Source organism: Variovorax sp. GW822-FHT04A09, assembly GCF_058801005.1.
Genome location: NZ_JBXAMV010000001.1, coordinates 1,905,929 through 2,352,721, shown reverse-complemented (window position 1 = coordinate 2,352,721; position 446,793 = coordinate 1,905,929). Strand labels below are relative to the sequence as shown.

General features: G+C 68.3%; 416 protein-coding genes, 2 tRNA genes and 4 pseudogenes (1 of these 422 running past the window's edge). 195 read left to right on the top strand and 227 right to left on the bottom strand.

The features are described 5' to 3' along the window. Positions 1-53 precede the first annotated feature (53 nt). The 3 genes from AC1RLW_RS10840 to AC1RLW_RS10830 all read right to left on the bottom strand — a co-directional run bounded on the left by AC1RLW_RS10840 (position 54) and on the right by AC1RLW_RS10830 (position 3,601). Entirely contained in the window at positions 54-917 is an 864-nt protein-coding gene (locus tag AC1RLW_RS10840; protein ID WP_062468630.1) for a creatininase family protein, read from the bottom strand. A 19-nt stretch (positions 918-936) separates the two neighbouring features. After that, a complete protein-coding gene (locus AC1RLW_RS10835) occupies positions 937-2,205 on the bottom strand; it encodes an amidohydrolase family protein (protein ID WP_493193011.1) in 1,269 nt (422 codons plus the stop codon). A 178-nt stretch (positions 2,206-2,383) separates the two neighbouring features. Further along, the gene (locus AC1RLW_RS10830; protein WP_493193010.1) at positions 2,384-3,601 is read right to left on the bottom strand and encodes an MFS transporter; all 1,218 of its coding nucleotides are present in this window, start codon (positions 3,599-3,601) and stop codon (positions 2,384-2,386) included. Positions 3,602-3,712: 111 nt separating this feature from the next. Here AC1RLW_RS10830 and AC1RLW_RS10825 point away from each other — a divergent pair, with 111 nt between their 5' ends. Beyond that, positions 3,713-4,651, top strand: coding sequence for a LysR family transcriptional regulator (locus AC1RLW_RS10825; protein WP_159275093.1), 939 nt, complete (start codon positions 3,713-3,715; stop codon positions 4,649-4,651). 18 nt (positions 4,652-4,669) lie between these two features. Here AC1RLW_RS10825 and AC1RLW_RS10820 read toward each other — a convergent pair whose 3' ends face one another. From AC1RLW_RS10820 to AC1RLW_RS10810, 3 genes are all read right to left on the bottom strand, one after another. After that, on the bottom strand, positions 4,670-5,302 hold the full coding sequence (locus tag AC1RLW_RS10820) for a TetR family transcriptional regulator C-terminal domain-containing protein (protein ID WP_062470962.1): 633 nt from the start codon (positions 5,300-5,302) through the stop codon (positions 4,670-4,672). Positions 5,303-5,593: 291 nt separating this feature from the next. Beyond that, complete coding sequence (locus tag AC1RLW_RS10815; RefSeq protein WP_493193009.1) at positions 5,594-6,442, bottom strand: PhzF family phenazine biosynthesis protein; 849 nt, start codon at positions 6,440-6,442, stop codon at positions 5,594-5,596. 31 nt (positions 6,443-6,473) lie between these two features. Further along, the gene (locus tag AC1RLW_RS10810) at positions 6,474-7,103 is read right to left on the bottom strand and encodes a LysE family translocator (RefSeq protein WP_493193008.1); all 630 of its coding nucleotides are present in this window, start codon (positions 7,101-7,103) and stop codon (positions 6,474-6,476) included. Between the two features lie 127 nt (positions 7,104-7,230). On the opposite strand from AC1RLW_RS10810, the gene AC1RLW_RS10805 reads away from it, so the two are divergent. Continuing rightward, positions 7,231-8,577, top strand: a complete 1,347-nt coding sequence (locus AC1RLW_RS10805) for an aminotransferase-like domain-containing protein (protein WP_493193007.1) — start codon at positions 7,231-7,233, stop codon at positions 8,575-8,577. 13 nt (positions 8,578-8,590) lie between these two features. Here the strand turns inward: AC1RLW_RS10805 and AC1RLW_RS10800 are convergent, their stop codons facing one another. Both AC1RLW_RS10800 and AC1RLW_RS10795 read right to left on the bottom strand, forming a co-directional pair. Continuing rightward, positions 8,591-10,138 carry an amidase gene (locus AC1RLW_RS10800; protein WP_493193006.1) on the bottom strand — a complete coding sequence of 516 codons (1,548 nt, stop codon included), beginning with the start codon at positions 10,136-10,138 and terminating at the stop codon, positions 8,591-8,593. A gap of 21 nt (positions 10,139-10,159) precedes the next feature. After that, positions 10,160-11,164: a Bug family tripartite tricarboxylate transporter substrate binding protein gene (locus tag AC1RLW_RS10795; RefSeq protein WP_493193005.1), complete on the bottom strand. Its 1,005-nt coding sequence runs from the start codon at positions 11,162-11,164 to the stop codon at positions 10,160-10,162. A 187-nt stretch (positions 11,165-11,351) separates the two neighbouring features. Between AC1RLW_RS10795 and AC1RLW_RS10790 the strand changes: the two genes are divergently transcribed. After that, positions 11,352-12,257, top strand: a complete 906-nt coding sequence (locus AC1RLW_RS10790; protein ID WP_062470965.1) for a LysR family transcriptional regulator — start codon at positions 11,352-11,354, stop codon at positions 12,255-12,257. A gap of 21 nt (positions 12,258-12,278) precedes the next feature. On the opposite strand, the gene AC1RLW_RS10785 is transcribed toward AC1RLW_RS10790, so the two are convergent. The 4 genes from AC1RLW_RS10785 to AC1RLW_RS10770 form a co-directional block, all read right to left on the bottom strand. Then, on the bottom strand, positions 12,279-13,301 hold the full coding sequence (locus tag AC1RLW_RS10785; RefSeq protein ID WP_062470813.1) for a Bug family tripartite tricarboxylate transporter substrate binding protein: 1,023 nt from the start codon (positions 13,299-13,301) through the stop codon (positions 12,279-12,281). Positions 13,302-13,386: 85 nt separating this feature from the next. Continuing rightward, the gene (locus AC1RLW_RS10780) at positions 13,387-14,070 is read right to left on the bottom strand and encodes a hypothetical protein (protein ID WP_492694871.1); all 684 of its coding nucleotides are present in this window, start codon (positions 14,068-14,070) and stop codon (positions 13,387-13,389) included. Positions 14,071-14,193: 123 nt separating this feature from the next. Beyond that, on the bottom strand, positions 14,194-15,042 hold the full coding sequence (locus tag AC1RLW_RS10775) for an acid phosphatase (RefSeq protein ID WP_095744437.1): 849 nt from the start codon (positions 15,040-15,042) through the stop codon (positions 14,194-14,196). A gap of 22 nt (positions 15,043-15,064) precedes the next feature. Continuing rightward, positions 15,065-16,393 (bottom strand): porin, encoded by a 1,329-nt coding sequence (locus AC1RLW_RS10770; RefSeq protein WP_493193004.1) that lies wholly within the window; start codon positions 16,391-16,393, stop codon positions 15,065-15,067. Between the two features lie 423 nt (positions 16,394-16,816). Between AC1RLW_RS10770 and AC1RLW_RS10765 the strand changes: the two genes are divergently transcribed. Next, complete coding sequence (locus tag AC1RLW_RS10765; protein WP_082817968.1) at positions 16,817-17,545, top strand: Crp/Fnr family transcriptional regulator; 729 nt, start codon at positions 16,817-16,819, stop codon at positions 17,543-17,545. A 4-nt stretch (positions 17,546-17,549) separates the two neighbouring features. Here the strand turns inward: AC1RLW_RS10765 and AC1RLW_RS10760 are convergent, their stop codons facing one another. The 13 genes and pseudogenes from AC1RLW_RS10760 to AC1RLW_RS10700 all read right to left on the bottom strand — a co-directional run bounded on the left by AC1RLW_RS10760 (position 17,550) and on the right by AC1RLW_RS10700 (position 31,179). Beyond that, on the bottom strand, positions 17,550-18,596 hold the full coding sequence (locus AC1RLW_RS10760) for an AraC family transcriptional regulator (protein ID WP_493193003.1): 1,047 nt from the start codon (positions 18,594-18,596) through the stop codon (positions 17,550-17,552). A gap of 21 nt (positions 18,597-18,617) precedes the next feature. Next, positions 18,618-19,613 (bottom strand): Bug family tripartite tricarboxylate transporter substrate binding protein, encoded by a 996-nt coding sequence (locus AC1RLW_RS10755; RefSeq protein WP_493193002.1) that lies wholly within the window; start codon positions 19,611-19,613, stop codon positions 18,618-18,620. A gap of 53 nt (positions 19,614-19,666) precedes the next feature. Then, entirely contained in the window at positions 19,667-20,038 is a 372-nt protein-coding gene (locus AC1RLW_RS10750; RefSeq protein ID WP_493193077.1) for a DUF1214 domain-containing protein, read from the bottom strand. 486 nt (positions 20,039-20,524) lie between these two features. Next, positions 20,525-20,853: pseudogene (locus tag AC1RLW_RS10745) on the bottom strand (DUF1254 domain-containing protein); the annotation flags it as partial. A 140-nt stretch (positions 20,854-20,993) separates the two neighbouring features. Next, positions 20,994-23,354, bottom strand: coding sequence for an arylsulfatase (locus AC1RLW_RS10740; RefSeq protein WP_493193001.1), 2,361 nt, complete (start codon positions 23,352-23,354; stop codon positions 20,994-20,996). Between the two features lie 57 nt (positions 23,355-23,411). Then, complete coding sequence (locus AC1RLW_RS10735; RefSeq protein ID WP_139705196.1) at positions 23,412-24,395, bottom strand: Bug family tripartite tricarboxylate transporter substrate binding protein; 984 nt, start codon at positions 24,393-24,395, stop codon at positions 23,412-23,414. A 245-nt stretch (positions 24,396-24,640) separates the two neighbouring features. Then, the gene (locus AC1RLW_RS10730) at positions 24,641-25,792 is read right to left on the bottom strand and encodes an acyl-CoA dehydrogenase family protein (protein WP_492694884.1); all 1,152 of its coding nucleotides are present in this window, start codon (positions 25,790-25,792) and stop codon (positions 24,641-24,643) included. Positions 25,793-25,814: 22 nt separating this feature from the next. Then, on the bottom strand, positions 25,815-26,618 hold the full coding sequence (locus tag AC1RLW_RS10725) for an enoyl-CoA hydratase/isomerase family protein (protein WP_492694885.1): 804 nt from the start codon (positions 26,616-26,618) through the stop codon (positions 25,815-25,817). A 3-nt stretch (positions 26,619-26,621) separates the two neighbouring features. Beyond that, a complete protein-coding gene (locus tag AC1RLW_RS10720) occupies positions 26,622-27,452 on the bottom strand; it encodes an SDR family NAD(P)-dependent oxidoreductase (protein ID WP_492694887.1) in 831 nt (276 codons plus the stop codon). A 26-nt stretch (positions 27,453-27,478) separates the two neighbouring features. Further along, positions 27,479-27,898, bottom strand: a complete 420-nt coding sequence (locus tag AC1RLW_RS10715) for a MaoC family dehydratase (RefSeq protein ID WP_492729551.1) — start codon at positions 27,896-27,898, stop codon at positions 27,479-27,481. Positions 27,899-27,909: 11 nt separating this feature from the next. Next, positions 27,910-28,350, bottom strand: coding sequence for a MaoC family dehydratase N-terminal domain-containing protein (locus AC1RLW_RS10710; protein WP_493193000.1), 441 nt, complete (start codon positions 28,348-28,350; stop codon positions 27,910-27,912). 29 nt (positions 28,351-28,379) lie between these two features. Then, a complete protein-coding gene (locus tag AC1RLW_RS10705) occupies positions 28,380-29,564 on the bottom strand; it encodes a lipid-transfer protein (protein ID WP_493192999.1) in 1,185 nt (394 codons plus the stop codon). 43 nt (positions 29,565-29,607) lie between these two features. Continuing rightward, on the bottom strand, positions 29,608-31,179 hold the full coding sequence (locus tag AC1RLW_RS10700) for a long-chain-fatty-acid--CoA ligase (protein WP_492694893.1): 1,572 nt from the start codon (positions 31,177-31,179) through the stop codon (positions 29,608-29,610). Between the two features lie 224 nt (positions 31,180-31,403). Here AC1RLW_RS10700 and AC1RLW_RS10695 point away from each other — a divergent pair, with 224 nt between their 5' ends. Further along, entirely contained in the window at positions 31,404-32,414 is a 1,011-nt protein-coding gene (locus AC1RLW_RS10695) for an AraC family transcriptional regulator (RefSeq protein WP_492694894.1), read from the top strand. A gap of 103 nt (positions 32,415-32,517) precedes the next feature. Here AC1RLW_RS10695 and AC1RLW_RS10690 read toward each other — a convergent pair whose 3' ends face one another. From AC1RLW_RS10690 to AC1RLW_RS10615, 16 genes are all read right to left on the bottom strand, one after another. After that, positions 32,518-35,229 (bottom strand): FAD-dependent oxidoreductase, encoded by a 2,712-nt coding sequence (locus AC1RLW_RS10690; RefSeq protein ID WP_493192998.1) that lies wholly within the window; start codon positions 35,227-35,229, stop codon positions 32,518-32,520. A 216-nt stretch (positions 35,230-35,445) separates the two neighbouring features. After that, the gene (locus tag AC1RLW_RS10685; RefSeq protein ID WP_493192997.1) at positions 35,446-36,102 is read right to left on the bottom strand and encodes a winged helix-turn-helix domain-containing protein; all 657 of its coding nucleotides are present in this window, start codon (positions 36,100-36,102) and stop codon (positions 35,446-35,448) included. A 78-nt stretch (positions 36,103-36,180) separates the two neighbouring features. Then, positions 36,181-37,542 (bottom strand): TolC family outer membrane protein, encoded by a 1,362-nt coding sequence (locus AC1RLW_RS10680; protein ID WP_493192996.1) that lies wholly within the window; start codon positions 37,540-37,542, stop codon positions 36,181-36,183. Positions 37,543-37,628: 86 nt separating this feature from the next. Beyond that, the gene (locus AC1RLW_RS10675; RefSeq protein ID WP_492738436.1) at positions 37,629-38,282 is read right to left on the bottom strand and encodes an SCO family protein; all 654 of its coding nucleotides are present in this window, start codon (positions 38,280-38,282) and stop codon (positions 37,629-37,631) included. 29 nt (positions 38,283-38,311) lie between these two features. After that, positions 38,312-40,096, bottom strand: coding sequence for a multicopper oxidase domain-containing protein (locus AC1RLW_RS10670; RefSeq protein WP_493192995.1), 1,785 nt, complete (start codon positions 40,094-40,096; stop codon positions 38,312-38,314). 34 nt (positions 40,097-40,130) lie between these two features. Beyond that, the gene (locus AC1RLW_RS10665; protein ID WP_095744454.1) at positions 40,131-41,468 is read right to left on the bottom strand and encodes an HlyD family type I secretion periplasmic adaptor subunit; all 1,338 of its coding nucleotides are present in this window, start codon (positions 41,466-41,468) and stop codon (positions 40,131-40,133) included. A gap of 36 nt (positions 41,469-41,504) precedes the next feature. Then, complete coding sequence (locus AC1RLW_RS10660) at positions 41,505-43,187, bottom strand: type I secretion system permease/ATPase (protein ID WP_095950015.1); 1,683 nt, start codon at positions 43,185-43,187, stop codon at positions 41,505-41,507. 31 nt (positions 43,188-43,218) lie between these two features. After that, a complete protein-coding gene (locus tag AC1RLW_RS10655; RefSeq protein WP_143599160.1) occupies positions 43,219-43,488 on the bottom strand; it encodes a hypothetical protein in 270 nt (89 codons plus the stop codon). Between the two features lie 41 nt (positions 43,489-43,529). Beyond that, positions 43,530-54,524: a peroxidase family protein gene (locus tag AC1RLW_RS10650; RefSeq protein ID WP_493192994.1), complete on the bottom strand. Its 10,995-nt coding sequence runs from the start codon at positions 54,522-54,524 to the stop codon at positions 43,530-43,532. A gap of 496 nt (positions 54,525-55,020) precedes the next feature. Beyond that, positions 55,021-55,473, bottom strand: a complete 453-nt coding sequence (locus tag AC1RLW_RS10645; protein WP_062470857.1) for a hypothetical protein — start codon at positions 55,471-55,473, stop codon at positions 55,021-55,023. A gap of 14 nt (positions 55,474-55,487) precedes the next feature. After that, positions 55,488-56,261, bottom strand: coding sequence for a LuxR C-terminal-related transcriptional regulator (locus AC1RLW_RS10640; RefSeq protein ID WP_493192993.1), 774 nt, complete (start codon positions 56,259-56,261; stop codon positions 55,488-55,490). An 858-nt stretch (positions 56,262-57,119) separates the two neighbouring features. Next, a complete protein-coding gene (locus AC1RLW_RS10635) occupies positions 57,120-57,806 on the bottom strand; it encodes a response regulator (RefSeq protein WP_095950012.1) in 687 nt (228 codons plus the stop codon). Positions 57,807-57,843: 37 nt separating this feature from the next. Beyond that, complete coding sequence (locus AC1RLW_RS10630) at positions 57,844-59,526, bottom strand: sensor histidine kinase (protein WP_493192992.1); 1,683 nt, start codon at positions 59,524-59,526, stop codon at positions 57,844-57,846. Positions 59,527-59,904: 378 nt separating this feature from the next. Next, positions 59,905-60,375, bottom strand: a complete 471-nt coding sequence (locus tag AC1RLW_RS10625) for a hypothetical protein (RefSeq protein ID WP_062470870.1) — start codon at positions 60,373-60,375, stop codon at positions 59,905-59,907. A 390-nt stretch (positions 60,376-60,765) separates the two neighbouring features. Continuing rightward, complete coding sequence (locus AC1RLW_RS10620) at positions 60,766-62,106, bottom strand: DUF5666 domain-containing protein (protein WP_493192991.1); 1,341 nt, start codon at positions 62,104-62,106, stop codon at positions 60,766-60,768. Further along, a complete protein-coding gene (locus AC1RLW_RS10615; RefSeq protein ID WP_095950009.1) occupies positions 62,103-62,936 on the bottom strand; it encodes a DUF6502 family protein in 834 nt (277 codons plus the stop codon). The genes AC1RLW_RS10620 and AC1RLW_RS10615 overlap by 4 nt, the downstream gene beginning before the upstream one ends. 354 nt (positions 62,937-63,290) lie before the next feature. Between AC1RLW_RS10615 and AC1RLW_RS10610 the strand changes: the two genes are divergently transcribed. Then, positions 63,291-64,244, top strand: a complete 954-nt coding sequence (locus tag AC1RLW_RS10610) for an alpha/beta fold hydrolase (RefSeq protein ID WP_493192990.1) — start codon at positions 63,291-63,293, stop codon at positions 64,242-64,244. Beyond that, entirely contained in the window at positions 64,241-64,558 is a 318-nt protein-coding gene (locus AC1RLW_RS10605; RefSeq protein ID WP_159275116.1) for a hypothetical protein, read from the top strand. The genes AC1RLW_RS10610 and AC1RLW_RS10605 overlap by 4 nt, the downstream gene beginning before the upstream one ends. Before the next feature lie 4 nt (positions 64,559-64,562). Here the strand turns inward: AC1RLW_RS10605 and AC1RLW_RS10600 are convergent, their stop codons facing one another. Continuing rightward, on the bottom strand, positions 64,563-65,267 hold the full coding sequence (locus AC1RLW_RS10600; RefSeq protein WP_493192989.1) for a FadR/GntR family transcriptional regulator: 705 nt from the start codon (positions 65,265-65,267) through the stop codon (positions 64,563-64,565). A gap of 74 nt (positions 65,268-65,341) precedes the next feature. Continuing rightward, positions 65,342-66,667, bottom strand: a complete 1,326-nt coding sequence (locus tag AC1RLW_RS10595) for an MFS transporter (RefSeq protein ID WP_493192988.1) — start codon at positions 66,665-66,667, stop codon at positions 65,342-65,344. 185 nt (positions 66,668-66,852) lie between these two features. Between AC1RLW_RS10595 and AC1RLW_RS10590 the strand changes: the two genes are divergently transcribed. Together AC1RLW_RS10590 and AC1RLW_RS10585 are read left to right on the top strand one after the other, a co-directional pair. Further along, positions 66,853-67,410 (top strand): ureidoglycolate lyase, encoded by a 558-nt coding sequence (locus AC1RLW_RS10590; RefSeq protein ID WP_493193076.1) that lies wholly within the window; start codon positions 66,853-66,855, stop codon positions 67,408-67,410. Between the two features lie 140 nt (positions 67,411-67,550). Then, positions 67,551-67,913 carry a hypothetical protein gene (locus tag AC1RLW_RS10585; RefSeq protein ID WP_493192987.1) on the top strand — a complete coding sequence of 121 codons (363 nt, stop codon included), beginning with the start codon at positions 67,551-67,553 and terminating at the stop codon, positions 67,911-67,913. Positions 67,914-68,063: 150 nt separating this feature from the next. On the opposite strand, the gene AC1RLW_RS10580 is transcribed toward AC1RLW_RS10585, so the two are convergent. After that, the gene (locus AC1RLW_RS10580) at positions 68,064-68,270 is read right to left on the bottom strand and encodes a hypothetical protein (RefSeq protein ID WP_062470893.1); all 207 of its coding nucleotides are present in this window, start codon (positions 68,268-68,270) and stop codon (positions 68,064-68,066) included. Positions 68,271-68,415: 145 nt separating this feature from the next. On the opposite strand from AC1RLW_RS10580, the gene AC1RLW_RS10575 reads away from it, so the two are divergent. The 12 genes from AC1RLW_RS10575 (at position 68,416) to ntrC (ending at position 82,164) form a co-directional block, all read left to right on the top strand. Continuing rightward, positions 68,416-70,011, top strand: coding sequence for a class I SAM-dependent methyltransferase (locus AC1RLW_RS10575; protein ID WP_493192986.1), 1,596 nt, complete (start codon positions 68,416-68,418; stop codon positions 70,009-70,011). A 59-nt stretch (positions 70,012-70,070) separates the two neighbouring features. Continuing rightward, complete coding sequence (gene ggt / locus AC1RLW_RS10570; RefSeq protein ID WP_070059809.1) at positions 70,071-71,807, top strand: gamma-glutamyltransferase; 1,737 nt, start codon at positions 70,071-70,073, stop codon at positions 71,805-71,807. 61 nt (positions 71,808-71,868) lie between these two features. After that, positions 71,869-72,609, top strand: coding sequence for a pseudouridine synthase (locus AC1RLW_RS10565; RefSeq protein ID WP_307694364.1), 741 nt, complete (start codon positions 71,869-71,871; stop codon positions 72,607-72,609). Positions 72,610-72,714: 105 nt separating this feature from the next. Next, entirely contained in the window at positions 72,715-73,728 is a 1,014-nt protein-coding gene (locus AC1RLW_RS10560) for a YncE family protein (protein ID WP_159277730.1), read from the top strand. After that, positions 73,712-74,542 (top strand): polysaccharide deacetylase family protein, encoded by an 831-nt coding sequence (locus tag AC1RLW_RS10555; RefSeq protein ID WP_493192985.1) that lies wholly within the window; start codon positions 73,712-73,714, stop codon positions 74,540-74,542. The genes AC1RLW_RS10560 and AC1RLW_RS10555 overlap by 17 nt, the downstream gene beginning before the upstream one ends. Positions 74,543-74,558: 16 nt before the next feature. Then, positions 74,559-75,533, top strand: a complete 975-nt coding sequence (locus AC1RLW_RS10550) for a sterol desaturase family protein (RefSeq protein WP_493192984.1) — start codon at positions 74,559-74,561, stop codon at positions 75,531-75,533. Between the two features lie 56 nt (positions 75,534-75,589). Beyond that, complete coding sequence (locus AC1RLW_RS10545) at positions 75,590-76,492, top strand: EI24 domain-containing protein (RefSeq protein WP_139703609.1); 903 nt, start codon at positions 75,590-75,592, stop codon at positions 76,490-76,492. Further along, positions 76,489-77,289, top strand: coding sequence for a competence/damage-inducible protein A (locus AC1RLW_RS10540; RefSeq protein ID WP_167394999.1), 801 nt, complete (start codon positions 76,489-76,491; stop codon positions 77,287-77,289). The genes AC1RLW_RS10545 and AC1RLW_RS10540 overlap by 4 nt, the downstream gene beginning before the upstream one ends. Positions 77,290-77,436: 147 nt before the next feature. Next, entirely contained in the window at positions 77,437-78,852 is a 1,416-nt protein-coding gene (gene glnA, locus AC1RLW_RS10535) for a type I glutamate--ammonia ligase (RefSeq protein WP_062470904.1), read from the top strand. A 146-nt stretch (positions 78,853-78,998) separates the two neighbouring features. After that, a complete protein-coding gene (locus tag AC1RLW_RS10530) occupies positions 78,999-79,523 on the top strand; it encodes a hypothetical protein (RefSeq protein ID WP_095744472.1) in 525 nt (174 codons plus the stop codon). Positions 79,524-79,537: 14 nt separating this feature from the next. Then, positions 79,538-80,617 (top strand): nitrogen regulation protein NR(II), encoded by a 1,080-nt coding sequence (gene glnL / locus AC1RLW_RS10525; protein ID WP_062470910.1) that lies wholly within the window; start codon positions 79,538-79,540, stop codon positions 80,615-80,617. 26 nt (positions 80,618-80,643) lie between these two features. Further along, positions 80,644-82,164 carry a nitrogen regulation protein NR(I) gene (gene ntrC / locus AC1RLW_RS10520; protein WP_493192983.1) on the top strand — a complete coding sequence of 507 codons (1,521 nt, stop codon included), beginning with the start codon at positions 80,644-80,646 and terminating at the stop codon, positions 82,162-82,164. Between the two features lie 26 nt (positions 82,165-82,190). Here ntrC and AC1RLW_RS10515 read toward each other — a convergent pair whose 3' ends face one another. The 16 genes from AC1RLW_RS10515 to AC1RLW_RS10440 form a co-directional block, all read right to left on the bottom strand. After that, positions 82,191-82,721, bottom strand: a complete 531-nt coding sequence (locus AC1RLW_RS10515) for a hypothetical protein (RefSeq protein ID WP_493192982.1) — start codon at positions 82,719-82,721, stop codon at positions 82,191-82,193. Positions 82,722-82,726: 5 nt separating this feature from the next. Further along, on the bottom strand, positions 82,727-83,512 hold the full coding sequence (gene xth / locus AC1RLW_RS10510) for an exodeoxyribonuclease III (RefSeq protein ID WP_062470919.1): 786 nt from the start codon (positions 83,510-83,512) through the stop codon (positions 82,727-82,729). A gap of 223 nt (positions 83,513-83,735) precedes the next feature. After that, positions 83,736-85,229, bottom strand: a complete 1,494-nt coding sequence (locus AC1RLW_RS10505) for an ABC transporter permease (protein ID WP_493192981.1) — start codon at positions 85,227-85,229, stop codon at positions 83,736-83,738. Positions 85,230-85,305: 76 nt separating this feature from the next. Next, complete coding sequence (locus AC1RLW_RS10500; protein ID WP_492696440.1) at positions 85,306-86,136, bottom strand: ABC transporter substrate-binding protein; 831 nt, start codon at positions 86,134-86,136, stop codon at positions 85,306-85,308. A 48-nt stretch (positions 86,137-86,184) separates the two neighbouring features. Beyond that, complete coding sequence (locus tag AC1RLW_RS10495) at positions 86,185-88,104, bottom strand: molybdopterin biosynthesis protein (RefSeq protein ID WP_493192980.1); 1,920 nt, start codon at positions 88,102-88,104, stop codon at positions 86,185-86,187. After that, the gene (locus AC1RLW_RS10490) at positions 88,101-89,354 is read right to left on the bottom strand and encodes a molybdopterin molybdotransferase MoeA (RefSeq protein WP_493192979.1); all 1,254 of its coding nucleotides are present in this window, start codon (positions 89,352-89,354) and stop codon (positions 88,101-88,103) included. Before AC1RLW_RS10490 ends, AC1RLW_RS10495 begins: the two co-directional genes overlap by 4 nt. 152 nt (positions 89,355-89,506) lie before the next feature. After that, positions 89,507-89,896: a hypothetical protein gene (locus AC1RLW_RS10485; protein ID WP_095744480.1), complete on the bottom strand. Its 390-nt coding sequence runs from the start codon at positions 89,894-89,896 to the stop codon at positions 89,507-89,509. Then, positions 89,893-91,149 (bottom strand): formate dehydrogenase subunit gamma, encoded by a 1,257-nt coding sequence (locus AC1RLW_RS10480; RefSeq protein WP_493192978.1) that lies wholly within the window; start codon positions 91,147-91,149, stop codon positions 89,893-89,895. The genes AC1RLW_RS10485 and AC1RLW_RS10480 overlap by 4 nt, the downstream gene beginning before the upstream one ends. A gap of 12 nt (positions 91,150-91,161) precedes the next feature. Beyond that, the gene (locus AC1RLW_RS10475; RefSeq protein ID WP_082817975.1) at positions 91,162-91,413 is read right to left on the bottom strand and encodes a hypothetical protein; all 252 of its coding nucleotides are present in this window, start codon (positions 91,411-91,413) and stop codon (positions 91,162-91,164) included. Next, on the bottom strand, positions 91,410-92,030 hold the full coding sequence (gene fdh3B / locus AC1RLW_RS10470) for a formate dehydrogenase FDH3 subunit beta (protein WP_062470938.1): 621 nt from the start codon (positions 92,028-92,030) through the stop codon (positions 91,410-91,412). Before fdh3B ends, AC1RLW_RS10475 begins: the two co-directional genes overlap by 4 nt. A gap of 9 nt (positions 92,031-92,039) precedes the next feature. Next, positions 92,040-95,015, bottom strand: a complete 2,976-nt coding sequence (locus AC1RLW_RS10465; protein WP_159275129.1) for a formate dehydrogenase subunit alpha — start codon at positions 95,013-95,015, stop codon at positions 92,040-92,042. Positions 95,016-95,024: 9 nt separating this feature from the next. Further along, complete coding sequence (locus tag AC1RLW_RS10460) at positions 95,025-95,252, bottom strand: formate dehydrogenase (protein ID WP_493192977.1); 228 nt, start codon at positions 95,250-95,252, stop codon at positions 95,025-95,027. A 114-nt stretch (positions 95,253-95,366) separates the two neighbouring features. Beyond that, positions 95,367-95,984 carry a TorD/DmsD family molecular chaperone gene (locus tag AC1RLW_RS10455; protein WP_493192976.1) on the bottom strand — a complete coding sequence of 206 codons (618 nt, stop codon included), beginning with the start codon at positions 95,982-95,984 and terminating at the stop codon, positions 95,367-95,369. Next, positions 95,981-98,059 (bottom strand): 4Fe-4S dicluster domain-containing protein, encoded by a 2,079-nt coding sequence (locus AC1RLW_RS10450; RefSeq protein ID WP_493193075.1) that lies wholly within the window; start codon positions 98,057-98,059, stop codon positions 95,981-95,983. Before AC1RLW_RS10450 ends, AC1RLW_RS10455 begins: the two co-directional genes overlap by 4 nt. After that, positions 98,019-98,642 (bottom strand): DUF3306 domain-containing protein, encoded by a 624-nt coding sequence (locus AC1RLW_RS10445; protein WP_493192975.1) that lies wholly within the window; start codon positions 98,640-98,642, stop codon positions 98,019-98,021. The genes AC1RLW_RS10450 and AC1RLW_RS10445 overlap by 41 nt, the downstream gene beginning before the upstream one ends. Then, the gene (locus AC1RLW_RS10440) at positions 98,635-99,225 is read right to left on the bottom strand and encodes a DUF3305 domain-containing protein (protein WP_159275132.1); all 591 of its coding nucleotides are present in this window, start codon (positions 99,223-99,225) and stop codon (positions 98,635-98,637) included. Before AC1RLW_RS10440 ends, AC1RLW_RS10445 begins: the two co-directional genes overlap by 8 nt. 82 nt (positions 99,226-99,307) lie before the next feature. Between AC1RLW_RS10440 and AC1RLW_RS10435 the strand changes: the two genes are divergently transcribed. Continuing rightward, positions 99,308-100,219 (top strand): formate dehydrogenase accessory sulfurtransferase FdhD, encoded by a 912-nt coding sequence (locus AC1RLW_RS10435; RefSeq protein WP_493192974.1) that lies wholly within the window; start codon positions 99,308-99,310, stop codon positions 100,217-100,219. A gap of 14 nt (positions 100,220-100,233) precedes the next feature. Here the strand turns inward: AC1RLW_RS10435 and AC1RLW_RS10430 are convergent, their stop codons facing one another. Continuing rightward, complete coding sequence (locus AC1RLW_RS10430; RefSeq protein WP_493192973.1) at positions 100,234-101,256, bottom strand: alpha/beta fold hydrolase; 1,023 nt, start codon at positions 101,254-101,256, stop codon at positions 100,234-100,236. A gap of 370 nt (positions 101,257-101,626) precedes the next feature. Continuing rightward, on the bottom strand, positions 101,627-102,367 hold the full coding sequence (locus tag AC1RLW_RS10425) for a response regulator (RefSeq protein ID WP_062470956.1): 741 nt from the start codon (positions 102,365-102,367) through the stop codon (positions 101,627-101,629). A gap of 193 nt (positions 102,368-102,560) precedes the next feature. Here AC1RLW_RS10425 and AC1RLW_RS10420 point away from each other — a divergent pair, with 193 nt between their 5' ends. From AC1RLW_RS10420 to AC1RLW_RS10410, 3 genes are read left to right on the top strand one after another with little or no spacing between them, the layout of a single operon-like run. Then, on the top strand, positions 102,561-102,980 hold the full coding sequence (locus AC1RLW_RS10420; RefSeq protein WP_062470958.1) for an organic hydroperoxide resistance protein: 420 nt from the start codon (positions 102,561-102,563) through the stop codon (positions 102,978-102,980). Positions 102,981-103,031: 51 nt separating this feature from the next. Beyond that, positions 103,032-104,396 carry an ATP-binding protein gene (locus AC1RLW_RS10415; RefSeq protein ID WP_493192972.1) on the top strand — a complete coding sequence of 455 codons (1,365 nt, stop codon included), beginning with the start codon at positions 103,032-103,034 and terminating at the stop codon, positions 104,394-104,396. 27 nt (positions 104,397-104,423) lie between these two features. Beyond that, positions 104,424-106,187, top strand: a complete 1,764-nt coding sequence (locus tag AC1RLW_RS10410; RefSeq protein ID WP_493192971.1) for a cytochrome c biogenesis protein DipZ — start codon at positions 104,424-104,426, stop codon at positions 106,185-106,187. A gap of 12 nt (positions 106,188-106,199) precedes the next feature. Here AC1RLW_RS10410 and AC1RLW_RS10405 read toward each other — a convergent pair whose 3' ends face one another. The 3 genes from AC1RLW_RS10405 to AC1RLW_RS10395 are packed head-to-tail and all read right to left on the bottom strand — an operon-like array spanning position 106,200 to position 106,880. Then, a complete protein-coding gene (locus tag AC1RLW_RS10405) occupies positions 106,200-106,451 on the bottom strand; it encodes a hypothetical protein (protein ID WP_493192970.1) in 252 nt (83 codons plus the stop codon). A 12-nt stretch (positions 106,452-106,463) separates the two neighbouring features. Next, positions 106,464-106,709 (bottom strand): hypothetical protein, encoded by a 246-nt coding sequence (locus tag AC1RLW_RS10400; RefSeq protein ID WP_062479607.1) that lies wholly within the window; start codon positions 106,707-106,709, stop codon positions 106,464-106,466. A 9-nt stretch (positions 106,710-106,718) separates the two neighbouring features. Continuing rightward, positions 106,719-106,880, bottom strand: coding sequence for a hypothetical protein (locus tag AC1RLW_RS10395; protein ID WP_169805078.1), 162 nt, complete (start codon positions 106,878-106,880; stop codon positions 106,719-106,721). Between the two features lie 204 nt (positions 106,881-107,084). Here AC1RLW_RS10395 and AC1RLW_RS10390 point away from each other — a divergent pair, with 204 nt between their 5' ends. From AC1RLW_RS10390 to AC1RLW_RS10295, 20 genes are all read left to right on the top strand, one after another. Continuing rightward, complete coding sequence (locus AC1RLW_RS10390) at positions 107,085-108,035, top strand: LysR family transcriptional regulator (protein ID WP_062479604.1); 951 nt, start codon at positions 107,085-107,087, stop codon at positions 108,033-108,035. Between the two features lie 157 nt (positions 108,036-108,192). Next, a complete protein-coding gene (locus AC1RLW_RS10385) occupies positions 108,193-108,702 on the top strand; it encodes a cupin domain-containing protein (RefSeq protein WP_493192969.1) in 510 nt (169 codons plus the stop codon). A gap of 23 nt (positions 108,703-108,725) precedes the next feature. Beyond that, positions 108,726-109,733, top strand: a complete 1,008-nt coding sequence (locus tag AC1RLW_RS10380; RefSeq protein WP_070059783.1) for a hydroxyquinol 1,2-dioxygenase — start codon at positions 108,726-108,728, stop codon at positions 109,731-109,733. A gap of 95 nt (positions 109,734-109,828) precedes the next feature. Then, positions 109,829-111,292 (top strand): aldehyde dehydrogenase family protein, encoded by a 1,464-nt coding sequence (locus AC1RLW_RS10375; protein ID WP_493193074.1) that lies wholly within the window; start codon positions 109,829-109,831, stop codon positions 111,290-111,292. A gap of 38 nt (positions 111,293-111,330) precedes the next feature. Beyond that, positions 111,331-112,305 carry a tripartite tricarboxylate transporter substrate binding protein gene (locus AC1RLW_RS10370; RefSeq protein ID WP_307694339.1) on the top strand — a complete coding sequence of 325 codons (975 nt, stop codon included), beginning with the start codon at positions 111,331-111,333 and terminating at the stop codon, positions 112,303-112,305. 21 nt (positions 112,306-112,326) lie between these two features. Continuing rightward, on the top strand, positions 112,327-113,394 hold the full coding sequence (locus tag AC1RLW_RS10365; protein ID WP_493192968.1) for a maleylacetate reductase: 1,068 nt from the start codon (positions 112,327-112,329) through the stop codon (positions 113,392-113,394). A gap of 49 nt (positions 113,395-113,443) precedes the next feature. Further along, positions 113,444-114,697, top strand: a complete 1,254-nt coding sequence (locus AC1RLW_RS10360; protein WP_493192967.1) for an ABC transporter substrate-binding protein — start codon at positions 113,444-113,446, stop codon at positions 114,695-114,697. Between the two features lie 12 nt (positions 114,698-114,709). Beyond that, positions 114,710-115,429: an ABC transporter ATP-binding protein gene (locus tag AC1RLW_RS10355; protein WP_062479592.1), complete on the top strand. Its 720-nt coding sequence runs from the start codon at positions 114,710-114,712 to the stop codon at positions 115,427-115,429. Continuing rightward, entirely contained in the window at positions 115,426-116,142 is a 717-nt protein-coding gene (locus AC1RLW_RS10350; protein WP_493192966.1) for an ABC transporter ATP-binding protein, read from the top strand. Before AC1RLW_RS10355 ends, AC1RLW_RS10350 begins: the two co-directional genes overlap by 4 nt. Continuing rightward, a complete protein-coding gene (locus AC1RLW_RS10345) occupies positions 116,135-116,995 on the top strand; it encodes a branched-chain amino acid ABC transporter permease (protein ID WP_095949975.1) in 861 nt (286 codons plus the stop codon). The genes AC1RLW_RS10350 and AC1RLW_RS10345 overlap by 8 nt, the downstream gene beginning before the upstream one ends. 9 nt (positions 116,996-117,004) lie before the next feature. Next, positions 117,005-118,600: a sulfatase-like hydrolase/transferase gene (locus AC1RLW_RS10340; RefSeq protein WP_493192965.1), complete on the top strand. Its 1,596-nt coding sequence runs from the start codon at positions 117,005-117,007 to the stop codon at positions 118,598-118,600. A gap of 38 nt (positions 118,601-118,638) precedes the next feature. Beyond that, complete coding sequence (locus AC1RLW_RS10335) at positions 118,639-119,613, top strand: Bug family tripartite tricarboxylate transporter substrate binding protein (protein ID WP_493192964.1); 975 nt, start codon at positions 118,639-118,641, stop codon at positions 119,611-119,613. Positions 119,614-119,618: 5 nt separating this feature from the next. Continuing rightward, the gene (locus tag AC1RLW_RS10330; RefSeq protein ID WP_493192963.1) at positions 119,619-120,653 is read left to right on the top strand and encodes a branched-chain amino acid ABC transporter permease; all 1,035 of its coding nucleotides are present in this window, start codon (positions 119,619-119,621) and stop codon (positions 120,651-120,653) included. After that, positions 120,637-121,500 carry an intradiol ring-cleavage dioxygenase gene (locus tag AC1RLW_RS10325; protein ID WP_493192962.1) on the top strand — a complete coding sequence of 288 codons (864 nt, stop codon included), beginning with the start codon at positions 120,637-120,639 and terminating at the stop codon, positions 121,498-121,500. Before AC1RLW_RS10330 ends, AC1RLW_RS10325 begins: the two co-directional genes overlap by 17 nt. Before the next feature lie 73 nt (positions 121,501-121,573). Continuing rightward, a complete protein-coding gene (locus tag AC1RLW_RS10320) occupies positions 121,574-121,804 on the top strand; it encodes a hypothetical protein (protein WP_493192961.1) in 231 nt (76 codons plus the stop codon). Between the two features lie 97 nt (positions 121,805-121,901). Further along, positions 121,902-122,756, top strand: coding sequence for a response regulator transcription factor (locus AC1RLW_RS10315; RefSeq protein ID WP_493192960.1), 855 nt, complete (start codon positions 121,902-121,904; stop codon positions 122,754-122,756). Between the two features lie 907 nt (positions 122,757-123,663). Further along, entirely contained in the window at positions 123,664-124,254 is a 591-nt protein-coding gene (locus AC1RLW_RS10310) for a DUF11 domain-containing protein (RefSeq protein WP_082818235.1), read from the top strand. Between the two features lie 192 nt (positions 124,255-124,446). Further along, positions 124,447-127,401, top strand: coding sequence for a beta strand repeat-containing protein (locus AC1RLW_RS10305; RefSeq protein WP_493192959.1), 2,955 nt, complete (start codon positions 124,447-124,449; stop codon positions 127,399-127,401). Positions 127,402-127,587: 186 nt separating this feature from the next. Beyond that, complete coding sequence (locus AC1RLW_RS10300) at positions 127,588-135,186, top strand: OmpA family protein (protein WP_493192958.1); 7,599 nt, start codon at positions 127,588-127,590, stop codon at positions 135,184-135,186. A gap of 8 nt (positions 135,187-135,194) precedes the next feature. After that, positions 135,195-142,367, top strand: coding sequence for a prealbumin-like fold domain-containing protein (locus AC1RLW_RS10295; RefSeq protein WP_493192957.1), 7,173 nt, complete (start codon positions 135,195-135,197; stop codon positions 142,365-142,367). Positions 142,368-142,383: 16 nt separating this feature from the next. On the opposite strand, the gene AC1RLW_RS10290 is transcribed toward AC1RLW_RS10295, so the two are convergent. Continuing rightward, the gene (locus AC1RLW_RS10290; protein WP_062481672.1) at positions 142,384-143,166 is read right to left on the bottom strand and encodes an IclR family transcriptional regulator; all 783 of its coding nucleotides are present in this window, start codon (positions 143,164-143,166) and stop codon (positions 142,384-142,386) included. Positions 143,167-143,306: 140 nt separating this feature from the next. Here AC1RLW_RS10290 and AC1RLW_RS10285 point away from each other — a divergent pair, with 140 nt between their 5' ends. The 9 genes from AC1RLW_RS10285 to AC1RLW_RS10245 all read left to right on the top strand — a co-directional run bounded on the left by AC1RLW_RS10285 (position 143,307) and on the right by AC1RLW_RS10245 (position 152,055). Beyond that, complete coding sequence (locus AC1RLW_RS10285) at positions 143,307-144,314, top strand: TRAP transporter substrate-binding protein (protein ID WP_095744508.1); 1,008 nt, start codon at positions 143,307-143,309, stop codon at positions 144,312-144,314. Between the two features lie 155 nt (positions 144,315-144,469). Next, complete coding sequence (locus tag AC1RLW_RS10280) at positions 144,470-145,531, top strand: ThuA domain-containing protein (protein ID WP_493192956.1); 1,062 nt, start codon at positions 144,470-144,472, stop codon at positions 145,529-145,531. A 91-nt stretch (positions 145,532-145,622) separates the two neighbouring features. Next, a complete protein-coding gene (locus AC1RLW_RS10275; protein WP_493192955.1) occupies positions 145,623-147,848 on the top strand; it encodes an outer membrane protein assembly factor BamB family protein in 2,226 nt (741 codons plus the stop codon). Between the two features lie 36 nt (positions 147,849-147,884). Next, positions 147,885-147,959, top strand: a complete 75-nt coding sequence (gene pqqA, locus AC1RLW_RS10270; protein ID WP_080898329.1) for a pyrroloquinoline quinone precursor peptide PqqA — start codon at positions 147,885-147,887, stop codon at positions 147,957-147,959. A 57-nt stretch (positions 147,960-148,016) separates the two neighbouring features. Then, positions 148,017-148,937: a pyrroloquinoline quinone biosynthesis protein PqqB gene (gene pqqB, locus AC1RLW_RS10265; RefSeq protein WP_369632076.1), complete on the top strand. Its 921-nt coding sequence runs from the start codon at positions 148,017-148,019 to the stop codon at positions 148,935-148,937. A 4-nt stretch (positions 148,938-148,941) separates the two neighbouring features. Then, the gene (gene pqqC, locus AC1RLW_RS10260) at positions 148,942-149,688 is read left to right on the top strand and encodes a pyrroloquinoline-quinone synthase PqqC (protein ID WP_493192954.1); all 747 of its coding nucleotides are present in this window, start codon (positions 148,942-148,944) and stop codon (positions 149,686-149,688) included. Next, complete coding sequence (gene pqqD, locus AC1RLW_RS10255; RefSeq protein ID WP_070059765.1) at positions 149,685-149,954, top strand: pyrroloquinoline quinone biosynthesis peptide chaperone PqqD; 270 nt, start codon at positions 149,685-149,687, stop codon at positions 149,952-149,954. Before pqqC ends, pqqD begins: the two co-directional genes overlap by 4 nt. Continuing rightward, entirely contained in the window at positions 149,932-151,110 is a 1,179-nt protein-coding gene (gene pqqE, locus AC1RLW_RS10250) for a pyrroloquinoline quinone biosynthesis protein PqqE (protein WP_493192953.1), read from the top strand. Before pqqD ends, pqqE begins: the two co-directional genes overlap by 23 nt. Positions 151,111-151,122: 12 nt before the next feature. Then, complete coding sequence (locus AC1RLW_RS10245) at positions 151,123-152,055, top strand: alpha/beta fold hydrolase (protein ID WP_493192952.1); 933 nt, start codon at positions 151,123-151,125, stop codon at positions 152,053-152,055. Here the strand turns inward: AC1RLW_RS10245 and AC1RLW_RS10240 are convergent. From AC1RLW_RS10240 to AC1RLW_RS10220, 5 genes are read right to left on the bottom strand one after another with little or no spacing between them, the layout of a single operon-like run. Beyond that, positions 152,036-153,442, bottom strand: a complete 1,407-nt coding sequence (locus AC1RLW_RS10240; protein WP_493192951.1) for an ELWxxDGT repeat protein — start codon at positions 153,440-153,442, stop codon at positions 152,036-152,038. The genes AC1RLW_RS10245 and AC1RLW_RS10240 overlap by 20 nt on opposite strands. 4 nt (positions 153,443-153,446) lie before the next feature. Further along, on the bottom strand, positions 153,447-154,727 hold the full coding sequence (locus tag AC1RLW_RS10235) for a TRAP transporter large permease (protein WP_390345359.1): 1,281 nt from the start codon (positions 154,725-154,727) through the stop codon (positions 153,447-153,449). Then, positions 154,724-155,290 carry a TRAP transporter small permease gene (locus AC1RLW_RS10230; protein WP_062476567.1) on the bottom strand — a complete coding sequence of 189 codons (567 nt, stop codon included), beginning with the start codon at positions 155,288-155,290 and terminating at the stop codon, positions 154,724-154,726. The genes AC1RLW_RS10235 and AC1RLW_RS10230 overlap by 4 nt, the downstream gene beginning before the upstream one ends. After that, a complete protein-coding gene (locus AC1RLW_RS10225) occupies positions 155,287-155,748 on the bottom strand; it encodes a type II 3-dehydroquinate dehydratase (RefSeq protein ID WP_062476570.1) in 462 nt (153 codons plus the stop codon). Before AC1RLW_RS10225 ends, AC1RLW_RS10230 begins: the two co-directional genes overlap by 4 nt. A 36-nt stretch (positions 155,749-155,784) precedes the next feature. Next, complete coding sequence (locus AC1RLW_RS10220; protein ID WP_493193073.1) at positions 155,785-156,768, bottom strand: TRAP transporter substrate-binding protein; 984 nt, start codon at positions 156,766-156,768, stop codon at positions 155,785-155,787. 195 nt (positions 156,769-156,963) lie between these two features. On the opposite strand from AC1RLW_RS10220, the gene AC1RLW_RS10215 reads away from it, so the two are divergent. Together AC1RLW_RS10215 and AC1RLW_RS10210 are read left to right on the top strand one after the other, a co-directional pair. Next, positions 156,964-157,746, top strand: coding sequence for an IclR family transcriptional regulator (locus AC1RLW_RS10215; protein ID WP_062476577.1), 783 nt, complete (start codon positions 156,964-156,966; stop codon positions 157,744-157,746). Positions 157,747-157,792: 46 nt separating this feature from the next. Next, positions 157,793-158,812 carry a TRAP transporter substrate-binding protein gene (locus AC1RLW_RS10210; protein WP_390345354.1) on the top strand — a complete coding sequence of 340 codons (1,020 nt, stop codon included), beginning with the start codon at positions 157,793-157,795 and terminating at the stop codon, positions 158,810-158,812. A 56-nt stretch (positions 158,813-158,868) separates the two neighbouring features. Here AC1RLW_RS10210 and AC1RLW_RS10205 read toward each other — a convergent pair whose 3' ends face one another. Next, entirely contained in the window at positions 158,869-159,360 is a 492-nt protein-coding gene (locus AC1RLW_RS10205; protein ID WP_493192950.1) for a hypothetical protein, read from the bottom strand. 235 nt (positions 159,361-159,595) lie between these two features. Between AC1RLW_RS10205 and gdhA the strand changes: the two genes are divergently transcribed. Then, a complete protein-coding gene (gene gdhA / locus AC1RLW_RS10200; protein WP_493192949.1) occupies positions 159,596-160,939 on the top strand; it encodes an NADP-specific glutamate dehydrogenase in 1,344 nt (447 codons plus the stop codon). Positions 160,940-160,964: 25 nt separating this feature from the next. Here gdhA and AC1RLW_RS10195 read toward each other — a convergent pair whose 3' ends face one another. Further along, positions 160,965-161,204, bottom strand: a complete 240-nt coding sequence (locus AC1RLW_RS10195; protein ID WP_095951069.1) for a hypothetical protein — start codon at positions 161,202-161,204, stop codon at positions 160,965-160,967. Between the two features lie 55 nt (positions 161,205-161,259). Beyond that, positions 161,260-161,754 (bottom strand): MerR family transcriptional regulator, encoded by a 495-nt coding sequence (locus tag AC1RLW_RS10190; protein WP_493192948.1) that lies wholly within the window; start codon positions 161,752-161,754, stop codon positions 161,260-161,262. 69 nt (positions 161,755-161,823) lie between these two features. On the opposite strand from AC1RLW_RS10190, the gene AC1RLW_RS10185 reads away from it, so the two are divergent. Then, a complete protein-coding gene (locus AC1RLW_RS10185; protein ID WP_493192947.1) occupies positions 161,824-163,065 on the top strand; it encodes an NADH:flavin oxidoreductase/NADH oxidase family protein in 1,242 nt (413 codons plus the stop codon). A gap of 7 nt (positions 163,066-163,072) precedes the next feature. On the opposite strand, the gene AC1RLW_RS10180 is transcribed toward AC1RLW_RS10185, so the two are convergent. The 3 genes from AC1RLW_RS10180 to AC1RLW_RS10170 are packed head-to-tail and all read right to left on the bottom strand — an operon-like array spanning position 163,073 to position 165,560. Next, positions 163,073-164,200 (bottom strand): phosphatidate phosphatase App1 family protein, encoded by a 1,128-nt coding sequence (locus AC1RLW_RS10180; protein ID WP_493192946.1) that lies wholly within the window; start codon positions 164,198-164,200, stop codon positions 163,073-163,075. Beyond that, positions 164,197-164,715, bottom strand: a complete 519-nt coding sequence (locus AC1RLW_RS10175; RefSeq protein WP_493193072.1) for a dihydrofolate reductase — start codon at positions 164,713-164,715, stop codon at positions 164,197-164,199. Before AC1RLW_RS10175 ends, AC1RLW_RS10180 begins: the two co-directional genes overlap by 4 nt. 5 nt (positions 164,716-164,720) lie before the next feature. Beyond that, positions 164,721-165,560, bottom strand: coding sequence for a thymidylate synthase (locus tag AC1RLW_RS10170; protein ID WP_390345343.1), 840 nt, complete (start codon positions 165,558-165,560; stop codon positions 164,721-164,723). Between the two features lie 36 nt (positions 165,561-165,596). Between AC1RLW_RS10170 and nthA the strand changes: the two genes are divergently transcribed. The 3 genes from nthA to AC1RLW_RS10155 are packed head-to-tail and all read left to right on the top strand — an operon-like array spanning position 165,597 to position 167,271. Further along, positions 165,597-166,235 (top strand): nitrile hydratase subunit alpha, encoded by a 639-nt coding sequence (nthA, locus tag AC1RLW_RS10165; protein ID WP_493192945.1) that lies wholly within the window; start codon positions 165,597-165,599, stop codon positions 166,233-166,235. Then, entirely contained in the window at positions 166,232-166,897 is a 666-nt protein-coding gene (gene nthB, locus AC1RLW_RS10160; protein WP_493192944.1) for a nitrile hydratase subunit beta, read from the top strand. Before nthA ends, nthB begins: the two co-directional genes overlap by 4 nt. Further along, a complete protein-coding gene (locus AC1RLW_RS10155) occupies positions 166,894-167,271 on the top strand; it encodes a nitrile hydratase accessory protein (RefSeq protein ID WP_139705767.1) in 378 nt (125 codons plus the stop codon). The genes nthB and AC1RLW_RS10155 overlap by 4 nt, the downstream gene beginning before the upstream one ends. Here the strand turns inward: AC1RLW_RS10155 and AC1RLW_RS10150 are convergent. After that, positions 167,268-168,695 (bottom strand): FAD-binding oxidoreductase, encoded by a 1,428-nt coding sequence (locus tag AC1RLW_RS10150; protein WP_493192943.1) that lies wholly within the window; start codon positions 168,693-168,695, stop codon positions 167,268-167,270. The two genes, AC1RLW_RS10155 and AC1RLW_RS10150, sit on opposite strands and share 4 nt — an antisense overlap. Continuing rightward, positions 168,692-169,117 (bottom strand): DUF2069 domain-containing protein, encoded by a 426-nt coding sequence (locus AC1RLW_RS10145; RefSeq protein WP_493192942.1) that lies wholly within the window; start codon positions 169,115-169,117, stop codon positions 168,692-168,694. The genes AC1RLW_RS10150 and AC1RLW_RS10145 overlap by 4 nt, the downstream gene beginning before the upstream one ends. Positions 169,118-169,226: 109 nt before the next feature. On the opposite strand from AC1RLW_RS10145, the gene AC1RLW_RS10140 reads away from it, so the two are divergent. After that, entirely contained in the window at positions 169,227-170,438 is a 1,212-nt protein-coding gene (locus AC1RLW_RS10140; protein WP_307637925.1) for a YihY family inner membrane protein, read from the top strand. Between the two features lie 22 nt (positions 170,439-170,460). Here the strand turns inward: AC1RLW_RS10140 and AC1RLW_RS10135 are convergent, their stop codons facing one another. Continuing rightward, positions 170,461-170,805: an Mpo1-like protein gene (locus tag AC1RLW_RS10135; protein ID WP_493192941.1), complete on the bottom strand. Its 345-nt coding sequence runs from the start codon at positions 170,803-170,805 to the stop codon at positions 170,461-170,463. Between the two features lie 95 nt (positions 170,806-170,900). Between AC1RLW_RS10135 and AC1RLW_RS10130 the strand changes: the two genes are divergently transcribed. Then, the gene (locus tag AC1RLW_RS10130) at positions 170,901-171,284 is read left to right on the top strand and encodes a thioredoxin family protein (RefSeq protein ID WP_139705773.1); all 384 of its coding nucleotides are present in this window, start codon (positions 170,901-170,903) and stop codon (positions 171,282-171,284) included. Positions 171,285-171,305: 21 nt separating this feature from the next. After that, positions 171,306-171,971 carry an NAD-dependent epimerase/dehydratase family protein gene (locus AC1RLW_RS10125; protein ID WP_493192940.1) on the top strand — a complete coding sequence of 222 codons (666 nt, stop codon included), beginning with the start codon at positions 171,306-171,308 and terminating at the stop codon, positions 171,969-171,971. A 25-nt stretch (positions 171,972-171,996) separates the two neighbouring features. Here AC1RLW_RS10125 and AC1RLW_RS10120 read toward each other — a convergent pair whose 3' ends face one another. Together AC1RLW_RS10120 and AC1RLW_RS10115 are read right to left on the bottom strand one after the other, a co-directional pair. Further along, complete coding sequence (locus tag AC1RLW_RS10120) at positions 171,997-172,803, bottom strand: alpha/beta fold hydrolase (protein ID WP_070059720.1); 807 nt, start codon at positions 172,801-172,803, stop codon at positions 171,997-171,999. A gap of 1 nt (position 172,804) precedes the next feature. Then, the gene (locus AC1RLW_RS10115; RefSeq protein WP_062476631.1) at positions 172,805-174,115 is read right to left on the bottom strand and encodes an O-acetylhomoserine aminocarboxypropyltransferase; all 1,311 of its coding nucleotides are present in this window, start codon (positions 174,113-174,115) and stop codon (positions 172,805-172,807) included. A 148-nt stretch (positions 174,116-174,263) separates the two neighbouring features. Between AC1RLW_RS10115 and AC1RLW_RS10110 the strand changes: the two genes are divergently transcribed. Further along, positions 174,264-174,722 (top strand): CBS domain-containing protein, encoded by a 459-nt coding sequence (locus tag AC1RLW_RS10110; RefSeq protein WP_062476634.1) that lies wholly within the window; start codon positions 174,264-174,266, stop codon positions 174,720-174,722. A 31-nt stretch (positions 174,723-174,753) separates the two neighbouring features. Here the strand turns inward: AC1RLW_RS10110 and AC1RLW_RS10105 are convergent, their stop codons facing one another. Together AC1RLW_RS10105 and AC1RLW_RS10100 are read right to left on the bottom strand one after the other, a co-directional pair. Beyond that, a complete protein-coding gene (locus AC1RLW_RS10105; RefSeq protein ID WP_307694303.1) occupies positions 174,754-175,737 on the bottom strand; it encodes a Bug family tripartite tricarboxylate transporter substrate binding protein in 984 nt (327 codons plus the stop codon). Between the two features lie 7 nt (positions 175,738-175,744). After that, complete coding sequence (locus AC1RLW_RS10100) at positions 175,745-176,857, bottom strand: adenosine deaminase family protein (protein WP_493192939.1); 1,113 nt, start codon at positions 176,855-176,857, stop codon at positions 175,745-175,747. Positions 176,858-176,942: 85 nt separating this feature from the next. On the opposite strand from AC1RLW_RS10100, the gene AC1RLW_RS10095 reads away from it, so the two are divergent. Continuing rightward, positions 176,943-177,845 carry a LysR family transcriptional regulator gene (locus tag AC1RLW_RS10095; RefSeq protein WP_493192938.1) on the top strand — a complete coding sequence of 301 codons (903 nt, stop codon included), beginning with the start codon at positions 176,943-176,945 and terminating at the stop codon, positions 177,843-177,845. Here the strand turns inward: AC1RLW_RS10095 and AC1RLW_RS10090 are convergent. Continuing rightward, the gene (locus AC1RLW_RS10090; protein WP_493192937.1) at positions 177,842-178,540 is read right to left on the bottom strand and encodes an N-acetyltransferase; all 699 of its coding nucleotides are present in this window, start codon (positions 178,538-178,540) and stop codon (positions 177,842-177,844) included. The genes AC1RLW_RS10095 and AC1RLW_RS10090 overlap by 4 nt on opposite strands. 406 nt (positions 178,541-178,946) lie before the next feature. After that, positions 178,947-180,167: a polyhydroxyalkanoate depolymerase gene (locus AC1RLW_RS10085; protein ID WP_493192936.1), complete on the bottom strand. Its 1,221-nt coding sequence runs from the start codon at positions 180,165-180,167 to the stop codon at positions 178,947-178,949. Between the two features lie 80 nt (positions 180,168-180,247). Between AC1RLW_RS10085 and AC1RLW_RS10080 the strand changes: the two genes are divergently transcribed. Next, a complete protein-coding gene (locus AC1RLW_RS10080; RefSeq protein ID WP_062476661.1) occupies positions 180,248-180,904 on the top strand; it encodes a glutathione S-transferase in 657 nt (218 codons plus the stop codon). Positions 180,905-180,914: 10 nt separating this feature from the next. On the opposite strand, the gene AC1RLW_RS10075 is transcribed toward AC1RLW_RS10080, so the two are convergent. Continuing rightward, positions 180,915-181,742 carry a helix-turn-helix domain-containing protein gene (locus tag AC1RLW_RS10075; protein WP_493192935.1) on the bottom strand — a complete coding sequence of 276 codons (828 nt, stop codon included), beginning with the start codon at positions 181,740-181,742 and terminating at the stop codon, positions 180,915-180,917. Between the two features lie 115 nt (positions 181,743-181,857). On the opposite strand from AC1RLW_RS10075, the gene AC1RLW_RS10070 reads away from it, so the two are divergent. From AC1RLW_RS10070 to AC1RLW_RS10060, 3 genes are all read left to right on the top strand, one after another. Next, entirely contained in the window at positions 181,858-182,841 is a 984-nt protein-coding gene (locus tag AC1RLW_RS10070; RefSeq protein WP_095744541.1) for a tripartite tricarboxylate transporter substrate binding protein, read from the top strand. Positions 182,842-182,874: 33 nt separating this feature from the next. Further along, positions 182,875-184,209, top strand: coding sequence for a Rieske 2Fe-2S domain-containing protein (locus tag AC1RLW_RS10065; protein ID WP_493192934.1), 1,335 nt, complete (start codon positions 182,875-182,877; stop codon positions 184,207-184,209). Positions 184,210-184,292: 83 nt separating this feature from the next. Continuing rightward, on the top strand, positions 184,293-184,925 hold the full coding sequence (locus AC1RLW_RS10060) for a phosphoribosyltransferase (protein ID WP_493192933.1): 633 nt from the start codon (positions 184,293-184,295) through the stop codon (positions 184,923-184,925). Here the strand turns inward: AC1RLW_RS10060 and AC1RLW_RS10055 are convergent. The 6 genes from AC1RLW_RS10055 to AC1RLW_RS10030 all read right to left on the bottom strand — a co-directional run bounded on the left by AC1RLW_RS10055 (position 184,922) and on the right by AC1RLW_RS10030 (position 189,060). Next, the gene (locus AC1RLW_RS10055) at positions 184,922-185,269 is read right to left on the bottom strand and encodes a DOPA 4,5-dioxygenase family protein (protein ID WP_493192932.1); all 348 of its coding nucleotides are present in this window, start codon (positions 185,267-185,269) and stop codon (positions 184,922-184,924) included. The two genes, AC1RLW_RS10060 and AC1RLW_RS10055, sit on opposite strands and share 4 nt — an antisense overlap. A gap of 7 nt (positions 185,270-185,276) precedes the next feature. Then, entirely contained in the window at positions 185,277-185,894 is a 618-nt protein-coding gene (locus tag AC1RLW_RS10050) for a DUF4166 domain-containing protein (protein WP_493192931.1), read from the bottom strand. Then, entirely contained in the window at positions 185,891-186,931 is a 1,041-nt protein-coding gene (locus tag AC1RLW_RS10045; RefSeq protein ID WP_493192930.1) for an SRPBCC family protein, read from the bottom strand. The genes AC1RLW_RS10050 and AC1RLW_RS10045 overlap by 4 nt, the downstream gene beginning before the upstream one ends. A 31-nt stretch (positions 186,932-186,962) precedes the next feature. Then, positions 186,963-187,907: an SAM-dependent methyltransferase gene (locus AC1RLW_RS10040; protein WP_493192929.1), complete on the bottom strand. Its 945-nt coding sequence runs from the start codon at positions 187,905-187,907 to the stop codon at positions 186,963-186,965. A gap of 49 nt (positions 187,908-187,956) precedes the next feature. Next, positions 187,957-188,388 carry a thiol-disulfide oxidoreductase DCC family protein gene (locus AC1RLW_RS10035; protein WP_493192928.1) on the bottom strand — a complete coding sequence of 144 codons (432 nt, stop codon included), beginning with the start codon at positions 188,386-188,388 and terminating at the stop codon, positions 187,957-187,959. 69 nt (positions 188,389-188,457) lie between these two features. Further along, positions 188,458-189,060, bottom strand: a complete 603-nt coding sequence (locus tag AC1RLW_RS10030) for a GbsR/MarR family transcriptional regulator (RefSeq protein ID WP_354347325.1) — start codon at positions 189,058-189,060, stop codon at positions 188,458-188,460. Between the two features lie 134 nt (positions 189,061-189,194). Between AC1RLW_RS10030 and AC1RLW_RS10025 the strand changes: the two genes are divergently transcribed. Beyond that, on the top strand, positions 189,195-190,289 hold the full coding sequence (locus AC1RLW_RS10025) for a PA0069 family radical SAM protein (protein WP_159277635.1): 1,095 nt from the start codon (positions 189,195-189,197) through the stop codon (positions 190,287-190,289). 92 nt (positions 190,290-190,381) lie between these two features. Here the strand turns inward: AC1RLW_RS10025 and AC1RLW_RS10020 are convergent, their stop codons facing one another. After that, on the bottom strand, positions 190,382-195,487 hold the full coding sequence (locus AC1RLW_RS10020) for a DUF5801 repeats-in-toxin domain-containing protein (protein ID WP_493192927.1): 5,106 nt from the start codon (positions 195,485-195,487) through the stop codon (positions 190,382-190,384). Positions 195,488-195,773: 286 nt separating this feature from the next. Here AC1RLW_RS10020 and AC1RLW_RS10015 point away from each other — a divergent pair, with 286 nt between their 5' ends. Both AC1RLW_RS10015 and AC1RLW_RS10010 read left to right on the top strand, forming a co-directional pair. Then, positions 195,774-196,604, top strand: coding sequence for a helix-turn-helix transcriptional regulator (locus AC1RLW_RS10015; protein WP_493192926.1), 831 nt, complete (start codon positions 195,774-195,776; stop codon positions 196,602-196,604). 113 nt (positions 196,605-196,717) lie between these two features. Beyond that, complete coding sequence (locus AC1RLW_RS10010) at positions 196,718-197,227, top strand: gluconokinase (protein ID WP_493192925.1); 510 nt, start codon at positions 196,718-196,720, stop codon at positions 197,225-197,227. 143 nt (positions 197,228-197,370) lie between these two features. Here the strand turns inward: AC1RLW_RS10010 and gnd are convergent, their stop codons facing one another. Next, a complete protein-coding gene (gnd, locus tag AC1RLW_RS10005; protein ID WP_159272644.1) occupies positions 197,371-198,792 on the bottom strand; it encodes a decarboxylating NADP(+)-dependent phosphogluconate dehydrogenase in 1,422 nt (473 codons plus the stop codon). A 128-nt stretch (positions 198,793-198,920) separates the two neighbouring features. Between gnd and AC1RLW_RS10000 the strand changes: the two genes are divergently transcribed. Continuing rightward, positions 198,921-199,913 carry an AraC-like ligand-binding domain-containing protein gene (locus AC1RLW_RS10000; RefSeq protein ID WP_493192924.1) on the top strand — a complete coding sequence of 331 codons (993 nt, stop codon included), beginning with the start codon at positions 198,921-198,923 and terminating at the stop codon, positions 199,911-199,913. Between the two features lie 7 nt (positions 199,914-199,920). On the opposite strand, the gene AC1RLW_RS09995 is transcribed toward AC1RLW_RS10000, so the two are convergent. The 6 genes from AC1RLW_RS09995 to AC1RLW_RS09970 are packed head-to-tail and all read right to left on the bottom strand — an operon-like array spanning position 199,921 to position 205,393. Beyond that, complete coding sequence (locus tag AC1RLW_RS09995) at positions 199,921-200,706, bottom strand: SDR family oxidoreductase (RefSeq protein ID WP_159272642.1); 786 nt, start codon at positions 200,704-200,706, stop codon at positions 199,921-199,923. Further along, positions 200,703-201,296: a cysteine hydrolase family protein gene (locus tag AC1RLW_RS09990; RefSeq protein WP_493192923.1), complete on the bottom strand. Its 594-nt coding sequence runs from the start codon at positions 201,294-201,296 to the stop codon at positions 200,703-200,705. The genes AC1RLW_RS09995 and AC1RLW_RS09990 overlap by 4 nt, the downstream gene beginning before the upstream one ends. Next, positions 201,293-201,781, bottom strand: a complete 489-nt coding sequence (locus AC1RLW_RS09985) for an aromatic-ring-hydroxylating dioxygenase subunit beta (RefSeq protein WP_095744556.1) — start codon at positions 201,779-201,781, stop codon at positions 201,293-201,295. The genes AC1RLW_RS09990 and AC1RLW_RS09985 overlap by 4 nt, the downstream gene beginning before the upstream one ends. Beyond that, on the bottom strand, positions 201,778-203,145 hold the full coding sequence (locus tag AC1RLW_RS09980; RefSeq protein ID WP_493192922.1) for an aromatic ring-hydroxylating dioxygenase subunit alpha: 1,368 nt from the start codon (positions 203,143-203,145) through the stop codon (positions 201,778-201,780). Before AC1RLW_RS09980 ends, AC1RLW_RS09985 begins: the two co-directional genes overlap by 4 nt. Before the next feature lie 23 nt (positions 203,146-203,168). Next, a complete protein-coding gene (locus AC1RLW_RS09975; protein WP_493192921.1) occupies positions 203,169-204,134 on the bottom strand; it encodes a PDR/VanB family oxidoreductase in 966 nt (321 codons plus the stop codon). After that, on the bottom strand, positions 204,131-205,393 hold the full coding sequence (locus AC1RLW_RS09970; protein WP_493192920.1) for a dienelactone hydrolase family protein: 1,263 nt from the start codon (positions 205,391-205,393) through the stop codon (positions 204,131-204,133). The genes AC1RLW_RS09975 and AC1RLW_RS09970 overlap by 4 nt, the downstream gene beginning before the upstream one ends. 186 nt (positions 205,394-205,579) lie before the next feature. Here AC1RLW_RS09970 and AC1RLW_RS09965 point away from each other — a divergent pair, with 186 nt between their 5' ends. Then, entirely contained in the window at positions 205,580-206,767 is a 1,188-nt protein-coding gene (locus AC1RLW_RS09965; RefSeq protein WP_095950622.1) for an ABC transporter substrate-binding protein, read from the top strand. A 10-nt stretch (positions 206,768-206,777) separates the two neighbouring features. On the opposite strand, the gene AC1RLW_RS09960 is transcribed toward AC1RLW_RS09965, so the two are convergent. The 5 genes from AC1RLW_RS09960 to AC1RLW_RS09940 form a co-directional block, all read right to left on the bottom strand. Next, positions 206,778-207,803 (bottom strand): AraC family transcriptional regulator, encoded by a 1,026-nt coding sequence (locus tag AC1RLW_RS09960; RefSeq protein ID WP_493192919.1) that lies wholly within the window; start codon positions 207,801-207,803, stop codon positions 206,778-206,780. Positions 207,804-207,951: 148 nt separating this feature from the next. Then, positions 207,952-208,671: an arsenical resistance protein ArsH gene (arsH, locus tag AC1RLW_RS09955; RefSeq protein ID WP_493192918.1), complete on the bottom strand. Its 720-nt coding sequence runs from the start codon at positions 208,669-208,671 to the stop codon at positions 207,952-207,954. Beyond that, on the bottom strand, positions 208,655-209,086 hold the full coding sequence (gene arsC / locus AC1RLW_RS09950; RefSeq protein ID WP_493192917.1) for an arsenate reductase (glutaredoxin): 432 nt from the start codon (positions 209,084-209,086) through the stop codon (positions 208,655-208,657). The genes arsH and arsC overlap by 17 nt, the downstream gene beginning before the upstream one ends. 29 nt (positions 209,087-209,115) lie before the next feature. After that, the gene (locus AC1RLW_RS09945) at positions 209,116-210,402 is read right to left on the bottom strand and encodes an arsenic transporter (RefSeq protein WP_493192916.1); all 1,287 of its coding nucleotides are present in this window, start codon (positions 210,400-210,402) and stop codon (positions 209,116-209,118) included. Between the two features lie 304 nt (positions 210,403-210,706). Beyond that, positions 210,707-211,024: an ArsR/SmtB family transcription factor gene (locus AC1RLW_RS09940; RefSeq protein ID WP_493193071.1), complete on the bottom strand. Its 318-nt coding sequence runs from the start codon at positions 211,022-211,024 to the stop codon at positions 210,707-210,709. A gap of 168 nt (positions 211,025-211,192) precedes the next feature. Between AC1RLW_RS09940 and AC1RLW_RS09935 the strand changes: the two genes are divergently transcribed. Continuing rightward, positions 211,193-211,921 carry an alpha/beta fold hydrolase gene (locus tag AC1RLW_RS09935; protein WP_493192915.1) on the top strand — a complete coding sequence of 243 codons (729 nt, stop codon included), beginning with the start codon at positions 211,193-211,195 and terminating at the stop codon, positions 211,919-211,921. A gap of 9 nt (positions 211,922-211,930) precedes the next feature. Here AC1RLW_RS09935 and AC1RLW_RS09930 read toward each other — a convergent pair whose 3' ends face one another. From AC1RLW_RS09930 to AC1RLW_RS09885, 10 genes and pseudogenes are all read right to left on the bottom strand, one after another. Further along, positions 211,931-212,551, bottom strand: coding sequence for a 3'-5' exonuclease (locus tag AC1RLW_RS09930; protein ID WP_492729763.1), 621 nt, complete (start codon positions 212,549-212,551; stop codon positions 211,931-211,933). Next, positions 212,548-212,940: a TfoX/Sxy family protein gene (locus AC1RLW_RS09925; RefSeq protein WP_493192914.1), complete on the bottom strand. Its 393-nt coding sequence runs from the start codon at positions 212,938-212,940 to the stop codon at positions 212,548-212,550. The genes AC1RLW_RS09930 and AC1RLW_RS09925 overlap by 4 nt, the downstream gene beginning before the upstream one ends. After that, positions 212,937-213,332 (bottom strand): VOC family protein, encoded by a 396-nt coding sequence (locus AC1RLW_RS09920; protein ID WP_235926677.1) that lies wholly within the window; start codon positions 213,330-213,332, stop codon positions 212,937-212,939. The genes AC1RLW_RS09925 and AC1RLW_RS09920 overlap by 4 nt, the downstream gene beginning before the upstream one ends. A 26-nt stretch (positions 213,333-213,358) precedes the next feature. Continuing rightward, positions 213,359-213,853: a GNAT family N-acetyltransferase gene (locus AC1RLW_RS09915; protein ID WP_255221040.1), complete on the bottom strand. Its 495-nt coding sequence runs from the start codon at positions 213,851-213,853 to the stop codon at positions 213,359-213,361. 46 nt (positions 213,854-213,899) lie between these two features. Next, positions 213,900-214,778 carry an S-formylglutathione hydrolase gene (gene fghA, locus AC1RLW_RS09910; protein ID WP_493192913.1) on the bottom strand — a complete coding sequence of 293 codons (879 nt, stop codon included), beginning with the start codon at positions 214,776-214,778 and terminating at the stop codon, positions 213,900-213,902. Beyond that, positions 214,775-215,702: pseudogene (locus tag AC1RLW_RS09905) on the bottom strand (alpha/beta fold hydrolase). The gene fghA and the pseudogene AC1RLW_RS09905 overlap by 4 nt, the downstream one beginning before the upstream one ends. A gap of 19 nt (positions 215,703-215,721) precedes the next feature. Continuing rightward, a complete protein-coding gene (locus tag AC1RLW_RS09900; RefSeq protein ID WP_070059685.1) occupies positions 215,722-216,828 on the bottom strand; it encodes an S-(hydroxymethyl)glutathione dehydrogenase/class III alcohol dehydrogenase in 1,107 nt (368 codons plus the stop codon). A 52-nt stretch (positions 216,829-216,880) separates the two neighbouring features. After that, complete coding sequence (locus AC1RLW_RS09895; protein ID WP_493192912.1) at positions 216,881-217,531, bottom strand: glutathione S-transferase family protein; 651 nt, start codon at positions 217,529-217,531, stop codon at positions 216,881-216,883. Beyond that, positions 217,528-218,373: an aromatic ring-hydroxylating dioxygenase subunit alpha gene (locus tag AC1RLW_RS09890; RefSeq protein ID WP_493192911.1), complete on the bottom strand. Its 846-nt coding sequence runs from the start codon at positions 218,371-218,373 to the stop codon at positions 217,528-217,530. Before AC1RLW_RS09890 ends, AC1RLW_RS09895 begins: the two co-directional genes overlap by 4 nt. Before the next feature lie 15 nt (positions 218,374-218,388). After that, positions 218,389-219,063 carry a Rieske 2Fe-2S domain-containing protein gene (locus AC1RLW_RS09885; RefSeq protein ID WP_493192910.1) on the bottom strand — a complete coding sequence of 225 codons (675 nt, stop codon included), beginning with the start codon at positions 219,061-219,063 and terminating at the stop codon, positions 218,389-218,391. Positions 219,064-219,233: 170 nt separating this feature from the next. On the opposite strand from AC1RLW_RS09885, the gene AC1RLW_RS09880 reads away from it, so the two are divergent. Together AC1RLW_RS09880 and aroQ are read left to right on the top strand one after the other, a co-directional pair. Next, positions 219,234-220,232: a LysR family transcriptional regulator gene (locus AC1RLW_RS09880; protein WP_493193070.1), complete on the top strand. Its 999-nt coding sequence runs from the start codon at positions 219,234-219,236 to the stop codon at positions 220,230-220,232. 47 nt (positions 220,233-220,279) lie between these two features. Continuing rightward, complete coding sequence (aroQ, locus tag AC1RLW_RS09875) at positions 220,280-220,720, top strand: type II 3-dehydroquinate dehydratase (protein WP_062470706.1); 441 nt, start codon at positions 220,280-220,282, stop codon at positions 220,718-220,720. A gap of 168 nt (positions 220,721-220,888) precedes the next feature. Here aroQ and AC1RLW_RS09870 read toward each other — a convergent pair whose 3' ends face one another. The 18 genes and pseudogenes from AC1RLW_RS09870 to AC1RLW_RS09785 all read right to left on the bottom strand — a co-directional run bounded on the left by AC1RLW_RS09870 (position 220,889) and on the right by AC1RLW_RS09785 (position 241,837). Continuing rightward, positions 220,889-222,463: a SpoVR family protein gene (locus AC1RLW_RS09870; protein ID WP_493192909.1), complete on the bottom strand. Its 1,575-nt coding sequence runs from the start codon at positions 222,461-222,463 to the stop codon at positions 220,889-220,891. Further along, complete coding sequence (locus tag AC1RLW_RS09865; RefSeq protein ID WP_095744575.1) at positions 222,460-223,752, bottom strand: YeaH/YhbH family protein; 1,293 nt, start codon at positions 223,750-223,752, stop codon at positions 222,460-222,462. The genes AC1RLW_RS09870 and AC1RLW_RS09865 overlap by 4 nt, the downstream gene beginning before the upstream one ends. 81 nt (positions 223,753-223,833) lie before the next feature. After that, a complete protein-coding gene (locus tag AC1RLW_RS09860) occupies positions 223,834-225,756 on the bottom strand; it encodes a PrkA family serine protein kinase (RefSeq protein ID WP_062470701.1) in 1,923 nt (640 codons plus the stop codon). Between the two features lie 656 nt (positions 225,757-226,412). Then, on the bottom strand, positions 226,413-227,549 hold the full coding sequence (gene dnaJ / locus AC1RLW_RS09855) for a molecular chaperone DnaJ (protein WP_493192908.1): 1,137 nt from the start codon (positions 227,547-227,549) through the stop codon (positions 226,413-226,415). Positions 227,550-227,652: 103 nt separating this feature from the next. After that, positions 227,653-229,593: a molecular chaperone DnaK gene (dnaK, locus tag AC1RLW_RS09850; RefSeq protein WP_493192907.1), complete on the bottom strand. Its 1,941-nt coding sequence runs from the start codon at positions 229,591-229,593 to the stop codon at positions 227,653-227,655. A 114-nt stretch (positions 229,594-229,707) separates the two neighbouring features. Continuing rightward, entirely contained in the window at positions 229,708-230,280 is a 573-nt protein-coding gene (gene grpE, locus AC1RLW_RS09845) for a nucleotide exchange factor GrpE (RefSeq protein WP_159272622.1), read from the bottom strand. Between the two features lie 224 nt (positions 230,281-230,504). Beyond that, positions 230,505-230,855 carry an FKBP-type peptidyl-prolyl cis-trans isomerase gene (locus AC1RLW_RS09840; protein ID WP_019655816.1) on the bottom strand — a complete coding sequence of 117 codons (351 nt, stop codon included), beginning with the start codon at positions 230,853-230,855 and terminating at the stop codon, positions 230,505-230,507. A gap of 213 nt (positions 230,856-231,068) precedes the next feature. After that, a pseudogene (locus AC1RLW_RS09835) lies at positions 231,069-231,371 on the bottom strand (winged helix-turn-helix transcriptional regulator); the annotation flags it as partial. A gap of 189 nt (positions 231,372-231,560) precedes the next feature. Beyond that, positions 231,561-232,406, bottom strand: coding sequence for an archaetidylserine decarboxylase (asd, locus tag AC1RLW_RS09830; protein WP_070059678.1), 846 nt, complete (start codon positions 232,404-232,406; stop codon positions 231,561-231,563). Positions 232,407-232,750: 344 nt separating this feature from the next. Further along, positions 232,751-233,743, bottom strand: coding sequence for a Bug family tripartite tricarboxylate transporter substrate binding protein (locus AC1RLW_RS09825; RefSeq protein ID WP_493192906.1), 993 nt, complete (start codon positions 233,741-233,743; stop codon positions 232,751-232,753). A 26-nt stretch (positions 233,744-233,769) separates the two neighbouring features. Continuing rightward, positions 233,770-234,750 carry a tripartite tricarboxylate transporter substrate binding protein gene (locus tag AC1RLW_RS09820; RefSeq protein WP_070059676.1) on the bottom strand — a complete coding sequence of 327 codons (981 nt, stop codon included), beginning with the start codon at positions 234,748-234,750 and terminating at the stop codon, positions 233,770-233,772. 54 nt (positions 234,751-234,804) lie between these two features. Continuing rightward, positions 234,805-235,566 carry an SDR family NAD(P)-dependent oxidoreductase gene (locus tag AC1RLW_RS09815; RefSeq protein WP_447742878.1) on the bottom strand — a complete coding sequence of 254 codons (762 nt, stop codon included), beginning with the start codon at positions 235,564-235,566 and terminating at the stop codon, positions 234,805-234,807. 26 nt (positions 235,567-235,592) lie between these two features. Then, entirely contained in the window at positions 235,593-237,164 is a 1,572-nt protein-coding gene (gene garD / locus AC1RLW_RS09810; protein WP_493192905.1) for a galactarate dehydratase, read from the bottom strand. Positions 237,165-237,186: 22 nt separating this feature from the next. Continuing rightward, positions 237,187-238,482 (bottom strand): TRAP transporter large permease, encoded by a 1,296-nt coding sequence (locus AC1RLW_RS09805; RefSeq protein WP_493192904.1) that lies wholly within the window; start codon positions 238,480-238,482, stop codon positions 237,187-237,189. 8 nt (positions 238,483-238,490) lie between these two features. Next, a complete protein-coding gene (locus AC1RLW_RS09800; protein ID WP_062470671.1) occupies positions 238,491-238,979 on the bottom strand; it encodes a TRAP transporter small permease in 489 nt (162 codons plus the stop codon). 97 nt (positions 238,980-239,076) lie between these two features. Next, positions 239,077-240,054: a TRAP transporter substrate-binding protein gene (locus tag AC1RLW_RS09795; protein ID WP_070059672.1), complete on the bottom strand. Its 978-nt coding sequence runs from the start codon at positions 240,052-240,054 to the stop codon at positions 239,077-239,079. A 50-nt stretch (positions 240,055-240,104) separates the two neighbouring features. Then, positions 240,105-240,995: an SMP-30/gluconolactonase/LRE family protein gene (locus tag AC1RLW_RS09790; protein WP_493192903.1), complete on the bottom strand. Its 891-nt coding sequence runs from the start codon at positions 240,993-240,995 to the stop codon at positions 240,105-240,107. A 17-nt stretch (positions 240,996-241,012) separates the two neighbouring features. Then, positions 241,013-241,837, bottom strand: a complete 825-nt coding sequence (locus tag AC1RLW_RS09785) for an NAD-dependent epimerase/dehydratase family protein (RefSeq protein ID WP_493192902.1) — start codon at positions 241,835-241,837, stop codon at positions 241,013-241,015. Between the two features lie 110 nt (positions 241,838-241,947). Between AC1RLW_RS09785 and AC1RLW_RS09780 the strand changes: the two genes are divergently transcribed. From AC1RLW_RS09780 to AC1RLW_RS09745, 8 genes are all read left to right on the top strand, one after another. Next, positions 241,948-242,808 (top strand): FadR/GntR family transcriptional regulator, encoded by an 861-nt coding sequence (locus AC1RLW_RS09780; protein ID WP_095950680.1) that lies wholly within the window; start codon positions 241,948-241,950, stop codon positions 242,806-242,808. A gap of 123 nt (positions 242,809-242,931) precedes the next feature. Next, positions 242,932-243,921 (top strand): Bug family tripartite tricarboxylate transporter substrate binding protein, encoded by a 990-nt coding sequence (locus tag AC1RLW_RS09775; RefSeq protein WP_493192901.1) that lies wholly within the window; start codon positions 242,932-242,934, stop codon positions 243,919-243,921. A gap of 52 nt (positions 243,922-243,973) precedes the next feature. Further along, positions 243,974-244,885, top strand: a complete 912-nt coding sequence (gene kdgD / locus AC1RLW_RS09770) for a 5-dehydro-4-deoxyglucarate dehydratase (protein ID WP_062470656.1) — start codon at positions 243,974-243,976, stop codon at positions 244,883-244,885. 52 nt (positions 244,886-244,937) lie between these two features. Then, a complete protein-coding gene (locus AC1RLW_RS09765; protein ID WP_493192900.1) occupies positions 244,938-245,396 on the top strand; it encodes a nuclear transport factor 2 family protein in 459 nt (152 codons plus the stop codon). A 14-nt stretch (positions 245,397-245,410) separates the two neighbouring features. After that, positions 245,411-246,400, top strand: coding sequence for a Bug family tripartite tricarboxylate transporter substrate binding protein (locus tag AC1RLW_RS09760; protein ID WP_493192899.1), 990 nt, complete (start codon positions 245,411-245,413; stop codon positions 246,398-246,400). Between the two features lie 16 nt (positions 246,401-246,416). After that, positions 246,417-247,778 (top strand): glucarate dehydratase, encoded by a 1,362-nt coding sequence (gene gudD / locus AC1RLW_RS09755; protein WP_493192898.1) that lies wholly within the window; start codon positions 246,417-246,419, stop codon positions 247,776-247,778. A gap of 49 nt (positions 247,779-247,827) precedes the next feature. Next, on the top strand, positions 247,828-248,925 hold the full coding sequence (locus AC1RLW_RS09750) for an SMP-30/gluconolactonase/LRE family protein (RefSeq protein ID WP_493192897.1): 1,098 nt from the start codon (positions 247,828-247,830) through the stop codon (positions 248,923-248,925). A gap of 53 nt (positions 248,926-248,978) precedes the next feature. Further along, positions 248,979-250,415 carry an aldehyde dehydrogenase family protein gene (locus AC1RLW_RS09745; protein ID WP_493192896.1) on the top strand — a complete coding sequence of 479 codons (1,437 nt, stop codon included), beginning with the start codon at positions 248,979-248,981 and terminating at the stop codon, positions 250,413-250,415. A gap of 319 nt (positions 250,416-250,734) precedes the next feature. Here AC1RLW_RS09745 and AC1RLW_RS09740 read toward each other — a convergent pair whose 3' ends face one another. Continuing rightward, on the bottom strand, positions 250,735-252,276 hold the full coding sequence (locus AC1RLW_RS09740) for a glycine betaine ABC transporter substrate-binding protein (RefSeq protein ID WP_493192895.1): 1,542 nt from the start codon (positions 252,274-252,276) through the stop codon (positions 250,735-250,737). 110 nt (positions 252,277-252,386) lie between these two features. Here AC1RLW_RS09740 and AC1RLW_RS09735 point away from each other — a divergent pair, with 110 nt between their 5' ends. Continuing rightward, a complete protein-coding gene (locus AC1RLW_RS09735; RefSeq protein ID WP_095744592.1) occupies positions 252,387-253,445 on the top strand; it encodes an ROK family protein in 1,059 nt (352 codons plus the stop codon). A gap of 13 nt (positions 253,446-253,458) precedes the next feature. On the opposite strand, the gene AC1RLW_RS09730 is transcribed toward AC1RLW_RS09735, so the two are convergent. The 4 genes from AC1RLW_RS09730 to AC1RLW_RS09715 all read right to left on the bottom strand — a co-directional run bounded on the left by AC1RLW_RS09730 (position 253,459) and on the right by AC1RLW_RS09715 (position 258,983). Continuing rightward, positions 253,459-255,222, bottom strand: a complete 1,764-nt coding sequence (locus AC1RLW_RS09730) for an Ig-like domain-containing protein (RefSeq protein WP_493192894.1) — start codon at positions 255,220-255,222, stop codon at positions 253,459-253,461. Positions 255,223-255,760: 538 nt separating this feature from the next. After that, on the bottom strand, positions 255,761-257,140 hold the full coding sequence (locus tag AC1RLW_RS09725; RefSeq protein WP_083259032.1) for a phospholipase D-like domain-containing protein: 1,380 nt from the start codon (positions 257,138-257,140) through the stop codon (positions 255,761-255,763). A gap of 25 nt (positions 257,141-257,165) precedes the next feature. Then, a complete protein-coding gene (locus AC1RLW_RS09720) occupies positions 257,166-257,834 on the bottom strand; it encodes a glutathione S-transferase family protein (RefSeq protein WP_493192893.1) in 669 nt (222 codons plus the stop codon). Between the two features lie 27 nt (positions 257,835-257,861). Further along, positions 257,862-258,983 (bottom strand): 5-methyltetrahydropteroyltriglutamate--homocysteine S-methyltransferase, encoded by a 1,122-nt coding sequence (locus AC1RLW_RS09715; RefSeq protein WP_493192892.1) that lies wholly within the window; start codon positions 258,981-258,983, stop codon positions 257,862-257,864. A gap of 145 nt (positions 258,984-259,128) precedes the next feature. Here AC1RLW_RS09715 and AC1RLW_RS09710 point away from each other — a divergent pair, with 145 nt between their 5' ends. The 10 genes from AC1RLW_RS09710 to AC1RLW_RS09665 all read left to right on the top strand — a co-directional run bounded on the left by AC1RLW_RS09710 (position 259,129) and on the right by AC1RLW_RS09665 (position 269,199). Then, on the top strand, positions 259,129-260,238 hold the full coding sequence (locus AC1RLW_RS09710; protein WP_062470627.1) for an aromatic ring-hydroxylating dioxygenase subunit alpha: 1,110 nt from the start codon (positions 259,129-259,131) through the stop codon (positions 260,236-260,238). Continuing rightward, on the top strand, positions 260,238-261,011 hold the full coding sequence (locus tag AC1RLW_RS09705) for a GntR family transcriptional regulator (protein ID WP_095950656.1): 774 nt from the start codon (positions 260,238-260,240) through the stop codon (positions 261,009-261,011). Before AC1RLW_RS09710 ends, AC1RLW_RS09705 begins: the two co-directional genes overlap by 1 nt. Before the next feature lie 43 nt (positions 261,012-261,054). Then, entirely contained in the window at positions 261,055-262,044 is a 990-nt protein-coding gene (locus AC1RLW_RS09700) for a PDR/VanB family oxidoreductase (RefSeq protein ID WP_493192891.1), read from the top strand. 155 nt (positions 262,045-262,199) lie between these two features. Further along, on the top strand, positions 262,200-263,384 hold the full coding sequence (locus AC1RLW_RS09695) for an ABC transporter substrate-binding protein (protein WP_070059658.1): 1,185 nt from the start codon (positions 262,200-262,202) through the stop codon (positions 263,382-263,384). A 334-nt stretch (positions 263,385-263,718) separates the two neighbouring features. Next, the gene (locus tag AC1RLW_RS09690; protein WP_493192890.1) at positions 263,719-264,591 is read left to right on the top strand and encodes a branched-chain amino acid ABC transporter permease; all 873 of its coding nucleotides are present in this window, start codon (positions 263,719-263,721) and stop codon (positions 264,589-264,591) included. A gap of 1 nt (position 264,592) precedes the next feature. Next, entirely contained in the window at positions 264,593-265,579 is a 987-nt protein-coding gene (locus AC1RLW_RS09685; protein WP_062470615.1) for a branched-chain amino acid ABC transporter permease, read from the top strand. Further along, on the top strand, positions 265,576-266,340 hold the full coding sequence (locus AC1RLW_RS09680) for an ABC transporter ATP-binding protein (RefSeq protein ID WP_062470612.1): 765 nt from the start codon (positions 265,576-265,578) through the stop codon (positions 266,338-266,340). Before AC1RLW_RS09685 ends, AC1RLW_RS09680 begins: the two co-directional genes overlap by 4 nt. Further along, positions 266,333-267,040 carry an ABC transporter ATP-binding protein gene (locus AC1RLW_RS09675; protein ID WP_095744599.1) on the top strand — a complete coding sequence of 236 codons (708 nt, stop codon included), beginning with the start codon at positions 266,333-266,335 and terminating at the stop codon, positions 267,038-267,040. The genes AC1RLW_RS09680 and AC1RLW_RS09675 overlap by 8 nt, the downstream gene beginning before the upstream one ends. Positions 267,041-267,113: 73 nt before the next feature. Then, complete coding sequence (locus AC1RLW_RS09670; protein WP_493192889.1) at positions 267,114-268,781, top strand: tannase/feruloyl esterase family alpha/beta hydrolase; 1,668 nt, start codon at positions 267,114-267,116, stop codon at positions 268,779-268,781. 118 nt (positions 268,782-268,899) lie between these two features. Further along, entirely contained in the window at positions 268,900-269,199 is a 300-nt protein-coding gene (locus tag AC1RLW_RS09665; RefSeq protein WP_493192888.1) for a putative quinol monooxygenase, read from the top strand. Here the strand turns inward: AC1RLW_RS09665 and AC1RLW_RS09660 are convergent. The 3 genes and pseudogenes from AC1RLW_RS09660 to AC1RLW_RS09650 all read right to left on the bottom strand — a co-directional run bounded on the left by AC1RLW_RS09660 (position 269,196) and on the right by AC1RLW_RS09650 (position 271,846). Further along, on the bottom strand, positions 269,196-269,921 hold the full coding sequence (locus AC1RLW_RS09660; RefSeq protein WP_493192887.1) for a DsbA family protein: 726 nt from the start codon (positions 269,919-269,921) through the stop codon (positions 269,196-269,198). The two genes, AC1RLW_RS09665 and AC1RLW_RS09660, sit on opposite strands and share 4 nt — an antisense overlap. Continuing rightward, positions 269,915-270,808 (bottom strand): annotated as a pseudogene (locus AC1RLW_RS09655) (MBL fold metallo-hydrolase); the annotation flags it as partial. The pseudogene AC1RLW_RS09655 and the gene AC1RLW_RS09660, both read right to left, overlap by 7 nt. Before the next feature lie 120 nt (positions 270,809-270,928). Continuing rightward, positions 270,929-271,846 carry a LysR family transcriptional regulator gene (locus tag AC1RLW_RS09650; protein WP_369632155.1) on the bottom strand — a complete coding sequence of 306 codons (918 nt, stop codon included), beginning with the start codon at positions 271,844-271,846 and terminating at the stop codon, positions 270,929-270,931. Positions 271,847-271,946: 100 nt separating this feature from the next. On the opposite strand from AC1RLW_RS09650, the gene AC1RLW_RS09645 reads away from it, so the two are divergent. Genes AC1RLW_RS09645 through AC1RLW_RS09635 form a run of 3 tightly spaced genes read left to right on the top strand, consistent with a single transcriptional unit; the run spans position 271,947 to position 275,128 of the window. Next, complete coding sequence (locus AC1RLW_RS09645) at positions 271,947-272,894, top strand: hydroxymethylglutaryl-CoA lyase (protein ID WP_493192886.1); 948 nt, start codon at positions 271,947-271,949, stop codon at positions 272,892-272,894. Further along, on the top strand, positions 272,891-274,090 hold the full coding sequence (locus AC1RLW_RS09640) for a CaiB/BaiF CoA transferase family protein (RefSeq protein ID WP_159272594.1): 1,200 nt from the start codon (positions 272,891-272,893) through the stop codon (positions 274,088-274,090). Before AC1RLW_RS09645 ends, AC1RLW_RS09640 begins: the two co-directional genes overlap by 4 nt. Before the next feature lie 39 nt (positions 274,091-274,129). Further along, positions 274,130-275,128, top strand: a complete 999-nt coding sequence (locus tag AC1RLW_RS09635; protein WP_095950667.1) for a Bug family tripartite tricarboxylate transporter substrate binding protein — start codon at positions 274,130-274,132, stop codon at positions 275,126-275,128. A gap of 48 nt (positions 275,129-275,176) precedes the next feature. On the opposite strand, the gene AC1RLW_RS09630 is transcribed toward AC1RLW_RS09635, so the two are convergent. From AC1RLW_RS09630 to dnaG, 4 genes are all read right to left on the bottom strand, one after another. Next, on the bottom strand, positions 275,177-276,304 hold the full coding sequence (locus AC1RLW_RS09630) for an HPP family protein (RefSeq protein ID WP_493192885.1): 1,128 nt from the start codon (positions 276,302-276,304) through the stop codon (positions 275,177-275,179). Between the two features lie 12 nt (positions 276,305-276,316). Then, positions 276,317-277,555, bottom strand: a complete 1,239-nt coding sequence (locus AC1RLW_RS09625; protein ID WP_062470580.1) for a multidrug effflux MFS transporter — start codon at positions 277,553-277,555, stop codon at positions 276,317-276,319. 104 nt (positions 277,556-277,659) lie between these two features. Next, on the bottom strand, positions 277,660-280,023 hold the full coding sequence (gene rpoD, locus AC1RLW_RS09620; protein ID WP_493192884.1) for an RNA polymerase sigma factor RpoD: 2,364 nt from the start codon (positions 280,021-280,023) through the stop codon (positions 277,660-277,662). A 296-nt stretch (positions 280,024-280,319) separates the two neighbouring features. Beyond that, positions 280,320-282,347, bottom strand: a complete 2,028-nt coding sequence (gene dnaG / locus AC1RLW_RS09615; RefSeq protein ID WP_493192883.1) for a DNA primase — start codon at positions 282,345-282,347, stop codon at positions 280,320-280,322. A gap of 74 nt (positions 282,348-282,421) precedes the next feature. Between dnaG and AC1RLW_RS09610 the strand changes: the two genes are divergently transcribed. Further along, positions 282,422-283,369, top strand: a complete 948-nt coding sequence (locus AC1RLW_RS09610) for a YihY/virulence factor BrkB family protein (RefSeq protein WP_139705423.1) — start codon at positions 282,422-282,424, stop codon at positions 283,367-283,369. On the opposite strand, the gene AC1RLW_RS09605 is transcribed toward AC1RLW_RS09610, so the two are convergent. Next, entirely contained in the window at positions 283,317-284,075 is a 759-nt protein-coding gene (locus AC1RLW_RS09605) for a 3-hydroxyacyl-CoA dehydrogenase (RefSeq protein WP_354347228.1), read from the bottom strand. The two genes, AC1RLW_RS09610 and AC1RLW_RS09605, sit on opposite strands and share 53 nt — an antisense overlap. Before the next feature lie 129 nt (positions 284,076-284,204). Further along, the gene (locus AC1RLW_RS09600) at positions 284,205-284,756 is read right to left on the bottom strand and encodes a phasin family protein (RefSeq protein WP_062470565.1); all 552 of its coding nucleotides are present in this window, start codon (positions 284,754-284,756) and stop codon (positions 284,205-284,207) included. A 184-nt stretch (positions 284,757-284,940) separates the two neighbouring features. Between AC1RLW_RS09600 and AC1RLW_RS09595 the strand changes: the two genes are divergently transcribed. Then, positions 284,941-285,867, top strand: coding sequence for a histone deacetylase family protein (locus AC1RLW_RS09595; RefSeq protein ID WP_493192882.1), 927 nt, complete (start codon positions 284,941-284,943; stop codon positions 285,865-285,867). Next, entirely contained in the window at positions 285,864-286,325 is a 462-nt protein-coding gene (locus tag AC1RLW_RS09590) for an acyl-CoA thioesterase (RefSeq protein ID WP_492695178.1), read from the top strand. The genes AC1RLW_RS09595 and AC1RLW_RS09590 overlap by 4 nt, the downstream gene beginning before the upstream one ends. Before the next feature lie 64 nt (positions 286,326-286,389). Here AC1RLW_RS09590 and AC1RLW_RS09585 read toward each other — a convergent pair whose 3' ends face one another. Together AC1RLW_RS09585 and AC1RLW_RS09580 are read right to left on the bottom strand one after the other, a co-directional pair. Further along, positions 286,390-286,800: a hypothetical protein gene (locus tag AC1RLW_RS09585; protein ID WP_159277576.1), complete on the bottom strand. Its 411-nt coding sequence runs from the start codon at positions 286,798-286,800 to the stop codon at positions 286,390-286,392. A gap of 72 nt (positions 286,801-286,872) precedes the next feature. After that, complete coding sequence (locus tag AC1RLW_RS09580) at positions 286,873-287,106, bottom strand: CsbD family protein (RefSeq protein WP_062470554.1); 234 nt, start codon at positions 287,104-287,106, stop codon at positions 286,873-286,875. Positions 287,107-287,291: 185 nt separating this feature from the next. Here AC1RLW_RS09580 and pncB point away from each other — a divergent pair, with 185 nt between their 5' ends. From pncB to AC1RLW_RS09540, 8 genes are all read left to right on the top strand, one after another. Further along, complete coding sequence (gene pncB / locus AC1RLW_RS09575; RefSeq protein WP_070059637.1) at positions 287,292-288,512, top strand: nicotinate phosphoribosyltransferase; 1,221 nt, start codon at positions 287,292-287,294, stop codon at positions 288,510-288,512. Between the two features lie 36 nt (positions 288,513-288,548). After that, the gene (locus AC1RLW_RS09570; protein ID WP_493192881.1) at positions 288,549-289,961 is read left to right on the top strand and encodes a sodium:proton antiporter; all 1,413 of its coding nucleotides are present in this window, start codon (positions 288,549-288,551) and stop codon (positions 289,959-289,961) included. A gap of 34 nt (positions 289,962-289,995) precedes the next feature. Beyond that, positions 289,996-290,985 carry a 2-hydroxyacid dehydrogenase gene (locus AC1RLW_RS09565; RefSeq protein ID WP_492738197.1) on the top strand — a complete coding sequence of 330 codons (990 nt, stop codon included), beginning with the start codon at positions 289,996-289,998 and terminating at the stop codon, positions 290,983-290,985. A 42-nt stretch (positions 290,986-291,027) separates the two neighbouring features. After that, on the top strand, positions 291,028-292,398 hold the full coding sequence (locus tag AC1RLW_RS09560) for a DNA recombination protein RmuC (RefSeq protein WP_493193069.1): 1,371 nt from the start codon (positions 291,028-291,030) through the stop codon (positions 292,396-292,398). Then, positions 292,395-293,558, top strand: coding sequence for an MFS transporter (locus AC1RLW_RS09555; protein ID WP_070059634.1), 1,164 nt, complete (start codon positions 292,395-292,397; stop codon positions 293,556-293,558). The genes AC1RLW_RS09560 and AC1RLW_RS09555 overlap by 4 nt, the downstream gene beginning before the upstream one ends. A gap of 109 nt (positions 293,559-293,667) precedes the next feature. Beyond that, on the top strand, positions 293,668-295,206 hold the full coding sequence (locus AC1RLW_RS09550) for an MFS transporter (protein ID WP_493192880.1): 1,539 nt from the start codon (positions 293,668-293,670) through the stop codon (positions 295,204-295,206). A gap of 82 nt (positions 295,207-295,288) precedes the next feature. Beyond that, positions 295,289-295,747 carry a hypothetical protein gene (locus AC1RLW_RS09545; RefSeq protein WP_095950973.1) on the top strand — a complete coding sequence of 153 codons (459 nt, stop codon included), beginning with the start codon at positions 295,289-295,291 and terminating at the stop codon, positions 295,745-295,747. Between the two features lie 2 nt (positions 295,748-295,749). Beyond that, positions 295,750-296,412 carry a TetR/AcrR family transcriptional regulator gene (locus tag AC1RLW_RS09540; RefSeq protein ID WP_493192879.1) on the top strand — a complete coding sequence of 221 codons (663 nt, stop codon included), beginning with the start codon at positions 295,750-295,752 and terminating at the stop codon, positions 296,410-296,412. Positions 296,413-296,421: 9 nt separating this feature from the next. Here AC1RLW_RS09540 and AC1RLW_RS09535 read toward each other — a convergent pair whose 3' ends face one another. The 3 genes from AC1RLW_RS09535 to earP all read right to left on the bottom strand — a co-directional run bounded on the left by AC1RLW_RS09535 (position 296,422) and on the right by earP (position 299,216). Further along, complete coding sequence (locus AC1RLW_RS09535; RefSeq protein ID WP_070059745.1) at positions 296,422-297,285, bottom strand: LOG family protein; 864 nt, start codon at positions 297,283-297,285, stop codon at positions 296,422-296,424. A gap of 122 nt (positions 297,286-297,407) precedes the next feature. Next, on the bottom strand, positions 297,408-297,962 hold the full coding sequence (gene efp, locus AC1RLW_RS09530) for an elongation factor P (RefSeq protein WP_062479082.1): 555 nt from the start codon (positions 297,960-297,962) through the stop codon (positions 297,408-297,410). 153 nt (positions 297,963-298,115) lie between these two features. Beyond that, positions 298,116-299,216 carry an elongation factor P maturation arginine rhamnosyltransferase EarP gene (gene earP, locus AC1RLW_RS09525; RefSeq protein ID WP_493192878.1) on the bottom strand — a complete coding sequence of 367 codons (1,101 nt, stop codon included), beginning with the start codon at positions 299,214-299,216 and terminating at the stop codon, positions 298,116-298,118. A 103-nt stretch (positions 299,217-299,319) separates the two neighbouring features. On the opposite strand from earP, the gene AC1RLW_RS09520 reads away from it, so the two are divergent. Further along, positions 299,320-300,768, top strand: coding sequence for a M20/M25/M40 family metallo-hydrolase (locus AC1RLW_RS09520; RefSeq protein ID WP_493192877.1), 1,449 nt, complete (start codon positions 299,320-299,322; stop codon positions 300,766-300,768). Between the two features lie 64 nt (positions 300,769-300,832). Here AC1RLW_RS09520 and AC1RLW_RS09515 read toward each other — a convergent pair whose 3' ends face one another. Continuing rightward, positions 300,833-302,917: a gamma-glutamyltransferase family protein gene (locus tag AC1RLW_RS09515; protein WP_493192876.1), complete on the bottom strand. Its 2,085-nt coding sequence runs from the start codon at positions 302,915-302,917 to the stop codon at positions 300,833-300,835. Positions 302,918-303,068: 151 nt separating this feature from the next. Between AC1RLW_RS09515 and uvrC the strand changes: the two genes are divergently transcribed. Genes uvrC through AC1RLW_RS09500 form a run of 3 tightly spaced genes read left to right on the top strand, consistent with a single transcriptional unit; the run spans position 303,069 to position 306,550 of the window. Next, entirely contained in the window at positions 303,069-305,042 is a 1,974-nt protein-coding gene (uvrC, locus tag AC1RLW_RS09510; protein ID WP_493192875.1) for an excinuclease ABC subunit UvrC, read from the top strand. Positions 305,043-305,099: 57 nt separating this feature from the next. Beyond that, positions 305,100-305,666, top strand: a complete 567-nt coding sequence (gene pgsA, locus AC1RLW_RS09505; RefSeq protein WP_062479069.1) for a CDP-diacylglycerol--glycerol-3-phosphate 3-phosphatidyltransferase — start codon at positions 305,100-305,102, stop codon at positions 305,664-305,666. After that, positions 305,663-306,550 carry a DMT family transporter gene (locus tag AC1RLW_RS09500; RefSeq protein WP_062479066.1) on the top strand — a complete coding sequence of 296 codons (888 nt, stop codon included), beginning with the start codon at positions 305,663-305,665 and terminating at the stop codon, positions 306,548-306,550. Before pgsA ends, AC1RLW_RS09500 begins: the two co-directional genes overlap by 4 nt. A 16-nt stretch (positions 306,551-306,566) precedes the next feature. Here the strand turns inward: AC1RLW_RS09500 and AC1RLW_RS09495 are convergent, their stop codons facing one another. Continuing rightward, a complete protein-coding gene (locus AC1RLW_RS09495) occupies positions 306,567-307,529 on the bottom strand; it encodes a LysR family transcriptional regulator (protein ID WP_493192874.1) in 963 nt (320 codons plus the stop codon). A 70-nt stretch (positions 307,530-307,599) separates the two neighbouring features. Between AC1RLW_RS09495 and AC1RLW_RS09490 the strand changes: the two genes are divergently transcribed. From AC1RLW_RS09490 to AC1RLW_RS09465, 6 genes are all read left to right on the top strand, one after another. Next, on the top strand, positions 307,600-308,511 hold the full coding sequence (locus AC1RLW_RS09490) for an alpha/beta fold hydrolase (RefSeq protein WP_493192873.1): 912 nt from the start codon (positions 307,600-307,602) through the stop codon (positions 308,509-308,511). After that, entirely contained in the window at positions 308,508-309,593 is a 1,086-nt protein-coding gene (locus AC1RLW_RS09485) for a tartrate dehydrogenase (RefSeq protein ID WP_062479058.1), read from the top strand. Before AC1RLW_RS09490 ends, AC1RLW_RS09485 begins: the two co-directional genes overlap by 4 nt. A 209-nt stretch (positions 309,594-309,802) precedes the next feature. Beyond that, on the top strand, positions 309,803-310,075 hold the full coding sequence (locus AC1RLW_RS09480; RefSeq protein WP_007830705.1) for an HU family DNA-binding protein: 273 nt from the start codon (positions 309,803-309,805) through the stop codon (positions 310,073-310,075). A gap of 29 nt (positions 310,076-310,104) precedes the next feature. Then, a tRNA-Val gene (locus AC1RLW_RS09475) sits at positions 310,105-310,180 on the top strand. A 76-nt stretch (positions 310,181-310,256) separates the two neighbouring features. Continuing rightward, positions 310,257-312,176, top strand: a complete 1,920-nt coding sequence (locus AC1RLW_RS09470) for a SurA N-terminal domain-containing protein (RefSeq protein WP_493192872.1) — start codon at positions 310,257-310,259, stop codon at positions 312,174-312,176. A 112-nt stretch (positions 312,177-312,288) separates the two neighbouring features. Beyond that, positions 312,289-312,963: a histidine phosphatase family protein gene (locus AC1RLW_RS09465; protein ID WP_139706101.1), complete on the top strand. Its 675-nt coding sequence runs from the start codon at positions 312,289-312,291 to the stop codon at positions 312,961-312,963. A 6-nt stretch (positions 312,964-312,969) separates the two neighbouring features. Here AC1RLW_RS09465 and AC1RLW_RS09460 read toward each other — a convergent pair whose 3' ends face one another. Both AC1RLW_RS09460 and AC1RLW_RS09455 read right to left on the bottom strand, forming a co-directional pair. Further along, positions 312,970-313,302 carry a hypothetical protein gene (locus tag AC1RLW_RS09460; RefSeq protein ID WP_493192871.1) on the bottom strand — a complete coding sequence of 111 codons (333 nt, stop codon included), beginning with the start codon at positions 313,300-313,302 and terminating at the stop codon, positions 312,970-312,972. Between the two features lie 94 nt (positions 313,303-313,396). Next, positions 313,397-313,645, bottom strand: a complete 249-nt coding sequence (locus AC1RLW_RS09455; RefSeq protein WP_062479046.1) for a GlsB/YeaQ/YmgE family stress response membrane protein — start codon at positions 313,643-313,645, stop codon at positions 313,397-313,399. Between the two features lie 277 nt (positions 313,646-313,922). Between AC1RLW_RS09455 and AC1RLW_RS09450 the strand changes: the two genes are divergently transcribed. Both AC1RLW_RS09450 and AC1RLW_RS09445 read left to right on the top strand, forming a co-directional pair. Then, positions 313,923-313,998 (top strand) — tRNA-His (locus AC1RLW_RS09450). Positions 313,999-314,283: 285 nt separating this feature from the next. Continuing rightward, positions 314,284-314,631 (top strand): H-NS histone family protein, encoded by a 348-nt coding sequence (locus AC1RLW_RS09445; RefSeq protein ID WP_056583066.1) that lies wholly within the window; start codon positions 314,284-314,286, stop codon positions 314,629-314,631. A gap of 97 nt (positions 314,632-314,728) precedes the next feature. Here AC1RLW_RS09445 and AC1RLW_RS09440 read toward each other — a convergent pair whose 3' ends face one another. Next, positions 314,729-315,715, bottom strand: coding sequence for an NADPH:quinone oxidoreductase family protein (locus tag AC1RLW_RS09440; protein WP_493192870.1), 987 nt, complete (start codon positions 315,713-315,715; stop codon positions 314,729-314,731). A gap of 128 nt (positions 315,716-315,843) precedes the next feature. On the opposite strand from AC1RLW_RS09440, the gene surE reads away from it, so the two are divergent. The 5 genes from surE to rlmD all read left to right on the top strand — a co-directional run bounded on the left by surE (position 315,844) and on the right by rlmD (position 320,888). Next, a complete protein-coding gene (surE, locus tag AC1RLW_RS09435; RefSeq protein WP_062479041.1) occupies positions 315,844-316,602 on the top strand; it encodes a 5'/3'-nucleotidase SurE in 759 nt (252 codons plus the stop codon). A 4-nt stretch (positions 316,603-316,606) separates the two neighbouring features. Continuing rightward, positions 316,607-317,383, top strand: a complete 777-nt coding sequence (locus AC1RLW_RS09430; RefSeq protein ID WP_307638550.1) for a protein-L-isoaspartate(D-aspartate) O-methyltransferase — start codon at positions 316,607-316,609, stop codon at positions 317,381-317,383. Between the two features lie 11 nt (positions 317,384-317,394). Continuing rightward, entirely contained in the window at positions 317,395-318,306 is a 912-nt protein-coding gene (locus AC1RLW_RS09425; RefSeq protein WP_493192869.1) for a peptidoglycan DD-metalloendopeptidase family protein, read from the top strand. A gap of 4 nt (positions 318,307-318,310) precedes the next feature. Then, complete coding sequence (locus AC1RLW_RS09420; RefSeq protein ID WP_493192868.1) at positions 318,311-319,384, top strand: sigma-70 family RNA polymerase sigma factor; 1,074 nt, start codon at positions 318,311-318,313, stop codon at positions 319,382-319,384. Between the two features lie 67 nt (positions 319,385-319,451). Then, positions 319,452-320,888 carry a 23S rRNA (uracil(1939)-C(5))-methyltransferase RlmD gene (rlmD, locus tag AC1RLW_RS09415; protein WP_159277556.1) on the top strand — a complete coding sequence of 479 codons (1,437 nt, stop codon included), beginning with the start codon at positions 319,452-319,454 and terminating at the stop codon, positions 320,886-320,888. Positions 320,889-320,934: 46 nt separating this feature from the next. On the opposite strand, the gene AC1RLW_RS09410 is transcribed toward rlmD, so the two are convergent. Then, positions 320,935-321,636, bottom strand: a complete 702-nt coding sequence (locus AC1RLW_RS09410; RefSeq protein ID WP_062479032.1) for a Bax inhibitor-1/YccA family protein — start codon at positions 321,634-321,636, stop codon at positions 320,935-320,937. A 171-nt stretch (positions 321,637-321,807) separates the two neighbouring features. Here AC1RLW_RS09410 and AC1RLW_RS09405 point away from each other — a divergent pair, with 171 nt between their 5' ends. Beyond that, positions 321,808-322,215 carry a GlcG/HbpS family heme-binding protein gene (locus tag AC1RLW_RS09405; RefSeq protein ID WP_056583078.1) on the top strand — a complete coding sequence of 136 codons (408 nt, stop codon included), beginning with the start codon at positions 321,808-321,810 and terminating at the stop codon, positions 322,213-322,215. Positions 322,216-322,399: 184 nt separating this feature from the next. Here the strand turns inward: AC1RLW_RS09405 and hemP are convergent, their stop codons facing one another. From hemP to AC1RLW_RS09370, 7 genes are all read right to left on the bottom strand, one after another. After that, positions 322,400-322,612, bottom strand: a complete 213-nt coding sequence (gene hemP / locus AC1RLW_RS09400) for a hemin uptake protein HemP (RefSeq protein ID WP_099796208.1) — start codon at positions 322,610-322,612, stop codon at positions 322,400-322,402. Positions 322,613-322,716: 104 nt separating this feature from the next. Further along, entirely contained in the window at positions 322,717-323,130 is a 414-nt protein-coding gene (locus AC1RLW_RS09395) for an ExbD/TolR family protein (RefSeq protein ID WP_062479026.1), read from the bottom strand. Between the two features lie 8 nt (positions 323,131-323,138). Continuing rightward, complete coding sequence (locus tag AC1RLW_RS09390; protein ID WP_062479023.1) at positions 323,139-323,855, bottom strand: MotA/TolQ/ExbB proton channel family protein; 717 nt, start codon at positions 323,853-323,855, stop codon at positions 323,139-323,141. A gap of 22 nt (positions 323,856-323,877) precedes the next feature. After that, the gene (locus AC1RLW_RS09385; protein WP_070059744.1) at positions 323,878-324,567 is read right to left on the bottom strand and encodes an energy transducer TonB; all 690 of its coding nucleotides are present in this window, start codon (positions 324,565-324,567) and stop codon (positions 323,878-323,880) included. Between the two features lie 104 nt (positions 324,568-324,671). Further along, complete coding sequence (locus AC1RLW_RS09380; protein ID WP_062473051.1) at positions 324,672-324,944, bottom strand: (2Fe-2S)-binding protein; 273 nt, start codon at positions 324,942-324,944, stop codon at positions 324,672-324,674. Positions 324,945-325,055: 111 nt separating this feature from the next. Further along, positions 325,056-325,736, bottom strand: coding sequence for a Fe2+-dependent dioxygenase (locus AC1RLW_RS09375; RefSeq protein WP_070059743.1), 681 nt, complete (start codon positions 325,734-325,736; stop codon positions 325,056-325,058). Positions 325,737-325,840: 104 nt separating this feature from the next. Then, positions 325,841-328,222 (bottom strand): catecholate siderophore receptor Fiu, encoded by a 2,382-nt coding sequence (locus AC1RLW_RS09370; RefSeq protein ID WP_493192867.1) that lies wholly within the window; start codon positions 328,220-328,222, stop codon positions 325,841-325,843. Between AC1RLW_RS09370 and AC1RLW_RS09365 the strand changes: the two genes are divergently transcribed. Then, positions 328,221-328,442: a hypothetical protein gene (locus AC1RLW_RS09365; RefSeq protein WP_139140281.1), complete on the top strand. Its 222-nt coding sequence runs from the start codon at positions 328,221-328,223 to the stop codon at positions 328,440-328,442. The genes AC1RLW_RS09370 and AC1RLW_RS09365 overlap by 2 nt on opposite strands. Positions 328,443-328,460: 18 nt before the next feature. Here the strand turns inward: AC1RLW_RS09365 and AC1RLW_RS09360 are convergent, their stop codons facing one another. The 6 genes from AC1RLW_RS09360 to bfr form a co-directional block, all read right to left on the bottom strand. Beyond that, on the bottom strand, positions 328,461-329,825 hold the full coding sequence (locus AC1RLW_RS09360) for a sulfite reductase subunit alpha (protein ID WP_493192866.1): 1,365 nt from the start codon (positions 329,823-329,825) through the stop codon (positions 328,461-328,463). Further along, positions 329,822-330,832: an FAD:protein FMN transferase gene (locus AC1RLW_RS09355; protein WP_493192865.1), complete on the bottom strand. Its 1,011-nt coding sequence runs from the start codon at positions 330,830-330,832 to the stop codon at positions 329,822-329,824. The genes AC1RLW_RS09360 and AC1RLW_RS09355 overlap by 4 nt, the downstream gene beginning before the upstream one ends. A 14-nt stretch (positions 330,833-330,846) precedes the next feature. After that, positions 330,847-331,656, bottom strand: coding sequence for a DUF4198 domain-containing protein (locus AC1RLW_RS09350; protein ID WP_493192864.1), 810 nt, complete (start codon positions 331,654-331,656; stop codon positions 330,847-330,849). A gap of 47 nt (positions 331,657-331,703) precedes the next feature. Beyond that, positions 331,704-332,204, bottom strand: a complete 501-nt coding sequence (locus AC1RLW_RS09345) for a DUF2271 domain-containing protein (RefSeq protein WP_185993643.1) — start codon at positions 332,202-332,204, stop codon at positions 331,704-331,706. A 98-nt stretch (positions 332,205-332,302) separates the two neighbouring features. Further along, entirely contained in the window at positions 332,303-332,950 is a 648-nt protein-coding gene (locus tag AC1RLW_RS09340) for a PepSY-associated TM helix domain-containing protein (protein ID WP_493192863.1), read from the bottom strand. A 131-nt stretch (positions 332,951-333,081) separates the two neighbouring features. Then, positions 333,082-333,558 carry a bacterioferritin gene (bfr, locus tag AC1RLW_RS09335; protein ID WP_062473038.1) on the bottom strand — a complete coding sequence of 159 codons (477 nt, stop codon included), beginning with the start codon at positions 333,556-333,558 and terminating at the stop codon, positions 333,082-333,084. Between the two features lie 259 nt (positions 333,559-333,817). Here bfr and ahpC point away from each other — a divergent pair, with 259 nt between their 5' ends. The 8 genes from ahpC (at position 333,818) to AC1RLW_RS09295 (ending at position 342,680) form a co-directional block, all read left to right on the top strand. Next, the gene (gene ahpC / locus AC1RLW_RS09330; RefSeq protein WP_070059611.1) at positions 333,818-334,381 is read left to right on the top strand and encodes an alkyl hydroperoxide reductase subunit C; all 564 of its coding nucleotides are present in this window, start codon (positions 333,818-333,820) and stop codon (positions 334,379-334,381) included. Between the two features lie 88 nt (positions 334,382-334,469). After that, positions 334,470-336,026 (top strand): alkyl hydroperoxide reductase subunit F, encoded by a 1,557-nt coding sequence (gene ahpF, locus AC1RLW_RS09325; protein WP_062473035.1) that lies wholly within the window; start codon positions 334,470-334,472, stop codon positions 336,024-336,026. 160 nt (positions 336,027-336,186) lie between these two features. Next, entirely contained in the window at positions 336,187-338,403 is a 2,217-nt protein-coding gene (locus AC1RLW_RS09320; protein WP_493192862.1) for a TonB-dependent hemoglobin/transferrin/lactoferrin family receptor, read from the top strand. A 37-nt stretch (positions 338,404-338,440) separates the two neighbouring features. Beyond that, a complete protein-coding gene (locus tag AC1RLW_RS09315; protein ID WP_493192861.1) occupies positions 338,441-339,526 on the top strand; it encodes a hemin-degrading factor in 1,086 nt (361 codons plus the stop codon). Continuing rightward, positions 339,523-339,909 (top strand): VOC family protein, encoded by a 387-nt coding sequence (locus AC1RLW_RS09310; RefSeq protein ID WP_493192860.1) that lies wholly within the window; start codon positions 339,523-339,525, stop codon positions 339,907-339,909. The genes AC1RLW_RS09315 and AC1RLW_RS09310 overlap by 4 nt, the downstream gene beginning before the upstream one ends. 31 nt (positions 339,910-339,940) lie before the next feature. After that, on the top strand, positions 339,941-340,849 hold the full coding sequence (locus AC1RLW_RS09305) for a heme/hemin ABC transporter substrate-binding protein (protein WP_493192859.1): 909 nt from the start codon (positions 339,941-339,943) through the stop codon (positions 340,847-340,849). After that, a complete protein-coding gene (locus AC1RLW_RS09300; RefSeq protein WP_493192858.1) occupies positions 340,846-341,883 on the top strand; it encodes a FecCD family ABC transporter permease in 1,038 nt (345 codons plus the stop codon). The genes AC1RLW_RS09305 and AC1RLW_RS09300 overlap by 4 nt, the downstream gene beginning before the upstream one ends. Next, the gene (locus tag AC1RLW_RS09295) at positions 341,880-342,680 is read left to right on the top strand and encodes a heme ABC transporter ATP-binding protein (RefSeq protein ID WP_493192857.1); all 801 of its coding nucleotides are present in this window, start codon (positions 341,880-341,882) and stop codon (positions 342,678-342,680) included. Before AC1RLW_RS09300 ends, AC1RLW_RS09295 begins: the two co-directional genes overlap by 4 nt. Before the next feature lie 41 nt (positions 342,681-342,721). Here AC1RLW_RS09295 and ppsR read toward each other — a convergent pair whose 3' ends face one another. Beyond that, positions 342,722-343,543, bottom strand: a complete 822-nt coding sequence (gene ppsR, locus AC1RLW_RS09290; RefSeq protein ID WP_062473023.1) for a posphoenolpyruvate synthetase regulatory kinase/phosphorylase PpsR — start codon at positions 343,541-343,543, stop codon at positions 342,722-342,724. A 193-nt stretch (positions 343,544-343,736) separates the two neighbouring features. Here ppsR and ppsA point away from each other — a divergent pair, with 193 nt between their 5' ends. The 7 genes from ppsA to dnaB all read left to right on the top strand — a co-directional run bounded on the left by ppsA (position 343,737) and on the right by dnaB (position 349,965). Beyond that, a complete protein-coding gene (gene ppsA / locus AC1RLW_RS09285) occupies positions 343,737-346,133 on the top strand; it encodes a phosphoenolpyruvate synthase (protein ID WP_062473021.1) in 2,397 nt (798 codons plus the stop codon). A gap of 213 nt (positions 346,134-346,346) precedes the next feature. Next, entirely contained in the window at positions 346,347-346,805 is a 459-nt protein-coding gene (locus tag AC1RLW_RS09280) for a hypothetical protein (protein WP_493192856.1), read from the top strand. A 116-nt stretch (positions 346,806-346,921) separates the two neighbouring features. Next, a complete protein-coding gene (gene rpsF, locus AC1RLW_RS09275) occupies positions 346,922-347,296 on the top strand; it encodes a 30S ribosomal protein S6 (protein ID WP_062473016.1) in 375 nt (124 codons plus the stop codon). A gap of 4 nt (positions 347,297-347,300) precedes the next feature. Further along, positions 347,301-347,615, top strand: coding sequence for a primosomal replication protein N (gene priB, locus AC1RLW_RS09270; protein WP_062473014.1), 315 nt, complete (start codon positions 347,301-347,303; stop codon positions 347,613-347,615). Between the two features lie 21 nt (positions 347,616-347,636). After that, positions 347,637-347,918: a 30S ribosomal protein S18 gene (gene rpsR / locus AC1RLW_RS09265; protein WP_007830781.1), complete on the top strand. Its 282-nt coding sequence runs from the start codon at positions 347,637-347,639 to the stop codon at positions 347,916-347,918. A gap of 15 nt (positions 347,919-347,933) precedes the next feature. Continuing rightward, a complete protein-coding gene (rplI, locus tag AC1RLW_RS09260) occupies positions 347,934-348,386 on the top strand; it encodes a 50S ribosomal protein L9 (protein WP_056583114.1) in 453 nt (150 codons plus the stop codon). A gap of 172 nt (positions 348,387-348,558) precedes the next feature. Continuing rightward, on the top strand, positions 348,559-349,965 hold the full coding sequence (gene dnaB / locus AC1RLW_RS09255; protein ID WP_062473012.1) for a replicative DNA helicase: 1,407 nt from the start codon (positions 348,559-348,561) through the stop codon (positions 349,963-349,965). 15 nt (positions 349,966-349,980) lie between these two features. Here the strand turns inward: dnaB and AC1RLW_RS09250 are convergent, their stop codons facing one another. The 8 genes from AC1RLW_RS09250 to AC1RLW_RS09215 all read right to left on the bottom strand — a co-directional run bounded on the left by AC1RLW_RS09250 (position 349,981) and on the right by AC1RLW_RS09215 (position 355,715). Further along, positions 349,981-350,724 (bottom strand): helix-turn-helix transcriptional regulator, encoded by a 744-nt coding sequence (locus AC1RLW_RS09250; protein ID WP_493192855.1) that lies wholly within the window; start codon positions 350,722-350,724, stop codon positions 349,981-349,983. Beyond that, a complete protein-coding gene (locus AC1RLW_RS09245) occupies positions 350,724-351,203 on the bottom strand; it encodes an MGMT family protein (protein WP_493192854.1) in 480 nt (159 codons plus the stop codon). The genes AC1RLW_RS09250 and AC1RLW_RS09245 overlap by 1 nt, the downstream gene beginning before the upstream one ends. Beyond that, positions 351,200-351,649, bottom strand: a complete 450-nt coding sequence (locus AC1RLW_RS09240) for a GyrI-like domain-containing protein (RefSeq protein WP_159272547.1) — start codon at positions 351,647-351,649, stop codon at positions 351,200-351,202. The genes AC1RLW_RS09245 and AC1RLW_RS09240 overlap by 4 nt, the downstream gene beginning before the upstream one ends. Positions 351,650-351,692: 43 nt before the next feature. Next, entirely contained in the window at positions 351,693-352,142 is a 450-nt protein-coding gene (locus AC1RLW_RS09235) for an EVE domain-containing protein (RefSeq protein ID WP_070059600.1), read from the bottom strand. A 6-nt stretch (positions 352,143-352,148) separates the two neighbouring features. Then, the gene (locus AC1RLW_RS09230; protein WP_062473002.1) at positions 352,149-352,523 is read right to left on the bottom strand and encodes a VOC family protein; all 375 of its coding nucleotides are present in this window, start codon (positions 352,521-352,523) and stop codon (positions 352,149-352,151) included. Positions 352,524-352,678: 155 nt separating this feature from the next. Further along, a complete protein-coding gene (locus tag AC1RLW_RS09225) occupies positions 352,679-354,493 on the bottom strand; it encodes a PhoH family protein (protein WP_492695245.1) in 1,815 nt (604 codons plus the stop codon). Between the two features lie 217 nt (positions 354,494-354,710). Further along, positions 354,711-355,187 (bottom strand): peroxiredoxin, encoded by a 477-nt coding sequence (locus AC1RLW_RS09220; RefSeq protein ID WP_062472998.1) that lies wholly within the window; start codon positions 355,185-355,187, stop codon positions 354,711-354,713. A 144-nt stretch (positions 355,188-355,331) separates the two neighbouring features. Beyond that, positions 355,332-355,715: an Mth938-like domain-containing protein gene (locus tag AC1RLW_RS09215; RefSeq protein WP_062472996.1), complete on the bottom strand. Its 384-nt coding sequence runs from the start codon at positions 355,713-355,715 to the stop codon at positions 355,332-355,334. A 100-nt stretch (positions 355,716-355,815) separates the two neighbouring features. On the opposite strand from AC1RLW_RS09215, the gene AC1RLW_RS09210 reads away from it, so the two are divergent. From AC1RLW_RS09210 to AC1RLW_RS09180, 7 genes are read left to right on the top strand one after another with little or no spacing between them, the layout of a single operon-like run. Next, entirely contained in the window at positions 355,816-357,048 is a 1,233-nt protein-coding gene (locus AC1RLW_RS09210; RefSeq protein ID WP_070059597.1) for a pyridoxal phosphate-dependent aminotransferase, read from the top strand. Beyond that, positions 357,045-358,082 carry a DUF1176 domain-containing protein gene (locus AC1RLW_RS09205; protein WP_493192853.1) on the top strand — a complete coding sequence of 346 codons (1,038 nt, stop codon included), beginning with the start codon at positions 357,045-357,047 and terminating at the stop codon, positions 358,080-358,082. The genes AC1RLW_RS09210 and AC1RLW_RS09205 overlap by 4 nt, the downstream gene beginning before the upstream one ends. Before the next feature lie 14 nt (positions 358,083-358,096). Continuing rightward, entirely contained in the window at positions 358,097-359,419 is a 1,323-nt protein-coding gene (locus AC1RLW_RS09200; protein WP_493192852.1) for a homoserine dehydrogenase, read from the top strand. Then, positions 359,416-360,831, top strand: coding sequence for a threonine synthase (gene thrC, locus AC1RLW_RS09195; protein ID WP_492732439.1), 1,416 nt, complete (start codon positions 359,416-359,418; stop codon positions 360,829-360,831). Before AC1RLW_RS09200 ends, thrC begins: the two co-directional genes overlap by 4 nt. 16 nt (positions 360,832-360,847) lie before the next feature. Then, a complete protein-coding gene (gene mobB / locus AC1RLW_RS09190) occupies positions 360,848-361,393 on the top strand; it encodes a molybdopterin-guanine dinucleotide biosynthesis protein B (protein WP_493192851.1) in 546 nt (181 codons plus the stop codon). Continuing rightward, entirely contained in the window at positions 361,386-362,675 is a 1,290-nt protein-coding gene (locus AC1RLW_RS09185; RefSeq protein WP_493192850.1) for a molybdopterin molybdotransferase MoeA, read from the top strand. Before mobB ends, AC1RLW_RS09185 begins: the two co-directional genes overlap by 8 nt. Positions 362,676-362,683: 8 nt before the next feature. Continuing rightward, a complete protein-coding gene (locus AC1RLW_RS09180) occupies positions 362,684-362,935 on the top strand; it encodes a MoaD/ThiS family protein (protein WP_159277539.1) in 252 nt (83 codons plus the stop codon). Here the strand turns inward: AC1RLW_RS09180 and dapA (AC1RLW_RS09175) are convergent. After that, positions 362,922-363,821: a 4-hydroxy-tetrahydrodipicolinate synthase gene (dapA, locus tag AC1RLW_RS09175; RefSeq protein ID WP_493192849.1), complete on the bottom strand. Its 900-nt coding sequence runs from the start codon at positions 363,819-363,821 to the stop codon at positions 362,922-362,924. The two genes, AC1RLW_RS09180 and dapA (AC1RLW_RS09175), sit on opposite strands and share 14 nt — an antisense overlap. 238 nt (positions 363,822-364,059) lie before the next feature. Further along, positions 364,060-365,085: a hypothetical protein gene (locus tag AC1RLW_RS09170; RefSeq protein WP_493192848.1), complete on the bottom strand. Its 1,026-nt coding sequence runs from the start codon at positions 365,083-365,085 to the stop codon at positions 364,060-364,062. Between the two features lie 36 nt (positions 365,086-365,121). Here AC1RLW_RS09170 and AC1RLW_RS09165 point away from each other — a divergent pair, with 36 nt between their 5' ends. Next, positions 365,122-365,607 carry a molybdenum cofactor biosynthesis protein MoaE gene (locus AC1RLW_RS09165; protein WP_493192847.1) on the top strand — a complete coding sequence of 162 codons (486 nt, stop codon included), beginning with the start codon at positions 365,122-365,124 and terminating at the stop codon, positions 365,605-365,607. A 16-nt stretch (positions 365,608-365,623) separates the two neighbouring features. On the opposite strand, the gene AC1RLW_RS09160 is transcribed toward AC1RLW_RS09165, so the two are convergent. Both AC1RLW_RS09160 and AC1RLW_RS09155 read right to left on the bottom strand, forming a co-directional pair. Then, a complete protein-coding gene (locus tag AC1RLW_RS09160) occupies positions 365,624-366,460 on the bottom strand; it encodes an acid phosphatase (RefSeq protein ID WP_493192846.1) in 837 nt (278 codons plus the stop codon). A 106-nt stretch (positions 366,461-366,566) separates the two neighbouring features. Continuing rightward, on the bottom strand, positions 366,567-367,547 hold the full coding sequence (locus AC1RLW_RS09155; RefSeq protein WP_159272524.1) for a Bug family tripartite tricarboxylate transporter substrate binding protein: 981 nt from the start codon (positions 367,545-367,547) through the stop codon (positions 366,567-366,569). Positions 367,548-367,703: 156 nt separating this feature from the next. Here AC1RLW_RS09155 and clpB point away from each other — a divergent pair, with 156 nt between their 5' ends. Further along, positions 367,704-370,325, top strand: coding sequence for an ATP-dependent chaperone ClpB (clpB, locus tag AC1RLW_RS09150; protein ID WP_159272522.1), 2,622 nt, complete (start codon positions 367,704-367,706; stop codon positions 370,323-370,325). 9 nt (positions 370,326-370,334) lie between these two features. Then, the gene (locus AC1RLW_RS09145) at positions 370,335-370,664 is read left to right on the top strand and encodes a hypothetical protein (RefSeq protein ID WP_223301262.1); all 330 of its coding nucleotides are present in this window, start codon (positions 370,335-370,337) and stop codon (positions 370,662-370,664) included. 16 nt (positions 370,665-370,680) lie between these two features. Here AC1RLW_RS09145 and AC1RLW_RS09140 read toward each other — a convergent pair whose 3' ends face one another. Genes AC1RLW_RS09140 through AC1RLW_RS09115 form a run of 6 tightly spaced genes read right to left on the bottom strand, consistent with a single transcriptional unit; the run spans position 370,681 to position 377,303 of the window. Continuing rightward, entirely contained in the window at positions 370,681-372,504 is a 1,824-nt protein-coding gene (locus AC1RLW_RS09140) for an AMP-dependent synthetase/ligase (protein WP_493192845.1), read from the bottom strand. Beyond that, a complete protein-coding gene (locus AC1RLW_RS09135) occupies positions 372,501-373,334 on the bottom strand; it encodes an ABC transporter ATP-binding protein (protein ID WP_493192844.1) in 834 nt (277 codons plus the stop codon). The genes AC1RLW_RS09140 and AC1RLW_RS09135 overlap by 4 nt, the downstream gene beginning before the upstream one ends. Before the next feature lie 8 nt (positions 373,335-373,342). Further along, on the bottom strand, positions 373,343-374,530 hold the full coding sequence (locus tag AC1RLW_RS09130) for an ABC transporter substrate-binding protein (RefSeq protein ID WP_487849224.1): 1,188 nt from the start codon (positions 374,528-374,530) through the stop codon (positions 373,343-373,345). A gap of 15 nt (positions 374,531-374,545) precedes the next feature. Continuing rightward, positions 374,546-375,583, bottom strand: coding sequence for a branched-chain amino acid ABC transporter permease (locus tag AC1RLW_RS09125; RefSeq protein WP_493192843.1), 1,038 nt, complete (start codon positions 375,581-375,583; stop codon positions 374,546-374,548). 2 nt (positions 375,584-375,585) lie between these two features. Beyond that, complete coding sequence (locus tag AC1RLW_RS09120; protein WP_062472963.1) at positions 375,586-376,464, bottom strand: branched-chain amino acid ABC transporter permease; 879 nt, start codon at positions 376,462-376,464, stop codon at positions 375,586-375,588. Next, positions 376,464-377,303 (bottom strand): ABC transporter ATP-binding protein, encoded by an 840-nt coding sequence (locus AC1RLW_RS09115; protein ID WP_493192842.1) that lies wholly within the window; start codon positions 377,301-377,303, stop codon positions 376,464-376,466. Before AC1RLW_RS09115 ends, AC1RLW_RS09120 begins: the two co-directional genes overlap by 1 nt. A 168-nt stretch (positions 377,304-377,471) precedes the next feature. Here AC1RLW_RS09115 and AC1RLW_RS09110 point away from each other — a divergent pair, with 168 nt between their 5' ends. From AC1RLW_RS09110 to arfB, 4 genes are read left to right on the top strand one after another with little or no spacing between them, the layout of a single operon-like run. Then, positions 377,472-378,134, top strand: a complete 663-nt coding sequence (locus AC1RLW_RS09110) for a TetR/AcrR family transcriptional regulator (RefSeq protein ID WP_492743429.1) — start codon at positions 377,472-377,474, stop codon at positions 378,132-378,134. After that, positions 378,131-378,922: an enoyl-CoA hydratase/isomerase family protein gene (locus tag AC1RLW_RS09105; protein WP_493192841.1), complete on the top strand. Its 792-nt coding sequence runs from the start codon at positions 378,131-378,133 to the stop codon at positions 378,920-378,922. The genes AC1RLW_RS09110 and AC1RLW_RS09105 overlap by 4 nt, the downstream gene beginning before the upstream one ends. Before the next feature lie 43 nt (positions 378,923-378,965). Further along, positions 378,966-380,150, top strand: coding sequence for an acetyl-CoA C-acyltransferase family protein (locus tag AC1RLW_RS09100; protein WP_307694191.1), 1,185 nt, complete (start codon positions 378,966-378,968; stop codon positions 380,148-380,150). A 16-nt stretch (positions 380,151-380,166) separates the two neighbouring features. Next, on the top strand, positions 380,167-380,574 hold the full coding sequence (gene arfB / locus AC1RLW_RS09095; RefSeq protein ID WP_062472954.1) for an alternative ribosome rescue aminoacyl-tRNA hydrolase ArfB: 408 nt from the start codon (positions 380,167-380,169) through the stop codon (positions 380,572-380,574). On the opposite strand, the gene AC1RLW_RS09090 is transcribed toward arfB, so the two are convergent. Continuing rightward, positions 380,543-381,070 carry a DUF2306 domain-containing protein gene (locus AC1RLW_RS09090; RefSeq protein ID WP_493192840.1) on the bottom strand — a complete coding sequence of 176 codons (528 nt, stop codon included), beginning with the start codon at positions 381,068-381,070 and terminating at the stop codon, positions 380,543-380,545. The genes arfB and AC1RLW_RS09090 overlap by 32 nt on opposite strands. Before the next feature lie 136 nt (positions 381,071-381,206). On the opposite strand from AC1RLW_RS09090, the gene AC1RLW_RS09085 reads away from it, so the two are divergent. Further along, the gene (locus tag AC1RLW_RS09085; protein ID WP_493192839.1) at positions 381,207-381,788 is read left to right on the top strand and encodes a DUF3299 domain-containing protein; all 582 of its coding nucleotides are present in this window, start codon (positions 381,207-381,209) and stop codon (positions 381,786-381,788) included. Here AC1RLW_RS09085 and AC1RLW_RS09080 read toward each other — a convergent pair. Then, on the bottom strand, positions 381,772-382,278 hold the full coding sequence (locus tag AC1RLW_RS09080) for a GNAT family N-acetyltransferase (protein ID WP_493192838.1): 507 nt from the start codon (positions 382,276-382,278) through the stop codon (positions 381,772-381,774). The genes AC1RLW_RS09085 and AC1RLW_RS09080 overlap by 17 nt on opposite strands. A gap of 134 nt (positions 382,279-382,412) precedes the next feature. On the opposite strand from AC1RLW_RS09080, the gene AC1RLW_RS09075 reads away from it, so the two are divergent. Continuing rightward, the gene (locus AC1RLW_RS09075) at positions 382,413-382,826 is read left to right on the top strand and encodes a GFA family protein (protein ID WP_492695268.1); all 414 of its coding nucleotides are present in this window, start codon (positions 382,413-382,415) and stop codon (positions 382,824-382,826) included. Between the two features lie 2 nt (positions 382,827-382,828). Here AC1RLW_RS09075 and AC1RLW_RS09070 read toward each other — a convergent pair whose 3' ends face one another. The 7 genes from AC1RLW_RS09070 to AC1RLW_RS09040 all read right to left on the bottom strand — a co-directional run bounded on the left by AC1RLW_RS09070 (position 382,829) and on the right by AC1RLW_RS09040 (position 389,388). Beyond that, on the bottom strand, positions 382,829-383,713 hold the full coding sequence (locus AC1RLW_RS09070; protein ID WP_095744724.1) for a LysR family transcriptional regulator: 885 nt from the start codon (positions 383,711-383,713) through the stop codon (positions 382,829-382,831). Positions 383,714-383,744: 31 nt separating this feature from the next. Next, the gene (locus tag AC1RLW_RS09065; protein WP_062473056.1) at positions 383,745-385,475 is read right to left on the bottom strand and encodes a SulP family inorganic anion transporter; all 1,731 of its coding nucleotides are present in this window, start codon (positions 385,473-385,475) and stop codon (positions 383,745-383,747) included. A 61-nt stretch (positions 385,476-385,536) separates the two neighbouring features. After that, the gene (locus AC1RLW_RS09060; RefSeq protein WP_493192837.1) at positions 385,537-385,995 is read right to left on the bottom strand and encodes a DUF2501 domain-containing protein; all 459 of its coding nucleotides are present in this window, start codon (positions 385,993-385,995) and stop codon (positions 385,537-385,539) included. A gap of 122 nt (positions 385,996-386,117) precedes the next feature. After that, on the bottom strand, positions 386,118-387,335 hold the full coding sequence (locus tag AC1RLW_RS09055) for a beta-ketoacyl-[acyl-carrier-protein] synthase family protein (protein ID WP_493192836.1): 1,218 nt from the start codon (positions 387,333-387,335) through the stop codon (positions 386,118-386,120). After that, entirely contained in the window at positions 387,332-387,574 is a 243-nt protein-coding gene (locus AC1RLW_RS09050) for an acyl carrier protein (RefSeq protein ID WP_062472943.1), read from the bottom strand. The genes AC1RLW_RS09055 and AC1RLW_RS09050 overlap by 4 nt, the downstream gene beginning before the upstream one ends. Positions 387,575-387,742: 168 nt before the next feature. Continuing rightward, positions 387,743-388,429 (bottom strand): phosphatase PAP2 family protein, encoded by a 687-nt coding sequence (locus AC1RLW_RS09045; RefSeq protein WP_095950754.1) that lies wholly within the window; start codon positions 388,427-388,429, stop codon positions 387,743-387,745. Positions 388,430-388,494: 65 nt separating this feature from the next. Continuing rightward, complete coding sequence (locus tag AC1RLW_RS09040) at positions 388,495-389,388, bottom strand: AraC family transcriptional regulator (protein ID WP_070059575.1); 894 nt, start codon at positions 389,386-389,388, stop codon at positions 388,495-388,497. 89 nt (positions 389,389-389,477) lie between these two features. Between AC1RLW_RS09040 and AC1RLW_RS09035 the strand changes: the two genes are divergently transcribed. Both AC1RLW_RS09035 and AC1RLW_RS09030 read left to right on the top strand, forming a co-directional pair. Continuing rightward, positions 389,478-390,728, top strand: coding sequence for an MFS transporter (locus tag AC1RLW_RS09035; protein ID WP_493192835.1), 1,251 nt, complete (start codon positions 389,478-389,480; stop codon positions 390,726-390,728). Positions 390,729-390,768: 40 nt separating this feature from the next. Further along, complete coding sequence (locus AC1RLW_RS09030) at positions 390,769-391,518, top strand: sulfite exporter TauE/SafE family protein (protein ID WP_493192834.1); 750 nt, start codon at positions 390,769-390,771, stop codon at positions 391,516-391,518. Between the two features lie 678 nt (positions 391,519-392,196). On the opposite strand, the gene AC1RLW_RS09025 is transcribed toward AC1RLW_RS09030, so the two are convergent. After that, positions 392,197-393,114, bottom strand: a complete 918-nt coding sequence (locus tag AC1RLW_RS09025) for an AEC family transporter (RefSeq protein WP_369632212.1) — start codon at positions 393,112-393,114, stop codon at positions 392,197-392,199. A 116-nt stretch (positions 393,115-393,230) separates the two neighbouring features. Between AC1RLW_RS09025 and AC1RLW_RS09020 the strand changes: the two genes are divergently transcribed. Further along, a complete protein-coding gene (locus AC1RLW_RS09020; protein WP_070059541.1) occupies positions 393,231-394,205 on the top strand; it encodes a tripartite tricarboxylate transporter substrate binding protein BugE in 975 nt (324 codons plus the stop codon). Positions 394,206-394,272: 67 nt separating this feature from the next. After that, a complete protein-coding gene (gene xerD, locus AC1RLW_RS09015; protein WP_493192833.1) occupies positions 394,273-395,187 on the top strand; it encodes a site-specific tyrosine recombinase XerD in 915 nt (304 codons plus the stop codon). A gap of 14 nt (positions 395,188-395,201) precedes the next feature. Here xerD and AC1RLW_RS09010 read toward each other — a convergent pair whose 3' ends face one another. Beyond that, positions 395,202-396,086: a LysR substrate-binding domain-containing protein gene (locus tag AC1RLW_RS09010; protein ID WP_062482221.1), complete on the bottom strand. Its 885-nt coding sequence runs from the start codon at positions 396,084-396,086 to the stop codon at positions 395,202-395,204. A 250-nt stretch (positions 396,087-396,336) separates the two neighbouring features. On the opposite strand from AC1RLW_RS09010, the gene phnD reads away from it, so the two are divergent. From phnD to AC1RLW_RS08965, 9 genes are all read left to right on the top strand, one after another. Then, entirely contained in the window at positions 396,337-397,200 is an 864-nt protein-coding gene (gene phnD, locus AC1RLW_RS09005; protein ID WP_062482233.1) for a phosphonate ABC transporter substrate-binding protein, read from the top strand. Further along, positions 397,197-398,054: a phosphonate ABC transporter ATP-binding protein gene (gene phnC / locus AC1RLW_RS09000; RefSeq protein WP_159272477.1), complete on the top strand. Its 858-nt coding sequence runs from the start codon at positions 397,197-397,199 to the stop codon at positions 398,052-398,054. The genes phnD and phnC overlap by 4 nt, the downstream gene beginning before the upstream one ends. Beyond that, positions 398,051-398,869, top strand: a complete 819-nt coding sequence (phnE, locus tag AC1RLW_RS08995) for a phosphonate ABC transporter, permease protein PhnE (protein WP_139705634.1) — start codon at positions 398,051-398,053, stop codon at positions 398,867-398,869. Before phnC ends, phnE begins: the two co-directional genes overlap by 4 nt. Positions 398,870-398,919: 50 nt before the next feature. Continuing rightward, positions 398,920-400,023, top strand: coding sequence for an iron-containing alcohol dehydrogenase PsrA (gene psrA / locus AC1RLW_RS08990; protein WP_489057375.1), 1,104 nt, complete (start codon positions 398,920-398,922; stop codon positions 400,021-400,023). A gap of 73 nt (positions 400,024-400,096) precedes the next feature. After that, complete coding sequence (locus AC1RLW_RS08985) at positions 400,097-401,065, top strand: Bug family tripartite tricarboxylate transporter substrate binding protein (RefSeq protein WP_369632215.1); 969 nt, start codon at positions 400,097-400,099, stop codon at positions 401,063-401,065. A 44-nt stretch (positions 401,066-401,109) separates the two neighbouring features. Then, positions 401,110-402,102 (top strand): Bug family tripartite tricarboxylate transporter substrate binding protein, encoded by a 993-nt coding sequence (locus AC1RLW_RS08980; RefSeq protein WP_493192832.1) that lies wholly within the window; start codon positions 401,110-401,112, stop codon positions 402,100-402,102. Between the two features lie 45 nt (positions 402,103-402,147). Continuing rightward, positions 402,148-402,726, top strand: coding sequence for a TetR/AcrR family transcriptional regulator (locus tag AC1RLW_RS08975; protein ID WP_493192831.1), 579 nt, complete (start codon positions 402,148-402,150; stop codon positions 402,724-402,726). Between the two features lie 94 nt (positions 402,727-402,820). Then, on the top strand, positions 402,821-403,954 hold the full coding sequence (locus AC1RLW_RS08970; protein ID WP_493192830.1) for a thiolase family protein: 1,134 nt from the start codon (positions 402,821-402,823) through the stop codon (positions 403,952-403,954). A gap of 39 nt (positions 403,955-403,993) precedes the next feature. Continuing rightward, positions 403,994-404,446 carry a MaoC family dehydratase gene (locus AC1RLW_RS08965; RefSeq protein ID WP_062474638.1) on the top strand — a complete coding sequence of 151 codons (453 nt, stop codon included), beginning with the start codon at positions 403,994-403,996 and terminating at the stop codon, positions 404,444-404,446. 3 nt (positions 404,447-404,449) lie between these two features. On the opposite strand, the gene AC1RLW_RS08960 is transcribed toward AC1RLW_RS08965, so the two are convergent. Together AC1RLW_RS08960 and AC1RLW_RS08955 are read right to left on the bottom strand one after the other, a co-directional pair. Continuing rightward, positions 404,450-405,130: a pentapeptide repeat-containing protein gene (locus AC1RLW_RS08960; protein WP_493192829.1), complete on the bottom strand. Its 681-nt coding sequence runs from the start codon at positions 405,128-405,130 to the stop codon at positions 404,450-404,452. Next, positions 405,127-405,939, bottom strand: coding sequence for a ferritin-like domain-containing protein (locus AC1RLW_RS08955; RefSeq protein WP_493192828.1), 813 nt, complete (start codon positions 405,937-405,939; stop codon positions 405,127-405,129). The genes AC1RLW_RS08960 and AC1RLW_RS08955 overlap by 4 nt, the downstream gene beginning before the upstream one ends. A 39-nt stretch (positions 405,940-405,978) precedes the next feature. Here AC1RLW_RS08955 and AC1RLW_RS08950 point away from each other — a divergent pair, with 39 nt between their 5' ends. Both AC1RLW_RS08950 and hslO read left to right on the top strand, forming a co-directional pair. Next, complete coding sequence (locus tag AC1RLW_RS08950; protein ID WP_159272463.1) at positions 405,979-406,503, top strand: gamma carbonic anhydrase family protein; 525 nt, start codon at positions 405,979-405,981, stop codon at positions 406,501-406,503. Positions 406,504-406,627: 124 nt separating this feature from the next. Further along, positions 406,628-407,626 (top strand): Hsp33 family molecular chaperone HslO, encoded by a 999-nt coding sequence (gene hslO / locus AC1RLW_RS08945; protein WP_062474645.1) that lies wholly within the window; start codon positions 406,628-406,630, stop codon positions 407,624-407,626. A 12-nt stretch (positions 407,627-407,638) separates the two neighbouring features. On the opposite strand, the gene AC1RLW_RS08940 is transcribed toward hslO, so the two are convergent. Next, positions 407,639-408,514 carry an NAD(P)-dependent oxidoreductase gene (locus AC1RLW_RS08940; protein ID WP_493192827.1) on the bottom strand — a complete coding sequence of 292 codons (876 nt, stop codon included), beginning with the start codon at positions 408,512-408,514 and terminating at the stop codon, positions 407,639-407,641. Between the two features lie 25 nt (positions 408,515-408,539). Further along, a complete protein-coding gene (locus tag AC1RLW_RS08935; protein ID WP_493192826.1) occupies positions 408,540-409,328 on the bottom strand; it encodes an SDR family oxidoreductase in 789 nt (262 codons plus the stop codon). Positions 409,329-409,434: 106 nt separating this feature from the next. Here AC1RLW_RS08935 and AC1RLW_RS08930 point away from each other — a divergent pair, with 106 nt between their 5' ends. After that, entirely contained in the window at positions 409,435-410,310 is an 876-nt protein-coding gene (locus AC1RLW_RS08930; protein WP_493192825.1) for an AraC family transcriptional regulator, read from the top strand. 2 nt (positions 410,311-410,312) lie between these two features. On the opposite strand, the gene AC1RLW_RS08925 is transcribed toward AC1RLW_RS08930, so the two are convergent. From AC1RLW_RS08925 to pyrG, 8 genes are all read right to left on the bottom strand, one after another. After that, complete coding sequence (locus AC1RLW_RS08925) at positions 410,313-411,296, bottom strand: hypothetical protein (protein WP_493192824.1); 984 nt, start codon at positions 411,294-411,296, stop codon at positions 410,313-410,315. 52 nt (positions 411,297-411,348) lie between these two features. Next, a complete protein-coding gene (locus AC1RLW_RS08920; RefSeq protein WP_493193068.1) occupies positions 411,349-412,026 on the bottom strand; it encodes an AAA family ATPase in 678 nt (225 codons plus the stop codon). Further along, the gene (gene pnuC / locus AC1RLW_RS08915; protein WP_493192823.1) at positions 412,023-412,664 is read right to left on the bottom strand and encodes a nicotinamide riboside transporter PnuC; all 642 of its coding nucleotides are present in this window, start codon (positions 412,662-412,664) and stop codon (positions 412,023-412,025) included. Before pnuC ends, AC1RLW_RS08920 begins: the two co-directional genes overlap by 4 nt. Positions 412,665-412,817: 153 nt before the next feature. After that, positions 412,818-413,096: a cell division protein FtsB gene (ftsB, locus tag AC1RLW_RS08910; protein ID WP_062474651.1), complete on the bottom strand. Its 279-nt coding sequence runs from the start codon at positions 413,094-413,096 to the stop codon at positions 412,818-412,820. A 15-nt stretch (positions 413,097-413,111) separates the two neighbouring features. Beyond that, entirely contained in the window at positions 413,112-414,395 is a 1,284-nt protein-coding gene (gene eno, locus AC1RLW_RS08905; RefSeq protein WP_062474653.1) for a phosphopyruvate hydratase, read from the bottom strand. 52 nt (positions 414,396-414,447) lie between these two features. Beyond that, entirely contained in the window at positions 414,448-414,738 is a 291-nt protein-coding gene (locus tag AC1RLW_RS08900; protein WP_062474654.1) for a DUF1330 domain-containing protein, read from the bottom strand. Next, positions 414,735-415,592 (bottom strand): 3-deoxy-8-phosphooctulonate synthase, encoded by an 858-nt coding sequence (gene kdsA / locus AC1RLW_RS08895; RefSeq protein ID WP_493192822.1) that lies wholly within the window; start codon positions 415,590-415,592, stop codon positions 414,735-414,737. Before kdsA ends, AC1RLW_RS08900 begins: the two co-directional genes overlap by 4 nt. Further along, complete coding sequence (gene pyrG / locus AC1RLW_RS08890; protein ID WP_070059524.1) at positions 415,589-417,271, bottom strand: CTP synthase; 1,683 nt, start codon at positions 417,269-417,271, stop codon at positions 415,589-415,591. The genes kdsA and pyrG overlap by 4 nt, the downstream gene beginning before the upstream one ends. Positions 417,272-417,395: 124 nt before the next feature. Here pyrG and coaBC point away from each other — a divergent pair, with 124 nt between their 5' ends. From coaBC to AC1RLW_RS08870, 4 genes are all read left to right on the top strand, one after another. Then, complete coding sequence (gene coaBC / locus AC1RLW_RS08885) at positions 417,396-418,619, top strand: bifunctional phosphopantothenoylcysteine decarboxylase/phosphopantothenate--cysteine ligase CoaBC (protein WP_493192821.1); 1,224 nt, start codon at positions 417,396-417,398, stop codon at positions 418,617-418,619. Then, the gene (locus AC1RLW_RS08880; RefSeq protein WP_493192820.1) at positions 418,619-419,059 is read left to right on the top strand and encodes a hypothetical protein; all 441 of its coding nucleotides are present in this window, start codon (positions 418,619-418,621) and stop codon (positions 419,057-419,059) included. The genes coaBC and AC1RLW_RS08880 overlap by 1 nt, the downstream gene beginning before the upstream one ends. A 16-nt stretch (positions 419,060-419,075) precedes the next feature. Continuing rightward, the gene (gene dut, locus AC1RLW_RS08875) at positions 419,076-419,522 is read left to right on the top strand and encodes a dUTP diphosphatase (protein WP_062474662.1); all 447 of its coding nucleotides are present in this window, start codon (positions 419,076-419,078) and stop codon (positions 419,520-419,522) included. Positions 419,523-419,711: 189 nt separating this feature from the next. Continuing rightward, positions 419,712-420,212, top strand: coding sequence for a glycine zipper 2TM domain-containing protein (locus AC1RLW_RS08870; RefSeq protein WP_062474665.1), 501 nt, complete (start codon positions 419,712-419,714; stop codon positions 420,210-420,212). Between the two features lie 70 nt (positions 420,213-420,282). On the opposite strand, the gene AC1RLW_RS08865 is transcribed toward AC1RLW_RS08870, so the two are convergent. Beyond that, positions 420,283-420,807, bottom strand: a complete 525-nt coding sequence (locus AC1RLW_RS08865; protein WP_369647612.1) for an FKBP-type peptidyl-prolyl cis-trans isomerase — start codon at positions 420,805-420,807, stop codon at positions 420,283-420,285. Between the two features lie 14 nt (positions 420,808-420,821). On the opposite strand from AC1RLW_RS08865, the gene AC1RLW_RS08860 reads away from it, so the two are divergent. The 3 genes from AC1RLW_RS08860 to AC1RLW_RS08850 all read left to right on the top strand — a co-directional run bounded on the left by AC1RLW_RS08860 (position 420,822) and on the right by AC1RLW_RS08850 (position 422,803). Further along, positions 420,822-421,964 (top strand): JmjC domain-containing protein, encoded by a 1,143-nt coding sequence (locus tag AC1RLW_RS08860; protein ID WP_493192819.1) that lies wholly within the window; start codon positions 420,822-420,824, stop codon positions 421,962-421,964. Further along, complete coding sequence (locus tag AC1RLW_RS08855) at positions 421,954-422,460, top strand: hypothetical protein (protein ID WP_493192818.1); 507 nt, start codon at positions 421,954-421,956, stop codon at positions 422,458-422,460. Before AC1RLW_RS08860 ends, AC1RLW_RS08855 begins: the two co-directional genes overlap by 11 nt. A 94-nt stretch (positions 422,461-422,554) precedes the next feature. Next, positions 422,555-422,803, top strand: a complete 249-nt coding sequence (locus AC1RLW_RS08850) for a hypothetical protein (protein WP_056583267.1) — start codon at positions 422,555-422,557, stop codon at positions 422,801-422,803. Positions 422,804-422,882: 79 nt separating this feature from the next. Here AC1RLW_RS08850 and AC1RLW_RS08845 read toward each other — a convergent pair whose 3' ends face one another. The 8 genes from AC1RLW_RS08845 to AC1RLW_RS08810 form a co-directional block, all read right to left on the bottom strand. Continuing rightward, positions 422,883-423,662 (bottom strand): MBL fold metallo-hydrolase, encoded by a 780-nt coding sequence (locus AC1RLW_RS08845; protein WP_493192817.1) that lies wholly within the window; start codon positions 423,660-423,662, stop codon positions 422,883-422,885. Positions 423,663-423,667: 5 nt separating this feature from the next. After that, positions 423,668-424,744, bottom strand: a complete 1,077-nt coding sequence (gene bamC / locus AC1RLW_RS08840; protein ID WP_159272444.1) for an NlpB/DapX family lipoprotein — start codon at positions 424,742-424,744, stop codon at positions 423,668-423,670. A gap of 157 nt (positions 424,745-424,901) precedes the next feature. Next, positions 424,902-425,798: a 4-hydroxy-tetrahydrodipicolinate synthase gene (gene dapA, locus AC1RLW_RS08835; RefSeq protein ID WP_447748700.1), complete on the bottom strand. Its 897-nt coding sequence runs from the start codon at positions 425,796-425,798 to the stop codon at positions 424,902-424,904. Positions 425,799-425,869: 71 nt separating this feature from the next. Then, positions 425,870-426,442, bottom strand: coding sequence for a class I SAM-dependent methyltransferase (locus AC1RLW_RS08830; RefSeq protein WP_493192816.1), 573 nt, complete (start codon positions 426,440-426,442; stop codon positions 425,870-425,872). Between the two features lie 43 nt (positions 426,443-426,485). Further along, a complete protein-coding gene (locus tag AC1RLW_RS08825) occupies positions 426,486-426,629 on the bottom strand; it encodes a hypothetical protein (protein WP_167395003.1) in 144 nt (47 codons plus the stop codon). Between the two features lie 42 nt (positions 426,630-426,671). Beyond that, entirely contained in the window at positions 426,672-427,898 is a 1,227-nt protein-coding gene (locus AC1RLW_RS08820; protein WP_062474686.1) for an MFS transporter, read from the bottom strand. 131 nt (positions 427,899-428,029) lie between these two features. Continuing rightward, entirely contained in the window at positions 428,030-429,226 is a 1,197-nt protein-coding gene (locus tag AC1RLW_RS08815) for an MFS transporter (protein WP_493192815.1), read from the bottom strand. Then, the gene (locus AC1RLW_RS08810) at positions 429,219-430,415 is read right to left on the bottom strand and encodes a serine hydrolase domain-containing protein (protein ID WP_493192814.1); all 1,197 of its coding nucleotides are present in this window, start codon (positions 430,413-430,415) and stop codon (positions 429,219-429,221) included. Before AC1RLW_RS08810 ends, AC1RLW_RS08815 begins: the two co-directional genes overlap by 8 nt. 90 nt (positions 430,416-430,505) lie before the next feature. Between AC1RLW_RS08810 and AC1RLW_RS08805 the strand changes: the two genes are divergently transcribed. The 5 genes from AC1RLW_RS08805 (at position 430,506) to AC1RLW_RS08785 (ending at position 437,130) form a co-directional block, all read left to right on the top strand. Further along, complete coding sequence (locus AC1RLW_RS08805) at positions 430,506-431,417, top strand: LysR family transcriptional regulator (protein WP_493192813.1); 912 nt, start codon at positions 430,506-430,508, stop codon at positions 431,415-431,417. A 74-nt stretch (positions 431,418-431,491) separates the two neighbouring features. Beyond that, entirely contained in the window at positions 431,492-433,480 is a 1,989-nt protein-coding gene (locus AC1RLW_RS08800) for a DNA topoisomerase IV subunit B (RefSeq protein ID WP_062474697.1), read from the top strand. 33 nt (positions 433,481-433,513) lie between these two features. Continuing rightward, positions 433,514-434,449, top strand: a complete 936-nt coding sequence (locus AC1RLW_RS08795) for a lytic transglycosylase domain-containing protein (protein ID WP_493192812.1) — start codon at positions 433,514-433,516, stop codon at positions 434,447-434,449. An 87-nt stretch (positions 434,450-434,536) separates the two neighbouring features. Further along, positions 434,537-436,933 (top strand): DNA topoisomerase IV subunit A, encoded by a 2,397-nt coding sequence (gene parC, locus AC1RLW_RS08790; RefSeq protein ID WP_095744758.1) that lies wholly within the window; start codon positions 434,537-434,539, stop codon positions 436,931-436,933. Further along, on the top strand, positions 436,933-437,130 hold the full coding sequence (locus AC1RLW_RS08785) for a hypothetical protein (RefSeq protein WP_493192811.1): 198 nt from the start codon (positions 436,933-436,935) through the stop codon (positions 437,128-437,130). The genes parC and AC1RLW_RS08785 overlap by 1 nt, the downstream gene beginning before the upstream one ends. Before the next feature lie 22 nt (positions 437,131-437,152). Here AC1RLW_RS08785 and AC1RLW_RS08780 read toward each other — a convergent pair whose 3' ends face one another. Further along, a complete protein-coding gene (locus tag AC1RLW_RS08780) occupies positions 437,153-438,100 on the bottom strand; it encodes an ABC transporter substrate-binding protein (RefSeq protein ID WP_493192810.1) in 948 nt (315 codons plus the stop codon). A 567-nt stretch (positions 438,101-438,667) separates the two neighbouring features. Continuing rightward, positions 438,668-439,795: an MBL fold metallo-hydrolase gene (locus AC1RLW_RS08775; RefSeq protein ID WP_307590501.1), complete on the bottom strand. Its 1,128-nt coding sequence runs from the start codon at positions 439,793-439,795 to the stop codon at positions 438,668-438,670. Between the two features lie 154 nt (positions 439,796-439,949). Here AC1RLW_RS08775 and AC1RLW_RS08770 point away from each other — a divergent pair, with 154 nt between their 5' ends. Then, positions 439,950-440,486, top strand: coding sequence for a cysteine hydrolase family protein (locus AC1RLW_RS08770; protein ID WP_070059506.1), 537 nt, complete (start codon positions 439,950-439,952; stop codon positions 440,484-440,486). Between the two features lie 11 nt (positions 440,487-440,497). Here the strand turns inward: AC1RLW_RS08770 and AC1RLW_RS08765 are convergent, their stop codons facing one another. Next, complete coding sequence (locus AC1RLW_RS08765) at positions 440,498-441,247, bottom strand: metallophosphoesterase family protein (protein WP_493192809.1); 750 nt, start codon at positions 441,245-441,247, stop codon at positions 440,498-440,500. Positions 441,248-441,534: 287 nt separating this feature from the next. Further along, a complete protein-coding gene (locus AC1RLW_RS08760; RefSeq protein ID WP_493192808.1) occupies positions 441,535-443,229 on the bottom strand; it encodes a hypothetical protein in 1,695 nt (564 codons plus the stop codon). Positions 443,230-443,364: 135 nt separating this feature from the next. Between AC1RLW_RS08760 and AC1RLW_RS08755 the strand changes: the two genes are divergently transcribed. The 5 genes in view from AC1RLW_RS08755 to AC1RLW_RS08735 are tightly spaced (at most 56 nt apart) and all read left to right on the top strand, a layout consistent with a single transcriptional unit that may run on beyond the window. Then, the gene (locus AC1RLW_RS08755) at positions 443,365-444,036 is read left to right on the top strand and encodes an amino acid ABC transporter permease (RefSeq protein WP_062474717.1); all 672 of its coding nucleotides are present in this window, start codon (positions 443,365-443,367) and stop codon (positions 444,034-444,036) included. Positions 444,037-444,067: 31 nt separating this feature from the next. Next, a complete protein-coding gene (locus AC1RLW_RS08750) occupies positions 444,068-444,721 on the top strand; it encodes an amino acid ABC transporter permease (protein WP_062474720.1) in 654 nt (217 codons plus the stop codon). A gap of 56 nt (positions 444,722-444,777) precedes the next feature. After that, entirely contained in the window at positions 444,778-445,575 is a 798-nt protein-coding gene (locus AC1RLW_RS08745) for a transporter substrate-binding domain-containing protein (RefSeq protein ID WP_159277491.1), read from the top strand. Between the two features lie 32 nt (positions 445,576-445,607). Beyond that, entirely contained in the window at positions 445,608-446,363 is a 756-nt protein-coding gene (locus AC1RLW_RS08740; protein WP_056583293.1) for an amino acid ABC transporter ATP-binding protein, read from the top strand. Continuing rightward, a protein-coding gene (locus AC1RLW_RS08735; protein WP_493192807.1) for a sugar phosphate isomerase/epimerase family protein crosses the window boundary here: on the top strand, positions 446,363-446,793 show its 5' portion. The gene runs 313 nt beyond the window's last position; 431 of the gene's 744 nt are visible here — the first part of the coding sequence; the start codon lies at positions 446,363-446,365; its stop codon lies off the right edge, out of view. The genes AC1RLW_RS08740 and AC1RLW_RS08735 overlap by 1 nt, the downstream gene beginning before the upstream one ends.

Sequence of the window (446,793 nt, the reverse complement as noted above, 5' to 3'; positions counted from 1 at the left end):
CCTCTCGAAGGCGGGATGAAAAAGAAGAATGAAGCCGTTGCAAGGCGCGCGCCTCAGGCCGGCACGAACGACTGCTGGATGAAGCCCTGCTGGTGGCCGCGCTCCCAGGTGGCTTCCTCGCGCACGACCCAGCGCAGCGCATGAAGCTCGGTCAGCGCCTGCGCCCAGCTGTCCGAGAGCGTGTCCAGGATTTCGAGGCCCTGTTCGCGCGTGGCGCTGGTCGGGTCGCCGATCACGCCGCTGGGGCCGAAGTCGCGCGCAGTCCAGGCGCAGGCCGGGCGGCCGTCTGCCGACAGCAGCTTGATCGGGAAGGGCGGCGGAAAGTTGGCCACCGCGCGTTCCATGTGCACGGTGTCGGGCGCCAGCGCGAGCATCAGCGCGGTCTCGGAATGGCCCGCGTGCATCGCGAGCTTCTTCTCCTGCTCGCTCACCTGCCGGCTCGCCGCGCTCGGCAGGCGCGACACGCCGTGCGGCACGATCACGAAGTCGCCATGGCGCAGGCGCAGTTCGCGCGCCGCCATCTCCAGCACCTGCGGCTGGCCGCCGTGCCCGTTGGCGAACAGCAGCTTGCGAAAGCCCGAGCGATACACCGACTCGCCGATCTCGATCACGGTCGACAGCAGCGTGGTGCCCGTGAGCGTCACCGTGCCGGGAAAGTGCAGATGCTCTTCCGACTTGCCGTAGGTGATCGGCGGCAGGGCAAAGGCGCGCACCTCGGCCGGCAGCTTCTCCAGCGCCTTGCCCATCACGCCCGAGGCGATCACGCTGTCGACCGAGCACGGCAGGTGCGGGCCGTGCTGCTCGATCGCGCCGCACGGCAGCACGATGACGGTGTTCTCGCGGTCGGGCAGCGCGGCGATTTCGGTCCAGCTCAGGTAGGGCAGGAAGCGGTGGGGCGGGATGTAGCCGTGGAGCATGGGGGTCCTTGCGTGTTCTTTATTCAGGGAAGAAAGGCGATGCATCGCCGTGCGTCACGCGGCCGTCGCGCAGCACCACGCGGGCGGCGCTGCGCGAGGGCCAGCCGTGGCGGTCGGCCTGCGTGAACAGCACCAGGTCGGCTTTGGCGCCGACCAGCGTGGGCGCCGTCGTGGCGGGCGTGCGTTCCAGCCAGTCGCTGCGGCACAGCGCCTGCGACCAGGTGTCGAAGGGTTCGTCGAGCTGCGCCACCAGCGCGGCCGTGCCCAGCGCCTCGACGGGGTCGAAGCTGCCGAGCCGGCAGAACGGGTCCTGCACGTTGTCGCTCGCGAACAGCAGCGGAATGTCGCGCGCATGCGCTTCCTTGACCAGCGTGATGCCGCGCTGGCGCGGCGTGCGCCCGGTGACGGCGTCCTGCAGCAGCAGGTTGGTGGCGGGCAGCGACACCACGGTGATCGGCGCGCGTGCCACGGCGTCCAGCGTGGCGAAGGCCTGCGCCTCGGGCTGGGCCGCCAGCGCGCAGAGGTGGCCGCAGACCGCGCGGCCTTCGTAGCCGATCTCGCGCAGCAGGCGCGCGGTGGTCTGCAGGCCCACGGCCGAGGCGTCGAGTTCCTCGTCCACGTGCAGGTCGATGTCGAGCTCGCAGGCCTGCGCCGCCACCAGCAGGTTGCGCAGCGCGTTCTCGCTCCAATTGGTGGAGTGCACGAAGCCGCCGAGCAGCGCGTGCGGTCCGGTGGCCTTCACCTGCCGCGCCAGGCGCAGCGCCTGCGACGCGTCTCCGAACAGGGGCAGCTTGATGAGGGCGACCTGCTCCAGCCGCACCCGGCCGGCCCATTCCTGCGCCAGCTCGGCCATGACGGGCCAGGCCGTGGGCAGCGCGTCGGGCTCCCACCAGTCGACGTGCGTGCGCACATGGGCGGTGCCGCATGCCCAGGCCCACTGCAGGCCGCGCGATGCACGCTCGCGCACGTCGGCGGGCGTCCAGTGCACGCGGTCGGCCAGCATCGCGTCGATCGCCCCGAGCAGGCCGGGCTGCACCTTTTGCATGCGCGCCAGCGTGAATGCCTTGTCCAGGTGCGTGTGCGCGTCGACGAAGGCGGGGAGGGCGAGTGTGCCGGCGAGGTCCCAGCCGGCGCCCGGCGTGATGTCCCTCGCGGGCTGCACCGAGCGGACGCGGCCGGCTTCGATGCCGATGCGTGCGAGTTCGGGCATCCCGTGGCGCTGCGGCCAGTCGGCGGGCAGCAGCCAGCGCGGCAGCCGTGCGTTGTCCAGCAGCGCGGGCGCGTTCATGCGAAACGCGCTCCCGCCGGGCCTGCGGGGGCGCTGGTTTCCATCGACAGACAGGAGGCAACGCGGACGTGCATGAATTTGACCAATCAATCAGAGCAACTGGTCAGGTTATGCAAGCGACGTGCCAGTCCGGGTGCACCGGACTGGGGAGGCGGGCGTCAGCCCGCGGCTGATGCGACTACGTTGCCTGGCGCGGCCAGAGCCGCACCGCCAGCGCGGCGGCGGCCGTGGCGGTCGCCAGCGCCGTCACGCCGGCCCAGCCCCACGCGGCGAGCACCAGCGCGCCCAGCGCCGAGCCGGTCGCCATGCCGATGAACATGCTGGTGAACAGCACGGCGTTGAGTCGGCTGCGCGCACCGGGCTCGATGCCGTAGACGATCGTCTGGTGGGCGATCAGCGCCGCCTGCATGCCCAGGTCGAAGCCGATCGCGGCCAGCGCCAGCAGCCACAGCTGCTCATGCGGCGTCATCAGCGGTGCCAGCCCCATGGCTGCGAACGACACCAGCGCCAGCCCCGCGCCCAGGCGCGTCACCAGCTCCGGTCCGCGCCGGTCGGCCAGTCGCCCCGCCAGCGGCGCCGCCAGCGCGCCCGCCGCGCCGGCCAGGCCGAAGGCGCCTGCCGCCGCGCTGCCCAGGTGGAAGGGCGCGCCGTGCAGCATCACGGCCAGCGTTGACCAGAAGGCGCTGAACCCCACGGCCAGCAGCGCCTGGGCCAGCGCCGCGCGGCGCAGCGTGCCGTGGCGCGACCACAGCGTGCCCAGCGAACCGAGCAGGGCGCCGTAGGCCAGGTGCGTGGTCGGCCGAAAGCGCGGCAGCCCGCGCCAGGCCGCGGCGCCGATGAGCGCGATGCTGGCCGCGGCCGCGATGAACATCGCGCGCCAGCCGAAGTGCTCGGCCACGAAGCCGCTCACCACGCGCGACAGCAGGATGCCCAGCAGCAGCCCCGTCATCACCGTGCCGACCGTCTTGCCGCGCGTGGCGTCGGGCGCCAGCGTGGCGGCGGCGGGCACGAGGTCCTGCGCCATCGTGGCCGCCAGCCCGATCGCGAGGCTGGCCGCGAGCAGCACGCCGATCGACGGTGCCGCGCCGGCCACCAGCAGCGCGGCGCACAGCGCCGCCGCCTTGATCAGCACGATGCGGCGCCGGTCGAAGCGGTCGCCCAGCGGCGCCAGCAGCAGGATGCCCAGCGCATAGCCCAGCTGCGTGAGCGTGGGAATGAAGCCCACCGCGCGGGTGGAGGCGCCGATGTCGGCGCCCAGCACCCCGAGCATCGGCTGGGCGTAGTAGAGCGACGCCACCGACAGGCCCGCGCCGGCGGCCAGCAGCAGGATCAGCGAGGCCGGCAGGCCGTGCCCCGGCGCTGAGGCCGGTGCATGCGTGGTTTGAATGGAAGACATGGTGTTAACCCTCGATTATCGAAGCAAGGGTTGGAATGTGCCCGTTGGGGGCTTGGCTTGGTAGTCTCGCGGATCGCACAATGCCCATACGCCAAACGTATAAAAGAGGCCATGTCAACTTCACCTGCCGTCGACCGCATCGAGCTGATGCAGACCTTCCTTCACATCGTCGAGGCCGGCAGCCTGTCGGCCGCCGCGCTCCAGATGGGCGCCACCCAGCCCACCGTGAGCCGTCGCCTGCAGGCGCTGGAGCGCTCGCTGGGCGTGCGGCTGCTGCGCCGCTCCACGCACGCCATGAAGCTCACGGAGGATGGCGAGCGTTGCTACGAGCGCGCCAGGGAGCTGATCGCCGACTGGCACGCTTTCGAGGCCGACCTGCGCGGCGTCGGCGACGAGCCGGAGGGCACGTTGCGCGTGGTCGCGCCGCATGCGCTGGGCCAGCTGCTGCTGGTCGGTCCGCTGGCCGAGTACCTGCGCGCCTATCCGCGCGTGTCCGTCGAATGGCTGCTGAACGACCGCCGGCCCGACTTCATCGCCGAAGGCGTCGACTGCGCGATCCAGGTCGGCGAGATGACTGACGCGATGGCCGTGGCGGTCAAGGTCTCGGAGGTTCCGCGCGTGGTGGTCGCCGCGCCCTCGCTGCTGGAGGGCCGCTCACCGCCCGCGCACGCTGCGGAACTGGCCGAGCTGCCTTGGCTTGCGCTGCGCACCTTCTATCGCAACGAGGTGCTGCTCACGCACCGGCCGACCGGCGAGATCGCACGCGTGCCGATCCGTCCGCGCATGAGCACCGACAGCCTCTATGCGCTGCAAAGCGCGGCGCGCATGGGACTGGGTGCCTGCCTGGGTTCGGCCTGGCTGCTGAACGAGGACATCGCTGCCGGACGGCTGGTGCAGCTCGTGCCGCAATGGCATGTGGCGCCGCTGCCCGTCTACCTGACCTACCCGCACGCGCGCTTCCAGCCGGCGCGCCTGCGCCGCTTCATCGAGATGATGCGGCTTGCGTTGGCCGACCCGACGGGCCAGGTCTGGGAGGCGCGCGTGGGCTGAGCGAGGGCGGCGCGGAACTCAGGCCTTGATGCCGCAGCCGCCCAGGACGAACGCCACCAGTTCCCGCGCGATCGGTTCGCGGTCGATCGGCGCCTCGGGCGGCAGGCCGAGCATCACGCGCGTCTGGATCGCGTAGTCGGCGTAGCTCTGGGTCATGGCCCAGATGTGCATCAGCAGCAGGCGCGCATCGAGCGGACGCATCTGCCCGCGCGCGATCCAGCCGTTGATGATGTCGACCTTCTTCTGCGTCCACGCCTGCGCGTTGGGCCAGTAGCGGTCGAGGTTGCGTCCGCCGTCGAGCACCTCGCGCGTGAAGATGCGCGAGATCTCCGGGTTGTCGAACGCGTGGTCGAGCTTCTTGCGGATGTAGTCGCCCAGCACCGTGGCCGGGTCGCTGGCGTCCTCGAACGAGAACACCACCTTCCAGGCATGCAGCACCTGCATCAGCAGCTCTTCGTAGAGCTCTTCCTTGCCGGCGATGTAGTAGTGCAGCTGGGGCTTGGTGAGGCCGGCGCGCGCGGCGATGGCCTGGGTGGAGGTGCCCTTCAGGCCGTGCAGGCTGAACTCGGTCACCGCCGCCGTGCGGATGGCCGCCATGATGCGTTCGCGCCCCGGCCTCGCGCGCGACAGCGGGCCGTCGGGTGCGGGCATTTCTTGGGCGATGGCGGGAGGCACAGGGGCGGTGACGACGGTCATGGGCGTGGGAGGCGCGGCGTGCGCCCGGCCGATGGTAATCCTTGGCCCGTGGCCCTTTCTTGCGATGAGTGCGCCTGCGCCTTTCTCGATGGGCGATGAAAGGTGACAGCGGTCGGCATCGAGGCGTTTCCCTGAGCTATTTTTTTCTTCCCCTTGCCTCTACCAGCGCCGAACCGCTGTCGAAAAGTAGTGTGCGCAACGCAGGTGAAGTCAGAGTGAAGTCTGTGCAGGCCTTGCGTGAACGGATCAGAGGCCGTCCAGTTCGCCCTTGACGTGCGTGCGCGTGTCGCCGCCGACCCAGACCTGGCCGGCGTCGTCGCGGGTCAGGTGAATGCGGCCCTGCCGGCCCAGGTGTGTGCCCTGCGCGGCGACATAGTCGCCCCGTGCCACGCCCGTGGCGAAGAGCCACTGCGCGAGCGAGGCATTGAGGCTTCCCGTGACGGGGTCTTCGACGATGGCGCCCAGATGGTCGGTGAAGAAGGCGCGCACTTCGAAGGCCGCGTCACCGCCCTTCGCATGAGGGCCGACCACGCCGACGTCGATGCGCGTGGGCCAGCGGCGGGCCGGCTCCAGAGACAACACCTTGTCTGCCGACGCCAGCCGGATTCCCAGCCAGCCGGGGCCGTTGTCGATCCAGGCCGCGTCCTGGATGTCGTCCGCTTCGATGCCCAGCAGCCGCCGTGCGTCGTCGAGTTCGGCCGGGGTCGGCGCGCCCGAGCGGATCAGCGGCGGCGCGGCGAACGCGAGCCGTCCCTGGTCGCGCCGAATCTGGACCAGCCCTGCGCCGCACTCCTGCGTGATCACCGTGGCTTGTTGCCTGGGCGCGCCCTGGCCCGAGAGCCAGGCGTGGCAGCTGCCGAGCGTGGGGTGCCCGGCAAAAGGCATCTCCCGGTCCAGGGTGAAGATCCTCACGCGGTAGTCCGCCTCCGGGTGCGTGGGTGCGAAGACGAACGCGGTTTCCGAGAGGTTGAACCAGCGCGTCAGCTGCTGCATGTCGTGCGTGGCAAGCGCGTCGGCGCCGGTGACGACCGCCAGCGGATTGCCCGAGAGCGGGCCGGCGCCGAAGACGTCGACCATGTGGACGGTGATGCTCATGCGTTCGGTCTTTCGCTGGGATTCATTGGATTCAATTCTGCGAGACCAGCAGCTTGAGCCCCGCGGCCGCGAACACCGCCGAGAGCACGCCTTCGATCCAGCGCCGCAGCCGCGCATACAGCGCAATCATCGATGCGGTGGAGAAGATGATCGCGTAGCCGCCGAACACCATGATGCCGAGGCACACGCAACCGCCCACGATGGCCGGCAACCCGCCGGCGGGTGTGTCCTGGCGCACGCCGAGCGAGATGATCGCGATCCACGACATGATCGCCTTCGGGTTGCCGATGTGCATGAGCACGCCCTGGCGGTAGAGGGTGCGGTAGCGCAATGCACCGCGTTCCGCGCTGCCCTTCACCGCGTCGGCGCCAGGTCGCATGGCGGACCGGCCCGCGCGAAAAGCCAGGTACAGCAGGTAGAGGCCGCCGGCGATCTTGAGCACGACAAGCGCCTGCGCGTACGCGGTCAGGACCGCGGAAACACCGGTCGCCGCCAGGATCGCCCAGAAGAGCGAGCCCGTGACAACGCCGGCCGCAAGCGCGAGCGCAGGGCGGCGGCCGTCGCGCATCGCGGTGCCCATGATGGCCATGTTGCTCGGCCCCGGACTGGCGGTGGCGATGAGGTACGTCCCGTAGACGAGTGCGATCTGGCTGACGGCCATGCGAGTGCTCCAAAACGAAGGGGTGTCTTCGGCGGCCTTCAGCGCGATAGAGGCCGAGGAGTGAAAGTTACACTATTGGAATATTCAAAAAGTGTCACGTGACACTTTTATTTGCGAGGCCACGCACGTGCTCCTTCGATCCTCCTGGACGCCCCGTCTGGCCAGCAACGGCACGAATGCCACCGAGCGGGTGGTGCTGGCCCTGGCCGACGACATCGTCGAGGGGCGGCTCGCAGGCGGCGATCGTCTGCCTGCCCATCGGGACCTGGCGAAGACGCTGCAGATCGGCCTGGGCACCGTGACGAAGGCCTATGCCATCCTGGAGCGCAGGGGCCTCACGCGCAGCGTCAAGGGCCGGGGAACCTTCGTGGCGATCCATCAAGCGCACGGCGACCGGCAGATCGATCTGTCGTCGAACGCGCCGCCGGCCGCGCTCGGTGCGCGCGTGCTGGCGCGCACGTTGACGGGCATCGCGCGCAAGATCGACGCGGATCACTTCAACCTGTACGCGCCACCCGGCGGGCACCTGGAGCATCGCCGCGTTCTCGCCCGCTGGCTCGAGACGATCGGCCTGGTGGTCGATCCGTCGCAGCTGGTCCTGACCAGCAGCGCACGCCAGGCGCTGTCGTTGGCCTTCGACCTGGTGTGCGGGCGGCAAGGCGTGCTGCTCACCGAACGGATCACCTATCCCGGCGCCCTCGCGCTGGCCCGGCGCAAGGGGTGTCGCATCCAGGGTGTCGAGATGGACGCGGAAGGGATGGTGCCGCAGGCGCTCGCACAGGCGCTCGACGGCGTAGCGCCCGCCGGTGGCACGGCGGTCTACCTCACCCCGACGCTGCACAACCCGACGACAGCCACGATGAGCGCGAAGCGACGGCGGGCCATCGTGGCGGTGTGCCGCCGCGCGGGCGCCTGGATCATCGAAGACGGCGTGTATGCGGCGGCCTCCGACGGCTTGCCCCAGCTGGCCACCTTGGCGCCCGACATCACGTTGCATGTGAACGGGCTTTCCAAGTCGCTCGGCCCGGGATTGCAGGTCGGTGTGCTGGCACTGCCGCCCGACCTGTGCGGCCCCGCGCAGGAGCTGCTGCAGGATGTGCCCATGGCGCCGTCGGCGTTCTCCTGCGCGGTGGTCGACGAATGGCTGGCCACCGGCGTGGTCGCCTCGGTCCAGCGCGATCTGCGCCACGAGGCCCGGCGCCGTTCCAGGCTGGCCGTCTCGCTGCTCGCTGCCGGCGAACTGGTCTGGCATCCCGATGCCTACAACGTCTGGCTGCCGATGCGACGCGATGCGGCCGAGGGCGTCGTGGCCGCGGCGGCGCAAGCCGGTGTGAAGCTCACTCCGCCGCAGACCCTGATGGCGAACCCGAAGGACAAGGCGAGCGGCCTGCGAATCTGCCTGGGCGGCCCCGGCTTCGACGAGCTGACCGGGGCCCTGGCCCTCCTGGCCACCTTGCTGAAGCGAAGCGCCTGACGCGGCGCGGACCTCAGACGACCGGTGCCGGGGCGCCGTCGGTGGGCGCGCTGGCGTGCCGGTCGTCGGGCGGCGCGGTCACGATCGAGTCGAGGGCCGGCTCGGCCTTGCGAAGGCGTGCGAGATCGGGCCGCGGCCGGCGCAGCCGCGGGTCGGGCGCGAAGGCCTGTTCCATCGCCTGCGCGGCCGACAGCAGCGCGAGGTCGCCGCGAAAGCGCCCCACCACCTGCAGGCCGAAGGGCATGCCGCGCTCGTCGGTGCCGCACGGCAGGCTGATCGCGGGGTGGGTGGTCAGCGTCACGACGTAGGTCAGTGCGAGCCAGCGGTAGTAGTTCTCCTGTTGGCGGCCGTCGATCTGCAGCGCGTGCGACTGCGTCCAGGGAAAGGGCGACACCGGTGTCGTGGGCGAGAGCACCAGGTCGTAGTTCTCGAACGCCTTCTGAAAGCGCTGGAGGATGCGCGTCTGTTCCGTCTGCGCCCAGGCTGCGTCCGGCAGGCTCATGCGCGCACCCATCTCGTAGTTGCTGCGCGGGTTCGGGCCCAGGCTCTCGGGGGCGCGTTCGTAGGCTTCGCGCATGCCGGCGACGAAGGCCTCCGCACGCAGCACGTCGAAGCAACGGTGCACCTCGCCCAGGTCGAAGCGCACCTCGTCGCAGGCCGCAAAGAGCCCGCGCATGGCGGCCATGCGGTCGTGCATCGTCCGGCGGATCGACGGGTCGACATCGCACAGGCCGAAGTCGGTGGTCCAGGCCACGCGCAGGCGTGACAGGTCCAGCGGCGCCGGCCGCGCAAAGGCCGCCGCATCCAGCGGATAGCTCAAGGGATCGCCCGGATGCGGGCCTGCCGTGGCCGCGAGCTGGAGGCAGGCGTCGGCCACATCGCGTCCCATCGGACCGACCACCGAGATCGGCGACCAGCCCAGGCTCTTGCGGACGCTGGGCACGATGCCCGGCGACGGCCGCAGGCCCACCACGCCGCACTTGGCGGCCGGGATGCGCAGCGACCCGCCGGTGTCGGAGCCGGTGCACACCGGCAGCATGTCCAGCGCCAGCGCCGCGGCCGAACCCCCCGACGAGCCGCCGGCGTTGAGGTTGGGGTCGAAGGGATTGCCCGTGGCCCCCCAGACCGGATTGCGGCTGTTGGCGCCGGCGCCCATCTCGGGCACGTTGGTCTTGCCCACCACGATCGCACCGGCGGCGCGCAAGCGGCGAACCAGCTCGATGTCGTGCGACGGCACGTGGTTGCGCAAGGCGGGGGTTCCCATGGTGGACAGCAGGCCCGCCGTCGGCTCGAGGTCCTTCACGCCCAGCGGCAGGCCGTGCAACAGGCCCAGCGGCTCGCCGCTCTTCACGGCCCGCTCTGCCGCGCGGGCCTCGGCGCGGGCGCGCTCGTAGCAGGTGGCGGTCACGGCGTTGACGAAGGGGTTGAGCTGTTCGATGCGCGCGATGCAGGCCTTGAGCAGCTCGACCGGCGAGAGGGCGCGCGTGCCGATCAGCCGTCGCAGCTCCACGGCGGAGAGTTCGACGAGCTCGGAGGAGGAAGAAGAGAAAGGTTGGGTCATGGCTTTCGGAATGTGCCGCACTCAGTCGGCCTGGATGTTGGCGCGCCGGGCGACGGCGCGCATGAGCGGAAGTTCGCGTTCGATCTGCGCGAGCGAGGCGGCGGCGCCGGCGAAGGCCGGCTCCGCGCCCTGGGCCTGCAGGGCCGCCTGGGCCTGGGGCGTGGCGACGATCTTGGCGAGTGTCTTCTCCAGCCGCTCGCGCACCGGCGCGGGGGTGCCCTTGGGCGCGACGACCATGATCCAGGTGTCGGCATCGACCTCGGGGTAGCCCGCCTCGGCAAAGGTCGGGACCTGCGGCAACTGCGAGGAGCGCTGCCGGGTGGTCACGGCGATCGCCTTGACCTTGCCGCCCTTGAGCTGCGGAATGGCGGCGGTGACGGTGTCCACCGAGAACGGCACCTGGCCGCCGATCAGGTCCGTCATGGCCGGCGCGCTGCCCCGGTAGGGCACGTGCATGATCTTCGCGCCCACCGCCTGCAGGATGATCTCGCCGGTGAAGTGCGAGGACGTGCCCGTGCCGAAAGAGGCGTACGAGTACTTGTCGGGCGCTGCGCGCACCGCGCTGGCGAACTCCTTGACGTTGCCGATGGGCACGTTCTTGTTGGCCAGCAGGATCAGCGGAATGCGCGCGACGATCGCGACCGGCTCGAAGCTGCCGAGGGCGTCGTAGGGCAGGTTCGGGCGGATGGCCGGGTTCATGGTGAGGGTCGAGCCCGAGCCGAGCAGCAGCGTGTAGCCGTCGGGCGATGCCTTGGCCACGAACGCGGCGCCGACCGCCGTGCCGGCACCGGGGCGGTTGTCGATGAGCACCGGCTGCCCCAGTTCCTCCGACAGGCGCTGGCCGACCAGGCGTCCCACCGTGTCCGCGCTGCCGCCGGGCGGGTACGGCACCACCAGCGTGACGGGGCGCGTCGGGTAGGCCGGTTGCGCCTGCGCGGGCAGGGCCATGCCGAGGCAGGCGGCCAGGCCCGCGAGGACGGCACAGCACCAGCGCCGCTGCGGCGCTTGCGAACGGGGAGCGTTCATTGACAGAGTCCTTCCGTAGAGCGAAGAGAAGAGGGGGAGGGGAAATGCTGGGGCACGCCCTGCGGTGTAGCAAGCACAATGATTGGAAGGTTGCGTTGCTGCAGGCGCAACGCAAACCACGCCGATGAAACCTCCCACTTCCAAGTCTCCCGCCCCGGCTCGCACCGGGGCGCGCACCGAACGCCCGATCAACCAGCGCGTGCTCCAGGAGGAGTCGATGCGCTACTTCCTGGAGGTGGCGCGCGTCGGCTCGGTCACCGAGGCGGCCGTGCGGCTGAACGTGGCGCCGTCGGCCGTGAGCCGCCAGATCGGCCGGATCGAGCGCGAACTCGACACCCTCCTGTTCGAGCGCCGCGCCCGCGGCATGGCGCTCAACTCAGCCGGCGAGCTGCTGGCGGCGCATGCGCGCCGGGCCTGGCTCGACATCGAGCGCGTGACCGACGACATCCTCGCGCTGCGCGGCCTGCGCAAGGGCGAGGTGCGCGTGGCCGCGACCGAGGGCTTCGCCTACGAGTTCCTGCCGGCCCTGGTGGCTGCGTTCCAGGCGCGCTGTCCCGGCATCCGCTTCTCGCTCGACATGTGCGTGCAGCGCGAAGTGGCGCGCCGCGTGCGCGAAGGCCTGGTCGACCTCGGCGTGACGGTGAGCCTGGGCTCGGAGCACGGCCTGGACGTCGAGATCCGGCATCCCTCGCCCGTGTGCGCGGTCATGGCGCCTTCGCATCCGCTGGCCGAGCGGCGGCAGGTGTCGCTGGCGCAGGTGGTCCATTACCCGCTCGCGCTGCCGGCGCCCACGTCGACGCTGCGCCAGCTGCTCAACATCAGCTGCGCCCGCCAGCGCCTGCCGCTCGAGGCGGCACTGACCAGCGATCACCTCTACCCGCTGGTGCACTACGCGGCGCACGGCCAGGCCGTGACCTTCTGCGGCGAGCTCGCGCTGCGCCAGCAGCTCGAGAACGGCACGATCGTGGCGCGCGCCTTGCGCGACCGCGAGATGAACGAGCGGCATTTCGAGGTGCAGAGCATGGCCGGCCGGCGCCTGCCCGATGCGGCGCGCGCTTTCGTCGAGCACTTGCGCGAAGTGCTCAGCGCCTGATGCGCGGCGCGGGGCCGAAGCTCAGTCGGCCGTGATGTTGTTCGCCTTCACGACGGCGCCCCACATCTTGTACTGGTCGCGCGTCATCGCGCCGAGCTGCTCGGGCGAGCCGCCACCGGGCTCGTCCCCGCGATCGACGATGCTCTTGACCACGGTCGGCTCCTTCAGTGCCGCGTTCATCGCGCTGTTGGCCTTCTTCACGACCTCGGGACTCAACCCGGGCGGCCCGTACAGGCCGATGAAGGAGATGATGCTGAAGTCCTTGATGCCGCTTTCCGCGGCGGTGGGCACATTCGGCAGCATCGGCGAACGCTTGTCGCTGGTCACCAGCAGGGGCCGCAGCTGACCCGACTTCACGAACGGCGCGACGACGGAGGTCGCGTCGAACATGGCGTCGAGGCGCCCGGCCATCAGGTCGACCATCGCCGGGCTGCTGCCCTTGTAGGGCACATGGTTCATCGCCGGGTTGCCCAGGCGCTCGCGCAGCAGTTCCATGGTGACGTGGATCAGCGAGCCTGCGCCCCCCGTTCCGTAGTCGATGCCCTTGCCGCTCTTGGCACGCGACTTCACCTCTTCGGCGAACTGCGCGTAGGTCTTGATCGGCGACGTGGCGGGCACCACCAGCACCAGCGGCGACTGCAGCATGATGCCGATGGGTGTCATCTTTTGCGGATCGACGATGCCGAGCTTGGTGTACACGTGCGGCATGATCGTCATCGAGCCGTTGCCCACCAGCAGCTTGTGGCCGTCCGGTGGCGCCTTCATCAGTTCGACGGACGCGATGTTGCCGTTCACGCCGGCCTTGTTGTCGATGACCACGGGCTGGCCGAGCGCGCCCTGCATGCCGTTCGTCAACACGCGGCCGGCGAAGTCGGTCTGCCCGCCGGGTGGGAAGCCGATCAGCAGCGTGACCGATTTGCTGGGCCAGGCCGTCTGTGCCCACGCGGGGCTTGCCCCGAAGGCGCCCAGGCCGAGTGCCGCGGCACCCAGGCAAAGAAGCAGGCGCCGCGGCGCTGCACGAAGGGGCTGGGTGGCTTGGATCATGAAGTCCTCCGATGGGTCGTCTGTGGCACATCGCAGCGCGCCCGCCCGTGGATCGGCGCACGGGCCGGGGCGCCGCCCTGCGGGCTCAGTTCACGGCGAAGCAGTACATCAGGCCGGCACTGCCGCTTTGCTTGAGCTGGTCGACGCTGCAGCCCCGCGTGCCGTGCGACGCGTTCCACGAGGCGTTGGCGACCGGGTCGGGGTTGGTGCCCTTCTTGTCGTGGTGGCCGACGATGGCCGAGCCGTCGACGCTGCGCGTCCAGTTGCCGCAGGTGGTGTCCTTGCCGGCGGCGGCCGGTGCGAGCGTGCCGTCGGGGCGCGAGCCGGTGAGGATGTCGTGCCGGTTGACCGGGTCGCCGAAGCCCGAGACCACCTCGCCCTTTTCGGTCAGCGAGGTGTCCTTGCCGAGCTTTGCGTTCGGGCTGTGCAGGTCGGCCACGCTGGTGGCCACGACCACGCCCTTGGCGTTGCGCCACGGCCCCGCTCCGATGCGGTCGCGTGCGTTGACGGCCGGCTGGCCGCCCGCTTCGGTGGCGCTCAGGTAGGCGCGCCAGGTCTTGCCGCCCGCACCGGCGCTCGCGGCCAGCGCCTGGCACTGGCGGTCCGCGCCGGCCAGGCCGCCGAGGTCGCCGCCCTTGCCGGGATTGGCACTCGTGATGAAGAAGCTCATCGGGTTAGCGTCCTTGCCCGAAGACATGGCGCCGCATGCAGCGAGGAGCGCGACCGCCGAGGCCGCGGCACCCCATGACAGAACGGAACGATGGCGCATGCGAGGTCTCCTTGGAGTGGTTGGAGTTGGCGAGGCTACCCGCTTCGCACACGCAGCGTTCCCCTCGACAACCCGCAGACACGCTGGCCGTGGGCGAGGTGGTCGAGGGGGTGCGGCGCGTGCTCAGGGCGTCAGCGCCGCGGAACCCGCGATCGCATTCGCCTCGGCCGCGCAGTCGGCCGCGGGCGGGGCGCTGTCCGGGCGGCTGCGTGCCTGCGCGATCTCGTTCTTCGCCGCGCTCATCTGCGCCGTGAACACCGGGTTGGCGTGCAGCCGGCCCACGGTGGCCGCGCCGATCAGGCGTCCCGCCTCGATGTCGCTGCGCCAGTGCACGCCGCAGATGCCGCGGCTTTGCGCGAAGGCGCGGCCGCGCTGCAGCAGCGCGTCCGCGCGCTCCGGTGCGAGCTCCGTCAGTACCAGGGCCCAGGCCCAGCCCAGCGCCGAGTGCCCGGAGGGGTAGGAGCCGTCCTTGGCCAAGTGCGCTTCTTCCTTGGGCGTGCAGCTGGCGGCCTTCAGTGCCACGAAGGGCCGCGTGCGCTGGTACTTCTCCTTGGCCTTGTAGGTGGCGCCGCCCGCATCGGCCAGCGTGCGCCGCAGCAGCATGTTCAGGTGCGGCGTCTGCTGCTCCGAGATGCGCACGCCCAGCGCGCAGGAGAAGGTGGAGGCCGCCTCCGGAAAGCGCAGGTTGGCATCGCGCACCGCGAGCGCGCCGCGCGGCGAACCCTGCAGCGCGGTGAGGCTGCGGAACGCGGCGACGTCGGCCGCCAGCGCGGCCGAGTTCGCCTCGGGCGGCGGTGGCAGCAGCGCCAGGCTGTCGGGCATCTCGGCCGAGGCCAGGTAGCCCTTGAGATAGCCCGACCCCGGGCGTGTTTCGCCGACGTCGGCCGGCGAGGTGGTCGGCGCGGGCGGCGTCGCGCATCCGCCCGCGAGCAGGGCCGCGACGAGCAGCGGCGACAGGTGTTTCAAAGCCATGGGTACCTCCTTTCGCATGCGCTCAGAACGCGTGGCGGATGCCGAAGTCGTAGCCCACCGACGAGCGCGGCGCCCAGCCCGCGGCCTGCGCGGTGCCGCCCGTGAGGTAGGCGGCCGAGCCGCCGGTGATGGCGCCCATCACGCCGGGGTTGTTCCAGCCGTCCTTGATGCGGATGCGCGACACCGAGGCGTACAGCGCGGTGCGCTTGGACAGGTTGTGCACGTAGCCCAGCGAGATCTGGTTGGCCGTGGTGTCGCGGTTGCCGTTCAGGCCCCACAGCAGGCTGTTGAGGTCGGTGGCAGCGGGCGCGCCGTTCTTGTACTTCACCGACGCGTACGACGCGCGGATGAGGCCCGGGCCCACGGGCACGGTCACGCCCAGCATGTAGCCGTTGTACTTGTCCTTGCGCGTCGTGGTGTTCATGAACGGAACCGTCAGGCCCGGCAGGTTCTGCAGCGTGCCCGTCTCGTTCTTGTCCTGCACGCGCGAGACCTCGGCGAACAGCTTGGCGGGGCCGAAGTTGTACGACGCGCCCAGGTTCAGCGCGTTGATCTTGCGCTCCTGCGTGGCGGTCACGATGCCCAGCGCGTTGAGCGTGGTGCTGTCGGCGGCCGTGCTCTGGCCGTAGGCGATGGCCATGTCGAGCGGCCCGCTGGCATAGCCCAGGCGACCGCCCACGTAGCGGCCCTTGGCCGACGGCGTGCCGATTTGGTCGCTGCGCTTGGTGTTCTCGTGCAGCGTGTACTGCAGCTGGCCGTAGACGCCGCCCAGGTTCGGCGGCAGGAAGTAGCCGATCGAGTTGCCGGTGCGGATGTAGTTGTCGGTCGCGGCCACCACGGAGCCGGGGCCGGCGATGGCGGCGATGCGGCTGTTGATGTTGGCGATGAGGTTGGTGCCCACGCCGTTGGTGCCGAAGGGATCGAAGACGGTGTCGTTCCAGAAGGTCGCGGCGTAGTCGCGGCCCAGGCGCAGTTCGCCGAACGGACCCGACAGGCTCATCGTCGAGCGGCGGTTGAAGTTGGTGATGCCCTTGGCGCCGTCGTCGTTGGTGATGCCCGACTCCAGCCAGAAGCTCGCCGCCAGGCCGCCACCCAGGTCTTCCGTGCCGCGAAAGCCGATGCGGCTGCCCGCATAGCCCGAGTTCGACAGCGCGGTCTGGCTCGTCTTCGCACTGCCGCCCGCGGCGTTCGCCGGCGGCAGCGCGAAGGGGTTGGGGCTGTGGTACGTGCTCTTGGACGTGTAGCGGCTGATGCCGACGTCGACGATGCCGAACACCGTGACGGACGATTGCGCCGATGCGGTGCCGGCAGTCGCGAGAAGGGCCAGTGCGGCGAGGGAGTGATGTTTCATGGCAGGTCTTGCTTTGCTTGCTTCTTCAGGGATGAACGAGTCCGCTGGTGCGCATCGCTGCGTTCCAGGGCTCGGGTGTTCCGAAGGGCGGATGCCCTTCGGGGACTTCGGGAAAAAGGGGTGCGGCCTCTAGCCGCGCGCGCAGGGCGTGTGGCCGCGCATCACGGCATTCGCATCGCGTCGCGCGAGCCGCGCATGCTGCGCAGGGGTCTCGTCGTTCGCGCGTTGCGTCGCATGGGCGACGCAAGAAGCCGGATCAACGAACGCGCCGCGGTGCTGCGAAACAGCGTCAGGCGTGCAGGCAGGGAACGTGCATGTCTCACTTAGGGAGTTCCTCGTTGTTCTTTGATTGGCCAGTCCTATGATAGGAATCGCTGCTCTTCGAATCCGTCAACCAGGCAACAGTTTTTGCTGAGTCATCCCATGGAATACCCGCAACCCGTATCGCAGAGCACAAGGGAAGAGATCGAGCACGGGCTGAGCACGTGCGCGGTGTTTCTCGATTGGCCGAAAGACCGGCTGCGCGAGTTGGCGAACGCCGCGCGCGCCAGGCACTACCGGCGCCGCACGCCGCTCGTGAGTCGCGGCAACCACCAGCGGGAGGTGTTCGTGATCGTGTCGGGCTCGATCGAGATCGCGGCCACCAACGCGGCCGGCGACAAGTACATCCTCTCGGTGCTCGGGGCCGGCCAGATCACGCGCATGGTGCATCTCATCGACGACATGCAGCCCATCTTCGCCTTCGATGCGCGCGCCGATTCGCACATCATCCACATCCCCGGTGCCGCCATGCGGCGCATCCTCGATGCGGAGCCGGTGCTGTGGCGCAGCATCGCCCAGACCATGCTGCGGCGCTATCGCATGAGTGCCGAGATCCTGCAGGACCAGGTGCTGGGCTCGGTGCGTCGGCGCACGGCGATCACGCTGCTCAACATGGTGTATCGCTACGGGGACGCGAGCGGCGCGCCGTGCGACACCGAGCTGCGCGTGTCGCAGACCGACCTGGCGAACATGCTGGGCGTGTCGCGCCAGACCGTCGGCAAGGAACTGGCGCAGTTCAAGGACGAGGGCGTGCTCGGCTGCAACGAGGGCTACCGCCTGGTCACCGTGGTCGACCTGCCCCGACTGCACCGCATCGCCGCGGAAGACTGAGCCGTCAGTACGGCGCGCACGTCAGGCGGTAGGCGTGCGGGCTGGTGCCGGTCCAGCGCACGAAGGCATGCCGGAAGTTCGCGGCCTCGCTGTAGCCCAGGCGCTCCGCGATCTCCTCGGTGGTCATGCGGGTCTTGCGCAGGTACTCGATGGCCAGCCGCAGGCGCACCTCGTTGAGGATCGACCGGTACGTGGTGCCGTGCGTCGCGAGCCGCCGCCGCAGCGTGCGCGGCTCCAGCGCGAGCGTGCGGGCCATCGACTCGATGCTCGGAAAACGCCACGGCATCTGCTCCACCAGCGTGCGGCGCACCGCCGCGGCGATGCCGCCGGCATGCGCCAGCCCGGCCACGAACTGCTGGCAGCTCTCGCTGGCCATGGCGTGCGTGAGCGGATCGTGCAGGCGCGGCGCGCGCGTGCACCAGGCCTCGTCGAACTGCAGCGCGTTGTCGGGCTGGTCGAACTGCACGGGGCACTGGAACCACGCCTCCCAGACGCCCGCGCCATGTTCGGGCGCGGGGCAGGCCAGGCGCAGGCTCGTGAAGCCGAAGCCGTCGCCGTACAGGTCGCGCGCCAGTGTCAGGTGGGCCGCAAAGGTGAAGGCCAGCGCAAAGCGGTAGAGCGGGTCGCGCGGGTCGGGCGACACCAGCACCTCGAAGCTGCAGGTGCCGGGCGCGCGCGCGGGGTCGTGGTGCATGTCGGCCAGCGGCCCGATGGCGCGGCGGTACGTGATGGCGAACTCGATCAACGCGCTGAAGGTGGGGCTGCTCTGCAATGCGTAGCCCCACATGCCGTAGGCCGTGAGGTGCATGCGCGCGCCGGCGCGCAGCGCCACCGTCGGGTTGCGTGCCAGCGCGAGCGCATTGCGCAGCACGGTCACCGTCTGCGCATACGACACGCGCGTGCCGGGCGCGCGCAGCGCGGCCTCGTCGAGGTCGCTGCCGGCCAATGCCTGTGCGGCGGGGATGCCGTCCGAGGCCAGCGTGGCGACGACTGCGGCGATGCGCTGCGGGGTGTACACCCGGGGTTCGAAATCGGGAGGCGGGTGATGCACGGGTCTCGGCCGGCGGCGCAATCAGTCCAGCGTGACGCCCGTGGCCCGCGTGAGCTTCAGCGACACGGGCAGGAACGCCTTGTAGGCCGCCGTGGCTTCGGCCGGCGTGTTGCCGATGGGCTCGGCGCCCATGTCCTCGATGCGGCGCTGCACCTCGGGCTGCTTCACCACGGCTGCGACTTCGCGGCTGAGCTTCTCGACGATGGCGTCGGGCGTCTTGGCCGGCACCAGCAGCGAGGTCGGCGCCATGAGCATGAACATGTCGTCCTTGTAGCCCTGCTCGGCGAAGGTCGGCACCGTGGGGGCGGCCTTGGCGCGCTGCGCGCCGGGCACGGCGATGGCGCGCAGCTTGCCGGTCGCGACGTAGGGCTGGAAGGTGCTGATGGAACCCACGGTCATCTGGATCACGCCGCTGAGCAGGTCGACCGCCATCGGGCTCTCACCCTTGTAGGCCACGTGCAGGGTCTGGGTGCCGTAGGTCTTGTCCATGAAGACCTGCATCTGGTGCGGCTGCACGCCGGGGCCCCAGGAGCCCATCGCGTACTTGCCGGGCGCCTTGCGCACGGCCTCGACGAGGCTCCTGAAATCCTGCGCCGGCACGGAAGGATGCACGACCATGATGGTGCGCGTGCTCGCGATGTCCGACACGTGGCGCAGGTCGGTGCGCGGGTCGTAGGGCAGCTTCTTGTACAGCGCCAGGTTCGCCGCGATCGGGCCCGGCACCGACAGCAGCACCGTGTAGCCGTCGGGCGCGCTCTTGGCCACGTAGTCGGTGCCGATGATGCCGCCGGCGCCGCTGCGGTTCTCCACCAGCACGGGCTGCTTCAGCCGCTTGGCGAGCCCGTCGCCCACCAGCCGCGCGAGCGCGTCGGCCGAGCCGCCGGCCTGGTACTGGACGATGATGCGGATCGGCTTGCTCGGGTAGTCGGCCTGTGCCAGGGCGGCGCCGGCCGCGAGGTGGAGCCCGACGATGCACAGGCCGGGCGCGCGCAGTGCGCGGTAGCTGAAACGGTTCATGAAGGTGAGTGCCTTTCGGGTGGGGACGGTGGGGAACGATGCGGTCGGTTCGGTCAGGGCAGGCGCTTCAGCGCAGGCGGTGCCCAGCGCCCGTCGAGCACCGACGCCTGCGGCACGTACAGGCGCAGGTTCATGCTGAAGGGGCCGGCGGGCGCGGGCAGCCAGTTCGGGGCCTTGGCCGGGCCCGGCGACGCGTGCTGGATGTACAGGTCCAGCGAACCGTCGGCGTTGAAGGCGAGCGCGTCGCGGTCGCCGATGGCGTAGCGGTTCAGCGCGTTGTCGACGAAGAACTGGTCGGGGCCGTACAGCGTCAGCGACCAGAACGCATCGGCCGGCGGCAGCTCGTGCGCGTCGAAGTGCAGCACGTAGCGCGCAGTGCCCGACAGCGGCTGGCCCTCGCTGTCGCAGACCGAGCGCGGGTACATCGCCTCTTCGCGCGGCAGGGCGCCCAGGCCGGCGTAGGCGACGAAGGCGCGCGCCAGGTAGTCGTTGCCGTAGACGCCCACGTTGCTGCCGAGGCTCCAGCCGTTGCGCACCATGCGCATCGCCGGCGCGCGCTCGAGCATGCGCCGGTAGGCATCGGGCGCGGCACGCTCGAGGGCACGTTGCACCACCTCGGGTGCTTCGGCCAGTGCGAAGCCGCGGCCGGGGACCAGGCCGATGCGCTCCATGCGCAGCAGCAGTGCACCGTCGGTGGCATGCGGCGGGTTGCGCCGGAGCAGTTCGGCGAAGAGCGCGAAGAAGGCGCCGGCGCCGAGTGCGGCCACCTGCTCGACGGGCGGGCGCATGTCCAGCGCTGCATCGACGTGGCCGGCGGGTGGGTCATGGGGCTGGCCCCAAGCGGACAGCGGCACGGCCTCGAAGCCGGCCTGCAGCGTGTGCACGTGGGCGTAGTCGGCCGCGCCGTTGGTCTGGATGCGCCCCACGATCCAGCCCACGTCCGTGGGGCTCACGATGGCGCGCACGCCCTCGGGCAGCGTGCCTTGCCAGCGCGGGCCGACGAGCGCGAAGTGGCCGCCGCCGTTGCCGTTGGTGCGCGTGCCCAGCGTGGCGAACACGTCGGTCCACAGGTCGTAGAACGGAATGACGTGGTAGCGCTCGCCCATGTCCGGCAGCGTCAGCACCAGCGGCTCGTCGCGACGTCGTACCAGATGTTGGAGTACAGCGTGTCGGCGTTGGGACGCACCACGTCCTTGAAGCCGGCGTCGGGGTAGGTGGGCACGTGCACGAAGCGGTTCATCGGCCCGCGCACGCGCGCGCCGTCGGGCTGCGCGACGTTGGTGGCCACGCGGCGCGTCAGCTCCATCACCACCATCGGATAGGCATAGGTGTAGGCCTCGATGCCGATGGCGTAGGCGTCTGCTTCAGTGATCAACGTGCTCACGACTGGGCCTCCGCATAGCGCAGCCAGACGTCGTGGATGCGCCCGTCGAAGCCGAACGGCGCACGGTCGAAGTACTCGGCCGCCACCGGCGAGCCCAGGTCGCAGCCGACGTCGAAGGTCTCGCAGGCCGAGAAGATGGCCGTCACGGTGACGCCGATGTCGCAGGCCGCCACCTGCACGCCGTCGACGCGCAGCACGGCGCGCGCGGGCCGCTGGGGCGCCACGCCTTCGCTCATCGTGAACTCGACCTCGATCGCATGGCGTCCGGCGGCGATGCGTTCGGGCGAGCGCGCCTTGAAGCGGTACATGCCGAGCATGTTGTATTCGTAGGCCAGGTGGCCGTCGTCCAGGTACAGGCAGATGCCGCCGTTGAAGCCGCCCAGCGCGAACAGCACGCCGCTCGCGCGCTCGCCCAGCGTGGCATCGACGGTGGCCGTGTGGCTGCGCGTCTTGATGTTGGGCGCGCAGTTCTCCGGAATGCGCGTGATGTCGCCGCTGAAGTGCCACGAGGTATGCCGCGGTGAGATGCGGTGCTGCGGCTTCAGCGTCAGGTGGTAGATCGCGCCCAGCGGATAGACGTGGTTGATGCCCGCCTGCACGGCGAACATCTCCTTCATCTGCGCCAGCTTGGTCGGCTGCGCCTGCGCCAGGTCGTGCGCCTGCGCGTAGTCCTTCGCGACGTGGTACAGCTCCCAGACGTCGTTGTCCGGGTCCCAGGTGGCCAGCCCGGGCGCGGCGCCCGCGACCCAGGGAATGCGCGGGCCGAAGACGCCCGCGGTCCAGCCGTCGTGGTGCACCATGCGGCTGCCCGCCACCTCGAAGTACTGCACGCCCTTGCGGCCCTCGGCCTGCGGATGGGCGAAGGTGTAGGCCATCGAGATGCCGTCCAGCAAATCCTGCCGCACGCCGTTGAGCTCGACCGGGGGCGTGATGCCCAATATGTCGTAGAGCGTGGGCGCGATGTCGTTGACGTGGTGGAACTGCGAGCGTGGCGTGGTGTCGGGCTGGATGCCGCGCGGCCACGACACGACCAGCGGCGTGCGCGTGCCGCCGAAGTGCGCGGCGATCAGCTTGGTGCTCTGGAACGGCGTGGAGCCGGCCCAGGCCCAGCCGGCGTGGTACATGTTGTCGGTCTTGCGGCCACCCAGTGCGTCGAGGCCGCCCAGGCCTTCCAGCAGCTCGAGGTGCTGCGAGATCTTGGTGGAGATGCGGTTCTGCGCCAGCAGCTCGACCACGGTGCCGTTCTGTCCTTCGGCGCTGCCGCCGTTGTCGCTGAACACGAAGAACACCAGCGTGTTGTCGCGCAGCCCGAGCTGCTCCAGTTCGTCGACGACCTTGCCGATCTGCGCATCGGTGTGCTCCAGGAAGCCCGCGTAGACCTCCATCAGGCGGCGCTGGAACGGGCGCTCGGCCTCGGGAATGCTGTCCCAGCTGGCGAGCGTCTCGGGCCGGGGCGTGAGCTCGGCGGTCTCGGGGATCCAGCCCATTTCCTTCTGGCGCGCGAAGGCGCGTTCGCGGTAGGCGTCCCAGCCGTCGTCGAACTTGCCCTTGTACTTTTCGGTCCATTCCTTGAAGACGTGGTGCGGGCCGTGCACCGCGCCGGGCGCCCAGTACATCAGGAAGGGCTTGTCTGGCGTGATGGCGCGGTGGCGGCGCAGCCAGCCGCAGGCCTTGTCGGCCATGTCCTCGCTCAGGTGGTAGCCCTCGTCGCGCGGCGGCTCGATGAGCGTGGTGTTCTCGACCAGGCGCGGCTCGTACTGCGAGCTCTCGCCGCCCAGGAAGCCGTAGAAGTGGTTGAAGCCGTGGCCGGTGGGCCAGCGGTCGAAGGGGCCCATCTGCGTGGTCAGGTTGGCCGGCGTGTTGTGCCACTTGCCGAACGCGGCCGTGTTGTAGCCCCAGGCCCCGAGCACCTCGGCCATCGTGCCGGCGCTCTTGGGAATGACGCCCACGTAGCCGTCCCAGTCGGTGGCGTACTCGGAGATGTGGCCGTAGCCCACGCGGTGCGCGTTGCGCCCCGTCAGCAGCGACGCGCGCGTGGGCGAGCACACGCCGCAGTTGTGGAAGGCGTTGTAGGTGATGCCGCTGCCGGCCAGCCGCGTCAGCGTGGGCGTGTGGATCTCGCCGCCGAAGGTGTCGGGGTGCGCGAAGCCGGCGTCGTCGAGCATCACGATCAGCACGTTCGGTGCGTCGTCGCGCAGGTGCGGCACCGCCTTGCGCCGCTCGTGCGTGGACTCCGACAGCTTGCGCCCCGCGATGCTGGCACTGGGCGGCGCGTCGAAGGGCAGGTGGCTGCCCTGGCCGGGCAGGGTGTTGAAGCCGCCGAGCGTGGCGGACGGGTTGGATTTTTCTTGTGTCATGGGGATGTTCTCCGGGACGCGCGGGGGCAGGGCCCCGGCGTCGTGGTGGATCGGGCGTCAGTCCAGCGTGACGCCGATGGACTTGACCAGGGCGCTCCAGTCCTGCAGGTCCTGGCGCAGGACCTCCTTGAACTGCTCCGGCGTGGGGCGCGGCAGGTCCGTGAAGTTGAGTTCGCGCAGGCGCTGGGTCACGGCCGGGTCCTGCAGCGCGCGGTAGATCTCTTCGTTCAGGCGCTTGACGACGGCGGGCGGCGTCTTGGCCGGCACGAAGAAGCCGTACCAGGTGTAGTTCTTGAACGGGAACCCGGCCTGCGTCATCGTGGGCACGTCGGGCAGCATCGGCAGGCGGTCGGGGCCGCTGTAGGCCAGGGCCTTGACCCGGCCGGCCTTCACCACCTCGATGGTGGAGGAGATGTCGGCGAAGCCGGCGTCCACCTGGCCGCCCATGAGGTCCTGCACGCAGGGGCTGCTGCCCTTGTAGGGCACGTGCAGCAGCGAGATGCCGGCCTGCTTCTTCAGGCTTTCCATCGTGAGGTGGCCGCCCGAGCCGTTGCCCCACGAGCAGTAGTTCAGCTTGTCGGGGTGGGCCTTGGCATGGGCGACGAAGTCCTTGAGCGTGTTCGGCGGCAGGTCCTTGCGCACCAGCAGCAGGTTGCCGCCGCGGCCCACCTGCGCGACGGGCGCGAAGTCCTTGAGCGGCTCGTAGGGCAGCTTCTTGTAGAGCGCCGGGTTGATCACCATCGTGGCGGCGTAGGTGAACAGCACACGCGTGCCGTCGGCCGGTCCCTTGGCGACGAAGTCGACGCCCAGGATGCCGTTGGCGCCGGCGCGGTTGTCGACGATCACGCTCTGCTTGAAGGCCTTGCCCAGCACGTCGGCGAACAGCCGCGCGATGAGGTCGGTGCCGCCGGCGGGCGGCGTGGGCACGACGATGGTCACCGTCTTGCCCGGGTAGGCGGCGCCGTCTTGCGCCGTGGCCGTGCCGGCGAGGGCGAGAAGGGCCAATGCGGTGAGTGCCGGCCGCAGCAATGTCCTGTTCACGGGAATGTCTCCTTGGGAATGGGTCACGCAGGCCCCGCGCCTCTCGGCGCGTCCCCCGTTGCTACACAGGGAGGGACTGCGTCTCCATGCTAGGAAACAGCGGCCATCGATTCCGTCAACCAGCCGACAGATTCGCCGACACCGGCTCGGGGAATACCCTCTGGCTCAGCCGGAGGCGGGCTGCATGCCGACCGGCGAGGGCGCGTTGTCGTTCCGTGGTCGCGTGCACCTTTGACGGGGTGCTTTCATGCGCCCAGCTTGCGTGCGATCAGGTCCTTCATGATCTCGCTCGTGCCGCCGTAGATGCGCTGCACGCGCGCGTCGGCATACATGCGTGCGATCGGGTACTCGACCATGTAGCCGTAGCCTCCGAACAGCTGCAGGCATTCGTCCAGGACCTTGCCCTGTTGCTCGGTGCACCACAGCTTGGCCATGTAGGCGGCCTCCTGGTCGAGCGTGCCGTCGACCATGCGCTGGATGCAGTCGTTGACGAAGGTGCGCACGACGTGCGCGATGGTCGCGCACTCCGCGAGCTTGAAGCGCGTGTTCTGGAAATCGAACACGGCCTGCCCGAAGGCCTTGCGCTGCTGCGTGTATTCCACCGTGAGTTCCACCGCGCGTTCGATCACCGCGGCGGCCGGCACGCACAGGAACAGGCGCTCATAGGAAAGCTGGCTCATGAGCTGCACGAAGCCGTCGCCTTCCTTGCCGCCCAGCAGGTGGTCGGCCGGAACGCGCACGCCGTCGAAGAAGAGCTCGGCGGTGTCCGACGCATGCTGGCCCAGTTTCTCGAGCCGTCGCCCCACGCGAAAGCCCGGCAGGCCCTCCGTCTCTAGCACGACCAGCGACACGCCGCGGCTGCCCGCCTCGCCGGTGCGCACCGCCACCACCAGCAGGTTGCCCGTGAAGCCGTTAGTGATGAAGGTCTTGGCGCCGTCGATCACGTAGTGGTCGCCGTCGCGCCGCGCGCGCGTGCGCAGCGCCTTCAGGTCCGAACCGCAGCCGGGCTCGGTGAGCGCGATGCCGGCCAGCAGCTCGCCGCTGGCGAGCTTCGGCAGCCAGCGCTGCTTCTGCGCCTCGGTGCCGTAGTCGAGGATGTAGTGCGCCGCCAGGTTGTGCACGCCCGTGTTCGCGGGAAACTCGGCCTTGGCCAGCTCGTCCTGCACCACCATCTGGCAGGCCAGCGAGGCGCCGGCGCCGCCGTAGGCTTCGTCGAGTTCGGGCAGGAGGAAGCCCATCTGTCCGAACGGGCGCCAGGCCTCGCGCGGAATGAAGCCCTGGCGGCGCCAGCCGTCCAGGTGCGGCGAGAGCTCGCTCGCGATATAGCGGCGCACCTGTTCGCGGAACGCGTCGGTGTCTTCGTCCATCCAGCGATGGCGGTACAGCTGTGGAAGCATGGTGTTCTTCGAGGTCGGTCAGTCAGTGGGTCGATCGATCGGCCTTGGCGCGGGCCAGGAAGCGCGCGCAGGCGTCGTTGAAAAATTCACCGGCCACGTGCCGGCGCTGGGCCGTGCATTCGTCGCTCAGTTGCTGCGCGAGCGTGGTGTCGCTCGCCGCGTCGATCAGCTGCCGCGTATCGCGCAAGGCGGCGGCCGATGCATGGCCCAGTCGCTTGGCGATCGCGCGGGCTTCCTCGAGCAGCACGGCATCGTCGACGCAGCGCCAGACAAGGCCCCATTGCTCGGCCTTCGCCGCGTCGATGCGTTCGCCGAGCAGCGCCATGCCGAGCGCGCGGCTGCGCCCGAGCAGGCGGGGCAGCGACCAGGTGGCGCCCAGGTCGGGCACGGCCCCCAGTTGCGGCACCTGGGGCACCAAAAAGTAGGCCGAGCGCGCCGCGAGCACGACGTCGGCCGCCAGCGCAATGCCCACGCCCGCGCCCACGCAGGGGCCGTTGACGGCGGCCACCACCGGCACGGCGCAGTCGGCAATGGCCTGCGTGATGGGGTTGCCCACCTCCTGCATGCCGCGCCCGATTTCTTCCTGCGCATGGGCCGGCCCGCCGGCGAGCACGTCGCCGAAGTAGCCGATGTCGCCCCCGCCGGAAAAGGCGCGGCCCGCGCCCGTCAGCACGATGGCGCGCACGCGGTTGTCGGCCGCGCTGTCGCGCAGCGCCGCCAGCAGGGCTTCGAGCAACGGCGGCGCCAGGGCGTTGAGGGCATCGGGCCGGTCGAGCGTGAGCGTCGCGATGCCCTCATGCACCTCGCGCCGGACAGCGGCGGTCATCGCTCAGAACCCCGTGAGGCCGCCGCTGCACACCAGCGTCTGGCCGCTCACGTAGTCGGACTCGGGAATGCACAGCAGGTACACCGCGCCCGCCGCTTCTTCGGGCGTGCCGCCACGGCCCAGCGGAATGCCGCGTTCCATCGCGGCCATCAGGTCGGGGTTCACGCCCACCTTGATGTCGCGCCCGTCGATGTTGGCGGTGCCGCCATCGGCGGCGTTGCCGGTCAGGCGGGTCTTGATGAGACCGTAGGCCACGCAGTTGACCGTGACGTTCATGCGGCCCCATTCCTTGGCCAGTGTCTGCGTCATGCCGGTGATGCCGGCCTTGGCCGCCGCGTAGTTGGTCTGGCCCGGGTTGCCGAACAGGCCCGCCATCGACGAGATGTTGACGACCTTGCGCACCACGCGCTGCCCGGCTTCGGTCTCTGCCTTGCCGAGCGCGCGGATCACCGGCTGCGCCGCGCGCAGGATGCGAAACGGCGCCGTCAGGTGGCAGTCGAGCATCGCGTACCACTGCTCGTCGGTCATCTTCTGGATCACGTTGTCCCAGGTGTAGCCGGCGTTGTTGACGACGATGTCCAGGCCCTTGAATTCGCTCACCGCCGTGCCGACGAAGCGCTCGGCGAAGTCGGTCGCGTTGACGTTGCCGACGCAGGCCACGGCCTGGCCGCCGGCCTCGCGGATGGCCTGCACGGCCTCTTGTGCGGGTTCGGCGTCGAGGTCGTTGACGACGATGCGTGCGCCTTCGCTGGCGAGCTTGAGCGCGATGGAGCGGCCGATGCCGCGGCCCGAACCGGTGATGAGGGCGACCTTGCCTTCGAGTTTGTTTGTCATGGTGTTCTTTCGGAAGGTGTGGGTTGTCAGGGCAGGGACACGAAGGCTTCGCCGACGATCTTGGTCTGGCCGAACTGGTTGGTGCTCTGCAGTTCGATGCGAACGCCGCGTTCGCCGTTGCGCTCGGTCTTCTCGACGATGCGGCCGCTGCAGCGCATGGCGTTGCCCAGGTGCGTGATGCCCTGGAAACGCGCCTCGAAGTGGCGCAGCCGGCTTTGCGGCGCCCACTGCGTGAGCACGCGGCCCAGCCAGGCCATGCCCAGCATGCCCTGCGCGAACACGTCGGGCATGCCCGAGCGGCGTGCCATGTCGGTGTCGATGTGGATCGGGTTGTGGTCGCCCGAGGCGCCCGCGAAGAGCGCGAGCGCGGTGCGGTTCACGGCCGGCAACTGCACGGCCGGGAGTTCGTCGCCGACCTGCACGGAGTCGAAGGTGGGGGAGGTCATGGGGTGTTCCTTCAGTGGCGGCAGACGATGACCGTGCGCAGCTCGGCCACGAGTTCGTCGCGCTGGTTGGTGGCGCGCGAGGTCTTCACGACGAATTCGAGCGCGCCGTTCTTCTTGTCGTAGATGTCGCTGACGGTGGAGCGCACCGTCACCGTGTCGCCCACGCAGGCGGGGCGGTGGTAGCTGAAGCTCTGCTCGCCGTGCAGCAGCTTGGCCAGTGGAATCTGCAGGTCGGTGAGCAGCTGGTCCGAAGCGCCCGAGTCCAGTTCAGCAGCGAACAGGAAGGTGGGCGGCGCGGGCAGGTCGGGGTAGCCGGCATCGCGCGCGGCGGCGGCATCGGTGTAGACCGGGTCGGTCTCGCCGATGGCCTTGGCGAAGAACTGCAGTCGGCTGCGCTCGATGGGCAGCACCGACGGAGGCAGCGCGTGGCCGATCCATTTCTTGTCGATCATCAGAGGGTCTCCTTGGGTTGCCGTGGGGTTCAGATGCGTTCGTAGAGCGTGACCACGCAGGCGCCACCGAGGCCCAGGTTGTGCTGCAGCGCGAGCCGCGCACCTTCCACCTGGCGCTTGTCGGCGGTGCCGCGCAGCTGCTGGACCAGTTCCGTGCATTGCGCGAGCCCTGTGGCGCCCAGCGGGTGGCCCTTCGACAGCAGGCCGCCCGAGGGGTTGGTGACGACCTTGCCGCCGTAGGTGTTGTCGCCATCGACCACGAACTTTTCCGCACCGCCGACGGGGCACAGGCCGAGCGCTTCGTAGCTGATGAGTTCGTTGTGCGCGAAGCAGTCGTGCAGCTCGACCACGTCGATGTCCTGCGGGCCGACGCCTGCGGCCTCGTACACCTTCTGCGCAGCCTCCTGCGCCATGCTGAAGCCGACCACCTCGCGCATGTCGCGCGCTTCGAAAGTGATGGGCCGGTCGGTGGTCATGGCCTGGGCCTTGATGCGCACGCTGCGATCGAGTCCGTGGCGTTGCGCGAACGCCTCCGAGCAGACGATGGCGGCCGCCGCGCCGCAGGTGGGCGGGCAAGCCATCAGCCGCGTCATCACGCCGGGCCACATGACGGGCGTGGCCAGCACTTCGTCTTCGGTGACGACGTTGCGGAACAGCGCGACCGGGTTGTTGGCGGCATGGCGGCTGGCCTTGGCGCGGATCTTCGCGAAGGTCGACAGCTGCGTGCCGTACTGCTGCATGTGCGCCAGGCCGGCTCCACCGAAGTAGCGCAGCGCCAGAGGAATGTCGATTCCGCTGACAAGTTCATCGGTGGCCTTGTCGAAGCGCGCGAAGGGGCTGGGCTTGTCGCTGAACGCCGAGCCCAGCGCGCCGGGGCTCATCTGTTCGAAGCCGAGCGCCAGCACGCAGTCGGCCGCGCCACTGGCCACGGCCTGGCGCGCGAGAAACAACGCGGTCGAGCCCGTGGAGCAGTTGTTGTTGACGTTGACCACGGGGATGCCGGTCATGCCCACTTCATACAGCGCGCTCTGGCCGGCGGTCGAGTCGGCGTACACGTAGCCGACGTAGGCCTGCTGCACCAGCTCGTAGCCGATGCCGGCATCGGCCAGCGCACGGCGCGTGGCGTCGGCGGCCATGGCCTGGTAGGGCGCGCTGGCACCCGGTTTGGTGAAGGGGATCATGCCGACCCCGGTGACGAAGACATCGCGGCTCATGGGAGTTTCCTGAGGGTTGAGAAAAAAGGGGAAGGCGACGCGCTCATGCGACGTTGCGCTGGCGGCCCTGCCAGAAGGGCTCGCGCAGCTGGGTCTTGAGCACCTTGCCGGCGCCCGACATCGGCAGCGTGTCGACGAAGGCCACGCTGCGCGGGCACTTGTAGCCGGCGATCAGCGTCTTGCAGTGGGCGACGATGTCCGCGGCTTCGGCGCGCTGTCCCGGCTTGAGGACCAGCACCGCGTGCACGCTCTCGCCCCATTCGTCGCTGGGGATGCCGATCACCGCGCAGGCTGCGACGGCGGGGTGCTGGGTGACGGCGTTCTCGACCTCGGCCGAGTAGACGTTCTCGCCGCCGCTGATGATCATGTCCTTGATGCGGTCGACCACGAAGATGTAGCCGCCGTCGTCCATCCAGGCGCCGTCGCCGGTGTGCATCCAGCCGTCGCGCACGGCGGCGGCCGTCTGTTCCGGCTTGCCCCAGTAGCCCTGCATCACGTTGGGGCCGCGCACCGTGACTTCGCCCACCGTGCCGCGCGGCACCTCGAGGCCGGCGGGGTCGACGATGCGCACTTCCATGCAGATGCTCGCGCGCCCCGCGGAGCGGTGCCGCCCCAGGCGGTGGCCCTCGGCCGTGTACGAGCTGGGCGGGTTGATCGTGGCCAGCGGCGCCAGCTCGGTCATGCCGTAGCCCTGAACGAAGTCCACGTGGGGCAGGGCGGCCATCGCGCGTTCCAGCACGGCTTCCTGCATCGGCGAGGCGCCGTAGAAGATGCACTGCAGGCTGGCGAGGTCGCGCGGCTCTTTCATCGCGGGGTGGTCGACCAGCATCTGGATCATGGTGGGCACCAGCAGCGTGTTGGTCACGCGGTCGCGCTCGATGGCATCGAGCACGCCCTGCGGCGTGAACATCGGGATGATCGTGTGCGTGTTGCCGGCGGGCCAGTGCGGCATGGCCAGGCCCATGTCGCCCAGGTGGAACATCGGGGCGGCATGCAGGTAGTTGCCGCCGCTCGGCGCCAGGCCCTCGGCCTGCATCGCCATGGCCGAGCTGCACAGGTTGGCGTGGCTGAGCATCACGCCCTTGGGAAAGCCCGTGGTGCCGCCGGTGTAGAAGATGCCGGCCAGGTCTTCGTCGCGGCGAACTGCGTCGGGAACGGGCGAGGCCGCGGCCAGGAGCGCCTCGTAGCCGTGCATGCCGGGCGGCAGCTCGCCGTCGTGCTCGCCGCTGCTGCAATAGATCACTTCGCGCAAGCTCCTGGATTCACCGCGCATCTTCTCGACCATCGGGCGGAAGGCCTCGTCGACCAGCAGCAGGGTCGAGCCCGAGTCTTCGAGCGAATAGAGAATCTCGGCGGCCGACCAGCGGATGTTGCAGGGGTTGAGCACGCCGCCGCCCCAGGGCACGGCCATCTGGTATTCGAGGTAGCGGTCGGAGTTGAGCGCCAGCATCGCCACGCGGTCGCCCGGCTTCATGCCCAGCTGCTGCAGGGCGCCCGCGAGGCGGGCGACGCGCTCCACGAACGCGCGGAAGGTGCGTGTGCGGCCGGCAAAACGCACGGCCACCTTGTCGGGACTCTGCTGCAGGGCGCGGTGCAGCGACTGGGTCATGTACATGGCGTTGTCTCTCGTTTGGTTCTTGGTCTGGGTTTCGCAGACCCTGGCCTGCGTGGCCCATGTTAGGAACCGATCGCCCTCGGCACGATGCCGTTTTGCGTTGTTCGGATGGCAGAACATCGCAATCTGCGCGGCGCGCGATCGGGCCACGCGGCGCTTGCATGACAGGCACGCGCCGGTGCACAGTCGGCCCGGCAACATCCACGCGACGCGGCCCGCCTTCGATGCTTCATCCTCCCCAAACGGTTTCCATCAGCTTCGTGCACGGCATCCTGTCCGGGGTGCGTGCGCGCGGCCAGCCGCTCGAGCCTTTCCTGGTCGAGGCCGGCATCGCGCCCGGCCTGCTCGGGCAGTCGGACGCGCGCGTGACGACGCAGCAGTACGCGAGGTTGTTCCGCGTGCTGACCGAGCGACTGGACGACGACTTCATCGGGCTGCTGAGCCGCCCGTTGCGGCGCGGGAGCTTCGCGTTGATCGCGCGTTCGGCCCTCGGCGCGCCCACGCTGCAGGTGGCGCTTCGCCGTGCGGCGCGCACCTTTCGCCTGCTGCAGGACGACGTGGTGCTGGAGCTGGTGTGCCGGGCCGACCTGGCCGGCGTCGTGGTGCGCTTCACCGAACCCGCTGCCACGCCGACGGTCTTCCTGCAGGAGGTGCTGCTGCGCACCGCGTGGCGCCTCATGGCGTGGATCGTGGGCGGCCAGTTGCCCGTGGTGCGCTTCGACTTCGCGTTCGGGCCGCCCGCGCATGCCGGCGGCTACGGCAAGATTTTTCCGGCGCCGCAGCGGTTCGACTGCGAGCTGTCGGCGTTCTGGTTCGACGCGGCACGCCTGAAGGACGTGGTGCGCCGCGACGAGGCCGCGCTGCATGTCTTCCTGGCCGATGCGCAGGCCCACATGATCGTGCCCAGGCGCACCGACGAAGGAATCGGCGCGCGCGTGCGCAGCCACCTGCAGCACGCGCAGCCCGCATGGCCGGACCTCGTGGCGACGGCCGCCGCGCTGCATGTCACGGTCTCCACGCTGCAGCGGCGGCTGGCGCTGGAGGGCACCTCGTTCCAGGCGCTGAAGGACGAGCTGCGCCGCGACACGGCCATCCAGCGGCTGAGCACGAGCGCCGTGCCATTGGCCGAACTGGCCGACGAGCTCGGGTTTGCCAACAGCTCGGCCTTCCAGCGCGCGTTCAAGTGCTGGACGGGCAGCGCGCCCGGGAGCTACCGCCGAAGCGGCGGCTTGTGATCGACGTCGCGGATGTCAGCCATCCGACACCGACACCGACGACGGCCGCCGTCCAGGCTGGGAGATGAAGCCGGCCGCCGGGACGGGCGACCCGCCACACAGGCTAGGCTGCCAATGCTACCGAATGCTGCTGCCAGTCCCCACGCTCCAGCAAGGCGGTCATCGCGGAGACCGGCGCGTGCTCGCGCACGGCGGGAATGACCTCGTCCGCCTCGTCCGGCGATCCGACCAGCACCGCGCCGACAAGCCGGCCCTCGGCGACCACCAGCTTGCGATAGATGCCTTGCGCAGGCTCGGACTGCGTCAACTCGAATTCGCCGGGCCGCGCGGCGTGCACCGAGCCCGCGGAGCGGACATCGATGCCCGAGACCTTCAGCGCGGTCACGGGCACATGGCCGCGATAGACGCGCTTGCCGCCCAGCGCATTGACGGCCGCGATCTCTCCCTGCTCGGCCGCCACGGCCCACAGGGGGATCGAGTGGCCCTCGAACTCGGCCACATCGCCCGCGGCATAGACATGGGCGGCACTGGTGCGCATCTGCGCGTCGACGATGATGCCGCGGCCGAGCGCCAGGCCGGCCGACTGCGCGATGTCGACGTTGGCGCGCACGCCGGTGCACACCACGACCACGTCGGCGGGAAGCTGGCGTCCGTCCTTCAGCACGAGCCGCGCCACGCGGCCCTCGCTGCCCGGCTCCAGCCGCGCGGCGTCGGCACCGGTCATGACATGGATGCCCTGGGTTGCCAGGTGCGCTTCCAGCAAGGCACTGGCCGGGGTGTCGATCTGCCGGTCCAGGATCTGGCCGCTGTTCGACAGCACCTGGACCTGCGCCCCGAGCTGCGCCAGCGCCTGCGCGGCTTCCAGGCCGAGCAAGCCGGCGCCCAGCACGACCGCGCAGGTGCCGTGGAAGCGCTGCATGTAGTCGCGGATCGCCATCGCGTCGTCGGCATCGCGCAGGACAAAGCTGCCCTCGATGCCGTAGCCGTCGAGCGGCGGGACCCACGCCGAACTGCCCGAGCACAGGATGAGCCTGTCGTAGCCCAGCGTCTCGCGGGTCGCCAGCGTGAGCTCGCGACGCTGCGTGTCGACGCCCGACACATGCGTGTTGAGCCACGCGGTGACACGGTGCTCGGCATACCACTGCTCGGGGAGCAGGTGCAGGCCCTGGACACCCGTCGGCATGCTGATCAGCTTGGCAATGGCCATCCGGTTGTAGGCGTTGTGGTTCTCGCGGCCGATGAGATGGATCTCGCAGTCGGGGTGGCGACGTCGCACATGGTCGGCCGCGGTCAGGCCGGCCACGCCGTTGCCCACGATCACGACGCGGCGGATCGACGCATCGAAGGGCACGACTTCGGGCTTGCGTGTTTCGCGCGCCGCTGGGGTCGCCTCCCGCTTCAGGTCGATGCGGATGGGCCCGGCATTGCGGATGCGCGCCATGCAGGCCAGGCGCGTGCCGTCGGCGCAGCCGAGCCGGGCCAGCGTCGCCCGCTCGTCGCTGCCGATGGGGGCGAGCCGTTCGCCGCCCGCCACGACGGCGATCGGGTCGGCGCCGCACACGCCGGAACGACAGCCGGCGTTGATGGGGGCGCCGCAGTCTTCGAGCGCCTCGAGCAGGGTCTGGCCCTTGCGGATGGGGGTCTTCGTGCCGGTGGGGTCGATGCAGAGTTCGGCAGGCTGCGGGGACGCATCCGCCGGAGCGGCCGCAGCGGCCTCGTTCTCCGGCGGGGCTGCAACCGGCGCCTTGCGCGCGGCGTCGTTCGGGCCGCGGTGCAGCCGCATCGTCTCGATGACGATCGGCGCCAGCCGGGAGCCGTCCCGGACACCCTTGCGCAGTTCACGGCGAAGGAACAGGCGCTCGACATGCAGCGACCGCGCGATCCACGTCAGGCTCGCGATGATCGTCAGGCCGCGCAGCGTGGCGACGACTTCGGGGGCGATGGCCATGCCGCTCAGGCTGCTCAAGGTGCTGACGACCAGCGGGGCGGTGAACCAGTAGTACAGCGAGAACGCGGCCGCCGCGAAGAGCACCGGCGACAGGTTGCGCGTCTTGCTGCCCAGCAATTCGATCAGGTTGAAGAGCGTCAGGCTGGCGGCCATGTAGACCAGCATCTGCATGACCGTGGAGACCGGGCCGATCTCGGCGGGCGAAGGCACGAGGTAGTAGCCGAGGATCAGGCCCGGAAAGACGCCCGCGAAGAAGCTGCGGAAGTTGCGGTACGCCGGGTTCGGGTCGTACTGGTCGGCCAGGTACGCCGCGCCGGGGTTGAGGTCGTAGCAGTTCTTGGCGCAGCCCACGCACGGTTCGCAGTGCGTGTTGGCGATGCGGATGAACGGCGTCTGGCCGTACAGCCGCTGCACCGGCAGCAGGGGGCAGATGCTGCTGCACCAGCCGCTCTTGCCCTTGAACAGCAGGCCGCCGATGAGCGCCGCCCCCATGGCTGCCGCCAGCAGGCCGGCGGTGGCCATGCCGTTGCCGTTGAACAGCAGCTTGCGCGCGACGACCGCGCAGATCAGCAGACCGATGCCGATCGGAAATGCCGCGCCCTGCGACAGGCGGCGGCTCGTGAGTGCGCGCGTGATGCCGAGCCTGCGGGGGATCTGGTTGATGGCGGCCAGCGGGCAGACGTTGCGCCACAGCCCGGGTGCCAGCATGAACACGAGCGGGAGCGAAGGCACGATCAGCCCCCAGAACAGCGGCATCGCGGTGGCGGGCCGCAGCGCCAGCATGACGGCCAGGGCCAGGGCCGAGGCGATGCTCACCACGCGCAGCGCGCGCCATACCGCTTTCGGCACGATGGTCGGCAGCTGCATGAAATTGGCGAAAACGAGAGCGGGAGAGGGCTTGAACATGGTTCGGTGGTACCTGCGTGAGAAGGTGTCGCCATTCATGCCCCGGGGGGACGCTGCGACAGTGGTGGCGCCATCGGTGAGTGATGGGGCTCTGCGAGTGGTGCGATTCTGGCCAGTCGCACGTCTTAAGGTTGCTATCTTGTGTGCGGCACGCTTACGAGTCTGAAGACGACGGGATCAGGTATTCAGGCGGTAGCCGACCCCGCGAATCGTGCGGATGATCTGCCGCCCGAGCTTGCGCCGCACGTTGGACAGGTGCACTTCCAGGGCGTTGCTCGTCGGTGCGCCGTGAATCCCCTGCACCAGCAATTCCACCTGGGCCTTGGGGACCGTGTGATCGAAGCGCAGCGCGAGCGCCTCCACCAGGTTCCATTCCCGCTCGGTCAGCGCGACAGGCATGCCGCAGCGGACCGTCGTCCGGCTGCCCAGGTCGAACTCGACGTCGCCGCACCGCACGCGCGGCGTTGCCAGGCCCGCGGCCCGGCAACGCAGTGCCCGCACCCGCTCGGCCACCAGCTCGGGGCGGCACGGCATCACCACGAAGTCGTCCGCGCCCGCGTCGAGGACCTCGGCCTGCGCGGTCGGGCCGGGCGCTCCCACCATCAGCATCAGGACCGGGGTGGTGATGTGCTGCACCCGCAACAACCGGACCCAGTCGAGTCCCGATCCGTCGGGCAACTGCGAGCTGACGAGCAGCACGTCGTAGGACTCGTTCTCCAGCACGTCGATGTCGCCGAGCCGCTCGACGCTGTCGAGCAGGAACCCGTTCTTGCGCAAGTGCGTGAACAGGCCGTCGTCGACCCGCGCGCGATCCTGAAGCAGAAGCAGTCGCATGGCGTCACCTGCATGTTCAGCGCCGTCATGGCCGCGAGCAGTCGCTGGTGCTGTCGGTACGTGCCATGGCATGCCTCGTCATTGGCGGGCCGGCGTTCTCCTGGACACGGAGACGGGCGCCGCGCTGTCGACCGGGGTGCGGCCGTGGGTTGCAAGCGCGGCATCGATGGCGTTCAGGTCCTCGGGCACCAGCGTGCCGTTGGCCTGCCGCAGCTTGAGATTGCCGAGCAGCACCGAATAGCGCGCCACCGCCAGGTCGCGCTTGGTCTGGAACAGCTGGCTCTGCGCGTTGAGCACGTCGATGTTGATGCGCACGCCCACCTGGTAGCCCATGCGATTGGCCTCCAGCGCGATCTGGCTGGAGACCTCGGCGGCTTCGAGCGCTTTCACCTGGCCGGCGGCCGACACCAGCCCCAGGTAGGTGGCGCGGGTGGCCTGGGCGACGCCGCGGCGCGTGGCCTCGAGCAGCGAGCGCGACTGGTCTTCGAGCGCCAGCGTTTCCCTGACGCGGTTCTCGATCGCGTAGCCGGCAAACAAGGGCAGGTTGAGGGAGACGCCCACGGTGAGGGCCTTGACCCGCGAGCGGCCCGGCGTGGTGTTGGTGCCCTGGGGGTTGTTCGTGACGTTGTAGCCCAGGGTCGCATCGAGCGTGGGCAGGTGGCCGGCCTGCGCCTTCTGCACCTCGAGCCCGGCCACGTCCAGGCCCAGGCGGGCCTGCTGGATCGCAGGGTGCCCGGCATCCGCGTGCGAGGTCCAGACCTCGATGTCGGCGGGCGCGAGCGGAGGCAGCACCACGGGCGCCGCCAGCGGCACGGGCACGCTGCCGGTGCTGCCGACGAGCTGGTCGAGCACGATCTTCTTCACCTGCAGGTCGTTCTCGGCCGCGATCTCCTGCGCGATCACCAGGTCGTAGCGGGCCTGCGCTTCGCGCGCGTCGGTGATGGTGGTGGTGCCGACTTCGAAGTTGCGCTTGGCCGATGCGAGCTGCTCGGCCACGGCCACCTTCTGCGCGCGCACCAGGGCCAGGCTGTCCTGGCTGGCGAGCACGTCGAAGTAGGCCTGGCTCACGCGCACGATGAGGTCCTGCTCGGCGATGGTGAGCACCATCTGCGCCACCTCGGCCTGCCGCTGGCCCTGCTCGTAGGCGGCCCAGTTGGCGGGGCGGTACAGCGGCTGCGTGGCGTTGATGCCGACGCTCTGGGTGTTGAACCCGCGCGTCGTCGCACTGCCTTCCGTCGAGAGGTCCTGCCGGGTGTGCGAGGCGCCGGCCGAGAGGCCGACGGTGGGCAGGATGCCGGCCTTGGACTGCGCCGCCCGCGCCAGCGTGGCCTCGTACTGGGCCCGCGCGCCCTGGTAGGTGGCGTCGTAGCCGCGCGCCGACGTGTAGATCTCGACCAGGCTCTGGCCATGGACGGGCCACGCGAAGCTCGCTGCGAGCACGGCGCCCCACGCCGGGACGAGACGCTTCCCGGTGGCGGGGACCCGTGAGCCCTGTCCACCGGGTGGGGGTCGGCGCAGGCGCTGGTTCAGACCGTGCTCCGAGGGGCGGCCTGCAAGATGGCGCCACCCGCGCGGCGAACCGCGGCCGGGCTGCGATCGACATGCAGGATGGCGGCCACGATCTGCTCGGGCGCCGCCAGCGCCGGCGCCATCGACCAGCGGTCGTAGACGTCGTTGCCGATGCGCACCATGCCGGTGTGGCGATTGATCTCCTTGTCGACCTTCGGGTCCGGGTCGTAGAAGCCCAGGGCGAAGCGCACGAGGTCGATATTGCTCCGGCTCCCGGTCAGGAAAAGCCAGCCCGGGTTCACGCTGTGCATCTCGGCGTAGTCGGCCAGGTGCTCCACGGTGTCGATCTCCGGGCGGATGGTGATCGAGTACATGAAGATGTCCCGGCCCACCCGAGAGGCCAGGCGCTCCTGCACGCGCAGGAGGTTGTTGGTCATGAGCGGACAGATGCCTTCGCAGTCCGCGTACATCATGTTGATGGCGACGATCTTTCCCCGGACCAGGTCGTCGTAGAAGTTCACCTTCGCCCCGGTGTGGGTCTTCAGTTCGACGTTCGGCATGCGACGCCCCGGGCGTGCAGCCGTTGCCGGCGCCTCGGCGGAGGCGGGCAGGCCGAACGCGTACAAGGACGCGACGCCCAGTCCGGCGATCAAGTGTCTGCGGTGGTTCATGAGAATCTCCTGAAAGTCATCGGCGTTCTTCACACGATGTCGAAGCGAACCATCATTGCGTGGTCCTCGTGGGTGAGGTTGTGGCAGTGCATCAGGTACTTGCCCGAGAAATCGCGGAAGCGCACGAGCACCCTCACGGTCATGAGCTCGCCGACGACGAAGACGTCCTTGCGTCCGCGCTCGTTCACGGGAATGGTCAGGCTCACGCCGTTGACGCTCTTGCTGAGAATCCGTCCTTCTTCGAAGTGCACGTGGATCGGGTGCTGCCAGCCGTTGTCGGGATTGATGAACTCCCAGATCTCGGCGGTGCCCCTGGTGACCCTGGCTCTGGCCGTGAGCGAATCGAAGAACAGCCCGTTGACGTTCCACATGCCGCTGTTGCGCTGGAACACCCAGGTGCGAACCGGCAGGGCCGCGAGTTCGCTGGCACTGGGCAGGTCGCGCAGCGGGCGCAGCACGCTCGGCACCACGCTCAGGTCGGGCGTCGGGGGCTGGCGATCGACGATGAACTTGAGCACGCGCGTGCCCGGCGACTGCACCGGGCCGGGCCGGCGGGTATCGACCTGCGTGAGCTGGTTGACGAGGTACAGCGTGGTGTTCAGCGGGAATCGCGAGAAGTCCACCACGATGTCCGCGCGCTCGGCCGGGGCGATCCGCACCCTCAGCTGGTTCACGATCGGTGCCGGCAGCAGGTTGCCGTCGCTGGCGATCTGGGTGTACGGGTACACGATGGTGCCGCCCGTGTTCTGCAGCACGAACTCGTAGAAGCGCGACGGCCCGACGTTCAGCAGCCGCAGCCGGTACTTGCGGCGTGCGACGCGCAGCACCGGCTCGATCTTGCCGTTGACCACGATCTTGTCGCCCAGCACGCCCTCGGGGTTGAGCTCGTCGAAGGTCAGCCGGCCGCCCGAGTCGAACCGCTTGTCCGAGAAGCTCAGGGGGTAGTCGTACGCGCCGCTGGGCAACCGCAGCCCCGTGGTCTCGTCGCCGGTGTCGAGCGTGTCGAAGACCATGTAGCGCCCGAACATGCCCTTGAGCACGTTCGGTGCGGTCACGCCTTCCGTGTGGTCGTGATAGAAGAGCGAGCCCAGGGCTTCGCGCGAATCGCCGAGGCCGCCGAATTCGTCGAAGCCGGCGTAGAGGTTGGGGTAGAAGTGATCGTTGAAGGTCCCCGGCGCGGTCAGCGTCACGCCGCCCTGGACGGCGCTGTAGAAGTCGCTCGCGAAGCCGTCGCTCTCCGACGGCGTGTGCATGTTGTGCAGGTGCGTGCTGATCTCGGGCGAGCCGAATCCCGTGTGGTTCTGCGGCAGCTGGTTGCGGATGCGGCAGATGACCGACTGCCCGTAGCGCGCGTGGATCGTGGGGCCCGGCGTGGTCACCCCCGGCGTGTTGCCTTCGTAGCCCCAGATGGGCTGCGGGGGGTAGTAGGGGTTGTTGCCGTTGAACAGCCAGGCCGGGTTCTCCTTGGCCGTCAGCTGGTACAGCAGCGGCGTGCCGGCCTTGCCGGGCACGGTCAGTTCCGCGTAGCGCTGGTGCGGCGCACGCCCGCACTCGCCGCCTGCGATGTTCGCGTTGAGGGTCGGGGCCGGGGTCAGCGTGGCCAGCGGTGTGAGCGGCGTGACCTGGTTGGGCAGGTCCTCGACCCACGGTGTCGTCGGCGGGCTGGGCGGCAGGGGCGTGGGTTGTGCGCGGGTCTTGCCCGGTGTCAGGACCAGGGGAGCGGCCGTGGCTGCCAGCGAGGCCTTCAGGAACGTGCGTCTCTTGCTGTGGGCGACAGGCGTCACGGGGTCGTGGTGGTTGGAATCCTTGCGCATGATGTATTCCCCTCGTTGACAGAGAACAGCCCCGCTACATCTGCCGTCCCGATCGGCGGATGGTGGAGGTGATGGGCTCGATGACGTACTGCAGCGCGGTCTGCGAGACGCCCGCGATGTAGACCTCGGCGGGCATGCCCGCCTGGAGCTTGAAGTCGCCGATGGCCCTGAGCGACTCGGCGTCGGCCAGGATCATCACGCTGTAGTAGGGCAGGTTGGTCTGGCGCTCGATCAACCGGTCGCCGGCGACATAGGTCACCTTGCCCGTGACCATCGAGGTGTTGCGGTACTTGAAGGCGGTGAACTTCACCCGCGCGCGCTGGTTGAGGTGCACGTTGCTGATGTCTTCCGGACGGATGCGCGCTTCGATCATCAACTGGGCGTCGCTGGGCACGATGTCCGCGATTGCTTCTCCGGGCCCGACCACCGCGCCGGGCGAGGTGAACTTCAGGTCGATCACTTCGCCGCTGGCCGGGGCCACGACGACCTGCCGCTGCGCCGCGTCGTTCGACTTGCGCTGCTCCTGCTCGATCTCGCCCAGGCGCTGGGTGGTGGCCTTGAGCTGGTCGCTCGCGGCCTTCACGTAGTCGTTGCGGATCGACTGGATCTTCAGGTCGATCTCCACCAGGCGCTGGGCGGCGCGCGCCAGTTCCGTGCGCCGCTCTTCGAGCTTGGCCGCGTACTCCATCACCACCGATTCGAGCTGGGAAATCCGGCTCGACGAAATGAAGCCTTCCTGGATCAGGCCGCGGTTGGCCTCCAGGTCCTGCCGCTGCAGGACGAGCGAGTTCTGCGCCTGCGCGATCTGCGCGTGCACGGCGACGATTTCCTGCTGCACGCGATCGCGCTGCGTTCTCATGAGCGAGGCCGCGCTGTCCAGCGAATGGCGCTGGGCCTGGAACAGCGCCGTCTCCTTGAGCAGGGCCTGGCCGATGCGATCGTCCTGCCGGGCCGCGCGCAGCAGGTCTTCGGGGAAGGCGAGCGTCTTGGCGACGGCCTGCTCGGCCTCCAGGCGCACCAGCATGGCGCGCTCCAGATGGACGCGGTAGCTCAGGCGGTTGCGGTCGGCGTCCACGCGCACGTCGCCCAGGACCAGGATCGGATCGCCGGCGTTCACATGCTGGCCGTCGCGCACCATGACTTCGCGCACGGTGCCGCCTTCCAGGTGCTGCACCGGACGGCGGTTGAGGTCCACCTTGACGAACGCGGGGGCCACCACCGCCATCGAGAGCGGGGCGAGGCCCATCCACAGGCCCAGGGGCAGGATCGCGCCGAGGATGACCCAGCATCCGCTTCGCGCGAGGCGTCGTGCGTGCTCCCGGCTGCTGCGTGGGGCGGCAACGGGAGGCATCGGGAGTGTGGCGGTGCTCATGGTGCGGGGTCCTTGTTCGCAACGGCGGCGCGGCGCTCAGGCGGCCTTCTGGTCCACGATCGCCTGGGCCTGGCGCTGCATGTCGCGCATCACCTCGCTCGCCGGGCCGAACTGCTGGATGCGGCCTGCGGCGAGCACCAGGATCTTGTCGACGTGGGCGATCAGCGACGGGCGGTGGGTGACGACGACCGAGGTCACGCCCGCTTGGCGCAGGCCGCTCATCGCCTGGGCGAGTGCGACTTCTCCTGCGCCGTCGAGGTTGGAGTTCGGCTCGTCCAGGATCACCAGCTGCGGGTTGCCGTACAGCGCACGGGCGAGCGCGATGCGCTGGCGCTGGCCCGGAGACAACCGCGAGCCGTGTTCGCCCACCGGCGTGTCGTAGCCTTTCGGGAGGGTCAGGATCATGTCGTGCGCATTGGCGCGCACGGCGGCGGCAACCACCGCTTCGGAGTCCACCTTGTCCAGGCGCGCGATGTTGTCCGCCACGCTGCCGTCGAAGAGCTCGACGTCCTGGGGCACGTAGCCGATGTAGGGGCCCAGCTCTTCGCGCGGCCAGTACGACACGTCGGCACCGTCGAGGCGGACCTTGCCGCTGCTGGGGCGCCACACGCCCGTGAGCACGCGCGCGAGGGTCGACTTGCCGGCCGCGCTCGGGCCGACGATGGCCAGGGCCTCGCCCGGCGCCAGCGCGAAGACGATGTTCGAGAGCACCAGGGTCTCCGAGCCGGCCGCGCGGTACGAGATGTTCTCCGCGCTCAGGCGTCCTTCGGGGCGCGGCATGGCGACATGCGGCTCGGTGCGCTCGAAGTCCTTCGACAGTTCCTGCAGGCGCCCGTAGGCCGCCCGCGCCTCGATCAGCGTGCGCCAGCTGCCCACGAGCTGCTCCACCGGCTGCACCGCGCGGCCCAGCAGGATGCTGGTGGCGATCATCACGCCGGCGGAGGCCTGCTGGCTCAGCACCAGGTATGCGCCCAGGGCCAGCATGAGAATCTGGATGGCCTGGCGCGCGGCCTTGGTCCCGGCGGTGAACGCCACGGTGCTGCGGCTGGCGCTGGTCTGCATGGTCGCGATCTGGTCCTGCAGCGCCCGCCAGCGCACCAGCAGGCGCTGTGTCATTCCCAGGGCCTGCAGCACTTCGGCGTTGCGCAAGGAACTCTCGACGTATTGCGCGGCGCGTCGCCCTTCGTTCTGCAGGGTTTCGAGCGACCGGCGGCTGATGCGGTCGTTGAGCCAGGCCAGGCCGAGCATGAGGAGCGCGGAGAACGCAGCGCCCACGCCGAGCGCGGGGTGGAACATCCAGATCACGAACACGTACACGAACACCCAGGGCGCATCGAACACCGCGATCAGGCCATTGGCGGAAAACACGGCGCGAAGCGCGGCCACGTCGCGGATTCCTTCTGTCCTCACGCCGCTCGGGGCGCGTGCGGCGCGCTCCACGATGGCGTTCACCACCGGTGGGGAGAGTCGCTCGTCCACCATGATGCCCACCACGTTCTGCAGCCGGGTTCGCAGGTAGTCCAGCAGCAGCAGGATGAACAGCGCCACGCCGGTCCCGGCGAGCAGCACCAGCAGCGTTTCATGGCTGCTGGTCGAGATGACCCGGTCGAACACCTGCAGGGTGAAGAACGCGGGCACCAGGAACAGCAGGTTGATGAAGAAGGAGAACGCCGCGATGTACAGCAGCAGCGGTCGCAGTTCCATCCACAGGGTTTTCATGTGCATCTCCTGTGGTTCTGTGGGGCGTTGCTCAGTTGACCTGCGGGTCCTGGGCCGCGGCCTGCGCCGCGGCTTCCAGCGACTTCACCCGCCGCACCAGCCGGTCGATGGTCACCATCTGCGCCGAGTAGGCGCGCGACAGTTGTTGGGTCGCGTCGCACAGGCCCTGGATGGCGACGCTCAGCTCGTCCTTCTTCGCGTTGACCATGCCGATGCGCGACATGATCAACGTCGCCACCTCGCGCGGGTCGGAGATGGAACGAGGGGCCTGCTGCGGGCTTGCGTTGTTTTTCTCGTCCATGTCGTTCTCCGTGGTCAAGGTCGTTGAAACGTTGGCGGTGCTCATGCCGACAGCACGAAATCGGCCTGCGTGATGGTGTTCGTTCCCACCCCGTTCACACCCATCAGCAGGATGCTTTCCAGGCCGTCGAACTCGACCAGCGTGTCGGCGCCCAGGTCGGTGATGGACACGTTGGCGGCAAAGTTGCCGGCGTTGATCCCCATCGCGGAGATGTTCAGCCGGTCCTGCCCGTTGAGCAGGTTCCCGCTGGCATCGAAGCCGAGGATCGTGTCGTTGCCGAACCCCGGCGCGAACACGAAGACGTCGTCTCCCGTTCCGCCGTCCATGGTGTCGTTGCCCGTGCCGCCGGTCAGCCGGTCCGCGCCCGCCCCGGTGCTGAGGGTGTCGTTGCCGCCACCGCCATCCACCACGTTCGCGGAATTCAGGAGAGCCACGGGCGCGAAGCTGATGTTGTCGTTGCCCTGGCTGCCGATCACGTTCTCCACCGAGCTCAGCGTGTCGGTGCCGGTCTCTGCGCTGGTGGCGGAGGTCGGCGTGACCGTCGCACCGGCCGAGGTGGCGGACAGGTCGTAGGTGTCGTTGCCGATGCCGCCGGCGTAGCTGTCGTTGCCGTCGCCCACCGTGGCGATGAAGGTGTCTGCGCCCGCATCGCCGTCCACCGTGTCGCTGTCCAGCCCGCCCGTGAGCCTGTCGTCGCCCGCCTGGCCGTTGATGGTGTCGTTGCCCGAGCCACCCAGCACGATGTCGTCGCCGGCGCCGGCACTGATGGTGTCGTTGCCACCCTGGCCGTCGATGAAGTTCGCGCCGCCATTGACGACGATGATGTCGTTGCCCTGGCTGCCGATGATGTTCTCCATCGTGTTGAGCGTGTCGGTGCCGATCTGCGCGCTCGTGGCGAGGTTGACCGTCACCGTCGCGCCGGCCGTGGTGGCCGACAGGTCGTAGGTGTCCACGCCGGCCCCGCCGACATAGCTGTCGTTGCCGTCGCCGATCGTCGCGACGAAGCGATCGTCGCCGCCACCGCCGTTCAGCGCGTTGGCACCGGTGTTGCCGGTCAGCGTGTCGTTGCCGGCACCACCGGTCACGTTCTCGATGTTCGCCACCGATTCGAAGCCCGTGGCCGTGCCGGTGGCCAGGTTCACGGTGACGGCCGTGGTCGTGGCACCGTAGCTCAGGGTATCGACGCCGCCCTGGAGGTCGGCCGTGACCGCCTCGACGTCGGTGACGGTGCCGCCCGCCAGGGACGCGATCGCCGTTCCCGTCAGCACCACCGCGAGCGTCTGGCCCAGCGCCGTGCCGGCGATGGTCAGCCGGTCGTTGGCACCCGCGCCGCCGTTGATCGTGTCCGCGCCGTCGCCGACGAGGTAGTGGAAGAGGTCGTCTCCCGCGCCGCCGCTGACCGTGTCGTTGCCGGCGCCGCCGGTGAGCGTGTCGTTGCCCTCGCCACCGGTCACGGTGTCGTTGCCGCCGCCGGCGTCGATGACGTCGTTGCCGCCCTGGCCGTCGATCACGTTCGCGCCGCCGTTGACGACGATGCTGTCAGCGCCCTGGCTGCCGATGAAGTTCTCGATGGAAGACAGCGCATCGGTGCCCGTCTGCGCGCCCGTGGCGGTCGTCGGGGTGATCGTCACGCCTGCCGAGATCGCGGACAGGTCGAGCGTATCGGTGCCGCCGCCGCCGGTGTAGCTGTCGTTGCCGTCGTTCACCGTCGCGACGAAGCGGTCGTCGCCGCCGCCGCCGTTGAGCACGTTGGCCAGCGCATTGCCCACGAGCACGTCGGCGCCGCCGCCTGTCGTCACGTTCTCGATGCCGGCGATCGAGGTGAAGCCCGAGGCCGTTCCGGCCGTGAGGTTCACCGAGATGGCCGCGGCGCTGGTGTAGGTCAGCGTGTCCACGCCGGCCAGCAGGTCGGCCGTGACCGACTCGACATTGCTCACCGTGCCGCCGGCCACCACCGTGAGCGCGGTGCCGTTGTAGCTCACCGCGAGCGCGTCGGCCGCCGCCGTTCCGATGACGTTCAGGGTGTCCAGCCCCGCGCCGCCGTCGACGGTGTCCGTGCCTTCGCCCATCGTGTAGTTGATGGTGTCGTTGCCGGCGCCGCCGGCGATGCTGTCGCTGCCCGCGCCGCCGTCGATGAGGTCGTCCTGGCCGAGGCCGTTGATGGCGTCCGCGCCGCCGCCGCCGAAGATCACGTCCTGGCCTTCAGTGCCCGTGAGGACCTGGGCGGCGTTGTTGGCCGCGATGAAGTCGCCCGTGACCACGGTGGCCGCGGAGCGCACCGTCTCGAGCGCGCCCGCATCGTCCGTGAAGCTCACCGTCAGGCGCAGTTCGCGGTTGACCTGGCCGGCGCCCGGCGTGAAGGTCGCCAGGGTGGCGCCCGCGATGGGCGTGAACCCGGCGGCGCCGCCGCCGACGCCCGTGTTGACGGCCTGTTCCCACTGGTAGCTGAAGACGGCACCCGTCAGCCCGTCCACGTCGCTGATGCCGAGGGTCGATGCCGTCAGCAGCTGGCCTTCGGTCGGCGTGGTGTCGCTGATCGTCGGCTGCCCGGTGGCCGCGGTGTTGAGGGCCAGCGGCGCGGTCGTGGCGGAGTACACGTTCTCCAGCACGTCGTTGGCGTCCTTGTAGACCGCCCGCACGCGCAGCGCCAGGCCGAGCTCGAAGGTCCGCGGCGTGAAGCTCGTGCCCGTGGCCCGGGCCACTTCGCCGCCGGCGTTCTCGATCAGGATGTCCTCGAAGATGCCGGGGCGGACCTCGGCCTGCCAGAAGTAGGCGATGGGGCCGGTGATCGCACCGTCGGGGTTGGTCGCGCTGACGTTGTCCGGGTCGGTCACGCCCAGGGCCGACACGGTGAGGGTCGCGCCCAGGGTGGGCGTGGTGTCGCTGAGGGTCAGCTGGCCTTCGGGATCGAGGTTGAAGCCTTCTTCCGCAATGAATGCCGCGCCATCGGAGAACTGCAGGCGCTCGATGTTGCGCACCACGTCGATGCCGTCGGCGCCGGCCACGCCGTCCACGACATGGCTGACGCGCCAGACATCGTTTTCGAGGAAGGTGATCTCGTAGTTGCCGAAGACGTCCGAGAAGACGGCCGTGTCGAAGTCCGGCGCATCCGACATCAGGATCTCGCGGGCAATGGTGAGTTGACCCGGGTTGTAGGTGCCGTCGAAGACGCGCCCCTGCAGCTCGAGGTCGGTCATGGTGTCATAGCTCGCGATCTCGGCGCCCGTTCCGTCGGCGTTCTCCCGCACGCTGATGCGCACGTTCAGCCAGGCATCGCCGTCGATGATGTCGTTGCCGCCGCGGCCCTCCAGCAGGTCGCTGCCGCCGCCGCCCAGGATGATGTTGCCGGCGAACGAAGTCACCGGTCCGTCCATCTCCATGCCGACACCGAGCACCTGGTCCAGGAGGCCCTGCAGTCCGTCGATGAGTTCGATGTGGGTCAGCACGCTGCCCGTGGTGCCCGACAGCGCCATCGCGGCCGCATCGTTGTCGTCGCCGCGCAGGACGTCGGCGTGCGCAGAGCCCGACATGCCCTCGACCGAAGTGAACCGCGCCAGCACGGTCGCGTTCGAGATCGGCACGGGCGTCTCGTCGAAGGCACGAAGGAACAGGTCGGCCGTGACGCCGAAGGCATCGTCCTTGAACCCGGCCCAGTCGAAGCCGGAGCCGCCTTCGTAGCGGTCCACCTGCCCGCCGTTGCCGAACATGATGTCGTCGCCGCCTTCGCCGTCCATCCGGTCGGAGATCGAGTTGCCGATGAAGACGTCGTGGCCCACCACCTGGTCGCGGGCGAAGGCGTCGAAGTTCTCGCCGGCGCTGCCGTCGGCCATGCCTTTCTCGATCCAGTCGTCGCCTTCGTTGCCGAACACGAACTCGTTGCCGCGGGCGCCGAGGATGAAGTCGTTGCCCGTGCCGCCGAACGCCTCGGACGGGTCTTCACCGGTGACGATGAAGTCGTTGCCGTGGCCGCCCAGGATCAGGTTGATGCCGTTGCCGCCGTGGATGGCGTCGTTGCCGTCGCCGCCCTGCATGTTGTCGTCGCCACCCAGGTCCGTCATGATGTCGTCGCCGGCCCCGCCGAAGACGAAGTCGTTGCCGTCCCCGCCTTCGAGCCGGTCATTGCCGGCGTCGCCCCACAGCGTGTCGTCGCCGATGCTGGAAATGATGGTGTCGTTGCCTGCGGTGCCGCCCAGAACGACGTGGTCCTCACCGCTGTACTGCAGGTAGTTCGGATCGGCCGCTTCGGTGCCGGGGTTGTTGCGCAGCACCAGTGGCGTCAGGCTCCCCTCGGCCGTCGGATCGTCGCGCCCGTCGAGCCCCAGGCCAGTGAACTGCCGGGACGGGTCCACCTCCAGCGTGAACCCCGGCGTCGTGAAGATGTCGCCGGGCAGGTGCTCGACATCGGTGTTGGCCATCACCAGCCGGGCGAAGGAGTTGTTCTCCAGCTCGGTGAGGAAGTTCAGGCCCTGCGTGCGCTCCAGGTAGTAGAAGCGGTCGCCGTCCTGCAGCTTCTCCATCTGCTCCTCGAAGACGAAATTGAAGGTCGAGCCCAGCAGGCCGCCGAACGGCATCTGCTTTTCGGCCAGGCCGCCGATCCACAGGTCGATGTCGTCGACGCCGGTGGTCGTGATGCCGGCCTCGTCGGCGTAGGCATTGCGTCCGTACAGGAAGTCGAGCCGGTCCTCCGGCGCACCGATGCCGCCGTAGACCAGCGCCACCGCCGCCGCGCGCTTCTCGATCAGGGTGTCGGCGGCGGCCAGGCTGGCGTGCACGCCGTAGGCCGCAATGAAGTTGACCACCGAGGCCTCATGCTTGATGTGCTGCATGAAGTCGACCCAGTTCGCGTAGGGCTTGAGCTGGCTGTCGCCGGTCACGCTGTAGAAGTCGCGCCGCGCGGCGTTGAGTGTCGGCACGCCGGTGTCGCGCCCGCGCACGATGTTGATCGTCGCCAGGTCGAGCGGCAGGCCGAGCAGGTTGTTGCGCAGGGCCTCGGTCACGAACTCGTCGATCTCGTTGCCCTGTTGCCGCGTGAGGCCGCGCGCGAGCGCGCCGGCCGCTTCATCCGCCGTGATGCCGCTGGCGGCGAACGCGAGCGGATTGAGGAAGGCCTCGATCAGCCCGAGCTGCTGCGCGGGGTCGGCCGTGCCGCCGATCACGTTGAAGTCGACGTCGAAGCGGTCCACCGTCTCCGTCAGCATCGAGTGGCCGAAGCGGTACACGGTGTGGGCGAACTCGGCGACGATCGATGGATCGATCTCGGTGTCGTAGACCTGGGTGGCGGCAAAGAAGATGTCGATCTGCGGCTGCACCTTGCGCGCGAACTCCTCGAACACCAGGTGCTGGTACTGCATCTCGGTGCCGAAGCGGGCGGCCTGGAACAGGCGCTCGCCGTCCCACGAGCCATCGGGCAGGTGCCATTCGGCAATGAAGGCCGCGTCGCCCGACGCCATGATCACCGCCTTGGTGTGTTCGACCAGCCGGTTGTGCTCGGCGTGGAACACATGGTGAATGCTGGTCAGCGCGATGTTCTCGTTGACCCGGCCGTCGCCTGCGATGTAGTGCGCATCGAGCAGTTCGTCGTCGTAGAAGCCCGCGGCCGGCGTGCCGCCGATCTGGTCGTCGGCATCGGCCGTCAGCGCGACGCCCTGGCTGTTCACCGGGTTGGCGGTGTGGGCGATGTCGGCCAGGAACACGTGGCCCGTGCGCACGGCCAGGCTTGCATCGATCGGCGCGCCCGGCGAGCCCGAGGCCAGCGTGCCGCCGGCCTGCAGCACGATCTGTGCGAAGCCGGTCACCGGGTCGGGAATGAAGTTGCCGTACTCGTCGGCCGCCAGCAGCGGCAGGTTGAGCGCGTCGGCATTGTCCAGCGCGATGCCCAGCAGGTCGCGCGCCTGCGCCTTGACCACCGCCCAGGTGGCCATGCCGCCCAGCTCGATGTCGTCGGCCGTGCCGAAGAGGCCGTCGGCACCGAGGTCGCGGTTGGTGATCAGCCGCCCGGTGGCGACCGGCTTGCCGTCGGCGTTGAGCTCGTAGGCGCGCAGGAAGACCTGGTGCGAGGGGTGCGACGTGTAGGTCTGGTTCTGGTCGATGAAAGGCGTCGTGAGGTTCGTGGCCTCGTGCGTGGTGTCGTCCGCGGTGCCCATGACGCCGTCGGCGCCGGGTCCGGCAACCTGGGTGGCGCGCGTCAGCACCAGGAAGTTGCTGTTGCTGCCCGACACGTAGAGCGGATCGTCGGGCTGCAGCGGGACGAAGATGGTGCCGTTGCCGCCCTTGGCCACGAGGTCCAGGCCGTGGTCGAAGAACTGGCCGAAGAAGGTCATGAAGGCGTTGAACGGCGCCGAAAGGCCTTCGTCCGGCGCGGTGTTCGGAATGACCAGCAGGGTGCCGACGGGAATGGCCACGCCGTCCAGGTCGTACAGGACACCGTCCACCAGCGTGCCCAGGCCCGCGTCGACGAACGCGCTCACCGCCGCCGGATTGTTGCTCGTCATGTCGACGATCAGGTTGCTGATGATGCGCGGGTCGGCGTCCACCACATTGCCGCTGGGGCCGTAGTCGGTGTTGGTGAGCGTGCCCCCCGGGCCGAGGTTGATGCTGTCACCGTCCTGGTCGTTGCGGAACACCGGATCGACCAGGCGCGGGAACACCTGGTCCGCGGCGCCAAAGCCGGACTGGCCCTGCACCAGGTTGTTGTAGGAGCCGTCCACCGTGCGAAGGCCGAGCGGCGCGCGCGCGTTGTCCAGGATGTCGGTCAGCGCCTCGCCGTTCGCGTGTCGCTCCGAGATCTTGATCTGCTCCAGGATGAACTGCAGGTCGGACTGGAGGAAGCGCACGCCCGCGCTGTCGACCAGCGCGGAGGAAGGCGCCGGCGCCGGCGGCACGACGGCCGCCACGCCGGTGACCGCCGCGGTGGGCGCGGAGTACACGGTTTCCAGCACGCCGTCGGCATCGCGGTAGACGGCCCGCACCCGGATGGCCAGGCCGTCGAAGGGCGCGGTGACCCGGAAGGTCGTGCCGTTCACCGTGGCGGGCTGGCCGCCGCCCAGGTCGATGATGTCGCGGAACACGCCCGGCGCGCGCGTCGGGTCGGCCTCGTACTGCCACGTGTAGCTGATCGGTCCGGTGACCGTGCCGCCAGGATTGTCCGCATCGGTGAGGGCGGCCGACACGCTCAGGAGCTGGTTGATCTGCGGCGTGTCGTCGCTGATCGTGACCGAGCCGCCCGGTGCGTTGTTGCTGCCGGACAGCAGCTGGACGGCGTCGGAGAACTGCAGCCGCTCGATGTTGCGCAGGATGTCGGTGCCGTCGGTGCCGACGTTGTCGGTGACGGTGGTACGGCCGTCGGCGCCGGTGGTGACGGTGTAGTTGGCGCGCAGCCCGGAGAACATCGCGGTGTCGTAGTCGGCGCTGTCGGACATCAGGATCTCGCGCACGATGCTGAGCTGGCCCGGGTTGATCTCGCCCGAGAGCATGCGCGGCACCAGCTCCTTCAGGCTGTCGACGCTGGTGAGGCCGGGCACGCCCGAGACGGCGATGCGCACGTTGAGCCAGGCGTCGCCGTCGATGATGTCGTTGCCGCCGCGGCCCTCGATGAGGTCGCTGCCGTCGCCGCCCAGGATGATGTTGCCCTCGCCGAACGAGGTCATGCCCGCGGGCAGCAGGCCTTGCAGGCCGTCGATGAGCGCGATGTTGGTGAGCACGCTGCCGGTCCAGCCGGCCTGCAGGATCTCGACGGCGTCGGCGTCGTCGCCGCGCAGGAAGTCGGCGAAAGCCGATCCCGACAGGCCTTCGGTGAAGGCGAAGCGGTCCATCATCGCGGCGTTCGAGTTGACCACCGGGGGCACCACGAAGTCGTTGACGATCATGTCGGCGGTCACGCCGTACTTGTCGAACTTGTAGCTGGCCCAGTCGAAGCCGGAGCCGCCGTCGAAGTGGTCTTCGCCGTCGGAGCCGGTGAAGATGTCGTCGCCGCCTTCGCCGATCAGCTCGTCGAAACCGCCGCCGGAGATCAGGACGTCGTTGCCGATGACGCTGTCTTGCACGAGCGGGTCGAAGCTGTCGCCCGTGGTGCCGTCCTGGGTTCCCAGCTCGATCCAGTCGTGGCCCTCGTTGCCGAATGTCGGCAGGTTGCCCTTGCTGCCCAGGACGAAGTCGTTGCCCTGGCCGGCAAAGACTTCGGAAACGTCCTCGCCGGTGATGATGAAGTCGCTGCCGTCCCCGCCGATGATCAGGTTCGCGCCGTTGCCGCCGTGGATGACGTCGTTGCCCTCGTTGCCCTTGAGCACGTCGTCGCCGCCGCGGTCCGTGATGATGTCGTCGCCCGCGCCGCCCTCGACCTGGTCGTTGCCGTCGCCGGACTCGATGCGGTCGTTGCCGCCGTCGCCGTAGATGGTGTCGTCGCCGATGCTGGCGATCAGGGTGTCGTTGCCGGCGGAGCCGCCGAGCACCACGTGTTCGTCGCCCGTGTAGCGCAGGTAGGTGGTCTCCACGGCCGCGGTCGTGGGATCGTCACGGATCACCAGCGGGGTGAGTTCGGTGCCGCCCTCGGTCGGGTCGCCGTGACCGTCCACGCCGATGCCGGTGAACTGGCGCAGCGGGTCGACTTCGAGGATCAGGCCCGGGGTCGAGAAGATGTCGGCCGGCAGGTGCGTGGCGTCGGTGTTGAGCATCACCAGCTTGGCGAAGGTGTTGTTCTCCAGTTCGGTGAGGAAGTTGAGGCCGGCCAGACGGGAGAGGTAGTAGAAGCGGTCGCCGTTCTGCAGCGCCTCCATCTGCGACTCGAAGACGAAGTTGAAGGTCGAGCCCAGCAGGCCGCCGAAGGGCATCTGCTCTTCGGCCAGGCCGCCGATCCACAGGTCGATGTCGTCCACGCCCGTGGTGGTGACACCGCCGACCATCGCGTAGATGCCCGTGCTGTTCAGGAAGGCGAGCCTGTCTGCTTCGTCTGCAACGAAGCTGCGCTCCGCGGCCGTGCCGGCGTTGAGAACCACGGTGCCGCCGAAGACGAGTGCGGCCGCCACGGCCCGCTTCTCGGCCATCGTGTCGACGTCCGCGGCGGTCAGCGCGCCATGCGTGCCGTACGCCGCAATGAAGTTGATGACGGAGGCTTCATGCTTGAGGTGCTGCGTGAGGTCGACCCAGCTCGTATAGGGCTTGAGCTGCGGGTCCGCGGTCGAGGTATAGAACTCCCGCCGCGCTTCGTTGAGCGTGGGAATGCCGGTGTCCCGGCCGCGTGCGATGTTGATGGCGGCGAGGTCCAGCGGCAGGCCCAGGAGCTGGTTGCGCACCGCGTCGGTGACGAACTCGTCGATCTCGTTGCCCACCTGCCGGGTCATGCCGCGCACGATGGCGCCGGCCGCCTGCTCCGGCGTCAGTGCGCCGTCGTTGTTGAACCCGGTCGGGTTGAGGAAGGCATCGACCAGCGCGAGATCGCTCGACAGGAAATTGGGGTCCAGCCGGTCCACGGTCTCGGTCAGCATCGTGTGCCCGACGCGGAAGACCGCGTGTGCGAACTCGGCGACGATCGCCGGATTGATCGTCGTCTGGTAGTTGGTTTCGGCCAGGAACTCGTCGACGGCCGGCTGCATCTTGCGCGCGAACTCTTCGAACACCAGGTGCTGGTACTGCATCTCCGTCGCGAAGCGGGCGGCCTGGAAGATGCGCTCGCCGTTCCATGAACCGTCGGGCAACTGCCATGAGGCAATGAACGCGGCGTCGCCGGTGGCCAGGACGGTGGCCTTGATCTCTTCGGCCTGCCGGTTGTGCTCGGAGTGGAAGACGTGGTGGACGGAGGTCAGGGCGATGTTTTCGTTGCCGCGGCCGTCGCCGGTGATGAAGTGACGGTCCAGCAGCTCGTTGTCATAGGTGCCGGGTTCCGAGAGGCCGACGGCCGAGTCGCTGTCGGGCGCCAGCACGCCGCCCACGAACACGGGCGCCGCGGCATGCGCGATGTCGTTCAGGAAAGCATGGCCGGTGCGAACGCCCACGCTGGCGTCGAGGGGCGCGCCGGGCGTGCCCGAGGCGAGCCCGTTGCCGTCCGGGTCCAGCGGCCCGCCGACGTCGGCGGCTCGCAGCACGATCTGCGCGAAGCCGGTCACGGGATCGGGGATGAACTTGCCGAACTGGTCCGTCGCCAAGAGGGGCAGGTCCAGCACGTCGGCGTCGTCGAGCTGGATGCCGAGCATCAGCGCCTGCGCCTTGACCTGGGCCCAGTTGGCAAGGCCGCCGTCGGCGCCATCGAGCAGGCTGCCCGTGGCCACCGGACGGCCGTTGGCGTCGAGCACGTACTCGCGCAGGAACACCTGGTGCGAGGGATGCGAGGTGTAGGTCTGGTTCTGATCGACGAAGGGCGTCGTCTGGTTGGTCTGGTCGCCGTTCGCGTCGCGTGTGGCGCGCGAAAGGATCATGAAATTCGGGGCGCCGGGGGCCGTACTGAACAGCGGATCGTCCGGCTGCAGCGGCATGAAGATCATCTCGGTGCTGCTCTTGTTGACCAGGTCGAGGCCGTGGTCGAAGAACTGGCCGAAGAAGGTGAACCATGAATTGAAGGGCGCCGAGAGGCCTTCGTCGGGCGTGGTGTTCGGAATCTCCAGCAGCGTGCCGGGGGGAATGACGACGCCCTGGAGGTCGTACAGGACGCCGGCTGCGTCGAGCGTTCCGAGGCCCGCGGCCACGAAGGCGCTCACCGCCGCGGGGTTGTTGCTGGTCATGTCGGCGACCAGGTTGCTGATCAGCCGCGGGTCGGCATCGACCACGTTCCCGGCGCTGCCGTAGTCCGTGTTGGTGATCCCTGCGAAGGCGTCGTCCTGCTCGTTGCTGTAGGTCTGCGGCACCAGCTGCGGAAACGGGTTGTCTGCGGCACCGAACTCGCTCTGGCCCGGCATCAGGTTGTTGTACGACCCGTCGACCGTCCTGAGGCCGAAGGGCGCAAAGGCGTTCGGGACCAGGCTGGCGGGGTCTGCTCCCGCTGCTTGTGCTTCCGCAATGAGAATTTGTTGAAGAATGAATTCGAGATCGGACCTGATCAGCGTGGCCATTTCTATTCTCCTCAAGACGAACGACTTTCAATGCAGCCCCGGTCCCGCCTACATGGCGAAAAGGCTCATGTAGCGTGGCTCAGGAGTGACCGCGCGCCTGGAATTGCCAGCCGCGGGTTTTTCGAGGAAGTGATGCAGCGCGCGACCCGGTGGCGGTCACGCCTGGGGAGCGACTAGGATCGTCGTCGGCCGCTCAGGCACCGCAGCGGGGCGGTGCAGCAAATATCCATTGCGCGATGCCGGTCAGGCGCGATGCCGGCATGGAGATGAAGCCCGCATTTCATGCGGACCTTGATTCGACACTTGTTCATGCGATACCCCCACCATGGATCCTGTCAAAAAGAATCTAGGTCGGCGCGCCGAAAGTCGTTGCCGCTTGTAAGCGGACGGCAACCGGTGGTCGATTGGTTGTCTTCGAAAACGAAGGTGCTAATTATGAGAGGCCATCTTCAGGAATGCAACTTTCTCACATACAAATTAACTGACGAGAACCTGACTACGCGCGCCAGAGCCAAAAAAAAACAGCGACCGCGGCGACACCGGCCGAAATCAGGGCGATGAGCGCCATTTCCGCATGGCCGCCATTGCTTTTTTGGGACGCCGCAGCGAAAGCGGGAGGGCGTTCATTGCCGTGTGGCGGGCTCGCGAAGGGGCTGTAGACGGCGGAGCCGGGGCGCTCCGGGTCACCGCTTCCTGTTGTGGCCGCCGGATCGTCGGGAGAGGCCGTCGCCACGGCCGCTTCGTTTGCGACTTCGCCGTCCGCAACGCCGCCATCCGGGTTCTCGTGCGCCGCAACGGCGGCCGACGTCGATTCCGTTGCGATCGCCAGGTCGGCGCACATGACCTGCGTGGCCCAGGCCGCGACAAGCATGGCCTGAACGAAGGGCCGCTTGTCGAGCGCGCGGCGAGGGCGCGATCCGGCGGCGAAGGGGCAATCGATCGAAGTCATGGGGTCGTTGCCCTTCAGATCAGGCCCGTGTGAACGGCGAAGTTCACCGCCTGGGCGCGCGAATGCACATGCAGCTTCTTGTAGATGCTCTTGATGTGCACATTGACGGTCTGGCCCGTGATGCCGAGCTTGGCGCCGATCTCCGCGGAGACGTAACCCGAGGCCACGCAACGCAGGACCTCGCTCTCTCGCGGCGTCAGTGTCATGTCGCGCGACGGCGGTCTCGGCGGCGACGGCGCCTTGTCGGCGACCAGCTCGCGGGGGTGGTAGTCCAGGCGGTGCAGCAGGCGCCGCGTGAGCCGGGGCGTGATCGCGGCCCCGCCGTTCACCACGTGCAGCACGGCATCGGCGAAGCTTTGCAACCAGGCGTTCTTCAGGAGGTACCCCATGGCACCCAGTTCGAAGGCGCGCAGCACGTGGGCGTCGTCCTCGAGCGAGGAGATCACGATGACCTCGCTGCTGCGGTGCAGGCGGCGTGCCTCGGTGATCAGCTCGAAGCCCATCTCGTCGCCCAGCTGCAGCTCGAGCATCAGCACGTCGAAGGTGTGCGTGGTCAGCAGCCGGCGTCCCTCGCGAACGCTGTCGGCCTGGCCTTCGAGCTGGATGCGCAGGTCCGACAGCAGCTCCTGGGCGATCACCCGGCGCATGTACTCGTCGTCGTCGACGAGCAGCACGCGCACCGGCGATTTCTCCTGGCCGATCAGAAAGTCCGGCCACAGCCTCGCGGCGGGCGCGCAGACGCCGACGGAGGCCTTCTCGCCAGAGCTGATGAGCCGGTGATCAAGCATGTGCCTGCCCCGGTTGGCGTGAGCGACGCAGGCCGGTCGTTGCGAGCGTGGGCGGGGAGACGCAAAGGTCGTCCATCGAGCGCTCCGGGGCCACTTTCCCCATCGGCGGCAAAGCAGGTTGGGGTTTCATACATTTTCAATAGAAAAATGAAAGGCAAGTGCCGAATTGAATGTTTTCTGTGAGTTTTAATTGAAATTCAATTCGACCGAGGCTTGCGCAATCCTATGAACTTGACGGGACGGTTGCGCGGGTCTTTTGCTCCTGTTTGTGGAAAGACATGAGTGTTTCAAAATGGAACTACCTGAACCATGACGTTCGATATACCTAATTTCTATGTTTTTGAGGCTGATCGTGAAAAACGACGCATTGTTCGCCAGGTGAGCAATGCTGGTTGAAAGGTGGAATTGGTTTATTTATGCGAGGAAATTTTGAAAATAATGAAATTAATCAAATATGAAATTCATTTCCGATTGGGTATTTGGTGTTTGGCGAAATAAAGTATTCAAAAAACCAATTGAAACCGAGGAAATAATTTGATTATTGAAATTCCGATGATATTTGAATTGAATGAAATCTTCTATTAACCAAATTGTCTGCTATTCGGTTTTTATTTTGTGAACTTATTCTCTCGCTTGATCATGATTTTTTCAATTCAATTGAAATTCAATTTCTTTGAGGTGGCACGAAATACGGTGCCGAATCTTTTCCTCCTCTGCCAGTCCGGTGCGCTCCCGCACGCCAGTTGATCGCAGCAGGCGGGGATCGGAAAAGCGGGGAAATGGCGGGTCCCGGAGGGGCAGCCGACGCTGAGCGACCCGCAGTGGGCGTCCCGAAGGACGGGGGCGGGCCGGGCGCTGTCAGTGCGCCATCGCGTCGAGGTGGTGCTTGACGGCGTAGATGTACAGCTCGAGCCGGTTCGTCACGCCGAGCTTCTGGTAGATCGACGTGAGGTGGTTGCGCAGCGTGTGCTCGGTGACGAAGGCCTGCCCGGCCAGCGTCTTGTTGGAGGCGCCGCTGCCGTGCACCACGGTGCGGACGATGTCGCGCTCCTTCTGGGTCAGGCTGGCCTGCCTGACCGACTCGGGGTCGGCTTTCGGCGGCTTCTTCACCGAGGTGAGTTCCGAGAGCACGCGGCCCATGGTCGGGGCGTCGACGCAGAGTTCGCCGTGGTGCACGCGTTCGATCGCGTCGAGCACCTGTTCGGCCGAGGCGTCCTTGCGCATCACGCCGCGTGCGCCGCGCAGCACCGCGAGGTCCAGCGTGCGCTGCTCGCGCTCGCCGGTCAGCACAACGACGCGCGAGACCTCGTTCGACAGCAGCTGCGGCAGGATGTCCAGGGCGCAATGGCCGTCCAGGTCGAGGTCGAGCACGATGACGTCGGGAGCCAGGCTCTGCGTGTGCGCCACGGCTTCTTCGCAGCAGCTGGCGGTGGCGACGACCTTCATGCGCGGCTGTTCGCCGTCGATCAGCCGGGACAGGCCCCACAGCATGGTCTGGTGATCGTCCACCAGCAGGACGCCGATGGGATGGGCTTCGGTTTGCATGAGGGGCTCCTCGGACTGTTGTCGTGCTTTTGGGGGCTCAGATGGGGATTTCGATCAGCACCTCGGTGCCGCCGCCCCGGCACCGGCTGACCTGCGCGCGGCCTCCGAGCGCCGCTGCGCGGTCGCTGAGGGAGCGTGGCCGGAAGGGCGCGAAGTTCTCTTCGCCGCCTTCGTTCTCGATGCGCAGGTGCAGGCAGCCGTTGCGGCAGCCGATGCGCACGCTACCGCGGCGGGCCTGCGTGTGCTTGCAGATGTTGTTCAGGCCTTCGCCCACCATCTGCAGGACCTCCGCGGTCATGCGGTCGTCAAGACGCACGTGGCCTTCGACGTTCACCGAAATCTCGATGCCGTAGAGCCCCTGGATGCGGGCGGCCTGGCTGTACAGCTGGTGCAGCACGAGGCCGCACGAACTTTCCGGGCCGTCCTTGACCGCGCCCGCGAAGCGCCGCAGGTCGGCGATCACGCCGCTCGCCACCTCGGCGAGCTTGTCCAGGTCCTCGAGCAGCGGGTTGTCCGCGGCGGCCTTCTTGCGCAGGGCGCACAGGCCCATGCGCAACCCGATGTAGGGCTGCACGGCGGTGTCGTGCAGGTCCAGCGAGATCTTCAGGCGCTCGGTCGCGGCCGCTTCCGAGGCCATGCGGTCGAGCACTTCGATGGTCTCGATGACCGGGAAGATCTGTTCCATGAGGTGCGCGAGGAACAGCGCGTCGGACTTGCTGAAGTGGCCGTTGCGCGAGGAGATGAACACGCGCCCCTCGCCCAGGCGCAGCGGCAGCGCGGCGCTGATGAACGCGCGGGCCTCGAGCATGGCGGCCACCGCGGCACTGCGCTTGGCGCCGTCGCGGCCCTCGGGGCGCCAGCCGATCGCACCGGGGCCGTGCATGTGGCTGCGCGCAAAGAAGTGGTTCAGCGGCCAGGGCAGGCGGTTGCTCAGCACGGTGTGCGGATGCTCCAGCGCCATCAGCGGCGACTCGGCGATGCCTCCGAGCGTCTCGACACCGACGTGCTCGCAGGTGTCGTCCTTGCGCAGCGTGCGCAGGGTCCAGTTGCCGGTGGCGGTGTCGCGCGTCATGAGGATGCAATGGCTGGCCTTGAAGAAGGCCAGCGTCTTTTCCATCGTGCGGGCGATGGTGCGGCCCGCGCCGAAGCGCGGGTTCGACAGCTGGCTGATGTCACCCAGCAGGGCCAGGCGCCGCTGCAGGATGAGCTTGGAGCCGCCCCAGTGCACGATCATGTGCCCCAGCGCCAGCAGGAAGGTCGTGCGCATCAGCAGCTGCGGCGCGTCGTCGCCCGTGCTCGTGCCGAGCCCGCAGGCGGCGAACGACGCGACCGAGACGATCGTCACGCGGGCGCCTTCCTCGAAGCCCCAGCGGAACGAGGAGGTCAGGATGGCGAAGAAATAGAACAGGAAGAAGAGGCTGTGCACGCCGCCCGTCACGAAGACGATCAGCGTGAACCACATCACGTCGGACCAGTGGACCGCCTTGCCCTGGACATGGCGCCAGCCGCCCTGCGTGCAGGCGTGCACCAGCACGCTGTGCAGGAGGTATCCGCAAAAGGCCAGCCAGACCGCGCTGGCCACCGGTTGCCGCGTGGGCCCCGCATCGACCGCCATGGCCAGCACCGCCGAGATCGACAGCACCAGCCGCATGCGGGCGGCCATGAGCGCGTCCGTCGACAGGCTGCTGTCGAGGCTCGGGGCGGAGACGGGGGCGCGCATGGCAAGACATCCTTCGCATGAACTGTTTCATGCACGGCAGGGGCCGACGTTCGGTGGTAACAGCCTGGCGTTCATTTCTTCGTGCCAATAACGCGGTGTATGTGAAGGTTTCACATTACTTCTTTGGTACTCGAAAGGAACCTTGTGGGCGATCTGTGACGTCTGTTGCGCTTGGTTTCAATTGTGTCGTGGGCAGGCTTTTTTCATCGCTGTACGAGGCGCTTTCGCTGGGCCGGGGGCTGCCGCACGGCAAACGGGTACCCGATTCATGGAGGTGTGGGGCAAGGGGAACGCGAGGGGCGGTGTTCGTGCGCGCCGGACGCACCGATCCCCGGCGCGCCAGGGCTGGCACGCCGGGCGTTCGACCCGAACCCGGATTCAGCCTCGCCGCGGCACCAGCGCCGTCCGTCCCAGGGGCGTGACCCGCAGGACGGTGGCCTGGCGCAGCTTCTGCCGGGCGCGGCAGATCGGGGGGAGGGTGGCCTCCACCATGCCGGCGGCTTCGAGGACCGCCACGGAGTTGATCTCCGACGGGTCCTCGGTGTGCAGGGGAAAGGTCGAGTTGCCGATCCTGCGCAGGTAATCGAGCGGCATCACGCTCCATTGGGGGCGTTCTTCATGCACCGAAGCGCCGTTGCCGCAGAGCGTGGCGATCTCCGCGTGCCCCTCGTCCGTGATGGCGAAGACCTGGGCGCTTTCGTACCGCTGGTAGCCGAAGTTGTCGACGTGGAACTCGGCTTCGATGAGTCCGGTGGCGACCAGCACCGAGGCATGCCGGATGTCCGCGTCCGCCGTGAGCATGACCGGAAAACGCTTGTTCATGAGCCGAAGAAGAAGGACGAGCGGCATGCGGTACTCCTCGCAGTGTCAGCGGTGCCGGCTGGCCCGGCGACGAACAGGCACCCGATGCGCAGCCCCGCACAGGGAGGCATCCGTCAGGCGTGGGCCTGCGATGCCAACGGGGAGCAACGGTCGCACTGAACTCGCGGGAACAGACACGGAAGCCACCAATGTAAGAAATGTGATTTTTTCACTTTAGTCCCTTTTTCGTACTTTCGCCACGGGTTTGGAGATAGATGGCCGAAGGTGCTATCCGGCCCGCGTGCGCGCAGGCCGACGCCCGCCGCGGTGCGGCGGGTCGAACTGGAACTGGATGTGTGTGCGAAAGCCCGGCTTCGCCTGCGGCCAGAAGGGCGGGCGATGCAACCGGACGGCGGGGCGCTGCGCCGCCGCTTCAGGTCAGGGGTTGAATGTCACCCGCTGGGCGATGAGAACGCCGTCGACGACCCGGTCTCCCACGACGGTCACGCGCTGGCCGTTGGCCAGGTTCGCGGCGGTACCGTTCTCGAAAGTGGTACCCGGTCCGCTGGCGTCCACCGGCTGGCCCTGCACCCTGAAATTGGCAGGGGACACGTAGCCGCCGATGGCGCCGATGAGCGTGAACGAGGCCGGCCCGCCCGTGCCCGGCACATGGCGGATGCGCAGCTTCTTGACGACCAGCACCCCGCCGGACATGAAGCCGTCGACCTCGACCTTCACGCCGTTGCCGAGCGAACCGACGGGGCCGCCCGTGATCTGCGCGTTGGTGGCGTCCACCGGCGTGCCCAGCACCTTGAAGGCGCCGCGCGAGACGAAGTCGGTGATGTCCCCCGCCAGTTGCAGTGCGATGCCGTTGCTCGTCGGTATCGCGTACCAGCCCTCCACCTGGGTCGCCGTGAACGCGTTGCCGGTCGGCGCGACCGTGCCGCGGGCGCGCACGATGACACCGTTGGCCAGCGACGAGGCGTCGATGCCCGCGAAGCTGGCGCCGCCATAGCTGACCGTCAGCTGGCCGAGCATGAAGGTCTGGTTCGTCGTGTTGAGGCCCTGGATGGCGCCCGTCACCAGCGGGGCGGTCAGCGTGGGCGCGGTCTGCACGCGGGTGGCGCGCAGCGTGCCCGGCGCGCCGGGCAGGCCCCACACCTGGACGAGGCTGCCGTCGGCCACGTTGGCAAGCCCGTTCGCGTCGGCCCAGACCGTGGCCGCATCGATGCTCACGCTGATGCCCATGACGACGAAGCTGCCGGCGCCCACATCGATGCGCGAGACGGCGCCGCGCAGTTCGGCCGCCGACACGACCTGCGTCGCGATGCCGCGGGTGAAGTCGGGGTCGACCTTGCCGGCGACCCGCGCGCTCATGCCGATCTGGAGTTCGGTGGCGTCCTCGACGGTGATGGTGGCCGTGTCCGTGGTGTAGCGCAGGCCGTTCAGGATGATGCTGCCCAGGCCGTCCGCGGCGCCGATGCCGGCGGCGTCCGCGGTCACGCCGGTGCCGCCCGAGCCGACACCGGAGCCGTCGGTGTTGCCGTTGCTGGCGGTGTCGCCGGAGCCGCCAGAGCCGCCAGAGCCGGACCCGGTCCCATCCCCGCCGGAGCCCGTGCCCGCGCCGCCGGGGCTGTCACCGCCGATCGCAGTGCCGGTGCCCAGGCCCAGATTCCCGGTCGAGGCACCACCGCCGCCTCCGCAGGACATCAACAGGACCGTGAGGCCGGCGCAAAGCAAGCCCAGCAGGAGGCGGCGGGGTGTTTTCATCGTGCTCATGAGGGGCGCTCGCTTTCAGAGGACGCGGGCGGGGGCGGCGTGCCCTCGTCCTCGTAGTACGTGTAGATGCCGACACGGATTCGTCCTTCGGCGCGGGCCGGCGCGCGGCTGACCGCCTGTGCCATTTCCTGCGCGAGCTCGTGGTGCAGGGCGGACCAGCGGTCGCGCACCAGGCGGTGGATCTGTTCGCAATCGTTCAGCGACAGCCCGCGCGCGTACACCGCGCGCTCGAGCATGCGGGGCTGCTCGCCCAGCGTGTTGGCGACGGCCGCCAGCAGGTGGTCCCGGCCGTTGTCGCCCAGGAAGGCCAGCATCGATTGCAGGTCCTGCACGGGCACGAAACCGTCGGCGGTGAGCTCGGCCATGCCTTCGTTTTCGGTCACCATGTTCAGCCGGATCAGCTCGTCGAGGATGGTGCGGTGGTGCACGTTGCCGCGGCTGCTCAGGCGGGCGACCGCCTCGAACGAGGGCGCCGTGTGGCCCGAGGTGACGGGCAGGCGCCGGAACGAAGCGTCTTCGGTCAGCATCTGCAGCCACAGCGTGAAGGTCTTGGCCGCGGCCGACAGCTCGGTGTGGGGCAGGGGGTCGACGGTGGAGCGGACCTTGGCGGTCACGGCCTTGCGGTTCAGGCCGGTGGTGACGGACAGCTGGCTCAGGTTGGGCTTGGGAACGCCCTGGCTGCGCCAGGAGTGCTGCGCCTCCTCGATCAGCAGGTCGCGCAGCAACTCCTCCAGGTGGGGGTGCTTGACCCCCATCGCGAGGGCGAGCTTCACCACGGGTCGAAGGATGCGTGAGCAGGCCGCGAGGGCCCATTCCAGCCGTTGTTCCATGACGCGACGTGTGTAGTCCTGAAAGTGCGATGCCGACAGGATCGGAGGCGGCGCCCCGACCACCATCAACGCCCCATTGTCCTGCGCACCGCGCTGCAGTGAAAGCTTTGGACTGCGGTTTGACGGCCAGTGAGCCAAAGTTTCATGTTCAGGCGCGGGGCGACCGTCCGGCCGGTGCTGCCAAGGCCGATCGGCCGACGGGATGGCCAGGTTGCCTATGTCGCCCTGCAGCGTGCCCGCCGCAGGGCGCGCGCGGCCTGGACGACACCCAGGGTCGGCCCTTTCCCACATGCGGGCCCCGCGCCGGAGGCGACAAAGACACCTCTGTTTCTTTGCATGTCTCAAGGAGCCGAGATGGCCAATGCGAACCCCCGAAAGAACGACGCGGCCGGCACGACCGCCGTCACGCACCGCACGGTGCAGATCGACGGCGTCGAGGTCTTCTATCGCGCGGCCGGTCCGGTGGGTGCCCCGGTGCTGTTGTTGCTGCACGGCTATCCGTGTTCTTCGTTCCAGTACCGCGCGCTGATGCCGGCGCTGGCGGACCGCTGGCGCGTGGTGGCGCCCGATTTCCCGGGCTTCGGCTACAGCGGCACGCCCGAGGAGAACTTCGTGTTCGATTTCGATGGCTACGCGTACTTCCTCGACCGCTTCACCGCCGCGCTCGCGCTGCGTCGTTACGCGCTGTACCTGCACGACTACGGTTCGCAGATCGGCCTGCGCCATGCGATGCGGCGGGCCGGGCGGGTGACGGCGCTGATCGTCCAGAACGGCGACATCTACGAAGACACGCTGGGGCCGAAGTACGCGGCGATCCGGGCGTACTGGAACGACCCGAGCGAGGCCCATCTCGCGGTGCTGGAGCGCGCCGTGAGTGAAGAAGGCTTTCGCGACGAGTTCATCGGCGAGGTGTCGTCGCGCGTGGCCCCGCGGCTCGCGCCCGATCTCTGGCGCCTTCACTGGCCGTTGATGGACACGCCCGTGCGGCGTGGCATTGCGCTCGGTCTCATGAAGGGGCTGAAGGAGAACCTGCGGTGGTTCCCGCGCTACCAGGACTACCTGCGCACGTACCGCCCGCCCACGCTGATCCTGTGGGGGCCGCAGGACGGCTACATGCCGATCGAGGCCGGCCGTGCCTACCTGCGCGACTTGCCCGACGCCCAGTTCCACGCGTTCGACGACGGGGGCCACTGGCTGCTCGAGACGCACCTGGCCGAGGTGCTGCCGCCGCTGCGCGATTTCCTGGGGCGGCACCTGCCGGCGCCGGCGTCTGCATCCACCCGGACGATCGAAGGCGTGCCGGTATGAGCGTCGCCACCATCGCGCGCATCTGGCGCGGCCGCGTCACGCGGGGCCGCGCCGACGCCTACGAACGCTACCTGCTGGCTGAAGGCATTCCGCCGTTGCGCAAGACGGCGCTCGCGGTGCAGCTGTTCCGGGAAGACCGCGCCACCGAGACCGAGTTCGTCACGACCTCCTACTGGCCCGACGTGGCCGCGATGAGCGCGTTCACCGGCGGCGACCCGAATGGGGTGCACCACCTGCCGCGCGATGCGGAGTTCCTGATCGAGCTGCCCGAGCGCGTCGAGGTGCTGCGCATCGTCGTCGACACGTGGACATGAAGCGTCAAGCCGCCTCGAGCCCCGTCGGAAAGTGCACGCCCGCGCGCTGCGCGGCCTGCACGATGTGCTGCGTCATCGCCTGCTGCGCCAGCGCCGGGTTGCCTTGCGCGAGCGCCTCGATGATCGCCATGTGCTCGTCGTAGGTGGCATGGCGCGCACCGCGCTTGTAGAAGGGCAGGCGCTGGCTCTCCTGCATCACCTCGGCGCTGTTGCGCAGGATCTCGGCGATGGCCTGGTTGCCCGCGATGCCGATGATCTGCATGTGGAAATCGAAATCGAGCTGCGTGGCCTGCGTGAAGTCGCCGGCGTCGATGCATGCGCGCATGGCTTGCGCATTGGCACGCAGCGCCGCCAGGTCGTCCGCCTCGATGACCAGGCAGGCCAGCCGCGCGGTGAAGTTCTCGACCGCGAAGCGCAGTTGATACACGTCCTGCAGCGAATGCGAGGTGGCGAACTTCCAGGCCGGGGAGGCGGCCGGCGTTTGTGCGCTGTCCTCGGCCACGTACATGCCCTTGCCGGGACGCGGAATGACCAGGCCCGTGCCCTGCAACGTCGACAGCGCCTCGCGCAGCGAGGTGCGGCTGATGCCGAGCTGCTCGGCGAGGTCGCGCTGCGAAGGCAGCAGCCCGCCCGCCGCATAGGTGCCGTCCGCGATCCGCTGCTGGATCAGGCGGGCGGCGGTGGCGGCGACGGCGGGGGAGGCGAGCATGGGCGGTTTTCGGTGCGAAGTGCGGCAGTGGCGGGAGCTGGAAATCTTACTGTGGCCGCACCCCGGGGCCTTCCCTACTTGTTGACCAGCTTGGCCGGCACCGTCCAGGTGAGGAAGGCGCCGAACAGCAGCACGCCGGCCAGCACGAACAACGCGATGTCGGTGCTCTTCGTGGCGTCCTTGATCAGGCCGATCATGTAGGGGCTCACGAAGCCCGCCAGGTTGGCGAAGGAGTTGATGAGCGCAATGCCGGCCGCCGCGCCCGCGCTCGACAAGATGGCCGTCGGCAGGCTCCAGAACAGCGGCGAGGTCGCCAGGCTGCCGCCCGCGGCCAGGGCCAATGCGGCCAGGGAGAGGTACACGTTGTTGCTGAAGATCGCGCTCAGCGTGAGGCCCAGCGCGCCGCAGCAGAAGGGCACGATCAGGTGCCAGCGGCGCTCGCGCATGCGATCGGAGCTGCGGCTCACCAGCAGCATCGAGACGATGGCCACGGCAAACGGAATCGCCGTGAGCAGCCCGATGTTGAACGCGCCCGACACGCCCGACTGGCGCACCAGCGTGGGCAGCCAGAAGGTCAGGCCGTACTGGCCCATCACCGTGCAAAAGCAGATCAGCGCCATCTTCACGATGCGACGGTCGGCGAACAGCGCGCGCAGCGTCATGTGGCTGGTGCCGCCCTTGGTGGCGTTCTCGGCGGCGATGTTGCGTGCGAGCACGGCCTTTTCTTCGGCGGTGAGCCAGCGTGCGCCCTGGATGCTGTTGTCGAGGTACACGATGACCAGCAGGCCGATCACCAGCGAAGGCACCGCCTCGATGAGGAACAGCCACTGCCAGCCGCGCAGCCCGCCCATGCCGTGCATGGCGTCCATGATCAGCCCCGACAGCGGTCCGCCCAGCACGCCCGACACCGGAATGGCGCACATGAACACAGCCACCATCTTGGCGCGGCGGTGCGAGGGAAACCAGTAGGTGAGGTACAGGATCATTCCCGGGTAGAAGCCGGCCTCGGCCGCCCCGAGCAGGAAGCGCAGCACGTAGAACTGCGTGGGCGTGGTCACGAACATCATCGCGGCCGAGATCAGGCTCCACGTGATCATGATCCGCGAGATGGTGGCCTTGGCGCCGATGCGGTGCATCAGCAGATTGCTCGGCACCTCGAAGAAGAAGTAGCCGATGAAGAACAGCCCCGCGCCCAGCCCGTACATGGCTTCGCTGAACTGCAGGTCGCTGAGCATGTTCAGCTTGGCGAAGCCGACGTTCACGCGGTCCAGGTAGGCGGCCACGTAGCAGAGCATCAGGAACGGCATGAGTCGCCATGCCACTTTCTTGTAGAGCGCGTTCTCCGCTGCAGCAGAGGTGGTGGCCGGCTGCAGCGGCGCATGAAGGGTGGTGGTTGACATGGCGGTCCTCGAAGGCGTCGATGGGGTGGATTAACTGGTATTACCGGTATGATTTAACGCGACCGAGACCTTAAGGCCTCATGCGCCATTGGACACTAGCGATTTCCCTGACGCCGGGAGATTGACTGAGTGGATGTATCGCAAGGATACTGGTAATACCAGTTGGACCAAAAGCCGAGGAGTTTCTGTTGACGATTGCCAGCCCCACTTTCCTGCCCCTGGCGCCGGGCACGCCCGCGGCGCTCGCGCTCGTCGCGCAGCCGCTGACGCGCGAGGCGTTCGCCGCGTTCGGCGACGTCATCGAGAGCGCGCACGCCCGGTCGATGCCGATCAACGCGGGCATGACCACGCGCTTTCACGACCTGGCGCGCGTGGACCCGGGCCCCGGCGACAGCCGCGTGCTGGTGAACATCTTCGAGACGCAGCCCTACGCGCTGCCGCTGCAGGTGGGCATGCTGGAGCGCCACCCGCTGGGCAGCCAGGCCTTCGTGCCGATGGACGGCAGCCGCTTTCTCGTGGTGGTGGCGCCGGCGGGCGACACGGTGCGCGTGGAAGACATCCGCGCCTTCGTCACCGACGGGCGGCAGGGCGTGAACTACGCGCGCGGGGTCTGGCACCACCCGCTGGTGGTCACGCAGCAGCCGGCCAGCTTCGTGGTGATCGACCGCGGCGGGGCCGGGCCGAACTGCGACGAGATTCTGGTGCCGCCGGCGTGCGTGGTGCGCGTCAGCCTGGCGGGCTGAGCGCGCGCCATCCCTGCGGCCATCGCCCGGCGGCTGCGCCAGCGTCGCGGGCACCGCGACGCCGACTTGCGGCCATTGGCGAAAGAGGCCTACACCACCGGGAACGCCCCGGTGAAACCGTCGGGCCATGGGTGAACGCCATGCGCAATCCAACGAAATCGATGTTTGCCGGAAGCCTCGCTGTCGGGGTCCTGGGCGTCGCGGCGCTCGTTGCCGGGCCGGCTGCCGCGCAGTCGGCCGACAAGCCGCCGCCACCGCCGGTCAAGCCGCAAGCGCAACCCGGCCCCGACCCCGAACTCCTCGTGAAGCCGCCGCCCCATGGCCATCCGCGGCTGGTGAAGCCCGCGCCGCCCGACCGCGACCCCGGCATGGTGAGAAAGCCGCCGGCGGACGCGAAGCGGGCCGGCGAAGACAAGCCCCGCGTGGACGACCCCGGCGCGCCCTCGCGCCAGGACGACTGCCGGGGCACCGCCGAGGACTGCAGGCAGAACTCCCCGCGCTGACGTTTCGAACGGAAGGACACGCCTCGCCATGAAATGGTCGAGTCGCCGGGCTACCTGCGCAAGACCTGCGACCGCGAGAGCGGGTTGGCGCTCATCGACATCGACGCCTGAGCGGTGCGGCCGGGCGTCAGCCCTGCGTGATGAGGTGGCTTACTGGCACTGGAACAGCACGCCGGATTCGGCGGGCGCCTTGCCGAGCCACTTCGGCTCCTGGCTCTTGGCGCTGCAGTAGTCCGAGGCCTGGGTGTAGGTCATGGCACGCAGCACACCGTCGCGGAAGGGAACGATCTGGTTGGGCGGCGTCGAGCAGCCGGCAATGACCAAAGCCAGGGGAAACAGTGTGATGCGCCAGTTCATCGGGCCATTCTAAAGAGGTCGTGCAAGCACCGAAGTCCGCGGCCAGGGCAGGGCGGGTCGACCCGCGCCGGCTTCTTTTTGCGAGGGCACGGGGCTATAGTCTGCGAGCACTGCTGCAGCCCCTTCCGATCCCCAAAGGACGTTCGTGCCGGACTCTCTGACTTCCACGCTCACCAGTTACTACGATGCGGTGCCCTACGACTCGCACCCGTTTCCCCAGTCCGCCGTGGAGCACCTGGAAGCCCTGGCCTTCCTGTTCGGACTCGAGGCGCCGCCGCCGCACAAGGCGCGCGTGCTCGAGCTGGGCTGCGCCGCCGGCGGCAACCTGATCCCGTTCGCGGCGCGCCATCCGCAAGCCCACGCGGTCGGGGTCGACCTGTCGCGCGTGCAGGTGGCCCAGGGCGCCGCGGCGCTCGACCAGGCGGGGCTGTCGAACATCGAGCTCAAGGCCTTCAACATCGCCGACATCGACGCCTCGTTCGGCCTGTTCGACTACATCGTCTGCCACGGCGTGTACAGCTGGGTGCCGGGGCCGGTGCAGGACGCGATCCTGCGCGTGTGCGCCGAGAACCTGGCGCCGGGCGGCGTGGTGTACGTGAGCTACAACGTGTACCCGGGCTGGAAGGCGCGCGAGATCGTGCGCGACGCGATGATCCTGCGCGGCGGCCCGCGCGACACGCCCGAAGAAAAGCTCTCCTACGCGCGCGGCATGCTCGAGTTCCTCGAACAGTCGGCCCGGCCCGACAGTGTGCTGCGCAAGACGCTCGAAGAGACGATGCCGATCGTGCGCAACTCCGGCAACTACTACCTGCTGCACGAGTTCCTCGAGCCCTGCAACGAGCCCTGCTACTTCAAGGAGTTCGTCGCGCGCGCCGAGGCACGCGGGCTGGCCTACCTGTGCGACGCCGAGCCCTCGACCATGTTCGTGCAGAACTACGGCGAGAAGGTGCGCGACCCGCTGCTGCGCGAGTGCGGCGGCAGCCAGGTGATGATGGAGCAGTACCTCGACTTCCTCGTCAACCGCACCTTCCGCCAGACGCTGCTGGTGAAGCAGGGCAACGCCGCGAACATCCGCTACCGCCTCGAGGTGCCCCGCCTGCGCGCGCTGGAATTCGCCGGCATCTTCCGCGTCGACGGCGGCGAGGCTCTCACGATCGACACCCGCGAGCAGCCCTGCACCGCGCTGCGCGACCTGAAGGTCACGTTGCGGCTGCCGGCGCACAAGGCGGTGGCGCAGGCGCTCGACGCGAGCTATCCGTGTTCGATGTCGACCGAGGCTCTGCTGGCCGCCGTGGTGACGCTCACCGGCGAGCCGCGCGCGGCCGTCGAACCCATCGTGCTCGCCATGCTCGAGGAGCTGCTGATTCTGGGCGCGCTGCGCATCCGCCGCACGCCGGTGCCGGCGGCTTCTGCCGTCTCCGAGCTGCCGCAGGTGCTGGCCCCGGTGCGCCGCGCGCTGGCCGGCATGCCCGCGTCGCAGGCGGCGGCCGTGCTCTGCAACCAGTGGCACGAACCGGTGTCGCTCACGGTGCTCGAACGCAGCCTGCTGCCGCTGCTCGACGGCGCGCACACGCACGAGGCGCTGGCCGCCTTCCTGCTCGACGAGGTGCGCGCCGAACGCCTGCGCTTCCTCAAGGACGACCAGCCGCTGACCGACCCGTCGGCGCTGCACGCCTTCGCGCAGGAGCAGGTCGCGCAGGCGCTGCAAAGCCTGCGGCGCAAGGCGCTGCTCACGGCCTGAAGGCCCACACCATTCACCCCTCCCTCATTCTTCATCCAACGCACAGAGGAGACTTTTCCATGCAGCACTTCAAGTGGACCCCCACCCTGCGCGCCGCCGTCGCGGCCGCGCTCACTCTGGCGGCGGCCGGCGGCGCGCAGGCCGCGTCGCAGGCGCCGGTGGCGGCCGAACACGGCATGGTCGTGAGCGCGCAGCACCTGGCCAGCAAGGTTGGCGTCGATGTGCTCAAGCGCGGCGGCAACGCGGTCGATGCGGCCGTGGCCGTGGGCTATGCGCTGGCGGTGGTGTACCCGGCCGCCGGCAACCTCGGCGGCGGCGGCTTCATGACCGTGCAGCTGGCCGACGGCCGCAAGACCTTCCTGGACTTCCGCGAGAAGGCACCGCTGGCCGCCACGGCCAACATGTACCTCGACAAGGACGGCAACGTCGTCAAGGGCCTGAGCACCCACGGCCACCTCGCCGTGGGCGTGCCGGGCTCGGTCTCGGGCATGGAGTACGCGCGCGAGAAGTACGGCACCATGAAGCGCGCCGACCTCATCGCCCCCTCGGTCCAGCTGGCCGACAAGGGCTTTGCGCTGGAGCAGGGCGACATCGACATGCTGCTCACCGCCACCAACGACTTCAAGAAAGACCCGGTCTCCGGCGCCATCTTCCTGAACAAGGGCGAGCCCTTCGCGGTCGGCCAGAAGCTGGTGCAGAAAGACCTGGCCAAGACGCTGAAGGAAATCAGCGCCAAGGGCACCGACGGCTTCTACAAGGGCTGGGTCGGCAAGGCCATCGTGGCGTCGAGCCAGGCCGGCAAGGGCATCATCACGCAGGCCGACCTCGACCAGTACAAGACGCGCGAACTCGCGCCGGTCGAGTGCGACTACCGCGGCTACCGCGTGGTGTCGGCGCCGCCTCCGAGTTCGGGTGGCGTGATCATCTGCGAGATGCTCAACATCCTGGAGGGCTATCCGCTGAAGGACCTGGGCTTCCGTTCGGCGGAGTCGGTGCACTACCAGATCGAAGCCATGCGCCACGCCTACGTGGACCGCAACAGCTACCTGGGCGACCCCGACTTCGTGAAGAACCCGCTCGACCGCCTGCTCGACAAGGGCTACGCCGCCAAGATCCGCGCCGCCATCGACCCCAAGAAGGCCGGCGTGTCCAAGGACATCAAGCCCGGCGTCGCGCCGCATGAAGGCAGCAACACCACCCACTACTCGATCACCGACAAGTGGGGCAATGCCGTTTCGGTCACCTACACGCTGAACGACTGGTTCGGCGCCAAGGTCACGGCCGACAAGACGGGCGTGCTGCTGAACAACGAGATGGACGACTTCACCTCCAAGATCGGCGTGCCCAACATGTACGGCCTGGTGCAGGGCGAGGCCAACGCGATCGCCCCGGGCAAGCGCCCGCTGAGCTCGATGAGCCCGACCATCGTGTCGAAAGACGGCAAGCCGGTGTTCGTGGTCGGCACGCCGGGCGGCAGCCGCATCATCACGGCCGTGCTGCACACCATCCTGAACGTGGTCGACTACGGCATGAACGTGCAGGAAGCCGTCGATGCGCCGCGCTTCCACCAGCAGTGGCTGCCCGATGTGACCAACGTCGAGACCTTCGCGATCAGCCCCGACACCCGCAAGATCCTGACCGACATGGGCCACAACCTGGGTGTGCCGCAGCCGGCCAACCACCTGGCGGCGATCATCGTCGGCGCGCCCTCGCTGGGCGGCAAGCCGGTGGGCGCGAACCGCTTCTACGGCGCCAACGACCCGCGCCGCAACACGGGCCTGGCGGCAGGCTACTGAACCTGCGGCACACTTGAAGGCGGTCGTGCCCCTGTCGGCACGGCCGCTTTTTTCATTTTTCATGCACCTGCAAGACATCCTCTATACCCAGGGCTTCGGCACCCGCCGCGTGTGCGCGGGCCTGGTCCAGCAAGGCCACGTGAGCATCGCCGGCGCGGCCGTGACCGACCCCTTCGCCGACCTCGACCCCGAAGGCCTGCTGTTCACCGTGCAGGGCACCGAGTGGGCCTGCCACGAGAAGGCCTACCTGATGCTGCACAAGCCGGCCGGCACCGAGTGCTCGCAGAAGCCCTCGACCTACCCGAGCATCTACACGCTGCTGCCGTCGCCGCTGCGGCTGCGGCCCAACAAGGGCGCGGTGCAGGGCGTGCAGGCCATCGGCCGGCTCGACCAGGACACGACCGGCCTGCTGCTGCTGACCGACGACGGCCAGTTCATCCACAAGATGGGTTCGCCCAAGCACCACGTGCCCAAGGTCTACGAGGTGACGGCCAAGCACCCGATCGACGAGGCGCAGATCGCCAAGCTGCTGGCCGGCGTGGTGCTCGACGACGATCCGAAGCCCGTGCGCGCGGCCGCCTGCGAGTCCGACAGCCCGCTGCACCTGCGGCTCACGCTCACCGAGGGCAAGTACCACCAGGTCAAGCGCATGCTGGCCGCGGTCGGCAACCGGGTCGAAGGGCTGCACCGCTCGCGCATCGGCGGCCTGGCGCTGCCGGACGACCTGGCGCCGGGGCAATGGCGCTGGCTCACGGCCGAACAGGTGGCCCAGCTGCGGGCGCCCGTGCCTCGCGCCGCGTGACATAGGTCAAGGCGCCGGGCTAAACAGCGGGTGAGGGGGCGCCCGCGGTCAGCTTTTCGTCGGGTTCGACCGTTAAGATTGTTAACCCTCTCCCGGAACCTTCCCTTGCGACTCCCTGCCCGCCCGAACGGCCGCATCGCGGCCTTCCTGCTGTCCTGCCTGTGCCTGACAGCCCTGGTGACCCTCCCCGCCGCGGCGGCGCCGCCGGCCCCTCCACCGGTTTTCGTGCTCAATTCGCTGGACGCCAGCGTGAGCGTGATCAACCCGGTCGACTGGACCGAGAAGCAGCGCATTCCCACCGGCAAGGAGCCGCACCACATCTACATGACGCCCGACGAGAAGTCGGTCATCGTGGCCAATTCGGCGGGCGATTCGCTCACCTTCCTGGACCCGCGCACGGCCGAGGTGCAGCGCGTGGTGTACGGCATCATCGATCCCTACCAGCTGCAGTTCTCGCGCGACATGAAGTGGTTCGTCACGGCGGCCAACCGCCTGAACCACGTCGACGTGTACCGCTGGGACGGCAAGGACCTGAAGCTGGTCAAGCGCATCGCCACCGGCAAGACGCCCAGCCACATCTGGATCGACAACACCAGCACCGTGGCCTACGTCACCATGCAGGACAGCGACGAGCTGATCGCGGTCGACCTGCCGACGCAGACCATCCGCTGGCGCATGGCCACCGGCGCCATGCCGGCCGACATCTTCGGCGCCCACAACGACAAGACGCTGCTCGTGGGCCTCACCGGCAGCGACGGCGTGCAGGTGTTCGACGTGGCCGGCGCCCAGCCCAAGCTGGTCGGCAAGATTCCTACCGGCAAGGGCGCCCACGCCTTCCGCTCGGCCGGCGACGGCAAGACCGTGTTCGTGAGCAACCGGGTCGCCAACACCATCAGCCGCATCGACCTGACCACGCTGAAGGTCGTCGCCAACTACAACGTGCCCGGCGGCCCCGACTGCATGGACGTGTCGGCCGACGGCAAGACGCTGTACGTGACCTCGCGCTGGGCCAAGAAGCTCACGGTGGTCGATCTCGCGAGCCAGAAGGTCGTGCGGCAGATCAACGTCGGCCGCTCGCCGCACGGCGTCTGGACCCTCGACCATGCCAAGCGCATCTGAGCGCGTGCGCAGTTTTCGCACCGCCGGCGTGGCCTTCGCCGTCGCGGCGCTGGCCTGCGCCACCGTGCCGGCCGCCGGTGCCCAGGAAGCCGCCGCCTGCGACAAGCCGGTCTACCTGACGCTGGACACGGGCCACATGGGCATCGCCCCGCTGGTGGCCGACGTGCTCAAGCGCCAGGACGTGCGCGTCACCTTCTTCGCCGCCGCCGAGCGCACCCAGGCCGACGGCGACAGCCTGGACGACCACTGGGCGCCGTGGTGGAAGGCGAGGGCGGCCGAAGGCCACGAGTTCGGCTCGCACACCTACGACCACGCCTACTGGCGCGGTGACGTCAAGGGCACGCCGCTCAGCTTTCGCATCAAGCCGTCGGCCGGCCCGCAGACCGGCAAGGAATCGGTCTGGAGCGCGGCCCAGTACTGCGCCGACATCCGCAAGTCGTCCGACCGGCTGGCCGCCATCACCGGCAAGAAGCCGCTGCCGCTGTACCGCGCGCCGGGCGGCAAGACCTCGCCCGCGCTGCTGGCGGCCGCGAAGGACTGCGGCTACGCGCACGTGGGCTGGTCGCCCGCCGGCTTCCTCGGCGACGAGCTGCCCAGCGAGACCTTCAGCAACCAGAAGCTGCTGGCCCAGGCGCTCGCGGGCATCCGCCCCGGCGACATCCTGCTGGCCCACCTGGGCATCTGGTCGCGCAAGGACCCGTGGGCGCCCGCCAACCTGGAGCCGCTCATCGTCGGCCTGAAGGCCAAGGGCTTCTGTTTTCGCACCCTGCGCCAGCACCCGGACTACCGCGCCTGGATCGCCTCCCACCCTTGAATCCTGAGTTTTCGCCGTGATCGACTGGTTGACCGACGTTTTTTCCGCCATGCAGGGCTGGCTCTTCGAGACCGCCGTGCAGCCGCTGGTGTACGCCATCGGCCTGGGGGGCTGGGCCGAGGACGCCTTCGACGCCACCGGCTGGCTGCTGGTCGGCGTGATCCAGATCCTGGTGCTGCTGGCCGTGATCGGCCCGCTGCAGCGCTGGCGCGCGGTCGAGCCCGTGACCGACCGCCGTGCGATCCGCACCGACGTGCTCTACACGCTGATCCATCGGCTGGGCCTGTTCCGGCTGGCGCTGTTCTTCACGCTGCAGCCGCTGTTCGACGACCTGCTCGGCAGCCTGCGCATGGCCGGGTGGGGCACCTTCCACCTGGACGAGGCCTGGCCCGGCGTGACCGACGTGCCGTGGGTGGCCTTTGCCATCTACCTCGTGGTGCTCGACTTCGTGGGTTACTGGATTCACCGCGGCCAGCACCAGTTCAACTGGTGGTGGAGCCTGCATTCGCTGCACCACTCGCAGCGCCAGATGACGATGTGGAGCGACGACCGCAACCACCTGCTGGACGACGTCATCCACGACACGCTCATCGTCATCGTGGCGCAGCTGATCGGCGTGGCGCCGGGCCAGTTCATCGCCGTCGTGGCCTTCACCCAGCTCAGCGAGAGCCTGCAGCACGCCAACCTGCGGCTGAGTTTCGGGGCCATCGGCGAGCGGCTGTGGGTCAGCCCGCGCTTTCACCGGCTGCACCACAGCATCGGGCTGGGCCACGAGTCGCACGGCCGGAGCACGCTGGGCGGCCACAACTTCGGCGTGCTGCTGCCCTGGTGGGACATGCTCTTTCGCACCGCCAACTTCGAGAACCGCTACGACCCGACCGGCATCCGCGACCAGGTCGAGCCCGGCGCCGACGGCCGCCCGCGCGACTACGGCCAGGGCTTCTGGTCGCAGCAGTGGCTGGGGCTGAAGCGGCTGTTCGGCCGCGCCTGATCCACCCGCGGGCCCGGCGGCGGGCGGGCCGGGGCCTTGCGCTATCCTCGAACCTCATGCGCCTGCTCCTCGACTCCTTCTGGCGCGCGGTGGCCTATTGCATGCTCCCGCGCGTGATCGTGCTGTCGCTCCTGCCATTGGCGCTCATGGTGCTGCTGGCTGCGGGGCTCGGTTACTTCTACTGGGACGCGGCCGTCGCCTGGACGCGCGAGGCCCTCGACGCCTGGCCGCTGCTGTCCAGCTTCTGGGCCTGGATCGGGCGCCTCTTCTCCAGCGACGTCACGGCCGCGCTGGCGCCGCTGGTGGTGGTGTTCGGCGTCACGCCACTGATCGTGGTGCTGTCGCTGCTCATCGTGGCCGGCTTCATGGCGCCGGCGCTCACCAAGCTCGTGGCCGAACGGCGCTTTCCCACGCTCGAACAGAAGAAGGGCGCCTCCTTCTTCGGCAGCGTGCTGCGCTCGCTCGGCGCCACCGTGCTGGCGCTGATCGCGCTGGTGGTGTCGATGCCGCTGTGGCTCATTCCGCCGCTGGTGCTGATCCTGCCGCCGCTGATCTGGGGCTGGCTCACCTACCGGGTGATGAGCTTCGACGCGCTGGCCGAGCACGCGAGCCCCGAAGAACGCGCCGCGCTGCTGCGCGCCCACCGGCTGCCGCTGCTGTGCATCGGCGTGCTGTGCGGCTACCTGGGTGCCGCGCCGAGCATCGTCTGGGCCTCGGGCCTGCTGTTCGCCGCCGCCTTCTTCGTGCTGGTGCCGATCGCCATCTGGATCTACACGCTGGTCTTCGCCTTTTCTGCGCTCTGGTTCGCCCACTACTGCCTCGACGCCCTGACCCAGCTGCGCGCCCAGCGCGCGGCGCAGCAGCCCGCGGCCGGCAGCGGCGACGCGCAGCAGACGCTCGAGGCGGCCGAAGCCACCGAGGCCAACAAGGCCGCTCTTTCTCAATGGAGTTCTCCATGACACGCGCATTCGGTCTCATCGTCGTCGGCGACGAGATCCTTTCCGGCAAGCGGGCCGACAAGCACATGGCCAAGGTCATCGAGCTGCTGGCCGCGCGCGGCCTGCAGCTGGGCTGGGCCGAGTACGTGGGCGACGAGCCCACTCGGATCACCGCGGCCCTCATGCGCGCCTTCGCCTCGGGCGACATCGTGTTCTCGACCGGCGGCATCGGCGCCACGCCCGACGATCACACCCGCCAGTGCGCCGCCCAGGCCCTGCGCGTGCCGCTGGCGCTGCACCCCGAGGCCGAGGCGCTGATCCGCGAGCGCATGCAAGACACGGCCTTGGAGCAGGGCGTACCCTACGAACCCGACCGGCCCGACAACATCCACCGCCTGAACATGGGCGTGTTTCCGCAGGGCGCGTCGATCATCCGCAACCCGTACAACAAGATCCCGGGCTTCAGCGTCGAGCACGTGCATTTCGTGCCGGGCTTTCCGGTCATGGCCTGGCCGATGATCGAGTCGGTGCTCGACAGCCGGTATGCCGATCTGTTCACCCGCAACGCCATCGCCGAGAAGTCCGTGATCGTTTTCGGTGCGATGGAAGCCACCCTCACGCCGCTGATGCAGGCCATCGAGCAGGCCCACGCCGGCATCAAGGTGTTCAGCCTTCCCAGCGTGGATCACCCCCAGTACGGGCGCCACATCGAGCTGGGCGTCAAGGGCGACCCCGCGAAGCTCGATGCCGCCTATGGCCAGCTCATCGAAGGTCTGCACACTTTCGATGCGAAGCTTGGCCCTGAATTGGTGCGTTAATCTGCATTGCACCAATTTGGGGATATTTTCCTTTTCCGGCAGCCCCTGGGCCGTCACCTGGGCCTCATCCGGCGGGGTGACAATGGCACAGAAACTGCATCCTCCCGTCCCTGTATTCCTAACCACCATCCAACTCAGGAGAAACTGATGGCAAAGACCGTCGCCGATGTACTCAAGCTCGTCAAGGAAAACGAGGTCAAGTTCGTCGACTTGCGCTTCACCGACACCCGCGGCAAAGAGCAGCACGTGACCGTGCCCGTGTCGCACTTCGATGAAGACAAATTCACCTCGGGCCACGCGTTCGACGGTTCGTCCATCGCCGGTTGGAAGGGCATCGAAGCCTCGGACATGCAACTCATGCCCGACCCGAACACCGCCAACATCGACCCGTTCTTCGAAGAAACGACGCTGATCCTGACCTGCGACGTGATCGACCCGGCAGACGGCAAGGCCTACGAGCGCGACCCGCGTTCGCTCGCCAAGCGCGCCGAGGCGTACATGAAGGCTTCCGGCCTGGGCGACACCGCCTACTTCGGTCCGGAACCCGAATTCTTCGTGTTCGACGGCGTGCGCTGGAAGAACGACATGTCGGGCTGCTTCGTGAAGATCGAGTCCGAAGAAGCCTCGTGGAACACCGACAAGGAGTTCGAGCACGGCAACAGCGGCCACCGTCCCGCAGTCAAGGGCGGCTACTTCCCGGTGCCCCCGGTCGACAGCTTCCAGGACATGCGCTCGGAAATGAGCCTGGTGCTCGAATCGCTGGGCATCCCGGTCGAAGTGCATCACCATGAAGTGGCCAACGCCGGCCAACTCGAGATCGGCACCCGCTTCAGCACGCTGGTGCAGCGCGCCGACTGGGTCCAGCTGCAGAAGTACGTGATCCACAACGTGGCCCACGCCTACGGCAAGACCGCCACCTTCATGCCCAAGCCCATCGTCGGCGACAACGGCTCCGGCATGCACGTGCACCAGTCGGTCTGGAAGGACGGCAAGAACCTGTTCGCCGGCGACGGCTACGCAGGCCTGTCGGACTTCGCGCTGCACTACATCGGCGGCATCATCAAGCACGCCCGTGCCCTGAACGCCATCACGAACCCCGGCACCAACAGCTACAAGCGCCTGGTGCCCGGCTTCGAAGCCCCGGTGAAGCTGGCCTACTCGGCCAAGAACCGCTCGGCCTCGATCCGCATCCCGTTCGTGGCCAACCCGAAGGGCCGCCGCGTCGAAGCGCGCTTCCCCGATCCGCTGATGAACCCGTACCTGGGCTTTGCCGCGCTGCTGATGGCCGGCCTGGACGGCGTGGAAAACAAGATCCATCCGGGCGAAGCCGCCAGCAAGGACCTGTACCACCTGCCGCCGGAAGAAGACGCGCTGATCCCGACCGTCTGCCACAGCCTGGACCAGGCCCTGGAGCACCTGGACAAGGACCGTGCGTTCCTGACCAAGGGCGGCGTGTTCACCGACTCGTACATCGACGCGTACATCGACCTCAAGATGCAGGAAGTCACGCGCTTCCGCATGGCGACGCACCCCGTCGAGTTCGACATGTACTACTCGCTGTAAAAAGCGCCACAACAAGCCCGCCCCGGCGGGCAAGTAAGACAAAAGGACGGCCCCGGCCGTCCTTTTTCCTTGGTGCGGAACACCCTGTCGTGAGCGGGCCCGAATTGCATCAAAATGCGCGTTTGTCGCGCCCTCTCCGGATCCAAATGAAGACTGCTTCCCTGATTTTCCTGGCCGCCGCCTCGTTCGCCACCGCCACGGCGGCGCTCGCGCAAGAGCGCGTCTGGCGCTGCGGCAACGAGTACACCAACAACGCGACCGTGGCCCAGCAAAAGGGCTGCAAGATCATGGAAGGCGGCAACGTCACCGTCGTGCAGGGCACGAAGCCCTCGGGCGGCGGTGGTGGCAGCGCGTCGTCGTCGGGCGGTTCATCCGCCGCGCGCGCCCCGGCGGGCAGCCCGCGTGTCGAAGGCGTCGACCAGCGCGCCCGCGACGGCGAGGCGCGCTCGGTGCTCGAGGCCGAGCTGCGCAAGGCCGAGGCCCGCCAGACCGAGCTCAAGAAGGAATACAACAACGGCGAGCCCGAGAAGCAGGGCAGCGAGGGCCGCAACTACCAGAAGTACCTGGACCGCGTGGCCGAGATGAAGGCCGAACTCGCGCGCAACGAGAGCGACATCGCCGGCATCCGCCGCGAAATCGGCCGCCTGCCCGGCAAGCCGCAAGCGCAGTAAACGGCGCGCAGTCCATGGTGTTCGGCAAGAAGGCGACTGGCGCCAATCCGCGCTTTCGCGCCTTCGACCTCTTGTCCACGCTGATCGCGGTGGTCAACAGCGACGGCTCGGTGCTGTTCGCCAATGCAGGCCTCGAAGACGCGCTGGGTACCTCGCGGCGCACGCTCGAGGGCTCGCAGTTCGGCGCCTGTTTCCATGAGCCGCAGGTGCTGCGCACCGCGCTCGACGGCGCCAGCAGCAACGACTTCGCCACGCTGCGCTACGAGGCCTTTCTGCGGCGCGTGAACCACGAGCTGATGCCCGTGCAGGTCACGCTCGCGCACGGCGACAAGAAGGGCGAGCTCATCATCGAGATGTCGCCGCTGGAGCAGCAGGTGCGCCAGGACCGCGAGGAGCGCCTGATCGACCAGGCGCAGGCCAACAAGGAACTCATCCGCAACCTCGCGCACGAGATCAAGAACCCGCTGGGCGGCATCCGCGGCGCGGCGCAGCTGCTGCAGATGGAGGTCGAGTCGCGCGACCTCATCGAGTACACCCAGGTCATCATCCACGAGGCCGACCGGCTGCAGACGCTGGTCGACCGGCTGCTGGCGCCGCATCGGCGCCCGCACGTGGTGGGCGACGTGAATATCCACGAGGTCTGCGAGCGCGTGCGCTCGGTGATCCTGGCGGAGTTTCCGCGCGACCTGCACATCGAGCGCGACTTCGACGTCTCCATTCCCGAGTTCCGCGGCGACCGCGAGCAGCTCATCCAGGCCACCCTCAACATCGCGCACAACGCGGCGCAGGCCCTGGCCGAGCGCCGCGCGGCGGGCGATGCGCAGATCACTTTCAAGACCCGCGTGGCCCGACAGGTGATCTTCAACAAGCAGTGGTATCGATTGGCACTGGAATTGCATGTCATCGACAATGGACCGGGTGTGCCGGACACGATCAAGGACCGCATCTTCTATCCGCTCGTTTCGGGCAGGGAAGGCGGGACCGGGCTGGGACTGACGCTTGCGCAAACTTTTGTGCAGCAGCATCACGGCGTGATCGAGTGCGACAGCGTCCCGGGCCGAACCGATTTCAAGATATTGATTCCGCTGCCCTAGCGCAGCCCCGGCAACAGAGGAGATGCATGAAGCCGATCTGGATAGTTGATGACGACCAATCGATACGCTTCGTGCTCGAGAAGGCGCTGCTGCGCGAAGACCTGCCCACGCGCAGCTTCACGAACACACGCGAAGTGCTGGCCGCGCTCGAACAGGCCGAAGGCGACGAGCAGCAGGGCCCGCAGGTCCTGGTGAGCGACATCCGCATGCCGGGCGGCTCGGGGCTCGACCTGCTCGACAAGATCAAGGCCAAGCACCCCGGCCTGCCGGTCATCATCATGACCGCCTTCTCCGACCTGGACAGCGCGGTCTCGGCCTTCCAGGGCGGCGCCTTCGAGTACCTGCCCAAGCCCTTCGACCTGCCGCGCGCCGTCGAACTCATCCGCCGCGCCGTCGACGAAAGCCAGCGCGAAGAGGTGTCCGAAGAGCGCATGGTCGCCGCCCCCGAGATGCTCGGCCAGGCGCCCGCGATGCAGGACGTGTTCCGCGCCATCGGCCGGCTGTCGCAGAGCAACGTCACGGTGCTCATCACCGGCGAATCGGGCTCGGGCAAGGAGCTGGTGGCGCGTGCGCTGCACAAGCACTCGCCGCGCGCCAACGGCCCCTTCGTGGCGATCAACACCGCCGCCATTCCCAAGGACCTGCTCGAGAGCGAACTCTTCGGCCACGAGCGCGGCGCCTTCACCGGCGCGCAGACCATGCGCCGCGGCCGCTTCGAGCAGGCCGAGGGCGGCACGCTGTTCCTCGACGAAATCGGCGACATGCCCTTCGACCTGCAGACGCGCCTCTTGCGCGTGCTCAGCGACGGTCACTTCTACCGCGTGGGCGGCCACAACTCGGTCAAGGCCAACGTGCGCGTCATCGCCGCCACCCACCAGGACCTCGAGCAGCGCGTGAAGCTCGGCGGTTTCCGCGAAGACCTGTTCCACCGCCTCAACGTGATCCGCCTGCGCCTGCCCGCGCTGCGCGAACGCGGCGAAGACGTGCCCGCGCTCACGCGTCACTTCTTGCAGCAGAGCGCGCGCCAGCTGGGCGTCGAGCCCAAGCGCATCTCCGACGCCGCGCTGGCCAGGCTCGCGGCCTTCAATTTCCCGGGCAACGTGCGCCAGCTCGAGAACATCTGCCACTGGCTCACGGTGATGGCGCCCGCGCAGCTGATCGAGTCGAAAGACCTGCCGCCCGAAGTGATGGCGGGCAGCGGGGCGGACGTGCATGTGGCGGTGGCCGAGGCGGCGGCGCCCGTGCAGGCTGCAGCGCCGTTGGCCGTCGAGCGCGACGCGTCCGCGCCGGTGGTCGCGGCCCCCGAGGCGGTGCCAGGCGCACCGACGGGCCCCAGCGCCTGGGAAAGCGGCCTCGAGGCCGAGGCTCAGGCGCTGCTGGCCGCAGGCCGCACCGACGTGTGGGACGTGCTCACGCGTCGCTTCGAATCGCGGCTGATCCTCACCGCGCTGGCCAACACGCGCGGCCGGCGCATCGAGGCGGCCCAGAAGCTGGGCATCGGGCGCAACACCATCACCCGGAAAATCCAGGAACTCGGTATCGAATGAAAAGGCCCTCCCAGGGCCTTTTTTTATTACCGGCTGCGTTGGCCTAGCGTCAGCGAATCGAGCTGGAAATTGCCGCTCTTGTCCCAGAGCCAGGTGTCGACGTACGTGTGACCGCCCAGCTTGCCGGGGCTCGGCAAGGGCGAGGTCGCCTTGACCAGCTCCGCGATCATCGGCGGCACTTCGGGCGCATGGCTGGGCACGCGGCTGAAGGTGACGTTGGTGACCTTGCCGTTCGCATCGATCTCCGTCTCGACCACCACCACCGCGTACACCAGCGGCGGGATCTTGCCCTTGTAGATGCGGCTGGCATACGCCTTGTAGATGTGGCGTGCACCGGTCTTGCGGTAGGTGCGGATCGCGGGCGTCTGCGCGGTGATGAGCCGCACGGTCGGCACGTCGCGGCTGCCTTCGGTGGCGGTTGCGCCGCCGGGCGATGTGCTGCCCGTGCTGCTTTCCGATCCGCTGCCCGGCTTCAGGACCGAGCAGGCGGCCAGCGCGAGCGCCGCGGCGGCGATCGCGGCAGAACGGGCCAGGCGTGCGGCGATCGGCGTCGTCATGGCCGTCAGGCGCCCGCGCCGAGTTCGAGCACCACCGGGGCGTGGTCGCTCGGCTTTTCCCACTTGCGCGGCACGCGGTCGATGACGCAGCCCTTCACCAGCGGACGCAGCGGCTCACTCACGAGGATGTGGTCGATGCGCAGGCCGCGGTTCTTCTGGTAGCCCAGCATGCGGTAGTCCCACCAGGAGAAGCTCTTTTCGGGCTGCTCGAACATGCGGAAGCTGTCGGTCAGGCCCAGGCCGAGCAGCGCCTTGAAGTGGTCGCGCTCTTCGGTCGTGTGGTGGATCGTTTCCTTCAGGCCCACGGGGTCGAAGCTGTCGCGGTCTTCGGGCGTGACGTTGAAGTCGCCCAGCAGCACGAGGTTCGGGTGCGCCGCGAGTTCACGCGCAATGTAGGCGTGCAGCGCGTCGAGCCACTTCATCTTGTAGGCGAACTTCTCGCTGCCCGGTTCCTGGCCATTCACGAAGTAGCCGTTCACCACGCGCAGCGGGCCCGAGGGCGTCTCGATGGTGGCGGCGATCACGCGCGACTGCTCGTCGGCGAAGTTCTCGATGTTCTTCACCACGTCGCGCACCGGCGCCAGGCTGAGGATGGCGACGCCGTTGTAGGTCTTCTGCCCGAACACCGCCGCCTCGTAGCCGGCCGACTTCAGCACCTCGAGCGGAAACTTGTCGTCGGTCATCTTGAGCTCCTGCAGGCACAGCACATCGACCGGGTTGGCGATGAGCCAGTCGAGCACATGCTGCAGGCGCGCGGTGAGGGAGTTGACGTTCCAGGTGGCTATTTTCATGAGGGCTCTGCGTATTCGGTTATCGGGGGGCGGTCGTGCGTTCGCAGCCGGTCGGTGAGGTCTCTGTGCAGGCGAAGGAAGTGGCCGCGCCCAGACCCGGAAGGAAGGCGTGTCGGCAGCGAGACCGCGACAGTGATTTCCATCGCGGTATTTTGCCTCGCTGGATCGGGATGCCGTGTAAGCGAAGGCGAGGGGCGCGGAACCGCCGACCAGCCCGCCGGCGCTAGGGCTGACGGTACCAGCCCAGCTCGCCCTGCAGGAACTGGGCGGCCTCGGGCGGCAGGTCGTCCGAATCGAAGAAGCTCGCCACGGGCCGCTCGACCACGATGTGCCCCGCGTGCAGGTAGGCCACGCGCGTGGCCAGGCGCTTGGCCTGCCCGAGGTTGTGCGTGCTCATCACGATCGTCACGCCGCTGTGGGCGACCTCTTCGATGAGGGCCTCGATCTCGTTCTTGGCACCGGGGTCCAGGCTGGCCGTGGGCTCGTCCAGGAACAGGATGTCCGGCTGCAGCGCCCAGGCGCGCGCCAGGCCCAGGCGCTGTTGCTGGCCGCCCGACAGCGAACGCGCCGAGCGCTCGGCATGTTCGAGCAGGCCCACGCGCGCCAGCGCCAGGCCGCAGCGCTCGCTGCGCTCGGCGGCCGGCACGCCCGCCAGCCACAGGCCCACCCACACGTTGCGCCAGACCGAGAGGCTCAGCAGGAAGGGGCGCTGGAACAGCATGGCCGCGCGCGGCAGGCGGCCTTCGGGGCGCAGCGGCAGGCGCTCGCAGCGCCCTTCGCAGGGCAGCAGACCGTGCAGCAGCCGCAGCAGCGTGGTCTTGCCCGAGCCGTTGGCGCCCACGAGCACGAGCCGGTCGCCCCGGTGCAGGGTCAGCGAGGCCTCGTCCAGCGCGACCAGCGCGCCGAAGCGCACCGTGGCGCACTCGAGCCGGATCAGCGGCACCGTGCCGGCCACGGCCGGCGTGTGCGGGGCGAGCGCGCGGCGCATCGCGCGCGGCTTCGCCGGCGGGGCGGTGTTCAGCGGACGCGTGGCCAGCCATTGCAGCAGCCCGATGGCACCGTTGACTGCGCCGACCACCGCCAGCAGCACGATGCCCAGCGCCAGGGCCAGCGCGAGGTCGCCCTTGCTGGTCTCCAGCGCGATGGTGGTGGTCATCACGCGCGTGACGCCGGCGATGTTGCCGCCGACGATCATCACGGCGCCGACCTCGGCGATGGCCCGCGCGAAGGCCGTGAGCAGCACGGTGGCCACGCCCATCCGGTCGTGCACCAGCATCAGCAGGGCGGTGGCCAGCGGCCCGGCGCCCAGCGAGCGCAGCTGGTCGCCGCCGTCGGCCAGCGCCGCCATCACGAGCCGGCGCGACAGCGCGGCGATCAGCGGCGTGACGAGCACGCTCTGCGCCACCACCATCGCCGACGGTGTGAAAAGAATGCCCAGTTCGCCCAGCGGCCCCGAGCGCGAGAGCAGCAGGTACACCAGCAAGCCCACGACCACGGCGGGCAGGGCGAGCAGCGTGTTCACCAGCCACACGGCCAGCGCATGCCCCGGGAACCGCGCCACCGCGAGCCAGGCGCCCAGCAGCAGGCCGAACAGCGCGCCGATCAGGCAGGCCGTGGCGCTCACCTGCAGCGAGAGCGCCGTGATGCGCACGAGTTCGGGGTCGGCGCCGGTGATGAGGCGCCAGGCCAGCGCCCAGCCTTCGGTCACGGTGTTCATCGAAAGACGGCTTTCATCGCCAGCGCGAGGCCGTGCGCATTGCGCAGCCCGGCTCCGTCATCGACCGGCGCGCCGTTCACTGGCCCGCGTTCGGGAAGAAGAGCTGTTCGCCGCCGATCTTGTACGCGGCAATGGCGGCCTGCCCGTCGCGCGACACGACCCAGTCGGAGAAGCCTTGCGCCAGGTCCTTCTTCACGTGCGGGTGCCTGGCCGGGTTCACGACGATCACGCCGTACTGGTTGAACAGCTGCTTGTCACCCTCGACCACGATGCCCAGGTCGGCGCGGTTCTTGAAGTTGAGCCAGGTGCCGCGGTCGGACAGCACATAGGCATTGGTCGAGGCCGCGATGTTGAGCGCCTGGCCCATGCCGCAGCCGCATTCCTTGTAGCCGGCCGGCTTGGCGGCGGCCAGGTCGATGCCGGCCAGCTTCCACTGGCGCAGCTCGGCGGCATGCGTGCCGCTCTTGTCGCCGCGCGAGACGAAGGCGCCGCCCGTGGTGCCCAGCCGCTTGAGGGCTGCCGCGATGTCGTTGCCGCGCACGCCGGCCGGGTCGGACTTGGGCCCGATCAGCACGAAGTCGTTGTACATGACCGGGCGGCGCGGCAGGCCGAAGCCTTCGGCGACGAACTTCTCTTCGGCGGGCTGGTCGTGCACGAACAGCGCGTCGGCGTCGCCGCGGCGCGCCATGTCCAGTGCCTGGCCCGTGCCCACCGCCACCACGCGCACCTCGGTGCCCGATGCTTTGGTGAACTGCGGCAGCAGGTGCTTGAACAGGCCCGACTGTTCCGTCGAGGTGGTCGAGGCCAGCACGATGAACTTGTCCTGTGCGTGCGCCATCGGCGCGAGCAGCGCACCAGCAAGCGCACCGGCGAGGGCGAGAAGGGTGAAGCGTCTGCGCGAAGCCATCGTCATCGTGTCAGTCCTCGAGAGTGAAAGAAAGAAGCGGTTCGGCCATCAGGCGGCGGCATCGACGCGAAAGCCGAGCCGGCCCAGCGCTTCGCGCGCCGCGGCCGATTGCAGCAGCGCAATGAAGGTCTGCACCGGCGCGCGCGCAAGCCGTGCCTGGGGCACCACGAAGTCGTAGCGTTCCTCCTGCACGGGAATGAAGCCCAGCCCGTACTGCCGCGCGACCGTGTCGATGGCCAGGCCCCAGTCGGCGCGCTGCTGCGCCACGGCCACCGCCACCGCGTTGTGCGACTTGGTCTGCACGCCGTAGCCGGGCGGTTGTGCGCCGCCGAGCAGGCGGTCGATGAGGATGCGCGTGCCGCTGCCGGCGTTGCGGTTGACCATGGTGCAGCCGGGCTGCGCGGTCGCGGCGGCGATGGCCGCGGCGGCGTCCAAGCCCTCGAAGCGCGCGTCGCCGGGGCGATGGACCACGCCCTGCATGCGGCCGTAGCCCGTCACCAGTTCGAGGCCCGGCGTGAGCAGCGGCCGGTTGTAGACGCCCGTCGCCGGGTCCATCAGGTGGATGCCGGCCACGTCGCATTCGCCGCGCCGGGCGGCCATCAGCCCGCCCGTGCTGCCCACGTTCATGGCCTTGATGCGGATGCCCTGGCGCATCAGCTCGCCGGCCAGCCAGTCCAGGCCCACGCAATGGCTGCCGATGAAGATCAGGTCCGCGGCGTCCAGCCCCTGGCCCAGCAGCTGCACCTGCACGGGGGCGCCGGCATCGACGATCTCGGTGTGCTGGCCGATGGTGATGAAGCCGTCGGCGCTGCTGAAGGTGGTGACCGAGCCCGAGCCCTTGCCCATCGGGTAGGCGGCCACGCCATCGTCGGTGGGCACCAGGCCCACCAGCAGGTACTCGGTGCGGCCGCGCTCGGAGTTCACGCGCATCGGCAGCGTGGCCGCCACGTGCGCGTGCCGCTGCGGCGGCCGGCCTGCGAAGGCGCGGATCACGGGCGCGAGGAACTCGTGGAAGGTGAAGACCGCCGAGGTCGGAAAGCCCGGCAGGATCACGACCGGCTTGCCGCCCGTGACGGCCAGGCACACCGGCTTGCCGGGCTTGAGCGCCACGCCGTGCGCCACCACGCCCGGGTCGCCCAGAGCGGCCACCACGCGGTACGACAGGTCGCCTTCGCCCTTGGACGTGCCGCCCGAGAAGACCACCGCATCGCATGCGAGGCCCCGCGCGAGCGCGGCCGACAGCAGGGCCTCGTCGTCGGGGATCACGCCCAGGCGCACCGGCTCGCCGCCCAGTTCCTCGACCGCGGCGCCGATGATGGCGGCGTTGGAGTCGTACACCGCGCCCGTGGGCAGCGGCGCACCGGGCGCGACGATCTCGTTGCCGGTGGAGAAGATGGCGACGCGCGGCTTGCGCCACACGCCGACCTCGGCCAGGCCCAGCGCCGCGAGCACGCCGATCTCGCGCGAGCTCAGCACCTGGCCGGCACGCAGCACGGTCTCGCCGCGCGCGATGTCGGTGCCGGCGTAGCTCACGTTCTCGCCGGCCGTGGCGGCGCGGCGCACCTGCAGGTTGCCGTTGTCGAGGTCGGTGTGTTCGATCATCACCACCGCATCGGCACCGCGCGGCAGCATGCCGCCGGTGGCGATCGCCGTGGCGTGGCCGGGCGTCACTTCGCGCTGCGGCACGATGCCGGGTGCCAGCGTCTCGCCCACGAGGGCGAGCGCGCGGACCTGTTCTTCCATCGCGCCCCAGGTGTCGGCGGCCTGCACGGCAAAGCCGTCGACGTTGGAGCGGTCGAAGCCGGGCACGTCGATGGCGGCAACCGCGTCGTCGGCAAGCACCCGGCCCAGCGCCGCGTGCAGGGGAACGGTCTCGCGGCCCAGGGGCGCGAGGCTCAGGTGTTCGCGGAAGCGGCGCTCGGCCTCGTCCCGCGTGACGACATCGAGAAATTGCGATTGGGCTTTCACAGGCACTCGTACAGATGAACAGTGACGTCGGTCCCGGGCCCGAAGCCTTCGCTTTCGGCGGGGGCGATCACGAAGCCGTCGGCGCGCGTGGTCGAACTCAGCACCGAGGCGCCCGAGAGCGCGAGCGGCTCCACGCCATCGGCGCCGATCTTCACGCGCACGTAGTCGACGCGCCCCACCTGCGAGACGATCTTGCGCGCCACGGTGGCGCGCGTGCGCGGGTAGGGCCAGTCGGCGGGCCGGCCGCCGAGCAGGCGGATCGCGCGCCCGGCAAAGAAGTCGTAGGCGCACAGGCAGGAGACCGGGTTGCCCGGCAGCAGGAACACCAGCGTCTCGCCGATGCGCCCCATGCCGGCCGGGCTGGAGGGCCGCATCGCGATGCCGTGGATCGCCAGCTCGCCGAGCTCGGCCAGCAGGCGCGGCGCGTGGTCCTCGGCGCCCACGCTGGAGCCGCCGGAAATGAGCACCACGTCGGCGCCGGGCGCAGCCAGTGCCTGCGCGATGATTTGCGGGTCGTCGCCCAGGCGCTGGTGCGACTCGAGCAGGCCGCCGTCGCGCGCCACGAGGCCGCGCAAGGTCACGGAGTTGGCGTCGTAGATCTCGCTCGGGCCCTTGGGCGTGCCGGGTGCGCGCACCTCGTTGCCGGTGACGAGCAGCCGCACGCGCGGGCGGCGCACCACCTGCAACTGCGCCAGGCCGAGCGAGGCCACCAGCCCCGCGTCCTGCGGGCGCAGGCGGCGGCCCGTGGCCAGCGCGGTGCTGCCGCGCGCGATGTCCTCGCCGACGTGGCCCACGTGCTGGCCCGGCGCGACGGCGCGCGTGATGGCCAGGCGCCCGTCCTGCTCGCTTGCGTACTCGGCGGGTACCACGGCATCGAGCCCGCGCGGCACCGGGGCGCCGGTCATGATGCGGATGGCGGCGCCCGCGGGCACCTCGCCGTCGAAGGGGCGGCCGGGCCAGGCGTGGCCCGCGATCGGAAATTCGAGCGGGTTGTATTCGCCGGCCCCCGTCGTCTCGCCGCCGCGCAGCGCATAGCCGTCCATGGCCGCGCGGTCGAACTCGGGCACCGCGATGGGCGCGATCACCTCCTGCAGCAGCACCCGCCCCGTGGCCTCGTCGACGGCCACGGATTCACCGGGCAGCAAGGGCGTGTGGGCGTCGATCCAGGCGAGGGCGGTGGGCACCTCGGCGCGCTGCGTGAAGCCGCGCATACGCACATCGGTCGAGGCAGTTCGTTCGGGTGTGGGCATCGGGGCCAGTATAGAAGTTGGAGGTCGCCGGCGTGGTCGGGCATGGCACCCGACAGCCATGCGCAAGGGCGGCCGTCCCGGACCTTGCCGGCGGGCCATTTGCGGTCGTTTTTTCTTCAGCCGCGTCCGCGCACGCGCGGTGCGCCGTCGGCTTACTTCTTGGGTGCGGGATTCGTCTGCGCCGAGGTCTGGTTCGAACTCGGCGGCGACGCGGCCGTGGGGGCCGGGGAGTGGGCGCCCGATGCTTCGATGGGCTTGGTTTCAACCTTGGGGGCGGCGGCGTAAGGCCCCGGGTCCACACAGGGCGGTGTGGCCACCGCAGCCGGTGCCGGCTTGCCGGCGGCCTGCGCGCTCGCGCGGTACTTGGCGGCGACCTGGTCCTGTGACTTGCACAGCAGGTAGCCGTCGGTCTTGGCGCTCCACGCGGTGCGGGCCGCGGCCTCGGCGGCCTTGGCCTGCGCTTCCGGCGTGGGCGGGGGGAGCTTGGCGACAGCGGAGGTCGCAGCGAGTGCGCACAGGAGAAGGGTCAGCGTGTGCTTCATGCGGAGGTTCCTTGCTGCGCCGTCGCCGGCCGTGCGGGCTCGGATGCGCCGGCCGGTTGCGAGCGCTGCGCGGGGATCTTGCCGGCCTGGATGTCGTCGTACCAGAGCTTGTGGTGCTCGCGCGCCCAGGCCTCGTCGACATAGCCTTCGCGCATCGCCTTGTAGGCGCCGTCCATGCCCAGCGTGCCGATGTAGATGTGGCCCATGATCATCGCCATCATGAGCAGCGTGGCCACCGCGTGCACCATGTGCGCGACCTGCATCTCGCCGCGCGTGTAGACGAAGCCGGGCAGCAGCTTGTCCAGGAACAGGCCCGAGGCGATGACGATGCTGCCCAGGAACAGCACGCCGCCCCAGAACACCGCCTTCTCGCCGGCGTTGAAGCGGTGCGACGCGGGCTCCTTGCCGCCGAACAGGCCGCCGCCGTGCCGCAGCCAGGTGAAGTCGTCCTTGCTCGGCCAGTTGCTGCGGATGAAGGTGAAGATCATGAACAGCGTGGTCACCACGAACAGCGGCCCCACGAAGTTGTGCACGGTCTTGAGTACGTAGGCGAGCCAGCCGAACAGCGCGCTGCCCAGCACCGGCAGCAGGAAGAACTTGCCGAAGGCCATCACGATGCCCGAGATCGCGAGCGTGACGAAGGCCAGCGCGTTCGACCAGTGCGTGGCGCGCTCGAAGGGCGTGAAGCGCTCGATCTTGCGGCCGGTTTCGGTGCCGTGCAGGCGGATCGGCCCGCGCGTGAAATAGAAGATGGCCAGCGCCAGCAGCGTCACGAAGAGCAGCGCCGCGCCGTACGGAATGATCCAGTCGTTGCGCACCTGCCGCCAGGCCTCGCCCGCGTTGGTGAAGCGCGAACCTGGGTACTGCACGAAGCGCTGGATCAGGTTGCCGGCCTCGGGCGCCTGGCTCACCGGCAGGCTGCTGTAGCCGGTGACGCCGCCGCTCACCTGGCGCCACATCGGCGCGTTGTTGCCGGGCTGCACCTTGTTGCGCTCGCCGTTGGTCTGGTTGAGGTAGTTGGGGTCGGCGCTGGCCTCGGGCTTGACGTCGAAGATGTTCTGGCTGCGGATGCCGCCCTCGGCCTTCGGTGCTGCAGCCGCCGCTGCGGCAGGCGAAGCAGGGGCGGGCGATGCGGTCACGGCGCCGCTCGCGGCCGGGGTGGCCTCCTGGGCCGGCGCCACCGCCGCCCAGCCCAGGAGCGCGGTCGCCAGCAGCGCGTGGAACGCGTGCCTGGTGCGAATGGTGACGCTCATGCGGCCTCCGGTTCAGTTTTCTCGGGTGTACTCGTTCTGGCCGTTGGAGCGCGTCTTGATCTGCTGCTCCCACGCCGTCTTGTCGCCCACCTTCCAGCCGGGCGCGGTGAAGGCGGTGCCGGTGTTGGCCTGCGTGCCCGTGCCGCTCCAGGGCACCGCGTCGTGCTTGACGCCCTCGGCGTTCGTCTGCGGCTTTTCGCTGCAGGCCGCCAGCAGCATCGCGCCCGAGGCGAGCGCGACGAGCATCACGACCGCGCGCTTCACTTGGTGCCTCCGGTGGGCGGCGTGCCGGCCTGCTGCGAGCCGTAGGCCGTGCCCCAGCCCCAGACCTCGGCGCCCGTGCCGCGGTGCACGACGCGGGTGCGGAAGATGTCGGCCACCACGTCGCCGTCGCCGGCCAGCAGGGCCTTGGTCGAGCACATCTCGGCGCAGGCCGGCAGCTTGCCTTCGGCCAGGCGGTTGCGGCCGTACTTCTCGAACTCGGCTTCGGAGCCGTTGGCTTCGGGGCCACCGGCGCAGAAGGTGCATTTGTCCATCTTGCCGCGCGCACCGAAGGTGCCCTGCGAGGGGAACTGCGGCGCGCCGAAGGGGCAGGCGTACGAGCAGTAGCCGCAGCCGATGCACACGTCCTTGTCGTGCAGCACCACGCCTTCGTCGGTGCGGTAGAAGCATTGCACGGGGCACACCGCCATGCAGGGCGCGTCGGAGCAGTGCATGCAGGCCACCGAGATCGATTTCTCGCCCGGCAGGCCGTCATTGAGCGTGACCACGCGGCGGCGGTTCACGCCCCAGGGCACCTCGTTCTCGTTCTTGCAGGCCGTGACGCAGCCGTTGCACTCGATGCAGCGCTCGGAATCGCAGACGAATTTCATTCTTGCCATGGTGATTCCTTATGCTTTCTCGATGTTGCAGACCGTGGTCTTGGTCTCTTGCATCATGGTGACGCTGTCGTAGCCGTAGGTGGTGGCGGTGTTGATGGCCTCGCCGCGCACGATGGGCGCCGCGCCCTTCGGGTAGTAGGCCAGCAGGTCTTCGCCCTGCCAGCGGCCCGAGAAGTGGAAGGGCATGAACACCGTGTCGGGCCCCACGCGCTCGGTCACCAGGGCCTGCACGTTGAGCTTGGCGCCCGTGGGCGTGTGCACCCAGGCGCGCTCTCCGTTGCGGATGTTCTTCTCGGCCGCCACCTTCGGGTTGATCTCGATGAACATCTCCTGCTGCAGCTCGGCCAGCCAGGGGTTGGAGCGCGTTTCCTCGCCGCCGCCCTCGTACTCCACGAGCCGTCCCGAGGTCATGATGTAGGGGAACTTCTCGGCGATCTTGTCGGCGATGTTCTTCTGCTGCACCGTCTTGTAGAGCGTGGGCATGCGCCAGAAGGCCATCTTGTCGTCGTGCGTCGGGTACTTGGCGACGAGGTCGGGGCGCGTGCCGTAGATCGGCTCGCGGTGCTGCGGGATCGCGTCGGGGAAGTTCCACACCACCGCGCGCGCCTTGGCGTTGCCGAAGGGGTGGCAGCCGTGGTTCTTCATGAACACGCGGATCATGCCGCCCGAGCTGTCGGTCTTCCAGTTCTTGCCTTCGGCCTTGGGCTTCTCGGCCTCGGTGAGTTCGTCCCACCAGCCGAGCTTCTTGAGCAGCAGGTGATCGAGCTCGGGGTAGCCGGTGGTGATGTCGGCGCCCAGCGAGTGGGAGCCGTCCTCGGCCAGCAGGTTCTTGCCGTTGCGCTCCACGCCGAAGTTCGCGCGGAAGTTGCCGCCGCCGTCCATCACGTGCTTGGACGGGTCGTACAGGTTCGGCGAGCCGGGGTGCTTGAGCTCGGGCGTGCCGTAGCAGGGCCAGGGCAGGCCGAAGTAGTCGCCCGAGATGTCGTAGCCGTTGACCTTGTCCTTGACCGCCCCCTTGGCCCGCAGCGTGCGCACGTCGAAGGCGGCCATGTTGCGCATGTGCGCCTGCAGCCGCTCGGGGCTCTGGCCCGAGTAGCCGACGGCCCAGCAGCACTTGTTGATCTCGCGCAGGATGTCGTCGGGCACGGGCTCGTCCATGCCCTTGACCTTCTGCATCTTGTAGTTCTTGCTGAGCTCCTTGCCGAAGCCCAGGCGGTCGGCGAACTGCTGCATGATCATGTGGTCGGTGCGGCTTTCCCACAGCGGCTCGATGACCTTCTCGCGCCACTGGATCGAGCGGTTCGACGCTGTCACCGAGCCGCTGGTCTCGAACTGCGTGCACGCGGGCAGCAGGTACACCGCGCGGTTCGCGTTGGCGTCCTCGGGCCGGCCCGGCATCGCGGCCATGGCGGCCGTGGCCGAGGGGTACGGGTCGACCACGACCAGCAGGTCCAGCTTGTCCATGGCCCGCTTCATCTCGAGGCCGCGCGTCTGCGAGTTGGGCGCATGGCCCCAGTAGAAGACGCCGCGCAGGTTCGAGTCCTGGTCGATGAGCTCGTTCTTCTCGAGCACGCCGTCGATCCAGCGCGAGACCGTGATGCCCGGCTTGCTCATCATCGCGGGCGAGGCGAAGCGGCCCTTGATCCATTCGAAGTCCACGCCCCAGGTGGCGGCGAAGTGCTTCCACGAGCCTTCGACCAGGCCGTAGTAGCCCGGCAGCGAATCGGGGTTGGGGCCGACATCGGTCGCGCCCTGCACGTTGTCGTGGCCGCGGAAGATGTTGGTGCCGCCGCCCGAGGTGCCCACGTTGCCCAGCGCCAGCTGCAGGATGCACGAGGCCCGCACGATGGCGTTGCCGATGCTGTGCTGCGTCTGGCCCATGCACCACACCACGGTGCCGGGGCGGTGCTCGTGCAGCATGGTCGCGACCTTCAGCACCTGCGCCTCGCTCACGCCGCAGGCCTCCTCGACCTTGTCCGGCGTCCACTTGCTCATGACTTCCGCGCGCACTTCTTCCATGCCGTAGACGCGGTCGTTGAGGTAGCGCTTGTCTTCCCAGCCGTTCTTGAAGATGTGGTGCAGGATGCCGAACAGGAACGCGATGTCCGAGCCCGAGCGGATGCGCACGTACTCGTGGGCCTTGGCCGCCGTGCGCGTGAAGCGCGGGTCGACCACGATCATCTTGCAGCCGTTTTCCTTGGCATGCAGCATGTGCAGCATGCTCACGGGGTGCGCCTCGGCCGCGTTCGAGCCGATGTACATCGCGATCTTCGCGTTGCGCATGTCGTTGTACGAATTGGTCATGGCGCCGTAGCCCCATGTGTTCGCCACGCCCGCGACCGTGGTCGAGTGGCAGATGCGCGCCTGGTGGTCGCAGTTGTTGCTGCCGAAGAAGCTCACGAACTTGCGCAGCAGGTAGGCCTGCTCGTTGCTGTGCTTGCTCGAGCCGATCCAGTAGATCGCGTCGGGGCCGCTGGCCTTGGTGAGTTCCTTCAGCTTGGCGGTGATTTCGTCGAGCGCGGTGTCCCAGCTGATGCGCTCGTACTTGCCGTTCACGAGCTTCATCGGGTAGCGCAGGCGGTACTCGCCGTGGCCGTGCTCGCGCAGCGCCGCGCCCTTGGCGCAGTGCGCGCCCAGGTTGATGGGCGAGTCGAACACCGGTTCCTGGCGCACCCACACGCCGTTCTCGACCACCGCGTCGGACGCGCAGCCGACCGAGCAGTGCGAGCACACGGTGCGCTTCACTTCGATCTTGCCGGCGCCGATGGCCGTGGGCCGGCCGTCGGCGGCCTTGGCCTTCTGGATCAGCGTGAGCTGGCTGGCCGCCAGGCCCACGCCGACACCGAGGCCGGAGCGCCGCAGGAAGGCGCGCCGGTCCATGGTCGGCAGGGCGTTCGCGAGGCCGCGCCGCAAACTGTGAACGAAGGGCGATGCGTCGGAGGCCCGCGGGCTCGCGGTGCCTGGGGATTTTCTGGTCAGAAGCACGGGGTCTCCTCAGGCTGACGTGGTGGCGTAGTAACGCTTGACGTGTTCGCTCAGGGAATAGCCGCCGCCGTTTTCGGGCGGGGGCGGCAGGGAAGGCGTGGCGGCGGCGACGGGCGCTTCGGTCGCCACCTTCGGCAGCGCGGTGACGGCGACCGCGGCGGCGCCGGCGGTGGCGGCACCGAGAAAGAATCCGCGACGGGAGGCCGGCTTGATGCCGGTGTTTTGGCTGTCCTGCATATTGACTCCAGGAGTGGCTGGGCGCGACGAGAGAGGGGAAACCCGGTCGGCCTTGTGGATACTAGACCAGCAACAAGGTGTGAGCAACCTGAATACCCCTCGCATTCGTTCGCTTCAGTCCAGCATGTCGAAGGCCTGCGCCTCGACGTCGCCGAACGCGCGCGTGAAGGCGGCGAGCGCCGCGTAGAACCGCGCTGTCGGATGCTGCAACACAGCATCGCACAAGGCGGGCAGCCACGGCTGGACGTGTCTGGAGAACATCGCCTGCTGCTGCGTGAGGTTGGCCACCGCCACGTCCTCGCCGGCGATCAGGTAGCGCATGACCTCGAACAGGCAGGCGATGTGGTCCTCGGTTTCGTAGGTGGTCTCGGTGCGCGCCAGGCCCAGCTTGTCGAGGTCGTGGCGCAGCTGCACGAGCGGCTTGTCGTTGAGAAAGCCGCTCAGGTAGTGCGAGCCGAACAGGAAGACCTCGGGCTTGCCGATGCCGCCGAAGAGCGCGTCGTATTCCTCGTGCGCGGCGGCCGCGTCGGTGTTGCGCGCGATGCCGACCAGCTGGCGCCATGGTTCTTCCAGGAAGGCGCCCGCGGCCGGCGCCTCGGTGGGCGCGACCTGGAAGGCGGCCAGCAATTCGGCATCGGGCGCGGCGTACCACAGGCGCGCGAGCAGGCCGTAGAGCTCGGCCCGGGCCACCTCCTCGTCGAGCGCGGAAGTGGCGGGAAAGGTCTGGCTCATAGCGGGGCGATCTTCACTTCGTTGGTGGCGCTGTACAGGTCGATGACGCGGCAGTCGCTGCACATCTTGAGGCGCTCCAGCGCTTCGCCCTGGAACATGGCATGCCCGGCCAGCTTGCCGAGCATGGCCTCGATGGCTTTTTGCGTGCCGAAGGGCTTGCTGCAGCGGATGCAGGCCCAGGGCTTGGCCTCGTTCAGCAGCACCTGCTGCTTGCGCTCGGGCGCGGCCAGCAGGCGCGGCACGAGCGAGACGGCGTCCTCGGGGCAGGTGGTTTCGCACAGGCCGCATTGCACGCAGTTCTTCTCGATGAAGCGCAGCTGCGGCGCGCTCTGGCTGTCCAGCAGCGCGCCCGACGGGCAGGCGCTGACGCAGGCCAGGCACAGCGTGCACTTGTCCTTGTCGACCGCGACGGCGCCCAGCGGCGAGCCGGCCGGCAGCGCGAACGCCAGCGGGGCCTCGGCGGGCGCCTGCAGAGCCGGGGCCGCACCCATCAGATGGTCCAGCGCCATCTCGAGCCGGTCGCGCTTGTCGGCGCCGACGGCGAAGCGCGCCGCCGTGGCCGGCACGCGCTGCGTGGTCGTGCGCAGGCCGGCCAGCGCGGCGTCCAGCGCGGCGGGCGAGTCGGCCTCGATCACGTGGAAGTGCGTGCCGGTGTAGCCCAGGCCGAGCAGCAGCGCCTGCGCGACGTCCCGCTGCTGCTTGAGCGCCGCGAGGTACTGCGGCGCCTCTTCGCCGGTGCACAGCACCGCGACCTGCGAGGCGCCGAAGGCGACGGCGCTCAGCCACAGGTCGATGCCGGTGCTGGCCGCATGAAAGAGGTCGACCGGCATCACGCGCGCCGGCACGCCCTGGGCCTTGCCGAGTTGCGCCTGCCGCCCGAGCTGTTCGAGCAGCGCCTGGCCGCCTTCCTGGCTGTGCAGCAGCAGCGCCGCATCGCGCCCGCCCGCCGAGGCATAGGTGCTGAGCAGCTTGCGCAGCTTGAGCCCCTGGTCGGGCGCGCGCGGGTAGGTGTAGCCCAGCGCACCCGTCGGGCACACCGTGGTGCAGGCGCCGCAGCCGACGCACAGGTTCGGGTTGACCACGATGCGCTGGCGCTGCGGGTCGCTGCTCACGGCGTGGGCCGAGCACACCTCGACGCAGGCGTTGCAGCCGACCACCTCGTTGCGGCTGTGGGCGCACAGCTTCTGCTTGTAGTCGAAGAATTTGGGCTTCTCGAATTCGCCCACCAGCTCGCGCAGGCGCAGCAGCGTCTGCAGGCCCTCGGCCTGCGCGACGCCGCCGGGCAGGTGGAAGTAGCCCTGCGGCGGCGCGTGCCAGTCGATCTGCGGCGCGGCGCCAAGGTCGAGCACGAGGTCGAAGGCCGCGTCGAGCGCCTGCGGCGCGCGGCTGAAGTTGATGGCGCCGGCCACGCTGCAGGCGCGCTCGCAGTCGCGGTGCGAGGTGCAGCGCGCGTTGTCGATCTGGTAGTCCAGCCCGATGGCCTGCTCGGGGCAGGCGACCACGCAGGCGTTGCAGCGGGTGCACAGGTCGAGGTCGATCGCGTTGTCGCGCGTCCAGCGCAGCGTGAAGGCGCCGAGCCAGCCGGTGAGCGAATCGATGCGCCCGGCGATCACCGGCCAGCGGCGCGCCTGGGCGCCACCGTCTGCACCGGGGCCCTGCGCGAGCAAGGTCACGTCGAGCGTGTCGCCGACCAGCGCCGCGGCGCGCTCGGCCGCGTCGAGCGCGCCGATGATCAGCAGCCGGCCCTGGCTGGTGTAGGTCACGGTCGAGACGGGATCGGGCTCGGGCAGGCTGGCGGCGGCCAGCAGCGCGGCGATCTTCGGCATCGCGCTTTTCGCGTCGCGGCTCCAGCCGCCCGTCTCGCGGATGTTGATGAAGCGGATCGGCGAGGTGGCGTTGGGCGTCTGCGTGGCGAGCTCGCCGAACAGCCGTTTTTCCTGGGTGCAGGCCACCACGACGTCGTCGCCGGACTGGATGGCGCGCTGGAAGGAGGTCGCCTCGCGGCGGCACAGCGACGAATGCAGCGGGAGGGTTTCAGCCAGTGCCGCGCCGAGCGTCTTCGGCTCGAGCGGCATCGTCTGGTTGCAGTCGCAAATCAGCGTGGTGGTCATCGGTTTCTTGGCTGGCGGGTTGCATCGCGGCAACCGGCGGGCTGGGAAGCGTTTCGGAACCCTGGGACTGTGCCACGTCCGACGTTTCGGCGTCGTCGGGGGTTTCCGGGGGAATGTCTTCGGGGGCTTCGTCGAAGAGCTTGAGGAACTTGGCGCTGGCCATCTGGCGCAGCACGCTCTCGGGCACGGGGGTGGACTGGGAGTAGTCGTCGACGTAGGTGTCCAGGCCGTCCATCACATTGAAATGCGGATCGGCAAAGAGCTTGCGGAAGGCCGCGTTCTTGACCTCGGGCGCGACCTGCTTCGTGAGGAAGGGCTTGAAGTCGGACCCGATGTCCAGCGCGTCCACATCCGCGAGCGTCAGCGGCGGCGCGGTGTCCTGCTCGCCTTCGGCGGCGGGGGGCTCGGCGAGCGCGGCGGGGGCTGGCACTGGCGCTGGCGCCGCAACGGGTTCCACCGCCGGCAGGGTCTTTTCTTCCACGGCAGCCTCGGCCGCGCGCACTTCCTGCTTGCGACGCGACCAGCGTCCCAGGAAACCTTCAGACATCGCCCGCACCCCGTCCGCGTTTTTTTTCGGTCGTCACGCTCGCGGCGTTGCCGAAGCGGTCGACCAGCGAGCGGAAGCTCTCGGGCCGGCGGCGGCGCTTGGGCTCGACCACGTAGTGCTCGTCGACGAAGGCGCGCACCCAGTCGACCACCTCCGCCGGCGCCGGCACCTGCTCCACGGTTTCCTGCGCATCGAGCCAGCGCCCGGCCTCGTAGTAGCTGAGCGTGACCACGACCGGCCGCGGAATGGGTTCCGTGGAAAGCGTCGGTTCCTCGTCCATGCGCCACAGCACGAACCAGCACGGGGTCGGCGTGATCGCGTTGAGGTGGTAGCCCTCGGCCTCGTCGCGGTACAGCTCGACCTGGAAGCCGGGGTGCAGCCAGTGCTGCTCGCCGTCGTCGTCGCGCAAGAGGCGCGGTTCGGTGCCGAAGCCGGGTTCGTCGGGCAGCACGCTGTCGAGCGTCCAGCGCCAGGGCTGCCAATGGCTCGAGGGGCCGTGCAGGCGTTCGCGGCGCATGACCACCGCGACGTCGAGCGTCGGGCGGCCCGTGGGCGCGGTCGCGGGAGTGTCCGAAGAAGGCATGAACGAACCATAGCCGATGGCGCGCCCGTTCGCGAGCAGTACCCCTTCGAGCTCCGCTCGCAGCGGTGGCGTAGGATTCCGCATGGCCCCACGTGAAGACGACGCAGAAGACGAGACACCGCTGGCTTTCGATGCGGTCCCGCTGCCCCGGCGCGCCGGCGCACCGCGCCTGAACCCGGCGCGCGGCCCGTTGCTGCGCCGCATCGAGATCGTCGACCAGCACGGCGAGCGCCGCGACATCGACATCCCGGCGGAGCGGCCGTTGACCGTCTTCGTCGACAAGCGCGAGCTCGTGACGCTGATGACCCTGGGCGCCGCGCCCGAGCTGCTGGTGCTGGGCTACCTGCTCAACCAGGATCTCGTGCGGCGCGCCGACGAGGTCGAGAGCATCGACGTCGACTGGAGCGTGGAGGCGGCCGCCGTGAAGACCCACCGCGGCATCGCGAACCTCGCCGAAAAAACCGCGCACCGGGTCGTGACCACGGGCTGCGGACAAGGCACCGTCTTCGGCGACGCCATGGCGCAGATCGGCGCCGTGCGGCTGCCGGCGGCGCAGTCGGCGCGCATCGCGCAGGGCACGCTCGCGCGCATCCTCGAACAGATGAAATCGCGCAACAGCGTGCACCGGCATGCCGGATCGGTGCACGGGTGCGCGCTGTTCCGCGGCACCGAGATGCTGGTGTTCGCGGAAGACGTCGGGCGGCACAACGCCATCGACACCATCGCTGGCTGGATGGCGGTGCATGGCATCGACGGCGGCGACAAGGTCTTCTACACCACGGGCCGCCTGACGAGCGAGATGGTGATGAAGTCGGCCCACATGGGCGTGCCGATCGTCGTCTCGCGCAACGGCGTCACCGCGATGGGGCACGAGCTGGCCACCCAGCTCGGCATGACCTTGTTCGGCCGCGCGGCCAACCGCCACTTCCTGTGCTACTGCGGGTTCGAGCGCTTCGACGCCGAGCCGCTGGCGCAGGCGCTCACTGCCGACTGAGGGGCGTGCGCGGCTTATCCGCGCGCCACGTCGATCACCGCCTTCGCGAACGCCTCGGGCGCCTCCTGCGGCAGGTTGTGGCCGATGCCGCCGCTGACCAGCCGGTGCTCGTAGCGCCCCGAGAATTTCTTCGCATACGCGCTGGGCTCCGGATGCGGCGCGCCGTTGGCGTCGCCTTCGAGCGTGATGGTCGGCACGCCGATCACCGGCGCCTGGGCGAGCCGGTTCTCCAGCGCCTGGTACTTCGCCTCGCCCTCGGCCAGGCCGAGGCGCCAGCGGTAGTTGTGCACCGTGATCGCCACGTGGTCGGGGTTCTCGAAGGCGACGGCGCTGCGCTCGAAGGTGGCGGCGTCGAAGTTCCACTTCGGCGAGGCGAGCTGCCAGATGAGTCTGGCGAAGTCGTGGCGGTTCTTCTCGTAGCCCGCGCGGCCGCGCTCGGTCGCGAAGTAGTACTGGTACCACCACTGCAGCTCGGCCTGCGGCGGCAGCGGCGCCTTGCCGGTCTCCTGGCTGCCGATGAGGTAGCCGCTGACCGATACCAGCGCCTTCACGCGCTCGGGCCACAGCGCGGCCATGATGCACGCGGTGCGCGCGCCCCAGTCGCAGCCGGCCACGGTGGCGACGGGGATCTTCAGCGCGTCCATCAGCGCAATGATGTCGACGGCCACCGCCGACTGCTGCCCGTTGCGCGGCGTGTCGGTCGACAGGAAGCGGGTGGTGCCGTAGCCGCGCAGGTACGGCACGATGACGCGAAAGCCCGCGGCGGCCAGCTGCGGCGCGACGTCGACGAACATGTGGATGTCGTAGGGCCAGCCGTGCAGAAGGATCACCGGCGCGCCGTCGGCCGGGCCGGCCTCGTAGTAGCCGATGCGCAGGCTGCCGGCGTCGATGCTTTTGAGGGGTTCGAGGCGCCGGGTGCTGCCTGTGCTGGCGGACTGGGCGAAGGCGGGAACGATCGACGTGAGCTGCGTGGCGGCGAGGCCGAGTGCGGCCTTGCCGAGGAACGCGCGGCGTGGCAGCGAGGGGGAGGCGGTCATGGAAATCTCCTGGGATGCGAAGGGGGTGACGGCGCGATTGTTTGGCGGGGAATCCACCTGTCGATCGGCTTGTGTATGCCTCTGTATCCGCGCCGGTTCCGGCCACACTAAATTTCAAACGCAGGCGTGCGAGGCCGCCTCAACGAAACGTGGTGTGTCGATGTCGAGCCGGGATACACAGGCATACGCAATGCCCGTTGCGCCGCCAACGGGCGGCCAACAATCCGCCCGTCATCCACTCATCGCCCGAAGGAAATCCCCATGACGCGTCCTCGCGGATTCAAGAAGCTCTGGTTCGCGCTGCTGTTCTTCGCGGGCGGGCTGGCGCACGAGCTGCGCCACCCGACCCAGTGCCAGAGCGTGGCGTCGGTCAGTCTCTCGCTTCGACCGCCGAAGCGAGCACGTAGCCTTCGCTGCGCACGGTCTTGATGTAGCGCGGCTCGCGCGCATCGTCGCGCAGGCGCTGGCGCAGCCGGCTCACGAGCAGGTCGATGGAGCGCTCGAAAAGCTCGGCCTCGCGCCCCTGCGTCAGGCTCAGCAGCTGGTCGCGGCTGAGCACCTTCTGCGGGTGGTCCAGGAACACGCGCAGCAGCCGGTACTCGGCGCCGCTGAGCGCCACCATCACGCCGGCGTCGTCGATCAGGTGGCGCGCCACGGTGTCGACCTGCCACTCGCCGAACCCCAGCTTCTGCGAGGGCTCGACGGTGCCCATGTTGGGCGGCAGCATGCGCGTGCGCCGCATCACGGCGCGGATGCGCGCCAGCAGCTCGCGCGCGGAAAAGGGCTTGGCCAGGTAGTCGTCGGCGCCCATCTCCAGGCCCAGGATGCGGTCGGCTTCCTCGCTGCGCGCGGTCAGCATGAGGATGGGCGTGGCCTTGTACTTGCCGGTGCGCAGGTCGCGGCACAGCGTGAGCCCGTCTTCGCCGGGCAGCATCAGGTCCAGGATGATCAGGTCGAAGGGCCCCGACGCCTCGAGCGCGGCGCGCATGTGGCGCCCCGTGGGCACCGCGACCACGCGCAAGCCGTTCTTCACCAGGTAGGTGGTGAGCAGTTCGCGGATGTCCCGGTCGTCGTCGACGATGAGGATGTGGTCGGAGGTCTTGGGCGTCATGGCAGGGGAGGCATTGGCGGCACGGCGCCGCAGCCGCAATGTAGCGTTCCGGCGGCGCGCCGGGGGTGGCCGTGGAAACGTAGTGTGTGGATGTACGGCCCAGATACACAGGCATACAGAAGGCGATCCGGCAGGGGGCGGGCGGCCCAACAATCCGTGCGTTTTCCAACCACCCTGCATTCAAGGAACCCCCATGACCCGCATCGACAAAGTCCTCTACACCGGCAAGACCCACACCTCCTCGGGAGGCCGCGACGGCGAGGCGCGCAGCTCCGATGGCCGCCTGGACATCAAGCTCTCGTCGCCCGGCAGCGCCGGCACCGGCACCAACCCCGAGCAGCTGTTCGCGGCCGGCTGGTCGGCCTGCTTCATCGGCGCGATGGGCAAGGCGGCCGGCAAGATGAAGGTCGCGCTGCCGCCCGACCTGGCCGTTGATGCCGAGGTCGACCTGGGCACCGCCGGCGGCGAATACTTCCTGCAGGCGCGCCTGAACGTGAGCCTGCCGGGCCTGGACCGCGAGGTGGCGCAGGCCCTCACCGAGGCCGCGCACCAGACCTGCCCCTATTCCAAGGCGACCCGAGGCAACATCGACGTTGCCATCCACCTGGTGTGAGCCCGCTGCGCCGATGACGCATCGCCACGCCGCCTGACGAAGAAGCTGTTCATGTCCACTTCCGCGAATCCCGTTGCGAATCCGACCGGTAGTGCGCCGCGCTGGCGCCGGCTGCTGCCCGGCTCGCTGTTCTCCCGCGTGACGCTGATCATCGTGGTGGGCCTGGCGATCGCGCAGCTGCTCACCTTCGCGGCGATCCGCTACGAGCGGAACATGGCGCTTCGCGAGCTGATGATGATCGGCATCGAGCGCGACATCGCGAGCTCGGTCGCCATCCTCGACCGGCTCCCCGCGGCGGAGCGCGCCGGCTGGCTCGACCGGCTGGAACGGCGCAACTACCGCTTCGTGCTGGGCGGCAACGCGCAGGGTGGCGCGCCCCGCTCGGAGGCTTCGCAGCAGTTTGCCGCGGCCATCGTCGATGCGATGCGCCCGTTCCCGGTCGTCAAGGTCGGCGAGGTGGCCTGGCCGCCCGAGGGCCTGCAGATCGAGGTGCGGCTGGGCGACGGCTCGTCGGTGGTCGTGCACGCCATGCGCGTGGGCATGCCGGTGTCGGGCTGGGTGATGTGGCTGCTGGCGGGCCAACTGCTGGTGCTGGCCGTGTGCGCCTGGGTCGCGGTGCGGCTGGTGACGCGGCCGCTCGCGCAGCTGTCCGCGGCGGCCGACCAGCTCGGGCCCGACCTGAAGGGCCGCACGCTGGTGGAAGAGGGCCCGACCGAAGTGGCGCACGCGGCGCGCGCCTTCAACGCGATGCAGCAGCGCATCGCGGGCTACATGGCGGAGCGCGTCGAAATCCTGGCGGCGATCTCGCACGACCTGCAGACGCCCATCACGCGGATGCGCCTGCGCACCGACCTGATGGACGACACGCACGACCGCGAGAAATTCCGCCAGGACCTGGACGCCATGAACGCGCTGGTGCGCGAAGGCGTGACCTATGCGCGCACGCTGCACGGCGCCACCGAGCCGCCGCTGCGCATCGACGCCGACGCGCTGTTCGAGAGCATGGTGGCCGACTACGAAGACGTGGGCCAGCAGGTGCGGCTCGACGGCCGGGCCGGCGCGCCGATCGTGAGCCGCCCCAACGCGCTGCGCCGCATCCTGATGAACCTGATCGACAACGCGCTCAAGTTCGGCTCCGACGTGACGCTGCGCGTGCAGGCTGAAGGCGAAGGCGGCCACCTCGTGGTGAGCGTGCTCGACAACGGCCCGGGCATTCCCCCCGACGAGCTCGACGCGGTGCTCAAGCCCTTCTACCGCGTCGAAAGCTCGCGCAACCGCAGCACCGGCGGCACCGGCCTGGGCCTGGCCATCGCGCACCAGCTGGCCATGGCCATGGGCGCCGAGCTCACGCTGCACAACCGCCCCGAAGGCGGGCTGGAGGCGCGGCTGGCGTTGGCCGCCGCGCCCGCTCGCTGAACCCGACCCCCCATCTTTCACATCCCCATGCTCATCCTCTTCATCGCCTACCTGGGCGGGGTGCTCACGATCCTGAGCCCCTGCATCCTGCCGGTGCTGCCCTTCGTGTTCGCGCGCGCCGACCGGCCGTTCCGCTCGCACGGCCTGCCGATGCTCGTGGGCATGGCGCTGGCCTTCGCCGTGGTCGCCACGCTGGCGGCCGTGGGCGGCGGCTGGATCGTCACGCTCAACGAATACGGGCGCTATGCCGCGATGGCCTTGCTCGCGCTGTTCGGTGCGACGCTGCTGTTCCCGCGCGTGGCCGAGCGGCTGAGCCGGCCGCTGTTGGCGCTGGGCCTGCGCATGTCCGATGCGCCACAGGCTTCGGTGTTTTCTCCGCTGTGGCTCGGCGTGGGCACAGGCCTGCTCTGGGCACCGTGCGCGGGGCCGATCCTCGGACTGATCCTGACGGGCGCGGCGCTCAACGGCGCGAGCGTCGGCACCTCGCTGCTGCTGCTCGCCTACGCGGCCGGCGCGTGCACCTCGCTCGCGGTGGCGCTGCTGTCCGGCGGCCGGATGCTTTCGATGCTGAAGCGCACGCTGCCGACCGGCGACGGGGTGCGGCGCATCGCCGGTGCCGCGGTGCTGGCAGGCGTGGGCGCCATCGCGCTGGGGCTGGACACCGGCTGGCTCGCGCGCCTGTCGCTGGGCACCACGTCGGCGCTGGAGCAGGCGCTGGTGGACACGCTGCGCAAAGACGCGCCGCAGGCACAGCGCGCAGACACCGGCTTCGTGCGCGTCGCGGACACCCGCCCGGCGTCGGTGCCCGCGCGCGAGCTCCGCGTCGAGGGCCGCCTGCCGTCGCTGGCCGGCGCGACCGAGTGGATCAACTCGGCGCCGCTCACGCCCGAGGCCTTGCGCGGCAAGGTGGTGCTGGTCGACTTCTGGACCTACTCGTGCATCAACTGCCTGCGCACGCTGCCCTACGTGCGCGCCTGGGCCGACAAGTACAGGGACGCGGGCCTGGTCGTCCTGGGCGTGCATGCGCCGGAGTTCGCGTTCGAGAAAAACCCGGCCAACGTGCGCAAGGCCGTGAAAGACCTGGGCATCGGGTTCCCGGTGGCGCTGGACAACGACTTTTCGATCTGGCGCGGCTTCGACAACCAGGCCTGGCCGGCGTTCTATTTCGTCGACGCGCAGGGGCGCATCCGCCATCACCAGTTCGGCGAGAACCGCTACGACAAGGCCGAGCAGGTGATCCAGCAACTGCTGGCCGAAGCCGGGCAGGCCCGGGTCGCCGACGGGCTGGTCGCGCCGCAGGGGCAGGGCACCCAGGCCGCGCCCGGTGCCGAGCCGGCGCAGTCCGGCGAAACCTACCTGGGCCATGCGCGCGCGCACGGCTTTGCGTCGCCCGGCGGCATCGCGCGCGACCGTGCGAAGGCCTACGAACCCATGGCTTCCTCATTGCGCACCAACCAGTGGTCGCTGGGCGGCGACTGGACGGTGGAGGGCGAGCGGGCCGTGCTGAACCAGGCCCACGGTCGCATCGCCTACCGCTTCAAGGCGCGCGACCTGCACCTCGTGCTGGGGCCGATGGCCGACGGCAAGCCGGTGCGTTTCACGGTGCGGGTCGACGGCCAGCCGCCGCTGGCGGACCACGGCGCCGACACCGATGCCCAGGGCCACGGCGTGGTCGATGCGCAGAAGCTGTACCAGCTGGTGCGGCAGTCGGCGGGCGGCGGCAAGGAGCGGCTGTTCGAGATCGAGTTTCTCGACGCCGGCGCGCAGGCCTACGCGTTCACCTTCGGGTGAGCGGCGCCTGGGTCAGGGCGTGAGGCCCGCCGCGTTGATGGCCCGGCAGGTGTCGACCTCCTGGCGCGTGGGCAGCACGAAGCAGCGGGCGTCGGCCTCGCGCGCGACGGCTTCGCGCAGCTGGCGTTCCTGCGCGGTTTCCACCTGCAGCTCGACCAGCCACTTCATGAGCAGCGCCATCACGATCAGCAGCACGACCGAGGCCGCAAGCAGGGTCGTGCGCCAGCTCTGGACGCGGAAGACGGAGGCGTTCGAAGTACTCATCGCGTGCGGCCCTCAGCTCGACAGCTGCGGAAAGATCCAGATGCTCATGCCGAGCACCACGCCCGCGCCCAGCGACATGGCCGCCGCAGTCGCGAACAGGCAGGCCACGAGCAGGCTCGGCACGACCACCGACATGCTCAGGAACGCGATGGCGACGAGCACATAGGCCAGCACGGGCAGCAGGGCGATGTAGGCTGGCCGCGCGGTGCCGGTCGGCAGTTCGTCGGGCGTCATGTCACGCAGGAACGGGTTCAGCATGGCGGGCGATCAGCAGTTGCCCTTCTTGGCCTGGCCCGGCGGGCAGAAGTTGCCGCCCTTGTGCGCCGGCCCGGGCTCCGCACGCGGCGGCGGCGCGTGGTGGTGCACGCAGGCGCTCATGAGAACGGATGCCGCCAGCGCGAGCATCACGGTGATCGTGGATTTGGTCATGGGAACTCCCTGCTTCGATTTCTTGTGCACCTCGGGTGCTTCGGGGCAGGACAATAGTTGCCGTATTAACAATCTCACAGGGAAATGCTCACATTTGTGGGCGAATTGAGAAGGGTGCGGTCAATCTCCGAGCGGGATTGCGCAGTACTTCACACCCGTGCGGCCGACCGGCCGCCGCCGCGCAACCGCTACATTGCATGCCCCATGGACCGCCTCGAGAACATAGAGACCTTCGTGCGGGTCGCACAGACCCAAAGCTTTGCCGAGGCCGCGCGCCAGCTGCGGGTGTCGAAATCGGTGGTGACCAGCCGCGTGAAGCAGCTCGAGGACCACGTCGGCGCGCCGCTGTTCCACCGCAGCACGCGCGTGGTCCGGCTCAGCGACGTGGGGCAGGCCTTCCTGCGCGACTGCGTCGAGCTGGTCGGACGGGCCAACGACATCATGGACCAGATGCGCGACGCCAAGGACGGACCCACCGGCACGCTGCGCGTGCATGCGCTCACGGGTTTCGTGCTGGGGCATTTCGCCACGCTGCTGCGCGCTTTCCAGGTGAGCTTTCCGGACATCCACCTGGAACTCATCGTGAGCGACGCGGTGGTCGACCCGGTGAAGGCGGGCGTCGATTGCGCGCTGCAGATCTTTCCGGCGGCGTCGACCGAGCTGGTGTCGCGTCCGCTGTTCCCGGTGCGCCGCGTGTTCTGCGCCACGCCCGAGTACCTGCGCGCGCACGGCCGGCCCGCGAGCCCGCGCGAGCTGCACAAGCACACGCTCGGCCTGTACTCGGGCTACCCCACGCGCGACCGCTGGACCTTCCATCATGCCGGCGAGCAGGTCACGCTGTACATGAGCGCGGCGCTGCTCACCAACAGCGTCCACCTGCTGCGCGAGTACGCCATGGAGCACGCCGGCATCGTCTGCCTGCCGACGCTGGTGGCCGGCGAGGCGATCTTGCGCGGCGACCTGGAGGTGGTGCTGCCGGCGCACCAGCTGTCGTCGTTCTCGCTGAGCGCGGTGTACGCGGGCACCTCGCGCAATGCCTTCAAGCTGCGCCTGTTCATCGAGCACCTGACCCAGGCGTTCTCGAAGGTGCCACCATGGGACGCCGCCATGATCGAGCGCGGCCTGCTGCCGCCGGGGCTGATCTGGGACGCCTGACGCGAGCGCCGTCCGTTCCGGGGTAAACCCTGTGCATTGAACGGATTTGCCGAACAATGCGGCCCGCGTTTCGGGCCTACCGCTCGCGCCCCCCGTTTCCTACAGTGCACACATCGCAGCCACCACGCTGCATCGTCCGGCACCTCAGGAGACACCCATGACCGTCGCATACCAGACCCGCTTCGGGTCCCTCAAGCACTTCGAGAAAGGCCACGTCGAGCCCATCGACGACGACGTGCGTCACTACGCGTTCTCCAACTGCTTCGAGATCGCCAGCATCAGCCAGCCCTACGAGAAGGTCGTGTTCGGCCAGAACCAGATCTACGTGCTGGAAACGCTGCGCGCCGAAGGCACCTCGCCCTGGTTCACCTGCGCCCACGACGAGTTCGCGCTGGTGATGGACGGCGACGTCGAGGTGCACCTCGTGCAGCTCGATGCGGCCCAGGCCGTGGCCGACACCGAGAAGAACGGCGCGGTGCTCGTGAAGGGCGAACCCAAGGGCAAGAAGATGGGCTGGATGAAGCTCTCGCGCGGCCACCAGGGCCTGCTGCCCAAGAACACGGCCTACCAGTTCCGCGTGACCGGCGACCCCGGCGTGATCGTGCTGCAGACCTGCAAGGGCGACCTGTCGATCGAGAAATGGGCCGACATCTGCCAGACGCACTGAACCCGCCATCCAGGAGCCACACCATGAACGCACCCGCAGAACTCGCCAAGGTCATCGCATCGCAGCCCGATGCCACGCTCGGCTACAAGGATTTTTCGCTCGGCAGCTTCGGCTTCCGCCGGGACGAGTACTTCGCCCACATCACCTGGAAGACCCGCGACGGGCGTCCCATGAGCCACACCATGGACGCCGGCAACTACCTGCGTGCGCTGATGCGCGACGTGGCCTGGGGCTTCTTCTACGGCTGGGTCAATTTCGACAACGTGTTCGGCACCATCAACCACTACGACTCGGTCGACCTCTATGCGGGCAGCTTCAACGGCACCATGAAGGACGCGGGCATCGACCTGCTCGAGAACTTCCCCACGGCGCAGATCCGCGCCACCTTCGAGGCCATGCTCGACGACTGGACCAACGAGGCCTTCGACCCCTTCGCCGCGCCGCAGGAAACCGGCTCGCCCTACGGCCGCAAGAGTGGCAACAACACCGCCAAGATCACCCGGGCGCGCGAACTGGCCAAGCGCTGCGTGGGCCTGAAGGGCGACCTCGACCTGCGCAGCGACGCGCGCGGCGCGCCGGTCAATCGCGCCTTCGCCGACGTGCCGCAGGGCCAGCCCGAGCTGCACCCCGAGCCCGGCTTCGAGAACGAGGTGCACGCCTTCAACCTCTTCGGCTTTTTGAGCCGCTCGCAGGTCACGTGGAACCCGAGCTTCACCTCGGTGGTGAAGCACAGCTACATGTGCCCGACGACCGAGGAGCACATCCTGCCGATCATCCACGGCAACGACCGCGTCGAGTGGTTCTTCCAGATGACCGACGAGATCCACTGGGACTGCGGCGACAAGAACACCGGCAAGCCCATGGCCCGCGTGATCATGAAGGCCGGCGACATGGCCGCCATGCCCGCCTACTGCCGCCACCAGGGCTTCAGCCCCAAGCGCTCGATGCTGCTGGTGTGGGAGAACGGCTCGCCCAGCCTGGTCTACGAGATCCAGAAGGGCGAGTCGCCCGAGATCCCGGTCGAGTTCTGACCGGCCGGCCCGCCGCCGCTTCTTTCTTCCCGCCACCCATCCATCCAGCCCTCCCCGCGCGGGGAGGGCGAGGAGAACCCATGCCCGCTCTTTCCATCCGCCACCAGCTTTTCATCGACGGCCGTTTCGTCGACGCCGAATCCGGCGAGACGCTCGCCACGCTGAACCCGCACGACAACACGCCCATCGCCCAGGTCGCGCTGGCCGGCAAGGCCGACGTCGACAAGGCCGTGGCCGCCGCCAAGCGCGCGTTCCCCAAATGGAGCCGCATGGCCGCCGCCGACCGCGGGCGCATCCTGCTGAAGCTGGCCGATCTCATCGAGGCCAACGGCGAAGAACTCGCGCGGCTCGAATCGCTGGACACCGGCCACCCGATCCGCGACTCGCGCCGGCTCGACGTGCCGCGCACCGCCGCGTGTTTTCGCTACTTCGGCGGCATGGCCGACAAGTTCCAGGGCGAGACCATTCCGGTGGAAGAGGGCTTTCTCAACTACACGCTGCGCGAGCCGGTCGGCATCGTCGGCCAGGTGGTGCCGTGGAACTTCCCGCTCATGTTCACGAGCTGGAAGATGGCGCCCGCGCTCGCGGCCGGCAACTGCATCGTGATGAAGCCGGCCGAGATCACGCCGCTCACCTCGCTGCGCATCGCCGAGCTGATGGCCGAGGCCGGCGTGCCGCCCGGCGTGGTCAACATGCTGCCGGGCCTGGGCAGCGTGGCGGGCCAGTACATCGCCGAGCATCCCGAGATCGCCAAGATCGCCTTCACCGGCAGCACCGCCACCGGCCGGCGCATCGTGCAGGCCAGCGCGGGTAACCTGAAGAAGGTGCAGCTCGAGCTGGGCGGCAAGGGCCCCAACATCGTGTTCGAGGATGCCAACCTGCAGGCCGCCGTGAACGGCAGCGCCTGGGCCATCTTCCACAACCAGGGCCAGGCCTGCATCGCGGGCTCGCGGCTGATGCTGCACGAGAAGATCGCCGACGCCTTCCTCGACCAGTTCATTCCGCTGGCCCAATCCATCCGCCTGGGCAACCCGCTCGACGAGGCCACCGAGATGGGTCCGCTCACGAGCGCCCAGCACCGTGACCGCGTGCTGAGCTACGTCGAGGTGGCGCAGGCGCAGGGCGGCGAGGTGCTGGCGGGCGGCGGCGCGCCCGGCGGCGACCTGGCGCAGGGCTGCTATGTGCAGCCGACCGTGGTGCGCGCCCGCTCGTACCAGGACCGCGTGGCGCAGGAAGAGGTGTTCGGCCCCTTCGTCACCGTGCTCACCTTCAAGACCGATGAAGAGGCGATGCAGATCGCCAACGGCACCGACTACGGCCTGGGCAGCGGCCTGTGGACCCGCGACCTGCAGCGCGCCCACAAGGTGGCGCGCGACCTGCACGCCGGCATGGTCTGGATCAACAGCTACAAGCGCGTGAACCCCGGCTCGCCCTTCGGCGGCGTGGGCCAGAGCGGCTACGGCCGCGAGATGGGCTTCGACGCGATGCGCGAGTACACGCAGGTGAAAAGCGTGTGGGTCAACGTCGACGCGCAGATTCCGCCGCACTTCGTGCGCTGACGTTTTCCTTTTTCTTTCCAACCCGACGGACGCACACGATGTCTTTCTCGATCCTTTCCCGGGCCCTGGTCGCCTGCACCTTGCTGTGGGGCATGGCCGCGCAGGCCCAGGCACCGGCCTGGCCGACCAAGCCGGTGCGGCTGGTCGTCGGCTTTCCGCCGGGCGGCATCGTCGACACCGTCGCGCGCCAGTTGCAGCCGCGCCTGCAGGCCGCGCTCGGCCAGACCGTGATCGTGGACAACCGCAGCGGCGCCGGCGGCACGCTGGCGGGGGCCGAGGTGGCCCGCGCGGCGCCCGACGGCCACACGCTGCTGATGGTGTTCGACAGCTACGCGACCTACCCGCTGGTCTATCCGAAGCTGAGCTTCGACATCGCGAAAGACCTGCAGCCCGTGACGCAGGTGGCGAGCAACCCGCTGGTGCTGGTGGTCAACCCGAAGGTCGAGGCCAAGGACTTCGTGCGCTTCGTCGGCCTGCTCAAGGCGCAGCCGGGGCGCCTGAACTACGCCAGCGTCGGGCCGGGCTCGAGCAACCACCTCACGGCCGAGTACTTCAAGGCCGTGAGCGGCACCTTCGTCACGCACATCCCTTATCGCGGTGGTGGGCCGGCCCAGCAGGACCTGCTGGGCGGACAGGTCGAGATGATGTTCCTCTCGGCCGTGCTGGCCCAGCCGCATGTCAACGCGGGCCGGCTGCGCGCCCTGGCCCAGACCGGCGCGCAGCGCGTGGCCGCCTATGCCGACGTGCCCACCGTGGCCGAGAGCGGCTACCCCGGCTTCGAGGTGAACTCCTGGGTCGGCCTGCTGGCCCCGGCCGGCACGCCGCGCGCCGTGGTCGACCGGCTGCAGGCCGAGGTGCGAAAGATCGTGACCGAGCCCGCGTTCCAGCAGCGGCTGCGCGAACAGGGCCTGACCGGCATCGCCAACACGCCCGAGCAGTTCGCCGCTGTGCTGCGCACCGAGCAGGACAAGTGGGCCCGGCTGGTGCGCGAGCGCCGCCTGAGCCTCGAATAGCCAGACAGAAAGGAGCGCGCCATGCACGACTTCATCCACACCACCCATCCGCAGCGCGTGGTGTTCGGCGCCGGTTCGCTGCGCCACCTGGCGCGCGAGATCGATGCGCTGGGCGCGAAAAAGGCGCTGGTGCTGTGCACGCCCGAGCAGCGCCCGCAGGCCGAGCGCGTGGCGGCCTCGCTCGGCGCGCAGGCGGCCGGCCTGTTCGACCGCGCCGTGATGCACGTGCCCGTGGAAACGGCGCGCGAGGCCCGCGACCTGGCGCGCCGACTCGGTGCCGACTGCGCCGTGGCGCTGGGCGGCGGTTCCACCACGGGGCTGGGCAAGGCCATCGCGCTGGAGTCGGGACTGCCGATCGTCGCCATTCCCACCACCTACGCGGGCAGCGAGATGACGCCGATCTACGGCCTCACCGAGAACGGGCTGAAGAAGACCGGCAAGGACCCGCGCGTGCTGCCGCGCACCGTGATCTACGACCCCGAGCTGTCGCGCACGCTGCCCGTGGGCCTGAGCGTGACCAGCGGCATCAACGCCATCGCGCACGCGGCCGAAGGCCTGTACGCGCAGGACAGCAACCCGGTGATGGACCTGATGGCCGAGGAAGGCATCGCCGCGCTCGCACGCGCGTTGCCGGCGATCCGCGTGCAGCCCAACGACCTGGCCGCACGTTCCGATGCGCTCTACGGCGCCTGGCTCTGCGGCGGCGTGCTCGGCGCGGTGGGCATGGCCCTGCACCACAAGCTGTGCCACACGCTGGGCGGCAGCTTCAACCTGCCGCACGCCGAGGTGCACACGGTGGTGCTGCCGCATGCGCTCGCGTTCAACGCGCAGGCCGCGCCGCGTGCCATGGCGCGCATCGCGCGCGCGCTCGGCGGCGTGTCGGCGCCGGCGGCGGTCTTTGCGCTGGCGCGCGACAACGGCGCGCCGGTGGCGCTGAAGGACATCGGCATGCGCGTCGCCGACCTCGACCGCGCGGCCGACATCGCCGTCGCCAACCCGTACTGGAATCCGCGGCCCTTCGGCCCGGCCGAGCGCGACGCGATCCGCGCGCTGCTGCAACGCGCCTTCGACGGCGAGCCGCCGGGCTAGCCCACGGCGCGGGCATCGAAGACACACACGAACAACGAAGGAGACAGGCATGACATTCAACCGCAGACAGTTCACGCAGGCCGCCGCCGCGCTTGCCGCCACGGGCGCCGCGCCGCTGGTGTTCGCCGCCGACACGCTCAAGATCGGCTACGTGTCGCCGCAGACCGGGCCGCTCGCGCCCTTCGGCGAGGCCGACAAGTGGGTGATCGAGCAGATGAAGGCCGCCTTCAAGGACGGCCTCTCCGTCGGCGGCAGGAAGTACGCCGTGCAGATCGTGCTCAAGGACAGCCAGTCGAACCCCAACCGCGCGGGCGAGGTGGCCAACGACCTGATCCTGAAGGACAAGGTCGCGCTGGTGCTCACGGCCGGCACGCCCGAGACCGCCAACCCGGTGAGCGACGCCTGCGAACTCAACGAGGTGCCGTGCATCTCCAGCGTGGTGCCGTGGCAGCCCTGGTTCTTCGGCCGCAAGGGTGACCCGGCCAAGGGCTTCAACTGGACCTACCACCTGTTCTGGGGGCTCGAAGATGTCATCGCCACCTTCACCAACGGCTGGAAGACCGTGGCCACCAACAAGAAGGTCGGCGGCCTGTTCCCCAACGACGGCGACGGCAACGCCTGGGGCGACAAGGAACTGGGCTTTCCCAAGCCGCTCGCGCAGATGGGCTTCACGCTCACCGACCCCGGTCGCTTCCAGAACGGCACGCAGGATTTCAGCGCGCAGATCGCGGCCTTCAAGCGCGACAACGTCGAGATCGTCACCGGCGTGGTGATCCCGCCCGACGCCAAGACCTTCCTCACGCAGGCGCGCCAGCAGGGGTTCAGGCCCAAGGTGATCACGCTCGGCAAGGCGCTGCTGTTCCCGGGCGCCATCGAGGCGCTGGGCGACCTGGGCGAGGGCCTGTCGACCGAGGTGTGGTGGAGCCCGTCGCATCCCTTCAGCTCCAGCCTCACGCAGCAAAGCGCCAAGGCGCTGGCCGAGGCCTACGAAGCTGGCACCAAGAAGCAGTGGACGCAGCCCATCGGCTTCGCGCATGCGCTGTTCGAGGTGGCGGCGAACGCGCTGTCGCGATCGAAGTCGCTCAAGGCCGGCGACGTGCGCGATGCCGTGGCCGCGACCTCGATCAACTCCGTGGTCGGTCCCGTGAAGTGGAGCGGGCAGGGCCCGTTCAAGAACGTCAGCAAGACGCCGCTGGTGCTCGGCCAGTGGGGCAAGGGCAAGCAGCGCAAGGTGGAGCTGACGCTGGTGAACAACGAGGCCGCGAAAGCGATCCCCACCGGCGGCGCGCTGCGCCTGCTCTGAGGGACGGCTGCCATGACGCTGCTGGCCTTGCACGGCGTGAGCAAGTCCTACGGGGCGCTCAAGGTCACCGACGGCATCACGCTGGCGGTGGCCGAGGGCGAGACGCTGGGCATCCTCGGGCCCAACGGCGCGGGCAAGACCACGCTGTTCAACCTGATCTCGGGCGACGCGCGCGTCGACGCCGGCCGCGTGGAGTACGCGGGCCGCGACGTGACGCGGCTGCGCCCGCACCAGCGCTGCCGCGCCGGCATCGGCCGCAGCTACCAGGTGCCGCAGCCCTTCGGCCACATGAGCGTGTTCGAGAACCTCGTCACCGCCGCCTGCTTCGGCGGCCAGCAGGCCGAGCGCGAGGCCTGGGAGACGGCGCACGAGGTGCTGGCCCAGACCGGCCTGGCGCCGCACGCCAACAAGCCGGCCGGCGGGCTCACGCTGCTCGACCGCAAGCGGCTGGAGCTGGCGCGCGCGCTGGCGACCAAGCCGCGCCTGCTGCTGCTCGACGAGATCGCGGGCGGGCTCACCGAGCCCGAGGCGGCGGTGCTGGTGGCGGAACTGAAACGCATCAAGGCGCGCGGCGTGACCATGATCTGGATCGAGCACGTCGTGCATGCGCTGCTGTCGCTGGCCGACCGGCTGTTCGTCATCAACTTCGGGCAGCAACTCGCCGAAGGCGCGCCGCGCGCGGTGATGAACGACCCCGAGGTGCGGCGCGTGTACATGGGGATCGAGGCATGAACGCGCTGCTCGACACCCACGGCCTGCAGGCCTTCTACGGCGATGCGCAGGCGCTGTTCGGCATCGACTTCACGCTGTCGGCGGGCGAGCTGGTGGCGGTCATCGGCGCCAACGGCGCGGGCAAGTCGACCTTCCTGAAAAGCCTCACGGGGCTGCTGCGCGCGCCGTCCGACGCGATCCGCTTCAAGGGCGAACCCATCGGCGGCCTGCCGCCCGGCGAGATCGTGCGGCGCGGCCTGGCGATGGTGCCGGAAGGCCGGCGCCTGTTCCCGAGCCTCAGCGTGGAAGAGAACCTGCTGATGGGCGCCACGCCGCGCCGCGCGGGGCCGTGGAACCTGCAGCGCCTGTACGGCCTGTTCCCGATCCTGGCCGAGAAGCGGCGCCAGCCCGCCACCTCGCTGTCGGGCGGGCAGCAGCAGATGGTGGCGCTGGGCCGCGCGCTCATGAGCAACCCCGAGGTGCTGCTGTGCGACGAGCTCTCGCTCGGCCTGGCGCCGGTCGTCATCCGCGAGATCTATGCGGCCATGCCGGCCATCACGGGGGAGGGCATGACGGTCGTGATCGTGGAGCAGGACGTGCGCATGGCGCGGCAGGTGTCGCAGCGCGTGTACTGCTTCCAGGACGGGCGCGTGTCGCTCACGGGGCGCTCGGACGAACTCACGCCCGAGCAGATATCGCAGGCTTACTTCGGCCTCGAGGAGCGCCATGCTTGAAACCCTGCTCCAGGGCGTGCTGCTCGGCGGCCTCTACACGCTGTTCGCGCTCGGCCAGTCGCTGATGTTCGGCGTCATGCGGCTGACCAACACGGCGCAGGGCGACTTCATCATCCTGGGCGCCTTCGCGGTGATCGCCGGCGTCTCGATGACCGGCGCATCTGTGCCATGGGGGGTGGTGCTCGCGGTGCTGCCGCTGGCCTTCGGCTTCGGCTACCTGCTGCAGCGCCACGTGCTCAACGGCACGCTGGGCAAGGACCCGCTGCCCTCGCTGGTCGTGACCTTCGGCCTGTCGATCGTGATCCAGAACCTGCTGCTGGAGCTGTTCTCGGCCGACCCGCGCGCCATCGAGGTCGGCGCGCTGGCCACCGCCTCGGTGCCGCTGGGCGACACGCTGGCGCTGGGGGCGCTGCCGCTGGTGATCCTGGCGGTCGCGGTGGCGGCCACGGGCGCGATGCAGTGGATGTTCACGCGTACGCCGCTGGGCCGCACCTTCCGCGCGGTGTCCGACGACCGCGAGATCGCCGAGCTGATGGGGCTGAAGGCCAAGCAGGTGTATGCGCTGGCCACGGGCATCGCCTTCGTGCTGATCGCCATCGCCGGCGCGCTGCAGGGCATGCGCACCACGGTGTCGCCGTCGGACGGTCCGCTGCTGCTGCTGTTTGCCTTCGAGGCCGTGATCATCGGCGGCATGGGCTCGTTCTGGGGCACGCTGGCCGGCGCCATGATCCTTGGCATCGCGCAGCAGATCGGCTTTCGCATCGATCCGGGCTGGGGCATCTGGTTCGGCCATCTCGTGTTCCTCGCGGTGCTGGTGCTGCGGCCGCAGGGACTGTTCCCCAAGACACGCTGACCTGCTGACATGACCGACAAGACTTCTCCCGCGCCGCTCAGGCACGTGCTGTTCATCATGTGCGACCAGCTGCGCGCCGACCACCTCTCGTGCTACGGCCACCCGCGGCTGCAGACCCCGCACATCGATGCGCTGGCCGCGCGCGGCGTGCGCTTCAGCCATGCCTATGCGCAGGGCGCGGTCTGCGGCGCCTCGCGCATGTCGACCTACACCGGCCGCTATGTCAGCAGCCACGGGACGATGTGGAACTTCGTGCCGCTGTCGGTGGGGCAGAAGACGCTGGGCGACCACCTGCGCCCGCACGGCGTGCGCTGCGCGCTGGTCGGCAAGACGCACGTCGAGGCCGACACCGAGGGCGCGCGCCGCCTGGGCATCGACCCGACGCAGGGCGCGGGCCGGCTCGCGATGGAAGGCGGCTTCGAGCCCTATGCGCGCGACGACGGCATCTGGCCGCCGGGCTTCAAGGTCACGGGCAATGCCTACTGCGACTGGCTGCGCGCGCAGGGCTACGAATCGGACAACCCCTGGCATGACTTCGCCAACTCGGGCCGCGGCCCCGACGGCGAGATTCTGAGCGGCTGGCAGATGCGCTGGGCCGACCGGCCCGCGCACATCGCCGGCGCGCACAGCGAGACGCCCTACACGACCGAGCGCGCGATCGACTTCATGCGCGAGGCCGGCGACGCGCCCTGGGTGCTGCACCTGTCGTACATCAAGCCGCACTGGCCCTACGTGGCGCCCGCGCCGTACCACGCGATGTACGGGCCCGACGACATGCGGCCCGTGGTGCGCAGCGAGGCCGAGCGCGTCGACGCCCACCCGGTGGTCGAAGGCTTCCGGCGCGAGACCGTGAGCCGCAACTTCAGCCGCGACGAGGTGCGCAATACCGTGGTGCCGACCTACATGGGGCTCGTGAAGCAGGTCGACGACCAGCTCGGCCGGCTCTTCGCCTTCATGGCCGAACAGGGGCTGGACCGCGACACGCTGGTGGTCTTCACCAGCGACCACGGCGACTATCTGGGCGACCACTGGCTGGGCGAGAAGGAGCTGTTCCACGACCCGATCGTGAAGGTGCCGCTGATCGTGGTCGACCCGCGCGCCGAGGCCGATGCGCGCCGCGGCACGGTGAGCGACGCGCTGGTCGAGTGCATCGACCTCGTGCCGACCATGCTCGACGCGCTGGGCCTGCCGCAGCCGGCCGAATGGCTCGAAGGGCAGTCGCTGAGTCCGCTGCTGCACGGCCACGCCGGCGCGGCCGGCAAGGACCTGGTGGTGTGCGAGAACAGCTTCGCCTTCCGCGACGAGGTGCGCCTGCCGCTGGCCCAGCCCGTCGAGCGTTGCCACATGACGATGCTGCGCACGCGCCGCTGGAAGTTCGTGCACTTCGAAGACCTGCCGCCGCAGCTGTTCGACATGCAGGCCGACCCCGACGAGCTGGTCGACCTGGGCCGCGACCCGGCCCTGGCCGCGGTGCGCGAGCAGATGCTGGGCCTGCTGTTCGACTGGCTGCGCCAGCGGCGGCGCTTTCCCACGGTGGCGCCCGAGGACATCGCGCGCTGGAACGCTCGCGAGCTGGCGGCCGGCATCCTCATCGGCGCCTGGTAGGCGGCAGCGCACCCCATTTCAAGAAAAGGAGACATCCCATGAACGCTTTCCGCCGACCTCTCGCGGCCTGCATGGCGGCAGCCGCCGTGCTCGCCTCCATTGCGCCCGGCCACGCCGCCGACACCTGGCCCACCAAGCCCGTGCGGCTGGTGGTGGCCTTCCCGGCCGGTGCGCCGGGCGACATCGTCTCGCGGCTGATGCAGCCGGCCCTGCAGAAGGCGCTGGGCCAGCCCGTGGTGGTCGACAACAAGCCGGGCGCGGGCGGCAACATCGGCATGCAGGAGGTGGCGCGCGCCACCGACGGCCACACGGTGCTGGTCGGCCCCGACACCATGCTGACCATCAACCCGCACCTGTACCGCAAGCTCGCCATCCGCCCGATGGAAGACCTGGTGCCCGTGACCCAGCTCGCGGCGTTCAGCCAGGAGCTGGTGTGCTTTCCCGGCGCCGGCATCAAGACCCTGCCCGAGCTGCTGGCCGCGGCCCGGGCCAAGCCCATGAGCTATGCCTCGGGCGGCCCCGGCGTGCCCGGCCACATGGCCATGGAAATGCTGCTGGCCGACGCCGGCGTGCAGATGCAGCACGTGCCCTACCGCGGCCCGAGCCCGGCCATGCAGGACGTGATGGGCGGCATGGTGCCCTGCGGCTTCCTGGCCTCGCCGACGGTCGGCCCGATCATCCGCGACGGCAAGCTGGTGGCCATCGCCGTGTCGGGCAGCAAGCGCCTGGGCAGCCAGCCCACGGTGCCGACCGTGGCGCAAGCGGGCGTGAAGGGCTACGACGCCAGCTTCGCCGAGATGATGGCCATGCCGCGCGCCACGCCGCCGGCCGTGGTGGCGCGCCTGCAGGCCGAGGTGGCGAAGGCGCTGGCCGCGCCCGAGCTGCGCGAGCGGCTGGCCACCATGGACCTCGAGGTGGTGGCCAACACGCCCGAAGAAGCGGCGCGCCGCCTGCGCGCCGAACACCAGCGCTGGGGCCAGGTGGCCGCGCGCGTGCAGCTGCAGCTGGACTGAACGCCATGGCTTCCGTCGTCGTCACCATCGACACCGGCAGCAGCCGCCGCGCGGGCTGGACCGCCGCCGCGCTGGTGGCGGTGGCCGCCACGCTGCCCTTCTGGGGCGAGCCCAGCTGGATGCGCGAGTTCGTCGAGATCGCCTGCTACTTCATCTTCGCGATGATGTGGAACCTGCTGGCCGGCTACGGCGGCATGGTCAGCATCGGGCAGCAGGCCTTCTTCGGCTTCGGCGGCTACGTGATGCTGATGCTGGGCAACTTCGCGGGCGTGAATCCGTTCGTGGCGATCCCGCTCGGCGCGCTGGCCGCGGCGCTGATCGCGGTGCCGGTGTCCTTCGTCGCCTTCCGGCTGTCGGGCGGCTACTTCGCCATCGGCACCTGGGTGATCGCCGAGGTGTTCCGGCTCAGCTTCGCCAACGTGTCGGCGGTGGGCGGCGGCTCGGGCACCACGCTCACGGCGCTGCGCGGCATCGAGCGCGCCACGCGCGAGAGCGTCACCTACTGGATGGCGCTGGGCTGCGTGGTGGCGGCGGTGTCGCTGGTCTACCTGTTCCTGCGCAGCCGCTTCGGGCTGGCGCTGCTGGCGATTCGCGACAACGAGATGGCCGCCGAATCGCAAGGCATCCCGGTGGCGCGCATGAAGCTCGCGGTGTACGTGGTGGCGGCCTTCGGCGCCGGGCTGGCGGGCGCGCTGTACTTCGTGGGCAACCTGCGCATCAGCCCCGACGCGGCCTTCGCGCCGAACTGGACCGCCTTCGCGATCTTCATGGTCGTGATCGGCGGCATCGGCCGCATCGAAGGGCCGCTGGTGGGCGCGCTGGTGTTCTGGGCGCTGAACAAGTTCCTGAGCGACTACGGCACCTGGTACCTGCTGGGGCTCGGGCTGCTGGCCATCGTGGCCACGATCTTCTTCAAGCAGGGGCTGTGGGGCTGGGCGCAGCAGCGCTGGGCCTGGTCCCTGTTCCCGACGCAGCGGCGCCTGGCGGCGCACGCGCCTTCTTCCCACCCGGAGCCCGACGCCCATGCGCAACATCGATGAACACACCATCACCGCCGCCGTGCTCGAGCGCATGGCCGGCTGCGAGGACGCGCGCCTGAAGGAAGTGCTGTCGGCGCTGGTGCGCCACCTGCACGACTTCGCGCGCGAAGTGAGGCTCACCGAGGCCGAGTGGGCCGCGGGCATTGACTTCCTCACCGCCACGGGCCAGAAGTGCGACGCGCAGCGCCAGGAGTTCATCCTGCTGTCGGACACCCTGGGCCTGTCGATGCTCACCGTGGCCATGAACCACGCCAAGAGCCCGCAGGCCACCGAGGCCACCGTGTTCGGCCCCTTCCACGTGGCCGGCGCGCCGCAGCTGCCGCTGGGCAGCGACATCGCGGCGGGCGCGGTGGGCGAGCCGCTGTTCGTGCAGGCCACCGTGCGCGGGCGCGACGGCGAGCCCGTGGCCGGTGCGGTGGTCGATGTGTGGGAGGCCGATGCCGAAGGCTTCTACGACGTGCAGCGGCCCGGCGACCGCATGCAGGGGCGGGCGGTGCTGCGCACCGACGCGCAAGGGCGGCTGTGGTTTCGCGGCGTGGCGCCGGTGGCCTATCCGATTCCCACCGACGGGCCGGTGGGCGCCATGCTGCGCGCGACCCGGCGCCATCCGTGGCGGCCCGCGCACGTGCACTTCATGGTGCAGGCGCCGGGCTACGAGACGCTGATCACGCACGTCTTCCGCGAGGGCGATCCGTACCTCGACAGCGACGCGGTGTTCGGCGTGCGCAGCTCGCTCATCGGCGACTTCGCGGCGCATGGCCCGGGCCGCGCGCCCGACGGCAGCGTGCAAGAGGGGCCGTTCCACACGCTGGACTTCGCGTTCGTGCTCGAGCCGGCCGGAGGGTGAGGAGGGGGGCGCGAACCGTTTCGGCGTTTCGCCGCCTCTCTTGCAGGTGTCCATTCCCAAGGAGCCCTGCACCATGTGTTCTGTTTCCATCACCTGGCATCTGCTTCGCGGCGCGGGCGCCCTGGCGCTCATCGCGCTGGCGGTGCTGCTGTCGTCCGCCCATCCCTGGATCGCGCCGCCCGCCGTCATCGGCGCCTTGCTGCTGCTGCGCGGCTGCCCGATGTGCTGGCTCGTCGGGCTGCTCGAAAGGCTGTCCGCGCGCAAGGCGGCCCCTGCGTCCGAGGCCACTTCCGAGAGGGTTTGAGCGCGTTCGGCCTTCGTGGAATGGAAGGCTGATCCGGGATTCCATCCGCCCGTGTCGAGGGGGTGACGCCCCATTAGTGTGAGTTTGTTTGCACACGATGACAAAAGAACAGGGCTACCTGTTTCCGTTGGTCAATATCGGCACTTTTCCCTATCGACTGTACATAAACGTTAATACATTCCACTCCATTGTGAGAGGCATGCGGGGAACGATGAAAAGGGAAGCGATGGTGGACAGGGTGGAACAGAAAAACGGTCGTGTGGTGGTGCTGACGGATTCCGGCGAAGAGATCGACTGGCTGCGAGGCCGGTTGAAGGACGCCGGCTTCAGCCCCTTGTGCGTGGTCAACGAGGAAGACCTGCTGGAGGCCGCCTCGATGCCCGGCGTCGGGCTCTTCCTGCTGATGGGCGAGACGATGGAGGGCGCGCTGCCGGAAATCCTGTTCGGCATCGGCGCCAGCCGTGCGGCCACGGCGCCGGTGGTCGTGCTGACCCGGTCGCGCGGCGTGCTGGAAACGCCCCGCGTGTCGGTGTTCGATGTCGACGATTTCCTGGTGAGCCCCTGGAACGCGGAAGAGGTCGTGGCGCGCGTGTCGACGCTGTGCGGCAGGAAATCGCTGCGCAGGAACGCGAAGCCGCACGGCCTCTACGGTTTCCAGCTCGTGCGCAGCCGCCTCGCGGTCGAGTACGCGAGCCGCGAAGCCATCATGACGCCGAGCGAATTCGAGATCGCCCGGGTGCTGGTGCGCCACCTCGACACGCCCGTGTCGCGGCAGCAACTGCCCCAGGGGCCCCGATGCAACGGGGAGCTGGGCGCCAGCCGCTCGCTCGATGCGCTGGTGTCGCGCGTGCGAAAGAAGCTGGCATCGATCGTGGCGGGCGAATTCCGCGTGCGCTCGCTCTACGGCGTGGGCTACACGCTGGAGCGCGCGCACAACCGGCACGGCAAGTGAGTTTTCGCGGGCAGCGCCCGCGGCATCCGAAGGGGTGACGTAAGGTCACCTTGAAAAAAGACGCTCGCCCATTCGCCTCCGAATTGAGGCCGGGCGTCGACAGACCAACGAATGAATTCCGGCGAAGTGAGCCGGCCGGGATTGGCTTGAATTGAATTCAGGCCAATTGCGCAGCCGTGCCTGGTTGAATGGAATTGGATTTTGAAAAATCCATCAAACCGTATTTCGCGAAGCCCGTGATTGAAACCATTGGGGGACAGGGCGTGCACGCAGGATCTGAAATTCACGGCGCCTGATTACACAGTCTGTGAATTTGTAAATTTAGTTTCGAAGTGGCCCCAGGGGCCAGTCCGAAGCCGCTCGAAGGGCCTCGTTTCTCCCTTGAAACACTGGGGGATCGTGAGGCCGAGGGTTGATGTGGAAGTGAAATTATTCAAACGCATCAACAACTTGGAGGCGATCCGCTTGTGAAATTGATCACACTCCAATTGCAGGTTTATTCACAATCTAAGCAGACGTCCAGATTACATCTGTATTCACAGTTGTTAACTTTGGAGGGCCTCTCGTGACATTTTCACGGAACCCTCGGCCATTGCAAGTGGCGGATCGCGGACGTTCGATTGTTTTTGTAAACATTCAGAAAATAATATGAACGTGGTAAATGGCTCATGGAGGCGGCTCGAAAAGGGCGTGCTTGCGTGAGGCCGAGAGTGGGCATCGGAGGCGGTCGCCGCCGATGCCGGTGTGTCAGTGGTGTGCTGCAAGTGGCTGGGAAATGGCTTCGACGCCAATTCGCGAGGCCACAGGTCAAGTCGGTTTGATCTTCGTGTTGCCTCGGTCTGGCTTTGAAGTTGTTTTTTAGGAGTTGTCTATGTCTATCGGAAGTTCGTCTCAAGTGAATTCATTCATGTCGCCGGTGGTCCGGCTGACCGTTCGCCTCGGCCTGGGGCTCGGCGTGGCCATGACCCTGGGGCTGGGCGGCATGGCCGCCGCGCAGGGCACGAAGGCCGCGCCCGCGCCCACCGAGGCCGCGCAGAAGAAGACCGTCGCGGTCGTGCTGACGCAGGCCAAGGTGGTCAAGGACGCGCAAGGCAAGGAGCAGCTGCTGGCGGCCGATTCGGTCAAGCCGGGCGACGTGCTCGAGTACACGGCCACCTACACCAACCACACGGGCAAGGCCGTCACCGGCCTGGTGGCCAACCTGCCGATCCCCGAAGGCCTGGAATACCTGCCCAAGACCGCCAAGCCCGGCGCGACGCTGGTCAAGGCCGCGACGAAGGACGGCGCCTTTGCCGCCGAGCCGCTGGCGCGCGTCGTCAACGGCAAGTCGGAGCCGGTTCCCTACAACGAGTACCGCTCGCTGCGCTGGACGCTGGGCCAGCTGCCCGCCAACGGCTCGGCCGCGGTGACCGCGCGCGCCAAGGTCGAGACGGTGGTGCCGCCCGCGCCGGTGGCCGCTGGTGCCGACGCGCAGAAGGTTGCGCGCAGCACGCCCTGAGCTTCCCGCGCTGACGACGACCGTCGGCGGCCCTGAGCCGCCCTGACGGCCGGTTCTCTCTTTTCTTCAAAACCCCGCTGGTTTTTCCATTGCCGGTTTCCGTTCGCGGAAATCCCCGGCCGGGGTGAGTTCGTCCTTTTTTTGACCTTTTTTGACCCCAACCCCCGAGGAGAAACCCAAGTGATCCCTACCTTGTCTGCCCGTCGCACCGGCCCCGCGCCGCGCGCGCTCTGGGCGGGCGCAGCAGCCCTGACGCTGAGCTTCCTTTTTGGAAGTTCCGGCGCACTCGCTGCGGCTCCACCCGCCAACACCATCATCGGTAACCAGGCTTCGGCCACTTACCTGGACCCGAACGGCGCCAGCCAACTGGCCACCTCCAACCTCGTGCAGACGACGGTGCAGCAGGTCGGCTCGTTCAACCTGGACACCTACACCACCGTGACGACCAACGTGGTCAACACGAAGACCGGCGCCGCGGGCACGACCGTGTACGCACCGCACGTGCTGACCAACACCGGCAACGGCACCGACACGTTCACGCTGAGCGTGGCCGCACCGGCCAGCCCGAACGGCTTCACCAAGGTCGAAGTGTTCGCCGACGCGAACGCCGACGGCGTGCCCGACAGCACGGCCGCGCTGTGTACCGCGACCCTGGGGGCCGTTTGTAATGTTCCGGCCCAGACGGTCGCGGGCAACAACGGCACCTTCCCGTTCGTCGTTGCGTACTCGATCCCGAGCACGGCATCGTCGGGTACGTTCACCTCGCCGGTGGCTGCGACCATCACAGCCACGGCGGGTACGCCGGCGCTGTACGCGGCTGGCAACACGCAGGCAGCCGACGTGGACAACGTGAACCTCACGGACAAGGCGGCCTTCAATGCCACCAAGAGCCTGAGCGTTCCGGCGGTCAACTGGGTGAACAACGGTGCCAAGCCGTGGCCCGCCGCTTCGGTGAACGGTCCGCGTTCTGTGGCTGGTTGCGTCGCTGACGTCGCAAGTGCAGGCGCGCCAGCAACAGGCTGCGTTTACACCACCTACACGCTGAAGTTCAACAATACCGGTGCCGCAGCGGGCAAGTTTGTGATGACTGATACGCTGCCCAGCGGTTTCACCTACGTCCCGGGCTCGGCAGTCTGGAGCAATATTCCGGGCACCGCGTTGACCGACGCGTCGGGAGACGACCAATCAGGTATCGACTTCTCCGCAACCGGCAACTCGCTGGCCTTCGTGGTGGCTTCGCTGCCGCAGAACGTCACGCAGACGGTGAGCTTCGTTGTGATGGTCAATAACACGGCGGCCATCGGCACGTCGACCACGACCAACACGGCCAAGTACAACCCGGTTACTGCGCCGGACGACACCAGTTCGACGAATACGAACAACCCGAGTTCGCCGACCAACCCCGCGAGCTACAACGTCGTGGGCACCTTCGGCATCATCCTCGGCTCGGCCGACGTCAGTGCCAGCCCCGTGGACTCGAAGGACACCGGCGCAGGCAACCCCAACACGACCGTGGCCGACACCACGACCGTCGCCACTGCTGGGGCCGGCACCACGGTGAAGTTCACGCAGACCGTGTTCAACATCGGCAATGCGGCTGACATCGTGAACCTTGCCGTGCCTGCGATTGGCACGCCGAGCAACACGTTCCCGGCGGGCACGACCTTCAAGTTCTTCGCCGCCGACGGCCTGACGCCGTTGATCGACAACAACGGCGACGGCATTCCCGACACCGGTCCTGTGCCGGCCAACGGCAGCGTGAAGTTCGTGCTGGCGGCCACACTGCCGGCCTCGGCAGCACCGGGCGCGGGCGGCAGTACGATCGTCATCGGTACCTCGGCGGGCGACAGCACCAAGACGGAATCGACGCGCGATACGCTGTCGGCAGTAACGGGTGTACTGGTCGACCTGACCAACACCACCGGCGGTAGCAACGATTCGCTCAAGGGTGACATCGGCACGGGCCCGAGCGTGGACCCGACGACCACCAACACGACGCCAGCAGGCACGGGCACGATCTTCACGTTGTTCATCAAGAACAACGACTCGGTGGCCAACGTCTACAGCCTGGCAGCGAGCCAGACCAACAGCTTCCCGGGCAGCCTGCCTGCGGGCTGGACGGTCAAGTTCGTGGATGCGGGTGCTACCTGCGCCGGCGCAGCGAGGACCACGATCAGCGTGCCCAACGGCGCTCCCCTCCCGACGCAGGTCGATGCCTGCGTGACGCCGCCTGCCACGCAAACGCCGGTCACGGGACAGCGGATCTACTTCCAGGTGCGTTCCACCATCACGACCTCCACGGGCGTGGTGGCGATGGACACGAAGCTGGATGCGGTGAACGTGATCACGGCCAACACCTACGGCGCGACGCTCACGCCGAACAACAGCGGCCAGGTCGCTCCCGGCGGTTCGGTTGTGTATGCCCACACGGTGACCATCACCGGCGCGCAAAGCTGCGGCACCAAGTACAGGGTCACCGCTTCGTTGCCTTCCGCGGATCAGACGGCAGGCTGGACTACGGCGCTGTATGTGGACAACAACGGCAATGGTCAGATCGACGCAGGCGACACGCTGGTGTCGGATCCGAATGGTGAAGTCATTCCGGCGGTTCCTCCTACCGGCGCAGCCCTGGACAGTGGCAAGACCCAGAAGCTGCTCGTCAAGGTCTTTGCACCGGGCGGTGCAACGGCAGGCGCCATCGACACCGCCAAGGTGACGGTGACCTTCCCTGACGTCCCGGCTTGCGGTAGCCCCTCGGCCACCGACATCACCACGGTCATCACGGGCCAGATGCGCCTCGTGAAGACGCAGGCACTGGACGTGAACTGCGATGGCGCCGAGGTCCCGTCCTCGTCGGCTCCGCTGGTCGCCAAGCCCGGTGAGTGCATCGTGTACCGCGTCGTTGCGACCAACGAAGGCGTGGCACCGGTCACCAACATGTCGATCAACGACGCGGTGCCGGCCTACACCTCCTTCACCGGTGCGACGCAGCCTCCGGCCCCCACCCAGTGCACGTCCACCGGCGTGACCGGTACGGCCCTGGCCTACAGCAGCACCGCCACCACCGTGGCTTGCGGCAGCGCAAGCAACACCGTGGCACCTGGCGGCAGCGCCACGCTGCTGTTCTCCGTGAAGGTCAACAACTGAGCTTCACCTGAGTGAAGCGGGGCCGACGAGCGCAAGCCCGTCGGCTCCCTCGCACAGGGCATGCGAAAGCCTGTGCGTTTTTCCTTTGCGCCTTCCCTCTCTTCCTCTGTCGAGGCGAGGGCGCAAACGAAAAAGTTCTTTCGTTTCTTCTGATCCCCACGCGGTGATCGATCAAGGGTTCGCGGCATGCTGTTCACTTTCAATCCCAGGAGCACACACCGGCCATCGTGGCGCGGATGGGCTGCCGCGCTCGCCGCTGGCGCAGCGCTGCTGCTGGGTGGTGCCGCCCAGGTGAACGCCGCACCGGCCCCGGCCGGCATCGTGATCCGCAGCATCGCCACGGGCACCTACGTGCCCAACGGCCTGGCGCAGACCGAAACCATCTCGTCCAACGAAGTGATCGCCACGGTGCTGCCCGTGGAAGCGCTGGTGCTCACGCAGGACCAGTCGCTGTCGCGCCCGCCCGCGAGCATCGTCACGCTGAGCCACCTGCTCACCAACACCGGCAACGTCGCCTCCACCTACACGCTGGCGCTGGCCAACAACGCCGGCGGCTGCGCGGCCGACACGCTCGACCTCTCGGCGCTTCGCGTGGTGCGCGACAGCAACAACAACGGCGTGGTCGATGCGGCCGATCCGGTGGTGCAACTCAACGCCGCGGGCGCCCTCGCGCTCAAGCCCGGCGAGACCGCCGCGCTGCTGGTGCAGGGCACGATCCCCACGGCTGCGACGGGCGTGGCCTGCGTGGGCCTCACGGCCACCACCGCGCTGCAAGGCCTCACCGCGATCAACCGCGACACCGTCACCGTCGGCAACGCCGCCGCGCTGCAGCTGGTCAAGTCGGCCAGCTACCCCGGCAACGTCATCCCTGGCCAGACGCGCATCGACTTCTCGGTCTCGGGCACCAACATCGGCGCGCAGGACGCGCAGCCGTCCAACGTCATCGCGCCCACCAACACGCCGCTGCTCGTGAACGGCGCACCCAGCGCATTGGTCCTCGTGCGCGACCCCGTGCCCACCGGCACCCAGTACGTGCCCGGCACCCTGCGCACCACGGCTGCCAACGCCGTCAAGCTGTACCGCCTGGCCAACGATCCGGCGTTCAGCTACCGCACCGCCGAAGACGCCTCGGCCGTCGAAGTGGCCATCGGCATCTCCACGCCCGTGGCGCGCAACGTGTCCATCGCGATGCAGTTCGCCGTCAAGGTCAACGCCGACCAGGTGGGCGAGATCCGCAACACCGCGCACAGCCAGTACAACGACGGCACCGGCCCGGCCACCGTGCCCTCGAACACGATCGTCATCAGCTCCAGCCAGGCGCGCATCGGCGTGGCCAAGGCCGCCTCCACCCCGCGCGTGAACCGCGGCACCGACGGCAAGACCGACGGCACCGCCACCGTGCGCTTCAGCGTCAACGTGCGCAACTACGGCACGTCATGGCTGTACGGCGTGCAGGCCGCCGACGTGATGGAAGGCGCAGGCGCCACGCAGTTCGGCACCTACACCGCAGCCGCCGTGCCCGGCGCGAACCAGTACACCATCGTGCCCGGCTCGATCGTGATCGCGCCCGCACCCAGCGGCGGCACCGTCGCCGCCCCCAACCCCGCCTTCAAGGGCACCGCCGCCGCCTCGAACCTGCTGGCCGACGGCGCCGTGCTGCCCGTGGGCGCGCAGCTCACCGTGCAGTTCGATGCACGCATCAACTTCACCGGCCGCACCGGCACCTTGCTGAACACCGTCAAGGCCTCGGGCGCCCTCAATGCCGGCGGCCCGGCGGTGGCCCTGGACGACTCCGTCAACGGCGACAACCCCGACGCCGACGGCGACGGCAACCCCAACAACGACACCTCGCCCACGCCGGTGTCGACGCAGCTGCCCACGCTCACGCTGACCAAGCAGGCCTCCATCGCCCGGCGCGTGTCGCCCGGCGTCTACGAGCTGGACTACACCTTCAAGGTCACCAACACCGGCGCCGTCGCCGCACCCAACGTGCGCGTGATCGACAACCTGAACTGCACCTTCGACATGGACAAGTCGAGCGGTCAGGTCGCGTCGTGGGAGCTGCTGGGCCCGCCCAAGGCCGCCAACGGCAACCTCAATGCCGCCACCGGCTTCACCGGCCGCGCCACCTGCAACCGCACCACGCAGGACAGCGCCGACCCCTTCCAGCTGCCCACCGAAGTGGCGCTGAGCCTGACGGATGGAAGCCGTGCATTGGCCCCGGGCCAGAGCGAACAGATCCGCCTGAGCGTGCGCATCACCGAGAAGGCATCGGCCATCGGCGGGCGCGTGTCGCTCACCAACAAGGCCTGGGCCGCCGCCTTCGAGCAGAACACCGTCAACGTCACGCCCACCATGCTGCTGGCGGCCACCGCCACCTCGGTGCAGGCGCTGCTGGTCGATCCGCAGGGCACGGTCTACAACGCACTCACACGCCAGCCCGTGGCCGGCGCGTTGGTCACCTACACGCGTCAGTCGTGCAGCAGCGGCACGGCCGGCCCGATCACCGCAGCCGAGATCTACGGCGCCGATTCCGGCACCTACACGCTCAACCCCAACGGCAGCATCTCGATGACCACGGGCGCCGACGGCGCCTACCAGTTCTACCTGCAGACGCCGCCGGTGACGGGCCTGTGCACGTACGCACTCTCGGTCACGCCCCCGGCAGGCAGCGGCTACGTCTACCCCTCGCAACTGATCCCCGTCACCGGCGGCTCGTTCACCAGCTGCGGCGCCGTCGTGCCCAGCGCCGTGCCCCCGAAGGACGCGGACCCGACCAGCTATTACTTCCAGGTGCAGGCCGGCGCCAAGCCCGATGGCACGCCGTGCGACGCCGTGCACAACCACATCCCACTCGACCCGGGCAACATCCTGGGCCTGGTGCTGCGCAAGGACGGCAGCAAGCGCCAGGTCGAGTTCGGCGACTTCATCGACTACGCGCTCACCGTCACCAACAAGACCGGCTTCCCCGTCACCGGCCTGACCTTCAACGACACGCTGCCTCCGGGCTTCGCCTACGTGGCCAACAGCGTGCGCCTGAACGGCCAGGTCGTGCCCAACCCCGCCGGCGGCGCCGGCCCGGGATTGATCTTCAACTACCCCACGCTGGTCATTGCGCCGGATCAGTCGGCCATGGTGCGCTACCGCGTGCGCATCGGCGTGGGCGCGCCCACCAACGGCGACGCCATCAACCGCGCGCGCGCCACCTCGGGCCCCATCCAGTCGAACCTGGCCAACTGGACCGTGCGCGTGACGGGCGGCGTGTTCTCCGACGACGCCTTCGCCTTCGGCAAGGTGTACCTCGATTGCAAGCGCGACGGCCAACGTGACGGCCGCCAAGAGGGCGCCGACGAGATCGGCGTGCCCGGCGTGCGCCTGTACATGGAAGACGGCACCCACGTCGTCACCGACATCGAAGGCAAGTGGAGCCTGTACGGCCTCAAGCCCGTCACCCACGTGCTGCGCCTGGACCAGACCACGCTGCCGCTGGGCGCCAAGCTCGAAGTGCTCGACAACCGCAACTCGGGCACCCCCGAGAGCCGCTTCGTCGACCTGAAGAAGGGCGAGTTCCACAAGGCCAACTTCATCATCACGAACTGCGACGAGAAGAGCGTCATCGCCGACGTGGCCGCACGCCGCGCCGCCATCGCCGCGCGTCCCGACACCGAGGCCGAAGCGCAGGTGCGCCTGCGCCTGGACCCCGAAGGCAAGGTCGTGCCCGTGGGTGACGTGCGCGGCCTGCCCGCCACCGGCCAGGCCCTGGCCAGCGGCAGCACCGGCGCCGTGCAACCCACCTCGGCACCGCTGATCGCGCTGCCCGTGGCGCCGGCCAACGCCAGCAGCTTCGTCAGCGGCGGTGGCGGCAGCATGGGCGGCACGCTGGGCGTGCAGCCCGCGATCCCCACCGGCAGCCTGTTCTCGCCGTTGAACGGCGTGCCCACCTCGGGCCTGCCGTCGTCGACCACCAGCGGCTCGGCCACCGGCGTCGGCGCGCAGGCCATGCGCCCCATCGGCACCGGCGGCGCGATGCTCGAGCCGCGCGCCAACCCGCTGCTGCCCCAGGCCGTTCCGAGTCCCATCGAACTCGAGACCCTGCTGCCCCAGCTGGAGAACAACACGCTGGGCTTCATCGGCCTGAAGGACCGCGACACCGTCGCCGGCCAGTCGATCAACGTGCGCGTCAAGGGCACGGCCGGCACCAGCCTGCGCCTGAGCGTCAACGGCGCCGCGCTGGAAGAACGCCGCGTGGGCAAGAAGACCCAGCTGGCCTCCAAGAACATCGCCGCCTGGGAATACATCGGCGTGGCCCTGCGCCCCGGCACCAACACCCTCAAGCTCGAAGCGGTGGACGGCTTCGGCAACGTGCGCGGCAGCGCCGACGAGATCACCGTCGTCGCCCCCGACAAGCTCGGCGCCATCGAGGTCGACCTGCCCGAAGTGGCGCGCGCCGACCTGCGCACGCCCGTCGTCGTCAAGGTGCGCCTGATCGACGCGGCCGGCGTGCCCGTCACCGCCCGCACGCAACTCACGCTGGAGACCGACCGCGGCCGCTGGCTCGCCGAAGACCTGAACCCGACCGAACCCGGTACGCAGGTCTTCATGGACGGCGGCGCGGCCGAGTTCCAGCTGATGCCCCCGGGCGAGCCGGGCGATGCGCGCCTGCGCGTGAGCGCCGGCACCTTCGTCAAGGAAGTGCGCCTGGCGCTGCTGCCCGAGATGCGCCCCATGATCGGCGTGGGCATCGTCGAAGGCGTGCTCGACTTCACCAAGCGCGGCAAGCTCCCGATCGGCGCCATGCCCGCCGGCGCCGCCTTCGAAGCGGAACTCTCGGGCCTGAAGGACGAAGGCACCAACAGCCGCGCCAGCGGGCGCGCCGCCTTCTTCTTCAAGGGCACCGTCAAGGGCGAGTACCTGCTCACGGCCGCCTACGACTCCGACAAGACGCGCAAGGACCGCCTGTTCCGCGACATCCGCCCCGACGAGTTCTATCCGATCTACGGCGACTCCGCGGTCAAGGGCTTCGACGCCCAGAGCACGCAAAAACTCTACGTGCGCATCGACAAGAACCGCTCCTACCTGCTGTACGGCGACTTCACCACCGCCAGCAGCACCGAGGTGCGCAACTTGAGCCAGAGCAACCGTTCGCTCACGGGCCTGAAGCACGTGTACGAGGACGAGAACGTGCGCGCCACCAGCTATGTCTCGCGCACCGCGCAGACCCAGCAGGTGGAGGAGTTCCGCGCGCTGGGCACCTCGGGCCCGTACTACCTGAGCGCCAGCAACGGCGAGTTCGTGGACAACAGCGAACAGATCGAGATCGTGGTGCGCGACCGCAACCAGCCCAACATCGTGCTGCAGCGCACGGCCGTGGCGCGCTTCGTGGACTACACGGTGGAGCCGCTCACGCGCCGCATCCTGTTCACGCACGCCATCGCCTCCATCGACGCGAACCTGAACCCGCAGTCGATCCGCGTCACCTACGAAGTGGACAGCGGCGGCCCCAAGTTCACCGTGGCCGGCACCGACGTGCAAGTGAAGGTCAGCGAGAACCTGCAGCTGGGCGTGGTGGCCTCCACCGACCAGAACCCGCAGAACAAGCGCAACCTGCAGGCGCTCACGGGCGTGGCGCGCATCGGCCAGAACACCAGCGTGGCGGCCGAGCTGGTCAAGACCGACTCCGACGACAAGGGCAACGGCCACGGCGCGCGCGTGGAAGCGCGCTACCAGGACGAGAAGCTGGCCGTGGTGGCCCTGGCGGCCAAGACCAGCAAGGGCTTCGACAACCCCGGTGCAAGCTTCTCGGCCGGCCACACCGAAGCCTCGGCGCGCGCCGAGTACCGCGTCGACCCGACCCTGGCCGTGCGCGGCGAGGTGCTCTACAGCAAGGACGCGACCCAGGTCGACGAGCGCAAGGGCGCCACGGTGAGCGTGCAGAAGAAGCTCAGCGACAAGACCGTCGCCGAGGTGGGCCTGCGCCACGGCCAGAGCAACAACGCACTGGGCTCCAGCTCGGGCTTCGACTACGGCCAGATCTCCACCTACAACGGCCAGATGGGCAGCAGCATCGGCGCCAACAGCGTGACCACGCTGGGCGCGGCCGCCGCCGCAGCCGGCGTGGACACGCAGAGCCAGACGACCGTGCGCGGGCGCCTGTCGACCGAGGTGCCCGGCGTGGCCGGTGCGCAGGTGTTCGTGGAAGGCGAGCAGGACCTCAAGGACGGCAAGCGCCACGTGCTGGCCGTGGGCGGCAACTACGCCATCACCGACAAGACGCGCGTGTACGGCCGCTACGAGCTGATCTCCACGCTCAACGGCCCCTACGAGCTGGACAGCACGCAGCGCAACAACACCGGCATCGTCGGCATCGAGAGCAACTACATGGAAGGCGGTCGCGTGTACAACGAGTACCGCATCGCCGACGGCGCCGAAGGGCGCGGCGTGCAGGCGGCCATCGGGGTGCGCAACACCTTCAAGGTCAACGAGCAGATCCGCGTGACCGGGGGCATCGAGCACACGCGCGACATGAGCGGCTACAGCAACAGCAAGAACACCGGCACGGGTTATGCCGGTGGGCTGGGCGAATCGACCGCGATCACCAGCGGCATCGAGTACATCACCGACCGGATCAAGGCCTCGGGCGTGTATGAAGCGCGCCGCGGCGACGACGCGAACACGCGCCTGTTCAGTGCCGGCTTCGGCTTCAAGCTCGATCCGTCCTGGAGCCTGCTGGCGCGCAGCATCGTGAGCGACAGCGAAGGCCAGGGCGCCAACGCGGGCAACGAGCGCCACCTGCAGCGCCACCAGATCGGCATTGCCTACCGGCCGGTGGACGACGACACCTGGAACGCGCTGGCACGCTACGAGCGCCGCTCCGAGCGCGTGGTGGGCGCGGGCAATGCGGCCGGCGCGCTGCAGGGCAGCAGCGTCTTCGGCGCCGACAACGGCGCCAGCCTGCCGGGCAAGACGAGCGCGGACATCGTCTCGGCGCACGTCAACTACAACCCCGAGCCGGGCAAGGCGGTGATGGCGCGCTATGCCTTCAAGCTCAGCCGCGCCGACGACGGCACGCTGGCCAGCAAGTACTGGGCGCACCTGGTGCAGGCGCGCTACACGCAGGACATCAACCAGGACTGGGACTTCGGCGTGCAGGCCGGTCTGCTGTACGGCAAGGGTGGCGCGCTGCAGAAGACCTTCGGTGTCGAGGTGGGCTACCAGGTGCAGAAGAACATGTGGGTGTCGGCGGGCTACAACTTCGTGGGCCTGAACGACCGCGATCTGACGGCCAACGAGTACACGAGCAAGGGCGCCTATGTGCGGCTGCGCTTCAAGTTCGATGAGACGCACCTGGGGTTCGCTTCGACAGGGGAGACGAACACGGCCAAGGCACAGAAGGCCGAGAAGGTGGCTGCGGATGCGCCGGAAGTGGCCCCGCTGCCGATGCGCACGGTGCTGCAGGCCGAGGCGCTGTTCGAGCCCGCCAAGTCCTTCATCAAGCCGCAGGCGCACGACACGCTGAACACGCTGGCCGCGCAGATCAAGGCGACCGAGGCGCAGGTGGTGATCCACATCAGCCATGCCGATGCGCAACAGGGCAGCGCTGACGACCGCATGCAGCTCATTGCGCAGCGGACCAATGCCGTGCGCAGCTACCTGATCGGGCGCGGCGTCGACGTGCTGCGCCTGCGCACCGACACCAAAGAAGACACGCAGCCTGTCGCGGGCGATGACAGCAGCGCCAAGAGCCGCTGGGTCGTCATCGCCGCGGCCGCGCAGGAAACCCGCTGAACGAGACCATGATGCAAAGCAGAACGAGAAACGAAGCGGGCGGGATGGCGCGGCTTGGCGGGGTGCTGAAGGGCGCGCTTGCCGCGACGGCCTTGTGGCTCATTGCCATGCCGGGCGCGCAAGCTGCAACCGCTGCGTGCACGCCGCAGTCGGGCTACAACAGCTGCGTGACCTTCACCCATTCGGGCTCGGCGCAGACCTTCACGGTGCCTGCGGGCGTGTCGTCGGTGCGCGTCACGATGTGGGGCGCCGGCGGCGGCGGCTCCACGGCGGCCGGTGGCAACTCGGCCAACGGGGGCGCCGGCGGCTTCGCCGACGGCACCGTGTCGGTCACGCCCGGCACCGCCATGGCGGTGACGGTGGGGCAGGGCGGGCAGAACGGGGGCACCGGCGCGACCTACGGCCGCGGGGGCGGCGGCGGCAATGGCGCGAACGCGGGCGTTGCCGGTTCGTCGGGCGGCGGCATGAGTGCGCTGTGGAACGGCGGCACGGAGTTTTCGGCGGCCGCTGCACGGCTGATCGCAGGCGGTGGCGGCGGCAGCGCCTTCTGGACCGACGTCGGCAGCCCGGTGCCGGGCGGCGGCGGTGGCACCAACGGCGGCTCGTCCACCGGCACGGGCGGACGGGGCGGTACCCAGGCCGCCGGCGGTGCGCGCGGCACCCCGAGTGCGGGGACCGTCGCGGCCACCTGTCCGGCCGGCACTGACGGCAGCGCCTTGCAGGGCGGCACCGGGTGCTCGGCGGTCGGTGGCACCCCCCTCCAGTACGAGGGCGGTGGCGGCGGCGGCGGCGGCTGGTTCGGCGGCGGCGGCGGCATGGCCCAGTGCAGCAACACGCCCAATCCCGTCTCGGTCGGCTGTTCCTACAACGGACCGGGCGGCGGCGGCTCGGGCTTCATCGGCACGGGCGTGACCGGCGGCGTGATCACCGCGGGAGCGGACGGCAGCTACTCGGCGGCTTCCAACCCGGCCAACCAGGGCAACACGCTCTACCAGGGCGGCGTCGGCGTGGGCGGCGCGCGCGCTTCGCTGACCGGCTCCACCGGCGGCAACGGCCTCGTCGTCATCCAGTTCAACGTGGTCAGGCTGCAGCTCGCGAAGGCCTGGTCGGCCGGCAGCAACACCGGCGACGTGGCGAGCATTGGCGCCTCCACGGGCGGTACCAACTTCTTCGGCGCCAGCAATACCTCGGCCTTCACCTCGACGGCCTCCACTGCCGCCTCCAGCTCCGTCGTGGGCGTGAACATCGGCAACGTCATCACGCTGCCCGCCGAAACACTGACCACCGGCACGCTGGCGAACTACAACACCGTGCTGTCATGCACCGTGAACAGCGGCACGATGGCCAGCACGTTGAGCGGCACCAACGGACAGGTATCGAACACGCTGACGATCGCCCTCGGCGACATCGGCAAGGACATCGTCTGTACCTACACCAACACGCGCAAGACAGCGACCCTGCAGCTGGCCAAGTCGTGGAACCCCATCAGCGTGACGGGCAACGTGGCGAACATCGGCGCCACCACGGGCGGCGCGGCGAACACCGTGGCGTTCTCGTCGACGGCGCCGACGGCCAACACCAGCGCGACCGTGACCGTGGCGGCCGGCAACACGATCACCTTCCCCGCGGAAACCATGAACGGCGGCGTGCTGCCGAACTACACGACCGTGCTGTCGTGTACCGCCGGTGGCGGCGCGACGGCCAACAGCCTGAGCGGCACCAATGGCCAGGCGACCAACACGCTGACGATCGGCGCGGGCGACGCGGGCAAGGCCATCGTTTGTACCTACACCAACACGCCGAAGACCTCCACGCTGCAGCTGGTCAAGTCGTGGGGCGCCAACAGCCTCACGGGCAACGTGGCGAGCATTCCAGCCTCCACGGGCGGCACCAACAACACCACGGCCTTCACGGCCACGGCCCCCACGGGCGCGACCAGCGGCACTGCCGTGACCGTGGCCACGGGCAACACGATCACGCTGCCGGCCGAGACGATGTCGCCGGGCACGCTGGCGAACTACAACACGGTGCTGGCGTGTACGGCCGGCGGCGGTGCCACGGCCAATGCGCTCAGCGGCACCAACGGACAGAACAGCAACACGCTGCTGGTCGGCGCGGGCGACGCGGGCAAGGCCATCGTCTGTACCTACACCAACACGCCAAAGACGGCGACGCTGCAGATCGCCAAGGCCTGGGGCGCGAACAGCATCGCCGGCAACGTGGCGAGCCTGGGCGCGAGCACGGGCGGCGCGAACAACACCGCCGCCTTCACGGCGACGGCGCCGACGGGTGCCAACAGCGGCGCGGCCGTGACCGTAGTCGCCGGCAACACCATCACCTTCCCCGCGGAAACGATGCCCACGGGGACGCTGGCGAACTACAACACCGTGCTGGCCTGTACGGCCGGCGGCGGCGCCACGGCCAACGCGCTGAGCGGCACCAACGGGCAGGCCACCAACACTTTGCTGATCGGCCCGGCCGATGCGGGCAAGGCGATCCTGTGTACCTACACCAACACGCCGAAGACGGCCACGCTGCAACTGACCAAATCCTGGGGCGCAGGCGCCATCAGCGGCAACGTGGCGAGCATCGGCGCGAGCACGGGCGGCGCGAGCAACACCACGGCGTTCACGGCGACCGCGCCCACGGCGGGCAACAGCAGCACGGTGAACGTGGTCGCGGGCAACACCATCACGCTGCCGGCCGAGACGATGCCCACGGGCTCGCTCGCGAGCTACAACACGGTGCTGTCGTGTACGGCAGGGGGCGGCGCCACGGCCAACGCGCTGAGTGGCACCAACGGGCAGAGCAGCAACACGCTGCTGATCGGCGCGACCGACGCGGGCAAGGCCATCGTCTGTACCTACACCAACACCGGCAAGCCCGCGACCCTGACCCTCGCCAAGCGTTCGCTCGGCGGCGTGGCCGGCTTCGACTTCACGGGCACCAACGGCGTGGCCGCGCACACCATCACCACCACCGTGGCCGGCACGGCCGTCAACGGGCCGGTGCAGACGCTGACCGCGACGGGCACGGCGACCACCTTCACCGAAACCTACACGCCAGCCACGGGCGTGCCCGACTACGTGATCACCGACGTCAGCTGCACGGGCATGGGCAGCGGCGGCACGGTGACGCGCGGGACCGCGCAGAACACGAACCAGTTCACGCTGAACGCCGCGGCGACGGTGGCGGGCTCGAACATCGTCTGTACCGTCACCAACGCCAAGGCGCCGACGGTGCAGCTGCGCAAGAAGTGGGTCAACGCGCTGGTCAACGACGCCTTCACGCTGACCGCGTCGGGCACGGTGCACCCGAACCACAACATCGGCTACGCCTTCAACCTGCAGGCCACGGCCAACACGCCCAACGAGACGGACACCGGCGGCGCGCAGCGCGTGGCGGTGGGCGACACCGTGACGCTGTCGGAGACGCCCTTCGGCACCAACGCCGGCTCGTACACCGCCAGCGCCTGGAGCTGCACCGGCGGCGGTTCGCTCAGCGGCAACCTGCTGACCCTGGGCAACGCCGACGCGGGCCTGCCGATCATTTGCGAGATCACCAACACCGCGAAGACGGCGACCGTCACGCTGGCCAAGACCTGGTCGGGCGCGATCGTCAACGACGCGGTGAGCGTCACCGGCACGGGCCTGACCACGTTGGCCTCGGTGGCCAACACGGCCGCCGAGACCGACACCGGCACCGCGCAGGCCGTGCCCGTGGGCAGCGTCATCACGCTGGCCGAGAGCTTCACCACCGGCAGCGCCGCCAACTACACGAGCGCGCTGAGCTGCACCGGCACCAGCGGCCTGTCGGGCAACACGCTGACGGTGGGCGCGGCCGACACGGCCATCGTCTGTACCTACGCCAACACGCGCAAGACGGCGGCGGTGACCTTGTCCAAGAGCTGGAGCGGCGCCATCGCCGGCGACAAGGTCAACCTGACGGTCAGCGGCAGCGCCGCCGAAGTGACGGGCGCGACCGCCGGCACGTCGACCGCGCCGGCCACCACCACCAACGCCACGGCCACCGCGGCCAGCGGCGCCACGGTGACGCTGGCCGAGGCTTTCACCACCGGCAACGCCGCCAACTACACCACGACGCTGGCCTGTACCAAGGTGTCGGACGGCAGCGCGGTGACGGTGAGCGGCAGCGGCCTGAGCCGCAGCTTCACCATGCCGTCGGACAGCGCGGTGAACTGCGCCTACACCAACACGCGCAGGACCGCGACGCTGCAACTGGCCAAGGCCTGGAGCGCCGGCAGCACCACGGGCAACGTGGCGAGCATCGGCGCGACCACGGGCGGCGCGAACAACACCGCCGCGTTCACGGCGACGGCGCCGACGGCGGGCACCAGCGGCACCGCGGTGTCGGTGGCCGCGGGCGACACGCTCACCTTCCCGGCCGAGACGATGACCACGGGTACGCTGGCCAACTACACCACCGTGCTGTCGTGTACCGCCGATGGCGGCGCCACGGCCAACACGCTGAGCGGCACCAACGGCCAGGCCAGCAACACGCTGGTGGTCGGCGCGGGCGACGCGGGCAAGGCCATCGTCTGTACCTACACCAACACGCCGAAGACGGCGACGCTGCAGATCGCCAAGGCCTGGGGCGCGAACAGCATCGCCGGCAACGTGGCGAGCATCGGCGCGAGCGCGGGCGGATCGAGCAACACCACGGCCTTCACCGCGACGGCGCCCACGGGCGCCAACAGCGGCACGGCCGTGACCGTGCAGGCCGGCAACACGATCACGCTGCCGGCCGAGACGATGGCGCCGGGCACGCTCGCCAACTACACCACGGTGCTGGCGTGTACGGCCGGCGGCGGTGCCACGGCCAATGCGCTCAGTGGCACCAACGGACAGAACAGCAACACGCTGCTGGTCGGCGCGGGCGACGCGGGCAAGGCCATCGTCTGTACCTACACCAACACGCCCAAGACCGTGACCGTGCAGCTGCGCAAGGCCTGGAGCGCGGACAGCACGAGCGGCGACGTGGCCAGCATCGGCGCCACCTCGGGCGGCAGCAGCAACACGTCGGCGTTCACCGCGACCGCACCCACCGCCGGCAACAGCGGCGCGGCGGTGTCGATGGTCGTCGGCGGCACGCTCACGCTGCCGGCCGAGACGATGACCACCGGCTCGCTCGCGAACTACAGCACCGTGCTCGCCTGTACCGCCGACGGCGGCGCCACCACCAACCCGCTGAGCGGCACCAACGGCCAGGCGAGCAACACGCTGGCGATTGCCGCGGCTGACGCCGGCAAGGCCATCGTCTGTACCTACACCAACGCGAAGAAGACGGTCACCCTGCAGGTGCGCAAGGCCTGGGGCGCGAACAGCGAGACGGGCAACGTCGCCAGCATCGGCGCGACCACGGGCGCGACCAACAACACGGCCGCGTTCACCGCGACCGCACCCACGGCCGGCAACAGCGGCGCGGCAGTGGTGGCGGCCGTCGGCAACACCATCACCTTCCCCGCGGAAACGATGCCCACCGGCACGCTGGCCAACTACACGACCTTGCTGTCGTGTACCGCCGACGGCGGCGCCACGGCCAATGCCCTGAGCGGCACCAACGGCCAGGCCAGCAACACGCTGGTGATCGGCGCGGGCGATGCCGGCAAGGCCATCGTCTGCACCTACAGCAACAACCGCCTGCCGACGGTGCAGATCCGCAAGCAGGCGCTGGGCGGCACGGGCACCTTCGCGTTCAGCGGCACCAACGGCTTCGGCTCGGACAGCATCAACGTCTCGGTGTCGGGCTCGACGGTGGTGGGCACGATCAAGACGCTCACCACGGCCAACACGCAGACGGTGCTGACCGAAGTCGCGGCCTCGATGCCCGGCGGCTTCGCGTTCTCGGGCGCGACCTGCACGGGCCTGGCGGGCGGGGCGACGGCGGCGGTCGACCTGGTGGCGGGCACCGTCACGCTGCCTGCGGCCGGGCTGACGAACGGCACGGCGGTGGTCTGTACCTTCACCAACACGCTCGCTGCCATCGTGAGCGGCCGCGTGTTCCTGGACAACGGCGTGGGCAGCGGCACGGCCAACGACGGCCTCGTCAACGGCGGCGAGGGCCCGTTGTCGGGCGTGAGCGTGCGGCTGACCAACTGCGGCGCCACCGTGTACGCGAGCGCGCTCACGGACGCCTCGGGTGCCTACAGCCTGAGCGTGCCGGCCGGCACGGCCACGGGCTCGGCGATGTGCGTGGAAGAGACCAACCCCGGCACGCGCGTGTCCACGGGTGCCTCGGTGGGCAACGTCGCGCTGCCTTCGGGCTCTGCGGTGGCCGCGGCCGGTGGCACCTACACCTACACGCGCACCGGCACGCCCGACCGCATCGCCTTCAGCTGGAACGGCACGGGCCACGCCAACCTGAACTTCGGCGACGTCGACAACAGCACCTTCGCGACCGACGGTGCCAAGACCGGCCTGCCGGGCAGCACCGTGACCTACGCCCACACCTTCACGGCCGGCACGGCAGGGCAGGTGCGCTTCAGCGTGGCGAGCGAGACGGCCACGCCCGCCATCACTGGCTGGACGACGAAGGTCTTCGCGGACGTGGGTTGCACCGGCAGCCTGCAGCCCGGCGCGGCGCAGCTGTACCCGCCGAGCGCGGCGGCCACGCCTGTGGCCTTCGCGGGCAAGGTCTGCGTGATCGTGCAGGAGTTCATTCCCGCCACGGCGCCGCTGGGCTCGAACAACAGGGCGACGATCCGCGCCGACTTCACCTACACCAACGCCAGCCCGTCGCTCAGCGGCAGCTTCACGCTGGACGACCTCACGACGGTGTCGGGCGTGGCGCTGGAGCTGAAGAAGGAAGTGCGCAACATCACGCAAAGCGGCACCTTCGGCGTCAACAACCAGGCCAAGTCGGGCGAGACGCTGGAGTACCGCATCACCTACACGAACAACGGCGACGCGCCGATCCGCAGCATGGTGGTGAACGACATGACGCCGGGCTACACCACCTTCGTGAGCGCAACCACCGGCACCACGCCGGCGTCGCTCACGGGCTGCGTCAAGACCACGCCGGCGAACGCGCCGCCCGCGGGCGCGGTGGCCTGCACCACGGTTCAACCCGCAGGGGGCACGGGCGCGATCGACTGGCGCTTCACGGGCACGGTCGAGCCGGGCGGCACGGGCTTCGTGCTGTTCCAGGTGAAGGTCGACTAAGGACCTGGCAGGGCCTTCAGGCCCGGCGCTTGAACAGTGCGGACGCGCCGCTGGCCCGCGCCACGTCGTCCGCCGCGGCCAGCAGCTGCGGGCCCAGCGCGAGCATGCGTTCTTCCGTGAGCCGCACCAGCGGCCCCGCGATGGTGATGACGCCGATCACGCCGCCGTGCGCACCGCGCACCGGCGCGGCCATGGCGGTCATCGCGGGGGCGAACACCTCGTTGATCATCGAGAAGCCGCGCTTGCGCGTGGCGCGCAGGAACACGAGCAGCGCCTTCACGGTGGTCGGCGCTTTCGGGCCGAAGTCTTCCGGCTGGCCGAAGCCCTGCTTCGCGACGAGCTGCAGCGCCTGCTCGTCCGTCATGGTCGACAGCCAGGCGTGGCCTGCGGAGCTGCATGAGAGGTTCACCGACAGGCCCATGTCCGGGTCGTAGCGCAGCCCGCGCGTGGCGCCTTGCGCCTTCGCGACGAAGGTGAGCTCGTCGCCGTCGACCACCGCCAGCCGCACCAGCTCGCCCGACGCGACCGCGAGCCGGTCGAGCAGCGGCTGTGCCACGTCGACGATGCCGCTGTTGCTCAAGAAGCTCAGGCCCAGCGACACCAGCTTGATGGTCAGCATGTAGTCGCCATGGCTCTGGTCCTGCCGCACATAGCCGTAGCGCACCAGCTCGCTCAGCAGGCGGTGGGTGGCGCTCAACGGCATTTCCAGCTCGGCAGAAAGCGCGGAAAGCGCACGGCCCTCGGGGTGGCCGGAGAGGTGTTCGAGCACCTTGAAGCTGCGTTCGAGTATGGCTGTCATGAGACGACTCTAGCATTTTGCCAAGTGTTTTCACTAGTAGAAAGATTTTCCACTAAATCGATAAGATCGCGCCGCCAGGAGTCGGAGCGCGTGTGAAGCGCCCCGGCATGGACCGCTCAATCGCACGCTGGAGAACAACTTTGAGAACGCTTTACCGCTCGCTGGCCACCGCCGGCCTTGCCCTCGCCCTGGTCGTTCCTGCTGTTGCGCAGGCGCAGCAGGAGCGGGTGATCCGCTTCGGCCACCTGAACAACGCCGACCACCCCGTGAGCTTCGGTGTCAAGCGCTTTGCCGAACTGCTGTCGGCCAAGAGCGGCGGCAAGATGAAGGTCCAGGAGTTCCCTGCCTCGCAGTTGGGCAACGAGATGCAGCAGCAGTCGGCCCTGCAGGGCGGCGTGCAGCAGATGTCGGCACCGGCCACCACGTCGCTCGCAGGCATCGTCAAGGAGTTCGGCCTCGTCGACTTTCCCTTCTCGGTGAACAACTTCGCGCAGGCCGATGCGCTGCTCGATGGGCCTCTGGGACAAGCCCTCATCGCCAAGCTCCCCGAGAAGGGCCTCGTCGCCCTGGGCTACTGGGACCTGGGCTTTCGCAACGTGACGAACAGCAAGCGCCCGATCACCAAGCCTGAAGACCTTGAAGGTCTGAAGATCCGTGTGATCCCCAACCCTGTGTTCCTCGAGACCTTCAAGGCCTTCAAGGCCAATCCGGTGCCGATGCCCTTTGCCGAGCTGTACGGTGCCCTCGAAGCCAAGGCAGTCGATGGCCAGGAGAACCCCTATGCGGTGATCCTGTCGAACAAGTTCTACGAAGTGCAGAAGTTCGTCAGCGCCACCAACCACGTGTACGCCGCCAACATCGTGTTGGTGAGCAAGAAGTTCTGGGACTCGCTCACGCCCGCCGAGCAGAAGATGATGAACGACGCGGCCAACGAGGCACGCGGTTATCAGCGGCAAGTCAGTCGTGCGGCTGCACAGAAGGCCGTGGGCGACCTGCAGGCCAAGGGCGCGCAGTTCAACGAACTCAGCGCCGCCGAACAAAAGCGCATGCGCGACATCGCCAAGCCCGTCGTCGACAAGTTCGCCGCCCAGTACGACCCCGCCATCGTCAAGCTCTACAACGACGAGCTCGTGCGCATCCGCAAGTAGCGCGCCCTCACGGCTGACGACGAATTCCTTCTTCGTTCCCGCCGGCAATTTCCGTCACTCCCACGTCTGCGCCTGCCGCCACCCGCGGCGCAGCGACACGTGCTGGGCGCGTGCGCCCGTCCGATTCCGCCATTGACCACCAAGAGGAGACTCCGTTGAAACATTCCAGATCCATTCCCTTCGGACTTGCATCGGCCGCCGCGCTCGCGCTGGCATTGACTGCCTGCGGTGGAGGCGACGGCGGAGGTGGCACGGCCTTGCCGTTCCTGCCCGTGGCGCCCGCACCCGCTGCATCGGCACCGCCGCCCGCACCGACCGACGAAGTGCCGGCGCCCACCGAGCCGGTGGCCGAGGTCGACGACAGCTTCGACGAGTACTACAACGTCTGCCGCGGCACCAACCCCAAGTGCTACAACGACTGGGGCGCCTTCGCCACCACGCCCGACCGCGTGCTGATCTACTCGCGCACCGCCGGCCCGCGCCATGCCGTGCTCGGCACGCCGATGGCGGCCGGCCTGAACCCGGCGATGAACACCGACAACGTGATGCAGGCAGGCCTCGTGCGCATGCTGTCGGCCGAGGGCATCACGGTCGACTGGACCGAGGACGTGGCCGTGCTGGGCAGCCGCATCAACAACTACAAGGCGATCATCTTCGCGAGCTCGAACCGCGACACCTTGTGGAACGGCGCCGTGAGCACCAGCCAGGACGCCGCGCGCACCGCACTGCGCAACTACATGCGCCGCGGCGGCGGCTTCGTCGGCCTGCACAACGCCTTCGGCGCCGAATACAACTGGCCCTACTACGAAGGCCTGCTGGGCAACGCGAACTTCTACAACCACGGACCGAACCGCGCGGGCGATGTCGAGATCGTCTCGGACGACCCTTCGACGAAGGACGTGCCCAAGCGCTTCTCCTTCCAGGACGAGTGGTACAACCTGATGCCCTTCCCGACGAAGGTGAAGTTCCTGGCCAAGGTCGACACCTCGACGCTGAAGCCGCTCACCTCCGCGCCGCATCCCGGTCACGCCGACTTCCATCCGGTCGCCTGGTGCCAGTACTACGACGGCGGCCGCGCATGGCTCACGACCCTCGGGCACAACGCGCACTCGTTCACCGCCGACCTGTCGGGCGTGGGCGCCATCGAGTTCCAGAAGCTCGTCGTGCAAGGCGTGAAGTCGGCGATGGGGCTGACACCTTTCTGCACCACTGAATAACCACGACCTCCCGGGGCCGGTGCGGCGCCGTGTGCGCGCCACCGGTCGTTTCGAACACCCCTGTTCCAACGTTCACCGAGTAGAGACATCCATGAAGAAAAAATCATTGGTCACGCTGCTGATCTCGTGCGGCGTGCTTGCATCGCCGTTGCTGATCACCGCCTGCGGCGGCTCCAGCGGCGGTGGCGGCACGCCCGTGCTGCCCGTGGTGCCGGTCCCCGCGCCGCCGCCGTCTGCCGGCACACCGCCGCCCGCATCGCCACCGGCCACCGCCGCACCCGCGGCCGACCTGTCGGACTGCTGCACCGCCGGCGACAAGGACTTTCCGAAGGTCGGCGGCAACCTGGGCAACCAGAACTATTCGAGCCTGCGCAAGATCAACAAGGGCCTCGTCACGCAGCTGGGCGGCGCCTGGGTCAACCAGATCGAAGGCGGCATGACCACCGGCAACAACCAGAGCACCACCGTCGTCGTCGACGGCGTGCTCTACATCGAGTCCGCACTGGGTAACGTGGTCGCGGTGGACGGCAAGACCGGTGTCACGAAGTGGAAGTGGACCACGCCCTACGGCAGCATCACCCGCCGCGGCGTGGCCGTCGCCAAGGACCTGGGCCTGGTGTTCACCGTGGCCACCGGCAATCGCCTCGTGGCGCTGCGCACCGACACCGGCGCCGTCGAGTGGATCAAGCAGTACCCGACCAGCAGCACCGACCCCGACTACAAGGGCGCGCTGCAGAAGGTCGCGCTGGTCTACCACGACAAGCGCCTGTACCTGGGCACCAACGACGGCAACCGCGGCGCCGCGTTCTCTGCCGACGCACTCACCGGCAAGGTACTGACCACCTTCTGGGGCGTGCCCCGCGCGGGCGAGCTGGGCTACGACACCTGGGGCGGCGCCCCCGACACGGCACGTACCGGCGCCACGCCGTGGATCCATCCCGCGGTCGATCCCGAGCTGGGCCTGGTGTACTGGACCTTCGGCAACGTGCGCGGCGGCTCGTCGCAGGACGGCTCCTCGCGCCCGGGCCAGAACCTGTTCGCCAACTCCATCGTCGCGCTCGACCTGAAGAGCGGCGAATACAAGTGGCACTTCCAGTCGGTGCACCACGACATCTGGGACATGGACAACGTGATGTCGCCCGTGCTCGCCGATGTGAAGATCGACGGCAAGGACCGCAAGGTCGTCATCTACGGCAGCAAGACGGGCATGTACTACATCCTCGATCGCAAGGACGGCAGCGCGCCGCTGGGCATCGACGAAGTGCCCGTGAAGCAGGACGCCCGCCAGGCCAGCTGGCCCACGCAGCCCCTGCCGCGCCAGGGCGCCTGGACCGAGACCTGCATCGTCGACCAGCCGCTGGGCACGGCCATTCCGGGCGACCCGAACCGCGCGGTGCCCAACTACACGAAGGGCTGCCTGTTCGACGCGCACTGGGATGTGCCGATCCTCTCCATCCCGGGCCACGGCGGCGGTGCCAACTGGAACCACCAGTCCTTCAGCCAGCGCACGGGCCTGGTCTACACGGGCATGGGCTACGTGTCGGCGGCGCATTCGCTCAGCGAGTCGAGCAACGGCCTGCGCCCGCCGGGCACCTACATGACCGGGGCGGTCGTGGCGGTCGACCCGAGCACCAACCTCGTCAAATGGAAGAAGCCGCTGCCGTACTCGGTGGCGCACGGCAACGGCATCCTGAGCACGGCCTCCGACCTGCTGTTCATCGGGCAGCCCGACGGCAACCTGCTGGCGCTCGATGCGCAGGACGGCACCGAGCTGTGGCGCTTCCAGACCGGCGCGGCGATCAGCGCGAGCCCGGTCTCCTACGAGATCGACGGCGAGCAGTACATCGCGGTGTTCTCGGGCGGCACCAGCATTCCGTACGGCGACTCGGCCCCGCGCGGCGACCGGCTGTGGGCCTTCAAGGTCGGCGGCGCGGTGACCGCGGCCGCTACGCCGACACCGCCCGTGGTGCGCCGGCCCGTGTCGGGCCAGGCGGTGGAGGGCGCGGCACTGCCGACGCCGAACACCGTGTTCCTGGCGCGCGTGCAAACGCCGACGAACGAACCTGGCGCGACCGAGTCGACGGCCGTCAATGCCATGACGCCGACCTTCATGCGCGTGCCCGTCAACACCGCCGTGACCTTCACCAACCCCGCCGCCAACGCCAACACCCACTGCGCCACGCAGTTCTTCGAAGGGCGGTTCAATTTCAGGCTGAACCCGGGCCAGTCGCAGACCCACACCTTTGACACGCCGGGCGAATACTTTTACAACGACTGCCATAGCCCGCGTCCGACGGGAAAGATCGTCGTTTATTGAAATGTCCCTCAACCCCAACCCTGAAGGAGCAATGCGATGAAGTGGTGCAAGCCTGAGTTTGAAGAATTGCGTTTCGGTTTCGAAATCACGATGTACATTTCCGCGCGCTGAGCGCGGTCCCCACACGGCACCGGCCTTGCGCCGGTGCCGTTTTTTTGTTGGGCCCCCATGAAGATTCTGGTGCTGGGTTCGGGAGCGGGCGGTGGCTTCCCTCAATGGAATTGCAATTGCCGCCTGTGCGCCGGCCAGCGAAGCGGGCAGGTGCGGGCCACGCCCCGCACGCAGAGTTCGATCGCCGTGTCGGCCGATGGCGAACGCTGGATTCTGCTGAATGCCTCCCCCGACCTCGGCGCGCAACTGCGCGCCTCGCCGGCCCTGTGGCCGCGCCACGGACTGCGCCATTCGCCGATCGAGGCGGTGGTGCTGATGGACTCTCAAATCGACCACGTCGCAGGCCTGCTGAGCCTGCGCGAAGGGCAGCGGCTGCAGCTGTACTGCACGCCCGAGGCCCATGACGACCTCAGCGGCAGCCTGCCGCTGCTGCGCACCCTCGACAGCTACTGCGGCGTGACCTGGCACCCGTTGTCGCTCGAGCCCGGCGGCGGCGCCTGGCACGACATCGCCGGCCTGCGGCTTCAGGCCGTGCCGGTGCCCGGCAAGGCGCCGCCGTATTCGCCGCGCCGCCAGACCGAGGCGCGCAGCGAGAACGCCGCGGTGCTCATCGAAGACCCCGCCACCGGCAAGCGCGTGCTCTACGCGCCGGGCCTGGCGCAGGTCGGCGAGGCCGAGCGCCGCAGCCTCGACGCCTGCGACTGCGTGCTCGTCGACGGCACCTTCTGGACCGAGGACGAGATGGTCGCGGCCGGGCTCGGCAAGAAGCACGCGGCTGACATGGGCCACCTGCCGCAGTGCGACGGGCCGCACGGCCCCGGCATGCTGCAGGCGCTCGACGCCTGCGCGGCGCGGCGCAAGGTGCTCATCCACATCAACAACAGCAACCCCATCCTGGACGAAGACGGGCCGCAGCGCGCGCAGCTCGTGCGCCGCGGCATCGAGGTCGCGTTCGACGGCATGGTCCTGGAGATCTGAACACGTGACACAAGAGACACAAGAGACACAAGGCCCATGGTCCCCGCAGGAGTTCGAAGCGAGGTTGCGCGCCATGGAGTCGCGCTACCACAGCCACCATCCCTTCAACCGCCGGCTCAACGCGGGCGAGCTGCAGCCCTTCCAGGTGCGCGGCTGGGTGGCGAACCGCTTCTACTACCAGTGCCGCATCCCGGTGAAGGACGCCGCCGTTCTGTCCAACTGCGACGACCGCGCCACGCGCCGGCGCTGGGTGGTGCGCATGCTCGACCACGACGGGCATGGCGACCATGAAGGCGCCAACGCGGGCGGCATCGAGATCTGGACCCGCCTGGGCATCGCCACCGGCCTGGCGCGCGAGGTGCTCGAGTCGCACGCGCTCGTCGTGCCCGGCGTGCGCTTCGCGGTCGATGCGTACGTGAACTTCGCGCGCACGGCGCCGTGGCAGGAGGCGGTGATCTCCTCGCTCACCGAGATGTTCGCGCCGCGCATCCACAAGGACCGGCTCGCGGGATGGCCCACGCACTACCCGTGGATCGACACCTCGGGCCTGGACTACTTTCGCAGCCGCATTCCGCTGGCCGACCGCGACGTCGAGCACGGCCTCGAAGTGGCGATGCAGTGGTGCACCACGCGCGAGCGGCAGCTGCGCGCGCTGCACATCCTGGGCTTCAAGCTCGACATCCTCTGGGCCATGCTCGACGCGATCGAGAAGGCTTATCCCGACGACCTTCCGAAAGACCAGCAACCATGACCGCATGGACCGACGATGCCCAGCCGGCGCTCACCTCGATCTACCGCATGCAGTGGGAAGAGGCGCAGCAGTGCCACGTGCTGCTGTTCCCCGAGGGCATGATCAAGCTGAACGGGCCGGCGGCCGAGATCCTCCAGCGCTGCGACGGCAAGACCTCGGTGGCCGCGCTTGTGGCCGACCTGGAGCGCACCTTCGGAGAGAGCGACCTGCATGCCGACGTGCTCGAATTCCTGGAGCAGGCCCATGGACGCCACTGGATCCGCTGAGCCGCAAGCCCGCGCACCCCGCGCGGTCGCCAAGCCGCCGCTGTGGCTGCTGGCCGAGCTGACCTACCGCTGCCCGCTGCACTGCGCCTTCTGCTCCAACCCGGTCGACTACACGCGCTACCGCGAAGAGCTGGACACGGCCGAATGGATTCGCGTGTTTCGCGAGGCACGCGCGATGGGCGCAGTGCAGCTGGGCTTCTCGGGCGGCGAGCCGCTGCTGCGCGACGACCTGCCCGAGCTGGTCGCGGCGGCGCACGAGCTCGGCTTCTATACCAACCTGATCACCTCGGGCGTGGGCCTCACGCCGCAGCGCGCAGAGACGTTGAAGCGGGCAGGGCTGGACCACATCCAGCTGTCGTTCCAGGACTCGAGCCGCGAACTCAACGACTTCCTCAGCTCCACGAAGACCTTCGACCTCAAGCAGCGCGTGGCCCGCACCATCAAGGACCTCGGCTACCCGATGGTGCTGAACTGCGTGATGCACCGCTACAACCTGCCGCACGTGGGCCGCATCATCGAGATGGCCGAGGCGATGGAGGCCGACTTTCTCGAACTCGCCAACGTGCAGTACTACGGCTGGGCCTGGCGCAACCGCGAGATGCTGATGCCCTCGCGCGAGATGCTGGCCACGGCCGAGGCGGTGGTGCAAACCCATCGCCCGCGCCTGGACGGCCGCATGAAGATCCTCTGGGTGGTGCCCGACTACGCGGAGGGCAAGCCCAAGCCCTGCATGGCGGGGTGGGGCAGCGTGTTCCTCGTGGTCGCGCCCGACGGCGTGGCGCTGCCGTGCCACAGCGCGCGCATGCTGCCCGGGCTCGACTTTCCCAACGTGCGCGAGCACAGCATCCGCAGCATCTGGCAGGAGAGCCCGGCCTTCGGCGCCTACCGCGGCACGGGCTGGATGAGCAGCACCTGCCAGAGCTGCGACGAGAAAGAGAAGGACCACGGCGGCTGTCGCTGCCAGGCCTTCCTGCTGACGGGCGACGCGGCGGCCACGGATCCGGTGTGCCCGAAGAGCCCGCGGCATGAGGAGGTGGAGGCGATGGTCAAGGCGGCGGGTGATCCGCGCGACGTCGGCACGCCGATCCGCTTCGTGCCGGGCGCGCGGCGTGCGGGCGACCTCGTCTTTCGCACCGACGCGAATGCGCTGAGCTGAGAGCACGCGCCAATGACGATCACCCATCGCCTGCCTCTGGACGGCGGGCATGTGATGCACGTCGAGGAGCACGGCAATCCGGCGGGCCTGCCGGTGGTGGTGCTGCATGGCGGGCCGGGCTCGGGCAGTTCGCCGCTGCTGCGTCGCCATTTCGATCCGACGCGCTACCGCATCGTCTGCCACGACCAGCGCGGTTCGGGCCTGAGCACGCCCACCGGATCGATCACGCACAACACGCTCGCCGATCTGCTGGCCGACCTGCGTCTGCTGCGCGCGCACCTGCGCATCGATCGATGGCTGGTGGTGGGCGGCTCGTGGGGCGCCACGCTGGCGCTGATGCATGCGCTCGACGCACCGGAGGCCGTCGCGGGCCTGCTGCTGCGCAACGTGTTCCTCGCGCGCCCGGGTGACATTCGCGCGCTCTTCGCCGGGGCCCTGCAGCACGACGGCCCCGCATGGCGCGCACTGTGGGACGAGGCCGGGCGCCGGCGATGCCCGGTGACGGTGCCGATCGCCGAGGTCTTCGCGCACGGCACCTGGGCGCGGCAGTGCGAGCTGACGCGCAACTGGTTCGATTGGGAACAGCGCCTCGCCACCGGAGGCACAGCGCCGCCGATCGACGAAGCGATGCTGCCGCGGCTCGTGGCGCGCTACCGCGTGCAGAGCCACTACCTGCGGCATTGCTGCTGGCTCGACGCGCCCACGCTGCTGCAGCGCTGCGCCGCGTTGCCTGCCGTGCCCACGTTGATCGTGCACGGCACGCAGGACGCGCTGTGTCCGCCCGAGGGCGCGCAGGCATTGGCGCAGGTGCTGGGCGCGCCGCTGCAGTGGGCGCAGGGCGCGGGCCACGACCCGACGCACCCCGCCATCGCCGTAGCCATGCAGCAGGCCTTGCGCGACTACGCGACCACACAGGCCTTCGGTGTCAGCGCAGCCGCTCCTTGAGCGGATCGCCGATCAATGTCACCTTGCCGTCCCTGCGGTGCGACCACAGGCGGTCGTTGCCATGGCCGTCGTCGGCCACGAAGAGCACGGCGTCGTCCAGCGCGCGAAAGCCCAACGGCATCGCGTGACGTTCGCCCGCGGCGAGGTCGGCCACGGCGCGCGTGCCGGCCGGCGTGCCGTCGCTGATCCACGGCTCGACGCCCCGGCCACCGCCGCCGTTCGCCGCGAACCACAGGCGCGCCCCGATGACGGCGAAGCGCGCGGGTGAGCCGTTCTCCGCGCCCGGTGCGATGTCCTTGACGCGCACCGTGCCCGCCGCCGTGCCGTCGCTGCGCCACAGCTCCGCACCCGACACGCCGTCGGTCGCGGCGAAGTAGAGCTTGCCGCCCATCACGGCGATCGCGCTCGACATGGCGCCGCCCGGGCCGGGGCGGATGTCCTTCACCAGCACTGTGCCCTTCGCCGTGCCGTCAGTCTTCCACAGCTCGATGCCGTGCACGCCGTCGTCGGCCGAGAAGTACAGCGTGCGGCCCAGCACCGCCAGGTGCGTCGGCCGCGAGGGTGCGGCGCCCGGGCGCAGGTCCTTCACCAGCTGCGTGCCGTGTGCGGTGCCGTCGCTCTTCCACAGTTCGGCGCCGTGTTCGCCGTCGTGCGCGGTGAAGTAAATGTCGTTGCCCACGGCCGTGAGGTTCTGGATGCCCGTGTCCTCGATGCCCGGGCGGATGTCCTTCACCAGGCGCGTGTGCTCGGGCGTGCCGTCGGTCACCCAGAGTTCGTGGCCGTGCGTGCGCGTGGTCGCGGTGAAGAACAGGCGCGGGCCGGCCACGGTGAGCTGGCGGGTGAGGGCGCGCGGCCCGGCGTCGACGGCGGACACGCGCGTGGTGCTCTTCGCATCGCCCGTGGTCTTCCACACCTGGAAGCCGGTCTGGCCGTCGTCGGCCACGAAGTAGAGCGCGTCGCGGAACACGGTCAGCTCGTTGGGCATCGCGCCTTCCTCGCCGGGGCGCAGGTCGATCACCTGCGTCGTGCCGGCGGCGGTGCCGTCTGTGCGCCAGAGTTCGAGCCCGCTCGCGCCGTCGGTGGCGGTGGTGTAGACGTGGCCCTTGAATGCGACCTGCCCGGCGGGGAATGAGCCCCGGAAGCCCGGTCGGATGTCCTTCAGCATGGTGGTGCCGGCATTGCTGCCGTCGGTGACCCACAGTTCCTGGCCGGTCATGACATGGAAGGCACTGAACACCATCTTGCCGCTGCCCAGCGGCGCGAGGCCGGAGGGCGCGATGAAGGCCAGCCGCTGGCGCTGCTCGGGCAGCACTTCGCGTTCGGGGTCTTGTGCAGCGGCGGGCAGGGCGGTGAGCAGGGCGAGCGCGGTGAGGCAAATGGCGCGCATCGGCTCAGCCCCCGAACCACCGCGCCGGCACGATCACCAGCTGCGGAAACGCCACCATCACGAACAGGATCGCGAACTCGGCCAGCATGAACGGCACCACGCCGCGCGTGACGTCGTCCATCGAGATCTTGCCGACGCCGGCCACCACGTTGAGCACCGTGCCCACCGGCGGCGTGACGAGACCGATTGAGTTGTTGATGATGAACAGCACGCCGAAGTACACGGGGTCGATGCCGGCCGCCTTCACCACGGGCATGAGCACCGGCGTGAGGATGAGGATGGTGGGCGTCATGTCCATCGCCGTACCCACCACCATCACGAGCACCATGATCGCGATCATGAGCAGCATCTGGTTGCCCATGAACGGCTGCAGCATGCCCACGATCTTGGAGGGCAGGTCGGCCACCGTGATGAGCCAGGCGCTCACCATCGCCGCGGCGATCAGGAACATCACGATGGCGCTGGTCTTGGCCGCGCTCACGAAGATGGCGTACAGGTCCTTCCAGGTGATCTCGCGGTACACCACCGTCGACACGAAGAGCGCATACACGGCGGCCACCACCGCGGCCTCGGTGGGCGTGAACACGCCCATGCGCAGGCCCACGAGGATGATCACCGGCAGCATCAGCGCCCACAGCGCGTTGCGGAAGGCGGCGGCAATCTCGGCCGATGACTTGCGCGGCGGCGGCACGATCTTTTCGCGTCGCACCAGCCAGGCCCAGGTGATCCACAGCGCGCCGCCGATCAGCAGCCCCGGCACGATGGCCGCGAGAAACAGCTTGGAGATCGACACGTTCGCCGCCACGCCGAAGATCACCAGGCCGATGCTCGGCGGGATCACGGGGCCGATCACGCCGGTGGCCGCAATGAGGCCAGCCGCGCGCGGCTTGTCGTGGCCCGCACGCACCATCATCGGCAGCAGCAGCGCGGTGAGCGCGGCGGCGTCGGCCACGGCCGAGCCCGAGAGCGCCGACAGCAGGCAGCCGGCCATGATGGTCACGTAGCCCAGGCCGCCCTTCACGTGGCCCACGAGCGCGAGCGCGAAGTCGACGATGCGCTTGGACAGCCCGCCCACGTTCATGATCTCGCCCGCGAGCATGAAGAAGGGCACGGCCAGCAGCGGAAAGCTGTCGGCGCCGCCGATCACGTTCTGCGTGAGGATCTGCGCGTCGAACAGGTCGAGGTGCCACATCAGCGCCACGCCGCTGGCCAGCAGCGAGAAGGCGATGGGAATGCCCATCGCCATGGCGAGCAACAGCGAGCCGACAAAAACAACGATGGTCATGGCCGTGCCCCCGGTTCCTTGGCGTCCTGCGAACCCAGGATCTGCTGCAGCTGCACCGCTTCTTCCGACTCCTGCACCATCACCAGTTCATGGTCGGCGATGCGGCCCGTGAGCAGGCGCAGCAGGTCGAGCGCCAGGATGAGCCCGGCCAGCACCGAGAACACGATGCCCGCCGCGTAGACGATGGCCATCGACGCGCCGGTGACGGGCGCCGTCACGTCCCAGTTGATGCGCGCCTGCGCGATGCTGCCCTGCAGCAACAGCCAGACGATGTAGAGCATGACTGCATGGCCGACGGCCAGGCAGATCTTCTTGCCGATGGGGGGCAGCTTCTGCACCACCATGTCCACACCCAGGTGCCCGTGCTCCTTCAGCGCCACCACGGCGCCCAGGAAGGTCATCCAGATGAAGAGCCAGCGCGAGATTTCCTCGGACACCGTGATGCCCGAGTTGAAGCCGTAGCGCAGCACCACGTTGCCGAACACGAGCACGACCATGACCGCGAGCGCGGCCGCGATCAGCGCCTCGATGCCGGTGCAGCACCGGTCGAGCCAGCGGGTCATGCGGAGGCCTGTGCTTGCGCCTGCGCCTGGCGCTGCATGTCGACCAGCGCGCGCAACGCGGCCAGGTACGACAGCGGGCCCAGGCCCTGGACCGTGCCCTTCACCGCCGGCGAGATGATCGAATGCGCGCGCCATGCCTCGCGCGCGGCGATGTTGGACATGTGGACCTCGATGGTCGGGAACGGCATGGCCTTGATCGCGTCGTGCAGCGGCACGCCGTGCTGCGTGAGGCCGGCGGGGTTCACCAGCGCGCCCTGCGCATCGTCGATGTGGGTGTGCAGGAAGTCGATCAGGTCGCCTTCGTGGTTCGACTGGATGGTGTCCAGCGTCACGCCGAGTTCGCCGGCAAGGGCCTGCAACTGCGCGTTGATCTCGGCGAGCGTGGTCTTGCCGTAGATGTGCGGTTCGCGGCGACCGAACAGGTTGAGGTTGGGGCCGTGGAGAACGAGGATCTTCATGGGGAGCTTCGGTGAGGGACGGGCTGGCTTGCTGACTTACTTGCGGATGCGTGCGAGCTCGTCGTTGTAGAGCTTGACGATGGCGGGGTCGTACTGTGCGGCGAACTTGTCGACGACAGGCTTGGCGATGTCGCGCATGCGCTTTTGTTCGGCGGCGCTGAGTTCGTTGAACTGCGTGCCCTTGGCCTGCAGGTCGCCCACGGCCTTCTGCGCGGCGGCGCGGCTGACCTGGCGCTGGTAGCCACGCGCCTCGTTGGCCGCGTCGTTCATCATCTTCTGCTCGGCGGGCGTGAGCGAGTCCCAGAACTTCTTGCTCACCAGCACGATGTTGGCGGCGTACACATGGTTGGTGGCGCTGACGAACTTCTGCACTTCGTAGAACTTGTTCGACAGGATCACCGCATAGGGGTTCTCCTGGCCATCGACAGCCTTGGCTTCGAGGGCGCCGTACAGCTCGGCAAAGGGCATCGGCACCGGGTTGGCCTTGAAGGCCTTGAAGGTTTCGAGGAACACAGGGTTGGGGATCACACGGATCTTCAGACCTTCGAGGTCTTCAGGCTTGGCGATGGGGCGCTTGCTGTTGGTGACGTTGCGAAACCCCAGGTCCCAGTAGCCCAGGGCGACGAGGCCCTTCTCGGGGAGCTTGGCGATGAGCGCCTGACCCAACGGGCCGTCGAGCAGCGCATCGGCCTGCGCGAAGTTGTTCACCGAGAAGGGGAAGTCGACGAGGCCGAACTCCTTGACGATGCCGGCCAGCGACGTGGTGGCCGGTGCCGACATCTGCTGCACACCGCCCTGCAGGGCCGACTGCTGCTGCATCTCGTTGCCCAGCTGGGAGGCGGGGAACTCCTGGACCTTCATCTTGCCGCCGCTCTTGGCCGACAGGAGTTCGGCAAAGCGCTTGACGCCGAAGCTCACGGGGTGGTCGGCGTTGTTCAGGTGGCCGAAGCGGATCACGCGCTCCTGCTGCGCCCACGACGGGGCGGTGAGGCCGGCGCACAGGCCGGCCACGGCAAGCATACGAAGAAGTTTCACGAAGGGTCCTCAGGCAGGAAGGAAGAAAGGGGAAGGAAAAAATGCCGGACGGAGGCGATCGTATTTTTGTTGGAAAGAATTTCCATAATGGAAATCCCTTCCCCGAGTTCTGCTACGCTGGCGGACCCTGAGTGGCGGGCCGCATCGCCCGCGTTGACGAGACGACATCTGGAGGACGAAATGAGCGGAATACTGGAACGCAGCTTCAAGGTGCTGGAACATCTGGCGGAGCATCCCGAGGGGTGCGCGCTGTCGGCGTTGGCCAGCGAATTGCAGATTCCATTGAGTGCATCGCACCGATTGCTCGCGGAGCTCATCCGCTGCGGCTACGTGCGGCAGGAGGCGCGCGACGGCCACTACGTGCTGACCATCAAGCTGGTCTCGATCAGCCTGTCGTTCCTCAGCCGCTCGGGCATCGTCGACATCGCGCAGCCGCTGCTCGACCAGCTGGCCTCGACCTCGGGCGAGCTCGTGCGCCTGGCGGTGGTCGACGGCGAAGACCTGACCTTCGTTGCCAAGGCGCAGGGCGCTACGCACGGCCTTCGCTACGACCCCGACATGGGCCTGTCGGTGGCGCTTTCGTGCAGCGCGGCGGGGCATGCGTGGTTGTCGACCATGGGCGAGGACGACGCGATGGCGCTCGTCGCCAAGAAGGGGCTGGGCAAGCCCGAGGACTACGGCCCCAAGGCCCCCACGTCGCTCAAGGCCGTGATGGCTTTCGTGAAGGCGGCGCGCCAGCGCGGCTTCAGCATGATCAACGAGGTGTTCGCCCCCGCGATGACCGCCATGGCCGCGCCCGTGTTCGGCGCCGACGGCACGGCGATCGGGGTCGTCACCATCGCGGGCCCGTCGGTGCGGCTCACGCCGCAGCGCATGGAGGCGCTGGGACCGGCGCTGTGTCAGGCCGCCGAGGAGGTGGCTCGCGCCAGCGGGGCCTCGGCGTTGTTCAAGAAGAGGGCGTAGGCCCAGCCGTTTGCACCATCCCCAAAAAAGAGAAGGAGACATCACCATGAAGACGAAGCATTCGAAGCGCACCCTCTTGTTGGCCGCCGTGGCGGCGGCCCTCGCGTTCGCGGCCCCTGGTGCGTTCGCGCAGCTCAAGGAGCGCACCATCAAGTTCGCGTTCCAGAACCAGGCCGGCCATCCGCAGGCGCAGGGTGCGCAGAAGTTCGCCGACCTCGTGGCCGCGAAGTCGGGCGGCAAGATCACCGTGAAGCTGTTCCCCGGCGGCACGCTGGGCGGCGACCTGCAGACCGTGTCGGCACTGCAGGGCGGCACGGTGGAGATGACCGTGCTCAACGCCGGCATCCTGTCGGCGCAGGTGAAGGAGTTCGCGGCCTACGACTTCCCGTTCCTCTTCAACAGCGGCAAGGAAGCCGACGTCGTCACCGACGGCCCCTTCGGCCAGAAGCTGATGGCCAAGCTGGAGGACAAGGCGCTGCACGGCCTGGGCTACTGGGACCTGGGCTTTCGCAACCTGACGAACAGCAAGCGCCCGATCGTCAAGGCCGACGACATCGCGGGGTTGAAGATCCGCGTGATCCAGTCGCCGATCTACATCGACATGTTCAGCGCGCTGGGCGCCAACGCTACGCCGCTGCCGTTCCCCGAGCTGTACCCCGCGCTCGACCAGAAGGCGGTCGACGGCCAGGAGAACCCGAACACGACCATCCTGTCGTCCAAGTTCGCGGAAGTGCAGAAGTACATCACGCAGACTCGCCACATCTACAACCCGCAGGCGCTGCTGATCAGCCGCAAGACCTGGGACGGCATGAGTGCGGACGAAAAGAAGATCGTCAACGAGGCCGCCGCGGAGGCGACCACGTTCCAGCGCCAGGCCTCGCGTGGCGCCGCCGACAGCGCGCTCGATGCGCTCAAGAAGGCCGGCATGACGGTCTCTGAACTGCCGCCCGAAGAGATGGCGAAGCTGCGCGCCAAGGTGAAGCCGGTGATCGACAAGTACACGGCCTCGGTCGGCGAGGCCACCGTCAAGGAACTGATGGCGGAGATCGAGAAGGCGCGCAAGTAGCAGGCGGGCGCGCCCTGGATCCGGGGCGCCTGGCCTTCATCGTCCACGGTTCCCGGTCAGAGCTCGCGGTAGTCCCGGATGCGCGCGCGTGCGAGCTGCTGCGCCGCTGCAATGGCCGCCGGATCGGCCGCGGCCGCATCGGGCAGCCAGTGGAAGGCGTCCGGGCCGTGGCACAGCAGCAGGCCGTCCTTGAAGCGGCGGGCCTTGGTGTAGGCCTCCCAGCCGTGGCGCACCTCGCTGTGGCGGCCCCGTGCGTGGGAGCCGCTCTCCGACAGCGAGAAGTCGATCTCGTCGTTGTAGAAGGGGCTCTGCCTGAAGCGATGGAGGGCCAGCCGGGCGATGGCCGGCGCGCTCAGCAGCAGCGCGATGCCGACCGCGAAAACGACCGCCAGGACGGGAAACTCTTCGTAGACGCACACGGCCAGGGCCAGGGCGAACAGCAGCGCCAACGGCCACTTGAACCGGACCCACCAGACCTGCTGCAGGTTGCGCAGGAAGCCGGTGAGCACATGCGCCTGCGAGAACTGGAAGCGGTAGCTGATCTGCATCTTTGAATTCCGAAGCGGGCCGTGCGGGAGGGCACGCGGGGCGGGATTCTGACCGCTTTTGCGGGCGCCGTGGTGCGCCCCCCGGCGATGTTCCAAGTTGGGGCCTCACCAAGCTGCGCGCCCCAAACAACGCACCTTGCTAGGGCTTTGCGCCTCAATTTGGTTCTCCGATCCGGCAAAATGCAGGATTCGCATAAGGTTATGCACCGTTTTGGAAAACAGAGGATTGATTGGAATGAAGCACGCATCCGTCGGGGGGTTCCTCGCACACGTCGCACAACGCAACCCCGGACAGCCCGAGTACCTGCAGGCCGTGACCGAAGTGATGGAGAGCCTGTGGCCCTACATCGAGAAGCACCCCAAGTACACGAGCCACAGCCTGCTGGAGCGGCTGGTCGAGCCTGAGCGCGTGATCATGTTCCGCGTGTCCTGGGTGGACGACCACGGCGAGGTGCAGGTCAACCGCGGTTTCCGCATCCAGCACAGCCTGGCCATCGGCCCCTACAAGGGCGGCATGCGCTTCCACCCCTCGGTGAACCTGTCGATCCTCAAATTCCTGGCCTTCGAGCAGACCTTCAAGAACGCGCTGACCACGCTGCCCATGGGCGGCGGCAAGGGCGGTGCCGACTTCGACCCCAAGGGCAAGAGCCAGGGCGAAGTGATGCGCTTCTGCCAAGCCCTCGTGACCGAGCTGTTCCGCCACGTGGGCTCCGACACCGACGTGCCGGCGGGCGACGTGGGCGTGGGTGGGCGCGAGGTCGGCTTCATGGCCGGCATGGTCAAGAAGCTCACCAACCGCGCCGACTGCGTGTTCACCGGCAAGGGCCTGAGCTTCGGCGGCTCGCTCATTCGCCCTGAAGCCACCGGCTACGGCAACGTCTACTTCGCGCAGGAAATGCTCAAGCGCAAGGGCCGCAGCTTCGACGGCCTGCGCGTGAGCGTGTCGGGCGCGGGCAACGTGGCGCAGTACACCATCGAGAAGGCCATGGCGCTGGGCGCCAAGGTGGTCACCGTGTCCGACTCGAGCGGCACCGTGGTCGACGAGGACGGCTTCACGCCCGAGAAGCTGGCCGTGCTGATGGACGTGAAGAACCACCTCTACGGCCGCGTGAGCGACTACGCCGAGCGCACCGGCACCCGCTTCGTGGCCGGCGCCACGCCGTGGCACGTGCCAGTCGACGTGGCGCTGCCCAGCGCCACGCAGAACGAGCTCAATGAGGAAGACGCGCGCACGCTGGTGAAGAACGGCGTGGTGTGCGTGGCCGAAGGCGCCAACATGCCCTCGACCATCGAGGCCGTGAAGGTGCTCGAAGGCCACGGCGTGCTGTACGCGCCGGGCAAGGCCAGCAACGCGGGCGGCGTGGCCACGTCGGGCCTGGAGATGAGCCAGAACGCGGCCCGGCTGTCATGGACGCGCGACGAGGTCGATGCGCGCCTGCTGCAGATCATGCAGGGCATCCACGAGTCGTGCCTGCACTACGGTTCGCGCGCCGACGGCAGCGTGAGCTACGTGGATGGCGCGAACATCGCCGGCTTCGTGCGCGTGGCCGATGCGATGCTGGCGCAGGGCGTGGTCTGAGCGTTGCCCGAGCGGACGTGGCACCTCAGAGTTCGATGAACGAAGAGGTCGCCTTGTTCAGGGCCAGGCGGCCCTTCGCGGTGATCGATTCCACCTGGGCCAGCTGATGGATCGCGCGCTCGTCGGGCGCGTGCTCCGACGGCGGAATGAAGGCAGTCACGAGGTCGGCGGCACGCAGCACGCGCAGCCTGTCGATGTCTGCGGGCGTGTGGAGGACGTATGGCAATTTCTGCTCGGCGAGGGTCCGAAGAAATTCCATGGACATGGGTCGTCTCCTTGTGTTGAGGGGAGGGCGGTTCGGACATTGTGCGCACAAACAATTAGCGCTGTCTAAACCCTGCGCCGCGCATGCCTTTCGAGGCGTGTACCGAAGTTTCCAGTTCTTTCTGCGAGCGCGAAGGACGTGCCACTTTGTTTCTGGCCGTAGCCATGCTTTCGGCCAGCGTGGCGGGGTCCATGCATTCGCCGGCGGCCCAGGTCTGGCGCAAGGTGGTGCGCAGGTCGGTCAGGTCGCGCCGCTGCGCGCGCAGGCCGGCCATGAGCTGGTCGATTTCGCGCACGCGGCCGTCGAGCCGTTCGAGCAGGTCGTCCCCCGAAAAGACCTCGCAGCCTGCGAAGGCGCTGCGCAGGCTGTCCAGCGAGAAGCCGAGGTTCTGCGCGATCTGGATCAGCTGCAACCGCTTGAGCGCGGCCTCGGTGTAGACGCGGTACCCATTGGCGCCGCGCTCGGGCGCGGGCAGCAGGCCGCTTTGCTCGTAGAAGCGGATGGCCGAGGGCGCCATGCCGGTCTTGTCTGCCAGTTCACCGATCTTCATATCGCTTGACCTTCAAGTTGGCTTGAATCTTAGCATCGGGTTTTTCCACTCCACCACCCGGTCCTCATCGTGAACTCCTCGCCGCTTTTCCTGCCGCTGACCCTGCCCAACGGGAGCGTCCTGCCCAACCGCCTGGCCAAGGCCGCCATGGAGGAAAACATGGCCGACGCCGGGCAGTTGCCCGGCGCGGCGCTGCACGACCTGTACCGCGTCTGGGCGCAGGGCGGGGCGGGCCTGATCCTCACGGGCAACGTGATGATCGACGGCCGCGCGCTCACCGGCCCGGGCGGCGTCGTGCTCGAAGTCGACACGCCACTCGAGCGCTTCAGCGAATGGGCCGCGGCCGCGCGCAGCGGCGGCGCGCAGGTGTGGATGCAGATCAACCATCCGGGCCGGCAGGTGCAGAGCAACATGGGCGGCACGGCCTGGGCGCCGTCGTCGGTGGCGCTCGATCTGGGCAAGCACAGCAAGCTTTTCGTGCAACCCAAGGCGATGAGCGAGGCGGAGATCGCCGAGACCGTCGACCGCTTCGCCGCCACGGCGCAGGCGGCCGAGCGCGCGGGCTTCACCGGCGTGCAGGTGCATGCGGCGCACGGCTACCTGCTCTCGCAGTTCCTGTCGCCGCTGACCAACCAGCGCGCCGACGCCTGGGGCGGCAGCCTCGAGAACCGCGCGCGCATTCTGCTCGACGTGGTGCGTGCCGTGCGGGCCCGCGTGGCGCGCGGCTTCGCCGTGGCCGTCAAGCTCAACTCCGCCGACTTCCAGCGCGGCGGCTTCTCGGAGAATGATGCGAAGCAGGTCATCCGCTGGCTCAACGACGAGGCCGTGGACCTGGTCGAACTGTCGGGCGGCAGCTACGAGAGCCCGGCGATGCAGGGGCGCACCGCCGACGGCCGCGCGCTGGCGCGCGAGGCCTACTTCCTGGAGTTCGCCCGGGAGCTGGCCGCCGAGGCGCGCATGCCGGTCATGACCACGGGCGGCATCGTGCGCCGCGCCGTCGCCGAACGGGTGCTGGGAGAAGGCGTCGCCGTGGTGGGCATGGCCACCGCATTGGCCGTGGCGCCCGACCTGCCCGCACGCTGGCGCGCGGGCGAAGACGCGGCGGCGCAGAGCCCGCAGGTCGACTGGAAGGACCAGGTCATGGCCGCGCTGGCGCGCATGGCGCTGGTGAAGCGCCGGCTGCGCACGCTGCGTCCGGGCCGCAACAGCGCGCCCGCGCACTCGCCGTTCCTGACTTTGGTGCTCGATCAGCTGCGCACGAAGCGGCTGACGAAGCGCTACCGGCGCTGGCTGGGAGCGCGCGCGGCGTGAGCCGCCGCTATCGATTGGCCGGTTGAATGGGCCAGGCGGTGGTGTCGGGCCGCAGCAGGTGCCAGACCACGGGCGCGATGCCTTCGAAGGTGGCGCGGTAGCGGTCGGACAGCCGGTTCTCGTCGGTCACGTCGCGGATCACGATGCCGTCGATGCGCTGCGGATGCGCGCGGAACACCTGCGCGTAGATCTCGGGGTCGGCCTCGCCCGAATCGCCCACGAGCAAGAAGCGGCGCTGCGGAAATTCGGCCAGCAACCGCTCGATCACGCCGAGCTTGTGCGCGCGCGATTCTTCGCCGCTGGGGATCAGCGTGCGCCACGTCGTGCTTTCGCGCAGGTGCATGCTGCCGGCGGGAAAGTCGGCGTCGCGAATGAAGTCGGTGAGCGCGGGGTACAGCTGGATCGGGCTGCCCGAGAGGTAGTGAAAGCGCGTGCCGGGCGCCTGCGCCAGCGCGCGGTAGTACGCCGCCATGCCTGGCGCGGCCTCGAAGCGGCGCGCGAAGGTGTTCAGCAGCATCTCGCGCCGGTCGCGCACCTGCGTGCGCTTGATGGTGTCGTCGATGTCCGAGATGACCGACACGCCCTGCGCCGGCACGATCTGCGCACGGCCGCGAAAGCGCGGCAGCAGCTCGCCCGGGCCGGTCACGCCATGGAAGGGCAGCCACTCCTGCGACGCCGGGATGTGCGAGGCCTCGACGACCGCGCGCAGGTTGCTGCGGCCGTCGGCGCCCGTGGGCGGCATCGTGAGGCGCGTGGCCGAGCCGTCGAAGACGACGTCGATCACCTTGTCTTCTTCCGACTCGGCATGGAACAGCGCGGTGCGCTGGCTGAAGCGCAGCCGCGCGGCCGGCGTGAGCTTCTTCAGGTTCATGCCGAGGTAGCGCGCGAGCGCGGCGTCCAGGCCCCAGCGGTGCTCGCGCTCGAACACCCAGGCATGCACGTCGACCTCGAGCCGGCCGTCGGCCGTGGGGCGCGCAGTGCCGGGCATGAACAGCGCCTCTTCGTCCGACTCCAGCGGCCCCGCGGCCTGCAGGGCCTGCAGCGGCGCGAGGCCTGCGAGCAGGGCGGCACCGGCCAGCACGGTGCGACGCGACAGTTGTGGCGAGGTACCGGGCGCGCGGTGCTTGATCGTCATGCAGTGACGCGTTCGTAGGTCACGAAGCTGAAGGGCAGGCCGTCCTTGGCCGAGACGTGCGACTCGCGCTGCGTCTCGCGCCACACGGCGGCGTCGAGCACGGGGGCGTGCGCGTCGCCTTCGTAGTCGCGTGCGATCTCGGTGACCACCGCGCGCTGGGCCAGCGGCTCGGCTTCGGCGTAGATCTGTGCGCCGCCGATCACCCAGACTTCGGGTGAGTCCGACGGCGTGCACAGCGACAGCGCATCGGGCAGGCTGCCGACCGCTTGCGCGCCTTCGGCCTGCCAATCGGCTTGTCGCGTGACCACGATGTTCCGGCGGCCCGGCAGCGGGCGAAAGCGCGGCGGCAGCGAGTCCCAGGTCTTGCGGCCCATCACCACGGGCGCGCCTGCGGTCTGCTGCTTGAAGTGCGCCATGTCCTCGGGCAGGTGCCAGGGGATGGTGTTGTTCGCGCCGATCACGCCGTTGGCGGCGCGCGCGAAGATCAGGTTGATGCGGGGCGTGGCGGCGCTCATCGCGTTCACACCGCCACCGGCGCCTTGATCGGGTCGCCGTGCCTGTAGTCCAGCACTTCGAAGTCTTCGTACTGGTAGTCGAAGATCGAATCGGGCTTGCGCTTGATGTTCAGCGTGGGGTAGGGGAAGGGCGTGCGGCTGAGTTGCAGCTTCACCTGCTCGGCGTGGTTGCTGTAGATGTGGCAGTCGCCGCCGGTCCAGATGAAGTCGCCCACGTCGAGGTCGCACTGCTGCGCGACCATGTGCGTGAGCAGCGCGTAGCTCGCGATGTTGAAGGGCACGCCCAGGAAGATGTCGGCGCTGCGCTGGTAGAGCTGGCAGCTGAGCTTGCCGCGCTCGCCTTCGGCCTGCGGCGGCGCCACGTAGAACTGGAAGAAGGCGTGGCAGGGCATGAGCGCCATCTTCGACAGCTCGGCCACGTTCCAGGCGCTCACGATGATGCGGCGCGAGTCGGGGTTGGTCTTCAGCGTCTTGATGACGTCGGAGATCTGGTCGATGTGGCCGCCGTCGGGCGTGGGCCAGCTGCGCCACTGCACGCCGTACACCGGGCCCAGGTCGCCGTCTTCGCGCGCCCATTCGTCCCAGATGGTGACGCCGCGCTCCTTGAGCCAGTTGTTGTTGCTGGAGCCGGTCAGGAACCACAGCAGTTCCTGGATGATGGACTTGAGGTGAACCTTCTTCGTGGTCACCAGCGGAAAGCCTTCGTTCAGGTCGAAGCGCATCTGGTGGCCGAACACGCTCTTGGTGCCCGTGCCCGTGCGGTCGCTCTTGAACACGCCGTGCGTGTCGACGTGGCGCATGAAATCTTCGTACTGGGAGCGGACGGGGCGGGCAGGGAGGGTCATGTTGGGAATTTTACGGGGCGGCGCTAGCATCGGCCGATGACCGGCCATGACCACTCCCACGACCATTCCCACGACCACAGCGAACTCGGCGAGATGGACCTGCGGGTGCGCGCCCTCGAAAGCGTGCTCACGCAAAAAGGCTACATCGACCCCGCCGCGCTCGATGCGCTGATCGACACCTACCAGACCCGCATCGGCCCGCGCAACGGCGCACGGGTGGTGGCGCGGGCCTGGGTCGACCGCAAGTTCCATGAATGGCTGATGGCCGACGCCACGGCGGCCATCGCCTCGCTGGGCTATACGGGCCGCCAGGGCGAACACATGGTGGCCGTGGCCAACACCGACGAGCAGCACCACATGGTCGTCTGCACCCTGTGCAGCTGCTACCCCTGGCCCGTGCTCGGCCTGCCGCCCACCTGGTACAAGAGCGCGCCGTACCGCTCGCGCGCCGTGAAAGACCCGCGCGGCGTGCTGGCCGATTTCGGCACCACCTTGCCCGAGACCACGCGCATCCGCGTCTGGGACTCGACCGCCGAGGTGCGCTACCTCGTGATCCCGCAGCGCCCGGCGGGCACCGAGGGCTGGAGCGAAGACGAACTCGCCGCGCTGGTCTCGCGCGATTCGATGATCGGCACGCGCGTGGTCGAGGCGCCGTCGGCAAGGAGCACGACATGACCTACACGACCCACGCCGACCTCGGCGGGCAACCCGGCTTCGGCTCTGTCACGCCCGAGCCCGAGGGCGAGCTGTTCCACGGCGCTTGGGAGCCGCGCGCGCTGGCGCTCACGCTGGCCATGGGCGCGACCGGCTCCTGGAACATCGACACCAGCCGCGCCGCGCGCGAGACGCTGCCCGATTACCGCGACCTGAGCTACTACCAGATCTGGCTCGGCGCGCTGGAGCAGCTCATGCTGCAGCGCGGCCAGGTCTTCGCGGACGAGATCGCGTCCGGGCAGATGCACCATCCGGCCGCGCCGGTGGCCCGCGTGCTGCAGGCCGCGAACGTGCCCGCCGTGCTCGCCAAGGGCTCGGGCACCGAGCGCCCTGCATCGGCGCCCGCGCGCTTTGCGGTCGGCCAGGCCGTGCGCATGCACCTTGGCCGCGTCGACCACCACACGCGCCTGCCGGGCTACGTGCAGGGCAAGCGCGGCACGATCGAGCACATCCACGGCGCGCACGTGTTCGCCGATGCGAATGCGCAGGGCCTGGGCGAGCAGCCGCAATGGCTCTACACCGTGGTCTTCGATGAAGCCGAACTGTGGGGCGACGACGCGCCGCGCCAGAACCTCGCGGTGTCGGTCGATGCGTGGGAAAGCTACCTGGAGCCCACGGCATGAAGGCGAACGACATGCCGCCGCTCGCACTCGCTCCTGGCATGCCGCGCGATGCCGACGGACCGGTGTTCAGGGAACCGTGGGAGGCGCAGGCCTTCGCGATGACGCTCGCGCTGCACGAGCGTGGGCTGTTCAGCTGGGTCGAATGGGCCGAGGCATTGGCCACCCAGATCAGCGCCGCGCAGGCCGCGGGCGACCCGGACACGGGCGACACCTACTACCGCCACTGGCTCGCCGCGCTCGAAGGCCTCGTGGCCCGCAAGGGCGCGAGTTCCGGCGATGAGCTGGCCCGCTACCGCCACGCCTGGGACCACGCGGCGGAGCGCACGCCGCATGGCCAGCCGATCGAGCTGCGCGGCGAGGATTTTTCTGGCTAGACCCGGATCACGCGCCCCGGGTTCAGGATGTTCTTCGGATCGAGCCCGCGCTTGATCGCCCGCATCATCTCCAGCGCCACCGGCGACTTGTGCTTCTCGAGCTTGTCGACCTTGAGCGAGCCCACGCCATGCTCGGCCGAGAACGAGCCGCCGAACTGCTCGACCGCGTCGTAGACCAGCGTGTTGATGCGCTCTTCCTCGTTCTTCAAAAACGCTTTGGTGTCGATGTTCTCGGGCGCCTGCACGTTGTAGTGCAGGTTGCCGTCGCCAAGGTGGCCGAAGTTGACCAGCCGCACGCCGGCGATCTCGCGTTTCAGCAGAGCGTCGGTGGCTTCCACGAAGGCGGGAATGCGCGACACGGGGATCGAGATGTCGTGCTTGATGTTCAGCCCTTCCTCTGCCTGCGCGAGCGGAATGCTCTCGCGGATGTGCCAGAGCTGGTGCGCCTGCGTGAGGTTCTCGGCCACCACCGCGTCGGTCACGCAGCCGTCTTCGAAGGCGGTTTCGAGCAGCGCCTCGAAGCGCGCGCGGGCGTGGTCTTCGGACTCGCTGTCGGAGTTCTCGAGCAGCACGCAGTAGGGCACCGCCTCGTCGTGGATGAAGGGCACGCGCAGCTGCGGCATGTGCTTGTCGACCAGGCTCAGCGCGAACTTGCCCATCACCTCGAAGCCCGTGAGGCCCGAGCCCAGGTGCTTGTGCGCCAGGCCCAGCAGCGTGACCGCGTGGTCGAGCGAGGGCACGGCGGCCCAGGCTGTGAGCTGCGCGGCGGGCAGCGGGTACAGCTTCATGGTGGCGGCGGTGATGACGCCCAGCGTGCCTTCGCTGCCGACGATCAGGTCGCGCAGGTCGTAGCCCGTGTTGTCCTTGCGCAGGCCGCTCGTGCCTTCCCAGATCTCGCCCTGCGGCGTGACCACTTCCAGGCCCAGGCACAGGTCGCGCGTGTTGCCGTAGCGCACGACCTGCGTGCCGCCCGCGTTGGTCGCCAGGTTGCCGCCGATGGTGCAGCTGCCTTCGGCCGCGAGGCTCAGGGGGAACAGGTAGCCGGCCTTCTCGGCCGTTTCTTGCAGCGTTTGCAGGATGCAGCCCGCCTCGACGGTCATCGTGAGGTTGGCGGCGTCGATGTTGCGGATGGCGTTCAGGCGCTGCAGGCTCAGCACCACCTGCGTGCCGCTGTCGTCGGGAATGGAGCCGACCGCCAGGCCGGTGTTGCCGCCCTGCGGAATGACGGCCGTGCCGGCCGCGGCGCAGGCCTTGACCACGTCGGCCACCTGCTGCGCATTGGCCGGGCGCACCACGGCGAGCGACTTGCCGCGCGCGCGCTTGCGCCAGTCCTGCTCGTAGGCCGCGAGGTCGCCCTCGGTCAGCACGTGCGTAGCGCCGACGATGGCGCGCAGTTGGTCGATGAGGGAAGAAGAGGTGGTCATTGGGCGGAAGCCTCCAGGGGATGGGCAGCAGCAGCGGCGGCAGCGGCCTTGGCGTGGCGCAGGCGAAGGCGCACATGCCACGCGCAGGCCGCGAAGAGCACGAGGCACAGCAGCACCTCGACGAGCGCGAGGATTTGTCCCACGCCGTTGGTGTCGCTCCAGGCGCGCACCACGCCTTCGGTGAAGTAGAGCCAGATCATCAGGCTGACCCAGCGGTAGGTGTACATGCGGTTCTTGTAGAGCCCCGCGAGCGGAATGACCAGCGGCAGCACCTTGAGCGCGAGCAGCGAGCCACCCGGGCGCAGCGGCGCCAGCCACAACTCCCAGGCCAGGCCCAGCACGATCAGGCCGACGAGGCTGCCCACGGCGGCCCATCGGGTGGCGCGGACGGAAGAGGGAGGAAGCGGCTGGTTGGCATTCATGAGCGGGATACCGCGGAACCGGCTTTGCCGGGCCGCTGGTATCGCCCCCGGTGAGGGGGTTGGCGCAGCGACACGAAGTGCGCGGAGACTGGGGGAGAGTTCAACTCCTATGATACCGGCCATGAATCGTCGGCAGCTTTGGAGGGATCTTTCGCGCTTTCCTTGGCGCAACACCGCAGCGGTACTGGGCGAGCGTTTCCGCGAAGACCGCCTTGGCCTCACGGCCAGCAGCCTGACCTTCACCACGACCATCGCCATGGTGCCGTTCTTCACGGTGGCGCTCGCGCTGTTCACCGTGTTCCCGATGTTCGCCACCATGCAGGGCCGCCTGCAGCGCTGGCTGATCGAGAGCCTGATTCCCGACAACATCGCGCGCCAGGTGCTGGGCTACCTGAACCAATTCGCGAGCAAGGCCAGCGGCCTCGGCATCGCGGGCCTGGTGGTGCTGCTGATCACCGCCATCGCGCTGATCCTCACCATCGACAAGACGCTCAACAACATCTGGCGCGTGCGCACGCCGCGGCCGTTGGCGCAGCGTGTGCTGATCTACTGGGCGACCATCACGCTGGGGCCGCTGATCCTTGCGGTGAGCCTGTCGACCACCTCGTACGTGTTCGCCGCTTCGCGCGACGTGGTGGGCGGAGGCATCGTCAAGCTGGCCTTCGACACCCTGGAATTCCTGCTGCTCGCGGCCGGCATGGCCGGCCTGTACCACTACGTGCCGAACACCACGGTGCGCTGGTCGCATGCCTGGGCCGGCGGCCTCTTCGTGGCGGCCGCCATCGAGATCGCCAAGCGCGTGCTGGGCTACTACCTGAGCCTGGTGCCGACCTATTCGGTGCTGTACGGCGCCTTCGCCACCTTCCCGATCCTGCTGGTGTGGATCTACGTGGCCTGGGTGATCGTGCTGCTGGGCGCCGTCATCGCGGCCTACCTGCCGAGCCTGCTGACGGGCGTGGCGCGCCGGGGCGGCGCGGCGGGCTGGCCGATGCAGCTCGCGATGGAGGTGCTGCAGCACCTGGCGCGCGCACAGGCCACGCCGGCCAAGGGCATGGGCGCGAGCGAACTGCTGACGCGCATGCGCGTCGACGGGCTGCAACTGGCGCCGGTGATCGACACGCTGGTGCGGCTCGACTGGATCGCGCCGCTGGCCGAGGAACCCGCCAACCAGGACCCGCGCTACGTGCTGCTGGCCGACCCATCGACGCCCATCGAACCGTTGCTGCGCGAGCTGCTGATGCCGCGCGCCGAGCCGCTCGAAGACCTGTGGCAGAAGGGCCCGCTGCGCACGCTGCGGCTGGGCGACGTGCTATTGATCTAGGAGCGCCCTGGCGTTCGGGTCGTCAGATCTTGACGCGGCCGGCCCAGATGTCCCGGTACATCGTCCAGTCGCCCATGAAGGAGTACAGCGGGCGCTTGAACGAGGCCGGCTTGTTCTTCTCGAAGCCGAAGTGCCCGACCCAGGCGAAGCCGTAGCCCGCCACCAGCCCGGCCAGCAGCCACCACGGATTGAGCGTGACCACCAGGGCCACGAGGCACAGCAGCGAAATCGTCGAGCCCGCGAAATGCAGCCGCCGGCAGGTGACGTTGGCGTGCTCGGTCAGATAGAAGGGATAGAACTCGGCAAAGCTGGTGAAGCGGCGCGGATCGACCGTGGCCGGAGCGGTGGGGGTGGAGGTGTTCATCATGGGTCTCCTGCGCCCCGCAGGGGCTTTGTTGATAATAGCCACGACCCCGCGGCCGCACCACCCGGGTTCGCCATCCCACCTTCGCCGTATCCACCTTGAGCGCTGTTCCCGTCGTCCCCGTCGATTCTTCCGCCGATGCCAACGCGTTGTGGGTCGTCTGCCTGTGCGCCGAATGGTGCGGCACCTGCCGCGACTACCGGCCGCTGCTGGTCGAGCTGGCAAAGGCGCACCCGCAGTTCCGCTTCGCCTGGGTCGACATCGAGGACCACGCCGAGATCGCCGACGCCTTCGACGTCGAGACCTTCCCGACCCTGCTGGTGGCGGGCGCCGACGGCACGCGCTTTCTCGGTCCGCTGCTGCCGCACATCGAAACGCTGTCGCGCCTGCTCGGCGCGCTGCAGCCGCCGCAGCCTTCCAGCCTCGACGTCGACCTGCTGCTGGCCGTGCTCGAGAAAAAGCCCGCGGCCTTCGCGGTCTGACCTCTTCGGAGCTTCCCTCCCATGAACATCCTGATCTTTGGCGCCACCGGCATGGTGGGGCAGGGCGTGCTGCGCGAGTGCCTGCTGGCGCCCGACGTGGAACGCGTGGTGGCCGTGGGACGCAGCGCCACCGGGCAGCAGCATCCCAAGCTGCAGGACCTGGTGCACACCGACATGTACGACTACCGCGCCATCGAGTCGCAGCTGACGGGCTTCGACGCCTGCTTCTTCTGCCTGGGCGTGTCGTCGGTCGGCATGAAGGAGCCGGAGTACAAGCGCATCACCTACGACCTGACGATCGCAGCCGCCACCGTGCTGGCGCGGCTCAACCCGGGCATGACCTTCACCTACGTGACGGGCGCGGGCACCGACAGCAGCGAGCGCGGCGAACGCATGTGGGCGCGCGTGAAGGGCGCGACCGAGAACGCGCTGATGCGCCTGCCGTTTCGCGCGTCCTACATGTTCCGGCCCGGGATGACCCAGCCGCTGCACGGCGTGCGCTCGAAGACGCCGTTGTACGACGCCGCGATCGTGGTGCTCAAGCCCGTGCTCGGGCTGGCCCACCGCTGGTGGCCCGACCGCGTGACCACCACCGAGAAGGTGGGCCGCGCGATGCTCGCGGTGGCGCGCCGGGGCGCACGCAAGGTGCTGCTCGATCCGGCGGACATCAACGCGCTGGGCAGCTAGGCCGCCCAGCGTTCGTCGCAGCTTTTCAGCCCGCGACGAAGTCGCGCAACGCGAACAGCACCTCGTCCGGCGCCTCGCTCATCAGCGCGTGGCCGGCATGCACCGTCACCACCTTGGCATTGCGCGCCTTGCCCACCAGCGCCTTGGTGGCGCGCGGCGGCGTCATCTGGTCGGCGTCGCCCAGGAGGAACAGCACGGGGCACTGCACCTTCTCCATCGCGGCTTCGCCGTTCGCGTAGTCGTTGCAGGCCTTGAAGCCGATGTGGAACACGTTGGCCTCGCGGTTGCTCGCGAGCACGCGGCGCATCAGCGCGCGCGAGCTGCCGTACAGCCACGTGCCCGGGCCGAGCGACGAAGGCGGCGGCGCCAGCAGCGAGTGCGAGAAGGTGTTGACCATGGCAATGGCGCGCTGCGGATCGCTCACCGAGCTTTCGAGCAGCGCGGGCGACACCACCATCGGGTAGGCCGTGCCGACCATCGCGAGCTGCGTGATGCGCTCGGGCGCGCGCGCCGCGGTTTCGAGCGCGATCAGCGAGCCGAAGCTGTGGCCGACCAGCGCGGCCTTCTGCACGCCGGCCGCGTCGAGCAGCGCGATGACGAACTGCGCCGCCTCTTCCACGCTGGCCGGCGGTGCGCCGGCGCTCTTGCAGTGGCCGGGCAGGTCGACCGCCAGCACGTTCCAGCCGTGGTTGGCGAACCAGCGGCTTTGCAAAATCCACACGCTGTGGTCGTTGAGCACGCCGTGGATGAACACCACCGTGGGCTTGGCCGCGTCGAAGGGCTTGCCGGCGGTGTAGCAGTAGGTGTCGTGGCCGTTGACGGTGTAGTTCATCTCAGGCACCCGCCTTTTCCGCGGCCTTCAGCGCGCGCTTGAGGTCGTCGATCAGGTCGGCCGGATCTTCCAGGCCGATCGAGAGGCGAATGGTGCCCTGCGAGATGCCCGCACCCGCCAGCGCCTCGTCGGTCATGCGGAAGTGCGTGGTGCTGGCCGGGTGGATCACCAGGCTGCGGCAGTCGCCCACGTTGGCCAGGTGGCTGAACAGCTTGAGCGCCTCGATGAAGGCTTTGCCCTGCGCGCGGCTGCCCTTGATGTCGAAGCTGAACACCGCGCCGGCACCGCGCGCGCCGTGGCGCAGCAGCTTCTGCGCGAGCGCGTGGCTCGGGTGCGACTCGATCAGCGGATGTCCCACACGGGACACGAACGGATGGCTGGCCAGGAACTCGACCACCTTCTGCGTGTTGTCGATGTGGCGTTCCATGCGCAGCGGCAGCGTCTCGATGCCCTGCAGGATGAGCCACGCCGTGTGCGGGCTCATCGAGGCGCCGAAGTCGCGCAGGCCTTCGCGGCGCGCGCGCAGCAGGAACGCGCCCACGGTGCTTTCCTCGCTGAACACCATGTTGTGGAAGCCGTCGTAGGCCTGCGTGAGCTCGGCGAACTTGCCCGACTTCTCCCAGTCGAAGCTGCCGCCGTCGACCACCACGCCGCCGATGACGGTGCCGTGGCCCGACAGGAACTTGGTGGCCGAGTGGTAGACCAGGTCGGCGCCCCAGTCGAAGGGCTTGATGAGGTAGGGCGAGGTGAGCGTGGAGTCGACCAGCAGCGGCACGCCGGCTTCGTGGGCGATGTCGCTCACGGCGGGAATGTCGAGCACATCCAGGCCCGGGTTGCCCACGGTCTCGCCGAAGAAGAGCTTGGTCTCGGGGCGCACCGCGGCGCGCCAGGCGTCGAGGTCGCCGGGCTTCACGAAGGTGGTCTCGATGCCGAAGCGGCGCATCGTGTAGTGCAGCAGGTTCTGCGAGCCGCCGTACAGCGCGGTGCTGGCGACGATGTGCGAGCCCGCGCCCATCAGCGTGGCCACCGACAGGTGCAGCGCCGCCTGGCCGCTGGCCGTGGCGATGGCGCCGATGCCGCCTTCGAGCGCGGACACGCGCTGCTCCAGCACCGCGTTGGTCGGGTTGCTGATGCGCGAGTAGACGTGGCCTGCACGCTCCAGGTTGAAGAGCGCGGCGGCGTGGTCGCTGGATTCGAAGACGAAGGAGGTCGTCAGGTGGATGGGAACGGCCCGCGCGCCGGTGGTGGGGTCGGGGGCGGCGCCGGCGTGCAGCGCGAGGGTGTCGAAACCGGGGTCGGAATAACCGGGCATGAAGGCCTTTCTGTTGTCTCTTCGCAATGCCCCGTGACACCGGCAATGCTTGCACAGGCGACAGGGGCGTTCGGGTCGGCGTCGATTGTGGGCTATATTCAAATCGGCACGACGCCGAGAACGACGAATCCCCGAGAGGAGCACCACCATGAAAGTCAGCGACATTCTTCGCGTCAAGGGCAACACGCTCTTCACCACCACGCCCGACGACCCGCTGGCGGAAGCCGCCAAGACCATGGCGGACAAGGACATCGGTTCGCTGGTGGTCATGGAGCACGGCGACCTGGTCGGCATGCTCACCTTCCGTGAAGTGATCGTGGCGGTCGTCAACAACGGCGGCCAGGTCGGGACCACGCTGGTGCGCAAGGCCATGGACGACGCGCCCGTCACCTGCACGCTCGAAACCGACCTCGACGAAATCCGCCGCATCATGCTGGAGCGTCACGCGCGCTACATGCCCGTGATGGACAAGCGCATGCTCATGGGCGTGATCAGCTTCTACGACGTGGCCAAGGCCGTGGTCGACGCGCAGAACTTCGAGAACAAGATGCTCAAGGCCTACATCCGCGACTGGCCGGAAGACGAGAGCAACGAAAAGGCCGGCTGAGCCTTTTCAGCCAGCCATGGCCGACTGACCGCTACTCTTTGATGTTGGCGGTTTGCACGATCTTCTGGTTGCGTGCGTATTCGGCCTGCACGAACTTCCCGAACGCCTCCGGCGTTCCGCTGCCCGGCAACGCGCCTTGCTCCGCCAGCTTGGCGCGCACGCCTTCCTCCTGCAGCACCGCATTCAGTTCCTGGTTGAGTCGTGCCACCACGGCCGGCGGCGTTTTCGCGGGCGCGAAGATGCCGGTCCAGCTCACCATGTCGTAGCCCTTGAGGCCGGGCATCTCGTTGAAGGTGGGCACCTGCGCGAGCGCCGGCAGGCGCTGGCTGCCGGTGATGCCCAGGGCCTTCAGGCGCTTGCCGTTCACGTGCGGGATGGCGCTGGTGCTCACCAGCATCGCGAGGTCGACCTGGTCGCCGATCACGTCGGTGGCGATCTGCGCACCGCCGCGGTAGGGCACGTGGGTCACGAAGATGCCGCTGCGTTCCTTGAGCAGTTCCATCGCCAGCTGCAGCACGGTGCCCACGCCCGAGGTGGCGTAGTTGTAGTGGCCGGGCTGGGCCTTGGCGAGCTTCACGAAGTCGGCGTAGCTGCGCACGTCCAGGCCGGGGCGCGCCACCAGCACCATCGGCGCGGTGTTGAGCAGGCCGACGGGCGCCAGGTCTTTGAGCGGATCGAAGCGGAAGGCCGAGGGGTTGACCAGCCGGCCGATGGCGATGGCGCTGTCGGGGCCGACCACCAGCGTGTAGCCGTCGGGCGCCGCGCTCACGGCCTTGGCCACGCCGATGGCGCCGCCCGCGCCACTCACGTTCTCGATCACGACCGACTGCTTGAGTCGCTCGCCCAGGCGCTGCGCCACGAGACGGGCGTTGACGTCCACGCTGCCGCCGGCCGTGTAGGGCACGATCAGCGTGAGGGGCTTGGCGGCGGGCCAGGCGGGTTGCGCGAGGGCACCGGTGGGCAGGGCGGCGCAGAGTGCGGCGGCAGCGAGGATCAGGCGGCGGTTCGTGGTCATGGCGGGTTCATCCGGGGAAGGGAGTGGCGGAAGGCGTGGGTTCAGAGGCGAGGCGGGCGCGCAGCGCGTCGAAGTCGGCGCTCCATTCGGCGCGCCACTGGCGGCGCTGCGTGTCGTCGATCCAGGCGCCGTCCAGGCCGTTGTGCATGAAGCCGCGCAGGTCGTCCAGGCCGAAGCCGAAGTCGCGCACCATCATCAGCCAGGCGCCCGTGGGCGTGACCTGGTGCAGCGTCGGGTCGTCGGTGTTCGGGTGGATGCGCAGGCCCAGGCCGGGCATGCGGCGGATCGGGTGGTCCAGCGCCCAGCGCTCGGGCGGCAGCGTGCGCAGGTAGTAGGAGTTGGTCGGCACGACGGTGAAGATCACGCCGCGATCCGCACACTGGCGCGCGAAGTCGGGCTGGTCGACCACCGTGTAGCCGTGGTCGATGCGGTCGACCTGCAGCAGCTCGAGCGCCGTGCGCACGTTGGTCCAGGGCATGCCGAACTCGCCGGCGTGCGCGGTGGTCTTGAGGCCGGCCTTTTTCGCATCGGCATACGCGCGCGCGAACAGTTCGGGAGGCCGGTCGTTCTCGCGGTAGTCGATGCCGATGCCGATCACCTCGTCGCAGCGATGCGCCTTGACCCACTCGACCATCTCCACCGCCGCCTCGGCACTGGCCTCGCGATCGATGGCGGCAATGAGCCGCCCGGTGATGCCGAACGCCTGCTGCGCATCGTGGATTGCGCGGACGATGGCGCCCTGCGCGAGCGGGTACGCAATGCCCGAGCCGTGGACCGTGCCGGTCGGGTTCCAGAAGAACTCGGCGTAGCGCACCTGGTGCGAAGCCGCGTCCTGCAGGTATTCGAGGGTGAGTTGGTACAGGTCGTCGGCGCTGCGCACCAGCTGGGCGTCGAGCGCGCGCAGCACGCGCAGCACGCCCACGGGCTTTTCGCCGCGCGTGTAGAAGCCGTCGATTTCCGCGTCGGCCAGCGGCGCACCGGCGCGCCGGTTGAGCTGGCGGAAGGTGTCGTGGCGCACGGTGCCGAAGAGATGGCAGTGCAGCTCCACCTTGGGAATCGCGCGCAGCATCGCTTCGAGCGTGAAAGGAGCGGCGGCGGGCGCAGGCGCGGCAAGGGTCATGCGGCGCAGTCTAGGCAGTGCGTGCTCATAAGGAAAATTTTGAATTTCTATAATTTGATTCATTGAATCGATAACCAGGACGCCCATGGCCGCCTTGCCCCTGCGTGCGCTCACGCTGCGCCAGCTGCAGTGTTTCTCGGTGCTGGTCGAGGAAGGGCACTTCGGCCGCGCGGCGCGCCGCCTCGCCATCACGCAGCCCGCGCTGAGCAACGCGATCAAGCAGATGGAAAAGCTGCTCGGCGCCGAGCTGCTGACCCGCTCCACTCACCGGCTCGAACTCACGCCCGTCGGCGCCGAGGTGCTGGCGCGCACCGACTTCCTGGTCCACACCTTCGAGGTGGCGCTGCGCGACATCGAAAGCACGGTGCAGCGCGGCCGGGCCTACGTGCGGGTGGGCGTGATCCCCTCGGCCAGCGCGCGTGTCGCGGCGGCGGCGGCCGGCTTCCTGCAGCAGCGCGCCGAGGTGGAACTGGCCTGGCGCGACGCGCCCTCCACGGTGCTGCTGGCCGAGCTGCGCAGCGGCCAGCTCGACATGGCCGTGGCCGCGATCACCGAGCCGCCGGGCGGCCTGGAGTGCATCGACCTGTTCCGCGACCCGCTGGTGCTCGTGGTGCGCAGCGACCACGCACTGGCGGCGGCCGGCGAGGCGCGCTGGGAGGCCATCGGCAGCGAGCGCCTCGTGCTGTTCGAAAGCGGCAGCATGCCGGCGCTGGGCGACCCGGCGCGCGCGCAGTTCGCGCAGGGCGCGCAGCCGTACCGCGTGAGCTATTCCGAAACGCTCTATGCATTGGTGCGCAGCGGGCAGGCGCTGGGGCTGATGCCGCAGCTGTACACCTCGTCGCTGCGCGACCCCGAGCTGGCCGTGGTGCCGCTGTCGGTGCCGCGCATCGAGCGGCGCGTGGTGCTGGCCTACCTGCCGGGGCCGATGCGCAACGTGGCGGCGCAGGAGCTCATCGGGTTCCTGCGCGAGCGGTTGCCGCAGGCTTAGGCCACCTCGAGCATTGCCATGCGCGTTTCGCTGCTGAAACGCTCCAGCGTCCAGCCTTCGCCGAGCATGAACATGCGCGTGTGCAGCTGCGACAGCGTGTCGCCGTCCACTTCGTCGCCCAGGTAGCTCAGCCGTTTCTCGCGCAAGTCGACAAAGCCCGTCGTGTAGTCGCGCCCCAGGCGCAGCCACAGCGCGTGGGCGCCCGGCGACTGGCGCGCGCCGCTCATCAGGCACATGCCGCTGCCCAGTGCCCAGCGGTACACGGCCGTGGCCAGCCCGCGCCGCTGGTAGGCGGGGTCGTACTGCGAATGCGGCGCGCGGATGTGGCGGTCGGCGCGGCGGTCGAGCTCGATGAGGCGGTTGAACACGGTGTAGCCGACCAGCCGCTGGTGGCGCACGTCCTCGATGTACACGTAGGTCTCGCCGTCGGCCTCGCGAAAGCGCGCGCGCAGGTCGGGTTCGTCCAGGCGCAGCGCGGGCAGGTCCTGCACCCGGTCGCCCATGGCGCGCATGCGCTCGTACACCGGCGTCAGCGGCTCGCTCGGGCGACCCTTCTTCGGATCGACGTCGATGCGCAGCTCGGCCGGCCGCAGCAGGCGGCGGCGCAGCGCGTCGAACGACAGCCACGCGGGCCAAGGCGGCAGGGCAGGCGAAGGCGAAAAAGGAACGGAAGGGGAGCAGGCAAGAGCCACCACGGGGAAATCCTCACGACGAAACACGACAGCGAAGCGGGCGAGGTCCTTCCGCGCGGCACGGGGCCGGAGGCGGGAAGAAGGTCGGACGCTGGGGGAAGTGGTGCGTCGCCCGGGCGGATCAAAGCCAGGACGCGCGACCGCGCGGGGCGGGTGCCCGACGGTCGATGTGCGCTGAAGAGAAAAGGAGGCTGACCGCCGGGCTCAGGGATGTGCGAGGGTCTGCTGCGACCTCGCCGTCATCGCCGCGGGTGCGCGTACGCGCGCGTCGCCCGGGGCCGCAGAGGCCGCCGCGCGATCGAAACCGGGGATGAAAACCATGACGTTCATAGGGTCGATTGTAGGAAGCCGGGGGTGTTCGGGCAACCAAAGCCCCCGCGGTCTCTGCCAGATTGAACGCGGGTTGCGCTCAGTGCAGTTCGTCGGCCGCGTGGATCGTCTCGCGCACGCGCGGGTAGATCTGCGTGTTCCATTTGCTGCCGCTGAACACGCCGTAGTGCCCCACGCCGGCCTGCAGGTGGTGCGTCTTGAGGTAGGGGCGGATGCTGCTGCACAGGTCTTGCGCGGCCACGGTCTGGCCGACCGCGCAGATGTCGTCGCGCTCGCCTTCCACCGTGAGCAGCGCGGTGCGCCGGATCGCTGCGGGGTTCACGGTGCGCCCGGCCACGGTGAGCACGCCGCGCGGCAGGTCGTAGGTCTGGAACACGCGCTCGACGGTCTCCAGGTAGAACTCGGCCGGCAGGTCGTTCACCGCCAGGTACTCGTCGTAGAACTCGGCGATGGTGCGGGCCTTGTCGAGCTCGCCCTCGACCAGCAGGCGCTCCATGTCCTCGAACTGCTTCTTGTGGCGCTCGGGGTTCATGCTCATGAAGGCCGTGAGCTGCAGGAAGCCCGGGTACACGCGCCGCATCGCGCCCGCATGCGGCCACGGCACGTGGTTGATGAGGTTGCGGCGGAACCAGTCGATGGGCCGGTCGGTCGCGAGTTTGTTCACGGCGGTCGGGTTGATGCGGCAATCGACCGGCCCCGCCATCAGCGTGAGGCTGCGCGGCGTGGCCGGGTGGTCGTCTTCCGCCATGAGCGCGGTCGCAGCCAGCGCGGCCACGCAGGGCTGGCACACGGCCACCATGTGCGCGCCCGGGCCCACGGCCTCGACGAAGCGCATCAGCTGCAGCGTGTAGTCGTCCAGCCCGAAGCGGCCCTGCCACAGCGGCACGTCGCGCGCGTTGTGCCAGTCGGTCAGGTACACGTCGTGGTCGCGCAGCAGGGTGCGCACGGTTTCGCGCAGCAGCGTGGCGAAATGGCCCGACAGTGGTGCGACCAGCAGCACGCGCGGGTGCACCGCTTCGGTGTGCGCCTTGCGAAAGTGCAACAGCGTCCCGAAAGGCGAGACCAGCGCAACCTCTTCGTGCACGGGCACGTCGGTGCCGTCGACCACCACGCTGTCGATGCCGTAGGCCGGCCGCGTGTGGGTGAGCCGCATGCGCGAGAAGACCTCGCAGCGCGCGGCCATGCGCCGCAGCGCGGTGCGCTCGGTGCCGTCCTGCCAGAGGGCGCGGCCCAGGTACTGCGCGGTGAGCCGCCATGGCGAGAGCAGGTCGGCCTGGTTCTGATAAGCGCGGTACAGCATGCACGGGTTGCAGGCAAGTTGCGGGCCAACTGTGTGGCACGGCGCTTGCACACAGCACGCATCGTCCAAGGAGTGTCGCGATGGCCAAACCCGTTCTCACGATCAGCAGCAAGAACTACGGCGCCTGGGCGCTGCGCGGCTGGCTGATGTGCAGGCTCGCGGGGCTGGACTTCAGCGAGAAGGTCATCCCGCCCGACGACCCGGCCATGAAGGCCGAGATGCTGCTGCTGTCGTCGTCGATGCTGGTGCCTTCGCTGCAGCACGGCGGCATCAAGGTGTGGGACACGCTGGCCATCGGCGAGTACCTGAACGAGATCAAGCCCAAGGCCGGCCTGCTGCCCGCCGATGCCGCGGCGCGCGCGCACTGCCGCGCCATCTGCGGCGAGATGCACTCGGGCTTTGCCTCGATGCGCGGCGCGCTGCCGATGAACATCAAGGCCCGCTTCAAGAACTTCAAGGTGTGGTCGCGCGCGCAGGGCGACATCGACCGCATCGTCGCCATCTGGCGCGAGTGCCTGAAGGCCTACGGCGGCCCGTTCCTCTTCGGCAAGCAGCCCGGCATGGCCGACGCGATGTACGCGCCCGTGGTCACGCGCTTCCTGAGCTACGACGTGGCGCTGGACAGCGTGTGCGCCGCGTACTGCAAGCGCGTGATGGAGCTGCCCGCCATGAAGGAATGGGTGGCCGCCGCGCTGCAGGAGCCCGACGAGATCGACGAGCTCGACGCGGAGTTCTGACGCTTGTTCTTCAGGGGCCCGCGGGCGGCAGGCCGAGGTCGTCCTGCCGCAGCCGGCGCTCGATGCTCTGCGCGGCCTGCTGCAGGTCGCCCAGGTGCGCCGACACGATCTCGCGTTCGCTCTTCACCGCCGGCAGCCATGCGCAGCTGAGGCAGCCCACCACCTGCTCGCCCAGCCGCACCGGCACCGACACCGCGCCGAAGCGGTCGGGGGAATCGAGGCTGGTGGAGGTGGGGTCGCGCGCCGCGTAGCCCTGGTCGCGCGCATGCGCCACCATGCGGCGGATGCTGTCGGGGCGCCGCGCGCCGCGGTCGAAGTCGTTGGGTGAACGCGCCAGTGCGGCAACGATTTCTCGCCGTTCATCCTCGGGGCAGAACGCAAGGTAGCAGCGCCCGAGCGACGACAACAGCATCGGCGGACGAAAGCCCAGCGCGCGGTAGTTCACCGCGAGGCCGTTGCGCGGCCGGTCGGTGTCGAGGATGAGCATCGCCGTGCCGTCGCGCACGCCCAGGTCGATCGGCCACGGCACCAGCCGCTGCAGCGTGGCGCGCGGCGACGCCGCCAGGGCCGTGAGCCGCGTGCGCCACGCTGCTGCAGCGCCCGACTGGCCGGTGGCTGAGGTGGGCACGTAGCGTTTCTCCAGCTCGTTGCGTTCCACCCATCCGGCCTGCTGCAGCGTCTTCAGGATGCGCAGCAGCGTGGCCTTTGACATGCCGGTCTGCCGGTGCAGCTCCTGCAGCGTGACGGCCGACGAACGCTGGATGGCCAGCATCACGTCGAGCCCGCGGCGCAGGGCGTCGATCGACTTCACGCTGTGCGCGCCGCTGGTGTCCGACATGCCGCCTCCAAAGAAAAAAGGTTCACTCAGTGAAACTATATCTTCTGGCCGCGCGGCGCCATTCCTACAGTCCGACGACACCCCCACGTCGTCTCACCGAGAAGGAAAGCGCAAGATGTTCCACCAACGAAACATGGTCCGTGCCGCTGCAGGAGCCATTCTTTTGCTGTGCGCCGCGACAGCGGCGCTGGCGCAATCGTGGCCCGCGAAGCCGATCACCCTGGTCGTCGCCTACCCGGCCGGCGGCGACACCGACGCCATCGCGCGCACCTACGCCGAGAAGCTCGCGCAGCGCCTGGGCCAGCCGGTGCTGGTCGACAACCGCCCCGGCGCGAGCGGCATGATCGGCAACGCCTGGGTCGCGAAGGCGCCGGCCGACGGCTACACGCTGCTCTTCACGCCCAGCACCTTCCCCATCGCGCAGCACGTGCTCAAGGCCGGCCCGGGCGTGGCGCACGACGTGGTGAAAGACTTCACCCCCATCGTCAAGACCGGCAACATCCCGGTGCTGATGGTCACGGCGCCCACGAGCGGCATCCAGACCGTGGCGCAGCTCGTGGCCGGCGCCAAGGCCGGCAAGGCCTTCACCTACGGCACGCCGGGCGCGGGCTCGCCGATGCACATCGCGGGCGAGCTCTTCAACAAGGACGCCGGCGTGGCCATTGCACATGCGCCGTACCGCGGCGTGGCGCCGGTGGTCAACGACACGCTGGGCGGCCACGTGAGCGTGGGCTGGATCACGCCCGGCGCGGTGGCGGGCCACATCGCCGCCGGCAAGCTGGTGCCGCTGGCCGTGGCCGAGCGCCAGCGCACGAAGCTCATGCCCAACGTGCCCACCTTCCTGGAGCTGGGCTACCGCGACATGGACGTGAGCGCCTGGATGGGCCTGCTCGGCCCGAAGGCGATGCCGGCCGAGGTCGTGCAGACGCTCAACCGCCACGTCAACGAGATCCTGAAGATGCCCGACGTGCAGGCCCGCATGGCCGCGCTGGGCATCGAGCCCGTGGGCGGCGAGCCGGCCGTGCTGGCCCGCCAGATCGCCGACGACGACCAGCGCTTCGGCAAGCTGGTGCGCGAGTTCGGCATCCGCGCCGACTGACGACACACACACCCGCAGACAAGGAGACGATGCATGTTGAGCGAAGAAAAGAACCGCCTGCTGACCGAAGTGGGTCCGGGCAAGCCCATGGGCGACTACCTGCGCCGCTACTGGCACCCGATCGCCGGCGCCAGCGAGTTCGACGACAAGGCTGTGAAGCCGCTGCGCATCCTCGGCGAGGACCTCGTGCTCTACAAGGACCTGAGCGGCAACTACGGCCTCGTCGACCGCCGCTGCCCGCACCGCAATGCCGACATGTCGTACGGCTACGTCGAGAAGTGCGGCCTGCGCTGCAGCTACCACGGCTGGCAATACGACACCAGCGGCCAGTGCATCCACCAGCCGTTCGAAGAAACGCTGGACCCCGACGCGCGCATGCGCAAGAACACGAAGATCAAGGCCTACCCCGTGCAGGAAAAGGCCGGCCTGCTGTGGGCCTACATGGGCCCGCAGCCCGCGCCGCTGCTGCCCGACTGGGAGCTCTTCAACTGCAAGAACGGTTTCGCGCAGGCCGTGTTCGCCGAGATTCCCTGCAACTGGTTCCAGTGCCAGGAGAACTCCATCGACCCCGTGCACTTCGAGTGGACGCACAACAACTGGACCACGCGCCTGCAGGGCGACGAAGGCCCCTATGTGCCCACGCACCTCAAGCTCGCCTTCGAGGAGTTCGAGCACGGCTTCGTCTACAAGCGCCTGCGCGGCGGCGAGCGCGAAGACAACGTGATGTGGACCACCGGCCGCGTCACGCTGTGGCCCAACGGCTTCTTCCTGGGCCACCACTTCGAATGGCGCGTGCCCATCGACGACCACCACACGCTGAGCGTGCTGTGGGTGCTCAGCCGCGTGCCCACCGAGCAGGAGCCGTATGTACAGGAACGCATTCCCTCGTGGTACGGCCCCATCAAGGACCCGGCCACGGGCCGCTGGATCACCAGCCACGTCGCCAACCAGGACTTCGTGGTCTGGGTGGGGCAGGGCACCGTGACCGACCGCACGCGCGAGAAACTGGGCCAGAGCGACAAGGGCATCGTCATGATGCGCCGGCGCTTCTTCGAAGAACTCGAGTCGATGCAGTCCGACCCGGCGCACGAGCCCAAGGGCCTGATCCGCGACCCCGAGAAGAACCGCGATGTTTTACTGCCCTCGGCCTGCCGCGACGAGATGCTGCACGGCCTGCCGCGCGAGGAACTGGCCGCGCATCCGCTGTTGGGCCCGTACCTGAAGGACTTCTTCGGGCAGGCCGGGCAGCCCGACGATGTGCGCGCGGCCTACGAGAAGGCCATCGGGCAGAAGGTCGAGGGCGCGAGTTTCTTCAAGGTGCACGGCGGCGCGTCCGACGCCGAGGTGGAAACGCAAGAGGCTGCGTAACGCACGCCGCGATCCGGGTCTTTGCGCCGGGGCTCGCCTCGACGCGAACGGCGTGTGAACATCCCGTGTCGGGAGCACACGCTGTGAAGTTTCGTGATCGCGCACAGGCCGGCCGCCAGCTCGCTGCCTTGTTGCAGCGGCGCGGCGGTTTTGCGGACGCCGTGGTGCTGGCGCTGCCGCGCGGCGGCGTGCCGGTGGCCTTCGAGGTGGCCCGCGCGCTGCGGCTGCCGCTCGATGTGCTGGTGGTCCGCAAGCTGGGCCTGCCCGAACAGCCCGAGTACGCCTTCGGCGCGCTCGCGGGCGACGGCGTGCCCGAGATCGACGAACACCTGGTGCGCACGCTGGACCTGCGTCCGTCGGAGATCGATGCCGTGGTCCGTGCTGAACTCGCGGAGTTGGCACGCCGCACGCAGGTCTATCGCGGTGATCGCCCGGCGTGCGAGGTGCAAGGCCGCACGGTGCTCGTCATCGACGACGGGCTGGCCACTGGCGCCACCATGCGCGCGGCCGTTCGCGGGCTGCGACGGCAGAGCGCCGGCAGCGTGATCGCCGCCGTGCCCGTGGCGTCGCCCGAGGCCTGCGAGGCCTTGCAGTGCGAAGCCGACGACGTGCTGTGCGTGCGATGCCCGACCGTGTTTCGCGCGGTCGGCGCCTGGTATGAAGATTTCTCGCAGACGACGGATGAGGAGGTCTGCGCGCTGCTGGCGCAGGCCTAGCGCCTGAACATCCGCAGATCGAGCGCGCTCTCTTCGCCCAGCCACATCGCATGGGCTGTGTGGTCCGCGAAGTCGTCACCGGTCACGCCGTGCACGAACACATCGAGGCCGTTGCGGTTGGCGTCGAGCCAGCCGATGACTTCGTCGAACTCGGCGGCGTCGAAGGCCAGCTGGCAGCTCCAGTGCGGGTGCGGGCCGACGAGGCGTTCGTGCACCCGGCCCACCACCACCATCAGCTCGCGGCCGGCGCACTCGCTGAGTTCGCGCGCCTGCGCCAGCGTGGCGGGGGCGAAGTAGATGTGGGCGTGGTACTGGGCGTAGAGGTTTTCGGGGCGGCGCGGCATGGTGGGCTCATTGTGAACCGAGGCGGAAGCGTCCGCTGTAGCGAAACACATCGCCGAACCAGCGGTGGCGTAGCAGCATCTTCATCGTGAAGTGGTCGGGGTCGGACGGATCGGGCCGTTCCTCGACGTAGGCGGTGCCGAGCAAGAGGCCCAGCGGCAGCGGAATGCGCAGCCCCGCGAGGCGCCAGATGTAGCCCCTGTCGCGGAACACGAGCGCGCCGTCTTCCGCGCTCACCGCCAGGCGCATGCCGATGCCGAAGCGCACGTATTCGATCACCTCGCTGCCTTGCGCCGCGTCGTGTTCCATGTGCGAACGGAAATGAAAAGGCGGCCTGCTCGGAAAGTGGAAGACGCGGTCCCAGTAGAGGTGGGCGTTGTCGGGGCGGCAGCGGTAGTGCACCTCGATCGGCACCTGGGTACCCTGGTGCGGAACCAGCGCGCCGAACAGCCGACCGAAGGGCATCAGCAGCGCGGCCCAAGGCGCGTGCCAGACCTCGCTCATGGTGCCGCGCACGCAGACGTAGTCGTCGGAGAACGGCGCCATCGTGTAGTGGCGGCGGATGACGTCGCCGAGCTGGCTCCATGCGGGGCCGAGCGCCTGCTGGAAGACGGGGGGCGCGCTCATCCCGTCACCGCGTGGGTCGCTTCGCTGCGCGCCTTGTAGAAGCGCAGGATGTTCTCGGAAGCGTCGCCAAGCAGGAACTGCATGACCGGGTCCGCATACCAGTTGAAGCGCGTGCTCAGCCGCCACGACACCGCGACGCGCAGTTCGGTGCCGCCGTCGCGCGGGGTCAGGGTGTAGGTGGCGTCGCGCAGGTCGAAATACTGGCCGCCGATCATCACGTGGTCGTCGAGTGCGCCGGCGGGGAAGGAGTCGGGCGTGAAGCGAAAGCGCCACTTCAGCAGGCGATCGGGCTGCCACTCGGTGACGACCTCTTCGAAATGCACGTTCTTCTGCCATTGCACCTGGCGCACGCGGCCCTCGGGCGTGTCGACGGTGACGCCCGACACCGGCATCGGCACGCCGACGCGGTAGGCCCACGCGTCGCCGACTTCGCTGGGGCGGATGTCGCGCGCGGCGTTGAGCTCGTGCCACACGCGTTCGGCCGGCGCCGCGATGAAGAGGGTGCGCGAGGTGTTCGAGAACTGGTCGGGGTTGGGCCATTGCGGCTCGATGCCGCCGAGCAGCAGCGGCACCAGGGCGACGCTGTACAGCGCGGGCTTGGGCCAGTTGGTGATGCGGCACACGATGCCCATGGCCAGCCCGCCGACGCTGCCCATCACCGCGAACAGCGGCACGATGAAGGCGGCGCAGATGATGCCCTCGATGAACACCATCAGCGTGCCGCCGACGAACAGCGCGGTGGCCACCCACGGCGCCCAGAGGTAGTAGCCCCAGCTGCGCCGCTCGATGCGCTCGGCCATGTACACGGTGACCGCGCCGCACGCCGCGGGTGCGAAGTAGACGAAGGAGCCCAGCATCGCCGAGAAGGGCTCGCCCGGGCCGCCGCTGAAGACGAGGCGCAGCACGAGCGCCAGCGCCGCGCCGGCGAACATGGGCCAGAACCAGCCGAAGGGCATGCCGCGCACGGGCTTGGGGGCCGGCACGTCGTCGTTGGCCGGCAGGTCGGCGAGTTTGCTTTCTTCGGGCTCGGTGCGCATGGAAATCTCTTCTCCTCTTTTTTGTGATGTCTCAGCTGGCGCTGCGCCGGGCCGTCACCATGGCGTAGTCGAAGTCGCGCCAGAACATGCCCAGCGCGAGCGCGCAGTAGCTGGCGACGATGTGCTTGCGGCGCCAGGGGCTGAGCCTGCCGCGCGCCTTCCACAGTTCGATCAGCGTGAAGCGCGTGGCCAGCACGGGGATGTGCAAGGCGCTCGGTGCCACGCGCCAGCGCAGCGAGGTGAACTCGATGTCCTCGAAGCCGTGCGCGCGCAGCGCGGCCGTGAAGTCTTCGCGCTGAGCGAGGGTGGGCACGGCCCAGCTGTCGGCCCACAGGCGGTGCAGCCAGCCCGCGAGCCGGCCCGGCCGGCGGCGCAGCAGGAAGCCGTCGACCACCACCAGCCGCGCGCCGGGCTTGAGCAGCCGTGCGGCCTCGCGCACGAAGTCGGCCTTGGCGGTGCCCTCGGCGTAGCAGGCGCTTTCGAGCGCCCAGGCACCGTCGGCCTGGGCGGCGGGCAGGCCGGTGCGGGTGTAGTCGGCCTCGACGTGCGCCACGCGATCGGCCACGCCGGCACGGGCGTCGAGCCGCGCGGCGATGCCGTTCTGCACCGGCACGTTGGTCACGGTGACCGCGTGCAGCGCGGGGTCGTCGCCGACCAGCGTGCGCGAGGTGGCGCCGGCGCCGCAGCCCAGGTCGAGCACGCAGCGCGGGCCGGTGGTTGCGGCGGTGTCGAGCCGCAGTGCGCGGCCGACGGTGCGGTTCATCTCGATCAGCATGCCCTCGCGCCGCAGCGGGTTCAGGCCCAGGCGCCAGAAGCCGAAGTGCATGTTGTAGCTGGGGCTCCAGGCGCGGTAGTCGTCGGCGACCTCGGTGAAATAGTCCTGCGTGTCCTCGCGGCTCACATGGCCTTCGACGGCGGGCGGCGCGGGCCGCGCGGTGCCGGGCAGGCGGAAGTCGGGCTGGAAGACGTCGGGCATCGAAAACTCCTTCGGACGTGAGCGGGTGGGGTGTGACAGCGTGGGTTTTTTAGAGCTTGCAGTGGTCGTCGGCGCAGGTGGCCGGCGCGATCGCACCGTGCCCCGCGAGCCGCAGGACCAGCCAGCGCGGCAGCCGGTAGCGGTTGCGCGCCAGCACTGCATACGCGCGGTCGGCCAGCCGGCCGACCACCGGCAGGTCGAGCACCGCGCCGCCGGCCGGCAGGCCCACCGCCGCGCGGCAGGCGCGGATCGCATTCACGCCCACGCGCAGCCGGCCTGCGGCATCGACCGCATGCAGCGAACGCATCAGCGCTTCGCGCGGTGCCGGGCCGTCCGCGAAACCGATGGGCGAGCAGTCGACCACGCGCAGCCGCTTGGCGGCGTCGCGCGCCTGCATGGCGCCCATCTCGGCCGTGCACAGCGGGCAGGTGGCGTCGAAGTAGACGGTGAGCGGGTAGGTGGCGGGGGCGAAGCGGGTCATGGTGCTTTTGGTTCTCGATATTTCAGTCAAAACAGAAATAAGAAGGCAAAAAAAAGGACGCGGCCTTTCTCAGATCATGGGCAGGCTGGCGTGGTGCGCGTCGGGGTCGTCGCCCTTGCCCGCGCCAGGAGGGGCGGGGGGCGGTGGGCTGTCGCCGCGCACGAACTTCTGCACGCTGGCGCCCAGCGTGAGCACCTTGTCGAGCGTGCCGGGCGACAGCCGCAGCATCTCGTCGGCCCAGGTGGCGAGCTTGGTCATGAGGTCCATGGTGGAGCGGATGCGGTCCTGCGCATCGGGCGGCTCCTTCTGGAAATCGGGGCTGGCGACGATCTCGCGCAGCACGCGGATGGTGGGGTCGAACTCGCGCTCCTTGCGCTCGCGCACCACGGTGCGGAACAGCTCCCATACGTCGACGCTGGTCTCGAAGTAGTCGCGCCGGTCGCCCAGCGTGTGGGTGACGCGCACGAGGTTCCAGGCCTGTAGTTCCTTCAGGCTGTTGCTGACGTTGGAGCGGGCCACGCCCAGCGTTTCCGACAGCTCTTCGGCGTGCATCGGCTTGCCGTGCGCGAAGAGCAGGGCGTGGATCTGCGAGACCGTGCGGTTCACGCCCCACATGGAGCCCATCTCGCCCCAGTGCAGGACGAACTTGCGTTGAATGTCGGTGAGTTCCATGGCGTCGAGTTTAGGAATTCCTGAATTTCTGTCAAGACAGAAACAAAAAACGCTGCATGGTGGCCGCAAAAGTGAAATACTGTATGAATAAACAGTTATTCGACTTGTTTCCTGTTTCCTCCCAAGGACTCGCCATGCCCGCCGCCCAGGTTCCCATCCACATCATCAAGGGCCGAGGCGCGGCCACGCGGCTCGCGCACCGGTTCTCCAAAGACGAACGCGACGCCTTCGACGACGGCTGGGGCACGCTGGAAGACGGCGAAGCCGAGGCCGCCGGGCTGCTGCCGCTGGCCACCGAGGTGCGCTTCGAGGACGTGAAGTCGGTGCTCAGCAGCAACGAGTCGCCCGACATCCCCTTCGATCGCTCGCTCAACCCGTACCGCGGCTGTGAGCACGGCTGCATCTACTGCTTTGCGCGGCCCACGCACAGCTACCTGAACCTGTCGCCCGGCCTCGACTTCGAGACCAAGCTCATCGCCAAGCGCAACCTCGTCGAGGTGCTGCGCGCCGAACTCGGGCGCAAGGGCTACCGCCCCAGCAACCTCGCCATCGGCACCGCCACCGACTGCTACCAGCCCATCGAGCGCGAACTGCGGCTCACGCGCGGCGTGATCGAGCTGCTGAGCGAGGTGCGGCATCCGTTCGCGCTGGTCACCAAGTCGAGCGCGGTCGAGCGCGACCTCGACCTGATCGCGCCCATGGCCGCCGACCGGCTCGCGGCCGTGTACGTCACCGTGACCACGCTCGACGGCGAACTGGCGCGCAAGCTCGAGCCGCGCGCCGCCGCGCCGCACCGGCGGCTGCGCACCATCCGCACCCTGGCCGAGGCCGGCGTGCCGGTGGGCGTGAGCGTGGCGCCGCAGATTCCCTTCATCACCGAGGACATGGAGCAGGTGCTCGAAGCCGCCTGGGAGGCCGGCGCGCGCAGCGCCTTCTACACCGTGGTGCGCTTGCCGTGGGAGGTGGCGCCGCTCTTCAAGGAGTGGCTCGAGCTGCATTACCCGCAGCGCGCCGAGCGCGTCATGGCGCGCATCCACGAGATGCGCGGCGGCAAGGACTACGACGCCGACTTCGCCACGCGCATGAAGGGCAGCGGCCTGTGGGCCGACCTGATCCACCAGCGCTTCCAGAAGGCGACGCACCGACTGGGCTTCAACCGCGAGCGGATCGCGCTCGACACCGGGGCCTTCCGGCCGCCCGGCGCGCAAGGGCAGGGCAGCCTGTTCTGAGTGTGAGCAACGCTGACGCGCCCAGGCCCGGACCGCTGCGGCTGACGAGGGCGGTCGATAGGGCAGCCCTCGCTTCCACGCAATGCCCGGGCCTACATGAAGAAGTCGTCCAGCGGTGGCGGCGCCACGACACCCACCAGTTGCACTTCGAAGTCGGCGGTGCCGTTGCCGTCGATATCGGCCTGCAGCGTCTGGGTGGCGACGTCGAACCTCAGCTGTCCGGCTATGTTGGTGAACGCCGCATCGCCGAGGTAGCTGAAGGCGTCGTCCGCGTTCGCGTTGCCCGAAATGGCGTCGATGCCCGACAGGTCGAGCGTGTCCGCACCGCTCATGAATCCGGAGACCACGTCCCGGTTCGCACCGGCCGCACTCTCGGCCACGGCATTGAAGTCGTAGATATCGTTGCCATCGCCCCCGGTGAGCGAGTCCTTGCCCAGTCCGCCGGTCAGCGTGTCGTTGCCGCCGCCGCCGTTGAGCGTGTCGTTGCCCGCGCTGCCCTGGATCGCTTCGTTGTCCGCGCCGCCGGTGAAGGCGGTGCCGCCGACGATGCCGACGTCCAGCACCTGCGTTGCGGTGGCGTCGCCATCGGCGTCCTTGACCGCCAGCGAGAACTGCAGGTTGGCGTCGAGCTGGCCGCTGTTGAGCGTGACGAATCCGATGTCCGAGATCTTGATGACGTCGTTGTCGGACGTGGCCGCTTCGGGGTTGGCCGTGCCGGGTGTTCCCGAGAATTCCTGCAGCGTGGTGCTGTTGCCGCCGGCTCCGGTCAGCGCATTGAGGTTGATGGCCGTGCCCGTCACGCCTTCGGTCGACACCAGCAGTTGCGCCCCTTCGATGACGTAGTTCTCGGTGCCGGTGTTGAAGTCGTTCGACTCGATGATGACCGCGCCGTCGTTGTTGTCCAGCGAGATGCTGTACGGGGCCGGAATGGTGCCGCCGGATTTGATGATGTCGGCGTTGTCGATGATGATGGCCTTCGTCGTGCGGCTGCCGTCGTCCGGGTCCACCAGCTTGAGCACGAGCACCAGGTCCTCGCTGCCGATGCCGTCGAACTTGAGGAACATGCCGGCGGCCTGCGTGGTCGGCGTCGCGGTCGTGAAGCCGAACGGGTTCGCGGCGAAGAAGTCGAGGTCCAGCACCTCGCCCTGCTGGATGGTGTCGCCCGCCACGCCGTTGGCCAGGTTGGACACGCTCACCCACGTCCCGGCCTGCTTGAACAGCTCGCCGTTCACGAAGGCGGTTCCGTTGGCCGTGCCCAATGGGGCTGCCGGAGCGATCGCCTGGATGTTGTTGGCACCGGTGCCGCCGCCCGGCTCGCTGTAGCCGGTGAACTGCACGAAGAAGTTGCTGCTCAACTGGGCCACCGACACGTCGGGCTGCGTCTGGTCGACCGTCGATGTGCCCACCGTGTAGCCGGTGAAGCCCAGCGCCTGGCCGGTCGAGACGGTGTTGAAGCCCGCGATGGGCGCATTCAGCGTGAGCGAGTAGGTGCCGTTCACCTTGTCGAAGCTCAGCGTGCCGGTCGCGTTGGTGGTGGTGGCCGAGCCCGGGTCCGGCTTGTAGCTGAAACTCACGGCGAAGGAGGCGCCCGTCGCCGTCTCGGAGGTCCAGGTCACCGTCGGGCTGGTGATCGCCGCATTGCCCACCGTGCCGGTCAGCGTGATCGCTGAAAAGTCGGAGTTGGAGACGCTGTAGCTCGACCGCGCGTCGGCGCCGATCTCGTAGTCGAAGGTGCCGGTGCCGCCGGGCGACGGGTTGCTGGTGTTCGCGTAGATGAGGTCGGTGCGGGCCAGGATGGTCGGCCCGTCGTCCTCGAAGTTCAGGGCCTGGCCGATGTTCAGGAAGTCCGAGCCCGTGTTCTGGTCGCCGTCCTTGTCGGTGATGGTGTCGGTGCGGGTCAGCACGATCAGGTCGGCTGCAGAAAGTGTCTTCGAGTCGTCCGGGTTGGTGGCGTCCGGGTGCACGACGGCGCGCTGCTGGTCGAGCGTGACGAGGCCCGCGGCGTTCACGCTGACGGTGAAGACCAGCAATCCGCTGCCGGCCGTGCGCCCTTCGACCACGCCGCCGGCGGCGAGGGTCAACACCACGCTCTGGTTGCTGAGGGTGTCGACCAGGCCCGAGGCGACGCCCGCGCTCTTGACGCTCAGCGCGTAGGCGCTGGTGGTCGTGCCTGCGCCGTCCGCGCCGTAGGTCGGCGTGCTGGTGAAGTTGTCGGCGAAGCTGGCCGACGCGTTGGTGGCCAGGATGGTTTCGTCCACCGTCAGTGGATCGGCGGCCGCCGTGTCGGCCACCGTGATGCTCGGCCCGTCATCCTCGAAGTTCAAGGCCTGCCCGATGTTCAGGAAGTCCGAACCGGTGTTCTGGTCGCCGTCCTTGTCGGTGATGGTGTCGGTGCGCGTCAGCACGACCAGGTCGGCTGCAGTGAGCGTCTTCGAGTCGTCCGGGTTGTTGGCGTCCGGGTGCACGACGGCGCGCTGCTGGTCGAGCGTGACGAGGCCCGCGGCGTTCACGCTGACGGTGAAGACCAGCGCACCGCTGATGGCGGTACGCCCTTCGACCACGCCGGCGTTGACGGTCAGCACCACGCTCTGGTTCGTCAGGGTGTCGACGAGGCCCGAGGCGATCCCTGCGCTCTTGACGCTCAGCGCATAAGCGCTGGTGATCGTGCCTGCGCCGTCCGCGCCGTAGGTCGGCGTGCTGGAGAAGTTGTCGGCGAAGCTGGCCGATGCGTTGGTGGCCAGGGCGGTTTCGTCCACTGTCAACGTGTCGGACGGTGCCGTGTCGGCCACCACGATGCTCGGCCCATCGTCCTTGAAGTTCAGGGCCTGGCCGATGTTGAGGAAGTCCGAACCGGTGTTCTGGTCGCCGTCCTTGTCGGTGATGGTGTCGGTGCGGGTCAGCACGACCAGATCGGCCGCGGCCAGCGTCTTCGAGTCGTCCGGGTTGGTGGCGTCCGGATGCACGACGGCACGCAGCTGGTCGAGCGTGACGAGGCCCGCAGCGTTCACGCTGACGGTGAAGACCAGCGCACCGCTGATGGCGGTACGCCCTTCGACCACGCCGGCGTTAATGGTCAGCACCACGCTCTGATTCGTCAAGGTGTCGACCAGGCCCGAGGCGATGCCCGCGCTCTTGACGCTGAGCGCGTAGGCGCTGCTGGTCGTGCCTGCGCCGTCCGCGCCGTAGGTCGGCGTGCCGGAGAAGTTGTCGGCGAAGCTGGCCGATGCGTTGGTGGCCAGGGCGGTTTCGTCCACCGTCAATGCGTCGGGCGGTGCCGTGTCGGCGACCGCGATGCTCGGGCCGTCGTCCTCGAAGTTCAGGGCCTGGCCGATGTTGAGGAAGTCCGAACCCGTGTTCGGGTCGCCATCCCTGTCGGTGATGGTGTCGGTGCGGGTCAGCACGATCAGGTCGGCTGCGGCGAGCGTCTTCGAATCGTCCGGGTTGGCGGTGTTCGGGTGCACGACGGCACGTACCTGGTCGAGCGTGACCGTGCCGGCGGCGTTGACGCTCACCGTGAAGACGATGTCGCCCGTGGCGGCCGCCGCGGCGTCCGTGCCCTGGCGTCCCTCGACGACGCCCGAGGCATTGAGGAACAGGAACACGCTGTTGCCGGTGGCCACGTCGTCCAGCCCGGAGTCCGCGCCGCTGGTCTTCAGGCTCAGCGCGTAGGCGCTGGTGACCGCGCCTGCGCCGTCCGCGCCGTAGCTCGGCGTGCTGGTGAAGTTGTCGGCGAAGCTCGCCGACGCGTTGGTGGCCAGGGCGCTCTCGTCCACCGTCAATGCGTCAGGGGGCGCCGTGTCGGCCACCGCGATGCTCGGCCCGTCGTCCTCGAAGATCATCTGCGAGCCGATCTGCGCCGTGGCGGTGGACGACCTCAGCAGCCGGAAGCCCCCGATGTCGAAGTCCGCGTGCGTGTTGCCCGAGGCATTGAGGGCCGCCCCGTTCTCGATGAGCACGCGGTTGTGGTCCGCCGACGTCGTGTATTCGATCGATTGGCCGGCCACCACGCCGGTGATGGTCGCGACGCCGCCGGTGATGCTGATGGCGAGGCTCGAACTCAGTCCGCCTTCGGCGCCGGCCGAGAAGGTTTCGAGCACGGCCCCGGTGGCGGAATTGAGCACGCGCACGCTGGTGATCGCCACCGTCGCGTCGCCCGCATAGCCGTCGATGAAGCTGTTGCCGGACTCCGCCGCCGTGCTGAAGGCCGAGATCTTGACCTGGGCACTCTTGCCGCTTTGCAGCTGCACCACGTCGAAGTCGGCGGTCCTCGCGCCGAACATGCCGGTGAAGTCGATGTTCGACTCCAGGTCGGCCTCGTTCTGGTCCAGGTTCGGAATGGTGACGTCCGCCCGGGCGCCCGTCACGAACGTGAAGCGGATGCCTTCCTGCTCGGTGATCATCTGGCTGTTGGTGCCGAACGTGGTCGGTCCGCCCGCCTTGCTGGTGTTGATCGTGTCGCCGGTCGAGATGTTGATGTCGTCGGCGGTGCTGTTGGGGTTGGCACCGGACTGGTTGGCCGGGTCCTTGCCGGTCGCGATGATCGACACGTTGGAGATCCGGCCATCGACGATGGTCGGACTGCTGGTCGTGAACATCAGGAACAGGTTCTGGCCGGAGGGCGCGTCCGCGAGGTTGAACTCCGTGTCCTGGCTGACGCTGACGAAGACTTTGTCCGTCAGGTCGATTGGATCGTCGGCGTTGGCCGCGTCGGGGTTCGACATCGCTTCGTACTGGACGGTCCAGATCTTGGCGCCGTTCACCGGGCTGCCGGTTTCTTCCAGGTAGGCGGCGAACACGACGACATTGAGGGCGGTCTTGCCGTAGACGATGTTGTTGTTGGTCGCGTCGGTGTACAGGAAGATGTCTTCGCCGTCGGCGGTGTTGAGGCCGCTGTCCAGGCCGTTGAGCGGCGCGCCGTTCGCATCCGTGAAGGACATGTCGGTGACCGTGCCCGTCACGCTGAACGTGAAGGCGTTGGTGCCGGTGTTGGTCCCGTTGTAGCCACTCAACGCCGCGTTGATGGCGGTGCCGACGCCTTGGGCCGCCAGGCGGGTGCTGAAGGCGGTGGGCAGCGAACTTGCGGAGATGTCATTGTCGTTACTGTCGCCGGCAGCAGCGGGAGTAGCGGCAAGGTTCTGCAAATTGGCGGATTCATCCAGGGTGACGGTCGAGCCGGCCGTCAGGTTGAGCGCAGCCATGGGAACTCCTTGGTTGAAAAGATGCGCCGACTGGAATCAGTGCTCCCGATTGACCTGCATGCACTGGCGATCAACCACGTTCACATATCAGCAGAGAGGAATGCTGAACCGCCGGGCTGCGCCCTGTCCATAGGATAAAAGTTGTCACCCACAGGGTGATGCGCCGCGCCGATCGCGCGCCCTTACCCTTTGATACCTTGCGAGGTCGGCAGACCTGTTGGTGCAAATTTGTGGTCTTTATCATTAAGCTCCGGCTGCCTCCCAATAGGCACCTCGGAGGGAAACCATGGAACAAGTCCCACTGCCGTCTGCTGGGCTGGAACCTGCGTGGAACGCAGACCCGCTGCCGTTCATGCAGGGCTTGCGTCCCCTGTCGCCATTCGCGCCCTTCGTGCCCCCCGCGCTGTTGGCATCGGACTGCTTTCAACCGGCGTTCCCCGACCTCCCTTGCCCTGCGGCCGACCTCCGCGTGCCGGTGCTTGTCGCCACCGGCACCGGCCGCGCGTCACCGCGGTTCGGGCAGGGCCTGCTGGCCTCGCGGCAGCGGGCCGGGCGGGTGTACGAGGTCGCGTGCGTGCAGGTGAACAGCCTCTTCGAACTGGAAGCCCGCTGCCGGCCGCAGGCGCCTCGCCTGCTGCTGGTGGACATCGCGCTGATGGCGCCGGAGAGCGTCGCCAGCCTGGACGGTCTGCGCCGCCGCTTTCCCGCCACCGACTGGCTCCTCGGCTGGGAGGCGCCGTCCCCGCAAGGCCTGGATGCCGCGCTTCGCAGCCAGGCGCGCGGCAGCGTCGAGTGGGCCGCGAGCGCCGAGCAGTTCGCGCAATCGCTGGATGCCGTGCTGGCGGGTACCCTGGGCTTTCCGGGGCCGGTGGTGCAGGCGCTGTACCTGTGCGTGTTGCGCGCGAAGGCCAGCGGCGGGCGGTCGGCGTCCGGCGGCACCACGCCGGCCGTCCGACTGACCGCACGGGAAGACGAGGTCCTGTCGCTCATGCACCGGGACATGACCAACAAGCAGATCGCCGAGCGGCTCGGCATCAGCGTCAACACGGTCAAGAAGCACCTCGCGCACGTGTTCGCGAAGCAGGGGCCGCACAGCCGGCGCTGGCACCTCGTCTGAGCCGTGGCCGGCACCGGCTTTGCGCCCACCCGGGCGCCGACGCGGTAGATTCGTGACCGCGCGTGCCGGCTCCGGCACGCGCCTGTCAGCTTCAACAAAGGTCAAGGGCGCGCATGAACAGGGTCTGGCTCGTGGTGATGGGGGTTTCGGGCTGCGGCAAGTCCAGCATGGGCGCGGCGCTGGCCACGGCGCTCGGGCTGCCGCTGATCGAGGGCGACGACCACCACCCGCCCGCCAACGTCGACAAGATGAGCCGCGGCATCGCGCTCACCGACGCCGACCGCGCCGGCTGGCTGGCCACGCTGGGCCGTGCCCTGGCCGATGCGCCGCAGGGCGCTGTCATGACCTGCTCCGCGCTCAAGCGCAGCTACCGCGACCAGCTGCGCGCCGCCGCGCCGGGCCTGCGCTTCGTGTTCATGCAGATCGACCGCGCCGAAGCCGAGCGCCGCGTGGCCGCGCGCGCGGGCGCCGGGCTGCACATGTTCCCGGCCAGCCTCGTGGCCAACCAGTTCGCCACGCTCGAATCGCCGGTGGGCGAGGCCGGCGTGCTGGCGGTGGATGCGACGGCGCCGCTGGCGCAGTCGGTCGGCGTGGTGCGCGACTGGCTGGCCGACGCCGGCTGAGTCGCATCACCTGAAGAGGCGGCGAGCGGGCATTCACCAGAAACACCGCGGAACCGGCTTTGCCGGGCCGCTGGTGCTGCCCCCGGTAGGGGGTTGGCGAAGCGACACGAAGTGTGCGAAGCCTGGGGGCGAGCCCAATTTATCTATTCGATGACTTCGGGCCAGTCGGTGTGGAAGAACTGGCCCTCCGGCTTGTCGACCCGCTCGTACGTGTGCGCCCCGAAGAAATCGCGCTGCGCCTGCAGCAGGTTCGCGCTCAGGCGCGCCGTGCGGTAGCTGTCGTAGTAGGCCAGCGAGGCGCTGAAGGCCGGCACCGGGATGCCGTTGCTCACCGCCAGCGCCACCACCTCGCGCCAGTTCTGCTGCGTGCGGTTCAGCAGGTCTTGAAAGAACGGGTCGAGCATCAGGTTGCCCAGCGCTGGGTCGCGGCGGAAGGCGTCGGTGATGCGGTTCAAAAAGCGCGCGCGGATGATGCAGCCGCCGCGCCAGATCGAGGCGATGCCGCCCAGGTCGAGCTGCCAGCCTTTCTTCTCGCCCATGGTCTGGATCAGGTCGAAGCCCTGCGTGTAGCTGATGACCTTCGAGGCGTAGAGCGCGTCGTGCACCTTGGCCACCAGCGCCTTCTTGTCAAGCGACAGTTCGATCTTCGGCCCCCGCAGCAGCTGGCTGGCCGCCACACGTTGCTTCTTCTGCGACGACAGCACGCGCGCCTCGACCGCTGCGTTGATGGTGCTGATGACCACCGCGTTCTCGGCCGCGTTCAGCAGCGTCCACTGGCCCGTGCCTTTCTGGCCTGCCTTGTCCAGGATGAGGTCGACCACCGGCTGGCCGGTTTCCGGGTCTTTCTGCTCGAGCGCCTTGGCGGTGATCTGGATCAGGTAGCTCTGCAGCTCGCCCTCGTTCCATTCGTTGAAGATCGCGGCCATCTCGTCGGTCGTGAAGCCGGCCGCCTTGAACAGGCTGTAGGCCTCGCAGATCAGCTGCATGTCGCCGTACTCGATGCCGTTGTGCACCATCTTCACGTAGTGCCCCGCGCCGCCCGGGCCGATGTGGATCACGCAGGGCTCGCCGTCCACCTTGGCCGCGATGCTCTCGAAGATCGGCTTCATCACCTCCCAGGTCGACGCCGGGCCGCCCGGCATGATCGACGGCCCCTTGCGCGCGCCTTCCTCGCCGCCCGACACGCCTGCGCCGATGAAGCGCAGACCCTTGGCTGCAAGGTAGGCGTCGCGGCGTTCGGTGTCGGTGTACAGGCTGTTGCCGCCGTCGATGACGATGTCGTCCTTGTCGAGCAGCGGAATCAGCTGCTCGATCACCTGGTCGACCGGCGCGCCGGCCTTCACCATGATCTGGATCTTGCGGGGCTTGGCCAGGCTCTGGACGAACTCTTCGAGCGTCTTCGCGCCCACCAGCTGCTTGCCGGGGTGGGCGGCAATGAAGGCCTCGGTGGTGGCCTCGGTGCGGTTGTAGACGCTGACCTGGAAGCCGCGGCTTTCCACGTTCAGCACCAGGTTCTGTCCCATCACGGCCAGGCCGATCAATCCGAAATCGCTTTGCTTGCTCATGTGTGCCGGGCCCTTCGTGCGTGTGCGGTGGATGAAGCGGGCCATTGTGCCGGGCACCTGCGCGGCGCGGCGTCGGAGGGCGTCTATACCCGCTTGGCAAACGGGCCCGGGCTGGCTATGTTGGCGGGATGACTTCCGCCGCCATGCCCGCAGCCCCTGCTGCGATCCACACCTGGTCGACCGACACCGTGCCGCCGCCGCAGCGGCTGGACTACTGGATCGGCGCGGTCTGCGAAGGCTTTCTCGAGATGGACGTGACCAGCCCGCTGGCCGGCCGCTTCGGCGCCTCGCTCGAATCCGCGCCGCTCGGGCCGCTGCACGTGAACCGGGTGCGCGGCAGTGCACAGGACGTGTACCGCACGCGCCGCGCCATCGCCCACAGCCGCCACAACTTCTACTACCTGCTGTGCAAGGCCGACTCACCCTGGGTCGCGGTGCAGGAAGAGCGCTCGGCGCGCCTGCTGCCCGGCGACGCGGTGCTGGTCGACTCGCGGCGCTGCTACGCCTTTCACCTGCAGCAGTCGGCCGACACGGTGTCGATCGAGCTGCCGACCGCGTGGGTCGAGTCGTGGCTGCCCGACGCCGGCGACCACGTGGCGCGCCGCATCGACGGGCACAGCGGCTGGGGCGCGGCGCTCAGCGGCTTCGCGCAGGCGCTGTCGCCCGAGGTGGCCCTGCGGCCGCCGCTGCCGGTGGCGTTGCTGGCCGACCAGCTCGGCGGCCTGCTGGCCCTGGCGCTCGGCCCGGGCGGTGGCGGGGCCATGCCCGACCCGTGCGGCCGCGCCGCCCTGCGCCAGCGCGTGCTCGATGCCACGCGCGAGCGCCATGCCGAGCCGGGCCTCACGGCCGCGGCCGTGGCGCAGGGGCTCGGCATCTCGGAGCGCAGCCTGCACCGTTGCCTCGCGGAAGGGGCAGGGGATGGCACCACCACCTTCGCGAACGCGCTGGCCGCCTGCCGCATGCAGGTGGCGCAGCGCATGCTGGCCGATGCGCGCTTCGACCGCCTGAGCGTGGCGCAGATCGGCCTGCGCGTCGGGCTGGCCGATGCGTCGCACTTCGTGCGTCTGTGCCGGCGCCACCTCGGCGGCACGCCGGGCGCGCTGAGGCAGTCGCGCGGCTGAACGCCGGCTAGGCCCCGAACCAGTCGCGCGCCGAGCGGCCCTGGTCGGGCCCCAGCATCGAGAAGCCGCCGTCGACCGGGATGTCCGCGCCGGTCACGAAGCGCGCCGCGTCCGAGCACAGGAACAGCACCACCTGCGCCACGTCGTCGCCGTCGCCCACGCGGCCCAGCGGGTGCATCGGCGCGCCGACGCGGTCGGCCCGCGCGCGGTCGCCGTCCGCCATGCGCGACAGCGCGTCCGACCAGGTCCAGCCCGGCGACACCGAGTTCACCCGCACGCCCCGGGGCGCCAGCGTGGCGGCCTGGTTGCGCGTGAGTTGCAGGATGGCGGCCTTGGCCGCCGGGTACAGCGCGCGGCCCGCCGCGCCGAACTTGCCGCCGACGCTGCCCATGTTCACGATGGCGCCGCCGTGTGCGGCCAGTGCGTCGGCGGTCTTCTGCACCAGCATCGCGCCGGAGACCAGGTTGACGTTCAGCGCACCCAGCCAGTCGGCGCGCGCGGAGTCCAAGCCTGCGTCGCCGTAGACCACGGCGTTGTTGATGAGGAAGTCGATGCGGCCTTCGGTGCGCAGCGTGCCGGCCACGAGCGCATCGAGCGCGTCGTCCGAGGCGATGTCGCAGGCGACGAAGCGGCAGCCCGCGCCCACGTCGGCCGCCAGCGCGGCGCCGCGCGCCGTGTCGATGTCGACCGCCACCACGCGCGCGCCGGCCTGCACGAAGGCGCGCACGATGGCGCTGCCCAGCAGCGCGGCGGCGCCGGTCACGATCGCGACCTTGCCTCGCAGCGTCGTCATGGCCGGCCTCCCATCTGCGCCACGGCGTCGTCCACGCGCACCACGTCCGCGAGCATCGCCAGGGTTTCGAGGCTGGCTGCCTGCAGGTGCGCCTGCGCGGTGCTGCAGGCGTCGGCCACCACCGCCACGTCGTAGCCCAGGTCGCTCGCATGGCGCGCGCCGTGTTCGACGACGTGGTTGGTGGCGATGCCGGCCACGTACAGGCGGCTGGCACCGGTGGCGCGCACGGCGTCTTCGAGCCCACTGGCCCAGAAGGGGTTGTTGCGCTTGTGGGTGACGACGGCCTCGTCCGGCCGCGGCGCGAGTTCGTCGTAGAAGCCCGCGCCCCAGCTGCCTTCCTGCACCGCGCCGCTCTCGGCCACGCGGCGGAACAGCGTGCAGTTGCGCAGGCAGTCCGAGTAATCCGGCGCGAAGGCGATGCGCACGAAGATCACCGGCACGCCGTTCGCGCGCGCCCCGGTGATGAGCCGCGCGGCCGAGGCGATGAGGCGCGGGCGCGCCGGGTCGTCGGCGGCCACGCCCACGCGCACCTTGCCGTCGACGTGCAGCACGTCGTTCTGGTAGTGCATGGCCAGCAGCGCGGCCTTCACAGGAACACCTGCAGGGCTTCGTGCGGCGCGTCGCAGTTGACGAGGTCGACGCGCTTGGTCTGGATGCGCCAGCCGTCGTCGGCGCGGCGCAGCGTGTGCAGCACGCTGCCGCCGAAGGTGCGCTGCTCGGTCTTGCGCCACTCCAGCAGCAGGAAGGTCGAGCGCACGGTGCAGCCCGCATCGTCGTCGCGAGACTCGAGCGCGATGTTGCCCAGCACGTGCACGGTGCGCGTGGGCGGCTGCTGCGAGTAGGCGCGGGCCTGCTCGAGCCGCCGCGCGCGCATCGAGCGCAGCAGCGCGTCCTCGCAGAACAGCGAGGCGTGGTTGAGGTGGTCGGCCTGGCCGTGCACCAGCGGCACCCAGTACAGGCCGTCGGGCGTGAAGAGCTTCTGCCATTCGTCCCAGCGGTGCTCGTCGAGCAGGCGGGCCTCGTGGTGCAGGAACTGCGTGAGGTCCTGCTGTTCGTTCCAGTCGCGAAAGTTCATTCGGCGCTCCCGGCGTGTTCGTTCGTCTTTGCACCCGTGTCGACGCCCATGTACCCGGCCCACGCCGCGAACATGTTGCGCGAGGGCATCTCGCTGTTGCCGTTGGACGCGCGCCCGCCCGGCAGCGGCTGGTCGCGCCCGGCGGCGCGGTGCATGCTGACCCAGTCGCCGCCGTCCGAGCCCAGGCCTTCCTGCACGCGGTTGTAGGCCTCCAGGTCGTCGGGCATCACGTTCGACGAGGGCGAGTTGACGATGTTGGTGTACTTGAGCGTGCGCTGGAAGGTGGCTTCGGGCGCGCCCTTGAGGCGGAAGCTGAAGATCTCGACCAGCGTGCGGTCCACCGACAGCGGCCGGATCACGCGGATCTGCTGGAACGAGGTGTGCGGCGAGCAGCTCGGGTACACGATGGTGTTGTGCCGGTTCACGCGCAGGATCGCGTCGGCCTCTTCGGCGCCCTTCGCGGCTTCGAGCGAGGCCACGTAGGCCAGGCTCACCGGGTCGGTGGGCGGCACGAAGATGCCTTCCATGAAGCCGTGGCCGTGGTCGTAGCCCTTGAGCTCCAGCTTCTCCCAGAACTCCAGCGGCTCGCCGTTGCCGTCGACGATCACCACCTCGAAGGGCTTGGGCGTGCCGGCCGGCATGGCCTCGTGCTCTTCCTTGGCCGCGCGCCACGACGACTCGTGCGTGGCCACGGCGTGGATGGTGTCGTGCAGGTTCTCGAAGAAGATCTTCCAGTTGTTGCGCTGGATCACGCGCTGAACGCCACCGGCCACTTCCACTTCGCCCTCGGGCGCACGGTCGCAGAAGTTGTCGAGCGACGTGGCCACGCCACCCAGGAATTCTTTCAGCTCGGGCCCGTCTTCCGACAGGCTGGCGAACACGAAGCCGCGGTGCGAGGCCACGCGCGCCACCTTGCGCACGCCGTACTGCGGGTCCTTCAGGTCGAGCGCGGTGCATTCGTAGCCGCTGCGCAGCGGCACCGACAGCAGGCTGCCGTCGCACTTGAAGGTCCAGCCGTGGTACAGGCAGCGCAGAAACTTGCCGGCGCTGCCGCTGCCGTCGGGCACGAGCTTGGCGCCCTTGTGCGGGCAGCGGTTGAACATCACGTGCACCTGGCCGTCGGTGTGCCGCACCATCACCACGGGCTCGCGGCCCAGGCGGGTGGTGAAGTAGTCGCCGGGCTTGGGCACCTGGCTTTCGTGGCCGATGTAGATCCAGGCCTGGCCGAACACGCGGTCCATTTCCAGCTCGAAGATGGCGGGGTCGGTGTAGACGCGCTTGTGCACGCGGTCGGGCTGCACGAGCGACTGGATGTCGATCGGGCTTGTCGCCGCGATGGGGACGATGGGGATCACGGAATTCATCGGGTGGGTCTCCTGAAACGTCATCAGATGTCGAGCACCAGGTGCGGCGTCTTGGCGCGCGACACGCAGGTGCACAGGGTCTTGCCGTCCGCCTTCTCGCGCGGACTGAGGTTGTGGTCGCGGTGGTCGGGCACGCCCTCGACCACGTCCACCACGCACACGCCGCAGTCGCCCTGGCGGCAGTCGTACAGCGGGTCCAGGCCGGCGGCGATGAGCACGTCGAGCAGGCTCTGGTCGGGCGCCACGGTCAGCGTCTTGCCCGAGCGCAGCGTGCGCACCTCGAAGGGCGCGTCGCCCGCCTGCTCGATGGCGCCGGCGAAGAGTTCGAAGTGCACGTGGTCATCGGGCCAGCCGAGCGCACGCGCGGTGTCGACCACGGCCTGCACCATGCCGCGCGGGCCGCACACATGCAGGTGGCGGCCGGGCACGGGCGCGGCCAGCAGCGCGCGCAGGTCGAGGCCGCGTGCGGGGTCGCCACCGTCGTGCACCACCGTGCCGCCGAGCGCGCGCACTTCGTGCAGGTAGGCCGTGGCTTCTTCGCTGCGCGTGGCATAGACGAAGTCGAACGCCCGCGCCTCAGCGGCGAGCGACCGCGCCATGCACAGCAGCGGCGTGATGCCGATGCCGCCCGCGATGAGCAGCGGCGGCGCGCTGCCCGCGTGCAGGGCGAAGTCGTTGCGCGGCGCGTGCGCGGTCAGCGCGGCGCCGGGTTGCAGTGCGTGCATCCAGGTCGAACCGCCTGCGCCCTGGGGCTCGCACAGCACGGCGATTTCGCAGCGGTCGGAGCCGTCGTGCGGCCTGGCGAGCGAATACGCGCGCTGACCCGTGTGGCCGTTGGCCTGCACCACCTGCACGCCCAGGTGCGCGCCCGGCGTGAACGGCGGCAGCGGCTCGCCATTCGCCGAGCGCAGCACGAAGGCCTTGATGGCCGGCGTGAGCGGCGTGACCGCGTCCACGACCAGCGCCAGCATGTCGGCGGCGCCGCTCATCCCAGGGGCAGCGCCGGGTCGGCGATGGTGAGGCCGTTCGATTTCTTCCAGCGCGGCATCAGCGTGTTCGACGGCTGTGTTTCGTCGACAAGCTTGCGTGCGGTCTCGGCGCCGGCCACGGGCAGGCCCTTCGGATCGAGCAGGCCGATCTGCACCAGCACGCTGGCCTGGTCCCAGTAGATGTGCTCGTGGTACAGCTTGTCGCCGCGGAACTTCACGATGGCCACGAGCGGAATCTCCACCGGCTTGCCGGTGGGCGCGATGCCCGGGAGCAGCCAGTCGATCTCGACCGTGTGGGTGAAGCAGAACAGCATCTCGTCCACGATCTGCGTCGCGCCCACGGTGCGCGAGATGGGCGTGAGCCGCGTGTCGGGCGGCGTGCTCGGAATGAAGTGGTGCTTGTAGAAGCGCGACAGCTCCTTGGCGCCCACGCCGCCGGTCATGGTCGGGATGTGGTTCACGTAGGGCTCGCTCACCATCGTGGCCATGGTGGCGACCACGTCGCGCGTGGCGAATTCGTACTCGCAGTGCTTGTCCCACAGCGCCGAGAGGTCGTACACCGGGCCGATCGCGTCCTTGAACAGCGCCATCGAGCGCTGGTGCGCCATGAGCGTGGAGGGCTTGTCGAAATGGTCGCCGCCGGTGCGTGCAAACGCATGGTCGACGCCGGGGTAGACGTACATCTGCGCATCGGGCTGGCCGGCGAAGGCTTCGAGCACCTGGGCGCGGGCCTCGGGCGGGCAGAACTGGTCGAGCTCCGCGAAGTGCAGGGCGATCGGGCATTCGATTTGCGGCACGAGGTCGAGCGCGCCTTCGATGCCCACGCCGTAGTAGCCCACGGCCGCGTCCACGCCCGAATGCGCGGCGGCCAGGTAGGCCAGCTTGCCGCCGAGGCAGAAGCCCAGCGCGCCGACCTTGCCGGTGCAGGCCGGGTGCGCGCGCAGCGCCTTCACGCTCGCCGTGACGTCGGCCACGCCGGCTTCGATGTCGAACTTCTGGAAGAAGCCGAAGGCGCGCTGCCAGTCTTCGGGCGAGTAGCCCAGATCGACGCCGGGCTCCATGCGCCAGAACAGGTCGGGCGCGAGCACCACGTAGCCTTCCTGCGCATAGAGGTCGGCCACCTCGCGCACGTAGGCATTGACGCCGAAGATCTCCTGGCACAGCACGATGCCGGGGCCGCGCCCCGAGGCCGGCAGGGCCAGGTAGCCGCGAAAGGTCTGGGTGCCGTCGCCGGCCGGGATGTCGATGGTGTCGCTCATCGGTTCGTCTCTTGAAGTGGTGGGGTCGGCGGCGATTCTGGGGAGCGCGCCGGCCTGTTGTCTGTCCATTTCGTGCAGCGGTTTCGGTCGCACGAAACGGATAGCGGGGCGCCGCCGCGGCACAGAGACTGCGCCCTGCATTTGCTGCCCCCCACGTTCAACGAACTCACCCCGAGGAGACCTTTCATGTCGCAGGCCACGCCCCGATCCGTCTTGTGCGCGCTCACCGTCCTGGTGGGCGCGCTGGCTTTACCCACGCAGGCACAGACCGTGAAAGTCGGCCTGGCGATGGACCTGTCCGGCCCGTTTGCCGTCGGCGGCGCCGAGGCCAAGGCCGGTTTCGCCGTGGCCATGAAGCAGCTGGGCGGCAAGCTCGGCGGCGTGCCGGTGGAGTTCGTCGAGGCCGACACGGCAGGCAACCCCGAGATGGCGCGCCAGGTGGTCGAGCGCATGCTGCTGCGCGACAAGATCGATTTGTTCACGGGACCCGTCGGCTCGTCGGTCGCGCTGGCCGTCGGCCCACCGCTCTTCGCCGCCAAGGTGCCCTATCTGTCGAGCAACACCGGCCCGAGCGACTACTCGGGCGCGCGCTGCAACCCGTACTTCTTCGGCGCCTCGTACCCGAACGACGCGTACTACGAGTCGGCCGGCAAGTTCGCGAGCGACAAGGGCTTCAAGAAGGTCGCGATGATCGCGCCCAGCTACCCCGGCGGCAAGGACGCCATCAACGGCTTCAAGCACACCTTCAAGGGCGCCGTCGGCGACGAGCTGTACACCAAGCTCGGGCAGCTCGACTATTCGGCGGAGCTGGCGCAGATCCGCGCGTCGAAGCCCGATGCGCTGTACTTCTTCCTGCCCGGCGCGATGGGCGTGAGCTTCATCAAGCAGTTCGTCGGCGCGGGGCTGTCGAAGGACGTGGCGCTGATCTCCACCGCCTTCTCGGCCGACGAGGACATGATCCCCGCCGTCGGCGAGCCGATGCTCGGCCTCTTCAACACCGCGCACTGGTCGTTCGACCTCGACAACCCAGCCAACCAGCGCTTCGTGGCCGCGTTCCGCCAGCAGAACAACGGGCGCAACCCGTCGTTCTATGCCGGCCAGGCCTACGACGTGCTCATGGCGATGGATGCGGCCGTGCGTGATGTCGGCGGCAAGGTGGCCGACAAGCCTGCGCTGCTCAAGGCGATCAAGGCGGCCAACTACAAGTCGGTGCGCGGCGATTTCCGCTACGGGCCGAACAACTTCCCGATCCAGAACTACTACCTGCGCGTGGTCGCCAAGGACGGCAGCGGGCGCATCGCCAACAAGGTGATCGGCACCGTGCTGGAGCGCTACCAGGACCGCACCGCCGCGCAATGCGCGATGAAGTCCTGAGGAGGTGTGTTCAGTGCCGCGCGGCGGGCAGCCGCGCGGGGTCGCGCGAGGTGTCGCGCGGCAGTTGCCCGAAGCGCTCGCGGTAGCAGGCGGCAAAGCGGCTCAGGTGCGAGAAGCCGCAGTTCAGCGCCACCTCGGTGACGCTGGCGCCGTCGTGCCGCGTCAGCTGTGCGTGCGCGGCATCGAGCCGCATGTTGCGCAGCACCTCGCCGGGCGACAGGTCGCGGTGGCGCCTGAAGAGCAGGGCGAGGCCGCGGCGCGTGACGCCCGCGGCCTGCGCCACCTCTTCGAGCGAGAGCAGCGAGTCGAGCCGTTCGCGCATGAACTCTTCGGCCCGCCGCAGCTGCCGCAGGCTGGTTTCCTCGGTGCCGCGCTGCGCGTCGGCATGCCGCTGCAGCACCGAATTCGGCCGGTGGCACAGCAGGTAGAGCATGAGGTTGTCTTCGCAGTGCGCGAGCCAGCGCGGGTCGTAACGCTCGAACTCGGTGGACGGCAGCAGCGAGGCCAGGCTCGCCACCATGCGGCACCACTGCGTGCCCGCCGCGTCGTCCAGGCGCAGGGGCATGTCGAAATCGATCTCGCCCACGGTGTCGCCGCCGCGCAGCGCGAAGGCATGGCGCGCCACCTCCTGCAGGCGGCTGAGTTCGATCTTCAGCATCAGCTGTTCGCAGTCGGCGTGCCAGCGCAGGCGCACCGGCTTGTGGGCGGAAATGATGGCGCCCTGGCCGGGGTGGATCTGCAGCGTCTGTCCGCCGGTGTGGATGTCGGCTCGGCCGCGCAGCGGCATCTGCACCAGAACGAAGTTGCCGAGCGCGTCGGGCTCGATGTCGACGTCGCAGCCGTAGCGCAGGATGCACAGCGACAGTGCGCTCATCTCGGCGCGACAGAAGATCGCATCGACATCGCCCGAGCGCCACACGCTGCGGTGCGGCTTCAGCTCATGGGCCACGCGCGCGTGCGTTTCTTCGGCCTCGCGCGAGCGGAAGACCTCGCGCCTGTACAGCGGGGACAGTTGCTGACTCGACCATGCGTCCATGGACACTCCTGCGGGGCCAAAGTGGGGAAAGCGACGGCGGCGGACGCTTTTTTTGTACGCTGGAATCTACGTGGGTGCGCCGCGCGCCGCCATGGGGGTTGCCCGGGCAACGGGCGTCCCCGTTGCAAGAAGCCTGCCCGGCTTGTGTCTAGATGCTGCGGAGATTCACTCGCTTCGACAGCGCTTCGGCACTCTCGCGCCGCTCGCTGTAGCGATCGACCAGGTGGTCCGCGCAGTCGCGCGTGAGCAGCGTGAACTTCACCAGCTCTTCCATCACGTCGACCACGCGCTCGTAGTAGGGCGAGGGCTTCATGCGGCCCGCGTCGTCGAATTCGAGAAAGGCCTTGGCCACCGACGACTGATTGGGGATGGTGATCATGCGCATCCAGCGGCCCAGCACGCGCAGCTGGTTCACCGCGTTGAACGACTGCGAGCCGCCCGACACCTCCATCACCGCGAGCGTCTTGCCCTGCGTGGGCCGCACCGAGCCGACGGCCAGCGGAATCCAGTCGATCTGCGCCTTCATGATCCCGGTCATCGCGCCGTGGCGTTCCGGCGAGGTCCACACCATGCCCTCGGCCCACTGCGCGAGATCGCGCAGCTCCTGCACCTTCGGATGGTCTTCGGGTTCGCCATCGGGCAGCGGCAGGCCGCGCGGGTCGTAGATGCGGGGCTCGGCGCCCATCGCGCGCAGCAGGCGCGCGGCCTCTTCGGTCAGCAGGCGGCTGTAGGAGCGCTCGCGCAGCGAGCCGTACAGCAGCAGGATGCGTGGTGCGTGCGTGGCGCGTGCGGTGGGAAGCAGCTCGTGCAGGCGGGGGACACGGAACGCATCGGCGTCGACGTGTGGCAGGTCAGGGCTTGGCGACACGCTGGCCTTTCGCGTCGATCACGGCTTCGCCGTCTTCCTTGGAGAAGGCGCCTTGCTGCGGCTTGGGCAGGATGTCGAGCACGGCCTCCGAAGGCCGGCACAGGCGCGTGCCCAGCGGCGTGACGACGATGGGGCGGTTGATGAGGATCGGGTGCTGCAGCATGAAGTCGATGAGCTGTTCGTCGCTCCACTTGGGATCGCCCAGGCCCAGCTCGTCGTACGGCGTGCCCTTCTGGCGCAGTACGTCGCGCACGGGCACGCCCATCGCCGCGATCAGCTGCGCGAGCGCGGCGCGATCGGGCGGGGTCTTCAGGTACTCGATGACGGTGGGCTCATCGCCCGTGTTGCGGATCAGCGCGAGCACGTTGCGCGAGGTGCCGCAGGCGGGGTTGTGATAGATGGTGATGTCGCTCATGACAAGTTCGTTGAGAAGAAAAAAATGGGTCAGCCGAGGCTGAGGCGCAGCGCCAGTGCGGCGAGCGTCGCGGCCAGCACGGGCAGGGTCAGCACGATGCCGATGCGGAAGTAGTGGCCCCAGGTGATGGTCATGCCCTTCTTCGCGAGCACGTGCAGCCACAGCAGCGTGGCCAGGCTGCCGATGGGCGTGATCTTCGGGCCGAGGTCGCAGCCGATCACGTTGGCATAGACCATGGCCTCTTTCACGAGGCCCACCGCGCCCGAGGCCTCGATCGACAGCGCGCCGACCAGCACGGTCGGCATGTTGTTCATGACCGAGGAGAGCACCGCCGCGAGAAAGCCGGTGCCCATGGCCGCGCCCCAGACGCCGCCTTGCGCGAACAGGTTCAGCAGCGTGGCGATCTGGCCGGTGAGCCCGGCGTTGCGCAGCCCGTAGACCACGAGGTACATGCCCAGCGAGAAGACGACGATCTGCCAGGGCGCGCCGCGCAACACCTGGCGCGTGCCGATCACCGGGCCGCGCGCCGCCACCGCGAGCAGGATCACCGCGCCGAAGGCGGCCACGGCACTCACCGGCACGCCCAGCGGCTCCAGGCCGAAGAAGCCCACGAGCAGCAGCGCGAGCACGACCCAGCCGGCGCGGAAGGTGTCGCGGTCGCGGATCGCGTCGGCGGGCTTCTTGAGGCGGGCCATGTCGTAGTGGGCGGGAATGTCGCGCCGGAAGCACCACAGCAGCACGCCCAGGCTCGCGAGCACGGCCGCGACGTTGACCGGCACCATCACCGAGGCGTATGCGTTGAAGCCGATGCCGAAGAAGTCGGCCGACACGATGTTCACGAGGTTCGACACGATCAGCGGCAGGCTGGCCGTGTCGGCGATGAAACCCGCGGCCATGACGAACGCCAGGGTGGTGGCCGGCGTGAAGCCGAGTGCCACGAGCATGGCCATCACGATGGGCGTGAGGATCAGCGCCGCGCCATCGTTGGCAAAGAGGGCCGAGACCGCGGCGCCCAGCAGCACGATGAAGGCGAACAGCCGCCGGCCGTTGCCGCGTCCCCAGCGGGCCACGTGCAGCGCGGCCCACTCGAAGAAGCCGGCCTCGTCGAGCAGCAGGCTGATGAGGATGACGGCGATGAAGGTCGCGGTGGCGTTCCAGACGATGGCCCAGACGACGGGGATGTCGGTGAGCTGCACCACGCCGAGGAGCAGGGCGATGACGGCGCCCAGCGAGGCGCTCCAGCCGATGCCGAGGCCGCGTGGTTGCCAGATGACGAGCAGCAATGTGCCGGCGAAGATGAGGAGGGCGGTGGTCATGTTCTTCTGTTCAGGGGGTGTGCACAGGCCACCGGGTACTTCCCTCCGCGAATGTCCCCCGCCCTTCGGGCTCCTCCTTGATTTCGCTGCGGGAAGCACCCGGTGTCCTGCGCACGGGGCGCGGTGCTGGTGTGCAGCGGATCAACGACCGCTCTGAACACGCTCACGTCGATGGGGTGCCTTGCGCAGCGAAATAAAGGAGGAGGGGCGAAGCCCCGGGGGACATTCGCGGAGCAAGGTGCCCCATCGGCGGGAGCACGCCAGAGCACACGCACTCCGCGTGCAACAGCACAAGCTTTCATGGTCAGCAGTCGCAGGTGGTCGCCGGAAGACAGGCTTCCCCCTGGCAGCAGTTCTCGGTGAGGTAGCCGAGCAGCCCGTTCATCCGGTCGAACGATGCGCGGTAGATGAGGTTGCGTCCCTGGCGCTCCTGCGAAACGAGGCTCGCGTTCACCAGCTCCTTGAGGTGAAAGGACAGCCCCGTGGCTGACACCTCTAGCGCTTCGGTCAGCGCACCCGGCGTCAGCCCGTCGGGCCCCGCCACCACCAAGGCACGGAACACCCGCAGGCGCACGGGTTGCGCGAGTGCGCCCAAGGCGCGGACCACATCGTTTTCTTCCATCATTCAAGTATCTTTGAATTATTGAATCGAGGCAACCCGCGGCGCAAAAAGACCGGTGGCACGAATCGGCCATCGCCCTGGCAGGCAACGGCCATCCACGACGTACCGCTTTTTCTACAGTCGCCCTCGGTCCATTCCCCAATGACGCATCCAACGAAGGAGACACCCATGTCCGACACCTATGTTCTGGTTCACGGCGCCTGGCACACCGGCGCCGAAATGGAGGCCGTGGCCGACGGCCTGCGCGCGGCCGGCCACACCGTGCATTGCCCTACCGTGGCAGGCAACAACCCCAGCGACGACCGCGCGGGCACGGGTCTGGCCGACGCCATCGCCTCGGTGGTCCGCTTCATCGAGAGCAAGGACCTCACGCAGGTGCGGCTCGTGGGCCACAGCTACGGCGGCATGGTGATCTCGGGCGTGGCCGACCGCATCGCGGCGCGGCTGCGGCGGCTGGTCTACATCAACGCCTTCGTGCCGCTCGATGGCGAAGCGCTCAACGACATGGTGCCGCCGCATTACGTGACCATGTTCGACGCGGTGGCTGCGGCCAACAACAACGCCGTGACGCTGCCCTTCGAGATCTGGCGCGAGGCCTTCATCAACGACGCCGACCTGGCGCTGGCGCAGTCCGCCTACGACAAGCTCAACCCGCATCCGTACCGCACCTTCACCGACAAGATCCAGCTGAAGCAGCCGCTGGCGGCGCTGGCGCTGGGCAAGTCGTACGTCAACTGCCAGCAGGACACGGCGCTGCCGCACAGCCTGCCGTGGCATCCGCGGCTGTCGGAGCGGCTGGGGTTGTTCCGGCTCGTGGAGTGCCCTGGCAGCCACGAGATGTTCTTCTCGAACCCACAGCGGCTGGCGCAGGCGATTCTTGAAGCAGGGCGCGACTGACGGAAGACTTCAGCCGTTGGGAAAGAGCGCGTCGAACACGCGCAGCGACGCATAGGCGTCGTTGGCCGCGTAGCGGATCTGCGATTCGGTGAGCTGCTTGTGCGCCCAGTTCGAGGTGGTCGCCTTGCGCGACTTGGCGAAGCGGCGGTTGAACATCAGCGCCACCGCCGTCTTCACGCCCACCGAGCGGCGGTAGCCGCGCCGGCGGAATTCGTCGTCGATGTCGAACACGGCCTGCGGCGCAATCGCCAGCCGCAGGCGGATCAGCGACAGGTCGCTCGAAAGGCCGAAGCCGACCTTGCGCAGTTCGGTGGACGCGAGCAGGCCCGCGACCACGGGGTTGCATTCGTCGCGGTGCAGCTGGAACAGCCAGGCTGTGTCGCGCGTGGCGAACTGCACCACGTGCGGGCCGGTCGACACTTCGTTCTTCGCGAAGGTGGGGCGCGACTCGGTGTCGAAGCCCGCCACGCCGGCGTCGAGCAATTCATCGGCGGCGCGCTCGGCTTCGGCCAGCGAGCTGACGACCACGATGTCTTTCAGGTCGAGGCTGTCGAAGGGGTCGAGCAGCGCGATCTGTTCGCGTTCGGGAAGGGGCGGAAGCCGGTGGCTGTTGGTGTGAGGAGCGTTCACCGGGTCTTCGCTTTCGCGGCCTTGGGGGTTGTCTTGGGTTTGGGCTTGGGCTTCTTCTGCTTCGGCGGCTGGCCCGAACGCAGTGCGGCCTCGTAGGCCAGGCGGCCCCAGCGCGCGGCTTCCTCGCGGTCTTCGAACAGGTCGGCCGGCGCCAGCCGGTACGACATCGGCATCTCCTTGCCTTCGCGCACGTAGGTGAAGGGCGGCAGGTTCAGCGCGTCGAAGTGCGCGGCGCTGCCGGCATCGGCCTTGAGGTACAGCGTGTCCTTGGCGACGAGCGCGATCATGCGGCCCTCGTGCCACACGCCGTGGCCGCCGAACATGCGGCGGGTCTCGATGCGGCCGAGGCGCTCGAAGGTCTCGTGCAGGCTTTGAACAAAGACGCTCATGACGTGATCTCGATGCGGTTGCCGTCCGGGTCGAGCACTACGCTCTCGTAGTAGCCGTCGCCGGTGCGGCGCGGGCCGTCGAGCAGCGGGTAGCCGTCGGCCTTCAGCCGCTGCGTGAGCGCATCGACCTCGGCGTCGGAGCCGACCGAGATCGCCAGGTGCGTCCAGCCCATGCGCTGCGCGCCGGCCTCGGCGACCACGGGCGAGAGGGTGCTGGTGGTCATGGCCTCGATGCGCGCGCCGTCGCCCAGGCTCAGGAAGCACGAGGCGAAGCCCTTGGCCGGGTTGACGTAGCCGGCGCCGGCGGTGGCGCCGAAGTAGTCGACGTAGAAGCGCTTGCAGCGTTCGAGGTCGGTGGTCCAGAGGGCGATGTGGTCGATGCGGATGCGCATGGGGCAGGAAGGAGGTGCGAAGGGTGTCAGCCCGTGCGCCAGGGCGCGCGGCTGGGCGACCAATGGTAGGCGATGCGTTCGCGCCCGCTGCCCGGGTGGCGGTCGACCACGCCGCGCACGAGGCCGTAGCGTTCGTAGAAGCGCTGCGCCTCGGTGTTGGTGACGGCCACATGCAGCCGCCAGCCATGCGGCATGCGCACGCAGGCCTCGTCGAGCAGCGCCTTGCCGAGGCCCTGGCTGCGCAGGTGCGGTTCGACGAACAGCTGGGCCACGTACTCGCGCGCCGTGAGCAGCACCATGAAGGCCAGCACCTGGCCGTCGCGTTCGGCCAGCACCACGTCGGCGGGTGGGATGAATTCGGTCTGCACACGCCGCAGCCAGTGGCCGATGGGCTCGACGTGGACGGCGCTGCGGTTGGCCGACACCCAGGCGCGGCGCCAGATGCCCGCGAGCACCATGTTCTCTTCGGCGCCGCCATCGCGCGAGCGCAGCTGGAAGGCAGGAATCTGGGCGGCGGACATGCGGACCATGATAGCCACGCCGGGTGCGGACCGCACCCCTTTGTGGTCAGCCGTTCAGCGTCTGCGCGTGGTGCGCGATGTGGTCCGCCATGAAGCTCTGGATGAAGTAGTAGCCGTGGTCGTAGCCCGCGTGGCGGCGCAGCGTGAGCGGCTGGCCGGCGGCGAAGCAGGCGGCCTCGAAGACCTCGGGGTGCAGCTGCTCGGCGAGGAATTTGTCGGCCAGGCCCTGGTCGATGAGGATGCCCTGCGGATAGGGCGCCACGGTCTGCGATTGCATCAGCGCGCTGGCGTCGTGCGCGAGCCATTGCGCGCGGTCGTCGCCGGGTTCGCCCAGGTAGCCGGCGAAGGCCTTCTGGCCCCACGGGCACTGGGTGGGCGCGCAGATCGGCGCGAAGGCCGAGAGCGACTTGAAGCGCCCCGGGTGCCGCAGCGCCAGCGTGAGCGCGCCGTGGCCGCCCATCGAGTGGCCGAAGATGCCGATGCGCTCGCCGTCGATGGGAAAGTGGCGGGCCACCAGCGGCAGCAGCTCGTGCACGATCCAGCTTTCCATGCGCCAGTGCGTGGCCCAAGGCTCGGCGGTGGCGTCGAGGTAGAAGCCGGCGCCGATGCCGAAGTCCCAACTGTCTTTCGCGCCCGGCAGGCTTTCGGGTTCGGTGCCGCGCGGGCTGGTGTCGGGCGCGATGAGCGCAACGCCCAGGCTCGCGGCCATGCGCTGCGCGCCGGCCTTCACCGCGAAGGTCTCCTCGTTGCAGGTCAGGCCGGCAAGGTAGAGCAGGGCGGGCACGCGCGTGTGCGCGGCCTGCGGCGGCAGGTAGACCGAGAAGCGCATCGGCAGGCCGATTTCGTGCGAGCGGTGCTCGACGAAGCGCTGCACGCCGCCGAAGGCGTGGTGTTCGGAAAGAAGTGTCGGGGTGGTGTCGGTCATGAAGAGGAGGTCGTCTGGCTGCGCAGCGCGGGCACGAGTTCAAGCACGGCGTCCGCGAAGGTGCGGGGCGCTTCCTGCGGCAGGTTGTGGCCCGCGCCGGGCACGAGGCGGTGCGAACGCGGTCCGCTGAAGCGGTGCGCGTGGGCCGAGGCGTCGGCGGGCGGTCGCACGCCGTCGTCGATGCCGTCGAAGGTGATGGCGGGCACGGTGATCGTCGGCTGCGCGGCGGCGGCGTTCGATGTCGGCATACGCCGGGTCGCCGGGCACGAGGCCGAAGCGGTGGCGGTACGAATGGATCACCACGTCCACGAAGTCGGGGTGGTCGAAGGCGGCGGCGCTGCGTTCGAAGGTGGCGTCGTCGAAGCGCCAGGTCGGCGACCACAGCTGCCACAGCAGCTTCGTGAGGGCCTTGCGGTCCTTCGCGAGGCCGGCGCGGCCGCGTTCGCTGTGGAAGTAGTACTGGTACCAGAGGCTGTGCTCGTTCTCTGCGGTGTCCGGCTCCATCGCCTTGGCGATGTTCTGGATGTTGTAGCTGTTGAGCGAGACCAGCCCGGCGCAGCGTTCGGGCCACAGCGCCGCCACGACGCAGGCGGCACGGCCGCCCCAGTCGTAGCCGGCCAGCACGGCGCGCTCGATCTTCAGCGCGTCGAGCAGCGCGAGCAGGTCGGCGCCGAAGGCCGCCTGTTCGCCCGAGCGCGGCGTGGCGTCACTCAGGAAGCGCGTGGCGCCGTAACCGCGCATGTACGGCACGATCACGCGGCAGCCTTGGGCGGCCAGCATCGGCGCAACCTCGGCGTAAGTGTGAATGTCGTATGGAAAGCCGTGCATCAGCAGCACGGGTGGGCCGTCGGCGGGGCCGGCTTCGTAATAGGCGACTTCGAGGACGCCCGCTTCGATTCTGCGCAGGGGTTCCATGCGGTTCATGGCGGGCGCCTCCTCGGGCTCAGTACAAGACCACGCCGCGAATGGACTCGCCGCGCTTCATCAGGTCGAAGCCCTTGTTGATGTCTTCCAGCGGCATGGTGTGCGTGATCAGGTCGTCGATGTTGATCTTGCCTTCCATGTACCAATCGACGATCTTCGGCACGTCGGTGCGCCCGCGCGCGCCGCCGAAGGCCGAGCCCTCCCACTTGCGGCCCGTGACCAGCTGGAACGGGCGCGTGCTGATCTCGGCGCCGGCCTCGGCCACGCCGATGATGATGCTGCGGCCCCAGCCCTTGTGCGTGCACTCGAGCGCCTGGCGCATCACCTGCGTGTTGCCGATGCACTCGAAGCTGTAGTCGGCGCCGCCGTCGGTCAGCTGCACGATGGCGTCGACCACGTTCTCGGTGGTCTTGGGGTTGATGAAGTGCGTCATGCCGAACTGGCGGGCCATCGCCTCGCGCTCGGGGTTCAGGTCCACGCCGATGATCTTGTCGGCGCCCACCATCTTGGCGCCCTGGATCACGTTCAGGCCGATGCCGCCCAGGCCGAACACCACGACGTTCGCGCCGGCTTCGACCTTGGCCGTGAAGATCACCGCACCGATGCCGGTGGTGACGCCGCAGCCGATGTAGCAGACCTTGTCGAAGGGCGCGTCTTCGCGGATCTTGGCCAGCGAGATCTCGGGCGCGACCGTGTAGTTGCTGAAGGTGCTGGTGCCCATGTAGTGGAAGATGGGCTTGCCGTCGAGGCTGAAGCGGCTGGTGGCGTCGGGCATCAGGCCCTTGCCCTGCGTGCCGCGGATCAGCTGGCACAGGTTGGTCTTGCGGCTCAGGCAGAACTTGCACTGCCGGCATTCGGGCGTGTACAGCGGAATGACGTGGTCGCCCTTTTTCAGCGTGGTGACGCCGGGGCCGACGTCGACCACGATGCCCGCGCCTTCATGGCCCAGGATGGCGGGGAAGATGCCTTCGGGGTCGGCGCCCGAGAGCGTGTAGTAGTCGGTGTGGCAGATGCCGGTGGCCTTGATCTCGACCAGCACTTCACCGAACTTGGGGCCCTGGAGGTCCACGGTTTCGATGGTCAGGGGTTGGCCTGCTTGCCAGGCGACGGCGGCTTTGGTTTTCATGGGATTCGGTTCTTCAGAGAGCGGAAGGGGACAAGGATACTCAGGCGAGCCTTCAGGCGGAGCCAGCCGGGAAGATACCCGACATGCCCACAAAGCCCGGCAGGTGACGAAAGTCCCAGACCCAGCGGCGCAGCGCGGGAAACTCGTCGAGCGAGATGCCGCCTTCGCCCGCCAGTGCCACGTACGGAAAGCAGGCGAGGTCGGCAATGGTCGGCTCGGGCGCGGCCACGAGCCAGCGCAGGCCGGTGGCGGCGTGCTGCTCGGCCAGGTGGTCGTCGAGCACGCGGAAGGCCGCGCGCGCGCCGCGCCGGCAGGCGTCGATGTCCAGGTGCGTGTAGCCCAGCGCGTCGTGCAGCCGGGCAGCCGAGGCGGTGCGCGTGATCTCGTCGGCCATGGCGAGCCACATCGCGACCTGGCCGCGCAGCTTCGGGTCGGCAGGGTACCAGCGCTGCCGTGCGTCGTCGTAGCGGCTCGCGAGGTAGACCAGGATGGCCTGCGCGTCGCGCAGCACGAAGCCTTCGTCGTCGATCACGGGGAGCTGGCCGAGCGGGTTGATCTGCGCGAGGAATCGTGCGGACTTGTGTTCGCGGCCCGGATGGAAATCGACCGGCACGCTCGCATGGTCCACGCTGAGCCACAGCAGCATCTGCCGTACCTTGAAGCAGTTGCCCGAGAGCGGGTAGTCGTAGAGCTGGACGGTCATGCGGCGGCCCTCGCGGTGCCGAAGCGCATGCCGCGCTCGCGCAGCCAGCGGCGGTAGGTGACGGAGGTGGTGTCACCGCGCGTGGGCGTCTCGGCGCGGCCTTCGAGCGGCATGCGCTTGAAGGCGTGGTTCTCCAAAATTGGCTTGTCCTGCCCGAAGATCGTGTGCTGGAAGGCGATGAGCTCGGCGTCGCTCGACACGTCGTCGAAGTAGGCCAGCAGCGTGTGGGCGATGACGTGCTCGTCGTCCACCGGCTGCAAGAAGAGGCCGATGGCGTCGAGCTTGTCGGGCCGGTGGCTCGACTTGTAGAGCATGGCCGAGAAGGGCTGCATCACGCGGTACTTGTAGAACACCTCGCTGCCCGTGTCGTGGGCGGCCGAGGCGCGGGGTTGCCAGAAGCGGCAGTCGGTGGCCCAGATCTCGTCGGTGGCGGCGTCGACCTCGACGTTGTACTTGGCCACCTCGGTGTGCGGCACCTTGCCGAGGTAGTCGGGGTGTACGAAGGGGAAGTGCGCCATGTCCAGGAAGTTCTCGATCACGCGCAGGCCCGACACGGCCACGCCGAGCCCGCCGCAATCGACGATGCGGCGGCCGGGTTCGTCGTACTCGGGGAAGGCGAACAGCGGGCGCGCCGGGCGGCCGCTGGGGCAGACCCAGAGGCAGCCGTAGCGCGACTGCACGGTCAGCGTGTCGGTGCCGAGCAGGGCGTGCGGCGTGCCGTCGGCGTCGGTGTGCAGATGCAGGGTGTCGCCGAGCAGCCGCGTTGTTCGTGGCAAGCTGCTGGCGGGGCCGACGACGAGCCAGTCGTCGAGCATGTTGGGATCGTCGGTGACGAAGGGCATTTGTTCTTTCTTCTTTCAGTGCGATGCAGCGGCTTCGATGTCACTGCGCAGCTGGCGCGCCGCGCGGTGCACCCGGGCCATCGCGTCGGCGCCGGGGGCTGCGTCGGTCCACAGGTGCAGGAAGCTCAGCTGCGGTTGCGCGTCGAGCAGCAGCGCGGCGACGGGCGATTCGCCCAGCGTGCCTTGCCATGCGTCGGGCGTTCCTGTCGACGCGAAGCCATGCGGCGCCAGCGCAGCGCGCACCTCGGACGCGGCCACGCGCAGCGTCAGCGTGCGGGCGAGGTGCCAGCCGGCGGGCACGGCGTCGGCCAGCTCGGGCGGCGCATCTGCGCCGTCGGCCGCGAGGCGCACCCACAGCATGCCCGCGGCATCCGCCGTGGCGAACACCTTCGCGCAGACGTTGCGCGGCGCCGGCATGGCCGGGTGCGCCGGGATGCGAACGCAGGCGCCACTGCCGGCCTCGTACTGCCAGCCGTGGTAGGCGCAGGCCAGGCGGTCGCCGCCGGTCACCTGGCCGAGGGTGAAGCGCACGCTGCGGTGCGGGCAGCGGTTCTCCCAGGCCTGCGGCGAGCCATCGGCCGCGCGCCACAGCGCGAGCTCCTGGCCTTGCGCAAAGCCGGCGACGATGTTGGCGCCGGCGCGCACCTCGGCGGAGGGCGTGACGGGGTGCCAGGTGGCGGAAGGATTCATGGGTCTTGATCGTGGGGCAGCGGGGAAGGGCGCCGCGAATCGGCATAGCATCGGCCATGCCCTTGTCGGCGGTGCCGCCTACCGTAGCGTGTCCGCCGCACCGATGAAAGCCCCATGCCAAGACGCTCCTTTTCATTCCTGCAACGACGGCCCGCCCGGCGGTGGCGTCCATGACGGCGGGGCGCATCGACCTCGCGCTGGTCGAGGCCTTCGTGCTCGTGATGAAGAGCGGCAGCCTCACCAAGGCCGAGAGCCTGTCGGGCGTGTCGAAGGCGACGCTGAGCCGGCAGCTCACACGGCTGGAGGAACTGCTGGGCGCCCAGCTGCTGCTGCGCAGCTCGCGCCGCATCGCGCCCACGGAGGCCGGGCGTGCGTTCTTCGCACGCTGCGAGGGGCTGCTCGGCGAGGTCAGCGGTCGGCTGGAGACGGCGCGCACCGAGGTGCAGGAGCTCACGGGCGGGGTGTCGGGGCGGCTCACGCTGCTGTCGGACACGCAGTTCAGCACCTCCTTCGTCTGCCATGTGGTGCGGATCTTTCTCGAATCGCACCCGAACGTGCGCTGCCAGCTCGACGTGGCGAACGGCGCGCAGGCCCCGCAGATCGGCGAGGTCGATTGCTATGTGGGCTCGGCGCCGCCCGACCTGCCGGACCTGGTCGCCAAGCTGCTGGGCCGGCTGGCCTACGGCCTGTACGCCAGCCCGCAGTACCTGGCGCGGCACGGCACGCCGCAGACGCCCGAGGCGCTGGCGCAGCACCGGATGATCGCGATGCGCGAGCCCTCGGGGCCGCCGTCGCCGCTTCGGCTGGTGTCGCAGCAGGCCTCAGGGCGCCACGTGGTGCGCACGGAGCCGGCCTTCGAGACCAACGACCACTGGGTGATGAAGACCTTCTGCATCGACGGCCTGGGCATTGCGCCGCTGCCGGTGTTCTTCGCCGGGCCCGAGGTGGCGCAGGGCGTGCTGGTGCCGGTGCTGCCGCAATGGCCGCCGGAGGCGCGGCGGCTGTACTGCGCCTACCAGCGGCAGCGCTACATGGGGCAGAAGCTGCGGGCCTTCGTCGACCTGATGGCGCGCTGCGTGGCGGACATCGGCTCGTACAACCACTACGTGGGCTCGACCGCGGCGGTGTCGTCTTCGGCGCGCCGGGCGCGGTCGGCGGCGCGACCATAATCGGCTTTCTTCTTCCTGCATCTGCCAGCTTCCTTCACCGATCCATCATGAAGAAAATCCTCGTCCTCAACGGCCCCAACCTCAACCTGCTCGGCACGCGCGAGCCCGAACAGTACGGCCGCGACACGCTCGCCGACGTCGAACGCCTGTGCAAGGAGACGGGCGCGAAACTCGGTGTCGAGATCGAGTGCCGCCAGTCGAACCACGAAGGCGTGCTGATCGACTGGGTTCAGGAGGCGGGCCGCGAAGTGGCTGCCGGGAACATGCTGGGCGTGGTGATGAACCCGGGGGCCTACACCCACACATCCATTGCACTGCACGACGCCATCAAGGGGGCGAGCGTGCCGCTGATCGAGCTGCACATCTCGAACGTGCATGCGCGGGAAGAGTTTCGCCACCACTCGTACATCTCGCCTGCGGCGCGCGGGATCATCGTGGGGCTGGGGGTGAAGGGGTACACGCTGGCGATTGCTGCGCTGGTTCCCTGAGGTTGCCTTCGGGGGCGTGCGCAGGACACCGGGTACTTCCCTCCGCGAATGTCCCCCGGGGCTTCGCCCCTCCTCCTTGATTTCGCTGCGGGAAGCACCCAGTGCCCTGCGCACGGGGGCACGCTTCGGGCGAACGGCTGATCAAGAGCCGCTCTGTATCGCAGCGTCTCAGTAGGTCTGCTTGGGTGCGGCAGCTTTCCAGCTGCGGCTGACCCGGCCTGCGCTGTCGACGCTTTCCAGGTGCACGTCGAAGCCCCAGAGCCTTGCGACGTGCTTCAGCACTTCTTCGGCGTTGTCGTTCAGTGGCAGGTTGTTGCGCTGCGTGTGGCGCAGCGTGAGCGAGCGGTCGCCGCGCGTGGCCACGCTCCAGACCTGGATGTCGGGCTCGCGGTTGCCGATGTCGTACTGGCGTGACAGCGATTCGCGCAGCGCCTGGTAGCCGCTGTCGTCGTGGATGGCCGACACCTCGAGCTCCGATTCGCTCTGGTAGTCGCGGATCGAGAACAGGCGGAAATCGCGCATCGTCTTCGGGCTCAGGAACTGGCCGACGAAGCTCTCGTCCTTGAAGTTGCGCATCGCGTAGTCGAGCGTCTTGACCCAGTCGGTGCCCGCGAAGTCGGGGAACCAGCGGCGGTCTTCGTCGGTCGGCTTTTCGCAGACGCGGCGCAGGTCGGTGAACATCTTGAAGCCCAGCGCATAGGGGTTGATGCCGCTGTAGGCACGGTGGCCCACGGGCGGCTGGAACACCACGCTGGTGTGCGAGCTGAGCCATTCCATCATGAAGCCGTCGTCCAGCTGGCCGCGGTCGTACATGGTGTTGAGCAGCGTGTAGTGCCAGAAGGTGGCCCAGCCTTCGTTCATGACCTGGGTCTGGCGCTGCGGGTAGAAGTACTGCGCGATCTTGCGCACGATGCGCACCACCTCGCGTTGCCACGGTTCGAGCAGGGCGGCGTTCTTCTCGATGAAATAGAGCAGGTTCTCTTGCGGCTCGGGCGGAAAGCGGCGCGCGGCTTCCGACTCGGCCGCCTGTTCGCTCTTGCGCGGCAGCGTGCGCCACAGGTCGTTCACCTGCTGCTGCATGTGGCGCTCGCGGTCGGTGCGCTGCGCGCTCTCTTGCGCCAGCGAACGCTTCTGCGGACGGCGGTAGCGGTCGACGCCGTAGTTCATGAGCGCATGGCAGGAGTCGAGCAGGTCTTCCACCGCATCGAGGCCGTGGCGTTCCTCGCACTCGGCGATGTAGTGCCGCGCATAGACGAGGTAGTCGATGATCGACGACGCGTCGGTCCACATGCGGAACAGGTAGTTGCCCTTGAAGAAGCTGTTGTGCCCGTAGGCCGCATGCGCGATCACCAGGGCCTGCATGGCCATGGTGTTTTCTTCCATGAGGTAGGCAATGCACGGATCGGAGTTGATGACGATCTCGTAGGCCAGCCCCATGTGGCCGCGCTTGTAGTTCTTCTCGGTGGAGATGAACTGCTTGCCGTACGACCAGTGCCTGTAGATCATGGGCATGCCCACGCTGGCGTAGGCGTCCATCATCTGCTCGGCCGTGATCACCTCGAGCTGGTTCGGGTAGGTGTCCAGGCCGAAGCTCTTCGCGGTCTTGGCGATCTCGGTGTGGTACGTCTCGATGAGCTCGAAGGTCCAGTCGGACGGGCTGGGCAGGCGTTCGAGGCGGGAGGTGGGCAGGTCGGTGCTGCGCGGCAGGACAGGGGCTCCGGGAGGGCGTTCGGTGGTGATCATGTGGGCACCCCTTCCTTCTTGAACAGGTCGCGGAACACCGGGTAGATGTCCTGCGCGTCCGATACCTTGCGCATGGCGAAGTTGGGCGCCACGCCTTCGAGCTGCTGGTACTCCTGCCACAGGTTCTGCTCGGTCTCGGCCACCTGCACGTAGGCGTAGTAGCGCACCACGGGCAGGATGTTGTCGACCAGCAGTTCGCGGCAGCGGCCGCTGTCCTGGTGCCAGTTGTCGCCGTCGCTGGCCTGGGCGCCGTACACGTTCCATTCGCCGCTGGCGTAGCGGGCCTTGATGATCTCGTCCATGAGCACCAGTGCGCTCGACACCACGGTGCCGCCGGTCTCGGTGGCGTGGAAGAACTCTTCTTCGGTCACTTCCTGCGCCTGCGTGTGGTGGCGCAAGAACACGAGGTCGATGCGTTCGTAGTGCCGCGTGAGGAACAGGTACAGGAGCATGAAGAAACGCTTGGCCATGTCCTTGCGCGCCTCGTCCATCGAGCCCGACACGTCCATGAGGCAGAACATCACGGCCTTGGCGCTGGGCACGGGCGTCTTCACGCGGTTGCGGTAGCGAAGGTCGATCGGGTCGATGTAGGGCACATGCCGCATGGTGCGGCGCAGCTCGGCGATGAGGTCCTCGGTCTCGCGGATTTCCTTCTGGATCAGTGCGGTCTCGACCTGTGGATGCGCTTTCAGGACCAGAAGGTGCGCCTCCAGGCGCTTGAGTTCCTTGCGCGGTTCGCCGCCCAATGCAATGCGCCGCGCGAGCGCACCGCGCATCGAGCGCACCACGTGCAGGTTGTTGGGCGAGCCGTCGCTGGTGAAGCCGGCGCGGTGGCTCTTCCACTCGGGCACTTCGGCGATCTGGGTGCGCACGAGGTGGGGCAGCGCAAGGTCGTCGAAGAAGACGCGCATGAACTCCTCGCGCGTGAGGCGAAAGACGAAGTCGTCCTCGCCTTCGCCGCTGTCGCTGGCCTCGCCGCTGCCCGAGCCGCCGCCCCCCTGGCCCTCGGGACGCGCGATGCGGTCGCCCTTGAGGTATTCCTGGTTGCCGGGGTGCACGTACTCGCGGTCGCCGCCGCGCGCATGGCCGAACACCGGCTCGGAGACATCGTGGCGCGGCAGGGTCACGTCTTCGCCTTGCTCCAGCTCGCGGATGTTGCGCCCGCTGACCGCGCGCCGCACCGCCTCCTGAATCTGGCCCTTGTAGCGCCGAAGGAAGCGCTCGCGGTTGCCGATGGACTTGTTCTTGCCCGAGAGCCGGCGATCGATGATCTGCTGCAGGATGGCCACGATGTTTTCAAAGCTCCTTGCAAAACGGTGGACGGTGCGCTGGTTAGGTCCTGCGCACGCGCCCGTTGTTCCCGCTGTCCGCTATGAACTCTTGCGCACCCGCAGGTACCACTCGCACAGAAGCCGGACCTGCTTGGCGGTGTAGCCCTTCTCGACCATGCGGGTCACGAAGTCTTCGTGCTTCTTCTGCTCGTCGGCGCTGCTCTTGGTGTTGAAACTGATCACCGGCAGCAGCTCTTCGGTGTTGGAGAACATCTTCTTCTCGATGACTGCGCGCAGCTTCTCGTAGCTGGTCCACGCCGGGTTGCGCCCCGCGTTGCCGGCCCGTGCGCGCAGCACGAAGTTGACGATCTCGTTGCGGAAGTCCTTCGGGTTGCCGATGCCGGCGGGCCGCTCGATCTTCTCGAGTTCGCCGTTGAGCGAGGCGCGGTCGAACACTTCGCCGGTGTCCACGTCGCGGAACTCCTGGTCTTGAATCCAGTAGTCGGCGTAGGTCACGTAGCGGTCGAAGATGTTCTGGCCGTACTCGCTATAGCTCTCCAGGTAGGCGGTCTGGATTTCCTTGCCGATGAACTCGGCGTAGCGCGGCGCCAGCAGCTCCTTGATGTAGCTGATGTACTTCTGCTCGGTTTCCGGCGGAAACTGCTCGCGCTCGATCTGCTGTTCGAGCACATACATCAGGTGCACCGGGTTGGCGGCCACCTCGGTGCTGTCGAAGTTGAAGACCTTGGAGATGATCTTGAAGGCGAAGCGCGTGGAGACGCCGCTCATGCCCTCGTCGACGCCCGCGTAGTCGCGGTACTCCTGGATCGACTTGGCCTTGGGGTCGGTGTCCTTCAGGTTTTCGCCGTCGTAGACCTGCATCTTGCTGAAGGTGCTCGAGTTCTCGGGCTCCTTCAGGCGCGTGAGCACCGACAGCTGCGCCATCATGCGCAAGGTGCCGGGCGCGCACGGGGCCTTGGCCAGCGAGGAGTTGCGCACGAGCTTCTCGTAGATCTTGATCTCTTCGGAGGCACGCAGGCAGTACGGCACCTTGACGATGTAGATCCGGTCGAGGAAAGCCTCGTTGTTCTTGTTGTTGCGGAACGCCTTCCATTCGCTCTCGTTGCTGTGGGCCAGCACGATGCCGTCGAAGGGAATGGCGCCGAAGCCCTCGGTGCCCTTGAAGTTGCTTTCCTGCGTGGCCGTGAGCAGTGGGTGCAGCACCTTGATGGGCGCCTTGAACATTTCCACGAACTCGAGCAGGCCCTGGTTCGCCAGGCACAGGCCGCCGGAGTAGGCGTACGCGTCGGGGTCGTCCTGGGCGTAGGTCTCGAGCTTGCGGATGTCGACCTTGCCGACCAGCGAAGAGATGTCCTGGTTGTTCTCGTCGCCGGGCTCGGTCTTGGCGACCGCGATCTGGCGCAGCACCGAGGGGTAGCGCTTGACCACCTTGAACTGGCGGATGTCGCCGCCGTACTCCTCGAGCCGCTTCACGGCCCAGGGCGACAGGATGCGGTTCAGGTAGCGCACGGGGATGCCGTACTCTTTTTCGAGGATCTCGCCGTCTTCGAGGGTGTCGAACAGCCCGAGGGGCGATTCGTTCACCGGGGAGCCGTGGATCGCATAGAAGGGCACGTGCTCCATGAGCTGCTTCAGGCGCTCGGCGATCGAGCTCTTGCCGCCGCCGACGGGCCCCAGCAGGTAAAGGATTTGCTTCTTTTCTTCGAGTCCCTGCGCGGCGTGGCGGAAATAGGACACCACCTGCTCGATGGCATCTTCCATGCCATAGAACTCCTTGAACGCCGGATAGATCTTGATGACCTTGTTCGCGAAGATCCGCGAAAGACGGGGGTCATTGCGGGTATCTACCAGTTCCGGCTCGCCAATGGCCTGGAGCATTCGTTCGGAGGCCGTTGCATATGCCGTCGGATCGCGTTTGCAGATATCCAGATATTCCTGCAGCGAGAGAACTTCCTCGCGGGTGCGTTCGTAGCGGGCTGCAAAGTTGCTGATCACGTCCATGGTCGCGCCTCCTTCAGGTCGGCGGGGCTTTTGACCCCGATGCCTACAGCCAGAGACTGCGTCGCTCCTCTTGGAAGAGGGGCCCCGCCCATGGCCGTATGCCGTGGAAAACTCCCTTACACACTATCTACACAATCGGTTCAATCAGCATAAAGCAAAGAAAGAACCAGGCAAATGTTTTATTTATTCTGAACCCCTCTGCCGAGTAAAGTTCCTCGGAAAACAAGGAACTTCTATTCGAGTTTCTGTTAAATTGAAAAGCTCGCGCTCGCGTAATTGTCCCCGGATGAAATAACTATGCCGAATGGCTATCGTCCTCATTGAAATTCTGTGGCGAACACCTTTCCTAATTGAACCCGGGTTCAATAAAGCCGATGCCTTTCAGCAATAACGCGCGACCTGTCGTTTGGTTTATTGCATATCCAAAAAAACATTAAAGCAATCCCCGCGCCACTCCTGTGGCGAGTGGCTGGCGCATGGCAACGTGGGAAGACAACGCGGGCGCCGGTCGGCGGCGTTCCGCAACGGTGCGGGGAGCACCGTTCGCGTGCCTGGCGCGCCGCCAGAGGGCGGAGGCGGCCGAAAGAGGGCACGCTTCGGGCCGACAGGGCGTCGGCCCGGCGCTGACGAAGGCCGTCAGCGCGTCAGCATCATCTTCAGCTGAAGAATTCCTTGGCCTTGTCGAACCAGCCCTTGTCGGTCGGGCTGTGCTTCTCGCCACCCTTCTTGAGCGATTCGTCGAGTTCCTTGAGCAGCTTGCGCTGGTGCTCGGTGAGCTTCACGGGCGTTTCCACGCGCACGTGGCAGTACAGGTCGCCTGGGTAGCTCGAACGCACGCCCTTGATGCCCTTGCCGCGCAGGCGGAACTGCTTGCCGCTCTGGGTGCCGTCGGGAATGTCGATGGCGGCCGCACCCTTGAGGGTAGGCACGTTGATCTCGCCGCCGAGCGCCGCGGTGGTGACGCTCACGGGCACCACGCAGTGCAGGTCGTCGCCGTCGCGTTCGAACAGGTCGTGCTTCTTGAGGCGGATCTCGATGTACAGGTCGCCGGGCGGCCCGCCGTTGGTGCCGGGCTCGCCGTTGCCGGTGCTGCGGATGCGCATGCCGTCGTCGATGCCGGCCGGAATCTTCACTTCGAGCGTCTTGTTGTTCTTGATCTTGCCCTGGCCATGGCACACGGTGCAGGGCTCGGGAACGATCTTGCCGCTGCCGTGGCAGGTCGGGCAGGTCTGCTGCACGCTGAAGAAGCCCTGGCGCATCTGCACGGCGCCCGCGCCGTGGCAGGTGGTGCAGGTGATGGGCTTGGTGCCGGGCTTGGCGCCGGAGCCGTGGCAGGTGCCACAGTCGTCCCAGCTCGGGATGCGGATCTGTGCGTCCTTGCCGTCGGCGGCTTCCTCGAGCGTGACTTCCATCGCGTAGCTCAGGTCGCTGCCGCGGAACACCTGGCGCCCGCCGCTGGTGCGGCCGCGGCCGCCGCCGAACACGTCGCCGAAGATGTCGCCGAAGGCCTCCGCGAAGCCGCCGAAGCCTTCCGCGCCGGGGCCGCCGCGCATGTTGGGGTCGACGCCGGCATGGCCGTACTGGTCGTAGGCCGCGCGCTTCTGGCCGTCCGACAGCATCTCGTAGGCCTCCTTCACCTCCTTGAACTTGGCCTCGGCGTCCTTGCTGGTGTCGCCGTGGTTGCGGTCGGGGTGGTGCTTCATCGCAAGCTTGCGATAAGCCTTCTTGATTTCGTCCTCGTTCGCGTTCTTGGGAACGCCGAGGGTTTCGTAGTAGTCGCGTTTGGTGGCCATGGCAGCAGATTCGGTCGGGCGGCGGGAACTCGTCGGGGAACTGGAAGCGAGAAAGGCTGGAGCACCTGTTCAGGTGTTCCAGCCTTGTTAGAAGGGCAGGGGATCAGCCCTTCTTCACTTCCTTGACTTCGGCGTCGACCACGTTGTCGTCAGCCTGGGCATGCGCCGCAGCTTCCGCGCCTGCCGGGCCGCTGGCGGCCGAGGCGCTGGCCGCGGCGGCCTGCGATTCGGCATACATCTTTTCGCCGAGCTTCTGGCTCGCGGTCATCAGCGTGTTGGTCTTTTCCTCGATCACGGCCTTGTCTTCACCCTTGAGGGCTTCTTCCAGGTCCTTGATCGCGGCTTCGATCGCATCCTTCTCGGCGGCTTCGAGGCTGGCGCCATGCTCGCCGAGCGACTTCTTCACGCTGTGCACCATGGCTTCGCCCTGGTTGCGCGCCTGCACGATCTCGAGCTTCTTCTTGTCTTCGTCGGCGTTGAGCTCGGCGTCCTTGACCATCTTCTGGATCTCGTCTTCGCTCAAGCCCGAGTTCGCCTTGATGGTGATCTTGTTTTCCTTGCCGGTGCCCTTGTCCTTGGCGCCCACGTGCAGGATGCCGTTGGCGTCGATGTCGAAGCTCACCTCGATCTGCGGCGTGCCGCGCGATGCCGGCGGAATGCCTTCCAGGTTGAACTCGCCCAGCAGCTTGTTGCCCGAGGCGATCTCGCGCTCGCCCTGGAACACCTTGATGGTCACGGCCGGCTGGTTGTCCTCGGCGGTCGAGAAGGTCTGTGCGAACTTCGTCGGGATCGTGGTGTTCTTCGTGATCATCTTGGTCATCACGCCACCCATGGTCTCGATGCCCAGCGACAGCGGGGTCACGTCGAGCAGCAGCACGTCCTTGCGGTCGCCCGAGAGCACCTGGCCCTGGATGGCGGCGCCGACAGCCACGGCTTCGTCGGGATTCACGTCCTTGCGTGGTTCCTTGCCGAAGAAGGCCTTCACCTTTTCCTGCACCTTGGGCATGCGGGTCATGCCGCCGACCAGGATCACGTCGTTGATGTCGCTCACGCTGATGCCGGCGTCCTTGATGGCCAGGCGGCAGGGCGCGATGGTGCGCTCGACCAGCTCGTCGACCAGGCTTTCCAGCTTGGCGCGGGTGAGCTTGATGTTCAGGTGCTTCGGACCGGTGGCATCGGCCGTGATGTACGGCAGGTTGATGTCGGTCTGCGCGCTGTTCGACAGCTCGATCTTGGCCTTTTCAGCGGCTTCCTTCAGGCGCTGCAGGGCCAACACGTCCTTGCTCAGGTCGACGCCTTGTTCCTTTTTGAACTCGCCGATAATGTAGTCGATGATGCGCTGGTCGAAGTCTTCGCCGCCCAGGAAGGTGTCGCCGTTGGTCGACAGCACTTCGAACTGCTTCTCGCCGTCGACGTCCGCGATCTCGATGATCGACACGTCGAAGGTGCCGCCGCCCAGGTCATACACGGCGATCTTGCGGTCGGCCTTGTCCTGCTTGTCCAGGCCGAAGGCCAGGGCAGCAGCGGTGGGCTCGTTGATGATGCGCTTGACGTCCAGGCCCGCGATGCGGCCGGCGTCCTTGGTGGCTTGGCGCTGTGCGTCGTTGAAGTAGGCCGGCACCGTGATCACGGCTTCGGTCACGGCTTCGCCGAGGTAGTCTTCGGCGGTCTTCTTCATCTTGCGCAGGATGTCGGCGCTGACCTGCTGCGGGGCCATCTTCTTGCCGCGCACTTCCACCCATGCGTCGCCGTTGTCGGCCTTGGCGATGGTGTAGGGCATCAGGTCGATGTCCTTCTGGACTTCCTTTTCCTCGAACTTGCGGCCGATCAGGCGCTTGATCGCGTACAGCGTGTTCTTGGGGTTGGTGACGGCCTGGCGCTTGGCCGAGGCACCGACCAAGACTTCACCGTCTTCCTGGTACGCGACGATCGACGGCGTGGTGCGCGCACCTTCCGAGTTCTCGATCACACGCGTGGTGTTGCCTTCCATGATCGACACGCACGAGTTGGTGGTGCCGAGGTCGATGCCGATGATCTTTGCCATGTTCTTACTCCTGAAATTCGGAAAAATATGTTGTTATGAACTTGTGGATAACCCGGTGCGATTCAAGGGACGACGCGGGGATTTCCTGTGGGAATCTTGTGGGGCAGTGCCGATTTACTTCGGGGCGGCCACGGTGACCAGCGCCGGGCGCAGCACGCGCTCGTTGATCGTGTAGCCCTTTTGCAGCAGGCCCACCACGGTGTTGGCGTCCTGGTCGGCGGGCACCATCGAGATGGCCTGATGCAGGTGCGGGTCGAACTTGTCGCCGGCAGCGGGGGCCACTTCGATCACCTTGTTGCGTTCGAGGGCGCTCTTGAGCTGGCGCAGCGTGGCCTCGGCGCCTTCGCGGATCTGCTCGGGCGTGGCGTCCTTGATGGCCAGGCCGGCTTCGAGGCTGTCGGTCACCGGCAGCAGGCTCTCGGCAAAGGCTTCGACCGCGAACTTGCGGGCCTTGGTGATCTCGTCGTCGGCGCGGCGGCGGGCGTTCTGCACGTCGGCCTGGGCGCGCAGGTACTGGTCGGCCAGTTCGGCATTCTTGGTCTGAAGGGCAGCCAGTTCGCCTTGCGCCACGGCTAGGGCGTCGAGCGCCTCGGCTTCGTTGGCGGCTTGCGCGGCCTCCAGTTCTTCGGGACTGGGCTCGCCTTGCAGCATTTGAGAATTCTGTGCGGATTGTTGCGGGTCAGACATTTTTCAAAGAACCGGCGTGCGCCGGAAAACAAACACAGCCAGCCACTTGGGGCTGCTCTAGGGCTTTTCAAGCGTAAAAATGCGGCCAAAGCGGCCGCAAGAGGGGTGCGAAGTGGCTTTCGCGAGAGACACCGCGGAACCGGCTTCGCCGGGCCGCAGGTGTCGCCCCCGGTAGGGGGTTGGCGAAGCGGACACGAAGTGCCGCGCAGCCTGGGGGCGAGCCCTTAATGCGCGTCGAGGAGTTCGACGTCGAACTTCAGGGTGGCGTTCGGGGGGATCACGCCGCCGGCGCCGCGGGCACCGTAGCCCAGCGAGGCGGGGATGATCAGCGTGCGCTTGCCGCCGATCTTCATGCCGGCGACGCCTTCGTCCCAGCCCTTGATGACCTGGCCGGCGCCCAGCGAGAACGCGAAGGGGTCGTTGCGGTCGCGGCTGGAGTCGAACTTGGCGCCTTGCACGCCGTCGTTGTAGAGCCAGCCCGTGTAGTGCACGTGCACGTGGTGGCCGGCCTTGGCTTCGGCGCCGGTGCCGACTTCGGTGTCTTCGTATTGCAGGCCGGAGGGGGTGGTGGGCATGGGAAACGCTCCTTGCGTCGATGAAATGGGAGAGGAATCGGAGGCGCGGAGTTTACCGAGGCCCGGCGGGCCCCCGCTTCAGCCCTGGCTGTCGGAGCCGGGCGGCGCGGTTGCGGGTGGTGCCGCGTCGGGGGCGGACGGCGCCGGCGCAGCAGCCGCCACGGGCGAGGATGCCTCGGCCGATGCAGGCTGCGCGGCGGCCGGCCCCGCGGCCTTCTTGCTCTGCCCCAACTGCCACTTGGCGGCGAAGGCCTGCAGGTCGGACAGGCGCTTGAGCAGGTCCTGCCCGCTCAGCGTGAGGCAGTAGCCGTCGCTGCCGTGGCTCACGACGCCGGCTTCGCGCAGCTCCTTGATGCGGGTGTTGAGGGTGTTGGGAGTGATGCCGCCGACGCTGTCCTGCAGCAGCCGGAAGGTCTGGGCGTGGCCGTCGCGCAGGGCCCACAGCACACGCAGCGCATAGCGGGCTTCGAGCAGGGCGAGCAACTGGCTGATGGCTGCGTTTTCCTTGGTACTCATCGACATCATCTCCTCGAAGCTGGGCGGACCGTCGGCCGGGGGCGGGCCGGGGCGGCGCACTCTTGTTTGTGATTGGTCGTCATGGACCGTCTGGCTGGCCGACGACTATAGCGCGAAGGATCAGGATGCTACTGGTTTTATAGCTGTACAGGCATGCAGCATGCGGGTTTCGAGACAAAGCTTCACAAATCAGGCGTAGTTGGCCATGGCTTCGCCCAGGCGGATCGCGCGGGTGGGCGACCAGTCCGGGTTGAAGGCCAGCGCGGGCGCCGGGAACAGCATGACGACGGTCGAGCCCAGCAAGAACCGGCCCATCTCGTCGCCCTTCTTGATGTCGATCTGCTGGTCGTTGTAGTGCCACTCGCGCAGTTCGCCCACGCGCGGCGGGTTGACCACGCCGTGCCACACGGTGGCCATGCTGCCGACGATGGTGGCGCCCACGAGCACGAGCACGAAGGGGCCGTTGGCCGATTCGAAGACGCACACCACGCGTTCGTTGCGCGCGAACAGGCCGGGCACGCCGCGCGCGGTGGTCGGGTTGACCGAGAAGAGGTCGCCGGGCACGTGGATCATGCGCACCAGCCGCCCGTCGCAGGGCATGTGGATGCGGTGGTAGTCCTTGGGGCTCAGGTACAGCGTGGCAAAGCTGCCGTGCGCGAACTTGGCGGCCAGCGCGGCATCGCCGCCGACCAGCGCGGTGGTCGTGTAGTTGTGGCCCTTGGCCTGGAAGATCTGGTCGCCCTCGATGGCGCCGAACTGGCTGATGGCGCCGTCCACGGGGCACACGAGGTCGGCCTGCGCGAGCGGGCGCATGCCGGGCTTGAGGGCGCGCGTGAAGAACTGGTTGAAGCTCTTGTAGTGATGGATGTCGGACTCGAGCGCTTCGCCCATGTCGACGTTGTACTTGGCAACGAAGCGGCGAATGATCCAGGTGGTGACCGCGCCTCGTTCCTTGCCTGCGACCCAGCCGGCGAAATTGGTCAGGGCCTGCTTGGGGAACAGGTATTGGGGCAGAACTGCGGAGCGATCGGACACGTTGTGGAAGGCCTGGAATGCGGAATCGGACGGGCATTCTATAAAGCGCTTCTTCTTGGGGGCGTAGGAAGCTTCCCTTGGTTCCTTGCTGGTCCTTGACCTTTGCAGGCACGCGCCCGGCGGGCGGTGCGGCGCGGGCGGCCCCACTGTGCCGGCCGCTTCGCGGCTGCCCTGCGGTGCTCGCGTTTCGCGGGGTCTCGCAGAACTCGCTGCGCTCAAACAGCTGCGAGCCCTGATCCGCGAAACGCTGCGCGCCTCGGCGGCACAGAGGGGCCGCCCGCACCACACCGCTCACCAGGCGCTTGTCGGGTGTGGAGGCAGTCGGATTCGGATTCGGGGGCAGGTCAGTCGGCCTTGATGCCCGCCGCCTTGATCACCTGCGCCCACTTCTCCACTTCCGTCTTCTGGAAGGCGGCGATCTGCGCGGTCGTGAGGTCGGCGGGCTCCATCCCGAAGCCCTTGAGCTTGTCCTGCATCTCGGGCGTCGCGAGGATCTTGCGGATCTCGGTGTGCAGGCGGTCGACGACGGGCGCCGGCGTGCCCGCGGGCACGAAGATCGCCTGCCACGACACCACCTCGAAATCCTTGAGCCCCTCGATGCCCGATTCGGCGACCGTCGGCACGTCGGGCATCGAGGCCAGGCGCTTGACCGAGGTCACGGCGATGGCGCGCAGCTTGCCGCTCTGGATGTGCGGGCCGGCGACCACGGTGGTGTCGAACATCATGTCGACCTGTCCGCCGATCACGTCCTGGATCGCGGGGCCGCTGCCCTTGTACGGGATGTGCGTGAACTTCACGCCCGACTTGTAGCCCAGCAGTTCCAGCGCCAGGTGCTGCGAGGTGCCCGTGCCCGCCGAGGCCGACGAGAGGCCACCGGCCTTGGCCTTGCTCGCGGCGATCACGTCCTTCAACGTCTTGTACGGGCTGGCCTGGTTCACCACCAGCACGACCGGGTTAGTGCCGATCAGCGTCACGGGCGCGAACGACTTCTGCGGGTCGTAGCCCAGCTTGGGGTACAGGCTCACGTTGATCGCGTGCGAGCTGATCGTGCCGCCTACCAGCGTGAAGCCGTCGGGCGCGGCGCGCGCGCCGATCTCGGAGCCCACGCTGCCGCCGGCGCCGCCCTTGTTGTCGATGATCACGCTCGTGCCCAGCACGGTGCCGAGCTTCTGCCCGATGAGGCGGCCCAGCACGTCGGTGGTGCCGCCCGCGGGGAAGGGCACGAGGTAGGTGATGGCCTTGCCCGTGGGCCAGGTGTTGCCACCCTGCGCGAAGGCGGGCAGGGCCGCCGCCAGCGAGGCGGCGAGGGCGGACTGGATGAGTGTGCGGCGTTGCATGGTCGTGCTTCCTTGTCGTGTCGCGCTCACGGCTTGATGTTGAGCTTGGTGATCAGCGCCTTGAAGTAGGCGTTGTCCTTGGCGAGCGTTTCCTTGAACACCGCGCCGTCGGTGTAGACGTAGCCCAGGTTCTGCTTGTCCATCACCTCGTGCATCAGCGGCTCGGCGGCGGTCTTGGCGGTGATCTCGCGCAGCTTGGCCATCACTTCGGGTGGCGTGTTCTTCGGCGCGCCCAGGCCGCGCCACGTGCCGATCGACAGGTCGATGCCGCGCTCCTTGGCGGTCGGGATCTTCTCGAAGCCCTTCACGCGCTTGTCGGCCATCACCATCAGCACCTTGAGCTTGCCGCCCTGCACGTGCGTCGTGACTTCGGCGGGGCTCACGGCCACCGCTTCGATGTGGCCGCCCAGCAGCGCCAGCACGGCGGGCGCGGCGCCCTGGAACGGGATGTGGCCGAACTTGGTGCCGGTCTTGTCTTCGAGCGCGGCGGCGGCCAGGTGCCAGATCGAGCCGTTGCCCGAGTTGCCCACGCGGATGCCCTCGGGCGACTTCTTTGCGGCGGCGAGGAATTCTTCGATGGTGTTCCACGGTGCATCGGCCTTCACGGTGATCGCGGCCGGGTCGGCGTTGAGCTGCGCAATGGGCTGGAAGTCGTCGTAGTTGAACTTGGCCAGGCCCAGGTGCGGCAGCGTGAGCAGCTCCACCGTGAGCACGGCGAGCTTGTAGCCGTCGGGCTTGGCGTTGATCACCTCGGTCCATCCGATGGCGCCGCCCGCGCCGGGGCGGTTGACGATCACGATGCTCTGCGAGATGTGCTTGCGGCTGGCCTCCGAGAACGCGCGCGCCAGGCCGTCGGTGCCGCCGCCGGGCTGGTAGGGCACGAGCAGCTCGATGGTGCGGTTCGGGAAGTCGTTGGCTTGTGCCGCGGCGGGCGCGGCCAGGCCGAGCGAGAGGGCGGCGGTGGCCGAAAGGGCGGCAATGCCGCGGACGAACTGGCTTCTTTGCATGGTGTCTCTGTCTCCGTTGTTGATCTGTTGTGTGGCGCAGGGGAGGGCGCAGGCTCAGGGCATGTACTGCCCGCCGTTCACCTCGAGCACCTGTCCCGTTACGTAGCCCGAGAGCTGCTCGGAGGCGAGGTACAGGAAGGCGCCCACGCATTCGTCGGCCGTGCCCAGGCGCCCCATCGGGATGCCGGTCCTGAAGGTTTCGAGCATCGCGGGCGTCGAGAAGCGGTCCTGGAACGGCGTCTGGATCACGCCCGGCGCGACCGCGTTCACGCGGATGCGGTCGCCCACGAGTTCCCGTGCCAGGCCGTGTGTCGCGGTACTCACGAAGCCCTTGGCGCCCGCGTACAGGTAGGCGCCGGGGCCGCCACCGGTGCGCGCGGCCACCGAGGTCACGTTGATGATGGCGCCGCTGCCTTGCTTGCGCATCTGCGGCACGGCCTCGCGGCAGAAGGCCAGCACCGAGCGCGCGTTGATGTGCATCACCTCGTCGAACAGCGCATCGTCGAACTCGGCGATGGGCATGCGCTTGACCAGGCTGCCGGCGTTGTTCACCAGCACGTCGATGCGGCCGAACTGCGCCGTCGTTTCTTGCACGCAGGCGCGGATCGCAGCCGTGTCGCGCACGTCGGCCTGCAGCGCGAAGGCCGTGCCGCCGGCGGCGCGGATGGTGTCGACCACGCGGGTCGCCGCATCGGCCGAGCTGTTGTAGTGCACGGCCACGCGCATGCCGCGCGCGGCGAACGCGATGGCCACCGCGGCGCCGATGCCGGTGCTGGCGCCGGTGACGAGGGCGGTCTTGTCCTTGAGGTCTTCCATGGCTGTGCTCCGTGAGGGTGGTTCGATCAGGTGACCGGTGCCGGGTTGAACAGCACCAGCGCGTTGTGCAGCTTCCAGTGCTCGGCCCAGGTCTTCTTGCGGCCGCTGGCCACCTCGAGCATCAGGCGGAACATCTCCCAGCCGATGTCCTCGATGCTGGCCTCGCCGTCGGCGATGCGGCCCGCGTTCACGTCCATCAGGTCGTGCCAGCGGCGCGCCAGGTCGCTGCGCGTGGCGACCTTGATCACCGGCACCTCGGCCAGCCCGTAGGGCGTGCCGCGGCCGGTGGTGAACACGTGCAGGTTCATGCCGGCCGCCAGCTGCAGCGTGCCGCAGATGAAGTCGCTGGCCGGCGTGGCGGCGTAGATCAGGCCCTTGTGCGCCAGTTTCTCGCCGGGCGCGAGCACGCCGGTGATCGGCGCCGAGCCCGACTTGACGATCGAGCCCATCGCCTTCTCGACGATGTTCGACAGCCCGCCCTTCTTGTTGCCCGGCGTGGTGTTGGCGCTGCGGTCGACGCGGCCCTTGTCGAGGTAGGCGTCGTACCAGGCCATCTCGCGGATCATGGCGTCGGCCACCTCGGGCGTGGACGCGCGCGAGGTGAGCTGGTCGATGCCGTCGCGCACCTCGGTGACTTCCGAGAACATCACGGTGGCGCCCGCGCGCACCAGCAGGTCGGTGCAAAAGCCCACGGCCGGGTTGGCGGTGACGCCCGAGAAGGCGTCGCTGCCGCCGCACTGCACGCCCACGACGAGTTCGCTCGCGGGCACGGTCTCGCGCCGGCGCTGGTTCAGGCGCGCGAGGTGCGCGTCGGCCTGGCGCATCACCGAATCGATCATCGACATGAAGCCGACGTGCGCGTCGTCCTGCAGGCAGACCACGTCGAGATCGTCGGCGGGCGCACCGCGCTGGTCGGCGATGGGGATGGTGCCGGGCGGCAGCAGCCGCTCGGGCTGCAGCTTCTCGCAGCCCAGGCTCACGACCATCACCTCGCCGCCGAAGTTGGGGTTGAGGCTGATGTTGCGCAGGGTGCGGATCGGCACGATGGCGTCGGGCGCGTCGATGGCGACGCCGCAGCCGTAGCTGTGCTCGAGCGCCACCACGTCGTCCACATGCGGGTACTTCGGCAGCAGCTCGGCCTTGATGCGCTGCACGGCGAACTCGGTCACGCCCGCCACGCATTGCACGGTCTGCGTGATCGCGAGGATGTTGCGCGTGCCCACCGAGCCGTCGGCGTTGCGGTAGCCCTCGAAGGTGTAGCCGTCGAGCGGCGGCAGGGCAGGGGGCTTGACGGTCGCGATGGGCAGGCCGTCGAGCTCGGGCGCGACCGGCATGCGCATCACGCGCTCGTGCACCCAGCTGCCGCGCGGCAGCGCCTTGAGCGCGTAGCCGATCACCACGTTGTAGCGGCGGATGGCGTCGCCTTCGGCCAGGTCGACGAGCGCCACCTTGTGGCCCTGGGGCACGGTGTCGACCAGCACCAGGCCGTCGTCGAAGGCCGTGCCGGCCTTCAGGCCACCGTCGTTCGCGACGATGGCGACGTTGTCGGCCGCGTGGATGCGGATGTACAGCGGCGGTCGGGTGTTCGCATCGGCCATCGGGAGGCCCTTTCTCTTTTCTTTACTTCACCACCATGAACAGGCTGGGCAGCCAGGTGGAAAACGCCGGCACGAAGGTGACCACGCCGAGCGCGAAGATCAACGCGCCGTAGAAGGGCCAGATCGTGCGCATCACCGTGCCCACCGACACCCCGCCGATGGCACAGCCGACGAACTGGGTGGTGCCCACGGGCGGCGTGTTCAGGCCCAGCGCGCAGTTGATGAGCATCACCACGCCGAACTGCACCGAGGTCATGCCGTACTGCTGTGCAATGGGCAGGAAGATCGGCGTGCACAGCAGGATGGTCGCGGCCATGTCCAGGAAGGTGCCCAGCACGAACAGGATGATGTTGATGAGCAGGAAGATCATCCACGGCGTGGTGGTCACCTGCGACAGCAGCTCGCCCGTGAGCTGGGCCACGCCGTACAGGCTGATGAGGTAGCCGAAGGTGCTCGAGATGCCGATGAGCAGCAGGATCACGCCCGTGGTGCGCACGGCCTTCGAGGCGGCCTTGATGAAGTGCTCCCACTTCAGCGTGCGGTACACGAAGATCGTGAGCGCCAGCGCATAGAGCACCGCCACCGCCGCCGATTCGGTCGCCGTGAAGATGCCCGACAGGATGCCGCCGAGGATCAGCACCACGATGAACAGGCCCGGCAGCGCCGCCGCGAACGAGCGCGCCACGATGGCCCAGCCCGGGAAGCTGCCCGCCGGGTAGCCGCGCTTCACGGCCACGAGGTAGGCGGCCGCGAGGTTGCTCAGCGTGAGCACGGCCGCCGGCAGCAGCGCCGCCAGGATCAGCGCCGCGATCGACACCTTGCCGCCCGCTGCGAGCGAGTAAATGATGAGGTTGTGGCTGGTGGGCATCAACGCGCCGACCAGGGCCGCGTGCGTCGTCACGTTGACCGCGTAGTCGGCGTGGTAGCCCTCCTTCTTCATCATCGGGATCATCACGGCGCCCATGGCCGAGACGTCCGCCACGGGCGAGCCCGAGACGCCGCCGAACAAGGTGCAGGCCACCACGTTCGACATGCCCAGGCCGCCGCGCACGTGGCCCACGAGATTGCGCGCAAAGTTGACGATGCGGTCCGCGATGCCGCCGTAGAGCATCAGCTCGCCGGCGAAGATGAAGAAGGGAATGGCCAGGAACGAGAAGATGCCCATGCCCGAGGTCATCTGCTGGAAGCCCACTGCGAGCGGCAGGCCTTCGTACAGCAGCGTGGCCAGGGCCGACAGGCCGATCGAGAACGCCACCGGCACGCCGAGCAGCAGGAACAGCGTGAACGAGAGGCAAAGAATGAGAAGAGGGGTCGTCATGATGAGGTTCAGCCCCAGGCGGGTTCGACTTCGCGGCCTTGAGCGAGCGCGATGATGTGTTCGATCGAGAACATCACGATGAGGACGCCCGACACGGCGGCGGGCACGTACTTCCAGCCTTCGGAAATCCACAGCGTGGGCAGGCGGTAGTCCCACACCGATTCGGCGAGCGAGGCGCAGTTCCAGGCCATGGCCAGGCCGAACAGCAGGATCAGCGCGTGGATGAGGTATTCCATCTTCAGGCGCAGCCAGTCGGGCGCGAGCACGAGGAACGATTCGAGTCCGATGTGGCCCGCGTCGCGCACGCCCACGGCCACGCCCAGCATGGTCACGTAGAGCACCAGCAGCAGCGCGAGGCTCTCGGCCCAGGTGGGGGTGTTGTTGAGCACGTAGCGGCCGAACACCTGCCAGCTCACGGCGCAGATCACCGCGACGAGACCGAGGATGCCCAACCACATGCAGGCACGGGCGAGCGTGCGGCAAAGTTTGGTGTACATATTTCCAGCGCGAAAAATGGAGAGGCTCCGCCCCTTCGTGGCTCCCGGCAGGGGGCGCAGGGTCACGAAGTGCGCGAAGCCTGGGGGCGAGCCCTGTTTACTTCGTGTCCTGGACGCGCTTGACCAGGTCCTTGAGCTTCGCGTCCGTGATGAACTTGTCGTACACCGGCTTCATCGCGGCCTGGAACGGGGCCTTGTCGACGTCGATGATCTCGGCGCCGCCGGCCTTCACCGTGGCCAGCGACTTCACTTCACGCTCCTGCCATTGCTTGCGCATGTAGGGCACCGATTCCTTGGCGGCCTGACGCAGCCAGCCCTGCTCCTCGGCGGAGAGCTTGTCCCACGCGCGCTTGGAGAACAGCAGCATCTCGGGCGCCATCGAGTGCTCGGTCTTGCTGTAGTACTTGGCGACCTCGAAGGCGCGCGCGCTTTCGTAGGTGGGGTAGTTGTTTTCGGCGGCGTCGATGAGACCGGTCTTCAGGCCCGTGTAGACCTCGCCCATGGGCATCGGCGTGGCGTTGGCGCCCATGGCCTCGAGCATCGACACCCACAGGTCGGACTGCTGCACGCGCACCTTCAGGCCCTTCATGTCGGCGAAGTTGCGCACCGGCTTCTTGGCCGTGAACATCGAGCGCGCGCCACTGTCGTAGTAGGCCAGGCCCACGAAGCCCTGCTTCTCGCACGACTTCAGGATTTCTTCGCCGACCGGGCCGTCGAGCACCTTGTGCAGGTGCTCCACCGAACGGAACAGGAAGGGCATGGTCGGCACCTGCGTCTCGGGGCAGATGTTGTTCATGGGCGCGATGTTCACGCGCACCATCTGCAGCGCGCCGATCTTGGTCTGCTCGATCGTGTCCTTCTCGTTGCCGAGCGCGCTGTTGTTGAAGACCTTGATGCTGTGCTTGCCCCCGGACAGCGCCTTGAGCCGTTCGCTCATGAACTTCACGGCGGTCACGGTGGGGTAGTCGTCGGGGTGGATGTCGGCCGAGCGGAACTCGGTGGCGCCGGCGGCCAGCGTGGTCAACGCGGCCGCCGCGCCGGCAGCAAGTGCGATGAGTGTCTTGTAGAGCTTCATTTGTCTCGTCCTCTTGGTGGTTGTCGTGAATGAAAGGAAAAAGAAAAGGGTCAGCCGCCGAAGGCCGGCTCCGGCACGCCCGCCACGCCGGGGCGCAGCGCGAACACGCCGCCGGCCAGCGGCTGGTCCGACAGGTCGATGCCGCCGGGGCGGATCGAGGTGACGAACAGCGTGTCGAGCGTCGGGCCGCCGAAGGCGCACATGGCGGGTTTCTTCACCGGCACGGCGAGGGAGCGGTCGAGCCGGCCGTCGGGCGTGAAGCGGTGCACCAGGCCGGCGTCGTTGCCGCAGATCCAGTAGCAGCCGTCGACGTCCATCGCCGCGCCGTCGGGGCGGCCGGGCAGGGGATTCATGTCGACGAAGAGACGGCGGTTGCTCGGCGTGCCGGTGTCGGTGTCGTAGTCGAAGGCCCAGACGGCCTGCACGCTCGGGTGCGAGTCCGACAGGTACATCGTGCGGCCGTCGGGGCTGAAGGCCAGGCCGTTGGGCACGATCAGGTCGTCCAGCTGCAGCGTTGCGCTGTCGTCGCCGGGGCCGTGGCGATACAGGCGGCCGACGCGCGCGCCTGCGGCCATGTCCAGCAACATCGTGCCGGCCCAGAAGCGGCCTTGCCGGTCGCAGCGGCCGTCGTTGAAGCGCATGCCCGGCGCGGCGTGCGCCACCGGGGCGAGTGGCGTGGCTGCGAGCGTACCGTCGATGTGCTCGCGCAGCGAGAACAGGCCGCTTTCCATGCCGGCGATCCATTCGCCGGGCCGGTCGGCGCGCGGTGCGATGCAGGCGATCATTTCATCGGCACGCCACTGCGCATGGCCTTCGGCGGCGTGCCAGCGGTTGAGCGTGCGTGCGGGAATGTCGACCCAGTACAGCGCCTGCTGCGCGGCCAGCCACACCGGGCTTTCGCCCGTGCCGTTGCGCGCGTCGAGAACGAGTTCGGCTTGCATGCGGTGGTGCGGCCTGTTCAGTCGCCGAACGGGCCTTGTGCGGTGAAGGCGCCGCCCTGGTAGATGGCGTTCGGATCGGTGGGCGCCACCTTCGGCTGCGCCTCGACCTTATTGCGGAACACCTCGGAGCTGTCTTGCGCCGCGAAGCCCAGGTGCGCGGCGGCGGCGTTGTCCCACCACAGGTCGCGGTTGGCCGACATGCCGTAGACCACCGTGTGCTTCACGTCGGGCGTGAAGAGCGACTTCTGGATCAGCGCCGTGAGGTCGCGGTAGCTGAGCCAGGTGCTCATCATGCGGCGGTTGAGCGGCTCGGGGAACGAGGAGCCGATGCGGATGCTCACCGTCTCGATGCCCCAGCGGTCGAAGTAGAACTGCGCCATGTCCTCGCCGAAGGACTTCGACAGGCCGTAGTAGCCGTCGGGCCGGCGCGCGGCGTGCGCGTCGATGTGCTCGTCCTGCTTGTAGAAGCCGATCACGTGGTTCGAGCTGGCGAACACCACGCGCTTCACGCCGTGGCGGCGCGCGGCCTCGTACAGGTTGAACACGCCCTTGATGTTGGCTTCGAGCACTTCTTCGAACGGGCGCTCGACCGACACGCCGCCGAAATGGGCGATGGCGTCGCAGCCGGCCACCAGCGCGTCGACCGCGGCCTTGTCGGACAGGTCGCAGGGCACGACTTCTTCATGCGCGCCGGTGGCCGGTGCGATGTCGGCGATGTCGGAAAGGCGGATCACGTTCGCAAAAGGCGCGAGCCGTTCGCGCAGCACGCGGCCCAGGCCGCCGGCGGCGCCGGTCAGCAGCAGGCGGCCAAGCTGGGGGGAGGGGGCTTCAGGCGTCGACATGTCTTCGGGATGTGTGAGGGGAAGCGGAGGAGGTGGACAACGTCGTCACCGCTTTTTAGGTGATAAGTTATCTGTTGTCGTACAACTGTGAGGGGATTATGATCGTCGTCATGGCCTCAACGACTGCGGGTAATCCCGAAGTTCAGACAACGACCGCTGACAACCCGGCGGGCAACGCCGCTTTCGTGGGGCGGCCGCGCCAGCGCGCGCGCGGCCTGGCGAACGGGCTGGTGGAAGACCTGGGCGAGAAGATCCGCAGCCAGTCGCTGCGCCCCGGCGACAAGCTGCCCACCGAGTCGGCCATCATGCAGGCGTACGGCGTGAGCCGCACCGTGGTGCGCGAGGCGCTGTCGAAGCTGCAGGCGGGCGGGCTGGTCGAGACGCTGCACGGCGTGGGCACCTTCGTGCTGCAGCCGCGTCCGGGCGGCATGGGCGGCGTGTTCCGCCTCGATCCCGGCGAGATCGCGACCTCGGTCGACGTGCTCGCCGTGCTCGAGCTGCGCATCAGCCTGGAGACCGAATCCGCCGGGCTGGCCGCGAGCCGGCGCACCGACGAGCAGTTGGTGGCAATGCGCCAGGCGCTCGACGCGTTCGAGCAGAACGTCAAGGTGGGCGGCGATACCGTGGGACCCGACTTCGCCTTCCACCTGGAGATCGCGCAGTCGACCGGCAACCCCTACTTCGCCGACATCATGCGGCACCTGGGCACGACGATCATCCCGCGCACGCGCATCAGCGCGATCCGCGTGCAGGACGGCAGCTACCTGAGCCGCGTGAACCGCGAGCACGAGGAAATCTACGCGGCCATCGCGCGCCGCGACCCCGAGTCGGCGCGCGCCGCGATGCGCATCCACCTGACCAACAGCCGCGAGCGGCTGCGCATGGCGCAGGAAGCCGCGCAACAACAGAAAGCCAGGGCGGAGGCGGCCGGCCACGGCGCCGCCTCGTCCGACAACACCCCTTCGCGCTGAGTTCGCCCCGGATTTTCGGGGCTCAAGTCTGGACAAGCTGATTTTCTAGTTGTACGATGACTGATAACATGCGGCGCCATCGCGGCCCCGCATGCCTGCATCGAACTTCAGGAGACAGCCCCCATGACCGTCAACCGACGCGGCGCACTCGGCGCCGCCCTCGCCACCACACTGGCTGCCAGCCTGCCCTTGCACGCGTTCGCGCAAGGGGCGGGCGGCACCTGGCCTTCCAAGCCCATCCGTCTCATCGTGCCGTACCCGCCGGGCGGCTCGTCGGACATCATTGCGCGCGCCATCGGCCAGCCGCTGTCCGAGGCGCTGGGCCAGCCCGTGGTCATCGAGAACCGCGCGGGCGCCAACGGCAACCTCGGCGCCGACATGCTGGCCAAGGCGCCGGCCGACGGCCACACGCTCATGCTGTGCGACCTCGGCGCGCTGGTCATCAGCCCGTCGCTGTACCCCAAGCTGCCGTTCGATCCGTCGAAGGACCTGCGCAGCGTGGCCATGCTGGCCTACTCGCCGCACCTGCTGGTGGTGCACCCGTCGGTGCAGGCCAACACGCTGAAGGAGCTCGTTGAACTGTCGAAGAAGAGCGACCTCAACTTCGCCGTCACCGCCAGCGGCAGCACCGCGCACTTGGCCGGCGTCGAACTGCAGCGCAAGAGCGGCGCCAAGTGGGAGTACGTGCCTTACAAGGGCGGCGTGCAGGCCGTGCTCGACACCGTCGCGGGCCAGACGCAGGTGCTCATGAACGGCATGTTGGCCACGTACCCGCATGTGCAGAGCGGCAAGCTCAAGCTCATCGCCGTGTCCAAGTCGACGCGCATGCCGCTGATCGGCAGCGTGCCGACCATCGCGGAGCAGGGCGTTCCCGGCTACGAGTCGGGCACATGGCAGGGCATGGTCGCGGCACGCGGCACCCCTGACGCGGTGATCGCCCGGCTCAACAAGGAACTGGTCCGCATCATCCGCACGCCCGACATCCGGGCGCGGCTTGCGGGGCAGGGCGCCGAGGTCGTGACCATGACCGCGCCCGAGCAGGACCAGTTCTTCGCCAAGGAGCGCGCGCGCTGGGCGCAGGTGATCCAGCAGGCCAATCTCAAGCTCGATTGAGCGATCCCTTCTTCTTCATTTCCCTTTTTCATTTTTCACTGGACGACTTCCGATGAACCCGCAAGAACTCAAGACCATCATGGGCTCCGGCCTGCTCTCGTTCCCGCTGACCGACTTCGACAGCAACGGCGACTTCAACAAGAAGGGCTACATCGAGCGCCTCGAATGGCTGGCACCCTACGGCGCGAGCGCGCTGTTCGCCGCGGGCGGCACGGGCGAGTTCTTCTCGCTGACCGGTGACGAGTACCCCGGCATCATCCAGACGGCGGTCGACACCTGCCGCGGCGTGGTGCCGATCATTGCCGGCGCCGGCGGCCCGACGCGCTTCGCCATCCAATGCGCGCAAGCGGCCGAGAAGGCCGGCGCGCACGGCATCCTGCTGCTGCCGCACTACCTCACCGAAGCCGGCCAGGAAGGCCTGGCCGCGCATGTCGAGGCCGTGTGCAAGAGCGTGAAGTTCGGCGTGATCGTCTACAACCGCGCTTCGAGCCGCCTCAAGCCCGACACGCTCGCCCGCCTGGCCGAGCGCAACCCGAACCTCGTGGGCTTCAAGGACGGCGTGGGCGACATCGAGGCGATGGTCGCGATCTTCCAGAAGATGGGCGACCGCTTTGCCTACCTGGGCGGCCTGCCCACGGCCGAGGTGTATGCCGCGGCCTACAAGGCGATGGGCACGCCCGTGTACTCGTCGGCGGTCTTCAACTTCATCCCGAAGACGGCGATGGACTTCTATCACGCGGTTGCCAACGACGACATGGCCACGCAGCACCGTCTGCTGAAGAACTTCTTCATGCCCTACCTGGAGCTGCGCAACCGCGTGCCCGGCTATGCCGTGAGCATCGTGAAGGCGGGCGCCAAGCTCGTCGGCCACGACGCCGGCCCCGTGCGCGCGCCGCTGACCGACCTGAAGCCCGACGAGATGGACGCGCTGAAGGCGCTCATCGACACGCTCGGCCCGCAGTAAGCCGGCACTGATCGCAGTCGACCGCACCACAAAACAAACAGGAGACAACGACATGCTCATCAGAAAATTCCTGCTCGCCGCCGCAGCGACCGCCGTGTTCGCGGGTTGTGCCGCCAGCGGTGGCAGCAGCAGCGGCGCAGCGGCCGAACCCGCAGTTGCGGCGGCCGCCGAGCGGCTGCGCGTCGCCATGGTCGACCCGACGCCCGCCGCGCTGCGCGCACTGGTGGCCGACGACCTGAGCTACGGCCATTCGGGCGGCAAGGTCGACACGCAGGCCAGCTTCATCGCCGACCTGCTCGACCGCAAGTCGGACTTCGTGACCATCGCGATCACCGACCAGAGCATCAAGGTCGTCGACGGAAACACCGCCATCGTGCGCCACACGCTCACGGCCGACACCAACGATTCGGGCAAGCCCGGTAAGGTCGCGCTGAAGATCCTTGGCGTCTGGCAGAAGCAGGGCGGCGAGTGGAAGCTGCTCGCGCGCCAGGCTGTGCGCCTTCCTTCCTGATCGGACCACCGCGCATGAAGAGAACGCAATTCCTGGCGACGGGCTTCGCGCTCGCCGCCACCGCGCTGCTGACGCCGCTGCACGCTTCGGCCCAGGCCGATGCATGGCCGCAGCAGAAGCCCGTGACGATCATCGTGCCGTTCCCCGCCGGTGGCTCCACCGACATGGTGGCGCGCGCATTGGCGCAGCAACTGCAGGGCAAGCTCGGCGGCAGCTTCGTCGTCGACAACCGGCCCGGTGCCACCGGCACCATCGGCACCGGCTTCGTGCGGCGCGCACTGCCCGACGGCTACACGCTGCTGGTGTCGTCGCTCGGCGCCTTCGTCGTCACGCCGCACCTGCAAAAGAGCGTGCCCTACGACGCCACCAAGGACTTCGACTACATCAGCGTGCCCGTGCAGGCGCCCAACGTGCTCGTGGCGAATGTCGCGCGGCCCGAGCGCAGCGTGGCCGACGTGCTCGCGCTGTTGCGCAAGACGCCCGGCAAGGTCTCGTTCGCGAGCTCGGGCAACGGCTCGTCCGATCACCTGTCGGCTGAACTCTTCTGGCAGCAATCGAAGACCGAAGGCGTGCACGTGCCCTACAAGGGCGGCGCGCCGGCGGTGAACGACCTGCTGGGCAACCAGGTCGACTTCTCGTTCCAGAACGTGAACGCCGTGCTGCCGCACATCCGCGCCGGCAAGCTGCGCGCGCTGGCCGTCACCGGCGACAAGCGCTCGCCCGTGCTGCCCGACGTGCCCACGCTCGCCGAGGCCGGCGTGAAGGGCGCCGAGGTCTATTCGTGGCAGGGCATGGCCGCGCCCAAGGGCCTGCCGCCCGCCACGAAGAAGAAGCTGAGCGACGCGGTCATCGCCGCGATGCAAGACCCCGAGACGAAGAAGCGCATGCTCGACCAGGGCCTGGAAATCGTCGCCAGCACGCCCGAGGACTTCACCGCCTTCCAGTTGCGCGAGTGGGCGCGATGGAAGACATTGATCGACACCCGCCACATCACCGCAGACTGAGCCACCGAGCCCGAAGATGACCTCTCCTGAATCCGCTGCTTCCTCCGTCGTGTCGGGCGCGCCCGTCGTCACCGCCATGCGCGTCGTGCCCGTCGCGGGCCACGACAGCATGCTGATGAACCTCAGCGGCGCGCACGGCCCGTTCTTCACGCGCAACCTGCTGATCCTCACCGACAGCGCCGGCCACACCGGCGTGGGCGAGGTGCCGGGCGGCGAGAAGATCCGCCAGACGCTCGAAGACGCGCGCGACCTCATCGTGGGCCAGCCCATCGGCAACCACAACGCCGTACTCAACCGCATGCGCAGCGCCTTCGCCGCGCGCGACAGCGGCGGGCGCGGCCTGCAGACCTTCGACCTGCGCGTGACCATCCATGCCGTGACCGCCGCCGAAGCCGCGCTGCTCGACCTGCTGGGCCAGCACCTGGGCGTGCCCGTGGCGGCGCTGCTCGGCGAAGGGCAGCAGCGCGATGCGGTGCAGATGCTCGGCTACCTCTTCTACGTGGGCGACCGCACGAAGACCGACCTGCCGTACGAGACCGACCCCGGCGCCGACAACGACTGGTTCCGCCTGCGCCACGAAGAGGCGATGACGCCCGAGGCCATCGTGCGCCTGGCCGAGGCCACGCATGCGCGCTACGGTTTCACAGACTTCAAGCTCAAGGGCGGCGTGCTGCGCGGCGAGGAAGAAGTCGAGGCGATCCGCGCGCTGCACGCGCGCTTTCCGCAGGCGCGCGTCACGCTCGACCCGAACGGCGGCTGGCTGCTGGCCGACGCCATCCGCCTGTGCCGCGACCTGCACGGCGTGATGGCCTATGCCGAAGACCCGTGCGGTGCCGAAGGCGTGTTCTCGGGCCGCGAGGTGATGGCCGAGTTCCGCCGCGCCACGGGCCTGCCCACCGCCACCAACATGGTCGCCACCGACTGGCGCGAGATGGTGCACAGCCTCTCGCTGCAGTCGGTCGACATTCCGCTGGCCGACCCGCACTTCTGGACGATGCAGGGCTCGGTGCGCGTGGCGCAGCTGTGCCAGGCCTGGGGCCTGACCTGGGGCTCGCATTCGAACAACCACTTCGACGTGTCACTCGCGATGTTCACGCACGTGGCCGCCGCCGCGCCCGGCAAGGTCACGGCCATCGACACGCACTGGATCTGGCAGGACGGCCAGCGCCTCACGAAGGCGCCGCTGCAGATCGAGGGCGGCCTCGTGCAGGTGCCCACGCGCGGCGGCCTGGGCATCGAGCTCGACATGGCCGAGGTCGAGAAGGCGCACCAGCTGTACCTGAAGCATGGCCTCGGTGCACGCAACGATACGCAGGCAATGCAGTTCCTCATTCCGAACTGGACCTTCGACAACAAGCGCCCCTGCATGGTCCGCTGAGCGCCCGGTGCCTTCGTGCGCTGACGGCTGAAACATCCCAGGAGACCGAATGAACAAGCACATGGATCGCCGTCGCCTGCTGCAAGCGGCTGCCGGCTCGGCACTCGGCGCCGTGGCCGCCGCCGCGGGCGCCCAGTCGTTTCCCTACAAGCCGCAGCAGCGGTATCCCGACCCGTCAGTGCTGATCCTCGACCCCAGCTTTGCGAAGTACCGCATCTACAGCAGCACGCTCGAGCAGGTCGGCACCGGCATGCGCTGGGCCGAGGGCCCGGTGTACCTGCCGCGCGAGGGCTACCTCGTGTGCAGCGACATCCCGAACAACAGGCTGATGCGCTACGAGGAGAAGACCGGCGAGTTCAAGGTCCACAAGGCGAACGCCGGCTACTGCAACGGCAACACGCGCGACCGGCAGGGCCGCCTCATCAGCTGCGAGCACTCGGTGACGCGGCGCGTGGTGCGCACCGAATCCGACGGGCGCGTGACCGTGCTGGCCGACCGCTACCAGGGCAAGCGCCTGAACTCGCCGAACGACGTGGTCGTGAAATCTGACGACACCGTGTGGTTCACCGATCCGCTCTTCGGCATCTCGGGCACGTGGGAAGGCGAGAAGGCCGCGCCCGAGCAGGCGACGACCAACGTGTACCGCCTCACTCCCGACGGCCAGCTCTCGGCGGTGATCACCGACCTCGTGAACCCGAACGGCCTGGCCTTCTCGCCGGACGAGAAAAAGCTCTACGTTGTCGAGTGGAAGGGCACGCCCAACCGCAGCCTCTGGAGCTACGACGTGGCGGCCGACGGCAGCGTGTCGAACAAGCTGAAGCTCATCGACGGCACGGGCGCCGCGGCGCTCGATGGCTTTCGCGTCGACCGCGACGGCAATCTCTGGATGGGCTGGGGCTGGAACGGCGCCGTCGCTCCCGAACCCATCGATGCCGGCAACGGCATGAAGGTCTATCAGCCGCAGGCGAAGTCCGAAGACCTCGATGGCGTCAAGATATTCAATGCGCAAGGCAAGCCCATCGGTTTCATCCGCCTGCCCGAACGCTGTGCCAACCTCACCTTCGGCGGCCCCAAGAACAATCGCCTCTACATGGCGGCCAGCCATTCGCTGTACGCCCTCTACGTGGAGTCCGAAGGCGCCACCTAGCCGTCGGACTTTTCCAACCTCCTCACCGCAACACGCACACAAGGACATCGACGATGACTGAGTTCAACAACCTCATCAATGGCGAATGGCTGGCTGGCCAAAGCTACAGCCCCAACATCAACCCCAGCAACCTGGCCGACGTGCTGGGCCAGTACACGCAGGGCGACAAGGGCCAGGTCGATGCGGCCGTGGCAGCAGCCACCGCCGCCTTCCCCGCCTGGGCGACGGGCAGCATCCAGGCGCGCTCCGACGCGCTCGACAAGATCGGCACCGAGATCCTCGCGCGCAAGGAAGAGCTGGGCACGCTGCTGGCGCGCGAAGAAGGCAAGACCAAGGCCGAAGGCATCGGCGAGGCCACGCGCGCGGGGCAGATCTTCAAGTTCTTCGCGGGCGAGTGCCTGCGCCTGTCGGGCGAGGTGCTGCCGTCGGTGCGGCCGAACATCGGCGTGGAGATCACGCGCGAGCCGGTGGGTGTGGTCGGGCTCATCACGCCGTGGAACTTTCCCATCGCGATTCCCGCCTGGAAGATCGCGCCTGCGCTGGCCTTCGGCAACTGCGTGGTGCTCAAGCCCGCCGACCTCGTGCCGGGCTGCGCCTGGGCGCTGGCCGAGATCATCAGCCGCTCGGGCATTCCGGCCGGCGTGTTCAACCTCGTGATGGGGCGCGGCAGCGTGATCGGCGATGCGCTGGTCAACCACCCCGGCATCCATGCGATCAGCTTCACGGGCTCGGTGGGCGTGGGCCGCAACATCGCGGTCCAGTGCGTCACCAACCATAAGAAGGTGCAGCTCGAAATGGGCGGCAAGAACCCGCAGGTGGTGCTCGACGACGCCGACCTCGCGCAGGCCGTGGAGCTCAGCGTGCAGAGTGCGTTCTACTCGACCGGCCAGCGTTGCACGGCGTCGAGCCGCCTCATCGTGACCGAGGGCATCTACCCGAAGTTCATCGAGGCGATGAAGGCGCGCATGGCGAAGATCAAGGTCGGCGATGCGCTCGCGCAGGGCACCGACGTGGGGCCGGTGTCGTCGAAGTCGCAGCTCGACCAGGACATGGAATACGTCGCCATCGGCAAGGGCGAGGGTGCCACGCTGGCAGCCGGCGGCGAACTGCTGAAGCTGGAGACGGACGGCTACTACATGTCGCCTGCGCTGTTCAGCGAATCCGCAGCGCACATGCGCATCAACCGCGAGGAAGTGTTCGGGCCGGTGGCGAGCGTGATCCGTGTGAAGAACTACGAAGAGGCACTGGCGACGGCGAACGACACGGAGTTCGGTTTGTCGGCCGGCATTGCGACGACCTCGCTGAAGTACGCGACGCACTTCAAGCGGCACAGCCAGGCGGGGATGGTGATGGTGAACCTGCCGACGGCGGGGGTGGACTATCACGTGCCGTTCGGTGGCCGCAAGGGGTCGAGCTATGGGCCGCGGGAGCAGGGCAAGTACGCGCAGGAGTTCTTCACGACGGTGAAGACGGCTTACACGTTGGCCTGACGCTTCTTCTTGTCTCGTTGAAAGCCCCCTGTTTGGGGGCTTTTTTATGTCCGCTTGGTTCGGGGCGCGTGCGCAGGCCTCCGGGTACTTCCCTCCGCGAATGTCCCCCGGCCTGCGGCCTCCTCCTTGATTTCGCTGCGGGAAGCACCCAGTGTCCTGCGCACGGGAAGCGGCGGTGGTGCGCAGCCCATCAACGACCGCACTGAACACGCTCACGTCGATGCGGTGCCTTGCGCAGCGAAATCAAGGAGGAGGGCGAAGCCCGGGGGACATTCGCGGAGCAAGGTACCGCGTCGGCGTGAGCGTCGCCCTGAACAGCTCAGGCCAAGGGCGCCCTGCGGCTGCGACGCATCAGAAATTCGATCAGTTCGAAGACCCCTTCACTGATCAGCGCCATCGCAGCAGCCGGCAACGCACCCGCCATCAACAGCTCGCGATCGTTGAGCGCCAGCCCCGTCACGATGCGCTCGCCAAAACCGCCCGCGCCGATGAAAGCCGCGATGGTGGCCGTGCCGATGGCAATGGCTGTCGCGGTGCGAACGCCCGCCAGCAGCGTGGGCAATGCAAGAGGCAGCAGCACCAACTGAAGGCTCTGCGGCGGCGTCATGCCCAGCGCGGTGCCGGCCAGCCGAAGTCCATTCGGCACTTCGGCCAGCCCGGTCACGGTGTTGCGCATGATCGGCAGCAGCGAATACAGCGTGAGCGCGATCAACGCGGGCAGGGCGCCGATCGCGCCGAGCAAAGAGATCAGCACCGCGAGCAGCGCCAGTGACGGCACGGTCTGCATCACGCTCGCGAAGCCCAGCACCACGGCGCGCAGCCGCAGGTGCGGAAACACGAGGATCGCGAGCGGCACGCCGATGAGGATGGCCACGCCGACCGACACGGCCACCAGCAGCAGGTGCTGGCGCGCCAGCGGCCAGAGGTCGGGGCCGAAGAGCTTGGCGGTGAAGCCGCGCGCGGCGCTCGGTGGCGTCTTTCCGTCTTTGGTGGCGCCGGCCAGGAAGTCGCGCGCGATCGTGTCGAAGCGCACGCCCTGCAGTTCGGCGCGCGCGTTCATCGCGATCATCGCGTGCTCGTCGATCGTGCCTTCGAGCGCCTGCAATGCGGCCCAGGCCTTCGGCAGCCGCGCGGGCAGGTCGAGCTTGTAGAGCACCACCGCGTCGTAGCGCGGAAAGTACTGCTTGTCGTCCACGAGCACGCGCAGGCCGAGGTGGTCGATCTTGGCGTCGGTGGTGTAGATGTCGATGGCGTCGATCTGTTTGGCCGTCATCGCCTCGTAGGCCAGGCCGTGGTCGAGCCCGGTCGGCGTCTGCGTGAAGCCGTAGCGCGCAGCCAGGCCCTTCCAGCCGTCGGCGCGGCCGATGAATTCGTTCGACAGCCCGATGCGCAGTTCGGGGTGTTTGGCCAGGTCGCTCAGCGTGCGCAGCCCGAGCTTGTCGGCATCGGCGGCGCGCACAGCCAGCGCGTAGCCGTCGTTGAAGCCCAGCGGAATCGCCACGCCCAGCCCGAGCGGCGCGAGCGCGGCGTTCATGGCCTCGCGCGTGTCGGCGGGCGAGCCCTTGAGGATCTCGAGCGCGATGGTGCCGGTGTATTCGGCGTACAGGTCGATGGCGCCCGAGCGCAGCGCCTCGTACACGATGGCCGTGTTGCCCAGCCCCTGCCGCACGACGGGCGGCGACGCGGTGTGCGGCGCGGCGGTCTGCGCCAGCACCTCGGCCAGGATGTACGACTCGGTGAAGCGCTTGGAGCCGACGCGCAGCGTCTCGTCGGCGGCCTGCGCGCGGGGCGCGGCGGCGGCCAGCCAGAGCATCGCGAAAAGCCACAGGGCGGGGTGCCAGAAGCTGCGAGGCAGGTGCATCCGGATCAGTGTATCGGCATCGCTGCGCCAGCCGTACCCGTCCGTCTCCTACACGCCGTGGTGCGCGAAGCCGATGCGCCACGGCCGCGCGGCGGCCCATAGTGGCCGTCATGAAAAAAACCAGGCACGCGCCCCCCGGTCCCGACATCCACGGCCTGCGCGAGCTGCCCGGCCTGCGCGTGGACGGCTACAGCCTGCAGCTGCGCGACAAGGACGGCTTCGTCGGCGACCAGGCCAGCCAGACGGCGTTTCGCGAACTGCTCGAGCGATGGCGCAAGCGGCGCCGCAAGACCGGCCGCGACCCGCTGGGCGCGGCCCACTCGCGCGACCTGAGCAAGAAGCAGCTCGACCGCGCGCTGCAGGGAAAGACCGCCACGGCCGCCGGCGACGTGATGCATGGCGCCATCGAGGAGTTCGCGGAAGAGCTCGCCTTCGTGGTCCAGCGCTTCGTGCGCCAGCCCTCGTGGCGCAAGGTGCAGCGCATCGTGGTTGGCGGCGGTTTTCCCGAGAGCGACGTGGGCGAGCGCGCGATCCTGGAGGCGGGCGCGATGCTCGAGGACCTGGGCGTGCACGTGCAGCTGGGCCGGCTGTCGCACAACGTGGACGACGGCGGGCTGATCGGCTGGGCGCACCTGACGCCGCCGCCGCTCCTGAAGGGGCACGACGCGATCCTGGCGGTGGACATCGGCGGCACCAACGTGCGCTGCGGCATCGTGAAGACGCGCCACCGCAAGGCGCCCGACTTCTCGCGCGCCAAGGTGGTCAAGCGAGAAAAGTGGCGCCACGCCGACGACGGCCCTAACCGCAGCCACATGGTCGAGCGCATCGCCGACATGCTCGAGGACATGGTCGTCTACGCCGAGCGCCGCAAGATCCGGCTCGCGCCCTTCATCGGCATCGGCTGTCCGGGGCTGATCCGCTCCGACGGCTCGATCGCGCGCGGCGCGCAGAACCTGCCGGGCGACTGGGAGAGCCGGGCCTTCCACCTGCCGGCCGCGCTGTGGCGGCGCCTGCCGATCATCGGCTCGGGCGCGACGCTGGTGCTCATGCACAACGACGCGGTGGTGCAGGGCCTGAGCGAGCTGCCCTTCATGCGCGACGTGCGCCACTGGGGCGTGCTGACCATCGGCACCGGGCTGGGCAACGCCAGCTTCACGAACCGGCGTTGACGAGCGCTATCTCTTACAGGTCTTCGGGCCGCAGTTCCGCGCCGACGCGCGCGGTGGCCGAGGTGGTGGCGACATTGCCCGCCGCATCGGTGGCGCGCAGTTCGATGTTCGCCAGGCCCGCACGCGCGGGCGTCCAGCTGCAGGCATAAGGCGCGGCGCGCAGCGCGCAGACGGTCTTGCCGTCGACGATGAAGGCCAGTTCGGCCACGCCGACATCGTCGGTCGCGCTGGCCGACAGCCGCACCGGCAGGCCGGCCGCCGACGAAGCCATGGACGGCACGTTCAGCGTGACGGTCGGCGCGGTGGTGTCGGCGGGCGCGCGCACGATCACCTGCGCCGACGCGACCTCGGCATTGCCCGCGGCATCGATGGCGATCACGCGGACGACCTGCACGCCCGGCGCGGTCGGCGTCCACTGGCAGGTGTAGGGCGGGGCGGTGAAGGTGCAGATCGGCAGGCTGTCGGTGCCGATCACCTTCACGCCGAACACGCCGACGTTGTCGACCGCCACGGGCGCCAGCGCCACGGGCTGGCCCACGGTCGCCATCGCGGGGGCGGCCAGGGACACGGCCGGCTTCTGGCTGTCGGGCACGCCCAGCGGCAGGTCGATGGTGAAGGCCGCCTGCCCCTGCACCGCCTTCTGCTCGAAGGCATCGAAGATGGTGAACCAGGTGGCGCCCGGCGCGCGGCCCGGGGCCTGGGCCTTCACGAGCAGCGTGGTCTTGCCGACGGCGAAGCAGCTGAAGCCGCAGCGCCAGTCGAAGACGAAACGGCCGTCGGCGTTGGTCGTGCCCTGCGCGATAGGCTCCAGCGGCTTGCCGGCACCCGGGTCGCGCCACACCGACACCGGCGCGCCGGCCAGCGCGGCGCCGCTCTCGCGCTCGGTCACGCGCACCTGCGTGGCGGTGGTCGCGGCCATGAACTTCGAGCTGCCGAGCTTGGGCCAGTCGCGCCAGTCGGTGTTGATCTGTGCTTTGGTGCCTTCGGTGAAGCGGATCAGGCCGAGCGTGGCGACGCGGTTGGCGGCCGGGTCGTAGCGCTGCTCGAACACGGTGCCCAGCAGCGGGTCGAGGCGCCAGTGCTGGCGCGTCCACCAGTAGCGGTCGGTGTGCTTCACGAGGGCGAGGTCGCTGGCGGGCGCGGTCTCGGTGGTGTCGGCGACGGCGATGGCGTTGTAGTACTCGCCTGAGCCGGCGCCGAACACGTGCTCCAGCTCGTGCAGCAGGGTCTTGAGCTGGCGCCCGAGGTAGTCCTTCTCGGTGGACTCGGGCGCGGCCGGCGTGATGGCGCGCGACAGGCGCAGCGGGTCGTGGATGGCGGTCCAGTTCAGGTTCCAGGTCACGCCGGTGGGCGGGAAGGTGGTGCTCGTGGTCAGGCCGCCGTGGCTGTAGCCGCGCTTCGAGGGGCCGACGCACAGCACGATCTCGCCGCCGGCCACGCCGTTGAAGCCGCAGGGTGGCGCCGCGCCGGGCGCGACGACCTGCAGGTCTTTCGCGGGGTCGAAGGTGAAGCTGCGCACGGTCTCGCGCTGGAACACGGTGTTGAGGTCGGCCACGTACTGCGCGAGCCGGCGGCCGGCCTCGGGCGCGCCGATGTCGGCCGCCAGTTGCGGGTCGATGAAGAAGCGCAGGCGGTGCACGCTCGGCGTGGCGCGGCCGACTTCGTTCATGGCCGCCCAGGCGGGAGCGGCGGACAACGGCAGCAGCACGGCCAAAACGACAGGCAAGGCTGCGCCCAGCCGGCGCGCGAGCGCCAGCAGCGAATCAATGAAAGGCATCGATTTTTCTCCCCGTGCTCAGGGGAATCCGGCAGTGATCGACAACAAAGGGGATCGCTTGGGGCCGCGCGAAGGTGTCGCCCGGCGCCCAGCGCTCAAACCCCGCGGCGACCGCCTTTGCCGGTCACGCTCCTGCATCGCATCGAGGTCGCCGAAGGCGATACGCCCTGACGGGCGCCGATGCTTCTGAAGTGCGGGGGACTACTGGTTGCTCATTCAGTGCAGAGAGCGGGCGGACCGCTCATTCCTCCACACGATGTGGCAACAATCAGTGAACCTTTATCTTAATTTCTGGGCTCGTAGGAAGGGAACTGGCCTCGTTGTAGTGGTGCCTGTTATTTGGGCACTTTCTCACGACAACGGCGGTACGAATGGCGCTTCGGTGGCCCCCATGAGGCCGGGCCGGAGCGGGCTGCCCCGCAATGCAGGGGGCTCCGGAAGAACGGTCATCCACCGGAACCGGTGGCGATTCTAGTGTGAATGTTCAATTGGTTGCAATTGTGTTGCATTCGTGCACCTTGGGCGATGCACCGCCCGTCTACAGCTGGAACGCGACGGTCAGCAGCAGCCCTTCGGCCACGTCGCGCAGCAGCCCCGGACGCCGCGCGCGGTAGGGCTCGCCGGCCGAGGCGGTGGTCTCGATCCATTCGGCCAGCCATTCGATGTCTTCGTGGCCGTAGAACACCACCGCCGCCTCGTGGTTCAGCAGCAGGCTGCGCAGGTCGAGGTTGATCGAGCCGCACATCGCCAGTTCGTCGTCGACCACCACGGCCTTGGCGTGGGCCATGAAGGGCAGCATGCGAAAGCTCACGCCGGCGCGCGCGAGGTCGCGCATGGCGCGTGCGCGCACGAAGTCGGCCAGCCGGTGGTTCGACTGCGCGGGCATCGCGATGGTCACCTGCACGCCGCGCCGCGCGGCGAGGCGCAGCGCGTCGCGCAGGCCGTCGCCGGGCACGAAGTAGGGCGTGATCGCGAGGATGCGGTGCTCGGCGCGAAAGCAGGCGTCGATGAGCAGCGCATGCGCCGTGTCCTCGGTCTGGTCGGGGCCGCTCGGCAGGAACTGGGCCATCGCGCAGCCGGGCCCCGCGGGCACGTCGGCGGCGGTGATGGCGCGCGCCTTGCGCCCGCGCACCGAGCTCCAGTCGTGGTCGAACTGGCGCGCGGCGGCGGCGGCCACGCTGCCCTGCAGGTCGAAGGACAGGTCGTGCCAGGCTTCGGGGTGCTTGTCGTTGCCGGAGAAGTACTCGCCCGCCAGGTTGCGCCCGCCCGACCACAGCCAGCGGTCGTCGGCGATGGTGAGCTTTCGGTGGTTGCGCAGGTTGCGCGGCCCGATGCGGCGCAGGCTGAAGAAGGGGCGGAACACCGCCACCTCGCCGCCGGCCGCGCGCAGCCGGTCGAAGTGATGGCGCGGCAGCGAGAGCGCGCCGAAGCCGTCGAGCAGCACGCGCACCTTGACGCCCTCGCGCGCGCGCTGCGCGAGCCGCGCCAGCACGGCATGGCCGAGCGCGTCGTCGCCGATGATGAAGGTGCACACGTCCAGGCGCTGGCGCGCGCCGTCGATCACCTCGAACAGCGCCTCGCGCGCGGCCTCGCCGTCGGCGTGCATGCGGATCGCGCAGCGCCCGGGCGGCGCCAGGCCGAAGCTCTCGATCAGGTCGGCCGCCCAGTGGCCCGGCGGCAGCGAACGCGGCGGCCGGGGCGCGCCGGCCGGGCGCAGCTTGCGCTGGCCGAACAGCAGGTACATCGGAAGGATCACGTAGGGCATGAGCACCAGCCCCATGACCCAGGCGATGGCGGTGGTGGGGGCGCGCTGCTCGCGGCGCGTGCGCGTGGTCAGCACATAGACCAGCAACGCGAAAGTGACGACAAGAAAATGCTGCGAAGGGGAGGGCAGCCAGTCGAAGAGGGTGTCCGGCATGGGCGGGTGATGCCTCGGTGCCCGCTCAGCGCTGCAGGAAGGCCGGCACGCCGCGCCCTTGCGAAGCCAGGAACCGCATCATCGGATCGACCACCGCGCGCACCGCGGGCCGCGCGCCCACGCGCTCGCGCCAGGCCACGAGGCGCGGCGTGGCGTCGGTCATGCCGGCGCCCTTGCGGTCGGCGAACACATGCGCCATGTAGAAGGCGATGTCGGCGAAGGAGTAAGGGCCGGCCAGGTATTCGCGCGTGGCGAGCAGGCCGTCCATCTCTTCGTAGAAGCGCGCACAGGCGGCGCAGGCCGCGACCGCCGAGGCGCTTTGCATGGCGTCCTGCAAGCCGAAGAGCTTGATGACGTTGGGGAAGAACACCTCGTCCGACTTCTGCTCCAGCTGCCGCGCGCGGGCCCGGTCGGCAATGCCTTCGGGCCAGAGCGCGGGCTGCGGGTGGCGGTCCTCGAGGTACTCGAAGATCTGCGTCGAGTCGAACAGCGCCACCTCCTCGTCGACCAGCACCGGCACCTGCTGCTTCACCGGGTTCACGCGCAGCACCTCGGGGTGCTTGGGCTCGTAGGCATCGTCGGTGGTGAACGGCACCATGATGAGCTCGAAAGTGATGCCTTTTTCGTACGCGGCGATCTGCACCTTCGCGCCGAACATGCTGAGGGGGCCGGAGTAAATCTGCGTCGTCGTCATGCCCCCGACTTCAACAGAAACCGCGCGTCAGGTCGAGCCCCAGACTTCCTGCGCGGTTTCGACGACAAGGCGCAGCTTGTTGCGCTGTGCTTCCACCGCGATGTTGTTGCCGTGCACCGTGCTGGAGAAGCCGCACTGCGGCGACAGCGCGAGCTGGTCGAGCGAGGCGTACTTGCTGGCGTCCTCGATGCGGCGCTTGAGCTCGTCCTTGTCTTCCATCTCGCCGAACTTGGTGGTCACGAGGCCGAGCACCACCGTCTTGCCCTTGGGCAGGTAGCGCAGCGGCTTGAAGTCGCCCGAGCGGGCGTCGTCGTACTCCATGAAGTAGGCGTCGAGGTCCATCTCCTTGAGCAGCGCCTCGGCCACCGGCTCGTAGTTGCCGGCCGCGGCGTGCGTGCTCTTGAAGTTGCCGCGGCACAGGTGCATGGCCAGCAGCATGCCCGGCGGCTTCTGCGCCACCACCTTGTTGATGAAGGCGGCGTAGCGGTGCGGCAGCTCGTTCGGGTCGTCGCCGCGCTTGCGGGCGGCTTCGCGCATGTGCTCGTCGCACAGGTAGGCGAGGTTGGTGTCGTCCATCTGCACGTAGGTGCAGCCGGCGGCGGCCAGCGAGCGCAGCTCGTCGCCATAGGCCTTGGCCACGTCGTCGTAGAACACCGGGTCGAGCTCGGGGTACGCGTCCTTGCTGATGCCCGCGCGCCCGCCACGGAAGTGCAGCATCGTCGGCGACGGGATCGTCACCTTCGGCGTGCGGCCGACCGACACCTGGCTCTTGAGGTACTGGAAGTCGGCGAGCTGGATGTCCTTCACGTGGCGCACCTTGTCGATCACGCGCATCGCGGGCGGCGCCAGTTCCTCGGTGCCGTCGGGGCGGCGGATGGTGACCGGGATGTCGGTCTTCACGCCGCCGAGCTGGTCGAGGAAGTCGATGTGGAAGTAGGTGCGGCGGAACTCGCCGTCGGTGATGCTCTTCAGGCCGATGTCTTCCTGGAAGCGGACGATCTCGGTGATGGCCTTGTCTTCGACCTCGCGCAGTTGCTCGGGCGTGATCTGGCCCTTGGCTTTCTGCTCGCGGGCTTCGAGCAGGTACTGCGGGCGCAGGAAGCTGCCCACGTGGTCGTAGCGGGCGGGCAGGGCGGCATGCTGGGACATGGAATGAACTCCGTCGTGACTGTGAACGAGCGGAATCCTAGCGCCTTCGTGAAAAGCCTGTTTGTATACGTAAGCGTCGGTGTTTACCCTTGAATATGGGGTTCAGCTCTGGAATTTCTCGTTGTTCTGTATACATTGCGTATTCATGAAGACGCCCACGACCGCCTTTCCGCTCAACGCCTGGTATGCCGCCGCCTACGACGTCGAAGTGCGTCACGCGCTGCTGCCACGCACCATCTGCAACCAGAAAGTGGTGCTGTTTCGCCGCACCGACGGCCAGGTGGCCGCGCTCGAAGACGCCTGCTGGCACCGGCTGATGCCGCTGTCGCTGGGCCGCCTCGAGGGCGACGAGCTGGTCTGCGGCTACCACGGCCTGGTCTACAACAGCCAGGGCCGTTGCACCCACATGCCGAGCCAGGAAACGCTCAACCCCTCGGCCTGCGTGCGCAGCTTTCCGGTGGTCGAGAAGCACCGCTTCGTGTGGATCTGGCCCGGCGACCCGGCCAAGGCCGACCCGGCGCTGGTGCCCGACATGCACTGGAACGACGACCCGGCCTGGGCCGGCGACGGCAAGATGATCCGCGTCCACTGCGACTACCGCCTCGTGGTCGACAACCTCATGGACCTCACGCACGAGACCTTCGTGCACGGCTCGTCGATCGGCAACCGCGAAGTGGCCGAGGCGCCCTTCGTGGCCACGCACGGCGACCGCTCGGCCACCGTCACGCGCTGGATGGAGAACATCGACGCGCCGCCGTTCTGGGGCAACCAGATCCGCCACGCGCGCGGCTACACGGGCAAGGTCGACCGCTGGCAGATCATCCGTTTCGAAGGCCCGTGCACCGTGAACATCGACGTCGGCGTGGCCGAGGCGGGCAGTGGCGCGGTGCCGTCGAACGACAACGCCGGCGACCGCAGCAAGGGCGTCAACGGCTACGTGCTCAACACCATCACGCCCGAGACCGACAAGACCTGCCTGTACTTCTGGGCCTTCGCGCGCAACTACTGCCTGGGCGAACAGCGCCTCACGCACGAACTGCGCGAGGGCGTGTCGGGCATCTTCCGCGAGGACGAGATCGTGCTCGAGGCGCAGCAGAAGGCCATCGACGAGCACCCCGACCACCAGTTCTACAACCTCAACATCGACGCCGGTTCGATGTGGGCGCGCCGCCTCATCGACCGCATGATCGAGAAGGAACGGCCCGCGCGCGCCGCGATCCCGATCCGCCCCGCGCCAGAGAGCCAGGCCGCGTGATGAAGGTCGCCACCGTCTCTCCCGCCGAGCCCGGCGACAGCGGCAGCTCGCAGGCCGTGAAGGCACAGCTGCGGCTGCGCGAGATGATCCTGGCGGGCGAACTGCCCGGCGGCGCGCGCATCGCCGAGGTCGCCATCTCCGAACAGCTCGGCGTGTCGCGCACCCCGGTGCGCAGCGCGCTCATGCGCCTCGAACAGGAAGGCCTGCTCGAAGCCCTGCCCAATGGCGGCTATGCGGTGCGCACCTTTTCCGAACGCGACGTGGCCGACGCGATCGAACTGCGCGGCACGCTCGAAGGCCTCGTGGCGCGGCTGGCGGCCGAGCGCGGCGCGGCGCCCGTGGTGCTGCGCGAAGCGCGCGCCTGCCTCGCGCGCATCGACGAACTGCTGCGAGAGCCCGCGCTCGACGACGCGGCCTTCTCGCGCTACGTGACGCACAACGAGAAATTCCATGCGCTGCTGTGCGAAATGGCGGGCAGCCCGGTCATCGCGCAGCAGCTGGAGCGCGTGGTCAACCTGCCGTTCGCCTCGCCCTCGGGCTTCGTCATCGTGCAGGCCAATTCGCCGGCCGCGCGCGACATGCTCGTGATCGCGCAAGACCAGCACCTGCAGGTGCTCGACGCCATCGAGTCCGGCGAGGGCTCGCGCGCCGAGGCGCTGATGCGCGAGCACAGCCGCATCGCGCGGCGCAATCTGCGCGAGGCGCTGCACGGCACGCCGAGCGCCGAGCAGCGTCCGCTGCCGGGTGTGCAACTGATCCGCCGTCGCGGCTGATCGACGACTTCTTTTTTCTTTCTTTCCCCGCTGGTGTTCCCCGATGAAAAGCGATCTTCAATGGATGCAGGCGCAGGTGGTGGCGCTGCGCGACGTCACGCCCACCGTGCGCGAGTTCACGCTGCGCCCCGACACCGACTTCGTCGCCGCGCATGAGCCCGGCGCCCACCTGCAGGTGCAGGTGATGACCGAGCAGGGCCGCGTGCAGACGCGCTCGTACTCGCTGGTGGGCGAGGGCGACGGCAGCTGCTGGCGCATCGCCGTCAAGCGGCTGGACGACGGCCGTGGCGGCTCGCGCGCGATGTGGCGGCTGGCCGAGGGCGACCGGCTGCAGGTGAGCGCGCCGCAGAACCACTTTCCGCTCGACCTCGCGGCGCCCGGCTACCTGCTCGTGGCCGGCGGCATCGGCATCACGCCGCTGGTGCTGATGGCGCAGCGCCTGGGCGCACTGGCCCGACGCCGCGGCGTGCCGGTGTCCATGCTGTACGGCGCACGCCACGCAGGCGAGTTCGGCTACCTCGACACCCTGCGCGACGCGCTGGGCGAGGCCGGCGTGCAGGCGCACGAAGGCGCCGCGCCCATCGACTTCGACGCCGCCATCGCCGCGCTGCCACCCGGCGGCCAGCTCTACACCTGCGGCCCGGTGCCGATGCTCGAAGCCGTCAAGCGCGCCTGGGCCGCGGCCGGCCGGCCGCTCGCGGACCTGCGCTTCGAGACCTTCGGCAGCAGCGGCCGGCTTGCCACGCAGGCCTTCACCGTGCGCATTCCGCGCCACGACCTGTCGATCACCGTGCCGGCCGACTGCACCCTGCTCGACGCGCTCGATGCGGCCGGCGTGCAGACCCTGTCGGACTGCAAGCGCGGCGAATGCGGCCTGTGCGCCATGGACGTGCTGGCCGTGGACGGCGAGGTCGATCACCGCGACGTGTTCCTGAGCCCGCCCGAGAAGCAGGCGACCACGCGCATCTGCGCCTGCGTGTCACGCGCGGTGGGTACGCTCACGCTCGATTCCGCGTACCGCCCGGACCGTTGAAAACATCGGTTGCGCGATCATCGCGCAACCATTCGACTGATCGCGCAACAAAGACCCGTGCGGTGGGTGGGTAGGTGGTTGCCTGCTCCGTCAATTGTTGCGAATTGTTCAAAATACGCCCGGTTTCGCGTTCCGTCCCTCAAAGGAAAAATTCCATGCAAAGACGCCATCTCATCCAGACCGCCGGCCTTTCGGCGATTGCGCTCGCCACCGCGCTGTCGCTGCCCGTGGCCAGCGCCCAGGACAACAAGTTCAAGATCGGCCTGATCCTGCCGATGACGGGGCAGTCGGCCTCCACCGGCCGCCAGATCGAGGCCGCCGCGCGCCTGTACATGGCACAGAACGGCGACACCGTGGCCGGCAAGAAGGTCGAGCTGATCGTGAAGGACGACACCGGCCTGCCCGACGTGACCAAGCGCCTGGCGCAGGAGCTCATCGTCAACGACAAGGTCAACGTGATCGCCGGCTTCGGCATCACCCCCGCCGCGCTGGCCGCCGCGCCGCTGGCCACGCAGTCGAAGACGCCGCAGGTCGTGATGGCCGCCGCCACCTCGAGCATCACCGAGGCCTCGCCCTACATCGTGCGCAGCAGCTTCACGCTGCCGCAGGTGTCGGTGGTGATGGGCGACTGGGCGCCCAAGAACGGTGTGAAGTCGGTGGTCACGCTGGTCACCGACTACGGCCCCGGCAACGACGCCGAGAAGTTCTTCAGCGACCGCTTCCAGCTCAACGGCGGCAAGGTGCTCGAGAAGCTGCGCGTGCCGCTGCGCAATCCCGACTTCGCGCCGTTCCTGCAGAAGGTGCGCGACGCCAAGCCCGACGCGCTGTTCGTCTTCGTGCCCTCGGGCGCGGGCGCGGCGGTGATGAAGCAGTTCCTGGAGCGCGGCATGGACAAGGCCGGCATCAAGATGATCGCTACCGGCGACGTGACCGACGACGATCAACTGAACGACATGGGCGATGGCGCGCTGGGCGTGGTCACCTCGCACCACTACTCGGCCGCGCACCCCTCGGCGCTGAACAAGAAGTTCGTCGAGGCCTTCCAGAAAGCCAATCCGAAGATGCGCCCCAACTTCATGGCCGTGGGCGGCTATGACGGCATGCGCGTGATCTATGAAGCCCTGAAGACCACCAAGGGCCAGGGCGGCGGCGAAGCGCTGCTGGCGGCCATGAAGGGCCAGGTCTTCGAGAGCCCGCGCGGCCAGGTGCTGATCGATGCGCAGACGCGCGACATCGTGCAGGACGTGTACCTGCGCAAGGTTGAAAAGAAGGACGGGCAGCTCTACAACATCGAGTTCGACGTGTTGAAGGGCGTGAAGGACCCGGGTAAAGCCAAGTAATTTCGCTTCGCCGGTGGGAGCGCTGCCGTTCAGGGCGGCGCTCCCGCCGACGGGGTGCCTTGCTCCGCGAATGTCCCCCGGGGCTGCGCCCCTCCTCCTTGATTTCGCTGCGCAAGGCACCCCGTCGACGTGAGCGTGTTCAGAGCGGTTGTTGATCCGCCGCACACCACCGCCGCGTCCCGTGCGCAGGGCACTGGGTGCTTCCCGCAGCGAAATCAAGGAGGAGGGCGAAGCCCGGGGGACATTCGCGGAGGGAAGTACCCGGTGGCCTGCGCACACACCATGAACAGCATCACCCTGAACGAACGCATCCCGAACGCACGTACCTGAAAACATGCTGACCATTCTTTTCGACGGCATCGCCTACGGCATGCTGCTCTTCGTCCTCGCCGTGGGGCTGGCCGTGACGCTCGGGCTGATGAACTTCATCAACCTCGCGCACGGCGCCTTCGCCATGGCGGGCGGCTACCTCACCGTGTTCGCGATGCAGAAGCTCGGCGTGCCGTTCCTGGCCTGCCTGCCGCTCGCGTTCATCGTCGTCGCGCTGGCCGGCGCGCTGCTGGAGCGCACGCTCTACCGGCCGATGTACGGCAAGCCGCACCTGGACCAGGTGCTGTTCTCCATCGGGCTGGCGTTCATGGCCGTCGCGGCCGTCGACTACTTCGTCGGCTCGTCGCAGCAGAACCTGCAACTGCCCGAGTGGCTGCGCGGGCGCAGCGAATTCGGCGACGGCGCGTTCCTGCTGGGCATGGGCCACTACCGCATCTTCATCATCGCCGTGTGCGCCGTGCTCACCGTGGTGCTGCAGCTCATCCTCTCGAAGACCCGCTTCGGCAGCCGCCTGCGCGCCGCCGTCGACGACCCGCGCGTGGCCGCCGGCCTGGGCATCAACGTCAACATCGTGTTCCTGCTGACCTTCGCCGTGGGCTCCGGCCTGGCCGGGCTGGGCGGTGCGCTGGGCGCGGAAATCCTCGGGCTCGATCCGACCTTCCCGCTCAAGTACATGATCTATTTCCTCATCGTCGTCTCGGTCGGCGGCACCTCGTCGATCACCGGGCCGCTCGCCGCCGCGCTGCTGCTCGGCATTGCCGACGTGGCCGGCAAGTACTTCATTCCGAAGATGGGCGCGTTCACCGTCTACCTGCTCATGATCCTGATCCTCATGTGGCGGCCGCAAGGCCTGTTCACGCGCAAGGGAGGTCGCTGAGATGAGCGCGCCTGCCTATGAATCGGCCCTGCTGCGCACCGCGCGCTGGCGCCCCTGGGAGTTCGTGGTCTGGGCCGTGGCCTTCGCGCTGCCGCTGGCCATGCCCTCGCATTCGCTGCTGGTCAACGAGATCGCCATCGTCGCGCTGTTCGCGATGTCGCTCGACCTCATCCTCGGCTACACCGGCATCGTGTCGCTCGGCCATGCCGCCTTCTTCGGCTTCGGTGCGTACGCCGCCGCGCTGTTCGCCAAGCTCGTCATGCCCGACCCGACCGTCGGCCTCGTGTTCGCCACCGTGCTGTCGGCCGTGCTCGGCCTCGTGGCCAGCGTGACGATCCTGCGCGGCAGCGACCTCACGCGGCTCATGGTCACGCTGGGCACCGCGCTGCTGCTGCTCGAACTGGCCAACAAGCTCGACTGGCTCACCGGCGGCGCCGACGGCCTGCAGGGCGTGGTGATGGGGCCGGTGCTCGGCCTCTTCGAATTCGACCTGTATGGCCGCACGGCCGCCTGGTACTCGCTGGCCGTGATGCTCGTGCTGTTCCTCGTGATGCGCCGCATCGTGCATTCGCCCTTCGGCGCCACGCTCAAGGCCATCCGCGACAACCGGCTGCGCGCCATGGCCATCGGCATCCCGGTGGTGTCGCGGCTCGCCGTGGTCTACACCGTGGCCGCCGGCATCGCGGGCGCCGCGGGCGCGCTGCTGGCGCAGACCACCGGCTTCGCCTCGCTCGACGTGCTGGCCTTCGACCGCTCGGCCGACGTGCTGCTGATGCTGGTCATCGGCGGCGTGGGCTGGCTGTATGGCGGCGTGGCGGGCGCCATCGTCTTCAAGCTGCTGCAGACCTGGCTGTCGTCGGTGACGCCGCAGTACTGGATGTTCTGGATCGGCCTCATCCTCGTGCTGCTGGTGCTCGTGGGACGCGACCGCCTGCTCAAGCCGTGGACATGGTTCGGCGCTGCGAAGAAGAAGGGCGGTGCGGCATGACCACCGACACCGTGCTCTCGACCCAAGGCCTCGTGATGCGCTTCGGCGGCATCACCGCCACGAACAACGTCACGATGGAACTCAAGCGCGGCGCACGCCATGCGCTCATCGGCCCGAACGGCGCCGGCAAGACCACGCTGATCAACCTGCTGACCGGCGTGCTCACGCCCACCGAAGGCCGCATCTCGCTGCTCGGCGAAGACATCACCACGCTCGCGCCGCACAAGCGCGTGGCGCGCGGGCTGGTGCGCACCTTCCAGATCAACCAGCTCTTCGATTCGATGACGCCGCTGGAAACGCTGGCGCTCGTGGTGTCGCAGCACAAGGGCATCGGCGCGCAGTGGTGGCGCCCGCTGGGTGCGGACAAGCGCATCGCCGAGCGGGCCGGGCAACTGCTGGAGCAGTTCCACCTCGCCGACGTCGCGCAGCAGCAGACGAAATTCATGGCCTACGGCAAGCGCCGCCTGCTGGAGATCGCGATCGCGCTGGCCTGTGAGCCGCGCGTGCTGCTGCTCGACGAGCCCGTGGCGGGCGTGCCCGCTGGCGAGCGCGAAGAGCTGCTGCAGACCGTGGCCGCGCTGCCGGCCGACGTGTCGGTGCTGCTCATCGAGCACGACATGGACCTGGTGTTCAGCTTCGCCGACCGCATGACCGTGCTGGTCAACGGCGCGCTGCTGACCGAGGGCGACCCCGAGACGATCGCCAACGACCCGAAGGTCAAAGAGGTCTACCTGGGCCACGGAGAACATGCCCATGTCTGAACTGCTGCGCATCGAGAACCTGAGCGCCGGCTACGGCGAGGCCGTGGTGCTGCACGACGTGGCCTTCACGCTCGGCGAGGGCCAGACGCTCGCGCTGCTGGGCCGCAACGGCACGGGCAAGACCACGCTCATCAACACGCTGGCCGGCGCCACGCGCCAGCACGGCGGCACCATCGCGCTCGGCGGGCAGGCGGCGCTGCACAAGCTGCAGCCGCACCAGCGCGCGGCGGCCGGCATCGGCTGGGTGCCGCAGGAGCGCAACATCTTCAAGTCGCTCACGGTGCACGAGAACCTGACGGCCGTGGAGCGGCCCGGCCAGTGGAACCCGCAGCGCGTCTACGAGATGTTCCCGCGCCTGGCCGAGCGCAAGACCAACCTGGGCACGCAGCTGTCGGGCGGCGAGCAGCAGATGCTGGCCGTGGGCCGCGCGCTGGTGCTCAACCCGAAGCTGCTGCTGCTTGACGAGCCGCTCGAAGGCCTCGCGCCCATCATCGTGGAGGAGCTGCTGCGCGCCATCCGTCGCATCACGCGTGACGAGGGGCTGGCCGCGATCATCGTGGAGCAGCACCCGCAGGCGATCCTCGCGATTTCCGACCAGGCAGTGGTGCTTGACCACGGGACCATCGTGCATGCCGACACCGCGGCGGCGCTGCGTGCGCAGCCGGAGGTGCTCGACCGGCTGCTGGGCGTGGCGCGGTAGCGGCGGCCGATCACACAAAACAACCAGGAGACAGACAGATGGCGATCCCCCACACGTGTTCAGCGGGGGCGCCATGCTGGCGACCGCCGCGTTGCTCGCCGCATGCGGCACAGCCCCGAACGGCCCCACGCGCCTCGGCCTCGGCGCCGATCCGGCCCAGGCTTGTGCGGCGCTCACCGCGCCGGTGGCGGCCAGCGCCATCGGCCTGCCCAGCGGCGCGGCGACGATCGATTCGGCAGCGCTCGTGCCGGCATCTGCATTGGCCGTGGCCGAGCGCGGCCCCAGCCCCGCGTCGCGCATCACGCCGGCGATGCCCGCGTACTGCAAGGTGCTCGGGCGCATCGCACCGGTCGACGCGAGCGCGCCGCCGATCCTGTTTCAGATCAACCTGCCGCTCGCATGGAACGGGCGCAGCGTGCAGTACGGCGGCGGAGGCTTCAACGGCACGCTGATCACCGGCCTGGCGCTGGTGCCTGCCGCGCGCTTCGACCTGCCCACGCCGCTCGCGCAGGGCTACGTGACCTACGGCACCGACTCAGGCCACCAGAACGTGCAGGGCCAGCCGCCGCAGGCCTTTGCGCTCAACGACGAGGCGCTCGTGAATTTCGCGCATGCCTCGTACAAGAAGGTGCGCGACGTGGCGGTGGCGCTGACGCAGCGCGCCTACGGCCACGCACCGCAGAAGCTCTACTTCATGGGCAGTTCCGAAGGCGGGCGCGAGGCGCTCACGATGGCGCAGCGCTATCCGCAGGACTTCGACGGCATCTTCAGCCGCGTGCCGGTGATCAACTGGACCGGGCTGCAGCATGCGGGCACGCGCAACGGCATCGCCACCTTCGGCGAAGGCTGGCTGCGGCCCGCGCAGGTGCAGCTGGTGCACAACGCGGTGCTCGCGTCGTGCGACGCGACGGACGGCGTGGCCGACCGCATCGTGTCGAACCCGGTGGCCTGCCTGCAGCGCTTCGACCCCGCCACCCTGCGCTGCGCAGCGGGCACGAGCGGCGACAACTGCCTCAACGACGCGCAGGTGCAGGCGGTGCGCACGCTGCGCTCGCCGTGGCGTTCGCCCGTGCCGCTGGCGCATGGCGTCACCGAGTACCCGGGCTGGGGCATCGGCGGCGAAGGTACGCCGGCCTTCGCCTCGATGGGCGGCTGGAACGCCTGGTGGACCGGCACCGCCGCGCCGACCGTGCCGCCGCAGCCGAGCAACGGCATCGCGTGGTTCTACGGCAGCGGGGCGCTGCAGTATTTCTACGCGCGCAATCCGTCGCTCGACGTGCGCAACTACCGCGCCGAAGACTTCGCCGCGCGCATCGCCACCGTGTCGCAGCTCATGGACTCGACCAACCCCGACCTGAGCGCCTTCCATGCGCGCGGCGGCAAGTTGCTGGTGCTGGAGCACATGGCCGACTACGCGCAGAGCCCGTTCGCGGGCATCCGCTACTACGAGTCGGTGGTGGCACGCATGGGCCGCGAGAACGTGGACCGCTTCATGCGCCTGTACACCGCGCCCGGTGTCGACCATGTGGGCAGCGGCGCACCGGCCAACGTCGACATGCTCGGCGCGCTGGCCGACTGGGTCGAGCGCGGGCGTGCGCCGACCGGGCTGCAATTGCTTGAACAGGACGTGCAGCCGCCGTTCAAGACCACGCGTGCGCGTCCGCTGTGCGAGTGGCCGCTGTGGCCGCGCTACGTGAATGGCGATGCGTCGCAGGCAGCGAGCTTTCAGTGCAGCCGGTAGCGCTCGCTTGAAGCGGTCGCGATCTTCAAGGGGCGATTGAAGGAGTTTCGGGGCGAGGGAGCTTTTTCATGTGCGGGTGTCGCCGCAGACTGCAGGCATCCGAACTTCACAACGACCCATGAGCACCACGCCCCTCATCAGCATCGCCGTCCTGAAGGCCAAGACCGGCCAGCGCGAGGCGCTGCGCGACGCCCTGAGCGCGCTGGTGGCGCCCACGCGGCAGGAGCCCGGCTGCCTCGACTACACCTTGTTCGAACTGCGCGACGAGCCCGGCAGCTTCTACATGCGCGAGTCGTTCCAGGACCAGGCCGCGCTGGACGCGCACTTCGCCACGTCGCATTTCCAGGCCTTCGAAAAGCGATTCGACGAACTGCTGGACGCGCCGATCCGGCTGGTGTTCCTGGAGAAGGTCGCCTAGATCGCGCAGCCGTCGGGGCTGCAGGCTTCGGATGCCGTTGCAGAAGGCGCCGGTGCGACGAAGGTGGCGAGCTGCGCCTTCCAGTCGTCCGCACGCCCCAGCCACGGCCCGATGTCGATGCGCCCCGCGCTGCCATCGGCCTGCGCCAGCACGAAGGTCGGGAAGCCCTGGCCGCCCGCGCGCTGCAGCAGGTCGCGGCTCGCGGCGATGTGGCGCGCGGTGGCGTCGCCCGTGTGCTGCTGGAAAGCCGTGGCGAAAGCGTCGGTATCGAAGCCGAGTTCAACCGCCAGTTCGGCGAGCACGCCAGCCTCCGCAATGCGCCGGCCTTCGACATAGTGGGCCTGCTGCACGCGGTGCGCCATGTCCAGCCCGCCGCCTGCACGCAGCGATTCGGCCGCGAGGATGGCGGTGATCGGCGGTTCGGAGTCCATCACCGCACCGCTGTCACGCAGCAGGCCTTCGAAGTAGGCCTCACCGAAGGGCTGGCCCGTGAGCTCGGCGATGCGCCTGTCGTGCGGGATCACGTAGTCGCGCCATTGCGGTGTGATGGGGCGGCGGTTGGCGCCGGTCATCATGCCGCCTGCGTGGAGTTCGACGCGCAGGCCCGGCACGGTGCGCGCGGCCTCGACCAGCGGCGCGGCGGCGTAGCACCAGCCGCACAGCGGATCGAAGATGCAGTGCAGGGTGGCGGAGTCGACGTCGTTGTTGGTTACTGCGGCCACTTCATTTCTCCCTTGATGACCTTGGCGCCGAGTTCGAGCGACGAAGCGTCCTCGAGCTTCGGGTAGCGCTGCTTCATGGCGGCGATGAGCGCGGCCGAGTCCTTGGCCTTCGTGGCTTCGGTTTCGAAGGCCTTGAGGTAGTCGCGTGTGAACTTCACCGAGGCCACGGCGTAGGGCGCCGAGCCGTCGGCGTTCGGCAGGTAATGGCCGGGCACCACGGTCTTGGGGTGCAGCGCGGCGATGCGGTCGAGGGTCTTGAGCCAGTCGCGGCGCGACTGCACCGTCTGCGTGTCGGCCACCCAGACGTGGATGTTGGCCGACACCGGAATGCCGCCGACCACCGCCTTCAGCGAGGGAATCCACGCGAACGTGCGCGCGGGCGAGGGGCCGTCGAGGCCGACGACCTGGATCTTCTTGCCTTCGAGCACGAGACTGTCGCCGGCCAGCGGCTCGGGCACGACCAGCGCCTGGGGCGCGTTGTCCTTGAGGATCGGGCCCCAGTGCGCGAGCTTGCCGTCCTTGGAGGCCTGGATGGCGGCCACGGTCTGCGGCGTGGCGACGATCTTGGCGTCGGGGAAGGCGGCGCGGATCACGTCCAGGCCGAAGTAGTAGTCGGGGTCGCTGTGGCTGATGTAGACCGTGGTCAGCTTCTTGCCGCTGTCCTTGATCTTTTGCACCAGCGCCTGCGCGTCGTTGCGCTGGAACTGGGCGTCGACCAGCACGGCGTCGGTGGCGCCGGCGACCAGCACCGACGACACGGGGAACATCGACTTCGTGCCGGGGTTGTAGACGTCGATCTTCAGCGGCTGGGCGGCCTGGGCGGCGAGCGGCGCGAGGGCGAATGCGGCGGACAGGGCGGCGACGGCAACGAGGGTTCTGCGGAACATGGCGGTGTCTTTCGGTCGATGAGGTTGAGGGTGACAGCGTGAACAGACCGGATGTTAGGTTGCGCGAAACGAAACAAAAACCACCGCCAGCACAATGGATAGTTTCTGATATCGGACGAATCAGGCGGTTTCCGAACGGTCCGTGGCGCAGCGCTCGAGGTGCGCGACCAGCAGTTGCGCCGAGGGCGACAGCGCCGCCTCGCTGCGAAAGCAGATCGCGAAACGCCGGCGCGCCCAGTCGTCCGTGAGCGGCATCAGCCGCAGCCCGAAGGCCTCGGTGAAGGGCCGGGCGACCTCCGCCGGCACGACGCTGATGGCCAGCCCGGCGCGCACCACGCGCAGCGCGGCGTCGAAGTTGGACACCAGCACGCGGTACACGAGCGGCTTGCCGGCCACGGCCGCCTCGCGCGCCAACATCAGCTGCACGGCGCTGAGCGCAGGCATGCCGACGAATTCGTGGTCGAGTACCTGCTCGAAGCGCACCGCGTCGTGGCGGGCCACGGGGTGCGACGGGTGGGCCACGATGGCCAGGTGGTCGGAGCGGTAGTCGCGCCGCTCCAGCCCGTCGAGGTCGGCCGCGTCCCAGCACAGGCCGATGGACGCGATGCCCTCGCGGATGCCGCGCACGATCTCGGGGCTCACGCGTTCTTCCATGTCGACGCGGATGTTGCGGTGCGCCGGGTCTTGCAGGAAGCCGGCCACGTCCTCGGCCAGCGACTCGGCCATGACCGAGGCCGAGGCCAGGATGCGCACATGCCCGCGCGCGCCGCCCGCGTAGGCGGCCATGTCGCGCTCGATGCGGGTGGCGCTGCCGAGCATGGCGCGCGCGTGTTCGAGCAGCGTTTCGCCGGCCGGCGTGGGCACCACGCCGCGGCGCTTGCGCAGCAACAGCGGCGTGCCGACCGTGTCTTCGAGCTGGGCCAGGCGCTTGCTGATGGCCGAGCCGACGATGTTGGCCTGCTCGCCCGCGCGCGCGATGCTGCGGCTGTCGCAGACGGCGACGAACAGGCGCAGGGTGGTCAGGTCGAGGTCTCTCATGAAGTTCCAATCAGGAAGCAAACGGCTTCCAAAATATACCTTCAGGACTGAATCGGAACTTCTACGATCGGCGTCATTCCCTCACGACGGAGACACCCTCTTGATTCACGCCTTCCTGCCGCCGCGCGCGGTCGTCCGCGAAGTGGGCCTGCGCGACGGCCTGCAAAGCATCGCCCGCGTGCTGCCCACCGCACGCAAGCTCGAATGGCTCCGCGACGCGCACGCGGCCGGCCAGCGCGAGATCGAGGTCGGCTCGTTCGTGCCGGCGCACCTGCTGCCGCAGCTGGCCGACACGGCCGAACTGCTGGCTTTTGCGAAGACGCTGCCAGGGCTCTTCGCCTCGGTGCTGGTGCCCAACCTGAAGGGCGCCGAGCGCGCCATCGCGGGCGAGGCCGACCTGATGATGGTGCCGCTGTCGGCCAGCCACGCGCACAGCCTGGCCAACCTGCGCAAGACGCCCGACGAGGTGGTGGCCGAGGTCGGCCGCATCCGCGCGGCGCGCGACGCGGCGGGCTCGAAGACGCTGATCGACGGCGGCGTGGGCACGGCCTTCGGCTGCACGCTGCAGGGCCATGTCGACCCCGACGAGGTGCTGCGCCTGATGCAGGCGCTGCTCGATGCCGGCGCCGACCGCGTGAGCCTGGCCGACACGGTGGGCTACGCTGATCCGGCCATGGTGCGCAGCCTGTTCGAGCGCGCATTGCGCATCGCGGGCGACCGCCTGTGGTGCGGGCATTTCCACGACACGCGCGGGCTGGGCCTGGCCAATGTCTACGCCGCGCTGGAGGTCGGCATCACGCGCTTCGACGCCTGCCTGGCCGGCATCGGCGGCTGTCCGCATGCGCCGGGCGCGAGTGGCAATGTCGACACCGAAGACCTCGTCTTCATGCTCGAGAGCATGGGCGTGCAGACGGGTGTCGACCTGCCGAAGCTGCTCGATCTGAGGAAGCGCGTGGCCGGCTGGCTCGACGGCGAGACGCTGCAGGGCACGGTGTGGCGCGCGGGCTTTCCGAAGACCTTTGCACCGGCGGAAGGCGTCGCCGCATGAGCACCGAAGCCAAACGCCTGCCGCTCGCGGGCATCCGCGTGGTCGAGTTCACGCACATGGTCATGGGGCCGACCTGCGGCATGGTGCTGGCCGACCTGGGCGCCGAGGTCATCAAGGTCGAGCCCATCGACGGCGACCGCACGCGGCACCTGCTGGGCGCGGGCGCGGGCTTCTTCCCGATGTTCAACCGCAACAAGAAGAGCATCGCGCTCGACCTGCGCCATCCGCAGGGGCTCGAGGCCGCGTTGCGCCTGTGCGCCACGGCCGACGTGGTGGCGCAGAACTTCCGCCCCGGCACGATGGACAAATACGGCCTGGGCTATGCCGCGCTGGGCAAGCTCAATCCGCGTCTCGTGTATGTGAACCACACGGGCTTCCTGCCCGGCCCGTACGAGCACCGCACCGCGCTCGACGAGGTGGTGCAGATGATGGGCGGCCTGGCCTACATGACGGGGCGCCCCGGCGATCCGCTGCGCGCGGGAACGAGCGTGAACGACATCATGGGTGGCATGTTCGGCGCCATCGGCGCCATCGCCGCGCTGATGCAGCGCGCCGAAACCGGCCGGGGGCAGGAGGTGCAGTCGGCGCTGTTCGAGAACAACGTGTTCCTCGTCGGCCAGCACATGCTGCAGTACGCGATCACCGGGCAGGCGGCCGCGCCGATGCCCGAGCGCATCTCGGCCTGGGCGCTGTACGACGTGTTCACCGTGAAGGACGGTGAGCAGATTTTCCTGGCGGCCGTGAGCGACGCGCAATGGAAGACCTTCTGCGACGCGCTGGGCTTCGACGACCTGAAGGCCGACGCCACGCTGCAGACCAACAACGACCGCGTGCGCCTGCGCCCGACCTTGCTGGCCGCGTTGCGCACGCGTCTGGCCGACCGTTCGGCCGCCGAGCTGTCGGCGATCTTCGAGGCGCGGGGCCTGCCGTTCGCGCCGATCACGCGGCCCGAAGACCTGTATGCCGATCCGCACCTGCAGGCCACCGGCGGCCTCGCCGACATCCGCCTGCCCGACGGCGAGCGGGCCGGCGAGATGGCGCAGACCACGCTGTTCCCGATCACGCTCGGCGGCGAGCGGCTGGGCGTGCGCCTGCATCCGCCGACGCTGGGCGAGCACACGCGCGCGCTGCTGGCCGAGCTGGGCTACGCGCACGAACAGGTCGAGGCGCTGCATGCCGAAGCGGCCGTGGCCTGATCCTTCAAGCACCGACAAAGACAAAGAGAGACAAGACCCATGAGCCCGATTCCGTTTTCCTCTTCTTCATTCAACCGCCGTGCGTTGCTCGGCCTGGGGGCGTCGGCGGTCGTGCTGTCGGCCGCCCGCCCGGTGTTCGCGCAGGGCGGCGACAAGCCCGTGCGCTTCATCCTGCCGATCAGCGCGGGCTCGGGCGTGGACGCCATTGCGCGCGCCGCCTCGGTCGCGCTCGGCAAGGCGCTGGGCCAGCCGGTGGTGATCGAGAACCTGCCGGGCGCCGGCGGCATCACCGGCACCTCGGCCGTGATCAAGGCCCCGCCCGACGGGTTCACGCTCGGCATGGTGTCGAACAACCACGTGATCAACCCGAGCGTGTTCAAGAAGATGCCTTTCGACGCCATCGCCGACATCACGCCCATCAGCGTGGTGGGCGCCACGCCGCTGGTGCTGGCCGTGAACCCGAAGCTGCCGGCGAAGAACGTGAAGGAGCTGGTGGCGCTGCTGCGCGCGAAACCCGAGGGCTACAACTACGCCTCGTCGGGCAACGGCACCATCATCCACCTCGCGGGCGAGATGTTCATGGACGAGGCCGGCGTGAAGGCACGGCACATTCCGTACAAGGGCACCGGGCCGATGGTGACCGACATGATCGCGGGGCAGGTCGAGATGGGCGTGGTCGCGCTGCCGGCGGTGCAGCCGCATCTGAAGAGCGGCGCACTGCGCGCCATCGGCCTGTGCGGCCCGGCGCGCTCACCGGCCGCGCCCGAGATTGCGACGATCGCGGAGCAGGGGCTGCCGAACTACGCGGTCGAAGGCTGGTTCGCGGTGATCGGCCCGCCGAAGATGCAGCCGGCCGACGTGAAGCGCGTGCACGAGGCCATCGTGGCCGCCTTCGCCGCGCCCGAGGTGCGCGAGGCGATGGACAAGCAGGGCAACATCGTTAAGCCCACGTCGCCCGAGCAGGCGGCGAGCTACTTCCGCAGTGAGGCCGCGCGCTATGCGGCGCTGGTGAAGAAGGCGAACGTGGTGCTGGAGTGAAGCCTTGCGCCTTCCCCTTCGGCAGAGGGGGACGGCGACGTGCGGGCCTTACGCCGGGCTCACCGCGCGGTACAGCGCCCGCACGAAATCCGACTGCGTGATCATCCCCGTCAGCCGCTTCTCTTCATCGATGATCGGAATGTGGTGGTGGCCGCCTTCGGAGAACAGCGGCACCAGTTCGACCACCGGCCGGTCGGCGCTGGCCACGCGCACCTGGCGCGTCATGATCTGGCCGACCACCTCGGGCTTGTTCGACATCACCGTGCGCGTGGCGCGGATCAGGTCGCGCAGCCGGCCGGCGATGCCGTCGTGGTGCTGCAGGTCGAGCTGGCGGAAGAAGTCGGCCTGCGTGACGATGCCGACCACGCGGCGCGTGCGATCGGTCACCGGCAGCGCCTTGATGCGGTGCTGGTGCATCAGCGTCCAGGCCTCCTGCAGCGGCGTGCCGAACTCCACCGAGATCGGCGTGCCCGACATGATGTCGGCGCAGTGCAGCGTGCCCAGGCGGCGCTTGTACGACTCGAGCTCGGTCTGCTGAATGAGCGACTCGAGGTCGTCGCGGCTGATGTCGAGCACCTGGTTGTAGCGCGCCAGCACGGCGTCGATGTCGGCCTGGCTGAAGCGCGCGTCGGGCGAGGGCGGGCGCGCCACCTGCACGTGCGGATAGCGCCGCCCCGTGAGCGTGTTGTAGGCCACGCCGGCCAGCACCAGCAGCACCGAGTTCACGAGCACCGGGAACAGCGCCGCCGAAAAATCGGTGGTGTGCGTGAGCACCGCCAGCAGCGCCGCCGCGCCGCCGGGCGGGTGCAGGCAGCGCGTGAAGAACATCAGGCCGATGGCCAGCGCCACGGCCACGGCGGCGGCCACGGCGGTGTCGGGAATCCAGCTGGCGCAGGCGATGCCCACCAGCGTCGACAGCGTGTTGCCGCCGATCACCGACCAGGGCTGCGCCAGCGGGCTGGCGGGCACGGCGAACACCAGCACGGCGGTGGCGCCCATCGGCGCGACCAGCCACACCGCATGCTCCAGCGGCACGGACAGCCAGCGGCACAGCAGGCCGGTGATCAGCAGCCCGATGCCTGCGCCGCCCACGGCGCGCAGGCGCTCGCGCGCGTTGACGTTGGAAGGGCCCGGGAGCCAGGCGCGCAGATAGGTCCACAGTGCGGCGAATCGCATCCCCCGTCCCCCTCAGGCTTCTTCGTGTGCCACCCGACGCCCGATGTCGGGCCAGCGGTGGTGCAGCCAGACCCAGGCGACCAGCCCGATCGTGAGCATCAGCGCGGAGGTGAGGGCCAGCGCCAGCGTGGAGTGCATCACCAGCGGCGCCACCGCGCCGGCCACGACGCCGTTGGCAGTGGAGCCGATCACGGCCTGCAGCGACGAGGCCATGCCGCGGCGCTCGGGGTGCAGGTCGAGCACCAGCAGCGTGACCACCGGCACCATCAGCGCCCAGCCGAAGGCGAACACCGCCAGCGGCCACACGGCCCAGGCCACATGCGCCTGGAAGAAGATGTTGGCCACCACGTTGACCACCGAGGTGACCATCATGATCAGGAAGCCGTCGCGGATCTGCCGCTTGGGCGCCACCTTGCCGGCCATGCGGCCGCTGGCGCGCGCGCCGAGCATGATGCCGCCGATGGTCAGCAGGAAGAACCAGAAGAACTGCTGCGGCTGCAGCGCCAGGTGGTCGCCCAGGAACGCGGGCGCGGCCAGCACGTAGAGGAACATGCCGTTGAAGGGCACGCCGCTGGCGAAGGCCAGCAGCAGGAAGCGCGGGTCGGAGCACAGGTCGCGGTAGCCGCGCATCAGGTGGCGCACCTGGAAGGGCTGGCGGTGGTCCTTGTGCAGCGTCTCGGGCAGCAGCTTGTAGTTGGCGACGAACAGCACCACGCCCACGGCCACGAGGAACCAGAAGATCGAGTGCCAGCCCGCGTGCACGAACAGGAAGCCGCCCACGATGGGCGCGATGGCCGGCGCCACGCCGAAGTAGATCGTGACCTGGCTCATGACCCGCTGCGCCTCGGCCGGCGGGAACATGTCGCGGATGACGGCGCGCGACACCACGATGCCGGCGCCGGTCGACAGGCCCTGCAGGCCGCGGAACAGCACCAGCTGCGTGATGTTCTGCGACAGCGCGCAGCCCAGCGAGGCCAGCGTGAACACCGCCAGCCCCCACAGCACCACGGGCCGGCGGCCGAAGCTGTCCGACAGCGCGCCGTGGAACAGGTTCATGAAGGCGAAGCCGAACAGGTAGGCCGACAGCGTCTGCTGCATCTCGGCCGGCGTCGCACCGATCGATTTCGCGATGCCCGAGAAGGCCGGGATGTAGGTGTCGATGGAGAAGGGCCCGAGCATGCCCAGCACGGCGAGCAGCACGGCAAGCGCCCAGCGCGGGGCCTGCCAGAGTTTGTCTGCGTCGGGATTCATGGAAAGGCGGCTCCGTTGTACTTGTAGTGTGTCGGTGGAAAAACGAGAACGCCCGCCGCCCGGGTGAGGGGCAAGGCGGGCGCTTGGGCTTCAGCGAACCTGGATTACAGGGTGTCGATGAAGCTGCGCAGCTTGTCGGAACGCGACGGGTGCTTCAGCTTGCGCAGCGCCTTGGCTTCGATCTGGCGGATGCGCTCGCGGGTCACGTCGAACTGCTTGCCGACTTCTTCCAGCGTGTGGTCGGTGGACATCTCGATGCCGAAGCGCATGCGCAGCACCTTGGCTTCGCGCGGCGTGAGGGAGTCGAGGATGTCCTTGACCACGTCGCGCAGGCCGGCTTGCATCGCGGCCTCGATGGGGGCCGTGTTGCTGCTGTCCTCGATGAAGTCGCCCAGGTGCGAATCGTCGTCGTCGCCGATGGGGGTTTCCATCGAGATCGGCTCCTTCGCGATCTTCATGATCTTGCGGATCTTGTCTTCCGGGATCTCCATCTTGGCGGCCAGGATGCCGGCGTCGGGTTCGAAGCCGAACTCCTGCAAGTGCTGGCGCGAGATGCGGTTCATCTTGTTGATCGTCTCGATCATGTGCACCGGGATGCGGATGGTGCGCGCTTGGTCGGCGATCGAGCGGGTGATCGCCTGGCGGATCCACCACGTCGCGTAGGTCGAGAACTTGTAGCCGCGACGGTATTCGAACTTGTCGACCGCCTTCATCAGGCCGATGTTGCCTTCCTGGATCAGGTCAAGGAACTGCAGGCCGCGGTTGGTGTACTTCTTGGCGATGGAGATCACGAGGCGCAGGTTGGCCTCGATCATTTCCTTCTTGGCATCGCGCGAGGACGATTCGCCCTCGTTCATGCGCTTGTTGATGTCCTTGAGCTCGGTCAGCGGCACCACCACGCGCGACTGGATGTCGGTGAGCTTTTGCTGCAGTTCCTGCACCGGCGGGATGTTGCGCGCGAGCACGGCGCTCCAGGGCTTGCCGGCGGCGGCCTGCTTCTCGACCCACTTGAGGTTCAGCAGGTTGGAGGCGATGCGGTTGCCGTTCTTGTCGAAGCCGCTGAAGTCGCGGATGAACTCGTCCTGCGGGAAGCCGCACTTGTCCACGATGATGCGGCGCAGTTCGCGTTCCTTCTTGCGCACGTCGTCCACCTGCGTGCGCACCAGGTCGCACAGCTTCTCGATGGTCTTGGCCGTGAAGCGGATGGTCATCAGCTCGTCGGACACGGCCTGCTGGGCCTTGGTGTACGCGGGCGTGCCGTAGCCTTCCTTCTCGTAGATCTTGTGGATCTTCTCGAACATCTCGGCGATGCGGTCGAAGCGCGAGAGGGCTTCGTTCTTGAGTTCTTCGAGCTTCTTGGTCAGGGCCTTGGAGCCGCCCTTGCCGTCGTCGTCGTCTTCTTCGTCGAATTCGTCGAAGTCTTCTTCGGCCACGTAGTCGTCGGCCTCGTTCGGGTTCGAGAAGCCGTCCACGATGGTCGAGATGACGACCTTGCCTTCACGGATGGTCGCGGCCATTTCGAGGATCGCGGCGATGGTAGCGGGGGAGGCCGAAATGGCTTCCATCATGGCCATCAGGCCGCCTTCGATGCGCTTGGCGATTTCGATTTCGCCTTCGCGCGTCAGCAGCTCGACCGTGCCCATTTCGCGCATGTACATGCGGACCGGGTCGGTGGTGCGGCCGAATTCGCTGTCCACCGTGGAGAGAGCTGCTTCGGCTTCTTCCTCGGCTTCTTCCACCGTGGTGGCGGTGGGCGCGGTGTTGTTCAGCAGCAGGGTTTCGGCGTCGGGCGTCTGCTCGTACACCGCCACGCCCATGTCGTTGAGCATGGTGACCACGACTTCCATGGTCTCGGCGTCGACCAGCTTGTCGGGCAGGTGGTCGGAGATTTCGCCGTGCGTGAGGTAGCCGCGGGTCTTGCCCAGCGTGATCAGGGTCTTCAGGCGCGAGCGGCGCTTGGCCAGGTCTTCTTCGGAGAGCACGGTCTCGTCGAGGCCGAACTCCTTCATCAAGGCGCGTTCCTTCGCCTTGCTGATCTTCATGCGCAGCGGCTTGACCTTCTCTTCGGTGGTCGCGACGGCCGCGGGCTCGTCACCGGCCAGGTCTTCCTCGATGTCCGACAGGTCGATGTCGCTCTCGCCGGCTTCCTTGGCGGCCTTGGGCTTGCGCCCGCGCTTGGCGCCGGTGGCGGGCGCGGCGGCAGCGCCGGCGGCCTTGGGCGGACGGCCAACTTTCTTGGCGGCGGGGGCAGCCGTGGCAGTGGCCGCGGCTTTTTTGGGATCGTCGAGAGAGGTCGATTTCGTGGGCACGGTTTTCACTTTCGTTGCGGCTGCCGTTTTGGACGCGGCGGCAGCCGTCTTGGTTGCCGGTTTGGCACCGGCTTTCAGCGGTTTCTCTGCTGCGGGCTTGGTGGCGACGCTCTTGGCGCTTTTGGCAAGTGAAGGAGCAGGCTTCTTTGAACTGGGCATACGACCTCGTTACGACAAGAAAAGACAAGCGGGATCACAGGCGCGCTGCCACGCGGACAGCACCACCATGCCCGTGCACAGGCACGGACAAAACAATTGGGAAACGAGGAATTAATTCCTCACCAGGCAAGATGTCGGGCGAACATTTGGTGTGCAGTCCTTGCGGTTATTGACCCTTTCCGCCGGAATTTACCGTTGGAGTGCGTTGCGCTAGGGGTCGGCCCGGAGGTGCTGCTGTCGCTCTTGCCTAATTTCGCCAGTTGCGAAGCCCTACATTATAGCCTGTTGCGCAAATTTCAAGCAGTATCTGTCCCCGACGCGCGAATGCGGTCTCGCAATTCGAGCCGGCGGGCTTCCAGTGCCTTGTAGCGTTCCAGGGCTTTCGGGTCTTTTCCAACCGAAGCGATGGCCTCGCTCTGCTGGGCTTTGAGCCGGTCGTCGAGCATGAAGTCGAGCACGCTCCCCAGCTCCTTGGCGGCCTCGGCCAGGTGCTGTTCTTCCTCGCCTTCGGGCACCGGCCCGGCCTCGGAAACGCTCATGAGGCGCTCGGCCAGCGGCGCGAAATCGAGCCCGCGCAGGCCTTCGCGCAGCGCCGCCCAGGGCTGCACGCCATGCTCGTGCAGCTGGCTGTCCAGCCAGGTGAAGAGGGCGCCGTGCTCGCCCGGCAGGTCGCACAGCATCACGTGCAGCTCGTGCGACAGCGCCTCCCATTGCGCCATGTTCGACAGCACCAGCCGCACCGCCACGTCGGGCCGGCTCGGCGGCTTGCCGCGTCCGCGCAGCGGCTCGATGGGCTCCTCGAACTTGCCGCCCCAGCGCTTGCCCTTGGTGAACTTGCGCGGCTGGAACTTGGGTTTGCTCTCGTTTTCGTAGCGCGGCGGCTCGTAGTCCTGCGTCGGCGGCAGGTCCGGGTAGTAGTCGCCCGGGTCGTTGCCGTAGCTGTCGGGTTCGCTGTGGCGCTGCGGCGCCTGGGATGGCGCACCGCCACCCTTGCGCGGGCCGGGCGCGGCCGTGGCCCACAGGTCGGAGAGCGCCGCGGCGTCGAGCTGCACCAGCGTGGCGATCTCGCTGAGGAGCTGCCGCTTGAGCGCGCCGTCGGGCATGGCGCTCCAGAGCGGGCGCACGTTGCTTGTCATGTGGGCGCGGCCCTCGGCGGAGCTCAGGTCGCAGCCTTCGCGGGCGGCTTCGAGCATGAAGCGCGACAGCGGCGTGGCCTCGGCCACGAAGCCCGCGAAGGCCTCGGCGCCGTGCGCGCGGATGTAGCTGTCGGGGTCGTGCTCGGCCGGCAGGAACAGGAACTTGATGCTGCGCGTGTCGGTGGCATAGGGCAGGGCGCCGTCGAGCGCCTTGCGCGCGGCGCGGCGACCGGCGGCGTCGCCGTCGAAGCTGAACACCACCGATTCGGTGAAGCGGAAGAGCTTTTGCACATGCTCGGTGGTGCAGGCGGTGCCCAGCGTGGCCACCGCATTCGGAAAACCGAGCTGGGCCAGCGCCACCACGTCCATGTAGCCCTCGGTGACGAGTGCGTAGCCGCGGTCGCGGAAGGCGGCGCGCGCCTCGTACAGGCCGTAGAGCTCGCGGCCCTTGCTGAAGACGGGCGTTTCGGGCGAGTTCAGGTACTTGGGCTTTTCGTCGCCGAGCACGCGCCCGCCGAAGCCGATGCACTCGCCCTTGACGTTGCGGATCGGGAACATCACGCGGTCGCGGAAGCGGTCGTAGCGCTTGGCCTCCTCGTCGCTGAGCTTGCCTTCCTCGTTGTTGACGATCACCAGCCCGCTCTCGGCGAGCAGTGGGTCGTCGTAGTCGGGAAACACGCTGGCCAGCGCGCGCCAGCCGGCCGGCGCATAGCCGATGCCGAACTGCTTGGCGATCTCGCCCGACACGCCGCGGCCCTTGAGGTAGTCGATGGCGCCGGGCGCCTGGCGCAGCGCCTTGCGGTAGGCGTCGCCGGCTTTCTCTAGCACGTCGGTCAGCGTGGCCTGCTTCTGGCGCTGGCTGGCGGCGCGGGCGCGTTCGGCGGGCGAGACGTCGTCCTCGGGCACCTGCAGGCCGTACTGGCCGGCCAGGTCGTGCACGGCCTCGACGAAGCCCATGCCCGCATGTTCCATGAGGAAGCCGATGGCGTTGCCGTGCACGCCGCAACCGAAGCAGTGATAGAACTGCTTGGTCGGGCTGACCGAGAACGAGGGCGACTTCTCGCCGTGGAAGGGGCACAGCCCCATGAAATTGGCGCCGGCCTTCTTGAGCTGAACGTAGCGGCCGACGATTTCGACCACATCGGCGCGCGCGATGAGTTCCTGGATGAATGAAGCGGGGATGGTCATGGCTGCGGGGAGCGGCAAATCATACGCAAGCGCACGGGCGGCATACTGAACCCCGCCGCAAATCCACATCACGCATGAAGACGCCACTGCCTTTGCAACACGCCGCGCCGCTGCTGCGCCATCCGCTGCGCTTCGTCTGGGGCGCGCTCAAGGACTTTCGCGCCAACCAGGGCCTGCTGCTGGCGGGGGCGGTGGCCTACTACGCGCTGCTGTCCATCGTGCCGCTGCTGATCGTGAGCGTGATGGCGCTGTCGCACGTGATCGACCAGGCCGAGTTGCTGCGCACCATCGGGCGTTATCTCGAATGGCTGCTGCCGGGGCAGTCGAAAGCGATCGTGGCCGAGCTGTCGAGCTTCCTGGACCACCGCTCGGTGCTCGGGCCGGTGCTGCTGGTGACGATGATCTTCTTCAGTTCGCTGGCGTTCAGCGTGCTCGAAAGCGCGATGGCGGTGATCTTTCACCACCGCAAGGACGATCACAAGCGCCACTTCCTGGTGTCGGTGGCGATGCCGTACCTCTACATCCTGAGCCTGTGCGCGGGGCTGCTGCTGGTCACGCTGGTGTCGGGGGCGCTGCAGCTGGTGGGGCAGGAAAGCGTCGACCTGCTGGGGCGCAGCTGGTCGCTGTCGGGCATTTCGGGCCTGCTGCTGTACCTGCTGGGGCTGGGCGGCGAGATCTTCATGCTGACCTCGCTCTACCTCGTGATGCCGGCGGGGCGCATGTCGCTGCGGCATGCGCTGCTGGGCGGCGTGACCGCTGCGCTCTTGTGGGAGGCCACGCGGCGCGTGCTGATCTGGTACTTCTCGACGCTGTCGCAGGTGAACATCGTCTACGGCTCGCTCACCACGGCCATCGTGGTGCTGCTGAGCCTGGAAATCGCCGCCATGCTGGTGCTGATCGGGGCCCAGGTGATCGCGAACTACGAGCGCCTGGACCGCACCGGCAGCACGAAGCTGCCGGCGTCCGAGATCAGCGAGGGGCCAATCGAATCGCTCCGTCCAGACGAATCACCTCGCCGTTGAGCATGTCGTTCTCGATGATGTGCTTGGCCAGCTTGGCGTAGTCCTCGGGCGTGCCCAGGCGCGACGGGAAGGGCACGCTGGCGGCCAGCGCGTCCTGCACTTCCTGCGGCATGCCGAACAGCATGGGCGTGCCGAAGATGCCGGGGGCGATGGTCATGTTGCGGATGCCGCTGCGCGCGAGGTCGCGGGCGATGGGCAGGGTCATGCCGACCACGCCGCCCTTCGAGGCGCTGTAGGCGGCCTGGCCGATCTGGCCGTCGTAGGCCGCGACCGAGGCCGTCGAGATCAGCACGCCGCGTTCGCCGGTGGCTTCGGGCTCGTTCTTGCCCATGGCGTCGGCCGCCAGGCGGATCATGTTGAAGCTGCCGATCAGGTTGACCGTGACGGTCTTGCTGAACACCGCCAGCGCGTGCGGGCCGTTCTTGCCCACGGTCTTCTCGGCCGGCGCGATGCCGGCGCAGTTGACCAGGCCCATCAGCTTGCCGAGCTTGACGGCGGCAGCCACCACGGCTTGGCCGTCGGCTTCCTGGCTCACGTCGCACTTGACGAACACGCCACCGATTTCCTTCGCAACGGCTTCGCCCTTGTCAGCCTGCATGTCGGCGATCACCACCTTGGCGCCGTTGGCGGCCAGCATGCGCGCCGTGCCTTCGCCGAGGCCCGAAGCGCCACCGGTCACGATAAAAACTTTGCCGTCGATCTGCATTGAGAGTCTCCTGAAATGAGACCCGCATTATCGAAGACGGCCGCCGGCCAAAAAAAAGGCCTCATCCGAAGATGAGGCCCTGAATTGGATCCGTGAGGACCCAAGGAGACAACTGGTGGTGGTCGGTGCTTAGCGCTTGCGCGAAGCGGTGGCCGTCTTGGCAGCGGCGACGGCTTGGGTCGACACGGCGTTGAAGTTGGCTTCGGCGACGTCCGACGCTTGCTTGACGGCCTTCTGGACCGATTCGAAAGCGTTGTTGGCGGCGGCCACGGCGCTCTTGAGCACGGCGACGGCGGTTTCCGAACCGGCGGGGGCGTTCTTCGAAGCGCTGTCGACGAGGCCGACGAAGGCTTGCTGGGCTTCAGCGGCCTTGGCTTCGAAAGCCTTCGAGAATTCGGCGCTGGTGCCTTGGGCGATGTCGTACAGGTGACGGCTGTAGGCCGCGGTCTTTTCAGCCAGGGGCTGGAACAGGCTGGCTTGCAGCGTCAGCAGCTCTTGGGCGTCCTTGACGCTCAGGGCAGCCTGGGCGGTGCTCTGGGCTTCGGTCAGGGCGGCCTTGGAAGCGGTCACGTTCAGTTCGACCAGCTTTTCGACGCCTTCGAAGGCCTTGGTGGTCAGGCCGAACAGGGTTTCGAGGTTGGCTTTTTGGGCGGCGAGGATTTGGTCAGCGGTCAGGGCCATTTGAGATCTCCAGAAAGGATGATGGGGTGGTCGATTCACGTTGCGCTGCGCCTCGTCGTCTATGTTGCGGTGCAGCATGGCCTCAAGTATAGGCAGCTGAACGCGGCGATCAAGGGGTTTTTGTTGCTGTGCAGCAATTTAGAAGCGGCCTTCTAAATCCGGCCTGCGCGGCCAGAATGCGGCCATGCGTGCTTTCTATTCCGGGCAGTTCGTCCTGCCCCTGCCGCCGGGCCACCGCTTTCCCATGTCGCGCTACGCGATGCTGCGCGATCGCCTGCAGGAGCAGCTGCCGGCCGTCGAGATGGACCCGGCCCCGCGCGCCACCGATGACGAGCTGGCGCTGGCCCACACCCCCGAATGGATCGCCGCCGTCAGCGAAGGCCGCCTGAGCCCGCAGGCCATGCGCGAGATCGGCTTTCCCTGGAGCGAGGCGATGGTCGAGCGCTCGCGCCGTTCCACCGGCGCCACCATCGCCGCCTGCCGCGCGGCCTTCGCGGGCGGCGTGTCGGCCAACATGGCGGGCGGCACGCACCACGCCTATGCCGACAAGGGCAGCGGCTTCTGCGTCTTCAACGACGCGGCGGTGGCTGCGCGGCTGATGCAGGTCGAGCAGGCTCGCGCCGGCCGGCTGCTCAGGGTGGCCATGATCGACCTCGACGTGCACCAGGGCAACGGCACCGCCCGCATCTTCCAGGGCGACCCGAGCGTGTTCACGCTGTCGGTGCACGGCCAGAAGAACTTCCCGTTCCGCAAGGAGGCGAGCGACCTCGACGTGGAGCTGCCCGACGGCTGCGGCGACACCGACTACCTGGCGGCGCTGGAGCACGCGCTCGACGAGCTCGACCGGCGCTTCTCGCCCGGCCTCGTGATCTACCTGGCCGGCGCCGACCCCTTCGAGCGCGACCGGCTGGGCCGCCTCAAGCTGAGCTTCGACGGGCTGGAGGCGCGCGACCGCCGCGTGTTCGACTGGACCTGGCAGCGCCGCATCCCCACGGCCTTCGCGATGGCCGGCGGCTACGCCAGCGACATCGCCGAGACGGTGCAGGTGCAGCTGGGCACCTTCCGGGTGGCGCTCGATTACTGGCGCCGCTGGCAAAATGCCGCGCGATGAGCGCCCCCACACCACCCACCTCAACCCCCAAGCCCACGCCCCACACCCGCAGCGCCTACCGGGCGTTTCGCAGCATCCCGACGCGGTGGGCCGACAACGACATGTACGGCCACGTCAACAACGTCGTCTACTACAGCTGGTTCGACACCGCGGTGAACGCGCTGCTCATCGAGCGCGGCGCGCTCGATATCCACGGCGGCCAGACCATCGGCTTCGTGGTCGAGACGCAGTGCAACTACTTCGCGCCGGTGGCCTTCCCGCAGACGGTGGAGGCGGGCATCCGCGTGGCGCAGGCGGGCCGTTCGAGCGTGCGCTACGAGATCGCGCTGTTCGCCGAGGGCTCCGACACCGCGGCCGCGCAGGGGCACTTCGTGCATGTGTACGTCGACCGCGCGACGCAGCGGCCGGTGCCGTTGCCCGAGGCGCTGCAGCAGGTGGTCGATTCGCTGCGCGCCTGAGCGCCCGCCCTTGAAAAACGGCGCCCGCAGGCGCCGTTCGTGGATGAGTGGGGTGTGACCCCGCTTACATCGTCTTCTTCATGGCCTTGATGTCGGCCTTGCCCTGGGCTTCATCAGCCTTGGCCTGCTTCACGCAAGCGTCCTTGGCCGCGCCATTCTGGTCGTCGCACTTTTCCTTTGCGACCTCATAGGTGGCCTTCACCTTCTCCTCGGCCACCTTGCGGGCATGGCTGTCGCTCGGCTGGTACTGCTGCTCCAGCTCGGCCTTGGCCACTTCTTCCTTGCCCTTGGCTTCCTTCTGGCAGACGTCCTTGGCGTTGTCCTTCATCGTGTCGCACTGGGCCTTGGCGACCTTGTAGTCGGCCTCGACCTTTTCCTTGGCGACCTTGTACTCGTCCTTGGTCATCGCACCGGCCTGGCCGGCGACGAAGAAGGTGGAGGCGAGGGCGAGCATGACGAGGTGTTGTTTTTTCATGGTGTGTGTCCTTTGCGGTGAATGACAGGGAAAGAGAAGAGAAGGGAAGGGCGCAGGGCGCTTGCTTCTTTCTCAGTTCTTCTCGAACCAGAGCGCGTCCGGCGAGCGGCCGTCGCGAGATTCCCAGTCCTTGACCTGCTTCTCGGCCTCGTCGCGGCTGATGCCGTGGCGTTCCTGGATGCGGCCCAGCAGCTGGTCGCGCTTGCCGGCGATGACGTCGAAGTCGTCGTCGGTCAGCTTGCCCCACTGCTCGCGGACCTTGCCCTTGAGCTGCTTCCAGTTGCCTTCGATGGTGTCCTTGTTCATGCGAATCTCCTTGAAAAAGAGTGATGACCCGGCGGAACATGCCGCCGCCGTGAAATCAATGTCGCGTGAGTGATTCCCCCTGCCGGTAGGACGTGCAGTCCGGCCTTCGTAGGCAGAGGCCGACGCAGGCCGTGATAATGGAACGGACGCCGACGCCAGAGACCCGAGACACCGCGCACCGCACCATGATCATTCACAGCCTGCTCGACACCGACCTCTACAAGTTCACGATGATGCAGGTGGTCCTGCACCACTTTCCGGGGGCGCGGGTCGAGTACCGCTTCAAGTGCCGCAACCCGGGCGTCAACCTCGCGCAGTTCGCGGGACAGATCCGCGACGAGATCCGCAGCCTGTGCTCGCTGCAGTTCCGCGATGCCGAACTCGCCTACCTGCGCTCGATGCGCTTCATCAAGAGCGACTTCGTCGACTTCCTGGGCCTGTTCCGGCTCAACGAGAAGTACATCAACGTCATCCCCCAGCCCTCGGGCGAGCTCGAGATCCGCATCAAGGGGCCGTGGCTGCACACCATCCTGTTCGAGATCCCGGTGCTGGCCATCGTGAACGAGGTCTACTTTCGCAACACGCAGAAGAACCCCGACTTCGAAGAAGGCCGGCGCCGCCTCGACCTCAAGATCAGCCAGCTGCAGGAGGCCGGACTGGGCGACCTCAAGATTGCCGACTACGGCACGCGCCGCCGCTTCTCCAAAGACTGGCACGAAGAAGTGCTGCGCACGCTGACCCAGCGGCTCGGCGCCGTGGCCTCGCCGCCGGCCAAGTCGCCCGCGGGCGAGCGGCTGCCGCAGCTGGCGGGCACCAGCAACGTGCTGTACGCCATGAAGCTCGGGCTCATCCCGCTGGGCACCATGGCGCACGAATACCTGCAGGCCTGCCAGGCGCTGGGCCCGCGGCTGCGCGACAGCCAGATCTTCGGCTTCGAGAGCTGGGCCCGCGAATACCGCGGCGACCTGGGCATCGCGCTGTCCGACGTGTACGGCATGAGCGCCTTCCTGCGCGACTTCGACCTGTACTTCTGCAAGCTCTTCGACGGCGCCCGCCACGACAGCGGCGACCCGTTCCAGTGGGGCGAGCGCATGCTGGCGCACTACCACGCGAACCGGGTCGATCCGCTCACCAAGACGCTGATCTTCAGCGACGGCCTCACGGTGCCGCGCACCATCGAGCTGTACCAGCAGTTCCGCGGCCGTTGCCTGCTGGCCTTCGGCATCGGCACCAACCTCACCAACGACCTGGGCTACGAGCCGCTGCAGATCGTCATCAAGATGATCCAGTGCAACGACCAGCCGGTGGCCAAGCTGTCGGACACGCCGTCCAAGAACATGTGCGAGGACGAGAAATACCTGGCCTACCTGCGCCAGGTGTTCGAGATCGAACAACCCCCCGTTTGAAGGCTGTACTGACCTGTCTGGTACGGTACAGCCCCCATGAAGAAAACGATCCGACTGACGGCAGCCGCGGCGCTGCCGATGCTCTTTCCCGCCCTGGCTTTCGCCGCCGATTTCGACGGCGCCGCGCTCTCGCCGCTGTGGGGCGTGCCGTTCGCCGGCATCCTGCTGTCCATCGCGCTCTTGCCGCTGGCCACGCCTTCGTTCTGGCACCACCACTACGGCAAGATTTCCGCCGCCTGGGCGCTGGCCTTCCTGCTGCCCTTTGCCGCGACCTACGGCGCGGGGCTGGCGGGCGTGCAGCTCGTGCATGCGCTGGTGGCCGAGTACATCCCGTTCATCATCCTGCTCACGGCGCTCTTCACCGTGGCGGGGGGCATCCACATCCGCGGCAACTTGCACGGCACGCCGGGGCTCAACACGGCGATCCTGGCCATCGGCGCGGTGCTCGCGAGCTTCATGGGGACCACGGGCGCCTCGATGCTGCTGATCCGGCCGCTGATCCGGGCCAACGACAACCGGCAGCGCAAGGTGCACGTGATCGTGTTCTTCATCTTCATCGTGTCGAACGCGGGCGGCTCGCTCACGCCGCTGGGCGATCCGCCGCTGTTCCTCGGCTTCCTCAAGGGCGTGGGCTTCTTCTGGACCGCGCAGCACATCCTGCCCGAGACGATCTTCATCCTGGCCGTGCTGCTGGCGCTGTTCTATGCCATCGACCGCCACTTCTACCGCAAGGATGGCGTGCTGCCCGTCGACCCGACGCCCGACACCCCGCGCCTGGGATTCGACGGCGCGGCCAATTTCTGGCTCTTGGGCGGCATCGTCGCGCTGGTGCTGCTGAGCGGCTTCTGGAAATCGCCCGTGGTGTTCGACGTGTTCGGCACCGAGGTCGGCCTGCCGGGCCTGGTGCGCGACGTGGGGCTGGCGCTGATCGCCGTCGTCTCGTACAAGCTCACGGCGCCCAAGGTGCACGCCGACAACCAGTTCGAGTGGGGCCCGATGGCCGAGGTGGCCAAGCTCTTCGCCGGGATCTTCCTGACGATCATCCCGGTGATCGCCATGCTCAAGGCCGGCACGCAGGGCCCGTTCGGCGCCATCGTCGCGGCCGTGACGCGCGCCGACGGCCAGCCCGACCCGGCCATGTACTTCTGGGTCACCGGCATCCTGAGCTCGTTCCTGGACAACGCGCCGACCTACCTCGTGTTCTTCAACACGGCGGGCGGCGACCCGGCGGCGCTCATGACCACCTATGCCAGCACGCTGGCCGCCATCTCGGCGGGCGCCGTGTTCATGGGCGCCAACACCTACATCGGCAATGCGCCGAACCTGATGGTCAAGGCCATCGCCGAAAGCCGCGGCGTGCGCATGCCCAGCTTCTTCGGCTATATGGCGTGGTCGGGGGCGATCCTGGTCCCGCTGTTCGTCCTGTGCACCTTCATCTTCTTCCGTTGATCCTTCCAGCCCTTCAAAGAAAGAGACACGTTCCATGAGCAGCAAGCCCAAGATCCTGGTCGCGCGCGCGGTGTTCCCCGAAACCCTCGCGCGCCTGGCGCAGCATTTCGAGGTCGAGTCGAACCAGGCCGACGAGACCTGGAGCAAGGACCAGCTGATCGCCAAGCTGCAGGGCAAGCAGGGCGCCTTCACCACCGGCAGCGAGCGCATCGATGCCGCGGTGCTCGACGCCTGCCCCGAGCTGAAGATCTGCGCCAACATGGCCGTGGGCTACAACAACTTCGACGTCGACGCCATGGCCGCGCGCGGCGTGCTGGGCACCAACGCGCCCGACGTGCTGACCGAGACCACGGCCGACTTCGGCTTCGCGCTGCTCATGGCCACCGCGCGCCGCATCACCGAGAGCGAACACTTCCTGCGCGCGGGCAAGTGGGAAAAGTGGAGCTACGACATGTTCGCCGGCTCCGACATCCACGGCTCGACGCTCGGCATCATCGGCATGGGCCGCATCGGGCAGGGCATCGCCAGGCGCGGCGCGCACGGCTTCGGCATGAACGTGATCTATCACAACCGCTCGCGCCTCGACGCCGCGCTCGAGGCCGAGTGCAAGGCCCGCTATGTCGGCAAGGACGAGCTGCTCAAGACCGCCGACCACGTCGTGCTGGTCGTGCCGTACTCGCCGGCCTCGCACCACACCATCGGCGCGGCCGAGATCGCGCTCATGAAGCCGACCGCCACGCTGGTCAACATCGCGCGCGGCGGCATCGTCGACGACGCGGCACTGGCCGTGGCGCTGCGCGAGAAGCGCATCGCCGCCGCCGGCCTCGACGTGTTCGAGGGCGAGCCCAAGGTCCACCCCGACCTGCTGACCGTGCCCAACGTGGTGCTCACGCCGCACATCGCGAGCGCCACCGTGCCCACGCGCCGCGCCATGGCCGACCTCGCGGCCGACAACCTCATCGCCTGGGGCACCGGCAAGGGGCCTCTGACGCCGGTCACGCCGGTGCCAGCGGCCACGAAGTAACCTGAAACCTGACCGCGAGCGCGACACGCCCCCACCTTGGAACTGACGGATCTGATTCTTCTCGCACTGGCCGCACTCGCCGTGGTGCAGCTGGTGCTGGTCATCTGGCTGCTGGCCCGCCGGCCACCCCCACCTGATCACAGCGAAATGCTGGGCGTGCTCGCCGCCATGGGCCGCGCCAACGAACGCACCGAGCGCGAGCTGCGCCACGAGATCGGCGAAGGCTCGCGCGGTGCACGCCAGGAAACCGCGCAGGCCTTCGCCACCTTCCAACAGTCGCTGGTGCAGCAGGGCGCCGAGGCCACGCGCACGCAGAACGCGCAGCTCGACGCCTTCGCGCTGCAGCTCGCGTCGCTGCAGAAGACATTGGCCGACACGCTGAACACCCAGCTGCAGGGCCTGAGCGAATCGAATGCGCGGCGCCTTTCCGAGGTGCGCACGACCATGGAAACCCAGCTGGCCCAGCTGCAGCAGAGCAACACCGCCAAGCTCGACGAGATGCGCAAGACCGTCGACGAGAAACTGCAGAGCACGCTCGAGGCGCGCCTGGGCGAAAGCTTCAAACAGGTGGCCGACCGGCTCGAGCAGGTGCACAAGGGCCTGGGCGAGATGCAGACGCTGGCCGTCGGCGTCGGCAGCCTGCAGCGCGTGCTGACCAACGTGAAGACGCGCGGCGTGTTCGGCGAGGTGCAGCTCGAGGCCCTGCTCGAGCAGGTGCTCACGCCCGAGCAGTACGCGCGCCAGATCGAGACCAAGCCGCGCAGCGGCCAGCGCGTCGACTTCGCGATCCGCTTCCCGGGGCGCGGCGACGACGGCGCGCCGGTGTGGCTGCCGATCGACGCCAAGTTTCCGCGCGACGACTACGAACGCCTCATCGACGCCCACGAGCGCGCCGATGCCGCCGGCGCCGAGGCCGCGGCCAAGGCGCTCGAGACGCGCATCCGCGTCGAGGCCAAGTCGATCGCCGAGAACTACCTCGCGGCGCCGCACACCACCGACTTCGCGATCCTGTTCCTGCCGGTCGAAAGCCTCTATGCCGAGGTGCTGCGCCGCCCCGGCCTGATGGACGCGATCCAGCGCCAGCACCGTGTGACGCTGGCCGGCCCGACCACTTTGCTCGCCATGCTCAACAGCCTGCACATGGGCTTTCGCACGCTGGCGCTGGAGCGCCAGGCCTCCGAGGTCTGGAAGGTGCTGGGCGCGGTCAAGACAGAGTTCGAGCGCTACGGCGAATGGGTGGCGCGCATCAAGGAGCAGGTGGCCAAGGCCTCCGACACCATCGACAAGGCCGACACGCGCGCCAAGCAGATGCGCCTGGCGCTGCGCAAGGTCGAGGCCTTGCCCGAGGCGCAGTCGCAGGCGCTGCTGCCGCCCACGGCCGACACCGACAGCGAGGCCGACGACACCCCGTGAAAGGTTCTGAACTGCTGCGCGTCATCGTGGCGCAGGTCTGTTTGCACGCCACGATGGCGGGCATGCGGCTCGCCACACCGCTGCTCGCGCTGCAGCAAGGCTACAGCGCAGCGGCCGTCGGCCTGCTGATCGCGCTGTTCGCGCTGACCCAGGTGTTTCTGGCGCTGCCGGCCGGGCGCTTCGCCGACCGGCACGGGCTCAAGCGACCGCTGTGGTTGTCGGTGATCGCGGCCTCGGGCGGGGCAGGGCTGGCGCTGATTTTTCCGGTGTTTCCCGTCATGTGCATCGCCGCGCTGCTGACCGGCGGCGCCACCGGCGCGACCGTCATCGCGCTGCAGCGGCACGTGGGCCGCTCGGCCACCGACCCGACGCAGCTCAAGCGCGTGTTCAGCTGGCTGGCCATCGCGCCGGCGGCGGCGAACTTCGTCGGGCCCTTCCTGGCCGGGATGCTGATCGACCACGCCGGTCGCGCGCCGGCCGACCTGCTGGCCTTTCGCATCTGCTTCGCCGTGATGGCCTTTTTGCCGCTGCTGTGCTGGCTGCTGGCGCGCGGCGCGCACGAGCCGCCGCGGGTGGCGCCGGTGCCGGGCGCCGCGCCCACCCGCGCCTGGGACCTGCTGCGCGAGCCGATGTTCCGCCGCCTGCTGTTCGTGAACTGGCTGCAGTCGTCGAGCTGGGACGTGCACGCCTTCGTGCTGCCGGTGCTGGGTCACGACCGAGGCATCAGCGCCTCGGTGATCGGCTCCATCCTCGGCGCCTTCGCGATCGCCGCGGCAGTCATCCGCATCGTGTTGCCGCTGATCGCGTCGCGTGCGTCGGAGCGCAGCGTGATCCTGAGCTCGACCGTCGTCACTGCGGCCGTGTTCGCCATCTACCCGCTGCTGAATTCACCGTGGACCATGGGCATCTGCTCCGTGGTGCTGGGCTTCGCACTCGGCGCGGTGCAGCCAATGGTGATGAGCATGCTGCACCAGATCACGCCGCATGCCCGGCACGGCGAGGCGCTGGGGCTTCGGCTCATGACCATCAACGCGTCGAGCGTCGCGATGCCGATGCTGTTCGGCTCGCTCGGTGCGCTGATCGGCATTGCCGGTGTGTTCTGGGTGGTGGGCGGCGTGCTGGCGCTGGGCGCCAAGGCAACCTGGGGATTGAAGCTGTGACGGCGGTTTGAACCCCACGTTGCAAATGACAGTAATTCTCATTTGATTGACAAAATACTGACTCGAAGTCAGTATCGACGCCTTCTTTCTTCCTGACCCGAAGGCGTCCATGGACTCCCATTCCCCGTCGGCGGCTGCCGACCCGCGCCGCCGCCTGGCCCTGGTGGCGGCGGTCTACCTCGGCAGCTTCATTGCCACGCTCGATGTGAGCATCGTCAACGTCGCGCTGCCCACGCTGCAGCGCGCGCTCGCCACCGACCTGGCCGGGCTGCAGTGGGTGATCGACATCTACGCGCTGTGCCTGTCGGCCTTCATGCTGTCGGCCGGCCCGATCGGCGACCGCTACGGCCGCAAGCGCGCCTGGCTGGCCGGCGTGGTGGTCTTCACCGTGGGCTCGGCGATGTGCGCGATGGCGTCGGGGCTGCCCATGCTGCTCGCGGGTCGCGCGGTGCAGGGCGTGGCGGGTGCGCTGATGATCCCGGGCGCGCTGTCGCTGCTGGCGCATGCCTTTCCCGAGCCGGCCAGCCGCGCGCGGGTGATCGGCGGCTGGTCGTCGTTCACGGCGCTGTCGCTGATCCTCGGGCCGATGCTCGGCGGGCTGCTGGTGGACCATGCGGGCTGGCAGAGCATCTTCCTCATCAACCTGCCGATCGGCGTGCTGACCGTGGCGCTGGGCATGTGGGGCCTGCGCGAGTCTTCGCATCCCGAGCATGCGGCGCTCGACCCGGCGGGGCAGGTGCTCAGCGTGCTCTGGCTGGGCGCGCTGACCTACGGGCTCATTGCTGCGGGCGAACACGGCTGGGGCTCGCGCCACGCGGCGGTCGCGCTCGTCGCGGCGGGTGTCGGGCTGGCGCTGTTCCTGGCCGTGGAGGCGCGCGTGGAACGGCCGCTGCTGCCGCTCGCGCTGTTCCGCGACGCGCGCTTTTCGGTCACCAACTTCGCCTCGTTCGTGCTGGGCTTCTCGACCTACGCCAGCCTGTTCTTCTTCTCGCTGTTCCTGCAGCAGGTGCAGGGCTGGTCGGCCAGCGAGACCGGCTGGCGATTGGTGCCGCAGTTCGTGGCGACCGGCCTCGTGGCCTCGCAGTTCGGACGGCTGGCGCGCCGCTTCGAGGTGCACACGCTGATGGTCGCGGGCTACGGGCTGATCGGCGTGGCGATGCTGCTGCTGACGCTGTTCTCGGCCGACACGCCGTACCTGCCGCTGGCGCTGCTCTTCGTGGCGTTGGGGGCGGGCGCGGGCCTGGCCGTGCCGGCCACGAGCACGGCGGTGATGGCCTCGGTGCCCGCGCAGCGCTCGGGCATGGCCTCGGCCACCATGAACGCGCTGCGCCAGGGCGGCATGCTGATCGGCATCGCGCTGCTCGGCACGCTGATGCGCACGCGCGCCACCGCGCTGATGGCCGAATCGCTTGCGCGTGCCGGCGTGCCCGATGCGCCGCAGGCGGCCGTGGCGGCGGTGTCCCGCCACGACCTCGGCGCGCTGGCCGCGCTCGACCCGGGCGTGGCGCAGCGGCTGCTGAGCGATGCGCTCGCGGGCGGCTTCCACGCCGCGATGGCCTGCGCCGGCGTGGCCGGCCTGGTGGCGGCGGGGCTGCTGCTGCGCGTCAGGCCGCGGGCCGCCGCGCTCGCCGCCCCCACGCGCGCCTGAGCCGTTCGCCATGCCCGCCGTCCGCATTCCCTTCCTGCGCCGCAGTGCCCGGCGCCTTCCGGTTGTCTACAAGGAGTCTTTCATGATCCGTCACGAACTCAGTCAATGGCCGCTGGTCATCAGCGTGTCCGCAGGCCTGCAGACGCTGGAAAGCCTGCAGGCCTTCACCGAAGACTGGAACCGCTGGCTCGACCGCGGCGAGCCCTTTGTCTCGCTGCGCGTGTTCGCGGACGCCGACGCGTTGGTGCATCCCGAGGGCAGCGCCCAGAGTGCCAAGCAGTGGCTGCAGGCGCGCGGCGCCGACATCCGCCGCCATATGATGGGCATGGCGAGCGTGGTGCCCGCCGACCAGTTCGAGAAGATCAGCAAGATGAACGTCGAAAAACTCTTCGGCATTCCCGCGAGCACCTTCGCCCGCACCGACGAGGCCCTGGCCTGGCTGCGCGAGCGCGTGCTGGCCCCGCGCGGCCTGCGTCTCGATGCCGCGGCGGTGCACGCCGCCATCGACACGGCACGCGCCGGTGCCATGGCCGGTTCTTGAGCATGACAAGCAGCAGCCCCGACGACGCTCCCGCCACCGCCACCGCCACCGCCGCGCGCCGCCGCACCAAGGCGCCGCAGACCCGCGCCGTCGCGCTGATGGACGCCGCCGAGCAGCTGTTCATCGCCAAGGGCATCCCCGCCACCAGCATCGACGACATCGCGGCCGGTGCGCAGGTGGCCAAGGGCACCTTCTACCTGTACTTTCCGTCGAAGGAGGCGCTGCTCGGCGCGCTGCAGCAGCGCTTCGTCGACACCTTCTGCGCCCGCCTGCAGGAGGCGATGGACCGCCACGCGCCGGGCAAGTACCGGGCGCGGCTCAAGGCCTGGGTGGAAGCGGGGCTGGAGACCTACCTGGACAACGTCGCGCTGCACGACGTGGTGTTCCACGAGTACCGGCCCGAGGACCGGCGCATGCGCAACGACAACGTCGTCATCACGCAGCTCGTGACCCTGCTGACGCAAGGCGACGCCGCGGGCGTGTGGGAGGTCGAGGACGCGACGCTGACGGCCGTGATCCTCTTCAATGCGCTGCACGGCGTGGCCGACGATGCCGTGGCCATGGGGCCGCACGCGAACCCCGTGGCCGACCGCCGCCGCCGCGCCCGCGCGCTCACGCGCTTCTTCGAGCAGGCCCTGCGGCCCGACGACAGCGACGACGCCTGACCGGTACGGTCAGAGCTTGTAGAAACGCTTGATGGCGTCCCAAGCGTCTTCCGGCGCGTCGACGTATTCGAAGAGCTTCACGTCGCCGGGCGAGATCACGCCTTCGTCGACCAGGAAATCGAAGTCGATCAGCTTCTTCCAGTAGTCCGAGCCGAAGAGCACGATCGGCACCGGCTTCGACTTCTTGGTCTGCACCAGCGTGATCACCTCGAACAGCTCGTCGAGCGTGCCGAAGCCGCCCGGGAACGCCACCAGCGCTTTCGCACGCATCATGAAATGCATCTTGCGGATCGCGAAATAGTGGAACTTGAAGCTCAGCGCCGGCGTGACGTAGGGGTTGGCTTCTTCTTCCATCGGCAGCGCGATGGCCAGGCCGACCGAGAGGCCGCCGGCCTCGTGCGCGCCGCGGTTGGCCGCCTGCATGATGCCGGGGCCGCCGCCGGTGCACACGAAGAGCTTGTCCTGCGGTTCCTTCTTCTCGCTGTACTGCGCGACCAGCTTGCCGAAGGTGCGCGCCTTCTCGTAGTAGTGCGAGTTGCGCGAGAGCCGGCGCCAGCGCTCGGCCAGGGCCGTGTCGCCGGCCGCCTCGGCCTGCGCGACCAGCGCGGCGGCTTCGTCCTCGCTGCGGAAACGCGCGCTGCCGAAGACCACCACCGTGTTCTCGATGCCGTGGGCGCGCTGCTCGAGGTCGGGCTTCATCAGCTCGAGCTGCATGCGGATGCCGCGCGTTTCGCGGCGCAGCAGGAACTCGGGGTCGGCGAAGGCCAGGCGCGAGGGATCGGGATCGAGGGGCAGGCCCCGGTCGGAATGGGACTGCAGCGTGGCCCAGGCATCGGCCAGGCGCTTGTCGTGAATGTTGTGCGTGTTGTTCATGAAACGATCGTCGAACGGAATTGGCTTGGCATTGTGCGCCGATGCAACCCGCGTGCCCGCCAACGAAAAAGGCTCCTTGCGGAGCCTTCGTCGTGGTGGTGGTCAGCCGGGTGCAGACGCGCTCAGACGCGCTTGCGGTATTCGCCGGTGCGGGTGTCGATTTCGATCTTGTCGCCTTGCGACACGAACAGCGGCACGCCGACTTCGAAGCCGGTGGCGATCTTGGCGGGCTTCATGACCTTGCCCGAGGTGTCGCCCTTGACGGCCGGCTCGGTCCAGGTGATTTCGCGCTCGACGCTGGTGGGCAGTTCGACCGAGATGGCCTTGCCGTCGTAGAACACCACTTCGACGGCCATGCCGTCTTCGAGGTAGTTCAGGGCGTCGCCCATGTTCTCGGCTTCGACTTCGTACTGGTTGTACTCGGCGTCCATGCAGACGTACATCGGGTCGGCGAAGTAGGAGTAGGTGCACTCCTTCTTGTCCAGCACGATCTGGTCGATCTTGTCGTCGGCCTTGAAGACCACTTCGGTGTTGAAGTTGGCGATCAGGCTCTTCATCTTCATGCGCACGGTGGCGCTGTTGCGGCCGCCGCGGCTGTATTCGGTCTTGAGGACGACCATCGGGTCCTTGCCGTGCATGATGACGTTGCCGGCGCGGATTTCTTGAGCGATTTTCATATCAGGTTCTCTGGATGTTGGCCGCTCGGTGCGCGGGGCCCTCGGCGCTGCATGCCGTCGTATCTGGCCCCGCCGTACATGTCCCGCGGCAGGTTTGGCGAAAGGCCTCCCCGACCGTGGCGGCCAGGGCTGAATTCCGCAAAGCCCGCTATTTTAGCTTTTTCCGGCGACCAGCTGCCGCAACTGGGCCAGCAGATCGTCCTGCGCCAGCAGCCTGCCGCGCGCCGCATGGGCGGTTTCGCGCCAGGCATCCAGCGGGCCGGGCGCGGGCAGGGGCGCTTCGCCGAAGCCGTTCCAGGCGTGGTGAAAAAGCCGCAGCTCGGGCGGGGCGCCGAGCCAGTCGAGCCAGGCGTTGAGCTTGACGTGGTGCGCGTCGTCGTCCTGCGGGTAGATCTGCCAGACCAGCGGCGCGCCGGCCCAGAGGGCGCGCACCAGCGAGTCTTCGCCGCGCACGAAGTTGAGGTCGCAGGCCCACAGCAGATGGTCGAAATCCGCCTGGCTGAGGTAGGGGAGGTATGAAATTGATAGCGAACCCTGGCCGCCCGGCGGGCGATCGGGCGTGTCGGTGTTCGCAAGGCAGGCCTGCACCGCATGCGCGGCCCGGCCCGCGGTGACCAGCAGCCGCGTGGGCACCGGGTCGGCGGCCAACCGGGCGAGCAGGGCGGCCAGCGCGGGCGGCTCGTAACAGAAGAGCGACACCAGGCGCTCGCCTTCCTGCCAGGGAACCTGCTGCGCCTGCAGCCAGCGCGCCCGGTCGAAGCGCGCTTGGCGCGCCATCAGGTCGGGCTCGCGCAGCAGGCCCCCGGTCGCGGGCGTGAAGCCCGGGTAGAAGAAACGTTTCGTCAGCCCGGCGCCCGGACCCTTGAACACGGGCGAGGGCAGCCGGTGCAGTTTCTCGACATAGGGCTCGGCCGACAGGTACTCGAGGTTGATCCAGGCCTGCGCATGGCTCGGGGCCTGCGCGAAACGCGCGATGAGTTCCGGCTCCGGGTCGCAGCCGAAGGCCTCGACCAGCACGTTTGGCGCCGGGTCGGCAACCGCGCGGCGCACGGCTTCGGCGTCGGACCAGTCGATCACCTGCACGCCGTCGCAGCCGGCCGGCGCCATCCAGTTCAGCGCCGTGGGGTCGTCGACCCACAGCCGCGCGCGCTCGCCCGCCGCCGCGAGCTGGCAGGCCAGGCGCCAGCAGACGCCCAGGTCGCCGTGGTTGTCGATGACCTTGCAGAAGATGTCCCATTGCATGCGCGTGCCCATGGCCGCGAGTGTGCCTGTCTTCGCGGTCGCTCAGGCGCGGGCGAAAACGCGGCCCGCTTGCTATGCTGCCCTCGCCACAACAACCATCGGAGAGAGCCAGACCATGAGGATGCAGACCCGTCGCCGTTCGTCGTTTTCTTCTTCGCCCTTGAGCAGCGCCAAACGCGGCGTGCTCGCGCTCTCGCTGGCCCTGGCCGGCATGGCCGGCGCCCAGGCCCAGACCGCGCCGATCACCGCGCAGCAGCAGCGCTTTCGCGAGATCTACAAGGAACTGATCGAGATCAACACCACCCACTCGGTGGGCGACAACACGGTCGCGGCGCGGGCCATGGAAAAACGGTTGGTCGACGCGGGTTTCGCGCCCGGCGACATCCAGATCTTCGAGCCCTTCCCGAAGAAGGGGAACCTGGTGCTGCGCTTCAAGGGCGACGGCAGCAAGAAGCCGCTGCTGCTGCTGGCCCACATCGATGTGGTCGAGGCCCGCCGCGAAGACTGGAAGACCGACCCCTTCAAGCTGCAGGAAACCGGCGGCTACTTCACGGCGCGCGGCGCCATCGACGACAAGGCCATGGCCGCGGCGCTGGTCTCCGTGCTGGGGCAGCTCAAGCAGGAAGGCTTCAAGCCCAAGCGCGACATCATCCTGGCGCTCACCGCCGACGAGGAGCGCGGCGACGCGCTGAGCAACGGCGCCTTCTGGCTCATCAACAACAAGCCCGAGCTGCTGCAGGCCGAGTTCGGCATCAACGAGGGCGGCGGCGGCGAGCTGCGCGGCGGCAAGCCGAACCTGCACCGCATGCAGGTGGCCGAGAAGATGTACACCACCTACATGCTCGAGGCGCGCGACGTGGGCGGCCACAGCTCGGTGCCCACCAAGACCAACCCGATCTACGCGCTCTCGGCCGGCCTGGAGCGCCTGGGCAACTACGCCTTCCCGATCAAGCTCGCGGACGTCACCAAGACCTACTTCGCGCGCAGCGCCCCCTTCGCCACCGGCCAGCTGGCCGACGACATGCGCGCCATCGGCAGCGGCAACCCCGACGCCGGCGTGCTCGAGCGCATGACGGCCAACCCGGCCTACAACGCGCAGTTGCGCACCACCTGCGTGGCGACGATGGTGCAGGCCGGCCATGCCGAGAACGCGCTGCCGCAATCGGCCAAGGCCACGGTCAACTGCCGCATCCTGCCGCACGACGATCCCGAGGAGGTCGAGCGCTTGCTGACCCAGGCCGTGGGCAACGACAAGATCGTGGTGCGCAACATGGGCAAGCCGCTGCGCAGCCCGGCCTCGCCGCTCAACGGCGACCTCGTGAAGACGGTCGAGACGCTCACGCAGCAGATGTGGCCCGGCGTGCCCGTGGTGCCCGCCATGAGCACCGGCGCCACCGACAGCCGCTTCCTGCGCAACGCCGGCATCCCGATGTACGGCGTGACCGGCATGTTCCTCGAGCCGGCCGATGCGCGCGCGCACGGGCTGGACGAGCGCATCGAGATCCAGCGCCTGTACGACGGGCGCGAGTTCCTGTACCGACTGGTGTCGGAAGTCGCGAAGTAAATAGATAGATAAGTGATCAGGCCAAAGGGCCGGCGCGGTGAAGGCTGCGCCGGCCCTTGGCCGTTCAGGGCGTGAAGGTGTCGCCCAGCACGATGCCTTCGCGGCGCGGGTCTGCGCCGCCGGTCAGCGCGGGCTTGCCGCCGACGTTCGTGCGGATGATGGTGCTCACGCCGCTGGACTGCGCCCCGAGGTTCACCGTGTGGCCGAGCGCGCGCAGGCCGGCGATCAGCGGATCGTTGTTGCCTGAGTTCGAGGTGTCGATGGCCGGGTGCTCGCCGCCCACGTTGGTGAGGCTGTAGGTGGCGCCGGGGGGCGTCGGTGGTGGGGTGTTGGTGGCACCGAAGTCGACCAGTGACGTGGCTTGTTGCGCATCGAGTCCCCAGTCGAGCGCGCCAACCAGCGTCTTCACCACGTACTGGATGATCGTGCCGCCGCCCGGCGAGCCGGTGCCCATCACGAATTCGCCCATGCTGCCGTCGGCGTTCTTCTTGAACACCAGCGTCGGCGCCATCGTGCTGCGCGGGCGCTTGCCGGGGGCGACGCGGTTGGCGAACTTCACGTTCGGGGTCACCGAGGTGTCGATCGGGTTGAGTGCGAAGTCGGTCAGCTGGTTGTTCAGCAGGAAGCCCTGCGTCATGTGGAACGAGCCCATGCTGCCTTCCACCGTCGTGGTCATCACGACCACGTTGCCTTGCTTGTCGACGACGGTGAAGTGCGTGGTGCCATGCTCTTCGGTCTTGTCGATGCCCAGCGGCACATCGCCCCGGTCGCCAGCCTTGGCGAGATTCATGCTCTTCGTCAGGCTGATGAGGCTGGCGCGGCCCTGCAGGTAGGACTTGTCGATCAGCATGGCGGGGCTGCCGCCGGGCAGCGGCACGAAGTCGGTGTCCGCCACGTACTTGTCGCGGTCGGCATATGCCAGCCGCTCGGCCTCGCTCACCAGGTGCACGCCCATCACGCTCGGCCTGCCGCCTTCGAGGTCGATGGCGGTCGGCTTGTACAGGCCCAGGTTGAAGGTCTCGAGGATGCCGAGCGTCGCCACCACCGCGATGCCGCCCGAGGACGGCGGCGACATGCTGCAGATGTAGTACTCGCGGTAGGTGCTGCAGACCGGGTCGCGGCGTTTGGCCTTGTAGTTGGCCAGGTCGGCCAGCGTGGTCTTGCCGGGCGTGATGGCCGAGCCGTCGACGGCGGCGCTGACGCCGATCTTGTCGACGATGCCCTTGGCGATGTCGCCCGTGTAGAAGGCGTTGGCGCCCTGTGTGGCGATCGTGCTCAGCGTCCTGGCATAGGCCGGGTTCGTGAGCTTGGTGCCCAGCGCCTTGGGCGTGCCGTCGGCGTTGAAGAAGTAGGCCGTGGCGTCGGCGTCGCGCTTCAGGTATGCCGCGGAACCCGCGATGGCGCCCGCCATGCGTCCACCGATCAGGAAGCCGTCGGACGCCAGTGTGATGCCATAGCCGAACAGGTCTTTCCAGGGCAGCTTGCCGTGGTCTTGATAGGCGAGGTCGAGCATGCGCACGGCGCCGGGCGTGCCGATGGAGCGGCCGCTCCAGCGGGCGCCGCCGGGCTTGGGTGCGGTTTGGTCGTTCGTGTCGTCGATCCAGCGCAGGTAGTTCTCGGTGGCTGCGGCAGGCGCCGTCTCGCGACCGTCGTAGGCCTGCACCTTCTTCGTCGCCGCGTCGTAGTGAAGCATGAAGGCACCGCCGCCCAGGCCGCTCGACTGCGGCTCGACCAGGCCGAGCACGGCCTGCACCGCCACCGCCGCATCGACCGCGCTGCCGCCGGCCTTGAGCACGTCGCAGCCGGCCCGCGTGGCCAGCGGGTGGTTCGCGACCACCATGTAGTTCTTGGCGTACACCAGCTTGTGGCCGGGCACGTAGCCCGACGCCGGCTCCGGCGCGGCCGGATCGCCCGGGTCGCCCGAGCCGACGACCACGGAGGTGCCGCTGCTCGGAATCTGGCAGCCGTTGTCGGCGGCGGGCGGGGCCGTGGGCGTGGGCTGGTTGGCCGCGTTGATCGCGGCGATGGCCGCGACCAGTGCGGCGTTGTTCTGCGCGTTGTTGTTGCTGTTGCCGCCGCAGCCGGCCACGGCCAGCGAGAGCGCGAGGGGCGTCAACGCCCACCATGCGCGCACGGAGTTCTTCTTCATGAATATTTCCCTTTGCTGTTAATTTGAATGCCAAAAAAGACAATGGGCGCCCCCCGGCGCCCGCTGCGATCTTGAGCACATTCCGTTCCTGTCCGTGTCGCCTTTGCGTCGGGCCCAGCCGGCCCTCACGCCGCGCGCCACAATAGCCGCCATGTCCGACGTGCATTCCGATCAATTGCTCAGCGAAGTCGCGGCCCTGCCGCAGTTGCCGGGTGTCTACCGCTATTTCGACGCGGCCGGCGCCGTGCTGTATGTGGGCAAGGCGCGCAACCTCAAGAAGCGGGTTGCCAACTACTTCCAGAAGAGCCACGGGGGCACCCGCATCGGCCACATGATCTCGAAGATCGTGCGCATGGAGACCACCGTGGTGCGCTCCGAGGCCGAGGCGCTGCTGCTTGAGAACAACCTGATCAAGACGCTCAAGCCGCGCTACAACATCCTGTTTCGCGACGACAAGAGCTACCCCTACCTGAAGATCGCCTCGCACGGGTTTCCGCGGCTGGCCTACTACCGCGGCGCGGTCGACAAGAAGCACCGCTACTTCGGTCCGTACCCGAGCGCGTGGGCGGTGAAGGAATCGATCCAGCTGCTGCAGAAGGTGTTCCGCCTGCGCACCTGCGAGGACACGGTGTACGCCAACCGCACGCGGCCCTGCCTGCTGTACCAGATCAAGCGCTGCAGCGGCCCCTGCGTGGGCCTCATTTCGCCCGAGGCCTACGCGCAGGACGTGGCCAGCGCCGAGGCCTTCCTGCTCGGCGACACGCAGGGCGTGCTCTCCACGCTGGAGCAGCGCATGACGGCGCATGCCGAGAAGCTCGAGTTCGAGCAGGCGGCCGAGCTGCGCAACCAGATGTCGGCGATCTCGCGCGTGCTGCATCAGCAGTCGATCGAGGTGGTGTCCGACAAGGACGTGGACATCCTCGCGGTCAAGGTGCAGGGCGGCAAGGCCTGCGTCAACCTCGCGATGGTGCGCGGCGGGCGCCACCTGGGCGACCGCGCGTACTTTCCGGTGCATGTGGACGACGCGGCACAGATCCACCATGGCGAGCTCGACGCCGAAGAAGGTGCCGACCCGGTGGTCGCCGACCCGATCGAGGTCCAGGTGCTCGAGGCCTTCATCGCCCAGCACTACATCGACGTGCCGGTGCCCGCCACGCTGGTGCTGGGCCGGCAGGTGAGCCGCGCGCTCATCGAGGCGATCTCGCAGCAGGCCGGCGCGCGCGTCACGGCGGTGTTCCAGCCGCACGAACAGCGCCGCCACTGGCTCGAGATGGCCGAGACGAATGCCGGCCTGCAGCTGGCGCGGCTGCTGGCCGAAGAGGGCTCGCAGCAGGCGCGCACCCGCGCGCTGGCCGACGCGCTCGAGCTGGCGTCGGACGACCTGGACAACTTCCGCGTCGAATGCTTCGACATCTCGCACACGGCGGGCGAGGCCACGCAGGCCTCGTGCGTGGTGTTCGCGCACCACACGATGCAGAACCGCGAGTACCGCCGCTACAACATCGAGGGCATCACGCCCGGCGACGACTACGCCGCCATGCGTCAGGTGCTGCACCGCCGCTACGGCAAGCTGGCCGAGGCGATGGCGGCCGAGACCGAGGCCCTGGCCCCGGGCGACGCGGAAAGCGAAGGGGCCGAAGGCGTCGAGGCGCCGCCGCCCAGGACGCCGGCCGCGCGCATGCCCGACCTGGTGTTGGTCGACGGCGGCAAGGGTCAGGTGTCGATGGCGCGCGAGGTGTTCAGCGAACTGGGCCTGCCGCTGTCGCTGATCGTTGGCGTCGAGAAGGGCGAAGGCCGCAAGGTCGGGCTTGAAGAACTGGTGTTTGCCGACGGCCGCGAGAAGGTCTACCTCGGCAAGGATTCGGCCGCCCTGATGCTCGTGGCCCAGATCCGCGACGAGGCGCACCGCTTCGCCATCACCGGCATGCGGGCCAAGCGCGCCAAGGTGCGCGTGGGCGGCAGCCAGCTCGAAGACATTCCGGGCATCGGCCCGAAGCGCCGGGCGCGCCTGCTGCAGCGTTTCGGCGGCATCCGCGGCGTGGCGGCGGCGAGCGTCGAAGACCTCACCTCGGTCGAGGGCATTGCCACCGAACTGGCCGAGGAAATCTATCGCGCGCTGCGTTGAAGCCGGGATTGCCCCCGTCCTTCCGGCGCTTCACGCGTGCATGACACAATCGCCCGCATGTTCTGGACCCTACCGACCATCATGACCTGGACGCGCATCGTCGCGATTCCGTTGATCGTCGGCGTTTTCTACCTGCCGATCAGCGAACCGACGCGCAACCTGATCGCCACGGTCATGTTCATCGTGTTCGCCGCCACCGACTGGCTCGACGGCTACCTGGCGCGCAAGCTCAACCAGACCTCTTCCTTCGGCGCCTTCCTCGATCCGGTGGCCGACAAGTTTCTCGTCTGCGCCGCGCTGCTGGTGCTGGTGCACCTGCAGCGTGCCGACGTGTTCGTGGCGCTCATCATCATCGGCCGCGAGATCGCCATCTCGGCGCTGCGCGAATGGATGGCGCGCATCGGCGCCGGCAAGAGCGTGGCGGTCCACATGATCGGCAAGGTCAAGACGACCGTGCAGATGGTCGCGATTCCCTTCCTGCTCTATGACGGGCACCTCTTCAAGGTGATCGACACCGGCCTGTGGGGCCAGTGGCTGATCTGGATCTCGGCGGTGCTCACTGTCTGGTCGATGGTCTATTACCTGCAAAAGGCCATTCCCGAGATCCGGGCCCATTCCAAATGACCGCGGCCGTCTCGGTCCGCAACGCAGGCTGGCTGCGGGCGATGCCGGCGGTCTTCGTGCTGATCTGGAGCACGGGTTTCATCGTTGCGCGCTATGGCATGCCCTACGCGCCACCCCTCAAGTTCCTCGCCGTGCGCTATGCGCTGTCGCTCGCCTGCTTCGGCGTGTGGGTCATGCTCGCGCGCGTAGCGTGGCCGGCGAAGCGCGCGCAATGGGGGCACCTGGCGGTCACGGGCGTGCTGATGCAGGCCGGTTATCTCGGTGGCGTCTGGGCGGCGGTGCATGCGGGCATGGGCGCGGGGCTCGTGGCGCTGCTGGTCGGCATCCAGCCGGTGCTCACGGCGGTGTGGCTGTCTTTCAACGGCGGGCGCATTTCGGGGCGGCAGTGGACCGGGCTTGCGCTGGGTTTCGCCGGGCTGGTCTTGGTGGTGTCGCGCAAGCTGGGGCAGGGCACCGAGGTCAACGCGCTGACGATGGGGCTGGCCGTGATGGCGCTGCTGTCGATCACGGCGGGCACGCTGTACCAGAAGCGCTTCGTCGCGCCCTGCGACGTGCGCAGCGCCAGCGCGGTGCAGATGGCCGCCGCGCTGCTCGTGACCCTGCCTTTTGCCGCGCTCGAGGCGCAGGCCATCGAATGGAACACGCATTCGATCGGCGCCATGGCGTGGTCGGTGCTGGCGCTGTCGCTGGGCGGCAGCTCGCTGCTCTATATGTTGATCCAGCGCGGTACGGCCACCGCCGTCACCAGCCTGCTGTACCTCGTGCCGCCGTGCACGGCGCTGATGGCCTGGCTGCTGTTCGCCGAACCGATCACCTGGACCACGGTGCTGGGCATCGGGCTGACGGCCGTCGGCGTGAGCCTCGTGGTGCGCGCGGAGCGCTGACGGCGCTTTCTCTTTTTCAGCGCCCGCCCGGCTTGGCCGGCTTCCAGGGCTCCGAGCGGAACTGCTCGACCAGGTGATCGACCAAAAGGCGCACGCGGCGCGGCGTCTTCGGCCGCCACGGCGCGACCCAGTGGATGTCGGCGTCGGGCATGCTGTACGACGGCAGCACGCGCACGAGTTCGCCGCTCGCCAGCTGCGGTGCGATGTCCCAGAGGCTGCGCAGCATGACGCCGTGGCCCGCGAGGCACCAGTCGCGCACCATCTCTCCTGAATTGCTCGTGAGCGGGCCTTGCACCCGCACGCGCGCCGTGCTGCCGTCGCGCGCATGGCGCAGCGTCCAGAGCGCGAACTGGCGCGACTGCGCGGCGTCGCCGTTCTCGCGCGCGATCAGGCAGTCGTGCGTGGCCAGCGCCTCCACCGTGGCCGGTGTGCCGCGGCGTGCCAGGTAGTCGGGCGAGGCGGCCAGCACGCGCTGGTTGCGTGCGATGCGGCGCGTGGTCCAGTCGGCGGCGCGGTGCTGCTGCACCGCCCACAGCCAGACCGCACCGTCGTAGCCTTCGGCGCCGAGGTCGGGCAGTTGCTCGGTCAGCAGCAGCTCGACTTGCAGGCCGGGGTGCTGCGCTTGGAAGTCCGCGAGTGCCGGGCCGAGCCAGTGCCGGCCAAAGCCGAAGGTGGCCGCGAGGCGGACCGTGCCGATCAGCGCGTTCTGCCGTTCGCCGAGTTCGCTTTCGAGCGCCGCGAAGCCTTCGAGCAGCGTGCGCGCATGCAGGCACACGGCCTCGCCTTCGGCCGTGACGCTGAGCCGCCGCGTCGTGCGGTCGAACAGCCGCTGCCCGAGCCGGGCCTCCAGCGCGCCGAGCCGCTTGGTGATGACCGAGGGCACCACGTCGAGCGTGGCGGCCGCGCCGGCCAGGCTGCCCTGGTCGCGGATGGCCAGCACCAGTTCGAGATCGCCGCGTTCCATCGCGTGGGGATTCATGCCAGATTGGAAAGTATGAATTGGCTGATTGTTGCTTGATGGCCGCCAGGGTGCAACGCACAATCGCGGCGTGACGGCTTCCTTCCTCGACTTCCCCCGCTTCGACATCGCTCGCGATGGCGTGCGCATCCACGGTCGCATCGGCGGGCAGGGCGCACCCTTGCTGCTGTTGCACGGCCATCCGCAGACGCATGCGATCTGGCACCGCGTGGCGCCCGCGCTGGCCGAGCGCTTCACGGTGATCGCCGTGGACCTGCGCGGCTACGGCGACTCGGGCCGTCCGGCGGCCGACGCCGAACACGCGGCCTACAGCAAGCGAGAGATGGCGCGCGACGCGCTGGCCGCCATGCATCACCATGGTTTCGAACGCTTCGCCGTGCTCGCGCACGATCGCGGCGCGCGCGTGGCGCACCGGCTCGCGGCCGACCATCCCGGCGCGGTCGAGCGCATGCTGCTGCTCGACATCGCCCCGACGCTGGCCATGTACGAACACACCTCCGAAGCGTTTGCCAAGGCCTACTGGCACTGGTTCTTCCTGATCCAGCCGCCGCCGCTGCCCGAGGCGCTGATTGCGTCCGACCCGGTGCGCTACGTGCGCAGCGTGATGGGCGGGCGGCACGCGGGGCTTGCGCCGTTCGCGCCCGAGGTGCTGGCCGAGTACGAACGCTGCATCGCCATCCCGGGCACCGCCGAATCCATCTGCGAGGACTACCGCGCCTCCGCCACCATCGACCTCGTGCACGACCGCGCCGACATCGCCGCCGGCCGTCGCCTCGCGCAGCCGCTGCGCGTGCTGTGGGGCGAGCACGGGGCGGTGGGGCGCGCGTTCGATGTGCTCTCGCTGTGGCGCGAGCGCGCCGACGACGTGTCGGGCCGCGCGCTGCCCTGCGGCCACTACATCCCCGAAGAAGCCCCCGATGCCTTGCTGGCTGAGGCGCTGAATTTTTTCGTTTCCCCTGAACACCCAGGAGCCACTTCATGAGCACCCACAGAATCGCAGTCATCGCCGGCGACGGCATCGGCAAGGAAGTCATGCCCGAGGGGCTGCGCGTGCTCGATGCGGCGGCGCGCAAATTCGGCATCGACCTGAAGTTCGACCACTTCGACTTCTCGAGCTGGGACTATTACGAGAAGCACGGCCAGATGCTGCCCGACAACTGGAAGGACCAGATCGGCGGCCACGACGCCATCTTCTTCGGTGCGGTCGGCTGGCCCGAGAAGATTCCCGACCACGTGTCGCTGTGGGGCTCGCTGCTCATGTTCCGCCGCGAGTTCGACCAGTACATCAACCTGCGTCCCGCGCGCCTGATGCCCGGCATCGTCGCGCCCGTGGTGCGCCGCGACGGCACGCCGCGCGCGCCCGGCGAGATCGACATGTACATCGTGCGCGAGAACACCGAGGGCGAGTATTCGAGCATCGGTGGGCGCATGTACCAGGGCACGCCGCGCGAGATCGTGGTGCAGGAAACCGTGATGTCGCGTGTGGGCGTCGACCGCGTGCTGAAGTTCGCCTTCGAGCTCGCGCAATCGCGGCCGAAGAAGCACCTGACCAGCGCCACCAAGTCGAACGGCATCTCGATCACCATGCCGTACTGGGACGAGCGCGTGGTGGAAATGGCCAAGGGCTACCCGGGCATCACGCTGGACAAGTTCCACATCGACATCCTCACGGCGCACTTCGTGCAGCGGCCCGACTTCTTCGACGTGGTGGTGGCGAGCAACCTGTTCGGCGACATCCTGTCCGACCTGGGCCCGGCCTGCACCGGCACCATCGGCATCGCGCCCAGCGCCAACCTCAACCCCGAGCGCACCACGCCCTCGTTGTTCGAGCCGGTGCACGGCTCGGCCCCCGACATCGCCGGGCAGGGCATCGCCAACCCGATCGGCCAGATCTGGTGCGGCGCGATGATGCTGGAGTTTCTCGGCCACAAGGACGCGCACGACGCGATCCTGGCGACCATCGAGAAGGTGCTCGCGCCCCAAAGCGGCGCACCGCGCACGCCGGACATCGGCGGTCGGGCGGGCACGGCCGACCTCGGAAAGGCAATTGCCGAGGCCCTTTGAAAAGTACGTCGCGAAACGCCCCTAAAATCGCGCGCTCCGCTGGGCTGCAGTGCGTTGTGTCTTATTGACACCCCGCAGACCAGTGGTTGTAATCCTCGCTGGCAGTGCGCTGCCGAGGCGTCAGGCCTGCCATGTTCTTGAGTCGCTCCCGTCGCGGCCAGGTCGCAGCTGACGAAAGCCGACCAACTTTTTTTCGACAAGGGGCCCTTGTGAACAAGACCGAACTGATTGAGCACATCGCAAAGAACGCCGATATTTCCAAAGCCGCAGCGACCCGTGCGCTCGAATCCACCATTGGCGCCATTCGTACCACGCTCAAGAAGGGCGGTTCCGTGTCGCTCGTCGGTTTCGGCACTTTCGCAGTCGGCAAACGCGCAGCCCGCACCGGCCGGAATCCCCGCACCGGCGACGCGATTAAAATCAAGGCAGCCAAGATCCCGAAGTTCCGTCCCGGCAAGGCGCTCAAAGACGCGCTGAACTGAGGCTGTAGACTCGGAGAGTATTCCAGGTGGGGTGCTTAGCTCAGTTGGTAGAGCGGCGCCCTTACAAGGCGTAGGTCGGGGGTTCGAGCCCCTCAGCACCCACCACCACCCGATGCAAAGGCGAACACCGGTTCGCCTTTTTTATTGCCGTCCGGCGCCCGTCGAAAAAGAGTGTTCAAGCATGTTTGATACCTTCCGCAAGTACAACAAAGTCGTGATGATTTTCTTGTTCTTGCTGATCATTCCCTCGTTCGTCTTCTTTGGTGTCGAGCGCTACCAGGGCATGGGCGGCGACGAGAAGGTGGCCCGCATCCAGGGTCACGACATCACCAAGCCCGAGTGGGACCAGCAGCACCGCGTCGAGACCGACCGCATCCGCCAGCAGTCGCCCAACGTCGATCCGACGCTGCTCGATTCCGACGCGCTGCGCTACGCCACGCTGGAACGCATGGTGCGCGATCGCGTGCTGGCGGCCGCGGCGGTCAAGACCAACATGTCGGTGTCCGAAGACCGCCTTACGCGCATGTTCGCGCAGGACGCCGGCCTGGCTGCATTCCGCACGGCCGACGGCAAGTTCGACCGCGAAGCCTTCCTGCGCGCCACCGGCCGCACGCCCGAGCAGTACGAAGCATCGGTGCGCGCCGACATGGCCTCGCAGCAGGTGCTGCTGGGCGTGACGGGCACGAGTTTCGCACCGGCGGCACTGACCGCGGCCACGGTGAATGCCTTCTACGACCGTCGTGAAATCCAGGTCGCGCGCTTCGCGCCCGAGAGCTTCGCGTCGAAGGTCACGGTCAGCGATGCCGACATCGAGACCTACTACAAGGACCACACGTCGCAGTTCCAGGCGCCGGAGCAGGCCAGCATCGAGTACCTCGTGCTCGACCTCGAAGCCGCGAAGAAGAACATCGTCGCGAACGAAGCCGACCTCAAGACCTACTACGAGCAGAACACCGCGCGCTTCGGTACCAAGGAAGAGCGCCGTGCGAGCCACATCCTGATCACCGCGCCCGCCAGCATGTCCAGCGGCGACCGCGCCAAGGCGAAGGCCAAGGCCGAGCAGCTGCTGGCCGACGTGAAGAAGGCGCCGAACACCTTCGCCGACGTGGCACGCAAGAACTCGCAGGACCCCGGCTCGGCCGAGAAGGGCGGCGACCTCGACTTCGTCACGCGCGGCGCGATGGTCAAGCCTTTCGAAGACGCGATGTTCGCGCTCAAGAAGGGCGACATCAGCGACCTCGTCGAGACCGAGTTCGGCTATCACATCATTCAGCTGACCGACATCAAGTCGGCCGTGGTGCCGCCTTTCGAGAAGGTGCGCGCGACCATCGAGAACGAAGTGCGCGCCCAACAGGCCACGCAGGAATTCGCGAAGGCTGCGGAAATTTTCACGGACACCGTCTATCAGCAGCCCGAGAGCCTGAGGCCGGCCGCCGAGAAGCTGAAGCTCACGATCCAGACCGCCACCAACGTGCCGCGCACGCCCGCGCCGGGCGCCACCGGCCCGCTCGCCAGCCGCAACTTCCTGCAGGCGCTGTATGCCTCCGACTCGCTCGACCGCAAGCAGAACACCGAAGCCATCGAAGTCGGTCCGAACCAGCTCGCATCGGGCCGCGTGACGCAGTACACGGCCGCGCATCCGATTCCGCTGGCCGAGGTGAAGGACAAGATCCGCGCACAGCTCATCACCGAGCGCGCCGCAGCACTGGCCAAGACCGAGGGCGAAGCCAAGCTCGCCGCCTGGAAGGTGAAGGCCGACGGCGCTACCTTCGGCGCACCGGTCACGGTGTCGCGCATCGATGCCCAGTCGCAGCCGACGCCGGTGATCGACGCCGCACTGCGTGCCGACGGCGCCAAGCTGCCCGCGCTGCTCGGCGTGGATCTCGGCACGCAAGGCTATGCCGTGGTCCGCGTGACCAAGGTCGTGCCGCGCACGCCGCCGACGGCCGAACAGGCGCAGCAGGAAAGCATGCAGATCGCCCAGTCGGTGACCGCCGCCGAAGCCGCTGCCTACTACGAGCTGCTGAAGCAACGCTTCAAGGTGGAGATCCTCGTGCCGAAGCCGGCGGACACGCTGCCGGCTGCTGCAGCGGCGCGCTGAGACACAGACGGGCAACTGCTGCTCGCAACAAGCCCGGGTTCGACGACCCGGGCTTTTTTTTTGGTCGCACGAGGGACAAGCGCGGTTCGCGCTTCTTGCCAGAATCCGGCGCATGGGAACCCTTTACCTCGTGCGCCACGGGCAGGCCAGTTTCGGTGCTGCCGACTATGACAACCTGAGCGAACTCGGACACCGGCAGTCCGTGCGCCTGGGTGAATACTGGCGCGAGCGCGGCATGCGTTTCGATGCCGTCATCACCGGCACGCTGAAGCGCCACAAGCAGACCTGGGAGGGCATCGCGCAGGGGCTCGGGCTGTCGCGTGACGACGTGCTCCCATGGCCGGGGCTCAACGAGTACGACAGCGAAGCCGTCATTGCCACGGTGCACCAGGGCAAGCTCGAGAAGCCTGATTCACCCGAGATGTACCGCCATCACTTCCGCCTGCTGCGCGACGGGTTGGGTGCATGGATGCAGGGGCGCACGGCGCCAGTCGGCATGCCGAGTTACGTCGATTTCCTGGCCGGCGTGACCACGGCGCTCGACCATGTGCGCGAGCGGCACCACGGCGCGAAGGTGCTGGTGGTGTCGAGCGGCGGGCCGATCAGCACCGCGGTCGGCCATGTGCTGGGCACCAGCGCCGAGACGACCATCGAGCTCAACCTGCGCATCCGCAACAGCTCGGTGACCGAGTTCGCCTTCACGCCGAAGCGGCACATGCTCGTGACCTACAACACCTTGCCGCACCTCGACGGCCCGGCGTATGCGGACTGGGTCACCTACTCCTGAACCGCGTCAGGCCTGCCAGACGCCGTAGCCGGCGCGGCGCAGGGCGATGCCCAGGTCGACCTCCATCAGCCGCGCATCGTCATACGGCATCGGGTTGTAGCGTTCGTAGAGCGCGGGCAACAGCCGCAGGCCGAATTCCTGCACGAAGCGATTGGCCTGGATGCCGGCCTTGTGCTTGTCGAAACGGATGTCGGGGTCCAGGCCGGTCATGCCGACATAGACGAAGGGCTTGCCGAGTTGGTAGTCGGGGTTGGCGCGCCGGAAGCGGCCGTTGTTCCAGGCGCGGTCGTCGAGTTCGACCACATAGACGTGATGACGGGCGCGTGGTTTGCGGGGCATTGGCGGGAAGCCTCGCGAGGCTGGCTGAAGAAGTATGGGGCCCAGGCAGCCGGAAGAACCGCCGGCCGCGTTGCGCGGCGCGGCGTCAGGGGCATCAGCTCTTGCGCTTGATGAGGCCGTAGAGAATCAGCAGCACGATCGCGCCCAGCACGGAGGCGATGAAGCCGGCGCCCTGGCCGGCGGTGTACCAGCCCATCGCCTGGCCGAGGTAGGTCACGCCCAGCGAACCTGCAATGCCGATCAGCGTGGTCACGATGAAGCCGGCGGAATCGTTGCCCGGCTTGACGGCCCGCGCCACGAGACCCACGACGAACCCGATCAGGATAGTCCAGACGATGCTCATGAAGAAGTTCCTTTGATGAAGTGAAGTGGCGAAAGCCGGGCCCGGTCGGGCCGCTCGCATTCATGATAGCGGAGCCATTCGCGGCTCAGCGTCGTCCAGGCACATCGAACGGGCGACTGCGAAGTTATGCCCATGGGGCAGGGCGCATGTGTGGCGGCAGGCCATCGCGGACGGTCTCTGAAGGCGCTGGGTTGCATGTCAATGTGGCATTTCAGCGTCTTTGGTGATCGCGGGAGCGAAAGCCGCGATTTTTAACGCTACAATCAGAGGCTCTACGGTGGCTGTAGCTCAGTTGGTAGAGTCCCAGATTGTGATTCTGGTCGTCGTGGGTTCGAGTCCCATCAGCCACCCCAAAAAATTCAGTCCCAGCGCTATTTCTCAATAGCACCCAAGGGATTCCAACGCCGGGCTTGCCCGGCGTTGTCATTTCTGGCTTCGCCGTCGCTTCAAGCGCCTGGTTGCACGCCGCGTTCTTTCCTCCTTCGCCCCGATTTTGAAAGTACCCAAAATGGTGCGCGTGTGTTGCGGGTTGTTGCATTCAACCAATGCGCCTGCATTTTTCTGCTGAAAAGGCGCTTGTGGCAAAAGTGGTTTGAATTAGAATTCAGCCGTTTTCAATTCACAACAGGAGTCCAACAATGGCTTCGTCACTCGCCGATATCAATTCCCAGATCCAGAAGCACGACGAGCAGATTGCGCAATTGCGCAAGCAGGCCGAAGACCTGCGTAACCAGGAACGGGCCGGCGTGATCGAAGAAGTGCGCAGGAAGATTGCGGAATACGGTTTGACCGCTTCCGATCTGAAGCTGGGTGGTGGCCGTGCCGCCGCAACCAAGCGCAGCGCAGGTCCTGCAGCCGCCAAGGCCGCCGCCAAATACCGCGGCCCGACGGGCGAAACCTGGTCCGGTGGCCGCGGCCGCAAGCCGCGCTGGGTCACGGAAGCCCTGGCAGCCGGCAAGTCGCTCTCCGATTACGAGATCAAGTGATTGCCTGCAGAATCAGTTGGACATTCGCCCAATAAAAAAGCCCGCTTCGGCGGGCTTTTTTATTGGAAGGCGCGCACAGTGATGTGCGCGCGTCCGATCAGTTCACCATCACCAGTTTTCCCTTGACGCCGCGCGATCCCATGTGCGCATAGGCGGCCTTCAATTCGGACATCGGCATCGTGCTGTCGATCACCGGCTTGATTTTTCCCTGGCCGTACCACTGGGCCAATTCGGCCATCATCTGCGCATTGGCCTTGGGTTCGCGCTTCGCGAAATCGCCCCAGAACACGCCCACCAGCGACGCGCCTTTGAGCAGCGTCAGATTCAATGGCAGCGACGGGATCGGGCCCGATGCAAAACCGACCACCAAATAGCGACCGCGCCAGCCGATCGAGCGGAATGCCGGTTCTGCGAAATCGCCGCCCACGGGGTCGTAAATCACATCCGGGCCTTTGCCATCGGTTGCGGCTTTGATGGCATGACGGAAACCATTGGGCAGTGCGTGCGTCGTGTAATTGATCGTCGCGTCGGCGCCGATCGAGCGGCAGAGTTCGCACTTTTCGTCGGTCGATGCCGCGGCAATCACCTTGGCGCCCGCCGCCTTGGCGATCTGGATGGCTGCTGTGCCCACGCCGCCGGCCGCGCCGAGCACCAGCACGGTTTCGCCGGCCTTGAGTTGCGCGCGGTCCATCAGTGCGTGCCACGAGGTGGCGTAGATCATGATGAAAGCGGCTGCGTCGACATGGCCGAAACCTTCGGGCAGCGGCATGCACAGCGCGGCGGGTGCCAGCGTGTGGGTGCCGAAGCCGCCGGTGCCCGACAGGCACGCCACGTTCTGCCCGACCTTGAGGTGTGTGACGCCTTCGCCCACCGCCTGGATCACGCCCGCATATTCCGATCCGGGAACGAAGGGCAGCGGCGGCTTCATCTGGTACTTGTTCTGCACGATCAGCAGGTCGGGGAAATTCAGGCTGGCCGCCTTGATCTCGATCAGCACCTGGCCCGGGCCCGGCGTGGGGGTGGGCAGTTCTTTCCAGGTCAGCGCGTCAACGCCGGTGGGGTTTTCGCAAAGCCATGCGTGCATGCTCGGGGTCTCCTTCGAATGAGTCGTGTGGGCAATGAATTCGGGGCGATGATAGGCGGCGCTGTGGTGTGGCGTTGTCCCTGCTGCGACGCACCCCGCACCTACAATCCGCTGCACCCAGAAGCACCATGAAGATACTTATTTCCAATGACGATGGCTTTCAGGCGCCGGGCATCGTCGCGTTGCACGACGCACTCAAGGACATCGCCGACGTCGAGGTGGTGGCACCCGAGCACAACAACAGCGCCAAGTCGAACGCACTCACGCTGGCCGCACCGCTGTATGTGCACAAGGCGCACAACGGTTTCCGCTACGTGACGGGCACGCCGGCCGATTGCGTGCACATCGCGCTCAAGGGCCTGCTCGACTACCGTCCTGACCTGGTGGTCTCGGGCATCAACAACGGCGCCAACATGGGCGACGACACCATCTATTCAGGCACCGTGGGCGCGGCGATGGAGGCCTACCTGTTCGGCATCCCGGCCATCGCCTTTTCGCAGATCGAAAAGGGCTGGGCGCACGTGGATGCGGCGGCCCAGGTGGCGCGCCGGCTGGTGCAGCAGATCGAGCGCGAAAAGATGCTCGGCGGCCCCGCCTTCCTGCTCAACGTGAACGTGCCGAACCGCCCGTTCGACGAACTGAAACCGGTCAAGGTGTGCCGGCTCGGGCGCCGCCACGCCGCCGAAAAGGTGATCACGCAGGACAGTCCGCGCGGCGAAACCATGTACTGGATCGCCGGTGCAGGCAGCGCCAAGGACAGCGGGGAGGGCACCGACTTCCACGCGACCGCGGCCGGCCACATCGCGCTGACGCCCTTGCAGATCGACCTGACCGACCATGCCAACCTGGGCCAATGGCGCGAGACGGTTGCCCGTCTCGGCAATTGACGACATGGCGACCCCTCCGCGGCCCAGTTTCCCGGTTCGACTGACCCCCACCGCTTCGGCCGCCACGCGCGGGCGCATGCCCGCTGTGCCGGTCAAGCCGATGGTCCCGTCCACGCCCTCGATGGCGTCCGACGCCGTGCGGGCGCGCATGGTGCAAAAGCTCGCGGCACAGGGCATCACCGACGCGCGCGTGCTGCGCGCCATGGGCACTGTCGAGCGGCATCGCTTCGTCGACAGCGCGCTGGTCAACCAGGCCTATGAAGACACCAGCCTGCCGATCGGGCTGGGACAGACCATTTCCAAGCCCAATGTGGTGGCCCGCATGATCGAGCTGCTGCTGGGCGCGCCGGCGCTGGTCGGCAAGCCGCAGGAGCGGCTGGGCCGCGTGCTCGAGATCGGCACCGGCTGCGGTTACCAGGCCGCGGTGCTGAACGAGGTGGCCACCGAGGTCTACAGCATCGAGCGCCTGCGCGGGTTGCACGAGCGTGCGCGCACCAATCTGCGGCACTTCCGTCTGGCCACCGTCCACCTGATGTTGGGCGACGGCATGATCGGTTACGCGAAGGGTGCGCCGTACGCGGGCATCATCGCCGCGGCAGGCGGTGAGGCCGTGCCCGAGGCCTGGATCACGCAGCTCGCGGTGGGCGGGCGCATCGTCGCGCCGACCCATTCCGCCACCGGTGGACAGGCCCTCGTCGTGATCGACAAGACCCCCCGTGGGCTCGAGCGGCGCATTCTTGAGGCGGTTCACTTTGTCCCCCTAAAATCGGGCATCGCTTGAAGGAATAACAAATGCAGGGTTTTGGCAATCGGAGTTTGTTCGCAGGCATCACGTTGGCTGTTGTGCTCGTGATCGCGGGCTGCTCCGCACCGCGCGGTCCCGCACCGGTCGAAGACCGGGGCACCATGACGCGCGCACCCGGGGCAACGACGCCCGGCGGTCCTCCCATCACGACCGACGCGTCCGGCAAACCGCTCCCCGGTATCGAGAACTACGGCAAGCCCGGCTACTACGCCGTGCGCCCCGGTGACTCCATCCGTCGCATCGGCAGCGAAACGGGCCAGCGCTGGCAGGACATCGTGCGCTGGAACAACCTCGACAACCCCGACCTGATCGAAGTCGGCCAGGTGTTGCGCGTGATTCCACCGACCGGCGGGAGCACGGCGGTCGCCACCGCACCGTCCACCTCTGCGCCTGCTGCGGCCACCGAGGCGACGACCAAGCCTGTGGCTCCGCAGGCGTCCGTCACGCCGGCCGTGCCGGCCAGCGGCGCGAGCGGCACCACCAAGCCGCCTGTCACGGCCTCGCCTTCGGGCCCGGGCAGCTCGGGCGACGACGACCTGGGCTGGATCTGGCCTGCCAGCGGTTCGCTGATCGCCGGTTTCGATGAAGCCAAGAACAAGGGCTACGACATCAGCGGCAAGGCCGGCGACCCCGTGCTGGCCGCGGCCGATGGCCGTGTGGTCTACGCCGGTGCCGGCCTGCGCGGCTACGGCAACCTGATCATCCTGAAGCACAACAACACCTACCTCACGGCGTATGCGCACAACCAGACGCTGCTCGTGAAGGAAGATCAGTCGGTTCAGAAGGGCCAGAAGATCGCCGAGATGGGCAACAGCGACGCTGATCGCGTGAAGCTGCATTTCGAGATCCGCCGCCAGGGCAAGCCCGTCGACCCGTCGCGTTACCTGCCCAACCGGTGATGCCATGGCTGCCTCCCGCCCTCTTCGCACACTGCCCGTGCGTGGGCTGGCGGGGCAGGGCAGCCCTTCACCTCGAAGCAACGGTGGCCGCAATGGTCATCAGGACAGCGGCGACGAGCCGCTGAGCACGGACTCTTTTCCCGACGACTCCCCCGCAGATTCGTCGATCCCCTCAGCAGCATCGGCCCCGCCTCACGGCGCCACCGCCGAGGTCATGGGCGGCGAGGGCGCCGATGCCCTGACCATCTACCTGCGCCAGGTCCGGCGCACCGGGCTCTTCACTCCCGCCGAGGAATACACCACCGCCTGCGCCGCACGCGCCGGCGACTTCGCGGCGCGGCAGTCGATGATCGAGCACAACCTGCGGCTCGTGGTCAACATCGCCAAGAACTACCTGGGGCGCGGCATGCCGCTGTCCGACCTCATCGAGGAAGGCAACCTCGGGCTGATGCATGCCATCACCAAGTTCGAGCCTGAGCGCGGGTTTCGCTTCTCCACGTATGCGACCTGGTGGATCCGCCAGTCGGTCGAGCGCGCCGTCATCACGCAGTCGCGGGCGATCCGCCTGCCGGTGCATGTCGTGCGCGAACTGCAGCAGGTCCTGCGTGCGCGCCGCACGCTCGAGGGCGATGCGGAGTTCCTCGCGAGCCGGCCGGACGGCGTGCGCGTGGAGGACGTGGCCGCGCTGCTCGGCCGCGAGGTGCAGGCGGTGGCTGACCTGCTGGCGCTGGCGGAGGCGCCGCGTTCGCTCGATGCGGGCGACGCGCGCGGCGAAGAAGGCTTCACGCTCGCCGACACCGTGGCCTCCGACGACGAACAGGGCAACCCCGCCGGCGTGACGCACACGCACGAGGTGGAGCGCCTGCTCGACCAGTGGGTGCAGGCCCTCAACGCGCGGGAGCGCGAGGTGCTCGAAGGCCGCTACGGCCTGCACGACCGGGAGCCCGAGACGCTCGAGGTGCTGAGCGTGCGGCTGGGCCTGACGCGCGAGCGCGTGCGGCAGATCCAGAACGAGGCGCTGGCCAAGATGCGCAAGCAGCTGGCGCGCTCCGGCGTCGGCCGCGACGCGCTGTTCTAGTGGTGTGAAGAAAAGAAGGTAACCCGTCGCGGCCGGACCGCCCCGGCCACGCTGAGACAATCGGGGGATGACGGAATCCATCGAAGAAAAGAAAGTCCCCGCGAGCCCCGCCGATGAATGGCTCCAGGTCGAGTCGCTCGACCTGGACGCGCAAGGCGTCTCCCACAAGTCCGACGGCATGGTCGTGTTCATCGAAGGCGCATTGCCCTTCGAGGAGGTGCAGTTCAACGTCCACCGCCGCAAGAACAACTGGGAGCAGGGCACGGTCACGCAGATCCGCCGCGAGTCCTCGCAGCGCGTGCGCCCCGGCTGCCCGCACTTCGGCCTGCACACAGGCGCGTGCGGCGGCTGCAAGATGCAGCATCTGGACGCCGCTGCTCAGGTGGCGGTGAAGCAGCGTGCGCTGGAAGACAACCTCTGGCACCTGGGCAAGGTCAAGCCCGAGAACGTGCTGCGCCCGCTCGAAGGCCCGGCCTGGCACTACCGCTACCGCGCGCGCCTGTCGGTGCGCCACGTGGTCAAGAAGGGCACGGTGCTGATCGGCTTCCACGAGCGCAAGAGCCGCTACCTGGCCGACATGCAGGTCTGCCCCGTGCTGCCCAAGCAGGTCAGCGCCATGCTGATGCCGCTGCGCGCGCTGATCGGTTCCATGGACGCGCGCGACACCTGCCCGCAGATCGAGCTGGCCTGCGGCGACGCTCCGGACTCGACCGCGCTGGGCACCATCGCCCTGGTGCTGCGGCACCTGGAGCCGCTGTCGGGCGCCGACATCGGGCGGCTCAAGGCGTTCGCGGCCGAGAACGAGGGCGTTCAATGGTGGCTGCAGGCCAAGGGCCCGGACACCGTGAAGCTGCTGGAGGAGGGCGGCACACCGCTGGCCTATCGCCTGCCCGCGTTCGGTGTGACGATGCCGTTCAAACCCACCGATTTCACCCAGGTCAACCCGCACATCAACCGTGCGCTGGTCGGCAAGGCGCTGCGCCTGCTCGATGTGCAGCCCGAGGAGCGCGTGATCGACTGGTTCTGCGGCCTGGGCAACTTCACGCTGCCGCTGGCGAGCCAGGCGCGCGAGGTGCTGGGCATCGAGGGCAGCGACACGCTGGTGGCACGCGCCACCGACAACTTCCAGAGAAATCAGCCTGCAACGCCCGAGCGGCGTGCGCTGTCGGCCACCCGGTTCGTGGCCCGCAACCTGTTCGACATGACGCCCGAGATGCTGGTGGCCGACGGCAGCGCCGACAAGTGGCTGGTCGACCCGCCGCGCGAAGGCGCCTTCGCGCTGGCCAAGGCGATGGCCGACCTGCACCAGCAGCCTGAACTGCGCACCGGTGGCTGGACGCCGCCCAAGCGCATCGTGTACGTGAGCTGCAACCCGTCGACGCTGGCGCGCGACGCCGGCCTGCTGGTGCACCAGGCGGGCTACCGCTGCACCTTCGCGGGCGTGGTGAACATGTTCCCGCACACCGCGCACGTCGAGTCGATCGCGGTCTTCGAGCTGGAATGAAAAAAGGCCCCTCGGGGCCTTTTTTCTTGGGGTCGGAGCAAGCCGCTCAGTCGCGCTCGCCGCCGAAGATGCCCAGCAGGGCCAGCAGGCTCTGGAACACGTTGAACATGTCCAGGTACAGGGCCAGCGTGGCGCTGATGTAGTTGGTCTCGCCACCGTCCATGATCTGCTTCAGGTCATAGAGCATGTAGGCCGAGAAGATGCCGATGGCCGCCACCGAGATCACCAGCATGCCGGTGCTCGAGCCCACGAAGACGTTGATGACGGCGCCGAGCATTAGCACCAGCGCACCGACGAACAGGAACTTGCCCATGCCCGACAGGTCGCGCTTGATGACCGTGGCCAGCGAGGCCATCACGAAGAACACGCCGGCGGTGCCGCCGAAGGCCGTCATGATCAGTTCGGGGCCGTTCTTGAAGCCCAGCACCATCGCGAGCAGGCGCGACAGCATCAGGCCCATGAAGAAGGTGAAGCCCAACAGCACCGGCACGCCGGCGGCGGAGTTCTTGGTCTTCTCGATCGCGAACATGAAGCCGAAGGCGCCGCCGAGGAAGACGATCAGGCCGAGTCCGCCGGTGAGCGAGCGGGTGATGCCGGTGCTCACGCCGATCCAGGCGCCCAGCACGGTGGGCAGCAGGCTCAGCGCCAGCAGCCAGTAGGTATTGCGCAGCACGCGCTGGCGTTCGGCCTGCGGCAGTGTCTGGCCGTAGCCGGTGGAAGTGTCGAGGGTGGTCACACGGTCGTTCATGGCCGAAGCTCCTGAGGTTGCTGCATGCAATGACACGCAGTTGGGCGCATTCTAGGGGGCTGCAAGAGGGGGCCTTGCAAAGACCGTATGCCCGTTGTTCTTAAGCCCCCGCGGGACGCTGCGGCGCCCCGCCGTTATGCTGTCGGGTTTCGACGCAACCTGAGCCTATCCATGAAGACCAAATCATTCCTCGAACTCGCCGACGTCAAGGCCATCGCCGCTGCAGCGGAAGCCGAGGCCCTGAAGAACAACTGGGCCGTGACCATCGCCATCTCCGACGACGCCGGCAACCTGCTCTGGCTGCAGCGCCTGGACGGCGCCGCCGCGCTGTCCTCGCACATCGCTCCGGCCAAGGCACACACCGCCGCCATGGGCCGTCGCGAGAGCAAGGTCTATGAAGACATCATCAACGGCGGCCGCACCGCATTCCTGACGGCGCCCCTGGTGGAAGGCCTGCTCGAAGGCGGCGTGCCGATCGTGAAGGACGGCCACGTCATCGGCGCTGTGGGCGTGAGCGGCGTGAAGTCGAACGAAGATGCGCAGATCGCCAAGGCCGGCATCGCCGCGCTCGGCCTGTAAGCCGTTTCATTCGCCCAAAGCAAAACGCCGACCTGATGGTCGGCGTTTTCTTTTTTCGGGGCTTCAGCGTGAAAAAAAGCTTGGCTAGTCGGCGAACCGTTGGCTAGCAAAAAACGACCCTTCGGAGATGAATCTCCTCGAGTCGCCCCACGATGAAACTTGCGCGAGGGGCGGGCCGAACGACCTACTTGGTCAGGATCAGCTTGCCGAGTTTGGTGGCTTGAAGCCGGTAGAGCGAGCCGTTGTGCATGATGCCCACGGTCTTGCTTCCTTTCAGAAGCTCCGTGCTTTCGACCATCGGCGCCGGACGCGCCACCTGGATCGATGCATGACCGCCACCCGATTGGTCGAGCGAAGGGTGGTTCAGGACAGAAAAGGCATTCGGGGTGGCTGGCATCTGGAGTTCCCTTTATGGAAGCGATGAGTGAATGATAATGATTCTCAATATAAAGTCAATCGTCGCGATCAACTTTTTTTCGATCCGTCATTCACCCGTTCAGATCACTTCGTGTCGGGCTCGGTGATGAAGCCGATCTTGCGCACGCCGGCTTCGCGTGCCTCGGCCATGGCCTTGGCCACGCGCTCGTAGCGCACGGCCTTGTCGCCGCGGATGTGCAGCTCGGGCTGCGGTTCCTTGGCGGCTTCGGCGGCCAGGCGGTTCGGCAGCTCGCTGTCGTCGATCTTCTGTTCGTTCCAGTAGTAGGCGCCGTCGGCCGTGACGCTGAACAGGATGTTCTGCGGCTTGGGCTGCTCGGGCTCGCTGCTGGCGCGGGGCAGGTCGATGTTGACCGCGTGCTTCATGACCGGCACGGTGATGATGAAGATGATCAGGAGCACCAGCATGACGTCGACCAGCGGCGTCATGTTGATCTCGTTCATCACCTCATCGGGTTCGTCTTGCGTTCCGAAAGCCATGATGCTGCTCAGCCCTTCTTGAGCGGAACCACGACGGCTTCGCCGCTGCCGCTTTGCACGCGGGCGCCGGTCACGAAGTAGGCGTGCAGGTCGTGGGCGAAGCTGTTGAGCTTGGTCAGCACGAACTTGTTGCCGCGCACCAGGGCGTTGTAGCCCAGCACGGCGGGGATGGCGACCGCCAGGCCCAGGGCCGTCATGATCAGCGCTTCGCCGATCGGGCCGGCCACCTTGTCGATGGTCGCCTGGCCGGCCGAGCCGATGCTCATCAGCGCGTGGTAGATGCCCCAGACGGTGCCGAACAGGCCGATGAAGGGTGCCGTCGAACCCACCGAAGCGAGGATGGCCAGGCCGGTCTGCAGGCGTGCCGTGAAGGCGTCGATGCCGTTGCGCAGGGCGCGCGTGATCCAGTCGCTCACGTCGAGCGCGTCATGCAGGTGTGCCTTGGTGTTGCGGTGGTGGGCGGCGGCTTCGCGGCCCTCGAGCGCCAGGGCGCGGAAGGGGTTGCTGTCGTCGGTGCCCAGCTTGTTCAGGGCGGTGGCGAAATCTTCGCTGTGCCAGAAGTCCTGCGAGTGCTTGGCCAGGCGCTTGTATTTGATGACGTCGAGCGCCTTCACGATGATCACGATCCACGATGCGAGGGACATGCCGATCAACAGAACCGCGACAGCCTTGGTGACGAAGTCGCCCTGATTCCAGACGTTCATCAAGCCAAATTGGGAATCCATACGAAGTTGCTCCAGAGAAAAATTAGTTCAGGACGTAGTTGACGGGGGCGTCGTAAGACATGGCCTGCACCACGCCGTTGACCTTGCCGGGCACGAACCGGCATTTCATGATGTATTCGACGGCGGCCTCGTCGAGGCGGTCGAAGCCGCTGGACTTCTTGACCTCGGCGCTCTTGGGCAGGCCGTCGGCGCCCACGAGCACGCGCACGATCACCTTGCCTTGTTCGCCGAGCCGCTTGCTCATGGCGGGATAGACCGCCTTCGGGTTCTGCAGGTAGTCGGCATTGCTCGACGGCAGCTGCACGGCGGGCGGCGCCGGGGGCGACGGCGGCGGTGCGGGAGGGGCTGGCGGCGCGGGCGGTGCCGGTGGAGCAGGCGGGGGCGGCGGCTCGGTGGTGCCCGAGGTCGCGTTCGGCGCGGGCGTCGGCTTGGGTTCGCGGATGGCCTGCGGGCGCGGCGGCGGCGGCGCCTTGCTCACCTTGGGTTGCGGCGGCGGAGGAGGCGGGGGCGGCGGATCGGCCTTGGGTTTCGGCGGTTCGACGAACTGGCTCAGGATCTCGACGGGAATCACCACTTCGGCGGCCCGGCGCAGCAGGCCGCTTTGCAGCGCCCAGAGCGCGGCGCCGTGAAACAGGATCACACCGCCGGCAATGACGACAGTGCGCGACAGGCCAAGAAAGGAGGGAGGGGGGGCAAAGCGGTCAGACACGATCAACCATTCGAATGCGGGCACTACAAATCGTGCCCCGATTGCAGCAAAACCGCTACAGAGACGCTACTTGCGAAAAATCCACCAGACAGAGCCGGCGACGAGGATCAGGCTGCCGCCGAGAGCCGAGACGAGTTCCATGCTTTGCTTTCCTTGATGGAGTTGGCAAGCTGGATCGCTCTCGGCGCCGATTCGCAGTTCAAGGCGGCGACCGGGTGAGAGACACTGCACTGCGCCACGATGTCGCGGGCACAACCTTCACACTGGCCACACTGGGTGGCCACGCCGAGTTCGAACTGGACTTCGTCGAAAGTCATGCCCGCGCGCACGTGACGTGCGATTTCACGGTCAGAGACTCGGCGGCAGACGCAAACGATCATGGCAGTGAAAGCGGCAGTTGGCTGGCTGTTGGATGTGATTCATTATAAATAAGAATCCATCGCATTTGCAATCACTATGACTGACATGCAGTCGGAGTTTGCAAGCCGGTGTTACACCTCGGCCCAGAGCCGCAAGAGGTTGTGATAGTGGCCGGTGAGCGCCACGGTTTCCTCGCATTCGCCCAGGCGGGCGCGCAGTTTCTGGATGGTCTGGTCGAGTTCGAACAGCATGCCGCGCTGGGCGTCGCTGCGCACCATGCTCTGCAGCCAGAAGAAGGAGCACACCCGCGCCCCGCGCGTGACCGGGTGCACGCGGTGCAGGCTGCTCGCCGGGTAGAGGATGAGGTCGCCGGCCGGCAGCTTGACCTCGTGCGAGCCGTAGGTGTCGATCACTTCCAGCTCGCCGCCGTCGTAATCCTCCGGATCGCTCAGGAAAAGGGTGCACGACAGATCGGTGCGCAGCTGCTGGCTGCTGCCCGGCACCGCGCGCACCGAACCGTCGACATGCACGCCGTAGTGCTCGCCGCCCTCGTAGCGGTTGAACAGCGGCGGCACGAAGCGCGCAGGCAGTGCCGCCGAGAAGAACAGCGCGTGGCGCGAGAGCGCGGCCAGGATGGTCGCGCCGAGTTCGCGCGAGACCGGCGAAGACTCCGGCAACTGGCGGTTGCGCTTCACCTGGGCGCCTTGGTCTCCCACGGTTTCGCGGCCGTCGACCCAGTGGGTGGCGTCGAGTGCGGCGCGCATCTCGCGCACCTGGTCCGGGCTCAGCACGTCGGGCACATGCAGCATCATTTCGGTGAACTCCACAAGAAAAAAAGCCCCGGCGCAGGCCGGGGCTCGAGTGTCGCACCGCGCCTGCCGCAAGGGCCGGCACGGAGGCGACGCGGTCGTCGGGATCAGAACGCGAAGTTCGCGGTGATCTTGGCCGAGCGAGGGATGCCCGGCGTGTAGCGGTAGCCGCTCTTGTTGATGGCGGCCGCGTACTGCTTGTCGAACACATTGGCGATGTTCAGCTGGATGTCGACGTTCTTGTTGATGCGGTACGACGCCATGGCATCGAACACCCAGTAGGAGTCGATGTAGGCCGGCGTGCCCACGGCGCCGTCGGTGCCGCGGTGCAGCTTGCCGTTGTAGCGCGCGCCGCCGCCGACCGTCAGGCCGAACGGGAACTGGTAGGTAGTCCAGGCCGTGAAGGAGTTCTTCGGCGTGTAGGTCAGCACGTTGGTGCCGTCGGCCGTGACGTTGGGGCCGCTTTGCACCTTGGTGTCCATCGTCGTGAAACCGGCGCTCATGCCCCAGCGTTCGGTGATGGTGCCCGCCACGCCCAGCTCGATGCCCTGCACGCGCTTCTTGCCGCTCTGGTAGTACAGCGCGGTGTTGGTCGGGTCCTGCACCACTTCATTGGTCACGTCGGTGCGGTAGACCGCGCCGGTCAGCGACAGCTTGTCGTCCAGCACGTCCCACTTCGTGCCCACTTCGAAGGTCTTGGCCTTTTGCGGCAGGAAGTCGGTGCGCGCCGCGCTGTTGCCCGTGCCGGCGGCCGACAGCGAGAAGTTCGCGCCGCCCGGGGGCTGCGCCGAAGTGCCGTAGGCCGCGTAGATGCTGCCGTTCTTCGCGGGCTTGTAGACCACGCCGATCTTGCCGGTGAACAGGTTGTCGGAGAGCTTGAGCGACGAGGGCACCAGCGTGCCGACCGGCAGGCCGGGGTTGGTCGTTGCGGTCGACAGCGTCGCGCTCTGGAACGAGGTGCTGTAGTGGTCGAAGCGCAGGCCGCCGGTGATCTGCCATTGCTCGTTGAGCTTGATGGTGTCGAAGGCGTACAGGCCGACCGTGTTGGTCACGCCCTTGCTGTCGGCGCCGCTGAGCATGCGGTTGTAGCCGTTCACGTACGGGTTCGGCGCGTACAGGTTGGCCACCGGCCAGGCGCCGTTCTGCACGACCTTGCCGTTGAACGTGGCGCCGGGGCTGAAGTAGCCCAGGCTCGACTGCTCTTCACGGATCAGCTCGACGCCGGCGCTGAGCGAGTGGCTCAGGCTGCCGGTGTTGAACTTGGCGGTCACGTTCGTCTGGTTGACGAAGATCGTGTTTTCCTGGTTCTTGTTGGTCGGCAGGTTGCGCGTGGTCGTCCAGGTCGACGGCAGGCCCGGGATCGGCGTGCTGAGGAACGCGGTGTTGCCCGAGGGCGGCGGGTTGCCGTTGGTGCCCAGGCCGCCGAGCATGAACGCCGTCAGCATGTAGTCCTGCTTCGTCTTGCCGTAGCGGGTCGTGTTGCGCAGCGTGATGTCAGGCGTGAAGTCGTGCTCCACGCGCGCGGTGAACATGTCGGCCGTCACCTTGTTGAAGTCGTAGGCGGTGCCGTAGAAATTCTTCGGATCGACCGGTGCCGCGTAGTTCAGGAAGCTGCGGCGACGTGCGCCCAGGGCCGTCGGATCGGGGTTCGAATAGCTGGGCAGGCCGATGGTCGGCACGCCGCCATCAGGCACGTTGTCCTGGTCGACGTGCAGGTAGTCGAAGTAGAAGCGCGTGGGCGAATTCAGGCCGAGCGCGATCGAGGGTGCAATCGCCGTGCGCTTGTTCTTGACGAAGTCGCGACCGGGCACGCCCGAGTCTTCCATCGCCGCATTCAGGCGGAAGGCGGCGCCGATGCCATTGGCGCTGCTGAGCGACTTGTTCCAGTCGATGCTGCCGCGCTTGTAGTCGGCGCTGCCGAAACCGAGCGAGCCCAGGAAGCTGTCTTCGAGCTTCGGCTTCTTGGTGACGAGGTTGATGTAGCCGGTGGGCGAGGTGCGGCCCACATCGGTGCCCGACGGGCCCTTCACGACTTCGACCTGCTCGATGTTGAACATGTCGCGCGAGACCGAGCCCAGGTCGCGGATGCCGTCCACGAAGATGCTGCTGGAGCTGTCGAAGCCGCGCATGAAGACGGCGTCGCCGGTGTTCGTGTTGCCGTTCTCGCCCAGGAAGAAGGTGCCGACGCCGGCGGTGTTGCGCAGCGCTTCGGTGAGCGTGGTCGCACCTTGTTCGCGAATGATCTGTTCCTTGATCACCTGGATGGTCTGCGGCGTGTTCACCAGCGGGGCCGTGAACTTCGGGTTGGCCGAGGTGTCGGTCTTGTAGTCGGCGGCGCTCGAATCCTGCACGCGGACTTCAGGCAGGGCCCGCCCGGTCTGGGCAAAGGCGGCGGGGGCTGCGATGGCCAGCAGCGTGGCTGCGGCGGCACCCGAAAGGTGAGGAACGGCGCGTGCGACGGCGTGTTTGCGGCTCTTGATATAGGCCATGTTGTTTTCTCCAGAAAGGGCGGGCGGGCAGAGCTCGACTGGCTGGGTCCGGGCGGCGCACTCTCGGGGAGAAAAAGGGCGGCAAGACTGGCTGGGTGAGCTGATTTGCGAAGGGTTTTTGCAAATCGATGCAAATGATATTGCTTCTCAATACCAAGGTGCTCAACTGGCCGCTTTTAACCAGAAAGTTTCGCCCGCTCCGTTGCCGGCGCGCAACTGACGAGGCCGCGCGGGCCGTTCAGTAGACGTCGCGGCGGTAGCGCCCGCTGGCCGACAGCTCGGCCCAGAGGTCGTCGCCGGCGATCTGCCGCAGCGCCGCGTCGACGCCCGATGCCATGCCCTGGAGGCTGCCGCAGACATAGACGGCGGCGCCATCGCGCAGCCAGGCTTGCAGCGTGTCGGCCACCTGCAGCAGGCGGTGCTGCACGTAGAAGCGCTCGGCCTGGTCGCGCGAGAAGACCATGTCGAGCCGGGCGAGCGTGCCATAGGCCTGCCAGGCTTCGATTTCCTGGCGGCAGAGGAAGTCGTGCGCGGACTGGCGCTCGCCGAACACGAGCCAGTTGTCCTTGCGGCCGGCCGCGGCGCGTGTGCGCAGGTGGGCGCGCAGGCCGGCCAGTCCGGTGCCGTTGCCGATCAGGATCAGCGGACGGTTTTCGTTGCCCTCCAGCCGGAAGCCGCGGTGCGGCCGCAGGCGCAGCGCCACGGAGTCGCCGACCGAGAGCGTCGAAGTGAGCAGGCCCGACGCGGCGCCCATCGAGCCGTCGGGGTGCTGTTCCTGCCGCACGAGCAGTTGCAGTTCGCCGTCGGCGGGCAGGGAGGCGATCGAGTAGTCGCGCGGCCGCGCAGGATCGCCTGCGACGGCGACCTGTGCCAGGTCGCCCGATGCCCAGTGCGGCAGGGCGCCGGCTTGCGGCGTGAGGCCGAGATGGAAGACCGGGCCGCCCGTGCTGCCGGCGTTGAGCAGTTCGCGCCGCGTGAGCTTCCAGGGCGCAAAGCTCGCCGGGGCGTCGTCGCCGCCCTCTGGCGCATCGCCCCAGCGGGCGTGCCAATCGGCGAGCGCGGCGGGATCGCTGTTGTCGACCTCGATGGGATCGAAGTCGCGCACGGCGCCGGCCGTGTGAAGCCACGCATCGAGCGCGCGGCCGAAGCCGCAGAAGTGGGCGTACTGGCGGTCGCCGAGCGCCAGCACGGCGTAGCGCAGCGACGGCAGCGCCAGCGGCGCGCCCATCACGCGCTCGGCGAACACGCTGGCGCCGTCGGGCGCATCGCCCTCGCCGTAGGTGCTGGCCACGAAAAGGGCGCGGCGGGCCGAGGCCAGCGTGGCGCTGTCGAGGGCGTTGAGGGCCATCACGCGCACGGCGGTGCCGGCTGCGCGCAGACGTCGCGCGGTCTGCCACGCGATGGTTTCCGCCTGGCCGGTCTGGCTGGCGAACAGCACGAGGGTGGGCGACGTCTGCGCGCCGTCACCAGCCGACAGCGCCGCGGCTTCGCGGGAGGCCGTGGCGTGCAGCCGTCGCTGGCGTGCGTAGATGCCCAGGCACAGCGCGGCATAGGCCACGACCGTCGCGCTGGCCCCCAGCGCACGCCACAAGGTCTCGGTCATGCGCCCGCCTGCGCGAGCCACGCGCGCGTGGCTCGCTCGGAGAGCGACCCGTCGTCGGCGCGAGAGATGAACAGGGCCGCGATGTCGCGCTGCTGTGCGAAGGCCAGGCCCTCGTCGGGGCCGAGCACGGTCAGCACGGTGGCGAGTGCATCCGCTTGCATGCACTGCGGGTGCAGCACGGTGACGCTGGCCAGCGCATGCGCCACGGGCTCGCCGTCGCGCGGATCGATGGTGTGCGACCAGCTGCGGCCTTCGAGCGCGCGCCGATGCCAGCGGTCGCCCGAGGTGGCGACGGCCATGTCGGCCAGGGCGATGCGTTGCGGGGTCGGCATCTCGGTGTCGACCTGCACCTGCCACGGCGCGCCGCCGGGTCGCCGGCCGATGCCGCGCAGCTCGCCGCCGATCTCGAACAGCAGGTCGGTGAGACCGAGCGCGCGCAACGCGTCGACGCCATGGTCGACTGCGAAGCCCTTGGCGATGCCGGACAGGTCGAGCTGCACGCCGCCGGGTTGCAGGAGCGTGGGGGCGGTCGCATCGAATGCCAGCCGTTGCCAGCCGACGTTCGAGTGGAGTGCGGCCAGCGCGTCGGGTGAGGGCAGGGCGTTGTCCTGTGATGCTGCGGGGCCGAAGCCCCAGCGCGCCACCAGCGCACCGACCGTCGGATCGATCGCGCCGCCGCTGGCCTGCGCCCACGCGAGGGCGCACTGCATCACCTGTGCGAACTCCGCCGGCAGCGCATGGCGCGAACCGGCGGGTGCGGTGTTGAAGCGGCTGATGAGGGAGTCGGGTTCCCAGTGGCTCATCTGGTCGATCACGCGCGCGAGCGCGGCCTCGACCGCCTCGCGCACCTGCGCGAGCGGCAGCATCTGCGGGTTGTCGAAGCGCAGTGACCAGGTCGTGCCCATCGTCTGCCCGCCGAGCTGCTGGAGGCTGGCGGGATCGGCGGGGCGGGGAACGGCCGCGTTGGCGTAGCCGCCCGCTAGCCAGGTGCTGAAGGAAAGGCCCAAGGAAGAACGCAGGGTCAGGGCATCACTTCCAGAGTGGCCGCGTAGCTCAGGCGGCGTTCCTTGGCTTGCGGCACGGTGGTCTTGCTGTCCTTGGTGCTGGCGTCGAGCCAGTACATGCCGGCGGCTGGCCAGGTCACGCTGAACTGGCCCTTGTCGTCGGTCTTGAGCTTGAGCTCGTCGAGCTTGTCGCGGTACTGGGTGTTGCCGGCGGTCACGGTCACTTCAAGGTCCTTGGCGGGCTTGCCGTCCAGGTGCAGCGTGAAGGTGGCCTTCTCGCCCTTGGCCAGGTCGGTCGGGCTGCCGGCGGCGATCAGTTCCAGGCCCTGGCCGATGGGCTTGAGCGCCGAGGGCTTGCCGACGGTCACGAAGGTCTCGATGCGGCCGGCCGATTGGGTGATGGTCACGTCCTGCGCATCGGCCGGGATTTCCTTGGCGATGGTTTCGGCCGTGCCGCGGGCGCGCTTGTTCTGGCCCGTGGCCTTGTCCTTCCAGGCGGCGAACGCGCCGTTGTTGACCACCGCGATGCGGTAGGTGCCCGGCTGCGCGACGTTCACGTCGAACACGTTGCGCAGCTTGAGCTTGGCTTCGGATTCCGGCTTGACCGAGCTGCCGTCGGGGGCGGTGATCTGCAGGCCGTCCAGGCGCAGCGGCGCATGGTTGGCAACGAACAGGTCGTTCGACACGGCGGCGTCGACGCTCACGGTGTCGGCCTTCGACAGCACGGTGGTCGAGGGCAGCAGCCAGGCGTTGTGCGCCTGGGTCACGGAGGCAACGGCCGAGAGGGCGAGAGCGAGGCCGGCGGCGCGCAGGGTGAAGCGGGTCATGGTGGTCCTTGGAATGAGCGGGTGGGCGGAGTGGGTGGCGGCGGCGGTCAGGGCTTGAGCTCGAGCTTGATCTCGCCGAGCTCTTCCTTGCCGGCGGCGACCGGTTGCGCGGCGGCGGTGGGCGGCCACTGGAACGGGATGGTCACAACCTCGCGGCCGCCGACTTCACGGGCGGCTTCCACCACCAGCTTGTAGGCGCCGGGGGCGAGCTTGGGCATGGCGCCCGTGCCTTCGGTGAAGCTCAGCTGGTGTTTGCCGGCGGGCTTGGAGGCGCCAGTCACGCCATCGACCGGCACCGCCAGTTCACGGCCGCCGCGGCGCCACCACTGGCGCATGTCCTTGAGCCACTTGGTGCCTTCGCCCTCGGGGTTGTTGGTCTTGGTGCGCACGTCGTACCAGACGGCCAGCGTGCCGGCCATCGTGCTGTCGGCGCGTTCGATCCAGGTCGCCACGTAGGGGCGGTGGTACTCCGACACGTTGAGCCGGGGGATCTCGATGTTGACCGACAGGCCGGCGGCAATGGCCGGGGCCGCGAACAGCGCCGACATGGCGATCGGTGCGAGCGAGTAGCGAAGGTGCACGGGAAAACCTCTTTCTTCCTGAATCAGCAAAGACAACGCACCGGCCGATCCGTCGATCGGATCGGTCAGTGAATGAACAGCAACGCGAGCAGCACCGGCACCACCAGCCCCATGCCCACCATGGGCCAAGTGAAGGGGCGGTTGCCCGCGTGCATCTTGAGAATGAACAGCCCGGTGACCGAGAAGACCAGCGTGGCGGCCGCGAAGATGTCGATGAACCAACTCCAGGCCGTGCCGGTGTTGCGGCCCTTGTGCAGGTCGTTGAAGTAGGAGAGCCAGCCGCGGTCGGTGCGCTCGTATTCGACCTCGCCCTCGGGCAGGCTCAGCCGCAGCCAGGCGTCGCCGCCGGGGCGGGGGAGCGAGAGGTAGATTTCGTCGTCGGACCACTCGGCCTCGCGGCCGGCGGTGTCGATGTCCCATTGCTTGCGCAGCCAGGCTTGCAGTTCGGCGGGAAGCGGCGCCTTGCCCTGCTGGGCCTTGGCGGCCGGCAGCTGCTGTTCGAGGCGGACGCGCAAGGCGTCGTCGACCGTGCCGTTGTGCGTGGTGACGACCGGCTTGGCCTCGATCTGGCCCGCGTGGTTGAGCGTGAAGCCCGTGAGGCTGAACAGGATCATCCCGACGAGACAGATGGCGGAACTGACCCAATGCCACTCGTGGAGGGTCTTGAGCCAATAGGCGCGGCGGCGGTTGTCGGAACGGGCGGGGGCAGTCATCGAAAGCGCGAATTGTAGTCGCGCGAATGAGAATGACTGCTATTCAGTGGCTATGAAGTTAAGTAAAGAGCAATAAAAAACGGGGCCGAAGCCCCGTTTGTTTGCAATGCCGTGGCTGCGTTGCGTTGTGCTTACTCGAGCTCGCCCACTTGCAGCTGCAGGTAGTTCTGCAGGCCGACGCGGTCGATCAGGTCGATCTGCGTCTCGAGGAAGTCGATGTGCTCCTCGGTGTCGTCCAGGATCTCCTGCAGCAGGTCGCGCGAGACATAGTCGCGCACCGATTCGCAATGCGCGATGCCATCCTTGATGGTCGCTTGCGCGCCGGTTTCGGCGCCGAGGTCGCAGCGCAGCAGTTCGGGCACGTCTTCGCCGATGTTCAGCTTGCCCAGGTCCTGCAGGTTGGGCAGGCCGTCGAGCATGAAGATGCGGTCCATGAGCTTGTCGGCGTGCTTCATCTCGCCGATGGATTCCTCGTATTCCTTCTTTGCCAGCTTGTCCAGGCCCCAGTGCTTGAGCATGCGGTAGTGGAGGAAGTACTGGTTGATGGCAGTCAGCTCGTTCTTGAGCTGCGCCTGCAGGTGTTCGATGACTTTGGGGTCGCCCTTCATGATTATTTTCCTTGTTCTGAAAGCGGTGATTGTCGGAGGGGCGAACACACGCTTGCAAGCAAACCCATGCTGCGCCGGTCTGCATGCGTGTGATGGTGATACACGTTCGTATTGACCTGGCGCAAGGCGACGCGCGAGGCGATGGCAAACATAGCGGGTTCCAATACTTTCAATAGTTGATATCTATCAAAAACGATATATTGGTAGTTATACTCATGGCTCACGCTTATTTTTCCAACCGCAGCATCCAAGGAATCACATGTCCCTGATCAACACCGCAGTCCAACCTTTCAAGACCCAGGCTTACCTCAACGGCAAGTTCATCGATGTGTCCGACGAGACGCTCAAGGGCAAGTGGTCTGTGCTGATCTTCATGCCGGCGGCCTTCACCTTCAACTGCCCGACCGAAGTCGAAGACGCGGCCGACCACTACCCCGAGTTCCAGAAGCTGGGTGCCGAGGTCTACATCGTGACCACCGACACGCACTTCTCGCACAAGGTCTGGCACGACACGTCGCCGGCCGTCGGCAAGGCCAAGTTCCCCTTGGTGGGCGACCCGACCCACACGCTGACCAACGCGTTCGGCGTGCACATCCCCGAAGAAGGCCTGGCACTGCGCGGCACTTTCGTGATCAACCCCGACGGTGTCATCAAGACCGCCGAAGTGCACTCCAACGAAATCGCCCGCGACGTCAAGGAAACCCTGCGCAAGCTCAAGGCAGCGGTCTACACCGCCGAGCACCCGAACGAAGTCTGCCCGGCCAAGTGGAATGACGGCGACAAGACCATCGCTCCGTCGTTCGACCTCGTCGGCAAGATCTAAGCGCCCCGCGCAAAGCCCGGGCGCTCACGAGGCCCCGGGCTTTTTTGTCCCCAGTTGATAGTTTCCAGTTATCGAAAGAGAGTCTGCCATGCTTGACGCCAGCACCAAAGCCCAATTGAAGAGTTACCTCGAACGCGCCACGCAGCCGATCGAGATCGTTGCCTCGCTCGACGACAGCAAGGCTTCGGGCGAAATGCTGTCGCTGCTGAAGGACGTTGCCGAAGTCTCGCCGCTGGTCACGCTGACCGAAAGCCGCGACGACAACCACCGCAAGCCCTCGTTCTCGGTCAACCGCCCGAGCGAAAACCACGGCCCGCGCTTTGCCGGCCTGCCGATGGGCCATGAATTCACGTCGCTGATCCTTGCGCTGCTGCAGATCGGCGGCTACCCACCCAAGGTCGAGCAGGCTGTGCTCGACCAGATCAAGGCGCTCGACGGCGATTTCGAGTTCGAGATCTACGTCTCGCTCACCTGCCACAACTGCCCCGACGTGGTCCAGGCGCTGAACCTGATGGCCATCCAGAACCCGCGCATCCGCACCACGATGATCGAGGGCGGCACCTTCCAGGACGAAGTCAAGGAACGCCAGATCATGGCCGTGCCGACCGTGTTCCTGAACGGCACCGAGTTCGGCCAGGGCCGCATGAGCCTGGAGGAAATCCTCGCCAAGATCGACACCAGCGGCGTCGAGCGCGAAGCCGCCAAGATCGCCGCCAAGGATGCGTTCGACGTGCTGATCGTCGGCGGAGGCCCCGCCGGTGCCGCTGCCGCGGTGTACGCCGCACGCAAGGGCATCCGCACGGGTGTCGCCTCGGAGCGCTTCGGCGGCCAGGTGCTCGACACGCTGGGCATCGAGAACTTCATCTCGATCAAGGAAACCGAAGGACCGAAGTTCGCCCACGCCCTCGAAGAGCACGTGCGCGACTACGACGTCGACATCATGAACCTGCAGCGCGCCAAGGCACTGGTGCCGGGCAAGGACCTGATCGAGGTGCAGCTCGAAAGCGGCGCGTCGCTCAAGAGCAAGACCGTCATCATTTCGACCGGTGCCCGCTGGCGCAACATCAACGTGCCCGGCGAGCACGAGTTCAAGAACAAGGGCGTGGCCTACTGCCCGCACTGCGACGGTCCGCTGTTCAAGGGCAAGCGCGTGGCGGTGATCGGCGGCGGCAACTCGGGCGTCGAGGCCGCTATCGACCTGGCCGGCATCGTCGGCCACGTGACGCTGATCGAGTTCGACACGCAACTGCGCGCCGATGCCGTGCTGCAGCGCAAGCTCAAGAGCCTGAAGAACGTCGACATCTTCACCAACGCGCAGACCACCGAGATCACCGGCGACCAGAAGGTCAACGGGCTGGTCTACAAGGATCGCGCATCGGGCGAGCTGAAGAAGGTCGAGCTCGAAGGCGTGTTCATCCAGATCGGCCTCGTGCCCAATACCGACTGGCTCAAGGGCACGGTCGAGCTGACGAAGCACGGCGAGATCGTCGTCGATGCCCGCGGCCAGACCTCGGTGCCCGGCGTGTTCGCGGCGGGTGACGTCACCACGGTGCCGTTCAAGCAGATCATCATCGCGGCCGGCGACGGCGCGAAGGCGGCGCTCGGTGCGTTCGACCACCTGATCCGCACGACGGCCCCTGCGTGAGTAAGTCTTAAGTGTCTGAAGTTGTGAAGATGAGAATTATTCTCATACAATAAAAACACGGGCACACCGCTGCCCCTCATTGCCAGCCAGGTCACTCGCGCAAGCCTTTGCGCCTCAAGGTCCAGCAAGCAGTTCTTCAACTGTTTTCTGGACCTTTTTCGTGGCCGCTCATTTCCCTCGACCGTCTTCCCATCGACCTGCGCTGCTGCCCTGGCTGATCGCCTCTGCCTTCGGCATGGCCGCCGCGCCTGCGTGGTCCCAGCAACTCGCGGCGCTCGGCGAAGTGGTGGTGAGCGGATCGCGCTCGGAGCAGGCCAGGGACGACCTGCCGTTGAGCATCGAGGTCATCAACCGCCAGGACATCGAGAGCAAGCAGATCCACGACATCCGCGATGCCGTGCGCGACCTGCCCAACGTGTCGGTCAAGCGTTCGCCTGCGCGCTTCGGGTTGGCGCAGGGCAACACCGGGCGCGACAGCAACGCGGGCTTCAACATCCGCGGCCTGGACGGCAACCGCGTGCTGCTGCTGACCGACGGCATCCGCACGCCGCGCAGCTACGTGTTCAGCGCCAATGCGTTCGGCCGCGACTACTTCGACATCAGCCTGGTCGAGCGCATCGAGATCATCAAGGGCCCGGCCTCAGCGCTGTACGGCTCGGACGGCCTGGCCGGGCTGGTCAACTTCATCACCCGCGAGCCCTCGTCCTTCCTGCGCGATGGCAAGACCTTCGGCGGCAGCGCGAACATCGGCTACCGCGGTGAAGACAACGGCGTGCGCGGCGGCGTCACGCTCGCGGGCAAGGCGAACGACGTGCTCGAGTGGCTCGTGTCCGCCAACCTCGGGCGTGCCAGCGAACTCGAGAACCGGGGCTCGCTCAACGTGCCCAACCTCGACCGCACCACGCCCAATCCGCAGCGCGACCAGACCCGTTCGCTGCTGGCCAAGGCCATCCTCACGCCCAACGCCGACCAGCGCCACGCCTTCACCTTCGAGCACGTCGAGAAGAGCAGCCGCTACAACCTGCTGTCGGGCGTGGCCAAGCCGCCGTATGCGTCCACCTCGGTGATCGGCCTCAACGCCAAGACCGACCTCGACCGCGACCGTCTGACCTACGAAGGCCGGCTGCGCCTGAACAGCGTGGTGGCCGACAACCTGCTCGCCGTCGTGAGCTACCAGAAGGCCGGCTCGCGCGAGTACATCTACGAAGACCGTTTCACCGCAGCCGACCGCACGCGCGACGTCACCTACGACGAGAACACCTGGCAGTTCGGCCTGCAGGCCGACAAGACGATCCGCATGGGCAGCTGGGCCCAGAAGATCACCTACGGCCTGGACTACACGCGCACCAACGTCGAGAACCTGCAGACCGGCCTCGTGCCGCCGGCCGGCGAGAGCTACCCGCTCAAGCGCTTTCCCGACACCCGCGAAACCTCGACGGCTTTCTACGTACAGGACGAGTTCATCCACGACCGCTGGAGCATCACGCCCGGCATCCGCTTCGACCGCTTCTCGCTCGATGCGAAGCAGGCGGGCTTCAACGCGCAGGCCGTGTCGCTGTCGGGCTCGGCCGTGTCGCCCAAGCTGGGCGTGCTGTTCCGCGCCACGCCGCAGTTCAGCGTGTACGGCAACTACGCCTCGGGCTTCAAGGCGCCCAACGCGTTCCAGGTGAACAACTTCTTCGAGAACGTGATCTCGGGCTACAAGACGATCCCGAACCCGAACCTCAAGCCCGAGAAGAGCCAGAACATCGAGCTGGGCGTGCGCGGGCGCACGGGCATCCTGAGCTTCGACGTGGCCGCCTTCACAGGCGACTACAAGGACCTCATCGAGAACGACAAGCTCGTGGGCGGGCGCGGCATTCCGCGCATCGACCCGCTGATCTACCAGACCGTCAACGTCGGGCGCGCGCGCATCAGCGGCTTCGAGATCAAGGGCGAGCTCGATTTCACCGAGAACGGCAACGGCTTCTCCGTGCCCTTCGCCTACGGCCGCACGCAGGGCCGCGACCGCACCAACAACCGGCCGCTCAATTCGATTGATCCGCAGAAGTTCAGCGCCGGACTCAAGTACCAGGCGCCGGCCTGGAGCGTGCGCCTCGATGCGGTTCATCATGGCGCCAAGGAGTGGGAAGACGTCGATCGCAGCGAAGTGACCACGGGCCTGCAGTTCCGCACGCCGGCGGCCACCACGCTGGACATCAGCGCGCAGTGGCGCATCCGCAGGGATCTGCGCCTGAACGCGTCGGTGACCAACCTCACCAACAAGCGCTACTGGATGTGGAGCGATGTGCGCGGCGTGACGACCACCTCGGCCATCCGCGACGCCTACACCCAGCCGGGCCGCAGCTTCAACGTCTCGCTCGTGGCGGACTTCTGAGCCGAACCGCCACTTCTCTCCAAACAAAGGACACCCGATGAATGCCGAAGACATCCGCACCCGTTTCGCCGAACTGCGCGCCAAGGGCATGCGCCACAAGGACGCGGCCGCGGCCATGGGCCTGAGCGAAGGCGATGCGATTGCGGCACACACCGGCGCGCACGACAAGGCGCTGCGCGCCACGCGGCTGAAGGGCCCGTGGGTCGAGCTGCTGCAAGCCTTGGAGCTGTGTGGCCCCGTGCTGGCGCTCACCCGCAACGAGACCACGGTGCACGAGAAGACCGGCGTCTACGAGAAGGTGTCCGGCAGCGACGCGATGGGGCTCGCGCTGGGCGAGGTCATCGACCTGCGCCTGTTCTTCAGCCGCTGGCATGCAGGGTTCGCGGTCAGCGAGGCGGCGGCCAATGCCGGCGTGCCGCCGTCGCTGAGCCTGCAGTTCTTCAGCCCGCAGGGCGTGGCAGTGCACAAGATCTTCGTGCGCGATGCGACCGACCGCGATGCGTTCCAGTCGGTCATCGACACCTACACCGCCGCACCCGACGCACCGGGGCAGTTCGTGCCCGGCGAGAAGAAGGCGGCGCCACGCGACGACGGCGCCATCGATGCGGTCGCACTGGCCGACGCCTGGCGCGGCATGCAGGACACGCACGAATTCTTCGGCCTGCTCAACAAGTTCGACGTGGAGCGCCAACAGAGCTTTCGCCTCACCGAAGGCGAGTTCACGCAGCGCGGCGAGACCAGCGCCGTGCGCGAGCTGCTGCTCGAGGCTTCGTTCGACGGCACGCCGATCATGGTGTTCGTCGGCAGCCCCGGCTGCATCCAGATCCACTCGGGGCCGGTCGTGCGCATCGAGCCGATGGAGATGCACGGCATGCAGTGGCTCAACGTGCTCGACCCCGGCTTCAACCTGCACCTGCGCGAAGACCGCATCGCGAGCGTGTGGATCGTCCAGAAGCCGACCAGCGACGGCATCGTGACTTCGGTCGAAGCCTTCGACGGCGAGGGCGAGCTGATGGCGATGTTCTTCGGTGCGCGCAAGCCGGGCGTGCCCGAGCGCACGGAGTGGCGCGAGATCGTGGCCAAGCTCTCGCGCCTGGCCACCTCTGAGGTGCAAGCGCGATGAGTGCCGACGCCGTTCCGGGCGTGGTTGAGATCAAGGCCTTCGTGCCGGCGAAAGACTTCGCGCTCTCCATCGCCTTCTACCAGGACCTGGGCTTCACGCTGGCCTCGAACGAGGACGGCATTGCTTACTTCTTCTGTGGCGAGAGCAGCTTCCTGCTGCAGGACTTCTACGTCCAGACCCATGCAGAGAATTTCATGATGCATCTGCTCGTCGATGACGCGCTGGCCTGGTGGGACCGCGTGCAGGCGCAGCGGCTGACCGAACGCTACGCCGTACAGGCCACGCCACCCGCCGAACGCCCCTGGGGCATGGTCGATTTCACATTGACCGACCCGACCGGCGTGCTCTGGCGCATCGCACACAACATTCCCCGGCGCGGCTGACGCGCGTCCTCCTTTCGCTGTCCGTGACCCCATGACTGAACCGCGCGATTCCTCTTTCCTTTCTTCTTCCGTGCCGCGTCGTCGTGATGCGCTGCGCCTGCTTTCTGCTGCAGCGCTCGGTGCGAGCGCATGGCCCGCGTTCGCGCAGGACAGCAAGCGCCTGCCGCGGCTGGTCACGGTCAGTGGCGCGATCACCGAGGTGGTCTATGCGCTCGGCGCCGAAGGCCAGCTGGTCGGCACCGACACGACCAGCCTGTTTCCCGCTGCGGCGCGTGCCACGCCCAAGGTGGGCTACATGCGTCAGCTGTCGGCCGAGGGCCTGCTCTCGCTGAAGCCCGACGCGATCATCGCGACCAACGAATCGGGCCCGACCGTCGTGCTCGACCAGATTCGCACGGCCGGCGTGAAGGTCGAGATCATCGAGGCCGATCACACCTGGGCCGAAGTGCAGCGCAAGGTGCAGGCCGTGGGCCGCGCCGCTGCGAAGGAGGCGCAGGCGCGCGAACTGCAGGCCCGGCTCGATGCCGAATGGGCGCAGGTGCTGCAGCGCATCGGCGGCGCGAAGGGGCGCAAGCCGAAGGTGCTGTTCGTGCTGTCGCACAGCGCGAGCCCGCAGGTGTCCGGCGAGAAGACCGCGGCGCATGCGGTGATCGGCTTCGCGGGCGGCGTGAATGCGCTGGGCGGCTTCCACGGCTACCGACCGATGACGGCCGAGGCCATGGCCAGCGCGGCGCCCGACATCATCCTCACGAGCACGCAGAGCATCGAGGCGCACGGCGGCGTCGAGCGCTTCTGGCAGCGGCCCGAGCTGGCGCTCACGCCGGCGTACAAGAAGCGCGCGCTGATCACGCAGGACGCCTTGCTGCTGCTGGGCTTTGGCCCGCGCCTGCCGGCCGCCATCGGCGAGTTGCACGACAAGTTCCGGGCCGCATTGGCATGAGCCAGCGCTTCGGGGCGCGTGCCGTGCTTTGCGGCAGCGCGGTGCTGCTCGTCGCGGCCTTCGCGGTGGGCGCCGTGTCGGGTGCCTACGCCATCAGTCTTTCGCAGCTCTGGAATGTGTTGACCTCGCTGGGGCAGGGTGCAGGCGGCCAGTCGCCCGAGCACCTCGTGTTCCTCAACATCCGCTTGCCGCGCCTGGTTCTCGGCGTGGCGGCGGGTGCGGGGCTCGGCATGGCGGGCACGCTGATGCAGGGGCTGTTCCGCAATCCGCTGGCCGACCCGGGGCTGATCGGCATCAGCAGCGGCGCGGCGCTGGCGGCCGGCGTCACCATCGTGCTGGGCGCCTCGTTCTGGCCGATGCTGCCGCGCACGCTCAGCAGCTGGACGCTGGTGCTCATGGCTTTCGGCGGTGGCTTCGTCGTGACCTTGCTGATCTACGGCCTGTCGCGCAGCGAAGGCGGCACGCGCATGGCGCTGATGCTGCTGGCGGGCATTGCGATCAACGCGCTGGCCGGCGCCGGCCTCGGCCTGCTGAGCGTGATGGCGACCGACGAGCAACTGCGCAGCCTGCAGTTCTGGCTGCTGGGCAGCCTGGGCGGCGCGCGCTGGAGCGCGGTCATCCTCGTGGGTGTGGCGGTGTTGCTGTCGTGCTGGGCTGCGGCATCGCTCGCTTCGCCCCTGAACGCCATCGCACTCGGCGAGGCGCAGGCGGCGCTGTTGGGTGTGGACGTGGAGCGCACCAAACGGCGCGCCGTGGTCATCACCGCGGTGGCGGTGGGCGCGGTGACGGCCACGACCGGGATCATCGGTTTCATCGGCCTGATCGCGCCGCATTGGGTGCGCATGGTGGCCGGGCCCGACCACCGCGTCGTGCTGCCGGCCTCGGCGCTGCTGGGCGCGGCGCTGGTGCTCGCGGCCGACACGGTGGCGCGCACCGTGATGGCGCCGGCCGAGCTGCCGCTGGGCGTGCTCACGGCCTTCATCGGCGTGCCGATGTTCCTCTTGATGCTGCGGCACTTCAGGGGGCGCATATGACGGCGGCGAAGGGACGCGGAGCGCTGGCGTGCGCCGCTGTCGAGGTGCGCATCGGCGCGAAGACGCTGTTGGCGAATGCCTCGGTCGAACTGGCGCCGGGCCGCGTGACCGCGATCCTCGGCCCGAACGGCGCGGGCAAGTCGACGCTGCTGTCGGTGCTGGCCGGCCAGCGCGAGCCGACCCAGGGCAGGGCGACGCTCGATGGCCGGCCGCTGTCAGACCACGGCATGCCCACGCTGGCATTGCGCCGGGCCCTGATGCCACAGGAAAGCGCGGTCGCCTTCGACTTCACGGCGCAGGACATCGTCGCGCTCGGCCGCTACCCGCACCGTCGCGCGCCGACCCGCGACGAGGACGCGATCATGGCCGAGGCGATGGCGCTGACCGACGTCACGGCGCTGGCGCCACGCATCCTCAACACGCTGTCGGGCGGAGAGAAGGCGCGGGTCCACCTGGCGCGGGCGCTGGCCCAGCTCTGGCATCCGCGCCCCGACGGCGCGAGCCGCTGGCTGCTGCTCGACGAGCCGACCGCCGCGCTCGACCTCGCGCACCAGCATTCGGCCATGCGCCTGCTGCGCGCCTGGGCGGCACGGGGCGTGGGTGTGGTGGCTGTGCTGCACGACCTGAACCTCGCGCGGCGCTATGCCGACGAAGTGGTGGTGCTGGGCGCGCCCGACGGCCTGCGCCAAGGCGCGACTGCAGACGTGCTGCAGCCCGCGCTGATCGAGGCAGTGTGGCGCATGCCCTGCCAGCCGGTAACCGGCGCGGACGGCGTCACGCAGTATCTGTTCGGATAGCCCGTCGGGCGGGTGGTGTTTGCTATTGAAAATATAGCAAATCAGTAGACCAACCGCTCCGGCCGCAGCTCCTGCAGGATCGTCGTCGCGATTTCCTCGATCGACTTGGTGGTCGTCGAGAGCCAGCGGATGCCGGCGCGCCGCATCATGGCCTCGGCCTCGCTGATTTCGTGGCGGCAGTTCTCCAGGCTGGCGTAGCGCGAGTTGGGCCGGCGCTCGTTGCGGATCTCGCTCAGCCGCTCGGGCTGGATCGTCAGGCCGAAGATCTTCTTGCGGTGCGGGCTCAGCGCCGGCGGGAGCTGGCGGCGGTCGAAATCTTCGGGAATCAGCGGGTAATTGGCCGCCTTCAGGCCGTGCTGCATCGCCAGGTAGAGCGAGGTGGGCGTCTTGCCGCTGCGGCTCACGCCGACCAGGATCACGTCGGCGCCTTCCAGGTCGCGGTGGCTTTGGCCGTCGTCGTGCTGCAGGCTGAAGTCGATGGCCGCGATGCGGTCGTTGTAGGCCTTGCTCTTGCTGACGTCGCTGAAGCGGCCGATGCGGTGGTTCGACTTCATGGCCAGCTCGATTTCGAGCGGCCGCACGAAGGTGCCGAACATGTCCAGCAGCATGCCCTTGCAGCCGGTTTCGATCACGCCCAGCACGTCCATGTTGGCGAGCGTGGTGAAGACGATAGGCCGAACGCCCTCGACTTCGGCCGTGTGGTTGATCTGCCGCACCGCCTGGTGCGCCTTGTCGACGGTGTCGGTGAACGGCAGCCGCACGTGGCGCGGCTTCATCTCGAACTGGGCCAGAACGGCGTTGCCGAAGGTTTCGGCGGTGATGCCGGTGCCGTCGGAGACGAAGAAAACGGTGCGTGTATGCATGGTGTTGCTTTTGCGGCGGAGTCCTGCGGCGCGCGCGACCTGCCACGCCTACAATCCGGGCCATTATCGGGAATCCGCTTTCCCCACCCCCTCGAATTCTTTCCATGCACACCGCGACCGCACCCAAAGCAACGACAACGATCGTGCTGCGCCGTCTGCATGCAGCGCCGGTTTCAACTTCTGGAGCTTCCCCATGTCTGCACTTTTCGAGGCGACCGCACTGGTCGTGCCATTTGAAAACCTGAGGATGACCGACGTCGAGTCGGTTGGCGGCAAGAACGCCAGCCTCGGCGAAATGATCTCGCAGCTGCCACAGGGTGTGCGCGTGCCGACCGGTTTTGCGACCACGGCTCACGCGTTCCGCCAGTTCCTGGCGCACGACGGCCTGGCCGACAAGATCAGCAAGCGCCTGGCTGCGCTGGACACCGAAGACGTGCGCGCCCTGGCCGCGGCCGGTGCCGAGATCCGCGCCATGGTCGAGGCCCAGCCATTCCCGGCCGACCTGCAGAAAGCCATCGGCGAGGCCTTCGCCACGCTGAGCGCCGGCAACCCCGCCGCCTCGTTCGCCGTGCGCTCCTCGGCCACCGCCGAAGACCTGCCCGACGCTTCGTTCGCCGGTCAGCAGGAAACCTTCCTGAACGTGGTCGGCATCGACGACGTGCTGCACAAGATGAAGGAGGTGTTCGCCTCCCTCTACAACGACCGCGCCATCAGCTACCGCGTGCACAAGGGCTTCGAGCACGACGTGGTCGCGCTCTCGGCCGGCGTGCAGCGCATGGTGCGCTCCGACCTTGGCGCCGCCGGCGTGATGTTCACCATCGACACCGAGTCGGGCTTCGACCAGGTCGTGTTCATCACTTCGAGCTACGGCCTGGGCGAGACGGTGGTGCAGGGCTCGGTGAATCCCGACGAGTTCTACGTGCACAAGCCGACCCTCAAGGCCGGCAAGAAGGCCGTCATCCGCCGCAACCTCGGCTCCAAGCTGATCCAGATGGAGTTCGCCACGCCCGAAGAGAAGAAGGCGAGCGGCAAGCTGGTCAAGACCACCGACGTCAAGGCCGAGCAGCGCAACCGCTACTCGCTGAGCGACGCCGACGTCGAGCAACTGGCCCGTTACGCGCTGGTGATCGAAGAACATTACGGCCGCCCGATGGACATCGAGTGGGGCAAGGACGGCACCGACGGCCACCTCTACATCCTGCAGGCGCGTCCTGAAACGGTGAAGAGCCAGCAGCAGGGCAAGGCCGAGCAGCGCTACAAGCTGCTGGGCAAGGGCGCCGTGCTGGCCGAAGGCCGTGCCATCGGCCAGAAGATCGGCACCGGTGCCGTGCGCATCGTGCACAACATCAGCGAGATGGACCAGGTGCAGGCCGGCGACGTGCTCGTCACCGACATGACCGACCCCAACTGGGAACCGGTGATGAAGCGCGCTGCCGCCATCGTCACCAACCGCGGCGGGCGCACCTGCCACGCGGCCATCATCGCGCGCGAACTCGGCATTCCGGCCGTGGTCGGCTGCGGCGACGCCACCGACCTGCTCAAGGACGGCACGCTCGTCACCGTGAGCTGCGCCGAGGGCGACACCGGCTTCATCTACGACGGCCTGCTCGAGACCGAAGTGACTGAAGTGCAGCGCGGCGTGATGCCCGAGATCGATCTGAAGATCATGATGAACGTGGGCAACCCCCAGCTCGCCTTCGACTTCGCGCAGCTGCCGAACCACGGCGTGGGCCTGGCGCGCCTGGAGTTCATCATCAACAACAACATCGGCGTGCACCCGAAGGCGATCCTCGACTACCCGAACGTCGACAACGACCTGAAGAAGGCCGTCGAGTCGGTGGCCCGCGGCCATGCCTCGCCGCGCGCGTTCTACGTCGACAAGGTGACCGAGGGCGTCGCGACCATCGCCGCCGCGTTCTGGCCCAAGCCCGTCATCGTGCGTCTCTCGGACTTCAAGTCGAACGAGTACCGCAAGCTGATCGGCGGCAGCCGCTACGAGCCCGAAGAAGAAAACCCGATGCTGGGCTTCCGCGGCGCCGCGCGCTACCTGAGCGCTGACTTCGGCGAGGCCTTTGCCATGGAGTGCGAGGCGCTCAAGCGCGTGCGCAACGACATGGGCCTGACCAACGTGCAGATCATGGTGCCCTTCGTGCGCACGCTCGGCCAGGCCGAGCGCGTGACCACGCTGCTGGGCGAGCATGGCCTCAAGCGCGGCGAGAACGCGCTCAAGCTGATCATGATGTGCGAAGTGCCGAGCAATGCCGTGTTGCCGGAAGAGTTCCTGAAGTTCTTCGACGGCTTCTCGATCGGTTCGAACGACCTGACCCAGCTCACGCTGGGCCTGGACCGCGACTCCGGCCTCGAGTTGCTGGCGGCCGACTTCGATGAGCGCGACCCGGCCATCAAGGCGTTGCTGAGCCGCGTCATCAAGGCCTGCAAGGCCGAAGGCAAGTACGTCGGCATCTGCGGCCAGGGCCCCAGCGACCACCCGGACTTCGCGCTGTGGCTGGCGGAGCAGGGCATCGAATCGATCTCGCTGAATCCGGACAGCGTGATCGACACCTGGCAGCAACTGGCCCAAAGAGGCTGAGCCAGCGCGCGGCGGGCATGCACCGCCACGTGATGCCACGCGGCGAATGGCGGAAATCCCCATGGGGGATTCCCCCGTGCCCGCCTGTGCAAATGAAACAAAGTGCGTTTCCGGTGTCAGACTCGTGACATTCGCAGGCGGCGCAATCCGGCTGCCTGCCTGAGGTGATGTGGGCCCGTCAGGGCCTGTGTCAGCACTTCGCTGGAGACCCCCATGATTCTTGTCAAGACGGAAGCCGGACAGCAGGTCCTCAAGGACCGCTCGGTGCCGTTGACGCCGCGCCAGCGCTCGGCCTTCATCCAGTTCGACGGCAAGCGCTCAATCGACGACGTGCTGGCCTCAGGGCTGGGCATCGGGCGCGAGGAGGTCGAGCAGATGGTCGCCCTGGGCCTGCTGGCGCCTCTGGCCGGCCAGCCGCCAGCCGTGGCGCCCGCAGTTTCGGCGGCCCCGGCGCCTGTTGCATCTTCCGGCCGCAGCCGGCAGCAGCGCTACAAGGACGCGTACCCCATCGCCACCCAGCTGACCGGCAGCCTGGGCCTGATGGGCTTCCGGCTCAACCTCCAGGTCGAAGGCACGACCAGCTACGAAGACCTCCTGGCACTGGCACCCAAGATCCGCGCCGCCGTTGGCGCGGAGAAGGCCGCCGCCCTCGACAAGGCCCTCAACGACTGAGGTGCCTTGCCGGATCGCGCAACACAGGGCTATAATCGCCGGCTTTGCCTTGCCATACCGCGCCCGACGCTGCGGGTGGCTTTTCCTCTTCCACGGAAGAATCCACAAGGAGTGCCATGCGTCACTACGAAATCATCTTGCTCATCCACCCGGATCAGAGCGAACAAGTTCCGGCCATGCTGGAGCGTTACAAGGGCCTGATCACGGCCGGCGGCGGCAAGGTCCACCGCGTTGAAGACTGGGGCCGCCGTCAGCTGGCCTACCAGATCAACAAGCTCAACAAGGCCCACTACCTGTGCGTCAACATCGAAGCTGAACAAGCCGTGATGGGTGAACTGGAACACGCGTTCAAGTTCAACGATGCCGTGCTGCGTCACCTGACCGTTCAGAAGAAGAAGGCCGACACCGGTCCTTCGTCGATGATGAAGACGGTCGAGCGCGAAGAGGCCCGCAAGGCCCAGCAGGCCGAATACGCCGCCAACAACAACTGATGGCGTGACGGCTGCCGCTGCGGCGACCGGGGTCAACCAGCTTCTGCTGACCGCCTCTGTCGCCGAACTCGGAACCCTGCGATACACGCCAGCCGGCCTGCCCGCCCTCGATCTGAAGCTCGACCATGAGTCGACGCTCCAGGAGGCGGGAAAGCCCCGGCAGGTGAAGACGGCCCTCAAGGCCGTTGCGTTCGGCGCCATCGCCGAGCGGCTCGCAGCGCAGTCGATGGGAAGTCTCTGGCGATTCCAGGGGTTTCTCGCGACACCGGGCAACGGCAAGCATCCGGTCCTGCACATCCAGGATTTTCAGCAAGATTAATTTTCGACAAGAGGTCCCCCAATGGCCACGTTCAAGAAATTCAACAAAGACAAGCGCCCGAAGCGCAACACCCAGTCGCTGCTGTTCAAGCGCAAGCGCTTCTGCCGTTTCACCGTCGCTGGCGTCGAAGAAATCGACTACAAGGACATCGACACGCTGCGTGACTTCATCAGCGAAAACGGCAAGATCATCCCCGCACGCCTGACCGGCACGCGCGCGATCTACCAGCGTCAGCTGAACACCGCCATCAAGCGCGCGCGCTTCCTGGCCATGGTGCCGTACAGCGACCAGCACCGCGTCTAAGAAGGAGCACACACCATGCAAATCATTCTTCTGGACAAGGTTCTGAACGTCGGCGGCCTGGGCGACATCGTCAAGGTCAAGGACGGCTACGCACGCAACTTCCTGATCCCCTCGGGCCGCGCCCGTCGCGCCACCGCTGCCAACAAGGCCGAATTCGAAGCCAAGCGCGTCGAACTCGAAAAGGCTGCGGCCGCCAAGCTGGCCGAGTCGCAAGCCCAGGGCGAGAAGCTCGCCGGCTCGACCGTCAAGCTGACCCAAAAGGCTGGCGTGGACGGCCGTCTGTTCGGTTCGGTCACCAACGGCGACATCGCTGAAGAGCTGAACAAGCAAGGCTACAAGGTTGCCAAGTCGCAAGTGCGCCTGCCCAACGGCCCGATCAAGGTTGTTGGCGACAACACCGTGAGCGTCTCGCTGCACACCGACGTGGTCGTCGAGATCACCGTCACGGTCTACGGCGAAACCGCCTGATCGTTCGCAGCGCCCGGTGCGCTGATGCAAGAAAGCCGCCTTCGGGCGGCTTTTTCTTTTCTGCGCGCGAGTTGTCCACCTCGCCGCACCGGAAGTTCACTGTTTATTAACAACCTTGTCCACACACGCCGCGCCCTGCGCGGCTTAGCATGCAGGGTTGCAAGGGAAGTCCATGTCCGCCGTTTTCTCCTATGCCGACAATGATTCGTCGGCCGACCGCCAGATCGCGCAACTGCGCATTCCGCCTCACTCCATCGAGGCCGAATCCAGCGTGCTGGGTGGCTTGCTGCTGGACAACGGTGCCTGGGACCGCATGGGCGACCTGCTGGTCGACGGCGACTTCTACCGCCACGAGCACAAGCTGATTTACGCGGCCATCGGCGGGCTGATCAATGCCAGCAAGCCGGCCGACGTGATCACGGTCTTCGAGCAGTTGCAGAACCTGGGCAAGGCCGATGACATCGGCGGGCTGGTCTACCTGAACTCGCTCGCGCAGTACGTGCCGAGCGCGAGCAACATCCGGCGCTACGCCGAGATCGTGCGCGAGCGCTCCATCCTGCGCAAGCTCGTGACCGCCGCCGACGAGATCGCGACCAACGCCTTCAATCCGCAGGGCAAGCCGGTCGACAAGATCCTGGACGAAGCCGAGCAGAAGATCTTCAACATCGGTGAAGAAGGCACGCGGATGAAGCAGGGCTTCCAGAGCATGGATTCCCTGGTGGTCGAGCTGCTCGACCGCGTGACCGAGATGGCCGAGAACCCGAATGACATCACGGGCGTGCGCACGGGTTTCAACGACTTCGACAAGATGACCTCGGGCCTGCAGCCGGGCGACATGATCGTGCTGGCCGCGCGTCCCTCGATGGGCAAGACCTCGCTGGCGATCAACATCGCCGAGCACGTGGCGCTCGAAGAGGGGCTGCCGGTGGCGGTGTTCTCGATGGAAATGGGCGCCGCCCAGCTGGCGGTGCGTATCGTGGGTTCCATCGGCCGCATCGACCAGGGCCACCTGCGCACCGGCAAGCTCAGCGACGAGGAGTGGCCGCGCCTGACCGAGGCCATCGAGAAGCTGCGCACCGTGTCGCTGCACATCGACGAGACGCCGGGCCTCTCGTCCAGCGAGCTGCGCGCCAATGCGCGCCGGCTGGCGCGCCAGTACGGGCGCCTGGGCCTGATCGTGGTCGACTACCTGCAGCTCATGTCCACCAGCAGCTCGGGCGACGAGAACCGCGCCACGGCCGTGGGCGAAATCTCGCGCGGCCTGAAGATGCTGGCCAAGGAATTGAAGTGCCCGGTGATCGCGCTGTCGCAGCTCAGCCGTGGCGTGGAAGCGCGTACCGACAAGCGCCCCATGATGAGCGACTTGCGCGAATCCGGCGCCATCGAGCAGGACGCGGACATCATCATGTTCATCTACCGCGACGACTACTACAACAAGGAGTCGAAGGAGCCGGGCGTGGCCGAGGTGATCATCAGCAAGCACCGGAACGGCCCGACCGGCACGGTGAAGCTGGCCTTCCTGAAGCCGATCACCAAGTTCGAGAACCTCGTCGGCTACAGCAACAACGACGAGTACTGACCGCAGGGCAGCTCGTCAGCCGGCATCGCTGCCGGGTTCCGAGGCCGGCGGCTTCTGCTCCCACACCTTGTGGCGCTGCGTCTCGGCTTTCACCTGTCGCAGCAGGTCGGCCAGCGTCTTGCCTGGCTCGTCCTGGAAGCGCGTGGTGAGCACCTCCACCGCCTCCATGCGGTCGACCCGGAAGCCGCGGAAATCGTTGCGCAACTCGCACCACGTCGAGAGCGTCCAGACCTTGCCCCAATAGAAGCAGCCCAGCGGCCGCACCGTGCGCTCGCTGGCGTCGCCCGAGACGTCGCGGTAGTGCAGCCGCAGCTTCTGGTGCGCCTGCACGGCCTCGCGCAGCGTCTGCAGCCGGGTGCGCAGGGCGTCGTCGAGGCCGAGCGCGGGTGCATACAGCGCCAGCGCTTCGGCCGACACGCGCGCCGCCGGTGGCAGCACCGACAGGATCTTTCCCAGGCCCGTCTCGATGTTGCGCGCCATCGCGGGATCGACCCAGCTCTGGGTCATGCGTGCGGCGGCCACGAGTGCCGACGCTTCGTCCTGCGTGAACATCAGCGGCGGTAGCTCGAAGCCCGCGCCGAGGCGGTAGCCGACGCCGGCCTCGCCCTCGATCGGCACGCCCTGGTGCTGCAGGTCGGCGACATCGCGGTACACCGTGCGCTCGGACACCTCCAGGCGCTGTGCCAGGAAGGCGGCCGTGGTGAGCCGGCGGCCGCGGATGAGCTGCACGAGCTGGAAGAGGCGGTCGGCGCGGCGCATCAACGCGTTCCGACGAGCTTCCTGGCGAAGTCCTCGACAAAGTAGCGCTTGCCGCGCTGGACCACCGTGTGGCCTTCGGCCTCGAGGCGCGACATCTGGGCCTCGATGCCACCCGGGTACTTCGGGTTGAGCTCGCCGCCGATCTTGAGCGTGCGCCAGTACGGCGTGCTTGGCGCGCGGCCGGCGCCGGTCGTCATGGCTTCCTCGGTGGCGTGGGCCACCATGTGGGCGAAGATGGCCGTGGTCACGGTGCAGCCGATGGTGGCCTGGTGGCGCGCCGCGATGTCTTCGCCGATGCCGAGCACGGTCGCGAGCCGGCCTTCGGGCACGCCACGCATGGCCTCCTCGACCTCGGCGGGCGAGGGCGTGGCGATGGTGCCCTCGCCGTGCCGCGCGCGCATGGCCGGGGGAATGGCCTTCACGTTCGGCAGGTTCGGGTAGCCGGCCAGCCTGTCGCGCCAGCCCTTGCGTGTGCTCATGAGACTCCGATGTGGATCGCCACGGCGTCCGGCCCCTCGTAGGCTTCGAAATCGCTGCGGTAGCGGCGCACGATTTCCGGGTGCGCCTCGAAATACTGCCAGATGCGCTGCCAGGTGGCGATCACCATCTGCGGCATCTCGCCGCGGCCGGTGAACACGAGGTAGTCGCCGGCTTCGATGGCGACGCTGTTGGCGCCATCCGAGACGGCGACGCCGGCCGTCATGTCGAAGGCGCCGTGCGCGTCCGATTCGTAGGCGGAGTAGACGCTGAAGATGCGCGTGTCGCTGGTGCGGTGCGGCGTCGACTCGTAGGTCTGTTCGCCGAAGAAGCGGTTCCACAGCGCGCCGATGCGTGCGGTGGCGGGGTCGATCTCTTCGCGGTTGGTGGTGCGTACCGTGAGGCCGGCGACGCGGAAGGCGTCGTGGGGTTGGCGGATGGGGTCCATGCGTTGTTTCTCCGGAAGTGGCGGATGAGGAGGGCGAAAGCGCTCAAAACAGGAGCGCCTTCGGTTCGGCCTTCATCGTCTGCGCGATCAGTTTCATGTCGATGTCGGTGATGTCGAACAGGCCGAAGCGGAACTTGTAGCCCCATTGCTTCGGGGTTTCGATGAAGGCGAGGCGTTCGATCAGCGGGGCGATGGGCGCCTCGTGCGCGGCGACATAGGCCACGTCGCGACGCCATGGGACGAAGCCGTTGCCCATGTCGAACTCGTAGGGATCACCGGGCTGCACGATGCCCAGCGCCACGAAGCTTTGCAGCTTGTCCGTGCCGCCGAACACCGTGGCCGGCGCGTAGTAGGCCACGCGGTCGCCCGCCGCCACGCGCTTGAGCGGCGCGAGCTTGCCGTGGCCCACCTGCATGAACCCGAGCGGCCGGTGGTCCCGGCCGCGCCGGGCGTGCTCGGCGCTGGCGACCGCAATCCAGTTGCGTTGTGCCATGGTGTCTCAGGCGGGGGCGTGCAGGCCGACTTCGTTGCCTTCGGTGTCGCGCAGGTGGGCGATGAAGCCCATGCCCGGCGGCAGCGCCGACTTGGGGGCCACGATCTGCCCGCCGGCCGCTTCGACGCGCGAGAGCACGGCATCGATGCTGGGCATGCAGTCGAGGTAGACGCGGATGCCGCTGCCCGCCTGCGCGCTGGTGTTGGCGCCGGGCTTCAGTGCACCGCCGGTGGCGGGGTCATCGTAGGGAAACACGGCCAGGGGGTTGCCGCCGAAGTCTTCGCGGCGCAGCTTGCGCGCGAGCACGGTTTCGTAGAAGGCCTGGGCGCGGTCCAGGTTGGCGACCGGAATCTCGAACCAGGTGATGGCATGGGTGGTCATGAAGAGCTCTCTTTCGTTCGTTGCGTTGGAAGGAGCCTGGATGGTGCGAGCCGCCTCCTGACAACGTCTTGTCAGTAGCCTGTCATGGCGGGCGAAAAAAAGCCCGCGATGCTCTGGGAGCATGCGCGGGCTTGTGTCGGCCGGAGCCGATGAATTTAGAGCACGTCGCTTGCGAAGTCGGCCAGGCGCGAGCGTTCGCCGCGCGCCAGTGTGATGTGCCCGCCGTGCGGCCAGCCCTTGAACTTGTCGACCGCGAAGGTCAAGCCCGACGAGCCTTCGGTGAGGTAGGGCGTGTCGATCTGCGCGAGGTTGCCCATGCAGATGATCTTGGTGCCCGGGCCGGCGCGGGTGATCAGCGTCTTCATCTGCTTGGGCGTGAGGTTCTGCGCCTCGTCGATGATCACGTACTTGTTCAGGAAGGTCCGGCCGCGCATGAAGTTCATGCTCTTGACCTTGATGCGGCTGCGGATCAGCTCGTTGGTGGCCGCGCGGCCCCACTCGCCGGCACCGCCGCCGTCGCCCTTGGCCAGGAATTCGAGGTTGTCGTCGAGTGCGCCCATCCAGGGGCCCATCTTTTCTTCCTCGGTGCCGGGCAGGAAGCCGATGTCTTCACCGACGCTCACGGTGGCGCGCGTCATGATGATCTCGGTGTAGCGCCGGTCGTCGAGCACCTGCGTGAGGCCGGAGGCCAGTGCCATGAGCGTTTTGCCGGTGCCGGCCGTGCCGGTCAGCGTGACGAAGTCGATCTCGGGGTCCATCAGCAGGTTCATCGCGAAGTTCTGCTCGCGGTTGCGCGTGTTCACGCCCCACACCGCGTTCTTGCCCGAGCTGTAGTCCTTGAGCGTCTTGAGCACCGCGGTCTTGTCGCGGATTTCGGTGACGCGTGCATACATGCTCGGCTCGCCGGGCGCCTCGAAGAAGACGAACTGGTTGATGTAGAGGTTGGGCACCAGCGGACCGCTGATCCGGTAGAAGGTGTTGCTGCCGCTTTGCCAGCTTTCGACCGTCTTGCTCTGGCGGGTCCAGAAGTCGGGCGGGAGCGCGAGCGAGCCGGCGTAGAGCAGGTCGCCGTCTTCCAGCGTCTTGTCGTTCTGGTAGTCGTCGGCGGCCAGGCCCAGCGCGCGCGCCTTGACGCGCATGTTGATGTCCTTGGACACCAGCACCACTTCCTGCTTCGGCTTGCCCGGACGGTCCTTGGCGTACTCGTCGCGCAGCGCGTGCACCACGCCCAGGATCTGGTTGTCGGCCTTGCCCTGGGGCAGGCTGATCGGCAGCGAGTAGTCGAGCGGGGCGGTCTGGAAGAAGAGGCGCCCGCCGGCTTCGCGGTGGCCGGTGGTGTCCAGCTTCAGGCCCTTGTCGATGTCGGCGTCCTGCGCGGCGGCCAGCGCGTCGAGCGTGCGGCTGGTCTGGCGGCCGTTGCGCGCGACTTCGGTCGTGCCCTTCTTGTGGCCGTCGAGCTCTTCCAGCACGATCATCGGCAGGAAGATGTCGTGTTCCTCGAAGCGGAACAGGCACATCGGGTCGTGCAGCAGCACGTTCGTGTCGAGCACGAACAGCTTGGCGGGACCGGTGGACTTGCGCTTGGGGCGTGCCGGGGCCTGCTGGGGCGCCGCGACGGGCGTGGCGGCGGCTGGGGCGGGCGTGGGCACGCGCGTCTCGACCTGCACCATCGCGGGTTGTTGTTGCTGCTGCGGTGCGCTCACCGGTGCCGACGTGGGCGCCGGGGCGGGTGCCGCCTTGGTTTTCGAGCGGCGTGCCGGACGCGCTGGGCGTGCAGTGGGCGCATCGCCGCCGCCTTCCGTGCCGAGGTTGTCGAACAGCTCCAGCGGCTGCGGTCCGCTCTTGGCGGGGGCGTCGTCGCGCGAATCGCCGGAACGGCGCGAGTTTCTGTGCGAGGGACGGGCGGGTGCGTCGATGGCATCCGGCGAGAGCAATGCGGCGCGTTTCGTGGGGGCGGGAGGCAATGGCATGGGTCAGGTCGCTCGCAAGGAAGAAAGAGGAGGGCCGGAAAACGAAAAAGCCGCCTGTAGACCCAGGCGGCTTCGTTCGGAGGATGCGGTCGTGGAGCTCAACGGCATGAGGCCATTATGCACACCGCAAAAGACGCACCAGAGGCTCTTTGCACACTGCGTGGGGCAATTCCCACGACTTGATGCAAAAGCGCACGCCCGGTGCCTTGCGGCGTGATCAGGCGGCCTTCTTGAGTGCCTTGACGGCCTTGAGGACGTCTTCGACATGACCCGGAACCTTGAGCCCGCGCCATTCGGCCTTCAGGATGCCGTCGGCGCCGATCAGGAAGGTGCTGCGCTCGATGCCCTTGACCTTCTTGCCGTACATGATCTTGTTCTTGACCACGCCGAACATGTGGCACATTTTTTCTTCGGTGTCGGCAATCAGTTCGAAGGGGAGTTCGAGCTTGGCCTTGAATTCGTCGTGCGACTTCATGTTGTCGCGCGACACGCCGAAGACGGTGGCACCGGCTTTTTCGAAGTCTTTGTAGTGGTCGCGGAACTGCATCGCTTCGGTCGTGCAACCCGGAGTGTTATCTTTCGGGTAAAAATACATGACCATGACGTGGCCGAGGTGCGAGGTGTTCGAAACCTTGATGCCGCCCGTGGCGTTGGCGTCGAATTCAGGAATGGGTTTGTTGACAACGATCGCCATGAAACTTGTTTTCTCCGTTAGATTCCGTTCTCCGAGCCCTCTCAGCCTTTTTCGGGCTTGCTCGATGAACGGAGGATTGGTCGTTGCTAACTTGGGGTAGCTGGCCGGTTCGCAACCCGGTATTTTACCTCGAAAACCCCTCTCTCAGCCACCCGCCGGGCTCTCGACGAGCAGGGCGGCGATGACGTGCCGGCCTTCGCCGGCCAGGATGTTGTAGGTCCGGCAGGCCGCCGGGGTGTCCATGGTCTCCACGCCGGTGCGTTGCGCCATCAGGGGCTGCAGCCAGGCCGGTTGGGGAAATCGGATGCGGTTGCCGCTGCCGAAAATGACCAATTCGGCGCCCAACGAGGCCAATTGCGCGAATTGTTCGGGGCCCAGCTGGTCGAAACGCGTGCAATCCCAGGCAAAGCGTTCGCCACGCGAACCCACGACCACGCTGCCCTCCACCTTTTCGTTGTTGATCGCGACCCAGCCGGGGCCGTGTGCGGTGAGGGTCTGGACGTCGGATTTGTCGGGCTGGAGCTTCATCGGGGCACTGGGAACTGTGGTCAAATTATAGGTTTTCCCTAGTGACACGAGGCCCGCAGGGGCCTTTGACCTTCGAGTAAACCCGCCCGGGAGGGCCCCTTTGAAGCAGCTCAAGAAATCGGCCAAACTGGCCAACGTCCTCTATGACATCCGCGGTCCCATCATGGACGCCGCCAAGCAGATGGAGGAAGAAGGCCAGAAGATCATCAAGCTCAACATCGGCAACCTGGCCGTGTTCGGCTTCGATGCGCCTGAGGAGATCCAGCAGGACATGATCCGCAACCTGCCGACCTCGGCGGGCTATTCGGACAGCAAGGGCGTTTTCGCGGCGCGCAAGGCCGTGATGCACGAGACCCAGAAGCAGGGCATCGCGGGCGTCACGCTCGACGACATCTACCTGGGCAACGGCGCCAGCGAGCTGATCGCCATGTCCACCAACGCGCTGCTCAACGACGGCGACGAGCTGCTGCTGCCGGCCCCCGACTACCCGCTGTGGACCGCCTCCACGAGCCTGTCGGGCGGCACGCCGGTGCACTACCTGTGCGACGAGGACAACGGCTGGATGCCGAACCTGGCCGACATCCGCGCCAAGATCACGCCCCGCACCAAGGGCATCGTGGTCATCAACCCGAACAACCCGACCGGCGCGCTCTATTCCGACGACCTGCTCAAGAGCCTCGTCGAGATCGCCCGCGAGCACGGCCTCGTGATCTTCGCCGACGAGGTCTACGACAAGGTGCTGTACGACGGCGTCAAGCACACGGCCATCGCGAGCCTGTCGACCGACGTGCTCACGCTGACCTTCAATTCGCTCTCCAAGAGCTACCGCTCGTGCGGCTACCGTGCCGGCTGGCTCGTGGTGTCGGGCGACAAGCGCAGCGCCCGCGACTACATCGAGGGCCTGAACATGCTCTCGAACATGCGCCTGTGCGCCAACGTGCCGGGCCAATGGGCGATCCAGACGGCGCTCGGCGGCTACCAGAGCATCAACGACCTCGTGTGCGAGGGCGGGCGCCTGCGCCGCCAGCGCGACCTGGCCTACGAGCTGATCACCGCCATTCCGGGCGTGAGCTGCGTCAAGCCCAGCGCCGCGCTTTACATGTTCCCCAAGCTCGACCCCGCGGTCTATCCGATCGCGGACGATCGCCAGTTCTTCCTCGAGCTGCTGAAGGAAACCCGCGTGATGCTGGTGCAGGGCACCGGCTTCAACTGGGCCACGCCGGACCACTTCCGCATCGTGTTCCTGCCCCATGAAGACGACTTGCGCGAGGCCATCAACCGCATCGCCAAGTTCCTGGAGCAGTACCGGTTGCGTCGCAAGACGGGACCATGAAATCCGTCTGCGTCGCTGCCGCGCTGTTGCTGGGCGCACTGTCTGTCGGCGCGGCCGGGAAGAAAGAGCCGGTCTCGTTCTCGCACAACGACTGGGAGCTGGTCTGCGACAACACGCTGACCTGCCGCGCCGCCGGCTACCAGGCGGACGGCGGGGAGCACCAGCAGGTGTCGATGCTGATCACCCGCGCGGCCGGGCCGAACACGGCCCTCGACATCCAACTGCAGATCGGCGATGACGGCAGTGCCAAGGGGCCGCTGCGCTTCAAGGTCGGCAAGGCCGCGCTGTCCGGTCTCGACACGGGAACCGCCAGCTTCGACCAGGGCCAGATCCGCGCCGTGCTGCCCGAGTTGCTCAAGAGCGACGACGCCACCGTCACGGCCAACGGCGGCAAGAAGTGGACGCTGTCGCTCGCCGGCCTCAATGCCGTGCTGCTGAAAATGGACGAAGCGCAGGGCCGCATCGGCACCCCGGGTGCGCTGGTGCGCAAGGGCGCCAAGCCCGAGTCTTCCGTGCTGCCACCGGTGCCCATGCCCGTCGTCCATGTGGTCAAGCCGCCGAAGGCGCGGCCTGGCGACGACGCGCTGGCCGCGCGCATCTTTCCGTCGCTCGACCTCAAAGAAGCGCGCGAGCGGTGCAACAACCAGGACCAGGTCAACGCCAAGTCGGTGGAGGTTCACCGCCTGAACGACCGCAAGGTGCTTCTGGCGCTGGGCTGCGGCGTGGGCGCGTACAACTACACCACGCTGCTCTGGACCGCCAACGACAAGCCGCCCTATGCGCCCGTGTCGCTCGAGGCGAGCGGCGAGTTCGACGAAAAAGACGCCAGCGTCACCTCTTCCATGAAGGGCCGCGGCATCGGCGATTGCTGGTCGAGCGAAACCTGGCACTTCAACGGCACGACCTTCGTGCGCACCGGTGCGAACGGCGACGGCATGTGCCGCGGCTTTGCGGGCGGCGCCTGGAGCCTGCCGCGCTACGTCAGCCGCCTCGTGGACGCCGCAGCACCGTCTCTCACCTCATCCAAACCATGAACGCGACCCCTCCCATGAAATCCATCCAAGTAGGCCTGCTCGGCGCAGGCACGGTCGGCAGCGGCACCTTCAAGGTGCTCCAGCGCAATCAGGAAGAAATCAAGCGCCGCGCCGGCCGCGGCATCGAGATCACCATGGTGGCCGACCTCGACACCGCCCGTGCCCGCGAAGTGGCCGGCGAAGGCGTGAAGGTGGTCGCCGATGCGCGCGAAGTCATCGCCAATCCCGACATCGACATCGTCATCGAACTCATCGGCGGCTACGGCATCGCCAAGCAGCTCGTGCTCGAAGCCATCGCGGCCGGCAAGCACGTGGTCACGGCCAACAAGGCGCTGCTCGCCGTGCACGGCACCGAGATCTTCGCGGCCGCGCATGCCAAGGGCGTGATGGTGGCCTTCGAGGCCGCGGTGGCCGGCGGCATCCCGATCATCAAGGCGCTGCGCGAAGGCCTCACGGCCAACAGCATCCAGTGGCTGGCCGGCATCATCAACGGCACGACCAACTTCATCCTGTCCGAGATGCGCGACAAGGGCCTGGACTTCGCCACCGTGCTGAAGGAAGCCCAGCGCCTGGGCTACGCCGAAGCCGACCCCACCTTCGACATCGAAGGCGTCGACGCCGCGCACAAGGTCACGCTGATGAGCGCCATCGCCTTCGGCATTCCGGTGCAGTTCGACAAGGCCCACATCGAGGGCATCACCAAGCTCGCTGCACAAGACATCAAGTACGCCGAGCAGCTCGGCTACCGCATCAAGCTGCTGGGCGTGACCAAGCGCACCGCCCAGGGCATCGAGCTGCGCGTGCACCCGTCGCTCGTGCCGTCCAAGCGCCTGCTGGCGAACGTCGAAGGCGCCATGAACGCCGTGGTCGTGCACGGCGACGCCGTCGGCACCACGCTGTACTACGGCAAGGGCGCCGGCAGCGAGCCGACCGCCAGCGCCGTGATCGCCGACCTCGTCGACATCACCCGCCTGCACACCGCCGACGCCGCGCACCGCGTGCCGCACCTGGCCTTCCACCCCGACGCCATGAGCGACCTGAAGGTGCTGCCGATGGCCGAGGTCGTCACGAGCTACTACCTGCGCCTGCGCGTGGCCGACCAGGCCGGCGTGCTCGCCAAGGTGACGGGCCTGCTGGCCACCGCCGGCATCAGCATCGACGCCGTGCTGCAGCGCGAAGCCGACGAAGTGGGCGGCGAAGGCTCGACGCAGACCGACCTCATCATCCTCACGCACGACGCGCGCGAAGGCACCGTCGACGACGTCATGGCCGAGCTGCAGGCGCTGCCGACCGTGCTCGAGCCCATCGTGCGCATCCGCAAGGAAGAGTTGAAGTGAACTACCTGAGCACCCGCGGCCACGCCGACCGCAAGCGCTTCTGCGAAATCCTCCTCGAAGGCCTGGCGCCCGATGGCGGCCTGTACCTGCCCGAGACGTACCCGCAGGTCGACACCGCCACGCTCGCCAAATGGCGCACGCTGCCCTACGCCGAGCTGGCCTTCGAAATCCTCTCGCTGTACATCGACGACATTCCTGCGGCCGACCTGAAGGCGATCTGCGCGAAGACCTATACGGCCGAGGTGTTCGGCACCGACGAGATCGTGCCGCTGCGCGAGCTCGAAGATGGCGTGTACCTCGAAGCCCTGTCCAATGGCCCCACGCTGGCCTTCAAGGACATGGCGATGCAGCTCTTGGGCAACCTGTTCGAGTACGAACTGGCCCGCCGCGGCGCCGAGCTCAACATCCTGGGCGCCACCAGCGGCGACACCGGCAGCGCGGCCGAGTACGCCATGCGCGGCAAGAAGGGCGTGCGCGTCTTCATGACCTCGCCCGACGGCCGCATGAGCCCGTTCCAGCAGGCGCAGATGTTCAGCCTGCAGGACGCCAACATCCACAACATCGCCATCACCGGCGTGTTCGACGACTGCCAGGACATCGTCAAGGCCGTGTCGAACGACCTGGGCTTCAAGCGCAAGTACCGCATCGGCACGGTCAACTCGATTAACTGGGCGCGCCTGCTGGCGCAGGTCGTCTACTACTTCGCGGGCTACTTCCAGGCCACGGCGAGCAACGACAAGCCGGTGAGCTTCACGGTGCCCTCGGGCAACTTCGGCAACGTCTGCGCGGGCCACGTGGCGCGCATGATGGGCCTGCCGATCCAGACGCTGGTGGTCGCCACCAACGAGAACGACGTGCTCGACGAGTTCTTCCGCACCGGCGTGTATCGCGTGCGCGCAGCGGTCGACACGCACGAAACCTCCAGCCCGTCGATGGACATCAGCAAGGCCAGCAACTTCGAGCGCTTCGTGTTCGACCTCGTCGGCCGCGATGCAGACCGCCTGCGCCAGCTGTTCGTGGACGACCTGGGCCTGACGGGGAGCTTCGACCTGAGCGCCGACCCGGCTTTCAAGCAGGCTGCCGAGCGCTTCGGTTTTCGCAGCGGCCGCAGCACGCACGCCGACCGGCTCGCGATGATCCGCGACACCGAGAAGCGCTTCGCCACGCTGATCGACCCGCACACCGCCGACGGCCTCAAGGCCGCGCGCGAGCAGCTCACGCCCGGCGTGCCGATGGTGGTGCTCGAAACTGCGCTGCCGATCAAGTTCGCGGCCACGGTGGTCGAGGCGCTGGGCGAGGAGCCCGCGCGCCCGAAGAAGTTCGAAGGCATCGAAGCCTTGCCCAAGCGCGTGGTCCAGCTGCCGGCCGATGCCGAGGCCGTCAAGGCCTACATCGCCCAGCACTGCGACTGACCGGGGCGTCCGCGGCATGAAGGTCGTCGGCTTCGCCGGGTATTCCGGCGCAGGCAAGACCACGCTGTTGGAACGCCTGATTCCCGTGCTCAAGCAGCGCGGGCTGCGCGTGTCGGTGGTCAAGCATGCGCACCACCGCTTCGACATCGACCACGTCGGCAAGGACACCTGGCGCCATCGGCAGGCCGGGGCCTTCGAGGTGGTCGTCGCGTCCGACCAGCGGCTCGCGCTGATGCGCGAGTTCGAGGTGCCGGTCGAGCTCACGGTGCACCAGCTGCTCGCCGAGCTGCATCCGGCGGTCGACTGGGCGCTGGTCGAAGGCTTCCGGCACAGCGACGTGCTCAAGATCGAGGTCTGGCGCCCGAGCGGCGACGGCGAGGCACCGCGCCCCGCGCTGTACATCGACGACCCCTTTGTCACCGCCATCGCCACCGATGCGCCGGACGGCCTGCCCGAGGCCACGGCGCGTCCGGTGCTCGACCTCAACGACGCCGAGGCCATTGCCACGTGGTTGATCGACAGCGGCGAGCGCTTCGACTACAACCCCGGACACCATGGCTGATTCCTCTCCCGTTCCCTTCGCCGCCTCGTCTTCGCGCCCGCCGCTGATGCCGCTCGATGAAGCGATTGCGGTGCTGCTCGCCAAGGCCCGGCCGCTGCTGCCGGCCGAAAGCGTCGGCACCTTCGATGCCGACGGGCGCGTGCTGGCGCAGGACCTCGTCTCCGGCCTCACGGTGCCGCCGCGCGACAACAGCGCGATGGACGGCTATGCCGTGCGCGCGGCCGATTGCGCCACGCCCGGCACCGAGCTGGCCGTGACGCAGCGCATTCCCGCCGGCACCGTCGGCACGCCGCTCGCGGCCGGCACGGCGGCGCGCATCTTCACGGGGGCGCAGATTCCCGAAGGCGCCGACGCGGTCGTCATGCAGGAAGACACGACCGCCATGCCTCAAGAGGGCGGCCTGGGGTCGGTGCGCATCGCCATCGCGCCCGTGGCCGGCCAGTGGGTGCGCCGCGCAGGCGAGGACGTGGCCTCGGGCGACGTGGTGCTCCAACGCGGTGAACGTCTCACGCCCGCCGCGCTCGGCCTGGCCGCCAGCGTCGGCTTCGACCGTCTTCAGGTCGCGCGCAAGCCGCGCGTGGCCATGCTCTCGACCGGCGACGAGCTGGTGATGCCCGGCGAGGTCGCGCCCGACGCGATGAAGCCCGGCGCGATCTACAACTCGAACCGCTTCTTCATGCGCGCGCTGCTGCACCGCCTGGGCTGCGAGGTGAACGACCTGGGCATCGTGCCCGACAACCGCGAGGCCACCATCGCCGCGCTGCGCGAGGCGGCCGAGGCGAGCGACCTGATCATCACCACCGGCGGCGTCTCGGTCGGCGAAGAAGACCACATCCGCGCCGCGCTGCAGTCGCTGGGCGAGCTGCAGCATTGGGCGCTGTCGATGAAGCCCGGCAAGCCTTTCGCTTACGGCTCGATCGCGCGCAGGAACGGGCAGGGCGTGTGCCACGTCACGGGGCTGCCCGGCAACCCGGTGTCGAGCTTCCTGACCTTCCTGATGCTGGTGCGGCCCTTCCTGCTCGCGCTGCAGGGGGCCACGCGCGTGGCGCCCGCAGCCGTGCCGCTGCGCGCCGATTTCGACTGGCCACGCGCCGACAAGCGCCGCGAGTTCCTGCGCGTGCGGCGCAACGCGGCGGGCGGGCTCGACCTGTTCGCCAACCAGAGTTCGGGCGTGCTCACCTCGATGGTCTGGGGCGACGGGCTGGTCGACAACCCGGCGGGCCGGACCATCCAGGCCGGCGACACCGTGAACTTCATTCCCCTCGCATCGCTGCTCGGCTGAACCACCCCATGAAGGTCCGCATCCGTTATTTCGCCTCCGTGCGCGAGGCACTGTCCAGCAGCGGTGAAACCGTCGACACGGCCGCCGGCACGCTCGCAGCCCTGCGCGACGAGCTCATCGCCCGCGGCGGCGCCTACGCCAGCGCGCTCGCGCGCGGCAAGGCCGTGCGCATGGCGCTCGACCAGGCCATGAGCGACGAAGCCGCCGCGCTGAACGACGACTGCGAAGTCGCGTTCTTCCCGCCCGTCACGGGCGGCTGAGCCGCGCGTCCAGCGCCACGAGGCGCTCGCGCAGGCCGTCCGACGCGCGCGTCATCGGCGAGCGCAGCTCATCACGCAGCTCGCCCGCATGCGCCAGCAGCGCCTTCAGCGGGCCCGGGTTGGGTTCGGCAAACAGCATCTCCAGCAGCGGTTGTAGCGGCTGCCATTCGGCGCGCGCCTCGGCCAGCCGGTTCTCGGCCAGCAGGCGCACCAGCCGCACGAGGCGCTTCGTCTGCACATGGCCGCTGGCCGCGATGGCGCCCACGCCGCCTTCGGCCATGGTGGCGAAGATCTGGTGGTCTTCGCCCGTGAGCACCTGCAGCCGGCCGTCGGCGATCACCGCGCGCGTCTTGGCCATGTCACCGCCGCAGTCCTTGATGCCGCGGATGCGCGGGTGCTCGGCCAGCGCCAGCATCGTCTCGCGCGCGATGGTCACGCCGGTGCGGTAGGGAATGTCGTAGACCAGCACGGGCACCGTGCTGGCATCGGCGATGGCATGGAACCACTCGAGCACGCCGGCCTGCGACGGGCGGATGTAGTGCGGCGCGGCCACCAGCAGGCCCGCCAGCGGGCGTTCCGAGAGCTTGCGCGCCCACGCCGTGGCCTTGCCCAGGTGATAGCCCGACACGCCCATGACGACCGGCAGGCCGCCCGCGGCGGTCAGCACGGTATCGAGCACGGCCAGCTGTTCGGCCTCGTCGAGCGCGGCGGCTTCGCCGGTCGAGCCGCAGGGCACGAAGCCGGTCACGCCGTCGTCGGTAAGCCGGCGCACGAGCGCCGCCAGGGCGGTGTGGTCGACGGCGCCATCGCGGAACGGGGTGACGAGGGCGACCCACAGGCCCGAGAAATCGGTGGCGGTGTCGGCGGTTGGTTGTTGATGTGGCACGCAGGCTTCCTTTCAGGAATCGACCGATGGAAAGAACCACCGTCCGATGCGCGCGCAACCCAAGAGGGGCCAAAGCCTTGGCAGGTTCCGTCGCTCATCCGACGACGGAACCTCGGCTCCGGTCAGACGAGCTTTGGTTTTTTGGCTTTGTTGCCCTGGCGCGCGCGTGCCTGGCCTTCGAACGAAGGCGAGAGGCGGGTGGACGTGCGGCGCGAAGGCATGGGCTGCATTGTCGCGCCTAGGCCGGCGGTGCGGTGGCGCTGCGTTGCAGGCTCACGACACGGCCGCCCTCGGCGGCGCGGGCATTGCCCAGGAACTCGACGGTGACCTGGTTGCCCAGCTGCGCGTCGGTCTTGAGGTCGAGTGCGCCGAACAGCTGGCCGTCGACCCGGAACCATCGCACCTCGGCCGTGTGCTTGCCCTGCGGCACCTGGGCCGTGAGGATTTCGGTGACCGGCCCGCTCACCGTGTGCAGGTGCGTGAACCGGCGTGCGCGCAGCAGCTGCGGCAGCACGCCGACCGCGAACACCAGCGCACAGATGGCGGCCGCGTACCCCGCCATGAACAGGCCGAAGCCCGGGCGAAAACCGTCGGCCCACGCCGTCCCGATCGCCAGGACCGCGCCGCCCGCCAGCACGACGCCCATGAAGCGGCGGTCCGAGCGCCCGGCGCGCCGACGGTCGCGCGAGGTGGCCGGCCGCTCGGTGCGCGTGGCCTGGCGTGCCATCGGATAACGCGTGCGCAGCAGCAGATGCACGGCGTTGTCGCGTGCCACGCATTCGATCTCGACGGGCGCCTGCGCCAGGTGCCGCACCGCCGTCAGCGGCCGGCCCGTGGCGTGGCTGCGAGGCGCGTCCAGGCCCAGCACCGGCACGACGTCGACGTGGAACTGGCCGTCGACCGTGTAGCGCAGCGCGCCGCCGGGCAGGGCGGCCACGTGGTCCACGGTGCCGGCCACGGTGAACTTGCTGTTCTTCGCCAGGGCCTCGCGGGTGGCCTGGGCCAGGCGCCGGTCGATCCGCGTCCGATGGGTGAACAGCCACACGCCCACCAGCAAGGTGACCAGCGCCGCCGCGTTCATCGCCAGGGCCAGGCCCGCCGGGGCGCCGGGCAGCCGCCCGATCACCACGAAGACGAGGGCGCAACCCGCCAGCAGCACGGCCAGCACCGCCAGGCCGGCAGCCGGGGTGTGCGCGGCAAGGTCGACGCGCCGCAGCATCTCGACATCGTCGGGTGTCAGGGGCTGCGACGTGGGGGCCGGCATCGGCGCAGTGTAGGGCGGCAGTGCCACAATTTGGGCATGTCTTCGCTCCCTCGCGTTTCCATCCAGACAGCCGACTTCGATGCCGGTGCCGAGATCGCCGCCCTGCGCGCGGCCGACGCGCGCGTCGGCGCTGTCTGCAGCTTCATCGGCACCGTGCGCGACCGCAACGACGGCAGCACCATCGCCTCGATGGAGCTGGAGCACTACCCCGGCATGACCGAGAAGGCCATCGAGGCCATGATCGACGCGGCCCACAAGCGCTTCGACATCCTCGGCGCGCGCGTGATCCACCGCGTGGGGCTGCTGCAGCCGCAGGACCAGATCATGATGGTGGCGGTGGTGTCCGCCCACCGCGGCCAGAGCTTCCAGGCCTGCGAGTTCCTGATGGACTACCTGAAGACCCAGGCCCCGTTCTGGAAGAAGGAGCAGACGCCCGAGGGCGCGCGCTGGGTCGATGCCCGGGTGACCGACGACGAGGCGCTGGCGCGCTGGGGCATCGCGGCCTCGAACAGCGCCACCTGAGCGGCGCGGTCGAGACTTACGGCGCGATCAGCGCCGAGGTCGCCAGCGCCTTGGCTTCCGCGCCGCAATCCTGAGTGGGCACGGCACCCGCCGCGCGTGCCTTCGCAATCTCCGACCGGGCACCCGCCATCTGCGCCTGGAACACCGGGTTCGTGTGCAGCTTCGCCACCGTCGCCGCGCCGACCAGCCGGCCGTTCTCGATGTCGCTCTGCCAGTGCACGCCGCAGATCGCGCGGCTCTGCGAGAAGGCCCGTCCGCGCTGCAGCAGCGCGTCGGCGCGTTCGGGGGCGAGTTCGGTCAGCACCAGCGCCCAGGCCCAGCCCACGGCCGAGTGGCCCGAGGGGTAGGAGCCGTCCTTGGCCAGCGAGGCCTCTTCGGCGGGCGTGCAGCTGCCGGTCTTGAAGGCGACGAAGGGGCGCGTGCGGTTGTAGGTGTTCTTGGCCTTGTAGGTGGCCGAGCCGGCGTCGGCCAGCGTGCGGCGCAGCAGCATGTTCAGGTTCGGCGTGGCCTGCTCGGAGATGGGCATGCCCAGCGCACACGAGAACACCTCGGTGGCCTTCGGGAACTTGAGGTTGGCGTCCTGCACCGCCAGCGCGCCGCGCGGCGTGCCCTGCAGGGCCGTGAGCGCGCGGAAGGTGGCGCCGTCGGCCGCCAGCGCGGCCGAGCCCTCAGCCGGGGGCGCCGGCAGCAGGGCGAGGCTGTCGGGCAGCTCGGCGGCGGGCAGGTAGCCCTTGAGGTAGCCCGAACCCGGGCGCAATTCGCCGACTTCGGCGGGGGAGATCGGCGCGGTGCTGCCGCAGGCGCCGAGCAGCAGCGCGGCCGCCAGCGAGGCGGCGAGGGTCGTGAATCGCATGAGGGGTGTGTCTCCGGCTTTGTTGTTGGAAGGTGAGGTCCCATCGTAGATGGGACCCCACCGGGCCGAAGATCACTCATGTGACGGCCGTCTCAGGCCGCGCAGCTCAGGGCTTGAAGCCGCTCGCCTGGATGATCTTTTCCCAGGTCTGCGTGTAGGTGCGCACGCGGCCCGCGAACTGGCCCTGGGGCTCGTAGCCGACCGTCAGGCCCATGGTGGTGAGCTTCTGCTTCACGTCGGGCATGGCCAGCACCTTCTGCAGCGCGTCGCCATACTTGTCGATGACGGCTTGCGGCGTGCCCACCGGCGCGAAGATGCCGTAGTAGGGCAGGTCTTCCAGGTTCGCAAAGCCCAGCTCGGTGAAGGTCGGCACGTTCGGCAGCAGCGCCTGGCGCTTGGCGCCGATGGACGCAACGATGCGCACCTTGCCCGCGCGGTGGTTCTCGATGAAGTCGGGCACCGACGCGATGCCCGCCGTGATCTGGTTGCCCAGCATGTCGGCCGTCATGGGCGCGCTGCCGCGGTAGGGCGCGGGCTGCACGTCGATCTTGTACTTGTCCGAGATCATCTTCACCAGGAACTCGGGGATCGACGCGGGTGCCGGCACGCCGATGGTTTCCTTGCCGCCCTTTTGCGTGCGGATCCACTTCACGTACTCGTCGATGCTCTTGGCCGGCGTGCCGCCCGACACCGCCAGCACGTTGGCGAAGGTGGCGAAGCCGGCCACGGGCACGAAGTCGGTCGCGGGGTTGAAGCCCGGGTTCTTCACCACCTGCGGCAGGATCGAGATGGAGTGGTCATGCGACAGGAACAGCGTGTGGCCGTCGGCCGGCGCGGCCTTCAGCGCCTGCGCCGCGATCTGGCCGCCCGCGCCCGCGCGGTTCTCGACCACCACGGGCACGCCCAGCACGTCCTTGAGCTTTTCGCCCAGGGTGCGCGCAATGGCGTCGGTGCCCGCGCCGGCGGGAAAGCCCACCAGCAGGCGCACCGGCGTGCCGCTCTGGGCCTGCGCCAGGCCGGCCATGCCCAGGGCCGCTGCCAAGAGACCCACGCTGAACGCGCGGCGCATCGGTTGGACGCGCTGCATTGAAAAAACCATGATCGACTCCATTCGAAGAAAGAGAGAAATGCCTACGGCGGGACGGTGCGGGGCCCGGTGCAATACCCGTGCCCAGGGTGCAAATCCGATTCGCAACCTTGAATCGTGCCCGAACAGCCCTATTTTGGATGCAGGAATACCACCATGCGACAAGACAAACTCACCACCAAATTTCAGGAAGCACTGAGCGACGCCCAGTCGCTCGCCCTTGGCAGCGACAACGCCTACATCGAGCCGGCCCACCTGCTGGTCGCGATGCTGCGCCAGGACGACGGCCCGCGCGCCCTGCTGGAGCGTGCCGGCGTCAACGTGCCCGGGCTGCTGCAGGCCGCCGAAGGCGCCATCAAGAAACTGCCCCAGGTGCAGGGCCACGACATCGTGCAGGTCGGCCCCGAGCTGGGCAAGCTGCTGCAGGCGACCGAGAAGGAAGCCATCAAGCGCAATGACCAGTTCATCGCGGGCGAACTTTTTCTGCTCGCCGTGGCCGACAGCAAGGCCGACATCGGCAAGATCGCCAAGGACAACGGCCTGAGCCGCAAGTCGCTCGAGGCCGCCATCGAGGCCGTGCGCGGCGGGCAGGGCGTGAACAGCGCCGACGCCGAAGGCCAGCGCGAAGCCCTCAAGAAATACTGCCTGGACCTCACCGAGCGCGCCCGCCTGGGCAAGCTCGATCCGGTCATCGGCCGCGACGAAGAAATTCGCCGCGCCATCCAGGTGCTGCAACGCCGCACCAAGAACAACCCCGTGCTCATCGGCGAACCCGGCGTGGGCAAGACCGCCATCGTCGAAGGCCTGGCCCAGCGCATCGTCGCGGGCGAAGTGCCCGAGTCGCTCAAGGGCAAACGCGTGCTGTCGCTCGACATGGCCGCGCTGCTGGCTGGTGCCAAATTTCGCGGCGAGTTCGAGGAGCGGCTGAAGACTGTTCTGAACGAACTCGCGAAGGACGAAGGCCAGACCATCGTCTTCATCGACGAGCTTCACACCATGGTCGGCGCCGGCAAGGCCGAAGGCGCCATGGACGCAGGCAACATGCTCAAGCCCGCGCTCGCACGCGGCGAGCTGCACTGCGTGGGTGCGACTACGCTCGACGAGTACCGCAAGTACATCGAGAAGGACGCCGCGCTGGAGCGCCGCTTCCAGAAGATCATCGTGGGCGAGCCCAGCGTCGAGGCCACCATCGCCATCCTGCGCGGCCTGCAGGAGAAGTACGAAGTGCACCATGGCGTGCAGATCACCGACCCGGCCATCGTGGCCGCGGCCGAGCTGTCTGATCGCTACATCACCGACCGCTTCCTGCCCGACAAGGCCATCGACCTCATCGACGAGGCCGCGGCCAAGATCAAGATCGAGATGGACTCCAAGCCCGAGGTCATGGACCGCCTGGACCGCCGCCTGATCCAGCTGCAGATCGAGCGCGAAGCCGTGCGCCGCGAGAAGGACGAAGCCTCGCAGAAGCGCTTCGGCCTCATCGAGGACGAGATCACCAAGCTGCAAAAGGAAATCGCCGACTACGACGAGATCTGGCAGGCCGAGAAGGCCCAGGCCCAGGGCAGCGCGCACGTGCGCGAAGACATCGACAAGATCAAGTTCCAGATCGAGGAGTGGAAGCGCAAGGGCGACTTCAACAAGGTCGCCGAGCTGCAATACGGCCAGCTGCCGGCGCTCGAGAAGCGCCTGAAGGAAGCCGAGGAGAGCGAGGCGAGCAAGGGCAAGTCCAGTGCGCCCACGCTGCTGCGCACGCAGGTCGGTTCGGAAGAAATCGCTGAGGTCGTGGCGCGCGCCACCGGCATCCCGGTCGCCAAGCTCATGCAGGGCGAGCGCGACAAGCTGCTCGTGATGGAAGACAAGCTGCACGAGCGCGTGGTCGGCCAGGACGAGGCCATCGGTGCGGTCGCCAATGCGATCCGCCGCTCGCGCTCGGGCCTGTCCGATCCGAACCGCCCCACGGGCTCGTTCCTGTTCCTCGGCCCCACGGGCGTGGGCAAGACCGAGCTGTGCAAGGCGCTCGCGGGCTTCCTGTTCGACAGCGAAGACCACCTGATCCGCATCGACATGAGCGAGTTCATGGAGAAGCATTCGGTCGCCCGCCTCATCGGCGCGCCGCCAGGCTACGTGGGCTATGAAGAGGGCGGCTACCTCACGGAAGCCGTGCGCCGCAAGCCCTACAGCGTGGTGCTGCTCGACGAGGTCGAGAAGGCCCACCCCGACGTGTTCAACGTGCTGCTGCAGGTGCTCGACGACGGTCGCCTCACGGACGGCCAGGGCCGCACCGTGGACTTCAAGAACACCGTGATCGTGATGACCAGCAACATCGGCTCGCCGATCATCCAGGCGATGGTCGGCCAGCCGAGCGAGGAGATCAAGGAAGCGGTGTGGGACGAGCTGAAGAACTACTTCCGCCCCGAGTTCCTGAACCGCATCGACGAGACCGTCGTGTTCCACGCGCTCGACGCGAAGAACATCGAATCGATCGCCGCGATCCAGCTCAAGGTGTTGCAGGCGCGCCTGGCGAAGATGGACCTGGGCCTGCAGGTGTCGCCCGCGGCGCTGGCCGAGATCGCCAAGGTCGGCTTCGACCCGGTGTTCGGTGCGCGTCCGCTCAAGCGTGCGATCCAGCAGCGCATCGAGAACCCGCTCTCGAAGCTGTTGCTGGACGGCAGCTTCGGGCCGAAGGACACGATCGAGGTCGAAACCGACCCGATCCAGTCGCCGGGCCAGTTCTCGTTCCGCAAGGGCGGGGAACCAACGGCGGCTGCATCGGCCTAAAGTCGGATGATGAACTTCATTCTTCGCGTCATTCTTCTGCTCCTGGGGCTGGTCTTCGCGGCCAGCCTGGCTGTGGCGGCCCTGCTGCTGGCGGCGGTGTGGGGTGTGCGCTACGCCTGGGGGCGCCTCACGGGCAAGCCCGTGACGCCCTGGGTCATGCGTTTCAACCCGCGCTCGGGTTTCGACCGATTTCGCCATGCGGCACAACAGCCGGCCGAACCCACGGCGGCCGACGTGGTCAGCGCCCGGGCGCGCGGCGAGTCGGTGCGCAGCCCGGTCGTGCTGGGCCCCGCCGACGATGTGACCGATGTGCGGGCCCGGCCCGTGCGCGGCGACTGAGCCTTTTTCTTCCCGATCAGGCGCTGTAGAGCGCCTCGATCTCGTTGGCGTAGGCCTTGTAGATGCTGGAGCGCCGCACCTTCATGGTTGCGGTGACTTCACCGTCGTCATGGTCCAACTCTTTGGTGAGCAGATGAAAACGTCTGATCTGCGACACCTGCGCCAGCTTCCCATTGCCGCGCGCCACTTCGGCCTCGATCAGCGCGCGCACCTTGGGTTCTTCCACCAGCGAGCGGAAATGCGTGAAGGGCAGGCGCTGCGCCTCGGCCCATTTGCCGACCGTCTCGTAGTCGATCTGCAGCAGCGCGCCGACGAACTTGCGGCCGTCCGCCACCACGATGCATTCCTTGATGAAGGGGCTGCCCTTCATGGTGTTCTCGATCTCGGACGGCGTGAGGTTCTTGCCGCCGGCGGTGATCATGATGTCCTTCAGCCGGTCGACGATGCGCAGCTGCCCGCCGGCTTCCTCGCGCACCACGTCGCCCGTGTGCAGCCAGCCATCGCGGATCGATGAGGCCGTGGCCTCGGGGTTCTTGTAGTAGCCCTCGAACACCATGTCGCCGCGCACCAGCAGCTCGCCGGCTTCGCCCACGCGGTGCTCGGTGCCCAGCGTGGGCGGGCCGACGGTGCCGATGGTGACGGCGTCGGCGCGGTGGCCCGAGACCATGCCGGTCGATTCGGTGAGCCCGTACACCTCGACCAGCGGCACGCCCAGCGTGCGAAAGAAACGCACCACGTCGGCGGGAATCGGCGCCGCGCCCGTGAGCGCGATGCGCGCGCGGCGCAGGCCGATGAAGTTCTGCAGGGCGCGCAGCACGGTCCAGTAGGCGAGGGCGAAGCGGCCGCGCTCGGCCAGCGTCCAGGTGCTGCGCGGTTTTTCGGCCAGCGGCGCGCAGGCCTCGATGGCCTTGCGGAACAGCGCACGCTGCAGCCGCCCGGTTTCCTGCATCTTGATGCTGATGCCCGCATGCAGCTTTTCCCAGATGCGCGGCACGCCGAGGAACATGGTGGGCGCCACCTCGCGCAGGTCTTCCTGCACGGTGCGGATCGATTCGCCGAAGTTGACCTGCGAGCCCTGGTACAGCGGCACGAAGGCCGTGAGCATCTGCTCGGCCACGTGGCACAGCGGCAGGTACGACAGGTGCGTGGTGCTGCCGTCGAGCCCGAGCCGCTCGACGATGCCGGGCACGACGCCGCGGATGTTGCGGTACGAAATCATCGCGCCCTTGGGCTTGCCCGTGGAGCCCGAGGTGTAGATCATCAAGCCGATGTCGGCGAGTGTCTGGCGCTGCAGCGCGGCGTCGATGAGCGCGGTGCCGTCGCGTGCCAGCACCGCGGCGCCGGCCTGCTCGACCTCCGCAAAGGTCGCAATGCGCTCGCGCACTTCGGGCGGGTAGCTCGCGAGGCCTTTGGTCTCGATCACGACGATCTTGCGCAGGCGCGGCAGCTGGTCGAGGGCGTCGAGCACCTTGTCGGTCTGCTCCTGGTCTTCGCAGACGATCACCTCGATGTCGGCATGGCCGACCACGTAGGCGACCTCGTTGCTCGGGCTGGTGGGGTACACGCCCACGGTCACGGCGCCGATGAGCCCCGCGCCCATCTGCGCGAGCAGCCACTCGACGCGGTTCTCCGAGATCACGCCCAGGTGCCCGCCGGGCGCGAGGCCCATCGCGTGCAGGCCCAGGCCGAAGCGGCTGGCGCGCTGCAGGTAGCCGGCCCAGTCCAGCGGATGCCAGATGCCGAAATCCTTCTGGCGGATCGCGATGCGCTGCGGCTGCAGGCGTGCCTGCTCGCGCAGCATCTGCGGCAGCGTGAGCGAAGGGAGCAGGTTCGTCGTCATGACAGCCAGCGCTTGCGGCGCTTGTAGTGCTTCAGCTCGCGGAAGCTGCGCAATTCGCCGCTGCCGCCCACGCCCAGGTAGAACTCGCGCACGTCGGGGTCGGCCGCGAGGCGCTCGGCGCTGCCGTCGATCACGACCTTGCCGCTTTCCATGATGTAGCCCGTGTGGGCGATGGCCAGTGCCACGCTGGCGTTCTGTTCCACCAGCAGCATCGAGGTGCCGCGCTCGGCGTTGATGCGCGCGATGATCGTGAAGATGTCCTCCACGAGCTTGGGCGAGAGGCCCAGCGAGGGCTCGTCGAGCAATATCAATTGAGGCTGCGCCACCAGCGCGCGGCCGATGGCGAGCATCTGCTGCTCGCCACCCGAGAGATAGCCCGCGAGGCCCTTGCGGCGCTCGTGCAGGCGAGGGAAGTAGGCGTAGACGTCGTCGAAGTTGCGCGACGCGGGCGCAACGCCCGTGCGACCGGTCAGCGCGTAGGTCGCAGCGACCAGGTTCTCTTCGACCGTGAGGTCCTCGAACACGCGCCGGCCTTCCATCACATGGCTCAGGCCGCGCCGCACGAGTTGCTGCGGCGCGAGCCGCTCGGTTGGTGCGCCGTCGAACACGATGCGACCGGCCTCGACCTCGCCGTCTTCCAGCGCGAGCAGGCCCGACACCGCCTTCAGCGTGGTCGACTTGCCCGCGCCGTTGCTGCCCAGCAGCGCCACGATCTGCCCGCGCGGCACGGCCAGCGACAGGCCGCGCAGCACCTGCACGACCTTGTTGTAGACCACCTCGATGTTGTTGACCTCCAGAACGAGGTCGGGCGGTGCCGCGCGCGCGTCCATTGTGTCGATCAGTTCAGTGCGATCCAGTCCGACGCGGGCACCATCTTCTGCGCCTTCATGTCGGCCTTGTAGACGCGGCCCACGGGGATGGAGTTGCCCTTGATGGTGATCGGCGTGCCGATGATCCCGCCGGTGTCGAAGTCCTTGATGGTGTTGAGCGCGGCCTTCAGGTTCTTGCCGTCCAGCGGCTTGCCGGCGTCGAGCGTGCGCTTGGCGGCCTCGGTGAACAGCATCGCCGTGAGGAAGCCCTGCGTGTAGGCCGTGCTCTGGTACTCGGGGCGCAGCGCGCGGATCTTGTCGAGCATCGGCGCCTTGGCCGAGGTGTCGTAGTAGTAGCGGTAGGGCATGACACCCATGAAGCCGTCGCCGCCTTCGCCCATCTTCATGACGGTGGAGCTGTCCATGGTCCAGAAGGTGCCCATCCACTTGCTGGTCATGCCCATCTGCTTGCCCTGCTGCACGAACTCGGGAATAGGCGCCAGGATGTAGCCGTGGAAGATCGTGTAGTCGGGCGCGGCACGGCGCAGCTTGATGACCTCGGTCGACACGTCGACGCTGCCCGCGGGCGTCATGAGCTTCACGGGCACGCTCAGGCCCAGCTTCTTGGCAGCGGCTTCGCTGGCCTCGATGGGGTCGCGGCCGAACTCGGAATCGGAGTACACGAAGGCCACCTTGGCGCCCGGCTTTTCCTTGGCGATGTGGCGCAGAAGAATGCCGATCTGCTCGGTGTAGTCGGGGCCCACGAGGAACTGGTTCGGGTACTTGGCCGGGTCGTTGAGCTCGGTCGCAAACGAGGCGCCCGCCATCAGGATCTGGCCGCCGCGGTCCAGCTCGGGGTTGATGGTCTTGGAGAAACCGGTGGAGTCGCCGTAGTAGAGGTTGACCTTGTTCTGGCTCGTGATCTTCTTGAAGGCCGCCACCGACACGTCGACCTTGTAGCCCGTGTCTTCCGGCACGTAGCGCAGCTTGCGGCCCTTGATGCCGCCCGCGTCGTTGACGATCTTCACGTAGTCGGCAATGCCGGCGTTGATGCCCACGCCCGCGAAGGCGAACACGCCGGTCATCGGGATCGAGCCGCCGATGACGATGTCCTCGTTGCCTTGCGCGTTCGCTGCGAACGGCACGGCGGCGGCCAGGCCCGCGGCGATCAGCAGGGCGCGGCGCTGGGGGGAAAGCTTCTTCGTTGTCTTGGGCATGTGTGTCTCCTGGTTCTAGTTACGAAACGGCCATAGATGGAAAAAGCGGCGCAGGCGCCGCCACACTTCTGCGAGCCCGTGCGGCTCGAACACCAGAAATCCGACGATGAGCAGGCCGAAGACGACGGTGCGCACCGGCGAGAGGAACACGGTCATCTCGACGCCGCCCGGCAGCAGGTCGACCACCAGCTTGAGCAGCTCGGGCACCATGGTCATGAACACGGCGCCGAAGATGCCGCCCAGGATGGTGCCCATGCCGCCGACGATGATGGCGGCCAGGAAGAAGATCGACAACAGGAGCGGAAAGCTCTCGGGCGTGACCACGCGGAAGAAGTAGGCCCACAGGCCACCCGCCACGCCCGCGTAGAACGACGACAGCCCGAACGACAGCAGCTTGTAGCGCAGCAGCGGAATGCCCAGCACCTCGGCCGAGATGTCGCGGTCGCGGATGGCGATGAAGGCGCGACCCACGCGCGTGCGAAACAGGTTGGCCGCGCCGAGCACCATGAGCACCATCACCGGCACGATCACCCAGTACAGGCGAAACGACGTGTCCAGCGGCAGGCCGAAGAGTTGTGCGGGCGGCAGCGAGATGCCCGTGGTGCCTCCCGTGAGCTTGAGGTTGGCGAACAGGAAGTGCGTGATGAACGACGCGGCGATGGTCGCGATGGCCAGGTACAGGCCCTTCACGCGCAGCGACGGGATGCCGACGACCAGCCCGCCGAGCATCGCGACCACGCCGCCCGCGAGGATGTTGAGCAGGAAGGGCGTGCCCAGCCGCGTCTGCATGATCGCGACGGTGTACGCGCCCAGGCCCATGAACGCGGCCTGCCCCAGGCTCACCAGGCCCGTGTAGCCGGTGAGGATGTTCAGCCCCGTGGCGCTCGCCACGTTGATGGCGACAAGGCACGCGAGGTACAGCCAGTAGTCGCTGGCCATGAAGGGGAACAGCACGAGCAGCGCCGCGCCGATCGCGAGCCACACCTTCTGCGTGCGCGAATCGAACAGCGCCGCGTCGGCGATATAGCTTTGCTTGAGGGTGCCGATGCGCATGGCTAGAGCCTCTCGATCTCGTGCGTGCCGAAGAGCCCGTACGGCCGCACCATCAGCACGAACACCAGCACGATGAAGGTGGCGAGCAGCTTGTACTCGCCGCCGAGGTAGGAACCCGCGAGCGCCTCGATCAATCCGATGAGCACGCCGCCCACCAGCGCGCCGAGCACGCTGTCGAGCCCGCCGACGATCACCACCACCAGCACCGACAGCCCGAACACGCCCATCGACGACGAGATGCCGCCGATGGCGCCGACGATGATGCCGGCCACCGCCGCGATCATGGCCGAGGCCACCCAGGCCAGCGAGAACACGCGCGGCACGTGGATGCCCATCGAGTAGGCGGCGGCCTGGTCCGAGGCTGTGGCCCGCAGCGCCACGCCGCCGCGCCAGAAGCGGAACAGCAGCAGCACCAACCCGATCAGCACCACCGCGATCAATGCGCCGTAGGCGATCTTGGGCGCCAGGAAGGCCTCGCCGATCATCACGGGCGTGTTGGGCAGAAACTCGGGCAGGCGGCGCTGGTCGGCGGTCCAGATGATCTCGACCAGCCCGACGAGGATCGACGCCAGCCCCACCGTCACCATGAACACCGAGATCGGCGGTTCGCCCAGCAGCGGGCGGATCATGGTGCGCTCGATCACCGCGCCCAGCAGGCCGGTGCCGATCACCGAGCCCAGCACCGCCATCCAGATCGGCAGCGAGAAGCTCGCGGCGAAGGTGAAGAACAGGTAGGCGCCGACCATCAGCATCTCGCCGATGGCGATGTTGACCACGCGCGTCGCCTTGTAGACCAGCACGAAGGCCAGCGCCGCCAGCGCATACAGGCCGCCGCCGGCGATGCCGGTGAGTGCGATCTCGAAGAGGTAGGCCCAATCCATCAGGCGGCTCCCACGGCAGCTTCGCCGCGCAGCCGGCGACGCAGCTCGCCCACGTCGCCCGCGCCGAGGTAGGCGCGGATCACTTCCGGGTCGGCCTGCACCTGCGCGGGCGTGCCTTGCGCGATGACCTGGCCGAAGTTGAGCACCACCACGTGGTCCGACAGGTCCATCACCATGCCCATGTCGTGCTCCACCATCAGCACCGTGATGCCCCACTCGCGCCGCACGTCGAGGATGAAGCGCGCCATGTCTTCGGTTTCTTCGCGGTTCATGCCGGCCACGGGTTCGTCGAGCATCAGCACCTTGGGCTGCATGGCCAGCGCACGCGCCATTTCCACGCGCTTCTGCAGGCCGTAGGGCAGGGCGGCCACCGAGGCGTGGCGGATGTGGTCGATCTCGAGGAAATCGATGATGCGTTCTTCGACGTCGCGGCGCAGCTCGGCCTCTTCGCGGCGTGCCCGGCCCAGGTAGAAGAGGGCGTCGAACACATTGGTCTTCAGGTGCGCGTGGCGCCCGAGCTTGATGTTGTCGAGCACGGTCATGCCGCGGAACAGCGCGATGTTCTGGAAGCTGCGCGCCAGGCCGAGCGCCGCGCGCTTCGGGGCGGGCAGGCGGGTGATGTCCGCGCCCTCGAACAGCACGCGGCCCTGCGAGGGCTTGTAGAAGCCCGAGATGGTGTTGAACAGCGAGGTCTTGCCCGCGCCGTTGGGCCCGATCACCGCGGTGATGGAGCCGGGCGCGACGCTGAAGCCGACGTTGGTGAGCGCCTTCACCCCGCCGAATGCCAGCGTCAACGCCTCGGCCTGCAGCACCGGGGCCGGGGCGGAAGGTGCGGACATGGAGGTATCCCGTCGAGTCTCGTCAGGCATGGCTAAGGGGCGCGCCGCAAGGTCAGGGTTTGTGTCCAGCAGCGAAATGCTACTGGCCCGTAAAATTCCTACTGGCCGGTAATGTCCGTGTTCGCCGCAGTTCGCGGCATCGGGACTTTCCCCGCCCGCACAAACCCCATGCCCCGTTCCTCCGCCGTTCCAGCTTCAGCGCCAACCTCTCCGTGGGCGCCTGCCGACCGCCGTGCGCAGCAGCGCGAGGTCAAGCGCATGGCCGTGTTGCGCACGGCCGCCCAGCTCTTCAACGAGCGCGGCTTCCACGCGACCTCGCTCGACGACATTGCCGAGCGGCTCAACGTGAGCAAGCCCACGCTGTACTACTACATCGAGAACAAGGACCAGATCCTGCTCGAGTGCGTGAAGATGGCGCTGGACCTCATGCAGACCGGCATCGGCGAGGTGCGCGCCGCGGGCGGCAGCGCCATCGACCAGCTCAAGGCCTGCATGCGCATCTACTCGGGCGTGGTCACGCAGGACTTCGGCATGTGCGTGATCCGCATCGGCGAAGACCCGCTGCCCGATCCGCTCAAGAAGGAGTTGCGCCGCCTCAAGGCCGGCATCGACGGGCATTTCCGCCGGCTGATCGAAGAGGGCGTGGCCGAAGGCGCGCTCGCGCCCTGCGACCCGAAGATGGCGGCCTTCATGCTGGCCGGCGCGCTGAGCTGGATCGGCCGCTGGTACCGCCCCGACGGCGACCTCACGCCCGACCAGATCGCCGACCAGGGCATCGAGCTGCTGCTCAACGGCGTGCTGCAGCGCGCCCCGACGAAAGCGAACCCATGACTTCAGAGACTTCTTCTTCGCCCCTGCTGGTGGGCCGCGAAGGCGCGGTGGCCACGCTGCGCTTCAACCGGCCGGCCGCGCTCAACGCCATCGACGTGCCGATGGCCACCGCCTTCCTCGCCGCCGCGCGCACCCTGGCTGCCGACAGGAGCGTGCGCGCCGTGCTGCTGAGCGGCGCGGGCAAGGGCTTCATGGCCGGCGGCGACCTCGGCGTGCTCAGCGCCGACCCGAAGCAGGGCGCGGCCGACCTCATCGGCCCGCTGCACGAGGCGCTGACCGTGCTCGACGCCATGGACGCGCCGCTGGTCGCGCAGGTGCACGGCGTGGCGGCCGGTGCGGGGCTGAGCCTGATGCTGCAGGCCGACTTCGTGCTCGCGGCCGAGGGCACGCGCTTCAACCTGGCCTACGTGAACGTCGGCACCAGCTGCGACGTCGGCGCCTCGTGGGCGCTGCCGCGCCTGGTCGGCATGCGCCGCGCGCTGGAGATCGCGATGCTCGGCGATACCTACGACTCCGCCGCCGCCGAGCGCATGGGCCTCATCAACCGCGTGGTGCCCGCGGCCGAGCTCGAAGCCGAGGCCATGGCACTCGCGCAGCGGCTGGCCAAGGGCCCGACCGTGGCGCTGGGCCACCTGCGCCGGCTGATGCGCGGCTCGCTCGACCGCGACCTGGTGAGCCAGCTCGACGTCGAGTCGGCCGCGTTCCAGTCGTGCGCGGCCACCGCCGATTTCCGCATCGGCCTCGATGCCTTTTTCGGCAAGAAGTCCGCGGCCTTCACCGGCCGCTGAAGAATTCCTTGTTTTCGTTTTTTCAATCCAGGAGATCCATCCCATGACCCAACGCGACATCTTCGTGGTCGGCACCGCCCGCACCGCCATCGGCACCTTCGGCGGCGCGCTCAAGGACGTGCCCAACACGCAACTGGCCACCACCGCCGTCAAGGCCGCCATCGAACGCAGCGGCGTGGCCGCCGATGCCATCGGCCATGTGGTCATGGGCAACGTGATTCCCACCGACGTGAAGGACGCGTACCTCAGCCGCGTGGCCGCCATCGACGCGGGCTGCCCCATCGAGACGCCTGCCTTCAACGTGAACCGCCTCTGCGGCTCGGGCCTGCAGGCCATCGTGTCGGCGGCGCAGGCCATTGCGCTGGGCGATTGCGACATCGCCATTGGCGGCGGCTCCGAATCGATGAGCCGCGGCCCGTACTTCGACACCTCTGCCCGCTACGGCGCACGCATGGGCGACGCGGTGCTGGTCGACTACATGCTGGGCATCCTGCACGACCCGTGGGAGAAGATCCACATGGGCATCACGGCCGAGAACGTGGCCGCGCGCTACGGCATCACGCGCGAGCAGATGGACGAACTGGCCGTGACCAGCCAGCAGCGCGCCGCCGCCGCCATTGCCGCGGGCCGCTTCAAGGATCAGATCGTTCCGGTCGAGGTGAAGACGCGCAAGGGCGTCGTGCTGTTCGACACCGACGAGCACGTGCGCGCCGACACCACCGTTGACACGCTGTCGAAGATGAAGCCCGCCTTCAAGAAGGACGGCCTCGTGACCGCCGGCAACGCCTCGGGCATCAACGACGGCGCCGCCGCCGTGGTGCTGGCCGAAGGCGGCCGGGTGAAGGCGCTGGGCCTGAAGCCGCTGGCGCGCCTCGTGGGCTACGCGCACGCGGGCGTCGAGCCGGCGTACATGGGCATCGGCCCGGTGCCGGCCACGCGCAAGGTGCTGGAGCGCACGGGCCTGAAGGTCAGCGACTTCGACGTGATCGAGTCGAACGAAGCCTTCGCCGCGCAGGCTTGCGCGGTCATCAAGGAGCTGGGCTTCGACCCCGCCAAGGTGAACCCGAACGGCTCGGGCATCTCGCTGGGCCACCCGGTGGGCGCGACCGGCGCGATCATCACGACGAAGGCCATCGCCGAGCTGCACCGCACGGGTGGCCGCTATGCACTCGTCACGATGTGCATCGGCGGCGGGCAAGGCATTGCCGCCGTGTTCGAGCGCGTTTGAGGGCACACTCGCGGGCATGCTCCGCCCCCCACTCCTGATCGATCCCGACGAGGTCGAGATCAGCGCCATCCGTGCGCAGGGGGCGGGCGGGCAGAACGTCAACAAGGTGTCGAGCGCGGTGCACCTGCGCTACGACATCCATGCCAGCTCGCTGCCGGCCGATGTGAAGGAGCGGCTGCTCGCCTTGCGCGACAGCCGCATCACGCAGGAAGGCGTGTTCGTGCTCAAGGCGCAGCAGCACCGCACGCAGGAGATGAACCGCGCCGACGCGCTCGCGCGGCTGCAGGCGGTGATCGACAGCGTGGCCACGCCGCCGCGCGTGCGGCGCGCCACCAAGCCCACCTACGGTTCGAAGCAGCGCCGGCTCGAAGGCAAGAGCCAGCGCTCGCAGATCAAGAGCCTGCGCGGGCGGGTGCAGGACTGACGGGCTTGTCGCCGCGCAGCCGCTTGATCTGCAGCGTCACGCCGACCACGTACAGCGCGCCGAGCACCGCGGTGATCGCCTTCAGTTCGGGCGCCTCGGCGGTCGGCAGCAGCGGCGCGCCCAGCGGAAAGCGTGTCAGCGTCTCGGTGAAGGCCGGAATCCAGTGGAAGAGAAAGCTCGCCGAATAGGCGACCGCCTCGATGTAGCGCGACTTCGCCCCGAGCCGCCCGTACCCCGCCAGCGCGCCGACGGCCAGCGCCACCAAAGTGATGATGCCCAGCGCATGGGGCTTGCCGAAGCCGCCGTGCTGGAAGATGCCGAAGCCCGTGAGGCAGGTCAGCACCGTGGTCCAGACGAAGACCTGGCCCAGGCCGGTGCGCAGCGTGATTTCCTTGTAGCGCAGCAGGGCCCAGATGCCTGCGAACACGGCGATCAGGCTGATCGCCGTGTGAACCGTGCCGAGTGACGTCAATCCAAGCCATCCTGTGGGTGCCATGCGGATCTCCTCGTGGTCGTGGTGCGGCATTCTGGCGCGGCGCCCGCCTTTTTGCCATGTGTGCCCATTCGTTTCAGTGCAGGTCTTCCGGCCCGCCCCGAGCGCTGTGTCACCTTCGGCAAGCACAATCGGGGCCATGAGTGTTTTTGTTCGTCGCACGGGAATGGTGCTGCTGATGGCGGTCGCGGGCAGCCTGCTGTCCGCCTGCAGCCCGGACGCGGCCCAGGGGCAGGGCGCGGCCAGCGCGCCGGCCGCGCAGGAGATGGCCTGGGACGCGCTGGTGCCCAAGGAGTGGGACCCGACCCAGCGCTACCGCAACATCAGCCTCGAAGCGCTGCGCGACAACGACCCGCGCGCGATCCAGATGCTCGACGAGATGCGGGCCGTCTGGGACAACGCGCCGGTCAACGTCGCGCTCGACGGCAAGCCCGCCAGGCTCTCGGGTTTCGTCGTGCCGCTCGACGCCACGCAAGACGGCATCCGCGAGTTTCTGCTGGTGCCGTACTTCGGCGCCTGCATCCACACCCCGCCACCGCCCGCCAACCAGATCGTCCACGTGATCGCGCCCGCGCCCGTGAAGGGGCTGCACGCGATGGACACGGTGCGCGTGAGCGGCACGCTGAAGGCGGCGCGCTACGCATCGGTCGACATGGGCGTGAGCGGCTACGAGATCGCGTCGGCGGCGGTCGAGCGGGTGGCGGTCACGCAGGGGCCGTGAAGGCCGCCAGTTCGCCCAGGGCCGGCTGCAGCAGCCGGTAGCTCAGCCGCTCGGCCACCTGGAACGCGCCGAGCCCTTCATAGAACGCGATGCCGCGCGCATTCGTCGCCTTCACGGGCCAGTCGATGCGGTGGCATCCCTTGGCGATGGCTTGCGCGGCCACCCAGGCCATGAGGGCGCGGCCCGCCCCGGCGCTGCGGTGGCCCGACTTCACGTAGAGCTCCTTGAGCTGGCAGTGCCTGCGTTGTTCCGGTGCGAAGTCGACCAGCGAGAAGGCCCAGGTGATCGCGGCCAGCCCGACCACGGTGCGCGCGTCTGTCGACGCCACCACGAGCTGGTGCGGCGAGCCGGGTGCGAGGAGATTGCCCAGCAGGTGTTCGCGCACCAGCTCGCGCGGCACGCGCGCGCCTTCGTTGTAGAAGGCGTGCAGTTCGGCCAGCAGCTCGATGAGCGAATCGTGTTGGGCTTCGGACACCAGATCGACGTGCATGGCATTTCCTTGGGGATGCGTCTTCGTGACTGCCGGATTCTGGCCCGCCCCGGATTCACGACGATCTTGTTACTCCCCGCTCCAGGCCTCGCGCGACTAGATTGCCCTTCACCACTTCGAAAAGGACAAGAACCATGAACCCGGCCTACACCGGCGGTTGCGCATGCGGCGCCATCCGCTACGAGATTTCAGGGGAACCCGTGTTCCAGAACGACTGCCAGTGCCTGGACTGCCAGCACAAGAGCGGCACGGGCCACGGCTCGTACCTCAGCTTCGCGGGCGCCGAGGTGAAGCAGACCGGCGCGGCCACGCTGTGGAGCCTCAAGGGCGACAGCGGCAACGTCAAGACGCGCGCGTTCTGTCCGACCTGCGGCTCGCCCGTGTACATGACCTTCGCGGCGATGCCCGGCGTCTTCACCGTGCATGCCGCCAGCCTGGACGACCCGGGGCGCTACCGGCCGCAGGCGGTCACGTACGCGGTGCGCGGGCACGCCTGGGACTTTCTCGACCCGGCGCTGCCGAAGTTCGAGCGGATGCCGCCGGGCTGAGCTCAGCCCATCCGCTGCGACAGGAAATCGAGGAACGAAGTGATGCGCGCCGACAGCTGCGTGTTGCGGTAGTACACGGCGTTGACAGGCTGGCGCACGTCCACCGTGTCCTTGGGCAGCACCTGCACCAGCGCGCCGCTGGCGCGGTCGGCGGCGGTCATGAAGTCCGACAGGCAGACGATGCCCACGCCGGCCAGCGCCAGCTGGCGCAGCGTCTCGCCGCTGGACGCGACCACGGTGGGCGCGATGGTCCATTCGTCGCCGTGCACGCCGCGCAGCGGCCAGCGGTTGAGCGACTCGGGCTGGGTGAAGCCCAGCAGCGCGTGGCCGGCCAGCTCGTCGACCTTGCGCGGCTTGCCGTGGGCGTCGAGGTACGCGGGGCTTGCGAGCACGCGCAGCCGGTGCGTGCCGAGCGGGCGCGCATGCAGCGTGGAGTCGCGCAGCGGGCCGATGCGGATCGCCACGTCGGTGCGCCGCTCCAGCAGGTCGATGGGCAGATCGTCGGTGTCGAGTTCCAGGCTGATCTGCGGATAGAGCCGGCGGAACTCCGGCACCAGCGGCACGATGGCGTGCAGCATGAAAGGCGAGGCCGCGTTCACGCGCAGCCGGCCGGCGGGCTGCTGGCGGCGCGCGGCCATGTGCTCTTCGGCATCGTCGATCGCATCGAGGATGGCGCGCGTGCGTTGCAGGAACGCGGCGCCTTCCTCGGTGAGCTCGAGCCGCCGCGTGGTGCGGCGCATCAGCGTGGTGCCGAGCTTCTGTTCGAGCCGGCTCAGCGCACGGCTGATGCCCGACACGGTCTGGCCCAGCTGGTCGGCCGCGGCGGTGATCGAGCCGGTGTCCACCACGGCGCGGAAGGCGACCAGTTCTTCGATGGTGGTTTTCATGGCGCCCGTGCTGGGGAAGAGGCGCGCGCGGTCAGGCCGCGGCTTCGGCCTCTTCGGGCATGTCGATGCGCGGCATCAGCGCGGCCAGCGCTTCGGCGTCGGTGCGGTAGCTGAAGAGCATCGGCCCCGGCGCGAGCAGGCCGGCGCGTTCCAGCACCTGCATGGCCGGCAGCTTCATGCCGCTCAGGTGCAGGCGCACGCCCTTGGATTCCATCATCCGGCGGATCGAACCGAACACCTCGGCGCCGGTGATGTCGATGCGGTTGATCGGCTGCGCGAACAGGCACACGTCGGTCAGGTCGGGGCGCTCGGCCAGTGCGACCGTGAGCGCGCGCTCCAGCGTGGAGGCGGAGGCGAAGTCGAGTTCGGCGTCCATGCGCACCGCATACAGCTGCGGCGCGAGCGGCGGCAGCTTCCAGAGGTGGCGGTCGCGCAGGCTGCCGTCGGGATGCAGGCCCACTTCGATGATGCGCGGGTGCAGGTGGCGGTACATGTAGTGCGCCAGGCTGGCGAGCAGGCCGCCCAGCACGCCCCAGTAGATGCTCGGCGCGGTGGCGATGGTGAGCACGAAGGTGCCGAAGGCGATGCCGGCTTCCAGCTTCGAGATGCGCCACAGCGCTGTGAAGCTCGACGGCTTCACCAGCCCGAGGATGGCCGTGACCACCACGGCCGCCAGCACCGCCTGCGGCACGTGGTACAGCAGCGGCATGAGCCACAGCAGCGCGCCGGCCACCACCGCCACGCTGAACAGCGTCGCCCAGCCGGTCTGTGCGCCCGCGTAGAGCGTGATGGCCGAGCGCGAGAACGACGAGCTGGTGGGGAACGACCCCGTGAAGCCCGAGGCCAGCTTGGCCAGGCCCTGTCCGATCAGGTCCTGGTTTTCGTTCCACAGCGTGCCGGCGCGGCCGTTGTCGACCTTGGCGCTCGACGCGGTTTCGAGAAAGCTCACCAGCGTGATCATCAGCGCGGGCAGCACCAGCGCGCTGAAGGTGTGCGCCGGCAGCAGGCCGGGCCAGTAGAACGAAGGCAGGCCCGAGGGCAGGGCGCCCACCACGGCGCCGCCGCGCAGCGCGTAGTTGATGCTCCAGCTGATGGCGGCGGCGCCGGCCACCAGCGCCATCGTGGTCGGGAAGCGCGGCACCCAGCGCTTGCCCAGCCACAGCACGGCGATGCTGCCCAGGCCGAAGGCGATGGCCGTGAGGTCGGGCAGCGGCCCGCCCTGCAGCACCTGCGGGATGGTGCGGCCGGTAAAGCCCAGCAGCGCGGGCAGCTGCGAGATCGCGATCAGCACCGCCGCGCCCTGCGTGAAGCCGATCAGCACCGGCGAATTGACCAGCCGCAGCAGCCAGCCGAAGCGACCGGCGCCGAGCACGATCTGGATCGCGCCCGACATCAGCGTGAGCCACACCGCCATCGCCACCCATTCGTCGCTGCCCGCCACCGCCAGCGGCGCGAGCGACGCGCCCACCAGCAGGCTGGTGAGCGCGGTCGGCCCCACCGACAGCCGCTGCGACGAGCTGAACATCACGGCGATGAGCGCCGGGAACAGCGCCGCGTACACGCCCGTGACCAGCGGCATGCCGGCCAGCGCCGCATAGGCCACGCCCTGCGGCAGCACCATCAGCGCGACGGTGATGCCGGCCATGGCCTCGTTGCGCAGCAGCGCGGCGGAAGGTCGGGGCCAGCCGAGGCAGGGAACCCAGCGTGCAAGGCGCTGGCGAAGAGACGGTGCGGGGGAAGAGGAGGGAGAAGCCGGATTCATGAAGCGGGGCGCGCGCACGGCGGGCACGCCGCGCGCGGAGAGCGGGAGAGAGAGAAAGAGCCTAGATCAGTGAGGTCGCGTTCTTCAGGACGTAGTCGCAGGCCTTTTCCTTGACCTTCGACGACAGCCCCTTGAGGTTGAGCGACTTGCCGTCGCCGCCCTTGAGCAGGCCCTTGGCGCCGCTCGCGAAGTCGTTTTCCTGTTTCTTCTGGCCGGTGATCTTGGCGAGCAGCTTGTCCTTGACGGAGGCTGCATCGCCGCCGAGGTAGTTGTTCTTGACGCAGTACTCGAGCACGCCGGCCGCGCTGCCGATGGTGCTGGAGCCGATGGCGGGCATCTTGAAGCCGCCGAGGCTGAGGTTGCTGAGCGCCGAGCCGCCACCGCTGCTGTTGCTGCTGCTGCCTTGTGAGTTGACCGCCGCGCCGGCCTGTTCTTTCAGCTGGTCGAGCAGGTTGTTGGCCTGCACCGAGGCACCTGCGGCGAGCAGGGCGAGGGCGACGAATGTGGAGCGAACGTGCATGGTGGCCTCCTTGGACGGACATGGGGGGAGAAGCGCCCACCAGCATACCGGAGAGCCCGGAATGTCTCTATCGCGCGGGGCACAGCGCCACGGGGTGCGCACGGCCCGCAAGAGCACGCAGTTCAGCCTCGGCGGAACAGCAGCACGGAGTTCGTGCCGCCGAAGGCGAAGGAGTTGCTGATGGCGGCCTCGAGCGAGGGGGCGGCGCTGTCGCCGGGGGCGACGAGGTTCATCCGGCAGTCGGGGTCGACCTCGCGGCAGTTCGCGTTGGGCGGCAGCTCGCGCCGGTGCAGCGCCAGCACGGTGATGAGCGCCTCGATGGCCCCGGCCGCGCCCAGCATGTGGCCGTGCAGCGCCTTGGTCGAGCTGACGCGCAGGGCATCGAAATCGGCGCCCCAGACCTCGGCCAGCGCGTTGCGCTCGACCACGTCGCCGATGCGCGTGGCCGTGCCGTGCGCGTTGCAGTAGCCCACGTCGCGCGGCTGCAGGCCGGCCTGGCGCAGCGCGGCGCGCAGGGCGCGGGCCTGGCCCGGTGCGTCGGGCTTGGTGAGGTGGGTGGCGTCGCTGCTCAGGCCCCAGCCGGCCAGCGTGGCGTAGTGGCGGGCGCCGCGTGCGCGGGCGCGTTCGGCCGATTCGAGGATGAGGAAGGCCGAACCTTCGCCCAGCGCAAAGCCGCTGCGGTCGGTGGCAAAGGGGCGTACCGCGCCGGCCGCTTCGCCGGGCTGGAAGCCGGCCAGCGTCTGCATGGCCTGCCAGGCCAGCACCACGCCCGGGACGATCAGCGCTTCGCTGCCGCCCGCGATGGCGATGTCGACCTCGCCGCGCTGCACCGCCTTGGCGGCCTCGGCGATGGCCACCGACGACGAGGCGCAGGCGACCGAGTACGTGAGCACCGGGCCCAGCACGCCGTTGCGCATCGCCACGTGGGCGGCCGGCGCGTTGGGCATGAAGGCGGGAATGGTGAGCGGCGAGACGCGCCCGTTGCCGCGGTAGGCGGCTTCGAGCGCGGCGGCGCCACCCATGCCGCAGCCGGCGTAGACGCCGACGCGCTCGGCATCGATGCCGGCATCGCTCAGGGTCAGCCCCGCATCGCGCAGGGCGAGGTCGGCGGCGGCCACGGCCAGCTGGCTCACGCGGTCGACGCCCGCGAGCTGCAGCTTGGTGAACCAGCGCGTCTCGTCGAAGGCGACCGTGGCGGCGGCGGCGGGTTTGGGGAGTTCGGGAAAGACCGGTGCGATGGCCGAGCGGCCCTGCAAGAGCGCATCGAACAGCGCGTCGGGCGCGTCGCCATGCGGCGCCATGACGCCCAGCCCGGTGACGGCGACTTCGTGCGTGCTCACGCTGTCTTGGCGGCCCGGACCTTGTCGACCAGCTGCGCGAGCTCGGCCAGGGTGTCGATGCTCGCGTCGTCGTCGGGCATGGTGATGCCGAAATGGTCTTCGATGGCGAACAGGAATTCGGCCAGTGCCAGCGAATCGAGTCCGCCGGTTTCACGCATCGAGGCGTGCGGGTCGAGCTTGGACGGTTCGATGCCGTACTTCTCGTGGATCAGGTCCTGCAATTCCTTCAGCGAACTCATCTGCGATGCCTGTCGTCTTGTGCCGCCGTTGATCGATGGGCTGCCTGTCCCTTGCGGGTGGCGGGCCACGGGGTCGATCCCTTCCTCGTTCGGCCTGTGTTGAATGTGATCAATGGTGATTGATGATATCCGCTTCGACCTTAGGGAAATCCTCGGGGCGGCCTCGGATCAACGGGGGCCGGGGCGCCAGCGCAATGAGGGCAGCGCGAAGGCCAGCCCGAGCAGCGCGCCGGCCACCGCGTCGAGCACCACATGCTGCTTGACGGCCAGCGTGGAATAGGCAATGGCGGCAAACCAGGCCCAGTTGATCGCCTGCAACAGCCACGGCGTGCGCGCCGCGCGCAGCACGTCGGCCAGGCGCACGGCGGTGAAGATGGCGACCGCCACGTGCATCGAGGGGCAGGCGTTGCCCGCCGCGTCCACGCCCTGCAGCATCGCGAAGCCGGGGTAGCCCGAGACGTCGATGTCCAGCGGTGGGATCTGCGTCGGCCAGAAGTAGAAGAGGCCCAGGCCGCTCAGGCACAGCGCGCCGATCCACAGCCCGTAGACCACCAGCTCGCGAAAGGTGAGCTGCAGCCCCGGCGCAAAGCCCACGTACACCCACAGCGACAGGTAGGCGCCGAGCGTGTAGGGCTGGAACGGAATCAGGTGGTCCAGCGGCGTCAGCGGCATCACCGTGACCGGAAAGGCCGGGTTGCGCAGCAGGTGGAAGTAGCCGATGAAGAACAGCCAGGTGAAGGCCGTGGTGCCGACCGCCTTCAGCAGGAAATGGCGGCGGATGCGCAGCCAGATGTCGGCGGTCCACGTTGCAGGCCTGGCCTCGGCCGCGATGTGCAGGGGGATCGGTGAGTGCATGGTGTCGGTGTCGGTCGCCGATCTTGCCAGAGCACCATGGCGTGCTCCGTCCATGCCCTGCGGCATCAAAGGGTGGCCGGTCGCTTGCGGTGCTGGAACGAGGTGGGCGAGCGCCCCGTGGCCGCCTTGAACATGGCGCAGAAGGCGCTGTCGGTGGCGTAGCCGCTGGCCGACGCCACCTGGCTCACGGCCATGCCGCGCGCCAGCAGCGGGAGCGCGTGCGCCATCACGGCCTGCTGGCGCCATTGCTGCCAGCTCATGCCGAGCTGGTCGCGAAACAGCCGCGCCACCGTGCGCTCGCTGGCGCCGATGGCGGCGGCGCGCTCGGCCAGCGTGGCGCGGTCGGCCGGGTTGCGCAGCAGCGTCTCGCACAGCTGGCGCAACCGCTTGTCGGAGGGCAGCGGCACGTCGATGCGGATCTGCGTGGCGCGCTCGACCTCGTCGACCAAGAGTGGCGCGATCATGCGTTCGCGCTGCGGCGCATGCGGGTCGGCCGGCGGCAGGCCGTCGGGCGTGGTGTCGAGCGCAAGCATCAGGGCGCGCAGCAGCGGGCTGATCTCGAGCACCTCGCACTTCTCCCAGGTGGGCGCGATCCAGGCGTGCAGGTAGACGGTACGCAGCTCGGCGTCTTCGATCAGCGTGATGCTGTGCGGCATGTTGGCCGGCACCCACAGTGCGCGCGACGGCGGCACGATGTAGCTGCCATCTTGCGTGCTCAGGCGGATCACGCCGCGCGTCGAGAAGGTGAGCTGCGGCCACGGGTGCTCGTGCAGCTCGACCAGCGTGTCGGCGCTCAGGAAGTGTTCCTTGGCGCGCAGCGGGCGCACCGCGTCGGGGGCATACAAGTGCGGCGTGAGCGGGCCCACGCTGTTGGTCGGCGCGGTGGGGGTTCCGCGCGCCTTGGCGGGGGAGGCTGGCTCGGGAGCGGGCGGAGCGTGAGGGGGAACGGCGCTTGGCATGGTTTCGACAAATGTTGTCGCTGTATCGCCATTCTGCCGCGTCGCTGCCGCATAGCATCGGTGCCCGCACCGGTTTTTTGTAGCAATCCATGTCATCCACTTCCTCGACAGCCGTTCCCGCCACCACTTTGCGCACCGACGCCCAACTGATCGGGCTGGTCGGCCTGGCGCATGCGGTGAGCCACTTCAGCCAGCTGATCCTGGCGCCGCTGTTTCCCTGGCTGAAGGACGCGTTCAACGTGAGCTACACCGAGCTGGGCGCGGTGCTCACGGTGTTCTTCGTGGTCTCGTGCATCGTGCAGGCGGCTTCGGGCTTCATCGTCGACAAGCTGGGCCCGCGCCCGGTGCTGTTTGTCGGGCTGGGCGCGCTGGGGCTTGCCGCCTTCGGCTATGCCATGGCGCAGAGCTACTGGATGCTGCTGGCGTGCGCGGTGGTCGGCGGCATTGGCAACGGCGTGTTCCACCCGGTCGACTACACGTTGTTCAACCGCAAGGTCGCGCCCACGCGCCTGGGCCATGCCTACAGCGTGCACGGCATCACCGGCAGCCTGGGCTGGGCGTTGGCGCCGGCCTTCGTGGTGCCGATCGCCATTGCCTTCTCGTGGCGCGTGGCGCTGGCCTCGGCCGGCGTGGTGGCGATCGTGGTGTTGCTGATCCTGTGGATCTATCGCAGCGTGCTGGCGCTCGATGCTGCGGCCGTGCACAAGGCCACGGGGCAGGGCGAGCCCTCGCCGGTGGGCGGCGAGTTCGACTTCCTGCGCATCCCGGCCGTGTGGATGTGTTTCGGCTTCTTCTTTTTCTACGCCGCCGTGATCAGCGTGGTGCAGACCTTCGCGCCCGTGGCCGCGGGCCACCTGCACGCGGTGCCGGTGGCGCTGGTGGCGGTGTGCCTCACGGTCTACATGGTGGCGAGCGCGGCGGGCATGGTGGTGGGCGGCTTCCTGGCCTCCGACCCTTCGCGCTGCGAGCGCATCGTGGGCGCGGGCTTCGGCGTGGCGGCGGCGCTGGCGCTGGTGCTGGCCTTTGCGCAGTTCCCGCCAGTGATGGTGCCGGTGCTGTTCGGCGCGATGGGTTTCGTCTCGGGCATCGCCGGGCCGTCGCGCGACCTGCTGGTGAAGAAGTCGACGCCGCCCAATGCGACGGGGCGCGTCTACGGCGTGGTGTATGCGGGCCTGGACATCGGCCAGGCCGTGGCGCCGCTGGTGTTCGGCCGCCTGATGGACCACGGCCAGTACACGAGCGTGATCGTCGGGCTGGCGCTGGTGCAGGGTGTGCTGATCGCCAGCGCGTTCAATGTGCGGCGCGTGCGGCGCACGGCGCTGGTGCCTGCGTCGGCGTAAGCGACTTGGGCGCGGGGGGCGGCCCCCTATCATCGGCCGCATGCAAGCCTTGTATGTCTATGTGATCGTCGGCGCTGTGCTGGCGGGGTTCGTGCAGGGCCTGTCGGGCTTTGCTTTCGGCATGGTCGCGATGTCTGTGTGGGCCTGGACGCTGGAGCCGCAACTGGCCGCCGTGCTCGCGCTGTTCGGCGCGCTCACGGGGCAGGTGATCGCAGCGCTCACGGTGCGGCGGTCTTTCGACAAGCGCATCCTCTGGCCCTTCGTGCTTGGCGGCCTGGTCGGCGTGCCGTTCGGTGTCTGGCTGCTGCCGCACCTGGACATCGTGCTGTTCAAGGTGTGCCTGGGCACGCTGCTGGTGCTGTGGTGCCCGGCCATGCTGATGTCGCAGCACCTGCCGAAGATCACCTTCGGTGGCCGCGCAGCGGACGGCGTTGCGGGTGCCATTGGCGGTGTGATGGCGGGCATCGGCGGCTTCTCGGGTGTCGTGCCCACGTTGTGGTGCACGCTGCGCGGCTTCCAGCGCGACACGCAACGCGCCGTGATCCAGAACTTCAACCTCTCGATGCTGGCTGTAGCCTTTGCGGTGCATGTGGCGAGCGGGAGCATCGGGCGTTCGGTGGTGCCTCTTCTTGCATTGGTCGCGGCGGCTGTCGCGGTGCCGGTGTTGTTGGGGGCTCGGCTGTATATCGGGATCAGCGAAGCGGCGTTTCGCAAGATCGTGTTGAGCTTGTTGACGTTGTCTGGGGTTGCTATGTTGGCTTCGGCTTTGCCTGCCTTGCTGGCTCGTTGAACTTGGCGCGTGGGTTTGCTTTCCGGGGCCGGGAGTTCCGCCCGGCGGCGGACTCACTTTCTTTTGCTTCGCCAAAAGAAAGTAAGCAAAGAAAAGGCGACCCCACTGTCTGCGACCCTCCGCTTCGCTGCGGGCAACCTGCGGTGCTCACGTTTCGCGGGGTCTCGCAGAACTCGCTGCGCTCAAACAGCTGCGAGCCCTGATCCGCGAAACGCTGCGCTCCTCGGCGCAGCCAGAGGGGCTTTGACACCGGGCGAGCCGTCGCTTCGCTCGGCCCGGGAATTTCCAACAGCCGAATCCCGTGCCCGTATCCGCGCTTGCGCTTGCAACCACACGCGCTGCGCACGCACCGCCACCAATCCCAGCCGCAGCAGGCGCAAAGCGCCTGCTGCGGCCCACTGGCCGAGCGAAGCGATGGCCCGAGGGGTTCCCCAATCCCTTCTGTATGCGCCGAGGAGCGCAGCGTTTCGCGGATCAGGGCTCGCCCTTGTTTGAGCGAAGCGAGTTTGGGCGAGACCCCGCGAAACGTGAGCACCGCAGGTTGCCCGTAGCGAAGCGGAGGGACGCAGACAGTAGGGCCGCCTTTCTTTTGCCTACGTTTCTTTGGCGAAGCAAAGAAAAGTAGGTCGCCCGCCGGGGCGAGACCCGGCCTCGGAACGTCCTACGACCACGCGGCAACTACCGAGGCAGAGCCAACGCAAACGGCAAACTAACCACCCCCAAGATCGTAGACAGCGTGACCAGCCCAGCCACATAAGGCCCGTTGTATCCCATCCGAGCCGCCAACACATAAGCACTCGAAGCCGTAGGCACAGCAGAAAAAGCCATCAACACCGAAGCCTGCGTAGCGTCCAGCTTCAGTACAAGCGACAACCCCCAAGCCACGAGCGGCAGAAAGAAATGCCGTATCGCCAGCACAGACACCGCCAACACCTTCCCCCGCCCCAACGTCGCGAACTGCATCCCCGCCCCCGCCGCAAGCAACCCCAACGCCAGCGACGCAGCCCCGATCCGCGTGAGCGTCGGCGTCAACCAGCCAGGCACCGTGAGCCCCAGCACATTGGCCAGCAGCCCCGCCAGCGTCGCCACGATCAGCGGATTGCGCACCAGCTGCCGCACGAAGCCCGTCTGCGCATGCCGCGTCATCGGCCATACAGCGGCGATGTTGAACATCGGCACGCACACGCCGATCAGCACCGCGATCAGCAGCAGGCCTTCGGGCCCGGCCAGCCGCTCGGCCAGCGCCAGGCAGATGAAGGAGTTGAAGCGGAACGCGATCTGTGCGCTCGCGGCATGGTCGTGCCGGTCGATGTGCGAGCGCAGGCCCGGTACGAAGGGCAGGGCGTAGGCCATCGCGATGCCGGCCAGCCCGACGCCGACGCCCGCGGTCAGCAGGCTCGAGGTCGCACCGAAGTCGAGCGGGCTGCGCACGATCGAATGGAACAGCAGGACGGGAAATAGAAAGTAATACACCAGGCTCTCGACCTGGTCCCACACGCGGCGGTCGAGCGCGGTGTAGCGGCACAGGAGCCAGCCGATGGCGATGAGGGAGAAATCGGGGAAGAGCAGCTGCGCGTAGTTCACCGCTTCGAGCATAAACCGGCACAACCGTGGGTATTCCACAGCATGACGGAAAGCCCCGACCCGCTAGCATCCGGGCTTCGCTTTTTTCCGGCCGCCCCGGCCGGTCCCGTCAAGTCAAGGAGTTATCGATGCAACGTCGTCAATGGAGCGCGTTCGTGGGCGCTGCCGCGCTGGTCACAGTGGCAGGCCAGAGTTTCGCGCAGGGCTATCCCACCAAGCCGGTCGAACTGAGCGTGCCGTTCGCACCCGGCGGCACGACGGACATCGTGGCGCGCGTGATCGCCGACCCGCTGGGCAAGGTGCTGGGCCAGCCCGTGGTGGTGATCAACCGCGCCGGTGGCGGCGGCATCGTGGGCGCGGCCGAAACGGCGCGCGCACCGGCCGACGGCTACAAGCTGGGCGTGGCCACGGTGTCGAGCACCGCCGCCAACCCGGCCATCAACCCGAAGACGCCGTACGACCCGATCACCGACTTCACGCCGATCATCAACATCGCGGCCACGCCGAACGTGATCGCGGTGAACCCGAGCTTCCCGGCCAAGAACTACGCCGAGTTCGTGGCCGAGCTGAAGAAGAATCCGGGCAAATATTCGTACGCCTCGTCGGGCACGGGCGGCATCGGCCACCTGCTGATGGAGCTGTACAAGAGCCTGACCACCACCTTCGTCACGCACATCCCGTACCGCGGCGCGGGCCCGGCGTTGAACGACGTGGTGGCCGGCCAGGTGCCGATCATCTTCGACAACCTGCCCTCGGCGATGCCCTTCATCCAGAGCGGCCGCCTGGTGCCGATCGTGGTGTCGGCGCCGACACGCGTGGCGGGCCTGCCGAACGTGCCGACCTTCAAGGAAGTCGGCCTGGAGCCGGTCAACCGCATGGCCTACTACGGCATCCTCGGCCCCAAGGGCCTGCCGAAGGAAGTGGTCGACAAGATCAACGCGGGCGTGAAGAAGGCGGTGGAAGATCCGGCCGTGAAGAAGCGCATCGAGGACACCGGTTCGCTGATCGTGGCCAACACGCCCGACCAGTTCGCCGCGCAGATCAAGGCCGAGTTCGACGTGTACAAGCAGGTCGTGAAGAAGCAGAACCTCAAGCTCGACTGATCGGCTTCGCTTCCCACAAAAGCCGCCCGCGTTCCGGGCGGCTTTTTCTTTTGTTATCTTGCACCGCATGACCGAGGCCGCCGCCGCTCCCCCCACCGCCGAAATCGACACCTTCATCGATGCCCTCTGGCTCGAGGACGGGCTGTCGAAGAACACGCTGGCCGCCTACCGCCGCGACCTCGCGCTGTTCGCACAGTGGCTGCGCGAGCAGCGCGGCGGCATGGGGCTGGATGCCGCGCGCGAGACCGACCTGCAGGCCTACATGGGCGTGCGCCTGTCCACCAAGGGCAAGGCGACCTCGGCGAACCGCCGGCTCACGGTGTTCAAGCGCTACTACCGCTGGGCGCTGCGCGAGCGGCGCATCACGGCCGACCCGAGCATCCGCCTCATGCCCGCGCGCCAGATGCCGCGCGCGATCAAGACGCTGTCCGAGAAGCAGGTCGACGACCTGCTGGCCGCGCCCGATGTCGAGAGCCCGCTCGGCCTGCGCGACCGCGCCATGCTGGAGCTGATGTATGCGAGCGGCTTGCGCGTGAGCGAGCTGGTGGCGCTGAAGGCCATCGACATGAGCCTCAACGACGGCGTGCTGCGCGTGCTCGGCAAGGGCAACAAGGAACGCCTCGTGCCCTTCGGCGGCGAGGCGCGGCGCTGGATCGAGCGCTACCTGGACGAGTCGCGCCCCGTGATCCTCGACGGCCAGCAGACGCCCGATCTGTTCGTGACCGCGCGCGGCGCGGGCATGACGCGCGTGATGTTCTGGGTCATCGTGAAGAAGCAGGCCGCTGCAGCGGGCATCCATGTGCCGCTGTCGCCGCACACGCTGCGCCATGCGTTTGCCACGCACCTGTTGAACCATGGCGTCGACCTGCGCGCGGTGCAGCTGCTGCTGGGCCACGCCGACATCTCGACCACCACCATCTACACGCACGTGGCGCGCGAGCGCCTGAAGCAGCTGCACGCGCAGCACCATCCGCGCGGCTGAGGCTGCGTTCGTTCTCAGCTCTTGCGCTTGCGCGCTTCGATGGCGGGCACCAGCGTGTCGTAGAAGGCGCTCACCATGCGCATCTCGCGCCGCTCGGCCAGGCACAGCACGTGGGCGTAGGTAAAAATTTCGGTGTCGCTGAAGCCGACCATGTGCAGGTTCGGCCCTGGCACGAACTCCACGCCCGACACGGCCGCGATGCCCAGGCCTTGCGCCACGGCTTCACGGATCACTTCGCGGCTGCTGATCTCCATCACCACGTCGACCTCGACTTTGGCTTTGGCCAGTGCCAGTTCGAGCGCCTTGCGCGTGGTCGATCCTTGCTCGCGCAGGATGAGCCGTTCGCCCTGCAGCTCCGCGAGGCGGATGTTGCGCCGCTTCGCGAAGCGGTGCGTGGAGGGCACGAACATCACGACGGGGTGCTGGCTGAAGGGCACCGACAGAAAGCGATCGTCGCGCACCAGCTGCGCGAGCACGCCGACGTCGGCGCTGTAGTCGAGCAGGCGGTCGAGCACGTCCTGTGAATTGCCGGTGCTCACCGTGACCTTCACGTCGGGGTAGCGCAGGCTGAAGTCGACCAGCATCTTGGTCACGTGGTACGGGCCCACGGCCGCCACGCGCAGGTGGCCGGTGCGAAGCTTGCCGGCGTCGCCGAGCAGTGCCACCGCATCGCCTTCGAGGCTGAAGATCTGCTGTGCCAGCTGCATGAGCTGCTCGCCGATCTCGGTGAGCTGCACGCGCCGGCCGCGTCGGTGAAAGAGCTCGACCTGGTAGGCCTCTTCGAGAAAGCGCACCTGCGTGGTGATGGTGGGCTGGCTCACATGCAGGTGTTCGGCAGCCCGCGTGAAGCTGCCTTCGCGGGCCACGGCATAGAAGGAACGCAGCTGGGTGAGGCGCATCGCGGGAGCCTTTCTGATCTATAGGTTCAGTATATAGATCATCGAAAAAATTTGAATTTGATCGATATGAGTACCAGTGATGTACTCGCGCTCAAGACGGACCAGGCCTCGACAGAAACACGCCGGACGTCCCGAATCCTCACGTTGTCATGACCATGACACGCACGACTGGAAGACTCGAGACGGGTACTTTTGCCCTTCGAAACGACCTGAGGATTCCATGCAACGCAGACCACTGGAGACAACCATGATGAAGCGTAGAAAGCTGCTGCTCGGCACTGCCGCCGTGACAGCGTCCGCCTTCGTGCCGATGGCACGGGCACAGCAGGTTCTCACTGTCGGGCTGATTCCTTCCGAGGACTCGCGCGCCATGATTGCCAACAGCCAGGCCATGATGGACATGCTGTCCAAGGCCCTCGGTTTCGCGGTCAAGCCCTTCGTGGCGGCCGACTACAACGGCGTGATCGAAGCGCTGCGTTCCAAGCGGCTCGACGTGGCCTACCTCGGCCCGTTCTCCTATGTGCTGGGCACCACGGTGGCCGACATCGAGGCCTTCGCGGTGGCCGAGACCAAGAAGGCCGGGCGCACCTCGTACCACAGCCAGATCGTGACCCACAAGGACACCGGCATCAAGACGGTGGCCGACCTCAAGGGCAAGACCTTCGCCTTCGTCGATCCGAGCTCCACCTCGGGCCATCTGTTTCCCAAGGCCGGCCTGCTGAAGGCGGGCTTCAACCCCGACAAGGATTTCGGCCGCGTGATCTTCTCGGGCTCGCACGACTCGAGCGCGATCGCGGTGCAGAACAAGAAGGTCGATGCCGCGGCCATTGCCGACCGCATCCTCGATGCCGCGGTGTCCAAGGGCCTGGTCAAGCGCGAAGACCTGGTCGAGGTCTGGAAGTCGGACCCGATCCCCGAGTCGCCCACCGTGTGGCGCAAGGACCTGCCCGCCGACCTGAAGACGCGCGTGCAGGCCGCTTTCCTGCAGGTGAAGGACATCCCCTGGTCCGACCAGGGCCTGCTCAACGGTTTCCACCCGACCAACGACGCGGCCTACAACATCATCCGCGACACGGCCAAGGTGCTGAACCTCGACCTGAGGAAGATGAAATGATCGAGATCCGCGGGCTGTGCAAGCGCTACGGCGACTTCACCGCGCTCCACCGTGTGGACCTCACGGTGGCCAAGGGTGAGTTCGTCGTCATCCTCGGTGCGTCGGGTGCGGGCAAGTCGACGCTGCTGCGTTGCATCAACCACCTGGCCGAGCCGAGCGAAGGCGAGATCCACGTCGACGGCGAGCGCTCGCGCGGTGACCGCGCCGGGCTGCGCAAGGTGCGCCGCGACGTCGCGATGATCTTCCAGCACTACAACGTGGTGCCGCGCCTGTCGGTGCTCAAGAACGTGCTGACGGGACGGCTGGGTTCCATGCCCGCGCTCCTGTCGTGGTTCCAGGTGTTCCCCGCGAAGGACATCGCCATCGCCCGCGAATGCCTGCGCCGCGTCGAGCTCGACCCCAAGGCCGACCTGCGCACCGACACGCTCTCGGGCGGGCAGAAGCAGCGCGTGGGCATTGCGCGCGCGCTGGCGCAAAAGCCCAAGGTGATCCTGGCCGACGAGCCCGTGGCCAGCCTCGATCCGAAGACCTCGCGCAAGGTGCTCAACTACCTGAAGCAGGCCAGCCGCCAGGACGGCATCACGGTGATCTGCAACCTGCACCAGGTCGACTACGCCCGCGAGTTCGCACAGCGCGTGATCGGCGTGGCGGCCGGACGCATCGTGTTCGAAGGCCGGCCCGACGAGCTGACCGACGAGGTGCTGCACCTCATCTATCCGGGCGGCGTGGAAGAGGGCACCGACGCTGCGGCTGCCGGCGCAGAGCCCGACACCGCAACGCCGAGCGTGCCCGCTGCGGCCCTTCATGCGGCGCCGGTGCGCACCGCCCCGCAACTCGCCATGGAGCAATCATGATCGCCCTCGGACGCTACAACCTGCTGATCGCCAAGAGCGCCGGCAACCCCGGCTGGTGGAAATACGCCGTGGCCGTGCTCGCCGGCATCGGTGTGCTCTGGTGGGCGGCCATCGGCAGCCAGGTGAGCTTCAGCGAACTCGGCAAGGGCATGCCCTGGATCGCCGACTTCCTCGGACGCATGCTGCCGCCCAACTGGGAGTTCATGGGCAAGCTCGTGAAGCCGGCCATCGAGACCGTGCAGATCGCGCTGTGGGGCACGCTGCTGGCGGTGATTCTTGCGGTGCCGCTGTGCTTCTTTGCGGCGCGCAACATCTCGCCGAACGTCGCCGTCTTCCACGCGATGCGGCAGGTGCTGAACATCACGCGCGGCATCAACGAGATCATCCTGGCGCTGATCTTCGTGGCGGCCGTCGGCCTCGGTCCGTTCCCCGGCGTGCTGGCGCTGGCGCTGCATGGCGCGGGCATGCTCGGCAAGTTCTTCGCCGAGTCGATCGAGGAGATCGACCAGGGCCCGATCGAGGCGCTGCGCGCCACCGGTGCCGGGCCGATCCAGACCATCATCTTCGGCGTGATTCCGCAGGTGGTCACCGCGTGGATCGGCGTGATCGTCTACCGCTTCGAGACCAACCTGCGCCAGGCCACCGTGCTGGGCATGGTGGGCGCGGGCGGCATCGGCTTCGAGCTCGTGGGCAGCATGAAGCTGTTCCAGTACCAGGACACGGCGACCTGCATCCTGGTGATCGTCGTGATGGTCATGACGGCCGATTACCTCTCGACCCGGCTGCGCGGCTGGATCCAGCAGGGCGCGCGCTGATGGCCCGCTCCCTCCCCGCGGCTCTTGCCGTCTCCTGAAGCCACTTTCCCATGAGCGCCAACTACCACAACCCCGTGCACAGCGTGTACGGGGCAGGGGCCCTGCTGTCCCTGCCGAAGCTGCTCGAAGGCCGGCGCGCCGCGCTGGTGACCTTTCCCGAGGCGCGCGCACTGGGCCTGCTGGACCGGCTGGCGTCAGTGCTCGGCGATGCGCTGGCCTGCACGCTCGACCAGACGCGGCCCAACCCCGACGTGGCGGAACTGGCCGAGACCTACGAATGGTTCTGGCGCACGCATGCCGACGTGGAGGTGATCGTCGCGGTCGGCGGCGGCAGCGCCATCGACACCGCGAAGGCGCTGATGGTGGCCGACGACCACGGGCGCTTCGCGGACCTGGTGGCGGGCCTCGCGGGCGAGCGGCCCTTCGTGGCAACGCGCCACAAGACGCTCATCGCCGTGCCCACCACGGCCGGCACGGGCAGCGAGGTCACGCCCTGGGCCACCATCTGGGACCGCGAGCGTCAGAAGAAGTACTCGCTGCACCTGCCGCAGACCTGGCCGACCTATGCCGTCATCGACCCTGAGCTGATGCTGTCGCTGCCCGCGGCGGTCACGCTGCAGAGCGGGCTCGATGCGCTGTCGCACGCGCTCGAAGCGATCTGGAACGTCAACGCCAATCCGCTGTCCGACACCTTCGCCGTGGCGGCCGTGCAGGACACGCTGGAGGTGCTGCCGCAGCTCATGGCCCGGCTCGACGACGTCGACCTGCGCGGGCGCATGGCGCTCGCAGCGCTGAAGGCGGGCATGGCCTTCTCCAACACCAAGACCGCGCTCGCGCATTCCATCTCGTACGAGATGACGCTGCGCTACGGCCTGCCGCACGGCATCGCCTGTTCGTTCCCGCTGCCGATGGTGCTGGCCCGCGCGATCGGCCGCAGGCCCGACCGTGACGCGGTGCTGGCGCAGGCGCTGCGCATGCCGCTGGCCGACGCGCCGGCGCAACTCGCGGCCTTCATCGAATCGCTGGGCGTGAAGACGCGCTTCGCCGATTACGGCGTGGGCGAGGACGAGGCGCGCGAGATGCTGCGCCATGCGCAGGGCGGGGCGCGCGGGCGCAACTTCATCGGCAATGACGTGCAGGTGCAGGAAGCCTGAGCCGCGCAGGGGCCGCGAGGGCCCGGGATGTTTCAAAATGGACGCTCCCTTCAAGAGAGATCCAGAGACATCCATGAACCTTCGCAGACTCTGCACCGGCCTCGCACTGGCCACGACCGCCGGCCTCGCCATCGCCCAGGGCTTTCCCACCGCCAAGCCCATCCGCCTGATCGTCGGCTACCCGCCCGGCGGCGGCATCGACTTCGCAGCGCGCACGGTGCAGGTGCCGCTGCAGGAGGCGCTCAAGCAGCAGCTGGTGGTCGACTACAAGCCGGGCGCCAGCGGCATGATCGCGGCGACCGAGCTCACGCGCCAGCCGGCCGACGGCTACACGCTGCTGCTGGCCAACACCGGCCCCTTCGCCATCGCGCCGTACCTGCAGAGCAAGCCGCCGTACGACCCGATCAAGCAGTTCACCTACATCGGCCAGATCAGCCAGGGCAGCTACATCGCGGTGACGCGGCCCGACCATCCGGCGAAGAACCTCAAGGAGTTCGTGGCGTGGGCCAAGGGCCAGCCCGGCAAGGTCAATTTCGCCTCGGGTGGCAACGGCACCTCGACGCACCTGAACGGCGAGCTCATGAACCAGGTGACGGGCCTGGACATGACGCACGTGCCGTACAAGGGCAGCGCGCCTGCGGTGCAGGACCTGCTCGGCGGGCAGACGCAGATCCTCATCGACGCGGGCAGCGTGCTGCTGCCGCAGGTGAAGGGCGGCAAGCTCAAGGCGTTGGCCGTGACCGGCCCCGTGCGCGACCCGCAACTGCCCGACGTGCCGACGGTGAAGGAGCTGGGCCTCGCAGGCATGGAGGCGGTCGGCTTCCAGGGCCTGGTCGGTCCCGCCAACATGCCCAAGGAGGTGGTCGATCGCCTGTCGAGTGAACTCGCCAAGGCCTTGGCCACGCCCGAGATCAAGGCCAAGTTCGCGACGGCCGGCGCCGAGGTGCACCCGCTCGGCCCGGCGGCCTTTGCGGCTTTCGTCAAGGCGGACAATGAGAAGTGGTCCAAGCTGATCCGAGAGCGCAAGCTGCAGCTGGACTGACCGATCTTTCTTCTTCTCCTCGACGCATGCCTTTCATCGACACCATGAACCTCCTCGCCGCCTCCAAGCCTTCGCGCCGCACCACGACCCGGCTGCTCGCCGCCGCGGCGCTGTGCGCGGCCAGCGGCGCGCATGCGCAGGCCGTGCCGCGCACGGTGCGGCTCATCGTGGCCTACCCGGCGGGCGGCGTGAGCGACGTGGTCGCCCGCGCGCTCGGCGACCGGCTCGCCACGCAGCTGGGCACCACGGTGATCGTCGACAACCGCGCGGGCGCGAGCGGCGCCATCGGCATGGACGCCGTGGCCAAGGCCGCGCCCGACGGCGCGACGCTGGGCTTCTCGGCCATCAGCCCGCTGGTGCTGAGCCCGCACCTGGGCAAGCTGCCGTTCGACCCGCTGAAGGACATCGTGCCGGTGGCCAGCGTGATGTATTCGCCCGTGCTGCTGGTGGCCACGCCGGCCAGCAAGGCGAAGGACTTCCGCGCGCTGATCGCCGAGGCCAAGGCGCAGCCCGGCGCGGTGCGCTGGGCCACGTCGGGGCCGGCCTCGCTCGGCCACATCGTGCTCGAACAGGTGCGCGCGACGGCCGGCGTGGACATCACGCACGTGCCGTACAAGGGCGGCGGCCAGCAGCTCAACGATGCGCTGAGCGGGCAGTTCGAAATCCTGTCGACCAACGCCAGCCCGACGCTGTCGGCGCACATCCAGTCGGGCAAGCTGCGCCCGCTGGCGGCCGGCGCGCCCGCGCGGCTCGAGAGTCTGCCGCAGGTGCCCACGCTGGCCGAGCTGGGCTACAGCGCTGCCAACATCCATTCGCTGTTCGGCGTGTTCGCGCCCGCGGGCACACCCGCGGCGCTGGTCGCGAAGTACAACGCCGAGATCAACAAGGCGCTCGCCAGCCCCGAGCTGCGCGCCAAGCTCACGGCCACCGACAACGTGCCCGCCCCAGGCACGCCGGCCGCCTTCGCCAAGGAAATCGCCAGCGAGTTCGAGAGCAACGGCCGCATCGTGAAGGCCGCGGGCATCAAGGCCGATTGACCCCGGCGCTTGCAGGGGTGGGTTTCCCTACCTTATAGTAGGTAGATGCACGACGCTTCCACCCTGGCCCCCGGCACCCGCGATCAGATCCTCGCGGTGGCGCGCGGGCTCATCGAAACCCGTTCGTACCTGGGCTTCAGCTTCCAGGACGTGGCCAACGCGGTGGGCGTGCGCAAGGCCAGCCTCTACCACCACTTTCCCACCAAGGAAGCGCTGGGCATCGCGGTGATCCAGGGCGCCACGCAGGGCTTCAAGGACTGGGTGGCGGCGCGCGCGCGCGAGCCCAAGGACGCGCTCGAATCCTATTTCCGCATGTACCGCAACACGCTGAAGGCGGGCTCGGGCCTGTGTCCGGCGGGTGCGCTGGCACCGGGCTGGGACTGCATCAACGAAGACCTGCGCCAGGCCGTGCAGGCCCTGCGCAACACGCAGGTGATGTGGCTCACCGGCGTGCTCGGCGCGCTGGTGCCGGCGCAGGCGCAGAAAGACAACCCCGTGGCCTCGCTCGCGGCCTTCGTGTTCTCGTCGTGCCAGGGCGCGCTGCTCGCGTCGCGCATGACGGGCCGCGTCGAAGACTTCGACGACGCCATCGCCCAACTGCGGCGCGCGCTGCCGCTCGACTGACCGATCTGTTTCACCACGGGCACGCCGGGCGTGCCTTTTTTTGAACCCCGAAGCCTACCGATTGGAAGGTAGTTTTTCTCCAAGGAGTGTTCCCATGAAAGCCGTGATTTCCGCCTACGCCCGTTCCCCGTTCCATTTCGCGAAGAAGGGCGCGCTGGCCGAAGTGCGCCCCGACACGCTCGCCGCTGGCGTGGTGCAGGGCCTGCTGCAGCGCACCGACCTCGACCCCGCGCTGCTCGAAGACATCATCCTGGGCTGCGCCTACCCCGAGGCGTCGCAGGGCAACAATCTGGCGCGCATCGTCGGCCTGTTGGCCGGGCTGCCGCACGAGGTGGGCGGCATGACGGTGAACCGCTTCTGCGGTTCGTCGATGCAGGCGGTGCACATCGCCGCCGCGCAGATCGAGGCGGGCATGGGCGACGCCTTCCTGTGCGTGGGCGTGGAGTCGATGACGATGGTGCCGCAGGGCGGCTTCAACTTCTCGCCCAGCCCCGAGCTGCTGGCGAACAGCGATGCCTACATCTCGATGGGCGAGACGGCCGAGAACGTCGCGCAGCGCTGGAATGTAAGCCGCGCCGACCAGGAAGCGCTGGCCGTCGAATCGCATCGCAAGGCGACCGAGGCGCGCGCGCAGGGCCGGCTGGCCGGCGAGATCGTGCCGGTGCGCCTGGCCTCCGGCGAGGTGGTCGATGCCGACGGCTGCATCCGCCCTTCGACCTCGGCCGAGGCGCTGGCCAACCTCAAGCCCGCGTTCCGACCCGACGGCGTGGTCACGGCCGGCACGTCGTCGCCGCTGACCGACGGTGCGGCCGTGGTGCTGGTCACCAGCGACGCCTTCGCCGCCAAGCACGGCCTGAAGCCGCTGGCGCGCATCCGTTCGTTCGCGACCGTGGGCGTCGACCCGGCCGTCATGGGCATCGGCCCGATCCCCGCCACGCGCAAGGCGCTCGCACGCGCGGGCCTGAGCGTGGCCGACCTCGACGTGGTCGAGATCAACGAGGCCTTCTCGTCGCAGGCGCTGGCCTGCATCCGCGACCTCGGGCTCGACCCGGCCACCGTCAACCTCGACGGTGGCGGCCTGGCCATCGGCCACCCGCTGGGCGCCACCGGCGCGCGCATCACGGGCAAGGCGGCTGCGCTGCTGGCGCGCGAGAACGGCCGCTACGCGCTGGCCACGCAATGCATCGGTGGCGGGCAGGGCATCGCGACCATCCTCGAGCGCGTCTGATCGCCCGAGAATGACGGGCAACGCAACAAGGAGACTCCCATGGACAAGCTGTATCTCGAAGACCTGAAGGTCGGCGACCGTTTCCAGAGTGGCGAACACCTGCTCGACGCGGCGCAGATCAAGGCCTTCGCGCAGCAGTTCGACCCGCAGCCCTTCCACACCGACGAAGAGGCCGCCAAGAACACCTTCTTCGGCGGGCTGGCCGCGAGCGGCTGGCACACGGCGGCGCTCACGATGAAGCTGCTGGTCGACAGCGGCATCCCGCTGGCCGACGGCATCATCGGCTCGGGCGGCGAGCTGCAGTGGCCCAAGCCCACGCGGCCCGGCGACGTGCTGCATGTGGTGAGCGAGGTGGTCGACATCACGCCCTCGCGCTCCAAGCCCGGCCGTGCGATGGTCTCGATGCGTTGCCAGACACGCAACCAGCGCGGCGAGGTGCTTCAGTACTTCACGCCGAAGCTGGTGGTGCACAGCCGCACCGCGACGTCCTGAATCTCAGACGACGCGCAGGCCCAGCTCCTCGACCAGTGCGGCGGCCTGGCGGTGGGAGATGGTCGCGCCCTTGAACGGCGCGGCGTTGGCCAGCCGCAGGCCGCCCAGGTCCACGTCGCGCAGGTCGGCGCCTTCGAAGCGCGCCAGCTTCAGGTGCGCGTTGCGCAGGCTGCCGCCTTCGAAGATGGTCTCGCGGAAATCACAACCCGAGAGGTCGGCCTCCGACAGGTCGAGCTGCGCGAGCGTCTGCTTGCGGAACGACAGGCCGCGCAGGTGCGCGTCGATCAGCAACGAGTCCTTGAACACGACGCCCAGCGCCGACACCTCGCCGAAGTGCGCGCCCGTGAGCTTCACGCCCGTGAAGAGCGCCGAGGCCAGCTTGGCGCGCGCCCACTGCGTGTTGTTCAGGTCGCAGTCCTGGAAGCGCGCGTTCGTGAGGTCGGCCAGGCCGAAGTCGGCCTGGCGCGCGCGGCAACCAACCCAGCGCGTGTCCGCCAGCTGGGCGCGCTCGAACGAGGTTTCGGCGAAGCTGCACAGGGTGAACTGCGCGCCGCGCAGGTCGAGGCGCGACAGGTCGGCCTCGTCGAAATGGCAGCGTTCGAAATGCGGCGGCGTGTCGCGGCCCTGCAGGCAGGCCTGCAGCTCGGCGCGTGACCAGGTCTGGTCGGAAATCACTTCGGTCATTCGGGGCGGGAATCGGTCAACGCGCGCAGCTCTGCGGGGCTGAAGCCCGCCCGGCCGCGTGCTTCGAGGTTGAAAGGCGGCTTGTGGCGCGGCGCGTCGTAGCGCGCGACCAGGGCCGGGTAGTTGGCTTCGGCGTCGAGCCCGGCGCGTTCGCACAGCCAGCGGTACCAGTGGTTGCCGATGGCAACGTGGCCCACTTCGTCGCGCAGGATGATGTCGAGGATTTCCACGGCACGCAGCGCGTCGGGCGTATTCACGCGTTTCAGCTTGGACTGGATCAGCGGCGTGGCGTCGAGCCCGCGCGCTTCGAGCGTGCGCGGCACCAGCGCCATGCGCGCGAGCACGTCGTCCTTGGTCTTCTCGCACATGTTCCAGAGGCCGTCATGGCCCGGAAAGTCGCCGTAGCGCCAGCCCATGGCTTGCAGGTGCGTGTGCAGCAGCGTGAAGTGCTGCGCCTCCTCGTCGGCCACGCGCAGCCAGTCGCGGTAGTAGGCCTCGGGCATGCCGTCGTAGCGCCACACGGCGTCCAGCGCGAGGTTGATCGCGTTGAACTCGATGTGGCAGATCGAATGGATCAGCGCGGCGCGGCCTTCGGGCGTGAAGGGCGAGCGCTTCTGCACAGCCGTGGCGGCCACGCGCAGCGGGCGCTCCGGGCGGCCGGGCACGCCGTCGTCGTCGCCGGGCGTGCGCAGGGGCTCGAGTGCTATGAAAACAGTAGCTGCCTGTGCAGCCGTGGCGCGCGTGGCGGCCACCTTGTCGTCGGGGTCTGTCAGGCGCAGCGCGGCCAGCGCGCTCAATCGGGGGTGCATCCCTACAATTCTAGTTTTGCCCCTCCGGAGACAACCACGATGGCGATTTACGAATTGGATGGCATTGCACCGCGCCTTGGCGAAGGCGCATGGGTCGCGGACAGCGCCCAGGTCATGGGCAATGTCGAACTGGCAGAGAACGCGAGCGTCTGGTTCGGCGCCGTGCTGCGCGGCGACACCGAGGTGCTGACCATCGGGCGCAACAGCAACATCCAGGACCTGTCGGTGCTGCACGCCGACATCGGCTGCCCGCTGACCATCGGCGACAACGTGACGGTGGGGCACCAGGTGATGCTGCACGGCTGCACCATCGGCGACAACTCGCTGATCGGCATCCAGGCGGTGGTCTTGAATAACGCGAAGATCGGCCGCAATTCGATCGTTGGCGCCGGCAGCGTCGTGACCGAGGGCAAGGAGTTTCCCGACAACTCCCTCATCATCGGCTCGCCCGCCAAGGTGGTGCGCACGCTCGACGATGCGGCCGCCGCCAAGCTGCGCCAGAGTGCGGAGCACTACGTAGAAAACGCCCATCGCTTCGCGAAGGGCCTCAAGAAAATTGGCTAACCCCCAGGCTTGCCCACTTCGTGTGGCCTCCTACCCCCTTGCAGGGGGCAATACCTGCGGCCCGGCAAAGCCGGTTCCGCGGTATTCCACGTGAAGACAGCCTAATTGAGAGAAAGATGATGTTTTGAGCGAGCTGCACAAATTCCTGTTCGATGGCCTGCCGGTGCGCGGCATGATCGTGCGCCTGACGGATGCGTGGCAGGAGATCCTTGCGCGGCGCGCCTCCAACACGGCCACCGGCCCGTACCCGCCGCCGGTGGCCGAACTGCTCGGCGAGATGACGGCCGCGGCCACGCTGATGCAGGCCAACATCAAGTTCAACGGCGCGCTGATCCTGCAGATCTTCGGCGACGGCCCCGTGAAGGTGGCCGTGGCCGAGGCCAAGCCCGACCTGAGCCTGCGCGCCACCGCCAAGGTCATCGGCGACCTGCCGGCCGACGCGCGCCTGCCCGACATGGTCAACGTGAACAACAAGGGTCGCTGCGCCATCACGCTCGACCCGAAGGACAAGCTCCCGGGCACCACGCCGTACCAGGGCGTCGTGCCGCTGTTCGGCGACGACGGCCAGAAGCTGGGCAAGCTCAGCGACGTGCTGCAGCACTACATGCTGCAAAGCGAACAGCTCGACACCACGCTGGTGCTCGCCGCCGACGACAAGGTGGCGGCCGGCCTGCTGATCCAGCGCCTGCCCATCAAGGGCGAGGGCAACCTCGAAGGCACCTCGCAGCAGACGCACGACGAGGCGCACCAGGACCAGATCGGCCGCAACGAGGAATACAACCGCATCTCGATCCTGGCGTCGAGCCTCACGCGCGACGAGCTGCTCACGCTCGACGTCGAGACCATCCTGCGCCGCCTGTTCTGGGAAGAGAAGCTGCTGCGCTTCGAACCGCAGGCCGGCCTGCTGGGCCCGCACTTCGCGTGCACCTGCGGCCGCGAGCGCGTGGCGCAGATGATCCGCGGGCTCGGCGTGGAAGAGGCCGAGGAAATCCTCGCCGAGCGCGGCGACATCGAGGTCGGCTGCGACTTCTGCGGCAAGCAGTACCGCTTCGACGCGGTCGATACCGCGCAGCTGTTCAAGCCGCTGGGCGACCAGCTGCCGGGCAGCCCGGTCGTCCAGTAAGCGCGACGCGGTTCAAGCGGGCTGCGGCGGTTGCCGCAGCACCTTGACCATCGCGGCCAGGCGCTCGTTGCCCAGGCCCGCGCGCAGCGCGCGCTCGAACTGACCCATCAGGAAATCCGGAAAGCCCGCGTCGAGCTGCGCCTCGCGCGCCTGCTTCACGAACAGCCGGCCCGAGCCCGCGCAGGTGGCCATCGAGCTCTCGGGCTCGCCGTACCGGCCGGCGTGGATCGCCTCGCCCTCGGCCTGGATCATTTCGCCGAGCACCGGCGAGATCGCGCCGATCATCTGCGCGAAGCCGTCCACCGGCAGCCCTTCGGCTTCGCAGATGCGCACGCCGTGGAAGAACCCGCTTATCGCGCCGAACATGCACGACAGCGTGGCCAGGTCCCAGGCCGCAGCGTTGCCGATCGGCTCGCCCATGTGCTGGATGTTGCCGGCGATGGCTTCGAGCAGCGGCCGGCAGGCGGCGAGGGCGCGTGCTTCGCCGGAGATGAAGAGCGGCGTGTCGGGCCGGCCGATCTGGCCCGGCGTGGCGAGCAGGGCGCCGTCGAGGTACGCCACGCCGCTGAGCGCGGCCCAGTCGTCGCGCGCGTCCTGCGGCGTGCCGGTGCTCAACTGCACCAGCACCTTGCCGCGCAGCGCGTCGTGAACGCCGGGCGTGGCGAGGATGGCGCGCGACGCCGGGTAGTCGGCCACGCAGACCAGCACCACGGGGCTGGCCTGCACGGCGGCCAGGGCCGTCGGTGCCAGCACCGTGCCCTGGTTCAGGAGGGGCGTCGCGCGCTCGGCGGTGCGGTTCCACACCGTCAGCGTGAACTTCGACGATTGAAGGGCGCGCGCGAGGGCGATGCCCATGGGGCCGAGGCCGATGAGGGAAACGTCGGTCATGTGAGGTCCTTGGTGAGAGATCGGATCAGGCGGCAGTCGGCGTCAGGCCCTGGCCCAGCCCGCCATCGACGGTGAGGCGTGCGCCCGTCGTGAAGGTCGCCTCGAAGGCGAAGAACAGCACCGCGCGCGCCACTTCGGCCGAGGTGCCGTGGCGCCGCATCGGCGTGATCTGGTCGCCCAGGCGCATGAACTCGGCGCGTTCTTCGGCGCTCGCATCGGTCACGCCGAGCGTGGGCGTGTCGATGAAGCCGGGGCTCACCACGTTCACGCGGATGCCGCGCGTCACCAGCTCCGCCGCGAAGCCCGAGGCCATCGAGCGCAGCGCGGCCTTGGTGGCGCTGTACACGCTCATGCCATGCATGCCGCCTTCGTCTGCGATGGACGAGGTGAAGACGATGGCGCTGCCCGCCGGCATCAGCGGCGCCAGGCGCTGCACGGTGAAGAACGGGCCCTTGGTGTTGACGGCGAAGGCGCGGTCGTAGCCGGCCTCGGTCACCTGCTCGAAGGGTTCGAGCGACGAGATGCCCGCGTTGATGTGCAGCAGGTCGATGCGGCCGAAGCGCTTGCGCACGGTGGCGGCCAGTGCATCGATGTCGGTCAGCGAGGCCGTGTCGGACGCGAGCACATGTGCGCGCGCGCCGAAGGGGCCGAGCACGCGGCGTGCGGCCTCCAGGTTCTGCGGGTTGCGGCCGGTCACGAGCACGTCGGCGCCGCCGTCGAGCAGCGCCTGCGCAGTGGCCAGGCCCATGCCGAGGGTGCCGCCGGTGATGACGGCCTTCTTGCCTGCGTAGGGTGTAGATGAGGTGGTGTTCATGGCCGTCGATGATCCGGATCGCACGGCTTGCGGTCGCGCACGTTCAGCCGTGGGGGAGCACAAACGGTCGACGGCAAGCACGCCGCCCGCGGCCCATAATGTTTCGATGAGCGATACCGATCTGGACACCGATCTGCACGGGCACGGTGGTGCGGCGTCCGATGTGGCGCTGTCGGCCGACAGCTTCGTCGCGCCGCCCGCCACCGACAGCCTGCGCGTCGACGTGCGCCAGACCCCCGGCGGCGTGGTCGGCTACGAGGCGCTGCCCGATCACCGCCTCAAGCTGCACGCGGGCGCGCCGGTGGCGGGCGCCTGCCAGTTCCACCGCTTTCTCTACACGCGCGGCGACCTCGACATCCTGCCGGCCGGCAGCACCGACATCTGGCACGAAGAGTCGCCGAGCACCTCGGTCGTGGTGCGCATGGCGCCCGCGCTGCTGGTGCGCACGGCCGACGAGATGGGCCTGCCGGCCGAGCGCGCGGTGCTCGGCGAGCGCCACCAGTTCCGCGACCCGCAGATCGAACACATCGCCTGGGCGCTCGACGCCGAGCGCCGCGCGGGCTTTCCCAATGGCCGGCTCTACACCGACAGCCTGGGCACCGCGCTCGCGGTGCAGCTGATCGCGGCCGGCCCGCAGGTGGCGCCGTCACCCGCGCAGGGGCTGACCCGACTGCAACTGAAACGCGTCACCGAGTTCATCGAGGCGCACCTGGACGGCGACCTGTCGCTGGCCGCACTGGCCGAGGTCGCGGGCCTGAGCGCCTCGCACCTGAAGACGCAGTTCAAGCGCTCCACCGGCCAGGCGGTGCATGCCTACGTGGTGCATCGCCGCGTCGACCGCGCGCGCAGCCTGCTGCTCAACAGCGAGATGCCCGCCAGCCTCGTGGCGCTCGAGAGCGGTTTCTCGCACCAGAGCCACATGGCGCGCTGCATGCGCCGCGTGCTGGGCCTCACGCCCGGCGAGGTGCGGCGCGCGGCCTGAGCTCAGCGCGCTTCGTCGTCGAAGCCGCTGAACGCGATGTCGGGTGCGCTCGTGTTGTGCTTCGAGGGCAGGCTGCGGCCGAAGCGCACCTGCGTGGCGTTCAGCGTCTTCACCTCGGGCAGCGGCAACGCCTGCTCGGCCGCCTGCGGCGAGGCCTGCCAGCGCACCTCGCTCATGTCGGCGTTGTCGGGCGCCACGTACATCGAGCGCAGCACCGCGAAGGGTTGCTTCGCACTTGCTGTGGGTTGGGAGAGCGTCACGTCGAGCGCGGTGCGGGTGCGGCTGATCTCGGTCACGCGCGCCACGGCGCTGCCGCCGTCGGCGAAGCGCAGATGGATGGCCAGCGGCTGGGGCACGACGCGGATCGACGCGATGTCCACCACCGGTCGCCCGGCCTGCACGACGGGGCCGAGCAGGAACGACGAGCCGTACACACCATCGCCGAAGCGCGCCTCGGGCAGCGGCTTGAGGCGCCAGTAGCCGTCGGAGGGATAGAGCACGATGGCCTCGAGCGCCTTGCCGTTTTCCTTCTTGAACACCTGCAGCAGATGAAAGCCGCGGTCGTGGCGCGCGCCGACCTGCACCGGCACGCGCGCCGGACGCCAGAAGGTCGGCAGCGTCATGCCGACGATGCGCCACTGCGCGTTGTCGAGCAGCACGACGGTGCGTTGCTTGAAGCGATGGGCCGGGTCGGTGGGGTGGGCGCCGCCGTCGAAGTTGCAGCCCGAGAAGTCGGGTGCGGTGACGTCGTTGCCGATGGTGCCGAGGTAGCTCGGCTGCAGCGCTTCGATGCGCAGGCGGCGGATGCCGTCGCCGCGTAGCACCATCGACACGTTGTCTTCCTCGGCGCAGGCCGTGGGGGTGGTGGCGTTCTCGACGGTGGCGGCCACGGGGGCCGCAGAAGCCGTGCCGGCGGTCAGCAGCAGGGCGAGGAAAGCGGCGGCGGGAGCGCGCGAGGCAGTGCGCGCAGCAATCGAAACGGGCATCGGGTCTCCGTTAAAGGGGAGAGGGCGCGCGAACGCGCAGGAGCCGAAAGGCTCAGGTGGGGTCGCGGCGCGCCATCAGGTCGCTGAAGAGCTTATGTTCGCATTCCGAGTCGGAGCACTTCTCGCAAGGCCATGTCCACGAGGCGGGCTTGGCGTCTCGGCGGGTGCGCGTGCGGGCACGGCCTTCGCTGCCGGCGATGGTGTTGATCGCATTCCATGCGTTCGCCAGCCGCTCGCCGCCGCTGCCGTGCACCACCGCATACGAGAGCCCGGCGCGCGAGAGCGCGGCGCGCACCAGCGTGTCGGTCGGCTGGCGCGCGTGCGGGCCGTCGCGCATGTCGTCGGCCACCCAGGGCAGGTCGAGCGCGGTGAGCAGCGTGATGGCATAGCGCCGCTGCGCGGCCAGGGCGCTGTCGTAGAGCGAGGTATCGGCGAACAGCTGCTCGCTGTAGACCGCCGTCATGAGCGCCGTGGTGTCGGCCACCACCACGCCCGTGGCGGCGGCGGTGTCGATGCGGCGCCTCTGTTCGTCGGCGATGGCCTGCTGCTCGTCGGGGCGCGGCGTGCGGCCTTCGCGTTCGCACCATTCGCGCAGGTACTCGCCCACCAGCGTGACGGGCGTGCCGCGGTCCTGCAGGCGCTGTGCGATGGCGCGCGAGAGCTCGGTCTTGCCGGTGCTCTCGGCGCCCACGAGCGCGATGACGCAGCCGGTCGGCAGGTTCGGCGTCATGCCGGCACCGCCTTCGCCGTGGCCTTCGGCAGGCGTCGCTGCCATGCCAGGAAGCCGGCCACGCTGAGCACGGCGAACACCGCGTACAGCGCCGTCGTGAGCCACAGGCCCTTGTGGATGAACAGGCCCACGCTGACCACGTTCACGGCCAGCCAGATGAGCCAGTTCTCGATGAACTTGCGTCCGAGCAGGAACTGCCCGACCAGGCTCAGGCCGGTGACGAAGCCGTCCCACCAGGGCACGTCGGTGTTGGTGAAGCGACGCAGGAAGAGGGCGACCACGGGCCACGCAATGGCGCAGGCCACGAGGGCGTACGCGGTGCCGCGCGGCGACAGCCGGCTGACCCGCAAGGCGCTGCCGTCGGCGCGGAAGCCGCGCAGCCATTGCGCCCAGCCCCACAGGGCGACGAAGGCAAAGAAGACTTGGAGGGAGGCGTCGCCGTAGATGCGTGCGTTGGCGAACACCACCACGTAGAGCAGCGAGCTGACGATCGCCAGCGGCCAGCCCCAGTGGATCTCGCGCATGTTGCAGCCCACCATCACGAGCGCGAGCGCGGAGGCCACGAGCTCAAGCCAGGTGACGGGAGAACCCCACAGCGCAAAGGCGGAGGCCGAAAGGAACTCGGGGAGGAGGTTCACACCGAGGCTGTGCGTCTTTCGGGTCGCTCTGTGAACCTCACACGGTCTGGTCGTGGGACACCGCGGAACCGGCTTTGCCGGGCCGCTGGTGTCGCCCCCTGGAAGGGGGTTGGCGAAGCGACACGAAGTGCGCGGAGACTGGGGGTCATCCGATTACCTCGCGATCTGCACGAAGACTTCGTTCGGTTTGACCATGCCGAGTTCCGCACGCGCGCGTTCCTCGACCATCTCGAGGCCGTCTTTCAGGTCATTGACCTCGGACGCCAGCCGCTCGTTGTTGAGGGCGGCCTTGGCGTTGGCGTCCTTCTGGTCGGCCAGCTGGGTTCTCAGCTGGGCGACCTCGCGCACGCTGCCGCGCCCGTTCCACAGCTGCCACTGCAGGATGACCAGCAGCAGCACCAGGATGAGAGGAGGGACGAAGCGCGCGCGCATGCAGGCTGCGAGGCGCTACTTGAGGTTGTAGAACGCGCCGCGGCCCGGGTAGACGGCGATGTCGCCGAGGTCTTCTTCGATGCGCAGCAGCTGGTTGTACTTGGCGATGCGGTCCGAGCGCGACAGCGAGCCGGTCTTGATCTGGCCGGCGTTGGTGCCCACGGCGATGTCGGCGATGGTGCTGTCTTCGGTTTCGCCCGAACGGTGCGAAATGACGGCCGTGTAGCCCGCGCGCTTGGCCATCTCGATGGCGGCGAAGGTTTCGGTCAGCGTGCCGATCTGGTTGATCTTGATCAGGATCGAGTTGGCGATGCCCTTGTCGATGCCTTCTTGCAGGATCTTGGTGTTGGTGACGAACAGGTCGTCGCCCACCAGCTGCACGCGCTTGCCCAGGCGTTCGGTCAGGTGCTTCCAGCCGTCCCAGTCGCCTTCGTGCATGCCGTCTTCGATGCTGATGATCGGGTACTTGTCGACCCAGGTCGCGAGCATGTCGGTCCAGCTCTCGGCCGTGAGCGACAGGTTTTCGCCCGACAGCACGTACTTGCCGTCCTTGTAGAACTCGCTGGCCGCGCAGTCCAGGCCCAGGGCGATCTGTTCGCCGGCGGTGTAGCCGGCCTTGTCGATGGCTTCCAGGATCAGCTGGATGGCCGCTTCGTGGCTCTCGACGCTGGGGGCGAAGCCGCCTTCGTCGCCCACGGCGGTGCTGATGCCGCGGTCGCCCAGGATCTTCTTCAGGGCGTGGAACACCTCGGCGCCGTAACGCACGGCCTCGCGGAAGCTCTTGGCGCCCACGGGGATGATCATGAACTCCTGCAGGTCCAGGCTGTTGTTGGCGTGCGCGCCGCCGTTGATGACGTTCATCATCGGCACCGGCAGCTGCATGCCGCCCATGCCGCCGAAGTAGCGGTACAGGGGCAGGCCCGACTCTTCGGCCGCGGCGCGGGCCACGGCCATCGACACGGCGAGCGTGGCGTTGGCGCCCAGGCGGGCCTTGTTGTCGGTGCCGTCCAGGTCGATCATCGTGCGATCGAGGAAGGCCTGTTCGCTGGCGTCCAGGCCCAGCACGGCTTCCGAGATCTCGGTGTTGATGTTCTCGACGGCCTTCAGCACGCCCTTGCCGAGGTAGCGGCTCTTGTCGCCGTCGCGCAGCTCGATGGCCTCGCGCGAACCGGTCGAAGCGCCCGAGGGCACGGCCGCACGGCCCATGGTGCCCGACTCGAGCAGCACGTCGCACTCGACGGTGGGGTTGCCTCGGCTGTCGAGAATTTCGCGGCCGACGATGTCAACGATTGCACTCATCTCTATCTCTTTCTCTGGGTCTCTTGGTGGAGTGGACTGGCAAAAAACGGAATCAAAGGCCTTCGACCGCGATCATGTTCATGATGGCGGCGCCGGCACGCGCTTCACGCGCCTTCAGGTATTCGGGCGTCTCGTAGAAGGCCTTGGCCTTCTCGAAGCTGGGGAATTTGAGCACGACGACGCGGGTGGGCTTCCAGTCGCCTTCGAGCGGCTGCACCTGGCCGCCGCGCACGCAGACTTCGGCGCCGTGCGCCTGCATCGCGACGCTCGACCACTTCTTGTATTCCTCGTACTGCGTCGGGTTGGTGACTTCGACGTGGGCAATGACGTAACCGCTGCTCATGCTTGAAAACTGTCCTCGAGGAATGCGTTTTTCTTGGTGACCCGGTCGAGCGCGACGAGCGTCTCGAGCAGGGCCTTCATGTGCTTGAGCGGCACGGCGTTGGGGCCGTCGCTCAGGGCTTTGTTCGGGTCGGGGTGCGTCTCCATGAAGAGACCGGCCACGCCCACGGCCACGGCTGCGCGCGAGAGCACCGGCACCATTTCGCGCTGGCCGCCCGAGCTGGTGCCCTGGCCGCCGGGCAGCTGCACCGAGTGGGTGGCGTCGAACACCACGGGCGCCTTCGTCTCGCGCATGATCGCGAGCGAGCGCATGTCCGACACGAGGTTGTTGTAGCCGAAGCTGGCGCCGCGCTCGCAGGCCATGAAGCTGTCTTCGTCCAGGCCGGCTTCCCTGGCGGCAGCGCGGGCCTTGTCGATCACGTTCTTCATGTCGTGCGGCGCGAGGAACTGGCCCTTCTTGATGTTCACCGGCTTGCCCGACTGCGCCGCGGCGTGGATGAAGTCGGTCTGGCGGCACAGGAAGGCGGGCGTCTGCAGCACGTCGACCACCTTGGCGGCCTCGGTGATGTCCTCGTGGGTGTGCACGTCGGTCAGCACGGGCAGGCCGAGTTCGCGCTTCACCTTGGCCAGGATCTCGAGGCCCTTGTCGCGGCCCGGGCCGCGAAAGCTCGTGCCCGAGGAGCGGTTGGCCTTGTCGAAGCTGCTCTTGAAGATGAACGGGATGCCCAGCGACGCCGTGATTTCCTTCAACGCGCCGGCGGTGTCCATCTGCAGCTGCTCGGATTCGACCACGCACGGGCCGGCGATCAGGAAGAAAGGCTGGTCCAGCCCGATGTCGAATCCGCAAAGCTTCATGCCACTGCCTTGAGCGTCTTGTTGGTGCTGCCCGCGCCCTTGTCCTTGTGGTCGAGCGCCGCCTTGATGAAGGCGTTGAACAACGGATGGCCGCCCCACGGCGTTGACTTGAACTCGGGGTGGAACTGCACGCCCATGAACCACGGGTGCACGTTCTGCGGCAGCTCGACGATTTCGGTCAGGTGCTCGCGCTGCGTGAGCGCCGAGATCACGAGGCCGGCGTTGCGCAGCTCGTCCAGGTAGTTGACGTTGGCTTCGTAGCGGTGGCGATGGCGCTCGGTGACCACGTCGCCGTAGATGCTGTGCGCCAGCGTGCCGGGCGAGACGTCGGAGCTTTGCGCGCCCAGGCGCATGGTGCCGCCGAGGTCGGACTTCTCGTCGCGCGTCTTCACGGTGCCGTCGCGGTCCTTCCACTCGGTGATCAGGGCGATCACGGGGGTGGGCGTTTCCGGGTCGAACTCGGTGCTGTTGGCGTTCTTCAGGCCGGCCACGTGGCGGGCGTACTCGATGGTGGCGACCTGCATGCCCAGGCAGATGCCCAGGTAGGGCACCTTCGATTCGCGGGCGAAGCGGGCGGCCGAGATCTTGCCTTCCACGCCGCGCTGGCCGAAGCCGCCGGGCACCAGGATGGCGTCGTACTTGGCCAGGCGCGACACGTCTTGCGCCGAGATGGTCTCGGAGTCGATGTAGTCGATCTTCACGCGCGCATGGTTCTTCATGCCGGCGTGACGCAGCGCCTCGTTGAGCGACTTGTAGCTGTCCGACAGGTCGACGTACTTGCCGACCATGGCGATCGACACTTCCTGTTGCGGATGCTCGACCTCGTACACCAGCTCGTCCCAGCGCGTGAGCTTGGCCGGCGGGGTGTTGATGCGCAGCTTGTCGCAGATCAGGCCGTCCAGGCCCTGTTCGTGCAGCATGCGGGGCACCTTGTAGATGGTGTCCACGTCCCACATGGAGATCACGCCCCATTCGGGCACGTTCGAGAACAGCGAGATCTTGGCGCGCTCGTCGTCGGGGATCGGGCGGTCGGCGCGGCACAGCAGGGCGTCGGCCTGGATGCCGATGGCGCGCAGTTCCTTGGCGGTGTGCTGCGTGGGCTTGGTCTTGAGCTCGCCGGCAGCGGCGATCCAGGGCACATAGCTCAGGTGCACGAAGGCCGAGTTGTTCGGGCCCATGCGCAGGCTCATCTGGCGCACGGCTTCCAGGAAGGGCAGCGACTCGATGTCGCCCACGGTGCCGCCGATTTCGACGATGGCCACGTCCACTTCATGCGCTGTGCCGATGCCGGCGCCGCGCTTGATGTATTCCTGGATCTCGTTGGTGATGTGCGGAATGACCTGCACCGTCTTGCCGAGGTAGTCGCCGCGGCGTTCCTTCTCGAGCACGGTCTTGTAGATCTGACCGGTCGTGAAGTTGTTGGCCTTGCGCATCCGCGTGTTGATGAAGCGCTCGTAGTGGCCGAGGTCGAGGTCGGTCTCGGCGCCGTCATCGGTGACGAACACTTCGCCATGCTGGAACGGTGACATCGTGCCGGGGTCGACATTGATGTACGGATCGAGCTTGATGAGGGTGACTTGGAGGCCGCGCGATTCGAGGATCGCGGCGAGCGAGGCGGAGGCGATTCCCTTGCCAAGGGAAGATACGACACCACCGGTGACGAAGACAAATTTGGTCATGCCAGTTCCGGACGCGTGAATCCGGGCAGTGGGAAATTGCGATTATAGGTGTCCCCTTTGTGCCTCCACGGCCGAAGGCCATCCCATTCCTGATCTTGTCGGTATGTGAGCAACAATATGTCCCATGCAAGATCTCGCCGGCAAACACATCGTCCTCGGACTCACAGGGGGCATCGCCTGCTACAAATCGGCCGAGCTGTGCCGGCTGCTCGTGAAGGCGGGCGCCACCGTCCAGGTCGTGATGACCGAGGCGGCCGAGCAGTTCATGACGCCGGTCACCATGCAGGCGCTCTCGGGGCGCACCGTCTACACCTCGCAGTGGGACGCCCGTGAGCCCAACAACATGCCGCACATCAACCTGAGCCGCGAGGCCGATGCGATCGTGCTGGCGCCCTGCAGCGCCGATTTCATTGCGCGGCTGGTGCAGGGCCGCTCCGACGAGCTGCTGAGCCTGCTGTGCCTGGCGCGTCCGACCGAGCGCGTGCCGCTGTTGATCGCCCCGGCCATGAACCGCGAGATGTGGGCCCATCCGGCCACGCAACGCAATCTGATGCAGGTGTCGGCCGACGGCGCGACCGTGTTGGGTGTGGGCCGCGGCTGGCAGGCCTGCGGCGAAACCGGCGACGGGCGCATGCTCGAACCGGCGCAGTTGCTCGAGGACATCACGGCCTTCTTCCAGCCCAAGCTGCTGGCGGGGCAGAAGGTGCTCGTCACGGCCGGCCCGACCTTCGAGGCGCTGGACCCGATCCGCGGCATCACCAACCATTCGTCCGGCAAGATGGGTTTCGCCATCGCCCGCGCGGCGCGCGAGGCCGGTGCCGAGGTCACGCTGGTGGCCGGCCCGGTGCACTTGCCGACCCCGCGCGGCGTGAGCCGCATCGACGTGCTGTCGGCGCAGGAGATGCTCGAAGCCACCACCCGTGCTGCGCAGGCAGCTAGCATTTTTGTAGCAACGGCCGCCGTGGCCGATTGGCGCCCGGCGACGCACAGCGACCAGAAGATCAAGAAGGACGGCAGCGGCCAGACGCCGGTGCTGCACTTCGTCGAGAACCCAGACATCCTGCTCACGGTGGCAAAAAGCGAGCGCGCGCAGGCCAGGAAGCTGTTCTGCGTGGGCTTCGCCGCCGAGAGCGAGAACCTCGCCGAGCACGCCAAGGCCAAGCGCGAGCGCAAGGGCATTCCGCTGCTGGTGGGCAACATCGGCCCGCTGACCTTTGGGCAGGACGACAACGCACTGCTGCTGGTGGACGCGAAGGGCGTGCGCGAGTTGCCCCGCGCGCCCAAGCTCCGGCTGGCGCGCGAGTTGATGACGGAGATTGCCGCGCGACTTCCTGATTGGAGGGCCTGATGAACACCGAATCCAACACACCACCCAACGGCGATTTCGCCCGCTACGTGGAGCAGCTGTCGGCGCGGGCCGGCCAGTCGGCGCGCGTCCCGGGCAAGGAGTCCGAGCACGGGTTGGACGTGGGCATGACGCCTTCGCCCGGTGCGCAGGGCACCGTCGCCACGCGGCGCGAATCGCCGGGTGGCGAGGCCGCGAAGGCTGACGGCACCAAGGCCATCCCCCTGGGCACGCTCAAGGTGCTGGCTGGCATGGGGGCGATGGTGTTCCTGGTGCTGTGGGCCATTGGCGTGCCGCTCTCCGTGCTCGTCCTGGGCGCGGCCGCGGCCGCCTGGTTCGGCAAGCGTTTTCTCAAGGGGCTCAACCTGAGGCCCGGGGTCGCCAAATGGCAGCAGTTGCTCGAAGAGGCCGCCCGCAAGCAAAAAGAACAGCAACAGAAGTAACCAAGGCAGCAAGTCAGTGAAAGTAGACGTCCGAATCCTCGATCCGCGCATGGTGGATCAATTGCCCGCGTATGCCACCCCCGGAAGTGCCGGCCTCGACCTGCGGGCCTGCCTCGATGCCCCGGTCACGCTCGAACCCAATGCCTGGCAACTGGTGGGCACCGGCATCGCGATCCACCTGGCCGATCCGGCCTATGCCGCGCTGATCCTGCCGCGCTCGGGCCTGGGCCACAAGCACGGCATCGTGCTGGGCAACCTCGTCGGCCTGATCGACAGCGACTACCAGGGCGAGCTGAAGGTCAGCGCCTGGAACCGCAGCAACACGCCCTTCGTGCTGCAGCCGATGGAGCGGCTTGCGCAGCTGGTGATCGTGCCGGTGGTGCAGGCGCAGTTCCGCGTGGTCGCCGAGTTCGAGGCCTCGCAACGCGGCGAGGGCGGCTACGGTTCGACCGGCAAGCACTGAGCCTTTGCCCCGGCAAAGCTGAAGGGCACCTGAGTATCCAAGGCGTAAAGAACGGAACCGCCGGCGCGTGGTTCGTCTCGAAGGTTTCAGCGTGTGTCTTTCGTCATCGCGGCTTCGGCTGAAACGTTAGACACAGGCAGGCATGCAGCCCGTCCGGGCGCGTGCTGTTTTCTTCGAGGAGCCTCTTTCATGAACATCTCAATGCGCTTCATTTCCGTCACGGCGTCCGTGCTCGCACTGGCCACGCTCACGGCCTGTGTCGCGCCGGCCCCGGTCTACCAGACCTCGCGCTACCCCTACCAGGCCCCGCCGCGGGCGATCCAGTACCAGGAAGCGGCCTACGTCGAGTACGGCCACGTGGCCAACATCGAGGTGCTGCGCAGCGAAACCGCAGGCGTCGGCACCACGGGTGGCGGTGCCATCGCGGGCGGTCTCATCGGCGGCGTGGTGGGCAACCAGTTCGGACGCGGCAACGGCCGTGCCGCAGCCACCGCGCTCGGCCTCGTGGGCGGCGCCTTGCTGGGCAACACCATCGAGGCCCAGCAGAACGGGCCGCGCGCCTACGAGAGCTACCGCGTCTCGGTGCAGACCGACCGCGGCGGCTACCGCGCCTTCGACGTGCAAAACCCGGGCGACCTGCGCATCGGCGACCGCGTGCGCATCGACAACGGGCACATCTCGCGCATGTAAGCGGTCGGCCGCGCGCGCAAAGAAAAAAGCCGGGCACTGCCCGGCTTTTGCTTTGTGGAGTGGCGTGGTTTCAGTGCAGCATCTGGCCGCCCGGTGCCATCGGCGGGACCTTGAAGAAGGCAGTGCCTGCCGTGCCGCGGCCGACTTCTTCTTCGGTGGCTTCGCGCACCGAACGCACCGTGATGTCCAGGCGGATCGCGATGCCCGCCAGCGGGTGGTTGCCGTCGAGCACGAGGTGGTCCGGGTAGATCTCGGCCACGGTGTAGATCGCATCCTTGGGGATGCCGTCGCTCACGCCCTTGGGCAGGGCGGAACCGTCGAAGGTCATGCCTTCTTCGGTGCCTTCGGGGAACAGCGTGCGCGGCTCCAGGAAGAGCAGCTGGTCGTTGAAGTCGCCGAAGCCCTGTTCGGGTTCGATCTGCAGTTGCACGCGCGCGCCGGGCTCATGGCCCTGCAGGGCGGCCTCGATCACGTCGAAGAGGTCGTCGCCGCCCACCATGAATTCCACCGGCTCGTCGAGCACGTCCAGCACATCGCCGAGCGTGTCTTTCATGGTCCAGGTCAGGCCGACCACGCATTGTTCAGAGATTTCCATTGCAGAATTCTCCCATGGAGATCAATCAACCGCTGCCCTTGCTTGGCGGCCTGAGTCCCGCGCAGTTCATGCGCCGGTACTGGCAAAAGAAACCCCTGCTGATCCGGCAGGCCGTTCCCTCGATGGTGCCACCGATCGACCGCCAAGCGCTGTTCGCGCTGGCGGAGCGCGAGGGGGTCGAGTCGCGCCTGATCCGGCATGGGAAGGCCGGCTGGTCGCTCAAGCACGGCCCGCTGACCCGCCGAGCGCTGCCGCCGCTGAAGCAGCCGGGCTGGACGATGCTGGTGCAGGGCGTCGACCTGCACCACGACGGCGTGCACGAGCTGCTGCGGCAGTTCCGTTTCCTGCCCGATGCGCGCCTGGACGACCTGATGATCAGCTACGCGAGCGACACGGGCGGGGTCGGTCCGCATTTCGACAGCTACGACGTGTTCCTGCTGCAGGCGCAGGGCCAGCGCCGCTGGTCCATCGGCAAGCAGTCCGATCTGCGGCTGCAGCCCGACGTGCCGCTCAAGGTGCTCGAGCACTTCGAGCCCGAACAGACCTTCGTGCTCGAGCCCGGCGACATGCTGTATCTGCCGCCCAAATACGCCCACGACGGCGTGGCGGTGGGCGACGACTGCATGACGTACTCGATCGGGCTGCGCTCGTCCGCCGTGGGCGAGCTGGGCGCCGACCTGCTGGCGCGCGTGGCACAGGCGTATGCCGAAGACCTGGAAGACGCGGGCCCGGCTGAACTCGCGCGTTACCGCGATCCGTCGCAGCCTGCCGTGGAAGCCCCGGCCGCGATGCCGGCCGCGCTGCAGGACTTCGCACGCAAGGCCGTCGAGGCCGCGCTGCGCGACCCCGACGCCATCGACCGCGCGCTGGGCGAATCGCTCACCGAGCCGAAGGCCAACGTCTGGTTCGGCGAGGGCAACGAAGTGCCCGAGGTGCTGCGCGCGGTCGCGCTCGATCGCCGCACGCGCATGCTCTACGACGCGCGGCACGTCTACATCAACGGCGAGAGCTTCCGCGCGGGCGGGGCCGACGCCACGCTGATGCGGAGGCTGGCCGACCAGCGTGCGCTCGGTGCGCGCGAACTGGCCCGCGCCAGCGAGGGCGCGCGGGCGCTGCTGGGCGAGTGGTGCGAGGCGGGCTGGCTGCATGCCGAATGAAGGCGTCGAGCCGGTCCTGAGCGAAGGCCGCTTCGACGGCCTCGAGGCGTTCGCCGACCTCGTTCGCGGGGCCTTGTCCGCCGCTGCGCACCAGGGCTGGAACGAGATCGTCTTCAGCGACCCCGACTTCGCCGACTGGCCCCTGGGCGAGCGCGCCAGCATCGAGGCGCTGCAGGCCTGGTCGGCCAGCGGGCGCCGCCTGTTGCTGCTGGCAGGGCGCTTCGACTTGATCGAGCGCGGCCACGCGCGCTTCGTGACATGGCGCCGCACCTGGGACCACATCGTCGAATGCCGCGCGGCAGGTCGCTCAGGCACGGCAGAGGAGGTGCCCAGCGCCCTGTGGACGCCCACCTGGTGCTTGCACCGCATCGACCCCGAGCGCAGCCGCGGCGTCTGCAGCAGCGAGCCGCGCGCGCGACGGGCACTGCGCGAAAGCCTCGACGAGCGCTGGCGCCAGGGCCGACCGGCCTTTCCCGCCTCCACGCTCGGCTTGTAAGCCAATGCCGCAAATACACCCCCGCGACATATCCGGGCGGGGTTGGCGGTCTAGAATTTTTTGGTTCCAGACCTTCATTGCCAAAGGAGTCCTCATGAAGAAGTCGTCGTCCGTCCTGATTGCCTCGCTGATCGCCGCTGCCGCCCTGGTGGCCTGCGGAAAGAAAGAGGACGCCGCCCCCGCGGTCGTGACCCCGCCGCCCGCTCCCGTGACCGAACCCGCACCCGCCGCACCGCCAGCCGCCGCGCCTGCATCGGCACCGTCGGCCGCCGCCTCGTCGGCCCTGGACGCCGCCAACGCCGCGACCGAGGCCGCCAAGAAGGGCGAGGCACCGAAGCAGTAATTCCGCTGCCAGGTCCGCACCATGCAAAAAGCCGCCCTCGGGCGGCTTTTTCATTGGGGGAGGGCGATGCCCCGCCTGCTCAGACGTCGAGCCAGGGTGAGCCCTCGGCGGCGGTGGCCGTGAGCATCTCGGCTTCGTCGCCGCCCAGCGCCTCGGCCATCAGGCGCCGCACGATCTCGGGCCGGTTGTTCTGCTCGCTCAGGTGCGCCGCGACCACGTGGCGCAGCCCGTCGTGAAGCACGGCGCGCGCGATCTCGGCCGCCGCGGTGTTCGACAGGTGGCCGTAGTTGCCGCCCACGCGCTGCTTCAGGAACGGCGGGTAGGCCGAGCCGGCCAGCAGGTCGCTGTCGTGGTTGAACTCCAGCAGCAGTGCATGCGCGCCGCGCAGCCGGGCCAGCACGTGGCTGGTGGCGTGGCCCAGGTCGGTCAGCACGCCCAGCGTGCGGTTGCCGTCGGTGCAGCGCAGCTGCAGCGGCTCGCGGGCGTCGTGGGGCACGGTGAAGGGCTGCAGGCAGAGGTCGCCGACGGTGAACTCGGCATCGTCGCGCGCCAGGTGCAGGCGGCCTTCGTAGTCGCGGCCGCCGGTCGCGAGCCAGGTGCCTTCGCTCATCCAGACCGGGATGCGGTCGCGCAGCGACAGGGCATGGGCGCAACCGATGTGGTCGCCATGCTCGTGGGTGATGAAGACGGCGTCGAGGTCTGCGGCAGCCAGGCCCGCCTGGGCCAGGCGCCGGTCGAGCTGGCGGATGCCGAAGCCGCAGTCGACGAGGAGGCGGGTGGTGCGGCCGGCGCTGGTCGTTGCTTCGACCAGCGCGGCGTTGCCCGTGCTGCCGCTGCCGAGGCTTCGGAAGCGGAGCATGGGGCTTACTTCAGGTCGTCGGCGATGACCTTGACGATGCGCTGCGCGTTGGCCGAGGTTTCGGGCGCGCCGGCGTCGTTCAGGACCGAGACCGTGGTGGCTTCGCCCTGGCTCTTGACCGAGATGCGGAACTTGATCGGCGCTTCGTCCTTCTTGGAGCTGAACAGCTTGCCGAAGAAGCCGTCGTCCTTCTTGTCGGGGTTCGGCGTCACGTAGCGCACGTAGTAGGTGCCGGCGCTGCGATCGCGGTCTTCGACGGTGAAGCCGGTGCGGTCCAGGGCCAGGCCGACGCGGCGCCATGCGCGGTCGAAGCCTTCGCTGATCTGCACGACCGGCTGGTTGCCGACGGTGGCCACGGTGGCGGTCTTGGGCGCTGCGGTGGTCGCAGCGAGGATCTTCGACTGCTCTTGCGACACACCGAGCTTGACCATCAGGCGGCGCAGGAATTCGGTCTCGAGCTCAGGATCGCTCGGGCGGGGCTGCCACACGGTCTGGTCCTGGCGGGAGTTGTTGTAGACCTCCTGCATGCCGCGGTGGCTGACGAAGATCTCGGTGCCGTTGGTGCTGCGCTCCAGGCGGGTGCGGAAGCGATCGAGTTCGCCCGTCGAGTAGACCGAATCGACCAGCTTGCCCAGCGTGCCGCGGATGATGTCCTGCGGCAGCTTGGCGCGGTTCTCGGCCCAGTCGGTTTCCATGATGCCCAGGTTGCGCTGGTCGGTGGTCAGCAGGAAGCCGCTTTCCTGCCAGAAGTCTTTCACAGGCTCCCACAGCTGGTCGGGCGTGCGGTTGACGACGATCCAGCGCTGCGTGCCCGAGCGCTCCATGCGCACGTCGCCGATGTTGGCCACGGCGGTGGGAATGCCCGGTGCGTTCGCGATGCCGGCCTGGTAGGCGTTGGCGGTGACGGCGCCGCCCGGCACTGCGTAGCGGTTGTCGCGCGAGAGCTGGGACAGGTCGGGTGGGACTTCGAGCGTCGGGGCCTTGCCTGCGCTCTTGTAGTCGATCTTGTCGCTCTCGAGGACGGAGCAGGCGGCGAGGCTGGCAACGAGGGCCAGCAGTGCAAGTCGCGAAATGTTCTTCAACGTCGTCTTCCTTGGTGGAATGGTTCGGTCAATCGATGGGCCCCAGCGCCCCGCCCTCTCTGAGCACTGTTGCGGCAAAAGGTTGCTTGACCTTGCTGCGAACAGGGGGAAAGGGCGGACGGGAGCCGGTGTGATCGGTGGGGAAACCCGGGCTCGGTCAGTCCTTGAGCAGGCCGGTGGCGCGCAGGGCGCCCTCGACCGCCGGGCGGCTCGCTTCGCCGAGTTCCGTGAGCGGCAGCCGCAGGGCGCCGCCGCACAGACCCAGGCGGGCCATGGCCCACTTGAGCGGGATCGGGTTGGGTTCGACGAACAGGTTGCGGTGCAGCGGCATCAGTTCGAACTGCAGCTGCATCGCGCGCTTGACGTCGCCGGCCAGCGCGGCCACGCACAGCTCGTGCATCCTGCGCGGCGCCACGTTGGCCGTGACGCTGATGTTGCCTTGGCCGCCGCACAGCATGAGCGCGACCGCGGTCGGGTCGTCGCCGGAGTAGACGGCAAAGCTCTTCGGCAGGTCGCGGATGAGCCACTGGGCACGTTCGATGTTGCCGGTGGCTTCCTTGATGCCGATGATGCCGGGCACCTGCGCCAGGCGCAGCACGGTGTCGTGCGCCATATCGGCGACGGTACGGCCGGGCACGTTGTACAGCACCACGGGCAGGTCGCCGACGGCTTCGGCGATGGCCTTGAAGTGCTGGTACTGGCCCTCTTGCGTGGGCTTGTTGTAGTAGGGAACGACCTGGAGCTGCGAGTCGGCGCCGACGCCCTTGGCGAACTTGGCGAGCTCGATGGCTTCCTTGGTCGAGTTCGCGCCGCAGCCGGCCATCACGGGCACGCGGCCCCGGGCCTGCTCGACGGATACGCGGATGATTTCGCAGTGCTCTTCCACATCGACCGTCGGCGATTCGCCGGTGGTGCCGACCACGCCAAGGCAGTCGGTGCCTTCGTCAATGTGCCAGTCGATGAGCCGCCGCAGGGCGGGGTAGTCGACACTGCCGTCGTCGTGCATCGGCGTGACGAGCGCGACGATGCTGCCTGTCAGTTGCTCCAAGGGAATCTCTTTGTCGGTGGACGAAAGCGGCCATTCTACTGACTCCGGCCGGGCCGGAGACAGTTGTGTCGGCGCGCTCAGCTGGCCTTCAGGAAGTGGCGCGGCGGGGCGCCCGCGGCCGCTTCGCCGGGCCGCACGGCGGCGATGCGCTGGACGAAGCGCGCTGGCTCCGGCAGGAAGCCGTCTTCATAGGCGATCACCTGCAGACTGGCGCAGGCCCCGAGCAGCTCGCCCGGCTGCAGCAGGAAATCGGGCCGCGAGGGCTTGCCGACGGTCTCGTTGCCGGCCGCGAAGGTTTCGTACAGCAGCACGCCACCCGGCGCCACGGCGGCCACGATGTCGGCCATGCGCGGGCGCCAAAGGTAATTGGTGACGACCACCGCGCCGAAGCGCTGGGCCGCGAAGGGCCAGGGGCCCGATTCGATGTCGGCCGCCACCACGCGACCGAAGGCGCCGGCCGCCTCGACGGCCTCGGGCGACCGGTCGACGCCGGTCGCCGCATGCCCGCGCCCGGCGAACCACTGCATGTGCCGCCCGGAGCCGCAGGCCACGTCGAGCACCGTGGCGTTCGGGGCGAGCAGGTGCGACCAGCGCACGATCCATTCGGAGGGCGCCGTGCTCGCATGCACGGGAATTGCTACATCTTTCATAGCTGCCTGGGCCCGGCTTGCGGGCATTTCGGGGCGAAGTCGTTCAGAAACAGGACCACACCTGGTCGACCAGCGTGACCAGGAACGTCGGATGCACGTACAGCGCGAACACGCCGCCCAGCGCCGCCAGCACGGCGGCGAGCCAGGCGGCCTGGGCCAGGTAGTGGTTGCGTGTGCGGGGCGTCATGGCGATGGCTCCTTGCAAACAAGAGACGAAAAGCGCGGGCCGTCAGCCCGCCACGGCGACCGGCCGGACCGCGCGCGCAATGGCGCTTTCCTTGACCGGCAGGTTGATCAGCGCCGCGAACACGCCCAGCGCGATCGAGATGTACCAGACGATGCTGTAGCTGCCCGTCGTGTCGTACAGGAAGCCGCCCAGCCACACGCCCAGGAACGAACCCACCTGGTGGCTCAGGAACACGAAGCCGCTGAGCATCGACAGGTGCGCCACGCCGAAGATGCCCGCCACGATGGCGTTGGTGGCCGGCACGGTCGACAGCCACAGGAAGCCCATCGCCGCCGAGAACACGTACACGCTGAGCGGCGAGATCGGCGCCAGCAGGAAGAGGGCGATCGACACCGCCCGTGCAAAGTAGATGGCCGCCAGGATCTTGGGCTTGGACAGCTTCTGCCCCAGCAGGCCGACCGTGTAGGTGCCGAACACATTGAACAGCCCGATCAGCGCCAGCGCGTAGCCCGCCACTTCAGGCGACAGGTTCTTGTCGCGCAGGTAGGTCGGCATGTGGATGCCGATGAAGGCCAGCTGGAAGCCGCAGACGAAGTAGCCCGCCATCAGCAAGCCGAAGCTGGGGTAACGGAAGGCCTCGCCCACGGCCTGCAGCACCGATTGGTCACGGTGGCCGGCCAGCGCCGCGGTCTTGGGCTCGCGCAGGCCGAAGGCCAGCGGCACGATCACCAGCACCAGCACCGCCACCACGGCCAGCGCCGTCTGCCAGCCGAAGGCGCCGATCAGGCGGCCTTCGATGGGCGCCATCAGGAACTGGCCGAACGAGCCGGCGGCCGCCGCCACGCCCATCGCCCACGAGCGCCGCTCGGCCGGGATCTGCCTGCCGATCACACCGTAGATCACGGCGTAGGTCGAGCCCGCCTGCGCCGCGCCGATCAGCACGCCCGCGCTCAGGGTGAACAGCAGCGGCGTCGGCGAATGCGCCATGCCGAAGAGGCCCGCCGCGTACAGCAGCGAGCCGCCGATCAGCACGCGGAACGCGCCGAAGCGGTCGGCCAGCATGCCCGCGAACACGCCGAAGATGCCCCACGACAGGTTCTGCACCGCCAGCGCGAACGAGAAGGTCTGTCGGTTCCACTCCTGTGCCTGCGTGATGGGCTGCAGCCAGAGGCCGAAGCCGTGGCGGATGCCCATCGAGAGCGTGACGATCATGGCGCCGCAGAACAGCACCTGCTTGATCGAAAGGGTGGGAGCGGGGGAGGCTTGCATCCTTCGAATGTAGCGAAATGGATGCTGCGGCAGGTGGCGTGGCGGCCAAGGCCATTGATGATTTGTGGGCGCGGTTTCGATGCGCGGACGGCATCAAAGAAAGAAGGCAGGCGCGTGGCCTGCCTTCGGGGTCAGCGCGCCGGTGCCGCCGCCGCGCCGCGCGCGCCCGGAAAGCCGTGCTCGCAGGCCCGCCACGCCAGCATCAGCCCCGGCACCAACAACGCCAGCAGCGACCAGGGCAGGCTGCCCGCGCCACCGCCTTGCAGCAGCAAGCCGCCCGCCAGCCCGCCGCCTGCGATCGCGAGGTTCCATGTCGTCACGACCATCGACTGCGCCACGTCCGCCGCGTCGCCGGCCGCCTGGGCCGAGGCGGTCTGGAACAGCGTCGCCGCGCCGCCGAAGGCCAGGCCCCAGACTGCGACCGCGAGGTACACGCCCGCCGCCGACCCGTCCGCCGCGGCGAGCATCAGCGCCGCCAGCGCGAAGGCCGCCGTGCCGGCCAGCACCAGCGTGCGCAGCCAGCGGTCGATCAGCACGCCCGTGAGCCAGATGCCGCCCAGCGACGCGGCGCCGAACACCAGCAGCACCCGCCCGACCTGCGCGCCAAGCCCGGCGTGCGCCAGGAAGGGCGCGATGTAGGTGTAGAGGATGTTGTGCGCCAGCACGAAGGCGAACATCACGGCCAGCACCGGCCGCACGCCCGGCAGCAGGAACACGCGGCGCACGCTTTGCTGGCGCCCGGCCTCCTGGCCCGGGAAGTCGGGCACCTGCCAGCGCACCCAGCCGAGCAGCAGCACCGACAGCGCCGACATGATCAGAAAGGCCGGCCGCCAGCCGACGCTCGCGCCCAGCAGCGTGCCGGCCGGAATGCCCAGCGACAGCGCCAGCGGCGCGCCCAGCATCGCCACGGCGATGGCCCGGCCCTGCTGCTGCGGCGCCACCATGCGCGCCGCGTGCCCGGCCAGCAGCGCCCACAGCAGGCCCGCGAACACGCCGGCGAAGAAGCGCGCGACCAGCGTCAGCGTGTAGTCGTGCGACAGCGCCGTCACCGTGTTGACCACCGCGAAGCCGCCGATCGCGCCCATCAGCAGCGGCCGGCGCCGCCAGCCGCGCGTGAAGGCCACCAGCGGAATGGCCGCCACCAGCGAGCCCAGCGCATACACGGTGACGAGCTGGCCGACCAGCGCGGGCGCCACGCCCAGGTCGGCGCCGATCTGCGGCAGCAGGCCGGCCGGCATCGCCTCGGTGAGGATGGTGATGAAGCCGCCGGCAGCCAGCGCCAGCAGGCCGGAGAGGGGCAGCGGTGAGGAAGAGGTCGTGTCATGCATAGACGGCGTCCCGGAGGTCGGTGACGAAGCGGCCCGACATGCCTTCGTAGAGCGTGTTCGTGAAGGCCACCACGCTGAGCCCGCGCGCCCGGTCGACGAACCAGGCATGGCCGTAGGCGCCGCCCCAGCGCCAGGTGCCGGGCGATTCGGGCGTCTGCGTGGGTTGCGGGTCGTGCAGCACCGAGAAGCCCAGGCCGAAGCCCCAGCCCGGCGCATCCGCCGGCCCCCGGTCACCCGTGTGGTTGCGGCCCATCGTGTCGACGGTGGCGGCGCCCAATAGCGGGGCACCGCCGGTGCGCAGCGTCTCGAGCAGGCGCAAAAAGTCGTCCGCGCTGCCGACCATGCCGGCGCCGCCCGAGGGCCAGGCGCTGGCGTCGAAGGCGCGTGCCGGGTCGAAGCGGATGCCGACGGCGCCCTCGAACGACGTGGCGACGACGGGGCCGTCCATGCGCCGCGGCGGCGTGGCGCCGGGGCCGTTCACATAAGGCGTGGCGAGCCGCGGGTCGCCGGGGGCGGCGGCGAAGCCCGTGTCGTGCATCTGCAGCGGCCCGGTCACCAGCGTGCGCACCGCCTCGGGCAGCGGCAGGCCGCTGGCCGCCTCGACCACCGCGCCGATCACGTCGATGGCCAGCGAATAGAGCCAGCCCGTGCCCGGTGGGTACAGCAGCGGCACGCCGGCCAGGCGTTGCAGGTTGCCGGCCAGCGTGAGGCCGTCGTCGCGGTCCATGCCGTCGGACACGCCGGCGCGCGCGTACGGGCCGTCGTCCGAGCTTTCGAGGAAACGGTAGCCCAGGCCGGCCGTGTGGGTCAGCAGCTGCCGCAGCGTGATGACGGCTTCGCCGCCGCCATCGGGAAGGCGCGGGCGGAAATCTGGCAGCCAGCGCGTCACCGGGGCGTCCAGGTCGAGCCGGCCCTGATCCACGAGCACCATCGCGGCGGTCGAGACGATGGGCTTGGACACCGAGGCCAGCCGGAACAGCGCGTCCTCGCGCATCGGCCGGCCGGCCTCTCGGTCGGCCAGCCCGGCGGCGCGCCGGTGGACGAGGCGGCCGTCGTGGCTCACCAGCACCGCGGCGCCAACCAGCCGTTGTTCGGCGAGCGCACGGTCGATGGCGGCGTCGATGCGCGATGGGGCCGGGCCCTGCCACGCAGGGGTGAAAGTGGGGGAAATGTCGGGGAGAAAGGTCATGCGGCCAACGATAGGAAGAAGCCGACTTCGGATAAAGACGGCTACAGTTCCGCTCAATGCGGACGTTAAAGTCCGCAATGGAGATTCCCCATGGACAGCCTCAGCGGCTTTGCCGTCTTCGTTCAGGTCGCCGAGACCCGCAGCTTCGTGGCGGCCGGGCGCGCGCTCGGCGTGTCGGCCTCGGCCGTGGGCAAGCGCGTGGCGCGGCTCGAGGAGCGGCTGGGCGTGCGCCTGTTCCACCGCAGCACGCGCAGCATCACGCTCACCGCCGAGGGCGCGCTGTTCCTGGCGCGCAGCCGCCGCGTGCTGGCCGAGATCGAGGCCGCCGAGCAGGAGCTGTCGCACGCCGCCGAGGCGCCGCGCGGGCGGCTGCGCGTGAGCCTGCCGCTGGTCAGCTCGCTGGTGCTGCCGGTGCTGGCCGACTTCATGGCCGCCTACCCTGCGATCGAGCTCGACCTCGACTTCAGCGATCGCCTCATGGACGTCATCGAGGAAGGCTTCGACGCCGTGGTGCGCACCGGCGAGCCGGCGGATTCACGGCTGTCGTCGCGCCAGCTGGGCGAGTTCTCGCAGCTGCTGGTGGCCTCGCCCGCATACCTGGCGCGCCACGGCACGCCCGCCTCGCCGGACGACCTGGCCCGCCATGCCTGCCTGCACTACCGCTACCCGGCGACCGGCAAGGTCGAGGTCTGGCCGCTCGCGCCCGGGCCCGACGGCAGCGAGGTGCGCCCGCCGGTCTCGATGATCTGCAACAACATCGAGACCCGGTTGTGCTTCGCCCTGCGCGGGCGCGGCATCGCCTGCCTGCCCGACTTCAGCGTGCGCGCCGCGCTGGCCGAGGGGGCGCTGCAGCCCGTACTGGCCGACCACCTGCTGCGGCCCCGTACCATCGCGTTCCGCGTGCTGTGGCCGTCGGGGCGCCATCCGTCGCCCAAGTTGCGGGCGTTCATCGATTTCCTGGGCGCGCGGATGTTCGGTCCGCCCGCAGAAACTCCCGCCTGATGTGCGAAAAGACCGAAGCCGGTGCCTGTATGGGTATCCAGTCATTTCAACCCAACTGACTACAATCCGCCCCCATGGCGACTTCCCCCAAGACATCTTCAGACTCCGCTTCCGGCTATTCGGAAGGCTCCATCCGCGTGCTCAAGGGCCTCGAGCCCGTGAAGCAGCGCCCGGGCATGTACACCCGGACCGACAACCCCCTGCACATCATCCAGGAAGTGCTCGACAACGCCGCCGACGAAGCGCTGGCGGGCTACGGCAAGAAGATCAAGGTCACGCTGCACACCGACGGCTCGGTCAGCGTCGAGGACGACGGCCGCGGCATTCCCTTCGGCCTGCACCCCGAAGAGAAGGCCCCCGTGATCGAGCTGGTCTACACCCGGCTGCACGCCGGCGGCAAGTTCGATAAGGGCTCGGGCGGCGCCTACAGCTTCTCGGGCGGCCTGCACGGCGTGGGCGTGTCGGTGACCAACGCGCTGTCCAAGCGCCTCGAAGTCAGCTCGCACCGTGAAGGCTCGGTCGCCAAGCTGGCCTTCAGCGCCGGCGACGTGATCGAGGCGCTCGAGATCCGCAAGCTCGAAGCGGGCGAGCGCAAGCAGGGCACCACGGTGCGCGCCTGGCCCGACGCCAAGTACTTCGAGACCGCCGCGCTGCCCATGGGCGAACTCACCCACCTGCTGCGCAGCAAGGCCGTGCTGATGCCCGGCGTGAGCGTCACGCTGGCCGTCGAGAAGACCGGCGAAAGCCAGCAGTGGCTCTACAAGGGCGGCCTGAGCGACTACCTCATGCAGACGCTCAACGGCGATCCGGTCATTCCGCTGTTCGAAGGCAGCGGCCATGCCGACAAGAACGCCGACAACTTTGCCGAAGGCGAGGGTGCCGACTGGTGCGTGGCCTTCACCGAAGACGGCCAGCCGGTGCGCGAGAGCTACGTCAACCTGATTCCCACCAGCGCCGGCGGCACGCACGAAAGCGGCCTGCGCGACGGCCTGTTCAACGCGGTGAAGAGCTTCATCGAGCTGCACTCGCTGCTGCCCAAGGGCGTGAAGCTCTTGCCCGAAGACGTGTTCGCGCGCGCCTCGTACGTGCTCAGCGCCAAGGTGCTCGACCCGCAGTTCCAGGGCCAGATCAAGGAGCGCCTGAATTCGCGCGACGCCGTGCGCCTGGTGTCCAGTTTCGTGCGCCCCACGCTCGAGCTGTGGCTCAACCAGCACGTCGACTACGGCAAGAAGCTCGCCGAGCTGGCCATCAAGGCCGCCCAGACGCGCCAGCGCGCCGGCCAGAAGGTCGAGAAGCGCAAGGGCTCGGGCGTGGCCGTGCTGCCCGGCAAGCTGACCGACTGCGAGAGCAAGGACATCAGCCACAACGAAGTCTTCCTGGTCGAGGGCGACTCCGCCGGCGGCAGCGCCAAGATGGGCCGCGACAAGGAAAGCCAGGCCATCCTGCCGCTGCGCGGCAAGGTGCTCAACACCTGGGAGGTCGAGCGCGACCGCCTGTTCGCCAACACCGAAATCCACGACATCTCGGTGGCCGTGGGCGTCGACCCGCACGGCCCCGCCGACACGCCCGACATGAGCGGGCTGCGCTACGGCAAGATCTGCATCTTGTCCGATGCCGACGTGGACGGCTCGCACATCCAGGTGCTGCTGCTCACGCTGTTCTTCCGGCACTTTCCCAAGCTCATCGAAGCCGGCCACGTGTATGTCGCAAAGCCGCCATTGTTCCGGGTCGATGCGCCCGCGCGCGGCAAGAAGCCGGCCTCCAAGGTCTATGCGCTGGACGAGGGCGAACTGACCGCCACGCTCGACAAATTGCGTAAAGATGGCGTGCGCGAAGGCGCCTGGAGCATCAGCCGCTTCAAGGGTCTGGGCGAAATGAGCGCGGAACAATTGTGGGAAACCACGCTCAATCCGGACACCCGTCGCCTGATGAAGGTCCAATTGGGGCGGTTCGATTTTTCGTCCACCCAGGGCGAGATCACCAAGCTGATGGGCAAGGGCGAAGCGGCGGCGCGGCGCGAGCTCATGGAATTGCGCGCAGACGACGTCGACATCGACGTCTGACGGTTTCCTTTTTCTTTCCTTCTTCTCACACGCATGTCGGTTTTCAAGTGTTCGCTGTGGTTGGCCTTTCTGCTGTGCATGCAGCAGGGGCTCGCGCACGCGACCGACATCTACGGCTACATCGATAGCAACGGCGTGGCGCACTTCGCGGCCGAGAAGGTCGACGAGCGCTACAAGCTCTTCTTCCAGGGCGGCCAGAGCTTCGACACCGCCAAGGGCCTGTCGCCGATGGGCCGCGGCAACATCAACCGCCGGCTCGACGGCAAGGTGTCGCCGGCGTCGCAGAACCTGCTCGCCATGTTCGAGGCCTCGCCCGGCTACAAGACCGCCAAGGCGGCGCTGCGCGATGCGTCGAGCAAGCACGCGATCGACTACGAGCTGCTGCAGGCGCTGGTCGCCACCGAGTCGGGCTTCGACGCCAAGGCTGTCTCGCCCAAGGGCGCGATGGGGCTCATGCAGCTCATGCCGGCCACCGCGCAGCGCTACGGCGTGGCGACGGACAAGCGCGGCACGATCGAGAAGAAGCTGTTCGACCCGCACATCAACATTGCCGCCGGTTCGCGCTACCTGCGCGACCTGATCGCGATGTTCCCGGGCCAGATCGAGCTCGCGCTGGCCGCCTACAACGCGGGCGAGGGCGCGGTGCAGCGTGCGGGCAACAAGATCCCGAACTACAAGGAAACGCAGAACTACGTGCAGACCGTGCTGCAGCTGTATGCGTACCTCAAGCCCTCGGCCGTGACCGTGGGCGGCAACCTGCGCAGCGGAAGCGGTAGCAGTGGTGGCAAGACGCCGGGGCGCATCCGCATGGAAATGTCTGTGCCCAAGGGCGGCGCGATCGGGCGCGGCAACATGCCGTCCGAGTCGCCGCGCAACGTGCCGACCATGCCCGATATTCCCGAGCCGTCCGACGTGCCGACCAGCGCGGTGGAGCCGGGCGACGCTTCGCCGCCGTCGCCGCTGTCGTGATCCCGCAGGCCGCCATGCACCCCACTTTCATTTTGGGCTGAGCGCGAACGCACGCCGCCCGTCACTGTTTTTCTTTCTCTCTTCTTCATGGACGACTCTCAACCTCCGCTCGACCTTGCAGGCCCCACCGACGGCGACACCACCCTCACGCTGGCCGACTACGCGCAGACCGCCTACCTCGAATACGCCCTGAGCGTCGTCAAGGGCCGCGCACTGCCCGATGTGTCCGACGGCCAGAAGCCGGTGCAACGGCGCATTCTGTACTCGATGTCGCGCATGGGCCTGGGCTTCGGCGGCACCAACGGCACCGTGGGCGCCAAGCCCGTGAAGAGCGCGCGCGTGGTCGGCGACGTGCTCGGCCGCTTCCACCCGCACAGCGACCAGGCCGCGTACGACGCGCTGGTGCGCATGGCGCAAGACTTCTCGCAGCGCTATCCGCTGGTCGACGGCCAGGGCAACTTCGGCAGCCGCGACGGCGACGGCGCCGCGGCCATGCGCTACACCGAAGCGCGCCTGGCCCGCATCACCAGCCTGCTGCTCGACGAGATCGACGAAGGCACGGTCGACTTCATTCCCAACTACGACGGCAGCACCGAAGAGCCGCGCCTCTTGCCCGCGCGGCTGCCGTTCACGCTGCTCAACGGCGCCAGCGGCATCGCCGTGGGCCTGGCCACCGAGATCCCGAGCCACAACCTGCGCGAGATCGCCGACGCCTGCGTGGCGCTGATCAAGTCCAACGGCAAGCTCAGCGAAGAAGAACTCTTCGCCCTCGTGCCCGGCCCCGACTACCCGGGCGGCGCGCAGATCATCAGCAGCGCGAGCGACATCGCCGACGCCTACCGCACCGGCCGCGGCTCGCTCAAGGTGCGCGCGCGCTGGAAGATCGAAGACCTCGCGCGCGGCCAGTGGCAGCTCGTGGTCAACGAACTGCCGCCGGGCGTGAGCACGCAGAAGGTGCTGGAAGAAATCGAGGAAATCACCAACCCGAAGGTCAAGGCCGGCAAGAAGGCGCTGAGCGCCGACCAGACCCAGCTCAAGGCCGCGATGCTGTCGGTGCTCGACGTGGTGCGCGACGAATCGAGCAAGGACGCCGCCGTGCGCCTGGTGTTCGAACCCAAGACCTCGCGCATCAGCCAGGACGAGTTCGTGACCACGCTGCTGGCGCAGACCTCGCTCGAGACCTCGTCGTCGATCAACCTCACGATGGTCGGCATCGACGGCAAGCCCACGCAGAAGTCGCTGCGCCAGATGCTCAACGAGTGGATCGCGTTCCGCGAGATCACCGTCGAGCGGCGCTCGCGCCATCGCCTGGACAAGGTGCAGGACCGCATCCACATCCTCGAAGGCCGGCAGCTGGTGCTGTTGAACATCGACGAGGTCATTGCCATCATCCGCGCGGCGGAAGACCCGAAGGCGGCGCTCATCGCGCGCTTCAACCTCAGCGAACGCCAGGCCGAGGACATCCTTGAAATCCGGCTGCGCCAACTCGCGCGGCTCGAGGCCATCAAGATCGAGCAGGAACTGGCCGGTCTGCGCGACGAGCAGAAGAAGCTCGAAGACATCCTCTCCAGCCCGGCCACGCTGCGCCGCCTGCTGGTCAAGGAAATCGAGGCCGACGCCAAGACCTTCGAAGATCCGCGCCGCACGCTCATCCAGGCCGAGAAGCGCGCCGTGGCCGAGGTGAAGGTGGTCGACGAGCCCGTCACCGTGATCGTGTCGCAGAAGGGCTGGGTGCGCGCGCAGAAGGGCTGGGCCAGCGAGAAGGCCGCCGGCAACGGCGGCACCGCGCCCGAGTACAGCTTCAAGTCGGGCGACACGCTCTACGGCGCCTTCGAGTGCCGCAGCGTCGACACGCTGCTGGTCTTCGGCAGCGCCAAGGACAAGAGCGTGCGCGTCTACACCGTGCCCGTGGCCTCGCTGCCCGGCGCGCGCGGCGACGGCCAGCCCGTCACCACGCTCATCGAGCTCGATGCCGGCACGCACGTCACGCATTTCTTCGCGGGCCCGGTGGGCGCCTGCCTGCTGCTGGCCAACACGGGCGGCTACGGTTTCATGGCCACCATCGAGAACATGATGTCGCGCCAGCGCGGCGGCAAGGCCTTCATCGACGTGGGCGAGGGCGAGCAGCTGTGCCGGCCGTCGCTGGTGGGCGGCGCGAGCGGCGCCGAGCCGATGCCGGCCGCGACGCACGTGGCCTGCGCCTCGAGCGGCAAGCGCATCCTGACCTTCGACATCGCCGAGCTCAAGAGCCTGCCCAAGGGCGGACGTGGCCTGATGCTGATCGACCTGGAGGCCAAGGAATCGCTGGCCGGTGCGGTGGCCTACACGCGCAGCGTGCGGATCGAAGGCGTCGCCCGCGGCGGCAAGGAGCGCGAAGAAACGCTCGAGATCCGCTCGCTCAACAACGCGATGGGTGCCCGCGCGCGCAAGGGCAAGGTGGCAGACCTCGGATTCACGCCGGCGAGCGTGGTGCGGGTGCTCTGATGCTGGGCGGCATCGACATCAGCATCCTCGGCGTGGTCCTCGCCGTGGTCACGGGCTTCGGCAGCTACATCCTGGGGCGCCGCATGCGCGAGAAGCGCCAGGGCAAGCGGCGCGCGAAAGACCGCGCCATCGCGCAGGCCAACGAGACGCGCCAGGTGCGGCGCGCGCGCGAGCGGCGCGAGCAGGAAGGCAAGTAAGCAGGCAGGCCGAGGGGCTGGCTCACCAGCCCCCGTAGCCGTCGACGTTCTCGCGCGTCACGAGCTTCGATGGCAACAGCAGCACGCGCTGCTGGGGGGGCTGGCCCTTCAGGAGCTTCAGCCCGATCTGGGCCGCTCGCTGGCCCATCAACGTGGGCGACTGCGTCGCGCTGCCGACGATCAAGGTGGTCGGGTCCTGCAGCCGCTGCGCCACCTCCGGCGAACCGTCCATCGCCGTGATGACGATGTCGCGGCGGCCCGCGACCTGGGCCGCCAGTTCCGCGCCGATGCCGCACAGGTCGTTGATCGCGAACACGCCCGACAGCTTCGGATGGCGCGCGAGCAGCCGCGTCATCTGTTCGACGCCGCCGTCCTTGGTGGCGCCGCCATTGAGCGCCATCGACACGACGCGCACGCCGGGTGCGGCGTTCAATGCCTCGCGGCAGCCGTTGACGCGGCCCACCGCGGCCGTGTTCGGCGGGCCGTCGATGATCGCCACTTCGCCTTTGCCGCCGAGCGTGCGCACCAGGTGTTCGCAAGAGAGCTTGCCGGCCGCGCGGCTGTCCGTCACCACGGCCGCGTCCGCGCCTTGCACGAGCGCATCGACCGCCACGACCTTGATGCCGGCCGCGCGTGCCTCCGTAACGCGGGCGTGCAGGCTGGTCGAATCGACCGGCGTCACGATCACCAGCTGCACGCGCTGGCGGATCATTTCCTTGAGCTGTTCGTCCTGCCGCTGCGGATCGAACCCGCTCGACACGACCGTGATGTGCGCCGCATTGCGACTGTCTGCGGCCAGAGTGCTTTCCACCGCGCGTGCGATGTAGGCAAAGAAGGGGTTGCGCAGGTCGCTCACGAGCACGCCGACGCGCGGGCCCTTGCCATGGTTGGCATGTGTCGCGAGCGCGCTGCCCACGGGGCCCACGGCGAGGAGGAGGGCCAGCAGCCAGGTGCGCCAGGGACGTTTCATGGGCATGGGTGCGAGGGCCTCGTTGCGAGAGGGGGCCGGTGAAGGGGTGGGGATGATGACATGTTCCGCAGCGCCTCGCATCCGCGATCTGCGGGGGCAAGCGTGGGTGAATGGACGGACCTGCCGGCCCCGGTCGGTGCCGATCTTGTCGCGGGTCGGCAGCGTGGGCGGCGGCAGTGTCAGGCCTGGAGGAAGACGGGGTTGCCCGGGTCGCTGACGATCAGGCCGATGTGCGGCGCATCGGGGGTGCGACGGCCCCTGCGCCCGCGATCGATGCCAGCACGCGCCCCGTGGTGAAACCCCTGGCGATGCGCGCCAGGCGGCGCCTCGGGGCGCGCGTCGAGATGGCGGGGATGCCGCCTCCTTTCTTGCCGGTTCTTCTTGTGATCACCTTGCTCCCTGTGGCTGCTGCCTTGCAGATGACGGTGTCGTCCGCGATCGGCGTCCGGTGAGGGATTCGTCGCGGCGACACGGCGATTGAACCGGCCGCTGGTTAACTGTCTGTAAACCTTCCAAAAGTGGCGAGCAACATTTGAAATACACACCGCCGCGTGGACGGTGCGCTCCTTACTTCAGCCCGGCCCACCAACGCACGTTGGTGCGCGCCTGGCCCACCGTGAGCACTTCGCCGATCACCGGCGTGGCCAGGTCGATCTTCTTGGCCTGCGCCAGGTCGGCGATGCGGTCCAGCGGGTCGTGCCAGGTGTGGAAGGCCAGGTCGAAGGTGCTGTTGTGCACCGAATAGAGCACCTTGCCGCGCAGGTCTTCGAAGGCCTGAACGCTCTGCTCGGGCGTCATGTGCACGCCGGGCCAGTAGGCGTCGTAGGCGCCGTTTTCCATCAGCGCCAGGTCGAAGCCGCCGAAGCGTTCGCCGATCTGCTTGAAGCCGGGGAAGTAGCCCGAGTCGCCGCTGTAGAAGATGCGCTGGTCGCCGCTTTGCACCACCCACGAGGCCCACAGCGTGCGGTCGCGGTCGGTCAGCGTGACCGCGCGGCCCGAGAAATGCTGCGCGGGCGTGGCCGTGAGCTTCACGCCCGCATGCTCGCCGCCTTGCCACCAGTCGAGCTCGGTCACGCGCTCGGCGGGCACGCCCATCTCGACGAGCCGGGCGCGCACGCCCAGCGGCACGAAGTACCGCTGCACGCGTGTGGCCAGGTACTCGATGGTGGCCACGTCGAGGTGGTCGTAGTGGTCGTGCGAGAGGATCACGGCCTCGATCGGCGGCAGCTGCTCCAGCTGGATCGGCGGCTTGTGAAAACGCTTCGGCCCGACCCAGGTGAAGGGCGAGACGCGTTCGCTGAACACGGGGTCGATGAGCCAGTACTTGCCCTTGAGCTTCAGCAGGTGCGACGAGTGGCCCAGGCGCACCACATGGTTGGCGTCGGCCGCGAGCGCGTCGAGCGCCTGGGGCGTCAGTGCGCGCACCGGAATGGGGTCGACCGGCACGGTGTCGACCTTGCTGCCGACGATGAAGCGCGACCAGATGCGCCAGGTGCTGGCGGCGGGCTGCAGCTCGGGGTTGGGCATGTTCTGGAACACGCCGCCCTTGAACTGCGGTGAGTTGTCGTAGCGCGTTTCCCCGCCGCCGGCGCTGCTGCAGCCGGCCACGAACGCGCAGCCCGCCGTGGCGAGCACCGCGCTGCGGCGCAGCAGCCGGGGTAAGTAAGCGCCTTGCGAATCCGATTCGTCAGCCATGGGAAAGCCCTCTGCGTGTGTGTTGGTCTTGAGGCGCGAGACTAGCGGGAGTTGGCTTTTCAATGGTTTCAGCGACAGAAACATTCGGCGAGCGGGGGCAATCCGCGGGCCGGCGGCATACTGCGGCGATCCACGTCCACAGCCCTTCATCGCCATGAAAACTGCCATCCTCGTCATCGACATGCAGCGCGGCCTTTGCGACGATCCGCCCCGGCCGTACGAGGCCGAAGCGGTCATCGGGCGCATCAACGCGCTCACGGCACGGGCCCGCGCGGCCGGCGTACCTGTGGCCTTCGTCCAGCACGAGAACGCCATCGACCTGGAATTCGATTCCGAGCGCTGGCAGCTGGCCGATGCCTTGCAGGTGACACCGGCCGATGCCCGCCTGCGCAAGACCACGCCCGACTCGTTCCTGCGCACGCCGCTCGAAGCCTGGCTGTCGGGGCAGGGCGTGCGGCGCGTGGTGGTCTGCGGCTATTCGTCGGAGTTCTGCGTGGACACCACCGTGCGCCGCGCCGCCGCGCTGGGCTACGAGGTGGTGCTGGCGGCCGACGCCCACACCTCGCACGACAAGCCGCACGCCAAGGGCGCCTTCATCCGTGCGCACCACAACGCGACGCTGTCGGACATCACGAGCTTCGGCGTGCCGATCCGCGCGGTCGACAGCGCGGACATCGCTTTCGGCGACTGATCGATCTAGCGTTAGGGCATGCGCCCGGTGGCCAGTGCGTGGGCCCAGTCCGGACGCCCATGGGCCGCAGCCAGTGCCGCCATGGCCGTGTGGTCGTAGGGCACGGTGACCAGCGTGCAGGTCCACTGCCCGTGGTCGTGCCGTTCGACCAGCGCGTAGCGCGCATCGGGTGAGCCGGTCTCCACGTGGTGTGGGTACGGATGCTCGTCGCCATAGGCCTGCAGGCCGACGCTGCCCGGGTTGACGATCAAGGTGCCGTTGGATGCGTGCATCACGCGCGGCAGGTGCGTGTGGCCGCAGGCGACCAGTTCCGTGCCAGCTTCCACAGTGCCGAGACGCGTATCGACCTCTGCTGCGGTGGCCGTGCGCAGTTGCGTGGGCTCGACCGTTTCGAGGAAGTAGGTGAGGTCGCTGTCGGGCGTGCCGTGGCACAGCAGCACTTCGGGGCTCAAGTGCAGGCGCGGCGTGAGCGATGCGATCCATGCGAACTCCGCTGCGCCGAGTCGGGCGTGCGCGAAGGCGTCGGACTCGCCGCGCTGGCCGGAAGTCGGCAACGTGAGCAGTTGCCGTTCGTGGTTGCCGGCGAGCTGGACCCAGTCCTGCGCCATCAGGAACTGCGCAGTCTCCAGCGGCATCAGCGGGCCTGAGAGGCTGTCGCCGAGGTTGACGATCGCATCCACCTTGCGGCGTGCGATGTCCTCGACGACGGCTTTCAGTGCGGGAAGGTTTCCGTGGATGTCGGAGACGAGGGCGATGCGCATGCGTGGCTTCTTTGTGAGGGCGGTGATCTTAGTTCGGGGTGCGTGCACAGGCCACCGGGTACTTCCCTCCGCGAATGTCCCCCGGCCTGCGGCCTCCTCCTTGATTTCGCTGCGGGAAGCACCCAGTGTCCTGCGCACTGGACGCGCTGCTGGTGCTGGCCGATCAACGACCGAACTGATGACGATCACGTCGATGCGGTGCCTTGCGCAGCGAAATCAAGGAGGAGCCCGAAGGGCGGGGGACATTCGCGGAGCAAGGTACCGCGTCGGCGGGAGCGTCGCCCTGATCAGTCCGCCCCAGCCCGCCACACCCGCGCCAGCGCCGCCAGCTTGCCCCTGAAACTCAGCCTGTCGTTCGACAGCGCATCGATGAAGTCCGACAGCCGCTGCGACTTCACCATCGTGTAGATCGTGAGCCAGGTGGTGAACACGAACACCACGCCGAACCAGATCGCCTTGCGCCACAGCGGCGCGTCGGCTTCGGCCAGCAGGTTCATGCCGAGGAAGCCGGTGGTGACGGTGCCGATGAGGCCGAACAGCGTGACCACCGTGAGCCGCACCACGGTGCTGGCCTGCCGGCGCAGGCTGTCGGCATCGAGGTAGGTGTTCATGTCGGCGATGCGCGACTTGACCTCGTCGTACAGCGGGTCGAGCCCGAGGTGCGCGGCGCACATGTGCGAGAGCGCGCGCACCTGCGCCTGCTCTGAAATCTCGTGGAACCAATAGCGGTGCGTGAAGCGAAGAAAGCGCTCGAAGCTCGCGCGGATGGCGCGCTTGAACTGCTTCACGCTCGGCGTGCTGCGGATGTCGAGCTTCTTCAGCGCCTCGACCAGCTGGTCCGAGAACATCAGCAGCGAGGCCTTCTGGAAATGCGCGATGAGGAACAGCAGGAAGTGCTGGTGCCTGAACTGCGCGAGCACGCCGCGGTCGCGGCAGCAGAAGAACTCGGAGCGCGCGTCGCCCACCACGATGAGCGCGTGGCCGTTGCACAGGTAGCGCGTGTTGGGCGCCGCGCCCGTGTTCACCCAGAAGCGGTCGTAGCAGTACTTGTGCTCGAAGTCGGCCAGGTGGTGCTCGGCATAGGGCAGGTGGGCGTCGGCCCCGCCCGCGCCGGTGACGAGCGCGAGCCGCACGAAGTCGTCGCGCGTGAGGCGGCGTGGATCGTCCAGCGACAGGTAGGCCATCACCGGCATGCGGTAGTACTCGATCTGGCGGTAGCGCAGCACGCCGGGGTCGTCCGAGTGGTCGCTCACCAGCGGCTGCATCAGGTAGGCCCAGTGCGCCGCGATGCGCGGCGCGCGGTGCTGGGCCACGTGCGACAGGAAGGCGTCGCGCTGCTGTGCGTCGGAGGCGGCGAGCACGCGGCCGTCGGCGTCCAGCCACTCGACGCTGGCCATGCAGTGCAGGGCCGCGCCGTCGGGCTCCCAGCCCGAAGGGTAGGCGCGGCCGAAGCGGTAGAGGATGTCCTGCGCCTGCGCCAGGCTCAGGTGGTCGGTGCCGACCTCGAGGTTGAGCAGCACCACGTCGATGTCGAAGAAGAAGTACAGGTCGCAGTGAATCACGTCGAGCGTGATGGGCGCCTCGCCGGGGTGCGCCACCAGCCGCACGGCCGCGATGTCGCGGCGGCGGAACACGCGCATCGGCGAATCGCCGTCGCTGCCTGTGCCGTCGGTGCTGCCGCGCGATCGGCCTTCGCCGTACAAAAAGCGTTGCACGTAGGGCAGGAAGCTCACGAACTCGTTGTAGTGGCGCTCGTGGAAGCGGCCGCTCTCGCCGGTGTATTCGTCGACCTCTTCGCGCCAGGGCGAGGCCTCGCCCATGTCGCGCAGCACGTGCCAGGGGCCGTGGTGCGTGGGCGCCGCGCCGGGCGCCGGTACGAGGCGCAAGGGCCAGAGCAGCGCCTGCCGGAAATGCTGCACGACGGGGCCGGTGGCCGGGGTGCCTGCCGGGGAAGAAGTGGGGTCCGCGTGGGGGTTCGGCATCGCGCCAGTGTAGGCAGGCGGGTAGGGCAAAACGCCCACCTAGGGGAATCCCTAGCTAGGCCTGAAACCGGTTTCATTTAAGCTGCAAGCATTCCTTTCAGGGTCTGCGCACGGCCTGGCCGTGCACGCTCCGCCATGAACTACCAGTTCCAATTCGACGCCGTCTTTGCCGCCTGGCCGCTGCTGCTCAAGGGCACGTGGATCACGGTGCAGCTCTCGCTCACCGCCACCTTGCTGGGGCTGGTGGTGGCCATCTTCTGTGCCTGGGGCAAGACCTCGGGGCCGGGCTGGCTGCGCTTCATCGTCAATGCCTACATCGAGGTGATCCGCAACACGCCGTTCCTCGTGCAGCTGTTTTTCTTCTTCTTCGCACTGCCGGCCATCGGCCTGCGCTGGTCGCCGCAGACGGCCGCGCTGGTGGCGATGGTGGTGAACCTGGGCGCCTACGCCACGGAGATCATCCGCGCGGGCATCGAGTCGATTCCCAAGGGCCAGATCGAGGCGGGCCGCGCGCTCAACCTCAAGCCCTGGGAGATCTTCCGCTTCGTGATCATCAAGCCCGCGCTGAAGGCCATCTACCCGGCGCTCACGAGCCAGTTCATTTTGCTGATGCTGAGCTCGGCCGTGGTGTCGGTCATCTCGGCCGACGACCTGACCTCGGTGGCCGCCAACCTGCAGTCGCAGACCTTCCGCAGCTTCGAGATCTACATCGTGGTCGCGGCCATCTATCTCGCGCTGGCACTGGCCTTCTCGGCCATGTTCAAGCTGATCTACAAGCGCACGCTCAACTACCCGGACCGCCGGTAACTGACTGACCACGACGGACGGAGCACACACCATGCGCACCTTCGGTTTCCCCGAATTCCTTTTCATTCTCGAAGCCGCCCAGTGGACGCTGGCGCTGTCGGCCATCGCCTTCGTGGGCGGCGCCATCCTGGGGCTGCTCATCGCGCTGATGCGCACGTCGGAATCGACGTGGGCGCGCGCCGTGTCGACCACCTTCATCCAGATCTTCCAGGGCACGCCGCTGCTGCTGCAGCTGTTCCTGGTGTTCTTCGGCGCGCCGGTGCTGGGGCTGGACATCAACCCGTGGGTCGCCGCGGGCGTGGCGCTGGTGCTGAACAGCGCGGCCTTCCTGGGCGAAATCTGGCGCGGCTGCATCCAGGCCATTCCGCGCGGCCAGTGGGAGGCGGCGCAGGCGCTGAACCTGCACTACGTGGCGCGCATGCGCGACGTGGTGCTGCCGCAGGCCTTCAAGATCGCGCTGGCGCCCACGGTGGGCTACCTGGTGCAGATCATCAAGGGCACGTCGCTCGCGGCCATCATCGGCTTCGTCGAGGTCACGCGCGCCGGACAGATCGTCAACAACGCCACCTTCCAGCCGCTCATCGTGTTCTCGGTGGTGGCCGCCATCTACTTCGTGATCTGCTGGCCGCTGTCGCTGCTCGCGGCGCGCATGGAGCGCAAGCGCGCCCAGGCGCTCGCACGTTGACCCTTTTCGCTTTTCCTTTCTCGTCGCTTCCTTTCTTTATTCAGGAGACACATCCAATGACCGTTACCACCACCCGCCGCGCTGCCATCGCAGCCCTGGGCCTCGGCGCCGCGCTGACCGTGTTCGCTCCCTTCGCTTCGGCGCAAAGCATGGCCGACATCAAGAAGAAGGGCGAGATCACCATCGGCATGCTGGTCGACTTCCCGCCCTACGGCACCACCGACGCCAAGAACCAGCCCGACGGCTACGACGCCGACGTGGCCAAGCTGCTGGCGAAAGACTGGGGCGTCAAGGCCAACATCGTGCCGGTCACCGGCCCGAACCGCATTCCGTTCCTGTTGACCAACAAGGTCGACCTGCTGGTGGCTTCGCTGGCCGTGACGCCCGAGCGCGCCAAGCAGGTGCAGTTCTCGCAGCCCTATGCGGCCGCGACCATCGTGCTGTACGGCGCGACCAAGACCTCCATCAAGGCCGCAGGCGACCTGAAGGGCCTGCGCGTGGGCGTGGCCCGCGCCTCGACGCAAGACGTGGCCGTGACCAAGGCCGCGCCCGAAGGCACCGAGATCCGCCGCTTCGACGACGACGCCTCGGCCATGCAGGCCCTCATCTCGGGCCAGGTCGATGCGATCGGCTGCTCGGTCACGGTGGCGGCGCAGATCGCCAAGCGCGTGCCGGCCAACACCTTCGAAAACAAGTTCACGCTGGTGCAGCAGTCGATGGGCATCGCGATGCGTCCGGGCCAGGAAGAGCTGCACAAGGCGGTGAACGAATTCGTGCAGAAGAACACCGCCAACGGCGAGCTGAACAAGCTCTATCAAAAGTGGCTGCAGGCCGACCTGCCCAAGATGCAGTGAGCCCCCGCGGCTGAAGAAGAAGGAATCCTGGCATGACGACGGAATCGATCATCCGCATGGAAGCGGTCAACAAGTGGTACGGTGAATTCCAGGTGTTGACCGGCATCGACCTGTCGGTGCGCCAGGGCGAGCGCATCGTGATCTGCGGGCCCTCGGGCTCGGGCAAGTCCACGCTCATCCGCTGCATCAACCGGCTCGAGACGGTGCAAAAGGGCCGCATCGTGGTCGATGGCATCGACCTCACGGCCGGCGGCAAGAACGTGGACGCGGTGCGGGCCGAAGTCGGCATGGTGTTCCAGCAGTTCAACCTGTTCCCGCACCTCACCATCCTGGAGAACTGCACGCTGGCGCCGATGCGCTCGCGCGGCATGACCAAGGCGCAGGCGGAAGAGGTGGCCATGAAGTACCTCACGCGCGTGCGCATTCCCGAGCAGGCCAAGAAGTACCCGAGCCAGCTCTCGGGCGGCCAGCAGCAGCGCGTGGCCATTGCGCGCGCGCTGTGCATGTCGCCCAAGATCATGCTGTTCGACGAGCCCACCTCCGCGCTCGACCCCGAGATGGTCAAGGAAGTGCTCGACACCATGATCGGCCTGGCCGAAGACGGCATGACCATGCTGTGCGTGACGCACGAGATGGGCTTTGCCCGCAGCGTGGCCGACCGCGTGATCTTCATGGCCGACGGCAAGATCGTCGAGCAGGCGCCGCCGCAGGAGTTCTTCGGCAACCCCAAGGACGAGCGCACGCGCCAGTTCCTCGGGCAAATTCTCAGTTCGCACCAAGCCCACTGATGGCCTTCGAAGTCCTGATTTCTCTGTCGTCCTTCGGTGCGGCCGAGGTGGGGCGGCACGGCCAGCTCTGGTGCTCGCAACTCTCGCGCGCGGCCGGTGCCGATTCGGTGGAAGTGCGCGGCGAGATGCTGCGCGACGCCGATGCGGAACTGCCTGCGCTGAACGGTCTTGCTTCCGTGTACTCCAGCCCCGAGGGCCTGTGGGCCGAAGGCGGCTGGCTCGACAGCGCCGCGCTGCAACGCGGCATCGCCGCCGCCACGCGCGTGGGCGCGAAGCGGCTCAAGATGGCCATCGGCGATTTCCAGCCCTCGTCGCACGGCTCGCTCTGGGGCCTGAAGGTGGCGCTGGCCGAGACCCGCGTCGAGCTGCTCATCGAAAACGACCAGACCGTGCGCGCCGGCACGCTGGCCGCGCTGCAGACCTTCTTCGA

What these genes read in the sequence shown, in the direction of transcription:
- pgsA (WP_062479069.1), top strand. Translation starts at nt 305,100, where the DNA reads ATGTTCTGGACCCTACCGACCATCATGACCTGGACGCGCATCGTCGCG.
- AC1RLW_RS10100 (WP_493192939.1), bottom strand. Translation starts at nt 176,857, where the DNA reads ATGACCCTTGCCGCGCCTGCGCCCGCCGCCGCTCCTTTCACGCTCGAA.
- AC1RLW_RS09520 (WP_493192877.1), top strand. Translation starts at nt 299,320, where the DNA reads ATGAGGATGCAGACCCGTCGCCGTTCGTCGTTTTCTTCTTCGCCCTTG.
- AC1RLW_RS10230 (WP_062476567.1), bottom strand. Translation starts at nt 155,290, where the DNA reads ATGACCCGCTGGCTCGACCGGTGCTGCACCGGCATCGAGGCGCTGATC.
- AC1RLW_RS09245 (WP_493192854.1), bottom strand. Translation starts at nt 351,203, where the DNA reads ATGAGCACACGCAAGGGCTGGCGCGACAGGCTGGCCGGCTACCCGAAC.
- AC1RLW_RS09540 (WP_493192879.1), top strand. Translation starts at nt 295,750, where the DNA reads ATGACAAGCAGCAGCCCCGACGACGCTCCCGCCACCGCCACCGCCACC.
- AC1RLW_RS10775 (WP_095744437.1), bottom strand. Translation starts at nt 15,042, where the DNA reads ATGGCTTTGAAACACCTGTCGCCGCTGCTCGTCGCGGCCCTGCTCGCG.
- AC1RLW_RS10540 (WP_167394999.1), top strand. Translation starts at nt 76,489, where the DNA reads ATGACACGCGCATTCGGTCTCATCGTCGTCGGCGACGAGATCCTTTCC.
- AC1RLW_RS10565 (WP_307694364.1), top strand. Translation starts at nt 71,869, where the DNA reads ATGCACCTGCAAGACATCCTCTATACCCAGGGCTTCGGCACCCGCCGC.
- AC1RLW_RS09535 (WP_070059745.1), bottom strand. Translation starts at nt 297,285, where the DNA reads ATGAACAACACGCACAACATTCACGACAAGCGCCTGGCCGATGCCTGG.
- AC1RLW_RS10645 (WP_062470857.1), bottom strand. Translation starts at nt 55,473, where the DNA reads ATGACTTCGATCGATTGCCCCTTCGCCGCCGGATCGCGCCCTCGCCGC.
- AC1RLW_RS10025 (WP_159277635.1), top strand. Translation starts at nt 189,195, where the DNA reads ATGCCCGCCGCCCAGGTTCCCATCCACATCATCAAGGGCCGAGGCGCG.
- AC1RLW_RS08920 (WP_493193068.1), bottom strand. Translation starts at nt 412,026, where the DNA reads ATGACGCCGAACCTGCCGACCGGCTGCGTCATCGCGCTCGTGGGCGCC.
- AC1RLW_RS10725 (WP_492694885.1), bottom strand. Translation starts at nt 26,618, where the DNA reads ATGACCGCCGCTGTCCGGCGCGAGGTGCATGAGGGCATCGCGACGCTC.
- AC1RLW_RS09390 (WP_062479023.1), bottom strand. Translation starts at nt 323,855, where the DNA reads ATGGATTCCCAATTTGGCTTGATGAACGTCTGGAATCAGGGCGACTTC.
- nthA (WP_493192945.1), top strand. Translation starts at nt 165,597, where the DNA reads ATGACCGGCCATGACCACTCCCACGACCATTCCCACGACCACAGCGAA.
- AC1RLW_RS09065 (WP_062473056.1), bottom strand. Translation starts at nt 385,475, where the DNA reads ATGAATCCGGCTTCTCCCTCCTCTTCCCCCGCACCGTCTCTTCGCCAG.
- AC1RLW_RS09900 (WP_070059685.1), bottom strand. Translation starts at nt 216,828, where the DNA reads ATGAAAACCAAAGCCGCCGTCGCCTGGCAAGCAGGCCAACCCCTGACC.
- AC1RLW_RS09965 (WP_095950622.1), top strand. Translation starts at nt 205,580, where the DNA reads ATGTCGCAGGCCACGCCCCGATCCGTCTTGTGCGCGCTCACCGTCCTG.
- AC1RLW_RS10785 (WP_062470813.1), bottom strand. Translation starts at nt 13,301, where the DNA reads ATGATCCAAGCCACCCAGCCCCTTCGTGCAGCGCCGCGGCGCCTGCTT.
- AC1RLW_RS10135 (WP_493192941.1), bottom strand. Translation starts at nt 170,805, where the DNA reads ATGATGAACACCTCCACCCCCACCGCTCCGGCCACGGTCGATCCGCGC.
- AC1RLW_RS10530 (WP_095744472.1), top strand. Translation starts at nt 78,999, where the DNA reads ATGAAGACTGCTTCCCTGATTTTCCTGGCCGCCGCCTCGTTCGCCACC.
- AC1RLW_RS09750 (WP_493192897.1), top strand. Translation starts at nt 247,828, where the DNA reads ATGAACAAGCACATGGATCGCCGTCGCCTGCTGCAAGCGGCTGCCGGC.
- AC1RLW_RS09470 (WP_493192872.1), top strand. Translation starts at nt 310,257, where the DNA reads ATGTTTGATACCTTCCGCAAGTACAACAAAGTCGTGATGATTTTCTTG.
- AC1RLW_RS10450 (WP_493193075.1), bottom strand. Translation starts at nt 98,059, where the DNA reads ATGCCGCTCGAGCCGAAGACGCTCGGCGCGGCACTGGCTGAAACCCTC.
- AC1RLW_RS09945 (WP_493192916.1), bottom strand. Translation starts at nt 210,402, where the DNA reads ATGACCACCGCCCTCCTCATCTTCGCCGGCACATTGCTGCTCGTCATC.
- AC1RLW_RS09935 (WP_493192915.1), top strand. Translation starts at nt 211,193, where the DNA reads ATGTCCGACACCTATGTTCTGGTTCACGGCGCCTGGCACACCGGCGCC.
- AC1RLW_RS09625 (WP_062470580.1), bottom strand. Translation starts at nt 277,555, where the DNA reads ATGAATCCCGACGCAGACAAACTCTGGCAGGCCCCGCGCTGGGCGCTT.
- uvrC (WP_493192875.1), top strand. Translation starts at nt 303,069, where the DNA reads ATGTCCGACGTGCATTCCGATCAATTGCTCAGCGAAGTCGCGGCCCTG.
- ggt (WP_070059809.1), top strand. Translation starts at nt 70,071, where the DNA reads ATGCAGCACTTCAAGTGGACCCCCACCCTGCGCGCCGCCGTCGCGGCC.
- AC1RLW_RS10415 (WP_493192972.1), top strand. Translation starts at nt 103,032, where the DNA reads ATGTCCACTTCCGCGAATCCCGTTGCGAATCCGACCGGTAGTGCGCCG.
- phnD (WP_062482233.1), top strand. Translation starts at nt 396,337, where the DNA reads ATGAAGCGTAGAAAGCTGCTGCTCGGCACTGCCGCCGTGACAGCGTCC.
- AC1RLW_RS10315 (WP_493192960.1), top strand. Translation starts at nt 121,902, where the DNA reads ATGACAAAAGAACAGGGCTACCTGTTTCCGTTGGTCAATATCGGCACT.
- AC1RLW_RS09310 (WP_493192860.1), top strand. Translation starts at nt 339,523, where the DNA reads ATGAGTGCCGACGCCGTTCCGGGCGTGGTTGAGATCAAGGCCTTCGTG.
- AC1RLW_RS10610 (WP_493192990.1), top strand. Translation starts at nt 63,291, where the DNA reads ATGGCCAATGCGAACCCCCGAAAGAACGACGCGGCCGGCACGACCGCC.
- AC1RLW_RS09995 (WP_159272642.1), bottom strand. Translation starts at nt 200,706, where the DNA reads ATGACGACGCTGCGAGGCAAGGTCGCGATCGTGACCGGCGCCGCCGCG.
- AC1RLW_RS09295 (WP_493192857.1), top strand. Translation starts at nt 341,880, where the DNA reads ATGACGGCGGCGAAGGGACGCGGAGCGCTGGCGTGCGCCGCTGTCGAG.
- AC1RLW_RS09300 (WP_493192858.1), top strand. Translation starts at nt 340,846, where the DNA reads ATGAGCCAGCGCTTCGGGGCGCGTGCCGTGCTTTGCGGCAGCGCGGTG.
- AC1RLW_RS10150 (WP_493192943.1), bottom strand. Translation starts at nt 168,695, where the DNA reads ATGACCACCTCTTCTTCCCTCATCGACCAACTGCGCGCCATCGTCGGC.
- ppsR (WP_062473023.1), bottom strand. Translation starts at nt 343,543, where the DNA reads ATGCATACACGCACCGTTTTCTTCGTCTCCGACGGCACCGGCATCACC.
- AC1RLW_RS09410 (WP_062479032.1), bottom strand. Translation starts at nt 321,636, where the DNA reads ATGAACGACCGTGTGACCACCCTCGACACTTCCACCGGCTACGGCCAG.
- AC1RLW_RS09815 (WP_447742878.1), bottom strand. Translation starts at nt 235,566, where the DNA reads ATGGAAGACCTCAAGGACAAGACCGCCCTCGTCACCGGCGCCAGCACC.
- AC1RLW_RS10030 (WP_354347325.1), bottom strand. Translation starts at nt 189,060, where the DNA reads ATGGAACTCACCGACATTCAACGCAAGTTCGTCCTGCACTGGGGCGAG.
- AC1RLW_RS09545 (WP_095950973.1), top strand. Translation starts at nt 295,289, where the DNA reads ATGATCCGTCACGAACTCAGTCAATGGCCGCTGGTCATCAGCGTGTCC.
- AC1RLW_RS09340 (WP_493192863.1), bottom strand. Translation starts at nt 332,950, where the DNA reads ATGACTGCCCCCGCCCGTTCCGACAACCGCCGCCGCGCCTATTGGCTC.
- coaBC (WP_493192821.1), top strand. Translation starts at nt 417,396, where the DNA reads ATGCAAGATCTCGCCGGCAAACACATCGTCCTCGGACTCACAGGGGGC.
- AC1RLW_RS10410 (WP_493192971.1), top strand. Translation starts at nt 104,424, where the DNA reads ATGCTCATCCTCTTCATCGCCTACCTGGGCGGGGTGCTCACGATCCTG.
- AC1RLW_RS10110 (WP_062476634.1), top strand. Translation starts at nt 174,264, where the DNA reads ATGAAAGTCAGCGACATTCTTCGCGTCAAGGGCAACACGCTCTTCACC.
- AC1RLW_RS09805 (WP_493192904.1), bottom strand. Translation starts at nt 238,482, where the DNA reads ATGACGACCCCTCTTCTCATTCTTTGCCTCTCGTTCACGCTGTTCCTG.
- AC1RLW_RS09020 (WP_070059541.1), top strand. Translation starts at nt 393,231, where the DNA reads ATGCAACGTCGTCAATGGAGCGCGTTCGTGGGCGCTGCCGCGCTGGTC.
- AC1RLW_RS10390 (WP_062479604.1), top strand. Translation starts at nt 107,085, where the DNA reads ATGGACCGCCTCGAGAACATAGAGACCTTCGTGCGGGTCGCACAGACC.
- AC1RLW_RS09890 (WP_493192911.1), bottom strand. Translation starts at nt 218,373, where the DNA reads ATGCCCTTCGTCACCGACGATCCCAACATGCTCGACGACTGGCTCGTC.
- AC1RLW_RS09600 (WP_062470565.1), bottom strand. Translation starts at nt 284,756, where the DNA reads ATGGCCCTGACCGCTGACCAAATCCTCGCCGCCCAAAAAGCCAACCTC.
- AC1RLW_RS08980 (WP_493192832.1), top strand. Translation starts at nt 401,110, where the DNA reads ATGAACCTCCTCGCCGCCTCCAAGCCTTCGCGCCGCACCACGACCCGG.
- xth (WP_062470919.1), bottom strand. Translation starts at nt 83,512, where the DNA reads ATGAAAATAGCCACCTGGAACGTCAACTCCCTCACCGCGCGCCTGCAG.
- AC1RLW_RS10500 (WP_492696440.1), bottom strand. Translation starts at nt 86,136, where the DNA reads ATGGCTTCGCGCAGACGCTTCACCCTTCTCGCCCTCGCCGGTGCGCTT.
- AC1RLW_RS10740 (WP_493193001.1), bottom strand. Translation starts at nt 23,354, where the DNA reads ATGACACAAGAAAAATCCAACCCGTCCGCCACGCTCGGCGGCTTCAAC.
- AC1RLW_RS10720 (WP_492694887.1), bottom strand. Translation starts at nt 27,452, where the DNA reads ATGACAAACAAACTCGAAGGCAAGGTCGCCCTCATCACCGGTTCGGGC.
- AC1RLW_RS10595 (WP_493192988.1), bottom strand. Translation starts at nt 66,667, where the DNA reads ATGTCAACCACCACCCTTCATGCGCCGCTGCAGCCGGCCACCACCTCT.
- rpsR (WP_007830781.1), top strand. Translation starts at nt 347,637, where the DNA reads ATGGCCACGTTCAAGAAATTCAACAAAGACAAGCGCCCGAAGCGCAAC.
- AC1RLW_RS08810 (WP_493192814.1), bottom strand. Translation starts at nt 430,415, where the DNA reads ATGACCTTTCTCCCCGACATTTCCCCCACTTTCACCCCTGCGTGGCAG.
- AC1RLW_RS08745 (WP_159277491.1), top strand. Translation starts at nt 444,778, where the DNA reads ATGACCGTTACCACCACCCGCCGCGCTGCCATCGCAGCCCTGGGCCTC.
- AC1RLW_RS10070 (WP_095744541.1), top strand. Translation starts at nt 181,858, where the DNA reads ATGTTCCACCAACGAAACATGGTCCGTGCCGCTGCAGGAGCCATTCTT.
- AC1RLW_RS10420 (WP_062470958.1), top strand. Translation starts at nt 102,561, where the DNA reads ATGACCCGCATCGACAAAGTCCTCTACACCGGCAAGACCCACACCTCC.
- AC1RLW_RS10830 (WP_493193010.1), bottom strand. Translation starts at nt 3,601, where the DNA reads ATGTCTTCCATTCAAACCACGCATGCACCGGCCTCAGCGCCGGGGCAC.
- AC1RLW_RS09690 (WP_493192890.1), top strand. Translation starts at nt 263,719, where the DNA reads ATGCTGACCATTCTTTTCGACGGCATCGCCTACGGCATGCTGCTCTTC.
- AC1RLW_RS09120 (WP_062472963.1), bottom strand. Translation starts at nt 376,464, where the DNA reads ATGGATTGGGCCTACCTCTTCGAGATCGCACTCACCGGCATCGCCGGC.
- ahpC (WP_070059611.1), top strand. Translation starts at nt 333,818, where the DNA reads ATGTCCCTGATCAACACCGCAGTCCAACCTTTCAAGACCCAGGCTTAC.
- AC1RLW_RS09395 (WP_062479026.1), bottom strand. Translation starts at nt 323,130, where the DNA reads ATGGCTTTCGGAACGCAAGACGAACCCGATGAGGTGATGAACGAGATC.
- AC1RLW_RS09570 (WP_493192881.1), top strand. Translation starts at nt 288,549, where the DNA reads ATGAAGAAAACGATCCGACTGACGGCAGCCGCGGCGCTGCCGATGCTC.
- AC1RLW_RS09970 (WP_493192920.1), bottom strand. Translation starts at nt 205,393, where the DNA reads ATGAGCGACACCATCGACATCCCGGCCGGCGACGGCACCCAGACCTTT.
- efp (WP_062479082.1), bottom strand. Translation starts at nt 297,962, where the DNA reads ATGAAAATCGCTCAAGAAATCCGCGCCGGCAACGTCATCATGCACGGC.
- AC1RLW_RS09785 (WP_493192902.1), bottom strand. Translation starts at nt 241,837, where the DNA reads ATGTCGACGCCTGAAGCCCCCTCCCCCCAGCTTGGCCGCCTGCTGCTG.
- AC1RLW_RS09790 (WP_493192903.1), bottom strand. Translation starts at nt 240,995, where the DNA reads ATGCAAGCCGAACTCGTTCTCGACGCGCGCAACGGCACGGGCGAAAGC.
- AC1RLW_RS10825 (WP_159275093.1), top strand. Translation starts at nt 3,713, where the DNA reads ATGTCAACTTCACCTGCCGTCGACCGCATCGAGCTGATGCAGACCTTC.
- AC1RLW_RS09090 (WP_493192840.1), bottom strand. Translation starts at nt 381,070, where the DNA reads ATGGCACCCACAGGATGGCTTGGATTGACGTCACTCGGCACGGTTCAC.
- AC1RLW_RS09280 (WP_493192856.1), top strand. Translation starts at nt 346,347, where the DNA reads ATGATTCTTGTCAAGACGGAAGCCGGACAGCAGGTCCTCAAGGACCGC.
- AC1RLW_RS10555 (WP_493192985.1), top strand. Translation starts at nt 73,712, where the DNA reads ATGCCAAGCGCATCTGAGCGCGTGCGCAGTTTTCGCACCGCCGGCGTG.
- AC1RLW_RS10175 (WP_493193072.1), bottom strand. Translation starts at nt 164,715, where the DNA reads ATGAGCGCCGCCACGCCCCGCATCAACCTGATCTTCGCGCGCGCCGCC.
- AC1RLW_RS09180 (WP_159277539.1), top strand. Translation starts at nt 362,684, where the DNA reads ATGAAGGTCCGCATCCGTTATTTCGCCTCCGTGCGCGAGGCACTGTCC.
- AC1RLW_RS10115 (WP_062476631.1), bottom strand. Translation starts at nt 174,115, where the DNA reads ATGCCCGGTTATTCCGACCCCGGTTTCGACACCCTCGCGCTGCACGCC.
- AC1RLW_RS08765 (WP_493192809.1), bottom strand. Translation starts at nt 441,247, where the DNA reads ATGCGCATCGCCCTCGTCTCCGACATCCACGGAAACCTTCCCGCACTG.
- AC1RLW_RS10365 (WP_493192968.1), top strand. Translation starts at nt 112,327, where the DNA reads ATGCACGACTTCATCCACACCACCCATCCGCAGCGCGTGGTGTTCGGC.
- AC1RLW_RS08740 (WP_056583293.1), top strand. Translation starts at nt 445,608, where the DNA reads ATGACGACGGAATCGATCATCCGCATGGAAGCGGTCAACAAGTGGTAC.
- AC1RLW_RS10155 (WP_139705767.1), top strand. Translation starts at nt 166,894, where the DNA reads ATGAAGGCGAACGACATGCCGCCGCTCGCACTCGCTCCTGGCATGCCG.
- AC1RLW_RS09185 (WP_493192850.1), top strand. Translation starts at nt 361,386, where the DNA reads ATGGCTGATTCCTCTCCCGTTCCCTTCGCCGCCTCGTCTTCGCGCCCG.
- AC1RLW_RS09820 (WP_070059676.1), bottom strand. Translation starts at nt 234,750, where the DNA reads ATGCAAAGAAGCCAGTTCGTCCGCGGCATTGCCGCCCTTTCGGCCACC.
- AC1RLW_RS10205 (WP_493192950.1), bottom strand. Translation starts at nt 159,360, where the DNA reads ATGCAGATCAGCTACCGCTTCCAGTTCTCGCAGGCGCATGTGCTCACC.
- AC1RLW_RS08795 (WP_493192812.1), top strand. Translation starts at nt 433,514, where the DNA reads ATGTCGGTTTTCAAGTGTTCGCTGTGGTTGGCCTTTCTGCTGTGCATG.
- AC1RLW_RS09975 (WP_493192921.1), bottom strand. Translation starts at nt 204,134, where the DNA reads ATGAGCGGCGCCGCCGACATGCTGGCGCTGGTCGTGGACGCGGTCACG.
- AC1RLW_RS09425 (WP_493192869.1), top strand. Translation starts at nt 317,395, where the DNA reads ATGCAGGGTTTTGGCAATCGGAGTTTGTTCGCAGGCATCACGTTGGCT.
- AC1RLW_RS09940 (WP_493193071.1), bottom strand. Translation starts at nt 211,024, where the DNA reads ATGGAAGAAAACGATGTGGTCCGCGCCTTGGGCGCACTCGCGCAACCC.
- AC1RLW_RS10840 (WP_062468630.1), bottom strand. Translation starts at nt 917, where the DNA reads ATGCTCCACGGCTACATCCCGCCCCACCGCTTCCTGCCCTACCTGAGC.
- AC1RLW_RS09680 (WP_062470612.1), top strand. Translation starts at nt 265,576, where the DNA reads ATGACCACCGACACCGTGCTCTCGACCCAAGGCCTCGTGATGCGCTTC.
- AC1RLW_RS10330 (WP_493192963.1), top strand. Translation starts at nt 119,619, where the DNA reads ATGGCTTCCGTCGTCGTCACCATCGACACCGGCAGCAGCCGCCGCGCG.
- pqqB (WP_369632076.1), top strand. Translation starts at nt 148,017, where the DNA reads ATGAAGATTCTGGTGCTGGGTTCGGGAGCGGGCGGTGGCTTCCCTCAA.
- nthB (WP_493192944.1), top strand. Translation starts at nt 166,232, where the DNA reads ATGACCTACACGACCCACGCCGACCTCGGCGGGCAACCCGGCTTCGGC.
- AC1RLW_RS10040 (WP_493192929.1), bottom strand. Translation starts at nt 187,907, where the DNA reads ATGCCCGACGTCTTCCAGCCCGACTTCCGCCTGCCCGGCACCGCGCGG.
- fdh3B (WP_062470938.1), bottom strand. Translation starts at nt 92,030, where the DNA reads ATGGCAAGAATGAAATTCGTCTGCGATTCCGAGCGCTGCATCGAGTGC.
- AC1RLW_RS09345 (WP_185993643.1), bottom strand. Translation starts at nt 332,204, where the DNA reads ATGTCGGCGCTGTTCGCGGCCCCGGCCATTGCCGCCGGCCTGTCGGTC.
- AC1RLW_RS09440 (WP_493192870.1), bottom strand. Translation starts at nt 315,715, where the DNA reads ATGCACGCATGGCTTTGCGAAAACCCCACCGGCGTTGACGCGCTGACC.
- AC1RLW_RS10085 (WP_493192936.1), bottom strand. Translation starts at nt 180,167, where the DNA reads ATGCTGTACCGCGCTTATCAGAACCAGGCCGACCTGCTCTCGCCATGG.
- AC1RLW_RS08815 (WP_493192815.1), bottom strand. Translation starts at nt 429,226, where the DNA reads ATGCATGACACGACCTCTTCCTCACCGCTGCCCCTCTCCGGCCTGCTG.
- AC1RLW_RS09840 (WP_019655816.1), bottom strand. Translation starts at nt 230,855, where the DNA reads ATGCCCACCACCCCCTCCGGCCTGCAATACGAAGACACCGAAGTCGGC.
- AC1RLW_RS10515 (WP_493192982.1), bottom strand. Translation starts at nt 82,721, where the DNA reads ATGACGACGCCGATCGCCGCACGCCTGGCCCGTTCTGCCGCGATCGCC.
- fghA (WP_493192913.1), bottom strand. Translation starts at nt 214,778, where the DNA reads ATGACCGACACCACCCCGACACTTCTTTCCGAACACCACGCCTTCGGC.
- AC1RLW_RS09315 (WP_493192861.1), top strand. Translation starts at nt 338,441, where the DNA reads ATGAATGCCGAAGACATCCGCACCCGTTTCGCCGAACTGCGCGCCAAG.
- AC1RLW_RS08930 (WP_493192825.1), top strand. Translation starts at nt 409,435, where the DNA reads ATGAGCGATACCGATCTGGACACCGATCTGCACGGGCACGGTGGTGCG.
- gnd (WP_159272644.1), bottom strand. Translation starts at nt 198,792, where the DNA reads ATGAGCAAGCAAAGCGATTTCGGATTGATCGGCCTGGCCGTGATGGGA.
- AC1RLW_RS09565 (WP_492738197.1), top strand. Translation starts at nt 289,996, where the DNA reads ATGAGCAGCAAGCCCAAGATCCTGGTCGCGCGCGCGGTGTTCCCCGAA.
- AC1RLW_RS10095 (WP_493192938.1), top strand. Translation starts at nt 176,943, where the DNA reads ATGGCCGCCTTGCCCCTGCGTGCGCTCACGCTGCGCCAGCTGCAGTGT.
- AC1RLW_RS10660 (WP_095950015.1), bottom strand. Translation starts at nt 43,187, where the DNA reads ATGAAAACCCTGTGGATGGAACTGCGACCGCTGCTGCTGTACATCGCG.
- arfB (WP_062472954.1), top strand. Translation starts at nt 380,167, where the DNA reads ATGCTCCGCCCCCCACTCCTGATCGATCCCGACGAGGTCGAGATCAGC.
- AC1RLW_RS09365 (WP_139140281.1), top strand. Translation starts at nt 328,221, where the DNA reads ATGTTGTTTTCTCCAGAAAGGGCGGGCGGGCAGAGCTCGACTGGCTGG.
- pyrG (WP_070059524.1), bottom strand. Translation starts at nt 417,271, where the DNA reads ATGACCAAATTTGTCTTCGTCACCGGTGGTGTCGTATCTTCCCTTGGC.
- AC1RLW_RS10240 (WP_493192951.1), bottom strand. Translation starts at nt 153,442, where the DNA reads ATGCGCGCCATTTGCCTCACCGCGCTCGCCCTGCTCACCGCCCTGCCC.
- AC1RLW_RS09610 (WP_139705423.1), top strand. Translation starts at nt 282,422, where the DNA reads ATGAAGACGCCACTGCCTTTGCAACACGCCGCGCCGCTGCTGCGCCAT.
- AC1RLW_RS08940 (WP_493192827.1), bottom strand. Translation starts at nt 408,514, where the DNA reads ATGACCGACGTTTCCCTCATCGGCCTCGGCCCCATGGGCATCGCCCTC.
- AC1RLW_RS09200 (WP_493192852.1), top strand. Translation starts at nt 358,097, where the DNA reads ATGAAATCCATCCAAGTAGGCCTGCTCGGCGCAGGCACGGTCGGCAGC.
- AC1RLW_RS10345 (WP_095949975.1), top strand. Translation starts at nt 116,135, where the DNA reads ATGCTTGAAACCCTGCTCCAGGGCGTGCTGCTCGGCGGCCTCTACACG.
- grpE (WP_159272622.1), bottom strand. Translation starts at nt 230,280, where the DNA reads ATGTCTGACCCGCAACAATCCGCACAGAATTCTCAAATGCTGCAAGGC.
- AC1RLW_RS10820 (WP_062470962.1), bottom strand. Translation starts at nt 5,302, where the DNA reads ATGCCCGCACCCGACGGCCCGCTGTCGCGCGCGAGGCCGGGGCGCGAA.
- AC1RLW_RS10380 (WP_070059783.1), top strand. Translation starts at nt 108,726, where the DNA reads ATGAACGCACCCGCAGAACTCGCCAAGGTCATCGCATCGCAGCCCGAT.
- AC1RLW_RS09075 (WP_492695268.1), top strand. Translation starts at nt 382,413, where the DNA reads ATGAACCCGGCCTACACCGGCGGTTGCGCATGCGGCGCCATCCGCTAC.
- glnA (WP_062470904.1), top strand. Translation starts at nt 77,437, where the DNA reads ATGGCAAAGACCGTCGCCGATGTACTCAAGCTCGTCAAGGAAAACGAG.
- AC1RLW_RS09225 (WP_492695245.1), bottom strand. Translation starts at nt 354,493, where the DNA reads ATGCCATTGCCTCCCGCCCCCACGAAACGCGCCGCATTGCTCTCGCCG.
- AC1RLW_RS09305 (WP_493192859.1), top strand. Translation starts at nt 339,941, where the DNA reads ATGACTGAACCGCGCGATTCCTCTTTCCTTTCTTCTTCCGTGCCGCGT.
- AC1RLW_RS09585 (WP_159277576.1), bottom strand. Translation starts at nt 286,800, where the DNA reads ATGAAAAAACAACACCTCGTCATGCTCGCCCTCGCCTCCACCTTCTTC.
- AC1RLW_RS10685 (WP_493192997.1), bottom strand. Translation starts at nt 36,102, where the DNA reads ATGCGACTGCTTCTGCTTCAGGATCGCGCGCGGGTCGACGACGGCCTG.
- AC1RLW_RS10835 (WP_493193011.1), bottom strand. Translation starts at nt 2,205, where the DNA reads ATGAACGCGCCCGCGCTGCTGGACAACGCACGGCTGCCGCGCTGGCTG.
- AC1RLW_RS09880 (WP_493193070.1), top strand. Translation starts at nt 219,234, where the DNA reads ATGACGGCGGGGCGCATCGACCTCGCGCTGGTCGAGGCCTTCGTGCTC.
- AC1RLW_RS10325 (WP_493192962.1), top strand. Translation starts at nt 120,637, where the DNA reads ATGCGCAACATCGATGAACACACCATCACCGCCGCCGTGCTCGAGCGC.
- AC1RLW_RS10190 (WP_493192948.1), bottom strand. Translation starts at nt 161,754, where the DNA reads ATGAAGATCGGTGAACTGGCAGACAAGACCGGCATGGCGCCCTCGGCC.
- rpsF (WP_062473016.1), top strand. Translation starts at nt 346,922, where the DNA reads ATGCGTCACTACGAAATCATCTTGCTCATCCACCCGGATCAGAGCGAA.
- AC1RLW_RS10000 (WP_493192924.1), top strand. Translation starts at nt 198,921, where the DNA reads ATGACTTCCGCCGCCATGCCCGCAGCCCCTGCTGCGATCCACACCTGG.
- AC1RLW_RS08900 (WP_062474654.1), bottom strand. Translation starts at nt 414,738, where the DNA reads ATGAGCAGCGGTTACGTCATTGCCCACGTCGAAGTCACCAACCCGACG.
- AC1RLW_RS09460 (WP_493192871.1), bottom strand. Translation starts at nt 313,302, where the DNA reads ATGCCCCGCAAACCACGCGCCCGTCATCACGTCTATGTGGTCGAACTC.
- AC1RLW_RS10195 (WP_095951069.1), bottom strand. Translation starts at nt 161,204, where the DNA reads ATGTCCATGGAATTTCTTCGGACCCTCGCCGAGCAGAAATTGCCATAC.
- xerD (WP_493192833.1), top strand. Translation starts at nt 394,273, where the DNA reads ATGACCGAGGCCGCCGCCGCTCCCCCCACCGCCGAAATCGACACCTTC.
- AC1RLW_RS09760 (WP_493192899.1), top strand. Translation starts at nt 245,411, where the DNA reads ATGAAGAGAACGCAATTCCTGGCGACGGGCTTCGCGCTCGCCGCCACC.
- AC1RLW_RS10385 (WP_493192969.1), top strand. Translation starts at nt 108,193, where the DNA reads ATGACCGTCGCATACCAGACCCGCTTCGGGTCCCTCAAGCACTTCGAG.
- AC1RLW_RS09155 (WP_159272524.1), bottom strand. Translation starts at nt 367,547, where the DNA reads ATGCAGCGCGTCCAACCGATGCGCCGCGCGTTCAGCGTGGGTCTCTTG.
- AC1RLW_RS09915 (WP_255221040.1), bottom strand. Translation starts at nt 213,853, where the DNA reads ATGTCCGCCGCCCAGATTCCTGCCTTCCAGCTGCGCTCGCGCGATGGC.
- AC1RLW_RS09115 (WP_493192842.1), bottom strand. Translation starts at nt 377,303, where the DNA reads ATGTCCGCACCTTCCGCCCCGGCCCCGGTGCTGCAGGCCGAGGCGTTG.
- AC1RLW_RS08805 (WP_493192813.1), top strand. Translation starts at nt 430,506, where the DNA reads ATGGACAGCCTCAGCGGCTTTGCCGTCTTCGTTCAGGTCGCCGAGACC.
- AC1RLW_RS09040 (WP_070059575.1), bottom strand. Translation starts at nt 389,388, where the DNA reads ATGCCAAGCGCCGTTCCCCCTCACGCTCCGCCCGCTCCCGAGCCAGCC.
- AC1RLW_RS09650 (WP_369632155.1), bottom strand. Translation starts at nt 271,846, where the DNA reads ATGAGAGACCTCGACCTGACCACCCTGCGCCTGTTCGTCGCCGTCTGC.
- AC1RLW_RS10125 (WP_493192940.1), top strand. Translation starts at nt 171,306, where the DNA reads ATGAACATCCTGATCTTTGGCGCCACCGGCATGGTGGGGCAGGGCGTG.
- AC1RLW_RS10800 (WP_493193006.1), bottom strand. Translation starts at nt 10,138, where the DNA reads ATGACCCAACCTTTCTCTTCTTCCTCCTCCGAGCTCGTCGAACTCTCC.
- AC1RLW_RS09800 (WP_062470671.1), bottom strand. Translation starts at nt 238,979, where the DNA reads ATGTACACCAAACTTTGCCGCACGCTCGCCCGTGCCTGCATGTGGTTG.
- AC1RLW_RS10105 (WP_307694303.1), bottom strand. Translation starts at nt 175,737, where the DNA reads ATGACCACGAACCGCCGCCTGATCCTCGCTGCCGCCGCACTCTGCGCC.
- AC1RLW_RS10780 (WP_492694871.1), bottom strand. Translation starts at nt 14,070, where the DNA reads ATGCGCCATCGTTCCGTTCTGTCATGGGGTGCCGCGGCCTCGGCGGTC.
- AC1RLW_RS08775 (WP_307590501.1), bottom strand. Translation starts at nt 439,795, where the DNA reads ATGGCTGACGAATCGGATTCGCAAGGCGCTTACTTACCCCGGCTGCTG.
- AC1RLW_RS09700 (WP_493192891.1), top strand. Translation starts at nt 261,055, where the DNA reads ATGAAAAGCGATCTTCAATGGATGCAGGCGCAGGTGGTGGCGCTGCGC.
- AC1RLW_RS08935 (WP_493192826.1), bottom strand. Translation starts at nt 409,328, where the DNA reads ATGAACACCACCTCATCTACACCCTACGCAGGCAAGAAGGCCGTCATC.
- AC1RLW_RS09720 (WP_493192893.1), bottom strand. Translation starts at nt 257,834, where the DNA reads ATGACGACGACGCAGATTTACTCCGGCCCCCTCAGCATGTTCGGCGCG.
- AC1RLW_RS08820 (WP_062474686.1), bottom strand. Translation starts at nt 427,898, where the DNA reads ATGCAAGCCTCCCCCGCTCCCACCCTTTCGATCAAGCAGGTGCTGTTC.
- AC1RLW_RS09740 (WP_493192895.1), bottom strand. Translation starts at nt 252,276, where the DNA reads ATGCACCTGCCTCGCAGCTTCTGGCACCCCGCCCTGTGGCTTTTCGCG.
- bfr (WP_062473038.1), bottom strand. Translation starts at nt 333,558, where the DNA reads ATGAAGGGCGACCCCAAAGTCATCGAACACCTGCAGGCGCAGCTCAAG.
- AC1RLW_RS10690 (WP_493192998.1), bottom strand. Translation starts at nt 35,229, where the DNA reads ATGCAGCTGCCGACCATCGTGCCGAAAGCGGTATGGCGCGCGCTGCGC.
- AC1RLW_RS10620 (WP_493192991.1), bottom strand. Translation starts at nt 62,106, where the DNA reads ATGAGCACGATGAAAACACCCCGCCGCCTCCTGCTGGGCTTGCTTTGC.
- AC1RLW_RS10640 (WP_493192993.1), bottom strand. Translation starts at nt 56,261, where the DNA reads ATGCTTGATCACCGGCTCATCAGCTCTGGCGAGAAGGCCTCCGTCGGC.
- AC1RLW_RS10275 (WP_493192955.1), top strand. Translation starts at nt 145,623, where the DNA reads ATGAAGAAAAAATCATTGGTCACGCTGCTGATCTCGTGCGGCGTGCTT.
- AC1RLW_RS10010 (WP_493192925.1), top strand. Translation starts at nt 196,718, where the DNA reads ATGAACAGGGTCTGGCTCGTGGTGATGGGGGTTTCGGGCTGCGGCAAG.
- mobB (WP_493192851.1), top strand. Translation starts at nt 360,848, where the DNA reads ATGAAGGTCGTCGGCTTCGCCGGGTATTCCGGCGCAGGCAAGACCACG.
- phnE (WP_139705634.1), top strand. Translation starts at nt 398,051, where the DNA reads ATGATCGCCCTCGGACGCTACAACCTGCTGATCGCCAAGAGCGCCGGC.
- AC1RLW_RS09635 (WP_095950667.1), top strand. Translation starts at nt 274,130, where the DNA reads ATGAGCCCGATTCCGTTTTCCTCTTCTTCATTCAACCGCCGTGCGTTG.
- AC1RLW_RS08965 (WP_062474638.1), top strand. Translation starts at nt 403,994, where the DNA reads ATGGACAAGCTGTATCTCGAAGACCTGAAGGTCGGCGACCGTTTCCAG.
- AC1RLW_RS09100 (WP_307694191.1), top strand. Translation starts at nt 378,966, where the DNA reads ATGACCCAACGCGACATCTTCGTGGTCGGCACCGCCCGCACCGCCATC.
- AC1RLW_RS09165 (WP_493192847.1), top strand. Translation starts at nt 365,122, where the DNA reads ATGTCTTCGCTCCCTCGCGTTTCCATCCAGACAGCCGACTTCGATGCC.
- AC1RLW_RS10335 (WP_493192964.1), top strand. Translation starts at nt 118,639, where the DNA reads ATGAACGCTTTCCGCCGACCTCTCGCGGCCTGCATGGCGGCAGCCGCC.
- AC1RLW_RS10035 (WP_493192928.1), bottom strand. Translation starts at nt 188,388, where the DNA reads ATGACCCGCTTCGCCCCCGCCACCTACCCGCTCACCGTCTACTTCGAC.
- AC1RLW_RS08855 (WP_493192818.1), top strand. Translation starts at nt 421,954, where the DNA reads ATGCCGAATGAAGGCGTCGAGCCGGTCCTGAGCGAAGGCCGCTTCGAC.
- AC1RLW_RS09060 (WP_493192837.1), bottom strand. Translation starts at nt 385,995, where the DNA reads ATGCACGTTCGCTCCACATTCGTCGCCCTCGCCCTGCTCGCCGCAGGT.
- AC1RLW_RS09705 (WP_095950656.1), top strand. Translation starts at nt 260,238, where the DNA reads ATGAAGGTCGCCACCGTCTCTCCCGCCGAGCCCGGCGACAGCGGCAGC.
- AC1RLW_RS10630 (WP_493192992.1), bottom strand. Translation starts at nt 59,526, where the DNA reads ATGCGCGCCCCCGTCTCCGCCCCGAGCCTCGACAGCAGCCTGTCGACG.
- AC1RLW_RS09985 (WP_095744556.1), bottom strand. Translation starts at nt 201,781, where the DNA reads ATGAACTTTCGCGACTGGAACGAACAGCAGGACCTCACGCAGTTCCTG.
- AC1RLW_RS10215 (WP_062476577.1), top strand. Translation starts at nt 156,964, where the DNA reads ATGAGCGGAATACTGGAACGCAGCTTCAAGGTGCTGGAACATCTGGCG.
- AC1RLW_RS10300 (WP_493192958.1), top strand. Translation starts at nt 127,588, where the DNA reads ATGCTGTTCACTTTCAATCCCAGGAGCACACACCGGCCATCGTGGCGC.
- AC1RLW_RS10350 (WP_493192966.1), top strand. Translation starts at nt 115,426, where the DNA reads ATGAACGCGCTGCTCGACACCCACGGCCTGCAGGCCTTCTACGGCGAT.
- dnaJ (WP_493192908.1), bottom strand. Translation starts at nt 227,549, where the DNA reads ATGGCCACCAAACGCGACTACTACGAAACCCTCGGCGTTCCCAAGAAC.
- AC1RLW_RS09925 (WP_493192914.1), bottom strand. Translation starts at nt 212,940, where the DNA reads ATGAGCGTCTTTGTTCAAAGCCTGCACGAGACCTTCGAGCGCCTCGGC.
- AC1RLW_RS09580 (WP_062470554.1), bottom strand. Translation starts at nt 287,106, where the DNA reads ATGAACAAGGACACCATCGAAGGCAACTGGAAGCAGCTCAAGGGCAAG.
- AC1RLW_RS08950 (WP_159272463.1), top strand. Translation starts at nt 405,979, where the DNA reads ATGGCGATTTACGAATTGGATGGCATTGCACCGCGCCTTGGCGAAGGC.
- eno (WP_062474653.1), bottom strand. Translation starts at nt 414,395, where the DNA reads ATGAGTGCAATCGTTGACATCGTCGGCCGCGAAATTCTCGACAGCCGA.
- AC1RLW_RS10225 (WP_062476570.1), bottom strand. Translation starts at nt 155,748, where the DNA reads ATGAAGATCCTCGTTCTCCACGGCCCCAACCTCAACCTGTTCGGTCGC.
- AC1RLW_RS10360 (WP_493192967.1), top strand. Translation starts at nt 113,444, where the DNA reads ATGACATTCAACCGCAGACAGTTCACGCAGGCCGCCGCCGCGCTTGCC.
- AC1RLW_RS09735 (WP_095744592.1), top strand. Translation starts at nt 252,387, where the DNA reads ATGAAAAAAACCAGGCACGCGCCCCCCGGTCCCGACATCCACGGCCTG.
- AC1RLW_RS08780 (WP_493192810.1), bottom strand. Translation starts at nt 438,100, where the DNA reads ATGAAACGTCCCTGGCGCACCTGGCTGCTGGCCCTCCTCCTCGCCGTG.
- AC1RLW_RS08755 (WP_062474717.1), top strand. Translation starts at nt 443,365, where the DNA reads ATGAACTACCAGTTCCAATTCGACGCCGTCTTTGCCGCCTGGCCGCTG.
- AC1RLW_RS09240 (WP_159272547.1), bottom strand. Translation starts at nt 351,649, where the DNA reads ATGGACCCCATCCGCCAACCCCACGACGCCTTCCGCGTCGCCGGCCTC.
- AC1RLW_RS10485 (WP_095744480.1), bottom strand. Translation starts at nt 89,896, where the DNA reads ATGAAGCACACGCTGACCCTTCTCCTGTGCGCACTCGCTGCGACCTCC.
- AC1RLW_RS10585 (WP_493192987.1), top strand. Translation starts at nt 67,551, where the DNA reads ATGCGCAATCCAACGAAATCGATGTTTGCCGGAAGCCTCGCTGTCGGG.
- AC1RLW_RS09670 (WP_493192889.1), top strand. Translation starts at nt 267,114, where the DNA reads ATGCTGGCGACCGCCGCGTTGCTCGCCGCATGCGGCACAGCCCCGAAC.
- AC1RLW_RS10700 (WP_492694893.1), bottom strand. Translation starts at nt 31,179, where the DNA reads ATGTACATGACCCAGTCGCTGCACCGCGCCCTGCAGCAGAGTCCCGAC.
- AC1RLW_RS09920 (WP_235926677.1), bottom strand. Translation starts at nt 213,332, where the DNA reads ATGCGCATCCGCATCGACCACATCGCCCTCTGGACCACCGACCTCGAA.
- rplI (WP_056583114.1), top strand. Translation starts at nt 347,934, where the DNA reads ATGCAAATCATTCTTCTGGACAAGGTTCTGAACGTCGGCGGCCTGGGC.
- AC1RLW_RS09025 (WP_369632212.1), bottom strand. Translation starts at nt 393,114, where the DNA reads ATGCTCGAAGCGGTGAACTACGCGCAGCTGCTCTTCCCCGATTTCTCC.
- arsC (WP_493192917.1), bottom strand. Translation starts at nt 209,086, where the DNA reads ATGAGCGACATCACCATCTATCACAACCCCGCCTGCGGCACCTCGCGC.
- AC1RLW_RS09250 (WP_493192855.1), bottom strand. Translation starts at nt 350,724, where the DNA reads ATGCGCCGCGCCGACCGCCTCTTCCAGCTCGTGCAGCTCATCCGCGGC.
- AC1RLW_RS09495 (WP_493192874.1), bottom strand. Translation starts at nt 307,529, where the DNA reads ATGAATCCCCACGCGATGGAACGCGGCGATCTCGAACTGGTGCTGGCC.
- AC1RLW_RS09825 (WP_493192906.1), bottom strand. Translation starts at nt 233,743, where the DNA reads ATGCAACGCCGCACACTCATCCAGTCCGCCCTCGCCGCCTCGCTGGCG.
- gudD (WP_493192898.1), top strand. Translation starts at nt 246,417, where the DNA reads ATGACCTCTCCTGAATCCGCTGCTTCCTCCGTCGTGTCGGGCGCGCCC.
- AC1RLW_RS10065 (WP_493192934.1), top strand. Translation starts at nt 182,875, where the DNA reads ATGTTGAGCGAAGAAAAGAACCGCCTGCTGACCGAAGTGGGTCCGGGC.
- AC1RLW_RS09630 (WP_493192885.1), bottom strand. Translation starts at nt 276,304, where the DNA reads ATGCGATTCGCCGCACTGTGGACCTATCTGCGCGCCTGGCTCCCGGGC.
- AC1RLW_RS10655 (WP_143599160.1), bottom strand. Translation starts at nt 43,488, where the DNA reads ATGGACGAGAAAAACAACGCAAGCCCGCAGCAGGCCCCTCGTTCCATC.
- AC1RLW_RS09405 (WP_056583078.1), top strand. Translation starts at nt 321,808, where the DNA reads ATGAAGACCAAATCATTCCTCGAACTCGCCGACGTCAAGGCCATCGCC.
- AC1RLW_RS09780 (WP_095950680.1), top strand. Translation starts at nt 241,948, where the DNA reads ATGGCCTCAACGACTGCGGGTAATCCCGAAGTTCAGACAACGACCGCT.
- AC1RLW_RS09105 (WP_493192841.1), top strand. Translation starts at nt 378,131, where the DNA reads ATGACTTCAGAGACTTCTTCTTCGCCCCTGCTGGTGGGCCGCGAAGGC.
- AC1RLW_RS09445 (WP_056583066.1), top strand. Translation starts at nt 314,284, where the DNA reads ATGGCTTCGTCACTCGCCGATATCAATTCCCAGATCCAGAAGCACGAC.
- AC1RLW_RS09685 (WP_062470615.1), top strand. Translation starts at nt 264,593, where the DNA reads ATGAGCGCGCCTGCCTATGAATCGGCCCTGCTGCGCACCGCGCGCTGG.
- AC1RLW_RS08860 (WP_493192819.1), top strand. Translation starts at nt 420,822, where the DNA reads ATGGAGATCAATCAACCGCTGCCCTTGCTTGGCGGCCTGAGTCCCGCG.
- AC1RLW_RS09675 (WP_095744599.1), top strand. Translation starts at nt 266,333, where the DNA reads ATGTCTGAACTGCTGCGCATCGAGAACCTGAGCGCCGGCTACGGCGAG.
- AC1RLW_RS10405 (WP_493192970.1), bottom strand. Translation starts at nt 106,451, where the DNA reads ATGAGTACTTCGAACGCCTCCGTCTTCCGCGTCCAGAGCTGGCGCACG.
- AC1RLW_RS10650 (WP_493192994.1), bottom strand. Translation starts at nt 54,524, where the DNA reads ATGGCCACGCTGATCAGGTCCGATCTCGAATTCATTCTTCAACAAATT.
- earP (WP_493192878.1), bottom strand. Translation starts at nt 299,216, where the DNA reads ATGGGCACGCGCATGCAATGGGACATCTTCTGCAAGGTCATCGACAAC.
- AC1RLW_RS09455 (WP_062479046.1), bottom strand. Translation starts at nt 313,645, where the DNA reads ATGAGCATCGTCTGGACTATCCTGATCGGGTTCGTCGTGGGTCTCGTG.
- AC1RLW_RS09140 (WP_493192845.1), bottom strand. Translation starts at nt 372,504, where the DNA reads ATGACGACGAACCTGCTCCCTTCGCTCACGCTGCCGCAGATGCTGCGC.
- AC1RLW_RS09215 (WP_062472996.1), bottom strand. Translation starts at nt 355,715, where the DNA reads ATGAAGCTCCAGCCCGACAAATCCGACGTCCAGACCCTCACCGCACAC.
- AC1RLW_RS09885 (WP_493192910.1), bottom strand. Translation starts at nt 219,063, where the DNA reads ATGAATCCTTCCGCCACCTGGCACCCCGTCACGCCCTCCGCCGAGGTG.
- AC1RLW_RS10235 (WP_390345359.1), bottom strand. Translation starts at nt 154,727, where the DNA reads ATGACCATCGTTGTTTTTGTCGGCTCGCTGTTGCTCGCCATGGCGATG.
- AC1RLW_RS09860 (WP_062470701.1), bottom strand. Translation starts at nt 225,756, where the DNA reads ATGGACGTGATCAGCAACTTTGCAGCCCGCTACGAACGCACCCGCGAG.
- AC1RLW_RS09515 (WP_493192876.1), bottom strand. Translation starts at nt 302,917, where the DNA reads ATGAAGAAGAACTCCGTGCGCGCATGGTGGGCGTTGACGCCCCTCGCG.
- AC1RLW_RS08785 (WP_493192811.1), top strand. Translation starts at nt 436,933, where the DNA reads ATGCTGGGCGGCATCGACATCAGCATCCTCGGCGTGGTCCTCGCCGTG.
- AC1RLW_RS08750 (WP_062474720.1), top strand. Translation starts at nt 444,068, where the DNA reads ATGCGCACCTTCGGTTTCCCCGAATTCCTTTTCATTCTCGAAGCCGCC.
- AC1RLW_RS10245 (WP_493192952.1), top strand. Translation starts at nt 151,123, where the DNA reads ATGACGATCACCCATCGCCTGCCTCTGGACGGCGGGCATGTGATGCAC.
- AC1RLW_RS09030 (WP_493192834.1), top strand. Translation starts at nt 390,769, where the DNA reads ATGCAAGCCTTGTATGTCTATGTGATCGTCGGCGCTGTGCTGGCGGGG.
- AC1RLW_RS08975 (WP_493192831.1), top strand. Translation starts at nt 402,148, where the DNA reads ATGCACGACGCTTCCACCCTGGCCCCCGGCACCCGCGATCAGATCCTC.
- AC1RLW_RS10710 (WP_493193000.1), bottom strand. Translation starts at nt 28,350, where the DNA reads ATGATCGACAAGAAATGGATCGGCCACGCGCTGCCTCCGTCGGTGCTG.
- AC1RLW_RS10080 (WP_062476661.1), top strand. Translation starts at nt 180,248, where the DNA reads ATGGCCAAACCCGTTCTCACGATCAGCAGCAAGAACTACGGCGCCTGG.
- AC1RLW_RS10615 (WP_095950009.1), bottom strand. Translation starts at nt 62,936, where the DNA reads ATGGAACAACGGCTGGAATGGGCCCTCGCGGCCTGCTCACGCATCCTT.
- AC1RLW_RS10015 (WP_493192926.1), top strand. Translation starts at nt 195,774, where the DNA reads ATGGAACAAGTCCCACTGCCGTCTGCTGGGCTGGAACCTGCGTGGAAC.
- AC1RLW_RS10795 (WP_493193005.1), bottom strand. Translation starts at nt 11,164, where the DNA reads ATGAACGCTCCCCGTTCGCAAGCGCCGCAGCGGCGCTGGTGCTGTGCC.
- AC1RLW_RS10445 (WP_493192975.1), bottom strand. Translation starts at nt 98,642, where the DNA reads ATGTCTGAAGGTTTCCTGGGACGCTGGTCGCGTCGCAAGCAGGAAGTG.
- AC1RLW_RS09145 (WP_223301262.1), top strand. Translation starts at nt 370,335, where the DNA reads ATGAACTTCATTCTTCGCGTCATTCTTCTGCTCCTGGGGCTGGTCTTC.
- AC1RLW_RS10765 (WP_082817968.1), top strand. Translation starts at nt 16,817, where the DNA reads ATGGAATACCCGCAACCCGTATCGCAGAGCACAAGGGAAGAGATCGAG.
- AC1RLW_RS10180 (WP_493192946.1), bottom strand. Translation starts at nt 164,200, where the DNA reads ATGACGATCAAGCACCGCGCGCCCGGTACCTCGCCACAACTGTCGCGT.
- AC1RLW_RS09110 (WP_492743429.1), top strand. Translation starts at nt 377,472, where the DNA reads ATGCCCCGTTCCTCCGCCGTTCCAGCTTCAGCGCCAACCTCTCCGTGG.
- AC1RLW_RS09080 (WP_493192838.1), bottom strand. Translation starts at nt 382,278, where the DNA reads ATGCACGTCGATCTGGTGTCCGAAGCCCAACACGATTCGCTCATCGAG.
- AC1RLW_RS10705 (WP_493192999.1), bottom strand. Translation starts at nt 29,564, where the DNA reads ATGAGCCGCGATGTCTTCGTCACCGGGGTCGGCATGATCCCCTTCACC.
- AC1RLW_RS08850 (WP_056583267.1), top strand. Translation starts at nt 422,555, where the DNA reads ATGAAGAAGTCGTCGTCCGTCCTGATTGCCTCGCTGATCGCCGCTGCC.
- AC1RLW_RS10455 (WP_493192976.1), bottom strand. Translation starts at nt 95,984, where the DNA reads ATGAGCCAGACCTTTCCCGCCACTTCCGCGCTCGACGAGGAGGTGGCC.
- AC1RLW_RS08830 (WP_493192816.1), bottom strand. Translation starts at nt 426,442, where the DNA reads ATGAAAGATGTAGCAATTCCCGTGCATGCGAGCACGGCGCCCTCCGAA.
- AC1RLW_RS10730 (WP_492694884.1), bottom strand. Translation starts at nt 25,792, where the DNA reads ATGCTTCCACAGCTGTACCGCCATCGCTGGATGGACGAAGACACCGAC.
- rlmD (WP_159277556.1), top strand. Translation starts at nt 319,452, where the DNA reads ATGACGGAATCCATCGAAGAAAAGAAAGTCCCCGCGAGCCCCGCCGAT.
- AC1RLW_RS09775 (WP_493192901.1), top strand. Translation starts at nt 242,932, where the DNA reads ATGACCGTCAACCGACGCGGCGCACTCGGCGCCGCCCTCGCCACCACA.
- AC1RLW_RS09550 (WP_493192880.1), top strand. Translation starts at nt 293,668, where the DNA reads ATGGACTCCCATTCCCCGTCGGCGGCTGCCGACCCGCGCCGCCGCCTG.
- psrA (WP_489057375.1), top strand. Translation starts at nt 398,920, where the DNA reads ATGAGCGCCAACTACCACAACCCCGTGCACAGCGTGTACGGGGCAGGG.
- pncB (WP_070059637.1), top strand. Translation starts at nt 287,292, where the DNA reads ATGATCATTCACAGCCTGCTCGACACCGACCTCTACAAGTTCACGATG.
- AC1RLW_RS10480 (WP_493192978.1), bottom strand. Translation starts at nt 91,149, where the DNA reads ATGAGCGTCACCATTCGCACCAGGCACGCGTTCCACGCGCTGCTGGCG.
- AC1RLW_RS09665 (WP_493192888.1), top strand. Translation starts at nt 268,900, where the DNA reads ATGAGCACCACGCCCCTCATCAGCATCGCCGTCCTGAAGGCCAAGACC.
- AC1RLW_RS10295 (WP_493192957.1), top strand. Translation starts at nt 135,195, where the DNA reads ATGATGCAAAGCAGAACGAGAAACGAAGCGGGCGGGATGGCGCGGCTT.
- AC1RLW_RS09730 (WP_493192894.1), bottom strand. Translation starts at nt 255,222, where the DNA reads ATGCCTTTCATTGATTCGCTGCTGGCGCTCGCGCGCCGGCTGGGCGCA.
- AC1RLW_RS10395 (WP_169805078.1), bottom strand. Translation starts at nt 106,880, where the DNA reads ATGACCAAATCCACGATCACCGTGATGCTCGCGCTGGCGGCATCCGTT.
- AC1RLW_RS09350 (WP_493192864.1), bottom strand. Translation starts at nt 331,656, where the DNA reads ATGACCCGCTTCACCCTGCGCGCCGCCGGCCTCGCTCTCGCCCTCTCG.
- AC1RLW_RS10355 (WP_062479592.1), top strand. Translation starts at nt 114,710, where the DNA reads ATGACGCTGCTGGCCTTGCACGGCGTGAGCAAGTCCTACGGGGCGCTC.
- AC1RLW_RS08880 (WP_493192820.1), top strand. Translation starts at nt 418,619, where the DNA reads ATGAACACCGAATCCAACACACCACCCAACGGCGATTTCGCCCGCTAC.
- AC1RLW_RS09795 (WP_070059672.1), bottom strand. Translation starts at nt 240,054, where the DNA reads ATGAAGCTCTACAAGACACTCATCGCACTTGCTGCCGGCGCGGCGGCC.
- AC1RLW_RS09605 (WP_354347228.1), bottom strand. Translation starts at nt 284,075, where the DNA reads ATGCAGATCGACGGCAAAGTTTTTATCGTGACCGGTGGCGCTTCGGGC.
- AC1RLW_RS08760 (WP_493192808.1), bottom strand. Translation starts at nt 443,229, where the DNA reads ATGCCGAACCCCCACGCGGACCCCACTTCTTCCCCGGCAGGCACCCCG.
- parC (WP_095744758.1), top strand. Translation starts at nt 434,537, where the DNA reads ATGGACGACTCTCAACCTCCGCTCGACCTTGCAGGCCCCACCGACGGC.
- AC1RLW_RS08800 (WP_062474697.1), top strand. Translation starts at nt 431,492, where the DNA reads ATGGCGACTTCCCCCAAGACATCTTCAGACTCCGCTTCCGGCTATTCG.
- AC1RLW_RS08770 (WP_070059506.1), top strand. Translation starts at nt 439,950, where the DNA reads ATGAAAACTGCCATCCTCGTCATCGACATGCAGCGCGGCCTTTGCGAC.
- phnC (WP_159272477.1), top strand. Translation starts at nt 397,197, where the DNA reads ATGATCGAGATCCGCGGGCTGTGCAAGCGCTACGGCGACTTCACCGCG.
- AC1RLW_RS09125 (WP_493192843.1), bottom strand. Translation starts at nt 375,583, where the DNA reads ATGCGCATCGGCACCCTCAAGCAAAGCTATATCGCCGACGCGGCGCTG.
- AC1RLW_RS09035 (WP_493192835.1), top strand. Translation starts at nt 389,478, where the DNA reads ATGTCATCCACTTCCTCGACAGCCGTTCCCGCCACCACTTTGCGCACC.
- AC1RLW_RS09050 (WP_062472943.1), bottom strand. Translation starts at nt 387,574, where the DNA reads ATGAGTTCGCTGAAGGAATTGCAGGACCTGATCCACGAGAAGTACGGC.
- AC1RLW_RS10675 (WP_492738436.1), bottom strand. Translation starts at nt 38,282, where the DNA reads ATGAACCACCGCAGACACTTGATCGCCGGACTGGGCGTCGCGTCCTTG.
- AC1RLW_RS09170 (WP_493192848.1), bottom strand. Translation starts at nt 365,085, where the DNA reads ATGCCGGCCCCCACGTCGCAGCCCCTGACACCCGACGATGTCGAGATG.
- ppsA (WP_062473021.1), top strand. Translation starts at nt 343,737, where the DNA reads ATGTCTGCACTTTTCGAGGCGACCGCACTGGTCGTGCCATTTGAAAAC.
- AC1RLW_RS10170 (WP_390345343.1), bottom strand. Translation starts at nt 165,560, where the DNA reads ATGACCCTCCCTGCCCGCCCCGTCCGCTCCCAGTACGAAGATTTCATG.
- AC1RLW_RS09485 (WP_062479058.1), top strand. Translation starts at nt 308,508, where the DNA reads ATGAGCACCCACAGAATCGCAGTCATCGCCGGCGACGGCATCGGCAAG.
- AC1RLW_RS10810 (WP_493193008.1), bottom strand. Translation starts at nt 7,103, where the DNA reads ATGGCCGTCAGCCAGATCGCACTCGTCTACGGGACGTACCTCATCGCC.
- AC1RLW_RS10580 (WP_062470893.1), bottom strand. Translation starts at nt 68,270, where the DNA reads ATGAACTGGCGCATCACACTGTTTCCCCTGGCTTTGGTCATTGCCGGC.
- AC1RLW_RS09420 (WP_493192868.1), top strand. Translation starts at nt 318,311, where the DNA reads ATGGCTGCCTCCCGCCCTCTTCGCACACTGCCCGTGCGTGGGCTGGCG.
- aroQ (WP_062470706.1), top strand. Translation starts at nt 220,280, where the DNA reads ATGAAGAAAATCCTCGTCCTCAACGGCCCCAACCTCAACCTGCTCGGC.
- AC1RLW_RS08960 (WP_493192829.1), bottom strand. Translation starts at nt 405,130, where the DNA reads ATGACCGAAGTGATTTCCGACCAGACCTGGTCACGCGCCGAGCTGCAG.
- AC1RLW_RS10045 (WP_493192930.1), bottom strand. Translation starts at nt 186,931, where the DNA reads ATGCGCACCGAGCCCGAAGAAAGCAAACTCGCCGACCTGCCGGCCAAC.
- AC1RLW_RS08970 (WP_493192830.1), top strand. Translation starts at nt 402,821, where the DNA reads ATGAAAGCCGTGATTTCCGCCTACGCCCGTTCCCCGTTCCATTTCGCG.
- AC1RLW_RS10020 (WP_493192927.1), bottom strand. Translation starts at nt 195,487, where the DNA reads ATGGCTGCGCTCAACCTGACGGCCGGCTCGACCGTCACCCTGGATGAA.
- AC1RLW_RS09870 (WP_493192909.1), bottom strand. Translation starts at nt 222,463, where the DNA reads ATGATCACCACCGAACGCCCTCCCGGAGCCCCTGTCCTGCCGCGCAGC.
- AC1RLW_RS10435 (WP_493192974.1), top strand. Translation starts at nt 99,308, where the DNA reads ATGGCCCCACGTGAAGACGACGCAGAAGACGAGACACCGCTGGCTTTC.
- AC1RLW_RS09710 (WP_062470627.1), top strand. Translation starts at nt 259,129, where the DNA reads ATGAAGACGCCCACGACCGCCTTTCCGCTCAACGCCTGGTATGCCGCC.
- AC1RLW_RS10770 (WP_493193004.1), bottom strand. Translation starts at nt 16,393, where the DNA reads ATGAAACATCACTCCCTCGCCGCACTGGCCCTTCTCGCGACTGCCGGC.
- AC1RLW_RS10425 (WP_062470956.1), bottom strand. Translation starts at nt 102,367, where the DNA reads ATGACGCCCAAGACCTCCGACCACATCCTCATCGTCGACGACGACCGG.
- AC1RLW_RS09370 (WP_493192867.1), bottom strand. Translation starts at nt 328,222, where the DNA reads ATGGCCTATATCAAGAGCCGCAAACACGCCGTCGCACGCGCCGTTCCT.
- AC1RLW_RS09980 (WP_493192922.1), bottom strand. Translation starts at nt 203,145, where the DNA reads ATGAATTCCGTGATCCCCATCGTCCCCATCGCGGCGACAAGCCCGATC.
- AC1RLW_RS10050 (WP_493192931.1), bottom strand. Translation starts at nt 185,894, where the DNA reads ATGAGCGCGCCCCCCGTCTTCCAGCAGGCGCTCGGCCCCGCATGGAGC.
- ahpF (WP_062473035.1), top strand. Translation starts at nt 334,470, where the DNA reads ATGCTTGACGCCAGCACCAAAGCCCAATTGAAGAGTTACCTCGAACGC.
- AC1RLW_RS10075 (WP_493192935.1), bottom strand. Translation starts at nt 181,742, where the DNA reads ATGTCGGACACCAGCGGCGCGCACAGCGTGAAGTCGATCGACGCCCTG.
- AC1RLW_RS09465 (WP_139706101.1), top strand. Translation starts at nt 312,289, where the DNA reads ATGGGAACCCTTTACCTCGTGCGCCACGGGCAGGCCAGTTTCGGTGCT.
- AC1RLW_RS08845 (WP_493192817.1), bottom strand. Translation starts at nt 423,662, where the DNA reads ATGCTCCGCTTCCGAAGCCTCGGCAGCGGCAGCACGGGCAACGCCGCG.
- AC1RLW_RS10715 (WP_492729551.1), bottom strand. Translation starts at nt 27,898, where the DNA reads ATGACCTCCCCCACCTTCGACTCCGTGCAGGTCGGCGACGAACTCCCG.
- AC1RLW_RS09130 (WP_487849224.1), bottom strand. Translation starts at nt 374,530, where the DNA reads ATGCCCAAGACAACGAAGAAGCTTTCCCCCCAGCGCCGCGCCCTGCTG.
- AC1RLW_RS08985 (WP_369632215.1), top strand. Translation starts at nt 400,097, where the DNA reads ATGAACCTTCGCAGACTCTGCACCGGCCTCGCACTGGCCACGACCGCC.
- AC1RLW_RS10220 (WP_493193073.1), bottom strand. Translation starts at nt 156,768, where the DNA reads ATGCTTGCCGTGGCCGGCCTGTGCGCCGGCCTCACCGCCCCGTCGTGG.
- rpoD (WP_493192884.1), bottom strand. Translation starts at nt 280,023, where the DNA reads ATGCCCAGTTCAAAGAAGCCTGCTCCTTCACTTGCCAAAAGCGCCAAG.
- AC1RLW_RS09375 (WP_070059743.1), bottom strand. Translation starts at nt 325,736, where the DNA reads ATGATGCTGCATGTGCCCGACGTGCTGAGCCCGGACCAGGTGCGCGAG.
- dnaB (WP_062473012.1), top strand. Translation starts at nt 348,559, where the DNA reads ATGTCCGCCGTTTTCTCCTATGCCGACAATGATTCGTCGGCCGACCGC.
- AC1RLW_RS09135 (WP_493192844.1), bottom strand. Translation starts at nt 373,334, where the DNA reads ATGGACGCGCGCGCGGCACCGCCCGACCTCGTTCTGGAGGTCAACAAC.
- clpB (WP_159272522.1), top strand. Translation starts at nt 367,704, where the DNA reads ATGCGACAAGACAAACTCACCACCAAATTTCAGGAAGCACTGAGCGAC.
- AC1RLW_RS09595 (WP_493192882.1), top strand. Translation starts at nt 284,941, where the DNA reads ATGCGTGCTTTCTATTCCGGGCAGTTCGTCCTGCCCCTGCCGCCGGGC.
- AC1RLW_RS09430 (WP_307638550.1), top strand. Translation starts at nt 316,607, where the DNA reads ATGGCGACCCCTCCGCGGCCCAGTTTCCCGGTTCGACTGACCCCCACC.
- AC1RLW_RS09745 (WP_493192896.1), top strand. Translation starts at nt 248,979, where the DNA reads ATGACTGAGTTCAACAACCTCATCAATGGCGAATGGCTGGCTGGCCAA.
- AC1RLW_RS09085 (WP_493192839.1), top strand. Translation starts at nt 381,207, where the DNA reads ATGAGTGTTTTTGTTCGTCGCACGGGAATGGTGCTGCTGATGGCGGTC.
- AC1RLW_RS09160 (WP_493192846.1), bottom strand. Translation starts at nt 366,460, where the DNA reads ATGCGATTCACGACCCTCGCCGCCTCGCTGGCGGCCGCGCTGCTGCTC.
- AC1RLW_RS08925 (WP_493192824.1), bottom strand. Translation starts at nt 411,296, where the DNA reads ATGCCCGTTTCGATTGCTGCGCGCACTGCCTCGCGCGCTCCCGCCGCC.
- AC1RLW_RS10490 (WP_493192979.1), bottom strand. Translation starts at nt 89,354, where the DNA reads ATGCCCACACCCGAACGAACTGCCTCGACCGATGTGCGTATGCGCGGC.
- AC1RLW_RS10460 (WP_493192977.1), bottom strand. Translation starts at nt 95,252, where the DNA reads ATGCAGGACAGCCAAAACACCGGCATCAAGCCGGCCTCCCGTCGCGGA.
- AC1RLW_RS10625 (WP_062470870.1), bottom strand. Translation starts at nt 60,375, where the DNA reads ATGCCGCTCGTCCTTCTTCTTCGGCTCATGAACAAGCGTTTTCCGGTC.
- AC1RLW_RS10145 (WP_493192942.1), bottom strand. Translation starts at nt 169,117, where the DNA reads ATGAATGCCAACCAGCCGCTTCCTCCCTCTTCCGTCCGCGCCACCCGA.
- AC1RLW_RS10310 (WP_082818235.1), top strand. Translation starts at nt 123,664, where the DNA reads ATGTCGCCGGTGGTCCGGCTGACCGTTCGCCTCGGCCTGGGGCTCGGC.
- AC1RLW_RS10750 (WP_493193077.1), bottom strand. Translation starts at nt 20,038, where the DNA reads ATGTACCCGCGCTCGGTCTGCGACAGCGAGGGCCAGCCGCTGTCGGGC.
- kdsA (WP_493192822.1), bottom strand. Translation starts at nt 415,592, where the DNA reads ATGAAGCTTTGCGGATTCGACATCGGGCTGGACCAGCCTTTCTTCCTG.
- AC1RLW_RS09070 (WP_095744724.1), bottom strand. Translation starts at nt 383,713, where the DNA reads ATGAAAACCACCATCGAAGAACTGGTCGCCTTCCGCGCCGTGGTGGAC.
- AC1RLW_RS10600 (WP_493192989.1), bottom strand. Translation starts at nt 65,267, where the DNA reads ATGCTCGCCTCCCCCGCCGTCGCCGCCACCGCCGCCCGCCTGATCCAG.
- AC1RLW_RS10505 (WP_493192981.1), bottom strand. Translation starts at nt 85,229, where the DNA reads ATGAACACCGTGACCGAAGGCTGGGCGCTGGCCTGGCGCCTCATCACC.
- AC1RLW_RS10340 (WP_493192965.1), top strand. Translation starts at nt 117,005, where the DNA reads ATGACCGACAAGACTTCTCCCGCGCCGCTCAGGCACGTGCTGTTCATC.
- kdgD (WP_062470656.1), top strand. Translation starts at nt 243,974, where the DNA reads ATGAACCCGCAAGAACTCAAGACCATCATGGGCTCCGGCCTGCTCTCG.
- AC1RLW_RS09235 (WP_070059600.1), bottom strand. Translation starts at nt 352,142, where the DNA reads ATGGCACAACGCAACTGGATTGCGGTCGCCAGCGCCGAGCACGCCCGG.
- AC1RLW_RS09640 (WP_159272594.1), top strand. Translation starts at nt 272,891, where the DNA reads ATGAGCACCGAAGCCAAACGCCTGCCGCTCGCGGGCATCCGCGTGGTC.
- surE (WP_062479041.1), top strand. Translation starts at nt 315,844, where the DNA reads ATGAAGATACTTATTTCCAATGACGATGGCTTTCAGGCGCCGGGCATC.
- AC1RLW_RS08865 (WP_369647612.1), bottom strand. Translation starts at nt 420,807, where the DNA reads ATGGAAATCTCTGAACAATGCGTGGTCGGCCTGACCTGGACCATGAAA.
- AC1RLW_RS10370 (WP_307694339.1), top strand. Translation starts at nt 111,331, where the DNA reads ATGTCTTTCTCGATCCTTTCCCGGGCCCTGGTCGCCTGCACCTTGCTG.
- AC1RLW_RS08825 (WP_167395003.1), bottom strand. Translation starts at nt 426,629, where the DNA reads ATGACGCCCCGCACACGCAACCACTACCTGGCCCAGGCCGCCTGGCTC.
- AC1RLW_RS10635 (WP_095950012.1), bottom strand. Translation starts at nt 57,806, where the DNA reads ATGCAAACCGAAGCCCATCCCATCGGCGTCCTGCTGGTGGACGATCAC.
- AC1RLW_RS10755 (WP_493193002.1), bottom strand. Translation starts at nt 19,613, where the DNA reads ATGAACCGTTTCAGCTACCGCGCACTGCGCGCGCCCGGCCTGTGCATC.
- ftsB (WP_062474651.1), bottom strand. Translation starts at nt 413,096, where the DNA reads ATGCGCGCGCGCTTCGTCCCTCCTCTCATCCTGGTGCTGCTGCTGGTC.
- ntrC (WP_493192983.1), top strand. Translation starts at nt 80,644, where the DNA reads ATGAAGCCGATCTGGATAGTTGATGACGACCAATCGATACGCTTCGTG.
- AC1RLW_RS09360 (WP_493192866.1), bottom strand. Translation starts at nt 329,825, where the DNA reads ATGACCGAGACCTTGTGGCGTGCGCTGGGGGCCAGCGCGACGGTCGTG.
- dnaG (WP_493192883.1), bottom strand. Translation starts at nt 282,347, where the DNA reads ATGACCATCCCCGCTTCATTCATCCAGGAACTCATCGCGCGCGCCGAT.
- AC1RLW_RS10430 (WP_493192973.1), bottom strand. Translation starts at nt 101,256, where the DNA reads ATGACCGCCTCCCCCTCGCTGCCACGCCGCGCGTTCCTCGGCAAGGCC.
- AC1RLW_RS10545 (WP_139703609.1), top strand. Translation starts at nt 75,590, where the DNA reads ATGCGCCTGCTCCTCGACTCCTTCTGGCGCGCGGTGGCCTATTGCATG.
- AC1RLW_RS10320 (WP_493192961.1), top strand. Translation starts at nt 121,574, where the DNA reads ATGTGTTCTGTTTCCATCACCTGGCATCTGCTTCGCGGCGCGGGCGCC.
- AC1RLW_RS09715 (WP_493192892.1), bottom strand. Translation starts at nt 258,983, where the DNA reads ATGTCCCAGCATGCCGCCCTGCCCGCCCGCTACGACCACGTGGGCAGC.
- glnL (WP_062470910.1), top strand. Translation starts at nt 79,538, where the DNA reads ATGGTGTTCGGCAAGAAGGCGACTGGCGCCAATCCGCGCTTTCGCGCC.
- AC1RLW_RS10815 (WP_493193009.1), bottom strand. Translation starts at nt 6,442, where the DNA reads ATGAGCATCACCGTCCACATGGTCGACGTCTTCGGCGCCGGCCCGCTC.
- AC1RLW_RS10290 (WP_062481672.1), bottom strand. Translation starts at nt 143,166, where the DNA reads ATGACAGCCATACTCGAACGCAGCTTCAAGGTGCTCGAACACCTCTCC.
- AC1RLW_RS10055 (WP_493192932.1), bottom strand. Translation starts at nt 185,269, where the DNA reads ATGCCGCGCCGCCCCGAAAACCTCTACGCCCAGTACCACGCCCACATC.
- AC1RLW_RS09500 (WP_062479066.1), top strand. Translation starts at nt 305,663, where the DNA reads ATGACCGCGGCCGTCTCGGTCCGCAACGCAGGCTGGCTGCGGGCGATG.
- AC1RLW_RS10695 (WP_492694894.1), top strand. Translation starts at nt 31,404, where the DNA reads ATGCTTCATCCTCCCCAAACGGTTTCCATCAGCTTCGTGCACGGCATC.
- AC1RLW_RS09230 (WP_062473002.1), bottom strand. Translation starts at nt 352,523, where the DNA reads ATGACCACCCATGCCATCACCTGGTTCGAGATTCCGGTCGCCAACCTG.
- AC1RLW_RS09045 (WP_095950754.1), bottom strand. Translation starts at nt 388,429, where the DNA reads ATGCACTCACCGATCCCCCTGCACATCGCGGCCGAGGCCAGGCCTGCA.
- AC1RLW_RS09220 (WP_062472998.1), bottom strand. Translation starts at nt 355,187, where the DNA reads ATGGCGATCGTTGTCAACAAACCCATTCCTGAATTCGACGCCAACGCC.
- AC1RLW_RS10400 (WP_062479607.1), bottom strand. Translation starts at nt 106,709, where the DNA reads ATGCTGAACCCGTTCCTGCGTGACATGACGCCCGACGAACTGCCGACC.
- AC1RLW_RS10670 (WP_493192995.1), bottom strand. Translation starts at nt 40,096, where the DNA reads ATGCGCAAGGATTCCAACCACCACGACCCCGTGACGCCTGTCGCCCAC.
- AC1RLW_RS10440 (WP_159275132.1), bottom strand. Translation starts at nt 99,225, where the DNA reads ATGCCTTCTTCGGACACTCCCGCGACCGCGCCCACGGGCCGCCCGACG.
- garD (WP_493192905.1), bottom strand. Translation starts at nt 237,164, where the DNA reads ATGGCCGATGCGAACACCCGACCGCCGCTGTACATCCGCATCCACGCG.
- AC1RLW_RS08870 (WP_062474665.1), top strand. Translation starts at nt 419,712, where the DNA reads ATGAACATCTCAATGCGCTTCATTTCCGTCACGGCGTCCGTGCTCGCA.
- pqqD (WP_070059765.1), top strand. Translation starts at nt 149,685, where the DNA reads ATGACCGCATGGACCGACGATGCCCAGCCGGCGCTCACCTCGATCTAC.
- AC1RLW_RS09380 (WP_062473051.1), bottom strand. Translation starts at nt 324,944, where the DNA reads ATGATCGTTTGCGTCTGCCGCCGAGTCTCTGACCGTGAAATCGCACGT.
- AC1RLW_RS09695 (WP_070059658.1), top strand. Translation starts at nt 262,200, where the DNA reads ATGCAAAGACGCCATCTCATCCAGACCGCCGGCCTTTCGGCGATTGCG.
- AC1RLW_RS10140 (WP_307637925.1), top strand. Translation starts at nt 169,227, where the DNA reads ATGATACCGGCCATGAATCGTCGGCAGCTTTGGAGGGATCTTTCGCGC.
- gdhA (WP_493192949.1), top strand. Translation starts at nt 159,596, where the DNA reads ATGAAGCACGCATCCGTCGGGGGGTTCCTCGCACACGTCGCACAACGC.
- AC1RLW_RS09765 (WP_493192900.1), top strand. Translation starts at nt 244,938, where the DNA reads ATGCTCATCAGAAAATTCCTGCTCGCCGCCGCAGCGACCGCCGTGTTC.
- AC1RLW_RS08955 (WP_493192828.1), bottom strand. Translation starts at nt 405,939, where the DNA reads ATGCACCCCCGATTGAGCGCGCTGGCCGCGCTGCGCCTGACAGACCCC.
- hemP (WP_099796208.1), bottom strand. Translation starts at nt 322,612, where the DNA reads ATGCCAGCCACCCCGAATGCCTTTTCTGTCCTGAACCACCCTTCGCTC.
- AC1RLW_RS10605 (WP_159275116.1), top strand. Translation starts at nt 64,241, where the DNA reads ATGAGCGTCGCCACCATCGCGCGCATCTGGCGCGGCCGCGTCACGCGG.
- AC1RLW_RS09960 (WP_493192919.1), bottom strand. Translation starts at nt 207,803, where the DNA reads ATGGACGCATGGTCGAGTCAGCAACTGTCCCCGCTGTACAGGCGCGAG.
- AC1RLW_RS10120 (WP_070059720.1), bottom strand. Translation starts at nt 172,803, where the DNA reads ATGAACTACACCGTCAACGGCCACGACACCTACTGCTACACCGCCGGC.
- AC1RLW_RS10210 (WP_390345354.1), top strand. Translation starts at nt 157,793, where the DNA reads ATGAAGACGAAGCATTCGAAGCGCACCCTCTTGTTGGCCGCCGTGGCG.
- AC1RLW_RS09895 (WP_493192912.1), bottom strand. Translation starts at nt 217,531, where the DNA reads ATGACCGTCCAGCTCTACGACTACCCGCTCTCGGGCAACTGCTTCAAG.
- AC1RLW_RS10665 (WP_095744454.1), bottom strand. Translation starts at nt 41,468, where the DNA reads ATGAGCACCGCCACACTCCCGATGCCTCCCGTTGCCGCCCCACGCAGC.
- AC1RLW_RS09725 (WP_083259032.1), bottom strand. Translation starts at nt 257,140, where the DNA reads ATGCCGGACACCCTCTTCGACTGGCTGCCCTCCCCTTCGCAGCATTTT.
- AC1RLW_RS09205 (WP_493192853.1), top strand. Translation starts at nt 357,045, where the DNA reads ATGAAATCCGTCTGCGTCGCTGCCGCGCTGTTGCTGGGCGCACTGTCT.
- AC1RLW_RS09590 (WP_492695178.1), top strand. Translation starts at nt 285,864, where the DNA reads ATGAGCGCCCCCACACCACCCACCTCAACCCCCAAGCCCACGCCCCAC.
- pqqE (WP_493192953.1), top strand. Translation starts at nt 149,932, where the DNA reads ATGGACGCCACTGGATCCGCTGAGCCGCAAGCCCGCGCACCCCGCGCG.
- AC1RLW_RS09010 (WP_062482221.1), bottom strand. Translation starts at nt 396,086, where the DNA reads ATGCGCCTCACCCAGCTGCGTTCCTTCTATGCCGTGGCCCGCGAAGGC.
- dnaK (WP_493192907.1), bottom strand. Translation starts at nt 229,593, where the DNA reads ATGGCAAAGATCATCGGCATCGACCTCGGCACCACCAACTCGTGCGTG.